At 67.2% G+C, this 372812-nt stretch carries 316 protein-coding genes, 4 tRNA genes, 1 other RNA gene, 1 pseudogene and 2 riboswitches (1 of these 324 cut by a window edge); of the genes and pseudogenes, 168 read left to right on the forward strand and 154 right to left on the reverse strand.

Features of this window, described 5'->3' with window-relative positions:
* From V5G24_RS18760 to V5G24_RS18805, 10 genes are all read left to right on the forward strand, one after another.
* A protein-coding gene (locus V5G24_RS18760; protein WP_394085644.1) for a branched-chain amino acid ABC transporter permease crosses the window boundary here: on the forward strand, positions 1-345 show its 3' portion. It extends 537 nt beyond the left edge of the window; 345 of the gene's 882 nt are visible here — the last part of the coding sequence; the start codon falls outside the window, past its left edge; it ends in the stop codon at positions 343-345.
* 78 nt (positions 346-423) lie between these two features.
* Entirely contained in the window at positions 424-2949 is a 2526-nt protein-coding gene (locus tag V5G24_RS18765) for a branched-chain amino acid ABC transporter ATP-binding protein/permease (RefSeq protein WP_394085643.1), read from the forward strand.
* A 212-nt stretch (positions 2950-3161) separates the two neighbouring features.
* Positions 3162-4109, forward strand: a complete 948-nt coding sequence (locus V5G24_RS18770; protein ID WP_394085642.1) for a 3-hydroxyacyl-CoA dehydrogenase — start codon at positions 3162-3164, stop codon at positions 4107-4109.
* 68 nt (positions 4110-4177) lie between these two features.
* Positions 4178-5134, forward strand: coding sequence for a 3,5-dioxohexanoate:acetyl-CoA acetone transferase (gene kce, locus V5G24_RS18775; protein ID WP_394085641.1), 957 nt, complete (start codon positions 4178-4180; stop codon positions 5132-5134).
* A 208-nt stretch (positions 5135-5342) separates the two neighbouring features.
* The gene (locus V5G24_RS18780) at positions 5343-6623 is read left to right on the forward strand and encodes an ABC transporter substrate-binding protein (protein ID WP_394085640.1); all 1281 of its coding nucleotides are present in this window, start codon (positions 5343-5345) and stop codon (positions 6621-6623) included.
* A gap of 488 nt (positions 6624-7111) precedes the next feature.
* Positions 7112-7996 carry a branched-chain amino acid ABC transporter permease gene (locus V5G24_RS18785; RefSeq protein ID WP_394085639.1) on the forward strand — a complete coding sequence of 295 codons (885 nt, stop codon included), beginning with the start codon at positions 7112-7114 and terminating at the stop codon, positions 7994-7996.
* A gap of 8 nt (positions 7997-8004) precedes the next feature.
* Complete coding sequence (locus V5G24_RS18790; RefSeq protein ID WP_394085638.1) at positions 8005-9039, forward strand: branched-chain amino acid ABC transporter permease; 1035 nt, start codon at positions 8005-8007, stop codon at positions 9037-9039.
* Entirely contained in the window at positions 9036-9797 is a 762-nt protein-coding gene (locus V5G24_RS18795) for an ABC transporter ATP-binding protein (protein WP_394085637.1), read from the forward strand. The genes V5G24_RS18790 and V5G24_RS18795 overlap by 4 nt, the downstream gene beginning before the upstream one ends.
* Positions 9778-10494, forward strand: coding sequence for an ABC transporter ATP-binding protein (locus V5G24_RS18800; RefSeq protein ID WP_394085636.1), 717 nt, complete (start codon positions 9778-9780; stop codon positions 10492-10494). The genes V5G24_RS18795 and V5G24_RS18800 overlap by 20 nt, the downstream gene beginning before the upstream one ends.
* A gap of 139 nt (positions 10495-10633) precedes the next feature.
* Positions 10634-11326 carry an SDR family NAD(P)-dependent oxidoreductase gene (locus V5G24_RS18805; RefSeq protein WP_394085635.1) on the forward strand — a complete coding sequence of 231 codons (693 nt, stop codon included), beginning with the start codon at positions 10634-10636 and terminating at the stop codon, positions 11324-11326.
* Positions 11327-11523: 197 nt separating this feature from the next.
* On the opposite strand, the gene V5G24_RS18810 is transcribed toward V5G24_RS18805, so the two are convergent.
* Both V5G24_RS18810 and V5G24_RS18815 read right to left on the reverse strand, forming a co-directional pair.
* Positions 11524-12231, reverse strand: a complete 708-nt coding sequence (locus tag V5G24_RS18810) for a GntR family transcriptional regulator (RefSeq protein ID WP_394085633.1) — start codon at positions 12229-12231, stop codon at positions 11524-11526.
* A gap of 39 nt (positions 12232-12270) precedes the next feature.
* Positions 12271-13380, reverse strand: a complete 1110-nt coding sequence (locus V5G24_RS18815; protein ID WP_394085632.1) for a glycerol dehydrogenase — start codon at positions 13378-13380, stop codon at positions 12271-12273.
* 477 nt (positions 13381-13857) lie between these two features.
* Here V5G24_RS18815 and V5G24_RS18820 point away from each other — a divergent pair, with 477 nt between their 5' ends.
* The 3 genes from V5G24_RS18820 (at position 13858) to V5G24_RS18830 (ending at position 16684) form a co-directional block, all read left to right on the forward strand.
* Positions 13858-14751: a transketolase gene (locus tag V5G24_RS18820; RefSeq protein WP_394085631.1), complete on the forward strand. Its 894-nt coding sequence runs from the start codon at positions 13858-13860 to the stop codon at positions 14749-14751.
* 3 nt (positions 14752-14754) lie between these two features.
* Entirely contained in the window at positions 14755-15777 is a 1023-nt protein-coding gene (locus tag V5G24_RS18825; RefSeq protein ID WP_394085630.1) for a transketolase family protein, read from the forward strand.
* A gap of 364 nt (positions 15778-16141) precedes the next feature.
* Positions 16142-16684, forward strand: coding sequence for a 2,4'-dihydroxyacetophenone dioxygenase family protein (locus V5G24_RS18830; protein ID WP_394085629.1), 543 nt, complete (start codon positions 16142-16144; stop codon positions 16682-16684).
* A 214-nt stretch (positions 16685-16898) separates the two neighbouring features.
* Here V5G24_RS18830 and V5G24_RS18835 read toward each other — a convergent pair whose 3' ends face one another.
* Both V5G24_RS18835 and V5G24_RS18840 read right to left on the reverse strand, forming a co-directional pair.
* Positions 16899-17387, reverse strand: coding sequence for a group III truncated hemoglobin (locus V5G24_RS18835; protein WP_394085628.1), 489 nt, complete (start codon positions 17385-17387; stop codon positions 16899-16901).
* 116 nt (positions 17388-17503) lie between these two features.
* Positions 17504-18016 (reverse strand): peptide deformylase, encoded by a 513-nt coding sequence (locus V5G24_RS18840; protein ID WP_394085627.1) that lies wholly within the window; start codon positions 18014-18016, stop codon positions 17504-17506.
* Between the two features lie 232 nt (positions 18017-18248).
* Between V5G24_RS18840 and V5G24_RS18845 the strand changes: the two genes are divergently transcribed.
* On the forward strand, positions 18249-20828 hold the full coding sequence (locus tag V5G24_RS18845; protein WP_394085625.1) for a cation-translocating P-type ATPase: 2580 nt from the start codon (positions 18249-18251) through the stop codon (positions 20826-20828).
* A 65-nt stretch (positions 20829-20893) separates the two neighbouring features.
* Here the strand turns inward: V5G24_RS18845 and V5G24_RS18850 are convergent, their stop codons facing one another.
* The 6 genes from V5G24_RS18850 to V5G24_RS18875 form a co-directional block, all read right to left on the reverse strand.
* Positions 20894-21877: a zinc-dependent alcohol dehydrogenase family protein gene (locus V5G24_RS18850; protein ID WP_394085624.1), complete on the reverse strand. Its 984-nt coding sequence runs from the start codon at positions 21875-21877 to the stop codon at positions 20894-20896.
* Positions 21878-21909: 32 nt separating this feature from the next.
* Positions 21910-22644, reverse strand: a complete 735-nt coding sequence (locus tag V5G24_RS18855; protein ID WP_394085623.1) for a CBS domain-containing protein — start codon at positions 22642-22644, stop codon at positions 21910-21912.
* 98 nt (positions 22645-22742) lie between these two features.
* On the reverse strand, positions 22743-23864 hold the full coding sequence (locus V5G24_RS18860) for an ABC transporter permease (RefSeq protein WP_394085621.1): 1122 nt from the start codon (positions 23862-23864) through the stop codon (positions 22743-22745).
* Between the two features lies 1 nt (position 23865).
* On the reverse strand, positions 23866-26583 hold the full coding sequence (gene rbbA / locus V5G24_RS18865; protein ID WP_394085620.1) for a ribosome-associated ATPase/putative transporter RbbA: 2718 nt from the start codon (positions 26581-26583) through the stop codon (positions 23866-23868).
* Positions 26580-27611 (reverse strand): HlyD family secretion protein, encoded by a 1032-nt coding sequence (locus tag V5G24_RS18870; protein ID WP_394085619.1) that lies wholly within the window; start codon positions 27609-27611, stop codon positions 26580-26582. Before V5G24_RS18870 ends, rbbA begins: the two co-directional genes overlap by 4 nt.
* Positions 27612-27749: 138 nt before the next feature.
* A complete protein-coding gene (locus tag V5G24_RS18875) occupies positions 27750-29771 on the reverse strand; it encodes an acyltransferase family protein (protein WP_394085618.1) in 2022 nt (673 codons plus the stop codon).
* A gap of 149 nt (positions 29772-29920) precedes the next feature.
* On the opposite strand from V5G24_RS18875, the gene V5G24_RS18880 reads away from it, so the two are divergent.
* Positions 29921-30217 (forward strand): hypothetical protein, encoded by a 297-nt coding sequence (locus tag V5G24_RS18880; RefSeq protein WP_394085617.1) that lies wholly within the window; start codon positions 29921-29923, stop codon positions 30215-30217.
* 424 nt (positions 30218-30641) lie between these two features.
* Positions 30642-31394, forward strand: coding sequence for a hypothetical protein (locus tag V5G24_RS18885; protein WP_394085616.1), 753 nt, complete (start codon positions 30642-30644; stop codon positions 31392-31394).
* Positions 31395-31551: 157 nt separating this feature from the next.
* Here V5G24_RS18885 and V5G24_RS18890 read toward each other — a convergent pair whose 3' ends face one another.
* Complete coding sequence (locus tag V5G24_RS18890; protein ID WP_394085614.1) at positions 31552-32115, reverse strand: hypothetical protein; 564 nt, start codon at positions 32113-32115, stop codon at positions 31552-31554.
* A 492-nt stretch (positions 32116-32607) separates the two neighbouring features.
* Positions 32608-34284 (reverse strand): PDC sensor domain-containing protein, encoded by a 1677-nt coding sequence (locus V5G24_RS18895; RefSeq protein WP_394085612.1) that lies wholly within the window; start codon positions 34282-34284, stop codon positions 32608-32610.
* Between the two features lie 233 nt (positions 34285-34517).
* Between V5G24_RS18895 and V5G24_RS18900 the strand changes: the two genes are divergently transcribed.
* Positions 34518-35144: a flavin reductase family protein gene (locus V5G24_RS18900; protein ID WP_394085611.1), complete on the forward strand. Its 627-nt coding sequence runs from the start codon at positions 34518-34520 to the stop codon at positions 35142-35144.
* A gap of 178 nt (positions 35145-35322) precedes the next feature.
* Here the strand turns inward: V5G24_RS18900 and V5G24_RS18905 are convergent.
* From V5G24_RS18905 to V5G24_RS18915, 3 genes are all read right to left on the reverse strand, one after another.
* Positions 35323-35398, reverse strand: a tRNA-Ala gene (locus tag V5G24_RS18905).
* A gap of 181 nt (positions 35399-35579) precedes the next feature.
* Positions 35580-35655 (reverse strand) — tRNA-Ala (locus tag V5G24_RS18910).
* A gap of 152 nt (positions 35656-35807) precedes the next feature.
* The gene (locus V5G24_RS18915) at positions 35808-36218 is read right to left on the reverse strand and encodes a TIGR02300 family protein (RefSeq protein WP_394085610.1); all 411 of its coding nucleotides are present in this window, start codon (positions 36216-36218) and stop codon (positions 35808-35810) included.
* A 191-nt stretch (positions 36219-36409) separates the two neighbouring features.
* Between V5G24_RS18915 and aroA the strand changes: the two genes are divergently transcribed.
* The 9 genes and pseudogenes from aroA to V5G24_RS18960 all read left to right on the forward strand — a co-directional run bounded on the left by aroA (position 36410) and on the right by V5G24_RS18960 (position 49991).
* Positions 36410-37783 carry a 3-phosphoshikimate 1-carboxyvinyltransferase gene (aroA, locus tag V5G24_RS18920; RefSeq protein WP_394085609.1) on the forward strand — a complete coding sequence of 458 codons (1374 nt, stop codon included), beginning with the start codon at positions 36410-36412 and terminating at the stop codon, positions 37781-37783.
* Between the two features lie 8 nt (positions 37784-37791).
* Complete coding sequence (cmk, locus tag V5G24_RS18925) at positions 37792-38424, forward strand: (d)CMP kinase (RefSeq protein WP_394085725.1); 633 nt, start codon at positions 37792-37794, stop codon at positions 38422-38424.
* A gap of 244 nt (positions 38425-38668) precedes the next feature.
* Positions 38669-38902: riboswitch (cobalamin riboswitch) on the forward strand.
* A gap of 19 nt (positions 38903-38921) precedes the next feature.
* Positions 38922-39467 (forward strand): DUF1636 family protein, encoded by a 546-nt coding sequence (locus tag V5G24_RS18930; RefSeq protein WP_394085608.1) that lies wholly within the window; start codon positions 38922-38924, stop codon positions 39465-39467.
* A complete protein-coding gene (gene cobW / locus V5G24_RS18935) occupies positions 39464-40519 on the forward strand; it encodes a cobalamin biosynthesis protein CobW (RefSeq protein WP_394085607.1) in 1056 nt (351 codons plus the stop codon). Before V5G24_RS18930 ends, cobW begins: the two co-directional genes overlap by 4 nt.
* 20 nt (positions 40520-40539) lie before the next feature.
* Positions 40540-45258: a cobaltochelatase subunit CobN gene (gene cobN / locus V5G24_RS18940; protein WP_509292259.1), complete on the forward strand. Its 4719-nt coding sequence runs from the start codon at positions 40540-40542 to the stop codon at positions 45256-45258.
* Between the two features lie 47 nt (positions 45259-45305).
* Positions 45306-45488 (forward strand): annotated as a pseudogene (locus tag V5G24_RS18945) (ferredoxin-like domain-containing protein); the annotation flags it as partial.
* Positions 45489-47875: 2387 nt separating this feature from the next.
* Positions 47876-48511, forward strand: coding sequence for a precorrin-8X methylmutase (locus tag V5G24_RS18950; RefSeq protein WP_394085118.1), 636 nt, complete (start codon positions 47876-47878; stop codon positions 48509-48511).
* The gene (locus V5G24_RS18955) at positions 48508-49233 is read left to right on the forward strand and encodes a precorrin-2 C(20)-methyltransferase (RefSeq protein WP_394085117.1); all 726 of its coding nucleotides are present in this window, start codon (positions 48508-48510) and stop codon (positions 49231-49233) included. The genes V5G24_RS18950 and V5G24_RS18955 overlap by 4 nt, the downstream gene beginning before the upstream one ends.
* Positions 49230-49991 carry a precorrin-3B C(17)-methyltransferase gene (locus V5G24_RS18960; protein ID WP_394085116.1) on the forward strand — a complete coding sequence of 254 codons (762 nt, stop codon included), beginning with the start codon at positions 49230-49232 and terminating at the stop codon, positions 49989-49991. The genes V5G24_RS18955 and V5G24_RS18960 overlap by 4 nt, the downstream gene beginning before the upstream one ends.
* Here the strand turns inward: V5G24_RS18960 and V5G24_RS18965 are convergent.
* Positions 49958-50731, reverse strand: coding sequence for a cobalt-precorrin-6A reductase (locus V5G24_RS18965; RefSeq protein ID WP_394085115.1), 774 nt, complete (start codon positions 50729-50731; stop codon positions 49958-49960). The genes V5G24_RS18960 and V5G24_RS18965 overlap by 34 nt on opposite strands.
* On the opposite strand from V5G24_RS18965, the gene cbiE reads away from it, so the two are divergent.
* Genes cbiE through cobM form a run of 3 tightly spaced genes read left to right on the forward strand, consistent with a single transcriptional unit; the run spans position 50730 to position 53166 of the window.
* Positions 50730-52025, forward strand: a complete 1296-nt coding sequence (gene cbiE, locus V5G24_RS18970) for a precorrin-6y C5,15-methyltransferase (decarboxylating) subunit CbiE (protein WP_394085114.1) — start codon at positions 50730-50732, stop codon at positions 52023-52025. The two genes, V5G24_RS18965 and cbiE, sit on opposite strands and share 2 nt — an antisense overlap.
* Positions 52022-52408 carry a cobalamin biosynthesis protein gene (locus tag V5G24_RS18975; RefSeq protein WP_394085113.1) on the forward strand — a complete coding sequence of 129 codons (387 nt, stop codon included), beginning with the start codon at positions 52022-52024 and terminating at the stop codon, positions 52406-52408. Before cbiE ends, V5G24_RS18975 begins: the two co-directional genes overlap by 4 nt.
* On the forward strand, positions 52405-53166 hold the full coding sequence (gene cobM / locus V5G24_RS18980; RefSeq protein ID WP_394085112.1) for a precorrin-4 C(11)-methyltransferase: 762 nt from the start codon (positions 52405-52407) through the stop codon (positions 53164-53166). The genes V5G24_RS18975 and cobM overlap by 4 nt, the downstream gene beginning before the upstream one ends.
* A gap of 13 nt (positions 53167-53179) precedes the next feature.
* Here cobM and V5G24_RS18985 read toward each other — a convergent pair whose 3' ends face one another.
* Entirely contained in the window at positions 53180-53311 is a 132-nt protein-coding gene (locus V5G24_RS18985) for a hypothetical protein (protein WP_394085111.1), read from the reverse strand.
* Between the two features lie 193 nt (positions 53312-53504).
* Entirely contained in the window at positions 53505-54680 is a 1176-nt protein-coding gene (locus V5G24_RS18990; RefSeq protein WP_394085110.1) for a cobalt-precorrin-5B (C(1))-methyltransferase, read from the reverse strand.
* A 112-nt stretch (positions 54681-54792) separates the two neighbouring features.
* On the opposite strand from V5G24_RS18990, the gene hisS reads away from it, so the two are divergent.
* Positions 54793-56334 carry a histidine--tRNA ligase gene (hisS, locus tag V5G24_RS18995; protein WP_394085109.1) on the forward strand — a complete coding sequence of 514 codons (1542 nt, stop codon included), beginning with the start codon at positions 54793-54795 and terminating at the stop codon, positions 56332-56334.
* 76 nt (positions 56335-56410) lie between these two features.
* Here hisS and V5G24_RS19000 read toward each other — a convergent pair whose 3' ends face one another.
* Positions 56411-57307, reverse strand: coding sequence for a DMT family transporter (locus V5G24_RS19000; RefSeq protein WP_394085108.1), 897 nt, complete (start codon positions 57305-57307; stop codon positions 56411-56413).
* A gap of 425 nt (positions 57308-57732) precedes the next feature.
* On the opposite strand from V5G24_RS19000, the gene V5G24_RS19005 reads away from it, so the two are divergent.
* Positions 57733-57945: a Trm112 family protein gene (locus V5G24_RS19005; RefSeq protein WP_394085107.1), complete on the forward strand. Its 213-nt coding sequence runs from the start codon at positions 57733-57735 to the stop codon at positions 57943-57945.
* Between the two features lie 6 nt (positions 57946-57951).
* Entirely contained in the window at positions 57952-58920 is a 969-nt protein-coding gene (locus tag V5G24_RS19010) for an alpha/beta hydrolase (RefSeq protein ID WP_394085106.1), read from the forward strand.
* A 636-nt stretch (positions 58921-59556) separates the two neighbouring features.
* Here the strand turns inward: V5G24_RS19010 and V5G24_RS19015 are convergent.
* Positions 59557-60807, reverse strand: coding sequence for a ubiquinone biosynthesis hydroxylase (locus tag V5G24_RS19015; RefSeq protein WP_394085105.1), 1251 nt, complete (start codon positions 60805-60807; stop codon positions 59557-59559).
* A 157-nt stretch (positions 60808-60964) separates the two neighbouring features.
* On the opposite strand from V5G24_RS19015, the gene tesB reads away from it, so the two are divergent.
* The 14 genes from tesB (at position 60965) to V5G24_RS19085 (ending at position 79822) form a co-directional block, all read left to right on the forward strand.
* Positions 60965-61831 (forward strand): acyl-CoA thioesterase II, encoded by an 867-nt coding sequence (gene tesB, locus V5G24_RS19020; protein ID WP_394085104.1) that lies wholly within the window; start codon positions 60965-60967, stop codon positions 61829-61831.
* A gap of 261 nt (positions 61832-62092) precedes the next feature.
* Positions 62093-62431, forward strand: a complete 339-nt coding sequence (locus V5G24_RS19025; protein WP_348844448.1) for a P-II family nitrogen regulator — start codon at positions 62093-62095, stop codon at positions 62429-62431.
* 28 nt (positions 62432-62459) lie between these two features.
* Positions 62460-63947, forward strand: a complete 1488-nt coding sequence (locus tag V5G24_RS19030; RefSeq protein ID WP_394085103.1) for an ammonium transporter — start codon at positions 62460-62462, stop codon at positions 63945-63947.
* 515 nt (positions 63948-64462) lie between these two features.
* Positions 64463-67519 (forward strand): isoleucine--tRNA ligase, encoded by a 3057-nt coding sequence (gene ileS, locus V5G24_RS19035; RefSeq protein WP_394085102.1) that lies wholly within the window; start codon positions 64463-64465, stop codon positions 67517-67519.
* Positions 67516-68028 (forward strand): signal peptidase II, encoded by a 513-nt coding sequence (gene lspA, locus V5G24_RS19040; protein WP_394085101.1) that lies wholly within the window; start codon positions 67516-67518, stop codon positions 68026-68028. The genes ileS and lspA overlap by 4 nt, the downstream gene beginning before the upstream one ends.
* A gap of 73 nt (positions 68029-68101) precedes the next feature.
* Positions 68102-68737: a hypothetical protein gene (locus V5G24_RS19045; protein WP_394085100.1), complete on the forward strand. Its 636-nt coding sequence runs from the start codon at positions 68102-68104 to the stop codon at positions 68735-68737.
* Between the two features lie 220 nt (positions 68738-68957).
* Positions 68958-70325, forward strand: a complete 1368-nt coding sequence (locus tag V5G24_RS19050) for a M16 family metallopeptidase (protein ID WP_394085099.1) — start codon at positions 68958-68960, stop codon at positions 70323-70325.
* A 113-nt stretch (positions 70326-70438) separates the two neighbouring features.
* Positions 70439-71674: a M16 family metallopeptidase gene (locus V5G24_RS19055; RefSeq protein WP_394085098.1), complete on the forward strand. Its 1236-nt coding sequence runs from the start codon at positions 70439-70441 to the stop codon at positions 71672-71674.
* A 188-nt stretch (positions 71675-71862) separates the two neighbouring features.
* Complete coding sequence (locus V5G24_RS19060; protein ID WP_394085097.1) at positions 71863-72621, forward strand: hypothetical protein; 759 nt, start codon at positions 71863-71865, stop codon at positions 72619-72621.
* A gap of 74 nt (positions 72622-72695) precedes the next feature.
* Positions 72696-72795, forward strand: a riboswitch (glycine riboswitch).
* 174 nt (positions 72796-72969) lie between these two features.
* Positions 72970-74127: a glycine cleavage system aminomethyltransferase GcvT gene (gcvT, locus tag V5G24_RS19065; RefSeq protein WP_394085096.1), complete on the forward strand. Its 1158-nt coding sequence runs from the start codon at positions 72970-72972 to the stop codon at positions 74125-74127.
* A 2-nt stretch (positions 74128-74129) separates the two neighbouring features.
* Positions 74130-74507 (forward strand): glycine cleavage system protein GcvH, encoded by a 378-nt coding sequence (gcvH, locus tag V5G24_RS19070; protein ID WP_394085095.1) that lies wholly within the window; start codon positions 74130-74132, stop codon positions 74505-74507.
* 71 nt (positions 74508-74578) lie between these two features.
* Positions 74579-75922, forward strand: a complete 1344-nt coding sequence (gene gcvPA, locus V5G24_RS19075; protein WP_394085094.1) for an aminomethyl-transferring glycine dehydrogenase subunit GcvPA — start codon at positions 74579-74581, stop codon at positions 75920-75922.
* A gap of 205 nt (positions 75923-76127) precedes the next feature.
* Complete coding sequence (gene gcvPB / locus V5G24_RS19080; RefSeq protein WP_394085093.1) at positions 76128-77693, forward strand: aminomethyl-transferring glycine dehydrogenase subunit GcvPB; 1566 nt, start codon at positions 76128-76130, stop codon at positions 77691-77693.
* 467 nt (positions 77694-78160) lie between these two features.
* Entirely contained in the window at positions 78161-79822 is a 1662-nt protein-coding gene (locus V5G24_RS19085) for an L-lactate permease (RefSeq protein ID WP_394085092.1), read from the forward strand.
* A 56-nt stretch (positions 79823-79878) separates the two neighbouring features.
* Here the strand turns inward: V5G24_RS19085 and V5G24_RS19090 are convergent, their stop codons facing one another.
* From V5G24_RS19090 to V5G24_RS19100, 3 genes are all read right to left on the reverse strand, one after another.
* Complete coding sequence (locus V5G24_RS19090; RefSeq protein ID WP_394085091.1) at positions 79879-81024, reverse strand: extensin-like domain-containing protein; 1146 nt, start codon at positions 81022-81024, stop codon at positions 79879-79881.
* A 253-nt stretch (positions 81025-81277) separates the two neighbouring features.
* The gene (gene rpoH, locus V5G24_RS19095) at positions 81278-82177 is read right to left on the reverse strand and encodes an RNA polymerase sigma factor RpoH (protein ID WP_394068986.1); all 900 of its coding nucleotides are present in this window, start codon (positions 82175-82177) and stop codon (positions 81278-81280) included.
* Positions 82178-82295: 118 nt separating this feature from the next.
* The gene (locus V5G24_RS19100; protein WP_394085090.1) at positions 82296-83345 is read right to left on the reverse strand and encodes an RluA family pseudouridine synthase; all 1050 of its coding nucleotides are present in this window, start codon (positions 83343-83345) and stop codon (positions 82296-82298) included.
* On the opposite strand from V5G24_RS19100, the gene V5G24_RS19105 reads away from it, so the two are divergent.
* Positions 83344-83688, forward strand: a complete 345-nt coding sequence (locus V5G24_RS19105) for a hypothetical protein (protein WP_394042031.1) — start codon at positions 83344-83346, stop codon at positions 83686-83688. The genes V5G24_RS19100 and V5G24_RS19105 overlap by 2 nt on opposite strands.
* Positions 83689-83722: 34 nt before the next feature.
* Here V5G24_RS19105 and V5G24_RS19110 read toward each other — a convergent pair whose 3' ends face one another.
* Both V5G24_RS19110 and trxA read right to left on the reverse strand, forming a co-directional pair.
* On the reverse strand, positions 83723-84394 hold the full coding sequence (locus tag V5G24_RS19110) for an LON peptidase substrate-binding domain-containing protein (protein WP_394085089.1): 672 nt from the start codon (positions 84392-84394) through the stop codon (positions 83723-83725).
* Positions 84395-84403: 9 nt separating this feature from the next.
* Positions 84404-85333 (reverse strand): thioredoxin, encoded by a 930-nt coding sequence (trxA, locus tag V5G24_RS19115; protein WP_394085088.1) that lies wholly within the window; start codon positions 85331-85333, stop codon positions 84404-84406.
* Positions 85334-85631: 298 nt separating this feature from the next.
* Between trxA and smc the strand changes: the two genes are divergently transcribed.
* The 7 genes from smc to V5G24_RS19150 all read left to right on the forward strand — a co-directional run bounded on the left by smc (position 85632) and on the right by V5G24_RS19150 (position 93836).
* Positions 85632-89084, forward strand: a complete 3453-nt coding sequence (gene smc, locus V5G24_RS19120) for a chromosome segregation protein SMC (protein ID WP_394085087.1) — start codon at positions 85632-85634, stop codon at positions 89082-89084.
* 356 nt (positions 89085-89440) lie between these two features.
* On the forward strand, positions 89441-89635 hold the full coding sequence (locus tag V5G24_RS19125; protein ID WP_394085086.1) for an AtpZ/AtpI family protein: 195 nt from the start codon (positions 89441-89443) through the stop codon (positions 89633-89635).
* Between the two features lie 85 nt (positions 89636-89720).
* On the forward strand, positions 89721-90473 hold the full coding sequence (locus tag V5G24_RS19130; protein ID WP_348844429.1) for a F0F1 ATP synthase subunit A: 753 nt from the start codon (positions 89721-89723) through the stop codon (positions 90471-90473).
* A gap of 59 nt (positions 90474-90532) precedes the next feature.
* On the forward strand, positions 90533-90760 hold the full coding sequence (locus tag V5G24_RS19135; RefSeq protein WP_348844428.1) for a F0F1 ATP synthase subunit C: 228 nt from the start codon (positions 90533-90535) through the stop codon (positions 90758-90760).
* Between the two features lie 72 nt (positions 90761-90832).
* Positions 90833-91534: a F0F1 ATP synthase subunit B gene (locus tag V5G24_RS19140; protein WP_394085085.1), complete on the forward strand. Its 702-nt coding sequence runs from the start codon at positions 90833-90835 to the stop codon at positions 91532-91534.
* A gap of 83 nt (positions 91535-91617) precedes the next feature.
* Complete coding sequence (locus V5G24_RS19145; protein ID WP_394085084.1) at positions 91618-92109, forward strand: F0F1 ATP synthase subunit B family protein; 492 nt, start codon at positions 91618-91620, stop codon at positions 92107-92109.
* A gap of 551 nt (positions 92110-92660) precedes the next feature.
* Positions 92661-93836, forward strand: a complete 1176-nt coding sequence (locus V5G24_RS19150) for an SGNH/GDSL hydrolase family protein (protein WP_394085083.1) — start codon at positions 92661-92663, stop codon at positions 93834-93836.
* A 225-nt stretch (positions 93837-94061) separates the two neighbouring features.
* Here the strand turns inward: V5G24_RS19150 and V5G24_RS19155 are convergent, their stop codons facing one another.
* Positions 94062-94520: an Hsp20 family protein gene (locus V5G24_RS19155; RefSeq protein WP_394085082.1), complete on the reverse strand. Its 459-nt coding sequence runs from the start codon at positions 94518-94520 to the stop codon at positions 94062-94064.
* Positions 94521-94779: 259 nt separating this feature from the next.
* Here V5G24_RS19155 and V5G24_RS19160 point away from each other — a divergent pair, with 259 nt between their 5' ends.
* Positions 94780-95166, forward strand: coding sequence for a hypothetical protein (locus V5G24_RS19160; protein WP_394085081.1), 387 nt, complete (start codon positions 94780-94782; stop codon positions 95164-95166).
* 128 nt (positions 95167-95294) lie between these two features.
* Positions 95295-96245, forward strand: coding sequence for an alpha/beta fold hydrolase (locus V5G24_RS19165; protein ID WP_394085080.1), 951 nt, complete (start codon positions 95295-95297; stop codon positions 96243-96245).
* A gap of 34 nt (positions 96246-96279) precedes the next feature.
* Here the strand turns inward: V5G24_RS19165 and hisN are convergent, their stop codons facing one another.
* Together hisN and V5G24_RS19175 are read right to left on the reverse strand one after the other, a co-directional pair.
* The gene (hisN, locus tag V5G24_RS19170) at positions 96280-97062 is read right to left on the reverse strand and encodes a histidinol-phosphatase (protein ID WP_394085079.1); all 783 of its coding nucleotides are present in this window, start codon (positions 97060-97062) and stop codon (positions 96280-96282) included.
* 1135 nt (positions 97063-98197) lie between these two features.
* On the reverse strand, positions 98198-99088 hold the full coding sequence (locus V5G24_RS19175) for an N-formylglutamate amidohydrolase (protein ID WP_394085078.1): 891 nt from the start codon (positions 99086-99088) through the stop codon (positions 98198-98200).
* Positions 99089-99301: 213 nt separating this feature from the next.
* Here V5G24_RS19175 and V5G24_RS19180 point away from each other — a divergent pair, with 213 nt between their 5' ends.
* The 6 genes from V5G24_RS19180 (at position 99302) to V5G24_RS19205 (ending at position 103502) form a co-directional block, all read left to right on the forward strand.
* Entirely contained in the window at positions 99302-99628 is a 327-nt protein-coding gene (locus V5G24_RS19180; RefSeq protein ID WP_509292329.1) for a response regulator, read from the forward strand.
* Between the two features lie 72 nt (positions 99629-99700).
* Positions 99701-99775, forward strand: a tRNA-Val gene (locus tag V5G24_RS19185).
* 172 nt (positions 99776-99947) lie between these two features.
* The gene (gene hmuQ / locus V5G24_RS19190) at positions 99948-100271 is read left to right on the forward strand and encodes a heme-degrading protein HmuQ (protein WP_394085077.1); all 324 of its coding nucleotides are present in this window, start codon (positions 99948-99950) and stop codon (positions 100269-100271) included.
* Positions 100272-100391: 120 nt separating this feature from the next.
* Positions 100392-101465 (forward strand): ferrochelatase, encoded by a 1074-nt coding sequence (hemH, locus tag V5G24_RS19195; protein ID WP_394085076.1) that lies wholly within the window; start codon positions 100392-100394, stop codon positions 101463-101465.
* A gap of 606 nt (positions 101466-102071) precedes the next feature.
* Entirely contained in the window at positions 102072-103055 is a 984-nt protein-coding gene (locus V5G24_RS19200) for an SPFH domain-containing protein (RefSeq protein ID WP_394085075.1), read from the forward strand.
* 6 nt (positions 103056-103061) lie between these two features.
* A complete protein-coding gene (locus tag V5G24_RS19205; RefSeq protein WP_394085074.1) occupies positions 103062-103502 on the forward strand; it encodes an NfeD family protein in 441 nt (146 codons plus the stop codon).
* Positions 103503-103533: 31 nt separating this feature from the next.
* Here V5G24_RS19205 and V5G24_RS19210 read toward each other — a convergent pair whose 3' ends face one another.
* From V5G24_RS19210 to V5G24_RS19225, 4 genes are all read right to left on the reverse strand, one after another.
* Positions 103534-104187 (reverse strand): LbetaH domain-containing protein, encoded by a 654-nt coding sequence (locus tag V5G24_RS19210; RefSeq protein WP_394085073.1) that lies wholly within the window; start codon positions 104185-104187, stop codon positions 103534-103536.
* A complete protein-coding gene (locus V5G24_RS19215) occupies positions 104184-104906 on the reverse strand; it encodes a DUF1045 domain-containing protein (RefSeq protein WP_394085072.1) in 723 nt (240 codons plus the stop codon). The genes V5G24_RS19210 and V5G24_RS19215 overlap by 4 nt, the downstream gene beginning before the upstream one ends.
* A gap of 152 nt (positions 104907-105058) precedes the next feature.
* On the reverse strand, positions 105059-106189 hold the full coding sequence (locus V5G24_RS19220) for an alpha-D-ribose 1-methylphosphonate 5-triphosphate diphosphatase (RefSeq protein ID WP_394085071.1): 1131 nt from the start codon (positions 106187-106189) through the stop codon (positions 105059-105061).
* Between the two features lie 124 nt (positions 106190-106313).
* Positions 106314-107879 carry a hypothetical protein gene (locus V5G24_RS19225; protein WP_394085070.1) on the reverse strand — a complete coding sequence of 522 codons (1566 nt, stop codon included), beginning with the start codon at positions 107877-107879 and terminating at the stop codon, positions 106314-106316.
* A gap of 271 nt (positions 107880-108150) precedes the next feature.
* Here V5G24_RS19225 and argB point away from each other — a divergent pair, with 271 nt between their 5' ends.
* From argB to V5G24_RS19240, 3 genes are all read left to right on the forward strand, one after another.
* Positions 108151-109056, forward strand: coding sequence for an acetylglutamate kinase (argB, locus tag V5G24_RS19230; RefSeq protein ID WP_394085069.1), 906 nt, complete (start codon positions 108151-108153; stop codon positions 109054-109056).
* Positions 109057-109149: 93 nt separating this feature from the next.
* The gene (locus V5G24_RS19235; protein WP_394085068.1) at positions 109150-109869 is read left to right on the forward strand and encodes a pyrimidine 5'-nucleotidase; all 720 of its coding nucleotides are present in this window, start codon (positions 109150-109152) and stop codon (positions 109867-109869) included.
* Positions 109870-109925: 56 nt separating this feature from the next.
* Entirely contained in the window at positions 109926-111173 is a 1248-nt protein-coding gene (locus tag V5G24_RS19240) for a GGDEF domain-containing protein (RefSeq protein ID WP_394085067.1), read from the forward strand.
* 8 nt (positions 111174-111181) lie between these two features.
* On the opposite strand, the gene V5G24_RS19245 is transcribed toward V5G24_RS19240, so the two are convergent.
* From V5G24_RS19245 to V5G24_RS19275, 7 genes are all read right to left on the reverse strand, one after another.
* Positions 111182-114661, reverse strand: coding sequence for an indolepyruvate ferredoxin oxidoreductase family protein (locus V5G24_RS19245; protein ID WP_394085066.1), 3480 nt, complete (start codon positions 114659-114661; stop codon positions 111182-111184).
* Between the two features lie 214 nt (positions 114662-114875).
* Entirely contained in the window at positions 114876-115928 is a 1053-nt protein-coding gene (locus V5G24_RS19250) for a nickel/cobalt transporter (protein ID WP_394085065.1), read from the reverse strand.
* Positions 115929-116007: 79 nt separating this feature from the next.
* Positions 116008-116649: a DUF1007 family protein gene (locus V5G24_RS19255; protein ID WP_394085064.1), complete on the reverse strand. Its 642-nt coding sequence runs from the start codon at positions 116647-116649 to the stop codon at positions 116008-116010.
* A complete protein-coding gene (locus tag V5G24_RS19260; RefSeq protein WP_394085063.1) occupies positions 116646-117770 on the reverse strand; it encodes an acyltransferase family protein in 1125 nt (374 codons plus the stop codon). The genes V5G24_RS19255 and V5G24_RS19260 overlap by 4 nt, the downstream gene beginning before the upstream one ends.
* A 67-nt stretch (positions 117771-117837) precedes the next feature.
* Positions 117838-119004, reverse strand: coding sequence for a molecular chaperone DnaJ (gene dnaJ, locus V5G24_RS19265; protein ID WP_394085062.1), 1167 nt, complete (start codon positions 119002-119004; stop codon positions 117838-117840).
* 180 nt (positions 119005-119184) lie between these two features.
* Positions 119185-121083 (reverse strand): molecular chaperone DnaK, encoded by a 1899-nt coding sequence (gene dnaK, locus V5G24_RS19270; protein WP_509277130.1) that lies wholly within the window; start codon positions 121081-121083, stop codon positions 119185-119187.
* A gap of 306 nt (positions 121084-121389) precedes the next feature.
* Positions 121390-121758 carry a DUF1236 domain-containing protein gene (locus V5G24_RS19275; RefSeq protein WP_394085061.1) on the reverse strand — a complete coding sequence of 123 codons (369 nt, stop codon included), beginning with the start codon at positions 121756-121758 and terminating at the stop codon, positions 121390-121392.
* A gap of 221 nt (positions 121759-121979) precedes the next feature.
* Here V5G24_RS19275 and V5G24_RS19280 point away from each other — a divergent pair, with 221 nt between their 5' ends.
* Both V5G24_RS19280 and V5G24_RS19285 read left to right on the forward strand, forming a co-directional pair.
* A complete protein-coding gene (locus V5G24_RS19280) occupies positions 121980-122660 on the forward strand; it encodes an alpha-ketoglutarate-dependent dioxygenase AlkB family protein (RefSeq protein WP_394085127.1) in 681 nt (226 codons plus the stop codon).
* A gap of 43 nt (positions 122661-122703) precedes the next feature.
* Positions 122704-123675 (forward strand): hypothetical protein, encoded by a 972-nt coding sequence (locus V5G24_RS19285; RefSeq protein WP_394085060.1) that lies wholly within the window; start codon positions 122704-122706, stop codon positions 123673-123675.
* A gap of 122 nt (positions 123676-123797) precedes the next feature.
* Here V5G24_RS19285 and grpE read toward each other — a convergent pair whose 3' ends face one another.
* Positions 123798-124430, reverse strand: a complete 633-nt coding sequence (gene grpE / locus V5G24_RS19290) for a nucleotide exchange factor GrpE (RefSeq protein WP_394085059.1) — start codon at positions 124428-124430, stop codon at positions 123798-123800.
* Between the two features lie 84 nt (positions 124431-124514).
* Positions 124515-125615, reverse strand: a complete 1101-nt coding sequence (gene hrcA / locus V5G24_RS19295) for a heat-inducible transcriptional repressor HrcA (protein ID WP_394085058.1) — start codon at positions 125613-125615, stop codon at positions 124515-124517.
* A gap of 241 nt (positions 125616-125856) precedes the next feature.
* Here hrcA and rph point away from each other — a divergent pair, with 241 nt between their 5' ends.
* From rph to hemW, 3 genes are all read left to right on the forward strand, one after another.
* Positions 125857-126570, forward strand: coding sequence for a ribonuclease PH (gene rph, locus V5G24_RS19300; RefSeq protein ID WP_394085057.1), 714 nt, complete (start codon positions 125857-125859; stop codon positions 126568-126570).
* The gene (gene rdgB, locus V5G24_RS19305) at positions 126570-127205 is read left to right on the forward strand and encodes an RdgB/HAM1 family non-canonical purine NTP pyrophosphatase (protein ID WP_394085056.1); all 636 of its coding nucleotides are present in this window, start codon (positions 126570-126572) and stop codon (positions 127203-127205) included. The genes rph and rdgB overlap by 1 nt, the downstream gene beginning before the upstream one ends.
* Positions 127206-127411: 206 nt before the next feature.
* Positions 127412-128530 (forward strand): radical SAM family heme chaperone HemW, encoded by a 1119-nt coding sequence (hemW, locus tag V5G24_RS19310; protein ID WP_394085055.1) that lies wholly within the window; start codon positions 127412-127414, stop codon positions 128528-128530.
* Positions 128531-128655: 125 nt separating this feature from the next.
* On the opposite strand, the gene V5G24_RS19315 is transcribed toward hemW, so the two are convergent.
* On the reverse strand, positions 128656-129216 hold the full coding sequence (locus tag V5G24_RS19315; protein WP_509292260.1) for a hypothetical protein: 561 nt from the start codon (positions 129214-129216) through the stop codon (positions 128656-128658).
* Between the two features lie 161 nt (positions 129217-129377).
* Positions 129378-129653 carry a metal-sensitive transcriptional regulator gene (locus tag V5G24_RS19320; RefSeq protein ID WP_348844392.1) on the reverse strand — a complete coding sequence of 92 codons (276 nt, stop codon included), beginning with the start codon at positions 129651-129653 and terminating at the stop codon, positions 129378-129380.
* A gap of 132 nt (positions 129654-129785) precedes the next feature.
* Between V5G24_RS19320 and V5G24_RS19325 the strand changes: the two genes are divergently transcribed.
* The 5 genes from V5G24_RS19325 to V5G24_RS19345 all read left to right on the forward strand — a co-directional run bounded on the left by V5G24_RS19325 (position 129786) and on the right by V5G24_RS19345 (position 135360).
* Complete coding sequence (locus tag V5G24_RS19325; RefSeq protein ID WP_394085053.1) at positions 129786-132272, forward strand: heavy metal translocating P-type ATPase; 2487 nt, start codon at positions 129786-129788, stop codon at positions 132270-132272.
* Between the two features lie 349 nt (positions 132273-132621).
* A complete protein-coding gene (locus tag V5G24_RS19330) occupies positions 132622-133464 on the forward strand; it encodes a ComF family protein (protein ID WP_394085052.1) in 843 nt (280 codons plus the stop codon).
* 59 nt (positions 133465-133523) lie between these two features.
* Positions 133524-133781: a glutaredoxin 3 gene (gene grxC / locus V5G24_RS19335; protein ID WP_394085051.1), complete on the forward strand. Its 258-nt coding sequence runs from the start codon at positions 133524-133526 to the stop codon at positions 133779-133781.
* 170 nt (positions 133782-133951) lie between these two features.
* Complete coding sequence (locus V5G24_RS19340) at positions 133952-134836, forward strand: carbon-nitrogen hydrolase family protein (protein ID WP_394085050.1); 885 nt, start codon at positions 133952-133954, stop codon at positions 134834-134836.
* Positions 134833-135360 (forward strand): DUF1178 family protein, encoded by a 528-nt coding sequence (locus V5G24_RS19345; protein WP_394085049.1) that lies wholly within the window; start codon positions 134833-134835, stop codon positions 135358-135360. Before V5G24_RS19340 ends, V5G24_RS19345 begins: the two co-directional genes overlap by 4 nt.
* Positions 135361-135397: 37 nt before the next feature.
* Here V5G24_RS19345 and ubiG read toward each other — a convergent pair whose 3' ends face one another.
* The 7 genes from ubiG to V5G24_RS19380 form a co-directional block, all read right to left on the reverse strand.
* Positions 135398-136153 (reverse strand): bifunctional 2-polyprenyl-6-hydroxyphenol methylase/3-demethylubiquinol 3-O-methyltransferase UbiG, encoded by a 756-nt coding sequence (ubiG, locus tag V5G24_RS19350; protein ID WP_394085048.1) that lies wholly within the window; start codon positions 136151-136153, stop codon positions 135398-135400.
* A 104-nt stretch (positions 136154-136257) separates the two neighbouring features.
* The gene (locus V5G24_RS19355; protein ID WP_394085047.1) at positions 136258-136662 is read right to left on the reverse strand and encodes a DUF1398 domain-containing protein; all 405 of its coding nucleotides are present in this window, start codon (positions 136660-136662) and stop codon (positions 136258-136260) included.
* 31 nt (positions 136663-136693) lie between these two features.
* Positions 136694-137200 carry a MarR family winged helix-turn-helix transcriptional regulator gene (locus tag V5G24_RS19360; protein ID WP_394085046.1) on the reverse strand — a complete coding sequence of 169 codons (507 nt, stop codon included), beginning with the start codon at positions 137198-137200 and terminating at the stop codon, positions 136694-136696.
* Positions 137201-137427: 227 nt separating this feature from the next.
* Positions 137428-138465, reverse strand: coding sequence for a tryptophan--tRNA ligase (gene trpS / locus V5G24_RS19365; protein ID WP_394085045.1), 1038 nt, complete (start codon positions 138463-138465; stop codon positions 137428-137430).
* A 163-nt stretch (positions 138466-138628) separates the two neighbouring features.
* Positions 138629-139522 (reverse strand): alpha/beta fold hydrolase, encoded by an 894-nt coding sequence (locus V5G24_RS19370; RefSeq protein ID WP_394085044.1) that lies wholly within the window; start codon positions 139520-139522, stop codon positions 138629-138631.
* 60 nt (positions 139523-139582) lie between these two features.
* A complete protein-coding gene (gene murJ, locus V5G24_RS19375) occupies positions 139583-141103 on the reverse strand; it encodes a murein biosynthesis integral membrane protein MurJ (protein ID WP_394085043.1) in 1521 nt (506 codons plus the stop codon).
* Positions 141104-141666: 563 nt separating this feature from the next.
* Positions 141667-144132: a PAS domain-containing hybrid sensor histidine kinase/response regulator gene (locus V5G24_RS19380; RefSeq protein WP_394085042.1), complete on the reverse strand. Its 2466-nt coding sequence runs from the start codon at positions 144130-144132 to the stop codon at positions 141667-141669.
* Positions 144133-144512: 380 nt separating this feature from the next.
* On the opposite strand from V5G24_RS19380, the gene V5G24_RS19385 reads away from it, so the two are divergent.
* The gene (locus tag V5G24_RS19385) at positions 144513-145766 is read left to right on the forward strand and encodes a D-amino acid dehydrogenase (RefSeq protein ID WP_394085041.1); all 1254 of its coding nucleotides are present in this window, start codon (positions 144513-144515) and stop codon (positions 145764-145766) included.
* A gap of 29 nt (positions 145767-145795) precedes the next feature.
* On the opposite strand, the gene V5G24_RS19390 is transcribed toward V5G24_RS19385, so the two are convergent.
* The 3 genes from V5G24_RS19390 to V5G24_RS19400 form a co-directional block, all read right to left on the reverse strand.
* A complete protein-coding gene (locus V5G24_RS19390; RefSeq protein WP_394085040.1) occupies positions 145796-147349 on the reverse strand; it encodes an ABC transporter substrate-binding protein/permease in 1554 nt (517 codons plus the stop codon).
* A 47-nt stretch (positions 147350-147396) separates the two neighbouring features.
* Entirely contained in the window at positions 147397-148149 is a 753-nt protein-coding gene (locus tag V5G24_RS19395; protein ID WP_394085039.1) for an amino acid ABC transporter ATP-binding protein, read from the reverse strand.
* 628 nt (positions 148150-148777) lie between these two features.
* Entirely contained in the window at positions 148778-149350 is a 573-nt protein-coding gene (locus V5G24_RS19400; RefSeq protein WP_394085038.1) for a DUF4142 domain-containing protein, read from the reverse strand.
* Between the two features lie 566 nt (positions 149351-149916).
* Between V5G24_RS19400 and V5G24_RS19405 the strand changes: the two genes are divergently transcribed.
* Positions 149917-153126, forward strand: a complete 3210-nt coding sequence (locus V5G24_RS19405) for an autotransporter domain-containing protein (RefSeq protein ID WP_394085037.1) — start codon at positions 149917-149919, stop codon at positions 153124-153126.
* A gap of 95 nt (positions 153127-153221) precedes the next feature.
* Here the strand turns inward: V5G24_RS19405 and V5G24_RS19410 are convergent, their stop codons facing one another.
* The 8 genes from V5G24_RS19410 to V5G24_RS19445 form a co-directional block, all read right to left on the reverse strand.
* Complete coding sequence (locus tag V5G24_RS19410; RefSeq protein ID WP_394085036.1) at positions 153222-153890, reverse strand: hypothetical protein; 669 nt, start codon at positions 153888-153890, stop codon at positions 153222-153224.
* The gene (locus tag V5G24_RS19415) at positions 153887-155032 is read right to left on the reverse strand and encodes a hypothetical protein (protein WP_394085035.1); all 1146 of its coding nucleotides are present in this window, start codon (positions 155030-155032) and stop codon (positions 153887-153889) included. The genes V5G24_RS19410 and V5G24_RS19415 overlap by 4 nt, the downstream gene beginning before the upstream one ends.
* A gap of 85 nt (positions 155033-155117) precedes the next feature.
* Complete coding sequence (locus tag V5G24_RS19420) at positions 155118-158225, reverse strand: efflux RND transporter permease subunit (RefSeq protein ID WP_394085034.1); 3108 nt, start codon at positions 158223-158225, stop codon at positions 155118-155120.
* An 11-nt stretch (positions 158226-158236) separates the two neighbouring features.
* Positions 158237-159328, reverse strand: a complete 1092-nt coding sequence (locus V5G24_RS19425; RefSeq protein WP_394085033.1) for an efflux RND transporter periplasmic adaptor subunit — start codon at positions 159326-159328, stop codon at positions 158237-158239.
* A gap of 100 nt (positions 159329-159428) precedes the next feature.
* Positions 159429-160040, reverse strand: coding sequence for a TetR/AcrR family transcriptional regulator (locus V5G24_RS19430; protein WP_394085032.1), 612 nt, complete (start codon positions 160038-160040; stop codon positions 159429-159431).
* Between the two features lie 128 nt (positions 160041-160168).
* Positions 160169-160834, reverse strand: a complete 666-nt coding sequence (locus V5G24_RS19435; RefSeq protein WP_394085031.1) for an invasion associated locus B family protein — start codon at positions 160832-160834, stop codon at positions 160169-160171.
* 161 nt (positions 160835-160995) lie between these two features.
* Entirely contained in the window at positions 160996-161820 is an 825-nt protein-coding gene (locus V5G24_RS19440) for an FkbM family methyltransferase (protein WP_394085030.1), read from the reverse strand.
* Positions 161821-161951: 131 nt separating this feature from the next.
* Entirely contained in the window at positions 161952-162419 is a 468-nt protein-coding gene (locus V5G24_RS19445; protein WP_394085029.1) for a hypothetical protein, read from the reverse strand.
* 104 nt (positions 162420-162523) lie between these two features.
* Between V5G24_RS19445 and V5G24_RS19450 the strand changes: the two genes are divergently transcribed.
* From V5G24_RS19450 to V5G24_RS19475, 6 genes are all read left to right on the forward strand, one after another.
* Positions 162524-163819 carry a lipopolysaccharide biosynthesis protein gene (locus V5G24_RS19450; RefSeq protein WP_394085028.1) on the forward strand — a complete coding sequence of 432 codons (1296 nt, stop codon included), beginning with the start codon at positions 162524-162526 and terminating at the stop codon, positions 163817-163819.
* Between the two features lie 210 nt (positions 163820-164029).
* Positions 164030-166156 carry a GumC family protein gene (locus tag V5G24_RS19455; protein WP_394085027.1) on the forward strand — a complete coding sequence of 709 codons (2127 nt, stop codon included), beginning with the start codon at positions 164030-164032 and terminating at the stop codon, positions 166154-166156.
* A gap of 166 nt (positions 166157-166322) precedes the next feature.
* Positions 166323-167180: a polysaccharide biosynthesis/export family protein gene (locus tag V5G24_RS19460; RefSeq protein ID WP_394085026.1), complete on the forward strand. Its 858-nt coding sequence runs from the start codon at positions 166323-166325 to the stop codon at positions 167178-167180.
* 77 nt (positions 167181-167257) lie between these two features.
* Positions 167258-168082, forward strand: coding sequence for a WecB/TagA/CpsF family glycosyltransferase (locus V5G24_RS19465; protein ID WP_394085025.1), 825 nt, complete (start codon positions 167258-167260; stop codon positions 168080-168082).
* Positions 168079-169476, forward strand: coding sequence for a hypothetical protein (locus V5G24_RS19470; RefSeq protein ID WP_394085024.1), 1398 nt, complete (start codon positions 168079-168081; stop codon positions 169474-169476). The genes V5G24_RS19465 and V5G24_RS19470 overlap by 4 nt, the downstream gene beginning before the upstream one ends.
* Positions 169445-170293 (forward strand): FkbM family methyltransferase, encoded by an 849-nt coding sequence (locus tag V5G24_RS19475; RefSeq protein WP_394085023.1) that lies wholly within the window; start codon positions 169445-169447, stop codon positions 170291-170293. The genes V5G24_RS19470 and V5G24_RS19475 overlap by 32 nt, the downstream gene beginning before the upstream one ends.
* A 102-nt stretch (positions 170294-170395) precedes the next feature.
* On the opposite strand, the gene nadC is transcribed toward V5G24_RS19475, so the two are convergent.
* The 5 genes from nadC to V5G24_RS19500 all read right to left on the reverse strand — a co-directional run bounded on the left by nadC (position 170396) and on the right by V5G24_RS19500 (position 176558).
* The gene (gene nadC, locus V5G24_RS19480) at positions 170396-171289 is read right to left on the reverse strand and encodes a carboxylating nicotinate-nucleotide diphosphorylase (protein ID WP_394085022.1); all 894 of its coding nucleotides are present in this window, start codon (positions 171287-171289) and stop codon (positions 170396-170398) included.
* On the reverse strand, positions 171289-172884 hold the full coding sequence (locus V5G24_RS19485; RefSeq protein ID WP_394085021.1) for an L-aspartate oxidase: 1596 nt from the start codon (positions 172882-172884) through the stop codon (positions 171289-171291). The genes nadC and V5G24_RS19485 overlap by 1 nt, the downstream gene beginning before the upstream one ends.
* Positions 172885-172889: 5 nt before the next feature.
* Positions 172890-173852, reverse strand: coding sequence for a quinolinate synthase NadA (gene nadA, locus V5G24_RS19490; RefSeq protein WP_394085126.1), 963 nt, complete (start codon positions 173850-173852; stop codon positions 172890-172892).
* Between the two features lie 310 nt (positions 173853-174162).
* Positions 174163-175221, reverse strand: coding sequence for a glycosyl hydrolase family 18 protein (locus V5G24_RS19495; RefSeq protein ID WP_394085020.1), 1059 nt, complete (start codon positions 175219-175221; stop codon positions 174163-174165).
* Positions 175155-176558 carry an exopolysaccharide biosynthesis polyprenyl glycosylphosphotransferase gene (locus tag V5G24_RS19500; protein ID WP_394085019.1) on the reverse strand — a complete coding sequence of 468 codons (1404 nt, stop codon included), beginning with the start codon at positions 176556-176558 and terminating at the stop codon, positions 175155-175157. The genes V5G24_RS19495 and V5G24_RS19500 overlap by 67 nt, the downstream gene beginning before the upstream one ends.
* Before the next feature lie 233 nt (positions 176559-176791).
* Here V5G24_RS19500 and V5G24_RS19505 point away from each other — a divergent pair, with 233 nt between their 5' ends.
* The gene (locus tag V5G24_RS19505; protein ID WP_394085018.1) at positions 176792-177826 is read left to right on the forward strand and encodes an acyltransferase family protein; all 1035 of its coding nucleotides are present in this window, start codon (positions 176792-176794) and stop codon (positions 177824-177826) included.
* A gap of 66 nt (positions 177827-177892) precedes the next feature.
* Here the strand turns inward: V5G24_RS19505 and V5G24_RS19510 are convergent, their stop codons facing one another.
* From V5G24_RS19510 to V5G24_RS19550, 9 genes are all read right to left on the reverse strand, one after another.
* Positions 177893-179212: an aspartate aminotransferase family protein gene (locus V5G24_RS19510; protein WP_394085017.1), complete on the reverse strand. Its 1320-nt coding sequence runs from the start codon at positions 179210-179212 to the stop codon at positions 177893-177895.
* Between the two features lie 49 nt (positions 179213-179261).
* The gene (locus tag V5G24_RS19515; protein WP_394085016.1) at positions 179262-180251 is read right to left on the reverse strand and encodes a phosphotransferase enzyme family protein; all 990 of its coding nucleotides are present in this window, start codon (positions 180249-180251) and stop codon (positions 179262-179264) included.
* 336 nt (positions 180252-180587) lie between these two features.
* On the reverse strand, positions 180588-181304 hold the full coding sequence (locus V5G24_RS19520) for a cysteine hydrolase family protein (protein ID WP_394085015.1): 717 nt from the start codon (positions 181302-181304) through the stop codon (positions 180588-180590).
* Positions 181301-182200, reverse strand: coding sequence for a proline iminopeptidase-family hydrolase (locus V5G24_RS19525; RefSeq protein ID WP_394085014.1), 900 nt, complete (start codon positions 182198-182200; stop codon positions 181301-181303). The genes V5G24_RS19520 and V5G24_RS19525 overlap by 4 nt, the downstream gene beginning before the upstream one ends.
* Positions 182201-182210: 10 nt before the next feature.
* Complete coding sequence (locus tag V5G24_RS19530) at positions 182211-183023, reverse strand: DeoR/GlpR family DNA-binding transcription regulator (protein ID WP_394085013.1); 813 nt, start codon at positions 183021-183023, stop codon at positions 182211-182213.
* The gene (locus V5G24_RS19535; RefSeq protein ID WP_394085012.1) at positions 183020-183820 is read right to left on the reverse strand and encodes an ABC transporter permease; all 801 of its coding nucleotides are present in this window, start codon (positions 183818-183820) and stop codon (positions 183020-183022) included. Before V5G24_RS19535 ends, V5G24_RS19530 begins: the two co-directional genes overlap by 4 nt.
* A 3-nt stretch (positions 183821-183823) precedes the next feature.
* Positions 183824-184750: an ABC transporter permease gene (locus V5G24_RS19540; protein WP_394085011.1), complete on the reverse strand. Its 927-nt coding sequence runs from the start codon at positions 184748-184750 to the stop codon at positions 183824-183826.
* A 3-nt stretch (positions 184751-184753) separates the two neighbouring features.
* Positions 184754-185842 (reverse strand): ABC transporter ATP-binding protein, encoded by a 1089-nt coding sequence (locus V5G24_RS19545; RefSeq protein WP_394085010.1) that lies wholly within the window; start codon positions 185840-185842, stop codon positions 184754-184756.
* A 251-nt stretch (positions 185843-186093) separates the two neighbouring features.
* Positions 186094-187242: an ABC transporter substrate-binding protein gene (locus V5G24_RS19550; RefSeq protein WP_394085009.1), complete on the reverse strand. Its 1149-nt coding sequence runs from the start codon at positions 187240-187242 to the stop codon at positions 186094-186096.
* Positions 187243-187539: 297 nt separating this feature from the next.
* Between V5G24_RS19550 and fabG the strand changes: the two genes are divergently transcribed.
* The gene (gene fabG / locus V5G24_RS19555; protein ID WP_394085008.1) at positions 187540-188322 is read left to right on the forward strand and encodes a 3-oxoacyl-ACP reductase FabG; all 783 of its coding nucleotides are present in this window, start codon (positions 187540-187542) and stop codon (positions 188320-188322) included.
* Positions 188323-188418: 96 nt separating this feature from the next.
* Here fabG and V5G24_RS19560 read toward each other — a convergent pair whose 3' ends face one another.
* The 3 genes from V5G24_RS19560 to mutY all read right to left on the reverse strand — a co-directional run bounded on the left by V5G24_RS19560 (position 188419) and on the right by mutY (position 191925).
* Entirely contained in the window at positions 188419-189591 is a 1173-nt protein-coding gene (locus V5G24_RS19560) for a site-specific DNA-methyltransferase (RefSeq protein ID WP_394085007.1), read from the reverse strand.
* 132 nt (positions 189592-189723) lie between these two features.
* Positions 189724-190776 (reverse strand): NUDIX hydrolase, encoded by a 1053-nt coding sequence (locus V5G24_RS19565; RefSeq protein ID WP_394085006.1) that lies wholly within the window; start codon positions 190774-190776, stop codon positions 189724-189726.
* Between the two features lie 105 nt (positions 190777-190881).
* Positions 190882-191925 (reverse strand): A/G-specific adenine glycosylase, encoded by a 1044-nt coding sequence (mutY, locus tag V5G24_RS19570; protein ID WP_394085125.1) that lies wholly within the window; start codon positions 191923-191925, stop codon positions 190882-190884.
* A 518-nt stretch (positions 191926-192443) separates the two neighbouring features.
* Here mutY and V5G24_RS19575 point away from each other — a divergent pair.
* From V5G24_RS19575 to V5G24_RS19590, 4 genes are all read left to right on the forward strand, one after another.
* Positions 192444-192962 carry a DUF721 domain-containing protein gene (locus tag V5G24_RS19575; protein WP_394085005.1) on the forward strand — a complete coding sequence of 173 codons (519 nt, stop codon included), beginning with the start codon at positions 192444-192446 and terminating at the stop codon, positions 192960-192962.
* 89 nt (positions 192963-193051) lie between these two features.
* Complete coding sequence (locus tag V5G24_RS19580) at positions 193052-193756, forward strand: DsbA family protein (RefSeq protein ID WP_394085004.1); 705 nt, start codon at positions 193052-193054, stop codon at positions 193754-193756.
* Positions 193757-194195: 439 nt separating this feature from the next.
* On the forward strand, positions 194196-194321 hold the full coding sequence (gene ykgO, locus V5G24_RS19585) for a type B 50S ribosomal protein L36 (RefSeq protein ID WP_012114086.1): 126 nt from the start codon (positions 194196-194198) through the stop codon (positions 194319-194321).
* Positions 194322-194462: 141 nt separating this feature from the next.
* A complete protein-coding gene (locus tag V5G24_RS19590) occupies positions 194463-195227 on the forward strand; it encodes a tetratricopeptide repeat protein (RefSeq protein ID WP_394085003.1) in 765 nt (254 codons plus the stop codon).
* Positions 195228-195591: 364 nt separating this feature from the next.
* Here the strand turns inward: V5G24_RS19590 and V5G24_RS19595 are convergent, their stop codons facing one another.
* The 3 genes from V5G24_RS19595 to V5G24_RS19605 form a co-directional block, all read right to left on the reverse strand.
* On the reverse strand, positions 195592-197076 hold the full coding sequence (locus V5G24_RS19595) for an FAD-dependent monooxygenase (RefSeq protein WP_394085002.1): 1485 nt from the start codon (positions 197074-197076) through the stop codon (positions 195592-195594).
* A 121-nt stretch (positions 197077-197197) separates the two neighbouring features.
* Positions 197198-197746 carry a DUF1036 domain-containing protein gene (locus V5G24_RS19600; RefSeq protein ID WP_394085001.1) on the reverse strand — a complete coding sequence of 183 codons (549 nt, stop codon included), beginning with the start codon at positions 197744-197746 and terminating at the stop codon, positions 197198-197200.
* Between the two features lie 103 nt (positions 197747-197849).
* A complete protein-coding gene (locus tag V5G24_RS19605) occupies positions 197850-198737 on the reverse strand; it encodes a DMT family transporter (RefSeq protein WP_394085000.1) in 888 nt (295 codons plus the stop codon).
* Between the two features lie 72 nt (positions 198738-198809).
* Here V5G24_RS19605 and V5G24_RS19610 point away from each other — a divergent pair, with 72 nt between their 5' ends.
* Together V5G24_RS19610 and V5G24_RS19615 are read left to right on the forward strand one after the other, a co-directional pair.
* Entirely contained in the window at positions 198810-199154 is a 345-nt protein-coding gene (locus V5G24_RS19610) for a DUF1244 domain-containing protein (protein WP_394084999.1), read from the forward strand.
* Positions 199155-199287: 133 nt separating this feature from the next.
* A complete protein-coding gene (locus V5G24_RS19615) occupies positions 199288-199551 on the forward strand; it encodes a DUF2312 domain-containing protein (protein WP_348844337.1) in 264 nt (87 codons plus the stop codon).
* Between the two features lie 127 nt (positions 199552-199678).
* Here the strand turns inward: V5G24_RS19615 and V5G24_RS19620 are convergent, their stop codons facing one another.
* Complete coding sequence (locus V5G24_RS19620) at positions 199679-200389, reverse strand: GntR family transcriptional regulator (RefSeq protein ID WP_394084998.1); 711 nt, start codon at positions 200387-200389, stop codon at positions 199679-199681.
* 433 nt (positions 200390-200822) lie between these two features.
* Between V5G24_RS19620 and V5G24_RS19625 the strand changes: the two genes are divergently transcribed.
* Positions 200823-201314 (forward strand): Lrp/AsnC family transcriptional regulator, encoded by a 492-nt coding sequence (locus V5G24_RS19625; protein ID WP_394084997.1) that lies wholly within the window; start codon positions 200823-200825, stop codon positions 201312-201314.
* A gap of 47 nt (positions 201315-201361) precedes the next feature.
* Here the strand turns inward: V5G24_RS19625 and V5G24_RS19630 are convergent, their stop codons facing one another.
* The 4 genes from V5G24_RS19630 to V5G24_RS19645 all read right to left on the reverse strand — a co-directional run bounded on the left by V5G24_RS19630 (position 201362) and on the right by V5G24_RS19645 (position 207101).
* Positions 201362-202588 (reverse strand): xanthine dehydrogenase family Fe-S subunit, encoded by a 1227-nt coding sequence (locus tag V5G24_RS19630; protein WP_394084996.1) that lies wholly within the window; start codon positions 202586-202588, stop codon positions 201362-201364.
* Positions 202585-203403 carry an FAD binding domain-containing protein gene (locus V5G24_RS19635; RefSeq protein WP_394084995.1) on the reverse strand — a complete coding sequence of 273 codons (819 nt, stop codon included), beginning with the start codon at positions 203401-203403 and terminating at the stop codon, positions 202585-202587. The genes V5G24_RS19630 and V5G24_RS19635 overlap by 4 nt, the downstream gene beginning before the upstream one ends.
* A complete protein-coding gene (locus V5G24_RS19640; RefSeq protein ID WP_394084994.1) occupies positions 203400-205751 on the reverse strand; it encodes a xanthine dehydrogenase family protein molybdopterin-binding subunit in 2352 nt (783 codons plus the stop codon). The genes V5G24_RS19635 and V5G24_RS19640 overlap by 4 nt, the downstream gene beginning before the upstream one ends.
* A 186-nt stretch (positions 205752-205937) precedes the next feature.
* Positions 205938-207101, reverse strand: coding sequence for an ABC transporter substrate-binding protein (locus V5G24_RS19645; protein WP_394084993.1), 1164 nt, complete (start codon positions 207099-207101; stop codon positions 205938-205940).
* A gap of 474 nt (positions 207102-207575) precedes the next feature.
* Here V5G24_RS19645 and npdG point away from each other — a divergent pair, with 474 nt between their 5' ends.
* The 21 genes from npdG (at position 207576) to V5G24_RS19750 (ending at position 230887) form a co-directional block, all read left to right on the forward strand.
* The gene (gene npdG, locus V5G24_RS19650; protein WP_394084992.1) at positions 207576-208241 is read left to right on the forward strand and encodes an NADPH-dependent F420 reductase; all 666 of its coding nucleotides are present in this window, start codon (positions 207576-207578) and stop codon (positions 208239-208241) included.
* A 7-nt stretch (positions 208242-208248) separates the two neighbouring features.
* Complete coding sequence (gene cofE / locus V5G24_RS19655) at positions 208249-209016, forward strand: coenzyme F420-0:L-glutamate ligase (protein ID WP_394084991.1); 768 nt, start codon at positions 208249-208251, stop codon at positions 209014-209016.
* Positions 209013-210017, forward strand: a complete 1005-nt coding sequence (gene cofD / locus V5G24_RS19660) for a 2-phospho-L-lactate transferase (RefSeq protein ID WP_394084990.1) — start codon at positions 209013-209015, stop codon at positions 210015-210017. The genes cofE and cofD overlap by 4 nt, the downstream gene beginning before the upstream one ends.
* Positions 210014-210721, forward strand: coding sequence for a 2-phospho-L-lactate guanylyltransferase (gene cofC / locus V5G24_RS19665; RefSeq protein WP_394084989.1), 708 nt, complete (start codon positions 210014-210016; stop codon positions 210719-210721). Before cofD ends, cofC begins: the two co-directional genes overlap by 4 nt.
* Positions 210718-213123 (forward strand): 5-amino-6-(D-ribitylamino)uracil--L-tyrosine 4-hydroxyphenyl transferase CofH, encoded by a 2406-nt coding sequence (gene cofH, locus V5G24_RS19670; RefSeq protein ID WP_394084988.1) that lies wholly within the window; start codon positions 210718-210720, stop codon positions 213121-213123. Before cofC ends, cofH begins: the two co-directional genes overlap by 4 nt.
* 130 nt (positions 213124-213253) lie before the next feature.
* Complete coding sequence (locus V5G24_RS19675; RefSeq protein WP_394084987.1) at positions 213254-214753, forward strand: pyridoxal-phosphate dependent enzyme; 1500 nt, start codon at positions 213254-213256, stop codon at positions 214751-214753.
* Between the two features lie 37 nt (positions 214754-214790).
* Positions 214791-215756: a CoA transferase subunit A gene (locus V5G24_RS19680; RefSeq protein WP_394084986.1), complete on the forward strand. Its 966-nt coding sequence runs from the start codon at positions 214791-214793 to the stop codon at positions 215754-215756.
* Positions 215749-216519, forward strand: a complete 771-nt coding sequence (locus tag V5G24_RS19685; protein WP_394084985.1) for a CoA-transferase subunit beta — start codon at positions 215749-215751, stop codon at positions 216517-216519. The genes V5G24_RS19680 and V5G24_RS19685 overlap by 8 nt, the downstream gene beginning before the upstream one ends.
* A gap of 83 nt (positions 216520-216602) precedes the next feature.
* Positions 216603-217559, forward strand: a complete 957-nt coding sequence (locus tag V5G24_RS19690; protein ID WP_394084984.1) for an LLM class flavin-dependent oxidoreductase — start codon at positions 216603-216605, stop codon at positions 217557-217559.
* Between the two features lie 99 nt (positions 217560-217658).
* Complete coding sequence (locus tag V5G24_RS19695; RefSeq protein ID WP_394084983.1) at positions 217659-218933, forward strand: ArgE/DapE family deacylase; 1275 nt, start codon at positions 217659-217661, stop codon at positions 218931-218933.
* 274 nt (positions 218934-219207) lie between these two features.
* Positions 219208-220422, forward strand: a complete 1215-nt coding sequence (locus V5G24_RS19700) for a diaminopropionate ammonia-lyase (RefSeq protein ID WP_394084982.1) — start codon at positions 219208-219210, stop codon at positions 220420-220422.
* A 367-nt stretch (positions 220423-220789) separates the two neighbouring features.
* Positions 220790-221662 carry a branched-chain amino acid ABC transporter permease gene (locus tag V5G24_RS19705; protein ID WP_394084981.1) on the forward strand — a complete coding sequence of 291 codons (873 nt, stop codon included), beginning with the start codon at positions 220790-220792 and terminating at the stop codon, positions 221660-221662.
* Positions 221659-222687 carry a branched-chain amino acid ABC transporter permease gene (locus V5G24_RS19710; protein ID WP_394084980.1) on the forward strand — a complete coding sequence of 343 codons (1029 nt, stop codon included), beginning with the start codon at positions 221659-221661 and terminating at the stop codon, positions 222685-222687. Before V5G24_RS19705 ends, V5G24_RS19710 begins: the two co-directional genes overlap by 4 nt.
* Positions 222684-223475, forward strand: a complete 792-nt coding sequence (locus V5G24_RS19715) for an ABC transporter ATP-binding protein (RefSeq protein ID WP_394084979.1) — start codon at positions 222684-222686, stop codon at positions 223473-223475. Before V5G24_RS19710 ends, V5G24_RS19715 begins: the two co-directional genes overlap by 4 nt.
* Positions 223468-224184: an ABC transporter ATP-binding protein gene (locus V5G24_RS19720; protein WP_394084978.1), complete on the forward strand. Its 717-nt coding sequence runs from the start codon at positions 223468-223470 to the stop codon at positions 224182-224184. Before V5G24_RS19715 ends, V5G24_RS19720 begins: the two co-directional genes overlap by 8 nt.
* A gap of 349 nt (positions 224185-224533) precedes the next feature.
* Positions 224534-225595, forward strand: coding sequence for an ABC transporter substrate-binding protein (locus V5G24_RS19725; RefSeq protein WP_394084977.1), 1062 nt, complete (start codon positions 224534-224536; stop codon positions 225593-225595).
* A complete protein-coding gene (locus V5G24_RS19730) occupies positions 225592-226371 on the forward strand; it encodes an ABC transporter ATP-binding protein (protein WP_394084976.1) in 780 nt (259 codons plus the stop codon). The genes V5G24_RS19725 and V5G24_RS19730 overlap by 4 nt, the downstream gene beginning before the upstream one ends.
* Before the next feature lie 21 nt (positions 226372-226392).
* Positions 226393-227187, forward strand: coding sequence for an ABC transporter permease (locus tag V5G24_RS19735; protein WP_394084975.1), 795 nt, complete (start codon positions 226393-226395; stop codon positions 227185-227187).
* A 34-nt stretch (positions 227188-227221) separates the two neighbouring features.
* On the forward strand, positions 227222-228007 hold the full coding sequence (locus V5G24_RS19740; protein WP_394084974.1) for an enoyl-CoA hydratase/isomerase family protein: 786 nt from the start codon (positions 227222-227224) through the stop codon (positions 228005-228007).
* A complete protein-coding gene (locus V5G24_RS19745; protein ID WP_394084973.1) occupies positions 228007-230133 on the forward strand; it encodes an acetate--CoA ligase family protein in 2127 nt (708 codons plus the stop codon). The genes V5G24_RS19740 and V5G24_RS19745 overlap by 1 nt, the downstream gene beginning before the upstream one ends.
* Before the next feature lie 7 nt (positions 230134-230140).
* Complete coding sequence (locus V5G24_RS19750; RefSeq protein ID WP_394084972.1) at positions 230141-230887, forward strand: GntR family transcriptional regulator; 747 nt, start codon at positions 230141-230143, stop codon at positions 230885-230887.
* 135 nt (positions 230888-231022) lie between these two features.
* Here the strand turns inward: V5G24_RS19750 and mepK are convergent, their stop codons facing one another.
* The 3 genes from mepK to V5G24_RS19765 all read right to left on the reverse strand — a co-directional run bounded on the left by mepK (position 231023) and on the right by V5G24_RS19765 (position 236008).
* Entirely contained in the window at positions 231023-232501 is a 1479-nt protein-coding gene (gene mepK / locus V5G24_RS19755) for a peptidoglycan L,D-endopeptidase MepK (RefSeq protein ID WP_394084971.1), read from the reverse strand.
* A gap of 240 nt (positions 232502-232741) precedes the next feature.
* The gene (locus V5G24_RS19760) at positions 232742-235201 is read right to left on the reverse strand and encodes a L,D-transpeptidase family protein (protein ID WP_394084970.1); all 2460 of its coding nucleotides are present in this window, start codon (positions 235199-235201) and stop codon (positions 232742-232744) included.
* A 111-nt stretch (positions 235202-235312) separates the two neighbouring features.
* Positions 235313-236008, reverse strand: coding sequence for a response regulator (locus tag V5G24_RS19765; protein ID WP_394084969.1), 696 nt, complete (start codon positions 236006-236008; stop codon positions 235313-235315).
* 185 nt (positions 236009-236193) lie between these two features.
* Between V5G24_RS19765 and V5G24_RS19770 the strand changes: the two genes are divergently transcribed.
* Entirely contained in the window at positions 236194-238026 is a 1833-nt protein-coding gene (locus tag V5G24_RS19770; protein ID WP_394084968.1) for a M3 family oligoendopeptidase, read from the forward strand.
* Between the two features lie 174 nt (positions 238027-238200).
* On the opposite strand, the gene V5G24_RS19775 is transcribed toward V5G24_RS19770, so the two are convergent.
* The 13 genes from V5G24_RS19775 to V5G24_RS19835 all read right to left on the reverse strand — a co-directional run bounded on the left by V5G24_RS19775 (position 238201) and on the right by V5G24_RS19835 (position 252302).
* The gene (locus tag V5G24_RS19775; RefSeq protein ID WP_394084967.1) at positions 238201-239460 is read right to left on the reverse strand and encodes a ComEC/Rec2 family competence protein; all 1260 of its coding nucleotides are present in this window, start codon (positions 239458-239460) and stop codon (positions 238201-238203) included.
* A complete protein-coding gene (locus V5G24_RS19780; protein ID WP_394084966.1) occupies positions 239351-241051 on the reverse strand; it encodes a gluzincin family metallopeptidase in 1701 nt (566 codons plus the stop codon). The genes V5G24_RS19775 and V5G24_RS19780 overlap by 110 nt, the downstream gene beginning before the upstream one ends.
* A gap of 10 nt (positions 241052-241061) precedes the next feature.
* The gene (locus V5G24_RS19785) at positions 241062-242369 is read right to left on the reverse strand and encodes an esterase/lipase family protein (RefSeq protein ID WP_394084965.1); all 1308 of its coding nucleotides are present in this window, start codon (positions 242367-242369) and stop codon (positions 241062-241064) included.
* 27 nt (positions 242370-242396) lie between these two features.
* Entirely contained in the window at positions 242397-243710 is a 1314-nt protein-coding gene (locus V5G24_RS19790) for an MBL fold metallo-hydrolase (protein WP_394084964.1), read from the reverse strand.
* Between the two features lie 464 nt (positions 243711-244174).
* A tRNA-Arg gene (locus V5G24_RS19795) sits at positions 244175-244251 on the reverse strand.
* Between the two features lie 328 nt (positions 244252-244579).
* Positions 244580-245509, reverse strand: coding sequence for a dihydrodipicolinate synthase family protein (locus tag V5G24_RS19800; RefSeq protein WP_394084963.1), 930 nt, complete (start codon positions 245507-245509; stop codon positions 244580-244582).
* A gap of 9 nt (positions 245510-245518) precedes the next feature.
* Positions 245519-246307 (reverse strand): SDR family oxidoreductase, encoded by a 789-nt coding sequence (locus tag V5G24_RS19805; RefSeq protein ID WP_394084962.1) that lies wholly within the window; start codon positions 246305-246307, stop codon positions 245519-245521.
* 36 nt (positions 246308-246343) lie between these two features.
* Positions 246344-247054 carry a GntR family transcriptional regulator gene (locus V5G24_RS19810; RefSeq protein ID WP_394084961.1) on the reverse strand — a complete coding sequence of 237 codons (711 nt, stop codon included), beginning with the start codon at positions 247052-247054 and terminating at the stop codon, positions 246344-246346.
* Between the two features lie 2 nt (positions 247055-247056).
* Positions 247057-248064, reverse strand: a complete 1008-nt coding sequence (locus V5G24_RS19815; protein WP_394084960.1) for a Gfo/Idh/MocA family protein — start codon at positions 248062-248064, stop codon at positions 247057-247059.
* Positions 248061-249212, reverse strand: coding sequence for an ABC transporter ATP-binding protein (locus V5G24_RS19820; RefSeq protein ID WP_394084959.1), 1152 nt, complete (start codon positions 249210-249212; stop codon positions 248061-248063). The genes V5G24_RS19815 and V5G24_RS19820 overlap by 4 nt, the downstream gene beginning before the upstream one ends.
* Positions 249213-249224: 12 nt before the next feature.
* Positions 249225-250094 (reverse strand): carbohydrate ABC transporter permease, encoded by an 870-nt coding sequence (locus V5G24_RS19825; RefSeq protein WP_348846808.1) that lies wholly within the window; start codon positions 250092-250094, stop codon positions 249225-249227.
* A 3-nt stretch (positions 250095-250097) separates the two neighbouring features.
* Positions 250098-251036, reverse strand: a complete 939-nt coding sequence (locus tag V5G24_RS19830; RefSeq protein WP_394084958.1) for a carbohydrate ABC transporter permease — start codon at positions 251034-251036, stop codon at positions 250098-250100.
* A gap of 24 nt (positions 251037-251060) precedes the next feature.
* Positions 251061-252302, reverse strand: coding sequence for an ABC transporter substrate-binding protein (locus V5G24_RS19835; RefSeq protein ID WP_394084957.1), 1242 nt, complete (start codon positions 252300-252302; stop codon positions 251061-251063).
* Positions 252303-252533: 231 nt separating this feature from the next.
* Here V5G24_RS19835 and V5G24_RS19840 point away from each other — a divergent pair, with 231 nt between their 5' ends.
* The 4 genes from V5G24_RS19840 to V5G24_RS19855 all read left to right on the forward strand — a co-directional run bounded on the left by V5G24_RS19840 (position 252534) and on the right by V5G24_RS19855 (position 257081).
* Positions 252534-254246, forward strand: a complete 1713-nt coding sequence (locus V5G24_RS19840; protein ID WP_394084956.1) for an IlvD/Edd family dehydratase — start codon at positions 252534-252536, stop codon at positions 254244-254246.
* Positions 254243-255157, forward strand: coding sequence for an amidohydrolase family protein (locus tag V5G24_RS19845; RefSeq protein ID WP_394084955.1), 915 nt, complete (start codon positions 254243-254245; stop codon positions 255155-255157). Before V5G24_RS19840 ends, V5G24_RS19845 begins: the two co-directional genes overlap by 4 nt.
* Positions 255158-255738: 581 nt before the next feature.
* Positions 255739-256665, forward strand: coding sequence for a 16S rRNA (cytidine(1402)-2'-O)-methyltransferase (gene rsmI / locus V5G24_RS19850; RefSeq protein WP_394084954.1), 927 nt, complete (start codon positions 255739-255741; stop codon positions 256663-256665).
* Positions 256662-257081, forward strand: coding sequence for a YraN family protein (locus V5G24_RS19855; protein ID WP_394084953.1), 420 nt, complete (start codon positions 256662-256664; stop codon positions 257079-257081). Before rsmI ends, V5G24_RS19855 begins: the two co-directional genes overlap by 4 nt.
* Positions 257082-257106: 25 nt before the next feature.
* On the opposite strand, the gene V5G24_RS19860 is transcribed toward V5G24_RS19855, so the two are convergent.
* Positions 257107-258045: an alpha/beta fold hydrolase gene (locus tag V5G24_RS19860; protein ID WP_394084952.1), complete on the reverse strand. Its 939-nt coding sequence runs from the start codon at positions 258043-258045 to the stop codon at positions 257107-257109.
* Between the two features lie 153 nt (positions 258046-258198).
* On the opposite strand from V5G24_RS19860, the gene gshB reads away from it, so the two are divergent.
* Together gshB and V5G24_RS19870 are read left to right on the forward strand one after the other, a co-directional pair.
* On the forward strand, positions 258199-259143 hold the full coding sequence (gene gshB / locus V5G24_RS19865) for a glutathione synthase (RefSeq protein WP_394084951.1): 945 nt from the start codon (positions 258199-258201) through the stop codon (positions 259141-259143).
* A gap of 36 nt (positions 259144-259179) precedes the next feature.
* Positions 259180-259494, forward strand: coding sequence for a polyhydroxyalkanoic acid system family protein (locus V5G24_RS19870; protein ID WP_394084950.1), 315 nt, complete (start codon positions 259180-259182; stop codon positions 259492-259494).
* Positions 259495-259497: 3 nt separating this feature from the next.
* On the opposite strand, the gene V5G24_RS19875 is transcribed toward V5G24_RS19870, so the two are convergent.
* The 3 genes from V5G24_RS19875 to V5G24_RS19885 all read right to left on the reverse strand — a co-directional run bounded on the left by V5G24_RS19875 (position 259498) and on the right by V5G24_RS19885 (position 260781).
* A complete protein-coding gene (locus tag V5G24_RS19875) occupies positions 259498-260274 on the reverse strand; it encodes a class I SAM-dependent methyltransferase (RefSeq protein WP_394084949.1) in 777 nt (258 codons plus the stop codon).
* 68 nt (positions 260275-260342) lie between these two features.
* A complete protein-coding gene (locus V5G24_RS19880; RefSeq protein WP_394084948.1) occupies positions 260343-260552 on the reverse strand; it encodes a hypothetical protein in 210 nt (69 codons plus the stop codon).
* A gap of 49 nt (positions 260553-260601) precedes the next feature.
* Complete coding sequence (locus tag V5G24_RS19885; RefSeq protein ID WP_394084947.1) at positions 260602-260781, reverse strand: hypothetical protein; 180 nt, start codon at positions 260779-260781, stop codon at positions 260602-260604.
* 169 nt (positions 260782-260950) lie between these two features.
* On the opposite strand from V5G24_RS19885, the gene V5G24_RS19890 reads away from it, so the two are divergent.
* Complete coding sequence (locus tag V5G24_RS19890) at positions 260951-262483, forward strand: YifB family Mg chelatase-like AAA ATPase (protein ID WP_394084946.1); 1533 nt, start codon at positions 260951-260953, stop codon at positions 262481-262483.
* A 148-nt stretch (positions 262484-262631) separates the two neighbouring features.
* Here the strand turns inward: V5G24_RS19890 and V5G24_RS19895 are convergent, their stop codons facing one another.
* The gene (locus tag V5G24_RS19895) at positions 262632-263240 is read right to left on the reverse strand and encodes a hypothetical protein (protein WP_394084945.1); all 609 of its coding nucleotides are present in this window, start codon (positions 263238-263240) and stop codon (positions 262632-262634) included.
* Positions 263241-263507: 267 nt separating this feature from the next.
* On the opposite strand from V5G24_RS19895, the gene olsB reads away from it, so the two are divergent.
* Both olsB and arfB read left to right on the forward strand, forming a co-directional pair.
* Positions 263508-264575, forward strand: coding sequence for a l-ornithine N(alpha)-acyltransferase (gene olsB, locus V5G24_RS19900; RefSeq protein WP_394084944.1), 1068 nt, complete (start codon positions 263508-263510; stop codon positions 264573-264575).
* A 201-nt stretch (positions 264576-264776) separates the two neighbouring features.
* On the forward strand, positions 264777-265199 hold the full coding sequence (gene arfB, locus V5G24_RS19905; protein WP_394084943.1) for an alternative ribosome rescue aminoacyl-tRNA hydrolase ArfB: 423 nt from the start codon (positions 264777-264779) through the stop codon (positions 265197-265199).
* A 25-nt stretch (positions 265200-265224) separates the two neighbouring features.
* Here arfB and recN read toward each other — a convergent pair whose 3' ends face one another.
* The 12 genes from recN to ftsW form a co-directional block, all read right to left on the reverse strand.
* Positions 265225-266910, reverse strand: coding sequence for a DNA repair protein RecN (gene recN / locus V5G24_RS19910; protein WP_394084942.1), 1686 nt, complete (start codon positions 266908-266910; stop codon positions 265225-265227).
* Between the two features lie 5 nt (positions 266911-266915).
* Positions 266916-267764, reverse strand: a complete 849-nt coding sequence (locus V5G24_RS19915; protein ID WP_394084941.1) for an outer membrane protein assembly factor BamD — start codon at positions 267762-267764, stop codon at positions 266916-266918.
* A 344-nt stretch (positions 267765-268108) separates the two neighbouring features.
* Positions 268109-269050, reverse strand: a complete 942-nt coding sequence (gene lpxC / locus V5G24_RS19920; RefSeq protein WP_394084940.1) for a UDP-3-O-acyl-N-acetylglucosamine deacetylase — start codon at positions 269048-269050, stop codon at positions 268109-268111.
* Between the two features lie 308 nt (positions 269051-269358).
* Positions 269359-271053, reverse strand: a complete 1695-nt coding sequence (gene ftsZ, locus V5G24_RS19925; RefSeq protein WP_394084939.1) for a cell division protein FtsZ — start codon at positions 271051-271053, stop codon at positions 269359-269361.
* A gap of 87 nt (positions 271054-271140) precedes the next feature.
* Positions 271141-272430 carry a cell division protein FtsA gene (gene ftsA, locus V5G24_RS19930; RefSeq protein ID WP_394085124.1) on the reverse strand — a complete coding sequence of 430 codons (1290 nt, stop codon included), beginning with the start codon at positions 272428-272430 and terminating at the stop codon, positions 271141-271143.
* 32 nt (positions 272431-272462) lie between these two features.
* Positions 272463-273341: a cell division protein FtsQ/DivIB gene (locus tag V5G24_RS19935; RefSeq protein WP_394084938.1), complete on the reverse strand. Its 879-nt coding sequence runs from the start codon at positions 273339-273341 to the stop codon at positions 272463-272465.
* An 80-nt stretch (positions 273342-273421) separates the two neighbouring features.
* On the reverse strand, positions 273422-274342 hold the full coding sequence (locus V5G24_RS19940) for a D-alanine--D-alanine ligase (protein ID WP_394084937.1): 921 nt from the start codon (positions 274340-274342) through the stop codon (positions 273422-273424).
* 68 nt (positions 274343-274410) lie between these two features.
* Positions 274411-275346 (reverse strand): UDP-N-acetylmuramate dehydrogenase, encoded by a 936-nt coding sequence (gene murB / locus V5G24_RS19945; RefSeq protein WP_394084936.1) that lies wholly within the window; start codon positions 275344-275346, stop codon positions 274411-274413.
* Positions 275347-275402: 56 nt separating this feature from the next.
* Positions 275403-276290 carry a cation diffusion facilitator family transporter gene (locus V5G24_RS19950; RefSeq protein ID WP_394084935.1) on the reverse strand — a complete coding sequence of 296 codons (888 nt, stop codon included), beginning with the start codon at positions 276288-276290 and terminating at the stop codon, positions 275403-275405.
* A gap of 77 nt (positions 276291-276367) precedes the next feature.
* Positions 276368-277783 carry a UDP-N-acetylmuramate--L-alanine ligase gene (gene murC / locus V5G24_RS19955; protein ID WP_394084934.1) on the reverse strand — a complete coding sequence of 472 codons (1416 nt, stop codon included), beginning with the start codon at positions 277781-277783 and terminating at the stop codon, positions 276368-276370.
* Positions 277780-278910 (reverse strand): undecaprenyldiphospho-muramoylpentapeptide beta-N-acetylglucosaminyltransferase, encoded by a 1131-nt coding sequence (gene murG, locus V5G24_RS19960; RefSeq protein WP_394084933.1) that lies wholly within the window; start codon positions 278908-278910, stop codon positions 277780-277782. Before murG ends, murC begins: the two co-directional genes overlap by 4 nt.
* Positions 278907-280076, reverse strand: a complete 1170-nt coding sequence (gene ftsW / locus V5G24_RS19965; protein ID WP_394084932.1) for a putative lipid II flippase FtsW — start codon at positions 280074-280076, stop codon at positions 278907-278909. Before ftsW ends, murG begins: the two co-directional genes overlap by 4 nt.
* 160 nt (positions 280077-280236) lie before the next feature.
* Here ftsW and V5G24_RS19970 point away from each other — a divergent pair, with 160 nt between their 5' ends.
* The 3 genes from V5G24_RS19970 to pdeM all read left to right on the forward strand — a co-directional run bounded on the left by V5G24_RS19970 (position 280237) and on the right by pdeM (position 284084).
* Positions 280237-282912: a ligase-associated DNA damage response DEXH box helicase gene (locus tag V5G24_RS19970; protein ID WP_394084931.1), complete on the forward strand. Its 2676-nt coding sequence runs from the start codon at positions 280237-280239 to the stop codon at positions 282910-282912.
* An 82-nt stretch (positions 282913-282994) separates the two neighbouring features.
* A complete protein-coding gene (locus V5G24_RS19975) occupies positions 282995-283321 on the forward strand; it encodes a hypothetical protein (protein ID WP_394084930.1) in 327 nt (108 codons plus the stop codon).
* A gap of 61 nt (positions 283322-283382) precedes the next feature.
* The gene (gene pdeM / locus V5G24_RS19980; protein WP_394084929.1) at positions 283383-284084 is read left to right on the forward strand and encodes a ligase-associated DNA damage response endonuclease PdeM; all 702 of its coding nucleotides are present in this window, start codon (positions 283383-283385) and stop codon (positions 284082-284084) included.
* A gap of 83 nt (positions 284085-284167) precedes the next feature.
* Here the strand turns inward: pdeM and V5G24_RS19985 are convergent, their stop codons facing one another.
* From V5G24_RS19985 to V5G24_RS20010, 6 genes are all read right to left on the reverse strand, one after another.
* Positions 284168-285001 carry a DUF2076 domain-containing protein gene (locus V5G24_RS19985; RefSeq protein ID WP_394084928.1) on the reverse strand — a complete coding sequence of 278 codons (834 nt, stop codon included), beginning with the start codon at positions 284999-285001 and terminating at the stop codon, positions 284168-284170.
* Positions 285002-285157: 156 nt separating this feature from the next.
* Positions 285158-286756 (reverse strand): malate synthase A, encoded by a 1599-nt coding sequence (aceB, locus tag V5G24_RS19990; protein ID WP_394084927.1) that lies wholly within the window; start codon positions 286754-286756, stop codon positions 285158-285160.
* A 92-nt stretch (positions 286757-286848) separates the two neighbouring features.
* Positions 286849-287487 carry a thiamine phosphate synthase gene (gene thiE, locus V5G24_RS19995; RefSeq protein ID WP_394084926.1) on the reverse strand — a complete coding sequence of 213 codons (639 nt, stop codon included), beginning with the start codon at positions 287485-287487 and terminating at the stop codon, positions 286849-286851.
* A gap of 150 nt (positions 287488-287637) precedes the next feature.
* Positions 287638-288969 carry a glycolate oxidase subunit GlcF gene (gene glcF / locus V5G24_RS20000; RefSeq protein ID WP_394084925.1) on the reverse strand — a complete coding sequence of 444 codons (1332 nt, stop codon included), beginning with the start codon at positions 288967-288969 and terminating at the stop codon, positions 287638-287640.
* A 61-nt stretch (positions 288970-289030) separates the two neighbouring features.
* On the reverse strand, positions 289031-290239 hold the full coding sequence (gene glcE / locus V5G24_RS20005) for a glycolate oxidase subunit GlcE (RefSeq protein ID WP_394084924.1): 1209 nt from the start codon (positions 290237-290239) through the stop codon (positions 289031-289033).
* A 25-nt stretch (positions 290240-290264) separates the two neighbouring features.
* Complete coding sequence (locus tag V5G24_RS20010; protein WP_394084923.1) at positions 290265-291761, reverse strand: FAD-linked oxidase C-terminal domain-containing protein; 1497 nt, start codon at positions 291759-291761, stop codon at positions 290265-290267.
* Positions 291762-291931: 170 nt separating this feature from the next.
* Between V5G24_RS20010 and V5G24_RS20015 the strand changes: the two genes are divergently transcribed.
* Positions 291932-292867 carry a LysR family transcriptional regulator gene (locus tag V5G24_RS20015; RefSeq protein WP_394084922.1) on the forward strand — a complete coding sequence of 312 codons (936 nt, stop codon included), beginning with the start codon at positions 291932-291934 and terminating at the stop codon, positions 292865-292867.
* Positions 292868-292884: 17 nt separating this feature from the next.
* Here V5G24_RS20015 and V5G24_RS20020 read toward each other — a convergent pair whose 3' ends face one another.
* Positions 292885-294063: an HPP family protein gene (locus V5G24_RS20020; RefSeq protein WP_394084921.1), complete on the reverse strand. Its 1179-nt coding sequence runs from the start codon at positions 294061-294063 to the stop codon at positions 292885-292887.
* Positions 294064-294287: 224 nt separating this feature from the next.
* On the opposite strand from V5G24_RS20020, the gene V5G24_RS20025 reads away from it, so the two are divergent.
* Both V5G24_RS20025 and V5G24_RS20030 read left to right on the forward strand, forming a co-directional pair.
* Positions 294288-294734, forward strand: coding sequence for an SRPBCC family protein (locus V5G24_RS20025; RefSeq protein WP_394084920.1), 447 nt, complete (start codon positions 294288-294290; stop codon positions 294732-294734).
* Positions 294721-295059 (forward strand): ArsR/SmtB family transcription factor, encoded by a 339-nt coding sequence (locus tag V5G24_RS20030; protein WP_394084919.1) that lies wholly within the window; start codon positions 294721-294723, stop codon positions 295057-295059. Before V5G24_RS20025 ends, V5G24_RS20030 begins: the two co-directional genes overlap by 14 nt.
* A 25-nt stretch (positions 295060-295084) precedes the next feature.
* Here V5G24_RS20030 and V5G24_RS20035 read toward each other — a convergent pair whose 3' ends face one another.
* On the reverse strand, positions 295085-295567 hold the full coding sequence (locus V5G24_RS20035) for a carboxymuconolactone decarboxylase family protein (RefSeq protein WP_394084918.1): 483 nt from the start codon (positions 295565-295567) through the stop codon (positions 295085-295087).
* A gap of 65 nt (positions 295568-295632) precedes the next feature.
* Here V5G24_RS20035 and V5G24_RS20040 point away from each other — a divergent pair, with 65 nt between their 5' ends.
* Together V5G24_RS20040 and recR are read left to right on the forward strand one after the other, a co-directional pair.
* Positions 295633-296181 (forward strand): MarR family winged helix-turn-helix transcriptional regulator, encoded by a 549-nt coding sequence (locus V5G24_RS20040; RefSeq protein ID WP_394084917.1) that lies wholly within the window; start codon positions 295633-295635, stop codon positions 296179-296181.
* A gap of 91 nt (positions 296182-296272) precedes the next feature.
* Positions 296273-296878 (forward strand): recombination mediator RecR, encoded by a 606-nt coding sequence (recR, locus tag V5G24_RS20045; protein WP_394084916.1) that lies wholly within the window; start codon positions 296273-296275, stop codon positions 296876-296878.
* A gap of 422 nt (positions 296879-297300) precedes the next feature.
* Here the strand turns inward: recR and ligA are convergent, their stop codons facing one another.
* A complete protein-coding gene (gene ligA / locus V5G24_RS20050) occupies positions 297301-299628 on the reverse strand; it encodes an NAD-dependent DNA ligase LigA (RefSeq protein WP_394084915.1) in 2328 nt (775 codons plus the stop codon).
* Between the two features lie 200 nt (positions 299629-299828).
* Here ligA and V5G24_RS20055 point away from each other — a divergent pair, with 200 nt between their 5' ends.
* Positions 299829-301778 carry a c-type cytochrome gene (locus V5G24_RS20055; protein WP_394084914.1) on the forward strand — a complete coding sequence of 650 codons (1950 nt, stop codon included), beginning with the start codon at positions 299829-299831 and terminating at the stop codon, positions 301776-301778.
* 105 nt (positions 301779-301883) lie between these two features.
* Here the strand turns inward: V5G24_RS20055 and rnpB are convergent.
* From rnpB to V5G24_RS20070, 3 genes are all read right to left on the reverse strand, one after another.
* An RNA gene (gene rnpB / locus V5G24_RS20060) (RNase P RNA component class A) lies at positions 301884-302256 on the reverse strand.
* A 292-nt stretch (positions 302257-302548) separates the two neighbouring features.
* On the reverse strand, positions 302549-303325 hold the full coding sequence (locus tag V5G24_RS20065) for an N-acetylmuramoyl-L-alanine amidase (protein WP_394084913.1): 777 nt from the start codon (positions 303323-303325) through the stop codon (positions 302549-302551).
* A gap of 115 nt (positions 303326-303440) precedes the next feature.
* Positions 303441-304148, reverse strand: a complete 708-nt coding sequence (locus V5G24_RS20070) for a TerB family tellurite resistance protein (protein WP_394085123.1) — start codon at positions 304146-304148, stop codon at positions 303441-303443.
* A gap of 314 nt (positions 304149-304462) precedes the next feature.
* On the opposite strand from V5G24_RS20070, the gene V5G24_RS20075 reads away from it, so the two are divergent.
* From V5G24_RS20075 to murD, 8 genes are all read left to right on the forward strand, one after another.
* Complete coding sequence (locus tag V5G24_RS20075) at positions 304463-304936, forward strand: division/cell wall cluster transcriptional repressor MraZ (RefSeq protein ID WP_394084912.1); 474 nt, start codon at positions 304463-304465, stop codon at positions 304934-304936.
* Complete coding sequence (gene rsmH / locus V5G24_RS20080; protein ID WP_394084911.1) at positions 304933-305973, forward strand: 16S rRNA (cytosine(1402)-N(4))-methyltransferase RsmH; 1041 nt, start codon at positions 304933-304935, stop codon at positions 305971-305973. The genes V5G24_RS20075 and rsmH overlap by 4 nt, the downstream gene beginning before the upstream one ends.
* Positions 305973-306671 carry a cell division protein FtsL gene (gene ftsL / locus V5G24_RS20085; protein ID WP_394085121.1) on the forward strand — a complete coding sequence of 233 codons (699 nt, stop codon included), beginning with the start codon at positions 305973-305975 and terminating at the stop codon, positions 306669-306671. The genes rsmH and ftsL overlap by 1 nt, the downstream gene beginning before the upstream one ends.
* Before the next feature lie 195 nt (positions 306672-306866).
* Positions 306867-308627, forward strand: coding sequence for a peptidoglycan D,D-transpeptidase FtsI family protein (locus V5G24_RS20090; RefSeq protein WP_394085120.1), 1761 nt, complete (start codon positions 306867-306869; stop codon positions 308625-308627).
* A 142-nt stretch (positions 308628-308769) separates the two neighbouring features.
* Entirely contained in the window at positions 308770-310161 is a 1392-nt protein-coding gene (locus V5G24_RS20095; protein ID WP_445322304.1) for a UDP-N-acetylmuramoyl-L-alanyl-D-glutamate--2,6-diaminopimelate ligase, read from the forward strand.
* Positions 310158-311606 carry a UDP-N-acetylmuramoylalanyl-D-glutamyl-2,6-diaminopimelate--D-alanyl-D-alanine ligase gene (locus tag V5G24_RS20100; protein ID WP_394084909.1) on the forward strand — a complete coding sequence of 483 codons (1449 nt, stop codon included), beginning with the start codon at positions 310158-310160 and terminating at the stop codon, positions 311604-311606. Before V5G24_RS20095 ends, V5G24_RS20100 begins: the two co-directional genes overlap by 4 nt.
* Positions 311607-311610: 4 nt before the next feature.
* A complete protein-coding gene (gene mraY / locus V5G24_RS20105) occupies positions 311611-312693 on the forward strand; it encodes a phospho-N-acetylmuramoyl-pentapeptide-transferase (RefSeq protein ID WP_394084908.1) in 1083 nt (360 codons plus the stop codon).
* 108 nt (positions 312694-312801) lie between these two features.
* Positions 312802-314205: a UDP-N-acetylmuramoyl-L-alanine--D-glutamate ligase gene (gene murD / locus V5G24_RS20110; RefSeq protein ID WP_394084907.1), complete on the forward strand. Its 1404-nt coding sequence runs from the start codon at positions 312802-312804 to the stop codon at positions 314203-314205.
* Between the two features lie 222 nt (positions 314206-314427).
* Here murD and V5G24_RS20115 read toward each other — a convergent pair whose 3' ends face one another.
* Positions 314428-314844 (reverse strand): Ohr family peroxiredoxin, encoded by a 417-nt coding sequence (locus V5G24_RS20115; RefSeq protein WP_394084906.1) that lies wholly within the window; start codon positions 314842-314844, stop codon positions 314428-314430.
* Positions 314845-315034: 190 nt separating this feature from the next.
* Here V5G24_RS20115 and V5G24_RS20120 point away from each other — a divergent pair, with 190 nt between their 5' ends.
* Both V5G24_RS20120 and V5G24_RS20125 read left to right on the forward strand, forming a co-directional pair.
* The gene (locus tag V5G24_RS20120) at positions 315035-315925 is read left to right on the forward strand and encodes a TIGR01459 family HAD-type hydrolase (protein ID WP_394084905.1); all 891 of its coding nucleotides are present in this window, start codon (positions 315035-315037) and stop codon (positions 315923-315925) included.
* Positions 315926-316091: 166 nt separating this feature from the next.
* Entirely contained in the window at positions 316092-317057 is a 966-nt protein-coding gene (locus tag V5G24_RS20125; RefSeq protein WP_394084904.1) for a bifunctional riboflavin kinase/FAD synthetase, read from the forward strand.
* Positions 317058-317096: 39 nt separating this feature from the next.
* On the opposite strand, the gene V5G24_RS20130 is transcribed toward V5G24_RS20125, so the two are convergent.
* Positions 317097-318347: a serine hydrolase gene (locus tag V5G24_RS20130; protein WP_509292261.1), complete on the reverse strand. Its 1251-nt coding sequence runs from the start codon at positions 318345-318347 to the stop codon at positions 317097-317099.
* Positions 318348-318589: 242 nt separating this feature from the next.
* Between V5G24_RS20130 and V5G24_RS20135 the strand changes: the two genes are divergently transcribed.
* The 4 genes from V5G24_RS20135 to V5G24_RS20150 all read left to right on the forward strand — a co-directional run bounded on the left by V5G24_RS20135 (position 318590) and on the right by V5G24_RS20150 (position 324420).
* Complete coding sequence (locus V5G24_RS20135) at positions 318590-319786, forward strand: aminotransferase class I/II-fold pyridoxal phosphate-dependent enzyme (protein ID WP_394085119.1); 1197 nt, start codon at positions 318590-318592, stop codon at positions 319784-319786.
* Between the two features lie 14 nt (positions 319787-319800).
* On the forward strand, positions 319801-322410 hold the full coding sequence (locus V5G24_RS20140; protein WP_394084902.1) for a DNA translocase FtsK: 2610 nt from the start codon (positions 319801-319803) through the stop codon (positions 322408-322410).
* 116 nt (positions 322411-322526) lie between these two features.
* A complete protein-coding gene (locus V5G24_RS20145) occupies positions 322527-323477 on the forward strand; it encodes an outer-membrane lipoprotein carrier protein LolA (protein ID WP_394084901.1) in 951 nt (316 codons plus the stop codon).
* 118 nt (positions 323478-323595) lie between these two features.
* A complete protein-coding gene (locus V5G24_RS20150) occupies positions 323596-324420 on the forward strand; it encodes an exodeoxyribonuclease III (protein WP_394084900.1) in 825 nt (274 codons plus the stop codon).
* 159 nt (positions 324421-324579) lie between these two features.
* Here the strand turns inward: V5G24_RS20150 and V5G24_RS20155 are convergent, their stop codons facing one another.
* The 4 genes from V5G24_RS20155 to V5G24_RS20170 all read right to left on the reverse strand — a co-directional run bounded on the left by V5G24_RS20155 (position 324580) and on the right by V5G24_RS20170 (position 330699).
* Entirely contained in the window at positions 324580-328191 is a 3612-nt protein-coding gene (locus tag V5G24_RS20155; protein WP_394084899.1) for an autotransporter domain-containing protein, read from the reverse strand.
* A 725-nt stretch (positions 328192-328916) separates the two neighbouring features.
* Entirely contained in the window at positions 328917-329120 is a 204-nt protein-coding gene (locus tag V5G24_RS20160; RefSeq protein WP_394084898.1) for a DUF1737 domain-containing protein, read from the reverse strand.
* 14 nt (positions 329121-329134) lie between these two features.
* Entirely contained in the window at positions 329135-329815 is a 681-nt protein-coding gene (locus tag V5G24_RS20165) for a DJ-1/PfpI family protein (RefSeq protein ID WP_394084897.1), read from the reverse strand.
* Between the two features lie 5 nt (positions 329816-329820).
* A complete protein-coding gene (locus tag V5G24_RS20170) occupies positions 329821-330699 on the reverse strand; it encodes an HpcH/HpaI aldolase/citrate lyase family protein (RefSeq protein WP_394084896.1) in 879 nt (292 codons plus the stop codon).
* A 96-nt stretch (positions 330700-330795) separates the two neighbouring features.
* Between V5G24_RS20170 and V5G24_RS20175 the strand changes: the two genes are divergently transcribed.
* Entirely contained in the window at positions 330796-331596 is an 801-nt protein-coding gene (locus V5G24_RS20175; protein ID WP_394084895.1) for a DUF429 domain-containing protein, read from the forward strand.
* Positions 331597-331733: 137 nt separating this feature from the next.
* Entirely contained in the window at positions 331734-333245 is a 1512-nt protein-coding gene (scpC, locus tag V5G24_RS20180; protein WP_394084894.1) for a succinyl-CoA:acetate CoA-transferase ScpC, read from the forward strand.
* A gap of 93 nt (positions 333246-333338) precedes the next feature.
* On the opposite strand, the gene V5G24_RS20185 is transcribed toward scpC, so the two are convergent.
* A complete protein-coding gene (locus V5G24_RS20185; RefSeq protein WP_394084893.1) occupies positions 333339-334373 on the reverse strand; it encodes an aspartate-semialdehyde dehydrogenase in 1035 nt (344 codons plus the stop codon).
* 256 nt (positions 334374-334629) lie between these two features.
* On the opposite strand from V5G24_RS20185, the gene V5G24_RS20190 reads away from it, so the two are divergent.
* Genes V5G24_RS20190 through cysW form a run of 3 tightly spaced genes read left to right on the forward strand, consistent with a single transcriptional unit; the run spans position 334630 to position 336719 of the window.
* Positions 334630-334968, forward strand: a complete 339-nt coding sequence (locus V5G24_RS20190) for a hypothetical protein (RefSeq protein ID WP_394084892.1) — start codon at positions 334630-334632, stop codon at positions 334966-334968.
* 53 nt (positions 334969-335021) lie between these two features.
* Positions 335022-335843, forward strand: a complete 822-nt coding sequence (gene cysT / locus V5G24_RS20195; RefSeq protein ID WP_394084891.1) for a sulfate ABC transporter permease subunit CysT — start codon at positions 335022-335024, stop codon at positions 335841-335843.
* A gap of 3 nt (positions 335844-335846) precedes the next feature.
* The gene (gene cysW / locus V5G24_RS20200) at positions 335847-336719 is read left to right on the forward strand and encodes a sulfate ABC transporter permease subunit CysW (RefSeq protein ID WP_394084890.1); all 873 of its coding nucleotides are present in this window, start codon (positions 335847-335849) and stop codon (positions 336717-336719) included.
* Positions 336720-336835: 116 nt separating this feature from the next.
* On the opposite strand, the gene V5G24_RS20205 is transcribed toward cysW, so the two are convergent.
* The 3 genes from V5G24_RS20205 to sppA form a co-directional block, all read right to left on the reverse strand.
* The gene (locus tag V5G24_RS20205; RefSeq protein ID WP_394084889.1) at positions 336836-337156 is read right to left on the reverse strand and encodes a lipopolysaccharide assembly protein LapA domain-containing protein; all 321 of its coding nucleotides are present in this window, start codon (positions 337154-337156) and stop codon (positions 336836-336838) included.
* Between the two features lie 8 nt (positions 337157-337164).
* Positions 337165-337449 (reverse strand): integration host factor subunit beta, encoded by a 285-nt coding sequence (gene ihfB, locus V5G24_RS20210; protein ID WP_348846829.1) that lies wholly within the window; start codon positions 337447-337449, stop codon positions 337165-337167.
* Positions 337450-337570: 121 nt separating this feature from the next.
* The gene (gene sppA / locus V5G24_RS20215) at positions 337571-338542 is read right to left on the reverse strand and encodes a signal peptide peptidase SppA (protein ID WP_394084888.1); all 972 of its coding nucleotides are present in this window, start codon (positions 338540-338542) and stop codon (positions 337571-337573) included.
* Positions 338543-338762: 220 nt separating this feature from the next.
* Here sppA and V5G24_RS20220 point away from each other — a divergent pair, with 220 nt between their 5' ends.
* A complete protein-coding gene (locus V5G24_RS20220) occupies positions 338763-339515 on the forward strand; it encodes a carbonic anhydrase (protein WP_394084887.1) in 753 nt (250 codons plus the stop codon).
* Positions 339516-339713: 198 nt separating this feature from the next.
* Here V5G24_RS20220 and rpsA read toward each other — a convergent pair whose 3' ends face one another.
* The 3 genes from rpsA to V5G24_RS20235 all read right to left on the reverse strand — a co-directional run bounded on the left by rpsA (position 339714) and on the right by V5G24_RS20235 (position 344218).
* Positions 339714-341414 carry a 30S ribosomal protein S1 gene (gene rpsA / locus V5G24_RS20225; RefSeq protein ID WP_394084886.1) on the reverse strand — a complete coding sequence of 567 codons (1701 nt, stop codon included), beginning with the start codon at positions 341412-341414 and terminating at the stop codon, positions 339714-339716.
* Between the two features lie 447 nt (positions 341415-341861).
* Complete coding sequence (locus V5G24_RS20230) at positions 341862-343349, reverse strand: M48 family metalloprotease (protein ID WP_394084885.1); 1488 nt, start codon at positions 343347-343349, stop codon at positions 341862-341864.
* Between the two features lie 53 nt (positions 343350-343402).
* Positions 343403-344218, reverse strand: a complete 816-nt coding sequence (locus tag V5G24_RS20235) for a thermonuclease family protein (RefSeq protein WP_394084884.1) — start codon at positions 344216-344218, stop codon at positions 343403-343405.
* A gap of 124 nt (positions 344219-344342) precedes the next feature.
* Here V5G24_RS20235 and V5G24_RS20240 point away from each other — a divergent pair, with 124 nt between their 5' ends.
* The 6 genes from V5G24_RS20240 (at position 344343) to V5G24_RS20265 (ending at position 349459) form a co-directional block, all read left to right on the forward strand.
* Entirely contained in the window at positions 344343-344981 is a 639-nt protein-coding gene (locus tag V5G24_RS20240) for a MarR family winged helix-turn-helix transcriptional regulator (protein ID WP_394084883.1), read from the forward strand.
* A gap of 320 nt (positions 344982-345301) precedes the next feature.
* The gene (locus tag V5G24_RS20245; RefSeq protein ID WP_509292262.1) at positions 345302-346711 is read left to right on the forward strand and encodes a UbiD family decarboxylase; all 1410 of its coding nucleotides are present in this window, start codon (positions 345302-345304) and stop codon (positions 346709-346711) included.
* A gap of 34 nt (positions 346712-346745) precedes the next feature.
* Positions 346746-347531: an ABC transporter ATP-binding protein gene (locus tag V5G24_RS20250; RefSeq protein ID WP_394084881.1), complete on the forward strand. Its 786-nt coding sequence runs from the start codon at positions 346746-346748 to the stop codon at positions 347529-347531.
* Positions 347528-348310 (forward strand): ABC transporter permease, encoded by a 783-nt coding sequence (locus V5G24_RS20255; protein WP_394084880.1) that lies wholly within the window; start codon positions 347528-347530, stop codon positions 348308-348310. Before V5G24_RS20250 ends, V5G24_RS20255 begins: the two co-directional genes overlap by 4 nt.
* Positions 348311-348320: 10 nt before the next feature.
* Positions 348321-348887, forward strand: coding sequence for a TIGR02444 family protein (locus tag V5G24_RS20260; protein WP_394084879.1), 567 nt, complete (start codon positions 348321-348323; stop codon positions 348885-348887).
* The gene (locus V5G24_RS20265) at positions 348887-349459 is read left to right on the forward strand and encodes a UbiX family flavin prenyltransferase (protein WP_394084878.1); all 573 of its coding nucleotides are present in this window, start codon (positions 348887-348889) and stop codon (positions 349457-349459) included. The genes V5G24_RS20260 and V5G24_RS20265 overlap by 1 nt, the downstream gene beginning before the upstream one ends.
* 218 nt (positions 349460-349677) lie before the next feature.
* Here the strand turns inward: V5G24_RS20265 and V5G24_RS20270 are convergent, their stop codons facing one another.
* The gene (locus V5G24_RS20270) at positions 349678-350598 is read right to left on the reverse strand and encodes a cation diffusion facilitator family transporter (RefSeq protein ID WP_394084877.1); all 921 of its coding nucleotides are present in this window, start codon (positions 350596-350598) and stop codon (positions 349678-349680) included.
* 171 nt (positions 350599-350769) lie between these two features.
* Between V5G24_RS20270 and V5G24_RS20275 the strand changes: the two genes are divergently transcribed.
* The 3 genes from V5G24_RS20275 to oxlT all read left to right on the forward strand — a co-directional run bounded on the left by V5G24_RS20275 (position 350770) and on the right by oxlT (position 354912).
* A complete protein-coding gene (locus tag V5G24_RS20275) occupies positions 350770-351819 on the forward strand; it encodes a MaoC family dehydratase (protein WP_394084876.1) in 1050 nt (349 codons plus the stop codon).
* Positions 351820-352156: 337 nt separating this feature from the next.
* Positions 352157-352810: a DUF1796 family putative cysteine peptidase gene (locus V5G24_RS20280; RefSeq protein WP_394084875.1), complete on the forward strand. Its 654-nt coding sequence runs from the start codon at positions 352157-352159 to the stop codon at positions 352808-352810.
* 794 nt (positions 352811-353604) lie between these two features.
* Positions 353605-354912, forward strand: a complete 1308-nt coding sequence (gene oxlT / locus V5G24_RS20285; protein ID WP_394084874.1) for an oxalate/formate MFS antiporter — start codon at positions 353605-353607, stop codon at positions 354910-354912.
* Between the two features lie 121 nt (positions 354913-355033).
* Here the strand turns inward: oxlT and V5G24_RS20290 are convergent, their stop codons facing one another.
* Positions 355034-356074 (reverse strand): prolyl oligopeptidase family serine peptidase, encoded by a 1041-nt coding sequence (locus tag V5G24_RS20290; RefSeq protein WP_509292263.1) that lies wholly within the window; start codon positions 356072-356074, stop codon positions 355034-355036.
* 425 nt (positions 356075-356499) lie between these two features.
* Here V5G24_RS20290 and V5G24_RS20295 point away from each other — a divergent pair, with 425 nt between their 5' ends.
* From V5G24_RS20295 to V5G24_RS20315, 5 genes are all read left to right on the forward strand, one after another.
* Positions 356500-357183 (forward strand): OmpW/AlkL family protein, encoded by a 684-nt coding sequence (locus V5G24_RS20295; RefSeq protein ID WP_394084872.1) that lies wholly within the window; start codon positions 356500-356502, stop codon positions 357181-357183.
* Between the two features lie 447 nt (positions 357184-357630).
* Complete coding sequence (gene sdhC, locus V5G24_RS20300) at positions 357631-358032, forward strand: succinate dehydrogenase, cytochrome b556 subunit (RefSeq protein WP_348846854.1); 402 nt, start codon at positions 357631-357633, stop codon at positions 358030-358032.
* 12 nt (positions 358033-358044) lie between these two features.
* On the forward strand, positions 358045-358446 hold the full coding sequence (gene sdhD / locus V5G24_RS20305) for a succinate dehydrogenase, hydrophobic membrane anchor protein (protein ID WP_394084871.1): 402 nt from the start codon (positions 358045-358047) through the stop codon (positions 358444-358446).
* 1 nt (position 358447) lies between these two features.
* On the forward strand, positions 358448-360286 hold the full coding sequence (gene sdhA, locus V5G24_RS20310) for a succinate dehydrogenase flavoprotein subunit (protein WP_394084870.1): 1839 nt from the start codon (positions 358448-358450) through the stop codon (positions 360284-360286).
* Positions 360287-360357: 71 nt separating this feature from the next.
* Complete coding sequence (locus V5G24_RS20315) at positions 360358-361143, forward strand: succinate dehydrogenase iron-sulfur subunit (protein WP_394041763.1); 786 nt, start codon at positions 360358-360360, stop codon at positions 361141-361143.
* A 327-nt stretch (positions 361144-361470) separates the two neighbouring features.
* On the opposite strand, the gene V5G24_RS20320 is transcribed toward V5G24_RS20315, so the two are convergent.
* Positions 361471-362436: a hypothetical protein gene (locus V5G24_RS20320; RefSeq protein ID WP_394084869.1), complete on the reverse strand. Its 966-nt coding sequence runs from the start codon at positions 362434-362436 to the stop codon at positions 361471-361473.
* On the opposite strand from V5G24_RS20320, the gene V5G24_RS20325 reads away from it, so the two are divergent.
* Together V5G24_RS20325 and V5G24_RS20330 are read left to right on the forward strand one after the other, a co-directional pair.
* The gene (locus V5G24_RS20325; protein ID WP_394084868.1) at positions 362435-363013 is read left to right on the forward strand and encodes a hypothetical protein; all 579 of its coding nucleotides are present in this window, start codon (positions 362435-362437) and stop codon (positions 363011-363013) included. The genes V5G24_RS20320 and V5G24_RS20325 overlap by 2 nt on opposite strands.
* A gap of 61 nt (positions 363014-363074) precedes the next feature.
* Positions 363075-363530: an arsenate-mycothiol transferase ArsC gene (locus V5G24_RS20330; RefSeq protein ID WP_394084867.1), complete on the forward strand. Its 456-nt coding sequence runs from the start codon at positions 363075-363077 to the stop codon at positions 363528-363530.
* Positions 363531-363566: 36 nt separating this feature from the next.
* On the opposite strand, the gene denD is transcribed toward V5G24_RS20330, so the two are convergent.
* From denD to V5G24_RS20365, 7 genes are all read right to left on the reverse strand, one after another.
* Entirely contained in the window at positions 363567-364544 is a 978-nt protein-coding gene (gene denD, locus V5G24_RS20335; protein WP_394084866.1) for a D-erythronate dehydrogenase, read from the reverse strand.
* A gap of 47 nt (positions 364545-364591) precedes the next feature.
* Positions 364592-365335, reverse strand: coding sequence for an SDR family oxidoreductase (locus V5G24_RS20340; RefSeq protein ID WP_394084865.1), 744 nt, complete (start codon positions 365333-365335; stop codon positions 364592-364594).
* A 95-nt stretch (positions 365336-365430) separates the two neighbouring features.
* Complete coding sequence (locus V5G24_RS20345) at positions 365431-366141, reverse strand: GNAT family N-acetyltransferase (RefSeq protein WP_394084864.1); 711 nt, start codon at positions 366139-366141, stop codon at positions 365431-365433.
* Positions 366142-366167: 26 nt separating this feature from the next.
* A complete protein-coding gene (locus V5G24_RS20350; protein ID WP_394084863.1) occupies positions 366168-367994 on the reverse strand; it encodes an IlvD/Edd family dehydratase in 1827 nt (608 codons plus the stop codon).
* Positions 367995-368110: 116 nt separating this feature from the next.
* Entirely contained in the window at positions 368111-369292 is a 1182-nt protein-coding gene (locus V5G24_RS20355) for a low temperature requirement protein A (protein WP_394084862.1), read from the reverse strand.
* A 161-nt stretch (positions 369293-369453) separates the two neighbouring features.
* Positions 369454-370134, reverse strand: coding sequence for a Fe2+-dependent dioxygenase (locus V5G24_RS20360; RefSeq protein WP_394084861.1), 681 nt, complete (start codon positions 370132-370134; stop codon positions 369454-369456).
* A gap of 86 nt (positions 370135-370220) precedes the next feature.
* Positions 370221-372461 (reverse strand): TonB-dependent receptor, encoded by a 2241-nt coding sequence (locus V5G24_RS20365; RefSeq protein WP_394084860.1) that lies wholly within the window; start codon positions 372459-372461, stop codon positions 370221-370223.
* Positions 372462-372812: the final 351 nt, after the last annotated feature.

A 372812-nucleotide genomic window follows, 5' to 3' on the forward strand; every position in this document is an offset into this window, starting at 1 on the left:
ATGGTGGGCGCGCTCGGCATTTCGCTGCGGCCCTATCTCACGGCGGTGGCGGCCATCGGCATCGGCCTTGCCGGGCTCGCGGGCGTGATGCTCGCCCCCATCTCGGGCGTGCATCCGGCCATGGGCGCGGAAATCCTCACCGCCGCCTTCGTGGTGGTGGTCATCGGCGGCCTCGGCTCGTTCTGGGGCGTCGTGGTGGCGGGATTGCTGGTGGGCGTGGTGCGGGGACTGACGATCTATTTCCTGCCGCCGGCGGCCGAGGCCTCCATGTACATGCTGATGCTGTTCGTCCTGCTGGTCCGCCCACGCGGATTGTTCGGCGAACGCATCCTGCGCTTCGAGTGAGGGGCCGCGATGCACCAGCCCGTCAGTCGCCGCGACACCGCCCTTCCCGCCTCCGCCGACCCCGTGAAAGGGAGCGCAATGCTCGCCCGGAACGCCAATATCCTGATCGCCGCCGCGGGTCTTCTGCTCCTGCCCTATCTCGTCACGGCGCTCGGCCTGACGCTCACCTCCGCCACCGACATCGTGGTGCTGGCGCTCGCCTGCATGGCGCTGAACCTGCTGGTGGGCTACACCGGCCTCGTCTCGTTCGGCCACGGTGCGTGGTTCGGCCTCGGCGCCTATGCGGCGGCGCTGCTCCAGCGCCACGTGTTTCCCGAGTCCGGCCTGATCCTGGTCGTGCCGGCGGCGCTGCTGGTGACGCTGGCCGCCATCCCCATCGGCTTCGTGGTGCTGCGCCGGCGGGGCGTGTATTTCTCGCTGCTCACCCTCGCCTTTACTGCGTTGCTCTACACCGTCGCCTTCCGCTGGACCGATCTGACCGGCGGCGAGAACGGGCTCGGCGGGGTGAAGCGCGGCACCGCCTTCGGGCTCGACCTGGAACGCGCCTGGCCGTTCTATGTGGTGGTGGCGCTGGTGACGCTCATCGCGGTCTACGGGCTCCAGCGGTTCGTGCGCTCGCCCATGGGCGCGGTGCTGGTGGCGATCCGCGAGAACGAGCAGCGGGCGCGCTTCATCGGCTATGACACGACGCTCTACAAGGTCGCCTGCTTCGTGCTCTCGGCCGGGCTCACGGCGCTGGCCGGCGCCCTGATGGTGTTCCACCATCGCTTCGCCTCGGCCGACCCGGTAAGCATCGCCTTTTCCGGCGAATTGCTGGCCATGGTGGTGATCGGCGGCATGCGCTCGTTCCTGGGGCCTGCGCTGGGCGCGCTGTTCTTCGTGCTGTTCCGCGAATTCTTGTCCATGTGGACGCCCAACTGGCTGTTTTATTTCGGCCTGCTGTTCGTCGCCTTCATCGTGTTCTCGCCCACCGGCCTCGTCGGGGTCGCGGGCCGCCTGCTGGCGCCCGTGCTGAAGAAGCGCGAGCAGGGCTCGGCCATGGGCGCGCGCACCGGTGCAGAGCTGCGCCCCTTGCCCGCATCCCTGCGCAGCGGGCCGCGCTGGAGCGGCGCGGGGCCGCTGCTGGAGGCGAAGGACCTCGCCCGGTCGTTCGGCGGCATCAAGGCGGTGCGCTCGGGCGCGGTGGCGGTGAAGGACCGCACGCTCCACGCCCTGATCGGCCCCAACGGCGCCGGCAAGACCACCGCCTTCAACCTCATCTCCGGCATGTTCCGGCCGGATTCCGGCGAGATCCGCCTGGCCGGCGAACGCATCGACGGACTGCCGCCCCACAAGGTGTGCGCCAAGGGGCTGGCGCGCTCGTTCCAGATCACCAATCTGTTTCCCACCCTCTCGGTGCATGAGAATTTGCGCCTCGGCGTGCAGGCGACCCACACGCGCCGGTTCGATCCCTGGACCGACATCGCCGACATTCCCGACATCCATCACGAGACCGGCGAGATGGTCGCCTTCCTCGGCGTCGCCGGCATGGAGAAGGCGGAGGCGGGCGCGCTCTCCTATGGCGGCCAGCGGCTGCTGGACATGGGGCTGGCGCTCACCTCCCGCCCCCGCGTGCTGCTGCTGGACGAGCCGCTCGCCGGCCTTGCCGCCGCCGAGCGCACGCGCGTCTCCAATCTCATCAAGCAGATTTCCGGCGAAGTGCCGGTGCTGCTGGTGGAGCACGACATCGACCGGGTGTTCGAGCTCGCCGACGCGGTCACCGTGATGGCCGACGGCGCCGTGCTGGTGGACGGCACGGTGGAGGACGCGCGCTCCGACAAGCGCGTGCAGGACGTCTATATCGGCTCTGGCGCGGCGGCGCTGGCGGCGCGCGACCTCGCGACGGCGGCCACCGACACCGTCATGCTGGAGCTGTCGAAGGTGGATGCCTTCTACGGCAAGAGCCGCATTCTCACCGAAGTGTCCATGGTGGCGCGTGAAGGCGAGATCGTCGCCTTGCTCGGCCGCAACGGCGCGGGAAAATCCACCTTGCTCAAGACCATCGTCGGCATCGTGAAGCCGGTGGCGGGCTCGGTGCGGCTTGCGGGCGGAGAACTCGCGGGCCTCTCCTCCGCCGCCATCGCGCGCCACGGGGTCGGCTATGTGCCCCAGGGCCGGGCGCTGTTCCACGGCATGAGCGTGCGCCACAATCTGGAGCTGGGCCGGCTGAAGCGCATCACGGGGGCCGGGCGCCACTTCTCCGAAGAAGAGGTGCTCGACCTGTTCCCGCGCCTGAAGGTGCGCCTGGATACGGCGGCGGACCTGCTCTCCGGCGGCGAGCAGCAGATGGTGGCGGTCGCCCGCGCGCTCATGGGCGATACCCGCGTGCTGCTGCTGGACGAGCCGTTCGAGGGGCTCTCCCCGGCGGTGACGGAGGAATTGTTCGACGCCTTCGACCGGCTGCGCCAGCAGCTCACTTTGGTGATCGTGGATCATCATCTCGACGTTGTGCTGAACCTCGCCGACCGCGCGGTGGTGCTGGAGCGCGGGCAAGTGATGCACGAGGGCCCCGCCCGCCCGCTGGCGCGCGACCTCGACCTGCGGCGCAAGGTGCTGTGGCTGTGAGGGATGCTTGGCGAGGCGGGCCGTGATTTCCCCCTCCCCACCCCTCCCCCGCACGCGGGAGAGGGAGCGCTGGGACTTACGGAACCACCTCCTCGCCCGCACCACCCTTGTCCCCTCTCCCGCTTGCGGGGGAGGGCTAGGGAGGGGGCAGGCTGAGGAGAGGAAAGCGCCGCGTCCGACCGCTTTGATCGACACGTACTGAAAGGCCATCCATGACCAAGATCGCCATTATCGGCTCCGGCTTCATCGGCCGCGCCTGGGCCATCAGTTTCGCCCGCGCCGGGTTCGACGTGGCGCTCGCCGACCAGGCCTCCGGCGCGCCAGAGGCGGCGCTTGCCTATATCGACGGCGTGCTGCCCGCGCTTGCCGAGAACGGCCTGTTGAACGGCGAGCCCCCCGCCGCCGTGCGCGCGCGCCTCTCCGCCGCGCCCTCCTATGCGGCGGCGTTGGATGGCGCCGTGCACGCGCAGGAGAATGCGCCGGAAGCGCTCGACGTGAAGCTGGCCCTGTTCGCCGAGCTGGACCGCCTCGCCGCGCCCGGCACGGTGCTCGCCTCTTCCACCTCGGCGCTCCTGCCCTCGGCTTTTTCCGCGGATCTGAAGGGCCGCGAACGGGTATGCGTGTGCCATCCCATCAACCCGCCCTATCTGATCCCCGCGGTGGAAGTGGTGCCCGCGCCTTGGACCAGCGCCGAGACCATGACCCGCGCCGCCGATCTCATGCGCGCCGCCGGACAGGCGCCCATCGTGATGAAGACCGAGCTGGACGGCTTCGTGATGAACCGCATGCAGGGCGCCCTGCTGGAAGAGGCGTTCCGCCTGGTGGCGGAAGGCTATGCCAGCGTGGAGGACATCGACGTCGGCATCCGCGAGGGGCTGGCGCTGCGCTGGTCGTTCATGGGGCCGTTCGAGACCATCGACCTCAATGCGCCGGGCGGCGTCGCCGATTATGCGGCGCGCTACCAGCAGATCTACGAACGCATCTCGCCGAGCCAATGGCACCGGGTCGATTGGAACGGGCCGGTGATGGCGCAGGTGCTCGCCGAACGCCGCGCCCGCCTGGGAGAAGAGCAGCTCGCCGAACGGCAAGTGTGGCGCGACCGCCGGCTGATGGCGCTCGCCGCCCACAAGCGCAAGGCCGACGCCGATATCGGCGCGTGACGCGCGCCAAGAGTTTCGTTCCGATTTCTTCTGAATTCTTCTGAATTCTTTCAGGAAAGGCTGACTTCATGGCTGAGACCAAGACCCCCGCCGGCAGCGGACCGCGCAAGGTGGTGATCACCTGCGCGGTGACGGGCGCGATCCACACCCCCACCATGTCGCCCCATCTGCCCATCACGCCGGACGAGATCGTCGCCGACGCGCTGGCCGCGGCGGAGGCGGGCGCGGCGATCCTGCATCTGCACGCGCGCAATCCCGAAACCGGACAGCCGGACCAGACGCCGGAAGCCTTCGGCCGGTTCCTGCCGCGCATCAAGCAGGCGACGAACGCGGTGATCAACATCACCTCCGGCGGCAGCCCCTATATGAAGGTGGAGGAACGGGTCCTGCCCGCCGCCACCTTCAAGCCGGAAGTCGCCTCGCTGAACATGGGCTCGATGAATTTCGGCCTGTTTCACCTGCTCGACAAATATCCGGAGTTCAAGTTCGACTGGGAGCGCACGCATCTGGAGAATACGCGCGACCTCGTGTTCCGTAATACGTTCAAGGATATCGAATATATCCTCCAGACCTGCTACGACAACGGCACCCGCTTCGAGTTCGAATGCTACGACATCGGGCATCTCTACAATCTCGCCCATTTCCTCGAGCGCGGGCTGGTAAAGCCGCCTTTGTTCGTGCAGTCGGTATTCGGGCTCCTGGGCGGCATCGGCCCGCATCCGGAAGACGTGATGCATATGAAGCGCACGTGCGACCGGCTGTTCGGCGATCAATATCGCTGGTCGGTTCTGGGCGCGGGGCGCCACCAATTGCCGATCGCCGGCATGTCCGCCTCCATGGGCGGCAACGTGCGGGTGGGGCTTGAGGATTCGCTCTGGGCCGGGCGCGGCAAGCTCGCCACCTCCAATGCCGACCAGGTGAAACTGGCGCGCAAAATCATCGAGGGCCTGGGCCTGGAGATCGCCACCCCCGACGAAGCCCGGCAGATCCTTCAGCTGAAGGGCGCCGACAAGACGAACATCTGAACGCAGGTGACGCGGTTCGGGCCGTGCGCGCCCGGACCTCTTCTCGCGCCCTCCCCTTTCCGCGCCACCTCCGACCCCGCAGAGTCCCCCCCCTCCCAAACCCAGTCCCGCCCGCCAGCTTGACAGGCTCGCGGCAAAACATGATATATCATGCATACTAATAAGAAGGTCGGCCCGCTTGGGAACGATCATGCATCTGGGAGGAAAAATGCGCACCTTGTCATCATCCAAGGCATGGGGCTTTGCCGCTGCCCTTCTCGCCGGCGCGGCCTTCGCGCCCGCCGCCGGCCATGCCCAGACGCCGGCGCAGAAGCCGGCCGAGGTCATCATCGGCTTCGTCCTTCCGCTCTCCGGCGGCTCCGCCACCATCGGCAACCAGACCAAGATGGGCGCGCAAGTGGCCGCCGACCAGATCAATGAAAGCGGCGGCATCGCCTCCATGGGCGGGGCCAAGCTGAAGCTGATCTTCGCCGACAGCCAGTCCAAGCCCGACATCGGCGCCTCCGAGACCGAGCGGCTGATCCAGCGCGAGAACGTCTCGCTGCTGGTGGGTGCCTATAACAGCGCCGTCACCTTCCCCTCGACCGAAGTGGCGGAGCGCTACAAGACGCCTTGGATCGTCACGGGATCGGTGAAAGACGAAATCACCGAGCGCGGCTTCAAATACGTGTTCCGCCCCAACAACAAGGCCACCTACGACGCGCGCGAGCAGCTGGACGCCATCGATCTGCTGAAGAAGGAGAGCGGACAGGGCCCGAAGACCATCGGCCTGTTCTATGAAGGCTCGGACTGGGGCCGCTCGCATGTGGCGAACATCAAGAAGTTCGCCAAGGAGCGCGGCTACGAAATCACGCTCGACGAGAGCTTCCCGCCCAACCAGGTGGACTTCACCGCCCAGTTGCTGAAAATCCGTGCCTCCAAGCCCGACGCGCTGATCGTGGTTGCCTATACGCCGGACCATATCCTGTTCACGCGCCAATATTTCGAGAACAAGATCAATATTCCCTATGGCATCCATTCGGTCGGCGGCGGTTCGGAAGATCCGTCCTATTACAAGGCCGTGCCGCAGAAGGCCGTGGACTATCTGTTCGTGCAGGAAGACTGGCAGATCGACCGCCTGAAGACCGACAAGGACCCGAAGGTGCTCGATGCCAACACCCGCTTCAAGGCGCTGGCCGGCTACGACATCAATTCCTACGGCGCCCAGGGCGTCTCCAACCTGTACATCATCAAGGACGTTCTGGAGCGCGCCGCCTCGGCGGACCGCGAGAAGATCCGCGACGCCCTGGCCGCCACCGACATTTCCTCCGGCATGGCGCTGATCGTCGGCTATCAGCGCATCAAGTTCGACGACCAGGGGCAGAACACCTTCGCGCACGGGGTGATCTCCGAAAATATCGGCGGCGAGCGGCTCACCATATGGCCGCTGGAAAACCGCGCCACCACCACCAAGCCGGTGTGGCCGGTGCCGGACTGGTCCAAGCGTTGACCCCCGCCTGAGCGGCGGGGCCGCAAGGTCCCGCCGGCTTTTTCAAAGCGCTAGGGCAGCCGCGCAACCGCATCCCGGACCAGCGACGGCGCAGCCGGAGCGCCGAGCCGGGACCCAGGGGAAACCCCTGCGCAGCAGGCAAGACGCACATGGAACTCTGTGGAGGGCGCGTCCGGCATTAGGCAAGGGACCTTCCCCCCGGTGCCCCCTCCCCAGCCCTCCCCCGGGGCCCCCTCCCCAGCCCTCCCCCGCAAGCGGGAGAGGGAGCGCGCAGGAATAATCGTCGATCATTGCGCCTGCCGATGCTGCACAGGTTGCCGATGCTGCACAGGTTCTTGCTCTGGCGTGCAGGCGAGGGCTGCATTCGTCCCCTCTCCCGCGTGCGGGGGAGGGTTAGGGAGGGGGAACGACGCAAGGGCCGCACCCGGCCTTCGCCTCACAGCAACGCCCCTTCCCGCCGCCAGCATGACCTTACGGGAGTATAATATATGGATCTTTTGACCCTCTCGTTCGCGGTCATCAACGGGCTTCTGATCGGCGGCATCTATGGCGGGGTGGCGCTGGGACTGAGCCTGATCTTCGGCGTGATGCGGGTGATCAATTTCGCCCACGGCTCGTTCCTGATGCTGGCCATGTATTGCTCCTATCTGCTGTGGGCGAGCCTCGGCCTGCATCCCTATGTGAGCATCCTCGCCACCGTGCCGTTCCTGTTCATCGTCGGCTATTTCGTGCAGGGCGTGGTGATCTCGCCGCTGTTCAAGCGCGAGCGCGCCCTGGTGGTGGAGCCCACCAGCGCCCTGCTGCTCACCGCCGGCGTCTATCTGGTGGTGGACAATATCGTGCTCATGGCCTTCGGGCCGGATGTGCGCTCGGTGGCGGTCGACATCACCTATGAATCGATCTTCGTCGCCGGCCTGCCCATCAATCTCGCGCGGCTGATCGGGTTCCTGGCGGCCATCGTGGTGGCGGCGGCGCTGTCGTTCTGGCTGAAGCATTCGGAGATGGGCCGGGCGATCCGCGCCACCGCGCAGAACCGCGATGCCGCCTCGCTCTCCGGCATCAATGTGCAGATGGTCTACAACGTCACCTTCGGCCTCGGCTGCGCGGTGCTCGGCCTGTTCGGCGCGCTACTGGTGCCGTTCTTCTCCATCACGCCGAACATCGGCCTGTCATTCGGCATCAAGTCGTTCCTGGTGGTGGTGCTGGGCGGGATCGGCTCGATCCCGGGCTCGATCCTCGGCGGGCTGCTGCTGGGCGTGTTCGAATCCGTCGCCTCGCAATTCGTCACGGCGACCTCGGCGGCGATCTTCTCGTTCGGCCTGTTCATCGCGATCCTGCTGCTGCGGCCGGCTGGCCTCATGGGCCGGGCCTGAGGTTTCCCATGCGCCACACCCTCACCCTCGTCCTCGGCGGGCCGCTGCTGGTCCTCGCCCTCGCGATCCCGCTGTTCGTGACCGACAGCTACATCCTGCATTCCATCGCGATGGTCCTGTTCTTCGCTTATATGGCCTCGTCCTGGAACTTCGTGTGCGGCTATGTGGGCCAGCTCTCGCTCGGCCATTCCGCCTTCGCGGGGGTGGCGGGCTATGTCACCGTGCTGCTGTTCACCCAGCTCGGCGTGACGCCCTGGCTCGGCATGCTGGCGGGCGGCGCATTCGCGGCCCTGCTCTCGGTGCCGGTGGGCTATGCCACCTTCCGCCTGAAGGGGCCGTATTTCACGCTGACCACGATTGCGTTCGCGGAAATCCTGCGCATCTGGCTGGAGAATACCGACGATTTCCTCGGCATTCCGCTGAAGGGGGCGCAGGGGCTCACGGTTCCGCCGGTGGGCGGCTCAAGCTTCCTCGCCTTCCAGTTCGACGGCAAAGTGCCCTATTATTACATCATCCTCGCCATGCTGGTGGGCGTGATGGCGGCGACCGCTTTGATGGAGCGCTCGCGCCTCGGCTTCTATCTGAAAGCCATCCGCGGCGACCGCGACGGGGCGGAGGCGCTGGGCGTCGATCCCACCCGCTACAGCCTGACCGCGCTCGCCATCAGCGCCTTTCTCACCGGACTTGGCGGGGCCTATTACGCGCAGCTGTTCCGCTACATCAATCCGGAGCGGAACATGGGCATCGACCTGTCCATCGACATGGCCATCATGACCATCGTCGGCGGCCAGGGCACGATCCTCGGGCCGACGCTCGGGGCGCTGCTGCTGCATCCCATCGGCGAGATGGTGCGCGCCACCATCGGCGGCAGCTTCCTCGGCCTGCATCTCATCCTCTACGGGCTGATGCTGATCCTGGCGGTGATCTATTTCCCGAAGGGCATCATCGTGCCGCTGCAACGCCTGCTGGACGGCCGCGCCCGCAAGAGCGCATCGCGCAAAGCCGCAGCTAAAACCGACGCGCTGGAGGGCAAGGGACAATGAGCGCGATCGAGAAAATTTCGGACGGGCGGAAGATCCTGGAAGTGAAGGGCATCTCCAAGAGGTTCGGCGGCGTGCAGGCCGTCTCCACCTTGTCGTTCCACTTGAACCAGGGCGAGATCCTCGGCCTGCTCGGCCCCAATGGCGCGGGCAAGACCACCGCCTTCAACATGATCGCTGGCGCGCTCCGCTCGGACACCGGCGAGATCCTGTTCGAGGGGCGCAGCCTCGCCAATCTCAAGCCGTGGGACATCTGCCGGCTCGGCATCGCGCGCACGTTCCAGCTCTCCAAGCCGTTCGGCGGGCTCACCGTGCTGGAGAATGTGATGGTCGGCAGCTTCGTGCGCACCGCCGCCGAGAAGGAGGCGCGCGCGGAGGCGCAGAAGGTGGTGGATTTCCTTGAGATGGGCGGCAAAGCCCATACGGACGCCGACGATCTCACCGCCTTCGACCGCCGCAAGCTGGAACTGGGGCGCGCGCTCGCCACCAAGCCGCGCCTGCTTCTGATGGACGAGGTGGTGGCCGGCGCCACGCCGAACGAAGCCGGCGAGATGGTGCATCTGGTGCGCAAGGTGCGCGACCTCGGCATCACCATCCTGATCGTGGAGCATGTGATGAAGGTCATCATGGGCCTGTCGGACCGGGTGATCGTGCTCGATTACGGCAAGCTGATCGCCGACGGCCCGCCCAAGGACGTGGTGCGCCAGCCGGACGTCCTCAAAGCCTATTTCGGAGAGCGCTATGTCGACGCCCGCGCTTGAGGTTCGCGACCTGTGGTCCGGCTATGGCGACCAGGACGTGCTGCGCGGCATCAACCTGGTGCTGGAGCCGCGCACCATCGTCGCTTTGATCGGCGCCAACGGGGCCGGCAAATCCACTTTGCTGCGCACCCTCTCCGGCCTGCTGCGGCCGCACCGGGGGGAAGCGAAGCTCTATGGCGAAAGCATCTTCTGCCTGCCGCCGCACAAGGTGGTGGAGCGCGGCTTCGTGCAGTCGCCGGAGGGCAAGCAATTGTTCCTCGGCATGTCGATCCGCGAAAACCTGCTGGTGGGCGCGCAGAACAAACGCGCCCGCGCGCGCCGCGACCAGACTTTGGAAGAAGTGTTCGAGCTGTTCCCGATCCTGCGCGAGCGCCAGGCGCTGAATGCCTCCACCCTCTCGGGCGGGCAGCAGCAGATGGTGGCGGTGGGCCGCGCGCTCATGGCCCTGCCGCGCGTGCTGGCGCTGGACGAGCCCTCGCTCGGCCTTGCGCCCATCATGGTGGACCGCCTGTTCGAGAGCATCGCCAAGATCAAGGAACGCGATCTCACCATCCTGATCATCGAGCAGAACGTATTCCAGGTGTTGGAAATGGCCGATTATGGCTATGTGCTTGAAAATGGCGTCATGACGCTGAACGGCACCGGGGCGGAACTCCTCGCGGACGACCATCTGCGCGCCAGCTATCTCGGCCTGTGACGCCCACCAGAGCATTTTCGAGCGAAGTGGAAACCGGTTCGCGTGAAGAAAAAGCGACAATACAATAAGTTAGAGCATTTCATCGTTTCTAAGAAACGATGAAATGCTCTAGAGACAGACACAGGGACGGAGACCTTTCGTGAGCAGCACCAAGATCGCCATCGTCACCGGGGGCGGCACCGGCATCGGCCGCGCGGTCGCGGAACGCCTTGTTGAGGCCGGCTATACGCCGCTCGCGGTCGGCCGCGACAAAGACGCGGATTTCGCGCTCGATTTTGCCGAGCTGGACGTGACCGACGCCCCCGCCATCGCCGCGCTGGCGGCGCGCTATTCCGAGGTGTCGGCGGTGGTGAATTGCGCCGGCATGATCCTGCACGACATGAAGGAATTCGAGCCGGAGGGGTTCCGCCGGGTGCTCGACGTCAACCTCACCGGCTCGCATCTCGTCACCATGGCGTTCCGCAAGGCGCTGGCGGCGGGCGGCAGCGTGGTCAACATCGCCTCCATGTGGAGCTATTTCGGCTCGGGGCGGAACCCCGCCTATGCCTCGTCCAAGGGCGCGGTGGTGCAGCTCACGCGCTCGCTCGCGGTGGCGCTGGCGCCGGAGAACATCCGCGTCAATGCGGTGGCGCCGGGCTGGATCGAGACCCGCCTTTCGGCCGGCGCCTTGCAAAATCCCGAGCGCGCGGCGGCCATCATGTCCCGCCTGCCCATGCAACGCTGGGGTTCGCCGGCGGACGTGGCGGAGGTGGTGAATTTCCTGCTCTCGCCGGCAGCGGGTTATGTCACCGGCGCGATCATCCCGGTGGACGGCGGCTACGGCATCGCGTGATTTTTCCGGGCGGGCCGGAGCGTGCTCCCCCTCGGGCCTGCCCCCTCCCCAGCCCTCCCCCGCACGCGGGAGAGGGAGCGCATTGGCGCTGATAGAGAACCGCCTCTCCCGCACGAGCCATAGATCCCCTCTCCCGCGTGCGGGGGAGGGTTAGGGAGGGGGGAAATGGGCGGCGCGGGTCGTGAGCAAACTGCGCCCTACCCCAGCCGCTGCGCCCCAGCATCCTTGCCGGCGGGCGCACGCGATTGCGCCTCTACCCAGGCCACCAGAACGCGGCCCCATTCGATATCCGCCTGGATCGCCTCGCGCGCGGCCACCGGATCGCGGGCGCGCAGCGCGGTGAGCACGTCGTAATGCTTGTGGTCCTTGCCGGCGATCTGGCGCGGCGGCATGGTGGAATGGAACACGCTCAAGAGCGGCCCCATCAGCGTCCACATGTTCTCGACGATGGATTCCACCCGCGGCAATTGGGCGATATCCAGCAACGCGAAGTGGAAGTCGCGGTTCTTGATGCTGGCCTTCTTGGGATTGGTCGCCGCCGCCTCGATGAATTCGGCCTGGATCGCCTCCAGCTTGCGCAATTGCTTGTCGGTGATGAGGCCCGCCGCCCGCTCCGCCGCCACGCCTTCGAGCTGCACGCGGATGAGCTGGATTTCCTGCAGGCGTTCTGAATCCAGCAGCGGCACGTGGATGGCGGTGGCGGCCTTCATCTCCAGCGCCTGCTCGCTCACGAGGCGGAAGATGGCTTCGCGCACGGGGGTGATGCTGGTGCCCAGCTCGGCCGCCAGCGTGGAGATGCGCAGCCGCTCGCCGGGCTCGAACTGCCCGTCGATCAGCGCCCGCCGGATGCGGCCATAGACCCGCGCCGACAGATTCTCTTTCTCGACTTGCTGCAGCTCGGCCATCTGATCCCGCGATTCCCGCTTAAACCCTCAAAACATATATCATATTGCCGCTTGGAAAGCCTGCGACGCGGTGCCCGCCCGCGCTTCCAGCGCGGCGATGGCGGCGACGATCTCGGTTTCCTCCAGCACGCGCGGAAAATGCCGAGCGTGGGGCGCGGTCAGGGTGAGGCGGGCGATGGTCTCGACCTCCTCGTGCGTCGGCCCGGCGCCGGAGAGCGCGACAAGGCTCACCGGCAGGCCGATGCGGCCGTAGAAGGCGATGATGTCGTCCATGAAGGCATCCTCGCGGCCTTCCAGCAGCAATTGGACGAGCCCGCCATAGGCCACCTGGAAGCCGTGGAGGGCATTGGCATATTTCGGCACGACGGAGAGGCCGCGCGTCATGGAATGGGAGATGGAGAGCCCGCCGCTCTCGAACGCGAGCCCGCTCATCAGCACGGTCGCCTCCACCACCAGGTCGAGCGCATCGTCAGCGCTCTTGCGATCCACGGCGGCGAGCGCATCCTCGGCATGGGCGCGCAGAATGTCGTAACAGCCGCGCGCGAGGATCAGCGCGCTTTCCACCGGCGCGCCGCCATAGATATTCTTGCCCTTGGCGCGCACGCACTGCTCCACCTCGAACAGCTTCACCACCGCATCGCCGATGCCGGCCAGGAACAGATGGCGCGGCGCCTGGGCGATCACCTGCGTATCCACCAGCACGAGATCGGGATTGGCGGGCAGCTTCTCCACCGCCAGCAGGCGGTGATGGTCGTCATAGAGCACGTAATTGTGGCTGGTGGGCGCGTCGGTGGAGGCGATGGTGGGAATGGTCGCGACCTTCGCGCCGAGCCGCCCGGCCAGCGCCTTTCCGGCATCGATGCACTTGCCGCCGCCGGCCGCCGCCACCAGGCCCGGCACGCGTGCGCCGCATTCCGCCACCAGCCGGTCCACCTCGCCGGGCGAGCTTTCGCCGCCGAAGGGAATGCGCCGCAGGTCCACCCCGGCGGCGGCGCAGACTTGCGCGATCCGCGCGCCGTGGGCGGCCTCGATGAACGGATCGATCACCAGCACCGCATCCTGCGTGATGCGGGCGAGTTCGGTGCCCAGATGATCGAGCGCGCCCGCGCCCTGAATATAGCGACGCGGCGCGCCGAAGACCTTCATCATTGCTCTTCCTCAGCCGGCGCGTTGGCCGCGCCATATGGATTTTGACGACATGCCAACGCCCTGCCAACGGCCATCGCATTTCGGTCAGAATATGATATATCGTGTATGAATGATCCGCAATTCGCGGACCGGAAGAAACAGCCGGCCGCGCCCCGCCACCGCGGCGCCCCCTCACCCGCCCGCAAGCGGGCGACCTCTCCCCACCGGGGAGAGGTGGGGGATGGGGAAAGGTGAAGACGGGAGCGAAGACTGCCCCGCCACGGGAACGCCCCCTCTCCCCGCCGGGGAGAGGGCTGGGGTGAGGGGGAGGAACTCGCCGCCCGGCGCCAACTGTTCGTCGCAACGCCACGCGGATCTCCTTGCACAAGGATATATCATATTTTATGACTAGCACGACGAAGCGCGAAAGCGCCGCTTCGCCGCATCAAGCCGCCCGAACCTCGCAGCGCGAAGGCGGCCGGAACATTGGGAGCCCATATGAGCGCGGCCGAAAGCCCATCCTCACCGCCCGACCATCGCGTGTCGAACTTCCGGCCAACCCCGGAAACCATCGCGATGCTGCGGGAAAAAGCGCGCTTCGTGCGCCTGGAGACCATCCGGCTCATCGAAGTGGCCAAGGTCGGCCATTACAGCTCGGTCTTCTCCGCCGCCGAGATTTTCGCGGCGCTCTATTACGACATCATGGATATCGAGAAGGGCAATCCGACCCGCGCGGATCGCGACCGCTTCCTGATGGGCAAGGGCCACGCCGCCGTCGGCCTGTTCCCGATCCTCGCCGAGTTCGGCTACATCGCAAAAGAGGTGCTGGACAATTACACCCGCCTCGGCAATCCGCTCGGCGACCATCCCGACATGCGCAAGGTGCCGGGCATCGATTTCTCCTCCGGCTCCATCGGCCACGCGCTGTCCGCCGGCCTCGGCATGGCGCTCGGCGGGCGCATGCAGAAGCTCGACTTCAACGTGTTCGTCATGCTCGGCGACGGCGAGATGCAGGAAGGCCAGGTGTGGGAAGCCGCGCTTTCCGCCGCCCATCACAAGACCTCCAAGCTGGTCGCCATCATCGACCGTAACGGCTTCCAGCTCGACGGCGCCGTGGACGATGTCATGGGCATCGAGCCGCTGGACGAGAAATGGCGCGCCTTCGGCTGGGAGGTGCACGTCGTGGACGGGCATAATCTCGACGCCCTCACCACGCTGCTGCGCCAGGTGAAGGCGGACGAAAGCCGCACCAAGCCCTGCTGCATCATCGCCCGCACGCTGAAGGGCAAGGGCGTCTCCTACATGGAGACCGAGCCCGGCTGGCATCTCGGCTATCTCGATCCCTCCGACGCGAAGAACGCGGTCGCAGAAATCATGAACAGGGACATCTGAACCATGAGCGAAACCCTGTCTCCCAATCCTCCCGCAGCAAGCCGTCCGCTCTCGCCCAATTCCTGGCAGTATCGGGAAATCAACGCCAAGACGCCGGGCCTCAGCCATCTGTCGGATGCGCTGATTTCGCTCGCGGAAGCCGGTGAGCCCGTGGTGGCCGGCTCCGCAGACCTGCAATATTCCAACGGCCTCGCCAAGTTCGCGAAGCGTTTTCCCGAGCGCTACATCCAGTTCGGCATTTCCGAGCAGAACATGGTGACGGCGGCGGCCGGGCTCGCCACCACCGGGCTCAAGCCCTATGTGGCGACCTTCGCCTCCTTCCTCGGGCTATTGTGCTGCGAGCAGATCCGCATGGATGTGGCCTATTGCGGCCAGCCGGTGCGGCTCATCGGCCATCACACGGGCATTTCGCTGGGCTTCTACGGCACCTCGCACCACGCGACCGAGGACATTTCCACCATGCGCGCGATTGCGGACCTCACCGTCGTCTCGCCCGCCGACGGCCCGCAACTCGCCGCCGCCATCAAGGCGTCCGCCGCCTATCCCGAGCCGATCTATTTCCGCATCGGCCGCGGCCGCGAGCCGGATGTCTACGGGCCGGATGTGACCTTCGAATTCGGCAAGGCCATCGAGCATGTCGCGGGCGATGAAATCACCATCATCGCCTGCGGTATGCCGGTGCATTCGGCGCTTGAGGCGGCGCGCAAGCTGAACGCGGCGGGGCGCTCGGTGGGGGTCATCGACATGCCCACCATCAAGCCCATCGACAAGGCGGCGATCCTGAAGGCGGCCGCGCGTTCCAAGGTGCTGATGACGGCGGAAGAGCACAATGTGCTCGGCGGCCTCGGCAGCGCGGTGGCCGAAGTGCTAACGGAAGTGGGCGCGGGGGTAAAACTGATCCGTCACGGCATCCACGACGAATACAGCCTGATCGCCCCGCCGACCCATCTCTACGCCCATTACAAGCTCGACGCCGCCGGCATCGAGGACGTGGTTCTGACCGCCATCGGCGGCGCCAAGGGCTGAAGTGATGGTCTCCGAAACTCTCCCTCTCCCCACCGGGGAGAGGGTTGGGGTGAGGGGCCACGAACGGCCCGACCGCGCCCGAGCCCCCTCACCCGCCCGCAAGCGGGCGACCTCTCCCCGACGGGGAGAGGTGACGGGCAGGAAGAGGTGACGGACAAGAAGAGATCACCCGCCCAGCCGCAACGCCCCCTCTCCCCCACGGGGAGAGGGCCGGGGTGAGGGGGCCAAGAACGCACGCCGACACACGCCAAGACATATCTCGCGCGCCGGCCTCCCCCTCAGCGCACAGCACGCCGGCCGCGCCTTTGCTACCATTCCAGCAAGCGGATAACCGCGATTGCCCGAACCGGGAGGAAACCGAAGAATGACCCAGCCCCAGCCCCGCCCCGCCGACGCCATCGACGAGAAGTGGCAGCCCTATCGCAAGCCCCAACCGGCCGAGGCGCGCCCCGAACTGGTGGTGCCGAACGCCATTCCCACCGACGACCGCGTGTGGGTGCCGCTGGAGGAGAATGTATGGTTCCGCCCGCTGCTGCTCTCCGCCTCCAGCGGCTATTGGATGAACCTGCTGAAGGTGCGCAAGGCCGGCGTGCTCTCGCGTCACCGCCACCCGCTGCCGGTGCATGGCTATGTCATCAAGGGTTCCTGGCGCTATCTCGAACACGACTGGATCGCCACCGAGGGCGGCTATGTCTACGAGGCGCCGGGCGAGACCCACACCCTGGTGGTCGATCCCCATGTGGAAGAGATGATCACCCTGTTCCAGGTGAATGGCGCGATGATCTATGTGGACCCGGACGGCAACCAGACCGGCTTCGACGACGTTTTCACCCGCATCGACAAGTGCCGCGCCCATTACAGCGCCAATGGCCTCGGCGCGGACTATATCGACCAGTTCATTCGCTGAATTTCACGAAAATCGCGGCGCAATCCGCGAAAAAGCGCGGTATTGATTTCGGTCCGCCGAAGTTTCAGCGAATTTCGGCGGAGGACCGCGGAAAAGCCGCCGACATCGCCCACGCCCGCACTGTTCCTCGGCGCGGAGCAATCGAAATTCGGCGCCGCGCTCCCGGCGGGTGCGCGCGGCGCGGGTGGAAGGCACTGGCGGGCGGCTTCGCCTCTCAGGACAGCGGCGGGCGTCGGCGCGGACTTGCGATCTCATTGTTTTTAGATGCGATTCCAAATTCCAGGCTGTCGGCGATACGGCGCGCGCGGATGATGAAATGGGTCGCGGCCGCCGGCGGGCAAAGTTCCTGCGCGGTCGCCTCGAACAGGTCGAGCCAGCGGTCGAAATGCGCGGCACCGATCGGCAAAGGCAGGTGCCGGGGCATCGGCTGGCCATGGTAGCGGCCCGTCATGAGCGCCACGGACGACCAGAAAAGACAAAGCTTCTCAAGGTGTTTGTCCCAGTCGGCGACGCGCGCGGCGAAGATCGGGCCGATCAGGTCGTCCGCCCGCACGCGGTCGTAGAAGGTGAAGACCAGGGTGCGAATCATCGCCTCGTCGATGCCGGTCTCGGCCATGATCGCCTGCGTCGCCGCCGCCCGACGGGCCAGCATCTGCTCGCTCTCGCCGCTGACGATGCGCTCGCGCGCCGTCTCCTCGGCCATGGCCGCCTCCGTCTCCCGCACCGGCGGCGGATGCGCCATGTGCTTGATAAGCCAAGGGCTTAGCCGTGCCCGCGCGGAACCGCAATCCGGGATTTCCCGGAGGCCGATGGGGTCCCTCAGGTGCCGGAGGCGGCGCGCATGAGCTTCTCGAACCGCTTCACCACCCGCTCCCGCCGCAGCCGCGAGAGCTTCTGAAGCCAGAAGATTCCGTCCAGTTGGTCGATCTCGTGCTGGAGGCACACGGCCAGCAGCCCGTCCGCCTCGACCTCCTGAGGCGTTCCGTCAAGATCCTGATATTGCACGCGAACCCGCACCGGCCGCTCCACCTCATCGACCACGCCCGGCATGGACACGCTGCCCTCCGGATGGCGTCCGACCTCGGGCGAGGACCAGGTGACGCGTGGATTGACATAGATCCGAATAAGCCCTTGTTCCTCAGGCAGATCCAGCACCACCAACCGCTCCGCCACACCGATATGGGGCGCCGTGATGCCGATCCCCGGTGCCGCCTTCATGGTGTCGCGCAGATCCTGCGCCAGCGCCGCAAGCGCGGCATCGAACCGCGTCACCTCCGCCGCCGCCTGCCGCAGCCGTGGATCTGGAAACCGCACGATCTCGCGCACCGCCATGATTGCTCCTCCGTCCCGCCGTCATGGCGACCCGCGCCAAGGGGCGGCGCGCTGTTGCACTTTGGTATTCCTCAAGGGAAAATGCCCGCGATTGCGCTGCATCAATCGCCGGGATCCGGTGCGCTCCTACCCTCCCGGCGCGAAGCACCCCGCACCGGCCTCTTGCCAGCCCCTTGCAGGGCAAGCTTTTCTCAAGGCTCTTTCGGGCCGGCGCCTCCACAAGGACAGGGCGATGCCACAACCGGCCGCAAAACGCCAGGACCAGACCCGCCCTGCCGCACCGGAGCTGGAAACCGGCCTCACGGACGCGGAAGCCGCCGCGCGCCTCAAGCGCGACGGGCCCAACGAACTCCCCCAGGGCGAGCATCGCTCGCCGCTGAAGATCATTTTCGACACCATCCGCGAGCCCATGTTCGCTCTGCTGCTGGCGGCGGGCCTGCTCTATTTCGTGATCGGCGACCCGGCGGAGGCGGTGATCCTGTTCGGCTTCGCCACGCTGTCGGTGCTGATCGCGGTGGTGCAGGAATTGCGCACCGAACGCGCCCTCGAGGCCCTGCGCGACCTCTCCAGCCCGCGCGCCTTGGTGATCCGCGACGGCGTGCAGAAGCGCATTCCGGGCCGCGAGGTGGTGCGCGGCGACCTGATCATTATCGCCGAGGGCGACCGGGTGGCGGCCGATGCCTTGCTGATCGCCACCGCCGCGTTGGAGATCGACGAATCCCTGCTCACCGGCGAATCGGTGCCGGTGCAGAAATCCGCCGCAGCGCCGGGCGACATCGCCGGGGACGGCGAGCTCCATGCCGATACGGACGACCGCAGCGCGGCCTTCTCCGGCACTTTGGTGGTGCGCGGCCAAGGGCGCGGGATCGTGCGTGGGATTGGCCGAAAGACCGAGCTCGGCCGCATCGGCCAAAGCCTCGGCACCATCGAGCGCGAGCCCCCGCGCCTGCGGGCGCAAACCCGGCGGCTGGTGCGCCTGTTCGCGGTGGCGGGCATCTCTGTCAGCATCCTCGCCGCCGTGCTCTACGGGCTTGCGGGCAATGATTGGACCAGCGCGACGCTCGGCGGCATCGCGCTCGCCATGGCCATGCTGCCGGAGGAGTTTCCCCTTATCCTCACGGTGTTTACCGTCATGGGCGCGATCCGCATCGCCAAGGCCCGCGTGCTGACGCGGCGCGCGGCGGCCATCGAGGCGCTCGGTGCCGCAACCGTTCTGTGCACCGACAAGACCGGCACGCTGACCCAGAACCGCATGACCGTGGTGGAATTGCGCGATGCCGACGGCGCGCCGGTGGCGCTTGGCGACGCGAACTTGCCCCTCGCGCCAGAGGCGGCGCACCTCGCGCTGCTGGCGGCGCGCTCCAGCCGCGACCGCACCTTCGACCCCATGGAGCGCGCCTTCCACGATCTCGCGGCCCGCGCCGGCATCGCACCGCCCTGGCCGCAGGTGGCGGTCTGTGATTTCGACCTGCGCGACGATCTTCCGGCGATGGGGCGCGCCTGGGGCGCGGGCGAGGAAACGCCCCGCCTCGCCGCCAAGGGCGCGCCGGAGGCCATCGTCCGCCTGTGTGGCCTCTCCCCCGACAAGGCGGGGCAGGTGCTGGCGGCCGCTGCCGACATGGCGGGGCGCGGCCTGCGGGTGCTCGGCCTTGCCGAAGGCGAATTGCGGAATGCGGCCGACGACCGACTGGAGGGACAGGCGCTCGCGTTCCGCGGCCTCGTCGCTCTGGCGGATCCGCTGCGGCCCGGCGTAAAGGAAGCAGTGGGCGAGTGCCGGGCGGCCGGCATCCGCATCGCCATGGTCACGGGCGATCATCCCGCCACCGCCGCCGCCATGGCCCGCGCCGCCGGGCTCGATGCCGAACCCGTGGTGACCGGGCGCGAATTGGCCGCGCTCGATCCGCAAGCCTTCGCGGCGGCGGTGGCGACGGCAGCGGTGTTCGCCCGCATCGTGCCCGAACAGAAGCTCAAGATCGTGGAAGCCCTGAAGGCACAGGGCGCCATCGTCGCCATGACCGGTGACGGGGTGAACGATGCCCCGGCGCTGAAGGCCGCCCATATCGGCATCGCCATGGGCGGGCGCGGCACCGATGTCGCCCGCGAGGCGGCGGCGATGGTGCTGCTGGACGATGATTTCAATTCCATCGTGCGCACCATCCGCCTTGGCCGGCGCACGTTCGACAATCTGCGCAAGGCCATGGGCTATGTGCTCGCCATGCATGTGCCGATCGCGGGGCTGGCCTTCCTGCCGCTGGCGCTCGGCCTGCCGCCGCTGCTCGGGCCGCTGCATATCGCGTTCCTGGAAATGGTGATCGACCCGGTCTGCTCCATCGCCTTCGAGGCCGAGCCGGAGGAGCCGGACCTGATGCAGCGCCCGCCGCGCAAGGCCACCGACGCGCTGCTGCCGCTCGCCTTGATGGCCTGGAGCCTGATCCAGGGGCTGGCGGCGTTCGCGGCGGCCGGCGGCATCTATCTGCTGTCGCTCCATGCCGAGCTGCCGCCGGACGTGGTGCGCGGGCGCGCCTTCCTCACCCTCATCCTCGCCAGCGTCGGGCTGATCATCGTGGATCGCTCCTTCAGTTCCTCGCTGCTCACGGCGCTGACCCGGCCGAATTCCGCTTTGGTCGCGGTCATGGGGCTGGCGGCGGTGATGCTGGTGATCGTGCTCGGCGTGCCGCCGGCGGCCGCGCTGTTCCGCTTCGGCGATGTGGGCCTTGCGGGGATCGGCATCGCGATCGCGGCGGCGGTCGCCATGATGCTGCTGCTGGAACTCGCCAAGGCCCTGGGGATCGCCGCGCGCCTGCGGCGCTGAGATGCCTGGCGATTCCCGCCCCTGCGGTCATGGCCTGGACAAGCCCGGCCATGACGCCGGAGACTCTAAGGCACCAGCACCGCCGCGCCTTGGAACCGTCCGGCGCGCAGATCCGCCAGCGCTTCGTTGGCCTGTTCCAGCGGGTAGATTGTGGTGGTGGTCTTCACGCCGGCCTTGGGCGCGAGGGCGAGGAATTCGTGGGCATCCGCGCGCGTGAGATTGGCGATCGAAAGCACCTGCCGCTCCTCCCACAGGATGGAATAGGGGAATTGCGGAATGTCGCTCATATGGATGCCGCCGCACACCACGCGCCCGCCCTTGCGCACCGCCCGCAAGGCGCTCGGCACCAGCGCGCCGACGGGGGCGAAGAGGATGGCGGCGTCGAGCGGCTCGGGTGGCGCATCGTCCGAACTGCCAGCCCAGCGGGCGCCGAGGGACAGCGCCATCGCCTGCGCCGCCGTATCGCCCGCGCGGGTGAAGGCATAGACCTCGCGTCCCTGCCAGCGGCACACCTGGGCGAGGATATGGGCGGCCGCCCCAAAACCATAGAGCCCGATGCGCCGGCCCTCGCCAGCTTTCACGAGGGAACGCCAGCCGATCAGCCCCGCGCACAGCAAGGGCGCGGCCGCCACGGGATCGTCGAAGCCGTCGAGCGGAAAGGCGAAGGCGGCATCCGCCACCACATGGGAGGCAAAGCCGCCGTCGCGGGTAAATCCGGTGAAGGCGGGCGCGTCGCACAGGTTTTCCTGGCCCGAGGCGCAATAAGGACACTGCCCGCAAGTATGGCCCAGCCAGGGAATGCCGACCCGCGTTCCCAGCGCCGGGCTTGTCACCCCCGCGCCCAGCGCCTCGACCATGCCGACGATCTCATGGCCCGGCACGATGGGCAGGACCGGGTTCGGCAGCTCGCCATCCACCACGTGCAGGTCGGTGCGGCACACGGCGCACGCCTCCACCCGCACCCGGATTTCCCCGGCGGCGGGCTCAGGGTCGGGCCGCTGCTCCAGCACCAAGGGCGCGCCGATGGCGCGAAGGACCATGGCCTTCATGTCGTGCTCCCGTGTGGTGGGCGAGCGGCGGTTCAGGCCGCGCCGCGTTCGGCCGCGTCCGCGCCCGGCGGCAGGATCACCATGCCCGACATGGGCTCGACCCACACCAATTGATCGATCACTCCGAGCACGCCCGGCACATTCTCCGCGCAGACGCGGGCGGCCATGCGCTCGCGCTCGTCGAAGATGGTGCCGCGCAGTTCGCAGACGCCATTCTCCACATGCACCCGGATCAGGCCGCTGCCGCTCCAGGGCTGCTTGGCGAGTTCGTCGAGGACAGCCTCCCGCAGGCGCGCGTCGCCGGTCTGCGCCACCGGCGCCGAGGGCAGCGCGGCGGCGAGCGCGCGCAGCAGATCGGACCGGGAGATGATGCCGACCAGCTTGCCGTCCTCGACCACCGGCAGGCGCTTGACGCGGGCGCTGGTCATGGTCTCGACGATCTGGGAGAGCGGCGCGTCCTTGGTGGTGGTGAGGACGTCGCGGGTCATCACCTCTTCCACCTTGCGGCCGTGGGCGCGGACATATTCCTCCGCCTCCGTGCCAGGACTGACGAGCAGCTCCAGCCACCAGGAGCGCTTGACCTGCGTGCCCAGCTCCGCCCGGCGCAGGAAATCGCCCTCGGTGACCATGCCGGCGAGCGTGCCGTCCTTGGCGACGACCGGCAGGCCGCTGATGTGCTGGGCCAGCATGAGCCGCGCGGCATCGGCGATGGATGTGGAAGGTTCAACGCTGATGACCGGCGTGGTCATCACATTCGCAACGCGCATGGTCGCCTCCCGCGGCTCCCGCTGACTGAAGTGCAGTTTGTATCATGTCACGCAGGCGGCATGCTGCATTGAGCCGCATCAACACGACCCTGGTACCCTCACTGAGCGCCGAGGAGGGCCTTGCGGAACCGCAGGGCGGCGAGCGCGAAGAAGGCCGCGCCGATGGCGAGCAGCGCCAGGAGCTGCGGCCAGATGATCGAGAGCCCTGCCCCGCGATAAAGGATCGCCTGGGAGAGCGCCACGAAATGCGTGGAGGGCGACACCTGCATCACGTTCTGGAGCCAGGTCGGCATGCTTTCCAGCGGCGTCGTGCTGCCCGAGAGCAGGTTCATCACGATCAGGATCGGCATCACGATCAGGCCGAACTGGGCCATGGAGGTGGACACGGTGGCGATGAGAATGCCGAGCGCGGTGACCGAGAATTGATAGGTGACGGTCGCCAGGATGAACAGGGCGAGCGAGCCTTGCACCGGCACCGCCAGGATATATTCGACCACCACCAGCAGCGAGAGGATGGCGGCCACCACGATCACGAGGCCATTGGCCCAGATTTTCGCCAGCATGATCTCGATGGGGGTGACCGGCATCACCAGCAGATGCTCAATGGTGCCATGCTCGCGCTCGCGGATCAGCGCCGCGCCCGAGAGGATCACCGCCAGCATGGTGATGTTGTTGATCACCTGCATCACCGCCGTGAACCAGGCGGACTTGAGGTTGGGATTGAACTTCGCGCGCATCACCACGGCGATCGGCAGCGCCTGGGTGGTGCCCGGCAGAGCGGTGCTGACCTCCTGGAGAATGATGTTCTGAAGATAGGAGGCGCCGTTGCCCGCCTGGGACATGGCGGTGGCGTCCACGTCGATCTGGATCGTCGGATGCTGGCCGGAAATGGCGTCCTGCTCGAATTTCGGCGGGATCTCGATGACGAACACGAAGCGGCCGGTGTCCATCACGCGATCGATCTCGTTCGCGCCGATCAGCACCGGTTCCTTGAAGAAGGGCTTGAGGATCGCCGCCCGCACCTGCCGGGAGAGGGCCGACTGGTCCTCGTCCACCACCGCGACGGCGGCATTCTCCACCTCGAACTTCGCGCCGGTGGCCACCGCATAGATGGCGAAGGTGAAGGTATAGACGATCAGCCCCAGCAGCACCGGATCGGCTTTGAGGCTGTAGAGCTCCTTGATGCCGAGGCGCCAGATGCGCATGAGGCGGGCGCGCATCTCAGGCCCCCTGCTTGCGCAGCGCGAGCACCGCCGCGCCGATGAAGCCGAGCGCGAACAGCACCAGCACCACGATATTGGGCCACAGATCGGCAAGGCCGAGCGCCTTCGCGAACACCCCGACGCTCACCGGCTGATACCAGGCGGCCGGAAAGGCAAGCCCCATCAGCCGCGCGCCGCCGGAAAGCGAGGACACCGGCACCAGCAGGCCGGAGAAATTCACCGCCGGCAGAATGGCGAGGATAGACGTGGCGAAGATCGCCGCCACCTGGCTGGAAACGAAGCTGGAGACGAACAGGCCGAAGCCGGTGGTCGCGAACACATAGGCGAGCGAGCCGAGCGCGAGGGTCGCGAACGAGCCCTTCAGCGGCACCTGGAAGAACAGGATCGCCAGCAGCACCAGCGACAGGAAGCTCAGGAAGGCGATGAACACATACGGCAATTGCTTGCCGAGCAGGAATTCCACCTTGGTCACCGGGGTGGATTGGAAATTGGAGATGGAGCCGGTCTCCTTCTCCTTGACGATGCCGAGCGCGGTCATCACCGCCGGGATCAGCACCAGCATCAGCACGATCACGCTCGGCACGATGGCGTTCACGCTCTTGAACGCCTGATTGTAGCGAAAGCGGGTGTCGATCTCGATGGGATAGAGCGGCACCGCATGGCCATAACGGCGCAGCACCTCGTCCGCCATATAGGTCTGGGCGATGCCCGAGACATAGCCGCGCGTGGTCTCGGCGCGGAACGGCATGGCCCCGTCCACCCACACGCCCACCTCGGGCTGGCGATTGCGCTGCAATTGCTTGCCGAAATCCGTCGGCACCTCGATCGCCACCGAGAGTTCCCCGCTCTTCATGCGGGTGTCGAGCTGCGTGGTGGAGGTGATGGGCGCCTTCTCGGTGAAATAGCGCGAGCCCTGGAAGCTTTCGAGCAATTGCCGGCTCTGGGCGCTCTGGTCCTGGTCGAAGGCGGCATAGGGCAGATGCTCCACGTCGAACGACACGCCATAGCCGAAGGTGAACAGCAGCAGCACCGGGCCGATGAAGGCGAAGGCGAGGCGGGCGGGATCGCGCAGGATCTCCAGCGTCTCGCGCCACGCATAGGCCCACAGGCGGCGCGGATCGACCCGGCGCGGTGGGCCGGAGGAGACCGGGACGGCGGCCTCGGGCGCGGCCGCGTCGCCCTCCTGCCCCATGCCGGCCTGTTCCAGCACGGCGATGAACACCTCTTCCAGCGATTGCGTGTGGCGCTGCGCCTTCAGTTCGTCCGGCGTTCCGACCGCCAGAACCTTGCCCTGGTGCATCAGCGAGATGCGGTCGCAGCGCTCGGCCTCGTTCATGAAATGGGTGGAGAGGAAGATGGTCACCCCATCATCGCGCGACAGAGCGATCAGCTCGCGCCAGAAGCCGTCCCGCGCCACCGGATCGACGCCGGAGGTCGGCTCGTCCAGGATCAGGATTTCCGGCCGGTGGATGATCGCCACCGCGAGCTGCAGGCGCTGGCGGATGCCGAGCGGCAGGCTTTCCGGCCGCGTATCGGCGACATCCGAAAGGTCGAACCGTGTCAGCATCTCCGTGACGCGCGGCCCGATGGTGTCGGGCGGCAGCTCGAACAATTGCGCGTGCAGCATCAAATTCTGCCGCACCGTCAATTCGCTGTAGAGCGAGAAGGCCTGGGACATGTAGCCGACGCGGCGGCGCGTCTCCATGTCGCCGGCGTCGAGCTTCTGCCCGAACAGGCGCGCTTCGCCCTCACTCGCCGGCAACAGGCCGGTGAGCATCTTCATGGTGGTGCTCTTGCCCGAGCCGTTGGAGCCGAGGAAGCCGAAGATCTCGCCCTTTTCGATGCGAAAGCTCACATGGTCCACGGCCGTGAAGGCGCCGAAGCGGCAGGTGAGCCCTTCCGCCTCGATCGCCGGCACGCCGTCCTGCGGCACGCGCGGGCGCTCCACCACCGGCCCGTCGGTGCTGCGCGCGTCTTCCGGCAGCAGCGCCACGAAGGCGCGTTCCAGATTGGTTTCGCCGGTGCGGACCTTGATTTCCCGCGGGCTACCACTGGCGATGACATGGCCGTCGTGCAAGGCGGCGAGCCAGTCGAACGCGTCCGCCTCCTCCATATAAGCGGTGGCGACGATAACGCTCATGCCCGGCCGCCGCGCCCGCATGCGGGCGACGAGATCCCAGAACTGGCGGCGCGAGAGCGGGTCGATGCCGGTGGTGGGCTCGTCGAGGATCAGCAGATCGGGATCGTGGATCAGCGCCGTGCAGATGCCAAGCTTCTGCTTCATGCCGCCGGAGAGCTTGCCCGCCGGCCGGTCGGCGAAGGGCGCTAGGCCGGTGGCGGCGAGCAGCTCGGCGCTGCGTGCGCGCCGCTCGGCCGCGCCCTGGCCGAACAGGCGGCCGAAGAAGTCGAGGTTTTCCGCCACCGACAGCGTGGGATAGAGATTGCGGCCCAGCCCCTGGGGCATGAAGGCGATGCGCGCGCCGGTGACGCGCCGCGCCGCGCGGTTCGCCATGTCGGCGCCCAGCACCTCGACCGAGCCGGCCTGGATCTTGGTGATGCCGGCCGCGAGCGAGAGCAAGGTGGATTTGCCGACCCCGTCCGGGCCGATGAGCCCGGTCATACAGCCGGCGGGGATCTCAAGATCGACGCCGTCGAGCGCGAGCGTCTTGCCATAATGATGCACGACGCCCGCGAAGCGGACCGCCGCCGCGCTCATTGGGGAAGCTTCACGGCAAGCTCGGCGGGCCACACCGCTGTGCGGCTGGTGCGCACGAAGGCGCTGCCGCGCACCCCGGTTTTCACCTGCGCCTCATATTGCTTCAGCAGGCTCGGCGCGATCTTCAGCTTGACGCGGAACATCAGCTTCTCGCGCTCGTCCGCCGTTTCCACCGTCTTGGGGGTGAACTGGGCTTCCGTGGCGACGAAGGAGACGGTCGCCGGGATCACATAATCCGGTGCCGGATCGAGCACGATCCGCGCCTCATCGCCGATGCCGAGCCGCCCGGCCACGCGGGCGGGCAGGAACACGGTCATATAGACGTCCGACAGGTCGAGCAGGGTCGCGATCGGCGCGCCGGCGCCCACCACCTCGCCCGATTGCACGAGTTTATATTCGATGCGGCCGCGCCGGGGCGCGGTGAGCACGGAATCGTCGAGCTGGGAGCGGATGCGCGCCACCTCCGCGCGAGCGGTGTCGGCGGCGGCCTGTGCCTGGTCGAAGCTGGCCTGCGCCGCCCGCTTGGCGCCTTCGGCCACGTTCATCTGGCTGCGCCGCTGGTCCAGCACCTGGATGGTGCCGTAGCCGCGCGCGCTCAGGGTGGCGGCCCGTTCATATTCCTGATGGGCGAGCAGCACTTCGCTTTCGCGCTGGGTAATGGCCGCCTGCGACTCCGTCATGGCCTTCTCGGCGCGGCGCACCTGGGCCTCGGCACCGGCAAGCTGGGCGTCGAGCTCCGCCGTGTCCATGCGCGCGACCACCGCGCCCTGGTCCACCGTCTGGCCCTCTTCCACCAGCACCTGGAGCACCCGGCCGGCGAACTTGGCGGAGATCAGCACCTGCTCGGCCTCGAGCCGCCCGTTGGTGGTGGAGATATCCGCCGGCAGCTTGCTCCCGGCGAGCTTCTGCCAGAGGCCGTGCAGGCGGTCACCGAGGGTCTTGGGCTCCTGTGCAACAACAGGACCCGCGCAGAGCGCGGCAAGGGCGATCTGGAGCGCGAAGAGGAGTGCGATCGGACGGCAGCGCACGGATGGGCTCCTGCGAACAGAAAATGCGACAGGCGGAGGCTGACTGATTTAGCTCAGCATCGCTGCCCTATCATTGACGCACATCATGCGCCTGTCGCCTCGCCAAACGTCACGAAAAGCAAGCCGGCGCGCGCAATCCTATTTGTCCGCGCGCGGACCTGCGACGCGCGGTTCCCCACCGCGCAGCAGATCCGCAAGGCCGAGTCGTTCCGCCAGCGCCCGCGTCGCGGCGGGCGAGAGATTGCGGCGGACATGGTCGAGATCATAATAAAAGAACTCGCCCTCCACGATGGATTGGCAACTCTGCGGCCCGCACAGCGCATCGGCCGGAATGGCGATGGTGGCATCCCCATAGCGCCCGCGCATGGACCGGAACACGTCGTTCACATCGCGCTGCCAGGAATCGTAATCCGGCGGGGCGAGCCGGTTCACGGTGCGGGTGCAGGGCGCGCGCAGCAGCGACCCGTCATTGGCCACCACGCACGGCACCGGATCGCTCGCCCAATGGGGAATATCCGCCATCACCAGCACCCGCCGTCCAGGCGCGGCGAGGCGTGGCATCAGATCGTCGAACCCTTCCAGAAGCAGGCGGCGGCCCGCCTCGAAGCCCACCGCCTCGCCGGGATGGCGATAGAGATTCTGCGCCGTAGACGGCCACGCGCCGGCAAGGATCACCAGCGAGATGTCGGGCGCCGCCTTCAGCAGGGCCAGCACCGCCGCGCGCGAGGCGCGGCAATCCTCATTATAGGTCGGGATGCCCGCGAAATCGCGCCGGATGCCGCCGGCCTCGATGATCGCCGGGCAGGCGCGGAACAAGGCGATGGCCGTGTCCGCCTGCCGCCCCGCGACATCCAGCATCGGCATCAGCTGCTCGGCATGGCTGTCGCCCCAGATGATCGCCCGCGTCCCGGCGCTCGCCCAAGGCGCGCCGGCGGCGCACAGGCCCTTGGCGGGTCCTTCGGGCACGTGCTGTGGGCAGGCCCAGCCCCACATGCGGTCCTTCGATCCCATGGCCTGGAGCTGCGGGGAGACCCGGCCGGGCAGCCCGCCGGAGAAGAACAGCCCGAGCCCCACCGCCGCGACCACGCCGGCCGTCAGCGCTCCGGCGCCGATGCTGAGGCGCGGCGCCGGCCGCATGTGGCGGAACGGCTGTTCCACGAACCGCCACGAGAGCCATGCGGCGAGGATAGACAGCACCAGCGCCGCCGCGCCCCAGGCCAGGTCCAGCCGCGCGCCATTCTGATAATGGCGCATCAGCACGATGATCGGCCAGTGCCACAGATAGAGCGAATAGGAGATGCGCCCGACGAACGGCAGCGGCTCCAGCGCCAGCACCCGCGCCATTCGGGTCGGCGCGGGCGTGGGCAGCAGCAGCAGCGCCGTGCCGAGCACGGGGGCGAGCGCATTGGCGCCGGGGAACGGGCTCTGCGCCGTCAGCAGCAGGATCGGCGCGAGAATGGCGAGGAGCCCCGCAAGCTTCAGCAGATCGCCGAGCCGGGCCGATATCGCGCCGGTCCAGGCGGCGGGAATGAACACCAGGGCGCCGCCGACCGCCAGTTCCCAGGCCCGCGTCCAGGGCTGGTAGAACGCGCTCTTGGGATTGGTGCCCACCTTCTGCACCGCATAGGCGAAGCTCGCGAGGATCAGCGCGCCCATCAGCGCCGGCACCAGGCGCGGCCAGCGCGCCGAGACTCGCAGCGCCGCCACCAGCAGCAGCGGCCAGATCACATAGAATTGCTCCTCCACCCCGAGCGACCAGGTGTGGAGCAGCGGCATGGTTTCCGCCGCTGCATTGAAATAGCCGGTGTTGCGCAGAAAGAAGAAATTCGAGAGCCCGCCCGCCGCATAGGCCGCGCTGCGGCCGAGCACCGCATAATCGCCCGGCGTGAGGATGAAATAGCCCACCGCCAGCGTCGCCAGCACCACGAGCGTCAGCGCCGGCACGATGCGGCGGATGCGGCGATCATAGAAGCGCAGCAGCGAGAACGTGCCGCCGCGCACGTCGGCCACGATGTTCGCGGTGATGAGATAGCCCGAGATCACGAAGAACACATCGACGCCCACGAACCCGCCGGGCACGCCGGGAACGCCGAGGTGAAACAGCAGGACGCTCAGCACGGCTATGGCGCGGACGCCGTCGATATCCAGGCGGTAGGTCATCGGGCAGATGCTTTAGGCCACTCGCCCGCCGCCCGGCAACCCGCCGCCGGTCCCATCGTGTGTGACGCGAGCGTGGCGGGCGGTGTGGGCGGGCGCAATTCGTGCTACCTCCTGCCCAGTCACCGCACCCCCTACCCTCGGAGCGCCAGATGGCCGATATCCCCGCCCTGATCCTCACCGGCCTGCGGATCAGCTTCCTGCACCCCGAGGACATGCCGAGCGCGCTGATCCTCGATGTGACCACCGACGAGGGCGAGCAGCGCTTCGTCCTGCCGTGCGACCCCGCGCTCGACAGCGAGACGGTGGAGCAGATCGGCGATGAATTCATGGATTGCCTCGACCGCCTGATCGCCCCCTCCGACGACGAGGACGAGGATGGCGAGGACGCAGAAGAAGACGGGGACGGCGCGGACGAGGCGAGCGAGGGCAGCAACGAGAAGCGCTGATCCGCGCGGCCCCGTCGCGCGCACGGGCGCTGTCGCGGCGGGTGCTGAATCTTCGGCGAAAACGCATCGGCGAACGCGCGAACGGCACGGCCTACGGGCCGATCGGCATTAAGTGGCGTGGTGGATCGTCGAGACGCCTGACGGCAGGTGCGCGTCATTGTCTTTCTTTGACCGGTCGTCGTCTTTTGCGCGTCATGGCCGGGACAAGCCCGGGCATGACGATCTCTCCTGCACCGGCGCCAATATGCGCCCGGTGCGCGCCGTAAATGCGCCCGTCCACAGGCGCCCACCGGGGAGGAGAACCCGGCATCAGGGGCCGGATGCGGGCACCGTGGCCGTGCGATGAACCCGGTCCGGCAAAGGTCGGGCGGCACAAAAAGGCCTGTCCGGGCGTTGGTATCAGACCACGCACCAAGGACATCACATGCGACCTCAGACCGGACGGATCTGGCATCCCGATCCCAGCCATCCCCCTTGCCCGCCTCCGGGCGCCGCGCAACGCCGGCTCGACCGCGCGGCGGCGGCGTTGGATCGCGATACCCGCATCCCGCTGCTCTCAACGCGCGCCATCACGCGTCCGCTTGTGGTTCTGCTGGTGCTGGCGCTGGTCTGCCTCACCGCCCTCGCCGTGATGGCGGAACCGGCCTTTCCGGCCGAAGCGCGGGCGCCAACGCCGCTTGCGTCCCGGTCCGGGCTTCAGCTGCACGAACCCCGTTTGTCCGCGACCGGCGCGGCGATGCATCTGGCGCAGGCCGCGGTCCCGCAGGCGCAAGCCCCCGCAAGCCCATCGGCCGCGCCGTCATCGCCGTCCGCCGCGCCGTCCGCCGCGCCCTTGCCGCAACCGGCACCGGTGCCCGCGCCTCCCGGCTCCGAGGCCGATGTACCCAAGGACAAGGCAGAGGTGCCCGCCTCTTCCGACACCGCCCTGGTGCGCACCTGCAAGCTGCGGGCCCTGGCGGTGCTGCGCCAGCGCTCGCCCTCGATCGAGGACATCTTCATCGACGTGGACGGCCTCACCGTCGCCGAGGCCGATTCGACCGTCGGTACCGAGCGGGTGCGCCATGTGCTGATGGGCGAGGCCTATATCCAGCGCGACAAGACCGACAAGGTGCATCGCTTCCTGTGCCTCACCGGCGACGAAGACAAGGTGCTGATGACCTTCTTCACCGAGCGCTAGGTCCGATCGACATTCCTGGTTTGACGTCGTTGCAGGAGACAATCGTCATGCGGGGGCTTGTCCCGTGCACCCACGCGGCACCGCTGGCACCGGCTCTTCAAGGCCAGCGCAGGCGGACCGGCGGGGATCCAGCGGGTCAAACCACCAGCGTCGCGCCTCATTGCTGGGCGATGCAGCGGGGCTTGCCGCTCTGGCTGCGGGCAAGGCCGGGAAAGGCGATGCGGGTTTCGATCGTCAGCACCGCGCCGAGGCCGTTCGCCTTATATTCCTTGAACTTCGGACAGGTCGCGGCGCTCGCCGGGCCGGTCACCGCCGCGAGCGTCGCGCCGGAAGCGGTGATCTTCACCGGCTCCTGGTCGTCATAGGGGAGCGTGAGCGCGACCTTGCGGGCCGCAAGATCATAGATCACGAGGTCGCGACTCGGCCCGGTTCCTCGATCCATCACGAGGTGCGCGCCGGCAAGGCCGAGCACGGTGTCGGCCTCGTCCGCCGTGCTGATCTCGATGTCTCCGGCGCGCTTGGAGAAGATGCAGGGGCCGGCGGCACTGGCCGGCACGGCGCGGGCGATGATCTCATCGCCCGGCGCCTCGGTGCGCGCGCGCGAAATCACCTGGAAGCCGCCGCCGAACTTGCATTGCGCCTCGGTGGCGAAGGCGGGCGCGGCTGAAAGGCCTGCGAGGCTGGCGGGCACCAGCAGGCTGATGCGAAATGTCCGGTGCATGCGGGCTCCAATCCCGGCCCCCGAGGGCCGACGGCGCGTCTCAAGCACGAACCGGGCGTCGAAGTCGAGCCCCCGAGGCCGGGCGGCGGCGGGCATCCACCTTCGGCTTCAGCGGAACACAACGCGGCGCGAGACGTTGCCCCTGCATCCCCCAGACAAGAGGCCCGTCATGAACAATCTGATCTATATCGTTGGCCTGGTGGTGGTCGTTCTCGCCGTGCTGTCGTTCTTCGGCCTGCGCTAGGACCGACCGACATTGATGGCTTGACGCCGTTGATAGGAAACAATCGTCATGCCCGGGCGTGTCCCGTGCATCCACGCGGCACCGCTGGCACCGGCTTTTCAAGGTGGGCGCGGGCGGCCCGGCGGGGATGGCCAGGACACGCCCGGCCATGACGCGCAAAAGACCACGACCGCTCAAGGAAAGGCAATGGCGCGCACCTGCCGTCAGGCGCCTCGCCGATTCACCATGCCGCTGAATGTCGATCGGTTCTAGGACCGGGCGGGGCCGTTGAAACGTGGCGCGGGGGGGTCCTCGCGCCGGCCAAGGGCGGCGGGAATCCACAGCCGCGCCTCGGGCCCGTCCGGCCCGCGCATCAGCTGCCAGCCACCGCCCGCCCGCGCAGCAAAGGCGGCGATTTCTTCATGCCGCACCGTGCGTGCCGTGTCGGTGTCGGCCGGCGCGCTGCACGCCGCGCGAACGGCGATGCACACATAATCGCCGGCTGCCACGCGCGCCGGCTCGGAGCGCACCACCTCGCGCCGGGCGGCGAGCGTGATCTGGCTTCCCGGATCGGCCCGCTGCTTCAGGTCCATCACGAGATCCATCACCGCCAGTTCGAACTCCGCCGCCTCCACGAACACATCCAGGCCCTTCTCATCCGTGACGCAGTCAATCTCGATCGGCGGCCACACCGAGCCGATCAGCAGGCAGCGGACATTGTTGAGCACGGTCGGCGCATGGACGATTCGCGGCCGGCCCCCGCGCCGGCCGGCATCGAGCAGGCGCTGTGCGAGGCGCACCCCGTGCCCGGCGCCGTTCAGGGCGTCGTCGAACTCCGGCGCGTGCCCATCGGCCCGATTGCGCGCGCCGAGGAAGGTCAGATCGCCAAGCACGGGGGTCAGCACGCGGTCCACGGCGCCGACGGTCGAGTCGGACAGGGACAGGCGTGGCGGGGTGCCGGTGCCGGGCCGACCGCGCGCGCCGAGCGCCCCCAGCCCCGTCGGACGGCGCATCAGGAGCGCCAGGGTGAAGCTGGCGAGCCCTCCCAACAGGACATATCCCGCCACGCGCTTGTGCCAGGCGGACAGGACATCGCCTTCGCTCAGGGCATAGACCACCGTGAGGTCGGTGCCGGGCACGGCGCGATAGGCGGCGGCGGCGGCCCCTCCCTCGATCAGCGCGCTGGCGGCGAGCAGCCCGGAATCATGCTTGCCGCGCTGCTCGGGCACGTCCGGAATCAGGACCGGCGTGTCCGCCTGTGCCCGCAGGTCCGGCGAGCGCAGCAATAGGGTACCGTCCTCGCGCACCAACGCGGCGGCGGCGCCGGGGGTGGGAGCCAGCAGGCCGCGATAGGAGGAATGAAAATATTCAGGAAAGACGATCGCACCGACGATGCCGCCAAACTCCCCGTCCCGCCAGATCGCCCGGCTCACCGCGAACGAGACGGAGCGGCTCGCGGCGCCGCGGAACGGAACCGAGAACAGAAGGCCCTCCTGCCCCGCCTTTCCCGCGAGAAAGAACTCGCGCTGGCTGAGATCGCGCTCGGGCGCCGGATAGGTGCGGCTTGTGGCGGCGAGGAGGCCCTTCTCGTCGATGACGAAGGCCAGTTCCAGTTCTGGCATGCGGCGCACGAGGCGCACGAGCAATCCATGCATGTTGGTATCGGTGCGCAGCGCCGTCACCGGGCGCGTGCCGAGCGCGTCCCGCACCTGGGACAGGGCGACGTCGACCGAGAGGAACCGCGCGCCCGCATGTTCGGACAACACATGGGCCGACGCGATCACCTTCTGGCGCGCCGCCTTCAGTTCGGAATTGCGATCGAACCAGGCCACCAGCGCCACCAGGACAAGTGGCAGGCCGACCACGGCTGCGACCCGCGCTCGTCCCGGCAGACCGGCAGGACGGGCGCCGAACCGTCGCAGCATGCGCAGGATGCCGATCTTCATACCTCCTGCCTCCCCTGCCGCGCCCGCGACCATAGTCCAGCCGCGCCCGGATGATCAAACCGGCGGGTGCCGGCGCCGTCGGGGAAGGGCACGGCGGCGATGCCGCGCTCCTGTCGGCCGAGCCGCACAAGAACCCCACACCGGGACCGCGCGCCGGGACCCGACACACGGCCTGCGCCGAATCGGCGGCGCGGGATTAGGATGGCCCCGCAACCTGGGGACAGAGCATCATCATGACGGCCGACGCCTCTTATTTCTATACGCCCGCCGAGGGCCACGGCCTGCCGCACGATCCGCTGAATGCCATCGTCGGGCCGCGCCCGATCGGCTGGATTTCATCGCGTTCGGCCGAAGGCGTGCTCAATCTCGCGCCCTACAGCTTCTTCAACGCGTTCAATTATCGCCCCCCGATCATCGGTTTTTCCAGCGTGGGCTGGAAGCACAGCGTCGCCAATATCGCGGCGACCGGCATGTTCGCCTGGAACCTCACCACCCGCCCGCTGGCCGAGGCGATGAACGAAACCAGCGCCGCCGTGCCGGCCGGCGTGGACGAATTCGCCCTCGCCGGCCTGACCCCGGCGCCGAGCCGGAATATCGACGTGCCGCGCGTGGCGCAGAGCCCGGTCTCGTTCGAATGCCGGCTGACCCAGCTGATCCAGCTGCGCAGCGCGGCGGGCGATGACATCCAATCCTGGCTGGTGCTGGGCGAGGTGGTGGGCGTGCATATCGCCCGCGCCCTGCTGAAGGACGGCATCTACCAGACCGCCGAAGCCCATCCGGTGCTGCGGGCCGGCGGGCCGAGCGGCTATGTGGAGGTGACGCCCGAGGCGGTGTTCCACATGTGGCGGCCGGAAAGCTGACGCGCGGCGGCGGGCGCCGAGCGTCCGCCCCAGCCACATGCCGGATGCGGCGCGAGATCCTGCGGCGAGAGAAATCTGTGGGCGGGCATTTCAGGCGCAGGGGCGCACGGGCGCAGTGCGCCCGTTTCCGGCCGTCGCAGGGGCGTTCACGCACGCCGCGATGTCAGGAGAAGAGATTTGGTGGAGCCAGGCGGAATCGAACCGCCGACCTCTTGAATGCCATTCAAGCGCTCTCCCAACTGAGCTATGACCCCACCGGGCCGCGGGCTTCGCGCTGCCACCTCGCCGCGGGCAAACCGCCCAATTCGAAGCGCTGGCGCGTCGGGAACTCCCGCGACGCTTCCCGGGGAAAAATCGCCCCCGGGCACGAGCGGGCCTTGAGGCGGCCCGCGATCCTTATAGCCTTATCTCTTTTCAGAGCCGGCGGAAACGAAATGGTGGAGCCAGACGGAATCGAACCGACGACCTCTTCAATGCCATTGAAGCGCTCTCCCAACTGAGCTATGGCCCCACCGGATCGCGAGGTGCGCGCAGGCGGTCATTTAAATGACATGGGATGTCAACTAAAAAACCAGTTGCGCGTCGGGAATGCCCCGCGACGGATGCCAGGGGGAATCGCGCCCCCCAGCGAGAGCGGCCTTTAAGCACAGGCCGCCGACCGTATCAAGCCTCTTCGTCGTCCTCGAGGCCCTCGCCGATCAAATCGGAGACGTCGTCCCCTTCGTCCTCGTCTTCCTCGAGGAAGGTGTCGTCGTCCGCGTCCGCGACGAGGTCGTCATCGACGTCCACATCCACGTCCACCTCGTCCACCGGCACCTTCGCGCCGACGGCTTCCTCATCCGCCTCTTCAAGGCTGATGACCTCGACGTCGGCGACCTCCTCGTCCGCGTCGGCGACCACCGGCACGGCGGCGGCACGGGCCGCTTCGCCGCGGCTGCGGACCACCGGCTCGAAATAGGAGCGCGGGTAGGATTCGCCGGTGAAGGGAGACACCACCGGGTCCTTGTTCAAATCGTAAAACTTGCGCCCTGTAACAGGACAGATGCGCTTGGTGCCGAGTTCTGGCTTCGCCACGGCAAAGATCCTAGGGGGCTGTCAAAAGGAGGGTGCTCCATTGGCGAAACCCCATGCCCCTGTCAAGCACCGAATCCGAATACGTCGCGTGGCCAGCGTGCACGCGCTTGTGTTAGACGGCATGCAATCCATCCTGGAACGGCAGCCGGCGGGACTTTGCGAGGCTCCGCGCGCCGAAAATGGGAGCAGTCATGTCCAGCGCCGTCGCTCAATCTTCTTCCCATGGTGATGGGGAAAATGCCGTTCCCGGCGCAAGCCGGCCCTCCCCGGCCCTCGCCGGAACGGTGCGCGTGCCGGGCGACAAGTCGGTTTCGCACCGTGCGCTGATGTTCGGCGCCCTGGCGCGCGGGGAAACCCGCATCACCGGCCTGCTGGAGGGCGAGGACGTGCTGAACACCGCCAAGGCCTGCATCCAGCTGGGCGCGCAGGTGGAGCGGCTCGGCGCGGGCGAATGGCGCGTGGTCGGCGTTGGCGCGGGGAATCTGAAGAGCCCCGAGGCGCCGCTCGATTTCGGCAATTCCGGCACCGGCGCGCGGTTGATGATGGGCGTGGTGGCGGGAAACCCCATCGTCGCCACCTTCGACGGCGACGCCAGCCTGCGCCGCCGGCCCATGAAGCGGGTGCTGGATCCGCTCCTCGCCATGGGCGTGGTGGTGGAAGAGGAAGCGCCCGGCGGCCGCCTGCCGCTGCGCCTGAAGGGCCTCACCGAACTCAAAGCCTTCACGTATGAAACCCCGGTGCCCTCGGCGCAGGTGAAATCCGCCGTGCTGCTCGCGGGCCTTGCCGCCAGCGGCGACACGGTGGTGGTGGAGCGCGAATCCACCCGCGACCATACCGAGCGCATGCTGACCCATTTCGGCGCCGACGTGCGGGTCGAGCCGCACGGCGCCCACGGCCGCCGCATCACCCTCGCCGGCCGGCCGGACCTGAAGGGCGCGCCGGTGGCGGTGCCGTCCGATCCGTCTTCCGCCGCCTTCCCGCTGGTGGCGGCGCTGATCGTGCCGGGCTCGGACATCATCCTGAAGGACGTGATGATGAACCCGCTGCGCACCGGCCTCATCACCACGCTGAAGGAGATGGGCGCCTCCATCGAGACGCTGTCTGAGCGCACCGAGGGCGGCGAGGCCGTGGCGGATCTGCGCGTGCGCCATTCCGTGCTGACCGGCGTCGACGTGCCGCCCGAGCGCGCGCCTTCCATGATCGACGAATATCCGGTGCTCGCCGTGGCGGCGGCGTTCGTGCACGGCACCACCCGCATGCGCGGCCTCAACGAATTGCGGGTAAAGGAAAGCGACCGCCTCGCCGCCGTGGCCGACGGGCTGGCCGCCTGCGGCGTGCCCCATGAGATCATCGGCGACGATCTGCTGGTCACCGGCCTCGGACCCGATGGCGTGACCGGCGGCGGACCGGTGGCGACCCATATGGACCACCGCATCGCCATGGCCTTCCTGGTGATGGGCTTCGCGGCCCGCGAGGGGGTGCGCGTGGACGACATGCGCTTCATCGCCACCTCCTTCCCCACCTTCGTGCCCATGATGGGCGGCCTCGGCGCGGTGCTGGCATGAGCGACGGCCTGATCATCGCCATCGACGGGCCGGCCGCGTCCGGCAAGGGCACCCTCGGCCGCAGGATCGCGGCGACCCTCGGCCTGCCCCATCTCGATACCGGCCTGCTCTATCGGGCGGTGGCCGCGCGCTGCCTCGCCGACGGCACGCTCGACGACGAGATGGCCAGCGCGGACGCGGCCCGCACGCTGGATCTGCGTTCGCTCGACCCGGAAAAGCTGCGCACCGGCGCGCTCGGCGAAGCGGCGTCCGTGGTCGCCGCCCGCCCGGTGGTGCGCGGGGCCTTGCTGGATTTGCAGCGGCGCTTCGCCGAGCAGCCCGGCGGCGCGGTGCTGGACGGGCGCGACATCGGCACGGTGATCTGTCCCCATGCGCCGGTGAAGCTGTTCGTGACCGCCTCGGCGGACGTGCGCGCCACGCGGCGGCATCGCGAATTGCTGGAGCGCACGTGCGACATCGCGTTCGAGGATGTGCTGGCCGACATCCACAAGCGCGACGCCCGCGATTCGCACCGCGCCACCGCCCCCCTGGCGATGGCGCCCGACGCGGTGCTGCTGGACACCACCCATCTCGGCATCGACGAGGTGCTGGCCGCCGCTTTGGCGATCATCGCCGCCAAGACCGCGGCGGCGGGCGCCTGAGGCGAATCGACGTTCAACCGAATGCTCGGCGCTCGCCCTCCCCCCTTGCGGGGGAAGGGTGGGGAGGGGGGTCCGGCCCGCCAGCATGACCTTCGCCCGGACAGCGGGGAGACACCCCCACCCTGCCCTCCCCAGCAAGGGGGGAGGGAGAAAGCCGCCGCGCCCCCTGGTGCTGGGTCTCGATTGCCCCCGGCCCGGCCGGGGCACCACGCGCCGCTTCATTGACTTCGCGCCGGAGCGGTTCTTAAGTGTCGGCGTCGATGGTCCCGGTTCGGGCGGCTTGCCGCTTCCGCCGGGTGAAAAGGGAATGCGGTCGCGCCCGGGTGTTCCGGTGCGATAGCCGCAGCTGCCCCCGCAACTGTAGGCGGTGAGTTCCGGCCGAAAAGCCACTGGAAGACGGGCCTTGCGCCCGCTCCGGGAAGGCGGCCGCGAACGGCGATCCGCGAGCCAGGAGACCTGCCACCGACAGGAATGCGCGCCGGGCGGGGTGCCCTGGCATGGCGATTCTTTCTGTGGCGCGCGGTTGCGGGCCGCGCGCACCCATGGAAAGCGGCGTGGAGCGACCTTCCAACGACGATGCGCCTTTCGCGGCGGGCGACACGACGCCGCGCACCCCCGCGCCCGCCGACGGGCCGGCGCGCGATGCCCTGCGGGTCGCCAGCGTTCCGGCCGTGACCCTGTTCGTGTGCACCACCTGCAAGCTCGCCGGCGCGGACACGGACGCGCCACCCGCCGGCGCCGCCCTGGCGCGGCAGGCCCAGGATGCCTTTGCGCAGACCTCCGACGCCGCCATCGCCGTGAAGGAGGTGCGCTGCCTCTCCAATTGCAAGCGCGCGCTCTCCGCCGCCTTGGTGCGCACCGGCGGCTGGTCCTACGTGTTCGGCGATCTCACCCCCGATAGCGCCGCCGACCTTTTGACCGGCGCCGCGCTGTTCGCGACCTCCACCGACGGCATCCTGCCCTGGCGCGGACGCCCCGACAGCCTCAAGCGCGGCATGATTGCCCGCATCCCTCCCATGAACTTCTCCGAGGACCAGCGATGACCTCTCTCGCCCGCATCCCCTGCACCATCGTCACCGGCTTCCTCGGCGCGGGGAAGACCACTTTGATCCGCCACATCCTGGAAAATGCCCAGGGCAAGCGCCTCGCGGTGATCGTCAACGAATTCGGCGACGTGGGCATCGACGGCGAGATTTTGAAGGGCTGCGGCATCGAGAGCTGCCCGGAGGACAATATCGTCGAGCTGGCCAATGGCTGCCTGTGCTGCACGGTGGCGGACGATTTCGTGCCGGCGCTGGACCTGATCTTGTCCCGCACCCCGCGCGTGGACCACATTTTGATCGAGACTTCCGGCCTTGCCCTGCCCAAGCCCCTGGTGCAGGCGTTCCAATGGCCGGCGATCAAGAGCCGCGTCACCGTGGACGGCGTGGTGGCGGTGGTGGACGGCCCGGCGCTCGCCGCCGGCCGCGTCGCGGACGATCTGGCGGCGCTTGCCGCCCAGCGCGCGGCCGACGACACTCTCGACCATGACGACCCGGTGGAAGAGGTGTTCGAGGACCAGATCGCCTGCGCCGACCTGATCATCCTCTCCAAGTCGGACCTGCTGGATGCGGCCGGCGCGGACATCGCCGATGCCCGCATCGCGCAGGCCCTGCCGCGTGCCGTGAAGGTGGTGCGCTCGGCCGGCGGCAAGGTGGATGCGGCGATCCTGCTTGGCCTCGGCGTCGGCACAGAGGATGAAATCGACGCCCGCCGCACCCATCATGACGACGAGCTGGACCACGACCACGACGATTTCGACAGCTTCATCGTGCGCCTGCCCGACATCGCCGATCCCGCCGCCCTCGCCGCCCGCGTGGCGCGGGCCGCCGAAACGCCGGACGTGCTGCGGGTGAAGGGCTTCGCCCATGTGGCCGGCAAGCCCTTGCGCCTGCTGGTGCAGGGCGTGGGCACGCGGATTTCCCACCAGTTCGATCGGCCCTGGCGGGCGGACGAGCCGCGCTCCGGTGCGCTGGTGGTGATCGGGCTGAAGGGCTTCGACCGCGCGGCGGTGGAGCGCGCCCTGCTGGCCGAGGAACCGGCGCTTTCCGCCTGAGGCTGGGATAAGCTTTCTCCATGCATCTGCTCGCGAGCACATCCGCCACCATCGAGGACCTGGCCGAGCCCATCGACCTGCGCCAGCCTCCCGGCGATGTGCTTGCCTTGTCCTTCACCGACAGCGACCTGCTGGCGCTCGCCGCAGCGTGGCGGCAAAGACGCGACCGCCTGCCGAGCCTGCGGCTCGCGCGGCTGAAGGATCTGCGCCACCCCATGTCGGTGGATCTGTGGATCGACAAGGCGGCGCGGCACGCCAAGGTGATCTTGGTGCGCCAATTGGGCGGGCTCGACTGGTGGCGCTATGGCGCCGAGCGGCTCGCGGAGCTGGCCCGCACGCGCGGCATCGCCCTCGCGCTGCTGCCGGGCGAGGACCAGGACGACCCGCGCCTCGCCGCCCTCTCCACCGTGCCAGCCGCGGAACTGGCCGCATGGCTCGGCTATTTCCACCAAGGCGGGCCGGACAATATGGCGGCGTTGCTGGAGCGGGTGGCGCGCGTGGTGCGGGGCGAGGACGGCACCGCCATCGCCGGGCAGAAGCCCGTGCCGCCCGCGAGCTTCTATCTGCCGGGGCTGGGGGCGGTGGATTTGGCGGACGTGGTGGGCCGCGCCCCGCCTCCCCCTCAATCCCTCGCCCCGCTTCCCCCACCCCAGCCCTCCCCCGCAAGCGGGAGAGGGGGCGCGGTGGCGCTTGGGGAGGGTGAGCGCTCCCATCCCGACCTCGCCAATCCCCTCTCCCGCTTGCGGGGGAGGGTCAGGGAGGGGGAAGAGGGCTTCGACGTAGAACCGCAATCCGCCGGAAGCGGCGCGCAGGCTGAGGCATGGACGGGAACAGCTCCGCACGACCTCGCCCCGCTGCCCCCTCAAGGCCTTTCCCCGCTGTCCCCTCCCCAGCCCTCCCCCGCAAGCGGGAGAGGGGGCGCGGTGGCGCTTGGGGAAGGCGAACGCTCCCATCCCGACCTCGCCAATCCCCTCTCCCGCTTGCGGGGGAGGGTTAGGGAGGGGGAAGAGGACCGGGGGAGGGCCAGGGAGGGGGAAGAGGGCTTCGACGTAGAACCGCAATCCGCCGGAAGCGGCGCGCAGGCTGAGGCATGGACGGGAACAGCTCCGCACGACCTCGCCCCGCTGCCCCCTCAAGGCCTTTCCCCGCTGCCCCCTCCCCAGCCCTCCCCCGCAAGCGGGAGAGGGGGCGCGGTGGCGCTTGGGGAGGGTGAGCGCTCCCATCCCGACCTCGCCAATCCCCTCTCCCGCTTGCGGGGGAGGGTCAGGGAGGGGGAAGAGGGCTTCGACGTAGAACCGCAATCCGCCGGGAGCGGCGCGCAGGCTGAGGCATGGACGGGAACAGCCCCGCACGACCTCGCACCTCCCCCTCACTCCCCCGCCCCGCCTCCCCCACCCCAGCCCTCCCCCGCAAGCGGGAGAGGGGGCGCGGTGGCGCTTGGGGAAGGCGAACGCTCCCATCCCGACCTCGCCAATCCCCTCTCCCGCTTGCGGGGGAGGGTTAGGGAGGGGGAAGAGGACCGGGGGAGGGCCAGGGAGGGGGAAGAGGGCTTCGACGTAGAACCGCAATCCGCCGGGAGCGGCGCGCAGGCTGAGGCATGGACGGGAACAGCTCCGCACGACCTCGCCCCGCTGCCCCCTCAAGGCCTTTCCCCGCTGCCCCCTCCCCAGCCCTCCCCCGCAAGCGGGAGAGGGGGCGCGGTGGCGCTTGGGGAAGGCGAACGCTCCCACCCCGACCTCGCCAATCCCCTCTCCCGCTTGCGGGGGAGGGTTAGGGAGGGGGAAGAGGGCATCAACCCCGCAGCGGATCGCGCCGGCGCACATGCCCCCCCCCGCGCCCTGCTCTTGTTCTACCGCTCCATGTGGCTGGCCGGCGATCTTGCGCCCATTGATGATCTCTGTGCGGCCTTCGAAGCGCGCGGCATCGTGCCGGTGCCGCTGTTTCTCACCAGCCTGAAAGACCCCAAATCCCGCGTCTTCGTGCGCGACGCCATCGCCGACGCCGCCCCGGACCTGATCCTCACCGCCACCGCGTTTGCGGCCGGGGGTGCGGAGGATATTTTCCCCGCTGGCGGGCCGCCGGTGCTGCAGATCATTCCCGCCACCACGGCCCGTGAAGCCTGGGCGAACAGCCCGCGCGGCCTTGCCGCCGCCGATCTCGCCATGCATGTGGTGCTGCCGGAACTGGACGGGCGGGTACTGGCCGGCGCCATCTCGTTCAAGGACATGGCCGCCCCGGACGCGGACCTTGCCTTCACCGCCGCGCTCAACCGCGCCGAGCCGCAGGCCATCGCTCATGTGGCGGCGCGCGCCGCCGCCTTGATCCGCCTCGCCCACACACCCCGCGCGGAACGCCGCATCGCCGTGCTGATGCCAGATTATCCCGGCGCCCCCGGCCGCACCGGCTATGCGGTGGGGCTGGATGTGCCGGAAAGCGTGCGGCGGGCGCTTAAAACGCTGGCGGACGCAGGCTATGACGCCGGCGCGGCGCCCGCCGATTCAAAAACCTTGCTGACGCACATCGTCCCCAGCGAGGCCCTGCCGCTCGCCGATTATCAGCGCCTGTTCGCCGACCTCCCCGAACCTGTCCGCGCCGCGATCACCGCCGCCTGGGGCCGGCCGGAAGACGACCGGGACATGCAAGGCGACGCCTTCCATTTCCGCTTTGCCCGCTTCGGGCACGTGACGGTGGCCCTGGCGCCGGATCGCGGCGCCTCGCTCGACCGGCGCGCGGACTATCACGACCCCGCGCTGCCGCCGCGCCATGCCCTGCTCGCCTTCGGGCTTTGGCTGCGGCACGCTCTCGATGCCCATGCGCTCGTCCACATGGGCGCCCATGGCACGCTGGAATGGCTGCCCGGCAAGGCCGTCGCCCTCACGCCCGACTGCTTTCCCCAAGCCGTGCTCGGGCCGCTGCCGGTCATCTATCCCTTCATCGTCTCCAATCCCGGCGAGGCGGCGCAGGCCAAGCGGCGCATCGCCGCCGTCACGCTCGGCCACCTGCCGCCGCCGCTCACCGGCGCCGGGCTTACCGCGGCCGAGCAGACCCTCGAACGCCTCGTGGACGAATATGCCGAGGCGGACGGGCTCGACCCGCGCCGCCGCGACCGCCTCGCCCGGCTGATCGTCGAAAGCGCGGGCGAGACCGGCCTGTCCGTGCGCGCCGGGGTCGATGCCGCCACCGATCCCAACGAAGCCTTGCGCCGCATCGACGCCTGGCTGTGCGACGTGAAGGACATGCAGGTGAAGGACGGCCTGCACATTTATGGCGCCGCCGACGGCGATGCCGCGCGCACGCCGAGCGCGGACGCCGAGCGCGCCGCGCTCCTCGCCGCCCTCGACGGCCGCCATGTGAGCGCGGGGCCGGCGGGTGCTCCTGCGCGCGGGCGGCGCGATGTGCTGCCCACCGGGCGCAATCTCTTCACCGCCGATCCGCGCCATCTGCCCACCCCCACCGCCCTGGACCTCGGGCGCCGCGCGGCGGACGAGGTGGTGCGCGCCTATCTCCAGGAGCATGGCGACTATCCGCGCGCCGTGGTGATCGATCTGTGGGGCAGCGCCACCTTGCGCACAGGGGGCGAGGAGATCGCCCAGGGGCTGCATCTCATGGGTTGCCGGCCGATCTGGGATCCTGCCAGCGGCCGCGTGACCGGCATCGAGGTGCTGCCGCCGGCCAGCATGGGGCGGCCGCGCGTGGATGTGAGCTGGCGCGTCTCCGGCCTGTTCCGCGACATCTTCCCCGCCCAATTGGCGTTGCTGGACGCCGCCGCCCGCGCGGTGGCGGCCCGCGCGGAGGAGGCGGACGAGAACCCGCTTGCCGCTTTGGCGCGCGCCGGCGCAGATGTCGCGCGCATCTTCGGCTCCGCGCCGGGGGCCTATGGCGCCGGCATCGAGGACGCTTTGGCGCGCGGCGCGTTTGCCGATCGCGGCGAACTCGGCGCCGCCTATCTCGCCGCCGCCTCCCATGTCTATGACGGGCCGGAGGGCGCGGCCCGTCCGGCCGCCGGCGCCTTCGCCGCCCAGGTGGCGCGCGCCGATGCGCTGCTGCACACGGCCGACGATCCCGCGCGCGACCTGCTGGACGGCGCCGAGGACGGCGCCTTCATGGGCGGTTTCGCCGCTGCCGCCGCGCTGCTCGGGAAAGCGGTGGATCTGGTGGTGCTGGATACCAGCGATCCCGAAAAACCGAAGGCCCGCCCCCTGAAGGATGCGCTCACCCGCATCGTCCATGGCCGGGTCTCCGCCGCCTTCATCGCCGGCCAGATGCGCCACGGCCCGCGCGGCGCCGCCGAGCTGACCGAGACCGTGGACCGGCTGGTGGCGTTCGCCGAGACCACCCATCAGGTCGCCTCCCATCTGCTGGACCAGCTGCACGCGGCCTATCTGGCGGACGAAGACGTGCGCGCCTTCCTGCTGCGGGAGAACCCGCAGGCGGCGGACGCCATGGCGCGGCGGTTCGAGGACGCCCGCCGGCGCGGCCTGTGGCACGCGCGCCGCAATGATCTCGACGGCGATCTCGCCGCCCTGCGCGCCGAGGCGCGCGATGGGGAAAAATCCGGCGCCGAGGCGCGCGATCGGAAAAAATCCGGCGCGGAAGCGCGCGACGAAGGAAGATTCAGCGCGGAAACGCGTGAGGTCGCCACGGGGCGCGCGAAAGCGCGCGATGGAGAGACACGCAGCGCAGATGCGCACGACAGCGCGGACCTCCCCGCAGCTCTGGGCACGGAGGCGGCGGAATGAGCGCCCTGTCCCGCCGGCGCGGCGCCTGCCCGGCGCTGAGCGCGCCCATGGAGACCGGCGACGGCCTTCTGGTGCGCCTCGTGCCGGCAGACGGCGTCTTCGCGCCGCGCACCCTCATCGGGCTGGCGCGGGCGGCCCAGGCGTTCGGTAACGGCATCGTGGAAGTGACCGCGCGCGGCAGCCTGCAGATTCGCGGCCTCGCGGTGGAGAGCGTCGGCCCGCTGAACCACGCCGTCGCCGCCCTCGCTTTGGTGCCGCGCGAGGGCCTCGCCATCGATGCATCGACGCTCGCCGGCATCGACGCCACCGAGATCGCCGACGCCCGGCTCCTTGCCGGAGAGATCGGCGCGGCGGTGGCCGCCGCCGGCCTTCTGCCGCGCCTCGGGCCGAAGGTTTCGGTTGTGATCGACGGCGGCGGCGCCTGCCCGCTCGATGCCTCCAAGGCCGATGTGCGGCTGCAAGCGGTTCGCGCGGGCGATGGCGTGGCATGGCGGATCGCCTTGGCCGGCGATGCGGCGCGGGCCCATCCCTTCGCCACCTTGGGCCGGCGGGAGGCGGTCGCGGCCGTGGTCGATCTCTTGGCGCGCATCGCCGCGCTCGGGCGTGCGGCACGGATGGAAGACGTGCTGCGCCGGGCGGCATCGGACGAGATCGTCCATGTGGCGGCAGCCGCGCACGGCGCATTCCTCGCCTCGAATGCGAACACGCGCCCCTTCCCCGCTCCGAGCCCCCCCCAAGAGCCACAAGGCCCCCTCTCCCGCTTGCGGGGGAGGGTTGGGGAGGGGGAAGAGTGCCTCGATGCCGCACCGCAGCCGACCGGTACGCACGCGAATTCCGAAGCCGACGCGTGCGCCGACCGCGCGCGCCTGGACCTTCAAGACCTCGCGCCCCAGCCCCCTCAAGACTTCGGTTCCCTGCCCCCACCCCAACCCTCCCCCGCAAGCGGGAGAGGGAGCGCTGTGGCGCTTGGCGCGAGTGACGCTACCCGGCGAGGGAGCGCCGTGGTGTTTGGGGAGGGAGGACCGGCGGCACCGGCAGCCGGTGCGGAAGGGACAAGCGCCGATTCCCCCTCCCTCCTCCCGTGCCAAGAGCCGCAAGGCCCCCTCTCCCGCGTGCGGGGGAGGGTTGGGGAGGGGGAAGAGTGCCTCGATGCCGCACTGCAGCCGACCGGTACGCACGCGGATGCGGGCGCGGACTCGGGCGGCGACCGCGCGCGCCCGGACGCACAAGACCTCGCTTCCCTGCCCCTTCAGAACTTCGCTTCCCTGCCCCCTCCCCAACCCTCCCCCGCAAGCGGGAGAGGGGGCACAGTGGCGCTTGGGACGAGTGATTTTGCGCCCCAGCCCCCTCAAGCCCTCGCGCCGGTGCCCCCTCAATCCCTCGCTTCCCTGCCCCCTCCCCAGCCCTCCCCCGCAAGCGGGAGAGGGAGCGCCGTGGTGTTTGGGGAGGGAGGACCGGCGGCACCGGCAGCCGGTCCGGAAGGGACAAGCGCCGATTCCCCCTCCCTCCTCCCGTGCCAAGAGCCGCAAGGCCCCCTCTCCCGCGTGCGGGGGAGGGTTGGGGAGGGGGAAGAGTGCCTCGATGCCGCACTGCAGCCGACCGGTACGCACGCGGATGCGGGCGCGGACTCGGGCGGCGACCGCGCGCGCCTGGACCTTCAAAATATCGCGCCCCAGCCCCCTCAAGCCCTCGCGCCGGTGCCCCCTCAATCCCTCGCTTCCCTGCCCCCTCCCCAACCCTCCCCCGCAAGCGGGAGAGGGGGCGCGGTGGTGTTTGGGGCGGGTGATTTCGCGCGCCGGCACGCGCCCGCGCATCCTTCCCCCGAAGCCCGCCCCGGCCCGCTCCATCTCCACCCGCTCGCGGACGGCACGTTTGCCCGTGGCATCGGCCTGCCGTTCGGCGCGCTGGAGGCGGAGACTTTCATCGCCCTCATCGAAGCCGCAGAACAGGCCGGCGCGCGGGAGATCCGCCTTGCCCCCGGCCGCGCGCTGCTGGCCATTGGCCTGACGCAGGACGGCGCCGCCCGCCTGGAACGGTCCGCCGCGACCCTCGGCCTCCTCACCGATCCCGCCGATCCGCGCGGTTTCGTTGCCGCCTGTCCGGGCGCGCCGGCTTGCGCCTCCGGCCTGCTGCCGGCGCGCGCGCTCGCTCCGCAGGTGGCGCGCGCGCTCGCCCCGCTGCTGGACGGCTCGTTCGAGGTGCATGTCTCCGGCTGCGCCAAGGGCTGCGCCCATCCCGCGCCCGCGGCCGTGACGCTCGTCGGGCGCAAAGCCCCGCCACCACCGGACCTCTCACCACGGCCCGTGCCATTTCCGGACTCGCCGCCCGTCGATTTGCCGCCAGCAGACCCGCCCCAACCGCACTCGCCCCCAGCAGACTCGCCAGCGGCGAACTCGCCCGTGGGAAACTTGTCCTTGGGAAACTTGCCGGCTGTAGACTTTCCCATCGCCCTCGTGCGAGAGGGCACGGCGGAGGGCGTGGCGCTGGCCGCGCTTTCGCTTGTCGCCCTCGTCCCCACCCTCACCCGCCTCGCCGCGCCGGGCAGACAGCCCGGCGAAAGCGGGGCGCAAGCCCTGTCCCGCCTGCTCGCGCAGGCCTTTAAGGAGCGTTCCGCCTGATGGCTGCCGGGTTCGATTATGTGCGCGATGGCACCGCCATTTACGAGCGCTCCTTCGCCATCATCCGCGCCGAGGCGGACCTCTCGCGCTTCACCGAGGACGAAGCGGACCTCGCGGTCCGCATGATCCATGCCTGCGGGCTGGTGGAAGCGGCGCGCGATTTCGTGTTCGGCCCCGGATTTGTGGACGCCGCCCGCGCGGCGCTGAAAGCCGGCGCGCCGATCCTGTGCGATGCGCAGATGGTGGCCCATGGCGTCACCCGCGCCCGCCTGCCGGCGCAAAATCCCGTGCTCTGCACCTTGCGCGAACCCCAGGTGCCGGAATTGGCGGAACGGCTCGGCACCACGAGGTCCGCCGCCGCGCTGGAATTGTGGCGGCCGCATCTGGAGGGCGCGGTGGTGGCCATCGGCAATGCGCCCACCGCTTTGTTCCACCTCCTGGAAATGCTGGACGCGGGCGCGCCGCGCCCGGCCGCCATCCTCGGCATGCCGGTGGGCTTCGTGGGGGCGGCCGAATCCAAGGATGCGCTGGCGGAAAATCCGCGTGGCATCCCCTTTGCCATCGTGCGCGGACGGCTCGGCGGCAGCGCCATCACCGCCGCAGCGCTCAATTCGCTTGCGAGGGCCGGCCTGTGACGGGACGTTTGATCGGTGTCGGCGTCGGGCCGGGAGACCCCGAACTCATCACGCTGAAGGCGGTGCGCGCGCTCGGCGCGGCGGATGTGATCGCGCATTTCGCCAAGGCGGGAAATTCCAGCCACGCCCGCGCCATCGCCAGCGCCCATTTCCCGCCGGGCGCGGAGGAAGTGCCGCTGCTCTATCCCGTGACGACGGAAATTCCGCATCGCGACGACGCCTATCGCAGCGCCATCGCGGCTTTCTACGACGCCTCCGCCGCCGCGCTCGCCGAACGGCTGATGGCAGGGCAGACGGTGGCGGTGCTGAGCGAGGGCGACCCGCTATTCTATGGCTCCTACATGCATCTGCATGTGCGCCTCGCCCCGCGCTTCCCGACACAGGTGATCGCCGGGGTCACCGGCATGTCGGGGTGCTGGTCCACGGTGGGTGCGCCCATCGCCCAGGGCGAGGATGTGCTGATGGTGCTGCCCGGCACGCTGGACGAGGACGCGCTGACGCTGCGCCTCGCCCAGGCCGATGCCGCCGTCATCATGAAGGTGGGCCGCAATTTGCCGAAGATCCGCCGCGCCTTGGAACGCGCCGGCCGTCTGGAGCGCGCCATCTATGTGGAGCGCGGCACCATGGCGGGCTGCACCCATATTCCGCTCGCCGGACGCGACGATGCCCGCGCGCCCTATTTCGCCATCGTGCTGGTGCCGGGCTGGGAGGGCGCGGCGTGAGCGGGCATCTTTGCGTCGTCGGCCTTGGCCCCGGATCGCCGGAACAGGTGACGCCCCAGGCCCGCGCCGCGCTCGACGCCGCGCAGGAGATCTTCGGCTATGGCCCCTATCTCGCCCGCGTGCCCGAAAAGCCGGGCCAATTGCGCCACGCCACCGACAATCGCGAGGAGCTGAGCCGCGCCGGCGCGGCGCTGGAGCGGGCGGCGGCGGGGGCGCGGGTGGTGATGGTCTCGGGCGGCGATCCCGGTGTGTTCGCCATGGCGGCGGCGGTTTGCGAGGCCATCGAGCACGGCCCGCCTGAGTGGCGCGCGGTGGAGGTGGAGATGGTGCCCGGCATCACCGCCATGCTGGCGGTCGCGGCCCGCATCGGCGCGCCGCTGGGGCATGATTTCTGCGCGCTCTCCCTGTCCGACAATCTCAAGCCCTGGCCGCTGGTGGAAGCCCGCCTGAAGGCGGCGGCTGAGGCCGGCTTCGTGATCGCGCTCTACAATCCCATCAGCCGCGCGCGGCCCTGGCAATTGGATGCCGCCTTCGCTTTGCTACGCGGCGTGCTCGCCCCGTCCGTGCCGGTAATCTTCGGCCGCGCGGCGGGACGGCCGGACGAGCGCATCGTCCTCTCCACCCTTGCCGAGGCGAAGGGCGAACAGGCGGACATGGCCACCTGCGTTTTGATCGGCAGCGAGGAGACGCGGATCGTGGAGCGGCCGGGATTGTCCCCGCTGGTCTATTCCCCCCGCTCCGCGCGGGCCGCGGGATGAAGGCGGGCGTCGAGCCACGCCAGTGCCGCATCGGCATCGCTCACGCGCGGCACGTCCGGCAGGGACGGCCGGCGCAGCATCACCACCGCGATGCCGAGCGCGCGGGCGGCGGCGATCTTGCCATAGGTGGCGGTGCCGCCGGAATTCTTGGCGACGATGATCTCGATGCCGCTTGCGCCGAGCAAGGCGCGGTCGTCGGCTTCGCTGAACGGGCCGCGCGCGAGGATATATTCGGCGTGCGGCACCGCGAGCGGCGGGGCGATGGGATCGACGCTGCGCACCAGATAGGCATGCTGGGGCGCGGCCTCGAAGGCGCGCACCTCGTTGCGGCCGAGGGCCAGGAACACCCGGCGCGGCGCGGTGCCGAGCGCCTCCACGGCCGCCGCCACATCCTCCACCTCGCGCCAGCAATCGCCCGCCTGCGCCGCCCAGGCGGGACGGCCGAGGGCGAGCAGCGGCACGCCGATCGCCGCGCAGGCCAAAGCGGCATTGCGCGAGATGTTGGCGGCATAGGGATGGGTGGCGTCGATCACCGCGCATGTGCCGTGGGCGCGCAGGAAATCCGCGAGCCCCTCGGCGCCGCCGAAGCCGCCGCTGCGCACCGGCACCGGCTGGGGCGCGGGATTTTCGGTGCGTCCCGCAAGCGACAGCAACAGGCTAAGATCGTCGCGGTCGGCGAGTCGCGCCGCCAATTGCCGGGCATCGCGGGTGCCGCCGAGAATGAGGATCGGTCGCGTCATGGCTGAACCGCAGGAACAGGATCGAGCATCGGGCGAAGCCATCGGCGCCGGAGGAACGGGGCCGGAGACTGCCGTATCCGCACCCTGGCTGTCCATCGTCGGCATCGGCGAGGACGGGCTGGACGGGCTTTCGCCCACCGCCCGCGCACGCATCGCGCAGGCGCAGATGGTGTTCGGCGGCGCGCGGCATCTCGCGCTGGCGGTTGAGGCCGTGAAGGGCGAAGCGCATCCCTGGCCGAGCCCGTTTGCAGAAGGGGTCGCGCAGGTGCTCGCCGCGCGGGGAAAAAACGTGTGCGTGCTCGCCTCGGGCGATCCATTTCTGCACGGCGTCGGCGCGACCCTCGCGCGCCATGTTCCCGCCGGCGAAATGCACGTCATCCCAGCGCCCTCCGCCTTCAGCCTCGCGGCGGCGCGCCTCGGCTGGGCGTTGGGCGAGGTGGCGCAAGTGTCGCTGCATGGGCGCGAGATCGGCCGCATCCGCCCGTTCCTCCACCCCGGCTGCCGGATCCTGGCGCTGACCTCGGACGAGACCGGCCCGGCCGCGCTCGCCGCCTTGCTGACCGGGCTCGGCTTCGGCGCCTCGCGCCTCACCGTGCTCGAAGCGCTGGGCGGCCCGCGCGAACGCATCCGCGGCGCCCACGCCCGCGATTTCACCCTGCCCGACATCGACCCGCTCAATGTCCTCGCCATCGAGGTTGAGGGCACGGGCGCCGTGCTCACCCGCGCCAGCGGGCTGGACGACGCTTTGTTCGAGCATGACGGGCAGATCACCAAGCGCGAGATCCGCGCCATGACCTTGTCCGCGCTCGCCCCGCGCAAGGGCGAGTTGCTGTGGGACGTGGGTGGCGGCTCCGGCTCCATCGCCATCGAATGGCTGTTGGCGGACCCCTCGCTCGCCGCCATCGCGATCGAATCCCATCCTGAGCGCGCGACGCGCATCTGGCGCAACGCCACGGCGCTCGGCGTGCCCCATCTGCGCATCATCGAGGGCACGGCGCCGGGCGCCCTCGCCGGCCTGCCGGCGCCGGACGCGATCTTCCTCGGCGGCGGGGCGAGCGCGGATGGCGTGATCGCGGCGGCCGAAGCGGCGCTGAAGCCCGGCGGACGGCTGGTGGCGAACGGCGTGACGCTGGAAACCGAAGCGGTGCTGCTTGCGTTGCATGCGCGGCTCGGGGGTGATCTGCTGCGCATCGTCCTATCGCGGGCGGAGCCCATCAAGGGCATGACGGGCTGGCGCCCGGCCATGCCCATCACCCAATGGCGCTGGATGAAGCCAGGAAGGGAGGCGCAATGATCGTCGCCGGCATCGGCAGCCGCCGTGGCGCCTCGGCGGAGGAAGTGATCGCCGCCATCGACGGCGCGCTGGAACGCGCGGACCTCGAGCGCACCGCTCTCGGCGCCGTGGCGACCCCGGCCGTGAAGGGCGGGGAAGTGGGCATCTCCCAGGCGGCGGCCGAACTCGGCTTGCCTTTGGTGCTGGTGCCCCAGGGCCAGCTCGAAGCCATGGCTGAACGCACGCAGACCCATTCCGAGCGCGTGGTCGCTTTGCTGCGCGTGCCCTCGGCAGCGGAGACCGCCGCGCTGGCGGCGGCGGGGCTCGGCGCGCAGCTTCTCGGCCCGCGCCTCGCGCTCGGCCCTGTGACCTGCGCCCTCGCGCGCAGCGGAGACGATGCGTGAGCGTTCATTTCATCGGCGCCGGCCCGGGCGCGGCGGACCTCATCACGGTGCGCGGGCGCGATCTGCTGGCCCGCTGCCCGGTGTGCCTTTATGCCGGGTCCATCGTCGCGCCGGAATTGCTGGCCTATTGCCCGCCCGGCGCGCGGCTGATCGACACCGCCCCGCTCGATCTCGACCGCATCGAGCAGGAATATGTGCGCGCCCATGACGCGGGGCAGGATGTGGCGCGGCTGCATTCGGGCGATCTCTCGGTCTATAGCGCGGTGGCCGAGCAGATCCGCCGGCTGGAGCGCCACGGCATCGCCTATACGCTCACCCCCGGCGTGCCGGCGTTCGCGGCGGCGGCCGCCGCGCTCGGGCGCGAATTGACCGTGCCGGAAGTGGCGCAGAGCTTGGTCATCACCCGCATTTCCGGCCGCGCCTCGGCCATGCCGCCGGGCGAGACCCTCGCCGCCTTCGCCGCGACGGGCGCCACGCTGGCGATCCATCTCGCCATTCATGGGCTGGAGCGGGTCGCGAGCGAGCTTATCCCCTTCTACGGCGCCGATTGCCCGGTGGCGGTGGTGGCGAAAGCGAGCTGGCCGGACGAAAAGCTGGTGCGCGGCACGCTCGGCGACATCGCCGCACAGATCGCCGCCGACCCGATCGAGCGCATGGCGCTGATCCTGGTGGGACCGGCGCTCGGCGCACGCGATTTCCGCGAGAGCGCGCTCTATGACGTGGATTACGTCCGCCGCTTCCGGGGCATGGGAGGATAGCACCGATCGACCTTCAGGGCTTTACGCCGTTGCAGGAGACGTCATGCACGGGCTTGTCCCGTGCATCCACGCGGTGTCGCTGGTGCCAGCTCTTCAAGGCCCGCACGTTCGGCCCGGCATGGATGGCCGGGACGAGCCCGGCCATGACGGCTGGTAAAGGAAAGACAATCGCGCGTACCTGCCATCCGGCCGCCTCGACGATCCACCAGGCAGCTGAATGTCGATCCGACCTAGAGTATTTCATCGTTTCACGGAAACGATGAAATACTCTAGGTCATTGCGTTGTCGCATTTCTTCACGCGAACCGGTGTCCACTTCGCGCGAAAATGCTCTAGCGCTCAGCCCTTCCCCGCCGGCGCGAAGGGGGCGCGGCCCATAAGCGTGCCGGTGCGGTCGAACACCAGGATTTCCAAAGCCACATCCGCCCGCCCCAGCGCCGCCGAAGCAGTGCTCCAAGCGCGCGCGGCCACCAGATCGCCGAGCGCGAGCCCTTCCGCGCTCGCGTGCTGGAAGGCTTCCGCCACCGTATTGGCGGCGCGGATGCGCGCGCACAGCCCGGCCGAGCCGCCCGCCTCTTCGGCGAGGCGCGCCAGCGCTTCCAGGTCCGGCGCGCCGCGCTTGGAATGCAGGTCCAGCAGGCCTTGGGCGAGCTTGGTCATCTTGGCGACGCCGCCCGCCACCGTCACCTTGGCCACGGGATGGGCGCGCAGATATTTCAGCATGCCGCCGACGAAATCCCCCATATCGATCAGCGCCACCTCGTCGAGGCCGTGAAATTTCTGCGCCGCTGCTTCCGAGGCCGAGCCGGTCGCCCCTGCCACATGATCCAGCCCCATGGCGCGGGCGACATCGATGCCGCGATGGATGGAATGGATCCAAGCCGAGCAGGAAAACGGGATGACGATGCCCGTCGTCCCAAGCACCGACAGCCCGCCGAGGATGCCGAGGCGCGGATTGAGGGTCTTCAGCGCCAGTTCGGCGCCATGCGCGATGGAAATCTCCACCTCCGCATCGGCGCCGATGCCATGCGCCGCCGCGACTTCCGCGATGCCTTGCGCGATCATGGCGCGCGGCACGGGATTGATGGCGGGTTCGCCCGGCGGGATCGGCAGGCCGGGCCGCGTCACCGTGCCCACGCCTTCGCCGGCGCGAAACAGAATGCCGCTGCCCGCCGCCAAGCGCTTCACCCGCGCCATCACCAGCGCGCCGTGGGTGACGTCGGGATCATCCCCCGCATCCTTCACGATGCCGGCCATGGCGCTATCCCCGTCGCGCGCATGGACCGCCAGCGCGAAGGCAGGCCGGGCGCCGGAGGGCAATTCCACCTCCACCGGATCGGGAAAATCCCCGCCCGCGAGCGCCGCGAACGCCGCCTTGGCGGCGCCGGCCGCGCAGGCGCCCGTGGTCCAGCCGCGCTTCAGGGGCCGGTCGGGCGGCGGATCGAATTCGGCGCCATCCAGATCGGCGCCATTCGCATCGGAGGCGCCGGGGCCGGCGGCTGCGGGATCGCTCATGGCCCCTTCATACGTCCGGCGCGGGGCTGCGTCACGGGGCGCCCGCTTGCCGCCTCTGCCCGCCTCCTCTAAGACGCGGCTTTCCGCACAAGAACAACAGGCGCATTTTCCCATGTCCACGCAGAGCAACAAGCCGAAGGCCCGGCTGCCGCGCGGCCTCGTCGACCGCCATGGCGCCGAGCTGACCGCGACCCGCGCCATGCTGGACAAGATCCGCGCCGTCTATGAGCTGTACGGCTTCGACGCGCTGGAAACCCCGGCCATCGAATATACCGACGCGCTCGGCAAATTCCTGCCCGACCAGGACCGTCCGAACGAGGGCGTGTTCTCGTTCCAGGACGATGACGAGCAGTGGCTCTCTTTGCGCTACGACCTCACCGCCCCGCTCGCCCGCCATGTGGCCGAGCATTTCGACGCCTTGCCCAAGCCGTTCCGCTCCTATCGCGCGGGCTTCGTGTTCCGCAACGAGAAGCCCGGTCCGGGGCGGTTCCGCCAGTTCATGCAGTTCGACGCCGACACGGTGGGCGCGCCCTCGGTCTCGGCGGACGCGGAAATCTGCATGATGGCCGCCGACACGCTGGAAGCGGTGGGCATCGCGCGCGGCGATTATGTGATCAAGGTGAACAATCGCAAGGTGTTGGACGGCGTGCTGGAGGCCATCGGCCTCGGCGGCGAGGAGAATGCCGGGCGCCGGCTCACCGTGCTGCGGGCGATCGACAAGCTGGATAAGCTGGGCGTCTTGGGCGTGAGGCAGTTGCTAGGCGAAGGACGGCGCGACGAAAGTGGTGATTTTACCAAGGGCGCTCGACTCGATGGCGCGCAGATCTCCGCGATCACTAAAACAATGCTCGTTGGAACGCGGAAGCCCCTCAACGAGGATCCATCTACAATGGATGAGATGGCTTGGCTGCGTCAATTGGAGCGAGATTACGAAAGCAATCCGACCGCGTTATCTGGCGTTCACGAACTAAGGACCATCGCCGAACTTTGTCGCGCGGCGGGATATGGTGAAGACCGCATCATTCTCGACCCCTCCGTCGTGCGCGGTCTCGAATATTATACCGGGCCGATCTACGAAGCCGAATTGACCTTCCAGGTTCAGGACGAGCTTGGAATCTCGGTGCGGTTCGGCTCGGTGGCGGGCGGCGGGCGTTATGATGGGCTCGTGGCGCGCTTCAGGGGCGAGGCGGTGCCCGCCACCGGTTTCTCCATCGGTGTGTCGCGCCTGCTCCATGCCCTCGCCCATCTCGGCAAGATGGATGCGGAGCCGGAAATCGGCCCCGTGGTGGTGCTCGTCATGGACAAGCAGCCCGAGCGCATCGCCGATTACATGAAGATGGTCTCGGACCTGCGCGCCAATGGCATCCGCGCGGAAATGTATCTCGGCGGCGGCGGCATGAAGGCGCAGATGAAATATGCCGACAAGCGCAATGCGCCGGCGGTCATCATCCAGGGGTCCAACGAGAAGGACGCGGGCGAGGTGCAGGTGAAGGATCTGGTGGAAGGCGCGAAGATCGCCGCCGGCATCGCCGACAATGCGGAATATCGCGCCGCCCGCCCGGCCCAGTTCGCGGTGAAGGAAGCGGAATTGGTGGAGGCCATTCGCGGCGTGCTGGAACGCCGCGCGGCGCCGAGCCTCGGCCTCGCCGACTGACCTTCACGCTCTCCCGCACGCGGGAGAGCGTGCAAGCGGAGGGTCGCATGCCGCGCCCTTGTCCATGGGGCAGGGTTCAAGGCCCGGCCACCGCCACGGTCCGCACCTTCGCCCCGCGTCCCAGCGCCACGATGCCGACGACGGCGGCGGCGAACAGCAGGGTCTCAAGGTCCGGCACCTCGCCATTGACCGGCCAGGCCAAGCCCACGGTGACGAAGGTTTGCAGCAGCTGCACCTGCGACACCCGGGAGATGCCGCCCAGCACGAGGCCCGCATTCCAGAAGAAGAAGCCGACATACTGGCTCATCAGGGCCACATAGAGCATTCCCGCCCATGCGCCGGCAGGCACCGCCGCGACATGGGCGGGAAAGGTCAGCACGCTCAGCGGCAAGGTCAGCGGCAGGGCGAGGACCAGGGCCCATGAGATCACTTCCCAGGCTTCCATATGCCGGGCAAGTCGGGCGCCCACGGGATAGCCGATACCGCACGCCACCACCGACAGCACCAGCAGGGTGTCGCCGAAGCCGAAACGGTCCGCGCCGCCGTTGCGCAGGGCGAAGGCGACCACCACCCCCGCGCCGAGCAAGCTGAGGAGGATGAAGGCGCGGCTCGGCCGTTCTCCAGCCAGCGCCGCCGCGCCGGCCACGGTCGCCAGCGGCAGCAGGCCGAGCACCACGCCCGCATGGGCGACCGGCACGGTGAGCGTGGCGAAGCCCATCAGCAGCGGAAAGCCGAAGATCAGGGTCGCGACCACCACCGCCAGGTCCAGCATCACGCCTGGGTGGCGCGGAACCGAGCGGCCGCGCACCAGGAGCAGCGCGCCCGCCACCAGCCCGGCGAGGGCGGCGCGTCCGAAGGTCAGAAAATCCGGGCTCAGCCCGGTGAGGGCCAAGCGGGTTGCCGGCAAGGTGGCGCCGAAGATCAGCACCCCGATGAAGCCGAGGAAGAGCCCGAGGGCGACACGAGAGGGCATGGACGAACGGCACCCGAGGCAGCGTCGGCCAACGCGCCTGCGCGAGAGGAATATACGGCGCGCCGGCGCCGCCTTGACGCATTGGCAAAGCCCGAGGCGGCGATCCCGCGCGCGGCCCGTTCTAGGCTGCGGGCCGCGGTGCGAATAGCGAAAGGATGCGATGGCATTGATCACTTCTCGTGACCAATCACCCGCGACGATCTCTCGCGCCAGGCCCCGCGCCGCCCGCCGGAAGCCGCGAGACCAAAGAACTTTTGCCTGCTATATCTTGGACTTGACCATGATGGCGCGGAGCGGTGCCGGCAAAATTCATCATGGACGTGTGCGCTGCAACAGCTACACTCGGCCGCGTTTGGTCTATGCCGTGTCCGATCCGGGGACCCTTTGCGGAGGGTGGATCTTATGGTGTTTCAAGGGGATATTCGATGACGCAACCGCAGCGACCGGGCCACGAAGTGGATCCCAAGCTTCTGGAAATCCTGGTCTGCCCGCTCACCAAGGCGCCGCTTTCCTATGATCGCGCGCGCCAGGAACTGATTTCGCGCGCGGCCAAGCTCGCGTTCCCGATCCGCGACGGCATCCCGATCATGCTGGCCGACGAAGCCCGTCGCCTGACAGAAACCGAACTCAACGGCTGAATCTGCGTGATCAGCCGCCGCGCGCTTCTGGCGGCAGGCGCCTGTGGCCTGCTGCTGACCGGTTCCCGGCGCCTCGGGGCGGCTCCCGTCTTCGAGGTGGAAGAACAGCCCTGGGCCCTCGGCGGGCTCAGCGGCACCTTGGCGCTGACCCGCGACGGCCGCGCCACAGGGCCCGCGGTGCTGCTTCTGCCCGGCTCGGGACCGCTGGACCGCGACGGCAATGGCCCGTCCATCTCCACCGACCTCTATCGCCAGATCGCGCTCGGCCTTGCCGGGGCCGGATACATGGTGCTGCGCTACGACAAGCGCGGCGTCGGCGGCAGCCGCGCCCTGGTGGCGCGCGAAGAGGATCTGCGCTTCGACCAATATGTGGACGACAGCGTCAACGCCCTGCGCGCGCTCGCGGCGCGGGCGGATGTCTCCAGCCTGATCGTGATCGGCCATAGCGAGGGCGCGAGCGTCGCGACCCGCAGCGCGGTGCGGGTGCCGGTGTCGGGGCTGGTGCTGCTGGCCGGCGCAGGCCGGCCGCTGGCCGATATCCTGCGCGACCAGTTCGTGGCCATGAACCTCACCGATTCCATGCTGGACAAGGCTTTGACCATCCTGCGGACGGTGGCGGCCGGCGGGCGGGTGGGCGAGGTGCCGCCCGCGCTGCGCATGGCGTTCCGCCCCTCGGTACAGCCCTTCCTGGCCTCGGAATGCGCGGTGGACCCGGCGCGCGACCTCGCCCATGTGCGCACGCCGACCCTGCTGGTGCAGGGGCTGCGCGATCTCCAGGTGAACGGGCAGGATCTCGCAGCCCTGCGGCGCGGCCGGCCGGACGCGGAGGTGGTGACGCTGGCGGACGCGAACCACATGTTCAAGGTGGCGCCGGAGGACCGGGCGGCCAATTTCGCCCTCTACAAGAACCGCGCCGCCCCGCTCCACCCCGGCGTTCTGCCGGCGCTGGTGCGCTTCATCGAGACCCAAGCCTGAGGCGGAAGCCTCAGGCAAAGGGGAGGTGAAGCTGAGGCGAAGCCTCAGGCAGAGGGAAGGTGACGCTGAGGCGCAGCCTCAGGCAAAGGTGAGGGAAGCTGAGGCGCAGCCTCAGGCAGAGACGAGAAGACACCTGAGGCGGAAGCCTCAGGCAGGCAGATAGCCCGAGGCAAGCCTCGGGCAGAGGCAAAGGAGGCCCTGAGGCGGAAGCCTCAGGCAAGGTGCAAGGTGCAAAGGGGATGCTAAGGCGAAGCTCAGGCGGAGGGAAGCTAACCCGAGGCACGGATCGGAGCAAAGGAACATGCCCCGAGGCGAAGCTCGGGTTAAAGGAAGATCAATCTGGGTCGCCGCTCGGGCTGAGGAATGTCGATCCGAGGCCCAGACAAAACTTCCGGTTGCGTGCGGTCGCATAGACACGGATCGCGGGCGGTTTGCACGCTGCGGATTCATCTGCGGCGAACATTCGCCCGAAAAGCCGATTTCATCGACAGAGAAGCCACGGGAAACCCGCTTCGCACCGTGTTCGTCTTCGCTAAGCCATTGTTTCACGTGAAACATTTTTCGAAAAAAGCGCGGTGCAGCCGCCCGGCAGGCATCGATTCCCCCGCCCGCCCCTCCCAAGGCGGGAGCGGCGCGCTACAGCGCCACCCCGCGCATGAGCTTGGGCACCGCACCGGTCAGCCCCGCCGCATCCTTGATGAACAGGCCCTTGAGCCGCGGCAGCCGGTCCACCAGGCCAAGGCCCACATCGCGCATCAGGCGCAGAGCGTCGGAATGGTTGGAGAATAATTTGTTCAGCCCGTCGGTGGCCACCCCCATGGCCAGGGTGTCGAACCGGCGCCAACGCTGATACCGCTCCAGCACCTGGGGCGAAGCGTAATCGAGCCCGACCCGGGCCGCGTCCGTGATCGCCTCGGCCAATGCGGCGACATCGCGCAGGCCCATGTTGAGCCCCTGCCCGGCGATGGGATGGATGAGATGGGCGGCATCGCCCACCAGCGCGAACCGCTCGCCGATGAAGCTGCGCGCCATGGCAAAACCGAGGGGATGCACGCTCGGCTTGCTCACCGGCTTCACCGCGCCGAGGGAGAGGCCGAAGCGCTGTTCCAGTTCCTCCTGGAAGCGGAAATCCGGCAATTCAACGATGCGCTGCGCCTCCGCCGTCCGCTCGGTCCACACGACGGAGGAGCGGTTGCCCGGCAAAGGCAGCGTGGCGAACGGACCGCCGGGCAGGAAATGTTCCTCCGCCCGCCCCTCATGCGGGCGCTCGTGCTCCACGGTGAAGGTGATGGCCGATTGCCCATAGGCCCAGGATACGGTCTGGATGCCCGCCATTTCGCGCAGCCGTGAACGCGCGCCATCGCAGGCCACCAGGAGCGGCGCGCGCAAGGTCTGGTCGGCGCCGTAGGAGATGGTCACGCCGCTGCGGTCGGTGGAGAAATCACGCACCGGCTCGGCGATCAGTGCCACGCCGGCGGCTTGGGCGGCCTCGGTAAGGGCTTGCTGGAGCACGGCATTCGGCACCATGTAGGCGAACGCCTCGCCGGCCTCGACCTCGCCGTCGAAGGTGAGGAAGACCGGGCGGGCGACGTCGCGGGTGCGGCTGTCGGTCACCACCATGGTGCGCATCGGCGCGGCGGCCGGCGCCACCTTGTCCCACACGCCGAGCACGGTGAGCAGCCGCCGGGCGCCGGCGGCGATGGCGGAGGCGCGCGGATCGCCCCAGGCGCCGCGCGCGAAGGCCGGGTCCAGCACCGTGATGGCGGCGTCGCGTCCGAGCCCGTCCTTGAGCGCGAGCGCAAGGCTCAGCCCCGCGAGCCCCGCCCCCGCGATCACCACATCGGCGCGGCCTGCGGCGGGCGTGTGGGTCTGGGCGCTGGCGGTCATGATCTTCTCCTCGATTTGCCCGCCGCCCATACCATGGCGCGAGCTGAAAAGCGGCCCGGTGGTGCGGGCGCGTGCGGCAGCCTGACCTTGACGGGCGCCCCCGCGCGTGGCTCGCTCGCCCGAACCTGCCCAACACCCGCCAAGGTCGAGCCCCGCCATGAATGATGTCGAAGCCCTTCTGAACATCCTCGACCTTGAGTCCCTGGAGATCAATCTGTTCCGGGGTCGCAGCGGGAGCCCCGGCGGTGGGCGGGTGTTCGGCGGGCAGGTGGTGGCGCAGGCCCTGGTGGCCGCCCAGCGCACCGTGGAGATGGACCGCATCACCCATTCGCTGCACGGCTATTTCCTGCTGGGCGGCGATCCCACGATCCCCATCGTCTATGAGGTGGACCGCATCCGCGACGGCCGCTCCTTCACCACCCGCACGGTGAAGGCGATCCAGCACGGCAAGGCGATCTTCTCCATGTCCGCCTCGTTCCAACTTCTGGAACCGGGGCTGGAGCACCAGATCGCCATGCCGCAGGTGCCCCAGCCGGAGCAATTGCCCTCCGACGAAGTGTGGCGCGAGAAGCTGTTGAAGCGCTTTCCCGCGGCCTCGAAGCGCGACTGGATGGCGCTGCGCCCGCTGGAAGTGAAGCCGACGAGCCTCGATCCCTCGTTCCTCTCCGGCAATATCAACACCTCCCGGCCGAGTATCTGGGTGCGCGCGCGCGGCCCCCTGCCGGACGACCTGCGCACCCAGCAGGCCGTGCTGGCCTATGCATCGGACTTGTCGCTGCTCCAGGCCGCGCTGGTGCCGCATCGCAAGAGCGTGTTCGACCCGGATATCCAGGTGGCGAGCCTCGACCACGCGCTCTGGTTCCACCAGCCGTTCCGCGCCGACGAATGGCTGCTTTACGTACAGGAAAGCCCCGCGGCCGGGGGCGCGCGCGGATTTTGCCGGGGGGAATTATTCACCCGCGACGGCAAGCTGGTCGCTTCCGCGGCACAGGAAGGTCTGATGCGCCCAGTCACCCCAAGGTGACTGCGGATTAAGCAATATGATGAATTTTTAGGCTAAAATTCCGGCAACGTTGCGGCAACCGCATGACGAAGAGTCTCGTGGCGAGAAAATAAGCACGCCGTAAACGAGGCTTTACCCATTTGGCACGGTCCTTGATTCCCTATCCGCAGGCTTGGGTGCTGCAGCGTGGATTTTCCCCGTCACGCGCGGCCCAGCCCGGAAGAACGCGCCCTCCGCTTTGCGGTGCGAGGGCATCACGGGGACAGGGACAGGGATCGATCCATGAAGATCGTGATGGCCATCATTAAGCCGTTCAAGCTCGAAGAGGTGCGCGACGCCCTGACCGGCATCGGGGTCCACGGCCTGACCGTGACCGAGGTCAAGGGCTATGGCCGCCAGAAGGGGCACACGGAAATCTATCGCGGCGCCGAATATGCCGTGAGCTTTCTCCCGAAGCTGAAGATCGAGGTGGCGGTCGCCTCCGATCAGGTCGCGAAGGTGGTGGAAGCCATCACCGCCGCCGCCAAGACGGGCCAGATCGGCGACGGGAAGATCTTCGTCTTCCAGATCGATCAGGCGGTTCGCATCCGTACCGGCGAGACCGACACCGACGCCCTCTGAGCAATCCTCATTCACGGAGCCATATTCCATGACGTTCAAGACCTGGTCCCGCGTGGGACTGCCAACCCTTCTCGCAGCGGCGGCCCTTGCCTTGCCCGTGCTTGCGCAGACAGCCACGCCGGCGGCCGACGCCGCGGCGGCGGTTGCCGCGGCGCCGACCATCAATAAGGGCGACACGGCCTGGATGCTGGTCTCCGCCATGGTCGTGCTGATGATGTCGGTCCCCGGCCTCGCCCTGTTCTACGGCGGCCTCGTGCGCGGCAAGAACATGCTCTCGGTGCTGATGCAGGTGTTCTACACCGTCTGCATCGTCGGCCTCATCTGGGTCCTGTACGGCTATTCCATGGCCTTCACCGGCGGCTCCGATTTCGTCGGCGGCTTCTCCAAGGCCTTCATGAAGGGCATCACGGTGGATTCCGCCGGCGGTACCTTCACGGTCGGCGTGGCGATTCCGGAACTGGTGTTCGTCGCCTTCCAGATGACCTTTGCCATGATCACCCCGGCGCTGATCTTCGGTGCGTTCGCGGAACGCGTGAAGTTCTCGGCGATCGTGCTGTTCGTGCCGCTGTGGGTCACGTTCATCTATTTCCCCATGGCCCACATGGTTTGGTACTGGGCCGGCCCGGACGCGGTGGACGCGGCGGCCAAGGCGCTTGCGGCTGCGGCTGACGGACCGGCCAAGGCCGCTGCCCAGGAAGCCCTGGACGCGGTGCTCGCCGATGCCGGCTACATCTACAAGCTCGGCGCCATCGACTTCGCCGGTGGCACCGTGGTGCACATCAACGCCGGTATTGCCGCCTTCGTGGGCTGCCTCATCGTCGGCAAGCGCACGGGCTTCGGCAAGGAAGCCTTCTCCCCCCACTCCCTGACGCTCACCATGGTCGGCGCCTCCCTCCTGTGGGTCGGCTGGTTCGGCTTCAACGCCGGCTCCAACCTCGAAGCCAACGGCCTCACCGCTTTGGCCATGATGAACACCTTCATCGCCACCTGCGCCGCCGCCATCTCCTGGATGATCATCGAATGGCTGGCCAAGGGTAAGCCTTCCATGCTCGGCGTCGTGTCGGGCGCGGTTGCCGGCCTCGTGGCCGTCACCCCGATGGCGGGCTTCGCCGGCATCATGGGCTCGCTGGTTTCGGGCCTCATCGTCGGCGTGCTGTGCTTCTTCTTCTGCACCACCGTGAAGAACGCCTTCGGTTACGATGACTCGCTCGACGTGTTCGGCGTGCATTGCATCGGCGGCATCTTCGGCGCCATCGCGACCGGCATCGTGGTCGCCCCGGCCCTCGGCGGCACCGGCATCTACGACTACACCACCGGTGCGGTCGCGGAATATGCCATGGGCGCTCAGGTGATGGCCCAGATCAAGGCGGTGCTGGTCACCCTCGTCTGGTCTGGCGTCGGCTCCGCGATCCTCTTCTACATCATCAAGGCCGTCGTTGGTCTGCGCGCGCCGATCGAAGTGGAACGCGAAGGCCTCGACATCACCGAGCACGGCGAACGCGCCTACCACAGCTGAGCCTGAGGGGCGGCGACAGCGCCGCCCCGCTTCTTCCGGCTCGACCGGACAGGGCCCGCCCGTGCGGCGGGTCGATGCGGACCAGAATGCGGCCTTGGCGCGAACCGGGCCGTGCGACTTCCCGGACAAGCCCCGCGAAACGGCGTGTCCGACCGAAATAACAAGAGGGGAAGATGAAGCCTCGGCCGCATGGCCGGGGCTTCATCGCTTTTTGGGGCGGCCCGATGGCGGCATGGCGCGCTTTCGCGCCGCCGGCCTTCGCCCGTCCGTGCTCCATCCGGGCTTTTCCCGCGCCGAGAGCCCTGCTAGAAGCCCTGCATGGCACAAGCACCGTCACATCAGGGCGCGCGCCGCCCGGCCTGGGCGCGAATTACCAGCCCGGCACCCCGCCAGCGCGCCTGAGCGCGCGGGGTCAACCGGGACACGCCCCTTCGCCGCGACCGCCCCGCCGATGCGCCGGGGTGCGCCTCACGATGTAACGATCTGCCGCCAAGATCCCTTTCGAGCCCGATCCCATGACCGAGAAGACGCCGTCCGACGCCGTGGACTATTCCGCGACCCTGTTCCTGCCGCAGACCGAATTCCCCATGCGGGGCGGACTGCCCAAGAAGGAACCGGAACTGCTGGAGCGCTGGGCCCGCATTGGCCTGCGCGAACAGCTGCGGGAAGAGGGGCGCGGGCGCCCGCGCTTCGTGCTGCACGACGGCCCGCCCTATGCCAATGGCAACATCCATATCGGCCACGCGCTCAACAAGATCCTGAAGGACGTGGTGACGCGCTCCCAGCAAATGCTGGGCTTCGATTCCAATTATGTGCCCGGCTGGGATTGCCACGGCCTGCCGATCGAATGGAAGATCGAGGAAGAGAATTACCGCAAGAAGGGCAAGGCCAAGCCGGACTTCTCCGACAGCGCGGCCATGATCGCCTTCCGCCAGGAATGCCGCGCCTATGCCGAGCATTGGCTGAACGAGCAGCGCACCGAATTCAAGCGCCTGGGCGTCGAGGGCGATTGGGACCACCCCTACACCACCATGAGCTTCCTCGGCGAGGCGCAGATCGCCCGCGAGATCATCAAGTTCGCGGAAAACGGCCTGCTCTATCGCGGCTCCAAGCCGGTGATGTGGTCGGTGGTGGAGAAGACCGCGCTGGCCGAGGCCGAGGTGGAATATCACGACCACCAGTCGGATACGGTGTGGGTGAAGTTTCCGGTAGATAGAGATTTCACTGCCTACGGACCACTTGTTAGTGGCTTGCCGTCGGAGGCTAAAGCCGCGTTCGACGCGATCTTGTCAGCCTCCGTCGTCATCTGGACTACCACCCCCTGGACCATGCCCGGCAACCGGGCGATCTCCTTCTCGAACCGCATTTCCTACGGCCTGTATGAGGTCACCGAGGCGCCGGCTGACAATTGGTCGAAGGCTGGCGACAAGCTGATCCTCGCCGATAAGCTGGCCGATGAGGTCTTCAAGGCCGCCCGCGTCACCAGCTTTTCCCGCCTCGGCGACGTGCCGGCGGATGTCCTCGCGAATCTCATCACCTCTCACCCGCTCGCCTCACTCGGCTATGGCTTCAAAGTCCCCCTGCTCGAAGGCGACCACGTCACCGACGATGCGGGCACGGGCTTCGTCCACACCGCCCCCGGCCACGGCCGCGAGGATTTCGAGATCTGGACCCAGCATCGCCGCTGGCTGGAGGAGCGCGGCATCAATCCCGCCATCCCCTATACGGTGGACGAAGACAGCTTCTATACCGACCAGGCGCCGGGCTTTGCAGGCAAGCGCGTCATCACCGAAAAGGGCGAGAAGGGCGATGCCAATCAGGCCGTCATCGACGCTTTGGTGGCGGCCGGAAACCTGCTCGCGCGCGGGCGGCTGAAGCATCAATATCCCCATTCCTGGCGCTCCAAGAAGCCGGTGATCTTCCGCAACACGCCGCAATGGTTCATCGCCATGGACCAGGACATCCGCAACGCGGACGGCACGGCGGCGCCGCGTCCGGCGACGCTGGCCGGGAATGAGGCCGACACCCTGCGCGCACGCGCGCTCGCCGGCATCAAGACCGTGGATTGGGTGCCGGCGACGGGTGAAAACCGCATCACCGGCATGATCGCCAGCCGGCCCGACTGGGTGGTCTCGCGCCAGCGCGCCTGGGGCGTGCCCATCGCCGTGTTCGTGAAGGAAGTTGGCGACGGCTCGGTGGAGATCCTCAAGGATTCCGCCGTGAACGCCCGCATCGCCGAGGCCTTCGCGCTGGAAGGCGCCGACGCCTGGTACAAGGACGGCGCCCGCGAACGCTTCCTCGCCGACCGCGCCGCCGAAGGCTGGGCGAAGGTGGACGACATTCTCGACGTGTGGTTCGACTCGGGCTCCACCCACGCCTTCACTTTGGAAGTGCGCCCGGACCTGAAGGCGAACCGCCCGCCGGACGGGCCGGACCGGGTGATGTATCTGGAAGGCTCGGACCAGCATCGCGGCTGGTTCCACTCCTCGCTGCTGGAAAGCTGCGGCACGCGCGGCCGCCCGCCCTATGACGCGGTGCTGACCCACGGCTTCGTGCTGGACGAGAACGGGCACAAGATGTCCAAGTCGCTCGGCAACGTGGTCTCGCCCCAGGACGTGATCAAGACTTCCGGCGCCGACATCCTTCGCCTATGGGTGTGCGCCTCGGACTATGCGGACGATCTGAAGATCGGCCCCGAAATCCTGAAGACGACCGCCGATACGTACCGGAAATTGCGCAATACCGTGCGCTGGCTGCTGGGCTCGCTGCATCATTACCACGCCGCCGAGCGGGTCGCCTTCGCCGACATGCCGCCCCTGGAAAAGCTGATCCTGCATCGCCTCCAGGAGTTGGACGGGCAGATCCGCGCCGCTTACGTGGCCTATGACTACAAGAAGGTTCACACCTTGCTGACGTCCTTCATGACCAGCGAGCTTTCCGCCTTCTATTTCGACGTGCGCAAGGATGCGCTTTACTGCGATCCCCTCTCCTCGCTCACCCGCCGCGCCTGCCTCACCGTGCTGGACGAGGTGTTCGAACGCATCGTCACCTGGCTCGCGCCGATTCTTCCCTTCACCTGCGAGGAAGCGTTCCTCGCCCGCACCGGCAGCGCGGACGGCTCGGTGCATCTGCGCAGCTTCCCGGAAACGCCGGCGGCGTGGAAGAATGAGGAGCTCGCGGAAACCTGGCGGAAAATCCGCCTCGTGCGCCGCGTCGTGCTCGGCGCGCTGGAGGTGGAACGCACCGCCAAGCGCATCGGCTCCTCGCTCGAAGCCGCGCCGCAGATCCATGTGACCAGTGCGGACCTCGCCGCAGCGCTGGAGGGCGTGGACCTAGCGGAAGTGTGCATCACCTCCGGCGCGACCCTGATTCTCGCCGAGCCGCCCGAGGGCGCGTTCATGCTGGACGATGTGCCCGGCGTCGCGGTGGTGCCCGCCTTGGCGCAGGGCCGCAAATGCGCGCGCTCCTGGAAAGTGCTGGAGGAGGTCGGCAGCGATCCCGATTATCCCGACGTAACCTTGCGCGACGCCCGCGCCCTGCGTGAGCTGGCCGCGCGAGCCGCAGCCGAATGAACCGCCCCGTGCGCCACATCCGCCTCGGCGTCCTGGTGGCGCTGATCGTCCTGGTGCTCGACCAGGGCAGCAAGACGGCGGTGCTCGCCTGGTCACAGAGCTGGCCGGAGGGCGTGCGGGAATTGACGCCGTTCCTCAATCTGGTTGTGCTTTGGAACAGCGGCATCAGCTACGGCCTGTTCCCCCAGGGCGAGACCGGGCGCTGGGTGCTGGTGGCGTTCAAGGTGATCGCCTCCTTGCTGTTCGCGGTGTGGCTCGCCCGCACCCCGCGCAAGCTGGAGGCCTTCTCCCTCGGCCTTTTGATCGGCGGTGCCATCGGCAATGCCGCCGACCGGGTGGTCTATGGCGCGGTGTTCGATTTCGTGTCGCTGCACGCGTTCGGCTTCAATTGGTACGTGTTCAACGTGGCGGATGTGGCGGTCGTTGTGGGCGTGGCCGTGCTGCTTTATGATGCTTTCTTCGGACGCGCCTCAAAAATGCCGCCCTCTGACCCCAGCCGTATGGGCTGAATGTCCGAGAAGGGGCAGGCGCACGAGGGAAAGGCCCATGCGAATGACGGAAAATCGGCGGAATCGAGCCTTGATGCTGCGTGGTCTCATGCTGGCCGCGCTTCCATTCGCCGCCCTCTCCGCCACGCCGAACCTCGCCTTTGCCCAGGAAAGCGACACCGGCGACTTCTTCAAGACCACGCTCGGCGGCTTCCTCGGCCTCAATGACGACGAGAAGCCGCAGATCCAATATCGCGAGCGTGCCCCGCTGGTGGTTCCCCCGCCGAGCGCCGCTAATACCTTGCCGCCCCCGCGCGACGGTGGTGCGGCCGCCAACCCCAATTGGCCGAAGGATCCGGACGTGATCCGTGCCGCCAAGGCCAAGGCCGGGGACCAGACGCCGGTGGGCCTCACCGATTCAAGCCGCGTGCTGCTGCCCTCGCAATTGAACAATCCGCGCCTCAAGCCGACGCAGAGCGTTGCGAATGGCGCGCCCGTCGGGGCGGAATCCAAGCGCGACGTGCTGCTGCCGAGCGAACTCGGGTTCAAGACCTGGTTCGCGCCCCAGGGCGGCGACAAGGACAAGCTCACCTTCAACGGCGAGCCCGAGCGGACAGAGCTGACCGAGCCGCCTCCGGGCTACCAGACCCCGGCGCCCAACGCGCCCTATGGGGTGGTGGAGCAGAAGACGGAACCGTTCAAATTCCCCACCCTGTTCGATCGCCAGTGAGCGTTCCGGGCCGCGGGCGCGCCGCTCCCCGGCACCACTCTTCGCGGCGTGCCGAACCGCGTAAGGAAACAGGACCGCGCGCGCGAGGGTCTCACGCGCGCAGGAATGTGCGCGAAACACGCCCCGCCGCAGTGGCAGAGCGCCGCCGGCTTCCTATTTTAAGGCGATGCGCCGTCCCCCCTTCGCGCGGCCCATGCCTCAAAAAGGCAGAAACGAACAGATGAGACGCCTGGCAATGATCGCAATGGTCGCCGCGGGAACCGCCGCAGCAACGTTGAACGCCGCTTCCGCCGCAGGGCCGGACGTCACCCAATACCAGCTGGCCAACGGCCTGACGGTGATGGTGATTCCCGACCACCGCGCGCCCGTGGTCACCCATATGGTGTGGTACAAGGTCGGCTCGGCGGACGAACAGCCGGGCAAATCCGGCATCGCCCATTTCCTCGAGCATCTGATGTTCAAGGGCACCGAGAAGGCCGGCCCCGGCAAGTTCTCGGGCGAGGTGGCGCGCCTCGGCGGCCAGGAAAACGCCTTCACCTCGCAGGATTACACCGCCTATTACCAGCGCGTCGCCAAGGAGCACCTGGAAACGGTGATGACCTTCGAGGCCGATCGCATGACCGGGCTGAAGCTCTCCGACGCGGTGGTGCTGCCCGAGCGCGACGTGGTGCTCGAGGAGCGCCGCATGCGCACCGACAGCGATCCCGGCGCCCGCCTGTCCGAGGCGCTCCAGGCCGCGACCTATGTGAACCATCCCTACCAGCATCCGATCATCGGCTGGGAACACGAGATCAAGCAGTTGAACCGCGAGGACGCGCTCGCCTTCTATCATCGCTTCTACGCCCCCAACAATGCGGTGCTGGTGGTCGCGGGCGACGTGGAGCCCGAGGCGGTCCGGGCACTGGCCGAAAAGATCTATGGCGTTATTCCCCGTGCCGACACGCCGCCGCGCAACCGCCCGCAGGAGCCCGAGCCGCAGGTCCATCGCCGGGTTTCGCTGAGCGATCCGCGCGTCGCCCAGCCGAGCCTTCAGCGCAGCTATCTGGTGCCCTCCTATCGCACCGCCAAGCCCGGCGAGGCGGAGGCGCTGGACGTGCTCGCCCAAGTCCTCGGCGGCGGGCAGACCGGCCGCCTGTATCGCGAACTGGTGGCCGAGCAGGGCCTCGCGGCCGGCGCCGGCGCCTGGTACCAAAGCACGGCCTATGACGAGACCCGCTTCGGCATCTCCGCCTCGCCCCGCCCGGGCGTCACACTGGAGACGCTGGAACAGGCGATGGACGGCGTGGTCGCCAAGATGGCGAAGGACGGGCCGGACGATGTCGAGCTGGCCCGCGCCAAGACCCGCCTGACGGCGGAAGCGATCTATGCCCGCGACAACCAGGCGACCCTCGCGCGCATCTATGGTGCGGCCTGGGCCACCGGCATTTCCGTCGAGGATGTGAACCGCTGGCCGGATCTCATCAAGCGCGTGAGCGCGGCGGACGTGAAGGCGGCGGCCGCGCATTATCTCGTGCTGAAGCGCGCGGTGACCGGCTATCTGACGCCGCCCCCCGCAGCCGCGCCTGCGGCGCCGGAGAAGCGCTCGTGAGCGCACGCCCCGCCGCTTCCCTCTTTAGCGCTCGCATTCTTGTGTTGGTGATGATGGCTGTCTCTCTTGTTTCCGCGGCTCCCGCCCAGTCCCAAACCACGCGGATCACGCGCGTGGTCAGCCCCGGCGGCATCGAGGCCTGGCTGGTGCGCGACACCACCTTGCCACTCCTCGCCATGGAATTCGCCTTCCTCGGGGGCGCGGCGCAGGATCCGGCGGAGCGCCCCGGCATCGCCAGCCTCGCCGCCTCGCTGCTGGACGAAGGCGCCGGCGAATATGACGCCGAGCGCTTCCATCAGGCGCTGGCCGACAAGGCCATCGAGCTGCATTTCGACGCCGGGCGCGACGAGGTGCGCGGCTCGCTGCGCACCCTTTCGGAAAACCGCGATACCGCCTTCGACATGCTGCGCCTGTCGGTGACCCAACCGCGCTTCGATACCGAGGCGGTGGAGCGCATCCGCACCGCGCAGCTTGCCTCCCTGCGCCGGCGCTCGACCGATCCCAATTCGCTCGCCAACGAGCGCTGGTTCGCGCTCGCCTTCCCGAACCATCCCTATGGCCGCCCAGTGGACGGCACGCTCGCCAGCGTCGCCGATATCACGCGTGAGGATCTGGCGGGCTTCGCCAAGCGCAACCTTGCGCGCTCCAACCTGCGCGTGGCGGTGGTGGGCGACATCACGCCCGAGGAGCTCGCCACCGAGCTGGACCGCGTGTTCGGCGCGCTTCCCGCCACCGCGCAATTGACCCCGGTCGCGGATGTGCAGCCCCAGGGCCTCGGCAAAACCGATGTGATCCCGCTGGATGTCCCCCAGTCCGTGGTCATGATCGGCACCGACGGGCTGGAGCGGCAGGACCCGGATTTCATCCCCGCCTATGTGCTGAACCACATTCTCGGCGGCAGCGCCTTTTCCTCGCGCCTGTTCAAGGAAGTGCGCGAGGCGCGTGGGCTCGCTTATTCGGTTTATTCCTACCAGGTGGCGCTGGAACACGTGGGCCTGTGGTTCGCCGGCACGGCCACCAAGAACGACCGCGCGGGTGAATCCATCAAGATCATCAACGAGGAGTTTCAGCAGATCCTCGACAAAGGCCCGACCCAGGAGGAGCTGGACGAGGCCAAGAGCTATCTCACCGGCAGCTATGCGCTGCGCTTCGACACCTCCTCGAAGATCGCCGGGCAATTGCTCCAGATTCAGATCGACAAGCTCGGCATGGATTATATCGATCGCCGCAATTCGCTGATCGAGGCGGTGACGCTGGAGGATCTGCGCCGCGTCTCGCAGCGTCTCGCGGGTGCGCGCAAGGCTCTGGTGGTGGTTGCCGGGCGACCGGTCGGGGTGGTGGGAAACTGACCGGCCGGCACCGCCGGTAACCATAGAGTCAGATACCTCCCCAGGGACAGGCTCAAGGCGCAGGTCCCCCCTCCCCCTGCGCTTTAACCTTCTGTTATACATACGCCTGTTGCGGAGGTTTTTGGAGTTTCCTCATGCGTTTTGCTTTAGACGCTGCTCTGCCTATGCGTGTGTTGGCCGGGGCAGCCATGGCCATCACCCTTGCAGGGTGCGCGGGCAACTCGCAGGGAACGTTTGGCGCGCCCGGCGTGAATGTCGACGCGGCTGCGGGCGGGGTCGGCGCGGCCCAGCCCACCAATAATATGACCGTGGGCACCGGCCCCGATGCGGTCGAGTTCGAATGCCCGCGTGTGGATGTCCGCTCCGGCGCGTCCGCCTGGCAAGTGCCGGCTCCCGGCGGCGGCCTGAAATACCAGGGCTCGCTCGGTCAGCTGGCCCGCGAATGCAATATCGCGAACGGCGTCATGACCGTGAAGGTCGGCCTCGACGGCCGTGTCCTGCTGGGCGACAAGGGCTCGCCCGGCGCGCTCAACGTGCCGATCCGCATCGCGGTGGTGCAGGAAGGCCCTTCGCCCAAGACCATCACCACCAAATTCTTCGTGGTGCCGCTGAACATTCCCCAGGGCGAAACCCAGACCACCTTCACGGTGGTGGAGGATACCATCTCGTTCCCGGTCACCACTCCGGACGCTATGGCGAAATACGTGATCTATGTCGGCTTCGACCCCAAGGGCGAGACCCCGGCGCGTCCCCGTCCGGCCCGACCGCGTCCGGCGGCGCCTGCTGCCGCTACCACGGCTCCGGCCGCAACCACTGCTCCGGCAGCCGCCGCGCCCGCCGCCACCCAGCCCGCGGCCAGCAAGCCGGCGGCGGACCCCAATACGTTCGGTCCCGCCCCCACCTTCGGGCCTGCCCCGGCGACCTTCGGCCCGCCACCCGCGCAATGACAGAAAGCGCCGCATTGACCCTTCGGCGCGTTTCTCTATGGTGACCGCGGCCGTTCCTCGGAGCGGTCGCTCGGAAGATCCCTGCGGGAGAGACCGGCCCATCCCCGGATGATGGCCGGCGCCGAAGGCGCAACCGCCCCGGAACCGCTCAGGCAAAAGGACCGCAGGGGGACGACACTCTGGAAAGCAGCCGCGGCGTGACCCTCAGGGATCATGCGGGTGGCTCACCGAAGGCGTAAGCCGTGCCCGTTCCACCGGGTGCGGTCAAATCTCTCAGGTTCCGGTGACAGAGGGGGCGCCGCTCGGGTCGAAAGACCCGATGACTTTGGCGCGCCCCCAGGAACCGGAATGTCACATCCCGAGACCGATCTCCCCCTTCTGAAGACGCCCCTGCACGGCGCCCATGCGGCGCTCGGCGCCCGCCTCGTGCCGTTCGCCGGCTATGACATGCCGGTGCAATATCGCGACGGCATCCTGGCCGAGCATGCCTGGACCCGCACCCACGCCGGCCTGTTCGACGTGTCCCACATGGGCCAGGCCAAGCTCGTCGGCCGCGACCATGCGACCACGGCCGCCGCGCTCGAAGCGCTGATTCCCGCCGACATCCTCAATCTAAAACCCGGCCGCCAGCGCTATTCCCAGCTGATGGCGGACGACGGCGGCATCCTGGACGACCTCATGGTCACCCGTCCCGGCGCGCCGGAAGAGGACGGCACCTTGCTGCTGGTGGTGAACGCCGCCGGCAAGGAGGCGGACTATGCCCATATCGCCGCCCGCCTGCCCGCCGGGGTGACGCTGGAACGGCTCGACGACCGCGCGCTGCTCGCGCTCCAGGGTCCGCAGGCCGCCGCTGTGCTGGCGCGCCACGCCCCCGAAGGCGCCGCGCTGGACTTCATGGCCGCCGGCCCCTCGCGCTTCGACGGCATTCCCGTGCATATCTCCCGGTCCGGCTATACCGGCGAGGATGGGTTTGAAATCTCCATCCCCGAAAGCTCCGCCGTCACCGTCTGGAACACGCTACTGGCCGAATCGGAGGTGAAGCCCATCGGCCTCGGCGCGCGCGATTCGCTGCGGCTGGAGGCGGGCTTGTGCCTCTATGGCCATGACATCGACCCCACCACCTCGCCTGTCGAGGCCGCCTTGGTCTGGTCGATCCAGAAGCGGCGACGGGAGGGCGGCGGCTTTCCCGGCGCCGCGCGCATCCAGCGCGAGCTTGCCGAAGGTCCGGCGCGCGTGCGCGTCGGCCTGCGCCTTGAGGGGCGCGCGCCGGCCCGCGAGGGCGCTGAGATCGCCAAGGATGGAACCGTGGTCGGCACGGTTACGTCGGGCGGGTTTGCGCCCACCCTCAACGCACCCATCGCCATGGGCTATGTGCCGCCGGCCCTCGCCGTGCCCGGCACCGTCCTCGACATTCTCGTGCGCGGCAAGGCATTGCCCGCGACCGTCGTCACATTCCCGTTCGTGGCCCAGCGCTACGTCCGTAAGAGCGAACAGAAGGGGGCCTGACCATGAGCGACGTGCGCTACACCAAGGACCATGAATATGTCCGCATCGACGGCGACATCGCCGTGATCGGCATTTCCGATTACGCCCAGAGCCAGCTTGGCGACGTGGTATTCGTGGAACTCCCGGAGGTCGGCAAGACCGTAAAGCAGGGCGCGGAAGCCGCCGTGGTCGAGAGCGTGAAGGCGGCAAGCGAGGTCTATGCCCCGGTCTCCGGCGAAGTGGTCGAGATCAACCCGGACCTTGAAGCCGCGCCGGGCGCGGTGAACGAGGACGCCGAGGGCAAAGGCTGGTTCGTGAAGCTGAAGCTCGCGAACCCCGCCGAGCTGGACGATCTCATGGATGCGGCGGCCTATGCCGCTTTCGTCGAAACGCTGAGCTGACACACAAACGAGCCGACCCATGCGGAGCCGCCGGAATGCGCGGCGCCGCAGGTTGGCGAGGTAAACGCATCATGCGCTATCTGCCCCTCACTCCCGAAGACCGCACCGAAATGCTGGCGCGCATCGGCGCGCCGTCGGTGGACTCCCTGTTCGCCGACATCCCCGCCGACAAGCTGCTCGCGGACCTTCCCGATCTGCCCCGCCGCAAGGGCGAGATGGAGGTCGAGCGCGCCTTGTCCCGCCTTTCCGCGCGCAATGTGGCGGCGGGCTCGGTGCCGTTCTTCGTCGGCGCCGGCGCCTATCGCCACCATGTGCCGGCGAGCGTGGACCATCTGATCCAGCGTTCGGAATTCCTCACCTCCTACACGCCCTATCAGCCCGAGATCGCCCAGGGCACGCTGCAATATCTGTTCGAGTTCCAGACCCAGGTGGCGGAACTCACCGGCATGGAAGTGGCCAACGCCTCCATGTACGACGGCTCCACCGCCGCCGCCGAAGCAGTACTGATGGCCCATCGGGTGACGAAGCGCGGCAAGGCGGTGCTGGCGGGCAATATTCACCCCCATTACGCGCAGACCATCGCCACCATCTCCCATTATGCCGAAGTGCCGCTGCTGCGCCTCGCGCCACAGCCCACGGGGCCGGACGATGTGAGCGCGGCCATCGACGAGACCGTCTCCTGCGTGGTGGTGCAGAGCCCGGACGTGTTCGGCAACCTGGTGGATTTGAAACCCATCGCGGAAAAGGCCCATGCCGCCGGGGCGCTCTTGATCGCCGTGTTCACGGAAGCCGTATCGCTCGGCCTCGTCGAGCCGCCCGGCGCGCAGGGGGCGGACATCGTGGTGGGGGAAGGCCAATCCATCGGCAATCCCCTCACCTTCGGCGGCCCCTATGTGGGCCTGTTCGCCACCCGCGCGAAATTCGTGCGCCAGATGCCCGGCCGCCTCGCCGGCGAGACGGTGGATGCGGAAGGACGGCGCGGCTTCGTGCTCACCCTCTCCACGCGTGAACAGCATATCCGCCGCGAGAAGGCCACTTCCAACATCTGCACCAATTCCGGCCTGTGCGCGCTGGCCTTCACCATCCATCTCTCGCTGCTGGGCGAAGCGGGGCTGACGCGGCTCGCCCGCATCAACCACGCCGCCGCCTGCGATCTCGCCGACCGGCTGGCCGCGCTCGACGGCGTCGCGGTGCTGAACGAGAGCTTCTTCAACGAATTCACCATTCGCGTCGCGGGTAACGCCGCCGAGGTGATCGAGAAGCTGGCGGCCAAGGGCATTCTCGGCGGCGTGCCCTATTCCCGGCTGGCGCCCGATGCCGGCCTCGACGATTTGATCCTGGTGGCCGCCACCGAGACATCCACGGACGAAGACCGCGCCGCCTATGCGGCCGCGCTGAAGGAGGTGCTGGCATGAACGCGCCCCTTACCGCCAGCGCCCTGCTCCCCCTCTCCCGCTTGCGGGGGAGGGTTGGGGAGGGGGCCCGTGAAGCCAAGCCTCCCTTCAATATTTCGATGCCGGATCTTTTCCCCCTCCGTAGCCCTCCCCCGCAAGCGGGAGAGGGAACGGCCGTCTTCTTGCCGAAAGCCGCTCGCTCTTTCCTCTCCCAGGAGATCCGCTCATGAATCGCGAAGGACGCGGCGCGACGGCGCCTCAATCGGCGAGCGAAATCGGCGCCGCCACCTTCACCGGCAACCGCGCGCTCGATCTGGAAGAAGGCCTGCTGTTCGAAATCGGCCGGCAGGACGTCACCGGCGTCGATCTCGACGAGCCGGCCGGCTTCGCGCCGCGCCTCGGCGAGCTGGAGCGCAAGGCCCCGCTCGGCCTGCCCGGCCTCAGCGAGCCGGAGGCCATGCGCCATTACGTGCGGCTTTCGCGCATGAATTACGGGATCGACAGCGGCCTGTTCCCGCTCGGATCCTGCACCATGAAGCACAATCCCCGCCTCAACGAGCGCATGGCGCGCCTCGCTGGGTTCGCCGATATCCATCCGCTTCAGCCGGTCTCCACCGTGCAGGGCGCCTTGGGGCTGATGGGCGAGCTTTCGCGCTATCTGCTCACCCTCACCGGCATGGATACGGTGGCGCTCACCCCCAAGGCCGGCGCCCACGGCGAATTGTGCGGCATGATGGCCATCAAGGCCGCGCACGAGGCGAACGGGCGCAAACCCAGTATCGTCGTGGTGCCGGAAAGCGCCCACGGCACCAATCCCGCCACCGCCGCCTTGCTCGGCTATCAGGTGAAGTCCATTCCCGCCCGCGCCGACGGCACGGTGGATGTGGAAGAGGTGAAGAAGGCGCTCTCGGAAGACGTCGCCGCCATCATGCTCACCAATCCCAACACCTGCGGCCTGTTCGAGCCGGATGTGGTGGCGATCGCCGAGGCGGTGCATGCGGTGGGCGCCTATTTCTATGCCGACGGCGCGAATTTCAACGCCATCCTGGGCAAGGTGCGGGTTGGCGACCTCGGCGTCGACGCCATGCACATCAATCTGCACAAGACCTTCTCCACCCCCCATGGCGGCGGCGGACCGGGGGCGGGGCCGGTGGTGCTCTCAAAAGCGCTCGCGCCCTTCGCCCCCGCCCCGGCGCTGGTGGTGGAGGGTGAGACCTTGCGCCTCGTGGAGCAGCAAGGACAGGCGGGCGCCGAGCAGGCGCTCGGCCGCATGAGCGCGTTCCATGGGCAGATGGGCATGTTCGTGCGCGCGCTCGCCTGGATGCTCTCCCACGGCGCCGACGGCATGCGGCAAGCGGCGGAGGATGCGGTGCTCTCCGCCAATTACATCCGCGCCAGCCTCCAGGACGTGATGAGCGCACCCTTCGCCACGCGTCCGGCCATGCACGAGGCGCTGTTCGACGATGCGTGGCTGGAGGGCACCGGCCTGTCCACGCTCGATGTCGCGAAGGCGCTGATCGACGAGGGCTATCACCCCATGACGGTGTATTTTCCGCTGGTGGTGCACGGCGCCATGCTGATCGAGCCGACGGAGAGCGAATCCAAGGCCTCGCTGGATCTGTTCATCGCCACCCTGCGGGATCTGGCGATGGCGGCGAAGGCTGGGGAGAAGGAGCGCTTCCTCGGCGCGCCCCATTATGCCCCGCGCCGCCGGCTGGACGAGACGCGCGCCGCCCGCGCCCCGGTTCTGCGCTGGGTGAAGCCCCAGGCGATCGCCGAAGCGGCGGAATAGTCCCCTCTTCGGCCGCGCGCGCCTTGGGTGCGCGGCCGCACCGGCGAACACCGCTTAAATGCCGGAAGATACGTGCCCGAAGCCACCTGCCAGAAGCCGCCGTTCGCCCCGCGCGACGGCGGCTTCTGCTTTTGCATGGCGCGCGCCTTGTGCGGGAAGCCCTGCGGGTACAGCTGGGCAGCAAAGTCGACTTCCAACGCGTGCACATGCGGTCTCATTCCGTGCGGAATGATGACGCTAGGTAATCACATGAATCAATCTCAATATTACCCTACGTAATATAGACTTTGGAATCATTCCCTTCCACATCTCTGCGCAAATTCAGCGCTGATGCCTAAGCTTTAGCCGACGAATGCTGATCTCTTAAGAGTTTCACCATTGACAGACGCAGGATGTCGCCCCGCAATAGCGCGGGCTGGACGACCAGCATCTGAAGCAAAAATAAAACGGCTCTAGGGAGCGATGTAATGTGGAATCAGGTCTATGACCCGTTCGGCAGTGCAGTGCTGTCGACTCTCGCGGCGGCGATTCCCGTCGTTACACTTCTGGTATTGATTGCCTCCGGCAAGGTCTCCGCACATATTGCCGCAATTCTCGCCCTTCTGGTGGCGCTCGCGATTTCCATTTTCGCCTTCACCATGCCGGCGGATCTTGCCATCCGCGCGACGCTGCTTGGCGTCGTCACCGGATTTTTCCCGATCGGCTGGATTATTCTGAACGTCATTTTCCTTTATCGCCTTACGGTCGAAAAAGGGTGGTTCGAAATTCTCCAGCAATCCATCGGCGGCATCACGCAGGACCGGCGCCTGCAATTGCTGTTGATCGCCTTTGCCTTCGGCGCCTTCTTCGAGGGCGCATCCGGCTTCGGCACACCCGTCGCGGTGACGGGCGCGCTGCTGATCGGCCTCGGCTTCTCGCCGCTGGCCGCCTCGGGGCTCTCCTTGATCGCCAATACCGCGCCCGTCGCCTATGGCGCGCTCGGAACGCCGATCCAGGGGCTGGCCTCGGTGACGGGGCTTGATCCCTATCTGCTCGGCGCCATGGTGGGGCGGCAATTGCCCTTCTTCTCCCTCATCGTGCCGTTCTGGCTCATCTGGGTGTTCGCCGGGCGCAAGGGCATGTGGCAGATCTGGCCGGCGATCCTGGTCACCGGCGTGTCGTTCGCCGTACCGCAGTTCCTGATTTCAAACTTCATCAATCCCTGGATCGTCGATATCGGCGCCTCCCTCATCTCCATGGGGTGCCTCGTCGCATTCCTGCAGGTGTGGCAGCCCAAGGAATTGTGGCTGTCGCCGAAGCTGCGCACCCACGACACCAGCGCCGACACCATGCCGCCCCCGCCGCCGCCCCGCGCCAAGGCGAGCCGCGCCGAAGTCATCTGGTCCTGGGTGCCGTGGTTCATTCTCTCCCTGGTGGTGGGGCTGTGGGGCACCGGCTGGTTCAAGGCCTTGGTCAATCCCATCTTCACCATCAACGTGCCGGTCACCGGCCTGCACAACATGATCCTGAAGGTGCCGCCGGTGGTGGCAAAGCCGGTGGCGGAAGGCGCGGTGTTCGCCTTCACCTATCTCTCCTATACCGGCACCGGCATTCTGATCGCCGCGCTCATCGCCGCCGCCTTCATGAAGTTCTCGCCGGTGCGGATGGTGACGGCCTATGCTGAAACCATCTGGGTGGTGCGCAAATCGCTGCTCACCATCGCCGCCATGCTCGCCATCGGCACCCTCACCCGCTATTCGGGCCTCGATGCGACGCTGGGCCTGGCCTTTGCCCATGCGGGCTTCCTCTATCCCTTCTTCGGCACCTTGCTCGGCTGGCTCGGCGTCGCGCTGACGGGATCGGATACCGCCTCCAACGTGCTGTTCGGCGGCTTGCAGAAGATCACCGCCGAGCAATTGGGCCTCAGCCCCATCCTGATGGGCGCGGCCAATTCCTCCGGCGGCGTCATGGGCAAGATGATCGACGCGCAGTCCATCGTGGTGGCCTCCACGGCCACCAATTGGTTCGGCCATGAAGGCACGATCCTGCGGTTCGTGTTCTGGCACTCGATCGCGCTGGCCTGCCTCGTCGGCTGCTTCGTGATGCTGCAAGCCTATGTGTGGCCGTTCACCGCGATGGTCATCCACTGACGACCCGGCGCCCGGCGTTCGCGCCGGGTGCCTCCGCCCCGCGACCCGGGGCCCTGTCAATCCTCGCCCGGGCGGGCCTGGGGCAGAGGGATGGGGGAGGCCTGCGGTAAGGTCGGGGAATAATATTTGCGGTTCGCGATCGAGCCCGTCACCTGCGGATCGCCGGCACCGGCCGGCCCGTAGGACATGGGGCCGGGCGGCCGCAGCGAATTTGGCTGATAGACCGTGCCCGGCGGCTGCACGCGCTGCACCGGATCGCCGGACGGCGGATAGCCCGGCGGCGGCGCGCCATAAGGCTGCTGGCCATAGCTCGGCGCTCGCCCGGTGCCGGCGGGCTGGGATTGCCCATAGCCCGGCGGCGCACGGTCCGGCAGCGGCGGCTGGCCGGGAGGCGCGATGCTCATGGGCTCGCCGGGAATGCGCGCCCCTTGCGGAACCTGGGGCACCGGCGCGCCCAGGGGCTGGCCTTCCGAGCGACCGCCAAATTGCACCGTCGGCGGCGTCGAAACCATCAGCGGCGGCGGCGCCATGGGACGCGGCGCGGGCTTGCAGATCAGGCGCGGATTGTGGCGCCGCATCAGGTCCACGTGGATATGGTCGTAATGGAATACGTTCGAGCCCGGCGCCAGGACGGTGGTGAACACTTCGCAGGCGCCCGCCTGCACCTGGAGCAGGAAGCCGCGCGCCTCCTGCGGCCCCTTCCAACCGTTCCGTACCGTGATTTCGCGCCCGTCGGCGAACACGAAGGCGCCGACATCCAGCGCATTGCCGAACGCATGCTCGGAAATCTTCGCGCCCACCTGCCCGTTCATCCCGCGGCAGGAATAAGACGACATTTGCCGGATGCCCACCACCGGCTGGCCGAGCCAAGCCGTCGCAGCCGGCTGCACCACTTCGGCAAGCCACAGATTGAGATCGCGGATCATGGGACAAGCGAGCGTCGCCTTGGGCTCCACGGAGACCGCGCCGTCCTCGAGGCCGGACACCCGGAAAGGATGGTCCATGCCGCAGGCGCCCGCCCCGTCGATCTCCGACATTGGCTCGAGGAAGGGAGATGCCACCGCGCCCTTTTCGGCGATGCACTTCTCTTCCGCCTCGGCGCGCCAGGGCTCCCGTCGGTCGAACAAATCGAAACGACAGCCCGACAGGAGCCCCACGCAGACGAGCGAGGCTACGAGATACCTGAATACGCCGCGCGTCATGGGGGCATGATGCGCGGCGGCGGGTTGAGATCAGGTTAAGGGGGCGGCGACAGATGTCGCGCTTTTCGTGCGGGAGCAGAGAAGATCGGCCCCAAAACGCGGTCGTCATCCCCGGGCTCGTCCCGGGGATCCACGCGGCACCGCTGGCATCGGCTTTTCAAGGCCGGCGCTGGCGGCCCGGCGTGGGAGATGGCCGGAAAAAGCCCGGCCATGACCGCCTATCGTGCGGCGGCGCGCCGATGCACGGACGCCCTCAGGCGTTCTCGACCTCGGGCTCTTCCAGCGCGCGGACGCGGTCCACCACCGCCTTCTGCACCTTCTCGAACGCCCGCACCTCGATCTGGCGCACCCGCTCGCGCGAGACACCGAACTCTGCGGCGAGTTCCTCCAGCGTCACCGGGTCCTCGGAGAGGCGGCGCGCCTCGAAGATGCGGCGCTCGCGCTCGTTGAGCACGCTCAGCGCGCCGGCGAGGGCGCCGCGCCGATTCTCCATCTCCTCGCTTTCGGCGAACACGCTTTCCTGGTCCAGGTGGTCATCCACCAGCCAGTCCTGCCATTCGCCTCCGCCCTCCCCTTCCTCGCGCAGCGGCGCGTTGAGGGAGGCATCGCCCGAGAGCCGGCGGTTCATGTCCACCACGTCCTGCTCGGTGACGCCGAGCTTGGTGGCGATGTGCTTCACCTGGTCGGGACGCAGATCGCCCTCTTCCAGGGCGGAAATCTGGCTCTTGGCCTTGCGCAGGTTGAAGAACAGCTTCTTCTGCGCGGCCGTGGTGCCCATTTTCACGAGGCTCCACGAGCGCAGGATATATTCCTGGATCGAGGCGCGGATCCACCACATGGCATAGGTGGCGAGGCGGAAGCCCTTTTCGGGCTCGAACCGCTTCACCGCCTGCATGAGGCCGACATTGCCTTCGGAAATCACTTCGGATATGGGCAGGCCATAGCCCCGGTAGCCCATGGCGATCTTCGCCACGAGGCGCAGATGGCTGGTCACCAGCTTGTGGGCGGCATCGCGATCTCCGTGCTCGCGCCAGCTTTTGGCGAGCATGTATTCCTGCTGCGGCTCCAGCATGGGGAACCGGCGGATTTCCTCGAGATAGCGTGTAAGCCCCCCCTCAGCCGAGGGAATGGGCACATGTTGTGACCGGGCCATGGGCGGCCTCCTTGATGTCGTGGCCCTCAAGCGCAAGCGACCACATGCGCGGCCGCTTTCGCCGACCGCAACCGCGAACCATATAGGGTCTAACGCACGAGGGCTAGGTTCGATCCCGTCACGACGTCGAGAGCTTCTCCAGAAGCAATGCCAATTCGGATGGAAGCGGGCTGTCGAAGGTCAGCGTCTCCCCGCCGGCCGGGTGCGCGAATCCAAGCCGGGTGGCGTGCAGCGCCTGCCGGTCGAGGGCGAGCAGCGCGGCGCGCGCGTCCGGCGCAAGCCGCGCCGCCTTGGTGCGGAAGCCCTGCCCATAGACCTCGTCCCCCAGAAGCGGGTGCCCGACATGGGCCATGTGGACGCGAATCTGGTGGGTGCGCCCGGTCTCCAGCTGGCATTCCACCAGGCTCGCCACCGGCGCTCCAGCGCTATCGAGGAAGGTTGCCCGCACCTCCCAATGGGTCACGGCCTCGCGTCCGCCGGTGCGCACCGCCATTTTCTGGCGGCTGGAGGGATGCCGGTCGATGGGCGCGTTCACCGTGCCGCGCTGGGCGGGGACGCCCCAGACGAAGGCGAGATAGGCGCGGTCCAGCGGGCCGGTGCGGCCGTGGTCGGCGAACTGGGCGGAAAGCGCCGCATGGGCGGCATCGGTCTTCGCCACCACCAGCAGGCCGGACGTATCCTTGTCCAGCCGATGCACGATGCCGGGCCGGCGCACCCCGCCGATGCCCGAGAGGCTGGCGCCGCAATGATGCAGCAGGCCGTTCACCAGCGTGCCGGACCAATGGCCGGGCGCGGGATGCACCACCAGCCCCGCCGGCTTGTCCACCACGATCAGGTGATCGTCCTCATGGGCGATGGAGAGATCCATCGCCTCGGGCACGGGTTCGGCGGGTTCGGGGGCCGGCACGCGCAGGCGGAGCACGTCGCCGGCATTGACCCGCTCGGAAACGTCTCCTACCACTCGCCCGCCGTTGGTCACGCGCCCTTCCGCCACCAGGCGCTGGATGCGGGTCCGGCTCAGCCCGTCGAGCCGGGCGGCGAGCACGCGGTCGATGCGCGCGTCCACGTCTTCTAAAGGCACGACGACCTCATGGTCGATCTCGCCTTCGGAAGCCTCGTCCAGCACGTCGAGAACGGCGTCTTCATCCACCCAGTCAGGCTTGTTCATGGTTTTCACTTCACCCGATCCCGAACCTCAAGAGGAACTCTCACCCGCCCAGGAGCGCGTGCTGAAAAAAGTGCGGCGCTTTTCCCTGGTGTCCGGCCTCATCATGATGCTCGGGGTCGCATCCGTGTTCGGCGTGATCGGCTATCGCATGTTGCGCGCCAAGGGCCAGAAGGCCAGCGATATCACCGCCGCTTTGCCGAAAGGCGCGCGCATCGTCTCAACGGCGGTGGCGGACAAGCTTCTGGTCGTGACGCTGGACGTGGGCGGCGCGGTCGAGGTGCGCACCTTCGATCTCGACACCCTCGCCCCGGCGGGGCGGCTGCGCTTCGCGGTGGAACCCTGAGGATCGGCAGCGCCACCATTTGCGGCGCCTCAGTCTATTGAAGGGGCGCCTCGCCGTCTCCCGGCATGCGGGCCAGCATCATCTGGGTGATGGCGACCAGCATTTCGGCCCGCGCCTTCAGGTCCTGCGCTTCCAGCAGCGCCTGTTTTTCCAGCGCGCCATAGGGCGACATCACCGAAAGCGCGTTCACCAGGGTTTCCGTACCGGCCTGCTGGATGCCGTCCCAATCGGCTTCCAGCTGGTTCGCCTCCAGAAACGCGGCCAGCGCCGCGAGCAGCGCGGTGCGGTCCACCTCGTCCTCGCCCGCGCTTTCCTGGAAATCGTGCGCATAGGGGCTCGGATCGATGGCGATCCGCCGATACGGCGTGTCCACGTCGAGGTCCGCGCCCACCTTGAAGCGGCAGATGCCGGACAAGGTGATGAGATAGCGCCCGTCGCCGGTCTCGCTGAACTGGGTGATGCGGCCGATGCAGCCCACCTGGAACAGCACCGGCCCGTGCGGCCCCTCGGGCTTGCTCTCGTCCGGCTGGACCATGGCGATCAGCCGCTCGCCCGCGAGCGCATCGTCGATCATCTCAAGATAGCGCGGCTCGAAAATATTGAGCGGCAATTCGGCGCGCGGCAGCAGCAGCGCGCCCGCGAGCGGGAACACCGGCAAGGTCGCCGGCAGGTCCGCCGGCGAATGATAGGAGCGATGCTTGGCCACGCGCGTCCCTTAAGCGAACAGAATCGCGGAAAGCTTCTTGCGGCCGGCGACCGTCGATGGATCGGTCGGTCCCCAGGCTTCGAAGAACTGCACCAATTGCTTGCGCGCCCCGTCCTCGTTCCAGGCGCGGTCGCGCTTGACGATTTCCAGCAGATGGGCGAGCGCCTGGTCGCGCAGGCCCTTGGCATTGAGCGCGACGGCAAGGTCGAACCGCGCCTGATGGTCGGCGGGATCGGCATTGACCTTGGCTTCGAGCGGGGCGGCATCGCCCAGCGCGGCGGCCTGCTCCGCCAGATCGAGCGCCGCCCGCGCGGCGGTGATGGCGCTGTCGCTCTGCTTGGCGGCGGGAATGCTCGCCAGCGTTTCCTTCGCCTCTTCCAGGGCGCCGGCCAGCACCTGCGCGCGCACGAACCCGCCGAGCGCCTTCAGGTTTTCCGGATCCTCGGACAGGATATGGGCGAACACCTCCGCCGCGCCCGCAGCGTCCCCCTCCGCCAGCGCGGCCTCGCCGGCGGCGAGCAGCTCGGCCGCATCCGGGTTCACCGCTCCGCCGAGAAGACGCTCAATGAAGGACTTCACCTGGCCTTCCGGCAGCGCGCCCATGAAGCCGTCCACCGGCTGGCCGTTGACGAAGGCATAGACGGTGGGAATGGACTGAATGCCCAGCTTCCCGGCAACCGCCGGGTGGTCGTCGATATTCATCTTGACCAGCTTGACCTTGCCCTTGGTGGCCTTCACCGATTTCTCGATGATCGGGCCGAGGGTCTTGCACGGGCCGCACCACGGCGCCCAGAAATCCACCAGCACCGGGCGGCGCTTGGATTCCTCGATCACGTCGGCCATGAAGGTCTGGGTGGTGGTCTCGGTCACCAGATCGTCGCCGGCGCCCAAGGCGCCAGCAGCCGCATCATTGGCTGCGCCTGCTTGATTGAACAGCATGGGCCTGTCCTTCGAAAACTCTTTTGGGTCTCGCTCCGCCCTTAGATGGGCGTTCCGGCGCGCGACGCAATCTCATCCGCTGAGCTTCTAGCCGCAAATCCCGCGCGCCGCCATGCTTGCGGACGCCAAATCGCCCGCCGCCCCTCCCCCAGGGGCAGCAGCGCACCTGCGCGCGCACCTCCAGGCTGTGGATCATCGCGGCTGCAAGCCCCGGCCGGAGGCGGCGCGCCTTGCCCTTGGCGCGCGCGACGGGCACGCTGTTTGACCAAGGCCACCGGGATTGGCACAACCGCCCCTAATGAAATTCACCCGCCTGCGGCTCGTCGGCTTCAAAACCTTCGTCGAGCCCTCCGACATGCTGATCGAGCCCGGCCTCACCGGGGTGGTGGGGCCGAACGGCTGCGGCAAGTCCAACCTGGTCGAGGCGATGCGCTGGGTGATGGGCGAAAGCTCGCACAAGGCGTTTCGCGCCAATGACATGGACGATGTCATCTTCTCCGGCACCACCGGCCGGCCGGCGCGCAACACCGCCGAAGTGGTGCTGCATCTCGACAATAGCGACCGCACCGCGCCCGCCGGCTTCAACGATTCCGATCATCTGGAAGTGGTGCGCAAGATCGACCGCGGCCAGGGTTCGCACTACCGAATCAACGGCCGCGACGTGCGCGCCCGCGACGTGCATCTGCTGTTTGCCGACGCCTCCACCGGCGCGCGCTCGCCCGCTCTGGTGCGGCAGGGGCAGATCGGCGAGATCGTCGGCGCCAAGCCCGCCGCCCGGCGGCGCATCCTGGAAGAGGCCGCCGGCGTCGCCGGCCTGCACGCGCGCCGTCACGAAGCGGAAGTGCGCCTGAAGGCCGCCGAACAGAATCTGCTGCGCCTGGACGATGTCATCACCCAGATGTCGGCCCAGGTGGAGAGCCTGCGCCGGCAATCCAAGCAGGCGGTGCGTTATCGCGCGGTGGCCGAGGAGATCCGCCGCAACGAGGCGACCCTGTTCTGGCTGCGCTGGAGCGAATTGGTGCGCACCCTGGCGGAGGGCGAGCGCACGCAGGAAGCCGCCGTGCGCGAAAGCGCCGAGCGCACCCGTGCCCAGGCCGAGGCGGCGCGCCTCCAGGCCATCGCGGCCCACGAATTGCCGCCCCTGCGCCAGGCCGATGTGGAGGCCGCCGCCGCGCTCCAGCGCCTGTCGCTCGCGCTCGGCGAACTGGACAAGGAAGAGAGCCGCATCGCCGCCCGCCGGCAGGATCTGGAGCGGCGCCTGGCTCAATTGACGCAGGACATGGTGCGCGAGGACGCGCTGTCCGCCGACGCCTCCGGCGTGCTCGCCCGCCTCGCGGAGGAAGCCGCCGAGCTCGCCGACGCGCAGGCCGACGCCGCGATGCAGGAAAGCGAGGCCGCCGAAGCCTTGGCGGAGGCCGAGGCCCGCCTCGCCGAGGCCGAGGAGATGCTGGAGGCGCAGACCGCCAGCTTCGCCGACCTCGGCGCACGCCGCACCGCCCTGGACACTAACCTGCGCGATATTCGCGCACGCCTTCTGCGCAATGCCGCCGAGCACGCCTCCGTGGATGCGGAGGAGCAGCGGCTGATGAAGGAGTCCGGCGCCGACCTGCTGGACGCCCGCCGCGAGGATGCGCTGATCGCCCGCGACCGGCTGGAGGCGGCGGAGGAAAGCGCGCTCGAAGCCGAGGCCGAGCAGGCCGACGCGCGGCGCGCCCTGGAAGCCCTGCGCCCCGGCGCCGCCGATGCGGAGCGCGCCTTCGGGCGGCTCGATGCCGAGGCGCGCACGCTGGAAAAGCTGCTGCAAGCCTCCGACGCCCGCTTTCCCCCGGTCGCCGACCTGCTGCATGTGGACAAGGGCTATGAAATCGCCCTCGGCGCGGCGCTCGGCGACGATCTCGACCTGCCGGTGGCGGCGGATGCCCCGGCGCGCTGGGCCGGGGCCGATTTCGACGCGCTCGACCCGGCTTTGCCGGGCGAAGCGGTGTCCCTTGCGGCCCATGTGCGCGGCGCCCCGGCCCTCGCCCGGCGGCTCGCCCAAGTGGGCATCGTGGCGCGCGCGGACGGGGCGCGGCTTCAAAAGATGCTGAAGCCCGGGCAGCGGCTGGTCTCGCGCGAGGGGGACCTGTGGCGCTGGGACGGCGTTCTCGCCGCCGCCGACGCGCCCACCGCCGCCGCGCGCCGGCTCGCCGAGCGCAACCGCCTCGCCGATCTGCACGCCGAGGTGGATGCGGCACGGACCGCCCTCGATGCCGCGCGCGCGGCGCTCGCCGCCCAGGAAACCCGCCTCAAATCCGCCGCCGCCCAGGAAGCCCAGGCGCGCGAGGCGCGGCGCACGGCCCAGCGCGCCGCCGATCTGGCGCGCGAGGCCGAGGCCGCCGCCGAGCGCAAGGCCGCCCAGCACATGGCGCGCCTCTCCGCGCTGGGCGAAGCCCGCACCCGAATCGCCGCCGCCCGCGCGGAAGCCGAAGAAGCGCAGCGCCGGGCCGAATCGGAGCTCGCCGCCCTCGATTCGCCCGCCTTGGTGGAAGCCGCCCTCGCCCAAGCCCGTGCCCAGGCGGCCCAGGGGCGCGCCGCTTTGGCCGAAACCCGCGCCGCCCATGCCGCGCTTTTGCGCGAGCGCTCGACCCGCGTGCGGCGGCTTGAAGCGATCGCCGCCGAGGAGCGCTCCTGGAATCAGCGGGCCGGCGGCGCCGGGGAGCGCATCGCCGCCTTGGAGGCCCGTCGCGCGGAGGCGCAGGCGGCCCTGGAGGATACCGAGGAGGCGCCGGCGGAGCTCGGCCGCCAGCGCCGCATCCTCATGGGCGAATTGGAAAAGGCGGAGGCCGCCCGCCGCGCCGCCGCCGATCGCCTGGTGGAAGGCGAAGCCGCCCAAGCGGCCGCCGACCGCGCCGCCCGCGATACGCTTGAGGCCATGTCCGCCGCGCGTGAGGAAAATGCCCGCGCCGAAGCGCGGCTCGATGCCCTGCGCCAGCGGCGCGACGACCTGATGCGGGAGATCGCCGACGCGCTCGAAGGTCCGCCCGAGACCGCGCGCGTGCAATCCGGCCTGGAGCCCGGCGCGCCTTTGCCGGAGCTTGGCGCCATCGAGGCCGCGCTGGAGCGGGCGCGCCGCGATCGCGAACGACTCGGCGCGGTGAATTTGCGCGCTGAACTGGAGCTTCAGGAAGCCGAGGGCCAGCACGGCAATCTCGCCGGTGAGCGCGACGATCTGATCGAGGCCATCAAGCGCCTGCGCGCCGGCATCCAGAGCCTGAACCGCGAGGCGCGCGAACGCCTCCAGGCCTCCTTCACGGTGGTGGACGGCCATTTCCGCAAGCTGTTCGACACGCTGTTCGGCGGCGGCGAAGCGCAATTGGTGCTCACGGATGCGGAAGACCCGCTGGAAGCCGGGCTCGACATCATCGCCAAGCCGCCCGGCAAGAAGCCGCAGACGCTCTCTTTGCTCTCGGGCGGCGAGCAGGCGCTGACCGCGATGGCGCTGATCTTCGCCGTGTTCCTGACGAATCCCGCGCCGATCTGCGTGCTCGACGAGGTGGACGCACCGCTGGACGATGCCAATGTGGAGCGGTTCTGCGCCTTGATGGACGAAATGACGCGCCTCACGGACACACGTTTTCTCGTCATCACCCACAATCCCATTTCCATGGCGCATATGGATCGATTGTTCGGGGTCACAATGGCGGAGCGCGGGGTTTCCCGGCTCGTTTCGGTGGATCTCCAGGCGGCCGAGAGGTTACGCGAGGTGAGTTGAACGCGTCGGCCACGATGTCGCACAACGCGTTTTTTATATATATTTCAATTACTTATATATAGTCACCTTCGCCTTGACACCCCATTTTGGCGCAACTATGGTGCGGCGCGGTTTCGGTGCTGAGATCGTCGGATCCTTCTTCCTTCGAAGCCGGAGTTTTCAGCATGCCGGAGGGTTCAGGCTCCGATCATCGGACACCTGACGGACGACCTGGAAAGCAGGCGAACGAAGAGGCGGACTCTGCCCTCTCCGAGCGTCTTCAGCGGCTCAATGCCGCGCTTGACAAGGCTCGGCCGAAAGACCAATCGCAGCCGGCGGGTTCACGGAACGATACGTCCACATCCTCTGGAATGGCCATGGCCTTCCGTTTGGGATCGGAGTTCGTTGCCGGGGTTCTGGTGGGGGCACTCATTGGCTGGGGCATCGACACCGTCTTCGACGTGGCGCCCTGGGGGATGCTTGTTTTCACTTTGGTTGGTTTCGGCGCCGGCGTGATGAACATGCTGCGGGCGGCGGGAGAGACCGGCAAAAAAAGCGGCCCGAAGGCGTGAGCCCGAGGGGTCGCATCGTTTTTCGCGGCGCAAGCCGTTGGTTTGGCACGGCTCTCGCGAGCCGCTTGAGACAGAGGCGAGTCGGATGAACATTGATCCGATCCACCAGTTTGAAGTGCAACGTTACGCGGACCTGCTGAGGGTCAGCGGCGTCTCGTTCTCCTTCACCAACGCCTCCGCCTTCATGATCGGGATCGTCGGGGCGATCTTCCTGTTCCTCACCTTCGCCACGCGTGGCCGCACCCTGGTGCCGGGCCGCATGCAGTCGGTGGCGGAGATGAGCTATGAATTCATCGCCAAGATGGTTCGAGACTCCGCCGGCAACGAAGGCATGGTGTTCTTCCCGCTGGTGTTCTCGCTCTTCATGTTTGTGTTCGTGGCCAATGTCATCGGCCTCGTGCCCTACACCTTCACCATCACCGCCCATATCATCGTGACGGCCGCGCTCGCGCTGCTGGTGATCGGCACCGTGGTGATCTACGGCTTCTGGCGCCACGGCACCCATTTCCTCCACCTGTTCGTGCCATCGGGCGTGCCGAGCTTCCTGCTCCCGTTCGTCGTGCTGATCGAAGTGGTGTCCTTCCTCTCGCGCCCCATCAGCCTGTCGCTGCGTCTGTTCGCCAACATGCTGGCCGGCCATATCGCGCTGAAGGTGTTTGCCTTCTTCGTCGTCGGCCTGTCTTCGGCGGGCATTGCCGGCATGTTCGGCGCGACCCTGCCCTTCTTCATGATCGTGGCACTCACCGCGCTCGAGCTTCTGGTCGCGGTGCTGCAAGCCTATGTGTTTGCGGTCCTCACCTCGATCTATCTCAACGATGCGGTCCACCCGGGGCACTGACCTCGGACCGCCATCGCAACCCGAATACCACCCAAGCGTGTTTTTCAAGGAGCAGAACAATGGAAGCGGATGCTGCAAAGTTCCTGGGCGCCGGTATCGCCTGCCTGGGCATGGGCCTGGCCGGCATTGGCGTCGGTAACATTTTCGGAAACTTCCTCTCCGGCGCCCTGCGCAACCCGTCGGCCGCCGACGGCCAGTTTGCCCGCGCCTTCATCGGTGCCGCGCTCGCGGAAGGTCTCGGCATCTTCTCGCTGGTCGTCGCGCTGGTTCTGCTCTTCGTCGCCTGATCCGCGCACGAGAGAAATGCGGCTTCGGGCCTTCGCCCGGAGCCTGATGGACAAGAAACGGGCGGGCGAGCCATGACCAAGACATGGAAGCTGACTGTTGCAGCCGCACTGATGGGACTGGCCCTCGCGGCGGCTCCGGCGGTGGCATCGGACAGCGCGAAACCTTCGTCCGGCCCGGCCGGAGCTGCCGTGGCGCAGCAGGATCATGGCGCGTCCACCGGCGCCCATGTGGCCGAGGTCGTCGGCGAAGCGGCGCACGGCGGCGAGCACAAAGGCGGCTTCCCGCCGTTCAATCCCGCGACCTTCGGCTCGCAGCTGGCTTGGCTGGCCGTGAGCTTCGGCGCCCTCTATCTCCTGATGAGCCGGGTCACCTTGCCCCGGATCGGCCGGATCCTGGAGGAACGTCATGACCGGATCGCGCGCGATCTGGCCGAGGCGTCCCAGCGCCGTGCCGAAAGCGAAGCCGCGCAGATCGCCTATGAAAAGGCGCTGACGGAAGCGCGCGGCAAGGCCAACGCCATTGCCGGCGAGGCCCGCAACCGTCTCAATGCCGAGACCGAGACCAACCGGAAGAGCCTGGAAGCAGCCTTGACGGTGAAGCTCGAAGAGGCCGAGGCGCGCATCTCCAGCACCAAGACCGATGCCCTGTCCCATGTGCGCGGCATTGCCGTGGACACGGCGCAGACCATCGTGAACACCCTGGTCGGCACCACGCCCGGCCAGCAGGACACCGAAAGCGCGGTGGATCAGGTGCTCAGCCGCAAGGCCGCCTGAATCCAGCAACCCAGCAGAGCCCTCGGGGTGCGCCAGGCACCTCAGGGGATTGAAATCGAGACGACGGGCGATCGAGGACTGCCATGAACGAGATGCAACTCGCGGAGCTTTGGGTCGCCATTGCCTTCGTCGTTTTCGTGGCGATCCTGCTGTATGCCGGTGTCCATCGCACCATCGCGGGCGCGCTCGACAGCCGCGGCACCCGCATCGCCGCGGAGCTGGACGAAGCCCGGCGCCTGAAGGAAGAAGCCCAGAAGCTGGTGGCCGAATATAAGCGCAAGCAGCGCGAGGCCGAGGCGGAAGCCGAATCCATCGTCACCGCCGCCAAGGCCGAGGCCGAACGCCTCGCCGCCGAGACCAAGGCGAAGCTGGAAGATTTCATCGCCCGCCGCACACGCATGGCGGAAGACAAGATCGCCCAGGCGGAAAGCCAGGCCGTGGCCGACGTCAAGGCCTTTGCCGCCGACGCCGCCGTGAAGGCCGCCGAGCATCTGTTGACCGGCAGCGTCACCGGAAACCTCGCCGAGCGGCTCATCGGCAGCGCGATTTCCGATGTGAAGGCCAAGCTCAACTGATCTCACGGATCGGATGTCCCCGATCTGGCTCCGGAATGGCCGGATGGGGATCCAGGCGCACCTTTGAGCGGGTCCTTGTTTCCCGCTGGCGCGCAAATGCTCTGGCTATCCGAAATGTTGCCGAGCCTGAGCCGGACGCCCACACTCCTGGCACACGCCGCGCTCATGGCGCGCCCCTGCACTCCTGACGCGACCCGGAGTCCTGCGACAACCCGGGCCTAAGCCGTTCGAAAGCCCTTCACGTCTGAATCGGCCGCCTCATCGGGCGGCCTTTTTATTGGCATCGGCCCGATTCGCATGGCGCACCGGCCCGGCGCCGGCATCGCGGTCTTGAAACAGCCGCCCTCCTGCGCCAAACCTGAGACATGATACGCTCGCAGCCGCACCTCGCGCTTGTGCTCCGCCCCGGCTTCGCCGCAGGGGCGACGTCGGTCCGCGCGCGTCCCGCCTTCGCTCCCGTATGGCACGCCGGCACGGGCCCTGCCCGCGCGAGCTTCGCCCTTCCCAACCGGGTCTTTGCACACTTGGTCTTTGCCCTGTTGGCGTTTGCGATGATGAGCCTCGCGCTCCCCGGCTTTTCCGGTCCCGCGGCGGCGCAGGATCTGCGCCCGCCTGCCGTAGTCCCCGGTGCCGGAGCTCCCCAGCCGTTCAACCTCTTCGGCGGATGGTTTGCCCCGCCCCGCCAGGCCGTGCCCGTGCAGCCACCCGCCCCAAAGCGGGTCGCTCCGCCACCGGAGCCGGAAGGCGTGGTGCACGCCTCGCTCGCCGATGCGGTGGAGGGCAAGAAGCAGCCGCCCACCAAATTCGTGCTGATTCTCGGTGACCGGACCGCCGCCCAGCTCGCCCAGGGGTTGGCGGACACCTATGTCACCGACCGAAGCAGCCCCGCCGTGATCGGCGTGACCGACGATGAAAGCGGTTTTCTCGCCCCCACAGCGCCCGGCGGCACCGATTGGCTGACACGGGGGCCGGAGGCCATCGGCGCCGCGCGCCCGAACGGCGTGGTCCTCGCCCTCGGCTCAAACGACCTTCAGCCCATCGCGGATGGCGACACCAAGGTGGAGCCGCTGACCGATCGCTGGCAGGAACTCTATGCCAAGCGCGTCGCCGATGTGCTCGGCGCCCTGCGCGCCCGCACGGGCAACATCATCCTGGTCGGCCTCGCGCCGGTGCAGAACCCCACCCTGTTCGCCGATTACGAGAAGCTGAACGATGTGCTGCGGGCCCAAGCCGTGCGCGCCGGGGTCGTATTCGCGCCGGTCTGGGATGGCTTCGTGGACGATGATGGGAAATATGCCGCCTCCGGCGCGGCGGTGGATGGCCAGCGGCGGCGTCTGAGGTTCAACGACGGGGTCAGGTTTACCCGCGCCGGGGCGCGCAAGCTCGCCTTCTTCACCCAGAAGGACCTGACGCGCTTCCTCTCCGAGGCTCCGCGAATCGAGGAACTCCCGGGCGCGGACGGCAGGTCCGGGCCGCTCTCGCTCAGCGACATCGCGCGCGGCGCTAGCACCCTTGCCGGCGGCCCTGCAACGGCGAGCACGCCCATCGCGGTGAAGCTTCAGCCGAACGAAGCCGCGCGCGCCCTGCTGGAAGGCACGCCCATGCCGGTGGTGCCCGGCCGCGCGGACGATTATTCCTGGCCTCCCGGCACGGCCGCCGCGGCCGCCGCCCCGGTGGCGACACCGCCGGCGGATGACCACACTCCCGCCGGGGCCTCCCCGCCATGAGACAAGGCGGCATGAGACACCGGGGAATGACAAAACCGGGAATGACAAAACGGCGCGCCTTGCGGGCCGCCGTCTGAAGCGTCTCCACGCGAAACGAAAATCCGGTCCGCCTGAAGAAAACGCCCCGAAAACAAAGGGATCGAGCGCTCTATTGATTCAGTGGACCGCAGAAATGCTCTGAAGCGCCCCGGCTTTCGCCGGAGCGCCGATGGTCCGCCGAAGCGATCAGGCCGCCTTGGCTTCGAGCACCTGGGTGGGTGCGCCGGAGGTGATGGCAATGGTCCGGGGCTTCTTCGCCTCGGGAATATTGCGCACCAATTCCACATGCAACAGGCCGTTCTCCAGGCTCGCGCCCTTCACTTCCACATGGTCCGCCAGTTGGAATCGTCGCGCGAAGGCGCGGGCTGCGATGCCGCGATACAGCACCTGCGCGCCCTCCGCCGACGGTTCGGCGGCTTTTTCGCCGCGCAGGGTGAGCACATTCTCATTCACCTCGATCGACAACTCGGCCGGGGTGAAGCCTGCGACAGCGACCGTGATGCGATACGCATTCTCGCCCGTCCGCTCAATATTATAGGGCGGGTAGGTGGGCGCCGCCTCGACGCCGCCAGCGGCATCTAGAAGCGAGAACACGCGGTCGAAGCCGACGGTGTTGCGATACAGGGGAGCAAGATCAAGACGCATAGCATATCCTCCTCAAGCGACATGCAGGACCCGCCGAAGCCGGGTCCGATAAACGCGCCGTCGCGATGACCGGCGCTGCAAATCATGTGGGAAGGCGCATTTTCCGCGTCAAGAGGCCCCATGAACCGGAGGCGCGGCGCGCGCAGATGAACAATGCCTGAACAGCGTCGTTGGCGCGCATTCACCCATTGGGTCTATAATCGGAACGTCGGAATGGGGCGCCGGCCTTAATCACGCACTCTCTGCGGGAGATATGCGGATGTGGCATCCTATTGCCCCCGGCATGGCCGCCGTGCTGATGATGAGCGCGCTGTTCGCCGGACAGGCGCAGGCGCAGGTGGTGGGGCTTAGCCTGGGCGCTCCGTTTCGCGACGGTTCGACGCCCGGCGTCGGCACGACGGCTCCGGCTTATGCTCCCTATCTCGGCCCCGTGCCGCATAAGAAGCAGCCGGCCAATCTCGCGGCCCTGCTGGAGAGCCTGCGGGCACGCGGCTTCTCCCGCTTCTCCGATGTTCACCAGAAGGGCGGCAACGTGATCTGCGAAGCCACTGGGCCGCGGCGGGAACGCGTCCGCCTGGTGGTTGATGCCACGACCGGCGAAATCAGCGGCGTGGTGGTGATCGGCTTTGGTGACAAGCGCTATTGAGCATGCGTTGTCGCGCGGACGAGGAGCGTGTATCGCACTGAGACGCTGGTCGTTCCCGCCTTTTCCGAGAGGAGAGTCGCGAGGTCCGGCCTAAAGCATCTGTGCAGTTTCTCGGGCCAGCGCGCGTCATGACCCTCTACCCGACAGCTTCAAATCCGGTTCCTGAAGGCGCCGTGAGCGGCCATGTGACGAGCGATGATGCCATCCGCATTCGCTTCGCCCGCTGGGAGCCGCTGGAAGGCACCGGCCGGCGCGGCACTGTGACCATCCTTTCCGGCCGCACCGAATTCATAGAGAAATATTTCGAGGTGGTGCGCGAGCTGCGCGCGCGGGGCTTCGCCGTGGCGATCCTCGACTGGCGCGGACAAGGCGGCTCGGACCGCCTGCTGCGCAATCCCCGCAAGGGCCATGTGGCAAGCTTCGCCGATTATCAGCGCGATCTCGTGGCATTCGTGCGGGACGTGGTGCTGCCGGATTGTCCGGCGCCCCATTTTGCCCTGGCCCATTCCATGGGCGGCGCGATCTTCCTGGAAACGATCCTGGCCGGACACCGCTGGTTCGATCGGGCGGTGCTCACCTCGCCCATGGTGGAATTGCAGCTCGTGCGGTTTTCCTCGGTGCTGCGGCCCGTGGCCAAGCTCCTGGCGCACGTGGGCTTCTCACGCGCCTTCGTGCCCGGCGGCGGCAGCCGCGCCAGCACCGCCGGCCCGTTCGCGCGCAACCCCGTCACGTCCGATCCCAAGCGCTATGCGCGCGCTGCGGAGATCGTGGAGGCCCACCCCCAGCTCGGCCTCGGCGCGCCGACCATCGGCTGGATGAACGCCGCCTATGACACCATGGCGCACCTGATGGCGCCGGAAACCGTGCGCCTCATCCGCCAGCCGCTGCTGATCGTCGCCGCCGGGGCCGATTCGATCGTCTCCAACGCCGCCATCGAGCATCTGGCGGCGCGGCTCATCGCCGGCGCGCAGGTGGTGGTGCCGGCGAGCCGGCATGAGATTCTGATGGAGCGCGATATCTTCCGCGCCCAGTTCTGGGCCGCGTTCGACGCCTTCATCCCCGGCAGCACGCCCTATTGAGGCCATCCCCGGCAGCACGCCCTATTGAGGCGCTTCAGCTGTTGAGGATGGCGAGCGCCTGGGCATGAACCGCCGCGCTGCCGGCCGCGACCACGCGTCCTCCGGCCGCCGGCGAGCCGCCTTCCCAGCTGGTCACGATGCCGCCGGCGCCCTCGATGATCGGCACCAGGGCGATCACGTCATGGTCCTGGAGGCCGGTTTCGATGACCAGGTCCACAAGGCCCGCGGCGACCATGCAATAGGCATAGCAATCGCCGCCATAGCGCGAGAGGCGGACTTTCTCCTCCACCCGCTCGAACGCCGCGCGATCGGCGCCGTTCATCAGGCGCGGGCTGGTGGTGAACAGCACGGCGTCTTCCAGCCGTCCGCAATCGCGCGCCGTGAGCACGCGCGCGCCCGCCGGTCCCTGGTAATGGGCCGAGGCGCAATCGCCGAAGAACCGCTCCTGGATGAACGGCTGGTGCATCATGCCGTACACCGGCTTGCCGTGCTTCAGCAGGCCGATCAGCGTGCCCCAGGCCGGCAGCCCGGCGATGAAGGATTTCGTGCCGTCGATGGGATCGAGCGCCCACACATAGGGGGCGTCGGTGCGCTCATTGGCGAATTCCTCGCCGATGATGCCGTGGCTGGGAAAATGCGCGTTGATCAGGCTGCGCATCACCTGCTCGGCGGCGCGGTCGGCCTCGGTGACCGGATCGAAGGCGGTGCCGCCGCTCTTATCCTCCACGCCAATGGCGGTGCGGAAGAACGGCAGGATGGCGCGGCCCGACTCCGTTGCGAGCTGATGAACGAAGGCATCAATAGCGACGGCGGTCATGGGCGGCTCTCCGAGGGGCGCGCCTTGCTTAGAGCAACTCGCGCCGCAGGAGAAGGCGCGTTGCGCCCTGCCTCACCCAGGGGCGCGGCGCGCGCGGCGATGGCCCGGCGGGGAATAAAGGCGGCCCCAGGCTCAAAAGGATTAGAATCGGAGCTGTGCTCAAGCCGTTCTGGGGAGGCGGGCGCGGTGAATTCCGCGGCATTTCCTACGGTAAAGTCGCCCCCACATTAAGCGGTGAGCGCCAAACCATTGAAAATGCAGATAAGTTTACTTTCTGAGCACGCTTAAAATATGAGCAGGACGCCGGCTTGATGCTGATGGGGAAGGAGCCCATATTGATGCGGCGCGGTATTGCTTGCTGCGATGCCGCTGCCCTCCTTGGGCGTTTCCTCCCTAGACTTGGGCCGCTCCGAAATTCGTGAGCGGCCCTTTCTTTTGCGGCCTTTGCGGCCGTCTTCCCCTCTTAAAACCTCAGCTCGCGATCGGGCCCTTATGGCGCGGCGCCCGATCCGTTTCGAGATCGGGTTGCGCCCGTCTCGCACGGTGCGTCCGCCGCACCGCCTTCATCTCACCCTGGCGATTCGTCCGGCAAGAACCGGCCCGCCCGTCACTGCGAATGCATCCGCTTCCGCCGCGATGCTCTCACGCGCTCGAAATGGTAACCGGAAACCCCGACACGCCGTTGCGCGTGTTCTTTTCGCTCCGGAACCTGTGGCTCAAATGACACGCGTGCGCCGCACTGGCGAGATTTGAGCCCTTTCGGCAGGATTGAGTCGCTTATTTTGCACACCACCGCTTCAAAATTTGCCCTTCACACACCGCTTCGAGATCCAGAATTCCTTATTATTCAAAGGGTTACCCTGGTATACAAGAGTGCGACAAACGACCACTTGATTTTTGGCACCGCAATGGGCTATTGCTGCATTGCGACATGGCGATTGGCGTCGCTGTGTCGCTGCCCTCCTTGGGCGTTTCCTCCCTAGACTTGGGCCGTTCGCTCTGCGGGCGGCCCCTTTCTTTTTGAGCCGACTGCATCGAGGCAATCGGTCTCCGGGGGCTATCTCTCTACGAAATCGCCCCGTGCGCAAATTCGTATATCTGCCATTCGAAAAACGCAAGGCACCTTTTTTATGCCTTATTCGGCGGCAGCCGCCCGAGGTCCCGTCAGGGCCTCCGCCGTGCGTGCGACAACCCCGGCCATCGCCGCGCAAATGTCTGCCCGCACACGATAAAAATCCGCAGCGCGCTGATAATTCGCCTCGTCCATGTAAAGACCGCGATTGATTTCGATCTGCACGGCATGCAGACCGGCCGCCGGATTTCCATAATGTTCGGTGATGTAGCCGCCCGCATAGGGCTTGTTGCGCACCACCGCATAGCCGCGCCCGGCCAGTTCCTGCTCCAGCGCATCGGTGATGAAGCCGGCGCAGCTCGTGGCATAGCGATCGCCCAGCACGATATCGGCGCGCGCGCCCTCCTCCCGGCCGGGACCGGAGGGCATGGAATGGCAATCCACCAGCACCACCGCCCCGAAACTGCGATGGGTGCGGGTGATGAGGCGCCGCAGGGCCTGATGATAGGGCTTGTAAAAAGTCTCGATGCGCTCCAGCCCCTCGCTCACCGTGAGGCGGCGAAAATAAATATCCTGCGCCTCGCCTACCACGCGCGCGATAGTGCCAAGCCCACCGGACACCCGCAGCGAGCGCGTATTGGCGAACGCCGGCAGGCGGCCTTCGAACATGCGCGGGTCGAGCTCGTAGGGCTCGCGATTGAGGTCCAGGAAGGCGCGCGGGAACAGAGCCCGCATCAGGGGCAGGCCGCGGGAGACCACGTCCGCGAACAATTCGTCCACGAAACTGTCTTCCGACCGGCGCAAGGTATCGAAATCCAGCCGCGTCTGCTCCATGAAGGCGCGCGGATAGATTCGCCCGCTGTGCGGCGAATTGAACACGAACGGCGCCGTGACCGCCTCGGGAAGCAGGATATCGAAGGCCGGATCGATGGTATCGGCAAGGCAGGCTGTCATCGCTGGCTCAAATGATCGGTTGGTGAGCCGGCGGCCCGCATTATGATGCCCGGCGCGGCGGTGTTTTGGAAAGAGGCGAGAAGGTTCACTTCGAATTTACCCGAATGCGCGAAACAAGCCATGGACGCTGCTGCCAGGACGCCGACGGCGCAGCACATGTAACAAGGGGACGAAGGCGTGTCGAAGATCCTGCTCGCCGAAGACGACAATGATATGCGCCGCTTCCTTGTGAAAGCGCTGCAAAATGCGGGCTACCAGGTGGCCTCTTTCGACAACGGCCGTTCCGCCTATGAGCGCATGCGGGAGGAGCCGTTCGAACTGCTGCTCACCGATATCGTCATGCCGGAGATGGATGGCATCGAGCTTGCCCGGCGTGCCACCGAGCTCGATCCCGATCTGAAGGTCATGTTCATCACCGGCTTCGCCGCCGTGGCGCTGAACGCCGATGTGGAAGCCCCGCGCGAAGCCAAGGTGCTCTCCAAGCCGTTTCATCTGCGCGATCTGGTTTTTGAAGTCGGAAAAATGCTGGCCGCGGCGTGAGCGGGGGATATCCGCCGTCCACGCCTTGCATCGCTTAAAACTTGCCGATATAGAGGCCTCCTTCCAACGGATGGGCGCGTAGCTCAGCGGGAGAGCATCACGTTGACATCGTGAGGGTCACAGGTTCGATCCCTGTCGCGCCCACCATCCGGAAGCCTTTCATTATAGCCATTCTGATTTGCGCGGCGACAGCTGGACACAGGCGCGCGCCGCTGCATTCTCCCCTAGCTTGACGCGTCCGCCGGCGGCGGATGCCGCGCCCTCCGCTCGCCGCATGGCAAGCGGGTGAATGGGCGGACGCGGGGATCAGGAGACACGCATGTACATTGCCATGAACCGCTTCAAGGTGAAGCAGGGGTCCGAGGCCGAGTTCGAGCGGGTGTGGCGCGAGCGCGACAGCTATCTCGCCACCGTGCCGGGCTTCGTCGCCTTCAACCTGCTCAAGGGGCCGCAGAAGGAGGAGTACACCCTCTATGCCTCCCACACCCATTGGGCCTCCAAGGAGGATTTCGAGGGCTGGACGCGCTCGGAAGCCTTCCGCGCCGCCCATGCGAGCGCCGGCACCAACAAGGTGAATTATATCGGCCCGCCCGAGTTCGAGGGCTTCGAATCGGTCCTCGCCCTGACGCCGAACGCGGCCTGAGGCGCCGACGGTATGCGGGCGCGCCGACGTAAAGTGAACGCAGCCGCCGCACCGAGCGGCTGCGTTTCGCATTGACCTTGTGCCCGCAAAGCCTCATCTCGCCTCGCAAGAGGAGAGACCATGACCCCGTCCCCCGCGCCCGCAGCCGCCCCCTTCGGCGATGCCACCCATTTCCCCAAGGACCATCCGCAGGTGTCCCATGGGCGTATCGGCGTGCTGCTGGTCAATCTCGGCACGCCGGAAGCGACCGATTATTGGTCCATGCGCGCCTATCTGAAGGAATTCCTCTGGGACAAGCGCGTCATCGAGGTGAACCGCGCCTTGTGGTGGTTCATTCTCAACGCCATCGTGCTCACCAAGCGGCCCGGCCCCAAGGGCAAGGATTATGAGAGCATCTGGAACAAGGAGCGCAACGAGGGGCCGCTGAAGACCATCACGCGCTCCCAGGCGGAAAAGCTCGCCGCAAGCCTCAAGGACACCGACGGGCGCATCCTGGTGGATTGGGCCATGCGCTATGGCAAGCCGCCCATCGGCGAGCGCATCGAGGCCCTGCAGAAGGCCGGCTGCGAGCGCATCCTGCTCGTGCCGCTCTATCCCCAATATGCCGCCGCCACCACCGCCACCGTGTGTGACAAGGCGTTCGACAAGCTCAAGACCATGCGCTGGCAGCCGATCCTGCGCGTCGCCCCGCCCTGGCACGACGATCCGGTCTATATCGAGGCCGCCTGCGCGGCGCTGGAAGGGCATCTGGCGCAGCTCGATTTCGAGCCCGAGGTGATCCTCGCCTCGTTCCACGGCGTGCCGAAATCCTATCTGCTGAAGGGCGATCCCTATCATTGCCAGTGCGCGAAGACCGCCCGCCTCATGCGCGACCGGCTCGGCTTCTCGCAGGAAAAATTCCGCCTCACCTTCCAATCGCGCTTCGGCACGGAGGAATGGCTCCAGCCTTATACGGACAAGACCGTGGAAGCCCTCGCGAAAAGCGGCGTGAAGCGGCTCGCCATCGTCAATCCCGGCTTCACCGCCGATTGCCTGGAGACGCTGGAGGAAATCGGCGTCGAGAATGCCGAGATCTTCACCCACAATGGCGGGGAAAAATTCGCCGCCATCCCGTGCCTGAACGACAGCGCCGAGGGCATGCGGGTGATCGAAGCCGTGGTGCGGCGCGAACTGTCCGGCTGGATCGCTGGCTGAAGTCCCGCGCTGTCCCGCGACGGGACGGCGCGCCCCTGATCGCGAACGCGCCGGGAACAGACCGGGCGCGAATCGCTGCCTTCGGGAAAAACGCGCTTCGTTCCCCGAAAAGCGCACGGCGCGTTCGCCGGCTGCGCCGCCTTCTTCCCTGGATCCCGGCTCGGCGCTCCGGCGCGCCGTCGCTGGGCCGGGAAACGTTCTTCAGCCTGCGGACGGCGCGTCCGAATAACATTGCGGCGGCGCCGCTCGCGCGTCCCCGCCAAGCGCAGCACCGCAGGTGCGGAGCGCGTCCCGGCCAAGCGCAGCGCCGCAGGCGGGGAGCGCGAGCCGGGACCCAGCGCAAAAAGCCGCCGCAGGCGCTTCAATAACCGCTTCAATCCAGATGCGCTTCGTTCCCCGCCCTTCCCCTCGCGGCGCGCCCGTCCCGCAACGGGACGGTGACGATCCGCGATCCGAACGGCGGGGGAACGAACCGCGTCCGAATCGCTGCGCCGGCTCGGATCGCCGTTTGTTCCGCGCATGGCCACCGGGCGCTTGCGGCAGGGCGATGGGCGTGCCCATATCCCCCCGCCGCCCGGGAGCGCGGCGCTGCACGGGAGACACGCCATGCCGTTCGGACTGAATGCGTTCGCGCTGGTTTTTCTGGTGCTGGTCATCGCCGTGGTGTTCGCCGGCGTGAAGACCGTGCCTCAGGGCTATCAATTCACGGTCGAGCGGTTCCGCCGCTATACGCGCACGCTCTATCCCGGCCTCAACCTCATCGTCCCCTTCATCGACCGCATCGGCCAGAAGGTGAACATCATGGAACAGGTCCATGATGTGCCGACCCAAGAAGTCATCACCAAGGACAATGCCACCGTCTCGGTGGACGGGGTGGTGTTCTACCAGGTGTTCGACGCGGCCAAGGCGAGCTATGAAGTCACGTTGCTCGACACATCCATCATCGCGCTGACCACCACCAACATCCGCACCGTCATGGGGTCCATGGACCTCGACCAATTGCTCTCCCATCGCGACGAGATCAACGAGCGTCTGTTGCGGGTGGTGGATGCTGCGGTGTCGAGCTGGGGGGTGAAGATCAACCGCATCGAGATCAAGGACATCGTCCCGCCGGCCGATCTCGTCGCCGCCATGGGCCGGCAGATGAAGGCGGAGCGCGAGAAGCGCGCGGTGATCCTGGAGGCCGAGGGCCAGCGCCAGTCGGAAATCCTGCGCTCGGAAGGCGAGAAGCAGGGGCAGATCCTGCAAGCGGAAGGCAGGCGCGAGGCCGCCTATCGCGACGCCGAGGCCCGCGAGCGCCTCGCCGAGGCCGATGCCAAGGCAACGCAGATGCTCTCCGCCGCCATCACCGCGGGCGATCCCGCCGCGCTCAATTATTATATCGCCGAGAAATACGTGAAGGCGTTCGAAACCCTCGCCGGCGCGCCGAACCAGAAGGTGGTGCTGATGCCTTACGAGGGCACGGCGCTGCTGTCCTCGCTGGCTGGCATCGGCGAGATCGCGCGCGGCGCGTTCGGCGGCGAGGATGGGAAATCCATCCGCCGCGCGGGTCCCACCGGCCCCACCGCCGGCCCGGCGCGGGACGCCTGAGCGGCCATGGGCGAACTGCTCGAACAGTCCATCTGGGCCTGGTTCGTCATCGGCGGCCTGCTCCTGCTGGCCGAAGTATTCCTGCCGGGCGTGTTCCTGCTCTGGCTCGGCCTTGCCGCGCTTGCCACCGGCGGCGTGGCGCTGCTCGTTGTGCTGGCCTGGCAGACGCAGGTGATCGTGTTCGCGGCGCTAGCGCTGGTGGCGGTGCTAATCGCCCGCCAGATCACCCCCAAGCCGGACCAGGCGAGCGACCGCCCGTTCCTCAACCGCCGGGCGGAAGGCTATGTGGGGCGTGTGTTCACGCTGGAGCACGCGATCCACGAGGGCACCGGACGGGTGCGCATCGACGACACCATCTGGCGCGTGGAAGGCCCCGACTTGCCCGTGGGCGCGCAGGTGAAGGTGGTGGGCGCGGACGGCCCGGTGCTGCGGGTGGAGCCGGCCTGAGCCGCCGCCACCGGTGCGCGGGAACGTCAGGTCAGGGCTGCGGCTCGTCCACCGGAACGGCCTCGTAGCGCTCCAGGAACGCCTCGATCGAAAGGTTGCGGAAATCCTCCAGCGCCGCGCGCAGGGCCGCGTGGGGCCAATCCCACCAGGCCAAGGCCTGGAGCCGCGCGGCGATATCCTCGGGAAAGCGCCATTTCACGATGCGCGCCGGCACACCGGCGACGATGGCATAGGGCGGCACATCCTTGCTCACCACGGCGCCCGCCGCGATCACGGCACCGGTGCCGATGGTGCGGCCCGGCAGGATCACCGCCCCGTGCCCCACCCACACGTCATGCCCCATGTTGAGATGGTGGTCGCGCCGCCATTGGAAGAAATCGCCCTCGTCGGCGGCATCCTCGAAATAGGCCGAGGCGCGATAGGTGAAATGCGACTGGCTCGCCCGCCACATGGGATGATTGCCGGGATTGAGCCGCGTCATCGCCGCGATGGAGCAGAATTTGCCGATGCTGGCATAAGCGATGTCGGCATCATTGGCGACGTAGGAATAATCGCCCATGTCCACTTCGAGCAGCTTGGTGCGGGCGCCGACCTCGGTATAGCGCCCGAGCGTGGAGGCCCTCACCTGCGCGCCCTCGTGGATCAGCGGCGCGAGTCCGAGCTTCTTGGGGGCTTGCGGGCTCATGCCGGCATCTCCTGCACGGCTTCCACGCCGCCCAGCGGTGCGCGATGGAGGGCGCGGAAGCGCTGCCCGGCCTCGGCCTGGCGATAGATCGCGATCTCCGCGACCGGCACCGGAAGATGGGCGCCGCTGGCAGCATAGGCCTCGCACAGGGAATTGAGCGCATGGGCGCAGGTGGGTTCGTCGAGCGCGTCGGTCAGCGTCATGTGGAAGCGAAAATCTTCCAGCACAAAGGGATAGCCATAGCGGTGCAGATGCTCCAGCTGGCGGGCGGTGAGCCGCTCGGGCCGGCGCCGCGCCACCTCCTGCTCCGTGAGGGGCGCGCGCAGGCCGTCCAGTTCCACCACCGCGCAGCCGGCCAGATCCAGCAGGGCCGGCACCGGCGTGGGCGTCATCAGCGCCAGGAACGGGCCGAGCTGCTGCACTTCCAACGGCGGCAGCTCGAACGGGCGATAGCCGGTCGCGAAGGCGGAGACGGCGGCGAACAGATCGGCCTCGTCCAAGCCCTCGGCGAGGCGGAACGGCGCCTTCAGCGTGCCGTGGAACCCGTAGCGGCGCGGCTCCTGCGTCAGGGCATGCCAAGTCTCGGCGTCGAAACCGGCGAGCGCGGGCGGCGCGAGATCGCCGCCGGTGGCGGCATCATAGCCGAGCACGGCGGAGCCGAAGGCCCACAGGGCGCTGTCGCCGGGCGGCGCAAGATAGATGGCATAGCGCGGCGACATTCGATCCCCCATGCAAAACCGGCGCGGTGGGCGCGGACGGCGCGCCAAACTAGGGCCGCCCCGCGCCCGCGCAAGACGCGCCGCATTTTTTAAAGCATTTTCAAGCGAAGTGGAGACCGGTTCGCGTGAAGAAAATGCGACAGCGCAATGCGTTAGAACACCCGCGCACCTTCGACGAACACTTCCCGCACCACCGGCGTCTCCCCGTCGAGACGGAAGCGCAGGAGATCGGCGCGCAGGCCCGCTTCCAGCCGGCCGCGATCCTCAAGGCCCGCCATGCGCGCCGGACGCGCCGTGACCAGCGCCATGGCCTGGGGCAGCGCGATGCCCTGCCGGGTCAGCGCGAGCGCGCCCTGGAGCAGGCTCGCGGGCACATAATCGGAGGCCAGCGCGTCCAGCAGCCCGGCGGCCGCGAGATCCTTCATGGCGACCCCGCCGGAATGGGAGCCGCCGCGTACCACATTGGGCGCGCCGCCGATGGTGGTCAGCCCCGCCGCATGGGCGGCGCGGGCGGCGTCCATCGTGGTGGGAAATTCGGAAATCGTGCAGCCGGCGTCCTGCGCCATCGCCACATGGGCGGGCACGGTGTCGTCATGGCTCGCCAGTACGATGCCGGTGTCGCGCAGCAGGGCCGCCAGGCGGGAATGATTCTCCGCCACCGCCGCCCGCCCGCGCTCGGTGCGCTCGAGCACTTCCTGTTCCACCTCGTCGGCGCTCTTGCCGATACCGGACAGGAAGGTCTTCAGATGCTCCACATTGCGCCATTGGCGGGTGCCGGGCGTGTGGTCCATGAGGGAGGCGAGCGACAGCCGCTCCCGGCCGAGCTGCGGTTCCACAAGCTCCAGCACGGAGGGGTCGGTGAGCTCGCAGCGCAGGTGAATATGGTGGTCGGCGCGGAACAGCGGCGCGCCTTGCTCCACCGCCTCCAGCATCACGGTGAACAATTCGCGGCGCACGGATTTCGCCTGGTCGAACCCGCCCGCGCAGATGGCGTCGAACACCGTGGTGATGCCCGAGGCGACGGTCTGCCCGTCATGGGCGAGGGCGGCGGCGCGCGGATCGGGCCAGATCACCTTCGGGCGCGGCACGAAATGGCCTTCGAGCGCGTCGGTGTGCAGATCGATCAGCCCGGGGGCGATGTAGTCGCCGCCGCAATCCTGCGCCGCCGGAAGCTGGGAGCGCCCCTCGCCCACATCGTGGATGCGCCCGTCGCGCACCACCAGGGTTCCCGGAGCGATGCGGTCCTCGAACACGAGGAGCGCATGGGTCAGAATGGTCTCCATCACTGCCTTTCGATGGCCCCTGCTTTCGATGGCGCGGCGCGTGGCCCGCCGCGCGGACGGCCGCGCCACGCGCCTGTTGCCGGAATCGTCTGTCATAGATGGATGACGGCGCGGTGACCCGCAATCAGGATTCCGGCTTGGTCTTGACCACCTGGTAGAGCTGGAAGCGATCCCCGCTGTAGATCAGCTTCATTTCGTCGGGGTCGGGATTCTTGTCATTGGGCTCGGTGAACAGCAGATAGACATAGTCGAAATGCTTTGGCCACAGGTCCCAATAGCGCGGCCCGTCCACAGTGGGCTCCTCGGAGGAGAGCAGCATCTGTTCGAGGGTCGGCGGAGTGCCGTCCTCGGTGTCGACCCAGTCCTTATAAGGCGGGCGCACGCGCAGGATCTGCTTGCCGGGCACCGTGAAGGCGGTGGTGACGAGCGCGGATTTCTCGATCATGGCGAGGCAGGCGGCATGCACGAGGCCGAGGTCGCGCACGTCGTAGCCGCCCATGGGATCGGCATAGGCGACGAGCACCTTGGAGCCGCGCTTGATCTGCTCCACCGAGCCACGGAATGCCACGGTCCATTGCGACAGGCGGTTCCACACCAATTGCACCTCGCCGACGCGCACCGCCAGCAGCAGCAGGAGCACGATGGCGAACCCGCGCCGCGCCAGGCGGTGGCGCAGATCCACCTGGATGCAGGCGATCACCATGAAGGCGATGGCGATGGGGATGCGCTGGTCCGCCATATAGGTGGCGAAGAAGGTGCGCGGCAGCGCCAGATAGATCACTCCGCTCACGATCAGCAGCGGCGTGATCACCGGATGCAGGCGGATCAGGCGATGGCGCACCGCCCACAGGGCGGCCAGCAGCACGATGCCGGTGAGGGTGAAGGCGACATAATCGTAATAGACGTTCACCACCATCTCGATGCCGTCGATCTTGCCGCGCGGCTCCCACCAATCCTGCCCGGCGAGCTTCAGCGTCGGGCTTGCCAGCATCAGGGGCACGGTGAGGGCGAACGGAAAGCCGGCGGTGACGAAGCGCACGATGCGCAGGCGCAGCGGCCCTTCGGCGCGCTGCCACAGGCGGTAGAGCTCATACGACAGGATACCGATGCCATAGATGCCGGTCGCCACCAGATGGCAGAAGAACAGCATCAGCACGAACAGGCAGGAGACGAGATAGCGCCAGGGCCATGCCCGGTCGCGCAGCAGGATCCAGCAGGCGAGGGCGGTCAGCGCGAGGCCGATGCCGAAGATGTAGTTCATCACGCCGACCAGGAACACGCTGTTGTACAGCAGCGGGAAGGCGAGCAGCGCAATCGCCGACCAGGAGCCGAACAGGGCGCGATGCAGCAGCATGGTGCCGAAGGCGATCAGCGCGAAGGTGGCGAGCGTGAACACCTCGCCGGCCGCGTAGACGTTCATCACCCGCGCGAAGATCGGCACCACCAGATCCACCATCAGATTGGGGATCACGCTCCATTCGATGAAATAGAAGCGGGAAAGGTCAGGATCGCCCGGCACCGAGGCGATCACATGCATGCGGGCGAGATGGTTCACATAGTCCGACAGCGGCGGGATAGGATGCGTCAGGATCGGGATCGCCACCATGACAAGGCAGATAACAAAGAGCAGCGCGATGTAGCGGGGCCGCAAATCGAGCGCGCGTCTCGCATGTTGGCGTGAGGTCGGCATCAATATATCCTAAGGGAAGGCAGGCGGAAGGAAGGCACCGCCCCGCGCGCAGCACGGTTAGGCCGGGAAATGTGTTGGATACATGACCGGCCCGCGGGCGTTTCCCCGGCTTTCCCGGCAGCGGTTCCAAATCGCCGTTTTGTGACCTGCCAACGCTTTCCCCGCCTTGGCGGCCCGCCACGGGGCGGCGCAGTTAAAAACCGTTCGACTTTGCCTCCACATGCTCTAGAACGGCGCCGCCCCAAGCCCGATGATGTGAGAGGCCGAGCCGATGAGCGTGCAGGAACCCGCCGAGCTGGCGGAAGGACGATTGCAAGCCGAGGTGCTCGCCAAGGCCCTCCCCCACATGCAGCGCTATGACGATGCCATCATCGTCGTGAAATACGGCGGCCACGCCATGGGCGACGAGGCCGTGGCGCGCAATTTCGCCGAAGACATCGTGCTGCTGGAACAGGCCGGCGTGAACCCGGTGGTGGTGCACGGCGGCGGCCCGCAGATCGGCGCCATGCTCACCAAGCTCGGCATCAAGAGCGAATTCGCAGGCGGCCTGCGCATTACCGACAAGGCGACGGTGGAAATCGTCGAAATGGTGCTCGCCGGCTCAATCAACAAGCAAATCGTGGGCTTCATCAACGAAGCTGGCGGCAAGGCCATCGGCCTGTGCGGCAAGGACGGCAACATGGTGCTGGCCAAGAAGGCGAGCCGCGTGGTGGTCGATCCCGGCAGCAATATCGAGAAGGTGGTGGACCTCGGCTTCGTGGGCGAGCCGGACCAGGTGGACACCATGGTGCTCGACCAGATCCTCGGCCGCGAGCTGATTCCGGTGCTGGCGCCGGTGGCCGCCGCGCTCGACGGCGGCACCTATAACGTGAATGCCGACACCTTCGCCGGCGCCATCGCCGGCGCGCTCGGCGCCAAGCGGCTGTTGATGCTCACCGACGTGCCCGGCGTGCTGGACAAGGACAAGCAGCTCATTCCCCGCCTCACCATCGCCCAGGCAAAGGCGCTGATCGCCGACGGCACGGTCTCCGGCGGCATGATCCCGAAGGTGGAAACCTGCATCTATGCCCTGGAACAGGGCGTCGAGGGCGTCGTTATCCTGGATGGCAAGGTGCCCCACGCGGTGCTGCTGGAGCTGCTCACCGACCACGGCGCGGGCACCCTCATCACCCGCTGAGTCCGCTTTATCGACCCTGGCCGCCCGGCCAGGGTCGCGTTACGCGAAGAACAAATTAGGTACATCCGGCGGATCCGCACGGGGAGGCATGCCATGTCGTCAGTAACGCCGTCGCGTTCCTTCGAGGAAGTGGAGACCTGGGTCTTCGATCTCGACAATACCCTCTATCCCGCCCATCTCGACTTGTGGACGCAGCTCGACGCGCGCATGCGCGATTATGTGGCGCGCCTGCTCAAGATCAGCCACGAGGAAGCGTTCGTGGTGCAGAAGGATTATTATCGCCGCTACGGCACCTCGCTGCGTGGGCTGATGATCGAGCATGGGGTGGATGCGGGCGCGTTCCTGGCCCATGTGCACGATCTCGACCTGTCGGAGCTGGAACATTCCCCCCGCCTCGCCGCCGCCATCGAGGCGCTGCCCGGCGTCAAGCTGGTCTATACCAACGGCTCGGAGCAGCACGCCCGCAATGTGCTGGAGAAACTCGGGCTCGGTGGGCATTTCGCGGCGGTGCACGACATCGTGGCGGCGGAATTCCATCCCAAGCCGACCGAGGAGGCCTATCAGCGCTTCCTGCGCGCCCATGGCGTCGACCCCACCCGCGCCGCCATGTTCGAGGACCTCGCCCGCAACCTGGAGGTGCCGCACCGGATCGGCATGGTGACCACCCTCGTGGTGCCGCCCGGCGAGCGGATCGCGGCGCGCGAAACCTGGGAGTTCGAAGGCCGCGAAGCCGCCTATGTGGACTTCACCACTGAGGATCTCGCGGGTTTCCTGGAGCGGACTGTATCGCCGCTTTCTACAATGAGCGGTTGAAATAACCGGTCAGGCCCTGTACCCACCAACCGCGCGCCTCCAATTGCTGCCAGCTCATGATGCCGATCAACGCCGCCGAATGGATAGGATTGGTCCATGCGCCTCTGCTGGTGATCGGCGGAGCGCATCGCCGCGTGCAGCACGCCAATGCCGCCGCCGCGGCGCTTCTGGCATCCGATCCGACGGGGCAGGCCTTGTCCGAGCTGGTCGGCGATTTCGCCGCCGGCCGCCTCACCGCCATCCTCGACCAGACCTTGCCGGCGGACGAACTCGTGCTCGACTGCGTGCTGCCCACGGGAGTGGCGAAGCTCGGCTTCCGCTTCGCCCGGCCCGCCGGCACCGATGTCACCGTCCTGACGCTGGCGCGGCATGCCGCCGATACCGGGCCGCACCCCCCGGTGGTGGACTGGTCGCGCCTGCTCCAGACCGTGGTCGAGCGCCTGCCCGTCGGGGTGGAGATTTATGACAGCGGCTTCAATGAATTATACGCGAACCGCGTCTCCGACGACCTATTCCTGTACGACGACACGCCGCTTCGTCCCCATCACGATGCTTGGTGGGAGCGGGCCTTTCCCGATCCAGAAGTGCGCGGCCGCGCCATCGAGGAATGGCAGCGCCTGATCCAGGCCGCGCGCGCGAACCAGGACGGCGTGCTGCGCACCGAATGGGAAGTGGTGTGCCGGGACGGCGCCAACCGCATCATCCAGTTCCGCTTCCGCATCATCGGCGACACCTATGTGGTGGTATTCTGGGATGTGACGGAACGCCGCCGCCTGGAAGAGGAATTCCGCCGCCTCGCCGGCACGGACGCGCTGACGGAAACCTACAATCGCCGCCGCTTCTTCGAAACCGGGCGCTCGGAATTCCGCCTGGCCGAACTGTCCGGCCAGAATCTGTGCCTTCTGATGCTGGACATGGACCGCTTCAAGAAGGTCAACGACCAGTTCGGCCACGGCGCGGGCGACACCGTTCTGAAGGACGTGGCGGCGCGCTGCCGGGCGATCCTGCGGCAGAACGACATCATCGCCCGCATGGGCGGCGAGGAATTCGCCATCCTGCTGCCGGGCGCGGACAAGGAATATGGCGCCCGCATCGCCCAGCGCCTGATGGCCGCGATCCGCTCCGAGCCGATCACCAGCGGCGCCCTCACCTTCCACGTGCAGGCCAGCATCGGCATCGCGGTGCGCCAGGACGACGATGCCAACCTCGAAGCCATGCTGGAGCGCGCGGACCGGGCGCTTTACCTCGCCAAGGCGCGGGGACGCAGCCGCATCGTGATCGGCGATTCCACCTTGCGGTCTTAAGGCAACTCCTATTCCGCCGCCTGCGCGGGCCGCACAGGCGGGGCGCGGAAGCGGGCGAGAAGGGCGGCCTCCTCCGCTTTCGCGGCCACAAGATGCCGCGCCTTCACCGGGCCATAGCCGCGGATCTTCTCCGGCACGCTCGCGAGCGCGACGGCATGGGCGTGGTTATCGGCATCGAGCGCGCCGACGATCTCGCCCAGCAAGGCTTCGTACTCCGCGATGAGCGCCCGCTCGGTGCGCCGCTCGGCGGTGCGGCCGAACGGGTCGAGGGGCGTGCCGCGCAGGCCCCTGAATTTGGCGAGAAGGCCGAACGCCTTCATCATCCAGGGGCCGAACCGCATCTTGCGCGGCTCTCCGTTCGGCCCGTCGGCGCGGGCGAGCAGCGGCGGGGCGAGGTGGAATTCGAACTTCAGATCGCCCTCGAAGGCAGCGTTCACTTGGCGCTGGAACTCGCCGTCGGCGAACAGCCGCGCGACCTCATATTCGTCCTTATAGGCCATGAGCTTGTAGAGATTGCGGGCGACCGCCTCCGCCAATCCGCCGCGCCCGGGCGCACGGGCGGCCTCGGCGGCGCGCACGCGCTCCACCAGATCCAGATAGCGCCGCGCATAGGCCGCGTTCTGATAAGCGGTCAGCGCGGCCACGCGGCGGGCGATGATCTCATCCAGACCCTGGGAGAGCTTGCGCGCGTCGGTGGTGGCGGCGGTCGGGCCGAGCAGGGCTTCCACCCGCGCGGGCTCGTGCGCGGCGCGGCGGCCCCACAGGAAGGCCGCCTTGTTCATGGCCACCGCCTCGCCGTTCAGCTCCAGCGCCCGCAGGATCGCGTCCTGCGACACCGGCAGCGCGCCGAACTGATAGGCATAGCCCACCATGAAGATGTTCTGCGCCAGCGAATTGCCGAACAGCGCCACGGCCAGTCGACTGGCCTCTATGAGATGGGTCTTCTCCGCCCCCGCGAGGCCGGAGATGGTGCGCTTCAGCCGTTCCGTGGGCAGGGAATAATCGGCGTCGCGGGTGAAGTCGCCGGGCAGCACCTCGTGGGTGTTCACCACCACGATGGTGGCGCCGGGCTTCACCGCCGCCAGCACCTTCTTGGTGCCGGCCACCACGAGATCACCACCGAGGATCAGGTCGGCCCCGCGCGCGGGAATGCGGATGGCGGTGATGTCCTCGGGACGATTTGCAAGCCGGATGTGGCTGTAGACCGCCCCGCCCTTCTGCGCGAGGCCGGCCATGTCGATCATGCCGCAGGCCTTGCCTTCCAGATGCGCGGCCATGCCGAGGATCGCGCCGATGGTCACGACACCGGTGCCGCCGATGCCGGTGGCAATGATGCCATAGGTGCCGTGGATCTTCGGATGCTCGGGTTCCGGCAGCTCCGGCCAATCCTGGGCGCCGGAAGCCGCGCCGGCGGACTTCTTCGGTTTCGCCCCATGGACGGTCACGAAGGAAGGGCAGAAGCCGTTGACGCAGGAAAAATCCTTATTGCAGGAAGATTGGTCGATCTCCCGCTTGCGGCCCCACTCGGTTTCCAGCGGCTGCACGGACACGCAATTGGACTTCACGCCGCAATCGCCGCAGCCCTCGCACACCCGCTCATTGATGATCACCCGCTTGTCGGGATCGGGATATTGGCCCCTCTTGCGGCGGCGGCGCTTTTCCGAGGCGCAGGTCTGGTCATAAATCAGCACGGTGCAGCCGGGCACGGCGGCCAATTCGCGCTGCACACGCTCCAGTTCGTCGCGATGGTGAATGGTGAGGCCGGCGGGCCAGGCCTCGCCGTTCGCATATTTCTCCGGCTCGTCGGTGACGACGACGACCCGCTTCGCGCCTTCGGCCGCCACCTGCCGGGCGATCACCGGCACGGTGAGATTGCCTTCGTGATGCTGGCCGCCGGTCATGGCCACCGCATCGTTGAACAGGATCTTGTAGGTGACGTTCACCCCCGAGGCGATCGCCGCGCGCAGGGCCAGATAGCCGGAATGGTTGTAGGTGCCATCGCCGAGATTCTGGAACACGTGGCCGCGCTTGGAGAACGGCGCCTCGCCGATCCAATTGGCCCCCTCCCCGCCCATCTGGGTGAAGCCGGTGGTCTCCCGGTCCATCCATTGCACCATGTAATGGCAACCGATGCCGGCATAGGCGCGCATGCCTTCCGGCACGACGGTGGACGAATTGTGCGGGCAGCCGGAGCAGAAATAGGGAATGCGGGTGGCGACATCCCCCGTCGCGGCGAGCACCCGCTGGGCCTCTTCCAGCTCGGCGAGGCGGGCGGCGATGTCCGGCGGCAGGTCGCCATAGGCCAGCAGGCGCTTGGCGAGCGCGATGGCGATGTCATTGGGGTCGAGCGCGCCCTTCACCGGGAACAGCCATTGGCCCGCTTCATCGCGCTTGCCGATGCACACCGGCTGGTTGGCGGTGCCGTAGAGCTCCTCGCGGACCTGCACTTCGATGAGGGAGCGCTTCTCCTCCACCACCATGATGAGGTCGAGGCCGGCGGCGAATTCGCGCAATTGCACCGGCTCCAGCGGCCAGGGACAGGCCACCTTCCAGATGCGCAGGCCGAGATCGTTGGCACGCACCTCGTCGATGCCCAGTTCGTCGAGGGCGAGGCGCACGTCCAGATAGCTCTTGCCCACGGTGGCGATGCCGATGCGCGGGCGCGCGCCGCCGGAGGTGATGAAACGATTTAGCCGGTTGGCGCGCAGGAAATGCAGGATCGCGTCGCGCTTGTATTCCTGAAGCCGCTCCTCCTGGGCGATCGGCGTATCGCCGAGGCGGATGTTGAGCCCGCCCGGCGGCAAGGCGAAGCCGAGCGCCGGCTCGATGCGCACCCGGTCCACCCGCCCGTCCACGATGCCGGTGGATTCGATGGTGTCCTTCACCGCCTTAAGCCCGACCCAGGTGCCGGCGAAGCGCGAAAGCGCCCAGCCATAGAGGCCATAATCCAGGATTTCCTGCACCCCGGCGGGGTTCAGCACCGGGATCATCACATCGACGAAATGAAATTCGCTCTGGTGCGCGGTGGTCGAGCTCTCGCAGGTATGATCGTCGCCCATGAGCGCGAGCACGCCGCCATGCCGGGAGGTGCCGGCATTATTGGCGTGGCGGAACACATCGCCCGAGCGGTCGACGCCCGGCCCCTTGCCGTACCAGAGGCCGAACACGCCGTCATACTTGCCCTCGCCGCGCAATTCCGCCTGCTGGGAGCCCCAGAGCGCGGTTGCGGCGAGATCCTCGTTCAGCCCGCTCTGGAACAGGATATCGTTGGCGGTCAGGATCTTCTGCGCGCGGCCGAACTGCTGGTCCAGCCCGCCGAGCGGGGAGCCGCGATAGCCGGTGACATAGCCGCCGGTATTGAGCCCGGCGCGCCGGTCGCGCTCCTTCTGCATCAAGGTCAGGCGGACCAGCGCCTGGGTGCCGGAGACGAACACGTCGTCCTGCGTGAGGTCATATTTGTCGTCGAGCGAGACGGGCTTCATGGCCATGGGCGCCTCCGGTGCGACGCGGCGGCCGCTGGGCCGCTCTCCTTCGTGCGCCCATTGGGACGCCGACGCATCTTTTGATCTGCCTCAAAGCTTACACGCGCCCGCGCCCCCCGCAATTTCGTTGTTTGGAGGGATTGTGAAATGAAGTTGCTGAAAAAGGAGGCGCGGCGAATTTTGGTGCATCGCAGCGAAAACCCGTTGCAACAGCAAAGTTTTAGCCCGGCAGCAGGCGTTCGCTCACGGCATAGCCGGTCAGCAGGGCGACGCCGAAGAAGCAGACCAGCATGGCCGCCCCCATCTCGATGGTCAGCAGCAAAGCCGTGCCGCGCCCCGAGGCGATCGTGGCGAGCTTGACCGCCAGCCTCTTGCCATAGACCGCAAGCGCCGCGATGCCCGTAACCGTCAGCGCTGTGCCGAGGCCCATGGCGAAGGTGGCCGCGACGCCGCTCCAGATCACGCCCTGGGACAGAGCGAAGGTCAGCACCAGGATCGCGCCCGAGCACGGCCGCGCGCCGGCGGAGACCACCGCCACCGCCGCCCGCTTCCAACCGCCCCGCCCATCGAGCAGATGCGGGTCCGGCGCATGCTTGTCGCCGCAGCCGCAATCGGGTCCATGCACATGGCCCGCCGGCTGGCCGCGCAACACCGCGATCAGGCTGACCGCCTTGCGGAAGGCGAGATAGGCGCCGAACACGGCGATGCCGCCATAGGCCGCGATCTCCAGCACATTCATGGCGCCGGCCATAGAGGCGGCGGTGCCGCCCAGCAGGATCGCCAGCAGGCCGACGAACAGCACCGCCGCCAGCGCCTGCACCATGCCCGCCGCCAGCGCCAGCAGCGCCCCACGCCGCAGCGTGCCGCCATCCGCCAGCAGATAGGAGGAGATCACCGCCTTGCCATGTCCCGGCCCGGCGGCATGGAACACGCCATAGGCAAAGGAGAGCCCGGCCAGCAGGCCAAAGGCATTCCCATCCGCCTTCGCCGCCCGCACCGCATGGATCAGCGCGCGATAGAACTCGCTCTGCTTGGCGATGATAAAGCCGGTAAGGCCGGAGGGCGCAGGCCCCCCGGCGCCGAGCCCGAACGGCGTCGTCTTGGGACCGAAGGCCCCGGGCGCCGCGTTCAGCGCCTGCGCGATCGCCGGCTCCGCCACCAGCAGGATCAGGACCGCGACCGCGAGGCCCGCGACCAGGGTCCCCGCGAGCAGGCCCCCGGCGCGGGCGAACGGGTGGCGTCGGGCACGAGACGGCCGCCAGCAAAGCATCATGGAAGGCTCTTCCGGTAGGTCACATTTGAAACACATGAACTTCGCCCGAATCCCGCCGAAGGCTCGGCGAGAAGGCGCGTCATGGGCACTTCACCGCGACTTTGTCGGCGTATTGGGCGCCATACGTGCTGGAGGAGGTGAGGTTGGTGAAGAACTCCTCCCCGAGCTGCATGTTCTGCGGCTGCTCCGGCTGCACGGTCTGGAACGTGCAACCCTTCGGCGCCCCGGACAAAGACACGGGGTCTTTTTCGGCAAATTCGAACGAGACGAAATAGGTCGGATCGTAAATGTCGAAACTCATGCTGCCTTTGGCCGGGATGGGTTTTACCAGCGGCAGGAAGAAGTGAAGCGTCAGGGCTTCGTTCTCATAGGTCAGGTAATAATCGACCGGATCCTTGAACACGAGCTTCGCCGTCGCGGTCTTTGCCTTGACGAAATAATCATATTCTTTCAGCGAGGTCACATTGACCTCGGCCAGGGGCTTCAAGACGCTGTCGGGGTAAGAACCATCCTTGTTCCGCTCCAGACCCTGGAGGGCGAAGGCGGTGAAGGCGTCGTCGAACGTCCAGTCCTGCTTCAGCCCGGTGATGGTGCCGTCCGGGGCATAGACCACCTGGGTCTTCATGGTCACCCACACGTGGGGATGGGCCATGGCGAGCCCGGTCCCGCCCAACAAGGCCAGGAGGGCCGCAACACAGCTGAAGACGAATCGCGCAGTCATGCTTCCCCACATCTCGGCCCAGACTGATCGCCCGCGAGTTCGGCGGAATGGTGGCGGCCCTTTCGCGGGCGCGGCGTGGGGGCGCCGAACAACAGGCCGTCCAGCCGCAGCCGCTCCACCGCCAGCGTCGCCGCAAGCCCGAACGCAAAGCCGAATCCCCACAGGGCGAAGAACCCCGGCCAGCCCACCAGCCCCACCTTGGAAACCAGCATCTGCCCCGCTTTCAGGAACAGCGGCCCGTGCAGCAGATAGATCCCCATGGTCCGCCGGCCGAGAAAGGCGAAGCCACGCGCGAGCCGCCCATCCCCGCTCAGCAGACCGCGACCCAGCGCCATCAAACCCGCGAGATAGGGATAGACGATGAACAGGCTTCCAAGGCCGCGCGCCTGCGCAAGCGCCGCAAGCAGCAGCGCGCCGGCCCCCACCATAGCCTCACGCCCCGCAACCAGCGGCGCGAGACGGGCGAGAACGAGACCGGACAGGAACAGCGGCAGACCCCAGAACAGATAGACCACCGGATCCAGCACAGGCGCCGAAAGCAGGGGCGCGAGAAAGGTGGCGCGGGCCATAAGATTAAGGCCGATAGCCGCCAGCAGCAGCGCGACCCGCATCGCAATTCCGTGCCGCATCAACGGGATCAGCGGCAGAGCGGCGAGCCGCACCAGGAACAGGGCCGGGAGAAAATACAGGTTCTGCGCATGCGGCGCGCGGTAGAGCGTCACCAGTAGCGCCAGCGGATCATCCACTGGGATCAAATGCTCGGCCAGCAGGCCCCGGCTTTCGCCAATCCAGCGCAGGCCGGCGTAAAACAGCGAGAAGATGAGGAATGGCAGCAGCAATCGCTTCGCCCAGCGCGGCACATCGCGCCAGCGGGGCGGGCGCCCCTCATCGAGCCTGCGCGAGATCAGGAAGCCGTCCGCCGCGAAGAACAGCGGCACAGTCGCCGCCGACAGGAGGAAACCGAACCATCCGCCGAGCGAATCCAACGGGATGAAGCTGTAGGCCGCGGCATGGATACCGACCACCATGATGATGGCATAGCCGCGAATGGCATCGAGCCAGTCCAGGCGCCCGGCGTCGCGCGCGACCGCGCGCGGCACATTTCCCGTTCCCAACTCCATCGCGCGCCCTCCCGCCCCGCAGTTGGTCTAGGGCCGGACGGGGGCGGTCACAAGTGCGCGCGACCGCCTAATCGGCCTCGCCGGCGCCCTGGAAGAAATCCTTCACCTTGGCGAAGAAGCCGTTGGATTCCGGATTGGTCTCGCTGGAGCATTCGCGCTCGAACTCGGAGAGCAATTCCTTCTGGCGCTTGGTGAGATTCTGCGGCGTTTCCACCACCACCTGCACATACATGTCGCCATGGGCGCGCGAGCGCAGGATCGGCATACCCTTGCCGGACAGGCGCAGCCGCTTGCCGGACTGCGTGCCCTCGGGAATACGCACCTTGGTCTTCTCGCCGTCGATGGTCGGCACCTCCACCGAGCCGCCGAGCGCCGCCGTGACCATGGAGATGGGCGCGCGGCAATACAGGTCCGCACCCTCGCGCTGGAAGAAGGGATGGGGCTCAAGCGACAGGAAAATATAGAGGTCGCCCGCCGGTCCCCCGCGTACGCCGGCCTCGCCCTCGCCGCCGAGGCGGATGCGCGTGCCGTCCTCGACCCCGGCCGGGATCTGCACCGAAAGCGAACGTTCGCGCGTGACCCGGCCGGCCCCGCCGCAGGCGGTGCAGGGATCCTCGATCACGCTGCCGCGCCCCTGGCAGGCCGGGCAGGTGCGCTCGAGCGTGAAGAAGCCCTGGGCATGGCGGATCTTGCCCGCGCCGCCACACGTGCGGCACACCTTCGGCTGGGTGCCCGGCTTGGCGCCCGAGCCGGAACAGGTCTCGCAGATGATGGAGGTGGGAATCTTGATTTCGGCGGTCTTGCCGGCGAACGCTTCCTCGAGCGTGATTTCCATGTTGTAGCGCAGGTCCGCGCCGCGCCCGCGCCCGCCCTGGGCCCCGCCCCGGCCGGCGCCACCACCGGCGCCGCCGCGCCCGCCCATGGAGCCGCCGAACAGATCGTCGAAAATATCCGCGAAGGTGGAGGCAAAATCAGGCCCGAAACCCGCACCGCCACCGCCGCCGCCATTCTCGAAAGCCGCATGGCCGAAGCGATCATAGGCCGCGCGCTTCTGCGGATCCTTGAGCACTTCATAGGCCTCGCTGACCTCCTTGAAGCGCACCTCGGCGTCCCCGTCGCCCTGGTTGCGATCGGGATGCCATTTCATGGCCAGCTTGCGGTAGGAGGCCTTGAGCACCGTTTCATCGGCACCGCGCTCGCAGCCCAGAACATCGTAATAGTCGCGCTTTGACATGGCTTCGATTATCCGCCGCCCCGGTTCAGGCGCCCTCGACACAAAGATCGGCCGTCGCGCCGCTCCGGCTTGATCCGGCCGAACGCAAACGGCCGCACCGCCGGAAACGTCGACCCCCGGGACTGGCCCGGGGGTACCTTCGTTAGACGTTCACATGCACGTATTTGCCGCAGGCAAAAATCAAGCCGACTTCTTCTTGTCGTCGTCGACTTCGGTGAATTCGGCATCCACCACGTCGTCCGCGGGCTTGGCGGAAGCGCCGGGCTCGCCGCCCTGCTGGGCCGCATACATGGCCTCGCCGAGCTTGAGCGACACCTGGGCCAGGGCCTGCGTCTTGGCCTGGATCGCATCCACGTCGGAGCCTTCCAGAGCCGCCTTCAACTCGGTCAGGCCGGTCTCGATGGCGGTCTTTTCGGGGGAGCCGACCTTCTCGCCATATTCCGACAGCGCCTTCTCGGTGGAGTGGACCAGCGCCTCGCCATGGTTCTTGGCTTCGGCCAGGGCCTTGCGCTTCTTGTCTTCCGCGGCGTGCGCCTCGGCGTCCTTCACCATCTTCTCGATGTCGCCCTCATTGAGACCACCGGACGCCTGGATGCGGATCTGCTGCTCCTTGCCCGTGCCCTTGTCCTTGGCGGACACCTGCACGATGCCGTTGGCGTCGATGTCGAAGGTGACTTCCACCTGCGGCACGCCGCGCGGCGCGGGCGGGATGCCCATGAGGTCGAACTGGCCGAGGACCTTGTTGTCCGCCGCCATTTCGCGCTCGCCCTGGAACACGCGGATGGTCACCGCCGTCTGGCCATCTTCCGCCGTGGAGAACACCTGGCTCTTCTTGGTGGGGATGGTGGTGTTGCGGTCGATCAGGCGGGTGAACACGCCGCCCAGCGTCTCGATGCCCAGCGACAGCGGGGTCACGTCGAGCAGCAGCACGTCCTTCACGTCGCCCTGGAGCACGCCGGCCTGGATCGCGGCGCCGATGGCGACCACTTCATCCGGGTTGACGCCCTTGTGGGGCTCCTTGCCGAAGAACTGCTTCACGATCTCCTGCACCTTGGGCATGCGGGTCATGCCGCCCACCAGCACCACTTCGTCGATCTGGCCGGCGGAGAGGCCCGCATCCTTGAGCGCGAGCCGGCAGGGCTCGACGGTGCGCTGGATCAAATCGTCCACCAGCGCCTCGAACTTGGCGCGGGTCAGCTTCATGGTCAGGTGCTTGGGACCGGACGCATCGGCGGTGATGAAGGGCAGGTTGATTTCGGTCTGGGTCGCGGACGACAGCTCGATCTTCGCCTTTTCGGCGGCCTCCTTGAGGCGCTGAAGGGCCAGCTTGTCGTTGCGCAGGTCGATGCCCTGCTCCTTCTTGAACTCGTCGGCGAGATAGGTGACGAGGCGCATGTCGAAGTCTTCGCCGCCCAGGAACGTGTCGCCGTTCGTGGACTTCACTTCGAACACGCCGTCGCCGATCTCCAGCACCGACACGTCGAACGTGCCGCCACCGAGGTCATAGACCGCGATGGTGCCGGCCGACTTCTTGTCCAGGCCATAAGCGAGCGCGGCCGCGGTCGGCTCGTTGATGATGCGCAGCACCTCGAGACCGGCGATCTTGCCGGCGTCCTTGGTGGCCTGGCGCTGGGCGTCGTTGAAATAGGCCGGAACGGTGATGACCGCCTTTTCGACCTTCTCGCCCAGGAACGCCTCGGCGGTTTCCTTCATCTTCTGAAGGATGAAGGCGGAAATCTGCGAGGGCGAATATTTCTTGCCGTCCGCTTCCAGCCACGCATCGCCGTTGTCGGCGCGCACGATGTGATACGGGACGAGCTTCTTGTCCTTCTCGACGGTGGGATCGTCGTAGCGGCGGCCGATCAGGCGCTTCACCGCGAAGAAGGTGCGCTCCGGGTTGGTGACGCCCTGGCGCTTCGCCGGCTGGCCGACCAGACGCTCGCCGTCTTCCGTGAAGGCGACGATGGACGGCGTGGTGCGCGCGCCTTCGGCGTTCTCGATGACTTTCGGGGAACTTCCCTCCATCACCGCGACGCAGGAATTGGTGGTGCCGAGGTCGATGCCGATGATCTTGGACATGTACTTCTCCTTATCGGCAGACCGGCCGGGCCTTTGCAGCGCCCATGAAGGATGCCCGCGGGCCCCTCCCGCGGCTGTCCGCCGGTCCCCGTTGCATTGGGGTACGCTGTGATGACAGCGTTCGAGGCCGATATAGGAGGGGTCCTTAGGCGCCGCAAGGCATGCTTGGCCACGTGCCTCGCTTTTTCACCTTCTCGCGATCAGGATCTGCAAATACACCCCGCCAGGACCTACCGGCAGGGTGAAAATTTTGATTTCCCGGCATTTCCGGGAAGGCGCCGCGCGGCCGCGCGGAAGGGCTGAACTTTACCGGATTACCTCGATGATGCGCCGGCTGTCCGGCTCCACGAGGACTGTGCCATTATCCGGCATCACCACGTAGCGGTAGCGGGGGGCATCGAAGCCGCCATAGGTGACGTCGGTGGAGAAGGTTTGCATCTGCACGCCCTCCGGCATCACCGCACCGGGCACCAGCACGAAGCCGGGCTGGGTCACGACGGTCGCCGTCACCGGCTGCTGCACCACATAACTCTGGATCAGGACCTGCTGGTCGGGGGTCACGGTCACATAGCCCGACGGCTGGGTGACGATGACCGCCGAGGTCTGGGCGCTGGCGGCGGAACCGCCGAGCACCAGGGCGAGGACGCCGACGGCGCCGGCAAGATGTTTATTCATGGCGAAATCTCCTGTCCTTCCCGTCATCCAGGGGGAACGCGGCGCGCACCGGGGCGTTCCCATGGGCGCCCCCCCCCAGCCCCCGCCGCCCCCGAACCCGGGAGGTAACGGGAGCTGCCGGGGAACGCGCCTTTCGGCACCGCGCATACGAAACCAGCTTGGCGGGTGCGTGCGGCTCGGCCATGGTGGCGTGGGAGGCAAGACTTCAAGTGTCGCACCATATGGAAGTCGCGCCGGGGTGCCTCTATTGGCCGGAATTCCTCGACCGCTCCGGCCAGGAGGCCCTGGTGGGCGAGATCAATACCATCCTGGCCGAGGCGCCCCTGTTCACGCCCCGCATGCCGCGCACCGGGAAAGCGTTTTCCGTCCGCATGAGCAATTGCGGCCCGCTGGGCTGGGTGTCGGACGAGGCCGGCTATCGCTATCAATCCTTTCACCCGGACACGCGGGCGCCGTGGCCGCCCATGCCGGCCGCCCTGCTCGATGCCTGGAACCGTCTCACCGGCGCCGCCGCGCCGCCGCAGGCATGCCTGATCAATTGGTACGCGCCCGACGCCCGCATGAGCCTGCACCAGGACCGCGACGAACACGATTTCACAGCGCCCGTGCTCTCGCTCTCGCTGGGCGACACCGCGCTGTTTCGCCTCGGCGGCACGGAGCGGCGGAGCCCGACCCGTTCGCTGCGGCTCGCCTCGGGCGATGCCCTGCTGCTGTCGGGCGAAAGCCGCCTTGCCTTTCATGGCATCGACCGCATCCTGCCCGGCACCTCGACTTTGCTGCCGCACCCCGGCCGCTTCAACCTGACGCTGCGGCGGGTCGACCCTGCCGAACTGGACCCCGCCGAACCTGCGACATCGGCGCGGGCCACGCTTCCGCCCGCTTTCGCCGCCAAGACGCCATGATGGGTCTGGCCGCAATGGACTTGCCGTAATGGGATTGCCGAAGATGAAGATCCGCCTCGCGCTCTCGCTCGCCGTGCTGCTGGTTTCGGGCGGGCTTGCCGGAGCAGCCGAGCCCGTTTTTCCAAAGGGCACGCTGGTGGGCGTCGTGCCGCCCGACGGCATGGTGGAGAGCGCCACCTTCTCCGGCTTCGAGGACCGCAGCAAAGCCGCCTCCCTTCTCATCATCGAAATGCCGCCCCAGGCCTATCCCCAGATCGAGGCCGGCTTCACCGATGCGGCGCTCGCCACCAAGGGCATCACCGTGGAAAGCCGCGGGCCGCTGGTGACTGACCCCAAGAGCCTGCCCGAATCCTCGGCATTGCGTGAGGCGCAGACCCTGCTGGTGATCGGCAAGCAGAGCGCCGGGCCGGTGGTCGCCAAGAAATGGATCCTGCTCGCGGGTTCTGCGAAGGGCACGGCACTCATCACGGTGCAGATCCCGGAGGCGAATGCGGGGGACCTTTCCGACGAAGCCGTGCGCAAGAGCCTGATGACGCTCGCTTTCCGTGCCCCGCCCTCGACCCAGGAACAATTGGCCGGCCTGCCGTTCAAGCTCGGCGACCTTGCAGGCTTCCGGGTGGTGAAAGTCATCGGCAACACGGCCGCGGTGCTGACCGAGGGCGACAAGGACGTGGTGGAAAGCGCCAGCCAGCCGATCTTCGTGGTCGGAGTTTCGCCCGGCACGCCGCGCGAGGATGATCGCGGGCAGTTCGCCCTGCGCTCGCTCTCCTCGGTGCCGGCGGTGCGCGACATGCACATCGACCGGGCCGAGCCGCTGCGCATCGGCGGCCAACCGGGCTTCGAGATCATCGCCACCGCCAAGGATGCGGCATCCGGGGCGGACGTGAAGGTGATCCAATGGCTGCGGTTCGGCTCGAACGCCCATATCCGCATGATCACGGTGGTGAAGGCGGATGCCTTCCAGGATACCTACACCCGGGTGCGGGCGATCCGCGACGGCATCGAGTCCAACTGAGCGCACGCCCCCGCGCCGAAACACGCCGCGCCCAAACAAAAAGCCGCCGCGCTCCATGGCGCGACGGCTTTCGTCTTCGGTCAATCACACCGGCTCAAGGCCCGACGTCAGAAGGCCGGGCGTCAGTTCGCGGAACCGTTCTCGGCCTTGGCCTCGCCCGGCGCCACCTTGGGGCCACCGCGCGAAACACCGACCATGGCGGGACGCAGGACCCGGTCGCCGATCACATAGCCCGATTGCACCACCTGCACGACGGTCCCGTTGGGAACGCTCGCGTCGGGCACCTCGAACATGGCCTGGTGGAGATTGGGGTCGAATTTCTCCCCCACCGGCTCCACCTTGCGAATGCCGTGCTTCTCCAGGCCCTTGTGAAGGCTGCGCTCGGTCAGTTCCAGGCCGTCGAGCAGCGCCTTGAACGCGCCTTCCGCCTTTTCCTTGGCTTCCGCCTCCACCGCGCCGAGGGCGCGGGCGAGATCATCGGCGACGTTCAATACATCGCGTGCGAAGGAGGCGATGCCATAGGTCTTGGCATCGGCCACTTCCTTTTCGGCCCGGCGGCGGATGTTCTCCGCTTCCGCATAGGCGCGCAGGAACTTGTCCTTCAGGTTCGCGACCTCGCCCTCCAGCCGCTGCTTTTCCGCGTGGAGTCCACCGGCCTGTTCCGCCTCGGCGAGCGCTTCCATTTCCGCACCCTCCGGATCGGAGTTCAGGTCGCTATGGGGCTTCGCGTCGTTCGCGCCACCCTGATCGCTCATGCCCATGTCCTCGTCGCTAACAACACCGCCCCACGGGCAGGTGCACCGATTTCGCCCCGCATATCGGGGGCATGGCGGGAAAAATCAAGCCGCGTCGGCACCTGGAGCGCCGAGAACGCGGCTCACGACCCGCGCCGTGAAGTCCACCATGGGCACGATGCGCCCATAATTGAGCCGGGTCGGACCGATCACACCCAGCACCCCCAGCACCCGGCCCTGGCTGTCGTGATACGGCGCGACGATGGTGGAGGAGCCGGAGAGGGAGAACAATTTATTCTCCGAGCCGATGAAGATGCGCAAGGATTGGGCATCCTCCGCCCGGCCGAGCAGATCCACCACGTCGCGCTTCGACTCCAGATCGTCGAACAGCAGGCGAATGCGTTCGAGATCCTCCAGCGCATGGAGATCCTCCAGCAATTTCGCCTGCCCGCGCACGATCAGCTTGCGCTCCGCCGGCACGTCGCCGGACCAGGAGGCAAGGCCCGCCTCCACCACCCGCGCGGTCAGGGCATCCAATTGCTGGCGCAGGTCGCTCAACAGGTTTTCCATCTCGGCCCGCGCCTCGGCCAAGGTGCGGCCGCGAATATGGGCGTTGAGGAAATTGGTCGCCTCGGTCAGCGCCGAGGCCGGCAAGCCGAGCGGCAGCGGCACGGCCCGGTTTTCCACCTGCCCGTCCTCGGACACCAGGATCACCAGGGCCCGGTTGGTATCCAGCGGCACGAATTCCACATGCTTGAGGCGCGGATCGGTCTTGATGGCCGTTACCACGCCGGCGCCGCGCGACAGGCCGGAGAGCAAGGCGGAGGCCTCGCGCAGCACGCCATCGACCGTGTAGCCCTTGGCGGCGGCGGCGACCTGGGATTCGATATTGCGGCGGTCGCCTTCGCTGACGTCGCCGATCTCCATCAGCGCATCGACGAAAAAGCGCAGCCCGCGTTCGGTCGGCAGGCGGCCGGCGCTGGTGTGGGGCGCATAGATCAGCCCGGCCGCCTCCAGGTCCGCCATGACATTGCGCACGGAAGCCGGCGACAGCGACATGGGAATGAGACGGGCGATATTGCGCGAGCCCACCGGCTCGCCGGTGGCGAGATAGCTTTCCACGATCTGGCGGAAAATCTCGCGCGAGCGCTCGTCGATCTGGCCAAGGGCGGCTGAAAAGGGAGGAATGATGGGGTCGATGGGCAAGGCCTCACTCCGGCTCGGGCGGGCGACATGAAACAGGCGGACAGGTTCGCGGTGCCAGTGAGGGTTTCCCCTTGTGGCGCCGAAAATCCGGCAGGTGATCTTGCCGGTTATCTTGCCGCGACACCATCGCCGGTTTGCACGCCGCGCCCGCCTGAACCATGGCGCACGATACCACGCCCCTTGCCCCGGCGCGCGCCCACCCCTAAAACGACGGCCAGTTTCACAACGGATTGGATAGATTATGCGCCCGAGCCGCCGCGCGAGCGACGAGATGCGAGCCGTTTCCTTCGAGCGCAACGTTCTGCGCCACGCCGAGGGCTCGTGCCTCGTCAAGTTCGGCGACACCCATGTGCTGGTGGCGGCGACCCTGGAAGAGCGCCTGCCGCCGTGGCTCAAGGGCCAGGGACGCGGCTGGGTGACGGCGGAATATTCCATGCTGCCGCGCGCCACGCTGGAGCGCACCCGGCGCGAATCCACCACCGGCAAGCAATCCGGCCGCACCCAGGAGATTCAGCGACTGATCGGCCGTTCGCTCCGCTCCGTCACCGATCTCGTCGGCCTCGGCGAACGCCAGATCACGCTCGATTGCGACGTGCTCCAGGCGGACGGCGGCACCCGCACCGCCGCCATCACCGGCGCGTGGATCGCCCTGCACGACTGCATGAGCTGGATGTATTCGCGCTCCATGCTGAAGACCATCCCCCTGCGCGAGCACGTGGCGGCGGTCTCCTGCGGCATTTTCGAGGGCACCCCGGTGCTCGACCTTGATTATCCCGAGGACAGCAAGGCGGAGACCGACGCCAATTTCGTCATGACCGGCTCCGGCGGCATCGTCGAAATCCAGGGCACGGCGGAAAAGACCCCGTTCAGCGAGACCGAATTCCTGCAATTGCTCGCGCTCGCCCGCACCGGCATCAACCAGCTGGTGGATTTGCAGAAGCAGGCGGTGGCCTGATGTCCCATCGCCGGCTCGAAGGGCGGCTGGTGGTCGCCACGCACAATAAGGGCAAGCTCATCGAGATGCGCATGCTGCTCGAACCCCATGGGGTGGAAGCGGTGGCCGCCGGCGAACTGGGCCTGCCCGAGCCCGACGAGACCGGCACCACCTTCGCCGCCAATGCCCGCCTGAAGGCGGTCGCGGCGGCGAGCGCGGCGCAATTGCCGGCGTTTGCCGACGATAGCGGGCTGGTGATCGACGCGCTCGGCGGGCAGCCCGGCATCCACACCGCCCGCTGGGCCGGGCCGGAGCGCGATTTCGAAAAGGCGATGGAAACCATCCAGTCGCTGCTGGTCGCGCGCGGCGCCACGGACTCGGACTCGCGCACCGCCCGCTTCGTCTCGGCCCTGTGCCTGGCCTGGCCCGACGGCCATGTGGAGGAATTCGAGGGGGTGGTGGAAGGCGAGTTGGTGTGGCCGACCCGTGGCGCCAAGGGGTTCGGCTATGACCCCATGTTCGTGCCCGAGGGTCATACCCGCACGTTCGCGGAAATGAGCGCGGAGGAAAAGCATTCCATGCCGCCGCTCGGCTTCGGCCTTTCCCATCGCGCCCGCGCCTTCCGCCAATTGGCGCAGGCCTGCCTGGAGGCATGACCACGACGACCGCTTCTGCGCCTTCTGCTTCAAACGATTCAGGCCCTCTCCCGCGTGCGGGGGAGGGTTGGGAGGGGGCACGCGCCGCAGCGCCGATACCAGCGTCTCGCACGCCCTCTTTCCCCCTCCCCGGCCCTCCCCCGCAAGCGGGAGAGGGGGCGGACCGCGCGGGTGGAGAAGATCGTGCGGGCGGTTTCGGCGTTTATGTGCATTGGCCCTTCTGCCTCGCCAAATGCCCCTATTGCGACTTCAACAGCCACGTGCGCCATTCGCCGCCCGACCAGGCGCGCTTCATCGCGGCCTTTCGCCAGGAGATCGCTCATATGCGCGCCCTCACCGGGCCGCGCGAAGCGGGTACGGTGTTCTTCGGCGGCGGCACGCCCTCGCTCATGGCACCGAGCACCGTCGCGGCGATCCTGGAGGCGGTGAATGCCGCCTGGCCGCTCGCCGCCGATGCCGAAATCACGCTGGAGGCCAACCCCACCAGCGTCGAGGCGGAGCGGTTTCGCGGCTATCGCACGGCGGGGGTGAACCGTGTCTCGCTCGGCGTGCAGGCACTGGACGATGCCGAGCTGAAGGCGCTCGGGCGCATGCATTCGGTGGACGAAGCGCTGGCGGCGGTGGCGATCGCGCGCCATGCGTTCGAGCGGGTCTCGTTCGACCTCATCTATGCCCGCCCGCGCCAGAAGCCGGAAGATTGGGCGCGCGAGCTGGAGCGGGCCATCGCGGAAGGCTGCGAGCATCTCTCGCTCTACCAGCTCACCATCGAGCCGGGCACCATGTTCGAGAAGCTGTATTCCGCCGGCAAGCTACTGATCCCCGATGACGACCATGCCCGCGCGCTCTGGGATGTGACGCAGGAGATCACAGCGCAGGCCGGGCTTCCGGCCTATGAGATTTCCAACCACGCCCGGCCCGGTGCCGAGGCGCGGCATAATCTCGTCTATTGGCGCTATGGCACCTATGCCGGCATCGGCCCCGGCGCCCATGGGCGGCTTGCGGTGGACGGGGCGCGCCGCGCCACCTTCACGCAGAAGCTGCCGGAAAAATGGCTGGAGCAGGTGGAGGCGAACGGCCACGGCATCGTGTCGGACGAAACGCTGGCGCGCGCCGAACAGGCCGACGAACTCCTCCTCATGGGCCTGCGCCTCGCGGAGGGCGTCGACCTTGCCCGATATGCAAGGCTCGCCGGGCAGGCCATTCCCGAAAGTCGCATCGCGCCATTGGAAGCGGACGGCTTGGTGAAGCGCACCGGCGACCGCCTCGCCGCGACCCCAGCCGGCTTCCCGGTGCTGAACGCCATCATCGCGGCGCTGGCGGACTAAAGCGTTTTCAGCAAAAGTGGATTCCGGTTTTGCGGTAAGAAAACGCGTCAAATCAAAAAGCGTTTTCGAGCGAAGTGGACACCGGTTCGCGTGAAGAAAACGCGCCTACTCAAAGAGATAGAGCGCTATTTCGGGAAGAAGGCCTCGGGAATCTCGAAGTCGCCGATCAGCTTAATGCCGGCACGCTCGAAAAAATCCGAGCCGAGCACGCTCACCGGGTCGCCGTCGCAGGCAATGTCCGCGAGTGGCTTACCGTCCTTCTCGACCGCGACGCCCGCGAGCGCCAACGGGCCGCCCTTGGGATTCCATTTCCCGATGGCATTGAACACCGTGTAGCGGAACGGCCCCTTCTCGAGGCGAAACCAGGCGCCGCCGCCGCCGGCGAACATCAGCCGGCCGGCGGTAAAAGCCTGGGCGGGTGGAACTGCGGGATCGGGATAGGTGATCTCCACGCGTCCCGGCCGGCCATAGCGATACAGGACAAGGCCGCTGCCTGCATCAAGGTCCCCCGAGGCGCAGATCGACACCGTCCGCGCACCGGCCGGACAGGAAAAGATCACCGCCTCGTCCGGGCGGCATAGTGTGCCGGCGGGGGCGGCGGCTGCAGGCGCCAGGCCAGCGGGCATCAGCATCGCCGCGGCAAAGACCGCCAGACCCAAAGCCGCAATCGGCAGCGCACGGACCAAGGCGAAGGTCCCGATCCTCGCGCAGGCTAGGCGCCCGCCATGGGACGCTCGCGTCCGGCACCAAGGATCGCAAGCCAGTCCAGATGTCATGGGGACCCCCGTCGAATCAACGCCTCGATCATACCACCCGGGTGTCGCTGCTGGCAGGGGTGGACCGGACATCAACGCTCGCTGCGGGCGATCACATCCATCAGTTCGGCGACTTTCTTGCGCTGTTCGTCCGCGTCGCCGGAGCGGATCGCATGCTCGACGCAATGGGCGACATGATCGCGCAGCACTTCTTCTTCCGCCCGCCGCAGGGCCGCGCGAACGGCCGAGATCTGGGTGATGAGGTCGATGCAATAGCGATCCTCCTCCACCATGCGCGAAATGCCGCGCACCTGCCCTTCGATGCGGTTGAGACGTTTCAGGACGGAGGATTTTGCCGGATCGCGCATGCTTGCCATATACCCCTGGCGGGTATAAAGAACAAGATGCAGATACCCCCTGGGGGTTATTTCGCGCAGTCAATTCGCGTCTTTCTGAGCGAGCGCAAAGACCGCCGCGCGCGGAGACGCAATGAGGCGACCATGGCACACGATCCACACGCCCCTTCTCCCGCCTCCCCCACGGGGAGCGAACCGGCCGCAAGCTGCTGCGGCGGCCCAGCGTCGCTGAACATGCCGGAAAAGCCTGCGGCTGCAAGCTGTTGCGGCGCCGCTAAGGGCGCGACACCGGCCGAGGCGGGGCACGATCACACCAGCCACGATCATGCCGCCTGCGGCCATTCCCACATGGCCAAGGACCCGGTCTGCGGCATGGATGTGGACCCCCATACCGCCAAGCATCGTGCCGACCATAATGGTCAGCCCTTTTACTTCTGCTGCGCCGGCTGCAAGACCAAGTTCGAAGCCGATCCCGAGCGCTATCTTGCCGGCAAGGCAGCCCCTGCCGAGCCGGTGCCGGAGGGCACGGTCTTCACTTGCCCCATGCACCCGGAAATCCGCCAGGTCGGCCCCGGCACCTGCCCCATCTGCGGCATGGCGCTGGAACCGGATCTTGTGACGCTGGACGACGGCCCTAACGCCGAACTCGTTGATATGTCTCGCCGTTTCTGGATCGGCCTGGCACTGACTGTGCCGGTGTTCGTGCTGGAAATGGGCCAGCATCTGTTCGGCCTGCATCTTCTGCCGCAGCAGACCTCGAATTTCGTCCAGCTCGTCCTCGCCACTCCAGTGGTGCTATGGTGCGGCCTGCCGTTCTTCGAGCGCGGCGCGGCTTCGGTGCGGAGTGGGCACCTCAATATGTTCACGCTGATCGCCCTCGGCACCGGCGTGGCGTTCCTCTACAGCCTTGTCGGCACCTTTGCGCCCGGTCTGTTTCCCCAATCTTTCCAGACACATGACGGGGCGGTTCCGGTCTATTTCGAGGCCGCCGCCGTGATCACGGTCCTGGTGCTGCTCGGGCAAATGCTGGAATTGCGGGCGCGCGACCAGACCTCCGGCGCCATCAAGGCCCTGCTCGGCCTTGCCCCGAAAACCGCCCGCCGCCTCAATGCCGACGGCACGGAAGAGGATGTGCCGCTCGACAGCGTCCACCCCGGCGACCGCCTGCGGGTGCGGCCCGGCGAGAAGGTGCCGGTGGACGGCAAGGTAGACGAAGGCCGCAGCAGTCTGGATGAATCCCTGATTACGGGCGAATCTCTGCCGATTTCCAAGGAAGTTGGCGACACCGTCATCGCCGGCACGCTGAATGTCAGCGGCGGTATCGTGATGCGCGCCGAAAAGGTGGGCCGCGAGACCCTGCTCGCCCAGATCGTGCAGATGGTGGCGCAGGCCCAGCGCTCGCGCGCGCCGATCCAGCGGCTCGCCGATCAGGTCTCCGGCTGGTTCGTGCCGGCGGTCATCGCCGCCGCGCTCATCGCCTTCGGCGTGTGGATGCTGGTGGGTCCCGAGCCGCGCCTGACCTTCGCGCTGATGGCCGGGGTGTCGGTGCTGATCATCGCCTGCCCGTGCGCGCTCGGGCTCGCCACGCCCATGTCGATCATGGTCGGCGTCGGGCGGGGCGCCCAGGCGGGCATTCTCATCAAGAGCGCGGAAGCGCTCGAGCGGCTGGAGAAGGTCGACACGCTGGTGGCGGACAAGACCGGCACCCTCACCGAGGGCAAGCCCAAGCTCACCGCGGTGCGCGCCCTCGGCCGGTCGGAAGACGAGGTGCTGCGCCTCGCCGCGAGCCTGGAACGGCCGAGCGAGCACCCGCTCGCCGCCGCCATCGTCGCCGGAGCGCAGGCGCGCGGCCTCGCCTTGAGCGAACCGGCGGGCTTCGACAGTCCGGTGGGCAAGGGCGTGATCGGTACCGTGGAGGGCGAAACCGTGCTGGTGGGCCATGCCGCCTTCCTCGCCGAGCATGGCATCGCAAGCGACGCCCTTGCCGGGGAAGCCGAGGCCCTGCGCCGCGAGGGGGCGAGCGTGGTGCTCGTCGCCGCTGGCGGAGCCGCCATCGGCCTGATCGCGGTCGCCGATCCCATCAAGGCGAGCACGCCGGCGGCGCTCGCGGCGCTGAAGGCGGACGGCATCCGCGTCATCATGCTCACGGGCGACAATCGCGCCACCGCCCAGGCGGTCGCTGACCGGCTCGGCCTCACCGAGGTGGTCGCCGAGGTGCTGCCAAAGGACAAGGCGGCGCTGATCGCCCGCCTGCGCGCCGAGGGTCGGGTGGTCGCCATGGCCGGCGACGGGGTGAATGATGCGCCCGCGCTGGCCGCCGCCGATGTGGGCATCGCCATGGGCACCGGCACCGACGTCGCGATGGAGAGCGCCGGCATCACTTTGCTGAAGGGCGATCTCGCGGGCATCGCCCACGCCCGCTCCCTCTCGCGGGCGACCATGGCCAATATCCGCCGCAACCTGTTCTTCGCCTTCTTCTACAATGCGGCCGGCGTGCCAATCGCGGCCGGCGTGCTCTATCCCGTGCTCGGTCTGCTGCTCTCGCCCATGGTGGCTGCGGCGGCCATGGCGCTCTCCTCGGTCAGCGTCATCGGCAACGCCTTGCTGCTGCGCCGCTGGCGGCCGGGCTAGGACCGATAGACATGCGCGGGAGCGGGCGCGCCGGAAACAAAGTGCGCACCCTATTCCGCCCCTTTCGGTCGTCGTCCTTCGGTCGTCCCCTTTCTTTCGTCATGGCCGGGCGTGTCCCGGCCATCCACGGCGGGCAGCCCGTGCTGACCTTGAAAAGCCGGCGCCAGCGGGGCCGCGTGGATGCACGGGACAAGCCCGTGCATGACGATGCTCTGCTGCAATCGCGTCGGGCCAGCGGATGGCCATTGGCGCCACCATGCGGGACCACGCGCCCGTTCGCCCGCCGCCCCGGGCATTGAAGGCGCGTGCGTCCCGTTCCATTGTGCGCGCGCAAGGGGAAGGCGGCCGCATGGCGACGGCAGGGGCAGGGCACGACGAGGACGCGGAGCCGGCAGAGCCCGCGCCGAGCGTGGTGGAGCGGCTGCGCGCCGGCGGGCGGGGTGCCGGGCGGGTCCTGCATGCGGTCGGCAAGGCGGCGCTCGGCCTCGTGCTGCCGCCCACCTGCGTTGCGTGCGGCGCCATTGTCCATGAGGCGGAAGGGCTGTGCGGGGGATGCTGGCGCCGCCTCGCCTTCGTGGAGCGACCCTATTGCGAGCGGCTCGGCATTCCCTTCGCCTATGAGCAGCAGCAAAGCGACGGCGCGCCGCGCCTGTCCCTGGAAGCCGTCACCGACCCGCCGGCCTTCGACCGGGCGCGCGCGGCGGTGCTGTTCGGCCCGGTGTCGCGCGATCTCGTTCACGGCCTGAAATATGGCGACCGACTCGACATGGCGGCCCCGATGGCGCGCCTGATGACCCGCGCGGCGGGCGAATTGCTGCGCGAAGCGGACCTGATCGTGCCGGTGCCGCTGCATTCCTTGCGGCTGTGGCGGCGCCGCTTCAACCAAGCCGCCCTGCTCGCCCGCCGGATTTCCAAGGCGAGCGGGGTGCCGTGCCGCACCGACGTGCTCGCGCGCACGCGCGCCACCCCTTCGCAGGTATCCTTCAACCGCATGGAACGCCGCGCGAATGTTTCGGGCGCGTTTCGCGTGCCCGATTCGCTCCTGCACCACGTGGCCGGGCGGCGCATCGTGATTGTGGACGATGTCCTCACAACCGGGGCGACGTTGGATGCCTGCGCGAAGGCCCTGAGGTATGCGAAGGCCGTTCATATCGACGCCGTCACCTTCGCCAGGGTTGTCGAAGCCGACTGAAGAGCCTTATTATGCAACAATTCCGTGACGGCGGTTTGGCCCGTTGCGCAGAGGGCTGCATGAAAACCATCGAAATCTACACCAAGAGCTGGTGCCCCTATTGCCATGCCGCAAAGGAGTTGCTGCGCCGAAAAGGTTTGACGTTCACCGAAATTGACGTGACCACGGACCCCGCCGGACAAGAGGAAATGTCCCGGCGCGCCGGGGGGCGCACCAGCGTTCCGCAGATTTTCATCGGCGAGACCCATGTGGGCGGCTGCGACGATCTCTACGCCCTGGAAAGCGCCGGCGAACTCGACACGCTGATCACGGCCTGATCCGCACCGCGGGGGATCATTGCGCGGGGGGATCACTGCGCGGGCGGGTCACTGCGCGGGCTCCTGGCCGCTCCAGCGAACCCACGCGGCCTTTATCCCTCGCGCGCGGCAGGACGAGCCTCTACACTCTTCATCCCATATATCCCTGTTGCGCGCCGCGAGCCTAAGCCATGAGTGAGATCCAGAAGACCGAAACCCTGCGCGTGGGCCTGGTTCAGTTGCGCTCCGGGCGCGAGGTCGCCGCCAACATCCAGACCGCCAGCGCGCTGATCCGCGAGGCCGCCCAGGCCGGCGCGCAATATGTGCAGACGCCGGAAACCACCAATCTGATGGAGCTGGACCGCACGCTCCTGTTCGAAAAGCTGCGCGAGGAAGAGGCCGACCTTGCCCTCGCCGCGTTCCGCGATCTGGCGCGCGAGCTGAAGATCCACCTGCATGTGGGCTCGCTGGCGCTGAAAATCTCCGATCAGCGCGCCGTCAATCGCGGCTTCCTGATCGCCCCCGACGGGGACATCGCCGCCCGCTACGACAAGATCCACATGTTCGATGTCGACCTCGGCAATGGCGAGAGCTATCGCGAATCCAATTCCTACCGGCCCGGCGAGCGCGCCGTGACCGCCTCCGTCGCGGGGGTCAAGGTCGGCCTCACTATCTGCTACGACCTGCGCTTCCCCCCGCTCTACCGGGCGCTGGCGGAGAGCGGCGCCGATGTGCTGACCGTGCCGGCCGCCTTCACCCGGCCCACCGGGGAAGCCCATTGGCATGTGCTGCTGCGCGCCCGCGCCATCGAGAACGGCGCCTATGTGCTCGCCGCCGCCCAGGGCGGACGCCACGAGAACGGCCGCGAGACCTATGGCCATTCGCTGGTCGTGGACCCGTGGGGCCGCGTGATCGCCGAAGGCGGCACCGACCCCGGCGTGATCCTCGCCGAAATCGACCTGAAGGAGGTCGCCGCCGCGCGCCGGCGCATCCCCTCGCTGCAACACGGCCGCCGGTTCGAGGTGGCCGACAGCGGCCAAAGCGGGCATCTCCATCTGGTCGGGGCCGCGACGTGATCCGCTACACGCTGAGGTGCGAGCAGGGCCACGATTTCGAAAGCTGGTTCCCCTCCTCCCACAGCTACGAGGCGCAGCGCGGACGCGGGCTGATCGCCTGCCCGCACTGCGGCAGCGCGCGGGTGGAGAAGGCGATCATGGCGCCTTCCGTCGCCCGCACCGATCGCGGCGCCCCGCCGGCCGCACCCGAGGCCGCGCCCGCCCAGGAATCGGGCCAGGAAACGGGCCAGGAAACGGGCCAGGAAACCGCTCAGGCGGCCGCCCAGGGACCGGCCAATCCGGTGGCGCTGATGGGCGACCAGGAACGCGAGTTCCGCCGCCTGGTGCGCGAATTGCGCGACCATGTCACCAGCAAGGCCGATTATGTCGGCGAGGATTTCGCGGACCTCGCCCGCAAGATGCATGGCGGCGAGATCGCGCATCGCTCGATCTATGGCGAGGCCAGCGCCGACGAGGTGAAGGCGCTACGCGACGACGAGGTGGAGGTATTCCCCCTGCCCGTCCTGCCGGAAGACCGCAACTGAGGCGGGACGCGCCGCAGGCTCTCAGGCTCTCAGGCTCTCAGCCCATCGGCCCGGCGACGATGAAATAATTCACGTCCGTATCCGCCGAGAGCGCCCAGGTGCCGCGCAGCGGATCGAAGCTGAGGCCGGCCAGTTCGCGCATCTCGAAGCCGCCGGCGGCGAGGCTCGCCTCGAATTCGCCGGGGGTCACGAACTTGTCCCAGCGGTGCGTGCCGCGCGGCAGCCAGCGCAGCACATATTCCGCCCCGACGATGGCGAGCGCGAAGCTCTTGCCCGTGCGGTTCAGCGTCGAGCCGATGAACAGGCCGTTCGGCTGCACCATCTCCACCGCGCGGCGCACGAACAGGCCGACGTCCGCCACGTGCTCCACCACCTCCAGCGCCATCACCACGTCGAACCGCTCGCCCACATCCGCCAGTTCCTCGGCCGTGGTGGCGCGATAGTCGATGGCGAGGTCGGCGCGCGCGGCATGGGCGCTCGCGATCTCCACATTGCCGGCGGAGGGATCGATCCCCACCATGTCCGCCCCCATGCGTGCCATCGGCTCACAGATGAGCCCGCCGCCGCAGCCGATGTCGAGCACGCGCAAGCCCTTCAGCGGCCGCAGGCTGCGCGGGTCATGGCCGAAATGGCGCACCATCACGTCGCGCAGGAAGGCGAGGCGAACCGGATTGATGGCATGCAGCGGCGCCATCTTGCCCTTGGGATCCCACCATTCCTCGCCCAGCGCCTCGAAGCGGGCGACCTCGGCGGGATCGACGGTCAGGTTCGGCTGGGGGCTCACCTGCGGCATGGGAACTTCCTTTGGCTGCCGTGGAGGCTTACGCCAGTGCGGTGGCAGCGGCAAGGCATGACCCCCTCTCAAACCGCCGGGGGCCCATGCGCAAGCGGCGCCACCTAGGGGTTCGGAAACAGCTCGACGTGGGTTTCCCCGGTGCGCCCGACATAAAGCGCGCGGCGGCCGGAGAACGACACGAGATAGCCGGCGCACCCGGCCGCAACCGCCTTTTCGCAGAATCCCGTGTAGGTATAGCCGGGAACCTGCTGCTGGGCCTCGCCGATCGCGGCCTGGAGGCGCGCGGCGTCGAAGGCCGGGGCAATTGCGCCGGCGGCCCGATGCGCCGGCAGTTCGATGCTCTCCCCGTCAGGCAGATAATAGGTCGCGGTGGCGCGCCGGTAATCGACCGCATAGCTTTCGAAGCCGGCTTCCCCGAGCGCTCCCACGATCTGCGGAAAGCTCATGGTGTTGCGCTGGGCGGCGTCGAGACAGGTGCGCGCCGTGGTCTTCTGTCGATCGTCCATGAGTGTTTCTCCGTGTCGGGATCGAGGGCGGTCATTCGATCGGGGTTGCGGTCATTTGGCCGCGCTCGGCCAGGCCTTTCAGAAGCCGCAGCAGGCTCGCCCGTTCGTCCGGGGTGAGGGCATCGAAGAATTCGGCATCGTTGAGGTCGGCGAGCGCGGCGAGGGCGGGCACGAGCGCGGTGCCGCGCTCCGTCAGGGCGAGCGTCTGCGCGCGGCCGTCGTCCGGGCTCGCCGCGCGCACGATCAGCGCCTTTGCGATCAGCCGGTCGGCGAGCTTGGTGATTGCCCCCCGCGTCAGGCCCATGTCGTCGGCGATCCGGCTGGGCGGCATCGGCGCCTTGTCGTAGAGCGCGCGCATGAGGCTCCATTCGGCGACCGTCACTTCGGTGGCGGCGAGCTTTCCCGCAAAGGCGTGGGACACATGGTTCGACACCAGGCGCAGCCAGAAGCCGAGATGCGCCGTGAGGTCGGAGACGGGCGGGAGAGAGGTGGCGGGCGGAAGGGCGGGCGGAAGGGCGGGCGACTGAACGGGCGACATGGGGACCCTCTTTGATTGACTAGGAAACTATCTCCGGATGATTTCCTAGTCAATCAAATTATCGCGTGATCGCCTTATTCTGTGCCCGCCCCCCTCACCTACGCGCCGGCTTCGCTGGGATCAGGCATTTTCGCACGCCACGCCGCCCCCCACGCAGGAAGGGGGGCGAAGTGAAGCCAGACGGAAAGAGAGCCCGGACGAGGAAGACGCCAGCGCCGTTGGGCGGCTCAGCCGCGCACCATGCCCACGATGTCCTTGACGTCGCGGATCGTCTGGTCGGCGATCACCCGCGCGCGGGCCGCGCCGTCGATGAGAATGGCGTCAATGGCGCTGGTATCGGCCATCAGGCGCTGCATCTCCCCGGCGATGGGGCCGAGCTTGTCCACGGCCAGATCCACCAGCGCCGCCTTGAAGGCGGAGAATTGCCCGCCGCCATATTCATCCAGCACGCTTTGCTTGGTGCCATCGGAGAGCGCGGCATAGATGCCCACCAGATTGTCCGCCTCGGGACGCGCCTTGAGCCCGGCTTCCTCGGAGGGCAGCGGCTCGGGATCGGTCTTGGCCTTGCGTACCTTGCCGGCGATGGCCTCCTTGTCGTCGGTCAGATTGATGCGCGAGAAATCCGACGGGTCGGACTTGGACATCTTCTTGGAGCCGTCGCGCAGGCTCATGACGCGGGTGGCGGGGCCGGCGATCAGCGGCTCGGTGAGCGGGAAATAGCCCTCGCCATGGCCGTTGGCGGCGATGGAAGCGGCGAAATCCACGTTGAACTTCTGCGCGATGTCGCGCGTCAGCTCCAGATGCTGCTTCTGGTCCTCGCCCACCGGCACGTGGGTTGCCTTGTAGAGCAGGATGTCGGCGGCCATGAGGCTTGGATAGGCGAACAGGCCGAGCGACACGTTCTCGCGGTCCTTGCCGGCCTTTTCCTTGAACTGGGTCATGCGGTTGAGCCAGCCCATGCGGGCGACGCAATTGAAGATCCAGGCCAGTTCCGCATGACCCGACACCTGGCTCTGGTTGAACACGATATGGCGCGTGGGATCGATGCCGCAGGCGATGAAGGCGGCGGTGACCTCGCGCGTGTGGCGCTTCAGCTCTTCGGGATCCTGCCACACGGTGATGGCGTGCAGATCGACCACGCAATAGATGCAGTCATGGCTGTCCTGCAGGGCGACGAAGCGCTTGATGGCGCCGAGATAATTGCCGAGATGCAGGTTGCCGGTGGGCTGCACACCGGAAAAGACGCGTTCCGCGACCGCCGCCATGGCGACCTCCCGAAGACCGGCGTGCGCGAGGCACCGCCGTCAGACATGACAGCGCAGCGGCCGGACGGTCGCGCGCGAAGACGAAGCGCGCCTCATGCCACCCGCCGCCGCGCGGCGCAAGCGGCCCGGCGGGCAAGCGCCATGCCGCGCGGGGGAGGAACGCTCAGCGGGGCGGATTTGCCGCGTCGATGAAGGCGCCGATGGCGTCCTGCGTCGCCGCATCCCACAGCAGGGGCGCGTGCCCCTCGTCCGCCACGGTGTGGACGGTGAGGCCGGGATGGCGCGCCGCCATCTGCGCCACCGTATCGGCGCTCAGAATATCCGACAGGGCGCCGTGCACCACCATGACGGGAATATCCTTCATGGCCTCGAAGCCCGGCCACATATCCGGCAATTCGGCATTGGGGTCGAACGCCTTGAAGGCCACGGCCAGCGCCGGATCATAGGCGAGCGCCGGCGCGCCGAATTCGTCGCGATAGATCTGGCGGGCGAAGCGCTCCCACCCGGCATCGTCCAGGCCCGGGAACAGGAAGCCCTGGCTCGCCTTGAGACGCGCGACGGTGGAGGGCCAGTCGGTGAAGGTCGGCACGCCCACATAGCCGGAGATGCGGGCAAGGCCGGCCTTCTCGATCACCGGGCCGATGTCGTTCAGCACCGCCGCCGCCATCAGGTCCGGCCGCGCCTGGGAGAGCACCATCATCACCAGCCCGCCGCGCGAGGTGCCGATGAAGATCGCGCGGGGAATATCGAGGCTGGCGAGGGCGGCGATCGTGTCCGCCGCTTCCTGCGCCGGCGTATAGGTGGCCACCGGCCCGAAGGCCGAGCCGCCCCGGCCGCGGAAATCCAGCCCCACCACGCGCCGCCCGCGCGCCACGAGCGCCCCGGCCAAAGCTTCGAAATCGCGCGAATTGCGCGTCACGCCCGGCAGGCAGACCACCGGCAGATCATCACCCACCGTGCCCCAGTCGCGGCCGAACAAAGCGAGCCCGTCGGCCGTGGGATAAGCGAAGAAGCGGCAGGGAACGGCGGGAGCGGGGGCGGGCGCGGATTCAGCCATGGTCTGTTCCTTTGCGGGTCGCACAACCTAGGGTACTCGTAATGAAGATTGAAAGACCGTTCAGCCGGTGGCGCGCCGCAGCAGGCGCCGCACCAGCAGCGCGACCACGCCATAGCTGAGCATCCCCGCCCCCACCAGCACCACGAGCCGCCCCAAGGCGGCGAATGTGCCCGCGCCGGGATGCGGCCAGGCCTGCGCGAGGCCGCCAACCACCAGCGCCATCAGCACGCACCCCCCGGCAAGCCCGGCCACCACGCGGGCGAGCGCGCCATCCACATGCAGATGGCCGGCGCGCGCCAGCAAGGTGCCGATGGTCAAAGCGCTGAGGCTCGCCGAAACCGCAACCCCGCTCGCCGCGCCCGCCGGGCCGAAGGCGGCGCCGAGGCCGATGCAGGCGAGCACGCAGGCAAGCAGCGAAGCGAGGCCCACCCGCTCCACGGTCCGCGTCATGCCATGGGTCAAAGCGGTGGCGGAGAGCACCCGTTCCAGCCCCTGCGCCGGCAGGGAGAAGGCGAGCGCCGCCAGTAGCAGCGCCGTCAGGCGGGCATCTTCCGCATCGAAGCTCCCGCGCTGATAGAGCACGGCGACGATCGGCTCCGCCAGCACGGCGAGCCCGGTGCCCGCCGGCAAGGCGAGCGCGAGCGCGGCGAGGCTGGCGCCGCTGGCATGTCGCCCGCGCCCTGCCCCGCCCGCCGCCAGCAGCGGCACCAGCACCGCCCCCGCGCTCGCGCCCACGAGGCCGAGCGGCAGGTCCACGAGGCGCTGGGCATAATTCAGCGCCGCCACCGCGCCCGGCAAAGCGGAGACCGTCGCCGCCGCGATCAGCAGGCGAAATTGCGAGAGGCCGGCGAACAGCAAGGCGGGCGCGCAGGCGCGCAGCACGGAACGGGCGCCGCGCCAGTCCGCAGGACGTCCCGCCCCCGCCAGCACCCCCGGTGCGCCGTGGCTCGCGATCTTCATCAGCAGCAATTGGGCGATGCCGGCGGCAACCTGGGCGATGGCGACCAGCACCGCCGCCGTGCCCGTCGCCATGTCGGTCGCGAGCACGAGATAGAGGATCACGCAGAGCACCACGGCATTGGCTAGCCCTGGCGCCAGCGCCGGCAGAAACACCCGCTGGCCCGCATTCGCGATGCCGCCGAACACCGCCGCCCCCGCCGCCAAGGGCAGATAGAGCAGCGCGATGCGCCCGCAGGTGACCGCAAGGTCCGCCCGCTCGCCGCCGAGCGCGAAGCCCGGCGCCAGCACACCGATCAGCGCCGGCATGAACAAAGCGCCGAGCCCCGCCAGCACCAGCAGCAGCGCCACCAGGAGGATCAGCACCGCGCGCGAGAGCGCCCCGCCCGCCGCATCCCCGCCCCGCGCCCGCGCCGCCGCGAGACCGGGCAGGAAGGCCGCGTTGAACGCGCCTTCCGCGAGCAGCCGGCGCGCCAGCAGCGGCAAGGAGAGCGCGGCCATGAGCGCATCCGCCGCCGGCCCCGCGCCCAGCACGGCGGCCGTGCCGGCATCGCGGGCAAAGCCCATCACCCGCGAACCGAGGGTCGCGGCCGTGACGGTGGAGGTGCGGGCAAGCAGGGACATGACCCATCCAGAACAAGGGGCTGAACCGGCGAACACCCAGCCACGGCACACGCCGACGCGCACGCCGACGCGGCGCCCGGCCCGAACCGCCTCCTCATGCGCGATGTCACGGCGGAAGGAAAGCGCGCGGACAGGCTGCCCCCGACAGCCCTGCCCCGCACCCCTGCCCCCGCACCCCTGCCCGGAAGACCCGCCCGGCAAGTTCGCACCACACCCCGCGCCGCCCCGCCCGCCACCCGCGCGGCGTCGGGACAATGTCAGGGCGGCGTTGGGACGACAGTCATGGCTTGACGCCATTGCAGCAGAGCATTGTCATGCACGGGCTTGTCCCGTGCATCCACGGGGAACCGCTGGCATCGGCTGCTCAAGGCCCGCGCGGGCGGCCCGGCGTGGATCGCCCGGCCATGACGCGCAGAAGGCGACGACCTGTAAAAGAAAGGCAATCGCGCACCTGACGCCAAGCGCCTCGACGCGCCGCTGAATGTCGATCGGTCTTGGTGGATCAAGGCGTTTTGGTTCGACCCGCGAGCGACAGATGGGTTCCATCCCTCGCGGTCGCACCACTAGACCTGCGCCTGCTCCAGCATGGCGCGGATGCGCGCGGCGAGATGGGCGACCGCGAACGGCTTCGTCACCATGGTCATGCCCGGCTCCAGGAATCCGGCCGCGACGGCGGCATTCTCGGCATAGCCGGTCATGAACAGGACTTTCAGATCGCGCCGCCTCTCGCGCGCCGCGTCCACCATCTGCCGGCCGTTGAGGCGCGGCAGGCCGATGTCGGTGATCACAAGATCGATCCTCCGGTCGGACATCAGCAGGTCGAGGCCGGCCTGGCCGTCCTCCGCCGCGATGGCGGCATATCCGAGTTCGCGCAGCACCTCCAGGATGAGACCGCGCACCACGCGATCATCCTCCACCACCAGCACCACGGCGCCCAGGCCGCCGCTTTCGCGCGCCTCCGGGCCGGGCGCGCCGGAGGGGTCGGAACCGCCATCGCGATACCGCGGCAGATAGAGCTTCACGCAGGTCCCGGCCCCGACCTCGCTATAAATGTGGCACTGCCCTTCCGATTGACGCGCGAAACCATAGATCATGGACAGGCCGAGCCCGGTGCCCTGGCCGATGGGCTTGGTGGTGAAGAAGGGATCGAAGGCGCGCGCGATCACGTCCGGCGCCATGCCGGTGCCGGTGTCGCTCACGGCGAGGCAGACATATTGGCCCGCCGTCACCCCCGGCACGCGGGCGGCATAGCTGTCGTCCAGATCAGCGTTGCAGGTCTCGATGGTCAGCCGGCCGCCATCGGGCATGGCGTCGCGCGCGTTGATCACGAGGTTGAGGATGGCGTTTTCCAGCTGGTTGGCGTCGCACAAGGTCAGCCAGAGGCCATCGGCGAGCCCCAGTTCCAGATGGATGCTCTCGCCCATGGTGCGGCGCAGCAAATCTTCCATGGAGAGGACCAGCGGATTGATCTTCAGCGGCTTGGGGTCGAGCGGCTGGCGGCGGGAGAAGGCAAGCAGGCGGTGGGTGAGCGCGGCGGCGCGGTTGGCCGAACTCATGGCATTGTCCACGAAGCGCTCCAGCTCGGCGGTGCGGCCCTGCGCGACGCGGCGCCGGAGAATATCGAGCGAGCCCGTGATGCCCTGGAGCAGATTGTTGAAATCATGGGCGATGCCGCCGGTCAGCTGGCCCACCGCTTCCATCTTCTGCGACTGGCGCAATTGCTCCTCGGTCAGGCGCTGGTCGGTCATGTCGCGCCCGACGATATAGAGGCGCCCGGTGTCTGCGGCCAGCGTCCAGGCCAGCACACGATAGGTGCCGTCGCTGCGCCGGCAGCGGTTCTCGAAGCGCGGAATGGCCGGCGCCTCGCGCGAGCGGGCAAGCGCCGCCCGGGTCGCCGCCACATCCTCGGGATGCACCAGATCGAGGAAGCCGTGGGCCAGGAGATCGCATTCGCTCCAGCCGAGCAGATCGCTCCACGCGCCGTTCACCGCCTCCAGGACGCCATCCTCGCGGCACACGCCCATGAGATCGCCGCTGAGCCGCCACAGCCGGTCGCGCTCGCGGGTCCGCTCGGCCACCTGCATTTCCAGCGATTCATTGAGCTTGCGCAGCTCCACCTCGCGCTCGCGCAACGCATCTTCCGCCCGCCGCTGCTCGGTGATGTCCTGCCCCTGCACGAAGATGCCGCCCACCGAGCCATCCGCATCGACCACCGGCTGGTAGATGAAGTCGAGAACATGCTCTTCCAGCGGCAGGCCGGGCGCCCTGCGCAGCATCACCGAGAGGCCGTGGGCGACGAAGGCTTCCCCGGTGCGATAAGCCCGGTCCAGCGCGTCCAGGACCGGTTGCCCGGCCAGTTCGGGAAACGCCTCCCGCACCGTCAGCCCCACCAGGGGCCGGTCGCCGACGAGGCGCAGATAGGCGGCATTCGCCAGCTCGACCAGATGGTCGGGTCCGCGCAGCACGGCGGTGAAGGCCGGTGCCTGCTCGAACAGGGTCTGCAAGCGCTGGCGCTCGCGATCCAGCTTGGTATTGGCCTCCTGCACCGCCTCGGCGCGGTCGAACACCTCCCCTTCGATCAGCAGCGCCGGGCTCGACGCGGTGGCGCCGAGGCTGACCCGCAGATTGTGCAGCTCGGTCACGTCCACCGTGTGCTGCACCACGTGGCGGACGCTGCCGTCGGGCCCGAACAGGGGGGTGTGGGTGGCGCTCCAATAGCGCATCTCCATCACGCCGTCGGGCCGCTGGATCGGATAGGGGATGAACGGCAGGTCTTCGCGCGCCCGATTGCGGATCACCCGTTCGAGCGAGGCCCGCAGCATCTGGTTGGACGCGGACGCGGGGTCACTCGGAAACGCCTCGAACATGGACAGGCCGAGAATGTCTTCCCGCCGCCGCATGGTGACGCGCAGATAGGCCTCGTTCATGCCGACGATGATGAATTCGGGCGTGAGGATCACATAGGGATTGGGCACGGCGTTGAAGAGCGCCGCGAGGTCGGTTCCCTGCACCCCCGCGTTGGTAAACACCCGCACCTCCTTATCCGGCGGCGCGCCCGCGTCCGCACCCATACACCGGGAGGCCAGTTATCGCCCGCATCGCGTCCCGCCTCAACCGGCCCGCCGTCTTTCGCAATCCGGCTGGCGATCGCCCCCGCCGGCGCCTTGCGAACGGCGCGCAAGCGCCGCGCGAACCGCCGCGCACGGACAACAACAACCGGGGGCGCCGGGAGATCCATGGATCCGCGCCCGCCGCGGCACCCGCGATACTAAGCACAGCCGCCGACGACGATCCCGCAAGACAGGGCCGGCCGTTCCATCGTCGCGCTTGTGGGGCGGGCCCTGCTTGGTGTCTGATCTTATTTTGCGGTGCGGCAGGCGCGCGGCGCCGGGCCGTGGGAGGCCGGACGATGAAGGTGGTGATTCTAGGGTCGGGCGTCATCGGCGTAACCCTCGCCTATTATCTGGCGGCCGCCGGCCATGAGGTGGAAGTGGTGGACCGCCAGTCCGGCCCCGCGCTGGAGACCAGCTTCGCCAATGCCGGGGAGGTCTCGCCGGGCTATTCCGCGCCCTGGGCCGGGCCGGGCCTGCCGCTGAAGGCCATCAAATGGCTGCTGATGAAGCATCGCCCGCTGGTGATCCGCCCGCGCCTCGACCCGGCCATGCTCGCCTTCGGCCTGCGGCTGCTGACCAATTGCACCCACGCCCGCTATGAGATCAACAAGGGGCGCATGCTGCGCCTTGCCGAGTACAGCCGCGATTGCCTGATCGCCCTGCGCCAGCAGACCGGCATCGCCTATGACGCGCGCATGCAGGGCACGCTTCAGATGTTCCGCACCCAGGCGCAGCTCGACCATGCGGGCGAGGACATGGCGATCCTCGATCGCTTCGGCGTGCCTTATGAGCTGCTCGATCGCGCCGGCTGCATCGCCGCCGAGCCGGCGCTGGGGCGGGTCGCGGAAAAGATCGCCGGCGGCCTGCGCCTGCCGGGCGACGAGACCGGCGACTGCTATAAATTCACCAACGCCCTCGCCGCCCTCGCCGAACAGAAGGGCGCGGTGTTCACCCACGGCCGGGCGGTGCGCGCCATCGAGCATGACGGAGCCAACATCACCGGCGTGCAGACCCAGTCCGGCACCATCCGCGGGGATGTCTATGTGGTGGCGCTCGGCAGCTATTCGCCCAAGGCGGTGCGGCCGCTCGGCATCCGCCTGCCGGTCTATCCGGTGAAAGGCTATTCGCTCACCGTGCCCATCACGGACGCCGGCGGCGCGCCGGAATCCACCGTCATGGACGAGACCTACAAGGTGGCCGTGACCCGGCTCGGCGACCGCATCCGCATCGGCGGCACGGCGGAACTGGCGGGCTTCGACCTGTCGTTGCGCCATGCACGCCGCGAAACGCTGGAGCATGTGGTCAGCGATTTGTTCCCGGACGGCGGCAATCCCAAGGCCGGCACCTTCTGGAGCGGCCTGCGCCCGATGACGCCGGACGGCCCGCCGATCCTCGGCCCGGCGAAATATCCCAACCTCTTCCTCGGCACCGGGCACGGCACGCTGGGCTGGACCATGGCGGCCGGCACCGGGCGCCTGCTCGCCGACCTCATCACCCGCCGCACGCCGGACATCGACACCGAGGGATTGACGCTCGCCCGCTACGGGTGAACGTCAATTCCCTTTGACGCGGCACGCGCTCAGCCGATGGAACGCGTCACGCCGCGGCTGGCATAGCGCTCGGCCCATTTGGCGAGCCGCACGAACGGCAGGCCGATGAGCAGATAGATCGCCGCCACCAGCAGACCGGTGCCGAAATAATCATAGTATGTGGTGGAGATGAGTTCGTAGGTCTTGGTCAGTTCCACCAGGGAGATCACCGACACCAAGGACGAATCCTTGATGAGCGAGATGAAGTCGTTGGTGGTGGGCGGCAGCACGATGCGCGCCGCCTGGGGGATGATGACGTTCCGCAGCGCCTGACGCTCGGTCATGTTGAGCGCGATCGCCGCTTCCATCTGGTTGCGCGGAATGGCCAGCAGGCCGGCGCGATAATTCTCGGCCTCATAGGCCGCATAGTTCAGGCCGAGCGCGATCACGCCGGCGACGAATGGTTCGAGCTGCAACCCCACCTTCGGCAGGCCGTAATAGATGAACAAGACCTGGATCAGCAACGGGGTGCCGCGCACCACCTCAATATAGACCTGGGCGAGCCGGTCGAGCACCACGCCGCCATAGACCCGGCACAGCGCCAGGCCCGCCCCGAGGCCGACCGCGATGACCATGGCGAGGATGGAGATTTCCAGCGTCATCACCGCCGCCCAGCCGAGCTGGGGCAGGAAGCGCATGTAGCGCTCAAGCTGCATCTTCCAGCCCTGCGGCTGCGTGGCCTGGACGAAATGATCATAGGCCAGCGGCTGCGCCTGGATCGGACGCTGGTCGCCCGTGAGCTGCGCCATCAGCGGGGTCCAGATCGCCCACCGATCGAGGATGGTGCGCATGGAGCCGTCGTGCATCATCTGCGACAGGCCTGTGTTGATCTCGGCCAGCAGCTCGGGATGCGCGCCCTTCTTCAGCGCGATGCCATATTCGATGCGGCCGATGGGCTGGCCGGTGAACTGAAGCTCGCGGTCGGGCTGGGCGTAATAGACCGCGATCGGAAAATCCATCACGGTCGCGTCGATCCGCTTCAGCTTGAGATCGGAATAGGCGTCGATCTCCTGGTCATAGGTGCGCAAATCGATGCCGCCGGCATTGCGCAGCACATATTCCATCTGGCTGGACTTGAGCGTGCCGACCTTCTTGCCCTTCAAGCCTTCCAGATTGTCGATCGGCGCATCGCCGCGGCGGATCACGATCTGGCCGAACGTGGTGTAGTAAGGCGCCGAGAAATCCGCCACCGCCTGGTGATCGGGGGTGATTTCCAGGCCGTTGATCACCGCCTCGTAGAGCCCGGCATCGAGGCCGGGGATGAGGTTGCTCCAGTCGTTCTGCACGAACACCGGCTTGCGGCCGATCTTGGCCGCCAGCTCCTTCATGATGTCGACTTCGAAGCCCACCGTGATGTTGGGATCGGCCGGATCCTGGAAGGTGTAAGGCGCGCCGCTGGTGCTGTCGCCGCCATAGGTGAGCTTGCGCTCGGCGGCCGGTGCCGGAGAGGCCGGGGCGGTCTGCGCCGATGCGGCGGAAACCGCCGCCGCCGACAGCGAGACGGCAAGGAGCAAGGACGAGAGGGCGAGGCGGGCAAGACGCATGGCGATCCCCGAAGCGGGAGAGAAGGGCAAAGGGTCGTGCGGGGCCATCAGACGAAACGGTGCAGGAACTGGCGCGTGCGCGGATCCTTGGGATTGTCGAAGATCTCATCTTCGTCCGAGATCTCGATAATCTCGCCCTTGTCCATGAAGATGATGTAATCGGAAGCATCGCGCGCGAAGCGCATCTCATGGGTGACGATGATCTGCGTCATGCCCTCGTTGTCGAGCTCCTTCATCACGTCCAGCACCTCGTCGACGAGGCCGGGATCGAGCGCGGAGGTGGGCTCGTCGTACAGCATGATCTTGGGCGACATGGCGAGCGCGCGGGCGATGGCGCCGCGCTGCTGCTGGCCGCCCGAGAGATTGACGGGATAGCGGTCCATCTGCTCGAACAGGCCGACCTTCTTCAAAAGGCGCTCGGCATTGGCGGCGGCCTCGTCGCGGCTCGTGCCCTTCACCACCATGGGCGCCATCATGACGTTCTGATGCAGCGTCTTGTGGGGGAACAGGTTAAAGCTCTGGAATACCATGCCGACATTCTTGCGCAGCCGGTGCGCCACCTCGTTGACCGGCGCGTTCGAGCCGGCCTTGCGCTCCATGCGCACGCCGCACGCTTCGATGACGCCGGAATCCATGGATTCCAGCCCGTTCAGGCAGCGCAGCAAGGTGGACTTGCCGCAACCCGAGGGCCCGATCATCGAGACCAGGTCGCCCTCCTCGATCTGAAAGCTGACACCTTTGAGAATGGTGTGTGCGCCGAAGGACTTGCGCACGTCTTCCACGCGAAGGATCGGATCCATGTGTGTTCAGCCCCCCTGCGGCCCGCAGACCGCCAGCTTCACACGCTCCCTATCGATGGGCCATGACGTTGGGGTGACACTTCACGGCGCTCTGGCTGCGCCGGGTCAACGTGGCCCGGAAAAATAGATACTTATCCTTCCAAAACATCTTTCAGTTGCAAAATATACAAACACCAACTAATGCCATATTAATGTAATAAATTACCATTTTCGGTACATATACATATTCAGAGCGTGCATTTATACGTACGGATGGAAACGCATCCCACCCGGCGGCACGCTGCCCCGTTGCGAACGCATGTCTCTCTTTCGATTGCCCGCAGATTTTGGGGCGCGCTCCGAGCCCTGTTGGTCTCGACGATTCCCCGTTCTTCGACGGTGCTATCGTTCGCGGGCCGGAGATCTATGAGCGGCCGACTATTTTCTTCAGGCGGCGGCCGGACACGGATCTGGATAGCGCGTGTTCCGGATGACGCCGAAGAGACCTCATCCGGATTTTTAATCCTTAGAGCGCGATCCGCCCATATGGAACCATTTGGTGGTTCCATGTGGGCGGATCGCACTCTCACTTATTGAATAGAGGCGGATTCAATGTGGGCCGATCCGGCTCTAAAATGGCCGAGACAGGTCAGAGCTTCAGCTTCGCCAAGTCGTAGCACATCTTCAGGTGCATCTCGATGATCGGCAACGTCTTCTGCGCGAACGCCTTCAGCGTCGGGTTGTCGCCGCCCTTGGCATAGCCGGCGAACAGGCCCACGGCATCCTGATGGCCCTTGGTCTGCACAGCGATGTAATCGGCATCGAAGGTGGCGCCCTCTTCGCTCTTCAGGCGGGCCAGGATCTTGTCGAACTCATCCCCGAGGCCGGCCGGCAGGGTAAGCCCCGTATTCGCCTTGCCGAACGCGGCGCCGAAATTCTTGCCGATCTTAGTATGATCCTTCACCATTTTCTTGGCGAAGGCGAGTACTTTCTTGTTCTTGCTCTTTTCCAACGCAACCTGACTGGTGACGATCTCGAACTGGTTGGCCCGGGCCGCCGTATCCACGAATACGGGAGTGGCCGGCACGGTCGCGGTCTTGGCGATCTCGGGGGGCGACGGGCCGGCGGCGGTGGCCGCGGGCATATTCATGGTCTGCGCCGAAGCGGCGGGCACACCCGCGAGCAGTGCCACGGCAACGAGAATGTTGGACAATTTCGACATCTGGCGCTTCTCCCAAGGTACGGCCGCGCAGCACGCTGACGGCGCTCGCCAACGGCCGTATGACAGCCTAACTCTTTTTCATAGAAGCGCTATTCCCATCCACAGGGCGGGCCCGGGCGTCTCCGACGCCCGCCCGACATGACCCCCGCCGCAAGTCGGGGCCGCGCGGTCGGACACCGGTCGTCCAGAGCCATGCGGGGTGCCGTATAACGCCTGAAAATACTGGAGATCCGAGCTGTTTGCGACGAAGCCATGACCTTCATCGAAGCGAAATATCGCCTCGCACCCACCGCTGCGGCGCTACTTTAACGCCACCTGAATTTTAAAAACTTTACGGAAACACACCAATTTCTCTGATTCCATGCTTGACACAGGTACCTCCACATAGGAAAGAAAGGTTGAATGTCGGCTGGTGTAGACTCATGATTAAATTCATTTTTATGCTCCAGAGCACGCGACGCAGGTCGCGTGGTTCAATTTAGTCAGCGAACATCCCCCCTGATAAAAAGAGTCATTCGCGGCAAAGCTTGGTCTTTTGCTGGCGATATTTATTTGCGGAGATTCCCATGCGCCGGATTCTGGCTTCGATTTCGCTTGTTTTGCTTTCATCGACAGCCTTCGCGCAAAAGGCGGCCCCGCAATACACCTCGCTCTGGAGCCTTGGCGACAGCCTGTCCGACGTTGGGCGCACCTATGACCGCACGTCCTATCTGAGCACCGTCGGGAGTGTGATCGGCGGTGTGTTCACCGGTGGCGGCCTGTCGGTCGACATCACCCAGCCCAAGGGCCCACTTTACTATAAAGGCCACTTCTCCAACGGCCAGGTGTGGGTTGAATACCTCTCTAAGTTGAACAACCTGCCCTATAATGCCGATCGCAACCTCGCCTGGGGCGGCGCGGTCACCGGTACGCCCTATAGCAACGCCCTCGCGGCTGTGGTGCAGCACCTGGAGCAGCAGGTCGGCCAGTTCGACGACAAGATCACCGGCATCAAGCGCGCCTGGTATGATCCGCGCAGCAATGTGCCGGCCGAGCCGGCATCAAGCTATGGCAACAAGCCGCTGATCACCTTCTGGATCGGCGGCAATAATTTCCGCCAGCAGATCGAAGACACAAATTGGTACACGTTCATTTCCAACCGCACCGCATATTACAGCACACTGGGAACGCAGAAGGAAATCCTACTCAAGAACATTCCCGACGATCTGCGGACGATCAATGCCACGATCAACAACCGCAAGGACATCGCCCAGCTGGGCGCCACCTATTATGTGCCGACCATCGCCGACGTCAGCACCACGCCGAAATTCATCGGCCTCTCGGATGCCGACCGCCTGCCGCTGAGCGCCACCATCAAGGATACCAACCGCGAGCTGAAGGCGCGCCTCTACAACCTGGGCGATGAATTCACGCAGGCCAATGCGCAAACCCGTCTGGTGGTGATCGACAGCGCCGCCTTGCTTGCCGAGGTGCAGCGCAATCCCACCGCATTCGGCTTCAAGAACGCCAGGGACAATTGCGTCGATTCCGAAACCGGCAAGTACACCAACGGCTGCTCGGCGGCCAATGTGGGCGACTATCTGTTCTGGGATCAGTTCCATCCCACGACCAAGGCCCATGAGATGATCGCCCAATATGCCCAGACCACCGACTATCTGGAATATGGCGCGGCGGTCACGCTCACCCAGCCTTATGTCGCCAATATCGAGATCCGCAACCGCGACTTCAACGGCACGATCGCGGGCACCGGATCGATGATCAAGCAGGGCGAGAAGACGCTGACCCTCGCGGGCGCCAACAGCTACAAGGGCGGCACGCGGGTCGACAACGGCCTGGTGCGCGTCTCCTCCGACCGCAATCTCGGCGATGCCTCCGGCGTTTTGACTCTCCAGGGCGGCGGCGTTAGCGCCAGCCAGTCCTTCACCATGCTGCGCGAGGTGCGGGTGAACGCCTCGGTCTCCTATGGCGAAATCGGCGGCACAACGTTCGGCGGCACGTTCAATGTCGATCCCGGCGCGGTGCTGACCTTGCAGGGTTCCGCGCTCTCGGGCACCGGCTCGATCCGCAAGAACGGCGCCGGCACGCTGGATATCCGCACCAGCGTCACCAGTTCACGCGACCTCACCCAGGTCGATGCCGGCCTGCTGAAGATTAACACCACCGGCGAATATCGCACCAAGGTGCTCAATATCGGCGCCCAGGGATCGGTCGGCGGCAGCGGCATCATCGTCGGCACGGTCAATAATGCCGGCCGCCTGTTGCCGGGCAATTCGATCGGCACGCTCACCATCCAGGGCGATCTGATCCAGCAGGACAGCGGCTCCTACCAGCTGGAAGTGGACACCAACCGCACCGACAATCTGATCGTGACCGGCACCATGACGCTCGACGGCGACGTGAGCGTCGTCACCGACGCGACCGACAAGCTGACCAACCAGACCTTCACCGTCGCCCGCTCCACCGGAACGATGGTCGGCCAATATGACGAGGTGGTCGATCTCTCGCCCTTCCTCTCGGAAACCCTGAGCTATTCCGCCAATTCGGTCAGCGTGACCTTCGCGCGCAATTTTGCGGCTCCGGCCGTGACGGCGAACCAGCGGGCGGTGGCCGCCCATCTGAACGCGTCCTACCAGACCGGCGCCCAGGGCGACCTCGACAATGTGTTCTACGGCCTCGACACCACCGGGACCAATGCGGTCGGCGCCGCGGCGCTGGACCAGCTCTCCGGCCAGTCGATCGGCAATCTGCTCACCGCGGATGCGGTGCAGCGCGGCCAGTTCACCCGCGCCCTGGAAGATCGCATTTCCGCCCGGCGCTCCGGCCGTGGGGTGGGCGATCTTGGCGCCAACGCCTCCATGCTCTCGCTCGGGGCGGATAGCGCGGGCCTCGGCGGCGCGCTTCAGGATGCCTCGGCGGCGGTCGCCCAGTCCGGCCCCGGACAAAAGGGTGTCGGCGACGGGGCGGTGTCCGCCTGGGCGCGCGTGCTCGGCGGCCCCACCAGCGTCGGCGGCGCGGGCGCCTTCGATATGACCGGCGTCGGCGTGCTGCTCGGCGTGGACAAGGTGCTCGGCAACGGGCTGGTCGGCATCTCGCTCGGCTACGGCAATTTCGACAATAACGGCGACACTGGCGGCGACAGCAGCGCGGACAGCTATCAGGTCTCGCTCTATGGCTCGCTGCAATCGGGCAATTGGTTCCTCGACGGCACGCTCGGCTATGCCTATTCGGACTATGCCACCAACCGCGCGCTGACCTTCGGCACCCTGACGCGGGTGGCGACGGCTTCGCCCAACGGCAATGACGTGACCTTCTCGCTCAAGTCGGGCGGCGTGTTCGCGCTCGGCGCCCTCACCGCCGAGCCGAGCCTCGGCTTCGACTGGTACCACCTCTCGCGCAGCGCCTTCACCGAAGGCTATGCGGGCTCCGCCGGCCTTGGCGTGGACTCCGCGACTTTGGATCTGGTGATGCCCTCGGTGGGCGTGCGCCTCGCCACCACCTACGGGTTCGGCGCCATCAGCCTCAGCCCGGAACTGAGCGCCCGGTATTACTACAATTTCGGCGATACGAACGTGGGCACCACCGCCGGCCTGATCGGCGCGCCGGCCCTGCCCTTCACGGTGGAGACCACCGGCGTCGGGCGGAACATCGGCGTGCTGGCGGCCGGCCTCTCGGCCCAGCAGGGCGAGCATCTGCGGGTGTTCGGCCAGTATGAACTCTCGCTGAGTGACGATGTGACGGCGCAATCCTTCTCCGCCGGCCTCAAATACACCTGGTGAGCGAGGGGCGCCGGCACAAAGCCGGCCGCTTCATCCGCTACGAGATGACCAAGCCGGGGGGCATCACCCCCGGCTTTTTCGTTTCCGCAATGCGGTCAGGAGGGCATGGTTTCCAGGGGAAACGGCGTCCGCTCCCAGATCTTGCCGAGCTTGAGTTTTTCCACGCTATAGGCCTCCCATTCGTGCAGCAGGCCGGCGAGGGTGAGACGATCCTCGTGGGGCAGCTTGTTGCCGAGGGCGAGCAGCTTCTCGTCCAGGCCGAGGCGCTTCAGGTGCGGAAGCCACACATAAGAAGCAAATTCGGACGTGGCAATCAGGTCGCGCGCCGCGTCGAGATTGCCTTCCGCGATCCGGCACAGAGCATAGCCCGACGCGGCACGATTCAGCCCATGCGACACACCCTCCCGCCAACTTCTGGTATACTCGAAATCACTTCCAATATTTCTTAACCTAGGCAGCGCTTCTTGTTCAATTTTTGCGCATACATCATCTGCGATATTTTTATTACTCATCAACCACAACCCCTTGCGGGGCGGGTATATATCACCACCCATTAAAAGATTAAAATCATCATGCCTGTTAAATAAAATCATAATAGATAAAACAATCTCGAAACAATCTGCATCGCTCGTTCTGTTAAATACGACGCCACGTAAAACGTGATGAACTGGCTTTATGATAAGTACGCGACCGATCAAAGATAGATCAGGATTTCTATCAATTATAGGAGCGACGATTTTTTTAATTTCCCGTGCGGTCGTCATAATTTCGGCCTTACTTCTGTGATCAGAATGTTGACCGCGTTTGGAAAATGTTGATGTACCGCGTTCGCAATTTCGGTCGACCGCGCCGCTGATAAACCGGAGCGCCCTGTTTTGATATCATAGACGCAGACCGTTTCATCATTAACATTTTCGAGTATGTCGACGCGAATGGAACCTTCTTTGCCGTAGTTATTGCGGCTGCTGGCAAAACCAGAGGGGCGCGTACCCGCCTCATCCACCGTTTTCAGAAGCGAAAACTCCGAAATGAAATTCGGGTCTTTTAAAGACCTTATCTTTCGATTTATCTCGGAATGCACCGCAGTCCCATAGGTCGCGGCGCTTGGATAGTCGGATTTATTTAGCTTGCGGGCCGCATCGTCCGCAGTGTCCAACACCTCACCGTACCGGCGGCACGCCTTTTCGACATCCTCCTTGGTCAAAGCTCCGACATAAGACGGCGTCATCCGCGGAGATTGGCCCGGCGCATATTCCCGTGCCGTGAAGGCAATAACCGGCTGCGCGCCGGAGCCAAGGGGTCCAAAGGCCCCTGCGGCATAGGCTCCGTACAGCGTGAGAGCGAGTTCTATCGTCGCGATCGCAGCAGGTGCGGCGACGAGCGGGAGGAAGGCGGGCTGGATGATCGCCTGCGGCTGTGGCCCCGCTTCGGCCCAGACGGTCTGGCTGAGAAGCCGGCCCTCGCCGTCGTAAATCTCTTGCGTATTGCCGCGGTTGCGAAACGTGGCGACGGCCCCGTCCGCCAGTTCGACGCGGTGGATGCTGTCCCATTCCGGGCTGTCGCCGGGTGCCGCGTAGAGCGACACGATGCGGCTGCCATCCGCATTGGCCACCCCCTGCTCGGCCAAGCTGCCGTCCGCGCGGTAAATGCTGCGGGTCGCGCTTTCCTGCGCGTCGCTGTGGCTGACGCGCGTGACGGTGCGCGGCACGGAGACAAGACCGCCCGACCCGCCCCCGTCGGTCCATCTCCCGCCGCCGGTATTGCCCACGGGCACCCGAGGCTGGGCGAAATTGAAACCCGCCTTGCGGGCGAGGCCGTAGCGCAGCAATTGAACTTCGAACTTCAACGCCGCCAAGGCGCTGGCGATCTGCGCCAGCTCCAGATGATCGTCTTCGATGGACCGCACGTCCCCCTCCCATGCGCAAATACTCGCGCATGGGATTAAAGGATCAAATTCCTATTGTCAATTTATTCCTATTTATCCGAACCCATCACGCGGGCGCTCCGGCCCCGTGCCCGGCCCCCGCCTGTGGTTCGCCATGCGTCGCCTCCGGCTCCAGCACCTTCACCCGGAAGAAGGCGGCATAAAGCGCCGGCACCACCAGCAAGGTCAAAGCGGTGGCCACCAGAAGCCCGCCCATGATGGTGATGGCCATGGGCCCCCAGAAGGCGCTGCCGGCCAGCGGGATCATGCCCAGCACCGCCGCGAGCGCGGTCAGCACCACCGGGCGCGCGCGGCGCAAGGTGGCGTCCACCACCGCCTGCCCCGGCGCGTGGCCGGCCTTGATGTCGGTATCGATCTGGTCCACCAGGATCACCGTGTTGCGCATGATCATGCCGGCGAGCGCGATCAGCCCCAGCAGCGCCACGAAGCCGAACGGCTTGTTGGCGACCAGCAGCGCCCAGGTGGCGCCGATCACGCCCAAGGGCGCGGTGCAGAGCACCAGCGCGAGGCGCGAAAAACTCTGGAGCTGGATCATCAGCAAGGTGAGCATGACCACCAGCATCATCGGGAAAACCGCCGCCAGGGACGCGTTGGCCTTGGCACTCTCCTCGATGGAGCCGCCGGTCTCGATGCGATATTCGGGCGGCAGGCCGGCCTTGATGGCGGCGAGCTTGGGCAGCAGGCGGGTGGTGACGTCGGGCGGCTGGATGCCGTCCTTCACGTCGGCCCGCACGGTCAGGACCAGGTCGCGGTCGCGCCGCCACAGGATCGGCTCCTCGGAGGCATAGACGATGCGCGCCACCTGGCCGAGCGGCACGGCGACCCCGTTGCGCGAGCTGACGGTCAGGCCGGCGAGGTCCTGAAGGTCCGCCCGCTCCTGCGGCACCGCGCGCGCCACCACGTCGATCAGCAGCGTGCCTTCGCGAAGCTGGGTCACGGTGTAGCCGGAGAGCAGCGTCTGCAAGGTCTCGGCCACGTCGCGCGGCGTGGTGCCGAGCGCGCGCGCCCGGTCCTGGTCCACCTGGAGCGTCACGGATTTCACCCGTTCGCCCCAATTGAGATGCGGATCAATCAGCGCGGCATCGCCCGCCATCACGACGCGCACCTGCTCGGCGATCTCGCGCACCTTCTGCGGGTCCGGCCCGATCACGCGGAAATTCACCGGGAAGCCCACCGGCGGGCCGAACACGAAGCGATCCACGCGCACCCGCGCCTCGCTGAGCGCGCCGTCGGCGATCTGCTTTTCCAGCCGCGCCTTGATGCGCTCGCGGGCTGCGATGTCCTTCGCGACGATCACCACCTCGGCGAAATTGGGATTGGGCAGAACCGGGTTCAGCCCGAGCCAGAAGCGCGGCGTGCCCTGCCCCACATAGGTCGTGGCGGTGGCGATGTCGGAATCGCCTTCCAGCATGGCCTCGGCCTTCTTCGCCGTCGCCTCGGTCACCTTGATGGAGGTGCCCTCCGGCAGGCGCATTTCCAGGAACAGCTCGGGCCGCGTGGAGGTGGGGAAGAATTGCTGCTGCACCAGCCCGAACCCGGCGATGGACACCGCGAACAGGGCAAACGTGGTGCCGATCACCGCGAACCGGTGGCGCAGGCAGAAATTCAGCAGCCCGCGCAACAGGCGATACAGCCGCCCGTCGTGCGCCTCGCCATGGGCGTGCACCTTGAAGGTCGGCAACAGCATGTAGCCGAGATAGGGCGTGAAGATCACCGCCACGAACCAGGAGGCGATCAGCGCGATGCCGACCACCCAGAATATGCCGCCGGCATATTCGCCGGAGCTGGATTTCGCGAATCCAACGGGCAAGAACCCCGCCGCCGTCACCAGCGTGCCGGTGAGCATGGGGAAGGCGGTGGAATGCCAGGCGAAGGTGGCCGCGCTCGCCCGGTCGAGCCCCTCTTCCATTTTCACCACCATCATCTCGATGGCGATGATCGCGTCATCCACCAGCAGGCCGAGCGCGATGATCAGCGCGCCGAGCGTGATGCGGTGCAGATCCATGCCCGAGGAGAACATGACCAGGAACACGATGGCGAGCACCAGCGGCACGGAGAGCGCCACCACGATGCCGGTGCGAAAGCCAAGCGAGAGGAAGGAGACCACCAGCACGATCACCAGCGCTTCGGCGAAGGTGTGGAGGAATTCGCCCACGGATTCGCCCACGATATGCGGCTGGTCGGCGACCTGCGTCACATCGATGCCCACCGGCAGTTCGCGGATCGCCTTGTCCATGGCGACCTTCAGATTTTCCCCGAGGGTCAGGATGTTGGCGCCGGCCGACATGGAAACGCCGATGCCCACGGCCGCGTCGCCATTCTGCCGCACCAGGAAGCTCGGCGGGTCCTCATAGCCGCGCCGCACGGTGGCGACATCGCCCAGGCGGAACACAGCATTGCCCGCCGCCACCGGCACCGCCGCGATGGCGTCGACCCCGGAGAAGGCGCCGGTGATGCGCAGGTTCACCCGGTCCGCATTGGTGTCGACGGCGCCGCCCGAGACCACCGCATTCTGCCGCGCCACGCTGTCGAAGATCTGCTGGGGCGTGATGCCGAGGGTGGCAAGGCGGGCGTGGCTGAATTCGATATAGATCCGCTCGGGCCGCACGCCCACCAGATCCACCTTTTCCACATTCTGCACCCGCAGCAGATCCTGGCGGATGATCTCGGCCTGCCGCTTCAGCTCGGCCGGGGCGACATTCTTGCCGCTGAGCATGTAGAGGGCGGAATAGACGTCGCCATATTCATCGTCGAAGAACGGGCCGATGACGCCGGACGGCAGGTTCGCCTTCACGTCGCCGACCTTCTTGCGCACCTGGTACCAAAGCTCCTTCACGTCCTTCGCCTGGGTGGAATCGGAAAGATAGATCTGGATGAAGCTGACCCCGGGGCGCGAATAGCTTTCCACCCGGTCGAGATGCGGCAGGGACTGGAGCTTCTTCTCGATCGGATCGGCGACCTGCTCCTCCATTTCGGTGGAGGTGGCGCCGGGCCACACGGCATTCACCACCATGACCTTGATGGTGAAGGAGGGATCTTCCGCTCGTCCGAGATTGAGATAGGCGAAGGTGCCGGCCGCGGCCAGCATGAGGATCGCGAACAAGGTGAGGGTGCGATGGGTGATCGCCCAGCGCGAGAGGTTGAAGCCGTCCATCGCCGCCCCCGTCACTTGGCCGCGACGGTGCGCACGAGGCGCCCCGGCTCGAGCGTCTGCGCGCCCATGGTGACCACTTCGTCGCCTTCGGACACGCCCTTCGACACCAGCGCCGCATCGGCCGCATAGCCGACGACCTCCACCGGCCGGGCGATCAGCGTCTTGGTCTTGGGATCGACCACATAGACATGCGGGCCGCTGCCGCGATCGAACACGGCGGAGAGCGGCAGGCGGGCCACGTCCTGCGAGCCCGCGGGCCGCAGCAGCACTGTGGCGGTCATGCCGAGGGCGACCGTATCGTCCACATTCTCCAGGGTGAAGCGGGCGGGATAGGTGCGGCTCGCGGTGTCGGGCTGGGGTGAGAGCTCGCGCAGGCGCGCCTTGATCTTGCGATCCGGCGCCGCCCACAGCGTCACCGTGGCATCGGCGCTGCGCGCATCCGCGAGCGCGGTTTCCGGCAGCGCGACAAGGGCTTCCTTTTCATCCAGCCGCGCGACGCGGGCGACCGTCTGCCCGGCCGTGACCACCTGGCCCGGCTCGGCGGCGGTGAAGGAGACGACCCCGTCGGCCGTCGACAGGAGATCGGAATAAGTGAGCTTGTTGCGCGCCAGATCGAGCGCGCGCTTGGCCCGCTCCAGGCGGCCCACCGCCTCTTCCTTGGCCACCGACTTGCGGTCAAGGTCGGCATTGGAGGCAAAGCCGCGGGCCAGAAGGGTGCGATAGCGCCCGTCCTCGGCGGAGGTCTGGGCGAGATTGGCCTGGGCGGCGGCAAGTTCCGCTTCCGCGCTGCCGAGTTCGAGCTTGAAATCCTCGGGGTCCAGCCGTGCGATCACATCGCCCGCCTTCACCCTTTGTCCCACCTCCACGAGGCGCTGCGCCACCTTTCCGGCGACCCGGAAGGAGAGGTCGATTTCCCAGCGCGGCCGCACGACGCCGACGAAGGTCTTGTCGGCCTCGACCGGGCGCAGGGTCACCGTCATGACTTGCACCGGGCGCGGCGGCGGGCCCGCTTGCTCGGCCGGGGCGGGTTCACCGCAGGCGGAAAGAAGAAAGGCGCTGCCCAGCAGGGCGGCGCCGGCCAGGATGTGGCGGGCGGACAACATGGCTTCATTTCCAAGCTAAAGAGTTACGACTCACCACTAACGATTTTCAACTTTCGTCAGAAAAAGGCCGCGCGACCGCGCCTCTCCGACGGAACGCATCTCACATGGGCCGGCGGTTGACCTCGACGGCGCGCAGGAGAAACCGCACGGTCTCCCGGGCCTGCGCCTCCAGATCTTCGTCAATGCACTGCGCCACAAGGATCGGATGGCAATAGCGCACGCAGGCGCCGAGCAAAATCGCGCTGACGCGATCGACATCGTGCGGCACGAACACGCCCTCGGTGACGCCCTCGCGCAGCAGGACAGCGATATGGTGCCGGATACGGTCCTTATGGGCCTCTATGGCCGCCCAATTGTGCTCGATCGCCACCAGGACCATGTCGTGCACACGCCGCTCGACGAGGAAATTGTCGCGATGATACAAGAGGATAGCGACGAACACCTGTTCGATGCGCTGGGCCGCGGTGAACGGGGCGTGCACCAATGCGGCGATCTGCGCCTCCATCTCCGCCAAGCTGCGGTTGCAGATGGTCTCGACGATGGCGTTCTTGGAGGGGAAGAAGCGGTAGACGTTCGCCGCGGACATATCCAGCGCAGCTGCGATATCGGCCACGGCGGTCTTGGCGAAACCCATGCGGCGGAACATTTCTTCCGCCACGATCGCGATCCGCTCGCGGGTTTCGTCCGCCGTTTCCCTTTGTCGCACGCTCACCGGGGTCCGCCTCCTCGTTTCATAAACTGACGAATATCATAAATCGTCAGAAATAAAAAGGAAACCGGGAGACATGCCCGTGCCCATGGCTGATGCCAGCCATGGGCCTTTGATAAAAAACGCTTTTCTTACATCTTGTCGCGGGCGGCCAAGGCGGCGGTGAGGCCGTTGAAGGAGATGGGAAGCGAGATCGGGGTCTGCGAGCGGTCCTGGAATTCCAGCTTCCCGCTGCCCTTCGCGCCGGCGAGGGCGGTGGCGTCGGCGGCGCTCAACTCGATATCGGCGATGCAGGCGCGGATGCAGAATTTATAAGCCAGGGCAACCGGCTTGGCCTTCTCGTCATAGGTGAAGCGGGCGCCGGCCGGCAGCCACACCCCGGCGGGCAGTTGCAGCACCAGCAGAAGCGGGGCATCCGGCTTCAGGCGGCCGAATGCGATCTGCGCCATAAGCCCTTGCTGCTTATCGCCAATCTGCAGCGTCTGAGAGACTTCGCAGACTTTTGCCGTGGCCCCTTCCGGGCGTTCGCAGCGCACCACCCAATCCTCATAAGTGGCGGAGGTCCGGCTAGGGCCATCCTCGGCAGCGGCGGCCGGCGCGGGCGCGGCGGGCTTGGCGGGCGCGGGCTTCTTCGGCGCCGCCGGGGTGGTGGCAGCCGGAGGCGTTGCGCTCTGCGCGAGCGCCGGCCCGGTCAGGCCAAGAAAAATGAGGCCCGCCATCACCTTGGTGGATACGGCACGCGGCCGGCCGGCGATCGCGAAAGGACGGGAGGCGAGGGGCGCTGCACGATCCGACATGGTTGCTCGCTGGGTAAGGGCTTCGGCTCGACCTGATAGCGCGGCGCCGGCCGCCTGCCAACCGGGGCGGTCGTCAAAACCATACCTATCGCTCCGGACTGAGCTTAGCGCCGATCCCGATTCCAGCGGCCTCGAAGCGACCTGCCCGGCCCAAGGTCGGACTAAAGGTCGGACGCGAGGTCCGGCCAGCGGGCCGCCAGCCGCGCCTTCGCATCGGCGCGGGCGACGAACACGAAATTATTGATATAGGTGTGGCCCGGCAGCACCTTCGTGCCGGCGGCGTTCAGCGCCTCGCGGCGCTGGTGCCGCTGCGTGTCGAAGGCGGAAAGGGGATGCGGCGCGCCGTTCGCGAAGAACAGGCCGGCATAGCCCAGGGGCGCGAGAAGCGCTTCCACCGAAGCGACGGCGCCGGGCCGGTGGCGCTCCTCCGCCTCCACCAGCAAGGTCGGCAGGTTCGCCCGCAGCAGATGGTCCGCGCCGAGCAAAACCCGCGCCTCGTGGCCCTCCACGTCCAGCTTGATGAAGGCCACATCCTCGCGCACCACCGCATCCAGGCGGCGCAGCGCCACCGCGACCGTGTCCATCGCCACGTCCGCCGTCACCAGCGCGCCGTCGAGCGTGGCGAGCGGGGAAAAGCCCTTGGGCACGTGAAGGGTGGCCTGCCCTTCCGCATCGCTCAAGGCGCAGTCGAACAGCCGCAGGTCGCCGCGCCGGATGGCGTCGGGAAAGCGATAGCGCAAAATGCGCACCAGGCGGGGATTGGGCTCGAACGCAAGCACGCGCACGTTCTGCCGCAGCAGGAAAAACGTAAACAGCCCGTGGTTCGCGCCAATATCGCAAGCCGTTTCGCCCGCATTGACAAGCAACGGCAGCAGATTGACTTCACTGTGCGGGTTGCGCGCCACCTTGCGGTCGAACAGATCGCAGGCCTTGGCGTAAAACTGGGGCAGATGCGTTTCGCCGAGCGATTTCAATTCCGATAGCACGCATACCCTCCGGTCGATACGGCGTCCCGCGAAACATTTCCACACGTTACAGAATTTCGCGGCGCTTCCTACCCGCGTTCGACGTTTGGGTAAAAGTCGCCACCGAAATAGGTATCATTAAACCACTTACCTTACGGCCGGCAGACCACGCCCGGCCACATGGCATTCTTGTAAAAGGGCTGGAGTTCAAGGCGCTTGATGCCCTGCCAAATTGTGCTATTCGCCTGCGGGCACAATTGCTGAAGCGCCGAGGTGGGATTGCCGCGCCAGTTCACCGGAACATGGATCGTCACGGTAAACACCCCGAGACCGTATTCCGGCTCGTTGGCCCACCAGAGGCTCGGCAGATGGTTCTGCAAATAGCTGCGGATCTCCAGGCGCGGATCATAGGGAAACGGGTCGATCTCGGCGTCGAGGCTCCCTTGCCCCGGCACATTGCTGCTCGATTGCGCCAATGCCGTCCGCGGCCGCGCGACACTCACAGCGGCCAGCATCAGGAAGGCGGCGGCGCACAGCGCCCATGCGCCGGCGCGGCGGTGTGGCGCGATCCCGGCTTTGCTGGAAAAGACGGCGGCAAAGGCGCGGCGTTCGGCTCCCATGGCCTGGACAATCTCCCTCTGGCCCCGCACACCGGCATCATAAAGCCTGCCGCGCGCGCCGGCACGCCGCACCTTGATCCCCGAACCGCGGACGCGACAAGAGCATGAAGCCCCTTCGCAGCCTTCTGACGCCCCAGCTGATCTCGACCTATTCGGCCTATGCGGCGGCGCTGGTGGTACGCGGCATGGAGCTGGTGGGCAAGCTCGGCCTCTATATGATCGCGGCGCGCATCCTCGGCGCGCACGAGGCGGGCCTGTTCTTCCTCTGCATCACCTGGATCGGCCTCATCTCCACCGTGGCGCGGGCGGGGTTCGAAAAGGCCATCATCCGCCACATGGCGGCCGAACTCGCCCTCGGAAAGGAAAAGCAGGCGCGCATCGCGCTGTTCACCGGCGTCGGCTGGGCGACCTTGGGCGGCGCGCTCGCCACCGCCCTCACGGTGCTGTTCGCGCATCCCCTCTCCACCCATGTGTTCGGCGAGCCGGACCTCGGCCTGCCGCTCGCCGTCTCGGCGGCGGTGATCCTGCCGCAGACGTTGTGCATCGTCATCGGCCATGCCCTGTCCGGTCTGAACCGGGGGGTGGCCGCGCAATTCATCCAGAACGGCCTGTGGCCGGTGCTGACGCTGGCCGCCGTCGCCGCCGGCATCACCTCGCTGAACGGCATGCTGCTGGCGCTGGGCGCGGCGAACCTCGCGGCCACCCTGGTGGGGCTCTATCTGATCCTGCGCCACAAGGGGCCGCTGCACACCCCCTCCCCCGACGATCCGCCGGAAGAGGTGCTGCCGGCCCTGTGGCGCACGGCCTTTCCGCTCGGCGTGGTGGAAGTGGTGCAGGTGTCGCTGAATTCCATCCCGGTGCTGGTGCTCGGCGTGTTCGCGAGCGCCTCCGATGTCGGCGCCTTCTCGGTCGCCAACCGCATTTCCATGCTGATCTGGGTGGTGATCATCTCCATCGGCACCATCGCCGCGCCCTCGTTCGCGGCGCTGCACCGGCGCGGCGAATGGGACGCGCTGCGCACGCTCAACCGGCGGGTGCGCGCGGTGGTGGCGCTGTGCGGCATTCCAGTGATCGCGGCCATGATGATCTTTCCCGCGCAGGTGCTGCACCTCATCGGCCCCGGCTTCGAGAGCGCCTCCACCGCCCTCGTCATCATGGGCGTGGGCCAATTGATCAATTGCCTGCTGCCGTGCCAGGACATCGTGCTCGCCATGACCGGGCATGGCGGCGTGCTGCGCTGGCTCAACACGGCGCAGCTCGCCACTTGCTGCCTGCTGGGGGCGGTGCTGATCCCGCTGTTCGGCATGACGGGCGCGGCGGTGCTCACCGCGATCTTCATCGCCCAGGGGGCCATCGGCACGACGTTGTTGCTGCGCCGCCTGCTGCCGCGTGCATTCTAAGCCAAGCGACGGCGGTTCGATCATGATGCAAGATCGAACAGATGCCGCAATGTTAAGGAATTTATCGTTTTCTTCCGCCAGTGGTCGCAGCTGAACGGTGCGCCGCGCCCGCAAGCCGGGCGGACCGGGCGCCGCATCGGCGACGATGCGGCGGCGGCGGACGTGCCGAGAGACGAAAAAGCCAGTGCCTCACTTGGACCGGGGATGTCGATGACAGGTTCGCAAGCCGGCGACACGGAGAACGCGCCGCCGATGGTCTGGAGCGACAACAGGCCGACCGCCTTCACCATTCGCGACTTCCTGATCGCCACCTTCTATCATGTGCGGGTGGTGATGCTGACGGCATTGCTGCCCATCCTCATCGGCCTGTTCGCCGCGCTTTCGGCCAAGACCGAATATACCGCCTCCAGCCTGCTGATGGTGCTGGTAAACCGCGAGGTTTCCAACTCCCAGAACGTGACCGATTCCGGCCCCGCCGTGCTCTCCATCGAGGGCCTGAAGACGGTGGAATCGGAAGTCCAGATCATCGAGAGCGCCGACGTGATCCGCGCCACCATCGAGGATATCGGGCTCGATCACCTGTTCCCGCCGGGCCGCCTCTCCTTCATCACCGACCGCCTGAGCTTCGGCACGCCGGCCAACGCCATGGACAAGGCGATCGAGCGCTTCCGCAAGAACATGCGCACCACGGTGCAGTCGGGCTCCAACATCATCCTGGTCTCGTTCACCAATGCCAGCCGCGAACTGGCCGTCGAGGTGACCGATGCGCTGGTGAAGGCCTATCTGGAGCGCCGCCGCAAGATTTTCGACAATCCGACCTCGGCGATCCTCTCGGTGGAGGTGGAGCGCTTCAAGCGGGACCTGCGCGCCGTGGACCTGGAGATCCAGGCGGTGAAGGACAAGAGCGAGGTCATCGACTTCGACCAGGACGCGATCCTCGCCGCCAACCAGGTCGACAGCGTGATCCAGCGCCGGCGCCAGGTGGCCGAGCGGCGCGCCGCCGTCACCGCGCAGTTGGCCGAGGCCGAGAAGCAGATGAAGGCGCTGCCGAGCACGGTGTTCGACTTCGCCGAGAAGACCGACGCCACCGCCAATGACGATACCCGCAACACCCTGACGCGCCTGCTGGTGGACCGCGATCGCATCGCTTTGCAATACCAGCCCACCAGCCCGCAAATGCGCGAGGTGGAGAAGAAGATCGCCACCATCCGCCAGAGCCTGTCGGATCCGGACCAGCGCCTCGCCTCCACCAATCGCGACGTGCGCAATCCGGCCATCAGCTATGTCAACAACATGGTGCTGAGCCTGCGGGTGGAGAAAGACGCGCTCTCGCGCCAGACCGACGAGCTGGACCAGCAGCAGAAGGTCGCCGAGGAGCGGTTGACCATGCTGCGCAACACCGAGACCCGGCTCGTGGAGCTCAACCGCCAGCGCGATTCGCTGAGCGACGGCTATCGTGAATATCTGCGCCGCGCGGTCGCCGCCACCATCGAGGAGACCGCCGCCAAGGTGCGCGCCTCCAACGTGCGCGTGGTCCAGGACGCGAGCGCTGCCGTCACCAGCCGCTCGATGGCGCTGCCGTTCCTCGCCGCCGGCATTTTCGGCGGGCTGCTGTTCGGCGCCGCCGCTGGCGCGCTCGCCTCCGCCCTGCGCACGGTCTTCATCCAGCCCACGGAGGGCGAGCGCGTGCTGGCCCTGCCCTGCCTCGCGGATTTCGCCGACGGCCGCAACGCCCTCGCGACGCCGGCGGCGGAACAGGCCATCGGCGGGCTCGCGACCTTGCTGCTCGACACGGAGCTGGACGGCAAGCCGCTGCGCACCATGCACTTCCTGACCTCGGAGCGGGACGACGACGTGCCGCTGCTGTGCCGCCGCCTCGCCGAGGAGATGAGCCTTCAGCGCGGCCTGCGCACGCTGCTGGTGGACCTGTGCTCGGCGGACCCGTTCCCGCTCGAATCGGTCGGCGCGGAGGTCAAGGGTGGGCTGGCCATGTCGGCGACGCCCGTGCCGCTGCTGTGGTCGCTGACCGACAGTGCCGAATCGCCGCTGCTGAGCGTGCGGCTTTCCCTCGTGGAAGGGCGGCAGATGATGGAGGAGCTGCAAGACCTGTTCGACGCCATCGTGATCTGCTCCACCGCCCAGGGCGCCTCTCCCGTGATTCAGCGGCTCAACATGCTCGTGGATGCCAATGTCCTGATGATCCGGGCCGAGCATACCCGTAAACCCGCCGCGCTTCGGCTGCGTTCTATTGTTATGGAAAACGGCGGATTTGTTCTCGGATTTGTATTTATGGGCCGTAGATACTATCTTCCAGAGTGGATTTACAGGAGAGCCTGAGAAGAAACGTTTCATTAACCATGGAGCTTTAGGGTTGCTTTACCACGTTGATCGGTTCAGCGACCCCGCTTCACGCCTCTCCCTCCGCCCTCCGCTCCGCTTGGCGCGGGGCAGGAAGGCCGGCGCAGGGTCCTGGACGGGGTCGCCCCACTAGGAGCCTTGCTCGATGCCCTCCCCCGCATGCGAAGCGACCCGTCGCGATCGCAGCCCGGAGCTGGGTGCGCCTCGCGGCCGAAGTGCCGGGCCGTGGGCGGCCCTGCGGCTGCCCGTGTTCCTGCTCCTGGGCAGCACCGTCCTTGCCGGTTGCACCACCACATCCGGCCGCACGCCCCTGCTCACCGGGCAGGAGCTGAGCTTCACCCAGGTCAATCCCGAGGGCTTCCGCCCCTGGACGCCGGGCATCCCGGCCTATCGCATCGGTCCGGGCGACAAGCTGAAGGTCAAATTCTCCATCACCCGCGAAATGGACGAGGACCTCGTCGTCTCCCCGGACGGCACCATCGGCCTGCGCGCCGTGGGGCAGATCCGGGTCGAGGGCATGACGCTCGCCGGCCTCCAGGAGACCATCCGTGTCTCCGCCCGGCGCGAACTGACCGACCAGCGCGTCGTGGTCTCGCTGGAGGATTCCGGCTCCTCCAAGGTGTATGTGGGCGGCAGCGTGGCCCATCCGGGGCTGTATAAGATCGCCGAGATGCGGGTGTCCTCGCTGGAAGCGGTGCTGCTCGCCGGCGGCTTCACGGACGAGGCCCGCCTCGGCGAGGTGGCGCTGATCCGCCGCGATCCCTCCAACCGCGCCATGCTCAAGATCATCAATCTGCGCGACATGATCCAGACCGGCTCGGACGAAGCCGACGTGCCGCTGGTGGCCGGCGACATCCTTTATGTGCCGCGCAGCGACATCGCCGAGCTGAATCTGTGGATCGACCAGTTCATCAACAAGGTGGTGCCGTTCCAGCGCACCTTCAGCTATACGCTGGGCGCCTATTCCACCACCTCCAGCGGCGCTTCGACCCTGATCCCGTGAGCCTTTCCGCGCCGCAGCGTGGTAGGATATGTTCCTGACCGGCGGCGCCGCGCGCCGGACCAACGACGGTGGATAAGATGCCAGCACAGGCCGGCGAGGCGCCGATCCGGGAAGTGCCCTATCTCGGCGTGCGGATTTCCTGCCTCGACGTTCCGGCAGCGGCGGCGCGCATCGCCGCGCGCGGCACCGATGCCCCGTTCGCCTATGTGGTGACGCCCAACGCCCAGCATTTCGTGCGGCTCGGCCGGCTGAAGGATGCCCGCTTCGCCGATGCCTATGACCATGCCTGGCTGCGCCTGCTGGACGGCAAGACGCCGCGCGCGCTCGCCCGCCGGGTGTTCGGGCTCGATTTGCCCCATGCCGCCGGCAGCGATCTGACCGCTTATCTGTTCGCGCATCATATTTCCCCCGGCGACAGCGTCACCGTGATCGGCGGCGGCGCGGAGATGCGGCGCCGCCTGATCGCGCAATTCGGCCTCAAGGCGGTGAACCTGCTCAATCCCTCCATGGGCTTCATCACCAAGCCGGAGGAGGTGGAGGCGTGCGTGGACTTCGTGCGCGCCCATCCGGCGCGCTACGTGTTCTTCGCGGTCGGCGCCCCGGCCTCCGAATATATGGCGCGCATGGTGGAAAAGCGCGGCGGGGCGGTGGGCACCGGGCTGTGCGTCGGTTCCTCGCTCAATTTCGTCACCGGCATCGTGCAACGCGCGCCGGAGTTTTATCGCAAGTTCGGCCTGGAATGGCTGCACCGCCTGATGCTGAACCCCAAGGGCCATGCGCGGCGGGTGTTCGTGGAATCCCTGCCGCTGCTGCTGATGGTGGCCGATGCCCGGCGCGATCCGGCGGCCTATGGCATGGCCGGCCCGAAGGACAAGGGCGCGCGGGGCCCCGGCGAGCCATGACCGCCCCGCCTCCCGCGCCGGTCGCGCGCGCCTATCGGCATGTGGCGATTCCGCGGATCGGCCGCTTCGCGCCCTCCTCCCGGCCGAACCTTGGGGAACGCCTGTCGCCGAACCTGACATTCGTGGTGCTGCTCGGCGTGCTGCCGATGTTCGCCCAATGCTTCCATTATCTCAACGAATTGCCGCCCACCTACCTGCTCTCCAAGGCGTGGCCGGTGATGGCGCTTCCGCTGACGCTCTATGCCATGGCGCGCATGAAGCTGCCGGGCAAGGCGATCTATCTGGTGTTTCTCGCCTATGCCATCGGCTTCACGCCGCTGGTCTCGATGATCCAGCTCGGCAACGGCTTCTTCGACGCGCTGACCACCACCATCAAGATCTGGCCGGTCACCTATTATTTCGCCCTCTCGGCGCTGCTGGTGTGGATGGCCCCCACCGGGCCGCGGCTGAAGAGCGCGGTGCTCACGCTCGGCTATGCCACCTATGGCATCATGCTGCTGCTGTGGCTCGTGGCGCCGGCCTCCTGGTACAATAGCGATCCCTCGGTCGGGAAGCTGATGCTGTTCGAGGCCGAGCGCGGCTATCGCATCTACATGCCCATGTTCTTCGGCATGCTGCTGGTATTCTATCTCACGCGCAGCTTCATGCAGCGGCCGCACGTGCTGAAGGTGGCGGCGGTGGGCATCGCGGTGTTGCTGATGTTCATCATCTTCAAGCAGCGCGCCTCCATCGGCAGCGCCCTGGTGGTGATCGGCTTCGGCGTGGTGGCCTCGGCGCCACGGCAATTGCGCCGGTTGATGATCGGCGGCCTGTGCCTGGCGGTGCCGCTGGCGGTCGCGGTGCTGGTGATGAAGGCCAACGGCAATGTGGCCGAATCCCTCGGCGGCTCGCTTTCGGTGCGGCAGAATTCGTTCGCGCTGGCGACCCAGTTCCTGGGCACGGATGTCTGGCACTGGCTGGTCGGCGTCGGCGCGACCACGCGTTTCAGCACCATCACGCTCGCGGAAATCTTCGGCAACGCGCAATTCTTCATCGCCGATCTCGGCTGGGTGGGCGTGGTGTTCGAATATGGCGCGGTGGGTGCGCTCTTAATCGTCATCCTGTATCTGTGGGGCTATGTGGCGGTGAGCAAAGCCGCGCGGCGCAGCGGCGAGCCGTTCGCCCAAGCCCTTGCTGACTATATTCTCTTCCTCCTGGTAAGCTCCGCGGTATATTCCCTGGTGCTGACTCCCGGCGAGCTCGGCGTGATCATGGCGATCGCCGTCTATCTCGACCGGTACCGGAGCAAACATCCGGGCAGCACGCCGCCCGCAGACCCTGACGCTGACAGATCCACCCGTAGACGGATGATGGTGATTACCCATGCTGCGACGGCTAAAAAAACTGTTCGGTGAGCCGGCCTTCCAGGCCGCGCCCGTGACCGTGCTCACGCGCGCGCTGACCTGGGCGGTCTCCGTGCCGCTCGGCCGTCAGCCGGTGTTCACCCTGGTGCCGGGCGGCGCCAAGCTGACCGTGCCGAGTGATTTCCGCTACACCTCGGTCTCCGCCTTCCTGCTGCGCGACGCGATCGAGCCGGAATTGCGCTACATCCAGAATTTCGTCGGCAAGGGCGACGTGTTCATCGATGTCGGCGCCAATATCGGCCTGTTCACGCTGAAGGTCGCGCCCTATGCCGGCCGCGTGGTGGCGGTGGAGCCGGGCAAGGATGCCGGCGATCTTCTCGCCAAGAACATCGCGCTCAACGGCTTTTCCCATGTCACCATCGTGCGCAAGGCGCTCTCCGACGCGCCGGGCGAAGCGGTGCTGCACCACAATCCCCTCGGCGACGACCCGCAGGCCTTCTCGCTGATCAGCGACGGCACGGACGTGGAGAGCGAAGTGGTGGTCATCACCACGCTCGATCAGATGGTGCAGGAGCTCGCCCTGCCGCGCGTGGACTGCATCAAGATGGATGTGGAGGGCGCGGAGAACATGGTGATCGCCGGCGCCAGCCATACCCTCTCCACCTGGCGGCCGGACGTGATCTTCGAGATCAATTGCCCGACCCTGTTCAAGGCGGGTGGCGATCCGGCGGCCTCGTGGAACGGCCTTGCCGCCCACGGCTATGCCTTCTTCCGCCTCGAAAACGACGGCACGCTGCGCCCGCTCCCCAGCCGGCCGACCGAATTCTGCAATGTGGTGGCGCGCCATCCCCAAGGCCGCGCGGCCTGAGCGGGAACAGGGGCCGCGCCTGAGCGGGAAAAGCACCTGGAGAACAAGGGGTCGGAGCGCATCGCGCCGGCCCTTTTTTTTTACGCCCGCCCCGCCCCCCGCTCATGCCGCGTCGAGGCCGAGGTCCAGGATCGGCGCGGAATGGGTGAGCCAGCCGCACGAGATGAGGTCGACGCCGGCCGCTGAAATGGCCGGCACGGTCTGGGTGTTCACGCGGCCCGAGGCTTCGGTGATCGCGCGCCCGGCCACCATGCCGACGGCGGTGCGCAGCATTTCGGGACTCATATTGTCCAGCAGCACCGCATCCACGCCCACGGAGAGCGCTTCTTCCAGCTGGGCGAGGGTGTCCACCTCCACCTCGATCTTCACGAGGTGACCCACATGGGCGCGGGCGCGGGTGATGGCGGGAATGATGCCGCCCGCCGCCACCAGATGATTGTCCTTGATCAGCACCGCATCATCGAGCCCGAAGCGGTGGTTCGCCCCGCCGCCGGCGCGCACGGCATATTTCTCCAGCGCCCGCAGGCCGGGCGTGGTCTTGCGGGTGCAGGTGATGCGGGCATGGCCATTGGCGCGCGCCGCCGCCACCAGATGGGCCGTGGCGCTGGCGACGCCGGAGAGGCGGCACACGAAATTCAGCGCCACCCGTTCCGCGCTGAGGATCGGCCGCGCCAGGCCCTCGATGCGCATCACCGCCTCGCCGGGGGAAACATGCATGCCGTCGGGCTGCAGGATCTCCACGCGGATCGCCGGATCGAGCAGATGGAACGCCTGCACCGCAAGGCCGAGGCCCGCGACCACGCCTTCCTGGCGGCTGGTCATGGTCACGGCGAAGCGGGCATCGGCGGGCACCACGGCTTCGCTGGTGATGTCCCCGGCACGGCCGAGATCCTCCAGCAAGGCGGCGCGTACCACGCCCTCGGTCAGCAGGGGCGGCAGGGGCACGAGTTCGGGAGCGGCGGCGGCGAAATGCAGGGCGGGAGCGGCGGCGGACATCAGACGGCTTCCTTGAAGGCGGGTTCTGCCTGCCAGGGGCTCTGCCACGGGACTTGCCACGGGACTTGCCACGGGACTTGCCACGGGGCGAGGGCGGCGGCGATCTGCGCGGGGTCGAGCGGGCTGTGGCGGCCCTGGGGTTCGGGCGCGGGATGGTCGGCGCGGAAATGCCCGCCCCGGCTCTCTTCCCGCTTGAGCGCCGCGAGCGCGACCAGGCTTGCCACAAAGGCCGCATCATCGTGGTCGGCAAAGGGCGCGAGCGCGCGCAGCGCCTCGCCGAGCCCGGCCGCCGAACGCACCACGCCCACATGGCGATCCATGATCCGCCGCACGGTCTCGATGGCGAGCGCCGACTTCGGTGTCCGCGCGGGCATCTCGGCGGTGTCGGCCGCGCGGGCGGCCTCGGCGAAGATGGCCTCGGAAATCCAGCCGGAGAAGGCGATCGCCTCCAGCAGGGAATTGCTCGCCAGCCGGTTCGCGCCGTGCAGGCCGGTGGAGGCCACCTCGCCGCAGGCATAGAGGCCGGGCACGCTGGTGCGGCCGTGGGCATCCACCTTCACGCCGCCCATGTGATAATGCGCCGCCGGGCGCACCGGGATCGCCTCGCGCGCGGGGTCGATGCCGCTTTCCAGACACAAGGCATGCACCGAGGGAAAGCGCGCGGCGAACCGGTCGCCAAGGCAGGCGCGGGCATCCAGCGTCACGCGCCGGCCGGCGACGATCTGCGCATGGATGGCGCGGGCCACCACGTCGCGCGGCGCGAGTTCCGCCCCCGCCACATCGGCCATGAAGCGTTCGCCCTGGTCGTTGAGCAGGATCGCGCCTTCCCCGCGCAGCGCCTCGGTGGCGAGCGGCATGGGATCGCGCGCGGCGGCAATCGCGGTGGGGTGGAATTGCACGAACTCGACGTCGCGCAGCACCGCCCCCGCCCGCGCGGCGAGCGCGAGCCCGCTGCCGAGCGCGGCGCGCGGATTGGTGGTGGAGGCATAGAGCCCGCCGAGCCCGCCGGTGGCGAGCACCACGGCGCGGCCGGAAAGGTCCGTGCGCGCGCCATTGGTGCCGAGACAGCGCACGCCGGTGACGCGCCCGTGCGCATCGCGCAGCAGGTCGATGGCCGTAAGATCGGTGCGGCGGGAGATATGCGGGCTGATGCGGGCGCGGGCGATGAGCGCATCGAGCACGGCCTTGCCCGTGGCGTCGCCATCGGCATGGACGATGCGATTGCGGCTGTGGGCGGCTTCCAGCCCCAGCGCGATGGCGCCCGCCGCATCGGTATCGAAGGCGACGCCCCAGTCCGCGAGGCGGGCGATGACGGAGGCCGCGGCGGCGGTGACGCGCGCGGCCGCCTCGGGATCGGTGAGGCCGGCCCCGGCCCTGAGCGTATCGGCGGTGTGCAGGTCGAAATGATCGTCCGCGCCGATCGCGGCGGCGATGCCGCCCTGGGCCATGGCGGTGGCCGGCACGGCGGCGACGCCTTGCGGGGCCACCACCAGCACCTTCAGGGGCGCGAGCGCGAGGGCGCAGGCGATGCCCGCCACCCCGGCGCCGATGATGATGACGCGGTCCGCGTCGCTCCCGGCTGCGAGGGATGTCATGGCGGTCACTTGATCGCCAGCATGCGCTCGACGCTCGCGCGGGCGCCGGGCACCAGAGCGGGGTCCACATGGACCTGGGGCGACATGGTTTCCAACGCCCGGCGGATGTTCTTCAGCGTGATGCGCTTCATGTGCGGGCAGAGGTTGCACGGCTTCACGAAGTCGATCTCGGGATAATGCACCGACACATTATCGCCCATGGAGCATTCGGTGACGAGCGCCACCCGCGCCGGGCGATGATCGGCCACGAACTGCACCATCTCGGCGGTGGAGCCGGAGAAGTCGGCGGCCGCAATCACGTCCGGCGGGCATTCGGGATGGGCGATCACGGTCACGTCCGCATAGATGTCGCGGATGTCGGTGATGTCGGAGGGCGAGAACAGTTCGTGCACCTCGCAATGGCCGTTCCAGGTGATGATTTCCACATCGGTCTGGGCGGCGATGTTGCGGGCGAGATACTCGTCGGGGATCATGATGACGCGCGGCACGCCGAGCCCCTCGACGATCTTCTTGGCATTGCCCGAGGTGCAGCACACATCGGATTCCGCCTTCACGGCGGCGGACGTGTTCACATAGGTGACGATGGGCACGCCGGGATAGCGGGCGCGCAGGCCGCGCACGTCTTCCGGCGTGATGCTGTCGGCGAGCGAGCAGCCGGCGCGCTCGTCGGGGATCAGCACCACCTTGTCGGGGTTCAGGATCTTCGCGGTCTCGGCCATGAAATGCACGCCCGCGAGCACGATCACGTCGGCATCGGCCTTGGCCGCCTCGCGCGCCAAAGCGAGGCTGTCGCCGACGATGTCGGCCACCGTGTGGAAGATTTCCGGTGCCTGGTAATTATGCGCCAGCAGGATCGCGTTGCGCTCCTTCTTCAGGCGCAGAATGGCCGCGACATCGTCCGCCAGCGCCGCCCATTCCATCGCCGGCACATGGCGCGAGACCTTGGCGTAGAGATCGGGCAAGGGCATCCCACCCGCGGGCGCAGGGACATCGACGGGCGCCAAATCGACGGGCGCGACCTCGAGCGCCGATGAAACCGGGGTGTCGAGCATGGAAACGTCTCCCCATATGCTCGATCTGAGCATATCAACAGCCGAAAAACAGCCGGATCAAAGCCGGCTTTCTTTCTCTTATGCTTACATGGAGCATAAGGGCCGTCAATCCACCCGCAACGGGAATTTTCGGTAGCGCCGCACCATTGCGCTGGGTGCGTTGCGGGAAGTCCCTGGAATCGCGGCGCATTGAAATAGAAAAAAATATGCGCGCGGGTGTCGGAGGTTACGGCATGGGCGCCGAGCAATCGGCGAGAGCGAGCGCCATGCAGATGGTGGCGGCGAGATAGCGGTCGTCGGGATTGTCCGGGCCGATCACCCCCGGCGGCGTGAGGCGCACCGCATAGAGCATGGCGCCGGCGCGCGGGTCGGCGGTCACGGAATCCAGCATGCGGCGCGTATAGTCCACGGTGAAGCGCGGCCCGCCCGACTCGCTCGGCATCACCGGCACGCCCAGCATGAGCGGGCCCTTCCACAGCCGGCGATAAGCGCGGAATGCCTCCTGCGGGCGATAGCGCGGGCCGGCGTCGTAGGACATGATGGAGACGAGGTCGATCTCGGCCGCCACCGGGGCGGCCAGCAGCGCCAGGATCGAGCCGGTCCACGGGCTGCGCGGCGCGGAGGCGCGGAAATCGCCGGCGCCATAGGCGCCCACGCTCCAGCCCGCCACCGACACCACGAACGGCCGCGGCAGCACCTTGCGCACCTGCTCGATCACCGAGATGGAGCGCGCGTCGCCGGGACAGGCCATGCCGTCCCCGCGCGCGACGCAGGCCGGGTCGGGGGTTTCATAATCCACGTCCACCCCGTCGGCACCGAGATCGCGCACCAGACGCGCCAGTGCCGGCGCGTCGAGCTTGTCCCAGCCGAAATAGCCCCAGCCACCGACGGAGATCAGCACCTTGATGCCGGGATGGCGCGCCTTCAGCAGCGCCACCGCCTGTTTCAGAACGGCGCCGGAAAACGGATAGAGCAGGCCCGTGCCCTTCAGGTCGAGATCGCCGACATAGACGAGATCCGGCTTCACGAAGCTGAGCGCCACATGGGTGATATAGCCCGGCAGGCGGGCAAGGCTAGTGTCGGCGGCGACCGAGGTCTGCACCTCGTACCAGCTGGCATGATAGGCGAGGAATGGCCGGGACGGCTCCGCCGCGCGGGCGGGCGCGCCGCCGGTGAGCAGAAAAGCCGCGCAGGCGGCGAGGACCAGAACCAGGCCGCTCAGAAGACGTCGCGGCCCGCCATGCCCTTGGTGATGGTGAGAAGCATGATCCTGATGTCGAACCATATGGACCAGTTTTCTATGTAGAACAGGTCGAGCTTCGCCCCGCGCTCGGCCTTTTCCACGGTGTTGATGCCGCCGCGCATGCCATTGATCTGCGCCCAGCCGGTGATGCCCGGCTTCATCCGATATCGTGCCACATATTCGCGGATTGCCTCATAGCGAACATCCTCGGCCACCTGCATGTTCGGCACATGGGGACGCGGGCCGACCACGGACATGTCGCCCTTGAGCACGTTCAGCAATTGCGGCAGCTCGTCGATGGAGAGGCGCCGCAGCAGGCCGCCGACGCGGGTGATGCGTGGGTTGAACTTGGTGGTGCCGAGCGAGCCGTCGTCGCTCGGGTCCACGGTCATGGTGCGCAGCTTGAACACCGTGAACACCTTGTTGTTCAAGCCGACGCGCGGCTGGCGGAAGAAGATCGGGCCGGGCGAATCCAGCTTGATGGCGAGCGCCGCGCCGAGCAGGATGGGCGAGACCAGGATCAGCCCGATCACCGCCACGGAATAATCCTCCAGCGCCTTCAGCAAGCCGAGCGAGCCCTTCAGCGGGCGCTGCTGCACCTGAAGCGCGGGCTGGCCGGCGATGCTGGTGACGCGGGCGAAGCGCAGGTTGAAGCCATCGGGATCAAGCTCCACCAGCACGTCGGCGGCGATGCGGTGCAATTGCTCGACGATCGCGCCGATCTTCAGCGGATTTTCCCAGGTCTCGACGATCGCCACCACGTCCACGCGGTGGTTCTGCACGAATTTCAGGAAATCCGGCAGGCCACCCAGCACCGGGGGATGGGCGAGATCGGCGGTCTGCGGATCATGCGGCTTGTCGTCGAAAATGCCGAGGAACACGAACAGACTCTCGTCGTCTTCCTCCGCGCAGCGCAGCGCGAAGGCGCGCGCCCGGTCCACATCGCCCACCAGCACCACCTGCCGGCGCAGAACCTCGTGGCGGCGCGCCTGCGCCATGCCGAGACGCACGATCACCAGCCGGCCGAGGATCAGCGCGATGCCCGTCGTCACCCCCCAGGCCAGCAGGCCGGGCAGATTGGTGGTGTGGATCGGCACCAGGGCATAATAAAAAACCGCGACCAGCAGCGAAGCCGGCACGCCGCCGACGATCAGATGGCCGATCTGCCGCAGCGAATGGCTGTAGTGCTCAACCCGGTAGGCGCGCCCGAGCTGAAGGATCTGCGTGAACACGGCCGCGCCGAAGGCGCACAATATGGCCACCTGGCTCCAGGTGGCGAAATGCCAGACGGAATAGGACAATGCCGCGGCGAGCACGATCATCGTCACATCGCACAGCACGACCAGGCGATTTATCAGGCCATGGGTCCAACGCGTCATAGCCACCAACCCCGAAAACTCAAAAAATCGCTATGCCCGCTGGGGCATCGAAGGTTCTGCGCAAGAAGCGGAAAGGGGTCAAGACGGAGTTTCGCGCCACACGGCCCAACGCCCGTTGATTTGCCGGCACATGGTTCCGCGCCGCCAAAACGGGCCGTCCCCCCGTATGCCTTGATCATTCGCGCCGCCTTCGATAGAGCTTCTCCATTAAATGCGCAGGAGACCATTAACGGATGCTTGACTCGCTTCAATATTTGCGGGCGATCGCGAGCATCATGGTTGTATGCTTCCACGTTCATGTCCAGCTCGAGCGGATGGACTATCACGGGTGGTGGCCCGCCTCGCTCGCCAGCGGCGTTGATCTTTTTTTCATTATCAGCGGCTTCCTGATGTTGGTGACGACAACCAACAGGACCGGCTATACGCTCACCTTTTACCAGAAACGCCTGGTGCGCATTGTTCCACTTTACTGGATCATCACCAGTCTTTTCGTGTTTCTGATGCTGTTCGTGCCGAGCGCGGTGCAGAGCGGGCGGCCGGAACTGTGGCACATCATCGCCTCCTATCTGTTCCTGCCGGCGCAGCATCCCGTATTCCCGACCATCGAGCCGGTGGTTATTCCGGGCTGGACGCTGAATTACGAGATGTTCTTCTATCTGGTGTGGGGCCTCGTGCTTCTGCTGCCGGACCGCATGCGCGTCGCCACCATCATCGCGCTGTTCGCGGGCCTGGTCCTGCTCGGCGCCGCGCTGCCATCACCCAACGTGATGCTGACCTTCTACACCTCCACCCTCATCATCGAATTCATCTTCGGCGTCATGGTGGGGATCTGGTATCTTCAGGGCCGTGCGCTTTCCGTTGCGGCGGCATGGGCGCTGCTCCTGGTTGGTTTCGCCGTGATGCTTGCCATCAACGATGTAACGCCGCAGATGCGCTTCCTGCTCTGGGGCCTGCCGGCGGCGATGATCGTCATCGGCGCGCTGGCGCTGGAAAAGGCCGGCGCGGTGCACAAATATCCCTTTCTCGTCCTGCTGGGGGATGCCTCCTATTCGATCTATATCGTCCACGGCATCGCGCTTTCGGCGGCCGGGCAGATCTGGCGCAAATTGGTTCCCGCCGATCTGCCGGGCGGCATCGCCGTGTTCACCATCGGCGCCATCATCGCGGCGGTGGCGGCGGGCGTGGTGGTGCATTTCACCATCGAACGCCCGCTCCTGCGCCTGATGACGCGCCGTCCGCCGGCGCGCGTCGCGCCAAGCCTGCCCTGAAAGGCCTGCCCTGAAAGGCCTGCCCTGAGAAGCCTGCCCTGAGACAGCGCTTGAGGACGCGCCGGCTTATTTCGGCGCGAGGATGGCTTCCACCGCATCCACGAACCGGTCCGCCTGCTCCAGGCTCAGGCACAGCGGCGGGCGCACCTTCAGCACATTGCCGAGCGGCCCCGCCGCGCCGATGAGGATGCGCTTTTCGCGCAAGGCATTGATGAGCGCCGTCGCGCCCGCCGCATCGGCCTTCTCGCCGTCGACGATATCGACGCCGAGATAGAGCCCCGCCCCGCGCACCATGCCGAGCGCCGGGCAGCGCGCCCGCGCCGCCTTCAACCGCTCCGTGATGTGGCGGCCCACCATCGCCGCATGGGCGATCAGCCCCTCCTGCTCGATCACCTCGAGCACGGCCAAGCCCGCCGCCGCCGCCACCGGATTGCCGCCGAAGGTGTTGAAATAGCCGAAGGCGTCGCAATAGCCCTTCAGCAATTCCGGCCGGGTGACGACGCCGCCCATGGGAATGCCGTTGCCCATGGGCTTGCCCATGGTCACCACGTCCGGCACCAATCCATGGCGCGCAAAGCCCCACATGCCGGAGCCGGTGCGGCCGAAGCCGGGCTGCACCTCGTCGGCGATGAACAGGCCGCCGGCCGCATGCACCACCTCCACCGCCTCCTTCAGGAAGCCCTTGGGATCGGCGAACACGCCGTCGCTGGAGAAGATGGTATCCACCAGCAGGCCGGCGAACTTTATTCCGTCCGCCTCCAGCGCCGCGATGGCCGCGCGCACCGCCTGGGCGAAGCCGGCGCCGAGATCGCCGGGAAACACGCGGGGATCGGGGGCCGGCACGGTGCGTACATATTTGGGCGGCGCGCCCACCTTGTAGGAGGAGGGCGAAACCTCGGTCACGGCGGTGGTGTTGCCGTGATAGGCGGTCTTTGTGACGATGAAGCCGGTGCCGCCGGTGGCCATGGCGACGATGCGCAAGGCGAGGTCATTGCTCTCGCTTCCCGTGCAGGTGAGCGCGAGATTGGACAGCGCCACCGGGAAGGTCGCCAGCAGCCGCTCGGCATAATCGTGCACGTTATCAAACAGATAGCGCGTGTGGCAGTTCAAAAGCGCGACCTGCTTCTGCACCGCCTCCACCACCTTGGGGTGGCAATGGCCCACCGAGGGGACATTGTTGTAGAGGTCGAGATAGTCCGCCCCATCAGCCGTGCGGATCGTCGCGCCGGACGCGCTGACCACATGCAGCGGCTGCTGGTAGAACAGCACGGAGGAGGCGCCGAAGCTGCGCTTGCGGCGTTCCACCAGCACCGCCACATCATCCGAAAGCCCTGCGGTTTCCCCCGGCTGGAAGGCATTGAGGGACAGGATCTGCTGGGTCTTCATGGGCTTGTTTCCGGTTCTCTTGGCTGTCCCGGCACGCGGCCGGAACGCGTCACGCGCGGGCGGAGAGGAAGGCTTCGGCGAGGGCGATTGTGCCGTCCGTGTAGGGAATGCCCATGGCCTGCGCCGTCGGCGTCTCGGCATGGGAGGCGATCCAGGCGGTCAGCAGCATGCGGCGCAGCATGATGAACACCGGCAAGTGCGCGGCCTGCGCGTCCGTCAGGGGCAAGCGGGTGCGATAGCCGGCGATCCAGGCGTCCATGAGGGCCGGGACATAAGGCTCGTGCTCAATGAACGAGATGGCGGCGGCAAAATCATAGAGGAACCAGGAGAAGCCGCAGTCGTCGAAATCGATCAGCGCCAGCCTGTCGCCGTCCACCAGCAGATTGGCGAGCCGCAGATCGGCATGGACGAGGCCGAAACTGTCCGCGTCGCTGCCGATGGCGGCCAATTCGCGCTCCAGCAGGAGCGCGGTTTTCTCCAAGGTGGCGCGGCCCTCGGTGGTGAGGCCGAGGCCGGCGCGCCAGTCCCCCCAGAGCGGCTGATCGCCCAGCATGGACCGGAAGTCCCACACCTTGCGGGTGAAGCCCTCCGGCCGCGTCCAGGCGCGCGCCTGGGCGTGCAGCCCGGCATGGATGGCGCCGAGCTTTGCGAACCAGCCCACCAGATCGTCCTTCTCGTCCGGCTCCTTGCCGGGCAGGAATTCGAACGCCACCACATGGCGCGTGGTGCCGGCATCCTCGATATCGGCGATCAGGGAACCGTCGCGCAGCGGGATCGGGCGCGGGGTGAGGATGCCGCCCTCGGCGCGCAGGGCGTCGATCCAGGCGAGCTCGGATTCGATCTCGCGGCGGGTGTGGTAGTCCGGCCGATGAACGCGGAACACGAGGTCGCCGCCGGTGCCGGTATTGCTGGCGCGGAAGGTGGCGTTCTCCGAAATGGTCAGCAGCTTCAGTTCGGTTGTCGGGGCGATGTCCCAGCGCGACAGCGCGCCGCGCACGCCGTCTTCAAGCCGGGCCAGGAATCCGCCGTCATAGAGCACGGGTGTGCCTCCCTCTGGTGCCGTGGTTCGCGCCGCTTCGCGCCCCCTCCCCGGCCCTCCCCCGCAAGCGGGAGAGGGAGGCCGCCGGCATGGATGAAGAATGAACATCTCGATCCTGCACCGCTGCGATTCCCTCTCCCGCGTGCGGGGGAGGGCTAGGGAGGGGGAAGGCCGAGGGAGAGTTAGGGAGCCCCAGGTCGTGCCCCAGGTCATGCCCGGCCCCATGCCGGGCATCCACGCCGCGACGCCGGTTCAAGCCCCGCCGCATCGCGCGCGGCCCGACCGCTTGGATGGCCGGGACAGGCCCGGCCATGACGCATGAGGCATGGACCGCCCTCATCGCGCGCCCACCTGCGCCGTCAGCAGGGCCGCGAACTCGGACAATTCCATCACGTTGCAATAGATCATGTTGAGGATCGCCAATTCCTGCGCGTGCAGGTCGAGGCTCGCGGCGGCGCACAGATCCTCCAGCACCACCACGTCGAAGCTTTCATCCGCCAGGCTCCGCACGGTGGAGGAAACGCACTGGTCGGTGAAAATGCCCACGCACACCACTGTGCGCATGCCGAGATTGTGCAGGATCAGCCGCAAGTTCGTGCCGGTGAGTGCGCTGTCGGTGGTCTTGGTGAGGACGATTTCATCTCCCACCGGCGCCAGCTCCGGCACGATCTGCGAGGCGTGCTCATCCTTCGGCAGGAGCAGATTGTTGAAGCCCGGCTTCTTCTGGCTGAGCGAGCGCTCGCGCCCGTCGGCGGTGAGGCAGGCGATGCGCGCGAACAGCACCTCCATGCCCTTGCCGCGAAACAGTTTGAGCGCCTCGGCGATGCCGGGGATGACCTGCCCATGCATGCGATCGTGGAACGGCGTCCAGGCCTCAAAATGGGCCAGCTCCGCCCCGCTCAAGCCCGCGCGCGCCGGCCGCTCCAGATAGGTGTTCTGCACGTCGATCACGAGCAGCGCCGTGGTGGCGGGATCGAGCACCGGATCGTCCGGCTCGGGCGCATTGGCGTAATAGAGCGAGCGGTTGCGCTGCTTCCAGTGCGGCGTGCTCATGCGTTCACCCCTAGCGCCACGCGCTGGAGGAAGGCGAGCAGCACCGCGCCGTGCGCCTGCGCCTCCTCATAGGCGGGCATGTGGCTGGAATGGAGGAATTCGTGCAGTTCCGCCTGGGGAAGCTGCCCCTTCATGCGGGCGGCGCAGGCGGGGGTCTGCTCGTCATGGGCGCCCACCAGGATCAGCACCGGCACTTTGATGTTCGGCAGATCGGCGAGGCGCGACCAGTCCTTGAGATTGCCGATATAGAGAAATTCGTTCGGCCCCTGCATGGCCTCATAGGGCGCCATGTTCCAATCGGCGAGCGAGCGCATCACCGGGGCCGGCCACTCCATCAGCCGACACACGTGGCGATAATTCAGCACATTGATGGCGCCCTGATATTCGGGATGAGCGAGCGTGCCGTCGGCCTCGTGGCGCGCCAGCATGGCGGAGGTCTCTTCCCCCAGCGCATCGCGCAGGCGGTGCAATTCGCTCATGAGGTGGGGCAGGTCGGCGGCAGTGTTCTCCAGCAGCAGGCTCTTCACCGCGTCGGGGTAAGTGAGCGCATATTCGATGGCGAGCCAGCCGCCCCAGGAATGGCCGGCGAGATGCACTTGGCCGAGCCCCAGCGCCTGCCGCACCGCCTCCACCTCCTCCACATAGCGGGTGATGTTCCACAAAGCGGGATCGGTCGGCCGGTCGGAGGCGCCGCAGCCCAATTGATCGAACGCCACCACGCGGAAACCATGGCCGGCAAGGAAGGAATGGGCCTCGCGCATGTAGTCGCACGGCAGGCCCGGCCCGCCGTTCAGCAGCAGCACGACTTCCGGCCCGGTGCCGAACTCATAGGCGACGATGCGATGGCCCTGGATCTGGAGGTCCACCCGCCGGTCCGGCGCTTTTTCCTGCCACATGGGATGCTCCTCAGGCGCCGCGCTTGCGGGCAACGGTGACTTCGACGCGGGCGCGATGGAGGGCGCGGGCGATGGCGCCGCTCGGGGCGACGTCGGTCACGAGCCGGCCCACATCCGCCCAGCGCCCCCAGATGGCGAGCGCCTGCTGGTCGAATTTGGAATGATCGGCGACCGCGATGGTCTGCACCGCCCGGTGCATCATCGCTTTGTAGACCGAGGCCGCCGCCGCCTCGGCGTCCGAGAACCCCTCGGCGGTGATGCCGGTGGCGCCGAGGATCGCCCAATTGGCGTTGTAGGATTGCAGGAACTCGATGGTTTCCGCCCCCACGATCATGCCCTCGCGCCCGTCATAGCGGCCGGGGCACATGAGCACGGCGATGGTGGGGTTCGGCGCCAGCACGGTGGCCACCGAGAAGGAATGGGTGATGACCGTGATGTCCCGGCACTCGGCCGCCATGCGGCGGGCGACGTGTGTGGTGGTTGCGCCCGCGCCGATGGCCACCACCTCGTTGGGGCGCAAAAACTTCACCGTCGCGGCGGCGATGGCCTCGCGCTCCTCCACCAGCATGCGGTGGCGCTCGGCGACCGAAGGCTCGATGCCGAGCGGGCGCACCGCCCCGCCATAAGTGCGGTTGATGAGCCCGCGCTCGCCCAGCTCGAACAGATCGCGCCGGATGGTCTCGGTGGAGACGTCGAGTTCGCCCGCCAGCTCCGAAACCCGCAAGGTGGAATTGGTCCGCATCTCGGCGAGAATGCGCGCGTGGCGATCCTTCTTGGAGAGCTTGACCCGCTCGCCGGCACCGGGGGTCGGTTCCTCGCTCATGCCGCAGCCCGCCGTCGCAGCAGCCACAGCACCAGCCCGCCCAGCAGCAGGGCACTTGCCGCGCCGAGCGTGCTCATGGTTCCAAGCGCCGGCACCATGGGCGTATAGCCCGCCACCATCTTGGAATAGAGCCATTTCGGCACGGTGGAATCCGCGCCCGCCGTATAGAGCGACAGCGGAAAATTGCCCCAGGAGAGCAGGAACGCGAACAGCGCGCCGGACCAGATGCCGGGCCACAGGATGGGCAGCGTGACTTCGCGCATCACCTGCCAGCGGGTCGCACCGAGATCGAACGCGGCTTCCTCCAGCGAGGGATCGAAGCTGTAGACCTGGATCGCGATCACCAAGGTGACCACCGGCACGATCCACACCAGATGGGCGAACACCGCCGTGAGCCAGGAGGTCTGGACGCCCACCGCGCTGAACCACAGCAGCAGCGCCAGCCCGAGCACCGGCTGGGGGAAGAAGATCGGCAGGATGACGATCTTCTGGAACAGCCGCCGGCCCTTCCAATCATAGCGCGCGAACGCCAGCGCGCCGAAGAAGGCGACCACCACCGAAAGCACTGTCACCAGCGCCGCCACCAGCAGCGAGGTTTGGACAATCATGCCGATCTCGATGGAATCCACCGTCTTCTCCCACCATTCGGAGGTGAAGGCGCGGATCGGGAAGGCGAAGTAACGGCCCTTGGAAAAGCTTGCCAGCGCCCCGCAGGCGATGGGCAAATACAGCAGGACCACGACGAAGGCGGTCCAAAGCCAGATGAAGAGGCGCGTGCGGGCCTTTTCCTGTTCCATGGCTCAGCGCCTCCCCAGCAAGCGGTCGAGATCGAGGCGCGAGAATACGGCCAGCGTGAGCGCACCGATGAAGATCGTCACCACCACCGCCAGCGCCGAGCCGAGCGGCCAGTTCTGCGAATAGGTGAAGGCGATTTCGATATCGTGGGAAATCACGATCACCGACTGGCCGCCGAGGATCTTCGCCTCCGCCACCGCGCCGATGCCGAGCACGAAGGTCAGCAGCATGCCGATGAGGATGCCGGGCATGGCGAGCGGCACTTCCACCTCGCGCCAGATCTGCCAGCGGTTGGCGCCAAGATCGCGCGCCGCATCGATCAAATCGCGCGGCACCATGGCAAGGCCGAGGGTCATGGGAAACAGCATGAAGGGCAGATACACATAGAGCATGCCGGCAAGAATCATGGGCGGCTGGAACAAGATCTGCGGCCCGCCCTCGAAGCCCAACATCTTCAATGTGCCGTCGAGCACGCCATTCTTGATGAAGAACAGCACCCAGCCGTAGAGCCGCACATTCTCCGACACGAACAGCGGGAACACGAACAGGATCGAGACCAGCGACGACCATTTGCCGAACACGCGGTTCAGCCCATAGGCGATGGGATAGGCGATGACCGCCAGCAGAGCGCAGGTGGCGAAGGCAAATCCCAGCGACCACAGGAAGGACAGCCACACCGTATTGCTGCCGTTGAAGATCTCCGCATAATTCACGAGCGTGAACGAACGGAACACTTCGAACGTGCGCGGCTTGGCGAAGGAATAGGCGAAGATGGCGATCAGCGGCGCCACGAAGCCCACCGCCAGCAGCAGGATCACCGGCAGCGAGCAGCGCGCGCCGAGCGAGAGCAACGCGTCGCGCTTCGTCGGCAAAGCGGGCGCGGCCTCAAGCGAGACCGGGGCCGTGGGGTGAGACAGGGTGGTCTGCGCCATGGCTCAGGCCCGCACCGTGATGGCGTCGGCGGCATCCCAGCCCACCGTCACGCTGCGGTCCGCGGCGATCGGCAGGGCCTTGGAGCGCGAGAGTTCCACCAGCATCACCTTCTCGCCCACGCGCACCTGATACTGGATCCGCGAGCCGAGCGAATATTCGTTATAGACCGTGCCCTTCAGGCTGTTCTGGGCGGTGTCTCCGGCGCCGAGAAAGCGCAGATATTCCGGCCGGATCACCACGAACGCGTGGTCCGCTTCGGCATCCTCTTCCGGCGGGCGCACATGGAAGGCGCCGGGCACGTCGATGCCGCGCCAGGGCGCGCCGTCTTGCTCCTTCTTCACCTCGATCACATTCACCTCGCCGACGAATTCGGAGACGAAGCGGTCCACGGGATGATTATAGATCTGTTCGGGCGTGCCCACCTGCACCAGGCGGCCGGCGCGCATGACGCCGATGCGGTCCGACATCACCATCGCCTCTTCCAGCGAATGGGTGATGTAGATGAAGGTCTTGCCGGTCTCCTTGTGGAGATCCTTCAATTCCTTCTCCAGCACCTTCTTCAACTTGTAGTCGATGGCGGACAGCGGCTCGTCGAAGAACAGCACTTCCGGGTCATAGGCGAGCGCGCGGGCCAGCGCCACGCGCTGGCGCTCGCCGCCCGAGCATTTCATGACATTCTTGGAATGATAGCTTTCCGGCAGGCGCACCACGCGCATCAATTCCAGCGCGCGGGCCTTGCGCGCCTTGGCATCGACGCCGCGCACCTTCAGCGGAAACTCGATATTGTCGCCCACGCTCTTGTGAGGAAACAGCGCCAGCGACTGGAACACCAGGCAAGTGGGCCGCTTGTTGGGCGGCACCTCGTTGATGCGTTCGCCGTGCAGGGTGATATTACCCTCGCTCGGCTGGTCCATGCCCGCGAGCATGCGCAGCAGCGTGGTCTTGCCCGAGCCGGACGGGCCGACGATGGTGAGGAATTCGCCTTCGATCACATCGAGGTCGATCTTCTCGACGGCGACGAAATCATTGAAGGTCTTGCGCACCCCGACCAATTGCAGGATGGGCAGTTTCGACGCGGCTTGTGTTGTCATCGCGGGTCTCGGCAGGCGGAAAGACAAAGCGGGTGAAAGTCGGGCGGGGGCTCATGCGCCCTGCGGGCCCCCGCCCCACCCCTCCCCCGCACGCGGGAGAGGGAGCGCATCGGCGCTTTTGAGGGCGCCATTCCCTTTCCCACCACCCCGCCCCCTTCCCACCTGTCCCCTCTCCCGCTTGCGGGGGAGGGGTGGGGAGGGGGAACGCCACGATAGGGGGAGGGGAAAACGGGGAGGCGAAACCGGAACCCCTACCCGCGCACGCGCTTGGCGGCGTTCATGAGATCGAGCGCCTTGTCGTAATCGGGCACGATGTCGTACTCGACGGAGCGGTCCATCTCCTCGTCCAGGCTGTCCCACTGGATCGCCTCCAGCTCCTTCTTGGTGAACAGCTTGAAGCAGTCCGGATTGCCCATCTGGGCGACCGGGTTGAACGTGCCCTCGGCGAACGCAACGGTGTGGGCGACGTCCGGCGCCTGGACATATTTCAGGAAATCCACCGCCAGCGGCGTGGGGTTGGGATTATTGACCGTGGAGGTCACCTCGATCCACGACACGCCACCCTTGCCGCCGGGCAGCGGGCCCTTGAGCGGGGTGATGCCGCGCAGTTCGGGATAGCCGTCGGCGCGCGCCGCCGAGACCGAATAGGTGCCGCCGGTCAGATGCAGATCGATTTCGCCGGACACCAGCGCCTGGTTCATGGTGGCGATGTCGCCGATCAGCTTGGCGCCCTTGAACACCTTCTTCGCGGTCTCCTCGAACTTGGCGAGTTCTTCCGGCGTATGGACTTTGAACGGGTCGATGCCGGCGACCAGGAAGAGGTTGAACACGTTCCAGTCGTCGGATTCCAGAATCCCGTACTTGCCGGAGAGCTTGGGATCGTTGAACAGGTCCCAGCCCGTGGTCTCGGCGGTCTTGCGGTCGATCTTCTTGGTGTTCACCACGAAGGAATAAGGCCCGAAGCGCTGGATGGAGCCGAGCAATTCCTTGCCGTCGTCGCTCATGGCCCATTTATAGGGCCATTTGAACATGGGCAGCATCTTCGCGAAGAACGGCTCGAACTCGTCCTTCGGCAGCGGCTTGATCAGCTTCTCGGGCCACATCACCTTGCGGGCCCAGGGATTGTTGACGTTGATCAGATCCCACACATTGGTCTCGCCGGCGCGCAGGCGGTTGATCATGGTGGGATCATTGGTGAGGCTTTCCGCCTTCACCGTGGCGCCAGTCTTCTTGCGGAACGGGTCCAGCACTTGGGCGGAATTATAGCCCTCCCAGCACAGGATGTTCAGCTCCTTCTCGCGCGCCGCGAAGGCGGAACCGGTCATGGCGAACGGGCCGCCCGCCATCGCAAGGCCGCCGGCCGCCATGCCCTTGAGCACGGACCGTCTGGAAATGGTCATTGTCGATCCTCTGGAATGGTCTGGTGGTTCTGATTTCGTGCCCAATCTTCGCCCCGCATCCCCTCCGGCACAGCGCCGCCGCTCCCGTCCGAAGGGTCGGAGGGCAGGTCGTGGCGCCGGAGGAATGTTGGACTTTCTGTTGGACTATGTTGGATGTTAAGCTCCGACTCGTGGGCTTTACAACAGTTTTTTTGCACCGCATTCTGCGTTTCGCATCGCGGGACGAAGCGCCCGCCGCGCGTGCGCTTTTCCGCACCCGTCGCGTTGAAACACCTTCCAGATCATGAGGAGAAGCGCATGTTCAAAGCGCTCGCAGGGCGTACCGTCATCGTCACCGGCGCCAGCAAGGGCATCGGGCGGGGCATCGCGAAGCGCTTCGGCGCGGCCGGGCTGAATGTGCTGGTGGTGTCGCGAAAGTTGGAAGAAGCCACATCGGTCGCCACCGAAATCGGCGCCCATGCCTCGGCCTTCGCCGCCGACGTCACCAAGGCGGAGGAGTGCCGCGCCTTCGCCGCCGCCGCGCTGGAGCGCTATGGCAGCATCGACGTGCTGTGCGCCAATGCCGGCATCTTTCCCGCCGCCAAGCTGGACGTGATGACGGGAGAGGATTTCGACCTGGTCATGGACACCAATATGAAGGGCACGTTCCTGTCGGTGTCGGCCGTGCTGCCGCACATGAAGGCGCGCAAATGGGGGCGCATCGTGCTCACCTCCTCCATCACCGGGCCGATCACCGGCTATCCCGGCTGGGCGCATTACGGCGCCTCGAAGGCCGCGCAAATGGGCTTCATGCGCACCGCGTCCATCGAGCTCGCGCCCTGGGGCATCACGATGAACGCGGTGATGCCCGGCAATATCCGCACCGAGGGCCTGGACGGCCTGGGGCCGGATTATATTGCGAAAATGGAAGCCTCCATCCCCTTCAAGCGGCTCGGCAGCGTGGACGATATCGCCAATGCCGCTTTGTTCTTCGCCAGCGAGGAAGCCGGCTACATCACCGGCCAGGGCATGGTGGTGGATGGCGGGCAGATCCTGCCCGAATCGCTCGGCGCGCTGGAGGAGATGGGCGGGCCGGTGTGACACGCAAACGGCCCCGGTCTATCCGGGGCCGGTTGTCTGTTGCGAAGCTCTGTTGCGAAGCTTCGCGGGGCTTCGCGGCGCGCGGGGCGTTCGCTGCTATTCCGAGCGAATGCCCATTTCGGCGCGCAGGCGAGCGCGCAGCACGTCGATGGGGTGGCGGCGGCCTTCCTGCTCCACATGCCAGAAGGTCCAGCCGTTGCAGGCTTCCGCGCCCTGGGCGAGCGCGCCCATGCGGTGGATCGAGCCCACGGTCGGCGCCCCCGCCAGACCGGTGAGGGCGATGGTGCCGTCGGCGCGCACCACGGCGCGCACATTGCCCTTGGAATCGGTGAGTTCGACCCCCGGCGTCACCAGCCCGCGCTCCACCAGCGCCGAGAAGGCGACGCGCGGAGCCTCGCGCGCGCTCGGCGGGGCGGCGAGCGCGGAATCCGGCAGCGGGATCACCGCGGCGATGCGCTTTTCCGCCGCCGCCGCGTATGTCGTGTCGCGCTCGATGCCGAGATAATGGCGGCCCAGGCGCTTGGCCACCGCCGCCGAGGTGCCCGAGCCGAGAAACGGGTCCAGCACCACATCGCCGGGCCGCGAGGCGGCGAGCATGATGCGCGCGAGGAGCGCTTCCGGCTTCTGGGTGGGATGGGTCTTGCGGCCGTTCTCGTCCTTCAGCCGCTCGTGGCCGGTGCACAGGGGAAACAGCCAGTCGGACCGCATCTGCGTATCCTCGTTGCCGCCCTTCAGCGCCTCGTAATTGAACACATAATTGCGGGCGTCGGCGTCGCGCGCGGCCCAGATCAGCGTCTCATGGGCATTGGTGAAGCGCCGGCCGCGGAAATTCGGCATGGGATTGGTCTTGCGCCAGATCACGTCGTTGAGGATCCAGAAGCCGAGATCCTGCATGGTCGCGCCGACGCGGAAAATGTTGTGGTAGGAGCCGATCACCCACAGCGTGCCGGAAGGCTTCAGCACCCGCCGCGCGGCCGCGAGCCAGGCCTTGGTGAAGGAATCATAGGCGGCGAAGCTCTCGAACTGGTCCCAATCGTCGTTCACCGCATCGACGCGGCTTTCGTCGGGCCGCTTCAGCTCACCCTGGAGCTGGAGATTATAAGGCGGATCGGCGAACACGAGATCGACGCTGTTGGCCGGCAGGGCATTCATGGCGGCGATGCAATCGCCCACCAGCACGCGGTCCAATTCCAGATCCGGCACCGCCGCGAGGGCCGCCCGGGACAGACGGGGCGCCCCTCGGGGCGCCCCTTTACGCACCACATTCATGACGCAACCCATACGCAACGCTTACGATGGGGGCAGTGTCGCGGCGCGGACTTAAGGGCAGGTAAAGCAGGAGGTTTTTTTCGCGCGGATCGCACGGCACCGGCCTGGGACGGCACCAAGTTCGACACGGCGCTATCCGCGCCGGGCGCCCTGCGGTCGCACGCCGGGGGCGGGACGCTCCAGCAGCACATCGCGGCGGAACCGCACCAGGCGCGCCGGGCGCCCGCCGGTGCCGCTGGTGGTCTCGCCGGTTTCCTCCACCAGGCCCTGGCTTTCCACCAGGCGGCGGAAATTCTGCTTGTGCAGCAGCATGCCGGAGAGCGCCTCCACCGCCTTCTGCAATTGCAGCAAGGTGAAGGCGGGCGGCATCAGCTCGAATACCACGGGGCGATACTTGATCTTGCCGCGCAGGCGGCTGATGGCGGTGGCGAGGATGCGCCGATGGTCGAGCGCCATGGGCTGGCCGAGCAGCGGCTGGCCGGTAAACGCCTCGCCGGGAAGCACCTCGCCGGGAAGCGTCTGGCTGGGAAGCGAATCTAGCACGGCCGGCGCCCCGTCCTCGGCGGCTTCCGCCACGAGGCCGGCTTCATAGAGCAATTCATAGCGCTCGAGCACGCGCTCGTCGTTCCAGGAGGTCTCCTCCGCCCCTTCCTGTCCGAAGGCGAGCACCCGGCGGCGCCGACGCATCTCGGCCGTGCGCGCATCGCCGGCCGCGCACGCCCAGGCCTCCAGGCCCGCGCCGATGCGATCGAGCACCGCCGGGCGGCCGTCGCGCCAATCCTCCCAGGGGAAGCACGCGTACCAGCCGAGCCAGGCCGCCGCCATCTCGCCCGCCGGCCGCGCCTCCCGCACCAAGGCGAGATAGGCCACCGAGAGCGCGCGCGCCGGGCCGCCGTCGTGCCGGTCGAGATCGCCGAACGTATAGAGCTGCTCGATATAATTGAGCTGCTGGTGGGTCTGCCGCTCCACCCAGCTGCGCAGGCCGCCTTCGAGCGTGCGGTGATGTTCCTCCAGCGGGCCGGACGGCAGGGCCGGCCGGTCGCCGACGCGCAGCGCGAGCACGCGCGGCTCCTCCGCCGTCACCGCGACCACGGCGGCGCTCAGATCGATGCTGAATTCAGCCGGCGCATCGCTTGCCGCTCCCGCCACGGGGCGCGAGGGAAAGCGGGGTCGGTCATCGCGCATGCCCACCGCCATGAGATTGCCTTGCCCGATCCTATGGCGCGAACGCGCGCCGGCGGCAATGCGGATTTCGGCGGGGGTGCGCGCGGGGCCGGCGATGATCCGGGCTCACGCCCCCGGCACCCGCCCATGCGCCAGCACCTTGCGCATCACGCTCGGCAGCGCCTCGCGGGCGAAATCGCGGGGCAGCACCCAGCGATGCCCGGCCGGAGCGGCGGTCGCAGCGGGAAGATCGGCGCGCCACACCTCCAGCTCCAGGGCGAAATGGGTGAACACATGGCTCACCCGCCCCGGCAGAGCCCGCCAGCCCTTCGCCCCGGCGGACAGCGGCGCATGATCGCCGGGCGAAGGCACGCCGGCGGTCCAGGGGGTGGAGGGCACTTCGCTCATCTGCGCCAGCAGGCCCTTTTCCGGGCGGGTGCGCAGCAGCACCGCCCCATCGGCGCGCACGGCGAGAAAGGCGATGCCGGCCCGCGCCGGCTTCTCGCCCTTCGCCGCCTTGACGGGATAGCGCGCGGGATCGCCCGCCGCCCGGCCGAGGCAGGGCGCTGCGAGCGGGCACAGCACGCAGGCAGGCGAACGCGGGGTGCAGAGGGTGGCGCCGAGATCCATCATGCCCTGGGCGAAATCGCCCGGCCGGTCGTGCGGCGTCAGCGCGGCGGCGAGCGCCTTGATGCGCGGCTTGGATTTGGGCAAGGGCGCGTCGACGGCATAAAGCCGGCTGACCACCCGCTCGATATTGCCATCCACCGGGCTTGCCGGGAGATCGAACGCGATCGCGGCGATGGCCGCCGCCGTATAGGGGCCGATGCCGGGCAGATCGAGCAGCGCGGCTTCATCGGCGGGAAAGGCGCCGCCGTGGCGCGCCACCACCGCCTTGGCGCAGGCGTGCAGATTGCGCGCGCGGGCATAATAGCCGAGCCCCGCCCAGGCGGAGAGCACCTCTTCCAGCGGCGCCGCCGCCAGATCCGCCACGCGCGGCCAGCGGGCGAGGAAGGCGGTGAAATAAGGCCCCACCGCCTTCACCGTGGTCTGCTGGAGCATGATTTCGGACAGGAACACATGATAGGGATCGCCAAGCCGCCCGCCTTCCGCGCGCCAGGGCAGGCGGCGGCGGTGGCGGTCGTACCAGGCGAGCAAGGCGGCGGCGATGGCGCCCGACGGGACGGCCGGAGCCGCCGATTCTCCCGCGACATCGCCGCTTGTGACGTCTCCGCCCGTGGCTTCCGCCCTCGTAGCTGGCGCCCCCGTCGTTGCCGCGCCCGCGATTTCCAGGAGCGCGTTTTTCGCCCGGCGCGCGCGCGCTGGCGCGCTTTTCACACCGGTACCTTGCGGCGGCGCGCTTTTCGCGCGGGTGGCCTTTGCGTCTGTCGCGTTCGCCCCGGCGACTTGCTCGGGTTTCACTTTCACGGGCGTCACTTGCACAGGCGTCACTTGCGCGGGAATCACTTGCGCGGGAATCACTTGCGCAGGCTTCACCTGGGCGGGAATCACTTTCGCGGGGGCGGCCGGCGCGGCGGTCTTCTTGCGCGGGCGCGGGGCTGATAGGGTGGCGTCGTCCATGGCGCCACCGTGCCGGGGCCGCGCGCTGCCCGCAAGGGGGCGAACGCCCGGCACGCGCGCCTTCCACCGTACACCTTCACCCCGCGCGCCCTCACACGCCCGCAGCCATGACGGAAGACCCCGCCATCAAATCCCCCTGGAAGCGGCGCACCGCCGCCCGCCCCCTCGCCGATCTGGTGGGGCCGTCCATCGCCGACCTGTGCGGCAAGGCGGGCTTTTCGGCGGTGGAGATCGTGACCCATTGGGACGAGATCGTCGGCCCCGCGCTCGCCCCGCGCTCGACGCCGGTGAAATTGCAATGGCCGCGCCAGGATGCCCGCCAGGCCAGCGAGCCGGCGACTTTGGTGGTGCGGGTGGAAGGGGCCTATGCCATCGAGCTGCAATATGCCGCGCCCGTGGTGATCGACCGCATCAACGCCTATTTCGGCTGGCGCTGCGTCGGCCGGCTGGTGCTGCGCCAGGGCCCGGTGCCGCAGCGCCATCAAGGCCCGCCACCGCGCATGGAGCCCGATCCGGCCGCGCTGGCGCAGGTGCGCGGCACGCTCGGCCCGTTCGAGGACGAGGCGCTGGGCGCCGCTTTGGCCCGCCTCGGCGCGCTGGTGCGGCGCGAGCGCCGGAAATCTTGATCGCCCCGAGGGCACGAGGGGATTGGCGCCCTACCCTCGCCATGCTAGCGCGCTCCCTAGAACGCGAAGGCCCTTTCCCGGAGATTTCCATGTCGCTTCATCGTCGCCGTTTCCTGCTGGGCGTGGGCCAGTTCGCCCTGAGCGTCGCGCTCGCCGGCCCCCTGCTCCAGCTGTCCGGGATGCTGCCGGGCCTTTCGGGTGCGGCGCAGGCCCAGAGCCCGGCCCAGGGCCAGACCGTCGACCCGCTCAAGCTCAACGCACCCGCCGCCACCCCGCTGCCTGAACAGGCCATGGGCAAGGCGGACGCGCCCGTGACCATCATCGAATATGCCTCGCTCACCTGCAGCCATTGCGCGGCGTTCCACACCGGCACTTTCCCGGAGCTGAAGGAAAAATACATCGACACCGGCAAGGTGCGGTACATCCTGCGGGAATTCCCGTTCGATCCGGTCGCCACCGCCGCCTTCATGCTGGCGCGCTGCATGCCGAGCGACAAATATTTCCCCATGGTCTCCTCGCTGTTCGAAACCCAGCGCAGCTGGGCGTTCGGCAACAATCCGGCCGAGGGGCTGATGCGCGTCGCCAAGCAGGCGGGCATGAGCGAAACCGATTTCGAGAAGTGCCTGAGCGACAAGGAGCTGGCGGAGAAGATCCAGGCCGGCACGCAATATGGCAACAAGGAACTCGGCGTCGATTCCACCCCCACCTTCTTCATCAACGGCAAGAAGGTGTCGGGCGCCATGACCCCCGACCAGCTCGACAAGGAACTGGCGCCTTTGCTCGCCGGCAAGTGAGCGAGCAACGAGGAGCGGGTAATAAGTGAGCGCACGATAGGTGAGCGCACCTTTGGACCGATCGACATTCCTGGTCCGGCGCAATTCCAGCAGAGCATCGTCATGCACGGGCTTGACCCGTGCATCCACGCGGCCCCGTCGGCGCCAGCTTTTCAAGGCGCGCGCGGGCGGCGTGGCGTGGATGGCCGGGACGCGCCCGGCCATGACGGCCGGTGAAATAAAGACGATAGCGCGCACCGGCCGTCAGGCGCCTCGACGATCCACCCCGCGGCTGAATGTCGATCGGACCTAGGCGGGGAGCCGGCAAAACCCGCGTCATCCACAGCGCGCGCCGTTGACATTGCGGCGCGCGCCCCTTATCGAACCGGCTCGATCCAATACATTGTGTCGACGAGCCGCGCGGTGAAGCCGCGCCGCGGTCGGCCGAAGGCAGTAGGTTATGAAGATCCGCAACTCTCTCAAGTCGCTCCTCGGCCGTCACCGGGACAACCGTCTCGTGCGCCGCAAGGGCCGCGTCTACATCATCAACAAGACCCAGAAGCGCTACAAGGCCCGCCAGGGCTGAGCGTTTTCCCGCTCCTTGCGAGCGGGGTTCTCGTCATCGAGATGAGTTGATCGCGCCGCTCCCCCCGAAAGGGGTGGGGCGGTTGACGCTTTATGCGCATCGTCTCACACTTTGCCGATGATGATGTCCAAGCATGCGTCCGTGGATTCTTCTTCGCGCACCGCCGCCGCCATGCGCCGCGCGCTGGTGATGGCGCTGGCCTGCGCGCTCGCCCTGGCGCTGTGCGGCGCCTATGCCGCCCGCGCCCAGACCATTGGTGCCCAAACCACGAGTGCCCAGACCACCGGCGAGAAACCCTCGGCCGGCGCCGCGCCCAAATCCGATCTAGGCAAGGCCGATTTGGGCAAGGCCGATCTGGCGAAGCCGGCGCCCAATGCCGGCGCGGCGGATGCCACGCCCGCCCGTCCCAAGCTGCCACGCGACCGGCGGGTCCAGCTCGACGCCATGTTCGAGGCGCTGCGCCTCGCGCCGGACGATGACACCGCCTCCGCCCTCGGCAGCCGCATCGAGGCCATGTTCGCCCAATCGGGCAGCCCGAGCGCGGACCTTTTGATGTCGCGCGCCGAGGCGGCCGCCCAGGCCAAGGAATATGATTTGGCGCTGGAGCTGCTCGGCACGGTGATCGACACCCATCCCGATTTCCTCGCCGCCCGCAGCCGGCGCGCCACGATCTATTATCTGCAGGACGATTACGCCTCCGCTTTGGTGGATGTGGGCGAGGTGCTGACGCGCGAGCCGCGCCATTATTCCATGCTGCTCGGCCTGTCGCTCATCATGCGCGAGGTCGGCGACGATACCCACGCCCTCGAAGCCGCCCGCCGCGCGCTCGCCGTCAATCCCCACCTCACCGCCGCCAAGGACATCGAGACCGAGCTGAAAGTGAAGGTGGAAGGGCGGGATATTTAGGGCCGGATCCGCCCCTACCGAGTCCGCCCCCGCTTGCGGGCAGGGTGCGGTGCCTTCCTGCGACCCTCCTGGCACCGCCCGAACTGCCCGGTCCCCTCTCCCGCGTGCGGGGGAGGGTTAGGGAGGGGGAAGGGAGCGAGGGGGAAGGGAGCGAGGGGGAAGGGAGCGAGGGGGAAGGGAGCCATTCCGACCATCCGAGGCGGCGCGGATTCATGCGCGCCGAACGTTCGCCCGAAATCGCGGTTCGGTCCGCGGCGGTGGCACGGGAAAGTGCCTTCTCACCCCGATTCGTCCGCGCTAACCCATTGTTTCACGTGAAACATTTTGGGAAGAAAACGACCCGCTGCCAGGTCCGCCAAAGCCCTCAGGCCAGGATCGCCGCGAGATAGGCTTCGGCGGCGGAAAGATCCGTGGCACCCGCCACGAGCCCCACATAGCCGTCCGGCCGCACCACCCACAGCCCATCGTAACCCGCTGGCGGCTCACGCGCTTCCACCAGTCCGCCGAACCCGGCGGCAAGCTCGCTGGCCGCCGCGCCCGGCGCGATCAGGGCAAAGCGGGGCGTATCGCCGGCGCCGATGGGCGCAAGCGCCGGGTCCAGCTGCGGCCAGCGCTCGCCCGCCTTCGGCAGGTTTCCGCCGTGGGGCGCATGGGGCGCGGTCACCGACAAGGGGCTGTGGGGATAGGCGATCTCCAGCTCGGTAAGACTGTGCGAAGCGTGGCGCTGCACCTGCGACAGGCCGAGCACCACATGGGCGGCGAAATTGCGCACCGCCTGCGCAACCGGATTGCGCATCACCACCATGTCGGTCATGCGCGTGGCATTGTGCAGCACCAGGTCGCCGACCGCACTGCGCTCGATGGAATAGCTGTCGAGCAAGGCCGGCCGGGCGCGCCCGTGCACCACCAGCGCCAGTTTCCAGGCGAGGTTGAAGGCGTCCTGCATGCCGGTGTTCATGCCCTGCCCACCCGCCGGGCTGTGGATGTGCGCGGCATCGCCCGCCAGGAACGCACGGCCGAGGCTGTAGTCCTTCACCTTGCGCTCGTTGATGCGGAAATTCGCCAGCCAGAAGGGATCAAACATGCGGATGCCGCCGGGGCCGCGCGCATCCACCAGCGCCTGCACCTCGGCGAGGGTCGGGTCGGGCCGGTGCGCCTCTCCCTGCGCCGGGCCGAGATCCGCGACCATGCGATAGCGCCCGCCGGTGATGGGAAAGAAGGCGAGGATGCCGTCGGAATGCCAGTAGATGTCCAGCTTGTCGGGGGTCAGCCCCTCCAGGTGCGCGTCCGCCAGCACCCAGTCGCTGGGCTGGGTGGTGCCGGCGAAATCCATGCCGAGCGTATGGCGCACCGTGGAATGGGCGCCGTCGCAGCCGACCAGCCAGTCCGCCTCCACCTCCTCCTCGCGGCCGGAGGCATCGCGCAAGGTGGCGCGGACGCCGTCGCCCACGAGTTCAAAACCCACAAGGCCGGTAGTGCGCTCCACAGTCACGCCCAGGGATTCGAGATGGGTTTCCAGCAGCCGCTCGGTTTCGCTCTGCGGGATCATGACGGCGGCGGGAAACAAGCTCTCCGCCTCGTCGAAATTAATCTCGGCGATCAGCGTGCGGCCGTTGGAGATGCGCGCACCATACACTTCCATGCCGGCGTCGACGAAAGCCTCCGCCCGGCCGGTGCGGGCCAGCAGCTCCAGCGAGCGGCTCCACAGCACCAGGGCTTTGGATTTGTCGGTGCGGGCGGCCGATGTGTCCACGATCCGCACGCCGACGCCATATCGCGCCAGCTCGCCCGCCAGGGTCAGGCCCACCGGCCCAGCGCCCGCGATGAGAACACGCCCTGTTCCAGCCATGGTGACCCTCCCAGACCCGGACATTCTGCCCGTGGCGCCGCCGGATGGCGCGGCACTTCAGCAAATATCACAGCGCCGGGCAGCCAGCAGGGGGAAAGGCGCGATAGCCGCCAATCTGGAACTATTTTCCGCGGCTTGCCGGGTTCGGCATGGGCATGGGGGCATTGCCGGGCGGCGGGATGCCGGGCAGGACCCGGCTCGATTGGTTGGCCTCGGTCAATTGCACGGTCCAGCCGCGCTGCTCCTTGGTGTCCACCTCCAGGAAGCCGGCCCGATCGAAGCCGCGCGCGAGGCAATCCTCCACCCCGCGAATGGTGAATTCCTTGTCGCGGGTGCACATATAGGCCTTGCCGGCCCATTCCCCGCCCTGGTCGTAATCCACCGCATAGAGATAATAAAAGCGCGCCACGAGATCGCCGCGCAGCAGGGTCTCGCAGCTGTTGGCCGCGACGTTCCACCAGCCCTCGGTGGTCCAGACCTCGTTTTCCTTATAGCCGATGGCCACCCCGACCCGGCTGGAGGTGCGGTTGCACAGACGGAAGTCCGCCGCCGCCGGCGCCGCGCTCGCCGTCAGCGCACCCGCCGCCAGCAAAGCGAGAAGCGCCAGCGCGCGCAGGCCGCGCCAGAGGCCGGAAGATCCATTCGGAGCGAACGGGTGGGAAAACAACATGGCTCGGCTGTTAGCCTTGGTACGGCACGGGCGTCAATGGACGATGCATGCGCGATGCATCGTCCCGCCTTTTCGGGCGCGATCGGGGCGGAAGCGAGGCAGATCACCCGCCCCGCCCCGGCCGCGCCACCCACAGGCCGAGCAGAACCAGCCCCATGCCCACCCCCTGGAGCACGCCCAGCGCCTCCCCCAGCACCAGCCATCCCAAGGCCGCCGCCGACACCACCTCAAGGAAGAACACCAGCGCCCCGTAGATCGGCGGCACCACGGAAAGGCCCACCGCCATCAACCCCTGCCCGCCCACCTGGCTCACCAGGGCAAGGCCCAGCAGCGCGGCCGCCCCGGAAGCGCTCGCGGGCCACAGGGTCGGCTCGGCCACCAGCGCCACCGCAAGCAGGATCACGCTCGTGGCGGCGGTGGAAATCAGCGTCACCGCCCCGGCGCCCCGGAAGCGGCGCGCCTTGCCGATCGCCAGGAAATAGGCGGCGAAAAAGATCGCCGTCACCAGCCCCGCCGTGTCTCCCAGCAGATGCGCCGGCTCCAGATGGAAACTGCGCCCGATCAGCGCGCCCGCCCCCGCAAGACACAGTGCGAGCCCGGCGAGGGTGGCGCGGGTGATGGCGGCGCGCAGCACCAGCCAGGCGAACAAAGCCACCCACACCGGCGATGTGGTCGCCAGCACGGCGGCATTGGCGACGCTGGTGCCGAGGATCGCCAGATGCCAGAAGAACAGGTCGCCAGCGAAGAACACCCCCGCCAGCAGGGCGGCGCGATCCGGCACCAGGGCGCGGCGCCCCTCGGCTGCCAGCGCCCAGACGAGCAGAACCGGCAGCGCCAAAGCGGTGCGCCAGAAGGCGCTGGCGAACGGGCCCACCTCCGCGAGCCGCACGAACAGCACCGACGCCCCCATGGCAAAGGCCCCGGCGGCCAGGGCGGCGATGCCCAGCGCCAGGCGCACGGGCGGCGCGGCGGCGCGCGGCCCCCGGTTCATAGCATGGCCCTTGCGGCCCTTGCACCCGGCGCACGCCCGCGCCACATGAGGCCGACAAAGGGACGACACGCCATGAGCAAGCAAGTTTTCGACCCAACACCGCAGGACGGCCCCGGATCGCTGTCCGACCAGGACCGCGAGCGGCTGGAGGCGGCGGCATTCCGGCGGCTCGTCGCCCATCTGCGCGAACGCACCGACGTGCAGAACATCGCGCTCATGAACCTTGCCGGCTTTTGCCGCAACTGCCTCTCCAACTGGTATCTGGACGCCGCCGAGGCCGAGGGCCTGCCGGTGAGCAAGACGCAGAGCCGCGAGGCGGTCTATGGCATGCCTTACGAGGAATGGAAAAGCCGTTATCAGACCGAGGCGACGCCGGAGCAGGCCGCGGCCTTCAAACCGCCCCACGATGGCCATTGAACCGGCCGGGTGTGGCAGGGGATAGGGGGGATTGCGGGGACAGCGGCTTGACGGCGGCGCCCAGCTGCGCGCTGTATCTTGCCCCTGATCGGCGCCCCATCCGCCCCTTTGATTGTTTGTGAGGTTGCACCACGTGTCGGAAGACGTATCGGACGCCCCGGCGGGCTTCGCCAAGGAACAGCTGAAATCCTTCATCGAGCGCGTCGAGCGCCTCGAGGAAGAGAAGAAGGCGATCGCCGACGATATCAAGGACGTATTCGCCGAAGCCAAGGCTAACGGCTTCGACGTCAAGGCGCTGCGCGCCATCCTCAAGATCCGCAAGGAAGACGTGGACGAGCGCAAGGAACACGAGGCGATCGTCGACCTCTACATGCAGGCGCTCGGCATTTTCTCCTGAGGCCGCAGCAGGCGGGGCAAGACCCGCCGCAAACTTGGCTCACGGCCGGGCGTGCCCCGGCCATGCGCACGCTGTTTCCGGCCGCCCTTTGGCGGTTCAAGTCCGGCGGCGCGAGGGGAACACTGCCTCAGCCACGCTCGGACCGCAGTAAGTCGATCTGCAACTTGATGCAATCGCTGCGATAAACGATATCGGCCACATAGATGGCGATATTCTTCGCGTCCACCACCACGCAATGGCTCTCCACCGTCGCCGCGCCGAGCGGGATCTTCATGAGATCCGCGACGGTCGGATCGGCGCTGCCGATGATCAGTGTCTGGTGGGCGTCCTTCACCTTGACTTTCTTCAGGCCAGCAAGCGCGGGCAATGCCGGGCCGGTGAGAAAGACATCGCGGTCCATCTCGAAGACATGGCGCGCGAGCAGAAGGTTGACGATGGAATAGGGCTGGTCGTCACGAAATTGAAGACTTTTCAGCGAGACGTATTCGGCCGCGAGTTCGCCATCCTCCGCCTTCAGGAGCGGCGGCGGCACGTTCTCTGTCAAGGTGATGGGGCGGGGCACGTTTTCCTTCACCGACGCGATCAGGCTTGCCCAGGTGGTCTCCAGCTTCAGCCAATGCCGGTCCGGCACGACGCTGGACACAAACGTCCCACGCCCCTGGCGCGCGCTGACGAGGCCTTCATCGCGCAGCATTTCCACGGCCTGGCGCACGGTGACGCGCGCGACCTGGAACTCCTCTTCCAATTCTTCCAGCGTGGAAATCTTGTCGCCGATGGCCCAATGCCCCGCCTGGATCCGCTGGCGGAGCACCGATGCGACCTGGATGTAGAGCGGCACGCGGCTTCGATCGTAGGCTGCCGATAGTTTGGACTTTGTTTGCATAAAGGACCATCAGACTCGGCGGCGTGTGAGCAGAAACCGTCTCCACTTCACGCCTGAGATTGCAGTTTAGCCCCATGACGCGCAAAGGTGAATAGGGAAGTGCCTGCGACTTGTGCATATTAGCCCGTCTTCTCGCGCCGGGCATAGAATTACCGAGGGCGCACGAGACGCCAGAACGCGCGCACGATTAATGCGCAGCCAATCGGGCAGGCAGAAGCTGCGCCGATTACCAGATACCTTCGCTTTTTAATACTGATATTCGATAAATTATTATTTTACAATGTATATCTGATATATTATTTCGTTTTTTCAGAAAATATACAACAACTCATAGACAATAATAATATAAATTTCTAGAATATCGAAAGTTCAACCGATTTGGTGTGTCATGGCCTCTTCTCTGTCCAACCAGCGTGCAGATCTGGATGCCTTCGACATCGCCATACTTACTATTCTTCAAAAGGACAACACTACACCCCAACGCACCATTGGTGAGCGTGTGAACCTCTCGGCGGCCGCCGTGCAGCGCCGCATTAAGCGGATGCGCGAAACCGGCGTGATCGCCGGCGATGTCACCATCCTCAACCCCGCTCGCGTCGGCCAGCCGCTGACCCTGGTGGTGGAAGTCGTGGTGGAAAGCGAGCGCATCGACCTGGTGGACGCCGCCAAGGCCAATTTCGTCCGCTGCCCGGAAGTGCAGCAATGCTATTATGTCACCGGAGACGCAGACTTCGTGCTGATCGTTACCGTTCCGACCATGGCAGACTATGAAGACCTGACCCGCCGCCTGTTCTTCGAAAACAGCAATATCAAGCGATTTCGCACGCTTGTCGTGATGGATCGGGTGAAAACCGGGCTCACCGTTCCGCTGGAACGGTGAGGAAGGACGGATCTTGGCGGCATCTTCCACACGCCGCCCATCCCGTTTTATCCCGCTATTCTGCGCCATAGCTCTTTCAGCCGCGACAGGATCACCGAATACACCAGCGAACCCGCGTTAAGCTCCGTCACCACGGGCGCTGCGGGTGCGCCCTCGCCCTGGCCGAGGCGGGCTTCCAGATTCTGCACGAACGCCGACACCAGCCGCCCGGCGATATCCTGCACGAGGCCGGAACGGCCGAACTGAGCCAGCATGCCGGTGAGCGTATAGCCGATGCTCACGTCGACGCGCGTCGCCCGGCCGTCCTCGACCGGCGTCAGCGTGTAGCCGATGAGCCCGCGCGTCGCCGAATTGCTGCGCGTGTCGCGCCCGCTGCCGGAGATGCGCCCGGCGTGCCGGGCATCGTCGCGCGAAATGTCCGCCACGCCCTGGAATTCGGCCACCATGGGGCCGACCTTCACGCGGATCTGCCCTTCCACATGCTCCGGCGTCGGCGTGCCCACAAGCGACGCACCCGGCAGGCAGGCGGCGACCTCGTCCACACGGCCGAAGAAATCCCACACCACATCCACGGGATGGGCGACCACAAAGCTTTGCGGAAAGCTCGTCTGCGGCACGAAATCGGCATCGAGCTTGGCAGTTTCGCGCGGAGGGGCGACGCGCGAAGGGGCCGCGCGCGGAACGGGAGCGGCGATCCTGGCGGGCGGCGCATCGGCGCCCTTGTCCGCGCTGCCTACGAAGGCGCCCGCATGGCCGGAGCCGACCGGCCCGAGGGCGGTGCGCACATCGGCACGGGGCGCCGCGCCGCGCGCCTTGCGCTCCGCGATCACCGAGCGGATCGCCCGCACGATGCCCACATAGCCGGTGCAGCGGCACAGGTTTCCGCTCATGGCGACGCGGATCTCATGCTCGCTGGCGTCCGGTATGCGCAGCACCACGTCGCGGGCGGAAACGATCATGCCGGGCGTGCAATAGCCGCACTGAAGACCGTGTTCGCGCGTGAAGGCGGCCCGCAATTCGCCCGCCACCTCGTCGTCATTGAGCCCCTCGATGGTGGTGACCTGCGCATTCTCGCACGCCACCGCATAGGTGATGCAGGAGCGCACCGGCTCGCCGTCCACGATGACGGTGCAAGCGCCGCACACCCCATGCTCGCAGCCGAGGTGGGTGCCGGTGAGATCGTGCGAATCGCGCAGGAAATCGGCGAGATTGGTGCGCGGCTCCACATCCGCACGCAGCGGGCGGGAATTGACGGTGAGGGAAACCATGCTCATGCCGCGTCCGCCTGCTCGAATGCGCGGCGCAGCGCCACCGCGTGTGTCCGGCGATCCAGCACATCGCCCATGCCGGCGGCCTGCGCCACCTCTTCCGCCGCGCCCGCCGAGAAGCCCGACGCACCGAACAGCGCGGACCGCTCGGTGACGAGGATGGGCCGCGTCTCGGTCGCGCCCATCACGGCGCGGAACACGCCGCGATCGGGATCCACCAGCACCGCGCCGATGGCGTGGGCGAACTCGCCGGTCTTGCGGCAGCTCTTGAAATAGCCCCAGCGGGCCGAAGCGCTGCATTTGGGAATGCGCACCGCCTCCAGCAATTCGCCGGGATTGAGATCGGCGGCGAGCGCGCCGAGCATGTATTGCTCCACCGCCACTTCCCGCACGCCGGAGGGAGACCGCAGGATCACCCGCGCGCCCACGGCGGAGAGAATGGAAATCCAGTCGGCGGAGGGGTCCGCATGGGTCAGGCTGCCGCCCACCGTGCCGCGGTTGCGCACCGCGCGATAGGCGATGCCGCGCGCCACGCCCGCCAAGGCGCCGGCGGTGACATCCGGCACGCGGCGGTCCTCGAAATCGGCATGGGTCACGCAGGCGCCGACGATGAGATCGCTGCCCGTGTCCTCGATGCGCTTCAACGCTGGAATGGCGGTGATATCCACCAGCAGGTCCGGCTGCACGAGGCGCATGTTCAGCATGGGCCCGAGCGACTGGCCGCCGGCGATGATCTTCACCACCTGCCCCTCGTCCTGCATCAGGGCCAAAGCGGCGTCGATCTCGACCGGGCGCTCATAATCGAAACGGACGGGCTTCATGCCACGCTCCCGGCGAGTTTGGCGACCTTGGCCGCCTCGATGGCTTCCAGGACGCGGCGCGGCGTGATGGGCGAATGCAGCAGTTCGGCGCCGATACCCTTCAGCGCATCGTTCACCGCATTGCCGATGGCGGCGGGCGGGGCGATGGCGCCGCCCTCGCCGATGCCCTTCACCCCGAATTCCGTATAGGGCGCGAGGAATTCCATATGGTCGAGCCGGGGCTCGGGGACCTCGGTGGGGCCAGGCAGGAGATAATCCGCGAAGGTGGAGGCGAGAGGCTGGCCCGAGGCGTCGAACTGCATCTCCTCATAGAGCGCCGTGCCGATGCCCTGGGCGAGGCCGCCATAGATCTGGCCGTCCACCACCATGGGGTTCACCAGCTTGCCGCCGTCCTCGACGATCACATAATCGAGGATCTCGATGTCGCCGAGTTCCGGGTCCACCGCCACCAGGACCACATGGGCGGCATAGGAGAAGGTGCCGGTATCGCGCACCGGCTTGTAGCCGATGGTGGATTCAAGGCCATGGGGATCGATGCCGGCCGGCAGGTCCTGCGGGCGGCGATACCAGGTGTGAGCGATCTCCTGAAGGCTCACCTGGCCGGTGGGCGCGACCGCGAAGCCGTCCTTGATCACCACCTCGGCCGGGTCCGCCTGGAGCAGATGGGCGCCGATCCGCGCCGCGAGCCGCGCCACCTCCTTGCAGGCGGTGGCCACCGCGCCGCCGGCCATCACCATGGAGCGCGAGCCCCAGCTGCCGGTGGAATAAGGGGTATATTCGGTGTCGCCGTGCACCAGCTTGATGCGCGCGGTATCGATGCCGAGCACTTCGTGGGCCACCTGGGCGAAGGTGGTTTCCATGCTCTGGCCGTGGGAATGCACGCCCACGCGCAATTCCAACCCGCCGTCCGGCGTCATACGCGCGGTCGCCTGCTCATGGCCCGGCACCATGGGAATGCCCCAGCCGGAATAGACCGAGGTGCCGTGGGCGCCCTGCTCGCAATAGATGGAATGGCCGATGCCGATCAGCCGGCCGTCCGCCTCGCCCTTGGCCTGGCGGGCGCGCACCTCGTCGAGGCGGGCCATGGCGATGGCGCGGGTGAGCGCCTGGGGATAATCGCCGCTGTCGAAATGCTTTTTGGTGATGTTGTCGAACGGCATCTGCTCCGGCCGCACGAGGTTCTTCAGCCGCAATTCGTGCGGCTCCATGCCGATCTCGCGGGCGATCGCGTCCAGCACCAGTTCGAGCGCGAAGCACACGCCGGTGCGCGCCACGCCGCGATAGGGCAGGATCGGGCATTTGTTGGTGGCGACCGACCAGGTGCGGCAGCGATAGGCGGGGAAATCGTACGGGCCGGGCAGGATGCTCACCACCTGCGCGGCCTCCAGGCACGCCGAGAAGGGATAGGAGGAATAGGCGCCGGAATCGACGATCGCCTCGCAATCGATCCCCCGCAGCGTGCCGTCGCGATCGGCATAAGCGGTGATGGAATAATGATGCTCGCGGCAGTTCGCGCCGGCGGTCAGGCTCTCGCGGCGGTCCTCGATCCAGCGCACGGGATGATCGAGCCGCATGGCGAGCCAGCCGAGGCAGATGTCTTCCGGCAGCAGGATGCCCTTGTAGCCGAAGCCGCCGCCGACGTCGGGCGAGATGATGCGGATCTGCTCCTGGTTCAGCCCCAGGCATTCGGCCAGGCCGTTGCGCACGATGTGCGGCATCTGGCTGCCGGTGTGGAGCACGAGCTGCTCCTTGCGATGGTCCCAGTGCGCCACCGTCCCGCGCCCCTCCATGGGCGCCATGCTCTGGCGCGCGGTGGAGAGGGTGCGGGTGATCTTGATCGGGGCATCGAAGGCCTTCTCGATGTCCACTTCCATGAAGCTTTCGAGAAAGACGTTGTCGCCCCAATGCTCGTGCACCAGCGCGCTGCCGGGATCGCGGGCCTTCACCATGTCGTGGACGGCGGGGAGTTCCTCGAGGTCCAGCTCGATGGCGGCGGCGATATCCTCGGCCTGCGCGCGCGTATCACCGACGCACACCGCGAGCAGTTCGCCCACCTGGCGGACCTTGTCGGTGGCGAGCGGCCATTGCTCGGAAACCTTGAAGCCGGGCAAGGTGGTGACGGCGCGGATCGGCTTCACCGCCGCCAGGTCCGTGGCATTGAAGGCGCGGCCGCGACAGGCTTCGGGAATATGCACCCCATGGATGCGGGCGTGGGCGAGCGGGCTGCGCACGAACGCGACATCCTTCAACCCCGGCAGGCGGACATCGGCCACGAACTGACCGCGGCCGCGCAGGAAGCGATCGTCCTCCTTGCGCGGGAGACGCGCCCCGACACCCTGCTTGGTCATCCCGTATTCCCCGGTCGCTCTTGAAAACCCGCGGCATGCGCCATCATGGGCGGATGCCTCTGCTTTTGAAACGCCACCGGGCAGCCGGGGCGCGGCAGAAAAGACGGGGCATCGACGGTGTCAGGCGCTGGCCCGCCGATGCCCCGCCCCCGAAAGGGATGGGGGGTCAATCTCACCCCTTCCGGATCAATGGACCACTTCGACCTTGCCGTTGACGATCTTCACCACATAGGTGGCCGGGCTGCTCTGGCCGCTTTCGCGTCCCTCGGGGCCGGCCTTGGCGAACACGATCTTGCCGTTGAGGCCGGGCACTTCCACCTTCCACAGGGCTTCGGTGATCTTGGCCGGATCGGCCGAGCCGGCCTTGGCGATCGCGGCGGCGATCACAGTGATGCCGTCATACCCGCGGAAGCTCTCGGTGAGGCCGGCGGCGGGATAGCCCTTCTTCTTCCAGGCTTCCACGAACGCCTTGGCACGCTCCGGATACGGCGTCGCATCGGGCGACCAGGGGGTGAAGAACAGCAGGTGATAGGTGCCGTTAGCGGCGGTGCCGGCCTGCTCGGCGAGCTGGTCGGGGCTCTGCGAGCCGCCGGTGGTGATGATCTGCTTGTTGAGGCCGAGCGCCTGGGCCTGCTTCAGCACCAGGGTCAACTGCTCGACGGCGGTGGTGACGATGAGGGTGTCGCTGTCCGAGGCCTTGATCTTGGCGAGCTGGGCGCTGAGATCCTGCGCGCCCTGGTCCATGGTCTCGACCGCGCCGACCTGGATGCCCTTGTCCTTGAACATGGCCGAGAAGTCGCTGGCGGTGCCGCGGCCCCAGTCATTGTTCACCACCAGGAAGTCGGCCTTCTTGATCTTGAAGCCGTCGATCACCTTGGCGAAATTCTGCGCTTCCAGCGACGAGGGGGCGGAAATGCGGAACACGTAGGGATTGCCCTGCACCGTGATCTTGGAGGAGGAGGAGGTCTCCACCACCATCGGCACGTTGTATTGCATCAGCTTGGGCATGACGGCGAGGGTGAGGCTGGAGCCCCAGGCGCCGAGCATCACGGGCACCTTGTCGCGCACGATCAGCTTCTCGGCGACGGCGGCGGCTTCGGTCGGGTTGCTCTTATTGTCCTCTATGATGAGGTTGAGCTTCTTGCCGAGCACGCCGCCCTTGGCATTGATCTCCTCGGCGGCGAGCTTGGCACCGTCGGCGACGAAATTGCCGGAGGCGGCAAAGGCCCCGGTCAACGGCATGTTCACGCCGATGGAAATGTCCTGCGCCGCCGCCGGCAAGGCGAATGCCACGGACAATCCCAATGCGCAGGCGGCAGATGTCAGAAATCCTGATTTCAGCTTCACCATATCACCTATCCTCTGGAGGGGGTTATTTTCGTTGTTGAAGCAATGGCATCGTCTTGCTGCGATGAACATGCGCGAAAGGCCCACATAACGCGCGTGAAAGACGCGCGAGCAGATCGGAGACTTTCCGATATCAGCTCCGGGCGTCAATCATTCTATATACCATCAGATAGGAAAACTCCTTCTGTCAAGGCTCTCTTGCGCAATCGCTCCGCGGGGCGCAGCATTTTTTTACCGCATCCGCTTTGCCGGGCCCCGCAACGGCAAGGTCATGGGCCGAAAAAATGTTGCCGGCTCTGGATTTTCGGGCCTTCCCCGGCCCTGTCGGCAGGGTCGGAAAAGCGATTGAAGAATTGAGTTGTCTTATCATTCTGTTTATAGCACCATTTGCCCTATCGAGATCGAATTCCCCGGCAGAAACTTCGTCCGCGAAACCGCCAAAGATTTGATTCCACACAAAAATCAGGAACACTGCCCATGCCCGGCGACGCCAAGCCCATCATTGCCATCCTCGGGGGAACGGGCGATCTCGGTTCCGGCCTCGCCAAGTCCTGGGCCGCTGCCGGCTATGAGGTGGTGATTGGCTCGCGCAGCGCGGAAAAGGCTGCCGAAGCCGCCGCTGCCCTCGGCGGTACGGCACGTGGCGACGACAATGCGGGCGCGGCGCGCGCCGGCGATATCGTTATCCTCGCGGTGCCGTTCGCAAGTCATGAATCCACGCTGCTGGACGTGCGCGACGCGGTGCAGGGCAAGATATTGGTGGATGCCGCCGTGCCTTTGGTGCCGCCCAAGGTTTCCACCGTCCAGCTGCCCGCCGAGGGCTCGGCCGCGCAGATCGCGCAAGGCCTGCTGGGCGAAGGCGTGCGCGTCGTTTCCGCCTTCCACAATGTGGGAGCCACCAAGCTGCATGGCGGCGGTAAAGTGGATTGCGATGTGCTGGTGTTCGGCAATGACAAGGACGCCCGCGACCAGGTGATCGCGCTCGCCGGCGTGATCGCGACGCGCGGCATCGACGGCGGCGTGCTCGCCAATTCCGCTGCCGCCGAGGCCCTGACCTCGGTGCTGATCGGCATCAATCGCCGCTATAAAGTGCCGGGCGCCGGCATCCGCATCACCGGCCTCGACATTCCCGCCGTCGGCTGAGGTTTTCATGGCCGCGCCTTCCCTCTCCCTGCACGCCTTGCCGGGAATTCCCCTGGTGGAGCCCGGCGACGACCTCGCCGGCCTGCTCGGCGCGGCGCTGGAGGCGAGCGGGCTCGGCCTTGAGGATGGCGACATCCTGGTGGTGGCGCAGAAGATCATCTCCAAGGCGGAGGGCTGCTATCTGGCCCTCGCCGACGTGGCCCCCTCCCCCCGCGCAATCGAGATCGCCGCCCGCGTCCGCAAGGACCCGCGCCACGTGGAAGTGGTGCTTTCCGAATCCTCGGAGATCGTGCGAGAGGGGCCGCACGTGCTGGTGGTCGCCCACAAGCTCGGCTTCGTCATGGCCAATGCCGGCGTGGACGAATCCAACATCGATCATAAGGACGGCGCGCGCGTGCTGCTGCTGCCGCGCGATCCCGACGGCTCCGCCGCCGCCCTGAAGGCCCGGCTCGACGCGCGCTTTGGGGTGACGGCGGGCATCGTCATCAATGACAGTTTTGGCCGCCCCTGGCGCAACGGCGTCGTCGGCGTCGCGCTCGGCGCGGCCGGCGTGCCAGCGCTGGTGGACATGGTCGGTGCGCCGGACCTGTTCGGCCGCGCCATGCGGGTGACCGAAATCGCGGTGGCGGACGAACTCGCCTCCGCCGCCTCCCTGCTCATGGGCCAGGGCGACGAGGGCCTGCCGGCCGTGCTGGTGCGCGGCTATCGGCGGGCCGCGCCCGAACGGCCCGCCGCCGCCCTCATCCGCCCCCGCGAACGCGACATGTTCCGATGAATGCGCCCCTCCCCCCCTCCCGCTCCGGTTCCATCGTCGCCTTGTGCGGCGGCGTGGGCGGCGCAAAGCTCGCCCTTGGCCTGGAACGGGAGTTCGGCGCGGCGGTCGCGCTCGTGGTGAATACGGGCGATGACTTCGAGCATCTCGGGCTTGCCATCTCCCCCGATCTCGACAGCGTGCTCTACAAATTGAGCGGGCTCAGCGACGAGGTGCGCGGCTGGGGGCGCGCCGACGAGAGCTGGAATTTCATGGCCGCGCTGGGCGAAATGGGCGCGGAGACCTGGTTCCAGCTGGGCGACCGTGACCTCGCGCTGCATGTGGAGCGCACGCGCCGCCTGCGGCTTGGCGAGAGCCTCACCCAGGTCACGGATCTGGTGCGGACGCGGCTCGGCATCGCCGCCCGCCTGCTGCCCATGAGCGACATGCCGGTGCGCACGCTGGTCCATACGGACGAAGGCACCTTGCCGTTCCAGCGCTATTTCGTCGAACGCCGCTGCGCGCCCGCCGTCACCGGCTTCACCTTCGAGGGCGCGGCCACCGCCCGGCCGACGTCGCAAGTGCTGGCCGCGCTCGCCGCGCCGGACCTGCGCGCCGTGGTGATCTGCCCGTCCAACCCCTATCTCAGCATTGATCCCATTCTCGCCGTTCCCGGGCTGCGCGCCGCGCTCTCCGCCGGGCGGGTGCCAGTGGTGGCGGTCTCGCCCATCATCGGCGGTCAGGCGATCAAGGGGCCGACCGCCAAGATCATGGCGGAGCTGAAGGTGCCCGCCACCTCGGCCGCCATCGCCGCCCATTACGACACGCTGATCGACGGCCTCGTGATCGACACGGCCGACGGCGAGGAGCGCGCCCGCATCTCGACTCCGGTCGCCGCGGTCCCCACCTTGATGAAAACCGCCGACGACAGCATGCGCCTGGCACGAGACGTGCTGCGCTTCGCGGATGCATTGGCGAGCGCTGGCGCTGTGATCCACGCCGAAAGGGAGGCGGTGGGCCCATGAACAGACATGTTCCCTCAGGCGATTTTCGTCCGCCCGCCGATCTGTGGGCGCTGGTGCCGGTGAAGCGCTTCGCCCTCGCCAAGCGGCGCCTCGCGCCCCAGCTTTCGCCGCCCGAGCGCGCGGCGCTGGCCAAGGCCATGCTGCGGCACGTGCTCGGCGTGCTCGCCGGCTGCCGGGGGCTTGCCGGCATCCTCATCGTCACCAGCGATCCGGACGCCGTGGCGCTCGCCCGCACGTTCGGCGCCCATGTGCTGCCCGATGCGGTGGAGAGCGGCACCAATGCCGCCGTGCGTGCCGGCATGGCCGCGCTCGACCGCGCCGGCAAGGGCGGGGTGATCGTGGTGCCCGGCGATGTGCCCGGCATCACGCGGGCGGAAATGGATGCGGTGGTGGACGCCCTCGCAAGCGCGCCCGTGGTGCTGGTGCCGGCAACGCGGGACGGCGGCACCAATCTGCTCGGCGCCTGCCCGCCGGCCCTCATGGCGCCGAGCTTCGGGCCTTCCAGCTTCGCCCGTCATCTGGAAACCGCCCGGGCCGCCGGCCGCGAACCCTGCGTGCTGCATCTGCCCGGCCTCGGCCGCGATATCGACGTGAGCGCGGATCTGGCCGCCCTGCCCGCCGCGCTTTCGCCCGTTCTTTTGCGAGCCCGCCCCGGCGCGGCTTTGCCCCTGCCCTCGCCGCTTGAGGAGCCCTTGCCCCTATGATCGCGCTTTCCGTTCTCGCCGACCTCTCCGCCGGCGCCCGCCTCGCCCCCGAACAGGCTTTCGCTCTGGTGGGCCTGAGCGATCTGTCCCCGCTGCTGGAAGCGGCGGCGCGGCGGCGCGACGCGGCCCACGGCCATTATGTCTCCTATTCGCGCAAGGTGTTCATTCCGCTCACCCAATTGTGCCGCGACGTCTGCCATTACTGCACCTTCGCCCACGCCCCGCGAAAGGGCGAGCGCGCCTTCCTCTCGCGCGACGAGGTGCTGGCGATTGCCCGCGCCGGCCAGAAGGCGGGCTGCAAGGAGGCGCTGTTCACGCTCGGCGACAAGCCGGAGCTGCGCTACCAGTTCGCCCGCGACGCGCTGGCCGAGCTCGGCCATGCGACCACCCTCTCCTATCTCGCCGAGATGGCGGAATTGGTGTTCCGCGAAACCGGCCTTCTGCCCCATGTGAATCCCGGCCTGCTGACCGCCGAGGACGTGGCGGCCCTGCGGCGGGTGTCGATCTCCCAGGGCATCATGCTGGAGAGCACCTCCGAGCGTCTCCTGGCCAAGGGCGAAGCGCACCACGGCTCGCCCGACAAGATCCCGGCGGCGCGGCTTGAGACCATGCGCATCGCCGGCGAACAGGGCGTGCCCTTCACCAGCGGCATATTGATCGGCATCGGCGAGACGCGGGCCGAGCGCATCGAGGCGCTTCTGGCGCTGCGCGACCTCAACGACACCTACGGGCATATCCAGGAAATCATCGTCCAGAATTTCCGCCCCAAGCCCGGCACCCGCATGGCCCATGTGGAGGCGCCCTCGCTCGACGAGCATGTGTGGACCATCGCCACGGCGCGCCTGCTGTTCGAGCCCGAAATGAACATCCAGGCGCCGCCCAATCTCAGCCCCGGCGCGCTCAGCAAGCTGGTGGCCGCCGGCATCAATGATTGGGGCGGCGTCTCCCCGGTCACGCCGGACCATGTGAATCCGGAAGCCCCCTGGCCGCATCTGCGGGTGCTGGAATCGGCCACGAAAGCGGCCGGCAAGATCCTGACCGAGCGGCTCGCCATCTATCCCGCCTTCGCCGCCCAGTCCCGCCGCTGGGTCGACGAGGGGCTGCGCACCAAGCTGCTCGACCTCATCGACGGCGACGGCTGGCCGCGCGCCGACGACTGGTGCCCCGGCTCCACCGACCGCCTGCCGGCCAAGGAAGGCGTGCTGCTGAAGCCGTCCGCCCCCGCCAGCACCGACGGCGCGCTTACCCGGATTCTCGACCGGGCGGTGGCCGGCATCGCGCTTGAGGAAGGCGAGGTCGTGCGGCTTTTCAGGGCGCGCGATGAAGAATTCACTGCGGTTTGCCGCGCCGCCGACGATCTGCGTCGCAAGGTGAACGGCGACACCGTGAGTTATGTCGTCACGCGCAACATCAATTACACCAACATCTGCTATTTCAAATGCCAGTTCTGCGCCTTCTCCAAGGGCAAGCTGAGCGAGAATTTGCGCGGCCGCCCCTATGACCTCGAAATGGAGGAAGTGGCGGAGCGGGTGCGCGAAGCCTGGGCGCGCGGCGCCACCGAAGTGTGCATGCAGGGCGGCATCCATCCCTCGTATACGGGGCAGAAATATCTCGACCTCTGCAAAGTCGTGAAGGGCGCGGTGCCGCTGATGCACATGCACGCCTTCTCGCCCCTGGAGGTGAGCCAGGGCGCGAAGACCCTGGGCATTCCGATCCCGGATTTCCTCGCGGCGCTGAAGGACGCCGGGCTTTCCACCTTGCCCGGCACGGCGGCGGAGATCCTCGACGACGAGGTGCGCGCCCATCTGTGCGCCGACAAGATCAACACGCAGGAATGGCTGGACGTGATGCGCGCCGCCCATGCGCTCGGCCTGCGCTCCACCGCAACCATCATGTACGGCCATATCGAGCGCTACGAACATTGGGCGCGCCACTTGATCCGCGTGCGTGATTTGCAGATGGAGACCGGCGGCTTCACCGAATTCGTGCCTTTGCCGTTCGTGCACATGGAAGCGCCGATTTATCTGAAGGGGCGCTCGCGCAAGGGGCCGACCTTGCGCGAGACGATCCTGATGCATGCGGTCGCGCGGCTCGCGCTTCACCCGCACATCACCAATATCCAGGCCTCCTGGGTGAAGCTCGGGCCGGAGGGGGTGAAGCTCGCCCTCGCCGCAGGCGTGAACGACCTCGGTGGCACGTTGATGGACGAGACCATCTCCCGCTCCGCCGGCGCGAGCCACGGGCAGGAGATGACGCCGCGTTCCATGGAGATGATCATCCGCTCCGCCGGCCGGGCGCCGCGCATGCGCACCACGCTCTATGACGACGCGCCCGCGCTGCATGGCGAGCGCGCCCGTAACGTGAACGCACCGACTGCCTTGCAGATGGCCGCCCAGGGCTGAGAAAAACGGGACGGAGCGCCGGTTTCGCAGCAAAAAAGATTTGCCATTCCCCAAGCGTATTGTACTAATAATAGTATGATAATATGACCTTAGGTCGCCAGATCCGTTTCGGCGGGGGAGTTGTCTTGAGATGAGTGCAGCGCACGTACCTGGATCGGCTCCGGGCATCGTCAATGCTGAGCAGCGGCAGGCCGCAATCCGGCACATGCGGGATGCGGGCCTGAGCCTGCCGACCTTCGGCCAATTGGCTGATCCCTCGACCATTCCCGCCGCGCGCCTCGCCGCCTTGGCGAACCTCGACCGCAACGCGCCCGACGGCGCCAATCTGTGGCGCATCCATTGGAACAACGCCGCCGACGGGCGCGGCATGGTTTCGGTTCCGGACCACATCGTGCTGCCCCCCGCGCTCACCGGCGTCGCCGCGCCGATCGTGGTGCTGCTCGGCGCGCGCTTCCCGCTCATCGGCGCGCACAAGGTGCTGCCGGCCTATGCGGGTCTCGTGACGCAGCTCGTCACCGGCGCGTTCGATCTCTCCCACCACAAGGCGGTGTGGCCCTCCACCGGCAATTATTGCCGGGGCGGCATCGCGGTCTCGCGCATCATCGGCTGCGCGGGCGTCGCCGTGCTGCCGGCCGGCATGAGCCAGGAGCGCTTCGACTGGCTGGAGAAATGGGTTTCCGACCCCGCCCACATCGTCCGCACGCCGGGCACGGAAAGCAACGTCAAGGAAATCTACGACGCTTGCAATGAAATGCAGAAGGATGAAAGCAACGTCATCCTGAACCAGTTCTCGGCCTATTCGAACTATATGGTCCACCGCGCCGCAACCGGCGCCGCCTGCGCCAGCGTGTTCGAGAGCCTGAAAAGCCAGACGCCGGGAAGCCGCCTCGCCGCCTTCGTCTCGGCCACCGGCTCGGCCGGCACCATCGCGGCCGGCGATCACCTGAAAGCCCTCTACGGCACGCGCATCGCGGCGGTGGAGGCGCTGGAATGCCCGACCTTGCTGGAGAACGGCTATGGCGAGCACAATATCCAGGGCATCGGCGACAAGCATATCCCGCTGATCCATAATGTGATGAACACGGATTTCGTCATCGCCGTCTCGGATCGGGCGAGCGACCGGCTGAACCTGCTGTTCGGCACGCAGGCGGGCCGCGCCTATCTCGCCGACCGCAAGAAGATCGACCCGGCGCTGATCGCCGCGTTCGACAACGTGGGCATTTCGGGCCTCGCCAATATCGTGGCCGCCATCAAGCTCGCGAAATACATGCGCTACGGCGCGGATGACGTGGTGGTGACCATCGCCACCGACGGCGCGGGCCTATATGAGACCGAGCGCGCGTCTTATCTCGCCAAGCATTATGGCGGCAGCTTCGACGCCGTGGACGCGGCCGAAAGCTTCGCGTTCGCCATCGCGGCGGCCTCCACCGCCGACATGCTGGAACTGCGCGAGAGCGACCGGCGCCGCATCTTCAACCTTGGTTATTACACCTGGGTGGAGCAGCAGGGGATCGCCTTCGAGGATTTCGAACGCCGCAAGCACCAATCCTTCTGGGATGGCCTTGCCGCGCAGCTTCCGGTCTACGACCGGCTGATTGAAGACTTCAATGCGGAAGTAAACGCCTCCTAGCAAAGCAAAAGCTTCCAGGGACAAAAAGGAGACGAAGGTGACGGCATCAGGCGTGACGCCCTATGCGCAATTGCGCCAAGACCTCTCACAGCGGGACAAGAGCCTGCGCGAGAAGGTGGTGACGCTGGAGGAAGCCGCCTCCTTCGTGCCGGACGGCGCGAGCGTGGGCCTCGGCGGCTCCACCATGTCGCGCACGCCCATGGCGATGATCTGGCAGCTCATGCGCGCCCGAAAGACCGGCCTCACCTGCTCGCGCAGCATCATTTCCACCGATGGCGATTTGCTGTTCGGCTCCGGCATCTGCGACCACATCATCACCAGCTGGTTCGCCCAGGGTATCCTGTGGGGCCTCTCTAAGGTGATGCGCCACCATGTGGAGAACGGCAGCGCCAATTACGAGGAATGGAGCCACATGGCGGTCGGCATGCGGTTCCGCGCCGGCGGCATGGGCGTGCCGTTCCTGCCGATCCGCTCCATGCTCGGCTCGGACGTGCTGCGCATCCGCCCCGAGGCGAAGGAGATCGACTGTCCCTTCACCGGCGAAAAGCTACTGCTGGTGCCCGCCCTCAATCCCGACGTGGCGCTGATCCACGTCCAGCGCTGCGACGCCTATGGCAATGCGCAGATGGACGGGCTGCAATTCATGGACATCGACCTCGCCATGGCGGCGAAGCGGGTGATCCTGACCACGGAGCGCATCGTCTCCAACGACCAGATCCGCCGCGCCCCCGACCAGACGAAGATCCCGTTCTTCTGCGTCGATGCGGTGGTGGAAGTGCCCTATGGCTCGGCCCCGCATGAATGCTTCGGCCTGTATGAGCCGATGATGAAGCATATGTCGCAATATGTCGCCCAGGTGAACAAGGCGCCCGTCGAGGGCATGCGCGAATACCTGGAAAAATACGTCTACGGCCCCGCCTCCTGGAACGAATACCTCTCGCTCATCGGTCTTGAGGAAATCCTGGAAGCCAGCCAGCGCGGACGGAGCATCTACAATGACTGAGGCGCATCGCTACACGGCGACCGAAATTCTCGCCATCCTCAGCGCCCGCCAGCTGAAGGATGGGCAGGTGGTGTTCGCCGGCGTCGGCATTCCCCTGCTCGCCGCGACCCTGGCCCAGCGCCTGCGCTGCCCCGGCCTCACCATCCTGTTCGAGGGCGGCGTGGTGGGCGCGTTCGTGGAACCCGGCAAGCTGCCGCCTTCCACCAACGACCAGCGCTGCACCAAGCGCGCCAACATGGTGCTCGGCTCCACCGACGTGCTGCTGCTGCTGCAGCGCGGCTATGTGGACATCGGCTTCATGGGCGGGGCGCAGATCGACCAGTTCGGCAATCTGAACTCGTCCTTCATCGGCGATCCGGCACATCCCAAGACCCGCCTGCCCGGCACCGGCGGCGGCAATGACATCTCCTCCCTCACCAACATGATCGTGGCCATGAAGCACGAGAAGCGGCGGTTCGTGGAGCAGGTGGACTTCATCACCAGCCCCGGCTTCATCCGTGGCGGCACCTCGCGCGCCGACAGCGGCCTGCCGGCGGGCGGCATGTTCCGCGTCATCACCGAGCTTGCGGTGTTCGGCTTCGACGATGCCGAGCGGCGCATGAAGGTGCTGGCGCTCAATCCCGGCGTCAGCCGCGAGGAGGTGCAGGACAATACCGGGTTCGACCTGGTGTTCGATGCCCAGAACGCGATCACCGAGCCGCCGACCGAACACGAATTGTCGACCCTGCGGATGCTCGATCCCGAGCGCCTGTTCATCGCCTGACCTCAACTTAAGTCAACGCGTTTTCGGCGCGAACAAGTGTCCGTTTCGCTCGAAAACGCTCCAGGGCCAATGGAGGAACAAGAATGACCATCCTGTCCAAGACCTTCGGGGTCGCCTCGCGGAACTTCACGGCCTACCCGGAAATGCCCGATGCGCCCGGCCTCGTCGAATACGGCGTGAAGTGCGAGGAACTCGGCTATGATTCCATCTGGGTGTGGGATCACATGCTGCTCGGCGTGGAGCCGAACTTCCCCATTATTGACTCCCTGACCGTGCTGACCGCCATCGCCGCCCGCACCACCCGCATCAAGCTCGGCACCGGCATCCTGGTCCTGCCGCTGCGCAATGCGGTTGCGCTCGCCAAGCAGCTGTCCAGCATGGACCAGCTCTCCAAGGGCCGCATGGTCATGGGCATGGCGTCGGGCTGGTACAAGCGCGAATTCGATGCCATGGGCATCCCGTTCGAAAAGCGCGGCAAGATCATGGATGAGAATCTGGAGATCCTGAACCGCCTGTTCACCGAGGAGAAGGTGGACGGCGAGTACATGTTCCACAAGATTTCCGCCGCCGTGATGTATCCCAAGCCCTACCAGAAGCCCCGCATGCCGATCTTGATCGGCGGCTATGTGGACAAGGTGCTGCAGCGCGCAGCGACCGTCGGCGACGGCTGGTTGACCTATTTCTACCGTCCCGAGGACTTCAAGAAGTCCTGGGCGAAGATGCGCAACTTCGCCGAAGAAGGCGGCAAGGATCCCGACACCCTGCTCAATGCCTCCCAGCTTCCCATCATGGTCGGCGATTCCAAGGCCGCCGTGCAGGACGAGATGATGGATTGGCTGAACAAGGAATGGGACTTCCCGGCCTATAGCGACTGCACCCGCGAGAGCGCCATCATGGGCAATGTGGACGAATGCGTCGCCCAGCTTCAGGAGCAGATCGACGCCGGCGTGCAGAAGATCATCTTCGTTCCCTACAAGTATCGACCCGACCAGGTCGAGGTGATCGCCAAGGAAATCATTCCCCGCCTCAAGGCCCTCTGAGGCGGTGCCTCAAGCCCCCGGGCCGGTCCCGGGGGCGTTTTCTTTTGTATCGGGACATCGCCGCGAGCCGGCGCAACGAGACCTTCCGGAGACAGAGCAATGAGCGACCCCAACCGTCAGGCCCTTCTGGACACGATCGACGCCAATCGCGACAAGGCGATCGCGTTCCTGCAGAAGATGATCACCATCCCGAGCGTGACCGGTGATGAAGCCGCGATCCAGGCTTTCCTCAACGACTACATGACCAATATCGGCCTCGACGTCGACATGTGGGAAACCGACTGGGAAGAGCTGAAGAAGCATCCCGGCTATCGCCCCGTCGACCGCGGCTATGAGAACCGCCCCAATATCGTCGCCACCTTCAAGGGCGCCGGCGGCGGGCGCTCGCTGCTGCTGAACGGCCACACCGACGTGATCCCGGTGGGCAATGGCGAAGGCTGGAGCGACAATCCCTGGTCCGGCCTCATCCGGGACGGCCGCATCTACGGGCGCGGCTCGGCCGACATGAAGAGCGGCGTCGCCAGCCACATAATGGCGGTGGAGTTCATGAAGGAACTCGGCCTCCAGCCCAAGGGCGACGTGTACATCAATGTCGTGATCGACGAGGAAGTCAGCGGCCACGGCACGCTCGACACCGTGATCCGCGGCTATAAGGCGGACGCCGGCATCTCCGGCGAGACCAGCGACCTGCACGTGCAGCCCGCCTGCATCGGCCGCATCTGGTTCGAGATCGAGATCAACGGCAAGCCCGCCGGCATCCAGCAGCGCTACAAGGGCATTTCCGGCATCACGCTCGGCAACAAGATCGCCGCAGCGGTGCAGGAGCTTGAGGACGAGCGCGTCGCCACCATCACCCACCCGCTCTACCCCAACGCCCTCGATTCTCTGCCCTGCATCATCGGCAGCTTCCAGGCCGGCAATTATCCGAGCGCCTTCCCCGCCACCTGCCTGCTCAAGGGTTCCATCGGCACCGTGCCCGGCGAGGACCACGAGGGCGTCAAGCAGAGCCTGGTGAAGAAGATCGCCGAGCATGCCGCCCGCGACCCCTGGATGAAGGATCATCCCCCGGTGGTGCGCTTCGTTGGCTATGACGCGGAGGCCTCCGAAATCCCCCGCGACCATCCCATCGTGGACATCGTCAGCAAGACCTACACCGAGATTTCCGGCCACCAGCCGATCATCTCCGGGCGCCAGGGCGCGGCGGATACCCGCTTCCTGAACCTCTATGCCGACACGCCCACCGTGATCTTCGGCCCCGGCTCCACGGCCGTGATGCACTCGAACGACGAATATGTGTCGATCGAGGATTACATCACCGCCATCAAGGTCATGGCTCTGAGCATCTACGACTGGTGCGGCGTGGAGAAGAAGTGAAGCTAAAGCTTCGCGCAGCCTGACGTTCGGCGGCCGGTTCGAAAGAGCCGGCCGTTTTCTTTTGGGAGAGGGCTTCCGCCTCCGCTGCCCTTCTCCCGTGCAGGAGGGGATACGGCGGCGCAGTTCGGCCGAACGGAACGGCCTTGGCTTCACATAAGCGAAAACCGATCTTCCGTTACGGCAAATGCAACAACATTGCATTTACGACGGGAAATTAGAGCCCCGCGCCCTCTCACCGCACACTAACGTTGCATGGAGAGCACAAGGACGCGGCATGCTTATTCTCAATGCACTTCCCGATCACGACCTTCCGCTGGACCTGCGGGATGCCGAATGCCTGTCGATCGCGGCGGCGGACGAAGTGGAACGCTTCCTTGCCCACCGGCCCGAGCATGTGCCGACGCCGCTTCATTCCCTGCCCGCGCTCGCCCGCGACCTGAAGGTCGCCTCCCTTGCGGTGAAGGATGAGAGCACGCGCCTCGGGCTCGGCAGCTTCAAGGCGCTGGGCGGCTCCTATGCGGTGATCCGCCTGGTGCTGGAAGAGGCGAGCCGGCGCCTGGGCCGCGTCGTGGACGTTGCCGAACTGCTGACCCCCGAAATCCGCGCCATCGCGCAGACCATGACGGTCGGCTGCGCCACCGACGGCAATCACGGCCGCTCGGTCGCGGCGGGCGCGCAATTGGTGGGCGCGACTGCGGCCATCTTCGTGCATTCCGGCGTCAGCGCCGACCGAGTGGACGCCATCGCCCGCTTCGGCGCGCGCATGATCCATGTGCCCGGCACCTATGACGATGCGGTGGAGGAAGCCGCGCGCACATGCGCCGCCGAGGGCTGGATCGTCGTTTCCGACACCTCCTGGCCGGGCTATGAGCGCATCCCCGGCCTCGTCATGCAGGGCTATACCGCGATGATTCGCGAGGCGCTCGCCGCCATGCCGGAAAAGCCGACCCATGTGTTCATGCAGGCCGGCGTCGGCGGGCTCGCGGCGGCGGTGGCCGGACATCTCGCGGTGATCCATGGCGCCGAACGCCCGCGCTTCATCGTGGTGGAGCCGGCCCGCGCCGCCTGCCTGTTCGAAAGCGCCAAGGCCGGCCAGTCGGTGAAGATCGACGCCGGCGAGCCCACCATCATGGCGATGCTGGAATGCTACGAACCTTCGCTGGTGGCATGGCGCATCCTGTCCCGCGCCGCCGATGCCTTCATGACCGTGGACGAGGCCGATGCGGAAGACGTGATGCGCCGCCTCGCCCGCCCCCTGCCGGGAGATCCGGCGATCGTCTCGGGCGAAAGCGGCGGGGCGGGCCTCGCCGGCCTCATCCGGGTGGCGAAAAGCGAGCAGATGCGCGCCCTGCTGGGCCTCGACGAGACCTCGCGCGTGTTCGTCATCAACACTGAAGGCGCCACCGATGCCGGCCGCTATGCCGCGATCGTGGGCGCATCGGCCGACGGGATCGCCGACGCCTCTGGCGCAACGCGGGCTTCGGCGTAGAATTGCGTGTCCATGCCGCTGCGGGACTTGAAATCCCCGTGGCCACTCGTATTATTGTGCTAATAATAATACGTTTTAGTATCTCCCAAAGGGAACGTACGAAAAACGAACTTTCTGCGAGGCTTTCTCTTCGCGCTGGCGCTATTCGATAGATGACCCGCGCGGAACGAAGCCTTCGCTGAACGTATAATAAGAGCCGGCGCCGCTGTTCCGCAGTCAAGGACGCCGGGCACCTTCAGTGGGAAATTGACGGCGGGTCGGTCCTCCTCCTCCCTCAGCTTCTCCCGTTCAATGGGTTCCGCCCGCATCGCGCGCGCTCGTGCGCGATCCCGCGCGAAGTGCGGCGGAGCCCCCAATAGGAGCGCTCATGGACCAGTTGCTGCAACATCTCGCCAATGCGCTGATCATGGGCGGCACCTATGCCCTGCTCGGCATCGGGCTGACGCTGATCTTCGGCATCATGCGCGTCGTGAACTTCACCCATGGTGAACTCTACGCGCTCGGCGCCTACATGATGTATTTCGTGGCGAACATGCTGGGGCTGAACTTCTTCCTGGCCATCGGCTTTGCGATTTTCGCCGGGCTCGTGCTCGGCGCCCTCATCGAACTCATCCTGCTGCGGCCCAAGCGCACCGCCGACATCGACACCACCATGCTGCTGATGATCGGCGCCTGGATCGTCCTGCAGAATGTCGAAACGCTCACCTGGGGCAGCGTCGCGAAATCCATTCCCTCGCCGCTGCCCACCGAGCCGCTGGTGATCGGCCCGGTTTCCCTCTCCTGGCTGCGCCTGCTGGTACTGGGCCTCGCTTTGGCGCTGATCGCGGCGACCTACGCGCTGATCAACCGCACCAAGCTCGGCAAGGCCATGCGCGCCACGTTCCAGGACAGCAGCACGGCGGCGCTGATGGGGGTGAACATCAACCTCGTCTACACCATGACCTTCGCGCTCGGATCGAGCCTCGCGGCGGCGGCGGGCGCGCTGCTCGGCCCGGTGTTCGTGGTGACGCCCACCATGGGCGATCTCGCCTCGCTGAAAGCCTTCGCCATCGTCATTCTCGGCGGGCTGGGCAGCATTTCCGGGGCCACCATCGGCGGGTTCATCCTCGCCTTCGTGGAGGAATTGGGCGCCGGCTATATCTCGTCCGGCTACCGCGACGCCATGGGCTTCATCATCATCATCCTGGTTCTTCTGTTTCGGCCCACCGGCCTGTTCGCGCGCGTGGAGCGTATCGGATGAGACGCCTGCTTCCCTATCTCGTCATTCTCTTCTTCGCCTGCGTGCCGCTGTGGCTGAAGGACCAGTATTTCCTGCATACGCTGGTGGTCTCGGGCATCTTCATCCTGGCCGCGCTCAGCCTCAACCTGCTGCTGGGCTATACTGGGCAATTGAGCCTCGGCCATGTCGCCTTCTTCGGCATCGGCGCCTATGTCAGCGCGCTGACCACGCTCGGCTTCGAGGTCACGCTGTTCGGCCACACCTTCGTGCACGGACAATGGCCCGCTGTTGTGGGGCTTGTGCTGGGCACCATCATCGCGGGCCTGTGCGGCTACATCATCGGACGGCTGTCGTTCCGCGTGCGCGGCGCTTATTTCGTGATCGTCACGGTGAGCTTCGCCGAGGTGACGCGCCTCGTCGCCCTCAATTGGGTGGAACTCACCAACGGCCCGCTCGCCCTGCCCGGCATTCCGCCGCTGACCCTCGGCTCCGACTTCACGGGCTATGTGACGCTCTGGGCCAAGTGGCAGAATTATTACGTGGTGCTGTTCTTCATCACGCTCGGCTACATCATCATCAAGCGGATCGTGAATTCGCCCTATGGGCGCGCCATGATCGCCCTGCGCGAGAATGAATCCCTCGCCATGTCGGTCGGCATCGACGTGACGCGCTATCTGGTGCTTGCCGCCATCATCTCGGCCGCCATGGCGGGCGCGGCGGGCGGGCTCTATGCCCATTATCTGCAGATCATAGATCCCATGATCTTCATGTTCCTCAATACGGTGACCATGGTGATCATGGTGATCACCGGCGGCAAGGGCACGCTGGCCGGGCCGCTGGTGGGCGGCCTCATCTTCGGCATCGCGCCGGTGCTGCTGCGCGAATACGTCGGCCCGGAAGTGCAATGGATCCTCTACGGCGTGCTGATGATCCTGATCGTCTTCATCCTGCCGCAGGGCATCGTGCCGGCGATCGAGCGCTGGTTCTCAAGGCCCCCGTCCGCGCCCGCGTCCCTCACCCTGACCGAGAAGGGAGAGCAGGCATGAACGCCTTCGCGAAAGCCAAGATTGCCCTCTCCATCGAGCATGTGGCGGTGCATTTCGGCGGGCTCGTCGCCATCGCCGACATGAATTTCGACGTGCGCGAGGGCGAGCTGGTCAGCCTCATCGGCCCCAACGGGGCGGGCAAGACCACCGCGTTCAACGTCATCACCGGGTTCCTGCGGCCGACCAAGGGCCAGGTGACGTTTCGCGGCACCTCGCTCAATGGCCTGAAACCGCACCAGGTGACCAATCTCGGCCTCGTGCGGACGTTCCAGCGCACCAGCGTATTCGACAAGAATACGGTGTTCGAGAACGCCCTGATCGGCCTGCACCGGCGCAACCGCGCGACCCTTTTCGGCACTCTGCTGGGCCTGCCGAAGGAGAAGCGCGAGGAAGACAAGCTGCGCGAGGAGGCGTGGGAGATCCTGCGCGTCGTCGGCATCGATCATCAGGCGAACGAGCTTGGCGGCAGCCTGCCCTATGGCGACCAGCGCCTGCTGGGTGTCGCCCTGGCCCTGGCGGCCAATCCCTCGGCTTTGCTGCTGGACGAGCCGGTCTCCGGCATGAACGCCACCGAGACCGCGAACTTCATCAAGATCCTGCAGAAGATCCGTGCGCGCGGCGTCACCATCCTGCTGGTGGAGCACGACATGCCCATGGTGATGGGCATTTCCGACCGCATCGTCGTGCTCAACCACGGCCGCATCATCGCCGAGGGTCCGCCGAGCAAGATCCAGAGCGATCCCGAAGTGATCCGGGCCTATCTCGGCCAAGGGGTGAAGCATGCTTGAGATCCGCAACCTCGTCTGCCGCTATGGCAAGGTCACGGCCCTCAAGGGTATTTCCCTGAAGGTGGAACGCGGCCAGATGGTGGCCCTGGTGGGCGCCAATGGCGCGGGCAAGAGCACCACGCTGCGCGCCATTTCCGGCCTCGTGCCGGCGGCGGGCGGGCAGATCCTGTTCGATGGCGAGGACATCACCCGCGCCTCACCGGCGCGCATTCTCGGCAAGGGCATCGCCCATTGCCCGGAAGGCCGGCGGGTGTTCGGCCAGATGAGCGTCGCCGAGAACCTGGAGATGGGCTGCTTCCTGCGCTCCGACGGCAAGGGTATCGCCGCCGACATGGCGCACATCTTCGAGCAATTTCCGCGCTTGGCCGAGCGCCGCCGGCAGATCGCCGGCACGCTCTCGGGCGGCGAGCAGCAGATGCTGGCCATCGGCCGGGCGATGATGTCGCGGCCGAAGCTGATTTTGTTCGACGAGCCCTCGCTCGGGCTCGCGCCGAATATCGTCGAGCAGGTGTTCGCGATCATCCAGACCATCCGCGCCGCGGGCACCACGGTGCTGATGGTGGAGCAGAACGCCTATGCCGCGCTGGAAATGTGCGACTATGCCTATCTGCTGGAGACCGGCACCATGGCCCTGGAAGGCACCGGCCAGGCGCTGATCGAGGACCCGCATGTCCATGAAGCCTATCTGGGCGGAGGCTTGTCGCATTAGCGAAGGGCGCACATCGCCGGGGCGGCGTGAAGCCCTGATGAAAATGCGGGCGGGCGCAGAGCGCCGGGCCTTCGCAATCGGTCCTGTTTTTTCCGGGAGGAGGTGACACCAGTCGCCTCCTCTTTTTTGTTTTGAGCACCATAACCTATATTTTTCAATTGGTTGATGCTGGTCTGCCGAAAGGTGAACCGAGAGTTTCCAGGGGCCCGTGCCGCGCGCGCGGCCCCGATTTGGTGGGTACCGCCTGAGAAACATGCAGGCGCGGTGAAAATAGCGCCTTGACACAAATCTAGATGACTAGTTCTCTACTATAAACCAGCGTCGCAGAACGCATCCAGAGGTAGCATCAATGTCTTCGCTTCACGCACGTCTTGCTGCGGGCCTTTTGCTCGTCGCCTCCTGCCTGCCCGCCGCCGCCCAGACCAAGGTGCGCTATCTGCTCACCTCGCCCAGCCCAACGGTGGCCGAAGCGCCGCATTCCTCGGTTCCCGAGACGCTGGGCTTCTGGAAATCCCAGGGACTGGATGTGGAGGTTTCGCCCTTCAGCGGATCCACCGCCGCCGCTCAATTGGTGATCGCCGGCACCGCCGAATTCACCATGGCGAGCCCCGAAGCCTTGCTCTTCGGCCGCCAGGATGGCGCGAAGATCATCGCCGTGTACAACCATGTCCGCGAGCCCATCTATACGATCGCAGTGCTCAAGGACAGCGGCATCACCCAGCTGAAAGACTTGAAGGACAAGACCATCGGCGTGGTCAGCCTGGCCAGCGGCGCGGTGCCGGTGGCAAAGGCGATGCTGCGCTCGATCGGCTTCGATCCCGAGAAGGACGTGAAATGGCTGCCCATCGGCCTCGGCGCGCAAGCCGCCGCCGCCATCAAGGCCAACCGCGTCGACGCACTCGCGCTGTGGGACTGGAGCTATGCCCAGCTTGAGAATTACGGCCTCGCCTTCCGCCATTTCGAAACGGTGGAAACCTCCAAGCTGCTCAGCCTGATGCTGCTCGGCAATGAGGATTATGTGAACGCCAATCCGACCGTCGCCGAGAAGATGGGCCGCGGCATCGCCATGGGCACCCAGTTCACGCTGGCCAATCCGGAAGCGGCGGTGCGCATTCACTGGCAGAAGTATCCCGCCTCCAAGCCCACCAATATTCCCGAAGACCAGGCGCTGAAAGAAGCGATCCATATTCTTCAGGCCCGCCTCGCCAAATACAAGGTCGACGGCCGCACCGATCCCCGCTTCGGCGCCTTCACCCGCGAAGAATGGATCCAGACGGAAGATTTCTTCTACAATGCCGGCCTCATCAAGTCGAAGCCGGACGTGAGCACCTATTACACCAACAAATTCGTCGAATATTACAATGCCTTCGACAAGAAGGCGATCATCGCCCAGGCGAAGGACTACAAATGAGCGGGCACGCCGCGCCCGCGATCGCGATCCGGGAGGTCAACAAGACCTTCCGGTCCCGGTCCAACGAAGTCATCGAGGCGTTGCGCGCAACTTCGCTCGACATCGACGACAAGCAGTTCGTGTGCATCATCGGTCCCTCGGGCTGCGGGAAAAGCACCTTGCTCCGCATGATCGCGGGGCTGGAGAAGGCCTCTTCCGGCACCTTGGCCATTCGCGGCACCACCATCACCGGCCCGCGCCGCGACACCGGCCTGGTGTTCCAGACCCCGGTGCTGCTGCCCTGGCGCACGATCCTGAAGAACGTTCTGGTGCCGGCCGAAGTATTGAAGCTGAACCGCAAGGAAGCAGAGGCGCGAGCCAAGGATCTGCTCCAGCTGGTCGGCCTGGAAAAATTCATGGACCGCTATCCGGACGAATTGTCCGGCGGCATGCGCCAGCGCGCCGCCATCGCCCGCTCGCTGATGCACGATCCCGACGTGCTGTTGATGGACGAACCCTTCGGCGCCCTCGACGCGCTGACGCGGGAATCCATGAATCTCGAACTGCTGCGCATCTGGCAGGCGAGCGCAAAGACGGTGGTTCTGGTCACCCATTCCATCGAGGAGGCGCTTCTCCTCGCCGACAAGGTGGCGGTGTTCTCGCCCCGCCCCGGCTCGATCATCGAGGTGGTGGACGTGCCCTTGCCGCGCCCGCGCAGCAGCCGCACCCGCGTCGATCCCGTGTTCGTGGAGCTTGCCGACAAGCTGCGCGCCTACTTCGCCTCGGACCCGCATTGAGCGCATCGGAAAGCAAACGCCATGAATTCGCGCCTCAAGCAGATCCTTCATCGCTACGGCCCGCCGCTGGTCGCGGGCATCATCATCTTCGGCCTGTGGGAGGCGCTGCCCCGACTGTTCGGCGTGTCGGCGCTGCTCATCCCGCCGCCGTCGTCCGTGCTGCGGGCGCTCTGGATCATCTTTGATCGCGGGCTGCTGGTGGGCGCGACCCTCGTCACCTTGTTCGAGGCGCTCTCCGGCTTTCTCATCGGCTCGGCGGCGGCGGTGGCCTGCGCCTTCCTCGTCACCCGTTCCGAACTGATCGAGCGCGCGCTGATGCCTTATCTCGTGGGCTTCCAGGCGCTGCCGAAGGTGGCGCTCGCCCCGCTCATCGTGGTGTGGGTGGGCATCGGGATCGAATCCAAGATCGCCATCGCCGCGATCATCTCCTTCTTCCCGGTGCTCATCAACGCCATCATCGGCTTCTCGACCATCGAAGCTGAGAAGATCGACCTGATGCGCTCGCTGGTGGCCTCGCGCTGGCAGGAATTCCACATGGTGGTGTTCCCCAATTCACTGCCCTTCATCTTCGCCGGACTGAACGTTGCCATCGTGTTTTCCATCACCGGCGCGCTGGTGGGGGAATTCATCGGCGCCGACCGGGGCCTCGGCAATCTGCTGATGCAGCTGAACTACAACATGGATGTGTCGGGCATGTTCGCGGTGCTGGTGGTGCTGGCCCTGCTCGGCATCGCGCTGCACGCCATGGTGCGCTTCTTCCATGTGCGCCTGGTCTTCTGGGGCAAGCCCAAGGGTCTCCAGGGCAACGACCATTAAGTCTTAAAATAGAAAACAAGATCGGAGAAAGTCCATGAGCGATGCTCTCGTGAAGATCGCGCGCGACGGCCATGTCGTGACGCTCACCCTCAACAATCCGCCCGTGAACGCGCTGTCCTCCGCCGTGCTGGAAGCCCTGATCGCGGCGCTCGACACCATTGAGGCCGAGGGCGAGGCGCGCTGCGTCATTCTCACCGGCACCGGGGAGAAGGCCTTCAGCGCCGGCGGCGACCTACGCCAGGAGCGCGATTTCGGCGGGCCGCAAGCCGCCAAGGCATTCCGCGAACTCGGCCGCCGCACGCTGAACCGGCTGGAGGGCTATTTCGTGCCCGTGGTCAGCGCCATCCACGGCTATTGCATCGGCGGCGGCACCGCCATCGGCTGGGTGTGCGACATCCGCATCGCCGCCGACAATGCCATCTTCCGCGCCGGCGATGCCTATATCGGCATGGTGCCGAGCTGGGGCATGGGCCTCACCCGCCTGCCGCGCCTGGTCGGGCGCAACCGCGCGCTCGACATCCTGCTGATCGGCGAGAATTTCGACGCCAAGACGGCGCAGGAATTGGGGCTCATCACCAAGGTGGTGCCGCGCGAAAAGCTGATGGAAGAAGCCACCGCCATCGCGCGGCGCATCTCCAAGGCCTCCCCCAATGCCATCCGCGCCACCCGGCAGGCGATCGCCTTCAACATGCGCGAGGGCTGGAGCGCCATGGCGCAGTTCGAGGAGGAGATCTGCCAGCAGGTGTTCTCCCACCCGGACGCCCATGAAGGCCCCAAAGCCTTCACCGAGAAGCGCGAGCCGGTGTTTGCGAGGATTTGATGGGTATCGAGAGCCTGCTGCGGCCCCGCTCCATCGCCATTGTCGGAGCGTCCGACAAGGTGGGGCCGGGGCTGAACGCCTGGAATGCCCTTCAGCATGTGGGATTTGAGGGGCAAGTTCATCTGGTGAACCCGCGCCGGGCGGAGCTGCTCGGCCAGAAGGCCCATGCGCGCCTCGCCGATATTCCCGGCACCGTGGATGCGGTGTTCGTGGCGGTGGGGGCGGAGGCGGTGGCCGGCGTTGCGCGTGAGGCGGTGGCGAAGGGCGCGGGCGCCCTCGTCATCCTCTCCAGCGGGTTCGGCGAAACCGGGCCGGAGGGCGTCGCCGCGCAGGCGGAGCTGGTCGAAATCGCGCGCGCGCACGATCTCGCGGTGTGCGGCCCCAATTGCCTGGGCCTGCTGAATTTCGCCGGCAAGACCGCGCTGTTCGGCACCTCGCTGCCGGACCAGATCGCGCGCGGCGGCATCGCGGCGGTGCTGCAGAGCGGCTCGGTGGGTATCGCGCTGCTGAACTCGGCACGCGGGCTCGGCTTCAGCTATGTGGTGACCTCCGGCAACGAGGCCGTGACCACGGCGGCGGATTATATCGAGGCGTTCCTGGACGATCCGGCGGTGACGACCATCGTGGTGTTCGCCGAGCAGATCAAGAAGCCCCAGCATTTCATCGCGGCGCTGCGACGCGCGCGGGCGAAGGGCAAGCCGGTCATCGTGCTGAAGAGCGGGCGTTCGGCCAAGGGCCAGGAAGCGGTGAAGGCCCATACCGGCGCGGTCGCCGGCAGCGTCGAGGCCTGCGATGCCGCGCTGGCCGATGCCGGTGCGATCCAGGTGTTTTCGCTCGACGAATTGATCGAGACCGCCTTGCTGGTCTCGCAACTCGCGCAGCTGCCGACAGGGCGCAAGGCGGCGGCGCTCTCGCTCTCGGGCGGGGAAATCGCGCTCGCGCTCGACATGGCGGAAGAGGTGGGCTTTGAATTTGCCCCCATCGCCCCATCCACGGCGGAAGAACTGGCCCGCCTGCTGCCGGATTATGCCCATATCGGCAATCCGCTCGATCTCACCTGGGCCGGCTTGTACGATCCGGAGGTGGCGCGCGGCTGCGCCCGGGCGATCACCAGCCAGGACGACGTGGGGCTGCTGGTGCTGTTGCAGGACGCGCCGTTCGGGCTCGGCGCGCAGCAGGCTGCCCGCTATTCGGCGCTGCTGAAATCGGTCGCCGCGGGCGCGCGGGACAGCAGCAAGCCCCTGGTGGCGCTGTCCAATCTTTCCGACCAGCCGCATGTGGAGCTGAACGCCGCCGCCACCGCGCTCGGCGTGCCCTATCTGCGCGGCACCCGCGCCGGCATGATGGCGCTGTCGCGCTATGGCCGCTGGGCGGCGGCGCAGGCGCCGGTTCGCGCGGAAGGGCTTTCCGCCCATGCCCCGCTCGCCCGGGCGCGCATGAGCGAAATCCCCGCAACGCGTCTTGCCACCGAGCGCGAGGCGAAGACTGTTCTGGCCGCCTATGGCATTGCCGGCCCGCGCGAATTGCAGGTCACGACCGCCGAGGCGGCCGTCGAGGCCGCGCAGGCGCTTGGCTATCCCGTAGTGCTGAAGGGCCTGGTGGAGAACCTTGTCCACAAGTCCGATGCCGGTCTGGTCAAGGTGGGGCTGAAGACGCCCGAGGACGTCCGCGCCGCCGCCGCGCGCATGCTGGAGGCGGCGGCGGCCGTGAAAACCGGGGCGGTGCTCGGCCTGCTGGTTCAGGAACAGGCCTCCCCCATCGCCGAATTGTTCATCGGCGGGCGCACCGATCCCGATTTCGGTCCGCTGATCGTCATGGGCGCGGGGGGCGTGGAGGTGGAACTCTACAAGGATGTTGCGGTCCGCCTCGCACCCATCACGCCGGAACAGGCGCTGGACGCGCTTTGCACCACCCAAGTCTCGCGCCTGCTGGACGGCTGGCGCGGCAAGCAACCGGCAGACAAAATGGCGGTCGCCCAGATCATCAGTGCGCTTTCGACTTTTCTCGCCGATTTTTCGGAGGAAATCTCCGAGGTTGAGATCAATCCGCTGGCTGTATTCGCAGCCGGCTCGGGTTGCAGTGCCCTCGATTGCGTGATTATACCAAAACCCGCCCGTCCCGATTGAAAGCTCCATGCGTCCGATGACTGAAAGCCCCCTCGCCGCCGCAGATATTGGACGGGCCGCCGCATCCTATCGTGAGATCAAGTCGCGCATCATGGACCGCCGGTTCGCGCCCGGCGAGAAGCTGAGCGAAGTGCGGCTCGCGGCGGAACTCGGGGTCGGGCGCTCGCCCATCCGCACCGCCCTCGCCCGCCTTCAGGGCGAGGGGTGGATCGCGGTGTCGCCGCAGAGCGGCACCTATGTGAAGGGCCTCACCGACGCCGAGATGAACGAGGTGTTCGAACTGCGCCTGATCCTGGAGCCGGCGGTTGCCGGCCTTGCGGCCGAGCGCATGTCATCGGAAGAGCTCGCCAAGCTGCGGCGTGCCTTCGAGGCGTTCGGCACGGAGATCGCGGAAGGACGGGTGGAGGAATATTTCGCCCTCGATCTGCAAACCCACCGCGCCATCTACAGCGCCGCCGGCAACGGGCTGATCCACGGCATCCTGGTGAACCTGCTGGACAAGGTGCATTGGATTCAACGCACCAGCGTCGGCTCGCCGCGTCCGACCAGCGCGCTCGGGGAAATCCGCGACCTGCTCGCCGCGCTGGAATCGCGCGATGCGGAGCGGGCCGCGCACGTGATGCGCACCCACATCCTGCGCACGGCCAAATTCCGCAACCTGCCCGCCGGTGCGCCCGCGACCGAAGCCGAGACCCCTGCGCAATCGAAGGAAAAAGCCGAGCCTATGCGCCGGCGGAACCGCGCCGCCGGCTAGAGCATTTTCGAGCGAAGTGGATACCGGTTCGCGTGAAGAAAATGCGATAACGCAATGAGTTAGAGCATTTCATTGTTTCCGTGAAACAATGAAATGCTCTAAGATCAGAAGTCCGGCGGCCAGGAGCGCGCCTGCTCAGGGCAGGCGCTCGGTCAGGCGCACGTTCGCGGAGGCGAACATATAGGTGGGCAGCGAGGCGATGGCGGGGCCGGAAAAGCGCTGGGTAGAAAGCCTGCCGGTCGCATCATAGGAAAAGCCCATCGCCACCACTTCGCGCGGCGCGGTGAGGAAAGCCGTGAAGACCCGCATCTCGGGGGCCCGCAGATAGGGTTCCGCGGTCAGGCTCGGCGCGAGGAACATGCGGCCGAAGGGAATTTCCGCCGCCTTGCTCTTTTCCCGAAGCCTCGGCTGGGGCCCTGCCGACATCACGAGATTCTGCGGCATGCCGCCCATGGGATCCCTGGCCGAGGCATAGCCGAGCACGGACGGCGCAGGCGCATCGGTGCCGCGTGTGATGACCGCGGGCAGCGGCACGGGGCCGAGCGCGGCGGTCTGCACCGGCGGGTGCTGGACTGGCGCATTGGGCCGCTTGAGCGGCAGGGGCGCCATGGTGGCCTGTGCGGTCTGCTGGGCGGTTGCGAGGACGGCGGCGATTTCCGCCGGCCGCGCGGCGGGAACCGGCGCGGCCGCCATCGCGACCCGGCTCGCGGGGGCCGCCGTATCGGAATCGGTGACCGGCGAAGTCTTCGCGGTGGCGACCTTGGTGGGCGCCTCGTCCGCGCCCTCGTCGTCATCGCCGCCCTTCTTGCCGAACAGCGAAGCGAAGAAAGTCTTGATGCCCTTGCCGGAATCGTTGGAGGCGACCTGCGTGTCGGCCTTACCGCCCCGTGCCTCAAGCTCGGCCACCGCCGCATTGTAATTGGCCAGCGGCTTGCCATCGGCGGGGATATGCACGGTCTTGCCGTCCGGGAACACCTTCACGAGCTGATCGTGGGTCATGCGCGGCCACATGCGCACGCCGCCGGTGTCCATGTGCACGAACGGCGAGCCGGAGGTGGGATAAAAGCCGACGCCGCCGCGTTGCAGCCGCAGGCCGGCGGCGCGCAGGTCGGCGAGATTGACGCCAGGGATATAGAAATCCATCGCCTTGCCGCGGGTGTGCTGGCTCTGCTGCGCCACCCCCTTGCTGCGCGCGCGGAGCATGGCGTTGGTGGCGGGCGAACGATAGCCGCACACCACATGGATGCTCTCCTTGGCATCCACTTCGCGATAGACCTCCCAGATCAGATCGAACAGATGGGGGTCCATGTCGATGGGCTCATTCTTGCGCCAGTCGCGCAGAAGCCAGCTCAGCTTCTTGAGCACCTCGGGATCGTAGCGGCCTTCCTTCTTGAAGGTGAACGCGCCCTTTTCGCCCGTATGCATGTTCTCGATATAGATGGTGCGGGTGTCGCCGTTGGCGACGGCATTCTGGAGCGACGTGGTGCCGCCGGCGACGATGGCGACAGCGATCACCAGAGAACGCACCCCCTTCACCCTGAAGGTGCGGGAGACGATCTGCGATACGGAACGGGATGTTTTTTGCAAAGGCTCGAACCCGAGGCTCAGATTCATCTCAGTCGCGCAACCGGTTGGTCGCGCGGCGCGAAGCTCAACAGAGTCTTATCGGGTTCGGTTAAGGACGCGTTCACGTCCCTCGCCCCCACCCCGGCTTGCCCGGTTTATCAACCGGCTCGCAAGGTCACAGCAGCGTGACTAACGGGGGAGTATGGCAAAAACGTGCTGGCTCCATGTGGCGAGAATGCCACATGCAAGCTTGAAGCGAGCCACAATCAGGAACTTGGCCGTGATGGCTCAGCGGGCGGCCGACTGGGGCCGGCCCGCCGCCATGGTTTGGCCACCGGAAAGGCCAAGGTGGGATTTGACCTTTTCGTTGATGCCATAGATGTCGTCGCGCAGCTGCAGCCGCCCGTTCTCGACGAAGGCGGTGAAATACACCAGATGCACCGGAATATGGTGCTTCAGATTGATGTAGCGCTCCGCGCCGCCGAGCATCTTGCCGATCTTCGTGTCAGTCCACTCGGTCGAGCCGAGGCCGAGGTTGAAGATCACCTCGCCGAACTTCAGCGGCTCCTGCACCCGGATGCAGCCGTGGGAGAAGGCCCGCTTGTCCCGCGTGAACAGCGCCTTGGACGGCGTGTCGTGCAGATAGACCGACTGGTTGTTCGGGAACATGAATTTGATGCGGCCAAGCGCATTGCGCTCGCCCGGGGGCTGGCGGAAGGAATAGCCGCCAAGGCCGGCATGCCAGTTCACCGTGCCGGGGTCGACCACCCGGCCGTTGCGCACCACTTCCATGCCCTGGCGGGCGAGGAAGTAGGGATCGGCCTGGAGCTTGGGCAGCATCTCCTTGCGGGCGATGCTCGGCGGAATGTTCCAATAGGGATTGAGCACGACATATTCCATGTCATGGCTCAAGATCGGGGTCGGAGTGTCCGGCTTGCCCACCACCACGCGCGCCTCGTGCACCTCGCGGTTGTTGTCATAGATGCGGACCGTGAACTCGGGGATGTTCACCATCACGCGCGTCGCGCCGATGTCGCGCGGCAGCCAGCGCCAGCGCTCCATATTGGCGATGATATCGGCGGTGCGGTCCACGCCGCGGGCCGCGGCCGCGAGATTGAAGGCGGAAATGGTGCTGGCGCCGACAACGCCGTCCGGATCGAGGCCGCTGCTGGCCTGGAACATCTTCACCGCATCCACCAGGTCAGCGTCGTACAGCCGGTCGTTGACGCCGCCGCGCACGCCGAGACGGGTCCGTAGCGCCGGAACGCGGGCATCCACGTCGCCGGGCCGCAAGGTCTGCCCCGGCGGAATGCGCACCACCGGCGCTGCTGCGGGAGCCTTGTAGCTGGAGGCAAGCTGCGCCTTAAGGGCGCGATAGCCATCATGCGGCGGATTGTAGGCCTCAAGCGCCGCGCTCGCGTCCGAACTGGTGCTGAGATTGGACAGAACCTCGAGCGCGTCCGGGAAGGTGCGGGTCGCGGCGATCATCTGTGAGATGCGGCTCGGGTCGAACCGGCCCGCCTGTGCGTGCCGCGCATAGAGCAGCGCCGTGGCGGCGAGCTTGAGCTCGGCACGCGCCAGCGCCAGGGGATCGGCGCCGGGGGAGAGGCGCGGGCGGGCATAGTCGCTTGGTTCCAGCCCATCCTCTCCGGCGGCGGCGAAGCGGGCGAGCACGGCCTTGCCGCGCGCGTTGAAGCCGGAGGCGTCCACGAACACCGGCGCGTCCATACGGGCGGTATAGAAGCTGAGCAGCGCTTCCTGCTCCTTGGCCGACCCCACCAGCGCATCGGCGCCGGGAACCGCCAGCAGCTTCGCGATCTGCTCGGCGATGGGCGCGAGCGGATCGGCGGGAACAGCGGGAGCGGCAGGCGCAGGCTCGGCCGTGCGGGTGGGCGCGGATGGCGAGGCCGCCTGTTCGGGCGCCGCACGGGTGGGAGCGGGCGCGGCCGGCGCCGCCGCCTGGGCCGGCGTGGTATCCACCGGTGGGCTGGGCGGAACGGCGGCAACCGAGGGGGCGACCGGCGCGGGAGACGTTTCGGGCGCGACGGCAGCGGACGAAGAGGAGGAAGAGGCGGCCTCCGGCTCGGCCTGCGGCAGCGCGGCGGCGCGGGGCGGCGGCGTGAGGGCGGCGGGCGGCGCGGTCAGTTCCGCATTTGCGGGCTGCGCCATGCGATCAATGGCCGCCTGCGGATCTTCCTCGCTCGCCTGCGGCGCCTGGGCCGCTTGGGGCGCCTGGGCCGCTTGGGCCGCGGCGCCCGCCGGCTGCGGCGCGGAAGAGGGTGCGCCGGAAGACGACGTGCTCGAAGAGGGCGCGCCGGACGAGGATGCGTCAGACGTGGATGCGTCAGACCTGGCTGCGGCGGGCGCGTCCTCTTCGGGGGAAGCGGCGGCTTGCGAGGGAGCGGGGCGAATGGCCTCCAGCACCCGCTCCACGCCGTCGGACGCGGCCGGCGCTGCTATGGCGCTCGCCTGGGAGGGCTGCTGAGGCGCAGTTTCCGCAGCATGCGGCGCCGCGGCCTGGCGTGGTTCGGGGCTGGCATCGCCGGGTGTCGGCGCCTGTCCGTGAAGGTGACTGGGGCCGGCATCTCCCGCCGGCGGCACGGGCGGCGCCGCGGCCGGCCCGGTGGCCGTGCCCATGCCGGCATCGCCCATCACCGGGCTTTCCGCGATGCCGGCGGGCGCACCCGCGATCAGCGCGCAGGCCAGAATGGCGGCGGTGGCAAATGCCTTCTTGTCCTGACGGGCCATAGGCCTCTCCAAATTCCTTGCCGACGCCAACCTTCCTTGCACCGGAAGCTTGCCTGAGTGCCGCCGCGCATCAACTCACAAGCGTTGGCGTGACGGCTTTTTCCACGTTTGCTATTCGGCGGCAACCGCCAGGGGACGGTATGGTTCCGCCACAGCCAGGCCGAGCGCATTGAGGCGGCGATAGAGGGTCGAGCGGCCGATTCCGAGCCGCCGCGCGACCTCGCTCATCCGCCCGCCATAAAGGGCGACGGCGGCGCGGATCGCCTCTTCCTCGATCTGGACCAGGGCGCGCACATGGCCCTGCGGGTCGATCAGCGACATCTGGGGAGCGGGCTCTTCCGCAGCGTCCTCAAGGTCCGGCGCGGGGGCGAGGGTCACGACATTGTGTCGCTCCGCGCGGGCCTGAGCTTCCGCACGCGCCTGGCTTTCCGCGCACACCAGGCCGGCGAGCGCCACGGCATTGGTGATCGCCACCTTCAGGCGCAGCGCGCCCACCGGCTTCACCACGAAATCGCGCGCGCCGAGGCGGATCGCCGAAGCCACCGCATCGAGGCCGGACGGGGTGACACAGGCCACCACCGGCACCGGGCACCCGCGCGCGCGCAGCACGCCGAGCACGCCCAGCCCATCCAGCCCCGGCAGCACCAGGTCCAACAGCACGCAGTCGAATGTCTCGATCGCGAGCCGCGCCAAGGCGGCGTCGCCATCGCCGACGCTCGTGCAGTGGTAACCGAGATGGGCAAGGCTCGATTCGAGCCGGCGGCGTTCGAGAGGATCGTCTTCCACTAAGAGGATGCGAGCGGTCATGGCAATCCGATACGGCTGATTCGCCAAGCTTCGGCCAAGATGGTTAAGACAGATGTAACCATCGCCCGCATGCGATGCCGACCGGGATCAATCCGCCCACGCCGCCGTTGAGGGGGCAGGCCCCGCGCGCTATGACGGGCGGAGCAAAAGAGCGTTCGGCCCTTTTCCCCTTTTCTGGAGGTCTCATGCCCGGTTCCGTGACATTCGCATCCGAAGCCACCGCGGCCGCTGCCGGCGCCGAGGCTCTTCCCGAATGGAACCTCTCCGACCTCTATTCCGCCATGGACGCGCCCGAGCTGAAGGCCGACCTGGAAAAGGCCGATGTGGAATGCAAGGCGTTCGAGGACGCCTATAAGGGCAAGCTCGCCGATCTGCTCGCCCTGCCGGACGGCGGCGAAAAACTCGCCGAGGCGGTGAAACGCTATGAGGCGATCGACGACCTGCTGGGCCGCATCGCCTCCTACGGCAGCCTCATCTATGCCGGCGACACCTCCGACCCGGCGCGCGCGAAATTCTATGGCGACATCCAGGAGCGCCTGACCGACGCCTCCACCCATCTTCTGTTCTTCACGCTGGAGATGAACCGGCTGGACGATGCCGCGCTCGAAGCCGCCATGGCGGTGGCCGCGCTCGGCCATTATCGCCCCTGGATCGAGGATCTGCGCGCCGACAAGCCCTATCAGCTGGAAGATCGCATCGAGCAGCTCTTCCACGAGAAGTCGAACCCCTCGCGCGGCGCCTGGAGCCGGCTGTTCGACGAGACCATGTCGGCGCTGCGCTTCAATGTGAACGGCCAGGAACTGGCCATCGAGCCGACGCTGAACCTGATGCAGGACCCGCAGGAGAGCGTGCGCAAGGCGGCCGGCCTCGCGCTCGCCGACACGTTCGGCAAGAACGTGCGCCTGTTCACGCTCATCACCAACACTTTGGCCAAGGACAAGGAAATCTCCGACCGCTGGCGCGGCTTCACCGATGTCGCCGCCTCGCGCCATCTGGCGAACCGGGTGGAGAATGAGGTGGTGGACGCCATGGTGGCTGCCATCGGGGCCAGCTACCCGCGCCTCTCCCACCGCTATTATGCCTTGAAGGCCAAATGGTTCGGCAAGGACGCGCTGGAATTCTGGGATCGCAACGCGCCGCTGCCCAAGGTCGCCACCCGCGACATCGGCTGGGGCGAGGCGCGCGAAACCGTGCTCGGCGCCTACCGCACCTTCTCGCCCCGGATGGCGGATATCGCCGGCACCTTCTTCGACAAGAACTGGATCGACGCACCGGTGCGCCCCGGCAAGTCGCCCGGCGCCTTCGCCCACCCGACCGTGCCCTCGGCCCACCCTTACGTGCTGCTGAATTACCAGGGCAAGCCGCGCGACGTGATGACGCTCGCCCATGAGCTGGGCCACGGCGTGCACCAGGTTCTGGCGGGCCGGCAGGGCGCGCTGATGGCGCCGACCCCGCTGACGCTGGCGGAGACCGCCTCCGTGTTCGGCGAGATGCTCACCTTCCGCCGCCTGCTCGCAAAGGCCGAGACGCCGCAGGCCCGCAAGGTGATGCTGGCGCAGAAGGTGGAGGACATGATCAACACGGTGGTGCGCCAGACCGCCTTCTACACCTTCGAGCGGCACGTCCACACCGAGCGCCGCCAGGGCGAGCTGACCGCCGAGCGCATCGGCGAGATCTGGATGCAGGTGCAGACCGAGAGCCTCGGCCCGGCGATCCATCTCAGCGCCGGATACGAGACCTTCTGGACCTATATCCCGCACTTCATCCACTCGCCCTTCTACGTCTATGCCTATGCCTTCGGCGATTGCCTCGTGAACTCGCTCTATGCGGTTTATGAGAACGCCGCGGACGGGTTCGCCGAGCGCTATCTCGCCATGCTCTCCGCCGGCGGCACCAAGCACCATGCCGAGCTTCTGGCCCCGTTCGGCCTCGACGCCCGCGACCCGGCGTTCTGGCAGACCGGCCTTTCGCTGATCGAAAGCATGATCACCGAGCTGGAGCAGATGGAAACCGCCTGAGGCGCCTTGCCTGCCGGTGGTGTGCCACGCATGGCCCCACCGGTGCACCACGGCCTGCGCCGGGTCATATTCGTAATTCCATACGCGGGGGCGTGGATCGAAACATGAGCCACGTGGCGTTGGCACCATAGGCAGCCTGCCGCCCCCCTCACGCGGGTGGAATCGCGCGTTCGCTCAAGCTTCGAACTCAAAGTCGAAGGAGCGCCCCGGCTCCAGGGTCCGGGTGTCGTAGAGCGTCGCGCGCGTGCTGAGCGCGGTGAGGGTGTCGGCATTCGGCACGCCCGGATAGGAGCCGTTGAAGGTCGACACGACGGCGATCCGGGCGCGGTCGTCGGGCGCCACCTCGGGCAAGACCTTTTCGTAGACCTCGGGCGGCGTTCCGTTCACGCTGCCATGGTGCGACACCTTCAGGAAGTGCGCGGGCCGAAGCAGCCCCTTGCGGTCCATGATGGCCCAGCTCTTCTCCTCCGCGTCACCCGGCAGCAGCAATATCCAGCCTTCCCACTCAAGCTCGATCACGACGCTGGAATTATTTGCCGCCTTGTCGATCTGAAGCAGGTTCGAACTCATTCCGCTCGAGCGGAACTTGATGAGGTCGGCGAAATCCGTCTGCGATACGCCGACGGGTGGCGTCAGCGTGGCCGCCGCCATCGCCGTGCCCGCTTCGTTCGGGTCTACCGGCGCGACTGCGTGCGGGCTGAGGCGGCCGTAATAGACCGAGGTGTCCTCCTCCGGCGCGAGCAGCCGAACCTTGGTGCGGCGGAATGGGCTGCGCCCGTCGATCTCAACTTCGCGGTGGACATAGAGCGGCGGCTGCGGCCCGATCGAGGCGATATGATCGACACAATCGCGGCTTGTGCGCGGATCGTTGAGCGCGAGCAGCGCAGCGATCGCGGGCGGTGGCGGGGCGGCCGGCCACGCCGCGAAGAAGCCGGAGATGTCGTCGTAAATTGCGAGCGCGGCGCGCTTTTGCTTCCTGGCCTTTTCAAACCTGTCGTAATAGTCCGCCTCCGAGGAGGCGGTCATCCAAACTTCCTTGGCCTTCAGATCAAGATTAAGTTTCGATGCGCCATACATCAGGCCCTGAATATGATCCATGTGCTCATGGGTCATGATGTAAAGGTCGAGAGGCGCCCCGTCGAGCACCGTGAGGATGTCCCTGAGAACAGGTTCGAAAACATCGTCGAGACCGCCCTCGCGCGCGAGCGCATTGCCGATGTCGATCAGGACATGGATGGTCTTCGCATCGCCGCGCTCGTCTTCTTCCGGAATAGTGAGCAGAATGCAATCACCAAAGCGAACATTGTAGACCCGCACCCTGAGCTTAGACATGGGCGTCTCCACACACATGGAGCAATTGCCCGGTGCCACGCAGGCGCAAGGCACCGTCCGCGATTTCCGCCGAGGCAGCGTCGAGCAGTCCTTCTTCCGCAAGATGCGCAATATAGGCGCCGCGCATTGCCGCATTGCCGGTGGGATCATTTGCCTGCGAGGGGTGAAGGCTGCTGGTCGACAAAAGCGCGCGCGGGGTCCGGGCCGTCCAGTCGATCGCGAGCATCGTGCCGTAAGCCACGTTGATCTTATCGGAGAGGCCGAACCTCTGGATGCGCTGCGTCTTGCGCCATGCCACTTTCAGGATCAGCTCGCGCGCGACGGCCTTTCCAATCTCGTGCCGCCAGGTCGTCTTGGCGACGTCGAGCCGGCGCCGAACTTCAAAGTCGAGCCCCGGCGAGATCATCAGCGCGCCGCGGTTCGCTTCGACGAAGCGCCGGGCGACCGCGTCATCAGCGATCATCTCATCGAAATCGAGATCGTCGGGAATGACCAGGGCGGTCGCAACCGGGTCAAGATCCTCAGGCGCCGCGACGATCCCACGCTTGACGAATTCGTCCTTGAGAAAGTCCCGTTCCCAGCTTGGGTCCGGATTGGATGCGATGTCCGCCGCAAGGATCGCGCGCCCGTAATCGGCAAAGGAGATTTCGCCGGGCGGCAGATAATCGAGCGCACGGAACGCCATCCGCTTGAACTTTTCCCCCGCCTTGAACAGGGCTTTTCCGGAAGCGGAGAACAAGGCGGCCGCGCGATCCTCAGGAGGCGGGACCATGGCATCCACCAGCGCGTTCTTTTCCCGCGTATGGGCCTCGACGAGCAGGGCGTAGAGCGCACCCGAGAGCACCGTGCTGAGCTCGTGGGGCCGGTTCCGGTTGATGGGGGGAAACGCCTCCGGCTTAAGCGAGGCGGCGTTGTGAAGGTCCCTCAGCGGCCTGTCTGAGCCGTTAATGGCGCTCCCGAACACGACCGCTACGCTGTTGAAGGCGCCCGGCTTGCTGAGGTCGCCCTTCGAGAGGTCAAGTGCCTGCTTGCGAAGCGCGTCGGTGCGGATGGCGAACATGACGGCGCCCAGATCCGCGATCGCCTCATGCAGCGCGAGCGACTGCGGCGAGGAGGCCTCGAACAGGTCCGGCGCTATGCCGTCGAGGATCGCGTGGGTGGCCTCGTGCGCAATGATGTCCGGTGACAGGCAGGTGAAGATTTCCTTGATCGTCTGGCCGTCCGGGCCGAGCGCATCGAAGAAGAAGAATTGCAGGCTGCGCGAGTCGCGATGGTAGAAGGCATTCGCCATGCGGCCGGCGCGCGGCACCACGAGAAGCTGTTCTCCGTCGAACGCCCAGCGCAACGGCCGTGCGAGCACGTCGGGCTCCTCGAACATATCCATGACGGCAAGGACGGTGGTGAACACGCTGACCTGCTGGAAAGCAGGCTCGGTCGGGTCCGTTTGGTCGGCGATCGCATAGTGGCCGTAGTGGCGGGTCGGCGTTGCGGCCTGGTAGCGGGCGCCGGGAACGAGCGCGCCGGTATTCGGCTCGATGTCGACGATCGCAAGCCGGCGCGTGATCGGCCCGTCGAGCATTTCCTGGTCTGTCTTCAGCAGCCAGCCTTCCAGCAATTTCTGCTCGGCTCCTTCGAGCGAGGAGGCGGCATAGTCGACGGTCACATATTGCAGTCGAACACCTTTGCCAGCCATGTTCGCCTCCTCACGATTGTGCCACGGCGAAGACGACCGGTTCAGATTTGCCGGGCTCTCCCAGGAAGGTCGCGCGATAGTGGCCGGTCTTGCCGAGCGGCGGCAGCAAGAGCTTCAGCTGCGGCGTCTCCGGTCCCATATAGACGACCTTTGCCGGGGGCCTGAACTGCGTGAAGGGCTTCGCGGGATCATCGGTCCGCTCGATGATGATCGAGCCCTCGATCCGCGCCACGGGCGCGAGCGGCGCGAGCAGCGCATCGATGGGCTGGTCGGGGCCCAGCACCAGGGACTGCACGGACAGCTCGATGGTTTCCGCCGCCATCAATGGCGGAATGGGAAAGTTCGCGCCCAGCAGCCGGTAGAACACCGCTTTGAACGCCTTGCTCTTGAAGAATCCGCTGTGGTCGCCGGAGACGAGTTGCTTTTGCAGCGAGCGCGGCAACGCGCTCCAGAGCGGCACCGTGCCGTCGCCAGCATCGTCGGTCGTCGTGAGTCGAACCCCATCGTCGCCGACATTGATCCGCGTCACGGTCCTGTGGCCGACGCCCGCGAACAGGAAGTATCGAACGTGATCGGGCACCGTTCCCGCGCGCAGCGTATCGTGGACGAAACGCGCGCGCGCCAGGAGTTCCGGTTTAAGGCCGAGCCGCCTTGCCGTCCCTTGCGCGTAGATATCGAGGGGCTGAAGGTCCAAGCTCTCCGCGTCCCAGCATGCCGCCTCGCCAGGGGCCGGCAGGAGCTGGTAGCCCGACGGAAAGCGCCGATCGCCCGCGAACTCACGAAAATCCGCGCCACTGATGCCGAGTGCGCCATCCAATCCGAGAACACGGGCGAGCGCGAGCGGCGCTCCCAGATGAGGGGTCGCGAGCGCCAGCAGCGCCTTGATCTTGGGAAACCAGGGCTCACCCGCATAGGTGCCGGATTCGAGCACGAGCCGGCAGATCAGCCCGCCCATGCTGTGGCTGACCAGCGTGATCGAGGTCGCGCCGTCCGCCGTCACCTTGCGCAGCTGCGCGGCCAACAGGGCGGCCGTGTCTTCGAGATCGCGCCGCCAGTCATAGGGGAACAGCACGAGGCGCTTTGCTCCGCCCGCCTCGGGATAGCCGATATCCTTGAATTGCGCGATCAGCGGCTCATAGATCTCCGCGCACCAGACATTGCGGATAATGTCACCGACGACGAGGTCGTCGCGCATCAGTTCCGCCTTGCGCTGGTATCCGAGCTGCGTCTCAAGGACGGTCGGCGGCCAAACCTCATCGCCGCCCGGCACCGAAAGCCGGGTTCCCATTATCCCCGGCACGAATACGATGCACTCCATGCGTCCCCCCACCCGGTTGCAGATCGTCTATTGGCAATGATCCACCGTCGCCGCACAGGCCGATGCCCCGCACGAGCGGGGCGGGGTGCTGGAAGTCGGCCAGTTGAGGAGGATGCTCCCGAGCCCGGTGCTGGCCCTCAGATCGCAGGTCACGCGCTCGTGCCTCCGCGGGCCGGCCGGATGAAGGCCGATGGACCATCCGACGGCCTTGAGATCGCCCACGGGAGAAGCGGCCGGGTGGCCGTAGGTGTTTGAATCTCCGTAGGAGAAAGCAAGGTGCTTTCCCGGAGCAGGCGGGGTCGATCCGCCGATATCCCCGCCGTGGTGCGAAACCACGAGCGCGGACACGCCACGGCCGGAGCTTATGCCCGGTATATCGGGATAATGGGCATCGCCCGGCATCAGGATCGGGTCGGCGGTGCTGCCCCCGGTGGCCCAGACCGCGATCCCCGTTCGATCGAAGTCGCCCGCAGGTCCCGTGCAGCTCTCAAGGGTCAGGCCGCCCGCGTTGAGCGGGGAAGCGCCGCCGCCCCAGACCAGCAGCTGACCTGCCCTCCTGACCGCATTCGCCATGGCGGACTGTGGCCCGGGGCCGATCGTCTGCAGGGGCGCGATCCAGGTGAGGGCGCGGGCGGCCTTGATCTTGTTGGCACCGTTGAAATGGTCGTAGTGCCAATGGGTCAAGATGACCACCGGCTGATGGCAGCGGCAGAAATCCGTCATCAAGCCGGCCGGCCAAGTCTTGGAATTCTTGAGGATGCCGGCGCCGAGATCGACATAAGCGATGACTTCGCCGGCATCATTGTAGACGGCGTTCGCCGACCCCTGCCCGACGTCAAGAACCACGATCCGGTCGAGCACCGCGACCGGCAGCGCGCCTTTCACGTCCGTATCGGATGACGCCGTCAGCGCCGTGGCCCTGCTGAGGGCCTGCTGGGTCCCCGGCCTCATCGGCGCCAGCGCGAGGCTGACACGCTGTGGCGGCCCGTCGATCGTGTCATAGAGGTCGGCAGGCCCGTCCGGATCGACCCTGATCGTCAGGTGAACCCAGTCGTCGGGGCGCTCCGGCCGCCCCTTCAGCCACAGTGCCGCGGCGCCATTGTCTTGCTGGTCGGCACAGATCTCGACGGCATAGATCGGCGCATATTCGATCAGCTCGCCCCAGACCTCTGGCGATATGGAGCCACCCCGCTCGGCAAGCTGCCCGTCGAACCAATCGGCATCGACGGCATCGAACAGGACATAAGCGGGACCGGCCCGCCCGGCAGAAAAGTCGATCGTCCGCGCATGCAGCGCCGCCGGCATGCGACCCTCACCGCGCTCCTCGAAGAACGGATTCATTGTCCACCTGCCGCGCCGCGTTACCGCTCGCCACCTTCAACAAGCATATACTTTGTTAAGGATCGAGCAAGTCGGTTGAATTCGCGAGCCGGCATAATCAATGGTTGTTGGATCGACGACTCAGCCATGCGCCGGCACCGCTCACGAGCCAAGACGCCATGGCGGTCACCTCCGCGAAATGCCTCTCCAACGAAAGCTTGAGGAGCATGCAATCCCACTGGTGAACGTCACGAAGCGGAGGTTACGCCATTCGGGCTGACGTGTACGTCCTTCGGCTTGGCGTTGCGAAGCGCGAGCTCGGTGAGCGACATGTGTAGGCATCTCTTTTGTAGGCACGACGCAGATGCCTACAAATTGATGAGATGCAACGACACAGCAACAGACGCCACGAGCCCACGGAATGGGATCAAGTCATTGATTTAAAATGATTTTGAAGCCTTGTGCGACGCTCTGAAGCGTAAGCTTGGCCTCCCGGAAGGGATTCGAACCCCTGACCCCAGGTTTAGGAAACCTGTGCTCTATCCTGCTGAGCTACCGGGAGCCCACGGCTGTTCTAACGCAAGGGCTGGCGCGTTGGAAGACGGGGGATGCGGGGTCCACATCCCAGCACGGCCCCGAGGCCGGCAGGGCGAGGACGCGCGCAGAAAAAACGGCGGCGCGAACAAGGTCCGCGCCGCCGTCTTTTGCCCGTCATGGCCGGGCTCGTCCCGGCCATCCACGCGGCGCCGACCGCGCGAACCTTAAAAAGCCAGCGCCAGCGGTGCCGCGTGGATGCACGGGACAAGCCCGTGCATGACGATGCTCTGCTGCAACAGCGTCAAGCCAGGACTGTCGATCGGTCCTGGAGCGTTTCCGCGGAAAGACGACGCTTAGATCCGCGCCCGCGGATCATGGCGGGCGAGGCGCGCGAGCAGGTAATCGATCTCGGCGCGCGCCGCATCCGTCAGGGCCGCGCCCGGCTTGCGCTGGGCGTCGGAGGCGATGAAGCCGCGCTTCATCATCACATATTTGCGGGTCGCAAGGCCCACGCCCTGCTGCTGCTCGTAGCGCACCAGCGGCAGATGCGCGTCGAACAGATCGTGCGCCTCATCCCGCTTGCCTTCCTTCTGCAGGCGCACCACGTCGCCCAGCATTTCGGGAAAGGCATAGCCGGTCATGGCCCCGTCGGCGCCGCGCTCCATCTCGAAATCCAGGAACAGCGCGCCATTGCCGGTGAGGATGGAGATCGGCCGCATGGAGCCTTCCGCCTGGAACTTGCGCAAGGTGGAGATCTTCTCCAGGCCCGGCCAATCCTCATGCTTGAGCATCACGCAGGAGGGGTTCTCCTCCACGATCTGGCGGATCACCTTGGGGGTCATCTGCACCGTCAGCGTGAGCGGATAATCCTGGATCACGAACGGCACGTCGGTGCCGACGGCTTCCACCGCCTGGCGGTAATAGCCGGTGATCTGGTCGTCGGTGCGCAGGGCCGGCGGCGGGGCGATCATGACGCCGGCGGCGCCCTTCTCCATCACCTGGCGCGCCAGCGAGCGCATGGCGGCAAAGCCCGGCGCGGAAACGCCGACGATCACCGGCAGCTTGCCGAAGCCATCGATGAAGCGGGAGGTGATCGCAAGCGATTCCTCCGGCTCCAGCTTGGGCGCTTCGCCCATGATGCCGAGCACGGTGACGCCGGTGGCCCCGGCGGCGAGATAGCGCTCGATCAGCGTGTTGACCGAGGCCTCATCAATACGGCCGTCGGGATGGAAGGGGGTCGGGGCGATGGGGAACAGGCCGGAGGCCGTTGCGTCCAGAAGCATGGCAATCACTCAGATGGAGGCGATCAACCCGCCATCCACGCGGATGACCGAGCCGGTGAGATAGGAGGCGGGCGCCGAGGCGAGGAAGGCGACCACATTGCCGTATTCCTGCGGGTCGCCATAGCGGCCCATGGGAATGGTGCCGGTGCTCTCGGAGGAGACCTGCTCCACGCTCTTGCCTTCGCGCTTGGCCTTCTGCTCGTCCAGGAACTTGATGCGGTCGGTGGCGATGCGGCCCGGCAGCACGATGTTGGCGGTGATGCCGTCGCGCGCCACTTCACGGGCAAGCGTCTTCGACCAGCCCACCAGCGACAGGCGCAGCGCGTTGGAAATGCCGAGATTGGGGATCGGCGCCACCACGCCCGAGGAGGTGGAGGTGACGATACGGCCCCATTTCTTCGCCTTCATGCCGGGCAGCACCCGGTCGGTGAGGGCGATGACGGACAGCACCATCTGCTGGAAGCTCTTGCTCCACAGGGCCGGGTCCTGGCCCGCGGCCGGGGTGGGCGGGGGGCCGCCGGTGTTGTTCACCAGAATGTCCACGGAGCCGAACTGCGCCTCGATGGCGGCGATCTGGCTTTCGATCAAGGAGAGATCGGCGAGATCCCACGCCGGCAAAGCGAGGGCCGTGCCGCCGGCGTCCTTGATGGTGGCCGCGACGCGTTCCAGGGCGCCGGTATCGATATCGCCGAGGGCCACTTTCGCGCCTTCGCGGGCGAGCGTCGCCGCGATGGCGCTGCCGAGGCCGCCGCCGGCGCCAAGCACCAGCGCGGTTTTATCCTTCAGTCCGAGATCCATGGAATGTCCTCTTGTCGCCCGTTGAACGGGAAAGGGTTAGCCGGCAATGCCGAGGCGCGCCGGCTGGGCGCCCGCGGCCACGCGTTTGAGATAATCCGCTTTGCTGGGATGCATGTGTTCCACGCACAATTGCGCCAGCGCCCAGGAATCGCGCCCGCGCAGAAGCTCGATCATGGTCTCATGCTGGCGGCGGGACACTTCAAGCCCTTCCTTATCGGCGAGATTCTTGGCGCGCATGGGCAGGGTCAGGCCCATATAATCCTGGAGCGAACGCACCAGATACGGGTTCCCGCACGCGGAGAACAGCGCGATGTGGAAGGCATCGTTGGTTTCGTGGATCCCGCGCAGATCGCCTTGTGCCGCGAAGCGGGCATAATCGGCCTGGATCGCGCTTAGCTTGTCGATCAAGTCCTGGGGCGCCGGCAGGGCGATCATGAGCGCGGCCTGGCGGGTCAGCATCTCGCGCACTTCGTAGATCTGCTGCACTTCCTGCGCGGAATAGGAGCAGACGGTCGCGCCCACATTCTTTTCCCGCCGCACGATGCCGGTGCGTTCCAGCTGCACCAGCGCCTGGCGAATGAAATGCCGGCTCGCGCCATAGCGCGCCATCAGCGTGTCTTCCACCAGGCGCGAGCCCGGGGAGAACCGGCCGAAGATGATGTCCTCCTCGATCTCGCGGACGATCTCCGCCTGGCTGGCGTCGCGGCCGGCGGGAATCGGTCCTTCGGGTGTCGAGCTTTCCATCATTCTCACGCCTCGCCCTCAAAGCCGGACAGGCGGTAGCAATCCTCCACCAGGCGCAAGGTTTCAAGATTGTCTTGCGGCGCGGTCTCGAACGGGGCGCCGGTTTCGAGCCCGGCGATGAAATGTTCGATGGTCGCGCTGTAGGAATCCCGGTAGCAGGCCGGCAGGTCATAGACCTGCGTCGCGGGATGTTCGCCGAAGCAGGCGAGCGTATCGCCGGCGAGGCGGATGGTGCCGGTCTCGCCCAGAATTTCCACCCAATCCGCCTGGGCGGGGGGCGCGCCGTGCACGGCGAAGCTCGCGAACACGCCGACGCCATTGCCCTCGGGCGTGGCAAGCTGGATCACCGCGCCATCCTCGCCCGCCAGCGCCGGGCAGGTGCGGGTGAGGGCCGCCGCCTCCACCTTGAGCGGGCCGAGCAGCATGCGCAGCGTGTCGAGATGATGGATCAGCACTTCCGCCACCAGCATGCGCTTTTCGTGGCGCATGAAGGGCTGGCGCACCAAGGCGGGATACTGGCCCTCGGCGTCGGGCACCGTGCCGCTGGTGGCGAGCGTGAGGCGGGCGGCCTTCACCTTGCCGATGCGCCCGTCCCGCAGCCATTGGGCGGCGTCGCGGTAATAGGCGCGGAACCGCCAGTTCTCATGTACCATCAGGCGCACCGAGCCGGCCACGTCCGCCACCAATTGCTCGGCTTCCGCGAGCGTGGGCGCAAGCGGCTTCTGGCACAGGATCGGCAGGCCGCGCGCCGCGACGAGGCGCACCAGCTCGGCATGGACCGCGCGCGGCGCGGCGATATCGACCGCGTCAAGCTCTGCGCCATCCAGCATCGCCTCGGCGCTGGTGAAGACGGCGGGAATATCGAACTGCGCGGCGCGCTCACCCGCCCGTTCCGGCGAGGGATCAGCGATGGCGACCACGCGCGCCCGGCCCGCCAGCGCTTGCCAGCCCACCAGGTGATGCTGCGTGACCCAGCCGGCGCCGATCAGGCCGATGCGAAGCTCGCGGCTCATTGCAGGCCACGCGCCGCGGAAAGCGCGCCCTGCGAGGAACGCTCGCCGGGGATCGCCCGGCCGGTCTCGACATCGAACAGATAGGCCGCGCTGGCGGCGAAGGCGAGGTCCACCTCGTCGCCGGGGCGCACCATCACGTGACGCGGCAGGCGCGCGGTGCATTCCCCGAGCGGGGTTTCCAGCACCACCAATGTCTCAGCGCCCAGCGGCTCGATGGCGAAGGCCTTGCCGCGAATGCGCCCGCGCAGGCCCTCCCCGGCCGCGGCGGGGTCGAGATGCAAATCTTCCGCGCGCACGCCGAACGTGATCTTGCGGTCGGCATAGGGGGCGAGCGCCGCCGCGCTCCAGCGGATCAGCGGCGCGTGAAAAGGGCCCTCGTCCAGCAGGAAACCGTCCGGGCCGCCGCGCAGGGGCGCGGTGAAGAGGTTCATGGGCGGCGAGCCCAGGAACCGGGCGACGAAGGTGTCCGCCGGCTCCCAATAGACCTCCAGCGGCGCGCCGATCTGCGCCACCTTCCCGCCGTTCATCACGCAGATGCGCGTGCCCATGGTCATGGCTTCCACCTGATCATGGGTCACATAGATCATGGTGGAGCCGAGGCGGTGATGCTGCTTGATCAATTCGTTGCGGGTGTTCACGCGCAGCGCGGCGTCGAGGTTCGACAAGGGCTCGTCGAACAGGAACACCATGGGCTCGCGCACCATGGCGCGGCCGAGCGCCACGCGCTGGCGCTGCCCGCCGGAGAGCGCGCTGGGCTTGCGCGCCAGCAGGGCGCCGAGGCCGAGGATGTCGGCGGCTTCCTTCACCCGCCGCTCGATCTCGGCGGCATTCACCTTGCGGCGGCGCAGGCCGAAGGCGAGGTTTTCGCCCACGCTCATGTGGGGATAGAGGGCGTAGGATTGGAACACCATGGCGATGTCGCGATCTTTCGCGGCGACATTGTTCACCACCCGCCCGTCGATGGACAAGGTGCCCGCGCTGATGGTCTCGAGCCCGGCGACCATGCGCAAAGTGGTGGACTTGCCGCAGCCCGAGGGCCCGAGCAGAACCATGAACTCGCCGTCGCGAATGTGCAGGTCCACATGGTCCACGGCATATTGGCTGGTGCCGTAGCGCTTGCAGAGCTTGTCGAGAATGACGACCGACATTGCGCTTAACCTCTACTTGACCGCGCCGGCAGTCATGCCGCGGATGAGTTTTTCCGAGAAGAAGATGTAGGCGAGGATCACCGGGACCACCGAGATCATGACGCCCGCGGCGATCATGCCGATGTCCTGGAAATGATCGCCCATGAAGGCGCGGATGCCGATCGGCAGCGTGCGCTTGTCCGGGTCGGTGATGAGCACCACCGCGAACAGGAACTCGTTCCAGAGCTGGATGAAATTCAGGATCAGCGTCGTCGCGATCGCCGGCATGCCGATGGGCAGGACGATGCGGCGAAAAATCTCGATGTCGCCATAGCCGTCCATCTTCGCGGCATCGAACAAATCCTGCGGGATGCGGGCGAAGAAGCCCTCCAGCAGATAGACCGTCAGCGGCAGCTGGAGCGAGATATAGACGAGCGTGAGGCCTAGCAGGCTATTGTATAGATTATAGTCCACCAGGATCTGGTAGAGCGAAATCAAGGTGATCTGCGGCGGGAAGATGATGGAGGAGAACAGCACCGCATAGATCAGGCGGTTGCCCTTGAAGCGATAGCGCGCCAGCGCATGGGCCGCCGCCGCGCCGACCAAAGTCACCACCGCCACCGCGCCCACCACCACCAAAGTGGAGTTCCAGAAATAGGTGGCGAAGTTGGAATCCACCCAGGCGATGCGGAATTGTTCCCAATGGAACGGGCTCGGCCAGGCATAATGGTCGAGGCTGATCTCGCCGGTGGTGCGCACCGACATGCTGGCCAGCCACAGGAACGGGCCGAGCGTGTAGATCGTATAGGCGCCGATCACCAAAGCGAGGCCGCCGCGCGCGAACAGGCGCGGCAAGGGGGTGGCGCCGGGGTCGCGGGCGCCGAGCATGGAAAAGAGGGCCATGGGTCAGTATTCCAGCCGGTCCTTGGAGGCGAGCACCCGGTTCAGGATGATCACGGCGGCGCACACCACGCCGAACCACACCGTCGCGATGGCGGAGGGATAGCCGAGATCGAACGTGTTCCAGTTGAACGCCCGCTTGTAGACATAGGTCGAGACGGTTTCGGTGGCCCAGAGCGGGCCGCCGCCGGTCATGATCCAGACCAGATCGAAGATCTTCATCTTGCCGATGAAGGCGAGGATGTAGAGGTTCAGCAACGTCGGCCGCAGCATGGGCACGATGACGTGCCGCAACTTGGCGCCCCAGCCGCAATTGTCGAGGTCCGCCGCCTCCAGCACTTCGCGCGGCAGCGAATGGATGGCGGCGAGGCACACCACCATGTTGAACCCGGCCCATTTCCAGGCATGGGTCACGATCAGCGCGCCGAGCGCGAGATTGGGGTCGCCGAGCCAGGATTGCGCCAGCGCTCCCAGGCCCACCACCCGCAGAAGCTCGTTGAGGATGCCCCAGTCGTAATTATAGATCCACATCCACAGGATCGCGACGACCACATAGGACAGCAGCACCGGCGTGAACCACGCCACGCGCAGGAACCGGGCGAACGGCACGCCTGCATAAAGCGCCAGCGCCAGCAGCAGCCCGGTGGACACGTCCAGGACGGGAGCGATGAACGACCACACGAAGGTGTTGCGGACGGCGACCCAGAAGGTCTCGTCCGACATCAGCGCGCGATAATTGTCGAGGCCGACAAAGGTCGCGTCGAGGCCTTCGATGGTGAAGAAGCTGTCATAGATGGTGCGGAAGGCCGGATAGGCCGTCAGCCCCACGTAAATCGCCAGCGCCGGCACCAGGAAGACCACAAGCACGGGCCAGGAGGTCCGCCGCGGGTCTGCCACCGAGCCGGGCGACTTTATGTCGTCCGGCAGGGCCGTGGTGGAAGTCATCGTCGCGTCCTCAGACATGCACCCTCACCCCTTGAAGCAGGCGGCGTTCATCTTGTCGGCGGCGTCCTGCACGCTGATGAGGCCGGCCGGGAAGGCGTTGTTCATCACCTGCGTATAGGTCTCCGCGCACTTGGCGCGATAATGGAACAGCGGGGTGCCGAAGAAATACTTCACACCCTTGTTGCGCGCGTTCAGCTCCGCGAAATAATCCGCATGCGCGCTCTTGATCTTGCTGGGGTCGGAGGCAAGGCCGGTCTGGAGCGAAACCTGCTCCATCCACTTGGTGCCGTTGTCACGGGTGGCCATGGACTTCAGCAAGGCGCCGGCGCAGTCCTTGTTCTTGCTCTTGGAATACATCACGAAGCTGCCGGCGACGGCGAGCGTCTTGCACTCGGGGCACTTGCCGCCGTCCATGGCGGGGAACTGCATGATGCCAAGCGGGAAGTTCGCCGGCATACCGCCGCTCTCCGGCGGGGCGAAGGCGCGGCCGGTGAACCAGCTCGGATCGGGGAAGGTGAGCGCGCCCGGGGTATTGTAGAAATAGAAGTGGGATTCGCCGAGCTTCAGGGTGGAGAAGCTCTTGGGATAGGCGCCGGCATCCACCAGGCCCTTGACCCAATCCATCACCTCGATGACGCGCGGATCCTTGTAGGAGAGCGTGCCGTCCAGCAGCTTGCCGTAATCGTCGGGGCCGAGCTTGCGCAGCAGCGCTTCATACAGCAGGAGGCCGCCCGGGAACGGACGATCGCCGACGCCCTGCGAGATCGGGGTGATGCCGGCGGCGACGCCCTTCTTCACCAGATCGGCGAACTGGGCCTGGGTGAGCTGGAAATTGGCCGGCACATCGACGCCGACCTTCTTCACCAGATCCTTGTTGTAATAGAGTTCGACCGTATAGGCCTCGACCGGCAGGCCATAGACCTTGCCCTTGGAGGTCCAGGCGGGCTTGGCCCAGTCTTCGAGACCTGAAAGGTCGATATAGCTGTCGAGGGGCTCCAGGAACCCGCCGGCGAGGAATTCCGGCTGGTCCGGCTCAAGATAGAAGATGTCGGGCGCCTGCCCGGTGCGCACGGCCGATTTGGCCTGCGTATAGATGTCCGCCTTGGGGATGAAGCTCAGCTTCACCGAGCACTGCGGATTGGCGGCCTCGAATTCCTTGACGCGGGCGGAGACCCAATCCTTCTTGGCCGGCTCGTCGGGCCAATTGCTCCACATATTGACCTGAGCGGGCTGCGCCAGCGCCGGCCCCATGCATCCGATGCTCAAAGCGGCAGCTGCGACCGCACACCCAAAACGACCCCATCTCATGGCATGTCCTCCCTAGGCTTGTTTTGCCGGGAAGTTGGACTGCCCGGCGCAACATTGTCAATAATAATTGGCGTTATCAGGCAGGATTCTTCATTCAAACGCTTATGCGCCTAAAATTATTGACAATATGGAAGTCACGGATAGGGTGCCGTCGGGTCGGCGCGACGATCGGCCAATGGGAGAACGAGCATGGCCAAGGGGCTGCGCAAGGGATTGACGAGCTATGGGGACGAGGGGTTTGCGCTGTTCCTGCGCAAGGCCTTCATCAAGGCGATGGGCTATTCGGACGATGCCCTCGACCGTCCGATCATCGGCATCACCAACACCTATAGCGACTACAATCCCTGCCACGGCAACGTGCCGGCGCTGGTGGAAGCGGTAAAACGCGGCGTCATGCTTGCGGGCGGCATGCCCATGGTGTTCCCGACCATCTCGATCCACGAGAGCTTCGCCCATCCCACCTCCATGTTCCTGCGCAATCTCATGGCCATGGACACGGAAGAAATGATCCGCGCCCAGCCCATGGACGCGGTGGTGGTGATCGGCGGCTGCGACAAGACCTTGCCGGCCCAGATCATGGCGGCGGTCAGCGTCGATCTGCCCACCGTGGTCATTCCGGTCGGCCCCATGGTGGTCGGCCATCACAAGGGCGAGGTGCTCGGCGCCTGCACCGATTGTCGCCGGCTATGGAGCGCCCATCGCGCCGGCGAGATCGACGCGGTGGAGATCGAGACCGTCAATTCCCGCCTCGCCCCCTCGGTCGGCACCTGCATGGTCATGGGCACCGCCTCCACCATGGCCTGCATCACCGAGGCCATGGGCCTGTCGCTGCCCATGAGCGCCACCATCCCCGCCCCTCACGCCGAGCGCATCCGCCTCGCCGAGGAGAGCGGCCGCGTCGCGGCGCAGATGGCGGTTTCCGACGGCCCGCGCCCGAGCGAACTGCTCACCCCCACGGCGTTCCGCAATGCCGCCGTGGTGCTCCAGGCCATCGGCGGCTCCACCAACGGCATCATCCATCTCACCGCCATCGCCAATCGCACGAAATACGGCTTCGACCTCGACACGCTGGACGAGCTGGGCCGCACGGTGCCGGTGCTGGTGGATCTCAAGCCCTCGGGCGCCCATTACATGGAGCATTTCCATCACGCCGGCGGCCTACCCAAGCTGTTGAAGCAATTGGGCGATCTGATCGATCTCGACGCCCCCACCCTCACCGGCGGCACGCTGCGCGACGTCGTGGCGCGGGCCGAGGAGGTGCCGGGCCAGGATGTGATCCGCTCGCGCGAAAATCCCATCAAGGCCGAAGGCTCCATGGCCGTGCTCTACGGCAATCTCGCCCCCGGCGGGGCCATCATCAAGCAGGCGGCGGCGAGCGCGGCCCTGCTTCAGCACACCGGACGGGCCGTGGTGTTCGAATCGGTGGAGGACATGGCGGCGCGCGTGGACGATCCCGACCTCGACGTGACGCCGCAGGATGTGCTCGTGCTGCGCAACACCGGCCCCAAGGGCGCGCCCGGCATGCCGGAAGCGGGCTATCTGCCGATCCCGAAGAAGCTCGCGCGCCAGGGCGTGAAGGACATGGTGCGCATTTCCGATGCGCGCATGAGCGGCACCGCCTTCGGCACCATCGTGCTGCACATGACGCCCGAATCCGCCGCCGGCGGGCCGCTCGGCCTGGTGAAGAGCGGCGACAGCATCCGCCTGGATGTGGAAGGCCGGCGCATCGACCTGCTGGTGGACGAAGCCGAACTGGAGACGCGGCGCGCCGCCTTCGCGCTTCAGCCGGCTGCGGCCCTGCCCGAGCGCGGCTATGCCCGGCTGTTCGTGGACAGCGTGCTCCAGGCCGACGAAGGTTGCGACTTCGACTTCCTGCGGCGCGGCGGGGTCGGCGGCGCATGAGCGCGACGGACGGGGCGGGGATGGGGGCGGCAGCGGGAGCGGAGCCGGCATACGCCCCGCTCTGCCTGCCGCCGCGCGCGCCCACGCGGGCACCGGATTTCGCTTTGCCCGAAGGCACCTGCGACTGCCACATGCACATATTCGGCTCCCGGGCCGACTATCTGCTGGCGGAGGCGCGCAACTACACGCCGCAGCTCTGCACGCTCGAAGACTATCTCGCGATGATGGCGCACACGGGCATCGCCCGCGCGGTGCTGATCCAGCCGAGCGTCTATGGCACCGACAATCGCGCCCAGCTCGATGCCATGGCCCGCGCGCCGGAGCGGTTTCGGGCCGTGGTGGTGGTGCCGCCCGAAACCGGGGAGGCAGAGCTTGCGGCCCTGCATGCCCAAGGCGTGCGCGGCATCCGCGTCAATGCCCGCAATCCCGGCGGCCTGAAGCTGGAGGATGTCCCCCGGCTCGCCGCCCGCATCGCGCCCTTCGGCTGGCACATCCAGCTTCAGACCTCCTTGGAGCGATTGGCCGAGCTGGACGATCTGTTATCCGCCGTTCCGGTGCCCCTGGTGGTGGACCATTTCGGCCTGCCGGACCCCCGGCTCGGCACGTCGAGCGCACCCTTCGTCAATCTGCTGCGCCTGCTGGAGAGCGGCCGGCTGTGGCTGAAGCTCTCGGCGCCCTATCGCGCCAGCCGGATCGGCGCGCCGTTCGACGACCTGCTGCCCCTGGTGGAAGCGCTGGTGGCCACCCGGCCCGACCGCCTGCTCTGGGCCAGCGACTGGCCCCATTCCGAACTCTGGGACGCCATGCCCGACACCGCCGATTTGGTGGATCTCGCCGGCCGCTGGCTGCCGACCGAGGCCCTGCGCCGGCAAATCCTGGCGGAAAACCCCACCCGCCTCTATTGGGCCTGAACACCGGCCCGGCGGCGCCGGGCGGACTAGGGCCGATCGACATTCATGCTTGGCGCGATTGCAGCAGAGCACCGTCATGCACGGGCTTGTCCCGTGCATCCACGCGGCATCGCTGGTACCGGCTCTTCAAGGTCCGCGCAGTCGGCCCGGCATGGATGGCCGGGACACGCCCGGCCATGACGGCTGGTGAAAGAAAGACAATCGCGCGTACCTGCCGTCCGGCGCCTCGACGATCCACCAGGCCGCTGAATGTCGATCCGACCTAGGACACCGCGCGGCGTTCCATCCCAGCCGTCCCGGCGCGGGATCGCACGGCCGGATTCATCTGCGGCGAACCTTCGCCCGAAAGGGCGGTTTCTTCCGCGAAAGAGCCCCCGCCAAGCCCCACGAAACCACTGTTCGTCCGCGCTAAGTCTATGTTTCACGTGAAACATTTCCCGCAAGCTCCGGTCTTTTGCGCGCCGTTCCGGGATCGCCCGGTCGCCGCCTGATGGGCGATCGGGCCGGACCTCCGGCGTTTTCCCGCCCGGCGTGCGCGGAGCGAATTTCAACGGGCGGCGTGGCTGGGTTAAGGTGGAGCCATGACTCTTCCAGCCGATCGCCCCCGCTCCTTCACCCTTGCCGGCACCATCTTGCCCGCGGCACGCCTCGCGCCCGGCCTGCATGTGGTGGCGACCCCCATCGGCAATCTCGGCGACATCACGGTGCGCGCGCTGGAAACATTGGCCGGCGCGGACATCATCGCCTGCGAGGACACGCGCATGACGCGCCGCCTCACGGACCGCTACGGCATCGACGTGCCGCTGATTTCCTATCACGACCACAATGGCGCCTCCATGCGCCCGAAACTGTTGGCACGGCTTGCCGGCGGGCAGGCGCTGGCGCTGGTTTCCGATGCCGGAACGCCGCTGATCTCCGATCCCGGCTACAAGCTGGTGGTGGAGGTCGCCGAGGCCGGCCATCGCATTTTCCCTTTGCCCGGCGCCTCCGCTTTGCTCGCCGCATTGGTGGCGGCGGGCCTGCCCACCGACCGCTTCCTGTTCGACGGATTTTTGCCCCCCAAGCCCGGCCAGCGGCGCAACCGCATCACCGAGCTGTCGCGCATTCCCTCGACCCTGGTGCTGTACGAGACCGGCCCGCGCCTCGCCGAGAGCCTCGCCGACCTCGCCGAGATTCTCGGTGCGCGCCGTGCCGCCGTATGCCGCGAGCTGACCAAGACATTCGAGGAAGTGCGGCGCGGGCCGCTGCCGGAGCTGGCCGCCCAATATGCCGGCGAGCGCGATCCCAAGGGCGAGATCGTCCTCGTGGTCGGCCCGCCTGTGGAGCAGGCGGCGCAGGATGACGACGTGGATGCGGCGCTTGCCCGCGCGCTCGCGGAACATTCGCTGAAGGATGCGGTGGCCGCCGTCGCCGCCCTCACCGGCCGGCACAAGCGCGAAGTCTATGCCCGAGCGCTCGCGCTCTCCCAGGCCGGCGAGAGCGGTGAAGAGGCGCCCGACGAGGCATGACCGCGCCGGTCAAGATCAAGAAGCCAAAGGCGCCGCCGGCGGATACCCCGGCCCGTCGGAAGAAGCAGGCGGCCCATGCGCGCGGCCTTGCCGCCGAAGACCGCGCCGCCGCGCTGCTGGAGGCGCAGGGCTTTGCGATCCTCGCCCGCCGGGTGCGCACCGGCGCCGGCGAACTCGACATCGTGGCGCGCAATGCGACGCTCCTGGTGTTCTGCGAAGTGAAGCTGCGGGCGGATCTCGTCCAGGCCGCGCACTCCGTCCTTCCGCGCCAGAGGCGCCGCATCGCCGCCGCCGCCGAGGCTTATCTGGCCGTCAATCCCGCGCTCGGCGGGCTCGACATGCGGTTCGACGCGATCCTGCTGGGCCTCGATGGCGCGGCCGAGCATCTGCCGGGGGCGTTCGACGCTGACGCGTAAGGGCGGCGCGTAAGGGCGGCGCGCCTTATTGCAGGAAGGCGCGCAGGGTTGCGATCACCTGGGCGCGGCTCTGGGCCCAGAACAGATGGCCCCCCTCGAAATAAGCGCTCCAGGCGAACGGGATGCGCTGCGCCACCGTCCGCGCATTGGCGGGCGGCAACACTTTGTCCGCGCGCCCGCCCATCACCAGGGTCGGCGTGGCGATGGCGGGTAATGCGTCATAATTGGCACCCGAGGCGGAAAACTGCCGCAGCGCCTCCATTTGCCGGCTGCCGGTCTCATCCGAACAGGCCGGCGCGGCGGGAACGATGCCCGCCTTGCGGCCGGCGACCGCGCGCAGAACCAAGGCGCGGCCAGCTTCCTGGCCGGCGGGGTCTTCCGGGAAAAACAGCGCCAGCACCTGCGGCAGCGCGAGCGTATGGTGGGCGATCGCCTCCAGCACGCCCGGCGCGGGCGGCACCTCATGGCTGCCGCCGGGGCTCGGCGCCAGCAGCATCAGCGACCGCAGCATCTGCGGATGGCGGATCGCCACCTGGCTCGCGATCATGGCGCCCATGGAATAGCCGAGCAGGTCCACCTTCCCATAGCCGAGCGCCTGCACCAGGCCGGCGGCATCGTCCGCCATCTGCGCGATGCTGGTGTGATTCTGCGCCGTATCCGAGGAGAAGCCGCAGCCGCGATTGTCGATCACGATCAGCGTGCGGTCATGGGCCAGCGCTTCGAGCAGCGCCGGGTCCCAGTCGGCCATGGTGGCGCCGAGCCCCATGATCATCACCAACGGCGCGCCGTCGCCACGGGCATAATAGCCCATCTCGATCTCGCCCACCTTCACCCGCTCGATGCGCGGCTGGAAGGCCGGCTCGGCCTGGAACGGGGCCGCGGGCGCAGGCGCGCCCTGGGCGAACGCCGATCCACCCGAAAGCAGCATGCAGATCGCGGCCAGCGCCACGCCCGTTCGCCGCATCGTCTCGTCCCCCTCGCCCGCCGCGCTGGGCGCACGGGTGCGGAAAATCCGCGTCCGGGTCAAGAGCCGCACGGCGCCGGTCTGGCGGCAAGGCGGGTGCGCCTATAGATAAGGCTCGACACGCCTTAGCCGGGCGCCCCGCCGGAGATTTCCATGGCCCTTCAGGTCGCGGTCCAGATGGACCATATCGCCCGCATCAATATTGCCGGCGATTCCACGTTCGCGCTTCTGCTCGAAGCCCAGAAGCGCGGCCACGCGCTGGTGCACTACACCCCCGACCAGCTCGCCATGCGCGACGGCAAGGTGTTCGCCACCGTCGAGCCGCTGACCGTCGCCGACGAGGCGGGCAAGCATTTCACCCTGGGCGAGAAGCGGCGGGTGTCGCTGACCGATTACGACGTGGTGCTGCTGCGCCAGGACCCGCCGTTCGACATGGCCTATGTGACCTCCACCCATTTCCTGGAGCGCATCCACCCCAAGACGCTGGTGGTGAACGATCCCGCCCAGGTGCGCAACGCGCCGGAAAAAATCTTCGTCACCGATTTTCCCGAGCTGATGCCGCCCACCCTGATCACCCGCGACCTCGACGAGATCAAGGCGTTCCGGGCCGAGTTCGGCGATGTGGTGATGAAGCCGCTCTACGGCCATGGCGGGGGCGCGGTGTTCCGCCTGACCGCCGATGACCTGAATTTCGGCTCGCTCTATGATTTCTTCGCCGTCACCTTCCGCGAGCCCTGGGTGATCCAGCGCTTCCTGCCGGCCGTGAAACACGGCGACAAGCGCATCATCCTGGTGGATGGGGAAGCCGCTGGCGCGGTCAACCGCGTGCCGAGCGAAGGGGATCTGCGCTCCAACATGGTACGCGGCGGCGCGGCAAAGCCCACCGACCTCACCGACCGCGAGCAGGAAATCTGCAAGCGCATCGGCCCGGAGCTGCGCGCGCGCGGCCTGCTGTTCGTGGGCATCGACGTGATCGACGGCAATCTGACCGAGATCAACGTGACCTCGCCCACCGGGCTGCGCGCCATCAAGCGGCTCGGCGGCCCCGATATCGCCGCGCAGATCTGGGACAAGATCGAGGAAAAGCGGGGCGCCTGATCGCGCCCTGCCGTCCGCTCAGCCGAGGTACCCGCCATGCCCCAGCCCTTGACCGTCTCCATTCCCCACAAGCTCGGCAAGGGGGAGGCGACGCGCCGCCTCCAGGGCGGGCTCACCAGCGTGCGGTCGAAATTCGGCGACAAATTGCAGGTGATGGAAGAGACCTGGACCGATTCCCACCTGCAATTCCGCGTCGGCGTGCTGGGCCATACCGCCCACGGCACGCTGGACGTGGCGGACACCGCCGTGCATCTCTCCGTGGAATTGCCCTGGCTGCTGCATTTGATGGCGGAAAAGGCCAAGGCGCTGATCCAGAAGCAGGGCCATCTGCTGCTGGGTCAGAAGAAATAGACGTCAGACCGGCACGAACACAAGCGTCGCGGTATCGAGGGTGAAGGAGCCGTCCGCCTCGATCTCGAAATGGGCGCGCACGTCGCGCGTGGCCAGTTCTTCCAGCGAACGGATCGCCGCCACGTGCAGATCGGGCGTGTTGATGCGGGCGATCCAGGAGGAGAATTCCAGCCGCAGCCGCCCTTCGGTCACCGACTGGCACGCCAGCCCCACCGCCTGCGCGCGCTCCACCCATTCGCCGACCGCGAAATCGCGGGCATGGGAGGGGTCGCGCAGAAGCTCGATGGTCTGCAAGAACGTGTCCAGCACATCGCTCGGCGGCGCGACCACGTCCATGAAAATGGCCCGCCCATTCGGCTTCAGCACGCGGCGCGCCTGCGTCAGCCCCGCCGAGAGATCGCGCCAATGATGGGCGCTGAAGCGCGAGACTACAAAATCGAAGGAGGCATCGGGGAACGGCAATTCCTCCGCCACGCCCCAGGCGGTCTCGATATTGGCGAGGCCGCGCCGCTGCGCCTCCCCGGCGACCGCCTCCAGCATGCGGTCCGACAGGTCATAGGCGACGACCCGCGCCACATGGGGCGCCACGGTGAAGCTCACATGACCGCCGCCGCAGCCGAGATCCAGCACCCGTGCCGCGCCGCGGCCCACCATCATCTGCGCGAGGGCATCAAGATCGGCGCCCTGCGCATGGACCGCGCTCGCCACATAAGCTGCGGCTTGCGGGCTGAACTGGGCGGAGACGAGGCGCTCGTGGTCGCCTTCTTTGAGATTGGTCATGATGCAAGGCTTCGGTTGCGCGCGCGAGCGCGGAAGGGCAGCGCGGAAGAGGAGCGCGGCGGGCGCTCTCACCGCACCATAGCAATGATGCACACCAGGGCAAACGCAACCAGCAGCGCGCGGACGCAGACCGGGGCCGCATCCCGCACGGAGGCGCGCGTGAACGGAAGGATGCGGCCATTGCCCAGGCTGCCCCACTCGGCCCAGCCGAGGCTTGGTTCGGCCTCCCGCGCGCCCTCGCGGCGGGACTTGGGGGACAAGGACTGAATGTGGGTCATGGTTCGACCTCCAGGGCCGGCGGGATGTGATCGGGGTGCGGGGCCGCCTTCAGCCCAGCAGGGCGTGAAGCACGAACGCCAGCACCAGCAGCGGCACGAGGAAGGCCGCCTTCAGCGCCATGCGGGCGAGCGGGCCGGGCCGGCGCACGCCTCGGCTCTGCTGCGGCGGCAGCGGGCGGGCGTGCGGGGCGGGAAAGGCGGCGGGGGAGACATAATGCGATTGGGTCATGGGTCGGTCCTCACGGCCGCTGTTATCCCGCCGCCCGCCGTAAGCGTGCCATCGCGAACCTGTGGGCTTTTCATAAAGGGCGCATAAACGCGGTGTTCCCAATATGTTCTTGTGCCGCCGGGCGCCCTCCACTACCTTGGGTCGCAGGGGCAAGCCGGGGGGCTGAAGCGTGATCCAGCGTGTGGCGACCGTGGCGTTCGAGGGCGTGGACGCACGGCCGGTGGATGTGCAGGTGCATGTGGCGCCGGGCCTGCCGGCCTTCACCATCGTCGGCCTGCCCGACAAGGCCGTGACCGAAGCCAAGGAGCGCGTGCGCGCCGCCCTGATCGCCTCGGGGCTTGCCTTGCCCGCGCGGCGCATCACCATCAATCTCGCCCCCGCCGATTTGCCGAAGGAAGGCTCCCATTATGATCTGCCCATCGCGCTCGGGCTGATGGCGGCGATCGGCGCCATTCCGGGCGATGCGCTCGCCGGCTTCACGGTGGTGGGCGAACTCGGGCTCGACGGGTCCATCGCCGCGGTGGCGGGCGTGCTGCCGGCGGCGATCGGCGCCAATGCCCGCGGACACGGGCTCATCTGCCCCGGCGCCTGCGGCGCGGAAGCCGCCTGGGCCAGCCCGGACATGGAGATTCTCGCCCCCATCTCGCTGATCCAATTGGCAAACCATGTCACGGGCCGGCAGATCCTCGCCCGGCCGGACCCGCGCCTGCGCCCGCCCGGAAGCTCGAACCTCGACCTCAGGGACGTGAAGGGCCAGGAAACCGCCAAGCGCGCGCTCGAGGTCGCGGCCGCCGGCGGTCACAATCTGCTCTATGTCGGCCCGCCCGGCGCCGGCAAATCCATGCTGGCCCAGCGCCTGCCCTCCATCCTACCGCCGCTCTCGCCGGCGGAGATGCTGGACGTCTCCATGGTCGCGTCGGTGGCGGGCGCGATCCAGGACGGCGCCCTGGTGGATCGCCGGCCATTCCGCGCCCCGCATCATTCCGCCAGCATGGCGGCGATGGTGGGCGGCGGGGCGAAGGCGAAGCCGGGCGAGGTCTCGCTCGCCCATCACGGCGTGCTGTTCCTGGACGAATTGCCGGAATTCTCGCCCCAGGTGCTGGATTCCCTGCGCCAGCCGCTGGAAACCGGCGATGTGCTGATCGCCCGCGCCAATCACCGCGTGACCTATCCGGCGCGGTTCCAATTGATCGCCGCCATGAACCCCTGCCGCTGCGGCCATGCGGGCGAGCCCGGCTTCACCTGCAAGCGCGGGCCGCGCTGCAAGGAGGATTACCAGGGGCGCCTTTCCGGTCCGTTCCTCGACCGCATCGACCTGTATCTGGATGTGCCGGCCGTCACCGCCGCCGATCTGGTGCTGCCCGCCCCGGCCGAGGGCTCGCGGGAGGTGGCGGCGCGGGTCGCCGCCGCGCGCACCCTCCAGGTGGAGCGCTACGCCGCGCTGGACCGGCCCGACATCCGCACCAATGCCCAGGCGACCGGCCCGCTTCTGGAGGTGGTCGCCGCGCCCGATGCCGGTGGGCTCGCTTTGCTGCGCGATGCCACCAGCGCCATGAATCTGTCGGCGCGCGGCTATCACCGGGTGCTCAAGGTCGCCCGCACCCTCGCCGACCTCGACGGGGCGGAAAGCCTTGGCCGCCGGCATCTGGCGGAGGCGCTGGCCTATCGTGCCCTGGCCGACCGCTCGCGCGCGGCGGCCTGAGCCGCCGCCGCTTATGTTTCACCTTTTTGCGCCCGCAGACTCTTGCTTCGCAGGCCCTTGCCCGCGCAAGCCCTTGCCCGCGCAAGCCCTTGCCCGCGCGGGCGAACCCTCGATCCTGCCCGCCGCGCGGCGATGCCAGAGGGAGAAACTACATGGCGTTGATGGCGAGGCCTTCGTAATAGGTGATCTGGCACAAATCGCCCAGTTCCACCTTCTGGAGATCGGCCAGCACCTGCGGATTGGCCGCCTTCACCGTGCGCACCGCGCCGTCCAGCCCCTCGAAGCTGATGGTGCCGTTGGTCTTGTCGATATTCACCAGGATGGAGGTGATGGTGACTTCCCGGAAGCCATAGTCCTCCGGCCAGCCCGGCAGGCCGTCCTTCAGCACAAGTTCGGAGACCGCGACGCCGGGCGTGCCCTGATGGGCCTTCCCGAGCGCGGTGACGAGGCCGGGCAGCACGCGGATCAGCAGCTTGCGGCTGTTGGCGAGCAGCATGACATCGCCCAGCAGCGGCGGGGCGATCACCGCCCAGCGCTTGCCGTTCGGGGTTTCGAGCACCACGCGGCGGGTGGCCGGATCGGCGGAAACGAAGCGCGCCTGATAGCTCAGCACATTCATCGCGCCGACGCCGGGCACGTTGATGACGGTGACGGCGGCGGGGGTGGGCATCGCCTGGGCCTGGGCCAGGCTCGAAAACGCCATGCTGAGCGCCAGCGCGCAGCCGGCCGCGCGCGAAAGAAACCGAACCTTAGACATGATACCCCCGAATCCCCATTGCCCTACGTCATCTCGCGCTAGCATGCGGCCCTAAAGCCTGCAATGCGCCACCGCCGTCATGTGACAGGACCGGGGTGTCACAATCTGCCATTGTCACATAGCCGTAGGAAAACTATGGTGAATGTGATGGTCACGCGGGATGAACGCGCACGATGCGCGCGCCCGGTTTCGAGCTCGTCTGGGACGGCGCGCGGCATCCCATAGAACCGCCGTTGTCCAGCGGCGGCCCGAGGAGGGGGTCGTTGCATGAAACGCCAAGATCCGTCCGGTTCCGGTCTCGACCCGCAGCCCTTCAGCTGGCCGGCTCTGGTGGGCCGCGGCATTGACGTGGCCAAGGAAGGCTTCGCCAAATTCCCCGGCGCCAAGTTCGGCGCGCCGCTGTTTGCGCCGCCCGTGCCGCGCGCGGATGGCAAGCCGGCGCTGAACGGCCCGCAGAAGCTGGTCTCCGATTTCCGCGCCTATTCCGGCATCCGCCACCGCGAGGCCGTGCCGTTCGGCGAGCCGGTGGTGCTCGGCCGTCTCGGGCCGCTGGAAGTGCGGCTCGCTCGCACCGCGCGCGACGTGCGCCGCGCCCAGCGCCTGCGCTATAAGGTCTTCTACGAGGAAATGTCCGCCGTGCCCGACGCCGCCGCCCGGCTCGCCCGGCGCGACGTGGATGCGTTCGACGCCATCTGCGACCACATGCTGGTGCTGGATTACGAAGCCGGAAAGATGGTGCTCGGCCGCCGCAAGCCCAAGGTCGTCGGCACCTATCGCCTGCTCAAGCAGGATGTGGCGGACCGCCATGGCGGCTTCTACACCCAGAGCGAGTTCGACGTGAACCGCATCGTCGCCGCGCATCCGGGCCTCAAATTCCTGGAGTTGGGTCGCTCCTGCGTGCTCAAGCCGTATCGCAACAAGCGCACGGTGGAGCTGCTGTGGCACGGCGTGTGGGCCTATATCCTGCGCAACAATATCGATGTGATGATCGGCTGCGCGAGCCTGGAGGGCACCGACCCCGAGGCGCTCGCGCTCCAGCTCTCGTTCCTGCACCACAACGCGCTCGCGCCCGAGGACTGGCGCGCCCGCGCGCTCGACAAGCGCTATGTGCCCATGGATCGCATGCCCAAGGCTGAGATCAACATGAAGGCGGCGCTGCATGCCCTGCCGCCCCTGGTGAAGGGCTATCTGCGGCTCGGCGGCTTCGTGGGCGACGGTGCGGTGGTGGACCATCAGTTCGGCACCACCGACGTGCTCGTGGTGCTGCCGCGCTCCATCATCAGCGCCCGCTATGTGGAGCATTTCGGCCCCACCGCGAACCGCCACGCCATCTGAGCTCGTCGCGTCGGTGGGCTGCCAGCGCGGCGCCGCCCCGAGCTGCGAGGCCGGATTTTCCAGTGCTTTGCGCGGCCGGCGACCGTGGAACCGGCAGCGCGGGAACGCGCAAGCCTGTCGCGCGGCGCGGCTTTCTGCCATAGCTGGGGCCTGCCGGCCGGCTGTCGGGCCGGTGCAGCATTCCGCGCGTCCGGGCTTGCCATGATTGAGATCACCCCCCGCATCGCCATTTCCGAGGACGAGATCGAACTCGCCTTCGTGCGCGCATCGGGACCCGGCGGGCAGAATGTCAATAAGGTGTCGAGCGCGGTGCAATTGCGCTTCAACGCCTTCGCCTCGCCGAATCTGCCCGACGGCGTGAAGCATCGCCTCATCCGCATCGCCGGCAAGCGCATGACGCAGGACGGCGTCGTCATCATCCAGGCACAGCGCCACCGCACCCAGGAGCGCAATCGTGCCGACGCGCTGGAGCGCCTTGTGGAGATGATTCGCGAGGCGACCTATGTCGCCCCGATCCGCCGGCCCACCCGCCCCACCCTCGGCTCGAAGGAACGGCGGCTAGAGGCAAAGGAGCGGCGCGGCGTGGTGAAAACCCTGCGCCAGAACAAGCCGCCGGCGGATTGAAGGCGCAGACCGCCGCTCACCCGCCTCACGCGGAAACGGCAGCCGCCTGGAGCAATTTTTCCGCCGCCGCGCGGGCTTCCGGGGTGATGCTGGCGCCGGCCAGCATACGGGCGATCTCCTCCTTGCGGTTCGGCGCATCGAGCGGCGCGACCCGCGTGGTCACGGGCGCGTCCCTCCCGGTGCCGGCGGAGGCCTTGGAAATCAGCAGATGCTGGCCCGCCCGCGCCGCCACCTGGGGCGCATGGGTCACGCAGATCACCTGCACCTGCCCGGCGAGGCGCGAGAGGCGATGGCCGATGGCATCCGCCACCGCGCCGCCCACGCCGGTGTCGATCTCGTCGAAAATCAGGGTCGGTGCGGAGCCGCGATCCGCCAGCACCACCTTCAGCGCAAGCAGGAAGCGTGCAAGCTCGCCGCCCGAGGCCACCTTCATCATGGGGCCGGGCCGGGTGCCGGGATTGGTGCGCACCCAGAATTCCACCCGGTCATAGCCTTCCGCGCCGGGCGCGCGGGGATCGCTGTCGATGCGGGCGGTGAAATGGGCGCGCTCCAGCTTGAGCGGCGGCAACTCGGCATCCACCGCCGCATCCAGCTTGGCGCCGGCGGCCTTGCGATCGGCGGAAAGCGCGGCGGCCGCCCCGCGATAGGCGTCCTCCGCTTCCGCAACCTTGGCTTCCAGCGCCGCGAGCGTGGTGGCGCTGCGGTTCAAGGCGTCCAATTGGGCTGCGAATCGCGCCGCGACCTTGGGCAAATCGTCGATGGCGCCGCCATATTTGCGGGCCGCCGCGCGCAGAGCGAACAGCCGCTCCTCCACCCGTTCGAGCTCGCGCGGATCGAAGGCGGCGTCGCGAAGCGCGGTTTCCAGATGCGATCGGGCGGTCTCCAGCGCGTCGAGGGCGAGGTCGATGGCCTCCACCGCCGGCCGGACCAGGCCCTGTGATTCGCCCGCGCGGCGCTCCAGCCGCCGCACGGCGGCGGAGAGCGAGGGCACGGGCGAGCCGCTGCCGCCCACCGCCTCCAGTGCCTCGGAGAGGTCGCCGGCGATCTTTTCCGACCGCATCATGGTGGTGCGGCGCTGGGCGAGCATGACTTCTTCCCCCGCCTCGGGGCCGAGCGCGGTGAGTTCCTCCACCGCGTGGCGAATGAAATCGGCTTCCTTCTGCGCCTCTTCCAGCCGGGCACGCTCGGCGCCGGCCTCCGAGAGCGCCGCGCGCCAGGCGCGCCAGAGACGGGCGACCGACTCGGTCTTGGCGGAAAGGCCGCCAAAGGCGTCCAGCAGCGTGCGGTGAGTGGTGGGGTCCACCAGCGCGCGATCATCGTGCTGCCCGTGGAGTTCGACCAGCCGGGCGCCGAGCGCGCGCAAGGTCTGTACGCTCACCGGCTGTTCATTGATGGTGGCGCGCGTGCGCCCGTCGGCCATCTGGATGCGGCGGACGATCACATCGCCCTCATCCGCGATGTCGGCAGCGGAGAGGATGGCGCGGGCGGGATGGGCGAGCGGCAGATCGAAGACCGCCGTCACCTGCCCCTTCGCCTCGCCATGGCGCACCAGGCCGCCATCGCCCCGACCGCCGAGCGCGAGAGACAGCGCATCCAGCAGGATAGACTTTCCCGCGCCCGTCTCGCCGGTGAGGACGGTGAGGCCGTCCGCCAGCGCCAGATCGAGCTTCTCGATCAGAACGATGTCCCGGATCGAGAGAGAGGAGAGCATGGATTCTAGCCGAGACCGAGCTTCTTGAAGGCCTGGCTGATCCAGGACCCCTTGTTTTCGACCGGCAGCTTGCCGCTCGACTGCACGAGCTTATAGGCGTCCTTGTACCACTGGCTATCGGGAAAATTATAGCCCAGCACGGCAGCGGCGGTCTGCGCCTCGGAGGTGATGCCGAGCGCCATATAGGCTTCGGTCAGGCGGAACAGGGCTTCTTCCACCTGCCGGGTTGTCTGGTATTGCGTGACCACCACCTTGAAGCGGTTGATGGCGCCGGTGTAATTGCGGTTTTCCAGATAATAGCGGCCGATCATCATTTCCTTGCCGGCCAGCTGGTCGCGCGCCACTTCCACCTTTTTCTTGGCGGAGGCGGCATATTCCGTGTTCGGATATTTGCGAATCACCTCGTCCAGCGCGTCGAGCGCCTGGCGCGTGGCCCTCTGGTCGCGGGTGATGTCGGGGATATTGTCGAAATAGGCGGAGGCGACGAGGTAGCTCGCATAAGCCGCGTCATCGGAGCCCGGATGCAGCGCCATGTAGCGCTTGCCGGCGGCGATGGCCTCGTCATATTTGCCCGCCTCGTAATAGACATAGGTGTCCATCAGCAGCGCCTTGCGCGCCCATTCCGAATAGGGGTGGGTGCGGTCGAGATCCTCGAATCGCTTGGCGGCGGCCACAAGGTCGCCCTTGCGCATGAGGGTCAGCCCCTCGTTGTAGATCTTCTCGGCCGGCTCGTCGGGCGGAATCACATCGTCCTTGGTGCTGGCGCAGCCGGCAAGGCCGGTGGCAAGGCAGAGGATCGCGAGCAAGCTGGCCGCCCGGGTGCGCAGGACAGCGGCGTCAGTGAAAAGGCGCATCACGTGAAGGTTCCATCCCAAGCCGTCGGCTTCCGTGCAGAACGCCGCAGACTACGCGGCTAAAGGCGCTTTCAGTCGGCAATGTGGCGGGCGCGGGCAAAGCGACGTCAATTGCGTTTCCGCGACCCGGTTCGCTAGGGTTTTAAGGGCGGGGGCGCGCACGTCAAGCCGGCGACGGGTGCACGCGGCGCAGCGGAGCCGGGGCGCGACGATGTAGACGCGAGAATGCGGGACGCCGGCAAAGATCGCCTCGCCCGCATAGCACCCCGAACATGGGCCGGTAAAACGACGGGGAAAACGGGGCGCGGCACCAGGGCCGCGCATGAATGCCCAAGCCCAGCGCCTCAGCGCTCCGGGGCGTAGGCGAGGACGGGGGCGCCGACCGCGAGTTCCGCGCCTTCGCGCCGGCCGCGAACCGGGGCATCCACCACGGCGAAGGCCGAGCGATCCGCCAGCAGAGCATCCACCACGTTGAAATTCAGCTTGTGGCCGCCGCGGAAGGAGCGGTAGCGGGCCATCAGGGGCATACCGGCAAGCGCCAGATCGCCCACCGCGTCCAGCGCCTTGTGGCGCACGAACTCGTCCGTAAACCGCAGGCCCTCTGGGTTGAGGATGCCGGCATCGCCGAGGCAGACGGTGTTTTCCAGCGAGGCGCCACGGGCATAGCCGGCGGAACGCAGGCGCTCCACATCCTTCAGGAAGCCGAAGGTGCGGGCGTGCGCCAGTTCGCGGCGGAACACATTGGGGGTCAGGTTGCCGGCGAAGCGCTGGCGGCCGATGCCGGAATGATCGAACTCGATCTCCACTTCCAGGCGGAAACCGGCGTCATAGGGCAGAAGCTCACCGAAGGAGGCGCCGTTCTCGACGCGGATGGGCTTCAGCACCTTGAGATATTTGCGGCGCGCCGGCAGCACGGCGATGCCGACCTCGTCGATGGCAGCGACCACCGGGCCGGCGCTGCCGTCGAGGATCGGAACCTCAGGGCCGGTCACTTCCACCAGCGCATTGTCCACGCCGAGGCCGGACAAAGCGGAGAGCACATGCTCAACCGTGGAAACGAGGGCGCCGCTCTTGTCGCCGAGGACGGTTGCAAGGTCGGTCGCCTGCACCGACTGGCGCGAGACCGCCATCTTGCGGGGGGCCTGGTCGGCGAAGGTGCGGATGAAGACGATGCCGGTGTCTGCGGGTGCGGGCTTCAGGGTGAGAGAGGCTTCGATGCCCCCGTGAACGCCAACGCCCGAAAGAGCGATTTCGCCAGCGAGGGTGGTCTGCATCTCGGAAGCCATATGGACCCCGGAAACCGTCACGGCCCAAGGGCCGCCGTATTCCCGCCTCTAATGTTTCACCTCGCCTGCCTAATTTTGCCGCCGGTCCGGAATTTGATGGACCCGTGTGGATCCATTCCGCGCCAGCGGCGTTAAGCAAGCTTCGAGGGTCAACCTAGCGGGCTCGTTGCGCTGCGCCAAATCACGCTTGCTTACCGCCTGTTACCAAGTGCGTCACAAAAAAAATCTTGGTTATCAAACACTTACGCCCGAAGGGGTGCTCCGGGCGTAACTTCGTGTGACCAGACGCCGGGCCTTTGGCCGGCGAATCAGTTCGCTTGGCGACGCAGGAAGGCGGGAATCTCCAGCTGATCTTCCTCGTGCCCGTGCTGCGGTGCATGGCGGCTGGGAACCTCCGCCACCGGCCGCGCCGGGGGACGCTTGGCGAATTCCGAGACCGGCTCGCCGGGACGGCCGGCGGGCTTCTGCTGCGGCGCGCGCGGATCGGGAGCGCGCATGCTCGGCTGTTCGCGGCGCGCGGGCGCCGCCTCGGGCTCATCCTCGCGGCGACCCATGCCCACGTGGGCCAAGCGCTGGAGCAAGGTCATGCGCTTCTGCTCGGCGGCGGGCTCACCGCGCTGGGCGCGGATCTGATTTTGCGCGGGCATCGGCAGTTCATCCACGCGGGGCATGCGCGGCGCGCGGGGGCGCTGGGCCTGCGGCGGAATGTAAGGCGCGAACTCTTCGTCCTCCACCGGGGCGGGCGCGGGCGCCGGCTCGGGCTCGGAATAGAAGGAGGGCTTCGGCGCGGCGGCGCGGATCGTCACCTCGTCGATGGCAACCGAACGCTGCGGCGCCGGCTGCTGCGCCTGGGGCGCGGGATGGGCCGAGACGGCGTTGTCGAGCGCCATCAGGTCTTCGGCGGAGATCGCCGCGACCGCGCTGCGGATCTGGGCCTCGCGGGCCTGCTCCACGGCGGCCCGGCCGGCGTTGGACATCTTGCGGCCCTGGAGGTCGGGCGTGACTTCGCCGCGATACTGGATCTGCTCGGGAATCACGGCCGGGTCGATGCCGGTGGCCACCACCGATACGCGGATGATGCCGTCCAGCGACTGGTCGAACGTGGCGCCCAGGATGATGTTCGCGTCCGGATCCACTTCCTCGCGGATGCGGGTCGCGGCTTCGTCCACCTCGAACAGCGTCATGTCGTTGCCGCCGGTGATGGAGATCAGCAGGCCGCCGGCGCCGCGCATGGAGGTCTCGTCCAGCAGCGGGTTGGCGATCGCGGCTTCGGCGGCCTGGATGGCGCGCTTGTCGCCGGAGGCTTCGCCGGTGCCCATCATCGCCTTGCCCATGTCGCGCATCACGGCGCGCACGTCAGCGAAGTCGAGGTTGATGAGGCCTTCCTTCACCATCAGGTCGGTGATGCAGGCAACGCCGGAATAGAGCACCTGGTCGGCCATCGCGAAGGCGTCGGCGAAGGTGGTCTTCTCATTGGCGACCCGGAACAGGTTCTGATTCGGGATGACGATCAGCGTGTCGACCGTCTTCTGCAATTCGTTGATGCCGTGCTCGGCGACGCGCATGCGGCGCTGGCCCTCGAAGTGGAAGGGCTTGGTGACCACGCCCACCGTGAGGATGCCGAGCTCGCGGGCGGCGCGGGCCACGACCGGAGCAGCGCCAGTGCCAGTGCCGCCGCCCATGCCGGCGGTGATGAACACCATGTGCGAGCCGGACAAATGGTCGCGAATCTCGTCCAGCACTTCTTCGGCGGCGGCGCGGCCGACTTCCGGCTGCGAACCGGCCCCGAGGCCTTCGGTGACGGCGACGCCCATCTGAACCAGGCGCTCGGCCTTCGAAAGCGACAGCGCCTGCGCGTCCGTATTGGCCACCACGAACTCAACGCCGGTGAGGCCGGCGGTGATCATGTTGTTGACGGCGTTGCCGCCGGCGCCGCCGCAGCCGAACACGGTGATTCGCGGCCGCAACTCCCGAATGTCAGGCATCTGAAGGTTGATCGTCATGTTCCCACTCCATCGCGCCCTGGGCGCCGGCACGCCGTCCGAATCCGTGGCTCTCCCCTTTGTTAAGGGGAATACCGTTAACCATCTCTAAAAGCCGTCCCTCAACCAGCGCCCGACGCGGCCAAAATATGTGCCGCCCTCCGCGCCGGCCGCCTGTCGGCGACGGGGTTCGAAATGCTCGAGCCCCGCCACCTGGGGATAGACCAGAAGCCCCGCCGCCACCGCGAAAGCCGCGCCGCGCGCGGCCTCCGGAAGGCGTGAAACCCCAAGCGGGCGGCCGATTCTCACCTGCGGGCCGATCACCCGCGCCATGAGGTCCGGCAGCCCCTGCAATTGCGCCGCCCCGCCGGTCAGCACCAGCCGGCGGCCCGCGTCGCCGCCATGCCCGGAGGCCTTGAGGCGATCGCGCAATAATTCGACAATTTCTTCCGCGCGCGGCTTAACGATCGTCACCAGCCGCGATTTCGGCACCGAATGGGGATGGTCGCGTTCGTCGCCGGACAAGGCGGGAATCGACAGCATGTCGTGATCGTCGGAAGACACCGCCACCACCGCCCCGTGCAGCGCCTTCAGGCGCTCGGCGTCGGCGAGGCGCGCGGGCAGGCCGCGGGCGACGTCATTGGTGATGTGCTGGCCGCCGACCGCGATGCCGTCCACATAGACGCAGTGCCCGCCGGACACGATGGAGAAGGTGGTGGTGCCTGCCCCCATGTCGATCAGCGTGACGCCGAGTTCCATTTCGTCGTCGGTGAGCGAGGACAGCGCCGCCGCATAGGGCGCCGCGACCATGGCCTCGATGCCGAGGTGGCAGCGCTCCACGCACAGCACCAGATTCTTCAGCGAGGTGAGGTCGCCCGTCACCACGTGCATGTCGACGCCCAGCTCGCGCCCGAGCATGCCGCACGGCTCGCCGATGCCGCGCCGGCCGTCCAGCGAATAGCCCACGGGCAAGGCGTGCATCACGGCGCGGCCATCGCCCACGGCATAAGTGGAGGCGGCCTCCAGCACGCGGCGGATGTCGAATTCCTCCACGGCCGGCGCGGTGAGGCGTACCGCCGCCTCGTAATGCTGCGAGGACAGACGCGCGCCGGAGACACCGAGAATCACCGAGGCGATCTGCACCCCGGAGGCGCGCTCCGCCATGTCCACGGCCTGGCGAATCGCCAGTTCGGCCCGCGCCATGTCGATGACCACGCCGCCCTTCACGCCGTGCGCGCGGGTGTGGCCGATGCCGAGCACGTCGATGGAATGGGTGCGCCGGCGCAGCACGTCGGAGGCGCCGCGCGGCTTGAGGCGCGCGATGGCGCAGACGATCTTGCTGGTGCCGATATCGAGCACCGCGATGATGCCGCTCTTCTTGGGCGGCATGGGACGCATCTTCGGGGCGAAACCTTGTGCGAGCCGATGTCTCACGCGGCGCCTCCTTTCTTGGCCTTCGCGCGGGCCTTCAGCATCTGGGCGCGGGCATCGGCGGCAGCGTCGGACAGGCGCACGACCACCCGGTCGGGCAGGCGCAGATCGACGATGGTGATGTCGCGGGTGAGGAGTTTCTTGTCGCGGTCGAGGTCGGCGAGCTGGAGCAGCGCGTCGTCCACCGGCCCTTCGGGGAGGCGCACGTCGATGCCGTTGCGCAGCTTCAGCGTCCAGCGGCGCTCGGCCACCAGAATGGCGGCGCGCACCTTGTCGCGCACGGCGGGAACGCGGGCGAGCGCATCGACGATCTCGCCCACATGCTCCTGCGCCCCCTCGCCCACCACGATCGGCAGGTTCACATAGCGCGGATCGTCGGAATAAGGGGCGATCGGGGTGCCGTCCTTGGCGATCACGTTGATCTGGCCGTTCATCTGCCAGAGCGCATAGGCCTCGCGCTCCACCACATGGATGTCGACGCGGTCGGGATAGAGCTTGCGCACGCTGGCGCTGGCGATCCAGGGCATGGCTTCCAGCCGCGCGCGGGTCTCGTCCGCATTCACGAACAGGATGGAGGTGGTCGGCTTGATGCCGGCCGCCGCCAGGATTTCGGCCGGCGTGACGTGATTCTGGCCGGAGAGATTGACCTGGGCGATCTTGAAGCCGGCGATATTGGCCGCGGCGTCCCCCATGTCGACGACGAATTCGTGGGCTTCCTCCACATGGCCGCCGAGCACCACGCCATAGGCCGTGAAGCCGCCGATCACCGCGAGGCTGAGCAAAGCGGCGCCGCGCCGGCCGAATCGCGAGGCGCTAAGGCGCACCGTCATCCGGCGCAGGAACAAGGCGATGCGGCTGGGCGGCGGGGGCTCGCGCATCGGCTGGGGCCGCACCGGCTTGCGGCCGGCGGACGAAACAAGCGGGTTCGTGCCCGGGCGCGGCCCGTGCGGGCGCTCCCTTACCGATCCAGCGACGCGTCCTCCACCATCCATGTCACAAGCTCGCCGAACGATATGCCCGCGTGGGCTGCCAGTTCGGGCACCAGCGAGGTCTCTGTCATGCCGGGTTGCGTGTTGACCTCCAGACAGATCAGGCCGGCGCCTTCGCCGGCATTTTCGTCATATCGGAAGTCTGCACGCGAGACGCCCCGGCACCCGAGTGCCTTGTGTGCCGCGAGCGTAAATATCCGCGCCTGTTGGTAAATTTCGGGTAAAATACGGGCCGGAAGAATGTGCCGTGAGCCGCCCGGTGCATATTTGGATTCGTAATCGTAAAACGCCTGGGTGGACTCGATCTCGATCACGCCCGTGGCCTCGTCGCGGATCACCGCGCAGGTCAGCTCAAGTCCGGGGATGAAGCGCTCCGCCAGCAGGCTTTCGCCATGGGGCCAGTCGGCCCGCGTCAGCTCCTGCGGGGGATGCGCCTGGTCCTCGCGCACGATGAACACGCCGACGCTCGATCCCTCCGCCACCGGCTTCAGCACGTAAGGCGGTGCCATCACATGGGCCCGCGCGGCTTCCGCCCGGCTGACCACCCGCCCGAACGGCACCGGCACGCCGGCCGCCGCCATCACGATCTTGGCCTGCGCCTTGTCCATGGCCAGCGCCGAGGCGAGCACGCCGGAATGGGAATAGGGAATGCGCAGGATTTCCAGTATCCCCTGCATGGTGCCGTCCTCGCCGGGGCAGCCATGCAGCACGTTCAAGGCGACATCGGGCCTCAGGCGGGCCAGCACCTCGGCCACGTCGCGCTTCACGTCCACCCGCGTGACCCGGTAACCGGCAGCCTCCAGCACCAGGGCGCAGGCTTCGCCCGACCGCAAGGACACTTCCCGCTCGGCCGACCAGCCGCCCATCAGCACTGCGACGTGTTTGCTCATCTTGCCTGTCCCTCGGCCATGCCCGGCGACGGGCCTGTCATCTAAAGCTGCACAGCGTTTGCAATTTGCTAAAGCGGCGCGGGAATGCCTATGCGCTTGATTTCCCACTCCAGCGTCACGCCGGAGGTCTCCAGCACCCGCCGGCGCACCTCTTCCCCGAGCGCCTCGATCTCGGCCGCGGTGGCACCGCCGAGATTGATCAGGAAATTCGTGTGCATATCGGAAACCTGCGCCCGCCCGACCACCAGCCCCCGACAGCCGGCGGCATCCACCAATTGCCAGGCCCTGGCGTCGGGCGGATTCTTGAAGGTAGACCCGCCGGTGCGGCTCTTGATGGGCTGGGTCGCCTCGCGCGAGGAGGTGATGCGATCCATCTCGGCGGCGATCTCAGTGGCATCCCCCGGGGCGCCTTCGAACACCGCCTGCGTGAAAATGAAATCCTCCGGCGCCGCGCTGTGGCGATAGGTGAAGCCCATGTCGGCATTGGTGAGGACGTGGATCGCGCCGGTCCGGTCCACCGCCCGGCAGGAGACGAGCGCATCCTTGGTCTCGCCGCCATAGGCGCCGCCGTTCATGCGCAGCACGCCGCCCACCGCGCCGGGAATGCCGCGAAAGAAGGCGAGACCCTTCAATCCCGCATCGGCCGCCGCGCGCGCCACCTTCACGTCGGGCACGCCGGCGCCGGCGAGAACCCGCGTTCCCTCCACGCTGAGCGCGCCGAATCCCTTGCCGAGCCGGATCACCACCCCCGGCACGCCGCCGTCGCGCACGATCAGATTGGAGCCGAGCCCGATGATTGTCACCGGCACCTCCGGCGGCAGATGGGCGCGCGCATAGGCGAGATCCGCCTCGTCCGCCGGCACGAACAGCACCTGCGCCGGCCCGCCGACCCGGAACCAGGTGAGGTCGGCAAGGGCGGCATTGGCCGAAAGGCGGCCGCGCAGATCGGGCAGGCGCGCCGTCAGTTCGGGCACGAGGTCGGGAAAGGGCGAGGTCGCGGACATGGGGAGCGTTTAGAACGGCGCGGCGCGAAAGCCAACCGGCGGATCGCCCCGCCCGTTCAGAGCACCACCACCCCGCGATGCTTTGCCTCTTGCTCCGGCTCCACATGGATGGTGACGATGGCGTGGTCCATGTCTTCGGCGAAGGCGCGCTCGATGCGGTCGCAAATCTCGTGCGCGGCCGCCACCGTCATGTTGCCGGGCACGACGAGGTGGAATTCCACGAAGGTGATGCGGCCCGCATGCCGGGTGCGCAGGTCGTGCGCCTCCAGGGCGCCGTCGGCATGGGTGGAGACCAGTTCGCGAATGGCGGCCACCACATCCGGCGGCGGTGCGGCATCCATGAGCCCGCCGACCGATTCCTTCATCAGGCCCCAGCCGGTCCACAGGATGTTGAGCGCCACGATGCCCGCCAGCAGCGGGTCCAGCACCGGCCAGCCGGTGATCGGCACCAGCACGAAACCCGCCAGGACCCCCACGGAGGTCACGACATCGCTCATCAGGTGCTTGCCGTCCGCCACCAGCGCGGGCGAGCGCAGGGCGCGCCCGGAGCGCAGCAGCACCACGCACCAGATGGCGTTGATGATGGTGGCACCGCCGTTCAGAAGCATGCCGTTCAGCGGCTGTTCGGGAAAGCGCGGGTCGAGGAAGCCGAAATAGGCCTCGCGCAGGATCGAGCCCGCCGCCACCACGATCAGCACGCCTTCCAGCACGGCGGAGAGATATTCCGCCTTGTGATGGCCGAACGGGTGATTATCGTCGGCGGGGCGGGCGCTGATCTTGAGCGCCACCAAGGCGGCGAGCGCCGCCGCCACGTTGATGATGCTTTCCAAGGCATCGGACAGCAAGGCGATAGAGCCGGTCACCCAATAGGCCGCGCTCTTCAGAGCCAGCACCACGATGCCGAGAAATACGCTGCCGACCGCGATCCAGAGCGTGCGGTTCATCTTCGTCTCCGGACGGGCGGTGGGGCGTGAACGCCGCTTGCCTATCCGGTCCTACCGCGCAGTGCAACGCCTGCGGCTCACACGCCCGCCGGAGCGAGGGCCTCCAGCTCGCCGGGCAACGCATAGGCCCATTGCGTGATGGTGCCGGCTCCAAGGCAGATCACATAGTCGCCGGGCTTGGCGAGGCCCCTGACGATCCCGGCCAGGGCCTCGGGTCCTTCGAGCGCCGTGACACTGCGGTGGCCATGGGCGCGCAGGCCCTGCACCAGATGGTCCCGGTCCGCCCCGGGAATCGGGCTTTCGCCCGCCGCATAGACCGGGGCGACGATGACGTGGTCGGCATCGTTGAAGCAGGTGGAGAAATCGTCGAACAGCGAGGCGAGGCGCGAATAGCGGTGCGGCTGCACCACCGCGATCACCTGCCCCTCGCTGGCGGCGCGGGCGGCGCGCAGCACGGCGGCGATTTCCACGGGGTGGTGGCCGTAATCGTCGAAGATGGCGACGCCGTTCCAATCGCCGGTGCGGGTGAAGCGCCGCTTCACGCCGCCGAACTGGGAGATCGCCTCCAGGATGCGCGCGTCCGGCACGCCCAATTCGCGCGCCACCGCGATCGCGGCGGTGGCGTTCAGCGCATTGTGCCGGCCCGGCATGGGCAGGCGGAAGCCCTCGATGCGGCTCAAGGTCTCGCCGCTGCGGTCGCGGAACAGGACGTCGAACTTGGTCACGCCGCCCTTGAGATCCACATTCACCAGCCGCACGTCGGCCTGCGGGTTCTCGCCATAAGTGATGATGCGCCGGTCCTCGATGCGTCCGACCAGCGCCTGCACCACCGGATGGTCGATGCACATGACCGCGAAGCCGTAGAACGGCACATTCTCCACGAACGCCTTGAACGCCTCCTGCACCTTGTCGAAGGTCTTGAAATGATCGAGGTGCTCGGGGTCGATATTGGTGACGATGGCGACTTCCGCCGGCAGCTTCAGGAAGGTGCCGTCGCTCTCGTCAGCTTCCACCACCATCCATTCGCCGGCGCCGAGCCGGGCGTTGGTGCCATAGGCATTGATGATGCCGCCGTTGATCACGGTCGGGTCCATGGCGCCCGCATCCAGCAGGGTCGCGACCAGCGAAGTGGTGGTGGTCTTGCCGTGGGTGCCGGCGATGGCGACGCAGCTCTTCAGCCGCATCAGCTCCGCGAGCATTTCCGCGCGCCGCACCACCGGCAGGCGCTTGGCGCGCGCGGCCTGCAACTCCGGATTGTCGCGCCGGATGGCGGAGGACACTACCACGACGTCGGCATGGTCCACATTCTCGGCCCGATGGCCGACCTCCACCTTGATGCCCTCGTCGCGCAGGCGCTTTACATTGGCGTTCTCGGCCACATCCGAGCCCTGCACCTGATAGCCCAGATTGTGCAGCACCTCGGCGATGCCGCTCATGCCGATGCCGCCGATGCCGATGAAGTGGATGGAGCCGAGCGCCTGCGGAAGCTTCATTCTTGGTGTCCTCGATAGGTGGCGATGGGCGCCCCCCCTGCCAGATGCACGACCACGTCGGCCAGATGTTCGGCGGCGTCGAGCCTGCCGGCGCTTCTGGCCGCTTGCGCCATGTTCGTCAATGCGCGCGGGTCGGAGCCGAAGGTGGAAAGCGCCGTGGCGAGCCGTTCGGGCGTGAAGCTCGTCTGCACCATCACCTGGGCGGCGCCGATCCGTTCCAGGGATTTTGCGTTGGCCGCCTGGTCCTGGTCCAGTGCGTTCGGCAGCGGCACGAGTATGGCGGGACGCCCGATGGCCGCGAGTTCCGCCACCGTGGAGGCCCCGGAACGGGCAATCACCAGATGGGCGCGGGCCATGCGCGCCGGCAGGTCGTCGAAGAACGGCGCAACCTGCGCCTCGACGCGCACATCCAGATAGGTCTTGCGCACCCGCTCCAGATCCTCCTCGCGCGCCTGCTGCACGATCGACAGCCGCGCGCGCAGATCGCCGTTGAGGCGCGCCACCGCCTGCGGCACAACGTCCGCCATCACCCGCGCGCCCTGGCTGCCGCCGAACACCAGCAGGCGCAGGGGGCTGCTCACCTCGGGCGGATCGAACTTTATCCCGGCCGCCTCCTGCACCGAGGGGCGCAGGGGATTGCCGGTGAACACCGCCTTGGGCGCAAGCTCCGGCTCATGGACCAGACTATCGGGAAAGCCGGTCGCGATGGCGCTCACCCGCGCCGCCAGCAGGCGGTTCGCCCGCCCGAGGACGCCGTTCGCCTCGTGAATGAGACTGGGCACACCGGAAAAGGTCGCCGAGAGCACGGGCGGCAAGGTCGGATAGCCGCCGAAGCCCACCACCACCGCCGGCTTCAGCCGCCGCATCAGCGCGAGCCCGCTGAGCAGGCCGCGCAGCAAGGTGAAGAGGGTTTTCGCCAAAGCCAGAGGGGAGCGGCTGCGCACCGTATCGGCCGGCAGAACGTGCACCTCCCGCGCCGGAAAATGGCCGGCATAGCGCGCGGCCCGGCTGTCGGTGACGAGATCGACATCAAACCCCCGCCGCCGCAGCACATGGGCGAGCGCCTCAGCGGGAAACAAATGGCCGCCGGTTCCCCCGGCAGCCAGCAGGATCAAGGGCTTGTTCATGCCGCAGCCTGACGTCCCTGCGGTTCCGCGGCCGGTTCGCTGAGCGCCGCCAGCGCCGCCGCCCCTGGCCGTCTTCGGGAAAGGGCGAGCAGCATGCCCATGCCGAAGGCGAGCGAGATCAGCGAGGACCCGCCATAGGAAATGAACGGCAGCGTCATGCCCTTGGCGGGCATCAGGTGCACGTTCACCGCCATGTTGATGGACGCCTGGAGGCCGAACAGCAGCGCCAGCCCGGTGGCGGCAAAGCGGGCGAACGGGTCCTGCTCGTCGAGCGCGCGGGTGAGGCTGCGCAGGATCACGAAGGCGAACAGGGACAGCAGGATCAGGCACAGGATGATGCCGAACTCCTCCGCCGCCACCGCGAACACGAAATCCGTATGCCCGTCCGGCAGGATGCGCTTCACCGTGCCCTCGCCCGGCCCCTGGCCGAACCAGCCGCCATGGCGGAAGCTCTCCAGCGCGGTGTCGATCTGATAGGTGTCGCCGGAGGCGGGATCGAGGAAGCGGTCGATGCGCTTCTGCACATGGGGCACGACATGATAGGCGAGCACGGCCCCGCCGACGCCGAAGCCGATGAGCCCCACCATCCAGATCCAGCGCAGGCCGGCGAGGAAGAACAGCGCGCCCCACACCATCACCACCAGCATGGTCTGGCCGAAATCGGGTTGCAGCACCAAAGGCAGCATCACGCTGCAAAGAAGCCCGATCGCGAGCAGCTGGGCCGGCATTTCCGGGCGCTTGCTGTTTTCCGAGAACAGCCAGGCGGCCAACACCACGAATGCCGGCTTGAGGAATTCGGACGGCTGAACCGTGATCGGACCGATGTTCAGCCAGCGCCGGGCGCCCTTCACCTCAGGGCCGATCACCAGGGTTGCGAACAAAAGCACGAGGCAGACCAGGAACACCACGATGCACACCCGCCGGATCGTGCGCGGGGACAGGAAAGAGGTGAAGAGCATCACGGCGATCGCCGGAATCAGGAACAGGACCTGCCGGTTCACGAAATGGAATGGATCGGCAATGCCCAGGCGCGCCGCGACCGGCGGGCTGGCGGCAAGGCACAGCACGATGCCGATGATGATCAGGGTGAACAGCGTGCCGAGCAGCAGGCGGTCCACCGTCCACCACCATTCGCTGAGCACGGTGCGGTCGGCGCGCGACATCATGAAGCGGAACTCCGGGGGGGCGGGAAACTTTGTCGCCACCATGCGACAGCTTGGTTGACGCGCGATTAATCGCCGTCAACGCCGCTGGGGATAGCCGCCGGCAGGGTTCTCCGCCGCCAACTTGGAGCCACAGGCTTTTCCGGCGAATGCCGTCCCTGCCATGGCACAAAGGGGGAACGCGCCTTATCTTCCCTGCGTGTCGACCCTTGCCCACAGGCGCGCCCATGCGCTGCCAAAGCTGTTTCAAGACTGGTTCGCGACCCGGGGCTGGACGCCGCGCGCGCATCAGCTGGATCTGCTCGCCTCGGCGCGGGCGGGCCGGTCCACCTTGCTGATTGCGCCCACCGGCGCCGGCAAGACCCTGGCGGGTTTTCTGCCCACGCTGGTGGAACTGAGCGAAGCGCGTAGCGCGGATGTGCGGGCGCGGGCCAAGGCAGAAAAAAGGCGCCTGGCCGAGGCGGCCGATGGCAAGCCGGGTCTCCCCCTCGCCAGCCTGCCCCTCGCCGGGCGTGTCCCGCCGCCGCGCCAATCGCCGCTGCACACACTTTATATATCGCCGCTGAAGGCGCTCGCGGTGGATATCGCCCGCAATCTGGAGGCGCCCATCGCCGAAATGGGCCTGCCGATCCGTGTGGAGACCCGCACCGGAGATACGCCCGCCTCGCGCCGCCAGCGCCAGCGCCGCGACCCGCCGGACATCCTGCTGACCACGCCGGAGCAGATCGCCCTGCTGCTGGCCTCCAAGGATGCGGACTATCTCTTCTCCGGCCTGAAGCGGGTGGTGCTGGACGAATTGCACGCCCTGGTCACCTCCAAGCGCGGCGACCTGCTGGCGCTCGCCTTGGCGCGGCTGCGGGCGATCGCGCCAGGGCTCCAGGGGGTCGGCCTTTCCGCCACGGTGGCCGAGCCGGACGATCTGCGCCGCTATCTCGTGGGCCAGCACCCGGGCGAGCCCGACGCGGAGGAGGCCCTTGCCGACCTCGTCATCGCCAACGGCGGCGCCGCGCCCGATCTCACCATGCTGGAGAGCCTGGCGGTGATGCCCTGGGCCAGCCACACCGCGCTCCATGCGCTGCCCGAGGTCTATGCCCTCATCGCGGCCCACAAGACCACTTTGGTGTTCGTCAACACGCGCTGGCAGGCGGAATTCCTGTTCCAGGAACTCTGGCGCATGAACGATCTCAACCTGCCGATCGCCCTCCACCACGGCTCGCTCGACGTGGAGCAGCGCCGGCGCGTGGAGGCGGCCATGGCGGCGGGCAAATTGAAGGGGGTGGTGTGCACCTCCTCGCTCGATCTCGGCATCGACTGGGGCGACGTGGACCAGGTGGTCAATATCGGCGCGCCGAAGGGGTCCTCGCGTCTGATGCAGCGCATCGGCCGCGCGAACCACCGGCTCGACGAACCCTCCAAGGCGGTGCTGGTGCCGGCCAACCGGTTCGAGGTGCTGGAATGCCGCGCGGCGCTGGAAGCGGTGAAGGCGGGCGGACAGGATACCCCGCCCGAGCGCACCGGCGCGCTCGACGTGCTCGCCCAGCATATTCTCGGCATGGCCTGCGCCGCGCCGTTTTCCGCCGATGCGCTGTATGACGAGGTGCGCTCCGCCGCGCCCTATCGCGCGCTCTCCAGGGCGGATTTCGACGCGACCGTGGATTTCGTCGCCACCGGCGGATACGCGCTGCGCGCCTATGAGCGCTTCGCCAAGATCCGCAAGACCAAGGAGGGTCTGTGGCGGGTCTCCAACCCCATGATCGCGCAGACCTATCGCATGAATGTCGGCACCATCGTGGAAGCCACCATGCTCAAAGTGCGCCTCGTCTCGGCGCGCGGCGCCTCCAAAAGCGGGGTGGCGGGGCGGGTGCGGTTCGGCGGGCGGATGCTGGGTGAGGTGGAGGAATATTTCGTCGAGACCATGGTGCCGGGCGATACCTTCGTGTTCGCTGGCGAGATCCTGCGCTACGAAGCCATGGTGGAGGACGAGGTCTATGTCTCGCGCTCCACCGCCACCTCGCCGCGCGTGCCGGCCTATGCGGGCGGCAAGTTTCCGCTCTCCACCTTCCTCGCCGCCGGGGTGCGGGCCCTGCTCGCCGCGCCCGAGCGCTGGAAGACGCTCCCCTCCCAGGTGCGCGACTGGCTGAACCTGCAACGCCAGCGCTCGCGCCTGCCGGGGCGGTTCGACCTGCTGGTGGAGACGTTCGAAAATCGCGGGCGGCATTATCTCGTCGCCTATCCGTTCGAGGGGCGGCTCGCCCACCAGACGCTCGGCATGCTGCTGACCCGCCGCCTGGAGCGCGCCGGGCTCAACCCGCTCGGCTTCGTCGCCAATGATTATGCGCTCGCGGTCTATGCGGTGTCGGACATGAGCCTTGCGGTGAAACAGGGCCGGCTCTCGCTCGACGATCTGTTCGACCAGGACATGCTCGGCGACGATCTGGAAGCCTGGCTTGCGGAGAGCGCCCTGATGAAGCGCACGTTCCGCTATTGCGCCGTCATCGCCGGGCTGATCGAGCGGCGCTTCCCCGGCAAGGAGAAGACCGGACGGCAGGTGACCTTCTCCACCGACCTCATCTACGACGTGCTGCGCCGCCACCAGAGCGATCACATCCTGCTGCGCGCCGCGCGCGCCGATGCCGCCACCGGCCTCCTGGACGTGCGCCGGCTCGGCGACATGCTGGCCCGCATCAAGGGCCGCATCGCGCACCAGCCCCTGGCACACGTCTCGCCGCTCTCGGTGCCGGTGTTGCTGGAAATCGGCCGCGAGAGCGTGGGCGGTGACGCCTCAGAGGCGCTGCTGGCCGAGGCGGAGGAAGACCTGGTGCGCGAGGCCATGGGCTGAACGCGCACGGCGCCGCGTGCACAACTTTAACGCTCGTCAGCCGCACGGCGCAGACCTAGCCTGTCTGCCGATGGAGGGCGACATGGCAAACGCATTCAAAGTCTCGCTGGCGCCGAACGAATTGTGGCAGCAGATCAACCCCTGGTCGTTCGATCTGCGGAACGCTCAGTTCGGCCTGTTCAACATCGATCTGGGCCTGACCCCGCATCCGGAAGTGGAACAGGCGATCCTCGACGAGGTGGGCAGCTATGGCCGCCAGCTCGGCCGCATCGGCGACGTGGTGGAGATCCTGCTCAGGCATGTGCCCCTGGAAAATCTCAGCGACAGCGAACGGGACGCGATCCGCGTGCTGGAGGGGCAGCTTGCCGCGGTGCGTCAGGTGAAACGCAGCGCGCTGGCGAAGAAATAAGCCCCGGCTGCCGGGGAAAGCCCCCGCTTGCCCCGGCGCGCGGGATCGGCAATATCGCAGGATGCTCGCGCGCGCCGATTCTGTTCCCCCTTCGTTCGTCGGCCTCGCCGGCGCGGAACTGGTGCTGGACCGGCGCGGCGCGCTGGCATGGCCGGAACGCGGGGTGCTGGCGGTGGCGGACCTGCACCTGGAAAAGGCCTCCGCCTTCGCCCGGCGCGGCCAGATGCTGCCGCCCTATGACAGCGCGGACACCCTCGCCCGGCTGGAAGCGCTGATCGCCCGCTGGGCACCTGCCCTTGTGATCGCGCTCGGCGATACGCTGCACGACCGCTGGGCGCAGGAGCGGATCGCGCCGCAGACGCGGGATCGCCTCGCGGCCCTCCAGCGCGGGCGCAGCTTCATCTGTATCGCCGGAAACCATGATCCCGAGCCGAATGCCCTGCTGGAAGGGGAATGGGCGCGCGAGATCCGCATCGGCCCCCTCACCTTCCGCCACGAGCCTTTGCCCGGCGAAGTTACGGGCGAGGTGGCGGGGCATCTGCACCCCGTGGCGCGGCTGGTGCAGCGCGGGCACTCGATCCGCCGGCGCTGCTTCGCCACCGACGGCATGCGCATGGTCCTGCCCGCATTGGGCAGCCTCACCGGCGGGCTGAACGTGCGCCACCCGGCGGTGTCGGGCCTGTTCGGCGGGCGATACGAGGCGCACATGCTGGGCACGGCCCGCACCTATCGCATCGCCGCCGACGCCTGCCTCGGCGACTGAGACCGCACCGCGACAGCACAAAAAACCCCGCGGGAGCGCCGCGGGGTCTTCATAAGCTTCGTCGCGAGAGGTCAGGCCCGGGATCAGGCCCAGGAATCGTCCGAGCCGCCATCGCTCCAGCCGCCGTCGTCGCTATTGTCATAGCCGGCATCCTGCGCGTCGGCGGTGTTCCAGCCGCCGTCCGAGGAGGAACCCGCATCCCCGCCGAGTGCGGTCTGCGCGTCCGTGCCGAGGTTGCCGGTATCGGCCGCCGGGGTTTCCTTCGGCGTTTCCAGCGCCGCCGCCTGCTCGGCGACCGGACCGGTGCCACCGGACATCAGGCCCTTGATGCCGTCGAACAGGAGTGCGCCACCGGCGACGCCCGCCGCGGTCGCAAGTGCGCCCTGGAGGAAGCCGCCACCGCCGAACCCACCACCGCCGCCGAAGCCGCGCTGCTGGCCACCCCAGGGACCGCCCTGCTGAGGACCACCCTGCTGGGGATAGCCGCCCTGCTGGCCATAGCCTTGCTGGGCATAATTCTGCTGGCCCCACGCACCGGGCGCCTGGCCGGCCGTGTTCACCTGGGGCGGCAGGCCCATCGGCGCGGAATTGGGCGCGCCGGCGGGACGCGCTCCGGTGCTCGGCACCGAGGTGCTCCGGCCGCCACCGAACAGGCCGCCGAGGAAGCTGGTGCTTTCCTGCTGCGGGGGAGCGGCGGCCGCGCGGGCCTGCTGTTCCAGCTCCTGGATGCGGGCGGATGCCTGCGTCAGTGCATGCTCCTGCACCAGCACGGTCTGTGCCAGGGCATAAGTGGCATGGGGCAATTCGGCCAGACGCTGGGCGATCAGCGCTTCAGCCTCGCGATCGCGCGGCTGGCCCTCCAGGCCGCGCATGCGATCGAACAGGCCGTCAATAAGCGCACGTTCCTCGGGAGTCATCTCCGCCTCCGGTTGTTGACCGTCCTGCATATGAGGCGGCGCACGCGGCGGAAGAAGGGCGTGGGCCCATGAATTTTTTGTAACGTTACGTAAGGTCCATCGGCCGGGCATCGCGAAAGCGAAAACCCGGCCGACGGCAGGAGCGGGGCGCCGGCCTCAGGCGATCAGCTTATAGGCCGGCAAAGTCAGGAATTCCTCGAACTGCGGCGCCAGCGTCATGTCGGCGAACAGCTTGATCGCCTCGGGGAAACGGCCCTTGTCATAGGTCTCCGCCCCGAGGGTCTCGCGCAGCTTGGCCATTTCATCGTCCAGCAGCGCGGAGAACAGCGCACCCGTCACCGTGCGCCCATCCTCCAGCGTCGCGCCGAGATGGATCCATTGCCAGATCTGCGCGCGGCTGATCTCGGCCGTGGCCGCATCCTCCATGAGGTTGTAGAGCGGCACCGCCCCGCGCCCGCGCAGCCAGGCTTCGATATATTGCACGCCGACGCGGATATTCTCCCGCAGGCCGGCTTCCGTGCGCGCGCCCTGGTGCATCACCAAGAGGTCGTCGCGGTTCACATTCACGTCCTGCCGCATGCGCTGCAGCTGGTTGGGGGTGGGCATCAGGCGGTCGAACACCTCCTGCGCCACCTTCACCAGATCGGGATGGGCGACCCAGGTGCCGTCGCACCCTTCGCCCGCCTCGCGCTCCTTGTCCGCCTGCACCTTGGCGAAGGCGGCGGCATTGGCGGCCGCATCGCCCTTCACCGGAATCTGCGCCGCCATGCCGCCCATGGCGAACGCGCCGCGCCGGTGGCAGGTCTTCACCAGCAGCGATCCATAGGCTTTGAGGAAGGCTTCGCTCATCACCATGCGGCCCCGGTCGGGGGTGAGGAAGCGGGCGTTCTTTCCCAGCCGCTTGATGAAGGAAAAGATGTAGTCCCAGCGGCCGATGTTCAGCCCCGCCACATGGTCGCGCAGCTCGTAGAGGATCTCGTCCATCTCGAACACCGCCGGCAGGGTCTCGATGAGCACGGTGGCCTTGATGCAATTGCCCGGCAGGCCGAGGCGCGCCTCGGCGAACGAGAACACCTCGTTCCACAGCCGCGCTTCGCGGTGGCTCTCGGTCTTGGGCAAATAGAAATAGGGGCCGGAGCCCTGCGCCAGCGCCGCCTTGGCATTGTGGAAGGCATAAAGGCCGAAATCGAACAGCGAGCCGGAAACCGGCGCGCCGTCCACCTCCACATGGGCTTCCGGCAGATGCCAGCCGCGCGGGCGGATGATCAGCACCGCCGGATTTGCGCCGAGCTTGTAGTCCTTGCCGTTGGAGGGATCGTGAAAGTCGATCGTACCGGCCCAGCGGTCCTTCAGATTAAGCTGGCCCTCGATCATGTTGGACCAGAAGGGCGAGGAGGCATCCTCGAAATCCGCCATGAACACCTTGGCGCCGGAATTCAGCGCATTGACGATCATCTTGCGGTCCACCGGCCCGGTGATCTCCACGCGCCGGTCCAGCAGGTCCTGCGGCAGCGGGGCAATGCGCCAGTCGGCATCGCGGATGCCCTGCGTCTCAGCCAGGAAATCGGGCAGTTCGCCGGCATCGAAGCGGGCCTGCCGGGCCGTGCGGGCCTCCAGCAGGGAGAGGCGCGTCGCGTTGAAATTGCGCTGCAATTCGGCGACGAAGGCGAGCGCCTCCGGGGTGAGGATCTCTTCATAGCGCGGGCCGAGCGCGCCGGTGATGACAAGGCCGGTAGGCAGCGTGGGGGTCGACATGATGTCGGTCTCCTATGGGAACGAAACAAACAGCTGTCCCGGAACGGGACCGCCGCCGGTGCGCCTGAAGCGCGGTCCGGCGGGAAAAATCCTCAGGCGCGCGCGGCGGCGATGATCGCCGTGAGGTCGCGCGCGGCGGCGGAGACATCGCCCGCCTTGCAGAGGGCCGAGACCACGGCGATACCGTCGGCTCCGGCCCGGATCACATCGGCCGCGCATGCCGCATCGATGCCGCCGATGCCCACCAGCGGCAAGGAGATGCGCTTGCGCAGCGCGGCGAGCCCCGCGACGCCGATGGCGCCGCCCGCATCGCCCTTGGTGCCGGTGGCGTTCACCGGGCCGACGCCGACATAATCCACCCCCGAGAGATCGGAGGCGGCAAGCTCCTCGGGCGAACCCACGGAGAGGCCGAGGATGCGCCCCGCCCCGAGCACGCCGCGCGCGGCGGCGGGGTCGATATCGTCCTGGCCGAGATGCACGCCGTCGGCGTCCGCCGCGAGCGCCACGTCGACCCGGTCGTTGATGATGAGGGGAATGCCGTGGGGCGACAGCAGCGCCTTCAGCGCCCGCGCCTGTTCCACCAGCGCCCGGCCCTTCGCGTGCGGATCGCGCAGCTGAACGATGGTGACGCCCCCCTGCACCGCCTGTTCGACGGTGGCCAGCAGCCCGCGCGCGGCGGTCTGGGCGGGGTCGGTGACCAGATAAAGGGAGAGGTCGAACATGGGGGACATGAGGTCTCTCTCGGCTTGAGGCATCCGCGCCGGCGCCATGGGTGTATCCCATCGCGCCGAGCGCACATATGCCGGGCGATACGGAAGTCTAAGCGCCGATGGGGCAAGAGTGCTTCGCTGGGGCGGCAACAGTGGCGCGCGGGGCGCGGATCACGCCGCCTGCGCCGCGCCGATGCCGACCCGGGCGAGCGGGAGCGGCACCGGGCCGCCGGTCGCCCAGTCCAGCAATTCCACCGTATGGACCACGGGAATATCGGTGCCGCTGCCGATCTGCGTCATGCAGCCGATATTGCCGGTGGCGATGATCTGCGGCGCCAATGTCTCCAGATTGGCCACCTTGCGGTCGCGCAACTGGCCGGCGAGTTCGCTCTGCAGCATGTTGTAGGTGCCTGCCGACCCGCAGCAGATGTGGCTTTCGAACGGCTCCGCCACCTCGAAGCCCACATGGCGCAGCATCTGCACCGGCGGCCCCTTGATCTTCTGCCCGTGCTGGAGCGAGCAGGCGGCGTGATAGGCCACGCGGTGCTCCATGGGGGCCATGGCGGCCGGTAGATGCAGCGTCGCGGCGAACTGGGAAATATCCATGGCCAGCGCCGAGACCTTCGCCGCCTTCTCCGCATAGGCGGGGTCCAGGCGCAGCATGTAGCCATAATCCTTGATGGTGGTGCCGCAGCCGGACACGGTCATCAGGATGGCGTCCAGCCCCTCGCCCTCGATCTCGGCGGTCCAGGCGTCCACATTGGTGCGGGCGAGCGCCAGCGCCTGCTCTTCGCGGCCCATGTGATGCACCAGCGAGCCGCAGCAGCCCTCCCCCTTCGTGCGCACCACCTCGACCCCGAAGCGGTTGAGCAGCCGCATGGCGGCTTCGTCGATATCCGGCCGCAGCACCGGCTGGGCGCAGCCACCGAGCAGCGCCACGCGCTTGTGACGCGGCCCCTGCGCCGGGAACACGCCGGGCTGGGTGCTGTGTGAAGGCCCGTGCGGCAGGCCGGGCGCAAGGCGCAGCATGGCCGCCAGCGGCCGCAGCGGCTTCACCGCATCGAACAAGGGCGCGAGCGGCTTGGCGATCGCAGCGCCCAGCAGCGCCAGGCGGAAGCGGTTGCGATAGGGCAGCACCGCCGCCAGCAAAGCGCGGTTCAGCCGGTCGAAGAACGGGCGGCGATAGGTCTGCTCGATATGGTCGCGGGCATGGTCCACCAGGTGCATGTAGTGCACGCCCGAGGGGCAGGTGGTCATGCAGGAGAGGCAGGAGAGGCAGCGGTCCACGTGCTTGACCACTTCCTGCGTGGCCGGCCGCTCGTTCTCCAGCATGTCCTTGATGAGATAGATGCGCCCGCGCGGGCTGTCGAGCTCATCGCCCAGCAGCACATAGGTGGGGCACGTGGCGGTGCAGAAGCCGCAATGGACGCACGCCCGCAGGATCTTGTCCGCCTCGACGATATGCGGATCGGCCAGCTGCGCGAGGGAAAAATTGGTTTGCATGGGTCAGCGATCGCCCGCGCTATGGGAAGGACAGGAGCCGTTCATCGAAACGGGATGCATCTCATGCCCCCGCATACATGCGGCCGGGGTTGAGCAGGCCCTTGGGATCGAAGCTCGCCTTTACCCGCTGGCTCAAGGCCGCGTGGGCGGGTTCCAGCGGCTGGAACACGGCGCCGGCGCGCTGTGCGGGATCCGCGCGCACCAGGGTCGCATGGCCGCCATGGGGCGCGAGGCGCGCGCGCACCGCCTCCGCCTGGGGCTGCGCGTCGGGCATCTGCACCCAGACGAGCCCGCCCGCCCAGTCGCAGAACGCCTCGGCGCCGAGATCGGCCGCCAGTTCGGCGGCGAGATGCGGCCCGGCCATGGGCGTCGTGGAAATGCGCCACACCGCGCGATCGCGCGTCTGCGCGAACGGCAGCACGTCGCGTACCACCGCCCACAATGCGGCAGACGCCTCCGCCTCCAGCACCTCGACGCCGCCGAACGGCATGAGAACGCGGATCAGCATCGCGCGCCGCGCCTTCACCGAGGGCTCGAACCCTTCCAGCCGCAGGGCCACCACGGCATGGTCGGTGTCGAGCTGCGGCAGGCGCGGGGCGAGCGGCGCGGGAATGGAGGCGGCCGCCGAAACCTCGCAGGACGAGCCCATGGCCGCGCTCATGGCGCGCGCGCTCGAATCCGCGTCGAGGCCGAACACGATCAGCGTCTCCTGCGTCGGCGGGCGCGGAATGACCTTGAGCGTCACTTCGCTGAGCACGCCGAGCGTGCCATAGGAGCCGGCGAGCAGGCGCGGCAGGTCGTAGCCGGTGACATTTTTCACCACCCGCCCGCCGGACTTGAACACCTCGCCGCGTCCGGAGATCGCCCGCGCGCCCAGCGCATGGTCGCGCGCCGCGCCATGGCTGATGCGCCTTGGACCGGAGAGATTGCAGGCGAACACCCCGCCGATGCTGCCCGCCCCAGCCGGGCCGCCGAACAGCGGGCCGTAATCCATGGGCTCGAACGCCATCATCTGCCCGTTCTCGCCGAGCAGCGCCTCGATCTCCGCGATCGGCGTGCCGGCGCGGGCGGAGAGCACCAATTCCCCCGGCTCATAGAGGGTGACGCCCTGCACGGCGGAAACATCGAGCGTGCGCTCGGTCTGGCTCGCCCGGCCGAGGCCGCGCTTGGAGCCGTGGCCGACCACATCCAGCGTCTTGTTCTCGCCAAGCGCCGCAAGCACCGCCTCGGCGATCTGCGCCTCGTCCTGGACTTTCACGATATCGGACATGCGGATTCCTGGCCGTGACGGCCGCTCAGAAACGGGGAATGTCGGGAAACGGCACCTGGCCGCCGCTCACATGCATGCGGCCGAATTCGGCACAGCGGTGCAGGGTCGGGAACACCTTGCCGGGATTGAGCAGGCCCTGGTCGTCGAAGGCGCATTTCAGGCGCTGCTGATGGGCAAGGTCCACCTCGTTGAACATGGTGGGCATGAGATCGCGCTTTTCCACGCCCACGCCATGCTCGCCGGTGAGCACGCCGCCCACCTCCACGCACAGGCGCAGGATGTCGGAGCCGAAGGCTTCAGCCGCGTCCAATTCGCCCGGCTTGTTCGCGTCATAGAGAATGAGCGGGTGCAGATTGCCGTCGCCGGCATGGAACACGTTCGCCACCCGCAGGCCGTATTGCGCCGACATCTCCCGCATGCGCGAGAGCACCAGGGGCAATTGCCGGCGCGGGATGGTGCCGTCCATGCACAGATAGTCGGGCGAGAGCCGCCCCACCGCTGGGAACGCCGCCTTGCGCCCGGCCCAGAAGCCGAGCCGCTCCTCCTCGGTCTGCGAAACGCGCAAGGTGGAGGCGTTGCAGCCCTTGGCGATGGCCGCCACCTCCTCCAGCAGATGGGCGCATTCGGCTTCCGGCCCGTCCAGCTCGACGATCAGCAGGGCTTCCACATCCAGCGGATAGCCCACGTTCACGAACGCCTCGGCGGCGGCGATGGCGTCGCGGTCCATCATCTCGATGCCGCCGGGAATGATGCCGGCGCTGATGATGCGCGCCACGCACTCGCCCGCATCCTCGGAGGTGGGAAAGCCCACCAGCACCGCGCGCGCCGTATCCGGCTTCTTCAGCAGCCGCACCGTGACTTCCGTAACCACCCCCAGCAGCCCCTCGGAGCCGACGATAATTCCGAGCAGGTCCAGCGCGCCGGGGTCGAGATGCTTGCCGCCGAGCCGCACGATCTCGCCGGTGATCAGCACCAGCTCGACGCCGAGCACGTTGTTGGTGGTGAGCCCGTATTTGAGGCAGTGCACGCCGCCGGAATTCTCGCCCACATTGCCGCCGATGGTGCAGGCGATCTGCGAGGAGGGGTCGGGCGCGTAATAGAAGCCCTCGTGCTCCACCGCGCGGGTGATGCCGAGATTGGTCACGCCCGGCTGCACCACGGCGCAGCGATTGGCGAAATCGATGTCCAGAACCTTGTTGAACTTGCCCATGGCGAGCAGCACGCCGTCCTGGAGCGGCAAGGCGCCGCCGGACAGCGAGGTTCCCGCCCCGCGCGGCACCACGCGGACATTGTTGTCGTGGCAATATTTCAGCACGCGGGAGACTTGCTCGGTCGTGCTCGGCAGCACCACCACGAGCGGCAGATTCTTATAGGCGGTCACCCCGTCGGATTCGTAGGGGCGCATTTCCTTCTCGTGCGCGATCACGCCTTCGCCGGGCACGATGGCGCGCAGATCGGCGATGATCGTCTCGCGATTGGCGAGGGTCGTCTCGTCCGCTGCCGGAAGCCTGAGGCTCGTCATTGCGGCATCCCTTGAACCGTTTCCTTTTTTTACGACTATAATCGGTTTGCAGGGAAAAGCGGTCGCGGATTATTTCCGTTGCGGCTAAAATAAAATCAGCAATGGAAACAATACGCCGCCCCCCCAGCCGTCCAGGCCAGGCCCGCCGCCCCACGGCCGAATCCCGGCCCATGATCGGCAATCTCGGGGATCTGGAGATCTTCGCCCGCATCGTCACCGCCGGCAGCCTCTCCGCCGCCGGGCGCGAGCTTGGGCTTTCCCCGCCGGTGGTCTCCAAGAGGGTGCAGCGGCTGGAAGACCGGCTCGGCGCGCGGCTGTTCCAGCGCACCACCCGCAAGGTGACGCTGACCGAGGCGGGGCAAGGCTTTTATGAACGGGTGGTGGCGATCCTCGCCTCGATCGAGGAGGCGGAAACCCAATTGTCGCGCCGCTCCACCGAGGCGCGCGGGCTGCTGCGGGTGTCGGCGCCCACCTCGTTCGGCCGCATGCATATCGCGCCCCATCTCGGGCCGCTGCTGTCCGCCAATCCCGACCTGACCATAGATCTCGAACTGTCCGACGCGTTCGTGGACATCGTGGGGGATGGCTTCGACATCGCGGTGCGCATCGCCGACCTGAACGATTCCAGCTTGGTCGCCCGCCGCCTCGCCCCCGTGCACCGGGTACTGTGCGCGAGCCCGGCCTATCTCGCCAGCGCCGGCGTGCCGGAGAGCTTCGCCGATCTTGCCGACCACACCTTGCTCGCCACCCATGGGCAGGACCCCTGGCGGCTGGAGGGGCCGGACGGGCCGGTGACCCAGCGCGTCTATTCGCCTTTGCGCACCAATTCCAACGAGGTGGTGCGCGAGGCCGTGCTCGCCGGGGTCGGCATCGCGCTGCGCTCCACCTGGGACGTGGGGCCGGAACTGCGCAGCGGCGCGCTGAAGGTGGTGCTGCGCGATTTCCATGCCTCCCATCGCGTCGGGGTGTTCGCGGTCTATCCGAGCCGGCGCTTCCTGCCGCAGAAGGTAAGGGTGTTCATCGACCATCTCGCCGCGCTCTATGGCTCCGTGCCGCCGTGGGACGAAGGGCTGGAACAGGTGCTGGCGCCCCCGCCCCTGGCCTGACAGGTCGCCCCCTTCCCTCAGCCCGCCGTTCGGCTCGGCGCGAGGCGTCCGGCGAGATTGCCGTAGAACAATGCGGCGATCAGGTCGGTCTGCGTGACGATGCCCACGAGCTGGAGATGGGCGTCCATCACCGGCAGATGGTGCAGGCCGGCATCCAGCATCATGGGAATGAGATTGGCGATCGGCGTGTCGGGCCGCGCCGATTTGACCGGCGTGGTCATGATGTCGGCGACGCTGGCGTCCGGCGCGCGTCCGGCATTGAGGCCTTGTTTCAGGCGGCGGGCGAAGCCGATGTGCGGCCCGTTGCGGCCCCAGTCGGCTTTGTCGAGCAGATCGGTCTGCGTGACGATGCCCACCACGTGGGCCTTCTCGTCGGTCACCGGCAGGGCCTTGATGTGATGGCCGCGCAGCAGGTCGAGCGCCGCGCGCAACGGGGTTTCCGGTGCCACGGCCAGCACGTTGCGGGTCATGATGTCGCCGCAGGTGATTTCCCCCGTGCGGCGCAGATAGCCGCGGGTCTGGGCCTGCCGCAGGATCGCTTCCAGGGCGTTGCGGTCGATATCCATCACCTCGCCATATTGCTTCAGCACGGCATCGAGGTCGGCGGCGGAGAAGCCGACGCGATCCTTGGCGCGTCCGGGATCGCCGGGCGCCGCCGCGACCGGGGCGAGGTGGGGATAGCGGCGGCCGGTGAGATTGTTGTAGGCGAGCGCGCAGCCGAGCAGCAGCAGCGAATTGATCCCCACCGGCCAGAGCACGAACTGATAGCCGAGCGCATGGATCGCCGGGCCGCCGAGCACGGCGGTCAGCGCCACCGCGCCGCTCGGCGGATGCAGGCAGCGCAGCACCAGCATCAGGCCGATGGCGACGCCGCCCGCCACGCCCGCCGCCACATAGGGATGGGGAATGAGAATGCCGGCGGTGACGCCCACCAGCCCCGCCACCAGATTGCCGCCGATGATCGACCAGGGCTGCGCCAGCGGGCTCGACGGCACCGCGAACAGCAGCACGGACGAGGCACCCATGGGCGCCACCAGCAGAACCAGATTATCCACCGGCCCGAGCGCCAGCTGGGTGATGAAGCCGGTGAGGAACAGGCCCAGCCCGGCCCCGCAGGCGGCGCGCAGGCGCTCCACATTGCTGACCGGGGTCAGCGCAGGCAGCAGGCGCTTGAGAAACGCGAGGATCGGAAACATGGGCGCCATCCTTGGCGGTCCGTGAACGTGCGAGGCGCGGACGGAGGGTGGCCGGTGACCCGGCCGACATTGCCCAAAGTTTTAGCAATTCGCACGCGATATAGGCAATTGCTGGCATGCAGTATTTTTTCGGGGCAAACCGCGCCGCCGTGGGGTTAGACACGCAACTTTTTAGTTGCGTATTTTCTTGCGTTTGAGATGATCAGGCAACCAGGAGGTTGCCTATGTCCAACTCAATCGAGAAAACCATCGATCTCAAGGCGCCGGTCGAAAAGGTGTGGCACGCGCTCACCGACCATGAAGCGTTCGGCACATGGTTCCGCGTGAAGCTGGATGGGCCGTTCGTGCCCGGCGCGCGCTCCACGGGTCAGATGACGGTTCCCGGATATGAGCATGTGAGGTGGAATGCCACCGTGAAGCAGATGGAGCCGCCACGCCTGTTCTCCTACACATGGCATCCCTATGCCATTGAGGCCGGGGTGGATTATTCCGGCGAGACGCCGACGCTGGTGGAGTTCCGCCTCGCGCCGATCGCGGGCGGAACCCGCCTCACCGTCACCGAAACCGGTTTCGATGCCATTCCGCCCCATCGCATGCCCGACGCCCTGCGGATGAACGAGCGGGGCTGGACCGCGCAGATGGGCAATATCCAAGCCTATGTCGAGCGCTAGCCTTTCCGCCGCCGGGCCCGACCCGGTTCCGGTGTTCGCCGCCCTCGGCGATCACACGCGCCTCGCCCTGCTGACCCGCCTGAGCGATGGAGAGGCGCGCTCCATCTCCGGCCTGTCGGCCGGCACGGCGCTGACGCGGCAGGCGGTGACGAAGCATCTGCGGGTGCTGGAGGAGGCCGGCCTCGTGCGCAGCGTGCGGGTGGGACGGGAAAGCCAGTTCGCCTTCCGCCCCGAAACCGTGGACGCGGCCCGCGCCTATCTCGATGAGGTCTCCCGGCAATGGGACGACGCGCTGACGCGGCTCAGCGCGTTCGTCGAGCGGTGAGGGCATCGAACCGCGAGGCCGACGCTCACGCGCCGGTCTTCGCGACCGCCGGCGGATAGCGCAGCGGCGCGCCGAAGCGGTTGTACATATTGATCAATCCGACTGCGGCGGTGAGATTGACGATCTCGGTTTCGGAGAAGTGCGCGCTCACTTCAGCATAGAGGGTGTCCGAGGCGGGTCCGGCCGAAAGGCGGGTGAGGGCTTCGGTCCAGGCCAGCGCCGCACGCTCGCGCGGGGTGAAGACCGGCGCCTCCTGCCACACCGCGAGCAATTGCAGGCGGTCCTCGCTCTCCCCCTCCTTGCGGGCGTCGGTGGCATGCATCTGCACGCAATAGGCGCAGCCGTTGATCTGGGAGGCGCGCAGCTTCACCAATTCCAAAATTGAAGTCTCAAGCCCGCTCGCCTTCACGGCGGCGCTGAGGTCGGCGAGCGCGGCGAATACAGGCTTGGCGAGGCCATAGGCCTTGGCGGGGGAGATGCGGACATGAGGTGCGGTCGTGTCGGACATGGACGTCTCAGGCTCCATCGTGCATATCAGAGGACTGATATCGGCGTGTATATAAGAGGTCTGATATGAAGAGCAAGGCCGCCTCTTCCGCTTCGCCGCGCGCAGACGCTCTGCCGCATGGAGATGACCCAAGGCGCGCGGGCGCTCTGCCGCGCCCCGGCGAGCGCAAGCGGGGCGTGGACGGCTATCTGGGCTATCTCCTGCGCCAAGCGAACGCGGCCTCCAGCCATGCCTTGCAGCAGGCCTTGGCGGATCTTGGCCTGACGGCGCCGCAATTCCTCGTCCTCACCTTGGTGAAGGCCTATCCCGGACAGCCGGCGGCGCAGATCGCCCGGCTTGCGCTGCTCACGCCGCAGACCCTGACCGTGATCGTGCGAAACCTGGAGCGCGACGGCGCCCTCACGCGGACCGCGCCCGCCGCCGGGCGCGCCATCAGCCTCAACGTTACGCCGGCGGGCGAGGCCCTGCTGGTCCAATGCCGGGCTCGCACCGCGCCCCTTGAAGCGCGCATGGCGGCCGGCCTTTCTCCCAAGGAGGAAAGCGTGGTGCGGCGCTGGCTGGTGCGGGTCGCCACCGAGTTTGCCGCCGACGGCGATATCGCGCCGCTTGCGTGATAGGCGCTCCCTCAACCCTGTCGGCACCCTTGGCGGAAACCCGATGGCGGGGCTACATGACGCTCTGAAGTTCGCGTCGAGAAAGCCCGCCATGCCCCGCGCCGTCGCCGGCCCCGAGATTGAACGCCTGATCCAGCTGCTGGCCCGCCTGCCGGGGCTCGGCCCACGTTCCGCCCGCCGGGCCGCCTTGCATCTGATCCAGAAGCGCGAAGCCCTGCTGGCCCCGCTCACGCTCGCCATGCAGGACGCGTTGGGCAAGATCGTCGAATGCCGGGTGTGCGGGAATCTCGATGTGCGCGATCCCTGCACCGTGTGCGCGGACCATGAGCGCGACCCGACGGTGCTGGTGGTGGTCGCCGACGTCTCCGATCTGTGGGCGCTGGAGCGGGCCTCGGCCATCAATGCCAAATATCACGTGCTCGGCGGCGTGCTCTCGCCGCTCGACGGGGTGGGGCCGGAGGATCTCTCCATCGGCAAGCTGATCGGCCGGGTCGCCGCCGAGGGCTTCAAGGAAGTGATCCTGGCGCTCGGCGCCACGGTGGATGGCCAGACCACCGCCCATTACATCACCGACCTGCTGCGCGACCTGCCGGTGAAGGTCACCCGCCTCGCCCATGGCGTGCCGGTGGGCGGGGATCTCGCCTATCTCGACGAAGGCACCCTCTCCGCCGCCATGCGGGCGCGCACCCCGCTTTAGGGCCGATCGACATTCATGGCTTGACGCCGTTGCAGGAGACGTCATGCACGGGCTTGTCCCGTGCATCCACGCGGGTCCGTTGTTGCCAGCTTTTCAAGGCCCGCGCGCTCGGCGTGGCGTGGATGGCCGGGACACGCCCGGCCATGACGGCTGGTGAAAGAAAGACAATCGCGCGTACCTGCCGTCCGGCGCCTCGACGATCCACCAGGCCGCTGAATGTCGATCCGACCTAAGATGCATCCGAGCCGGGCGGCAGGTTTTCCCGCGCATCCGGGCGTCGCCGAAATGTTGGCCGAACCTTCGCCCGAAATGGCGGTGTGGTCCGGCGCCAAGCGGCGGAGAAGCGCCAGTAAACCGCTGTTCGTCCGCGCTAAGCCATTGTTTCACGTGAAACATTTTGCTCAGAAAGGGCTGGGAAAGCCTCACCCCACCAGCTCGAACCACTCATCCTCGGTGATCACCTGTACGCCGAGCGCGCGCGCTTTCTCCAGCTTCGATCCCGCGCCGGGACCCGCCACCAGGATGTCGGTCTTGGCGGAAACCGAGCCCGCGACCTTGGCGCCGAGCCGCTCCGCCATGGCCTTTGCCTCCTCGCGGGTCATCTTTTCCAGCGCGCCGGTGAAGACCACGGTCTTGCCCGAGACCGGCGACCCGGTGGAGACGGCTTCAAGCGCCTGGGGCGTGACCTCCTTCAGCAGCGCTTCGACGACCTCCCGGTTGTGGGGCTCGCGGAAGAAGTCCACCACCGCCTCGGCGACCACCGCGCCGATGCCGTCGATATTGATCATTTCCGCCCAGGCGTCATTGCCCTGCGGCTTGCGGCGCCGGACTTTCGCGGGGCCGGGCTCCTCTGGTGTAACCTCCGCCTGAGCGGCCTCGGGGGCGGCCGCCGCCTCCATCTCTTCCGGCATCTCCGCCGCAAGCGCAGCATCGCGCAGGGCGTCCATGGCGCCGTAATGGCGGGCGAGGCGCTTGGCATTGGTCTCGCCCACATGGCGGATGCCCAGCGCAAAGATGAAGCGATCGAGCGCGATGGTGCGCCGTTCCTCGATGGCGGCCAGCAAATTGTCTATGCCGAGGAACTGCCGCTTCTCGTCCGCCAGCCTGTTCTTGCGGGCCTTTCCGGTCTCGGCCTCGCGCTGCTGCGCTCTCAGTTCGCGCTGCGCCAGGAAGGCGTTTCGCAGTTCGTCGCCACGCTCATGCAGGCGAAAGATGTCCGCCGGGGCGCGCACGAGATCGGCATCGAACAGGAGCTGGACGTTCTCGTCGCCGAGCCCTTCGATGTCGAACGCGTTGCGCGAGGCGAAGTGGCGCAGCCGCTCCACCGCCTGGGCGGCGCAGATGAGGCCACCGGTGCAGCGGCGCACCGCATCCTGCTTGCCGGTCTTCGGGTCCACCTCGCGCACCGCGAGGCTGCCGCAGACTGGGCAATGGTGAGGAAATTCAAAGGCCTTCGTCCCCTGCGGCCGCTTCGCCAGCACCACCGAGACCACCTGCGGGATCACGTCGCCGGCGCGCTGCACCACCACCGTGTCGCCGATCCGGATATCGACGCCGCCACGGATCGGCGCGCCGTCGCCGCCGATGCCGCGGATATAATCCTCGTTGTGCAGCGTGGCGTTGGAGACCATCACGCCGCCCACCGACACGGGGATCAGCTTCGCCACCGGGGTGAGCGCACCGGTGCGGCCGACCTGGATCTCGATGTCCTCCAGAACCGTGGTCGCCTGCTCGGCCGGGAATTTGTGCGCCAGCGCCCAGCGCGGCGAGCGCGAGACGAAGCCGAGCCGGCGCTGAAGGTCGAGCCGGTCCACCTTGTAGACCACGCCGTCGATGTCATAGCCGAGCTGGGCTCGCATCTCGCCAATCTTGCGGAAATGCGCCAGCAGGCCGGCCGCATCCTCGGCGAGGATGGTCAGGGGATTGATGGGCAGGCCCCAGCTCCCGAAAGCGCGCACCACGCCCAGCTGCGTGTCGGCGGGCAAGGTGCTCGCCTCGCCCCAGGCATAGGCGAAGAAGCGCAGCGGGCGCGCGGCGGTGATCGCGGAATCGAGCTGGCGCAGGGAGCCGGCGGCGGCATTGCGCGGATTGGCGAAGAGAGGCTTGCCCGCCGCTTCCTGGCGTTCGTTGAGGGCGAGGAAATCGCCCTTGTCCATATAGACCTCGCCGCGCACGTCGATCAGCTCGGGCACCCCATCGCCTTTCAGCACATGGGGAATTTCCGTGATGGTCCGCACATTGGCGGTCACATCCTCGCCCTGGCTGCCATCGCCGCGCGTGGCGGCGGAGACGAGACGGCCGCGCTCGAAGCGCAGCGAGCAGGAGAGGCCGTCGATCTTCGGCTCGGCGGTGAAGCACAAAGTCTCGTCCGCCGGCAGGTTCAGGAAGCGCCGCACGCGCGCGACGAACTCCACCACCTCCTCGTCGGAAAAGGCGTTGCCCAGCGAGAGCATGGGCACGGCGTGGGTGATCTTGGCGAATTTCGAGACCGGCGCCGCGCCCACCTTTTCCGAGAGGCTGTCGGTGTCGCGCAGGTCCGGAAAGCGGGCCTCTATGGCTTCGTAGCGCAGGCGCAGGGCGTCATATTCCGCATCCGTGACGCTCGGCGCATCCTCCTGGTAATAGCGCGCGTCGTGGGCGGCGATCTCCTCCGCGAGCCGCGCATGCTCGGCTGCGGCATCATCTGGCGTCAGGCTTTCCACGATCTGGTCGCGGAGCGGGCGGTCGGAGGCGGACTTTGAGCGCGGCATGCGACGTTTCTTCTCGCTGCGGGCCCCGGAGGGCGGGCAAACGGGCGGGGCGAAAGGATCCTGGCGCGACGCACCGGAGCCCCGCTCTTTTCGCCCAAGCCCGTGCCCGCGGCAACTGAGCGCGAGGGGGGCTGTCTTCCCGTCTCTAAAATGTAAGATGTCCAATGTAGGGATGGGACATTCAAAAAGGGGGCGGGTTCATGCGTAGGCTTCGCAAAGCGGCTCTGTGGGCTGCCTGTGCCGCAACGGCAGCATATTCAGGTGCCGCATGGGCTCAGACGCAGGCCGATGATTCGGCCCTGGTGGACAAGGGCGCCTATCTCGCCAAGGCCGGCGATTGCATGCCCTGCCATTCCGGCGACCCGAAGAAGCCGTTCGCCGGCAATTTGCCGTTCAACACCCCGTTCGGCACCATGTTTTCGGTGAACATCACGTCCGATCCCACCTATGGCATCGGCACCTGGACCTATGAGCAGTTCAAGGCCGCGCTGCACGACGGCATTCGGGCTGATGGCGCCTATCTCTATCCCGCCATGCCGTTCGATGCTTATACCGGCATCGAGGAAAGCGACCTGAAGGCCCTTTGGGCATTCGTGCGGCGCATTCCCGCGATCGCCGAGCCGCGCAAGGAAAACCAGCTCAACTTCCCGTTCAATGTCCGCCTCGGCCTGCTGGCCTGGCGCGAATTGTTCTTCGAGCCCGCTTATTTCAAGCCCACCACCGGCAAGAGCGACGCGTGGAATCGCGGCGCCTATCTCGCCCAGACCCTGGCCCATTGCGCCGACTGCCACACGCCGCGCAACCTCATGGGCGCGGTGAAGCAGAAGCAGAATTTCCTCGGCACCGAAGTGGATGGCTATTGGGCCCCGGATATTTCCACCGCCGGGCTGAAGGCATCGGGATGGACCGCCGACAAGCTGACCACCTTCCTGAAGAGCGGCTCCTCTACCGGCAAGACCTCGGTGTTCGGCCCTATGGCAGAAGTGGTGCACGACAGCCTCGGCTTCCTCACGCCCACCGACCTGACGGCCCTCGTCACCTATCTCATGGACGCGCCGCCGCCGAGTGACATTCCCGCGCCGCAGGCCGCCTCGCCGCTTCCGGCCGATGTGTTCCAGCGCGCCGCCAAGAGCTATGTGGACAATTGCGCGCCCTGCCACATGTCCAAGGGCTCCGGCTCCACCGACATCATCCCCCCGCTCGCCGGCAATCCGGCGGTGGTGGCGAGCGAGCCCTATAACGTGATCATGGCGATCCTCGGCGGCCTGCCCTCCGGCGGCACCTATGGGCCCATGCCCTCATTCGCCGGCCGGCTCAGCGACCAGCAGGTGGCGGATCTGGTGAATTATGTGCGCACGTCCTGGGGCAATAAGGCCGATCCGAGCGCGACCCCGGCCATGGTCGCCGCTTGGCGCGCCACCGCGCACGTGCCGGATTACGGCACCCAGCAAGCCTCGGCCTTCGATTGCCCGAAGGTGGGCGGCGGGCCGGGTTCCACCGGGCCAGACCCCAAGGCGGTCGCCGCCATCACCCAGATGATGCAGGGCGGCAACCGGCAGATCCACGTTCTCACCGCCGCTTATTCCGCCGCCGACACCGACGCGACCCCCGATACGGTGGTCGATGCGCTGACCGCGGCCTATTGCCCGGTGGTCGCCACCAGCAGCCTTCCCGACTGGCAGAAAAGCGCGGAACTGCGCCGCTTCACGCTCCAGGTCGCGGCCGATGTCTCGCCCGCGGTCGCCGCCGTGCCCATGCCCGACGTCGCGACCGTGTGGGCGACACCGGTGGGCACCTCGCTGGTCGCGCGCCAGCCCACCTCCATTGCCGCCAAGCTCACCTGCCCTGCCAATGACGGCAAGCTGGTGCCGAAGGATCTGGCCGACAAGGCTGTAAGCTTGGTCGGTAAGCCCACCCCGCCGCTCGCCGGCGCGGCCGTGGCGCAGCTTGCCACCACCCTGTCGCAGCAAAACCCCAAGGCCCGCCTCTCGGATGTGGCCAATGCGCTGATCTCCGCCTACTGCCCGCTGGTGGTGGCGCAGGGCGGCAACAGCGTTGCGGAACAATATAATTTGCTTACGGGCTTCGGGCAGCAGGTGGTTCAGACCCTGCAGCTCAGCGCACCGACGGTGAAAGCCTCGGCTAAATAAGCCGATGGCGCGGCGGGCTCGCCCCGCCGCCGCACCTGCGCCCGACGGCAGTGCCGGCGGAGCGGACATCTGTCCGCCCGCCTGCGCAATAAGCGATAAAGGGAGAATACCAGCCGGCCTGTAAGCCGGGTTCTGTACGGCGGGCTTGCGCCCGCGTGGCGACCATTCATCTGGGACGCCGATTGCTCGGCGCCTCTAGCAGTCAACCCGGACGGCGGCCCGAAGACAGGGCTTTCCTAAAGGATGCCGTCCCTATTCGACTTTGCTCCCGGTGGGGTTTACCGTGCCGCTTCCGTTGCCGGTCGCGCGGTGGGCTCTTACCCCACCGTTTCACCCTGGCCCGCGCATGCGCGGGTGGTTTGATTTCTGTGGCACTTTCCCTAGGGTCGCCCCCGCCGGACGTTATCCGGCACCGTGTCTCCGTGGAGCCCGGACTTTCCTCGGCACCCGAAGGTGACGCGGCCGCCCGGCCGGCTGGTGGGCCTGAATGGGCGTTCGCGCCGCCTGCGTCAAGAGTGGATAAAGTTAGTCACAGAGGCAGGGGTGACTCTGCTCGTATTGACCCAAGCCCGCAGCTGAGCATATTTCGACCATGGTCAAAACTTGGCATTCAGCTTCAGCGGGCCATTTCACTTGCCCTCATTGCGGTTCCCTCTACGAGCAAGAAGACCATCGATTGCCTGTGCGCGACAAGGACAGCGCTGAATGCGAAGTCTGTCGCAAGACGATGAAAGAGTGGAACTCGACCACGTTTCACAGTTTCCGTTTGATCAAGCGTGCGAGTCCCCCGGCCGGCACGCAATCAGATCCCGCAGCGTCATGATGGTGGAGGCGTCCGCCACGCCATCCACCTTCGCGCGGCGGAAATGGCGCTGGAAGGCGGTCACGGTCGCCCGTGTCTGCTCGTCAAACGTACCCGTCACTTCAATGCCATAGCCGTAAAGCGCCAGCATGGCCTGGAGGGCTGCGACCGGCTCTCCGCCATCGCCGATCATGAAGAAGCGCCCGCCCCGCAACGGCGCCTCGGGCACCAGATGGCCGATGCCGGCCCGGTGCAGCAGGTCCCAGGGAAATTTCTCGCCCGGATCCTCCTTGCGCTGCGGGGCGACATCGGAATGCGCGAGCACCCGGTCGGCGCGGATGGCGTGGCGGGCGATGATGTCGGCGACCAGCGCGCCCACCGCCGTCACCTGCACTTCAAGAAAATCGGGATAGCCGAGACCGTGGCCGGGATTGACGATCTCGATGCCGATGGAGCGGGAATTAATGTCGGTGGTGCCTTCCCAGGACGAGACGCCGGCATGCCAGGCCCGCCGCGCCTCGGGCACCATCTGCACGATGGTGCCGTCCTCCAGGATCACATAATGGCAGGACACCTCGGCGGCGGGGGACCGCAGCAGGGCGATGGCCGCTTCGGCGCTCTCCATGCCGGTATAGTGCAGCAGGATCATATCAATAGGGGCCTTGCGCGCGCCATGGTTGGGCGAGGGCGCGAGGGCGCCCACGAGGGCGCTGTCGGGGGCGAAGGGTAAAGCGGTTTCGCTCATGGGTAGAAAGTCCGTTGCGGCCGGGCCAAGTCTGCGCGCCCCGGGATCGGCGCATGCCCCCTCCCCAGCCCTCCCCCGCACGCGGGAGAGGGAGCGGGACTGGTCCGGGCGCCGCTCATTTCAGCCCCCTCATCTTCGCGATCCGATCATAGGCCCCGTTCAGCGCCGCCACCCGGTCGTTGGCGAGCTTGACGGCGGCCGGCGGCAGGCCGCGCGCGGCGAGGCGGTCGGGATGATGCTCGCCCACCAAGGCGCGCCAGCGGGTCTTCACCTCGGCGTCGGTCGCTTCGGCGGAAAGGTCGAGCACCGCATAGGGATCGCCCGGCCGGCGCACGTGGCGCGCTTCGATGCGCTCATAGGCGACGCCTTCAAAACCCAGCAAGCGCGCGACCTCGGCGAGGAACACGAGTTCGTCCTCATGCAGGGCGTGGTCGGCCTTGGCGACGTGGAACAGCGCGTCCAGCAGATCCTCGCGGGTATCCGGCTCGTCGGCGAACAAGGTGCCGATCTGGCGGGCATAGGATTCGAAGCCGGCGGTGTCCTGCTTGGCGAGATTGAACACCCGCGCCACGCCTTCCAGTTCCTCGTCGGGAATGGCGAACACCTCACGGAAGGCGGCGACCTCGGCCGGCACCACAACGCCGTCGGCCTTCGCCATCTTGGCGGAGAGCGCGATGAGCCCCACCGAGAAGGCGGCCGGGCGCGGCGCGGGGGCGAGGAAGCGATCCACCGCATGGCCTGCGAGCGCCCCCACCAGCGCCCCAAGGGGGCCGCCGAGTGCGAGACCCACGCCCACGCCACCGATCAGGCCCACATGCTCCATCACTGCCACGGCCGTCTCTCTCCCGAAATGCCTGTTCCCACGCCTGCCCAACTCACGCGGGCGGACAGGGCACACGCAATAGCGCGCGCCACACCGGCGCGCATCGGCAATTTCAACATTTCTTAAGGTGTACGGACCGTAAATGCCTGTGTCTGTCCCATGCGGATTCGTTGACGGCCCATCTGATCCCATGATACCCCATAAACACCCATATGAATGGTTCGGCGCTTCGCGCGCCACCTCCGTTCACGCCGGTTCGTCCGGCGGGGCCGTGTCGGGGTTTGGGATCGAGCGCGGAAAGGGTCACGGGCGCCATGGACCGCTTCGTGTCCACCTACACCATGCGCCTGGACGCCAAGGGGCGGGTTTCCATCCCGGCGCCCTATCGCGCGGTGCTGGCCAAGGACGGGGCGGAATTTCTCTATTGCCATCCGAGCCTGGCCGAGCCGGCGCTCGATGCCGGCGGCAATCGCCTGCTGGCGGAGATCGACACGCTGATTGCGCGCTATCCGCCCTATTCGGAAGCGCGCGAAGAGCTGGCCGCCGCCCTCTATGGCACCAGCGAGACCTTGAAGATCGATCCGGAAGGCCGGGTCATGCTGACCGAGACCCTGAAGGCCCACGCCTCCATCACGGATGCGGTGGCGTTCGTGGGGCTTGGACACAAGTTTCGAATCTGGGAACCGGAGCGTTTTCGCACCCATCTCGCGGAGGCCACGGAGAAGGTGCGTCAGCTTCGGCGCGCGCTCGGTTCCAGAGCGGAGAACGAAGGGAGCAATCTGGGATGAAAACGGGCCGCGGGGTCGGGCCCACCGACGCCGCAGGCGGACCGGCCCGTCATCTTCCTGTGATGCTGCCGCAAGTTCTCGCGCACCTCGCGCCGAAGGATGCCGGCACTTATGTCGACGGCACCTTCGGCGCGGGAGGTTATACCCGCGCCATCCTCCAGGCGGCCGATTGCCGGGTGATGGCGATCGACCGTGATCGCACCGCCATCGCCGGCGGCGCCGGGCTGGTGCTCGAATCAAACGGCCGCCTGGTGCTGGTGGAGGATCGCTTCTCCCAGCTCGATATCCTCGCGCAGACCATGGGCTTTGCCCCGCTGGACGGCGTGGTTCTGGATATCGGCGTCTCCTCCATGCAGCTGGACGAGGCGGACCGCGGCTTCTCGTTCCGCCGGGACGGCCCTCTCGACATGCGCATGGGATCGGATGGGCCGTCCGCCGCCGATCTCGTCGCCACCTTGCCGGAAGCCGATCTTGCGCACGTCATCTGGACCCTGGGCGAGGAGCGGCTCTCGCGCCAGATCGCCAAGGCCATCGTGCAGGCGCGGGCGGAAGCCCCCATCACCCGCACGTCCCAGCTCGCCGACATCGTCTCGAAAGTGGTCTGGGCGAAGCCCGGCGAAATGCATCCCGCCACCCGCACCTTCCAGGCCCTGCGCATTGCCGTGAACGAGGAGCTGGACGAATTGGCCACCGCACTCGCCGCCGCCGAGCGGGCCCTGAAGCCCGGCGGCCGGCTGGTGGTGGTGACGTTTCATTCCCTTGAGGACAGGATCGTTAAGACTTTTCTGTCACACCGGAGCAAGGCACCGTCCGCCTCGCGTCATCTGCCGCAAGCCGAGGGGCCGGCCCCCTCCTTCCGCCTCCTGTCAAAGGGGATGGTGGAGCCCGACCCCGACGAAGTGGCAGAAAATCCGCGTGCCAGGTCCGCGAAGCTTCGCGCGGCCGAGCGCACGCAAGCCCCGGCGCATGAGGAGGGCGATCTCGCAGGGGTGCTCCCTGCCGAGCTTTCTCAACGCCGTGGTCGGAGACGGACTTGATGTTTCGCGTCGCCAACCTCGTGATGGTCCTGGCTCTGCTCGTGACCGCCGGGGTGGTCTACCAGGTGAAATACGCCTCCATGGCGGAAGCGGAGCGCCTGGCCCATCTGCGCCAGTCCATCCGCAGCGAGCGCGATGCCATCGCCGTCATGCGCGCGGAATGGGCGCGCCGCACCTCGCCGATCTATATCCAGGGCTTGGTGCAGCGCCACCTCGACCTGCAGCCGCTGAGCGTCGATGCCATCTCCTCGCTCGACGGCCTGCCGGAAAAGCCTGCCACCAATTCCGATTCCATCGGCGGCATGCTCGAAGCCCTGGTCGATACCCCGCTAACCACGTCCTCGGTCGGCAAACCCGCCGCCGCGAAAGCGGAGCCGGCCGCGCCCTCCAGCGCCGCGTCTTCTGCCACCGCCCTGCCCACCGGCGGCGGCGCGGCCGTCCTGCCCTCAAGCTCCGCCCTCCGCCCGGCCAATGCGCCGGTGCGCCCGAAGCCGGCGGCGCCCGTGGCGTCGGCCGCGCCGCGCCAGCAGAGCGCGCCGAACCTGCCGTTCTGGGCGCCGAAGCCGGTGGCGCCGGCGCCGTCCTACGCGTCCCCGTCCTATGCTTCGCCCTCCTATGCGCCGCCACCTTCGGCAGCGCCGGCCGAAAACACCCTCGCCCCCATGCTTCCCCCGGGTTCGCTCCCGGCCAATCGCTGAGGAGGCCGTCCCATGGTCGCGCCCGCCGAACTGCTGAAAAAGATCGACCTGTCCAAGGTGCCCGCACCGGTGCGCGCCGTCGGCGGCGCAGCAGGCCGCCTCGCGGGGCGGCTGGTGAGCGGCATCTTCCTGTTCTTCTTCAATATCGTCCGCCGCGTCAGCCATCGCTTGGCGCGGATCATCTATGGCCTCGGCATGGGGCTGGTGCGGCTGGCGGTCGGTACCGTGAGGTTCGCGTTCGCGTTTGCGCGCGGCACCGTGCGCGCGCTGTTTGGCCTCGACCGGGTGGATGCCCAGACGGTGACCCGCGCCCGCCTGCAATTGCTGGTGGCGGCGTTCTCCCTAGTGTTCATGGTGATTGCCGGCCGGCTGGTGTTCATGGCCATCACCTCCGATCCGCAAGGCACGCGCGGCGGCGGCTCGGAAGCGGTCGCATCGGCACGGCCCGACATCATCGACCGCAACGGCGACACCCTCGCCATCGACGTGAAGTCGCCATCCCTGTTCGCCGAACCCCGGCGCCTGATCGATCCCGACGAAGCGTTGGAGGGACTGCTTAAGGTGCTGCCGGACCTCGACGTCGCGGAAGCGCGCGCGCGCCTCAATTCCGGCAAGGGTTTCGCCTGGCTGAAGCGCGAGATCACCCCGGCCCAGCAGCGCGCCATCTACCGGCTCGGCCTGCCGGGCATTGGCTTCGTGCGGGAAAATCGCCGCATCTATCCCGATGGACCGACCATTTCCCACGTCATCGGCGGGGTGAACGTGGACAATCAGGGCATCGCCGGGCTGGAAAAATATATCGACGGACGCGGCCTCGCCGAATTGCACCTCGCCGGCTTCGCCAGCGACCGGCAGCAGGAGCCGGTGCAATTGTCGATCGACATCCGCGTGCAGAACGCGGTGCGCGACGAGCTGGTGGCGGCCAAGGAGAAGTTCAAGGCCAAGGCGGCCATGGGCGTCGTCACTGACGTGCGCACCGGCGAGATCATCTCCATGGTCTCGCTGCCCGACTTCGATCCCAATGTGGGCGGCGATCCAAGGGACAATAATTATCTCAACCGCCTGACCACCGGCGTGTTCGAGATGGGCTCCACCTTCAAGGCCCTGTCCTTCGCCATGGCGCTCGACAGCGGCAAGATCGGCCTCACGTCCACCTTTGATGCGCGCGGCGCCATGCATTTCGGGCGCTTCGCCATCCACGATTATCACGCTGAAAATCGCGTGCTCTCGGTGCCCGAGATCTTCCTCGTCTCCTCCAACGTCGGCACCGCGAAGATGGTGTTGTCGCTGGGCGTCGAGGCCCACAAGGCATTTCTCAAGAAGATGGGCCAGCTCGACCGCCTGCGCACCGAGCTGCCGGAAAGCGCCGAACCCATCGTGCCCAAGCGCTGGGGCGAGCTGAACTCCGCCACCATCGCGTTCGGCCACGGCATCGCGGTCGCCCCGCTGCAGGCCGTCATGGCGGTGAATTCCATGATGAACGGCGGCTATCTCATTCCCCCGACCTTCCTCAAGCGCTCCCAGGCGGAGGCGCAGAAGGTGGCGGTGCGAGTGCTGAAGCCGGAAACCTCCGACAAGATGCGCTATCTGCTGCGCCTCAATGCGGAGAAGGGCACCGCGACCAAGGCCGAGGTGCCGGGTTATTATGTCGGCGGCAAGACCGGGACCGCGGAGAAGGTGGTGAACGGCCGCTATGCCAAGAACAAGCTGCTCACCTCCTTTACCGCCGTCTTCCCCATGGATAAGCCGCAATATCTGGTTCTGGTGATGCTGGACGAGCCGCAGCCTTTGCCGGAAACCCATGGCTATGCCACCGCCGGCTGGAACGTGGCGCCCGCCGCAGGCAAGATCGTGGAGCGCATCGCCCCCATGCTGGGTGTGATGCCGCGCCAGAATTTACCGACCGCGGACCAGATGCTCGGCATGGCGCGCCAGAAGGTGGCCGACCGCCAGTGACCCGGCCCCGCGCGTCGCGGGCGAGGAGAGACAAGACGGCATGAGCGACCCCGCGTCCGCACCGTCGGAGCTGACATCTCCCACCGGGTCCTCGGACTTGGCGCAGGTCCTGTCGGGGCACGCGCGAATCGTCGCGGGACGCATGCAGGTGCCGCTGACCGGCCTCACTGCGGACAGCCGCAAGGTGCAGCCCGGCTTCCTGTTCGTGGCCATTCCCGGCACCAAGGTGGATGGCGGACGCTTCATCGCCGATGCCCTCGCCCGGGGGGCGGCCGCCGTGCTCATGGAACCGCAGGGCGAGATGCCGGCGATCGGCACGGCAAGCCTTGCCTTTTCGCTCGACGTGCGGCGTTCGCTGGCGCTGGCGGCGGCGCGTATTCACCCGCGCGCGCCGGGCACGATCGCGGCCGTGACAGGAACGGCGGGCAAGACCTCGGTCGCCTATTTCCTGCAGCAGGTGTGGGCGCATCTCGGCTTCAAGGCCGCCTATCTCGGCACGCTCGGGCTGATCGCGCCGGGCAGCGCCACCTATGGCGGGCTCACCTCCCCCGATCCGGTGGAACTGCATCAGACCCTGGACCGGCTGGCGCGGCAGGGCGTCACCCATATGGCGCTGGAAGCTTCCTCCCACGGGCTCGACCAGCGCCGGCTGGACGGCGTGCAACTGGCCGCCGGCGGTTTCACCAATCTCGGCCGCGACCATCTCGATTATCATCCGAGCGTGGAGGCCTATTACCACGCCAAGCTCCGCCTCTTCACCGAGCTGCTGCCCGATGGCGCGCCTGCGGTGGCGGGGCTGGATGCGCCCTATGGGCGGACCACCCTGGCCTGGGCGCGCACGCGCGGCCTCCCCTTGCTCACCATCGGCCATGGCGGCGATTTCGACGTGCGCGCGATCGTCGCGGAAGGGGTGTCGCAGCGTATCCTGTTCAATGGCGGCGACGAGGTGGTGGTGCCGCTGATGGGGCGGTTCCAGGCCGACAATGCCTTGCTCGCGGCCGGCCTCGCCTGGGCCTGCGGCGTGCCGCCGGATGAGGCGCTCGACGCGCTCACCGGCCTCACCGGCGTGCCCGGCCGGCTGGAGCGGGTGGGCGAGGATGCCGCGCGGCCGGTGTTCGTGGACTATGCCCACAAGCCCGAGGCGCTCGCCACGGTGCTCGATACCCTGCGGCCGGCGGTCACGGGGCGCCTGATCGTGGTGTTCGGCTGCGGCGGCGACCGCGACCGGGGCAAGCGCCCGCTGATGGGTGCCATCGCGGCGGAAAAGGCCGATATCGTCATCATCACCGACGACAATCCCCGCAGCGAGGTGCCGGCCGCCATCCGCGCGGAGATCCGCGCCGCCGCCCCCGATGCTGTGGACATCGGCGATCGCGCGGAAGCGATCCGCGCTGCGGTCACGATGCTTCAACCTGGAGATGCTCTGGTTGTCGCGGGCAAGGGTCACGAAACCGGCCAGATCGTGGGCGATCGAACCCTTCCGTTCTCGGACAAAGGGGCGGTGCTCGCCGCAATGGGGGAGATGGGCGCATGAGCGTGTCGCAGCTGTACAGCCTGGACGAACTGGTTTCGGCCACCGGCGGCGCCGTGCGCGGAGCCCCCGCGGGCGTGACCGGCCTGTCCATCGACACACGCACGCTCGCCCCCGGCGATGCCTTTTTCGCCATCACCGGCGATAACAGCGACGGCCATGCCTATGTCGGCCGGGCGCTGGAGAATGGCGCCGCCCTCGCCGTGGTCGCGCGCGACAGGGCCCAGGCGCTCGCTTCCGGTGCGTTCGCTCCCGATGCGCCGCTGCTGCTGGTGGACGACGTGCTGGAGGCGCTGCGCGCCACCGCCGTTGCGGCCCGTGCCCGTTCGCAGGCCGGCATCGTCGCGGTTACCGGCTCGGTGGGCAAGACCACCACCAAGGAAGCCCTGCGCCTCGCGCTCAGCGCCGACGGCCCGACCCACGCCTCCGCCGCCTCCTACAACAATCATTGGGGCGTGCCGCTCTCGCTCGCCCGCCTGCCCCGCGAGGCGCGCTATGGCGTGTTCGAGATCGGCATGAACCATCCCGGCGAGATCACCCCGCTGGTGCGCCTGGTGCGCCCGCAGGTGGCGATCATCACCACGGTGGAGCCGGTGCACATCGCCCAATTCTCCAGCATCGAGGAGATCGCCGACGCCAAGGCGGAGATTTTCAACGGGCTGGAGGCCGGCGGCGCGGTGGTGCTGAATATCGACAATCCCCAGTTCGCCCGCCTGAAGGCGGCCGCGCAGGCCAAGGGGGTCGCCCGCATCGTGACCTTCGGCGCCGATGCGGGCGCCGACGTCCGCCTGGTGGACATGTGCCTGAAGGCGACCTGCTCCACGCTGGTGGCCGACGTGCTGGGCACCCGGCTGACGCTGAAGGTGGGTACGCCCGGCCGACACATCATCCAGAACGTCCTGGCCGTGCTTGCGGCGGTGAAGCTGCTGGGGGCGGACCTCGCGCTGGCCGCGCTCGCCCTCTCGGCCCTCAAGCCGCCGCCGGGGCGCGGCGTGCCCATCGAGCTGGCGGTCGCCGGCGGCACCGCGACGCTGCTGGACGAAAGCTACAACGCCAATCCCGCCTCCATGCGCGCCGCCATCGACGTGCTGAGCCGCACCCCGGTGGGGCCGCGCGGCCGGCGCATCGCAGTGCTCGGGGACATGCTGGAGCTGGGCACCGACGGCCCGCGCCATCATCGCGAGCTTGTCGCGCCGTTGCGCGCGGCCGGCATCGACCTTGTCTTCGCCTCCGGTCCGCTGATGCACGAATTGTGGGGCGCACTCCCCTCGAATATGCGGGGCGGCTATGCGCCGAACGCCGAGGCCTTGACCAAGCTCCTGTCTTCCGCCATCCGCTCCGGCGACACGTTGATGGTCAAGGGATCCAACGGCAGCCGCATGGGGCCGCTGGTGAAATCCCTGGCCGAACGCTTCCGCACGCCCGACGAGGCGCTGCTCGAAGGATAGTTAAATGCTTCAATGGCTCTCGCAGCTGCACGACCTCTTCCCCGGCCTGAACGTCTTCCGCTACATCACCTTCCGCACCGGCGGGGCGATCGTGACGGCGCTGCTGTTCGTGTTCCTGTTCGGGCCGTCCATCATCTCCACCTTGCGCCTCAAGCAGGGCAAGGGGCAGCCGATCCGCTCCGACGGGCCGCAATCCCATCTGCTCAAGAAAGGCACGCCCACCATGGGCGGGCTGATGATCCTCTCCGGCCTGATGGTCGCCGTGCTTTTGTGGGCGAACCTCTCCAATCCCTATGTCTGGGCGGTGCTGGCGGTGACGGCGGGGTTCGGGGTGATCGGCTTTTATGATGATTATCTCAAAGTCACCAAGCAGACCCACGCCGGCTTTTCCGGCAAGGCGCGGCTCGCGGCCGAGGCGCTGATCGGCGGGCTGGCGGTGATCGCCATCGTCCATGCCGGCAAGTCCGGGCTCTCGACGTCGGTCGCCTTCCCCTTCTTCAAGGACCTGCTGCTGGATCTCGGCTGGTTTTTCGTGCTGTTCGGCGGCTTCGTGATCGTCGCCGCCGGCAATGCGGTGAACCTGACCGACGGGCTCGATGGACTGGCCATCGTGCCGGTGATGATTGCCGCCGGCTCGTTCGGCGTCATCGCCTATCTCTCCGGCAACGTGCTGTTCGCGGATTATCTGCAGATCCATTATGTCGCCGGCGTCGGCGAACTGGCGGTGATCTGCGGAGCCATCATCGGGGCGGGGCTGGGCTTCCTGTGGTTCAATGCGCCGCCCGCGCAGATCTTCATGGGCGACACCGGCTCGCTGGCGCTGGGCGGCCTGCTCGGAACGGTGGCGGTGGCGACCAAGCATGAAATCGTGCTGGCGGTGATCGGCGGGCTGTTCGTGCTGGAGGCGATCTCGGTGATCGTGCAGGTGATTTCGTTTCGCCTCACGGGCAAGAGGGTGTTCCGCATGGCGCCCATCCACCATCATTTCGAGCAATTGGGCTGGACCGAATCCCAGGTGGTGATCCGCTTCTGGATCGTCGCCGTGGTGCTCGCCCTGCTCGGCCTCGCCACCCTCAAGCTGCGCTGAGGCGCATGCAAAACGCGCGGCAATGAGCCGGCGCGTCATCTCGGCGGCTTCCCTCGCGGGCTGCCGGGGTCTAGTGCTGACGGCACGTTTTCGTCAGGTTGCCCTTCCATGATTCCCGTTACCTGTTTCAAGGATCGCAGCGTCGCCGTGCTCGGGCTCGGCGGCTCCGGCCTCGCCACCGCGCTTGCGCTGCTGGAGGGCGGCGCCCGCGTCATCGCCTGGGACGACGGCGCGGCGGGCCGCGAGAAGGCGGCCGCGCACGGCATTCCGGTGCAGGATCTGCATGCCGTCGACTGGTCCGGCCTTTCGGCTCTGGTGCTCTCCCCCGGCGTGCCGCTCACCCATCCCGCGCCCCATTGGTCGGTGGACTTGGCCAAGGCGGCGGGCGTGGAGGTGATCGGCGACATCGAATTGTTCTGCCGCGAGCGGCGGGCCATCGCGCGCCATTCCCCGTTCGTCGCCATCACCGGTACCAACGGCAAATCCACCACCACGGCGCTGATCTCCCATCTGCTGGCGGTGGGCGGACGCGATGTGCAGATGGGCGGCAATATCGGCACCGCCATCCTTTCGCTCGCCCCGCCCAAGGGGGTGGCGCGGGTGCATGTGGTGGAATGCTCCTCCTACCAGATCGACCTTACCCCCTCCCTCGACCCCTCCGTCGGGGTGCATCTGAACCTGACGCCGGACCATCTGGATCGCCACGGAAGCCTTGAGCAGTATGGCGCGGTCAAGGAACGGCTGATCGCCGGGGTGGAACAGGGCGGCACCGCCGTGGTCGGCGTGGATGATGAGTTCTCCGCCGCCATCGCGGAGCGGGCCGAGCAGGCCGGCATCCATGTGGTGCGCATTTCGGTGGAGCGGCCCCTTGCCGACGGCATCTGGCGCGACGGGTCCGACATCGTCTGGAGCCAAGGCGGGGTCGAGCGCGAGCGGCTTTCGCTCGCCGGCATCGGCTCCTTGCGCGGCGCGCACAATGCGCAGAATGCGGCGGCCGCCTATGCCTGCGCCCGCGCCATCGGCCTCGCGCCGGAGGTGATCGCCATCGGCATGCGGCGCTTTCCCGGCCTTGCCCATCGCATGGAAGAGGTGGGGCAGCTTGGAAACGTGCTGTTCGTCAACGACAGCAAGGCCACCAATGCCGACGCCACGGAGCGGGCATTGCTGAGCTTTCACAACGTGTTCTGGATCGCCGGCGGCAAGGCGAAGGCGGGCGGAATCGAACCGCTCGCGCCGTTCTTCGACCGGGTGCGCAAGGCCTATCTGATCGGCGAGGCGGCGCCTGCCTTCGCCGCGACATTGGGCGAAAAGGTACCGCATGTGGAGGTCGGAACCCTCGATGCGGCGGTTGCGGCGGCGGCGCGGGATGCGGCGGCCTCGGGCCTTGAGGATGCGGTGGTCCTGCTCTCTCCGGCCTGCGCCAGCTTCGACCAATATCCCAATTTCGAGGTGCGCGGAGACGCCTTCCGCGCCCTGGTGCACGCCTTGCCGGGCATCGCCGCCAAGGGTTAAAGCGCGGTCCAAAGCTCCGGCCGCGCTAAAATGTTTCACGTGAAACAATAGCTTAGCGCGGACGAACAGTGGTTTCGTGGGGCTTCGCCGCGGCTCTGCGGGGCATAAAACCGGCATTTCGCCCGAACGTTCGGCGCAGATGAATCCGCACCCTGCGCGCGGGCACGGCGAACCAGCGCGGCGGGCGGATGCGGAGCGCGGGCCCCGCACCCGCGCCGGGGATCAGGCGGCGGCGAGTTCCACCTCGATGTTGCCGCGCACGGCCTTGGAATAGGGGCACACCTTGTGGGCCGCCTCCAGCAGGTCGAGCACCTCGGCCGCGCTCTTGCCGGGCACCTTGCCGGTGATCCGGGCGGCGAGGCCGAAGCCGCCTTCCACCTTGCCGAAGCTCACGGCAATCGTGACTTCCGCGCCGCGCGCATCCACGCCCTTGGCCTTGGACACGGCTTCGAGCGCGCCGCCGAAACAGGCCGCATAGCCGGCGGCGAACAGATGTTCCGGCGTGGTCTTGCCGGGTTCCAGCACGCCGTCCTTGGGCATGGCGAGGTCGGCCTTCACCGAGCCGTCGGTGGTTTCGCTATGGCCGCGACGGCCCCCGTGGGAAACGGCGGTGGCGGTGAAGACGGTTTCAAAGGACATGGGACTTCCTCTCTGATGAATGTCAGCCGCACCGGCGGCATGGAAAGCACGTCCGCGTTTGCCGCAGGGCGGAAATGCGTATGACGCACGGGCATTTCCCGCGCTGCGGCATGGTTTTCCTTGTGGCGCCGGCGCCGCCGTGGCACCTCCCTGCCAACCCGCCTGCCGCAAGTGAGCAAGGAGACAGGCCATGATCGATGGCGCCAAGGATAAGCTCGTCGCCCCCCGTTTGGTTTCCGGCCTTTCGGAGATTGCAGACGATTACGACCTGATCCTGTGCGACGTGTGGGGCGTGATGCATAACGGCCTCGCCGCGTTTCCCGCCGCCGGCGCGGCCCTGGAGCGCGCCCGCGCGGGCGGCGCGCGGGTGCTGATGGTCTCCAACGCCCCGCGCCCGAACGCCTTCGTCATCGCCATGCTGGACGGGTTCGGCGTACCGCGCACCGCTTATGACGGCATCGTCACCTCCGGCGACGTGACGCGCGACGTGCTGGCGGCGCGGCCGGGCGTGAAGCTGTTCCACCTCGGCCCGCCGCGCGACCTCGGCACGTTCGACGGGCTCGACGTGACGCCGACCAGCCTTGCGGACGCCGAGCTGGTGGTCTGCACCGGCCTGCTGAACGACGATGTGGAAACGCCCAAGGATTATGCCGAACGGCTCGCCGCCATGCAGGCGCGCGACCTGCTGTTCGTGTGCGCCAATCCCGACCTGGTGGTGGAGCGCGGCGAGACTTTGGTCTATTGCGCCGGCGCGCTGGCGCAGCTTTATGAGCAGATCGGCGGGCGGGCGATCTATTGCGGCAAGCCACACAAGCCGATCTATGAGGTGGCGCTGCGCCGCGCGGCCGCGCTCGGGGGCGCGCCGGTCCGGCCCGAGCGGGTGCTCGCCATCGGCGATGCGCTGCGCACCGACATCATCGGCGCCACGGCCGCCGGCTTCGACAGCCTGTTCATATCGAGCGGCATCCATGCCGAGGAATTGCACGGGGAAAACGGCAGCGAGCCCGATGCCGAGGCGCTGGCCAATCTGTTTTCCGATCACGCCCACCCGCGCGGCGTCATGCCTCGCCTGGCATGGTAAGGGACGGGTAAGGAGAGCCGCCGGGCCGGCCATGGGGCGCTGCGCACGAGCGTGACCCCGGCGCCGGGATGCCCGGGGCGGGCTTTACGCAAAATCCCGTGCTTGACGCTGACGGGTCCGCGCGCGAAGGGTTGCCTCCCCTCCATTGTGCCGGCCGCCCCTGCCGATGTCCGATCCTTCCGAGTCTTCCTTTCCCGTCGTCCAGGGCATCGCGCCAATCCCCGCGCGGATCGCGCGACCGGTTCTCGCCATCGGCAATTTCGACGGCGTGCATCGCGGCCACCGCGCGGTGATCAATGCCGCGCTCGCGATGGCGCAGACGCTGGGGCGCCCTGCGGCGGCGCTGACGTTCGAGCCGCATCCGCGCAGCTTCTTCCAGCCCGACGCGAACCTGTTCCGCCTCACCCCCGGCCAGCAGAAGCTGGATTGCCTCGCCCGCACCGGACTTGCCGGCGCCATCGTGCTGCCGTTCGACGCCGCGCTGGCGCGGGTGACGGCGGAGGATTTCGTCGAGGAAATCCTGGTGCGGCGGTTCGGCGTGTCGGGCGTGGTGGTGGGCTTCGATTTCCATTTCGGCCGCGCCCGCGCCGGCTCGCCCGCCTTCCTGCGCGAAGCGGGCGCGCGCCTCGGCTTTCCCGTCGAGGTGGTCGAACCGGCCCTGGACGAGGGCGATCCCATTTCCTCCAGCGCCATCCGCAATGCGCTCGCCGCCGGGCAGGTGGGCCATGCCGCCCATATGCTGGGCCGGCCCTGGAGCGTGCGCGCCACCGTGATCCACGGCGACAAGCGCGGCCGCGACCTCGGCTATCCCACCGCCAATCTCGCCATGCCGGCGGGAACCCAGCTCGCCTTCGGCATTTATGCGGTGCGCGCGCGGTTCGACGGGCAGGTGGTGGATGGGGTGGCGAGCTACGGCCGACGGCCCACGTTCGACAATGGCCGCCCGCTGCTGGAAGTGCACCTGTTCGATTTTGTCGGCGATCTCTATGGCCGCGAACTGGATGTGGCGTTCCACGGCTATCTGCGGCCGGAACTGAAGTTCGACGACATCGACGCGCTGATCGCCCAGATGAACAAGGACAGCGCCGCCGCCCGCCTGGTGCTCGCCCGCCCCCAGGTCTGGCCGGTGTGAGGGCGAAACCGGCCGGGCGTGACCCCGGCCGGCGCGCGTTCAATCCACGGTCGCGCCGTAGAGCAGGTTCTTGAACAGCATGCGGGTGACGACGCGCTGCGACGGCGCGGCGGACATGAACACGCCGACGATCTCCTCCTTCGGGTCGATGGTGAAGAAGGTGCCGCCGGCCCCCGCCCACATGGCATCCCCCACCGAGCCCGGCGCCACCGCAAACCCCTCATAGCGGCGAATCGCGAAGCCCAGCCCGAAGCCATAGCCCGGCCCTGTGCTCGCCGCCGTGGAGCCGCCGAGGCCGATCAGATGGTCGGACAGCATGAAATCCACGGTCTTGGGCGAGAGGATGCGCACGCCTTCCAGCACGCCGCCGTTCAGCATCATCTGGGAGAAGCGGAAATAATCCTCCGCCGTGGTGACGGTGCCGGCGCCGCCGAGCCGGTATCGCTTGCCGGGGTCCTGGTCCACCCGCACCCATTTCCAGCCCGCTTCCTTTTGCGGATCGGCATCGAGCGCATCGGCGAGCCGGGGCGCCTGGGCGGGCGTGAGCTGGAACGAGGTGTCCTTCATCTTCAGCGGCTTGAACAGGTTTTCGTCGAGGAACACGTCGAGCCTTTTGCCGCTCACGCGCTCCACCACCACGCCCAGCACATCCACCGAAAGGCCGTATTCGAACCGCGTGCCCGGCTCATAGGCGAGCGGGATCTTGGCGAGGCCGCTCACGAAGGCTTCCGGAGAAAGATCACCATTGCGGCTCTCAATGTCGGCCTTCACATAGCCCTCCTTGATTTCCGGGAACGGCGCGCTGCCGGAATAGGTGAGGCCCGAGGTGTGGCGCAGCAGATCCTGGATGGTGATGGGGTTTTTCGCAGGCACCACCTCGCGCACGGTCTTGCCGGCCTCGTCCTTCTTCTCGGCGATGACATTCATCGCCTTCATCTCGGGAATATATTGCCCCACCGGATCGCGCAGGCTGAGCTGCCCGCGCTCCACCAGCATCATCGCCGCCACCGAGACGAACGGCTTGGTCATGGAGAAGGCGCGGAACACCGCATCCTTGGTCATGGGCTTGGTCTTGGCGGCATCGAGGAAGCCATGGGCCTCGAAATGCACGATCTTGCCATCGTGGGCGATCAGCGTGACCGCGCCGGGGAAGGTGCCCTTGTCGATCTCCCGCTGCATGGCCACGGGGATGCGCTTGAGCGCCTCCTGGGAAAAGCTGAGGTCGTCGGCATAAGCCGCCGGAACGTGGAACAGGCTGAGCGCGAGCAAAGCCGGCGCAAGGGGTCGCATGATGCTCCCTGCCATGGGTGGTGTCTCCCGAGCTTGATTTTAATCGTTTCAGGCCGAGGGCGGAATTGGCGTTCCTGAACCCTCGGTCCGGCCGCGGCGGCGCTGGGGGCGTCCTTGGTCCGCGACGGGGCGCAGCATGCCGCTGCGGCAGGGGCGTGTCGATAGGCGTCGGGGATGCTTAGGCGGTTCTTAACCGAGTTTCGGCATTCTCGCGGTAACCCCAATCGTGCGAGACGATACCGATAACCGTGCCCGCTCCTTCCGCTCCCCCGGACCGCCGTTCCCCCTTCATCCGCCTCGCCGATCTCCTGGCCGGGACGGAGCCCGGCCGCGCGCCCCTGAGCGCTGCGGTGGGCGAGCCGCAGCATGCCATGCCGGATTTCGTCGGCCCGGTGCTGTCCGGCGCCCTGCCCGGCTTCGGCCGCTATCCCCGCGCCGAGGGCACGCCCGCGTTCCGCGCCGCCGCCGCCCAATGGCTCGGCCGGCGCTATGATCTCGCCCGCCCGGTGGATGCGGACCGCGAAGTGCTGGTGCTGAACGGCTCGCGCGAGGGCCTCGTCTCCGCCGCCATCGTTGCCCGTCGCCTGACCGGGGATCGCGGCGGCCGGCCGGTGATGCTGCTGCCCAATCCCTTCTATGCCGCCTATGCGGCGGGCGCCGAGGCCGCCGGCTGCGAGGCCATTCCCTTGCCCACCACCCGGGACTCCGGCTGGCTGCCGGACCTCGACGCCCTCGACGACGACCTGATGGCGCGCGCGGTGGCGGTGTTCATCGCCTCGCCCGCCAATCCGCAGGGGGCCATCGCCTCGCGCGCCTATCTGGAGCGGCTGCTGTCCATCACCCGCGCCCACGGCACCTATCTGTTTTCCGACGAATGCTATTCCGAGATTTATCTCGGGGCGGAAAAGCCCACCGGCATCCTGGAAGTGTGCGGCAGCGATTTTTCCGGCGTTGTGGCGTTCAACTCGCTGTCCAAGCGCTCGTCCTTGCCGGGCCTGCGCTGCGGCTTCTGCGCCGGGGATGCGGACTTCCAGAAAGCGTTCCTCGCGTTTCGCTGGGTCGCCGCGCCCCAGGTGCCCGAACCGCTCCAGGCGGTGGGCATCGCCGCCTATGGGGACGAAGCCCATGTGGAGGCCTCGCGCGCGCTTTATGTGCAGAAATTCGACCTCGCCGACCAGATGCTCGGCGGGCGCTTCGGCTATGAGCGGCCCGGCGGCGGCTTCTTCCTGTGGCTCGACGCCTCGGCGGCGGGCGGCGGGGAAGCGGCCACCTTGCGGCTGTGGAAGGAACAGGGCCTGCGCGTCGTGCCCGGCGGCTATCTCGCCCGCCCCGATGCGAACGGCATAAATGCCGGCGATCCCTATCTGCGGGTCGCCTTGGTGCAGGATCTCGCCACGTGCGGGGAGGTGCTCTCGCGCCTGCTCGCCGGGCTAGGGTAAGGGAGCTTCCGCGCATGGCCCCGGCTCGCCGTCGTCCCGCCCCCGCCATGGCCCTGCGCCATGGGCTCGGCATGGATTTCATCCCCGAAAGCGTGCGCGGCGCGGTGCGGCGCCGCTCCAGCCAGATCTGCGGCGCGGCATTGCTGTCAGCGAGCCTGTTCGCGCTCGCCACCATGGTCACCTGGACCGCGAGCGACCCGAGCCTGTCCAATGCCAGCGGCGCGCAGGTGAAGAACCTGCTCGGCCGTCCCGGCGCCATCGTCGCGGATCTGCTGATGCAGGGCCTCGGGCTCGCCAGCCTGTTCCTGCTGCTGCCGCTCGCCTATTGGGGCTGGCGGCTGCTGACCCATCGCCCGCTGCGGGGCGAGCAATTGCGCGCGGGCGCGCTCACGCTCGGCGTGCTCGGCATGAGCGCGCTGCTGAGCGCCCTGCCCACGTTCGGCGCATGGCCGGTGCCGACCGGCCTTGGCGGCGTGATCGGCGATTTGTTCCCGCGCCTGGTCGCGGTGTTCCACGGCGGCTGGTCCGGCGGCCTCGACGCGGTTCTGGTGGGCGGCGTGGGGGCGGTCGGCGGCGTGGCCGGGCTGGCCTTCGCCTGCCGGGGCGGCGCGCCGAAGCGCCAGGACGCCGATGCCGAGGGGGCGGACGACGAGGATGAGGATTTCGAGGACACCGACCGCCGGCTGATCTCGCTGGGCGCGCTCACCCATACCTTTCTTTCCGCCAAGGCCCGCCTGTTCGGCCGCCGCCGTGGTCGCTCGGCGGGCGCCATGCCCGCCGCCGGCAAGCTTTCCGGTGGCAAACTTGCCGACGGCAAGTCGGCGCCGGTGCGCGCGGCCGCCATCGGCGCCTTCGCCCGCGAGATGTTCGCCTCCGAGCGCCGCGCGGTGGACGACCAGGGCCGCGTGGAACCGCGCCTCCATGCCGGTCCCGCCCATGAGGCGCCGGCCCTCGGCGGCGTGCGCCGCGTCGACGAACAGGACGATGATTCCGACATCATGCCCGCCGAGCCCGCACCGCGCGCGGCGAGCGGACGCGCGGCCGCGGCCCGCACGCGCCAAGGCGCGCGCGAGGGGGGACGCGAAGGGCGGGGCCGTCCTCACGCCTATCGCCTGCCGGACCTGCAATTGCTGGGCGCCCCGCCCCCGTCCAAGGGGCCGACCATGAGCGAGGAAGCGCTCGCCGACACCGCCAAGCTGCTGGAAGGCACGCTGGATGATTTCGGCGTGCGCGGCGAAATCGGCCAGGTGCGGCCGGGCCCGGTGGTGACGCTCTATGAGCTGGAGCCGGCGCCGGGCATCAAGTCGTCCCGCGTGATCGGCCTCGCCGACGATATCGCCCGCTCCATGAGCGCGATTTCTGCCCGCGTCGCCGTGGTGCCGGGGCGCAACGCGATCGGCATCGAACTGCCCAATGCCAAGCGCGAGAAGGTGCTTCTGCGCGAATTGCTGGCCACCAAGGATTTCGGCGACAGCGGGCAGAAGCTCGCCATCGCGCTCGGCAAGACCATCGGCGGCGAGCCGGTGATCGTCGATCTCGCCCGCATGCCGCACCTGCTGGTGGCCGGAACCACCGGCTCGGGCAAGTCGGTGGCCATCAACACCATGATCCTCTCGCTGCTGTACCGGCTGAAGCCGGAACAGTGCCGGCTGATCATGGTCGATCCCAAGATGCTGGAACTCTCCGTCTATGACGGCATCCCCCATCTGCTCGCCCCGGTGGTGACCGACCCGAAAAAGGCGGTGGTCGCGCTCAAATGGGCGGTGCGCGAGATGGAGGACCGCTACAAGAAGATGTCCAAGCTCGGCGTGCGCAACATCGACGGCTTCAACGCCCGTGTCTCCGAGGCCGAGAAGAAGGGCGAGAGCCTCGCCCGCACGGTGCAGACCGGCTTCGACCACGAGACCGGCGAAGCCATCTATGAGCGCGAGGAAATGGAGCTGGGGCCGCTGCCCTATATCGTCGTGATCGTCGACGAGATGGCGGACCTGATGCTGACCGCCGGCAAGGAAATCGAGGGTGCCATCCAGCGCCTCGCGCAGATGGCGCGCGCCGCCGGCATCCATCTGGTGATGGCCACCCAGCGCCCCTCGGTGGATGTGATCACGGGCACCATCAAGGCCAATTTCCCGACCCGCATCTCATTCCAGGTGACCAGCAAGATCGACAGCCGCACCATTCTCGGCGAGATGGGCGCCGAACAGCTGCTCGGTCAGGGCGACATGCTCTACATGGCCGGCGGCGGCCGCATCAGCCGCGTGCATGGCCCGTTCGTTTCCGACGACGAGGTCGAGCGCGTGGTGAAGCATCTCAAGGCCCAGGCCGCGCCCGATTATCTCGAAGCCGTGACCGCCGACCTCTCCGAGGACGGGGCAGAGGGCGAGGACGGCGCGGTGTTCGACAAGGGTTCGTTCGGGGAAGAGGGGCAGGACCTCTATTCCCAGGCCGTCGCGGTGGTGCTGCGCGACAAGAAGTGTTCCACTTCCTATATCCAGCGCCGGCTTCAGATCGGCTATAACAGGGCGGCGTCCCTGGTGGAGCGGATGGAGAAGGAAGGCGTGGTCGGCGCCCCCAACCATGCCGGCAAGCGCGAAATCCTCCTCTCCGACGAGGCCGCCGAATAGCCGGGGCCGGTTTTTGGGTTGCCGCCGGGCCACAGGTTCGCCATAGGCAAGATTTATGGGGGAGTGTGACCTTGAAGATTCGTCCGCACGCCCCGTTCGCCCATCGAGACCCCCTGATGCCTCATCGCCGGCCTTCGCCTTTCGCCTTCCTCCTTGCCTTCGGCGTTGCGGCCTTCGCCGGCGCGGGGCTGAGCGGCGGCGCGACCGCGCAAGGCGTGCTTTTGCCGCCCGGCGAAGTGCTGGGACCCGGCGGCACCGCGTCGCAGCCCAGTCCCTCGCAGATTTTCGCGCCCCAGGTGGCGGTGCCCAAGCCGAGCGCGCCCGCCGCGCCCCAGAGCCTTGCGCCGCAATCGGCCGCGCAGGCCTCCGCCGCGCCAGTCAACGTGCCCTTGCCCCAGCAGCGCCCGGCGAGCGCCAATGCCGCCCCCGGCGCGCCGCTTCAGCTCGCCCCCAACCAGAGCGCCGCCCGCGCCAACGGCCCACGCGCGCCGCAGGGGCCGGTCGCCGCGCCCTCCCAGACCAATCTCGACAGCGCCGACCCCGCCACCGCCGACAAGATCAGCGCCTATTGGAATTCGGTGCAGACCCTCACCGGCACGTTCGTGCAGGTGGATCCCGACGGCACGCGCAAGACCGGCGATTTCTACATGCAGAAGCCCGGCCGGGTGCGCTTCGAATATGACGCGCCGGTGCCCATCGAGCTGATCGCCAACGGCCAGTCGGTGGCGGTGCGCGACCGCAAGCTGAACACGCAGGACATCACCCCGCTGTCGCAGACGCCGCTGCGCTTCCTGCTGTCCGAGCGCACGGACCTTGCCCGCGACCCGCATGTGAAGGGCGTCTACCAGGACGACCTCTACATCAGCGTGGTGATGGAAGAGACCATCCCCATGATCGGCACCTATCGCCTGCTGATCCTGTTCGACGCCAAGAACTACAGCCTCAAGCAATGGATCGTCACCGATCCGCAGGGCTATGACACCTCGGTCGCGCTCTACAAGCTCGACTATACCCGCCGGCCCGATCCCAAGCTGTTCGTGATCAATTTCGAACGCATGCTGCAATAGGGCGCCGACGACGCTCCCGCCCGCCGCTCTTGTGCCCTTGCCAGCGCATGCGCCCTTGCCAGCGCGCATGCCGAGGGTCTAGGTCTCGCGCTCCCGCCGAACGAGCGTCGAGTCCTCCGTGTCCCTCACCGTCTGCACCTGGAACATCAATTCCATCCGCATCCGCCTCGACCTCGTGAAGGCCATGGTGGAGCGCTTGAAGCCCGACGTCCTGTGCCTCCAGGAAACCAAGTGCCAGGACGACAAGTTTCCACTCGCGGCAGTGCGCGAGCTGGGCTTTCCCCATATCGCACTCAACGGGCAGAAGGGCTGGCACGGGGTCGCGACGCTCTCGCGTCTGCCGTTCGAGGCCATCGAGCGGCAGGAATTCTGCGCCAAGGGCGATGCCCGCCATATCGCCGTGACGCTCGGCGCCTCGGCCGGGCTGTCCGCGCCGGTGACGGTGCATAATTTCTACGTGCCGGCGGGCGGCGACATTCCCGACCCGGAGCTGAACGAGAAATTCGCCCACAAGCTGGCGTTTCTCGACGAACTCACCGCCTGGGAGCGCCTGCCCCAGCAGGTGAATGCGCAGGATGGCCACGCGGTGCTGGTGGGCGATCTCAACATCGCGCCGCTGGAAACCGACGTGTGGGGCCACAAGCAATTGCTCGGCGTGGTGAGCCACACCCCGGTGGAGGTGGACCGGCTGAATGCGCTCCAGGCCTCAGGCCCCTGGGTGGACGTGATGCGCCGCTTTGTGCCGCCGCAGGAGAAGCTGTTCACCTGGTGGAGCTATCGCTCGCCCGACTGGACGGTGAACGATCGCGGCCGCCGGCTCGACCATGTGTGGACCAGCCCCGGCCTTGCCCCCCACGCCAGCGCCATGACCGTGCTGCGCGAGGCCCGCAGCTGGGAGCGGCCCTCCGACCATGTGCCGGTGGCGGTGACGTTCGAGGTCTGACACTGAGAGCATTTCATTATTTCCCGGAAACAATGAATTGCTCTCAGTCATTGCGTTGTCGCATTTTCTTCACGCGAACCGGTATCCACTTCGCTCGAAAATGCTCCAGACGGATTCACCGATCAGGTTGAAACAACCTGATCGGTTCCGGCCCTCGCCTCAGAACTGCAGCGAGAACTGTGCAGTGAAGGCGTTCTGCGTGGCGTTGCTGGCGAGCTGGCCGGTATAGTTCACCGACAAGGCCGCCACGTTCGAGAGCTGGTAGGACAGCCCTGCCCCCAGCATCAGCGCATCTTCCGCGATCGGCACGCCCGACACCTGGAACGGCGTCGCGCCGCCCTGGAACAGCATGGTGGAGGTTGGGTCCGTGTCGCCGAACGCATGCTGCCAGCCGAGGGTCGCGTTCGGGGTCAGCGTATGCCCCATCACCTGGAGCGTGGTCGCGGCCCGCACGCCGAGCGTGGTGTAGAAGGTATCGAACGACTCGATGCTCCCGCGCAGCCCCGCCGCGCCCCAGGTCTCGGTGAAGGACCCTGCGTTGGTCGCCACATAGGCCGCCGCGACGAACGGCTCGAAGGCATAGGCGCCGACCGCCATGTCATAGCCGAGTTCGCCGAACACCTGGGTGGTTCCCACGGTATAGCCGGCGCTGAGCCCCTGGTACACGCCCGGGAAAGCCACGGTGCGGTCCACGGAAACATCGTGCCACGTGTAGGAGAGCCCGCCTCTCGCAGCCAGGGCACCGAACTGGGCGGCGCCGTAGAGGCCGAGGTCGTAATTGTCCATGGAGCCGGAGGACGACCGCGAATCCACGTCGAACTGCGACTGGCTGAAGCCGCCGAAGATGCCGGCCCGGGCATTGGGCAGAACCGCCACGTCGGCACCGATGAGGAAGCCGCCGATGGAGTTGGAGATGCTCGCCGCATTGCCGTCGGAGAAGGTGTTGCCCCATCCGCCATAGCCCTGGGCCCACAGCGTGGGCGTGAGGCTGGCGGAGAGCTGGGCGGTCGCCGGCCCCGCGGCCTTGGAGGCATAAGACAAAGGCTCGACGCCCGGCGCGAACACCGATTGGCGCAGCCGGCCGGTCACCGCATCGCGCACATAGACCGACTGCTGCTGGATCACGCTCGCCGTCGAAGCATAGATCTCGCCGGACAATGCATTGAGGGCGGTGGGCACGGACGCGGCCGGCAATTGCAGCACCGCGTCGAACACCGTATTGCCCAAGCCGAGCATCTGGGTGGCTTCGGCGGTGGTGATCTGGTTCGGGGTCACGGCGAGGCTGGCGAACCTGACGTCATTGCGCGCCAACGTCAGATAGACATTGTAGGTGTCGTAGCTGAGCAGCGGTGTCAGGAAGGCGTAGTTCGCGGTGACGGCGGCGAACTGGCCGTTCACGCCGCCGTTCGCGGAGAGAATGGTGTAGGTCGCCAGCGGCTTGGTATAGCCGCTGTCGGCCAGCACCTGAACCGTGCCGCCGGTCAGCGTGGCGGTGCCGCTCGCGATGATCAGGTCATGCGCCGCCATGGTGACATCGACCACATAGGTGGTGCCGGCCGCGAATGCGACGTTGCCGTTTACCGCCAGCGTGCCGGGAGAATAGCCGGGGGAGACCGTTCCGCCCGACTGCACCGTGAGGCCGCCAATGGTCCCCGTGCCACCGATCGTACCGCCCGCGCCCACCAGGAACGGTGAGGTGGAGACGGCGCCGGGCGACAGGATGAAGTCGGAACCCTCCACATCGATGGAGCCGTTGAACCCGCTGGCGCCGGTGAAGTTCACCGTGCCGCCGATGATCGTCACCGAGCCGGAGCCGGAGATGCTCCCCGGGAATTCGTAGGTGCCGGACCGGTTGAACACCAGCGCGGCATTGTTGACGATATCGCCGAGGACCGAGCCGACCGTGCCGCCATCGCCGATCTGCAGCGTGCCCTGGTTGATGAACGTGCCGCCGGTATAGATGTTCTCGCCGGTCAGGATCAGCGTGCCGGTGCCGTTCTTGATGAGTGCGCCCGCGCCGGAAATCACATTGGCATAGATGACCTGGTCGGAGCGGTTGAAGGCCAAGGCTGCACCGTTCGCCACCACGACGTCATTGGCGATGGTGCCGGAGGTGCCGCCATTGCCGACCTGTAGCGTGCCGCCATTGACGGCGAACGCGCCCGCAAGGCTGCCGCCGCTGCCCACCAGGCTCCAGGTGCCGCTGCCCGACTTCACGAGCGTGGAGAAGCCCTGGAAGGCGCCGGTCGCGCTGACGCTGGCGAGATCGAGCGTGCCGGAGGCGCTGCCGTTCAATTCCAGCGTGTTACCGGTGCTGGCGTTGATGACATTGCCCACCAGCGTGGCGGTGTCGGCGAGCACCAGGCGATTGCTGCCCGAGCCGAAGCTGATCGCGGTGCCGGACGGGGAGCCGGCGGAGATCCTGCCGCTGGTTGTAACGGTCGAGTTCCCGTTGCCGGTCTGGACCGCGATCGCGCCGGTGGTCGCGAGCGTCCCGCTGTTCACCAGCGCATTGGTCGTGGCGTCGATCAGCACCGCAAGGTCGCTGGCGTTAACCGTGCCGGTATTGGTCACCCGGGCCGTGCCGGCGATGGTGGGAACGGTGGCATCGGTTGTGCCCGTGCCGACGCCGCTATTGACGACGATGCCATAGACGCCGGTGACGGTACCGTCATTGACGACGGTCGCATTGCCCGTGGGGGTCTCGGCCCGGATGCCGGCATCCCGGTTCGAGGTCACGTTGCCGGTCGCGGTATTGGTGATGCTGACATCGCCGGAGGTGTAGGCCGAGGTGCGCAGGCCGTTCATGCCCTGGGGGCTGGTGAGGGCGGAATGCGCGGCGTCGAGCGTCGGGTCGCCGGTGGCCGTGACCGTGCCGCTGTTCACGATGGTCGAGGATCCGATCTCCGACATGGCAAAGACCGCATTGTCATTGCCGGAGGTCACATGGCCGGAGTTGCGGATCAGCGAATCGCCCGCGGCCGACCAGGTGACCAAGCCTTGCTGCAGCGTGGAATTCACCGTGCCGTCATTGATGATCTGGGCCAAGCCGAAATAATCGATGACGCGGATGCTCGCGCCCATCGAACTGACGGTGCCGGTCGCCGTGTTGGTGACCGAGACGGTCTGCTCCGTGCCATCGGTCGGACCACGATAATTGCCGTCCGCATAGATGCCGCGACCATTGACCGAAGTAACCGAACCGCTGTTGACCACGGTCACGGCGCCGAGATTGGTGGTGGCATCGAGCGCGGCCGCGGGGGGATAAACGGTCGCGGTCCAAGAGCTGAGCAGCGTGCCGGCATTGTCGATGGAGATCGAGCCGCCGTAATCATTGCGCACCCAGACCGCGCCGAAGCCGTCATGCGAGGTGATGCTGACGCCGGCACCCACCGTGACGGCGGCATTGACGGTCACGGGGATCACGGTTCCCCCCGAATTCGTCCCGAACTGCATGATAAGGCCGCTATAGGCCGGATTGTTGATCACCGTATTTCCGGTGATGGTCACGGTTTGATCATAGGTCCCGGTGGTCAGCGGGGAAACATAGCCCACGCCGACCGTGGTCAGGTCGGTAACGGTGAGCGAGCCGGTGCCGGGAACCATGCTCACCGACGCGAAGGTCGAGTCGCACTGCACGAGGGTGGTCGTGCCGGTCACGGTGCAATTGCTCGGCGGCAAGGCGAGCGCAGACGTCGGCGCGCTCAGTGAAGCGGCGAGCACGAGGCCGCCCACAATCAGCACCGAGCCCAAGGCGGAGGAGCCGAGCAATCCGCTCCGGACTGTCCGCCGCTCTGTCCGCCCTTCCCCTGCAACGTGCACGTGCGTCCAACGGCGAGGCGTACTCGCCCCGTCTACAATGTTCCCACGCGCCATCCCAGATCCCCCCGCTGCCGCCCATTTTTTATCGTCAGAGCAAGCACTTAACACGCAGCCCCTGCGCCACAGAGTCTGTGCCACAGCTGTCATATGACAGAACTTTGTCAGGCGGAGTCAACAATGATTAATTTCCACAGCGCATCACCCCTCGCCTGCTCCCGGTTTTTGCCTGGCTGGATTTGGAATGTTTCCGCAATCCCCCCCCCGGCGGGGATGAGGAGAGCGCGCAAACCGGCGCTCGGCGAGGCGGTGCGTGGTGACCGGAAGGTGTCGGCGCGGCGCGATGGATCCAGCGATCCTGCCGCCGCTATGCGTGTCGAGGCGCGGCGGCCGGGCTGAGATAGCGAATGCGGCCGGGCTGAGATAGCCAATCAAGAATCAAGGAGATCTGCCAGCGCCTCGCACACTCCGGCGACCGGCGCACCCCCGCCCTGCCGCGGCGCAATGGTTGCGGTCAATCCGAGGCGGATCTATCGGTTCTGTAAGGATTGGCTGGGAGCCGCGCAAAACGGCGCCCCGCGCGGCGCCTGCGGGCTGTAGGCAGGCGCCCGAGCTCGATCCGACCAGGGCTTCGCGGGGCAGGCTCGGCTGGGAATGGCTCGGCTGGGAATGGCCGCTCAGTATTCCGAGAGCACCACGTCGTCGGACCAGTCGCCGGGCACCTCCTTGACGATCGCCTGGCCGCAGATCACGCGGCCCTTCACGGGATCGAAGGTCAGCGTCGGCGCACCGTGCAATTGCCAGCCCTTGTTGAGCGCCGCACTCACGCGCTTGCAGAAGGCGACGTCGTCGGGACCGGTCAGATAACGATAGAGCTTCATGGGGAGCACCCGGTTCAAGGCGTATTGAGCCGCCGGCCCACCTTTTCCGCCACCTCTTCGCGGCGGCGCTGGAACGCGGCGGTGCGGGCCCGCACCTCCTCGATCAGGCGGGGGTCCTCCTCGCCCATGGGCGCGAAAGGCGGCTGGGGATCATATTCGATGGCGAGGCGGATGCGCCGCGCTTCTTCCTCGCCGGCGATCTCCTGGGCGAGCCGCAAGGCGAAATCAAGCCCGGAGGTGACGCCCGCCCCGGTGATGCGGTTGCGGTCGATCACCACCCGCTCCGCCACCGGAATGGCGCCCATCAGCGCCAATTGGTCGAGCGAGAGCCAGTGGCAAGTGGCGCGATAGCCGCGCAGCAGGCCGGCGGCAGCGAGCACCAGCGAGCCGGTGCACACCGAAGTGATGTAGCGCGCGCCCTTGGCCTGGGCATAGAGGAAGTCGAGCACATCCTCGTCTTCCATCAGCTCCAGCTGGCCCGGACCGCCGGGCACGAACAGCACGTCGCCAGGCAGGGCTTTCGAGAATTTCACGCTCGGCACGATGGAGAGGCCGGCGGCGTCCGCCACCGGCTTGGTCTTCTTCCAGGCGATCTGCACCTTCGCGTCCGGGAGGCGGGCGAACACCTCGAACGGCGCGGTGAAATCGAGCTGGGTCATGCCGGGATAGGCCAGCATGGTGATGGTGAGGGCCATGGCGGTCAGGCGCGCCCGGCGATGGCGTCGGCAAGCGCCACCGTGCGCCGCGCCATGTCGGCGTGCATCCGCTCCACCATGCGCCCGTCCAGCGTCACCACGCCCTTGCCGGCATTCTCCGGCAGGTCGAACACGTCGATGATGGCGCGGGCGCGGGCGATTTCCGCTTCCGGCGGGCTGAAGGCGGTGTTGCAGGGCTCGATCTGGGTGGGGTGGATCAGCGTCTTGCCGTCCATGCCCATCTCGACGCCCTGGGCGCATTCGGCGAGAAAACCCTCCTGGTCCTGGAACTGGTTCCACACCCCGTCCAGCACGTCGATGCCATAGGCATGGGCGGCGGCGACCGCCATCATCAGCCAGCCGTACATGGGCGCGCGGCCGGGCACGAGCGCGGCGCGGGTTTCCTTGGCGAGATCATTGGTGCCGAGCACGAACACGTCGAGCCGGGTCAGCGGATCGCGCGCGGCCTCTGCAATTTCCTTGAGGGCGAAGATGGCGAGCGGGGTCTCGATCATCGCCCACACGCGGGTCTCGTCCGGCACGCCGAGCGCTTTCAGGCGCGCGCCCACCACCTGGAGCTGCTCGGGGTCCTGCACCTTGGGCAGCAGGATGGCGTCGGGCGCGGCACCGGCGGCGGCGGTGAGATCGTCGGCGCCCCAGGGCGTATCCAGACCGTTGACGCGGATCACCACCTCGCGATGGCCGAAGCCGCCGGCCTTCACGCTGTCCACCACCCGCGCCCGGGCCTCCACCTTGGCGTCGGGGGCGACCGCGTCCTCCAGATCCAGGATCACCGCATCGGCCGGCAGGGTGCGGGCCTTTTCCAGGGCGCGCGCATTGGAACCGGGCATGTACAGCACGCTGCGGCGCGGACGGATGCTCATCGTGGCTCTCTCCCCCTCAGGAATTGTGCTCTGCAACCTAGCCGGGGATGCGGGCGCATGCCAACGTCAAAGCTGATCCTTCGCCGACCCAGGACGATGATGCAGACCCAGCCTCCGCTTTCCCCGCCGCAGCGCTATGCCGGCTTCGACGGCTGCCCCGGCGGCTGGGTGCGCGCGATCTGGGACGGGCACGGCACTCTGGAATTGGCGCGCATCGGCCGGCTGGAGGAGAGCTTTTCCGGCGATCCGGCGTTCGCCTGCGCCGCGCTCGACATTCCCATCGGCCTGCCGGAGCGGGTCGGGGCCGGCGGGCGCGCGCCGGAGCGCCTCGTGCGGCCGCTGCTGGGGATGCGGCAGTCGAGCGTGTTCTCGGTGCCGTCGCGCGCCGCCGTCACCGCCGGCATCGGCGAAGGCACGGGCGCGGACGCCGGGCAGCAGGAAGGTGCGCTTTATGCCGCCGCCTGCGCCGCCGCGCGTGCGACCTCCGATCCGCCGCGCGCGGTTTCCAAGCAATGCTTCCACATCTTCCCCAAGATCGCCGAAGCCGACCGCCTGCTGCGCGCCCGGCCGGAATTGCGGGCGCGGCTGGTGGAATGCCACCCGGAAGTGAGTTTCCAGGCGATGCAGGGCCATGCGCTCGCCGAGCCGAAGAAGGTGAAGAGCGCGCCTTGTGCGCCCGGCCTCGCGCTGCGCATCGGCCTGCTCGCCGGGGCCGGACTGCCGACCGAGGCGCTGACGGCCTCCACCGCGCGCATGCTGCGGGTGGGGCTCGACGATCTCATCGATGCGAGCGCCTGCGCCTGGACCGCATGGCGGGTGGCCCATGGGACCGCGCTCTGCTTTCCCGATCCGCCGGAGACCGACGCCTTCGGCCTGCGAATCGCGATCCGCGCCTGAACGAAGCTCCTCGCCCCGCGCAGACCAGCCCTGCAAACGGCGATTAAGCTTGCGACCATCGTGGAATACCTAGGTCGCGGACCGCGTGCCAATGGTGTTTTTTGCCTCGTCCTCAGGATCAGCAGGAAGCCTCATTCATGCCGCACGACCGGATCCGCCTCGCCTCGCTGCTCGAAAAGGTGGTCTCTGCCGAGGAAGCCGCATCCCATATCAAGGACGGCATGATGGTGGGCATGAGCGGCTTCACCCGCGCGGGCGAGGCCAAGGCCGTGCCCCTGGCGCTGGCGGAGCGGGCGAAGCGCGAGCCGTTCAAGATCACCCTCGTCACCGGCGCCTCCCTGGGCAACGATCTCGACAAGCAATTGGCGGAAGCCCATGTGCTGTCGCGCCGCATCCCGTTCCAAGCCGACCCGGCGCTGCGCAAGGCGATCAATTCCGGCGAGGTGATGTTCGTCGACCAGCATCTGTCGGAGACGGTGGAGCATCTGCGCACCCACCAGCTTGGCCCCATCGATGTCGCGGTGGTGGAGGCGGTGGCGATCACCGCCCAGGGCGGCATCATCCCCACCACCTCGGTGGGCAATTCGGCCACCTTCGCGATCCTGGCCGAGAAGGTGATCATCGAGATCAACCTCTCCCAGCCGCTGGAGCTGGAGGGGCTGCACGACATTTATATCCCGACCCGCCGGCCGTTCCGCGAACCGATTCCCGTGGTGTCGCCGGAGAGCCGGGTGGGCCTGCCCTTCATCGCCATTCCGCCGGAAAAGATCGTCGCCATCGTGGTGACGAAGAAGCTGGATTCCGCCTCCACCGTCCTCCCGCCGGACCCGGAGACCGCCGCCATCGCCGGCCATCTCATGGACTTCCTGAAGCACGAGGTGGCGCGCGGGCGCCTCACCAATCGTCTCCAGCCGTTGCAGGCGGGCATCGGCACGATTGCGAATGCGGTGATGCACGGCTTCATCGAGAGCCCATTCCACGATCTGACTATGTATTCGGAGGTGCTGCAGGATTCCACCTTCGATCTGTTCGACGCCGGCAAGCTGAACTTCGCCTCGGGCTCCTCCATCACCTTGTCCAAGACGAAATATGACGCGGTGATCCCGCAGATTGCCCGCTACAAGCCGCGCCTGATCCTGCGGCCGCAGGAAATCTCCAACCATCCCGAGATCATCCGCCGGCTCGGCATCATCGCCATCAACACGGCGCTGGAGTTCGACCTCTACGGCAACATCAATTCCACCCATGTGGGCGGCACGATGATGATGAACGGCATCGGCGGCTCGGGGGATTTCGCCCGCAACGCCTATCTCTCGGTGTTCGTGACGAAATCCATCGCCAAGGACGGCGCGATTTCCTCCATCGTGCCGTTCGTGTCCCATGTGGACCATACCGAGCACGATGTGGACCTGGTGGTGACCGACATCGGCCTTGCGGACCTGCGCGAACTGGCGCCGCGCGAGCGGGCGCGCCTGATCATCGCCAATTGCGTGCACCCGCTCTATCGCGACCAGATCGCCGATTATTTCGAGCGCGCGCTGGCCCGCGGCGGCCATACCCCGCATTTGATCGAGGAGGCGCTCTCCTGGCATGTGCGGGCGCGCGAAACCGGCTCCATGCTGCCGGCGCCGGCCCGCAAGATCGCCTGAGGGCCAGCACGCGAAGGGCACCGCGCCCCCCAAACGAAAACGGCCCTCCGAGGAGGGCCGTTCGCACGTGGCTTGCTTTAGAAGCTCAGCCGATCACGCCGCCTTGCGGCGCGAGGTGATCAGCTTGCGGTTGATCAGCACTTCGGCGATCTGCACCGCGTTCAGCGCCGCGCCCTTGCGCAGATTGTCCGAGACGCACCAGAAGGCGATGCCATTGTCCACGGTCGGGTCGTCGCGCAGGCGCGAGATATAGGTCGCGTCCTCGCCCGCCGCCTCGTGGGGGGTGGCATAGCCGCCCGGCTCGCGGGTATCGAGCAGCAGGATGCCCGGCGCATTGCGCAGGATCTTGCGCGCCTCCTCGGCGGAGAGCGGCTTCTCGAATTCCACGTTCACCGATTCGGAATGGGAGATGAACACCGGCACCCGCACGCAGGTGGCGGTGAGCTTGATCTTGGGATCGAGAATCTTCTTGGTCTCGACCACCATCTTCCATTCTTCCTTCGTGTACCCGTCCTCCATGAACGTATCGATCTGGGGGATCAGGTTGAAGGCGATGCGCTTGGGAAAAATCTTCGGCTCGACCGGGTCGGAGACGAAGATCGCCCGGGTCTGGGCGAACAATTCGTCCATGGCGTCCTTGCCGGCGCCGGAGACGGATTGATAGGTCGAGACCACCACGCGCTTGATGGTCGCGGCATCATGAAGCGGCTTCAGCGCCACCACCAATTGCGCGGTCGAGCAATTGGGATTGGCGATGATGTTCTTCTTCTTGAAGCCGACGATGGCGTCCGCGTTCACTTCCGGAACGATCAGCGGCACGTCGGGATCGGTGCGCCATTGCGAGGAATTGTCGATGACGACACAGCCCGCGGCGCCGATCTTCGGCGAGAATTCCTTCGACACGGCTCCGCCCGCCGACATCAGGCAGATGTCGGTGTCGGAGAAGTCGTAGGTGGCGAGATCCTTCACTTTCAGGGTTTTGTCGCCGAACGAGACCTCGGTCCCCATGGACCGGCGCGACGCAAGCGCAACCACCTCGTCCGCGGGGAAGCCCCGCTCGTCGAGGATCGAAAGGATCTCCCGGCCCACATTGCCTGTGGCGCCGGCGACGGCGACCTTGTAACCCATGATCTTCCCTTGAAGTTGCCGGTCTCATATGCCGGAAGGCCGTGATTTAAGCTCTCGCGCGCCTTTGCGCAATGGATGGGGTGCGATGCGGCCGCGCAGGGTGCGGCGCAGGGGTGCGGCGCAGGTGTTGCCGGCGGGTCACGCGATCGCGTCCTCAGTAAAGGAACCGACCTCGACCGTCAGGGTTTCCTTGCTTACAATGCGTTCGTGCCGTAACCGGAATCGTGACGGCTCGTTTGCCGTGCTGGAGGGTCCTATGCGTTTCGCGCCGCTTCTCACCATCGCCGTTGCGTTGACGTTCGCGTCCGTCGGCATGGCCGAGGCCCAGACCGCCTCGAGCACGACCACGACGACCATCAGCAAGCCGACCACGAGCAAGCCCACCACTGCCAAGGTCTCGAAGCCCCGCACCAAGATCGTCGTCACCAAGCGCTCGCCGCTGGATGCCGGCACGGTGGTGAAGCCGGGTTCCAAGTCCTATCTCGATTATGCCCTGCCGGCGGAATATAATTATCCCACCTACGGCGCGGGGCAGGCGAGCATCGTTCCCGGCCGCTATCCCCTGCCGGACCGCTTCTACCTGCCGGGCTATTGATTTTCCTCGCGCCCCACCAGGGGCGCGGCCGCGCAGGATAAGAAGGACCTTTCATGTTCAGCGTCATCCCGGGCTTCCGTCTGTCGCTCGGCATCACGCTCACCTATCTCGGCCTGATTGTCCTGCTACCCATCGCCGCCCTGCTGCTGAAGGCGGGCGACGTGGGATTAGCGCGCTATATCGCGATCATGACCTCGCCGCGCACGCTGGCGTCGTTCCAGGTGACCATCACCACCGCCGCCGCCGCCACCGCCTTCAACGCGGTCTATGGCCTCGCGCTCGCCTGGGTGCTGGTGCGCTATGAATTTCCCGGCAAGCGCTGGCTCGATGCCCTGGTGGACGTGCCGTTCGCCTTGCCGACCGCCGTCGCCGGCCTCGCGCTGACCGCCTTGTTCGCCAAGAACGGCTGGTTCGGCCGGCCGCTGGCGGAATGGGGCATCCAGGTGGCCTATGCCCCCGCCGGCATCGCCTGCGCCATGGCCTTCACCAGCCTGCCGTTCGTGGTGCGCACCGTGCAGCCGGTGCTGGAGGACCTCGCCGCCGACGTGGAGGAGGCCGCGACCACGCTCGGCGCCTCGGACCTGCGGGTGTTCTGGACCGTGATCCTGCCGGCCATCTTCCCCGCCTTCCTGGCCGGCTGCTCGCTGGCGTTTGCGCGCTCGCTGGGCGAGTTCGGCGCCGTGGTGTTCATCGCCGGCAACCAGCCGTTCCGCACCGAGATCGTGGCGCTGCTCGCCTTCATCCGGATCGAGGAATATGACTATCCCGCCGCCGCCGCCATCGCCGCCACCATGCTCGGCCTCGCCTTCCTGCTGCTGGTGAGCGTCAATCTCATCCAGGCGTGGCACCAGCGCCGCGCCATCCGGGAGGATTGAGCCGTGAGCGACCGGGCCTCCCCGCCACGCCGCCGGGTCGGCGACGGCCGCCTCACCCGCACCATCCTGGTGTCGCTGGTGCTGGCGGTCACACTGTTCGTCCTGCTGGCGCCGCTCGCCTCGATCTTCTCGGAAGCCTTCGGGCGCGGCTGGGCCACCTTCGCCGAAAGCCTGGTGCGGCCTGATACGCTGCACGCCATGGGCCTCACCCTGTTCGCGGCGCTGGTGTGCGTGCCGGTCAACGTGGCCTTCGGCATCGCCGCCGCCTGGACCGTGGCGAAGTTTTCCTTCCCCGGCCGCGGTTTCCTGCTGGCGGTGATCGAACTGCCGTTCTCCATCTCGCCCATCGTCGCGGGCGTCGCCTATCTCTTCGTCTATGGCGCGCAGGGGCTGCTGGGGCCGTTTCTCCAGGCGCATGACATCAAGATCATGTTCGCCATTCCCGCCATCATCCTCGCCAGCCTGTTCGTGACGGCGCCCTTCGTCGCGCGCGAGATCGTGCCGCTGATGATGGCCCAGGGCCGCGAGGAGGAAGAGGCGGCGGTGACGCTCGGCGCCTCGGGCTGGCGCATCCTGCGCACCGTGACACTGCCCAATGTGCGCTTCGCGCTGCTCTATGGCGCGACCCTGTGCAATGCGCGGGTGATGGGGGAATTCGGCGCGGTGTCGATCGTGTCCGGCAATATTCGCGGCCAGACCTCAACCCTGCCGTTGCAGATCGAGCTTCTGTATCAGGACAGCCAGGTGGCCGCCGCCTTTGCCGCCGCAACCGTGCTGGCGGGGGTTGCGCTGGTCACGCTGGTGGCGAAGCTGGTGATCGAGCGGCTGGATTCCGAACGCGCCCGGCTGGAAGTGCCGCGCGGCGTTGGCCACTGAGCCGCCAGGGCCGCTCAGTCTCAAGGGCCGCTCAGCCGCAAGGGCCCATGAATCGGAAGTCTTCTTCCGGCGCAGGTTTGCATGCCGGAAGTTGCCGGGCGATTTCCCGGCGACGATCAGGCGTTGCGGATCGGAGCCGGCAGCGCCGGCGCGCCGGAGGCGGAGCGCGGCGGCTCGGGCGGCAGGATCTTGCGGGCGCGCTTGGCTTCCTTGCGGAAGCGGCGCTGGCCGAGCCAGGTCACGGCGCCGCCGATCACCACGCCCGCGATCAGGGTCGCGAAGATCAGCGCGAACAGCGGCAAAGTTACGGCCAGGGTGGTGGAATCGGGGTTGAAAGGGTCCAGCGAGACCGTGACCATCTTGCGATTGGCGACCGCCAGGGCCACCACCACGATGCACACCGGCAGGCCGATGAGAAGGGAAAGAAAGCGTCGCACGAACCGAATCATCCCTCGATATTGAGACGCTCGCGCATCTCCTTGCCGGTCTTGAAATAGGGGACGATCTTTTCGTCCACGTCCACCTGCTTGCCGGTGCGCGGGTTGCGGCCGGTGCGGGCGTCGCGCTTCTTCACCGAGAAGGCGCCGAAGCCGCGCAATTCCACCCGGTCGCCGCGCGCGAGGGCGGAGACGATCTGCTCCAGGATCGCGTTGACGATGTTTTCCACGTCCCGCTGATAAAGATGCGGGTTCGCCTCGGCGATCTTCTGGACCAGCTCGGACTTAATCATGACCGCTCAGCTTCCTTCGTGACCGATCCGTGGTCGCCTGCAACCGGAACGGCTGCCGGCTCGTTCACGCGTCCCAGGTTGCGGGCGCGGCGGATTTGGATGTGGTGTTCTGCCTGTGGCTTCACGACCCGATCTGAGGGTGCCAGAGGGCCAATAACCCGTCAAGCTGAGTGCGTTCCAGAGCCCCCCGGGCGATCCGCGACACAAGCTGCGCCGCCTCTTGCAAACCCACCGCCGAGAGCAGCCAGGATGCACTGCCGCGCAGCCAGCCGAACTCGTCGCCCACCGTCTTGCTGGACCAGGTACGGGTGCGCAGGCTTTCGGGAACCCCCTTCTCGCGGCTCAACCAGGCGCGCGCGGTGCGTTCGTCGCCCAGTTCATCCACCAATTGCAATTCAAGCCCCTGGTGTCCGGTGAACACCCGCCCGTCGGTGACGGCGGCGAGCTTCGCGTCGGAGAGCGCGCGGCGTTCCGCCACCAGGCCCTTGAACCAATCATAGCTGTCCACCACCAGCGCATTGATGGCGGCGCGCGCCTCGGGGCTGGTCGGCTCATAGCCATTGGGCGCGGCTTTCAGGGGCGAGGACTTGATGTCCTCCATCTTCACCCCGACGTTCTTCAGCAGGTCCGTGACATTTGGGAATTGAAAGATCACCCCGATGGAGCCCACCAGGGAATTGCGCCGCGCGACGATATGGTCCGCCCCCATAGCGGCGATATAGGCGCCGGACGCCGCCATGCCTTCCACCACCGCCACCACCGGCTTCTTCTCGGCGAGGCGGCGCAGGGCGTCGAACAATTGCTCGGAGCCGGTGACCGTGCCGCCGGGGCTGTCGATGGAGAGGATCACCGCCGAGGCGCGGGATTTCGCGATCCGGTCGATCAGCTCCACGCGGTCGCGGTCATTGCGGATGATGCCGCCGATGACGAGGCGCGCCACATGGGGCGAGGAGGAAAGATCGCTGCGGCCAACCGCATAATAAGTGGCGCCGCCGATGGCCAGAACCAGGGCCAGCACCGCCAAGGTGCGCCAGAACGTGAGCTTGTGCCGCAACCTGCGACGATCGACGATCTGGTCCACGTCCAGCGACATCACGCTTCTCCTGCCGCCCCCGGCTCCGTCAGTTAAGCGCGCCCGCGCACTTTGGCAACCGGACTTGGAGCTGGCGATCTCCTACGCCCGTTTCGGCGCGCGAATCGCATGCTCGGGCGTATTTCGCAATTTTCGCCGACGCGCCGGCTTAAGCGTGGCACGCGGATGCGATCACAGTTATGTTGCCGCCCGGAGAAGCGCTTACTGGGGCATGAAATAAATGTCTTTCACGCGTCGCAGTTTCCTGAAGGGCCTCGCCGCATGTCCGCTCTGCGCGCAGGCGGCAATGGCCGATTCCTCCGTCCATTGGACTTACGAAGGCCACGGCGGCCCCGGCGAATGGGGGCAGCTGGCGGGCGATTTCAAGACCTGCCAGGTCGGCTCCCAGCAATCGCCGATAGATCTCGATTCCAGCGTGGCGACCGAGCTGCATCCGGTTGTTCCCGCGTGGAAGCCCCAGATGTTCAAGGTCATCAACAATGGCCACACGATCCAGGCGGACGCGCCGGCCGCGGCAAGCAGCCTCACCCTGGGCGATACGCGCTACGAGTTGCGGCAGTTTCATTTCCATGCGCCGAGCGAACATGCGCTGGGTGGCCAGCGTACGGCCATGGAAGCGCACTTCGTTCATGCCGCTCCCACCGGCGGCCTTGCCGTGATCGGCGTCTTCATGACGGCGGGCAAGAAGAACGACGCTTTCGCCACCGTCATGGCCGCGGCGCCCAAGGCCGAGGGGGCCACCATGCTGAAGGATGCGATGGACATCTCCGCCTTCCTGCCAGCTGATCGGAGCCTTTATCGCTATGAAGGCTCGCTCACCACGCCGCCGTGCTCGGAAGTGGTGGATTGGAACGTGTTCGCGAAGTCCATCGAGGTCGCCCAGGCTGACATCGACACCTTCCGCGCCATCTTCCCGATGAATGCGCGTCCGCTCCAGGCCGTGAACCGTCGCTTCATCCTGCGGCTCAACTGACAGCGCAGTTCCGGTTGGTGCTGGCGGGACCGGTTCCTGCTCCTCAATGCCATCGACCCGGCTCGGTCTCGGTATCCGGCCTGTCGCGGCGGAAGACCTGATTGGCGCCTCGCGCGCCGAGGGCAATTCCCCAATAAAAAAGGCCGGCACGAAGCCGGCCTTTCTCTTTTCGTGGAGCGGGTGCCCGAGGGCGACCGATCACTCCTTGGCGTCGTCCGCGCGCTGGCGCAGGGCCGCGCCCAGGATGTCGCCGAGCGACGCGCCGCTGTCCTGCGACCCGTAGGCCGCCACGGCTTCCTTCTCCTCAGCGATTTCCAGCGCCTTGACGGAGACCTGCACCTTGCGCGCCTTGCGGTCGAACAGGGTGACGCGGGCATCCATCTTCTCGCCGACCGAGAAGCGCTCGGGGCGCTGGTCGTTGCGCTCGCGCGCCAGCTCGGAGCGCTTGATGAAGGCGGTGAGGTCGGTGCCGGTCAGCTTCACCTCGATGCCGCCGTCCTTCACGTCCGTGACTTCGCAGGTGACGATGGCGCCCTTCTTGACATCGCCGGCTTCGGCGAACGGATCGCCCGCGAGCTGCTTGATGCCGAGCGAGATGCGCTCCTTCTCGACGTCCACGTCGAGCACGATGGCCTTGACCACGTCGCCCTTGCGGAATTCGTCGATCACCTGCTCGCCGGGACGGTTCCAGTCGAGGTCGGAGAGATGGACCATGCCGTCCACATCGCCGTCGAGGCCGAGGAACAGGCCGAACTCGGTCTTGTTCTTGACTTCGCCTTCGACCACCGCGCCGGGGGCATACTTCTCGCCGAACGCTTCCCACGGATTCTGAAGCGTCTGCTTCAGGCCGAGCGAGATGCGGCGCTTGGCGGGATCCACCTCGAGCACCTGCACTTCGACTTCCTGCGAGGTGGAGACGATCTTGCCGGGGTGGACATTCTTCTTGGTCCACGACATTTCGGAAACGTGGATCAGGCCTTCGATGCCCGGCTCCAGTTCCACGAACGCGCCGTAGTCGGTGATGTTGGTGACGCGACCCTTGAAGCGGGCGTCCACCGGATACTTGGCCTCGATGCCCTCCCACGGATCGCCGAGGAGCTGCTTCATGCCGAGCGAGATGCGGTGGGTCTCGTGATTGATCTTGATGATCTTCACCTTCACCGTCTGGCCGATGTTCAGCACTTCGGTGGGGTGGTTCACGCGGCGCCAGGCGATGTCGGTGACGTGCAGCAAGCCGTCGATGCCGCCGAGGTCAACGAACGCGCCGTAATCGGTGATGTTCTTCACCACGCCGTCGATGGCCTGACCCTCTTCGAGGTTCTGGACCAACTCGTGGCGCTGCTCGGCGCGGGTCTCTTCCAGCACGGTGCGGCGGGAGACGACGATATTGCCGCGGCGGCGATCCATCTTGAGGATCTGGAACGGCTGCTGGTTGTGCATCAGCGGGCCGACGTCGCGGATCGGGCGGATGTCGACCTGCGAGCGCGGGAGGAAGGCCACGGCGCCGTCGAGATCGACGGTGAAGCCGCCCTTGACCTGGTTGAAGATCACGCCCGTGACCTTCTCATTGGCGGTGAACGCCTTTTCGAGCTTGACCCAGCTCTCTTCGCGGCGCGCCTTGTCGCGCGAGAGAACGGCTTCGCCCATGGCGTTCTCGACCCGCTCGAGATACACCTCGACCTCATCGCCCACGGCGATGGGGACATCCCGGCCGGGGCCGGCGAATTCACGAAGGGCAACGCGGCCTTCCGTCTTCAGGCCGATATCGATGATCGCCAGATCCTTCTCGATGGCGACCACAATGCCCTTGACGACGGCGCCTTCCTGCAAATCGGCGCGGCCGAAGCTCTCGTCGAGCAACGAGGCAAAATCTTCACGCGTGGTTTCTGCGAACGACATCTAGTCTCCGAACTGTCTCGCGCCGGCGTCTTTGATATGGACGCCCGTATCGTGCGGATGGTCCGGGAGACACCCGAACCGCCACCGGCAAAGCCGATGGGCCGGCGCAAAGGCCGCGCGATACGAAGCAGGTTGAGGTGTGCAAGGTCAGGCACCGAGCGAAAGCCAAGGCGGGCTGCCTCCGACATTTCGAGGGCAGCGTATCCCGCGCCCCCGGCCCGCCCGAACGGCCCTCGCATGAAGGTCACTGTCTCGGACGCGGCTTACCTAGTGCAGAAACGCCCATTTTGCAAGGCTTGCTTGGGCTTTCCGCCTCAATCGCGCCGAAATCGCGCCTGTTGCGCCGCACATTACGCCCATTGCGCGCTTCGTGCCCACTAAGCCTTTTGGCGCCATGCCCGCCCGTGCCCAGGCAACGTGCCCACGGGACGCGTCCACAAGACCCGCTCAATCGGCGACGATCTTCACCTTGTCGCCGTAGCGCAGCTTCGCGTCCTTATCGAGCCCGTTGAGGATCAGGAAGCGTTCCATGGGCCGGTCCGGCACCTGCATGCGGGCCGCCATCTTGTCCACATTATCCCCGAGGCCGACCGACACCACGCGGATGCGCAGCGGCTTCACCGTCTCCGCCTCGTCGCTGGCGACCCGGCGGAAGGTGTCGGCGGCGGCGCGGAACTGCTTGTCCAGCTCCGGCGTGAGGTTCCGCGCGGCGAAGATCAGGCGATAGACGTCCGAGCCGAAGCGGATGGCGAACATGCGGAACGACCATTGCTCGCCGCGCGCCACCGCGGTCGCCGCCATGAAGCCGTTGACGGTGAGCGTCTCCACCGAATTGATCTCCACCCCCTCGATCCAGCCGGAGGAGAGATATTGGCCGAGCGACTGGTCGCCGTTCACCCGCACCGCGTCGAGCCGCAGCGCCTCCGAGCCGGAGGCTGTGGCGCCGAGCACGGCCTGGGAGGTGTTCTCCAGCGAGAAGCCCTCCGGCGCCACGAAGGTGAAGCCGAGCTTGGGATGGAAGAATTTGCGCCCGCGCACGAAGCCTTCCTTCGGGTCGTCGCCATAGACCATGCCGTCGATGGCGCCGAGATAGGCGGCCTTGTCGCGTTCGCCCGGGCTCGCGCCCGATGCGCCGCTGCCGTTGGGGGTGGCATATTGCCGGGCATTGGCAATGGCGATGGAAATGCGTTCGGGCGTCGCGGGATGGGTGGAGAGGAAGTCCATCTCTGGCGCGGTGCCGGAGCCGAGGCCGCCGAGCCCGCCGCCGGCGCTGCGCAGGCTGGCCTGCTTGCCCATGTCGGTGAGGAAGCGCGAGGCGCCGAACGGATCGAAGCCCGCGCGGGCGGAAATGCCCACCCCGATGGCGTCGGCCTCCAGCTCCTGGCCGCGCGAGAAGCTGGCCAGCGACATGCGGCTCTTGGCCATGGCGAGGGCGCCGAGATCGGGATCGTTCACCACATCCGAGATGACACGGCTCACCAGCACCGCCTGCTTGGTCTGATCCTCCCGAATGGAGGCATGGCGCGCGATCACATGCGCCATCTCGTGCGACAGAACCGACGACAGTTCGGACGTGTCGTTGGCGAGCGCCAGCAGGCCGCGCGTCACGTAGAGCGAGCCGTCCGGCAAGGCGAAGGCATTGATGGCGGGGGAATTCAGCACGGTGACGCGATAGCGCAGGTCCGGCCGCTCGGACGCCGCCACCAGGCGCTCCACCACCTGCTGGATCAGCGCCTTCAATTCCGGATCGTCATAGGCGCCGCCATAGCTCGCCACCAGGCGTTCGTGCTCGCGCTTCTGGGCCGGTGTCATCTCCGGCAGTTGGCTGCGCGCGCCGCCCTCGGCGACCGGCGAGCTGAACCGATCCACATCGACGCCTGCGCAAGCGGTCAGCAGCAGGGAGAGGCCACAGGCAAGCAGGATCGCGCGCAGCACGCGCGCGCCGGGGATGACCCCGGTTCCCTCTGGCCTCCGCCCGCCAACCCCTCTCACCGCACCTGCTCCTCGATCTCCAGCGCAGCCGCCGTCCGCAGGGCGAGCATGGGCCCGCCCTCTTGGTTAACCACCCCGCGCAGGTTCACAAAAGTGCCGGGCAAAATGGCGGGAGCGAGGCCGGCACGCGACATTCTGGCAGCGCGGGAGGCCGGAAGCGTCGCCGTCACATCCTCCCGCCAGCGGGGACCGAAATTGAGATACAGCAAGCCCCGCGCGTTGTTGGCGGCCCGCACCCGGCCGGCCACCAGGGTGAACAGCCCCACATGGTCGGCGACGGCGGCGATATTGGCGGCATTGAGGCGCGCGGCGGGCGAGGCCCACAGGCCGGCGCGGGCCGCGCGGGCCTCGTTCTCGGCTGCCCGCAAGTCCCCCGCACACGCCGGCACGGAGGCCGGATCGGCATAAGCGGCACCAGCCACGAGCAGCGCCCGCGCCAGGGGAACCGCGCCTTCCGGCGTGAGGACCAGGGCATCGGCGATGCGGCGGCCGTGACGATCTTGCTCCCCCGGCGCCAGCTGGAGCGTGTGGCCGACGAGTGCGGCACGGGCGGCCGCTTCGGCCAGCGCGGGGATTTCGGCATCAGGATTGAGGCGCGTGGGCAGCACCACACCCTTCGGCACCAGCCGCACGCCGCCGGACAGCAGCAGCGCGCCGTCGCGCACGCCCGTCACCTGCGGCCATGTGGTCTGCCGCCACGTGAGCTGCCCGGCATCATCGGCGGGCGCGGTGAGCGCTGCATCCAGCGCGGGCGGCGTCATGGCCTTGAGCTTCGGGCAGCCGGCGGCGTGGGCGGATGCTGCGCCGAGCACCACCAGGATTGCCGCCAGAACCGCCCGCTGCGATCCGTGTCTCAGAGCTTCCGATCCTCGATCTGGTTTGGAACCGTTCCAATAGACGCCTTAAGTGTACCCTCCCGCGTCGGATGCTCCAAGCGTGGGCACGCCCGCGCGGCTTCACCCTTTCTTACGTTGCGTTTCCCCACGGGCGGCGCGCGCCGCTGGATTTTGGCCGGGGAAGGTGGTTCCCTTCGAGGCTCATCTGGGACTGCGGATTCGCGGCATGCTCCGGCATGTGCAGCCAACGAGGCGGGAAAGCGTGTCGGAACGTGCAAAGCGGATGGCCGAAGGGCTCTTCAAACGGCCCGGCTTCTTGATCCGGCGGCTGCATCAGATCTATGTCGCGATGTATCTCCAGGAATGCGAGCGGTTCGGCACCACGCCGGTTCAATCGAGCGTGATGCAGGTGCTGCTGATTCAGCCCGGCCTCGACCAGGCAACGCTCGCGGCGGAAATCGGGGTGGACCGGACCACCACATCGAACGTGCTGGCCCGGCTGGAAAAACGCGGTCTCATCAAGCGCGAGGCGACCGAGGACGACCGACGCATCCGCCGCGCCTTCCTCACCGAGCAGGGCGAAATCATGGTCGGCGAGATGCAGGCCGCGCTTGAGAAGGCGCACAGCCGCTTGATCGCGCCGCTGCCCACGGAAGAGCGGGCGCAATTCATCCGTCAGCTGACTTTGCTAGTGGAATCCAACAATGACGAGGGACGCGCGCTTCTGCGCACTTTGTAGGCAGGTTTCGCCTAAAAAAACGCATTGACGCGCGCCAAGTTCGTCAGCACACTGATGAAATGATGAGGACGAAGTGGGGCCGACGTGTCATCTTCGAAATCGTCAGCCAGCTGACTATCTGCGACGGCGCGCGACGCGCTCGCTTTTCCGCGTTTTCGATCAGACCGACGCGCCCGCCTCAAGAGGAACGACGCCGCATTCCATCCATGTGCCGCTGACGATGTACCGCTGACTTCGAAGACGTCGCGCGAGACTGGTCCGAACACGCGCCGAAGAGTCGATTTAAGAAAACGAATATTCCGCCACGAAAGGGTTGTTCTGTGCAGAGCTTGGATATTTTGGACAAGCAGGGCCTTCGTGGCTTCCTGAACATGGTGGAAACGCAATTCCCGGAAGAAATCCTGCGGATCAAGGACCGTGTCGATATCGACCTGGAATCCACGGCGGTCGTGTTCGAGCTTGAGCGCGCGGGCCGCAGCCCGGTGGTGGTGTTCGAGGATTTGGGCGGCAAGGGCATGCCCTGCGTCACGAATATTGCCGCGAACCGAAATCTGCTTGCCGCCTGCCTTGGCGTTTCGGCCTCTGAACTACCGATGGCGTTCCGCGAGCGGTGCCAGAATTATCTCCCCTGCGAAATTGTCGATAACGCGCCCTGGAACGAAGTGGTCATCGAGGGCGACGACATCGACCTCACCAAGCTGCCGATTCCGCTGCAATTCTCGGTGGATGCGGCGCCCTATATCACGGCGGGCCAGCTCACGGCGCGGGATCCCAAGACCGGGATCGACACCACCGGCTTCCATCGCCTGATGCTGCGCGGCAAGAACCGGCTCGGCGTTTCCCTGCATTCGCGCCGCCGCATGTATGAATTCCATCGCCGCGCGGAAGAAATGGGGCAGAATCTTCCGGTCGCCATCACGATCGGCATTCACCCGCTGCACTATATGGGCTCGATGACCTATGCCTATCCGCCCCAGGTGCGGAAGTTCGAGATCATTGGCGGCCTGTTCGGCGAACCCTATCGCCTCGCGCGCTGCGGGGTCGCAGATCTCGAGGTGCCGGCCGGCGCGGAAATGATCATTGAAGGCGAGATCCTCGCCAATGTTCACGAGCCGGAGGGGCCGTTCGGCGAGTTCACCGGCTATGCCTCCTATCGCTCGACGCAGAACGTCTTCGTCGCGCATCGTATTCGCATGCGCCGCGACGCCATGTTCCATAGCGTGACGTCCGGCATGGCGAAGGATCACATCCTGATTTCCTGCGTGACGCGGGAAGGCGAGATCCTCAACGCCCTCAAGCGCAATCTGCCGAACGTGCAGGCGGTGCATGTGCCGCATTCCACCTGCGGCGCCTTCCTCGCGATCATTTCCATGAAGAAGACCGCGGAGGGCGAAGCACAGATGGCCATCATGGCCACGCTCGGCACCGAACTCTACACGAAATATGTCATCGTGGTGGATGACGACGTCGATATCTTCGACATGAACGATGTCTTCTGGGCCATTGCTACCCGCGTGCGGGCGGAGAAGGATATTTTCTTCATCCCCGGTGCCAAGGGCGCGATCCTGGATCCGAGTTCCGATCCCGAGAATTTCACCCTGACCAAGATGGGCATCGACGCGACCCGGCCGTCCGGCCGCGATTTTGCAGAGCGGCTCGTGATTTCGGAGGCCGACCGGGCCCGGGCCCGGGCCATCCTCGAAGGTGCCGGGGTGAAGATCCAAGGTTAGGCGTGCGGGCGCGGCGGTCGAAGGTCGAAGTTAGATGAGCTTTATTGAAATCAGGAACGTCGATCTCAGGTACGGGTCTTCGGCCTCCGGAACCCTGGCGGTTTCCGGTGCCAGCCTCGATATCGAACTCGGCGAATTCGTTGCCCTCGTGGGGCCGAGCGGGTGTGGCAAGTCCACCTTGCTCAAGCTGATCGCCGGTCTCGTGAAGCCGAGCGCGGGGCAGGTGCGCGTCTCCGGGCGCGAGGTCACCGAACCGCTCAAGACCGTGGGGATGGCGTTCCAGAACGCCACCTTGCTGCCGTGGCGCACCATCCGCGACAACATCATGCTGCCGCTGGAAATCGTCGAGCCGCACCGGCGCACGCTCCGGCAGGATCGCGAAAAGAACCGCGCCAAGGTGGATGCCCTGCTGGAGAAGGTGGGCCTCACGGGGTTCGCCGACCGCATGCCCTGGCAGCTTTCGGGCGGCATGCAGCAGCGCGCCCAATTGTGCCGCGCGCTGATCCACGAGCCCTCGATCCTGCTGCTCGACGAGCCGTTCGCGGCGCTCGATACCTTCACGCGGGAAGACCTCTGGTCGGTGCTCCAGGATCTGTGGCTGTTCCGCAAATGCACCATCGTGCTGGTGACGCACGAACTGCGCGAGGCGGTCTATCTGGCGCAGACGGTGCACGTGATGTCCTCCCGGCCGGGCCGGCTGATCAAGAACCGCAGCGTGGAGATCGCGCGGCCCCGCACGCTCGAAACCACATTCGAACCGGGGTTCGTGGAGATCGTCCACGGGCTGCGCCAGGCCATCAGCGAGGGGAAAACCCCATGAGCTCCAAGACTCTCGAACGAATCGCCCCATGGGTGACGACCCTCGTCCTGGTGCTGCTCTGGTGGCTGGTGATCGTGGTGTTCGACGTGAAGGCCTATATCCTTCCCACCCCCGGCGAGACCATCAAGGCGCTCTACCAATATCGCTATCCGCTCATGACCAACGGCCTGTCGACCCTGACGACGACGGTGATCGGCTTTGGCATCGCGGTGGTGTTCGGGCTCGCGCTGGGGATCATCGTCGGGTCCTCGCGCCTCGCCTATTGCGCGGTCTATCCGGTGATCGTCGCCTTCAACAGCGTGCCCAAGGCGGCGCTGGTGCCGATCCTCGTGGTGTGGTTCGGGCTCGGGTTCGTGCCGGCGGTGATCACCGCCTTCATGCTGTCGTTCTTTCCGGTGGTGGCGAACGTGGCACTTGCGTTCTCCACCATCGAGCCGGAGTTGACCGAGCTGATGCGCTCGCTCGGCGGATCGCGGCGGGACATGATCGTGAAGATCGGCATTCCCCGGTCGCTGCCGTATTTCTTCGCCTCGCTGAAGATCGCCATCACCTTGTCTTTCGTCGGCTCGGTGATCGCGGAAATCATTGGCGGAAATACCGGGATAGGCAATGTGATGCTGGTGGCGAGCTCCAATTTCAACATGCCGCTGGTGTTCGCGGCGCTGGTTGTGGTGGGCGGCCTCGGCATTGGCATGTATGCCTTGTTCGATATGTGGGAGCGGCGCTTCACCTCCTGGTCAGTGCGCGACGTCGCCTCCACCACACCGGGCGGCGGCTGAAGGTATGCGGATGAACGATCGGTCCCTCAAGGCGTTCGCGCTGGATCTCTATGGCCGCGCGGGTGTCGCGCCCGCGTGCTTGAGATTGCAGGAGAAAACGGCGCTGAATGTGAACCTGCTGCTGTTCGCGGCCTGGTTCGGCGCCAGCCTGCGGCGGGAGCTTTCGCCGGAGACCGCCGCCGCCGCGCAGGAGCGGGTCGAGGCGTGGCATCGCGACATCGTGCTGCCGCTGCGCGCGGTGCGCCGCCGCCTGAAGACCGGGCCCTACCCGGCCCCGAACGGGGCGACGGGGGCCTTGCGCGGCACCGTGCAGAGCATCGAGATCGGGGCGGAACTCATTGAACTTGAAGAGCTTGACGCGTTCGCCCGCGCCCTCGCCACCGGGCCGTCGCCCGCCTTGCCCGAGCCCCTGGCCCGCGCGGCGATGCTGGAGGTGGTCACGCTTGCGACCGGCCGCCCCGCCGATGGACAGGAACGCTCGGATATCGCGCTTATTGTTTCCGCCTGCTTCGCCCCGCAGGAGTTAAGCCCGGCAACGCCCGCCGCCCCGCAAAGCCTTCCGAGCGAGACCCTTTGATGCGCCGCCTGATCATTGCCCTCACCGGCGCGTCCGGCGCGATCTATGGGGTGCGCGCGCTCCAGATTCTGCGCCAGATCGAAGATGTGGAAACCCACCTCATCCTCACCCCCTCGGGCGTGCGCACCCTGATCGCGGAGACCGACATCTCCGTGGACGAGGTCAAGGCGCTCGCAGATTATGTGCACAATCCCAAGGACATCGGCGCGAACCTGTCGTCCGGCTCGTTCGTCACCGACGGCATGCTGGTGGCGCCGTGCTCCATCAAGACCTTGAGCGGCATCGCCAATTGCTTCAACGAGGAACTGGTGGTGCGGGCCGCCGACGTGTGCCTGAAGGAACGGCGGCGGGTGGTGCTGCTGCTGCGCGAAACCCCGCTCCATGCCGGCCATATCGAGCTGATGGCCCAGGCGACGCGCAACGGCGCGATCATCATGCCGCCGGTTCCGGCCTTCTATCACCGCCCGACCTCGGTGGATGACATCGTCACCCAGACCGTCTCGCGCGCCCTCGATCTGTTCGGCATCGCCTCGCCTCTGGCCAAGCGCTGGAACGGCAAGGACGTGGATTAGGGGTGGCGGAAAACCCGGGTCCGCGCCGTCGCCCATCAAAATGTTTCACGTGAAACAATGGGTTAGCGCGGACGAACAGGGGTTTCGTGACGCTTCTCCACGGCTTTTCGGCAGTTGAAGGCGCCTGTTCGCCCGAACGTTCGGGACACGCTTCGGGAAGCCGGCCCCGCCATGCTCCCCCATCGGGCCGGCGCCGGATGGCGCCGCGCCCGCCCGGCTTACACGCTACCCATGGCGGCGGAGAAGGTGCGGGCGGTGGGCGGCAGCAGCACGATGGCGACGTCCACGTCGTCGCCCGCCTTGGCGAATTCCGCCTTCACCGAAGCGGACAGCTCGGCCACCGCATCGCGCGCCTGGGCCACCGTCCAGGCGGGGTCGAAGCCGAGATGCAGTTCCACCATCATCTTGCCGCCGTGGGAGCGGGTGCGGATGTCGCCCAATTCCTCGAAATCGTCGAAATGGGCGGTGAGCGCCTTCAGGATGCGCAGCTGCCCCGCCTCGCCGATCGCCTGGTCGAGCAGCGAGCCGAGCGAATTCGTCAGCATCTCGAAGATATTATAGACCATGAAGGCGATCACGACGAAGGACGCCGCCGGGTCGAGATAGGCCACCCAGGCGATTTCGTCGAACGCCGAGGTGATCACGGTGACGATGAACACCGAGCCGCTGGAGCAGGCGGAGACCAGATGCACCCGCGCCTGGGCCGCCAGCACCGGCGACTTGGTCTCGCGCGCCAGCCGCACCGCCTTGCGATTGAGATAGGCATTGCCCACCACCGCGACGAAGGTGACCGCGAGGCCGAGGCCGGCGCCGCTCACCGGCTCGGGATGCAGCACGCCCATGATGGCGCGCGAGCTGGCGATGATCACCAGCACCACCTGAAGCACCGCGATCATCAGCTCGGCCAGGTTTTCCAGCTTGCCGAGGCCATAGGCATAGCGCCCGGCATTCCCCTTGTGCGCGATCCGCAGCACCAGCCAGCAGGCGGTCAGCGAGGTGAGGTCGAAGGAGGTGGCCAGAAGATCGGTGAGCACCGCCGCCGAATTGGTCATCGTGGCGGCGAGCACATAGAAGGGGAACAGGCAGGCCACGAAAATCATGGCCTGGAACGACAGATTCTGGCTGGTAGATCCCGACACGCAACGCCCCCTTCGCTGGCCTGGGCGCATGAGGACCGGGCAAGCCCGCGCCGTCAAGCGCCAACACCGCGCAGGACGGGACGGGGCCAGAAATCGCCCTGGAAAACCACCGGGACCGTTGCGCGGCAAACCCGCGCTGGGCAACATAGGGCGCTGTTCGCAGGGGGCTCCATGTCCAAGACCAATTCGGGCAATTTCTTCGAGGATTTTTCCATCGGCCAGATCATCCGCCACGCGACGCCGCGGACGGTGAGCGTGGGCGATGTCAGCCTCTACAGCGCCCTCTACGGCTCGCGCTTCGCCGTGCAGTCTGGCGACAGCTTCGCCCAGGGCCTCGGCTATCCCCGCGCGCCGGTGGATGATTTGCTGGTGTTCCACATCGTGTTCGGCAAGACCGTGCCCGACATCTCGCTGAACGCGGTGGCGAACCTCGGCTATGCGGGCGGGCGGTTCCTCGCCCCGGTCTATCCCGGCGACACCCTGCACGCGGTCTCCGAAGTGATCGGGCTGCGGGAGAATTCCAACGGGCAGAGCGGCGTCGTTTATGTGCGCTCCACTGGCTTCAACCAGGACGGCGTCGAGGTGCTGGACTATGTGCGCTGGGTGATGGTGCGCAAGCGCGACCCGCGCGCCCAGGCGCAGGAAACGCTGATTCCCCTGCTGCCCGCGGCGCTTGCCCCCGACGCGCTCGGCGATGCCGTGCCGCCGCTGGACCTGGAAGGCTGGCGCGACGATCTCTCCGGCTCGCCCTATCGCTTCGCCGATTATGAAATCGGCGAGCGCATCGACCATGTGGACGGCTCCACCGTGGAGGAGGCCGAGCATATGATCGCCACCCGCCTCTACCAGAACACGGCGAAGGTGCATTTCAACCAGTTCACCGAGGGCCAGGGCCGCTTCGGCCGCCGCCTGATCTATGGCGGGCACGTCATCTCGATCGCGCGCGCGCTCTCCTTCAACGGGCTGGCCAACGCCTTCCACGTGGCCGCGATCAATGGCGGGCGCCACGTCTCGCCCTTGTTCGCGGGTCTGACCGTGTTCGCCTGGAGCGAGATTCTCGATACGGCGGAGGTCTCGGGCCGCGACGACGTGGGCGCGCTGCGGGTGCGCACCATCGCCACCAAGGATAATCCCTGCACCGAGTTCCCGCTGAAGGACGGAGAGGATTACGACCCGAGCGTGATCCTCGACCTGGATTATTGGGTCCTCATCCCCCGCTGAACGCCTTCCGGATATCGAGCGGACGGCGGCGGAGGCGGGCCGTCCGGTAGATGTGATCCCGTGCGGCGCCATTGCGCCCGTCATACACCCCGCCGCTGCGCCTTGCGCTTTATGGCCCAGGCTCGCGATGTGTTAACTTGGAGTGAGATGTGGTTTTCACCCCCCGCGTCAAAACCTATGAACACAGATCAATGCGAACCGACCTGCCGGGCGTCTTCGCACAGCTTTTCCGGAGCCGATTCGATCTATGAATCGTCTGAATATCAATCTCCATCAGTTTATTACATGAAACATATAGTATTTTTTCAAATTCATAGTACCGGCGAGGATCGCCCTCATGACTGTAAAATATAGCGAATATGTTTCTCTTGGGGTCAATTGCGAAGGGGCATTTCAGATGCGCCGTGTTCTTGGCCGCGATTCCGCAAGCTTCTTCAGCTGGAACGTCACGCCAGTCGCGTCTTTAGAGACTTTAATCAGAGGCAGATTTAACGATATACTTAAACCTGAAAACCTATCGTCTAGTAATGATTTTTCCATGATCTTGGACGCCTCCCACGGCCATAAGTTTCATTCGCCATTTTCAAGGGAAGAGAAATTTAAGGAAGACCCTGATTTCGCGTCAAAACTCGACGAGCACGCGCAAAAATCAAAATATCTGATAGATAAATTCTTACGACCCAGGCAAGACAGTGAAACTACTGCGTATTTTTACAAGAGCATTGGAAATGAAGATCCGATTGAATTTAAATCGACATGTTTCCGGATAGCGGATCTTCTTAAAGAAATACATGGAGAATCCGTATTTTCGCTGATCGTTCTACAACTCGTTGAGCGCAGCGAGGCGCCGTGGGATCATGCGCACATTCATAATCGATACCTCAGGCGTTATGCTCCTTGGCACGACGCGACAGACGGACATGTAAATTCTTGGGACAAAATATTCCGTGAATTTCCACACGCCGAAAATATGCGCCTTGCCGGGTATTAAACAGGCATCCAACGACATATGCGGCCGGTCAGGCCATTTGTAGCGGATCCCACACTATGTCCACGGCCATCTTGCCCGGATCCGGACACCGCTGAATATACAGATCTCTGGTGGCGTCACGTTTCGCCTTTGTTCGCGGAACTGACCGTGTTCGCCCACCCTTCCCCAAGGTGCGCGCCCCACATCGGCCCCGTTTCGCGCCCGGGCAGCTGCGGCGCAACGCCGCCGATCGCGCAATTGTGTCCCCGAACAGCGCCGCCCGGCTCCCTTAAGGGAAATGGTTGCAATGCACCACGCATGCGCGTGCAGCGCAGCTAAAACGATGCGACCGGCCGACATTCCCCCACGAGATGGGTAAGTCACAGAGCTGTCGTCGTTTTTCCCGTGCCCTTAGGGCAATTCCTGACCGTCCGTGCCCCACCGACGCTGCGGCCGCGACGTGCGCGCGGCCGCAAATGCTGCTGTGCGAAAGGTTCGCGAGCCTCCGTGCCGCTGGGGCAGACCCTGGGGCATGCCGCAACGTGCGGACCTTAGGTAAGCTATTGATCTAAATACACATTTCCTAACGGCACGACTTGCAAGACGGCGCATCGTCTGCTGTGCTCCGGCTTCTGCGTATCTGGCATGCCAAATACCGACGCCAAGGGAAGCCGGAATCGGCGGGACGTCGCGTCGGACAGGATCAAGCGATGACCGCGCGCCGCGCGGGTGAATTCCAAACCCCAGAGTGCGGGCGGATGGGTTCCTAAGGCCACCCAGAATGGCCGCCCAAAAGGAAACGAACGAGGATAGCCATGGTTCAAGCCGAACACTCCAAAGTCGCGGTGCAGCGCTGGTTTCAGCTCGCCTGCGGCGTGATCTGCATGGCGATGATCGCCAATCTCCAATACGGGTGGACGCTGTTCGTCGATCCGATCGAGGCCCAGCATCATTGGGGCCGCCCCGCCATCCAGACCGCCTTCACCATCTTCGTGCTGACCGAGACCTGGCTGGTGCCGGTTGAAGCCTGGTTCGTGGATCGCTACGGCCCGCGCCTCGTGGTGGCCTTCGGCGGCATCATGATCGCCGGCGCCTGGGTGATGAATTCCTATGCCGACTCCCTGCTGATGCTCTATTCGGGCGCGGTTATGGCCGGCATCGGCGCCGGCTCGGTGTATGGCACCTGCGTCGGCAATGCGCTGAAATGGTTCCCGCACAATCGCGGACTGGCCGCCGGCATCACCGCCGCCGGCTTCGGCGCGGGCGCGGCCCTCACCGTCACGCCGATCGCCCACATGATCCAGGCCAGCGGCTACCAGGCCGCCTTCTTCTATTTCGGCATCGGCCAGGGCGCCGTGGTGCTGGTGCTGTCGTTCCTGCTGCGCCATCCGCACGGCTCCATGGGTCCCGCGCCGAAGAAGAGCCGGGTGGTCCAGAGCGCGGTGGAATACACCCCGCGCGAGACCCTGGGGCGCCCGATCTTCTGGCTGCTCTACGCCATGTTCGTGATGGTCGCCGCCGGCGGCCTGATGGCGGCGGCGCAGATCGGCCCCATCGCCCACGACTTCAAGGTCGCCGACGTGCCGGTGAGCCTGTTCGGCGTCACCATGGCGGCGCTGACCTTCGCCATCTCGCTCGACCGCATCCTGGATGGCTTCGGGCGTCCATTCTTCGGCTGGGTGTCGGACCGCATCGGCCGTGAGAACACCATGTTCATCGCCTTCACGATCGCTGCCGGCTCGCTGCTGATGCTGGTCTATAACGGCCACAATCCGTATGTGTTCGTGATCTTCTCGGCGCTGTTCTTCGGCGTGTTCGGCGAGATCTACTCGCTGTTCCCCGCCACCTGCGGCGACACGTTCGGCTCCAAGTTCGCGTCCACCAATGCGGGCATGCTCTACACCGCGAAGGGCACCGCAGCGCTCATGGTGCCGGCGGCCAGCATCGTCGCCGCCGCCTACGGCTGGTCCATGGTGTTCGCCATCTCGGTGGGCCTGAACCTCACCGCGGCGTTCCTGGCCATCTTCATCCTGAAGCCCTGGCGCGCGCGCATCTTCGCCCGCACCGCGACCAAGGTGGATTCGGCGCCGAATGCCTTCGCCACCGAGCGCACCGCGCCCTGACGCGAACGGGGACCGGCGCGCCCGGTCCCCTCAAGCGCTCGACCGGCCCAGCCGGTCCCCGATCTGGAAGGCCGGCGTCGCCGGCCTTTTTCATGTCCGCAAATGCTCCATCCCCGTGGCCCTATTGCCCGCCGGCCGGCTTGACGGGCTGGGAGTTCCGCACCGGAGAGGGCATCGGCAGCGGAACGTCACGCGCCCCTCCAGCCGCCGGGGCGGGACGCATCGCCGGGGCGCCGGGCGCCGGGATCGGCCCGCCCGGGAGCGCACCCGCAACCGGCGGCGGGGCCAGGGAGAAGCGCGAGAAGAAGGCCCAGATCTCTTCGCCCGAATCCATGTCCTGGCTGCGCAGGCCGAGGAACGGCTGGGCCAGTTCGCCCGTGGTCTCGACCCGCGCCGGCGGCTGGTGGCCACCACGTTCCACCCGATAAAGCGCCACCTCCGCATTGTCGCGGCAGCCCTCCCAGCGGCGCACGGAAATGCGGGTGCCGTCGTACGGCGCAAGGTCCGGCAGCTCAGTCACCTGCGTGCCACCGCAGCCATTGGCCTTGGCGAATAGCGCCGCGCTATCCGGTGCCGAGAGGGTGGCGCCGAGCGGGGTCCAGAAGCCGTCCCAGGCGATCACCGGATCGGCCGTGCCGTGAATGAACATGATCGGCACCGCGCGCGCCGGCCGGCAGGTCTCGCGGACATTGGCCGGGGCGGTGGCCATGATCACCGCATAGGCGGCGAAGGTCTCGGCATGCTCGCAGGCCATGCGCTCCACCATGAAGCCGCCGTTGGAAATGCCGACGAGATAGATGCGGTTGGGATCGGCGATGCCTTCGGCCACCAGGGATTGCGCCAGCGCCAGCAGAAACGGCACATCCTCGCCGGGGCGCAGCGCCGCCTTCAGGCGCATGGCCGCCGGGCGCGAATCATCCCACACGCGGCCGAAGCCCTGCGGATAGGCCACCACCAGCCCCTCCCGCGCGGCGGTGGGCTCCAGGCCGAAATAGCCCTTGAAGCTCTCGGAGGTCTGCGCCGCCCCGTGCAGCGCGATGATGGCGGGGCGCGGCCCGGGGGCGCCGGCCGGCTGCGACAGCAGATAGGTGCGCGTCTCATCGCCCACCTGGATGCTGCGCGCGCGCACGGCATTCTGCGCCAAGGCGGGCAGGCCACACATCACCAGAAACACCAAGCCCCAGACCCCGCCTGAGACCCCGCCCAAGACCCGGCCCAAGACCCGGACCAAGACCCGGGCAAGACTCAAAAGCCGCCACAGCGCCACGCAACCACACCGCATTCGTTCGTTCCCTGCCGCCCGCGCGCCCGGCCTCGCCTCGCGCGCGACGCAGCTTCACCATGCCGTGCCCCGCCCCCTTAGACACCGAAGGACGCCGCGGCTCCAGGCGTCGCTGTGATTTTTCAGTCCCGCAGCGCCCCGCGATGCGACATCGGGGTATTATGGAACCCTTCCCAAGTGTGGCTGAAAAGTCACGGAAACATGGCGCCGCCGACCACGGACACGGATTTTTGATCTGCCTCAAATCCGCGGGCCGCCTTGAGGGTCAACCCTCTGCCCACGGATTCTCAATAGGGGCTTTCACGATGGGTATGGGGAATTGGGGCCGCGCGGCCCTCGCAGGTCTGGCGGCTCTGGCCGTCAACACGGGCGCCAATGCGGCGGACCTTTATACACCGGTGAAGGCACCGGTTGCTCCGGTGGTCGAACAGAGCCCCTGGATGATCCGCCTGCGGGCGCTGGCCGTACTGCCGAACGACAGCGGCCATGTGAACAATGTCCCCTTCTCCGATTTGTCCTATTCGGACTCGGTCGTACCGGAACTGGACATCAGCTATTTCTTCACGAAGAACATCGCGGCTGAACTGATCCTCGGCGTGACCCCGCACAATATCTATGGCCAGGGCTCGCTGAACGGCACCAATGTCGGTCGCGTGTGGCTGCTGCCGCCGACCCTGATGCTGCAATATCATTTCACCGACTTCGGCGCGTTCAAGCCCTATGTGGGCGCAGGCATCAACTACACCATGTTCTTCAACCAGGACGCCAAGGATGTGGCGACGCTGGACGTGAAGAACACCCTCGGCTGGGCGGTCCAGGTCGGCTTCGACTATATGATCGACAGGCATTGGGGCATCAACTTCGATGTGAAGAAGCTGTTCCTGGAACCTGACTTCACCATCACCACCGCTCCCGGCGCCCTGCCGCTCACCGGCACCGCCAATCTCAATCCCTGGCTGATCGGCGCGGGCGTAACCTACCGCTTCTGACGGCCGCGCCGCCGGCCGCGTCCGTCGGCCGGGGCGTACAGCCAGGAACCTGAGCGCGGGATTCGTCCCGCGCTTTTTTTATGCCCGGCTCCTTTTATGCCCGGCTCCTTTTATGCCCACTCCGCGCGCCGGGCGATGCGCGCCGGGCGCCGGCCTAGGCCCGCTCAATTTTTTTTGCGCCGCACCGCGCCTTCTTTTGCTCCCACGCTCTGGCGTTCGCGGGGCGATCCGGACTAGCATCGCGCTCTGTCTGCTGCGCCTCATTCTCGCGAATGGGACGTGCGCGGATCGGTGTGCCCGGGCGCGCGAACGGCCCGACACCATCATCGCCGCGAGGAATTATTTGCGCTGCGTCATTTTCGGCAAAGGCGCGCATACTCTCCTTTGGAATCGTTGCGAACTGCCAACGATTGAGATACCTGATCGTTCGATTTTCGGAGGAGGCCCATGGCCGACAGCCCGCTGCGTATCGAGCGCCCGCTCTCTCCCCATCTACAGATCTACCGACCGCTCTTCACGATGGTGATGTCCATCGTGCACCGCATCACCGGTTGCGCGCTGTATTTTGGCACCGTCCTGCTGGTCTGGTGGCTTCTGGCCGCTGCCGGCTCCCCCGACGCCTACGGCACCTTCGCCGCCGTGGCCGGCTCCTGGATCGGGCGGCTCGTGCTGCTCGGCTTCACCTGGGCGCTGATTCACCACGCGCTCGGCGGCGTGCGCCACTTCATGTGGGATTTCATCATCGGCTTCGGCCCGAAGGAGCGCGTGCTGCTCGCCAAGGCGACGCTCGCGGGCTCCATCGTCCTCACCCTGGTGGTGTGGGCGATCGGACTTGCGGTCAAGGGCTGAGGAGACAGCATCATGCACAGTCCCAAGGCGCATTCCCCCATGCGCACGCCGCTCGGCCGCGTGCGCGGGCTCGGCTCCGCCCGTTCGGGCACGGACCATTTCTTCCTCCAGCGGGTGACCGGCCTCGCCAACCTGCTGCTGGCGATCGCCTTCATCTGCATCGTGATCTCGCTCGCGGGCGAGAGCTACGCCACCGTGCGCGCCGCGCTCGGCAGCCCGGTGATCGCGGTCATCATCCTGCTGACCCTGCTCTCGGTGACCACCCACATGCGCATCGGCATGCAGGTGGTGATCGAGGATTATGTCCATAACGAAGGCGCGAAGGTGCTCTGCATCATCGCCAACACCTTCTTCACGGTTGCGGTCGGCCTCGCCGGTGCGTTCGCCGTGCTCAAGATCAGCCTGGGAGGCTGACATGGCCGAAACCAACGGAACCAACGGCTCAGCCGCCCCCGGCATCAACGGCGCGGCCTATCCCATCACAGACCACACCTATGACGTGATCGTCGTGGGCGCCGGCGGCGCCGGCCTGCGGGCGGTCGTCGGCTGCTCCGAGGCCGGGCTGCGCACCGCCTGCATCACCAAGGTGTTCCCCACCCGCTCCCACACCGTGGCGGCCCAGGGCGGCGTCGCCGCCTCGCTCTCCAACATGGGAGAGGACCGCTGGGAATGGCACATGTACGACACCGTCAAGGGGTCGGACTGGCTGGGCGACCAGGACGCCATCGAATATCTGGTGCGCAACGCGCCGGCCGCCGTCTATGAGCTGGAGCATTGGGGCGTGCCCTTCTCCCGCACCGAGGACGGCAAGATCTACCAGCGCCCGTTCGGCGGCATGACCACGCATTTCGGCAAGGGCACCGCCCAGCGCACCTGCGCCGCCGCCGACCGCACCGGCCACGCCATGTTGCACACGCTCTATGGCGCGGCGCTGAAGCACAAGGCGGAATTCTTCATCGAATTCTTCGCCATCGACCTGATCATGGACGAGGACGGCCGCTGCTGCGGCGTGGTCGCCCTGAAGCTCGATGACGGCACCATCCACCGCTTCCGCGCCCAGACCACGGTGCTCGCCACCGGCGGCTATGGCCGCGCCTATTTCTCCGCCACCTCCGCCCACACCTGCACCGGCGACGGCAACGCCATGGTGCTGCGCGCCGGCCTGCCCTTGCAGGACATGGAATTCGTGCAGTTCCACCCGACCGGCATCTATGGCTCGGGCTGCCTGATCACCGAGGGCGCGCGCGGCGAAGGCGGCTATCTCACCAATTCCGAGGGCGAGCGCTTCATGGAGCGCTATGCCCCCTCCGCGAAGGACCTTGCCTCGCGCGACGTGGTGTCCCGCTCCATCACCATGGAGATCCGCGAGGGACGCGGCGTCGGCAAGAACAAGGACCACGCCTTCCTGCATCTCGACCATCTCGACCCGGCGATCCTGCACGAGCGCCTGCCCGGCATTTCGGAAAGCGCCAAGATCTTCGCCGGCGTGGACCTGACGCGCGAGCCGATCCCGATCATCCCGACCGTGCATTACAACATGGGCGGCATTCCCACGAACTATCATGGCGAAGTGCTGAACAAGGCCAATGGCGACCCCGATACCGTGGTGCCCGGCCTGATGGCCATCGGCGAAGCGGCCTGCGTCTCCGTGCACGGCGCCAACCGCCTCGGCTCGAACTCGCTGATCGACTTGGTGGTGTTCGGCCGCGCCGCCGCCCTGCGCGCGGCGGAGACCGTGCGTCCCGGCGAGAAGCAGCGCGAGCTGCCGGCGGACAGCGCCGACCTCGCGCTCTCCCGCCTCGATCATTTCCGCAACGCCAAGGGCTCAACCGCCACCGCCGAGCTGCGCGGCCGCATGCAGCGGGTGATGCAGAACAATTGCGCGGTGTTCCGCACTGGCGAGATTCTCGCCGAAGGCAGCAAGCTGATCCACGACGTGTTCAACGCGACGTCGGACATTGGCGTGACCGACCGGTCGCTGGTGTGGAATTCGGACCTGGTGGAAACCCTGGAATACGACAACCTGATCTCCCAGGCGGTCGTCACCATGGAAAGCGCCGCCAACCGCCAGGAAAGCCGCGGCGCCCATGCGCGCGAGGATTTCCCGGACCGCGACGACCACAATTGGATGAAGCACACCCTCGCCTATCTCGACACGGCGAGCGGGCAGGTGCGGCTGGACGACCGTCCAGTCCACACCTACACGCTGTCGAACGACATCCAGTATATCGAACCGAAGAAGCGGGTTTACTGAGGGGCGTCCGCGCCCCTCATCGCGAGGTTCCGGACGGGCGGCGCAGCCGCTCTCGTGAAGCAGGATGACCCATGGTTGAGCTCAGCCTTCCCAAGAATTCGCAGATCACCAAGGGCAAGGTGTGGCCGAAGCCCGCCAGCGCGAAGAAGGTCACGGAATTCCACATCTATCGCTGGAACCCGGACGACGGACGCAACCCGCGCCTCGACACGTTTTATGTCGATCGCGAGGATTGCGGCCCCATGGTCCTCGACGGCCTGATCTACATCAAGAACAAGATCGACCCGACGCTGACCTTCCGCCGCTCCTGCCGCGAGGGCGTGTGCGGCTCCTGCGCCATGAATATCGGCGGCACCAATACCCTCGCCTGCACCAAGGGCATGGACGAGGTGCTGGTGAAGGGCGTGGTGAAGGTCTATCCGCTGCCGCACATGGAAGTGGTGAAGGATCTCGTTCCCGATCTCACCCGCTTCTACGCGCAGCATGCCTCCATCGAACCCTGGCTGCAGACCGACACCGCCGCGCCGGAGAAGGAATGGCGCCAGTCCAAGGACGATCGCGAGCGGCTGGACGGGCTCTATGAGTGCATCCTGTGCGCCTGCTGCTCCACCTCCTGCCCGAGCTATTGGTGGAACGGCGACCGCTATCTCGGCCCGGCGGCCCTGCTCCAGGCCCATCGCTGGCTCTCCGACAGCCGCGACGAGCGCACCGGCTCGCGCCTGGACAATCTGGAAGATCCCTTCCGCCTCTATCGCTGCCACACCATCATGAACTGCGCCCAGGCCTGCCCCAAGGGGCTGAACCCGGCCAAGGCGATCGCCGAAATCAAGAAGATGATGGTGGAACGCCAGATCTGATCCTGAACCTGATCCTGGCGCGGTTTCGAGGGGTGCGCACGGCGCTTCCGCATCGCAAATCGCGCCGGAATACGGGCTGGCAGGATACGCTGGCAGGATACGAACGGGGCTGAAGAGGCTCCGACATCCGGGCAGCGCCGCTGTCCGGCCATTGGCTCAATAAAAAACGCGCGGTGCGAGCCGCGCGTTTTTTATTGTCTCGCTGGAGCCCGAAGGGGCGGATCGCCCCGCCCCTCGCACCTTCTTAAGCGCCAAAACCCGCGCCAATTGACCCGCGCAGGGCGGCTCACACGCGGCGGCCGAAACCCGCGCCTGCGGGCCAGCGGCTCAATCCTTCTTGGGCGCCTTCGCGACCGGAGCACGCTTGGAAGCGGCAGTTTTGGAAGCGGCGGCCTTGGGGGCTGCGGCCTTGGGAGTGGCGGCCTTGGGAGTGGCAGCCTTCTTGGCGACACCGGGCTTCACGGGCGCGGGCGCAGCGGGAGCCGGCGCGGCGGCGGGGGCCGCTTCCACCGCCACGGCGGGGGCAGCGGGGGGCACCGTCGCAGCCTTGGAGGCGGGTTTGGACTTAGGCGCGGCCGCCTTGGGGGCGACGGCCTTGGGGGCGGCGGCCCTTGTCGCAACCACCTTGGGGGCGACCTTGGCCGCCGGGGCTTTCGCCGCCGGCATCTTGGCGCCATTGACCTTCGCCGGAGCCGACTTCGCCGGGGCGGCGGCAGCCGCCTTCGGCGCCTCCGATTGCGACGTGGCGGTCTGAGGAGCGGTGGCCTTGCGAGCGGCGGTCTTGGGCACAGTAGTCTTGGGCGCGGCGGACTCGGGAGCAGTGGCTTCGGGAGCCACTGCTTTGGCCTTGGCAGCCTTGGCGTTGGACGCCTTGGGTGTGACGACCATCACCGGCGCGGGAGCGGTCGGCGCCTCCAGCACAGGCGCGGACGCAGCGACGGGCTTCGCCGCCTTTGCCTTCGCTGCCGGAGCCTTGGGCGCGGAAGCCTTGGCCGCGGAAGCCTTGGGCGCGGAAGCCTTGGCCGAAATCGCCTTCACCGGACTCGCCTTGGCGGCGACCGGCTTGGCCGCGACGGGCGTCTGCGGAGTTGCGGGCGCAGCGGCGGCGGGCTTGGGGTCAACCGTCTTGGCGGGCGCCGCCTTGGTCTTGGCCGCCTTGGCCTTGGAGGCCGGTACGGGTGTCTTCGGCGCCGAGGCCTTGGCGACCGGAGCCTTCGCAACCGCCGTCTTGGCAACCGCCGTCTTGGCAGCCGCCGTCTTGGCAGCCGCGACCTTGGCTGGCGTGGTCTTCATGGATGCAATCTTGGCGGGTGCGGCGGTCGGCGCCGCTTCCGCAGCAGTCCCCGCCGGCGATGCCGCCTTGGTCGCGACAGGCTTCGCCTTTGCCGGTGATACCTTGGCCGGCGACACCTTCTCAGCCACAGCCGCAGGCGTGGCGGTGGAAGTTGCCGCACCGGGCTTGCCAGCGCTGGCCTTGGAAGGAGCGGATTTGGAAGGCGCGGGTTTCGCGGCCGGGGCTTTGGCGGCAACGGCGGGTTTCGCCGCCTTCTTGTCGGGGGTTTGCGTCAGCACGGATGCAGCCAGCGCCTTGACCTCCTCGGAAGTCACGCTTGCAGGATCGCGCAGGGCCCTGGCAGCGATCTTGCTCACCTCGGCGCTCGTCACTTCGCTCTTCGCCATTTCAGCCTCCGAATCAGCCGGCAGGCCCGGACACTCACAGAATCGTGTTCCCTCCGGCCTTAAGCGATGCATCGCTGGTGTTTCCTTCGATTTGGTTAACGCGGCCGCGCGCGCCGGTGAAAACCCGCAATCCCCAGGCTTTGCGCTCGCGCGTCGGCGCCGTCACCGGCCTGTCGGAGAACCTATCTAAGGTTGTGGGGATTGCGATTCGGGGCTGGGAGGGGTCCGGACGCATTGCACGGAGACTAAGAATGGCCCTGGCGCCGAAACCTTCGATCCTGTTCGTCTGCCACGACAATGCCGGCCTCAGCCTGCTCGCCGAGGCCATTTCGAACCACACCCAGCCGCATTTGCGGGCCTTCAGCGCCGGCCTGTCGCCGCACGCCAGCGTGGACATGGCGGCGGTGGAATGCCTGCATGCGGAAGGCGTGCCGGCCGACGGCCTGTCCTGCAAGCCGCTGGAGGTCTTCACCTTGCCCGGCGCGCCGCATATCGACGCGGTGATCTCGCTTGTTCCCGGCGCCCACGCCAGCGTCGCGCGCAGCGCGTTGCGGCCGCAGCACCGGCTTCACCATCGCTGGCAGATGGAAGATGTCTCGCGGCTCGGCGACATGCACGAACGCCGGCTTGCCTATCGCCGGCTCCTGCCGGACCTGCGGGCGGCCATCGGCGCGCTCGGCGCCGCGCAACTCGCGGCGGCCGCCTGAAATCCAGGCGACCGCGCACGGGGCATCAAACGGGCCTCAGGCGGCGATCTGGCCGCCCAATTCGTCCTCGATATGAATGCGGATGATCTCGTCGAACGAGGATTCCGCCTTGAACCCAAGGGACACGGCCCGCGCGGGATCGAAATTGCGCGGCCAGCCGGCGACGATCTGCTCGATCACCGGATCGGGCGCGCGGCGGATGAGCGATGCCGCCCGATCCCCCGCCACCCGGCGCAGCGCGGCGATCTGCTCGCCCACCGTCACCGACAGGCCCGGCATGGTCAGGCTGCGGCGCGCGCCCAGCGGCGCGGTATCGAGCGTCGCGGCATGCAGCAGGAAGCCCACGGCGGAGCGCGGCGAGGCGTGCCAGTGGCGCACCTCCTCCGACACGGGGAGAACCGCTTCCTGCCCGGACAGCGGCTCGCGGATGATGCCGGAGAAGAAGCCGGAGGCCGCCTTGTTCGGCTTGCCCGGCCGCACGCAGATGGTGGGCAGGCGGATGCCGACGCCATCAAAGAAGCCGCGCCGCGAATAATCCGCCAGCAGCAACTCGCCCATGGCCTTCTGCGTGCCGTAGGAGGTGAGCGGGGTGAGGAAGAAATCGTCGGCGATGGCTTCCGGGAACGGCGCGCCGAACACCGCGATGGACGAGGTGAAGACCAGGCGCGGCGTATAGCCCTCGATCATCCGCACCGCGTCGAACAAGGCCCGGCTGCCGTCGAAATTGATGCGATAGCCCTTCTCGAAATCCGCTTCCGCCTCGCCCGAGACGATGGCGGCGAGATGGAAAATCACGTCCGGCCGCGCGGCGACCAGCGCCGCCGCCTCGCCGGGGACGGCGAGATCGCCCACCCGCCCCTCGATGGGGAAGGGTGCGGGAATCGGGGTGGGGGCGACCACGTCCTGGGCGGTCACATGGCTGATGGGCTTGCCGCCGAGCGTGCCGTCGCGGGCGAGGCGCTCGATGAGCTTGCGGCCGACCATGCCGGCGCCGCCGATAACCAGAATGCGCATGATGAAACTCCTGAAGCTGCGCCCGTCATGCGGGACCTACGACCGGCTTAAAGCGCCCAGCCGCCGTCGATAATGTGGATCTGCCCGGTGGTGAAGGCGCTTTCGTCGCTGGCGAGATAAAGCGCCAGCGCGCCGATCTCCTCCGCCGTGCCGAGCCGGCCCATGGGCTGGCGGCCGACGAAATCCGCCCGCACGTCGTCGAGGCTGCGGCCGGTGGCGGCGGAGACGGCGGCGATGCGCTCGTTCAGCGAGGGCGACTGGATGGTGCCGGGGCAGATGGCGTTGGCGCGAATGCCCCGGGTGATGAAGTCCGCCGCGATGGATTTGGTCAGCCCGATCACCGCCGCCTTGGTGGCGCCATAGGCATAGCGGTTCGGCACGCCGCGAATGGAGGAGGCGGCGGAAGAAATGTTGATCACCGAGCCGCCGCCATTGGCCAGCATGCCGGGCAGGAACGCCTTCAGCGTGCGATGCATCGACTTCACATTGAGGTCGAAGGAGAAGTCCCAGTCCGTCTCGCTGGTCTCCAGGATCGAGCCCTGGTGCACATAGCCGGCGCAATTGGCGAGCACGTCGATGGGGCCGACCTCCGCCGCGAGCGCGTCCACGGCGGGCGTGCTCAGCACGTTCAGCGCGCGATGCTCGCCCGGGAAGTCGGCGACCTTCGCGGCATCGAGGTCGGTGGCGATCACGCGCGCGCCCTCGGCCAGGAAAGCCTCGGCGATCGCCCGCCCAATGCCCTGCCCCGCCGCCGTCACGAGGCAGGTCTTGCCGCCCAAACGTCCACCCATGGCATTTCCTCTTGGCTTGATTCGCGTCTTGATTCTTGGCGTAAGTCCCGGCCGATCTCGCGGCATCCATCTCGCGCCGGGCGGGCGCGGGAGCGTTACAGCGCGGCGCGGATGTCCTCCAGCCTGCGTTTCTGTTGCCCGTCGGGGCCGAAATTTTCCGGCGCCAGCCACGCCTCGAAGGCCGCCTTCGCGCGTGGCCAATCCTGATCGAGCATGGCGAACCAGGCGGTGTCGCGGCTGCGGCCCTTGACGATCATATGCTGGCGGAAGATGCCCTCGTACGTGAAGCCGAAGCGCAGCGCCGCCCGGCGCGAGGGCGCGTTCAGCGCGTCGCATTTCCATTCGTAGCGGCGATAGCCGAGGTCCTCGAACACGTGGCGCGCCATGAGATACATGGCCTCGCTCGCCTTGGGCGAGCGCTGGAGCGCGCGCGTGAACAGCACGTTGCCCACCTCGATCACCCGGTGCGCCGGCTCGATGCGCATATAAGAGGCATGGCCGAGGACCGCGCCGCTCGCGGCATCGAGAATGGCGAACAGCAGGGGATCGTCGCGCCGCGCCGAGACCTCATAGGCGGCGCGGAACGCCTGCGGGTCGGGCTGGACCTCCGATATCAGATAGGTCCACAGCGCCGCGTCGCCGGCACCGTGGGATGCGGCGTAAAGCGCGTCCGCATGGGCCGCTGGATCGAACGGCACCACATGGACCAGGCGGCCGCGCAGCGGCACCCGCGCCGGGCGGGCCGCCGGGCCGCCTTCCATGATCGCGCCGAGGGGCTGGCCCCCGGCGATACCGGTCTCTGTCATAGCGGACGCCTAGTGAGGTGGGACGGCTAGTGATTATCGCGCGGAACGCCCATGGTCTGGGCGACCCGTTGATATTTCACCGCCGGCTTCAACACCATGCCCTCGTCGAACTGGGCCACCATGCTGCGCTGGATTTCCTGCCAGGGGGTCTGGCTGGCGGGGATCGGGAAGCCGCCCTTGGCCTCCAGCTCCGCCCGGCGCTGGGCCAGCTCCGCGTCGGGCAGCAGGATATCCGCCGTGCCCTTGTTCAGGTCGATGCGCACCCGGTCGCCGGTGCGCAGGATCGACAGCCCGCCGCCCGCCGCCGCTTCCGGGCTGGCATTGAGGATGGAGGGCGAACCCGAGGTCCCCGACTGGCGCCCGTCGCCGATGCAGGGCAAGGCCGAAATGCCCTTCTTGATGAGCGCGGCCGGCGGCTGCATGTTCACCACTTCCGCGCCGCCGGGATAGCCCAGGGGCCCGGTGCCGCGGATGAACAGCAAGGTGTGCTCATCGATGCCGAGGGTGGGATCGTCGATGCGGTGGTGGTAGTCCTCCGGCCCCTCGAACACCATGGCCGGCCCCTCGAACGCATCGGGGTCGTCATTGTTGGAGAGGAAGCGGGCGCGGAACTCGTCCGAGATCACGCTGGTCTTCATGATTGCATTGTCGAACAGATTGCCGCGCAGCACGATGAAGCCGGCATCTTCCTTCAGCGGCGCGTCATAGGCATAGATCACGCTGCGATCCCAGGAGAATTTGCCCGCGCAATTCTCGCCCATGGTGCGCCCGTTCACGGTGAGCGCGCCTTCGTGGATCTTGCCCTTGGCGATCAGCTCCGCCACCACGGCGGGAATGCCGCCCGCGCGGTGGAATTCCTCGCCCAGAAACTCGCCGGCCGGCTGCATGTTCACCAGCAGCGGGATCTTGTGGCCGACGCTCTGCCAATCGTCCACGTCCAGCTTCACGCCCACATGGCGCGCGATGGCGTTGAGGTGGATCGGCGCGTTGGTGGAGCCGCCGATGGCGGAATTCACGCGAATGGCGTTCTCGAACGCCTCGCGGGTGAGGATGGCGGAGGGGCGCAGATCCTCCCACACCATGTCCACGATGCGCTTGCCGGTCTCATAGGCGATCTGCCCACGCTCGCGATAAGGCGCGGGAATGGCGGCGCAGCCGGGCAGCGACATGCCGAGCGCCTCGGCAAGGCCGTTCATGGTGGAGGCGGTGCCCATGGTGTTGCAATGGCCGACCGACGGCGCCGAGGAGGCGACGATGTCCATGAAGGTGTCGTAGTCGATTTCACCCGTCGCATGCTGCGCGCGGGCCTTCCACACCACGGTGCCGGAGCCGGTGCGCTCGCCATTCCACCAGCCGTTGAGCATCGGCCCGCCGGACAGGACGATGGCGGGGATGTCCACGGTCGCCGCCGCCATGATGCAGGCGGGCGTGGTCTTGTCGCAGCCGGTGGTGAGCACCACGCCGTCCAGCGGATAGCCGTAGAGGATTTCCACGAGGCCGAGATAGGCGAGATTGCGATCCAGCGCGGCGGTGGGGCGCTTGCCGGTTTCCTGGATCGGATGCACCGGGAATTCGAACGGAATGCCGCCCATGGCGGCGATGCCCTCGCGCACCCGCTTGGCCAGCTCGATATGGTGGCGGTTGCAGGGGGAGAGATCCGAACCGGTCTGGGCGATGCCGATGATCGGCTTGCCCGATTGCAGCTCGGCGCGGGTGAGGCCGAAATTGAGATAGCGCTCCAGATACAGCGCCGTCATGCCGGGATTGTCGGGATTGTCGAACCACAATTGAGACCGCAGCTTGCGCCCGTGCAACTCGGGTTGATCTCCCGACCTTGTTTCGTTTCCCGACATCGACGTCTCCCGACCCTCCGGCGCGGCACGGACCGCCGGCCGGAATTTCAAACGATTTGATTTTTCGATATATGCGCCCACCCCCCGGTGAAATCAACGAGTTTACGGACCCAATTTCACCGCGCGGGGATCACGCCGATCTTTCGCAAAGCAATGTTTTCCCACACTGCCACGGCGAACAGCGCCACCGTCGCGCTCGCGGCGAGCAGCAGCGCGCTGGCATAGGGGATGAGCGCGCAGGACAGCAGCAAAAGCGCGAGCCCGACCAGATGGGACAGCGGAAACCGCCGCAGCAGCGGCCATTTGAACAGGCCGACACCCAGCAGATAGAGCGCCGGGCCGCCGACGATGGCGGCGGCGGCCGGTGCGCCGGGGGTGTCGCCAGGATGGGCGAGCAGCACCTCGTCGGACACCGCGCACAGGATAATGCCGGCCACGATCAGCATGTGCAGATAGGTATAGGCAAGGCGTGCCTGCCGGCCGGGATCATCCGAATTGGTGATCCGCGCGCTGCCGCGCTCGGCGCCGGTGTCGAAATAGATCCACCACATGGCGACAGTGCCGAGAAACGCCACCAGGAAGGCGCCGATATTGAGGGCGCTCCATTCCAGTTCGGCGAAGGTGGCGCCCGTCACCAGGATGGATTCGCCGAGCGCGATGATGACGAACAAAGCGCACCGCTCCGCCATGTGGCCGCCCTCCACGGTCCATTCCGTGGTGCGCGACTTGCCAAGGCCGGGCACATGGAAGCCGAGGGAGGGCGCCAAATTCTCAAGCGCCAGGGCGATGGCCCACAATGTGAGGCGGGCCGTGCCGTCGGACAGGCCGCCGGCGATCCAGAAGGCGCCGATCAGCAGGTGCCAGCACAGCATGCGCTGGAAATTGCGCCGCAGCGCGGGGGCCTCGGCGCGCAGTGCATAGACCATATAGGCCGAGCGGCCGCACTGGAGCAGCGCATAGGCGCAGGCGAACGCCAGCCCAAGCCCGCCGAATGCCCCCGGCAGCGACATGGACATCACCAGCCCCGCCAGCATCAGCACCAGCAGCATGAGGCGCACGGGGGCTTTGTCCGGGTCGATCCAATTGGTCACCCAGGCGGTGTCGATCCAGGCCCACCAGACCGCAAGGAACAGGAACACCACCTGCAGGGCGCCCATGGGATCGAGATGATGCAGCAAAGTGTGGGAGAGCTGGGTCACCGCGAATACGAACACCAGATCGAAGAACAGCTCCGCGAAGGTGACGCGGTGGTGCGCGCCCCTGGTCTCCCGCAGAATGCTCTGCCTCTCCCCGTTCATGTCCGCCCCCGCCGCAAGCTCGCCCGCATCTCACGGAAAAGGCCGGGCAAGGTCAACAGGAAGGGGCAGCGCCAAGCGACATTCGCGCCAAGCGCCCGGGGATTTCCGAGCATCCGCGTGGGGGCCTTTTTCCGGCGGTGCACCTTCGCCGAGGACGCCCCTCAGACCTCCGCCCATTGGCGCAGCAGATTGTGATAGACGCCGGTGAGCTGCACCGCCGAGGGATGGCCAGGATGATCCTGGTTCAGGCGGATGATCGCCATATCCATGTCGAACAGCAGCGCGCGGTGCCCCACATCCCGGATCAGGCTTTGCGTCCAGAAGAACGAGCCGATGCGCGAGCCGCGCGTGATCGGCGTGACATGATGCAGGGAGGTCGCGGGATAGATGATGGCATCGCCCGCCGGCAATTTCACCTCATGGGCGCCATAGGTATCCTCCACCACCAATTCGCCGCCGTCATATTCGTCCGGGTCGGAGAGGAAGAGCGTGGTGGACACATCCGTGCGCATGGCCATGCCGGTGCCGCGGACCGCGCGAATGGCATTGTCCACGTGGGAGCCGAAGGTCATGCCGGCGTCATAGCGGTTGAACATGGGCGGCATGATCTGCTTCGGCAGCACCGCCGACATGAAGAGCGGCGAACGCTCCAGCGCCGCCTGCACCATGGCGCCCAGCTCCGCCGCCTCGCGGCTGCCGTCCGGCAATTGCAGATTGCGCTTCACCGCGCTCGACTGGAACCCGGCGGTGGCGCGCCCGTCGGCCCAGGCGGCTTGATCCATCACCGCCCGGCAGCGCGCCACCTGTTCCGGCGAAAGGACGTTGGGAATATGGATCATCATGGCCGGCATCCTCGGCAGGCGGCAATAAAAGACCCGCACCGCCGGAGGTCACCGGGCGGTGCGGGTGCTGCGGAGGCGACCTCAGGTCAGAAGGTCGCCCGCGCGGTGAGGGCGGCATAGCGGCCGGCGGCCGGCACGGCATGGCCGCCATAATATTGAGCGTAATACAGCTCGTCGGTGATGTTGTAGACGTTCAGCTGGAGCTGGAAGTTCTTGGTGAACTGATAGCTCGCCATGGCATCGAAGGCCCAATAGGACGGCACATAGACCGTATTGGTCGTATTGGCGAAGGTGTCGTCATTATAGGTCGCGCCGCCGCCCACGATGAATTGCGGCGTGATGTTGTAGCTGGTCCACATGGAGAAGGAGTTGGGCGGCGTGTTGGGCAGTTGCTTGCCGACCTGCGTCTGGTTCGCCAGCGTGCCGGGGCCGACGCTGAGGATCTCGGACTGAAGATAGGTGTAGCTCGCCGTCAGGTTCCACTTGTCGGTGATGGCGCCGCCGGCGCTGAGCGAAAAGCCCTGCACTTCCTGCTCGCCACCGAGCACCGTGGGCGGGAGGCCGGCGGTGGGATCGGTGGGCACGCGGGTGTTGGTCTTCATGGTCTGGAAGGCCGAGGCCGTGAGGATCACCCGGCCATCGAGAACCTGCGCCTTCACACCGCCTTCAAGCGTCGTGTTGGTTTCCGGCGCGAGGGTCACCGTGCCGGTGTCGAGCACGCCATATTCCGAAGACGGATTGGAGGACGTGCCGTAGGTCACATAGATGTTCACGGTCTCGATCGGGCTGAAGATGGCGCCGACGCGATAATTGAACAGGCTCTCACTATTGTTCAGCGGCGTCGCGGCGATCCCATTGGCCGAAGAATTATATTCGGTATTGGCATTGTCCCAGCGCCCCGTCGCCATCACCTGCCAATATTTGCCGATCTTGACCTGATCGCCGGCATATATACCAACATTTGTCATGTCGGTATCATTGGTGGTGGGAATGAAGCTGGTGTAGCCAGCAACGCCGCCGTTCAGCGAGACGTTGAGCGGATTCGCAAGGCTGGTCCGGCACCCCACATTGGTCGGGCTGCACAGATTGTAGCGCGTTTGATTGCGCGTTTCATGCGCGATTTCAAGACCTGCATTCAAGGTGTGCTCGAAGATGCCGGTCTTGAACTTCGCCACCATGTCCGTGATGTTGGTTAGATTGGTGTTGTTGGTCTCGGTCTGGAAGCGCTGCCTTCCAATGGTCATCAGCGAAACCGGATAATTGTAATATTGCGCCGCCAGCGGGGACGTAAAGGCTGTGTTGGAGGACGTCCCAAGGCTGCGCGGCGCGGTTACGCGCGCGAGGCGGTCATTGCTGGTGTAGCGCGTGCCGTTGGACAACGTCACCCAATCGTTCAGCTCATGCTCGAACTGCAAGGTAGCGACATTGGTGTTGGTGGTCACGCGATCCGGCAGCGGGCCGTTGGTGATGCCGTACCAATTGCTGCGGTTGACCGGAACCGGCGTCGTGGGCTGGCCATTGCCGTAATAGCCGCCGACCCTGGCGCCGAAATTAGCGGGCGAGGTGCTGGTGGTGGGGGCTGTCAGATAGGGCACGCCATAATCCGGCACGCCGTCTTCATATTGATAATAATAAGACGCCGTCATGGTCGTGCGGTCGGACAGATTCACCGTCACCGACGGGGCGATGCCCCAGCGTGTGGCATTGACATTGTCGCGGTCGGCAGTGTCGATGTCCTGCGCCATCAAATTGATGCGCGCATAGATGTTGTCATTATACTTGCCGTTCGCGTCGAGGGTGGTGCGCCAGCCCTGGCTGGTATAGCCGGTGACGTCGCCTTCCACGAAGGTCGCATCCTTTGGCAGCTTGGAGACCATATTGATGGCGCCGCCCGTCGATCCGCGCCCGAAGGCGAATGAGGACGGCCCCATGAACACCTCGACCGCGTCGATATTGAACATGTCGCGCGTGTACCAGCCGGTATCGCGGATGCCGTCCCGGAAGATGTCGCCGCGCGAGGAGAAGCCCCGGATGATGGGATTGTCGCCCTGCTGGCCGCCCTCTCCGGCGGAAAAGGTGATGCCCGAAATGTTGCGCAGCGCCTGATCGAGGGTCGTCACGTTCTGCTGGCGGATCACCTCTTCGGTGACCACATTCACCTGCTGCGCCATGTCGAAGATCGGCACCGGAAGCCGCGCCACGCCGGTGGTGGAAGCGACAAAGCCGCCCGTATTGTCTTGAACCTGAACCGTGGGCAGTTCGACTTCGGTGTTTGTGGCTGCTTGCTGCGCCAAAGCGGGGCCGCCGAAAGCCGTCGCCACGCCCATCGTGACGCCCCAAGATCCGGTCAGCGCTAGGCGCTTAGTATCCGAACGCTTGGACGCGCGAACATATCCCCAGTTCCCCGCCGAACCCATCTTCAGAACTCCTAAAAATCCGCCCTAAGAAAATCACAATCCAGGACTCTCTTCGCCTCTTTTAGGTCAGATCGAATATTAACTTCAATCCATCTGGGAAACATTGTATTTAGACGTGTTTTAAACAATGAGTTTCTTATTTAATTGGAATAATTTCAATCTGATGCGCAAAAATCAGCTCTGGCGCTGCCACCTTTCTCTTCGGAAAGCCCCAGGCGGGCCGGGGAAGACGCGTGGCGAAATATGTGGCAAGTTTCCGCT

The organism is Roseixanthobacter finlandensis (assembly GCF_043195105.2).
In the GTDB taxonomy this organism is placed as follows: Bacteria; Pseudomonadota; Alphaproteobacteria; order Rhizobiales; family Xanthobacteraceae; genus NCEH01.

Coding starts and splice junctions, on each gene's coding strand:
- V5G24_RS18765 (WP_394085643.1), top strand. CDS start 424: ATGCTCGCCCGGAACGCCAATATCCTGATCGCCGCCGCGGGTCTTCTG.
- V5G24_RS18770 (WP_394085642.1), top strand. CDS start 3,162: ATGACCAAGATCGCCATTATCGGCTCCGGCTTCATCGGCCGCGCCTGG.
- kce (WP_394085641.1), top strand. CDS start 4,178: ATGGCTGAGACCAAGACCCCCGCCGGCAGCGGACCGCGCAAGGTGGTG.
- V5G24_RS18780 (WP_394085640.1), top strand. CDS start 5,343: ATGCGCACCTTGTCATCATCCAAGGCATGGGGCTTTGCCGCTGCCCTT.
- V5G24_RS18785 (WP_394085639.1), top strand. CDS start 7,112: ATGGATCTTTTGACCCTCTCGTTCGCGGTCATCAACGGGCTTCTGATC.
- V5G24_RS18790 (WP_394085638.1), top strand. CDS start 8,005: ATGCGCCACACCCTCACCCTCGTCCTCGGCGGGCCGCTGCTGGTCCTC.
- V5G24_RS18795 (WP_394085637.1), top strand. CDS start 9,036: ATGAGCGCGATCGAGAAAATTTCGGACGGGCGGAAGATCCTGGAAGTG.
- V5G24_RS18800 (WP_394085636.1), top strand. CDS start 9,778: ATGTCGACGCCCGCGCTTGAGGTTCGCGACCTGTGGTCCGGCTATGGC.
- V5G24_RS18810 (WP_394085633.1), bottom strand. CDS start 12,231: ATGGCCGAGCTGCAGCAAGTCGAGAAAGAGAATCTGTCGGCGCGGGTC.
- V5G24_RS18815 (WP_394085632.1), bottom strand. CDS start 13,380: ATGATGAAGGTCTTCGGCGCGCCGCGTCGCTATATTCAGGGCGCGGGC.
- V5G24_RS18820 (WP_394085631.1), top strand. CDS start 13,858: ATGAGCGCGGCCGAAAGCCCATCCTCACCGCCCGACCATCGCGTGTCG.
- V5G24_RS18825 (WP_394085630.1), top strand. CDS start 14,755: ATGAGCGAAACCCTGTCTCCCAATCCTCCCGCAGCAAGCCGTCCGCTC.
- V5G24_RS18830 (WP_394085629.1), top strand. CDS start 16,142: ATGACCCAGCCCCAGCCCCGCCCCGCCGACGCCATCGACGAGAAGTGG.
- V5G24_RS18835 (WP_394085628.1), bottom strand. CDS start 17,387: ATGGCCGAGGAGACGGCGCGCGAGCGCATCGTCAGCGGCGAGAGCGAG.
- V5G24_RS18840 (WP_394085627.1), bottom strand. CDS start 18,016: ATGGCGGTGCGCGAGATCGTGCGGTTTCCAGATCCACGGCTGCGGCAG.
- V5G24_RS18845 (WP_394085625.1), top strand. CDS start 18,249: ATGCCACAACCGGCCGCAAAACGCCAGGACCAGACCCGCCCTGCCGCA.
- V5G24_RS18850 (WP_394085624.1), bottom strand. CDS start 21,877: ATGAAGGCCATGGTCCTTCGCGCCATCGGCGCGCCCTTGGTGCTGGAG.
- V5G24_RS18855 (WP_394085623.1), bottom strand. CDS start 22,644: ATGCGCGTTGCGAATGTGATGACCACGCCGGTCATCAGCGTTGAACCT.
- V5G24_RS18860 (WP_394085621.1), bottom strand. CDS start 23,864: ATGCGCGCCCGCCTCATGCGCATCTGGCGCCTCGGCATCAAGGAGCTC.
- rbbA (WP_394085620.1), bottom strand. CDS start 26,583: ATGAGCGCGGCGGCGGTCCGCTTCGCGGGCGTCGTGCATCATTATGGC.
- V5G24_RS18875 (WP_394085618.1), bottom strand. CDS start 29,771: ATGACCTACCGCCTGGATATCGACGGCGTCCGCGCCATAGCCGTGCTG.
- V5G24_RS18880 (WP_394085617.1), top strand. CDS start 29,921: ATGGCCGATATCCCCGCCCTGATCCTCACCGGCCTGCGGATCAGCTTC.
- V5G24_RS18885 (WP_394085616.1), top strand. CDS start 30,642: ATGCGACCTCAGACCGGACGGATCTGGCATCCCGATCCCAGCCATCCC.
- V5G24_RS18890 (WP_394085614.1), bottom strand. CDS start 32,115: ATGCACCGGACATTTCGCATCAGCCTGCTGGTGCCCGCCAGCCTCGCA.
- V5G24_RS18895 (WP_394085612.1), bottom strand. CDS start 34,284: ATGAAGATCGGCATCCTGCGCATGCTGCGACGGTTCGGCGCCCGTCCT.
- V5G24_RS18900 (WP_394085611.1), top strand. CDS start 34,518: ATGACGGCCGACGCCTCTTATTTCTATACGCCCGCCGAGGGCCACGGC.
- aroA (WP_394085609.1), top strand. CDS start 36,410: ATGTCCAGCGCCGTCGCTCAATCTTCTTCCCATGGTGATGGGGAAAAT.
- V5G24_RS18930 (WP_394085608.1), top strand. CDS start 38,922: ATGGCGATTCTTTCTGTGGCGCGCGGTTGCGGGCCGCGCGCACCCATG.
- cobW (WP_394085607.1), top strand. CDS start 39,464: ATGACCTCTCTCGCCCGCATCCCCTGCACCATCGTCACCGGCTTCCTC.
- cobN (WP_509292259.1), top strand. CDS start 40,540: ATGCATCTGCTCGCGAGCACATCCGCCACCATCGAGGACCTGGCCGAG.
- V5G24_RS18950 (WP_394085118.1), top strand. CDS start 47,876: ATGGCTGCCGGGTTCGATTATGTGCGCGATGGCACCGCCATTTACGAG.
- cbiE (WP_394085114.1), top strand. CDS start 50,730: ATGGCTGAACCGCAGGAACAGGATCGAGCATCGGGCGAAGCCATCGGC.
- V5G24_RS18965 (WP_394085115.1), bottom strand. CDS start 50,731: ATGACGCGACCGATCCTCATTCTCGGCGGCACCCGCGATGCCCGGCAA.
- V5G24_RS18975 (WP_394085113.1), top strand. CDS start 52,022: ATGATCGTCGCCGGCATCGGCAGCCGCCGTGGCGCCTCGGCGGAGGAA.
- V5G24_RS18985 (WP_394085111.1), bottom strand. CDS start 53,311: ATGGCCGGGCTCGTCCCGGCCATCCATGCCGGGCCGAACGTGCGGGCC.
- V5G24_RS18990 (WP_394085110.1), bottom strand. CDS start 54,680: ATGAGCGATCCCGCAGCCGCCGGCCCCGGCGCCTCCGATGCGAATGGC.
- hisS (WP_394085109.1), top strand. CDS start 54,793: ATGTCCACGCAGAGCAACAAGCCGAAGGCCCGGCTGCCGCGCGGCCTC.
- V5G24_RS19000 (WP_394085108.1), bottom strand. CDS start 57,307: ATGCCCTCTCGTGTCGCCCTCGGGCTCTTCCTCGGCTTCATCGGGGTG.
- V5G24_RS19005 (WP_394085107.1), top strand. CDS start 57,733: ATGACGCAACCGCAGCGACCGGGCCACGAAGTGGATCCCAAGCTTCTG.
- V5G24_RS19015 (WP_394085105.1), bottom strand. CDS start 60,807: ATGACCGCCAGCGCCCAGACCCACACGCCCGCCGCAGGCCGCGCCGAT.
- tesB (WP_394085104.1), top strand. CDS start 60,965: ATGAATGATGTCGAAGCCCTTCTGAACATCCTCGACCTTGAGTCCCTG.
- V5G24_RS19025 (WP_348844448.1), top strand. CDS start 62,093: ATGAAGATCGTGATGGCCATCATTAAGCCGTTCAAGCTCGAAGAGGTG.
- V5G24_RS19030 (WP_394085103.1), top strand. CDS start 62,460: ATGACGTTCAAGACCTGGTCCCGCGTGGGACTGCCAACCCTTCTCGCA.
- ileS (WP_394085102.1), top strand. CDS start 64,463: ATGACCGAGAAGACGCCGTCCGACGCCGTGGACTATTCCGCGACCCTG.
- lspA (WP_394085101.1), top strand. CDS start 67,516: ATGAACCGCCCCGTGCGCCACATCCGCCTCGGCGTCCTGGTGGCGCTG.
- V5G24_RS19045 (WP_394085100.1), top strand. CDS start 68,102: ATGCTGCGTGGTCTCATGCTGGCCGCGCTTCCATTCGCCGCCCTCTCC.
- V5G24_RS19050 (WP_394085099.1), top strand. CDS start 68,958: ATGAGACGCCTGGCAATGATCGCAATGGTCGCCGCGGGAACCGCCGCA.
- V5G24_RS19060 (WP_394085097.1), top strand. CDS start 71,863: ATGGCCATCACCCTTGCAGGGTGCGCGGGCAACTCGCAGGGAACGTTT.
- gcvT (WP_394085096.1), top strand. CDS start 72,970: ATGTCACATCCCGAGACCGATCTCCCCCTTCTGAAGACGCCCCTGCAC.
- gcvH (WP_394085095.1), top strand. CDS start 74,130: ATGAGCGACGTGCGCTACACCAAGGACCATGAATATGTCCGCATCGAC.
- gcvPA (WP_394085094.1), top strand. CDS start 74,579: ATGCGCTATCTGCCCCTCACTCCCGAAGACCGCACCGAAATGCTGGCG.
- gcvPB (WP_394085093.1), top strand. CDS start 76,128: ATGAATCGCGAAGGACGCGGCGCGACGGCGCCTCAATCGGCGAGCGAA.
- V5G24_RS19085 (WP_394085092.1), top strand. CDS start 78,161: ATGTGGAATCAGGTCTATGACCCGTTCGGCAGTGCAGTGCTGTCGACT.
- V5G24_RS19090 (WP_394085091.1), bottom strand. CDS start 81,024: ATGACGCGCGGCGTATTCAGGTATCTCGTAGCCTCGCTCGTCTGCGTG.
- rpoH (WP_394068986.1), bottom strand. CDS start 82,177: ATGGCCCGGTCACAACATGTGCCCATTCCCTCGGCTGAGGGGGGGCTT.
- V5G24_RS19105 (WP_394042031.1), top strand. CDS start 83,344: ATGGTTTTCACTTCACCCGATCCCGAACCTCAAGAGGAACTCTCACCC.
- V5G24_RS19100 (WP_394085090.1), bottom strand. CDS start 83,345: ATGAACAAGCCTGACTGGGTGGATGAAGACGCCGTTCTCGACGTGCTG.
- trxA (WP_394085088.1), bottom strand. CDS start 85,333: ATGCTGTTCAATCAAGCAGGCGCAGCCAATGATGCGGCTGCTGGCGCC.
- smc (WP_394085087.1), top strand. CDS start 85,632: ATGAAATTCACCCGCCTGCGGCTCGTCGGCTTCAAAACCTTCGTCGAG.
- V5G24_RS19125 (WP_394085086.1), top strand. CDS start 89,441: ATGGCCTTCCGTTTGGGATCGGAGTTCGTTGCCGGGGTTCTGGTGGGG.
- V5G24_RS19130 (WP_348844429.1), top strand. CDS start 89,721: ATGAACATTGATCCGATCCACCAGTTTGAAGTGCAACGTTACGCGGAC.
- V5G24_RS19135 (WP_348844428.1), top strand. CDS start 90,533: ATGGAAGCGGATGCTGCAAAGTTCCTGGGCGCCGGTATCGCCTGCCTG.
- V5G24_RS19140 (WP_394085085.1), top strand. CDS start 90,833: ATGACCAAGACATGGAAGCTGACTGTTGCAGCCGCACTGATGGGACTG.
- V5G24_RS19145 (WP_394085084.1), top strand. CDS start 91,618: ATGAACGAGATGCAACTCGCGGAGCTTTGGGTCGCCATTGCCTTCGTC.
- V5G24_RS19150 (WP_394085083.1), top strand. CDS start 92,661: ATGATGAGCCTCGCGCTCCCCGGCTTTTCCGGTCCCGCGGCGGCGCAG.
- V5G24_RS19155 (WP_394085082.1), bottom strand. CDS start 94,520: ATGCGTCTTGATCTTGCTCCCCTGTATCGCAACACCGTCGGCTTCGAC.
- V5G24_RS19160 (WP_394085081.1), top strand. CDS start 94,780: ATGTGGCATCCTATTGCCCCCGGCATGGCCGCCGTGCTGATGATGAGC.
- V5G24_RS19165 (WP_394085080.1), top strand. CDS start 95,295: ATGACCCTCTACCCGACAGCTTCAAATCCGGTTCCTGAAGGCGCCGTG.
- hisN (WP_394085079.1), bottom strand. CDS start 97,062: ATGACCGCCGTCGCTATTGATGCCTTCGTTCATCAGCTCGCAACGGAG.
- V5G24_RS19175 (WP_394085078.1), bottom strand. CDS start 99,088: ATGACAGCCTGCCTTGCCGATACCATCGATCCGGCCTTCGATATCCTG.
- V5G24_RS19180 (WP_509292329.1), top strand. CDS start 99,302: ATGCGCCGCTTCCTTGTGAAAGCGCTGCAAAATGCGGGCTACCAGGTG.
- hmuQ (WP_394085077.1), top strand. CDS start 99,948: ATGTACATTGCCATGAACCGCTTCAAGGTGAAGCAGGGGTCCGAGGCC.
- hemH (WP_394085076.1), top strand. CDS start 100,392: ATGACCCCGTCCCCCGCGCCCGCAGCCGCCCCCTTCGGCGATGCCACC.
- V5G24_RS19200 (WP_394085075.1), top strand. CDS start 102,072: ATGCCGTTCGGACTGAATGCGTTCGCGCTGGTTTTTCTGGTGCTGGTC.
- V5G24_RS19205 (WP_394085074.1), top strand. CDS start 103,062: ATGGGCGAACTGCTCGAACAGTCCATCTGGGCCTGGTTCGTCATCGGC.
- V5G24_RS19210 (WP_394085073.1), bottom strand. CDS start 104,187: ATGAGCCCGCAAGCCCCCAAGAAGCTCGGACTCGCGCCGCTGATCCAC.
- V5G24_RS19215 (WP_394085072.1), bottom strand. CDS start 104,906: ATGTCGCCGCGCTATGCCATCTATCTTGCGCCGCCCGGCGACAGCGCC.
- V5G24_RS19220 (WP_394085071.1), bottom strand. CDS start 106,189: ATGGAGACCATTCTGACCCATGCGCTCCTCGTGTTCGAGGACCGCATC.
- V5G24_RS19225 (WP_394085070.1), bottom strand. CDS start 107,879: ATGCCGACCTCACGCCAACATGCGAGACGCGCGCTCGATTTGCGGCCC.
- argB (WP_394085069.1), top strand. CDS start 108,151: ATGAGCGTGCAGGAACCCGCCGAGCTGGCGGAAGGACGATTGCAAGCC.
- V5G24_RS19235 (WP_394085068.1), top strand. CDS start 109,150: ATGTCGTCAGTAACGCCGTCGCGTTCCTTCGAGGAAGTGGAGACCTGG.
- V5G24_RS19240 (WP_394085067.1), top strand. CDS start 109,926: ATGATGCCGATCAACGCCGCCGAATGGATAGGATTGGTCCATGCGCCT.
- V5G24_RS19245 (WP_394085066.1), bottom strand. CDS start 114,661: ATGGCCATGAAGCCCGTCTCGCTCGACGACAAATATGACCTCACGCAG.
- V5G24_RS19250 (WP_394085065.1), bottom strand. CDS start 115,928: ATGATGCTTTGCTGGCGGCCGTCTCGTGCCCGACGCCACCCGTTCGCC.
- V5G24_RS19255 (WP_394085064.1), bottom strand. CDS start 116,649: ATGACTGCGCGATTCGTCTTCAGCTGTGTTGCGGCCCTCCTGGCCTTG.
- V5G24_RS19260 (WP_394085063.1), bottom strand. CDS start 117,770: ATGGAGTTGGGAACGGGAAATGTGCCGCGCGCGGTCGCGCGCGACGCC.
- dnaJ (WP_394085062.1), bottom strand. CDS start 119,004: ATGTCAAAGCGCGACTATTACGATGTTCTGGGCTGCGAGCGCGGTGCC.
- dnaK (WP_509277130.1), bottom strand. CDS start 121,083: ATGTCCAAGATCATCGGCATCGACCTCGGCACCACCAATTCCTGCGTC.
- V5G24_RS19275 (WP_394085061.1), bottom strand. CDS start 121,758: ATGAATAAACATCTTGCCGGCGCCGTCGGCGTCCTCGCCCTGGTGCTC.
- V5G24_RS19280 (WP_394085127.1), top strand. CDS start 121,980: ATGGAAGTCGCGCCGGGGTGCCTCTATTGGCCGGAATTCCTCGACCGC.
- V5G24_RS19285 (WP_394085060.1), top strand. CDS start 122,704: ATGAAGATCCGCCTCGCGCTCTCGCTCGCCGTGCTGCTGGTTTCGGGC.
- grpE (WP_394085059.1), bottom strand. CDS start 124,430: ATGAGCGATCAGGGTGGCGCGAACGACGCGAAGCCCCATAGCGACCTG.
- rph (WP_394085057.1), top strand. CDS start 125,857: ATGCGCCCGAGCCGCCGCGCGAGCGACGAGATGCGAGCCGTTTCCTTC.
- rdgB (WP_394085056.1), top strand. CDS start 126,570: ATGTCCCATCGCCGGCTCGAAGGGCGGCTGGTGGTCGCCACGCACAAT.
- V5G24_RS19320 (WP_348844392.1), bottom strand. CDS start 129,653: ATGCGCGATCCGGCAAAATCCTCCGTCCTGAAACGTCTCAACCGCATC.
- V5G24_RS19325 (WP_394085053.1), top strand. CDS start 129,786: ATGGCACACGATCCACACGCCCCTTCTCCCGCCTCCCCCACGGGGAGC.
- V5G24_RS19330 (WP_394085052.1), top strand. CDS start 132,622: ATGGCGACGGCAGGGGCAGGGCACGACGAGGACGCGGAGCCGGCAGAG.
- grxC (WP_394085051.1), top strand. CDS start 133,524: ATGAAAACCATCGAAATCTACACCAAGAGCTGGTGCCCCTATTGCCAT.
- V5G24_RS19340 (WP_394085050.1), top strand. CDS start 133,952: ATGAGTGAGATCCAGAAGACCGAAACCCTGCGCGTGGGCCTGGTTCAG.
- ubiG (WP_394085048.1), bottom strand. CDS start 136,153: ATGCCGCAGGTGAGCCCCCAGCCGAACCTGACCGTCGATCCCGCCGAG.
- V5G24_RS19355 (WP_394085047.1), bottom strand. CDS start 136,662: ATGGACGATCGACAGAAGACCACGGCGCGCACCTGTCTCGACGCCGCC.
- V5G24_RS19360 (WP_394085046.1), bottom strand. CDS start 137,200: ATGTCGCCCGTTCAGTCGCCCGCCCTTCCGCCCGCCCTTCCGCCCGCC.
- trpS (WP_394085045.1), bottom strand. CDS start 138,465: ATGGCGGCGGTCGCGGAACGCGTCTTTTCCGGTGTGCAGCCCACCGGC.
- V5G24_RS19370 (WP_394085044.1), bottom strand. CDS start 139,522: ATGGCTGAATCCGCGCCCGCCCCCGCTCCCGCCGTTCCCTGCCGCTTC.
- murJ (WP_394085043.1), bottom strand. CDS start 141,103: ATGTCCCTGCTTGCCCGCACCTCCACCGTCACGGCCGCGACCCTCGGT.
- V5G24_RS19385 (WP_394085041.1), top strand. CDS start 144,513: ATGAAGGTGGTGATTCTAGGGTCGGGCGTCATCGGCGTAACCCTCGCC.
- V5G24_RS19390 (WP_394085040.1), bottom strand. CDS start 147,349: ATGCGTCTTGCCCGCCTCGCCCTCTCGTCCTTGCTCCTTGCCGTCTCG.
- V5G24_RS19395 (WP_394085039.1), bottom strand. CDS start 148,149: ATGGATCCGATCCTTCGCGTGGAAGACGTGCGCAAGTCCTTCGGCGCA.
- V5G24_RS19400 (WP_394085038.1), bottom strand. CDS start 149,350: ATGTCGAAATTGTCCAACATTCTCGTTGCCGTGGCACTGCTCGCGGGT.
- V5G24_RS19405 (WP_394085037.1), top strand. CDS start 149,917: ATGCGCCGGATTCTGGCTTCGATTTCGCTTGTTTTGCTTTCATCGACA.
- V5G24_RS19410 (WP_394085036.1), bottom strand. CDS start 153,890: ATGACGACCGCACGGGAAATTAAAAAAATCGTCGCTCCTATAATTGAT.
- V5G24_RS19420 (WP_394085034.1), bottom strand. CDS start 158,225: ATGGACGGCTTCAACCTCTCGCGCTGGGCGATCACCCATCGCACCCTC.
- V5G24_RS19425 (WP_394085033.1), bottom strand. CDS start 159,328: ATGTTGTCCGCCCGCCACATCCTGGCCGGCGCCGCCCTGCTGGGCAGC.
- V5G24_RS19435 (WP_394085031.1), bottom strand. CDS start 160,834: ATGTCGGATCGTGCAGCGCCCCTCGCCTCCCGTCCTTTCGCGATCGCC.
- V5G24_RS19445 (WP_394085029.1), bottom strand. CDS start 162,419: ATGGGAGCCGAACGCCGCGCCTTTGCCGCCGTCTTTTCCAGCAAAGCC.
- V5G24_RS19450 (WP_394085028.1), top strand. CDS start 162,524: ATGAAGCCCCTTCGCAGCCTTCTGACGCCCCAGCTGATCTCGACCTAT.
- V5G24_RS19455 (WP_394085027.1), top strand. CDS start 164,030: ATGACAGGTTCGCAAGCCGGCGACACGGAGAACGCGCCGCCGATGGTC.
- V5G24_RS19460 (WP_394085026.1), top strand. CDS start 166,323: ATGCCCTCCCCCGCATGCGAAGCGACCCGTCGCGATCGCAGCCCGGAG.
- V5G24_RS19465 (WP_394085025.1), top strand. CDS start 167,258: ATGCCAGCACAGGCCGGCGAGGCGCCGATCCGGGAAGTGCCCTATCTC.
- V5G24_RS19470 (WP_394085024.1), top strand. CDS start 168,079: ATGACCGCCCCGCCTCCCGCGCCGGTCGCGCGCGCCTATCGGCATGTG.
- V5G24_RS19475 (WP_394085023.1), top strand. CDS start 169,445: ATGCTGCGACGGCTAAAAAAACTGTTCGGTGAGCCGGCCTTCCAGGCC.
- nadC (WP_394085022.1), bottom strand. CDS start 171,289: ATGTCCGCCGCCGCTCCCGCCCTGCATTTCGCCGCCGCCGCTCCCGAA.
- V5G24_RS19485 (WP_394085021.1), bottom strand. CDS start 172,884: ATGACATCCCTCGCAGCCGGGAGCGACGCGGACCGCGTCATCATCATC.
- nadA (WP_394085126.1), bottom strand. CDS start 173,852: ATGCCCTTGCCCGATCTCTACGCCAAGGTCTCGCGCCATGTGCCGGCG.
- V5G24_RS19495 (WP_394085020.1), bottom strand. CDS start 175,221: ATGGTTCGACATCAGGATCATGCTTCTCACCATCACCAAGGGCATGGC.
- V5G24_RS19500 (WP_394085019.1), bottom strand. CDS start 176,558: ATGACGCGTTGGACCCATGGCCTGATAAATCGCCTGGTCGTGCTGTGC.
- V5G24_RS19505 (WP_394085018.1), top strand. CDS start 176,792: ATGCTTGACTCGCTTCAATATTTGCGGGCGATCGCGAGCATCATGGTT.
- V5G24_RS19510 (WP_394085017.1), bottom strand. CDS start 179,212: ATGAAGACCCAGCAGATCCTGTCCCTCAATGCCTTCCAGCCGGGGGAA.
- V5G24_RS19520 (WP_394085015.1), bottom strand. CDS start 181,304: ATGAGCACGCCGCACTGGAAGCAGCGCAACCGCTCGCTCTATTACGCC.
- V5G24_RS19525 (WP_394085014.1), bottom strand. CDS start 182,200: ATGTGGCAGGAAAAAGCGCCGGACCGGCGGGTGGACCTCCAGATCCAG.
- V5G24_RS19530 (WP_394085013.1), bottom strand. CDS start 183,023: ATGAGCGAGGAACCGACCCCCGGTGCCGGCGAGCGGGTCAAGCTCTCC.
- V5G24_RS19535 (WP_394085012.1), bottom strand. CDS start 183,820: ATGGAACAGGAAAAGGCCCGCACGCGCCTCTTCATCTGGCTTTGGACC.
- V5G24_RS19540 (WP_394085011.1), bottom strand. CDS start 184,750: ATGGCGCAGACCACCCTGTCTCACCCCACGGCCCCGGTCTCGCTTGAG.
- V5G24_RS19545 (WP_394085010.1), bottom strand. CDS start 185,842: ATGACAACACAAGCCGCGTCGAAACTGCCCATCCTGCAATTGGTCGGG.
- V5G24_RS19550 (WP_394085009.1), bottom strand. CDS start 187,242: ATGACCATTTCCAGACGGTCCGTGCTCAAGGGCATGGCGGCCGGCGGC.
- fabG (WP_394085008.1), top strand. CDS start 187,540: ATGTTCAAAGCGCTCGCAGGGCGTACCGTCATCGTCACCGGCGCCAGC.
- V5G24_RS19560 (WP_394085007.1), bottom strand. CDS start 189,591: ATGAATGTGGTGCGTAAAGGGGCGCCCCGAGGGGCGCCCCGTCTGTCC.
- V5G24_RS19565 (WP_394085006.1), bottom strand. CDS start 190,776: ATGCGCGATGACCGACCCCGCTTTCCCTCGCGCCCCGTGGCGGGAGCG.
- V5G24_RS19575 (WP_394085005.1), top strand. CDS start 192,444: ATGACGGAAGACCCCGCCATCAAATCCCCCTGGAAGCGGCGCACCGCC.
- V5G24_RS19580 (WP_394085004.1), top strand. CDS start 193,052: ATGTCGCTTCATCGTCGCCGTTTCCTGCTGGGCGTGGGCCAGTTCGCC.
- ykgO (WP_012114086.1), top strand. CDS start 194,196: ATGAAGATCCGCAACTCTCTCAAGTCGCTCCTCGGCCGTCACCGGGAC.
- V5G24_RS19595 (WP_394085002.1), bottom strand. CDS start 197,076: ATGGCTGGAACAGGGCGTGTTCTCATCGCGGGCGCTGGGCCGGTGGGC.
- V5G24_RS19600 (WP_394085001.1), bottom strand. CDS start 197,746: ATGTTGTTTTCCCACCCGTTCGCTCCGAATGGATCTTCCGGCCTCTGG.
- V5G24_RS19605 (WP_394085000.1), bottom strand. CDS start 198,737: ATGAACCGGGGGCCGCGCGCCGCCGCGCCGCCCGTGCGCCTGGCGCTG.
- V5G24_RS19610 (WP_394084999.1), top strand. CDS start 198,810: ATGAGCAAGCAAGTTTTCGACCCAACACCGCAGGACGGCCCCGGATCG.
- V5G24_RS19625 (WP_394084997.1), top strand. CDS start 200,823: ATGGCCTCTTCTCTGTCCAACCAGCGTGCAGATCTGGATGCCTTCGAC.
- V5G24_RS19630 (WP_394084996.1), bottom strand. CDS start 202,588: ATGAGCATGGTTTCCCTCACCGTCAATTCCCGCCCGCTGCGTGCGGAT.
- V5G24_RS19635 (WP_394084995.1), bottom strand. CDS start 203,403: ATGAAGCCCGTCCGTTTCGATTATGAGCGCCCGGTCGAGATCGACGCC.
- V5G24_RS19640 (WP_394084994.1), bottom strand. CDS start 205,751: ATGACCAAGCAGGGTGTCGGGGCGCGTCTCCCGCGCAAGGAGGACGAT.
- V5G24_RS19645 (WP_394084993.1), bottom strand. CDS start 207,101: ATGGTGAAGCTGAAATCAGGATTTCTGACATCTGCCGCCTGCGCATTG.
- npdG (WP_394084992.1), top strand. CDS start 207,576: ATGCCCGGCGACGCCAAGCCCATCATTGCCATCCTCGGGGGAACGGGC.
- cofE (WP_394084991.1), top strand. CDS start 208,249: ATGGCCGCGCCTTCCCTCTCCCTGCACGCCTTGCCGGGAATTCCCCTG.
- cofD (WP_394084990.1), top strand. CDS start 209,013: ATGAATGCGCCCCTCCCCCCCTCCCGCTCCGGTTCCATCGTCGCCTTG.
- cofC (WP_394084989.1), top strand. CDS start 210,014: ATGAACAGACATGTTCCCTCAGGCGATTTTCGTCCGCCCGCCGATCTG.
- cofH (WP_394084988.1), top strand. CDS start 210,718: ATGATCGCGCTTTCCGTTCTCGCCGACCTCTCCGCCGGCGCCCGCCTC.
- V5G24_RS19675 (WP_394084987.1), top strand. CDS start 213,254: ATGAGTGCAGCGCACGTACCTGGATCGGCTCCGGGCATCGTCAATGCT.
- V5G24_RS19685 (WP_394084985.1), top strand. CDS start 215,749: ATGACTGAGGCGCATCGCTACACGGCGACCGAAATTCTCGCCATCCTC.
- V5G24_RS19690 (WP_394084984.1), top strand. CDS start 216,603: ATGACCATCCTGTCCAAGACCTTCGGGGTCGCCTCGCGGAACTTCACG.
- V5G24_RS19695 (WP_394084983.1), top strand. CDS start 217,659: ATGAGCGACCCCAACCGTCAGGCCCTTCTGGACACGATCGACGCCAAT.
- V5G24_RS19700 (WP_394084982.1), top strand. CDS start 219,208: ATGCTTATTCTCAATGCACTTCCCGATCACGACCTTCCGCTGGACCTG.
- V5G24_RS19705 (WP_394084981.1), top strand. CDS start 220,790: ATGGACCAGTTGCTGCAACATCTCGCCAATGCGCTGATCATGGGCGGC.
- V5G24_RS19710 (WP_394084980.1), top strand. CDS start 221,659: ATGAGACGCCTGCTTCCCTATCTCGTCATTCTCTTCTTCGCCTGCGTG.
- V5G24_RS19715 (WP_394084979.1), top strand. CDS start 222,684: ATGAACGCCTTCGCGAAAGCCAAGATTGCCCTCTCCATCGAGCATGTG.
- V5G24_RS19720 (WP_394084978.1), top strand. CDS start 223,468: ATGCTTGAGATCCGCAACCTCGTCTGCCGCTATGGCAAGGTCACGGCC.
- V5G24_RS19725 (WP_394084977.1), top strand. CDS start 224,534: ATGTCTTCGCTTCACGCACGTCTTGCTGCGGGCCTTTTGCTCGTCGCC.
- V5G24_RS19730 (WP_394084976.1), top strand. CDS start 225,592: ATGAGCGGGCACGCCGCGCCCGCGATCGCGATCCGGGAGGTCAACAAG.
- V5G24_RS19735 (WP_394084975.1), top strand. CDS start 226,393: ATGAATTCGCGCCTCAAGCAGATCCTTCATCGCTACGGCCCGCCGCTG.
- V5G24_RS19740 (WP_394084974.1), top strand. CDS start 227,222: ATGAGCGATGCTCTCGTGAAGATCGCGCGCGACGGCCATGTCGTGACG.
- V5G24_RS19745 (WP_394084973.1), top strand. CDS start 228,007: ATGGGTATCGAGAGCCTGCTGCGGCCCCGCTCCATCGCCATTGTCGGA.
- V5G24_RS19750 (WP_394084972.1), top strand. CDS start 230,141: ATGCGTCCGATGACTGAAAGCCCCCTCGCCGCCGCAGATATTGGACGG.
- mepK (WP_394084971.1), bottom strand. CDS start 232,501: ATGAATCTGAGCCTCGGGTTCGAGCCTTTGCAAAAAACATCCCGTTCC.
- V5G24_RS19760 (WP_394084970.1), bottom strand. CDS start 235,201: ATGGCCCGTCAGGACAAGAAGGCATTTGCCACCGCCGCCATTCTGGCC.
- V5G24_RS19765 (WP_394084969.1), bottom strand. CDS start 236,008: ATGACCGCTCGCATCCTCTTAGTGGAAGACGATCCTCTCGAACGCCGC.
- V5G24_RS19770 (WP_394084968.1), top strand. CDS start 236,194: ATGCCCGGTTCCGTGACATTCGCATCCGAAGCCACCGCGGCCGCTGCC.
- V5G24_RS19780 (WP_394084966.1), bottom strand. CDS start 241,051: ATGGCTGGCAAAGGTGTTCGACTGCAATATGTGACCGTCGACTATGCC.
- V5G24_RS19785 (WP_394084965.1), bottom strand. CDS start 242,369: ATGGAGTGCATCGTATTCGTGCCGGGGATAATGGGAACCCGGCTTTCG.
- V5G24_RS19790 (WP_394084964.1), bottom strand. CDS start 243,710: ATGAATCCGTTCTTCGAGGAGCGCGGTGAGGGTCGCATGCCGGCGGCG.
- V5G24_RS19800 (WP_394084963.1), bottom strand. CDS start 245,509: ATGCTTCTGGACGCAACGGCCTCCGGCCTGTTCCCCATCGCCCCGACC.
- V5G24_RS19805 (WP_394084962.1), bottom strand. CDS start 246,307: ATGGATCTCGGACTGAAGGATAAAACCGCGCTGGTGCTTGGCGCCGGC.
- V5G24_RS19810 (WP_394084961.1), bottom strand. CDS start 247,054: ATGATGGAAAGCTCGACACCCGAAGGACCGATTCCCGCCGGCCGCGAC.
- V5G24_RS19815 (WP_394084960.1), bottom strand. CDS start 248,064: ATGAGCCGCGAGCTTCGCATCGGCCTGATCGGCGCCGGCTGGGTCACG.
- V5G24_RS19820 (WP_394084959.1), bottom strand. CDS start 249,212: ATGTCGGTCGTCATTCTCGACAAGCTCTGCAAGCGCTACGGCACCAGC.
- V5G24_RS19825 (WP_348846808.1), bottom strand. CDS start 250,094: ATGGCCCTCTTTTCCATGCTCGGCGCCCGCGACCCCGGCGCCACCCCC.
- V5G24_RS19830 (WP_394084958.1), bottom strand. CDS start 251,036: ATGACTTCCACCACGGCCCTGCCGGACGACATAAAGTCGCCCGGCTCG.
- V5G24_RS19840 (WP_394084956.1), top strand. CDS start 252,534: ATGGCCAAGGGGCTGCGCAAGGGATTGACGAGCTATGGGGACGAGGGG.
- V5G24_RS19845 (WP_394084955.1), top strand. CDS start 254,243: ATGAGCGCGACGGACGGGGCGGGGATGGGGGCGGCAGCGGGAGCGGAG.
- rsmI (WP_394084954.1), top strand. CDS start 255,739: ATGACTCTTCCAGCCGATCGCCCCCGCTCCTTCACCCTTGCCGGCACC.
- V5G24_RS19855 (WP_394084953.1), top strand. CDS start 256,662: ATGACCGCGCCGGTCAAGATCAAGAAGCCAAAGGCGCCGCCGGCGGAT.
- V5G24_RS19860 (WP_394084952.1), bottom strand. CDS start 258,045: ATGCGGCGAACGGGCGTGGCGCTGGCCGCGATCTGCATGCTGCTTTCG.
- gshB (WP_394084951.1), top strand. CDS start 258,199: ATGGCCCTTCAGGTCGCGGTCCAGATGGACCATATCGCCCGCATCAAT.
- V5G24_RS19870 (WP_394084950.1), top strand. CDS start 259,180: ATGCCCCAGCCCTTGACCGTCTCCATTCCCCACAAGCTCGGCAAGGGG.
- V5G24_RS19875 (WP_394084949.1), bottom strand. CDS start 260,274: ATGACCAATCTCAAAGAAGGCGACCACGAGCGCCTCGTCTCCGCCCAG.
- V5G24_RS19880 (WP_394084948.1), bottom strand. CDS start 260,552: ATGACCCACATTCAGTCCTTGTCCCCCAAGTCCCGCCGCGAGGGCGCG.
- V5G24_RS19885 (WP_394084947.1), bottom strand. CDS start 260,781: ATGACCCAATCGCATTATGTCTCCCCCGCCGCCTTTCCCGCCCCGCAC.
- V5G24_RS19895 (WP_394084945.1), bottom strand. CDS start 263,240: ATGTCTAAGGTTCGGTTTCTTTCGCGCGCGGCCGGCTGCGCGCTGGCG.
- olsB (WP_394084944.1), top strand. CDS start 263,508: ATGAAACGCCAAGATCCGTCCGGTTCCGGTCTCGACCCGCAGCCCTTC.
- arfB (WP_394084943.1), top strand. CDS start 264,777: ATGATTGAGATCACCCCCCGCATCGCCATTTCCGAGGACGAGATCGAA.
- recN (WP_394084942.1), bottom strand. CDS start 266,910: ATGCTCTCCTCTCTCTCGATCCGGGACATCGTTCTGATCGAGAAGCTC.
- V5G24_RS19915 (WP_394084941.1), bottom strand. CDS start 267,764: ATGCGCCTTTTCACTGACGCCGCTGTCCTGCGCACCCGGGCGGCCAGC.
- lpxC (WP_394084940.1), bottom strand. CDS start 269,050: ATGGCTTCCGAGATGCAGACCACCCTCGCTGGCGAAATCGCTCTTTCG.
- ftsZ (WP_394084939.1), bottom strand. CDS start 271,053: ATGACGATCAACCTTCAGATGCCTGACATTCGGGAGTTGCGGCCGCGA.
- ftsA (WP_394085124.1), bottom strand. CDS start 272,430: ATGCGTCCCATGCCGCCCAAGAAGAGCGGCATCATCGCGGTGCTCGAT.
- V5G24_RS19935 (WP_394084938.1), bottom strand. CDS start 273,341: ATGCGCGAGCCCCCGCCGCCCAGCCGCATCGCCTTGTTCCTGCGCCGG.
- V5G24_RS19940 (WP_394084937.1), bottom strand. CDS start 274,342: ATGAGCAAACACGTCGCAGTGCTGATGGGCGGCTGGTCGGCCGAGCGG.
- murB (WP_394084936.1), bottom strand. CDS start 275,346: ATGTCCGCGACCTCGCCCTTTCCCGACCTCGTGCCCGAACTGACGGCG.
- V5G24_RS19950 (WP_394084935.1), bottom strand. CDS start 276,290: ATGAACCGCACGCTCTGGATCGCGGTCGGCAGCGTATTTCTCGGCATC.
- murC (WP_394084934.1), bottom strand. CDS start 277,783: ATGAAGCTTCCGCAGGCGCTCGGCTCCATCCACTTCATCGGCATCGGC.
- murG (WP_394084933.1), bottom strand. CDS start 278,910: ATGAACAAGCCCTTGATCCTGCTGGCTGCCGGGGGAACCGGCGGCCAT.
- ftsW (WP_394084932.1), bottom strand. CDS start 280,076: ATGATGTCGCGCGCCGACCGCACCGTGCTCAGCGAATGGTGGTGGACG.
- V5G24_RS19970 (WP_394084931.1), top strand. CDS start 280,237: ATGGCACAAAGGGGGAACGCGCCTTATCTTCCCTGCGTGTCGACCCTT.
- V5G24_RS19975 (WP_394084930.1), top strand. CDS start 282,995: ATGGCAAACGCATTCAAAGTCTCGCTGGCGCCGAACGAATTGTGGCAG.
- pdeM (WP_394084929.1), top strand. CDS start 283,383: ATGCTCGCGCGCGCCGATTCTGTTCCCCCTTCGTTCGTCGGCCTCGCC.
- V5G24_RS19985 (WP_394084928.1), bottom strand. CDS start 285,001: ATGACTCCCGAGGAACGTGCGCTTATTGACGGCCTGTTCGATCGCATG.
- aceB (WP_394084927.1), bottom strand. CDS start 286,756: ATGTCGACCCCCACGCTGCCTACCGGCCTTGTCATCACCGGCGCGCTC.
- thiE (WP_394084926.1), bottom strand. CDS start 287,487: ATGTCCCCCATGTTCGACCTCTCCCTTTATCTGGTCACCGACCCCGCC.
- glcF (WP_394084925.1), bottom strand. CDS start 288,969: ATGCAAACCAATTTTTCCCTCGCGCAGCTGGCCGATCCGCATATCGTC.
- glcE (WP_394084924.1), bottom strand. CDS start 290,239: ATGTCCGATATCGTGAAAGTCCAGGACGAGGCGCAGATCGCCGAGGCG.
- V5G24_RS20010 (WP_394084923.1), bottom strand. CDS start 291,761: ATGACGAGCCTCAGGCTTCCGGCAGCGGACGAGACGACCCTCGCCAAT.
- V5G24_RS20015 (WP_394084922.1), top strand. CDS start 291,932: ATGATCGGCAATCTCGGGGATCTGGAGATCTTCGCCCGCATCGTCACC.
- V5G24_RS20020 (WP_394084921.1), bottom strand. CDS start 294,063: ATGTTTCCGATCCTCGCGTTTCTCAAGCGCCTGCTGCCTGCGCTGACC.
- V5G24_RS20025 (WP_394084920.1), top strand. CDS start 294,288: ATGTCCAACTCAATCGAGAAAACCATCGATCTCAAGGCGCCGGTCGAA.
- V5G24_RS20030 (WP_394084919.1), top strand. CDS start 294,721: ATGTCGAGCGCTAGCCTTTCCGCCGCCGGGCCCGACCCGGTTCCGGTG.
- V5G24_RS20035 (WP_394084918.1), bottom strand. CDS start 295,567: ATGTCCGACACGACCGCACCTCATGTCCGCATCTCCCCCGCCAAGGCC.
- V5G24_RS20040 (WP_394084917.1), top strand. CDS start 295,633: ATGAAGAGCAAGGCCGCCTCTTCCGCTTCGCCGCGCGCAGACGCTCTG.
- recR (WP_394084916.1), top strand. CDS start 296,273: ATGCCCCGCGCCGTCGCCGGCCCCGAGATTGAACGCCTGATCCAGCTG.
- ligA (WP_394084915.1), bottom strand. CDS start 299,628: ATGCCGCGCTCAAAGTCCGCCTCCGACCGCCCGCTCCGCGACCAGATC.
- V5G24_RS20055 (WP_394084914.1), top strand. CDS start 299,829: ATGCGTAGGCTTCGCAAAGCGGCTCTGTGGGCTGCCTGTGCCGCAACG.
- V5G24_RS20065 (WP_394084913.1), bottom strand. CDS start 303,325: ATGAGCGAAACCGCTTTACCCTTCGCCCCCGACAGCGCCCTCGTGGGC.
- V5G24_RS20070 (WP_394085123.1), bottom strand. CDS start 304,148: ATGGAGCATGTGGGCCTGATCGGTGGCGTGGGCGTGGGTCTCGCACTC.
- V5G24_RS20075 (WP_394084912.1), top strand. CDS start 304,463: ATGGACCGCTTCGTGTCCACCTACACCATGCGCCTGGACGCCAAGGGG.
- rsmH (WP_394084911.1), top strand. CDS start 304,933: ATGAAAACGGGCCGCGGGGTCGGGCCCACCGACGCCGCAGGCGGACCG.
- ftsL (WP_394085121.1), top strand. CDS start 305,973: ATGTTTCGCGTCGCCAACCTCGTGATGGTCCTGGCTCTGCTCGTGACC.
- V5G24_RS20090 (WP_394085120.1), top strand. CDS start 306,867: ATGGGGCTGGTGCGGCTGGCGGTCGGTACCGTGAGGTTCGCGTTCGCG.
- V5G24_RS20095 (WP_445322304.1), top strand. CDS start 308,770: ATGCAGGTGCCGCTGACCGGCCTCACTGCGGACAGCCGCAAGGTGCAG.
- V5G24_RS20100 (WP_394084909.1), top strand. CDS start 310,158: ATGAGCGTGTCGCAGCTGTACAGCCTGGACGAACTGGTTTCGGCCACC.
- mraY (WP_394084908.1), top strand. CDS start 311,611: ATGCTTCAATGGCTCTCGCAGCTGCACGACCTCTTCCCCGGCCTGAAC.
- murD (WP_394084907.1), top strand. CDS start 312,802: ATGATTCCCGTTACCTGTTTCAAGGATCGCAGCGTCGCCGTGCTCGGG.
- V5G24_RS20115 (WP_394084906.1), bottom strand. CDS start 314,844: ATGTCCTTTGAAACCGTCTTCACCGCCACCGCCGTTTCCCACGGGGGC.
- V5G24_RS20120 (WP_394084905.1), top strand. CDS start 315,035: ATGATCGATGGCGCCAAGGATAAGCTCGTCGCCCCCCGTTTGGTTTCC.
- V5G24_RS20125 (WP_394084904.1), top strand. CDS start 316,092: ATGTCCGATCCTTCCGAGTCTTCCTTTCCCGTCGTCCAGGGCATCGCG.
- V5G24_RS20130 (WP_509292261.1), bottom strand. CDS start 318,347: ATGCGACCCCTTGCGCCGGCTTTGCTCGCGCTCAGCCTGTTCCACGTT.
- V5G24_RS20140 (WP_394084902.1), top strand. CDS start 319,801: ATGGCCCCGGCTCGCCGTCGTCCCGCCCCCGCCATGGCCCTGCGCCAT.
- V5G24_RS20145 (WP_394084901.1), top strand. CDS start 322,527: ATGCCTCATCGCCGGCCTTCGCCTTTCGCCTTCCTCCTTGCCTTCGGC.
- V5G24_RS20160 (WP_394084898.1), bottom strand. CDS start 329,120: ATGAAGCTCTATCGTTATCTGACCGGTCCCGACGACGTCGCCTTCTGC.
- V5G24_RS20165 (WP_394084897.1), bottom strand. CDS start 329,815: ATGGCCCTCACCATCACCATGCTGGCCTATCCCGGCATGACCCAGCTC.
- V5G24_RS20170 (WP_394084896.1), bottom strand. CDS start 330,699: ATGAGCATCCGTCCGCGCCGCAGCGTGCTGTACATGCCCGGTTCCAAT.
- V5G24_RS20175 (WP_394084895.1), top strand. CDS start 330,796: ATGATGCAGACCCAGCCTCCGCTTTCCCCGCCGCAGCGCTATGCCGGC.
- scpC (WP_394084894.1), top strand. CDS start 331,734: ATGCCGCACGACCGGATCCGCCTCGCCTCGCTGCTCGAAAAGGTGGTC.
- V5G24_RS20185 (WP_394084893.1), bottom strand. CDS start 334,373: ATGGGTTACAAGGTCGCCGTCGCCGGCGCCACAGGCAATGTGGGCCGG.
- V5G24_RS20190 (WP_394084892.1), top strand. CDS start 334,630: ATGCGTTTCGCGCCGCTTCTCACCATCGCCGTTGCGTTGACGTTCGCG.
- cysT (WP_394084891.1), top strand. CDS start 335,022: ATGTTCAGCGTCATCCCGGGCTTCCGTCTGTCGCTCGGCATCACGCTC.
- ihfB (WP_348846829.1), bottom strand. CDS start 337,449: ATGATTAAGTCCGAGCTGGTCCAGAAGATCGCCGAGGCGAACCCGCAT.
- sppA (WP_394084888.1), bottom strand. CDS start 338,542: ATGTCGCTGGACGTGGACCAGATCGTCGATCGTCGCAGGTTGCGGCAC.
- V5G24_RS20220 (WP_394084887.1), top strand. CDS start 338,763: ATGTCTTTCACGCGTCGCAGTTTCCTGAAGGGCCTCGCCGCATGTCCG.
- rpsA (WP_394084886.1), bottom strand. CDS start 341,414: ATGTCGTTCGCAGAAACCACGCGTGAAGATTTTGCCTCGTTGCTCGAC.
- V5G24_RS20250 (WP_394084881.1), top strand. CDS start 346,746: ATGAGCTTTATTGAAATCAGGAACGTCGATCTCAGGTACGGGTCTTCG.
- V5G24_RS20255 (WP_394084880.1), top strand. CDS start 347,528: ATGAGCTCCAAGACTCTCGAACGAATCGCCCCATGGGTGACGACCCTC.
- V5G24_RS20260 (WP_394084879.1), top strand. CDS start 348,321: ATGAACGATCGGTCCCTCAAGGCGTTCGCGCTGGATCTCTATGGCCGC.
- V5G24_RS20265 (WP_394084878.1), top strand. CDS start 348,887: ATGCGCCGCCTGATCATTGCCCTCACCGGCGCGTCCGGCGCGATCTAT.
- V5G24_RS20275 (WP_394084876.1), top strand. CDS start 350,770: ATGTCCAAGACCAATTCGGGCAATTTCTTCGAGGATTTTTCCATCGGC.
- V5G24_RS20280 (WP_394084875.1), top strand. CDS start 352,157: ATGACTGTAAAATATAGCGAATATGTTTCTCTTGGGGTCAATTGCGAA.
- oxlT (WP_394084874.1), top strand. CDS start 353,605: ATGGTTCAAGCCGAACACTCCAAAGTCGCGGTGCAGCGCTGGTTTCAG.
- V5G24_RS20290 (WP_509292263.1), bottom strand. CDS start 356,074: ATGTGTGGCCTGCCCGCCTTGGCGCAGAATGCCGTGCGCGCGCGCAGC.
- V5G24_RS20295 (WP_394084872.1), top strand. CDS start 356,500: ATGGGTATGGGGAATTGGGGCCGCGCGGCCCTCGCAGGTCTGGCGGCT.
- sdhC (WP_348846854.1), top strand. CDS start 357,631: ATGGCCGACAGCCCGCTGCGTATCGAGCGCCCGCTCTCTCCCCATCTA.
- sdhD (WP_394084871.1), top strand. CDS start 358,045: ATGCACAGTCCCAAGGCGCATTCCCCCATGCGCACGCCGCTCGGCCGC.
- sdhA (WP_394084870.1), top strand. CDS start 358,448: ATGGCCGAAACCAACGGAACCAACGGCTCAGCCGCCCCCGGCATCAAC.
- V5G24_RS20315 (WP_394041763.1), top strand. CDS start 360,358: ATGGTTGAGCTCAGCCTTCCCAAGAATTCGCAGATCACCAAGGGCAAG.
- V5G24_RS20325 (WP_394084868.1), top strand. CDS start 362,435: ATGGATGCAATCTTGGCGGGTGCGGCGGTCGGCGCCGCTTCCGCAGCA.
- V5G24_RS20320 (WP_394084869.1), bottom strand. CDS start 362,436: ATGAAGACCACGCCAGCCAAGGTCGCGGCTGCCAAGACGGCGGCTGCC.
- V5G24_RS20330 (WP_394084867.1), top strand. CDS start 363,075: ATGGCCCTGGCGCCGAAACCTTCGATCCTGTTCGTCTGCCACGACAAT.
- denD (WP_394084866.1), bottom strand. CDS start 364,544: ATGCGCATTCTGGTTATCGGCGGCGCCGGCATGGTCGGCCGCAAGCTC.
- V5G24_RS20340 (WP_394084865.1), bottom strand. CDS start 365,335: ATGGGTGGACGTTTGGGCGGCAAGACCTGCCTCGTGACGGCGGCGGGG.
- V5G24_RS20345 (WP_394084864.1), bottom strand. CDS start 366,141: ATGACAGAGACCGGTATCGCCGGGGGCCAGCCCCTCGGCGCGATCATG.
- V5G24_RS20350 (WP_394084863.1), bottom strand. CDS start 367,994: ATGTCGGGAAACGAAACAAGGTCGGGAGATCAACCCGAGTTGCACGGG.
- V5G24_RS20355 (WP_394084862.1), bottom strand. CDS start 369,292: ATGAACGGGGAGAGGCAGAGCATTCTGCGGGAGACCAGGGGCGCGCAC.
- V5G24_RS20360 (WP_394084861.1), bottom strand. CDS start 370,134: ATGATGATCCATATTCCCAACGTCCTTTCGCCGGAACAGGTGGCGCGC.
- V5G24_RS20365 (WP_394084860.1), bottom strand. CDS start 372,461: ATGGGCGTGGCGACGGCTTTCGGCGGCCCCGCTTTGGCGCAGCAAGCA.